Genomic DNA, 455635 nt, shown 5'->3' with positions numbered 1-455635 from the left:
GAAGCACGCAGGACGTTTTCCGGCAGGTTATAGGCGCGACGCACGCCTTCGTTGATCATGTCGTCCAGGCCCATGGTCGCGCCATCCCAGCGCACGTCCATGCCTACACGGACAAACACGGTGACGATGCCGGTGTCCTGGCAAATCGGACGGTGGCCAGTGGCACACATGCGCGAGTTGATCAGGATCTGCGCCATCGAATCGCGGGCTGCCGGCGATTCTTCACGCAGGTAGGCCTCGTGCATCGCCTGGATGAAATCCACGGGGTGGTAGTAGGAAATGAACTGCAGGGCGTCGGCAACGCTCTGAATCAGGTCGTCTTGCTTGATCACGGTCATGAGTCGCGCTCCTCTAAAAGACGGGAACATTCAATAAGGTGCTTGCAGTTGGGGTGCATCGGTCGACTGCAAACACCTTTCAAGGCACGCCGGGGTTGCTGGCGCGACGCTAAAAAGGCGCGGCAGTATAACGCGCCTCGAAGCCGGGCACACCCGCCGACAGTCAAACCAAAGTCGCATAGGGTCAAGCATGCCCATCTGTTGGCAAAGACGCTTTGCGTGGCGAGGGAGCTTGCTCCCGCTCGGCCGGTCCGCGCTCGGGCGAAGCAGCCGCAAATCCAGCCAGCCAGGTGTGCCTGAGACATCGAGGTGGGAAGCTTTAGGCCTGCTTCGCAGTCCAGCGGGAGCAAGCTCCCTCGCCACAAAGGTTTGCCTGGCCTGCATTGCATCGTGCGTGCCTATCACCTCAAAATTGAATGGTCATTCTTGAGGTGCAACACTAAAGTGGCATCTGGCATTTCAGGGTAGGACACTCTTATCAGTCCCCCTTCGTACGGTGAGCCAACGATTGACCCATAACGCTCTCCAGAGTCTGTTGCTCAAGCGCTTTATTCTGGCGACGGGCACCTATGCGCTGGTGTTATTGCTGCTGTGGCTGGCGATTCTCAGTGGTCACTATCAAGGGTCGGTGCGCAGCGCGGTAATCGGTACGGTGCTGGCGATACTCAGCCAGACGGTGTTGTTCGCGCTGTTTTTCACTGGGCGCAATCTGCGCTTTGCCGACCCGGGCCTGACCGAAGTTCAGGTGCTCTTGGGGCTTGGCTGGCAGACCTGGTTGATCGCTCATCTGGACTCGGCCCGTGGCGCCTTCCTGGTGTTTTACCTGTTGATTCTGTTATTCGGACTTTTCCATCTGCCGCGCCAAGCGTTCATCCGATGTGCGGCCTTGGTCTTTTTCAGCTTTGCGGGCCTTAACCTCTGGGAAGGTTATCACCTCGAATCGGTCGACCCGGCGCTGGCGGCGCTGCAAGTCTGCGTGTTGTTTATCGTGCTGGTCTGGCTGACGCTATATGCCGGCTACGTTCAGACCTCACGCCAACGCATGCGCAAGCGGCGCTTTGCCTTGCAAGCGCATCAAGACACCTTGCGCGGGATGATGCGCCAACTCGAAGACCTGGTGGCCACCGACGAACTCACGGGGCTGTTCAACCGCCGGCATTTTCTACGCCTGACCACGCGCGAACTGCGCAGCATGGAAGAGGGCATGGTGCATGGTCTGGCGCTGATAGACCTCGACCATTTCAAACGCATCAACGACAGGTATGGTCATGCGGCCGGCGATCAGGTGTTGCAAGCATTCGCCGGTGTCGCCACGGCCTGCCTGCGTGAAGACGATGTACTGGCGCGTTATGGCGGTGAGGAGTTTGTGTTGTTGCTACCCGATTGTGATCCCGAGCGCCTGACCTCCTGCTGCGAGCGGCTGCGCATTGCCTTTACCGAGGTCGAGCTGATTGGCTTGAACGTGCGGGACCTGAGTTTGTCCGCCGGCATGACCTTGCTTGAGTCGGGTGACAATCTGGATGACGCCTTGCAGCGTGCCGATCAGGCGCTGTACCGCGCCAAGCGTGACGGTCGCAATCGCTGCGCTGCCGCTTGGGAAAACGCCGATGCCTGAACTAAAGGTGGGCGAACTTCAGTGGTCGGTTGCAGCGGGCAGCACCCTGCTCGACGCGCTTAACCAGAACGGCCTGCACGTGCCTTACAGCTGTCGCGCCGGCAGTTGCCATGCGTGCCTGGTGCAGTGCCTCAAAGGCGAGGTGAGCGACCGACGTCCCGATGCGCTGAGCGCCGAGCAACGTGAGCAAGGCTGGCGGCTGGCCTGTCAGTGCGAAGTCGTCGATGACCTGCAAGTAGCGGTGTTCGATCCGCTACGCGACGGCTTGCCGGCCACCGTCGAAGCTGTCGACTGGTTGAGTGCCAGCGTGTTGCGCCTGCGTTTGCAGCCCGAGCGTCCGTTGCGCTATCAGGCCGGACAGCATCTGGTGCTGTGGGCCGGCAACGTGGCGCGGCCGTATTCGTTGGCCAGCCTGCCGCAGGAAGATCGTTTTCTGGAGTTTCACCTCGACTGCCGCTTGCCGGGTGAATTCAGCGATGCGGCACGCTTGCTGAAAATCGGCGACCCGATTCGTCTGGGCGAGTTACGCGGCGGCGCGTTGCATTATGACCCCGACTGGCAAACCCAGCCGTTGTGGCTGCTGGCGGCCGGCACCGGATTGGCGCCGTTGTTTGGCGTATTACGCGAGGCATTGCGCCAGGATCATCAAGGCCCCATCCGGGTGATTCACCTGGCCCATGATGCCAGCGAGCATTACCTGGCCAAACCCTTGGCGGCACTGGCGGCGCAGCGTCCCAACCTTAGCGTCGAGCTGCTGACGGCGGCTGAGCTGTCGGCGGCTTTGGCGCAATTACGCCTTGTTTCCCGGCAAACCCTGGCCTTACTCTGCGGGCACCCCGACAGCGTCGACGCCTTTGCCCGGCGCCTGTACCTGGCAGGACTGCCGCGCAATCAACTATTGGCCGATGTCTTCGTGCCGCGGGGTTGAACGCGAAATCACTTTCACGAGACTTACCATGACGAACGCCATCCTGCTGGAACGTGAGCGCGGGCTGCTGACCTTGCGCCTGAACCGCCCGGACAAGAAAAACGCCCTGACCCGCGCCATGTACCGCCAGTTGGCGGACGCCTTGCAACAGGCCGACGCCGACCCCGAGATCAACGCCATACTGATCACCGGCACCCGCGAATGCTTCACCGCCGGCAACGACATCGCCGATTTCCTCGAAGAACCGCCGAGCGACCTCGCCAGCCCGGTGTTCCAGTTCATGCGCAGCCTGCTGGAATGCCGCAAGCCGGTGATCGCGGCCGTGGCCGGCGCCGCCGTGGGCATCGGCACCACCCTGCTGCTGCATTGCGACCTGGTGTACATCAGCGCAGATGCGAAGTTGCGCATGCCGTTCGTCAACCTCGGGCTGTGCCCGGAATTTGGTTCGAGCCTGATCCTGCCGCGCTTGCTCGGGCAGGCTAAAGCCGCTGAGCTGTTGCTGCTGGGCGAAGGTTTCAGCGGTGAACAGGCTGCCGCCTGGGGCATCGCAACCCAAGCGTTGCCCAGTGGTGAGGCCGCAGTGGCCAAGGCGCGCGAGATGGCATTGCGCTTCGAAACACTGGCGCCCGAAGCCGTGCGCATCAGCAAGCAGTTGATGAAAGCCCCGGACCGCGAACAGCTGCGCAAAGCGATCGAGGAGGAGGGCAACCTGTTTGTCCAACGGCTGCGCTCGCCGGAAGCGATTGCGGCGTTGTCGGGGTTTATCAACAGAGCCTGAAGGTTGCAGGTCCGTCCGTAGCAGCAGGCTCGACAGCTGCTACGGGGGCGGTTCTGCACTGTATTTCAACGTGAGGCTGCGGGGTTCAGGAAGCAGGCGATGAGGGCTGCGGGGCTTAAAAACCCCCAGTCGCCTGCTACCAGTACCTTCCCATCCTCTTGTAACGCCATGGCGTGGGCGACTGTGTAATTGTTCGCGAATTCGGTAGAACTCCAACCTTTCCCGTGGCCAAAGTCGTGATCCAGTGTTCCGTCCAACAGGAAGCGAGCTACTACGAACGCGGGTTTTTTGCCGTTACCCAGCAGCCTTCCTGACACGATGATTTTCCCATCAGCCAGCCCGACACCAAAAAACAAGACAATGCTTCCCTCTCCGAAGGATTGAAACAGTACCTTTGCGTCATTGAATGTTGGTTCAAGTTCACCCTTTTCGGTGAGGCAGGCCAGCACGCCATGACGTGGATTCGGCCCCCAACCTGCGACAAGAACACCTGTTTTGCCATACGGGGAGAGCTTTTCGAACGTAAGTTCAGATTCGGGGAACAGTTTGAACCCCATTTCGTCGAAGTCGGTGTTGAAAGTGCCATCGTCATTAAGGCAAGCCACCATGGCATTGCCATTGAGTTTTCCGCACACAATGATTTTTCCGTTCAGCACAAGGACGTCGCTGAGGGTGCTATTAACCAACGCTTGATTGGTAACGGCGACATAACCGGTCTTGTTGAAGCTGGTGTCAAACGAGCCGTCACTGTTGAGCCGGATCAGTACCGCGACGGTGGCAACCCAGATCGGCATGTAAATTTTCGTGACCACATAGATTTTTCCATCCGCTACCGTGCAAGGCCCCGAGGCGTCGATGCCGGTTGTCGTTACGAATGGAGGCTCCAGTCCAAGGACTTTGGAAAGGTTTTCAGGCAGTTTGACCGTTAGCAGACCTTTCACACCAAAGCGTTCATCCACACGCCCGTCGAGATGAAGGCGAGCAAGCACAGCCTCGCCTTTTATCGTATCGATACCGGACAGCAGGATTCTTGGTTCACCACCAACCGTCAGGAAAAGGATCTGCAGCAATTGGGTGTCCTGCATAGGGCCAAAAGTCACGATCACGAATCCACCTTTACCGGATTCATCTTTTATGCCGAAATCGTCGTCTGAAGAACCATCTTTATGCAGTCGGGCAACGCCTAGCTTTTGAATTGCGTCGATACCCTGGGCGTCAACGCCACCGCCGACGTAGATCTTGCCGTCGGGACCTTCGACAATGCATCTGCCTGTAGTGCTTTTGGTGTTGGGGAAGGCTAGAACCTTCTTGCCGTTTTTATCACCAAACGTTGGGTCGAGATCACCCGCGGCGCGAGCGGTCAGTGCTGTGTATTGGCTCATCGTTCTATTCCTTTAATTGGAGTGAGTTATCCGTCAAGGGCTGCCAATGACGAGCCGCAACCGCCAAGCGCGAGAAAGCCTTGATGACAGCGATAGCAGCAGTGGACCAGATCGATTAAAGGGTTTGAACTGAAGGGCGTCTACTGTCAGATCTGACAGGTGACAATCGGTGAAATTATCTATCTGACTGGTTTGAAACGAAAAAAGCCCCGCAGCGTTTACTGCGGGGCTTTTGCGTTTCAGCGGTCGGTGACTCAGACCATCTTGTCGCCAACGTGCAGGATCTTCATGCCGTTGGTGCCACCGATGGTGTGGTAGCTGTCGCCCTTGGTCAGGATGACCCAGTCGCCTTTCTCGACCACGCCGAGTTTGAGCAACTCGTCGATCGCAGCCTGGCTGACTTGCTCGGGCGGCAACGATGCCGGGTCGAACGGTACGGTGTAGACGCCACGGAACATGGCCGCGCGGGCCTGGGTTTCGCGGTGCGGGGAGAACGCGTAGATCGGCACCGAGGAACGAATGCGCGACATGATCAACGGCGTGTAGCCACTTTCGGTCAAGGCGATGATCGCCTTCACGCCCGGGAAGTGGTTGGCCGTGTACATGGCGGCCAGGGCAATGCTCTGGTCGCAGCTTTCGAACACTTTACCGATGCGGTGGCTGGAGGTTTTGCTGGTCGGGTGCTTTTCAGCACCGATGCAAATCCGTGCCATGGCCTGGACCGCTTCGAGCGGGTACTGGCCGGCGGCGCTTTCCGCCGAGAGCATCACCGCGTCGGTGTAGTCGAGCACGGCGTTGGCTACGTCGGACACTTCAGCGCGGGTCGGCATCGGGTTCAGGATCATCGACTCCATCATCTGGGTCGCGACGATCACCGCTTTATTGTGGCGGCGTGCGTGCAGGATGATCTTCTTCTGAATACCCACCAGCTCGGCGTCGCCGATTTCCACACCCAGGTCACCACGGGCGACCATCACGGCGTCCGAGGCCTTGATCAGGCCGTCGAGGGTTTCGTCATCGGCCACGGCTTCGGCGCGCTCGATCTTCGCCACCAGCCAGGCAGTACCGCCGGCCTCGTCACGCAGTTTGCGGGCGTATTCCATGTCGGCGGCGTCACGCGGGAAGGACACGGCGAGGTAGTCGACTTCCATTTCAGCGGCGAGCTTGATGTCGGCCTTGTCTTTTTCAGTCAGGGCCGGGGCAGTCAGGCCACCACCGCGACGGTTGATGCCTTTGTGGTCCGACAGCGGGCCGCCGATGGTCACGGTGCAATGCAGTTCGGTAGCGGTGGCGGTATCAACGCGCATCACCACGCGGCCGTCGTCGAGCAGCAGCTCGTCGCCCACACCGCAATCCTTGACCAGGTCCGGGTAGTCGATGCCGACCACTTGCTGGTTGCCTTCGGTCAGCGGATGGCTGGTGGAGAAGGTGAATTGATCACCGATCTTCAGCTCGATGCGCTTGTTGGCAAATTTGGCGATACGAATTTTCGGGCCTTGCAGGTCACCCAGCAGGGCGACGAAGCGGCCGTGCTTGGCCGCGAGATCACGCACCAGCTTGGCGCGAGCCTTGTGCTCGTCGGGCGTGCCGTGGGAAAAGTTCAAGCGGGCAACGTCCAGGCCAGCCAGAATCAGCTGTTCGAGAACTTCCGGCGAGTTACTGGCCGGGCCAAGGGTAGCGACGATTTTGGTACGACGGACGGTCATGCAGAGACTCCTGAGTTCAAGCGCTGAGTGAGGCTACTATGGTCCGATGCTGTAGTCATTGTTCGTTTGCACTACTTATTCGTTTGTTTATTGAAACGAACATTCCTGAAAATTTTCGGATCCGTCCATTGAGAAGCACCTTCCGTTTGTCGGCACTGTTAGTTTTAACAGGTAGGCAGGCATTAGGGGGCGGGGTTGAATGCTCTGAAACCTCGTCAACAGGTGACGGGTCAAGGAGATGAAAATTATGACCACGGATACTCAGGTACTGCATGCTCCGGTAATCGTTGACCCGGCAGAGGGCGCAACAGTGAAAAACAAGGTCACGGTAGCGGGAACCGCTGAGCCAGGTGCCGTCGTTACCATTGCCGAGGCAGGCGACCAAAACCAGTTGCATTTGAAACTCATCACGTCAAAGGGCGGTCATTGGTCAGGTACTTTTGATCAAGACCTGCCAAAAGGTGTGCATAAGATTCAGGCACGCCAGACTCATAACGGTGTCGTTTCGCCTTGGTCATCGGTTCGAACATTTACGGTCATCTGACCGGCACATTTTCCTGTGTTCAAAAGCCTACTGAGCCTTGGCGGTTCAGTGGGCTTTTTTCACCTGATCCGGTTATTGAAGATTTTCACCAACGGGTCGATACAGAGCACAAGACAGGAGAACCCCCATGCGATTCGTGCTCATTGCCGCCCTTGCCCTCAGTGCCACGGGCTGCACCCGTTGGTCGATGGACCATCATTTGAACAACGCCTACCGCGCTTATGACCGAGGCAATTGCGAGGACGCGATGCTCGAATTGTCCCAGGTCGATCGCAACAGCCGGGCGCGGCGCTATATACAGCCGGAAGTGTCGATGCTGCGCGGCCAGTGCCTGGAACGTCAGAAGCTCTACGTCGACGCGGCCCAGACCTACCAGTTCATCATCGCCCAGTACCCGGACAACGAGTACGCGTACCGCGCCCGAGCGCGGCTGGAAACCTTGCAGTCGCTGGGTTGGTACCCACCGCGCAGCAGCGCCAAAAGTATGCCCGCGCCTCTGTAATGGTATGTGCCTGATCCCCGTCAGCCAAGAGACAAGCGTGCCGAACGCAAAACCTGTGGCGAGGGAGCTTGCTCCCGCGGGTCGGTCCGCGCTCGGGCGAAGCGACCCTAAAATCAGCCACCGCGAATATTCAGATGGAACGCGATTACCGGATTACGACCGCTTCGCGGTCGAGCGGGAGCAAGCTCCCTCGCCACAATTGATCACCAGTCGATAGATATTCGTTAACTGACGAGCATCAGGGTGTGTGTGCCCGCCTTGAGCTAATCTTCGATTAGCGCGTTTTAGAATGTTCAACCTAAATCACGTTGATACCTGTGACCGGCGGCGGTGACGTTCGCACCGGAATCGGGGAGAGCGCTCCTGTCTGGCAGGCACGTTCCGAAGTATCAGTACGACCCTGCTCAGGGGGCTTTCCATCGTGATAAACAGCCTGTTCACTGACCGCCGGATCGAGCGGCATCAACTGCCGTGTTTTCTGAGAGTGTTCAACAGTGTCACCGACAAGCCTGTCGGCTTTATCGGCAATGTCACGGATGATGGCCTGATGCTCATTTGCCCGCTGCCGATGATGGTCGGCGCAGCGTTTGACCTGCGCTTGAAAATCCCTGCCAGCGAAGGTGTCTTGCAGGTCATCGACCTGCGTGCCCGTTGCCTGTGGTGCCGTGAAGACGCCACCCCCCACCACTACGACGCCGGTTTCGAGGTGCAACGGGCACCGCCTGAATACGGGCAACTGGTGAGTGCCTTGCACCAGTACTTCAGCTTTTACCCGATGCCGGCGTCGGTCTGATCCTTCTGCGCACATTCACTAAACACCGCCCCCGTAGCAGCTGCCGAGCCCGCGAGGCTGCGTTCGAGGACGCAGTCCTCGCCAACCCTGCGTACGCGGTTTTCCAGAACAAACGCGTCGCCTGATTTCACGACTGCTTCGCAGCCGAACGCCGCCTCGCAGGCTCGACAGCTGCTACGGAGGTGTCTCAAGGTTTTGCGGTGGTGTTTTTTGGGTGGCGGCCGGGAAGTCAGTCGCCACCCAAAACGCTTACAACTGCAGCCCGTACTCGATTGGCTGGATCGGGTACTCGTTGTCCAGCGCCTTCTCGACCAACAACAACCCGTGCTCGGTCAACTGATGGATCGCCAGCGCCAGGTTGCGGTGCTTGTCTTCCAGGTCGTCGGACAGGTCGAGGATCAACGTGCTCACCGAGCAGAAGGTCTCGTAGGTGTAGGCCATCAAGGCTTCGTTGTTGATGTCGGGGAGCACGGCGAAGAACTTCAGCGAACGCCGTTCATAGTCGCGCGGGTTGCCGGTGCCGGGTTTGAGGTAGTGATCCAGCGCCTTGTGCGCGGCGGCGTGGAGCTTTTTCGAGTCGGGGGAATCGTAGGGGGAGACGTTGTCGTGTTCGGGGGGATTCGGTGTGGCTTTGAACATATTTATTACTCCGTGGTGGAGCTGCCACCGCCTCGCGACTAAACGAATGGGTGGCGGCTGAACGCAGGTTAGTCGACCGGACGGAGTACGAAAACCGGCGCGCCCGAGGGCGCCCTGCGCACAGCCACCATAGAGTTCAGGGATAGGGAATACCTGACCATCTGGAGCGCAGTGCACCTTCGTACAACGTCCGAGCGACTAAACCCGATCGCTGATGGGCAGCGACACGGGAACAATAGAAGCCAGGGCCAAGGTGCACAAGCCGGCGGATTCTGGCGTAACTGTAGGGCGCTGCGCAAGGAGGTGTAGCCGCTGACTGAGGCGTTGAAAACACGGGAGAGTAATGAGGTAAGCAGGGTTGCCGTTCGTCGGGACTGTCAGTTTTTACAGGTAGAAAATGCCCAGCGCGCGACGTAGAAAGAAAGCTGTGGATCATTCAACGGCAGGCGACGCGAAAGGTGTGGGTTATGTCAAACGATAAGGAAAGTGCATTAGAAGAGGGCGATGTTGGATCAACTATCGCCCTCGATCCTCTGCAAATTCAACGTTATGAAAGTGAAGAACTCTTCGATACAGTCGCTAGCATTGTATTTAATGTTCCGCAATCGGATGGCGAACATCAGGTGTGGATCCAGTATTTTGGTCCTGATTATTTTGAGTGGATATCTGAAGGTGAGTGGTATAAAGGCGTTCGGTGGAATATTAAAGAAAATACAAATTTCCCGCAGGGGCAGGGTTTTTACGTTACATGGTGGAATTATTATGAGCAGCAATCTCCGTCAAGAAGAAAATATATTTTTGTTGCCAGTAAACCCAGGATTACCACCTATGATCAAACTATCAATTCTGTTAGAGGCGTAGAGGGGCGCTTTGGTGCGCTTCGGGTCGTGGAGCATATTACGGCTCGAGAAATGAGCTCTACTTTTTCTTCCAGTGGCTCTTGGAGCAAAACTCTGCATGCGCATATAAGGTCAGGTCGTTATCAAGTTGTTATTGAGGAAAAAATTCCGGAGCATGCTGTTCGGTATTCTAGTCCTCTAACGATTGAATGTATTCGAGCACCCGATATTTTGCTTCCTGCTGAGCAAGCGTCGCTCGCTAACCAAGTGGTCACTATTCGTGGAAATAACGGTTTGCCTGGCGCAGTTATTCAAATTGTTAATCAATCCGGCTCTTTTGAGTGGGGGCGCGGCGTCGTTAAGGGCGATGGATCCTGGGAAGTTAGCGTTGATTTCACCTATACATATATTTCGGTAACCATCTACGCCCGACATACATTGGGTAACCTCACTAAGTCTTCTCGTACCTATACTCTCCCAGCTTCTGAGCCCATTATCACTTCCCCGAGTCCAAATAGTATTGTCGATCTGCGAGAGTCGATTTCAGGCTCTCGTGGCATTGCTGGAGCCACCATCAAGGTGCGCAAAGATTTTGATTCAAGTTTCATACTAGGGCAATGCCCCGTGGAGGCTGGTGGGCTTTGGACGCTGAGGACTCTAATCAGGGATATGATTCCAGGCCCCTTTTCCGTTGTCGCGGAGCAAGTGCTTAATGGCGGGCCTTCTGGGGTAAGTAAAGTTCAGAGTTTCAAAGTCCGTCCTGCCAAGCTGGCCGTCACCGTAACGCCACTCCCCAATGAGCAAGTCAAATTCTCAGGATCCGGTTACACCGGTGCCACGGTTGAGATCACTAAAGTCAGTGGGCCGGGCGAAGCAGTTTTACTCACCAGCGAAGTGAAAAAAGATGCGTGGGAGGTGACTGTCACGGGCTGGGTGCCGGGCAGCTATGTCCTGTCAGCGATACAAAAAGTTCCGGACAAACCCAGTGGCTGGATCCTGTCGCAGGACTATCGGTTCGACCGTACTTGGGAAGTGGCGAGCCCGACCGACGTGACCTACACGGTAGTGGACTACACGCCAACCTTCTCTGGAAAGGGCTATACCGGGGCCACCGTTGTCATCGCGTTTGAGGGCGGTGCAACCGCTGCACCGAATGTCGAGGTAGTGGGTGGCGGATGGTCAAGCACCGCTTCGCAAGTGTGGGGACCTACGACCAAGCGCAAGGTCCATATCAGGCAAGGCCTGAATGATCGGTGGTCCGTCGGCTGGGTAGAAATCTTGGTGACCATCCCACTGTTGGCACCAGAGATCACTATTACCGACGATGGATCGTCGCCGATCATCACCGGCACCTGCTGGCCTGGGGCCGTGGTCAATCTGACATACAGCGACAGCGCCACGGTGCACAATCCTTCCGGAGCCTCCGGCACCTGGACCTTTCAACGTACCGATCACTTTGCCCACGATGTCACTCATACAGTCACCGTGACCCAGACGTTCGACTCGCAAACGTCGGAATCGGCGAGCGAGATGTTCACTATCCCGCTCCCTAAACTGGACATCACATCACCTGAGCCAGGTAAAGACGAAGAGGTGGGCCCTGACCTGATCGTTAAAGGTGACAACGGGGTGAAGTGCGCCACGGTGAAGATCCGGGACGCTCAAAACAGCTCAATATTGGGTTCCAGGCTTCTAAGCGCTGACGGCCCTTGGTCAGTAGCTCTCGATGAGCGACTGGCGTTTCGTCGATACAGCATTGACGCGACGCAGAGCAACAGCGTGCGGGAGTCGGAGCGTAGCGAGGTGTGCACGTTCAGGGTGGTGCTGTTGCCGCCAACGTTCGAGGTGCCGCAGCCAGGAGGCGATCTACCGCGCACCTCGATCATTTCAGGCCAAGGCCTGCCCGGTGCCCGGGTTTCGGTATGGCGCCAAGGCAATCCGGTACCTCTGCTTCACGATATTCTCGTTGACGAAAACGGTCACTGGGAAGGTCCGGTGATGTTGTTTTTGGTCGGCGAAATAGTCATCCAGGCCACGCAAACCGTTGAGCAGCAGACGTCAAAAGACAGCCCCCCGCTGACCTGTAACGTGGTGCCGAATGCGCCGTTCATGGAAACCCCGGCCCCTGACGAATTCGTACAGGACGAGGTGGTGTGTTCCGGGTTTGGTTATACGGACAATACGGGCGATACGGTCACGGTGGCGCTCGCCGATGCTCCGCAAACGGCGCTGGGGCAAGTCCAGGTTCTTGCTGACCGGAGCTGGTCGATACGGATCACGCTCGCCCGTCCGGGCGGCATTCATAAATTGATCGCTGTGCAATCGCGCGATGGCTTCGCTTCTGCCCCGTCACCTGAACGGCTGATTCGCTTGGGCGCTTATCAGCCACTGATCAATGTGCCGGCAGAGGGCTGCTGGGTCACTGATCCGGTGGCGTTCGAAGGCAAAGGCCTGGACGGTATGGGTAAGCTGTTTGCCTGGTTTAACCCTGAACTGAAACTGGCCAGAGACATCGTGATCACTGAGGCAGATTGGCAGGCCACGGCTCAAGTGGAGCTGAGGCGGGGGGGGTATTGGGTCTGCTTTCAGCAACGCCTTGCGGGTGGAACGGAGTCATCTCGCCGGGCCGAAAGCGCACGCTTCGAGGTTGAATCGCCGAAGCCTTCGTCTGAGTAACCGCCTTCAGGGCTTCCGACGAGCGGTCGGCGCTACTGTCAGTTATGACAGTAGACGCAGGCTTCGCTTTGGCGCCAAATTCAACCAGTGAATTGAACCCGGCGACGCGCTCATCAGGGTGTTCAGCGTCCTGTCATCCGTACAAGGAGTGTCATCATGGCTGCCTCACAGAATTCCCCCCTTCGGCAGATCTACCGCGAAGTGTTCAGTGAGAAACAGCGCAAGGATAATGATTCGCTGAGCCGATACATCGAACAGGATGGATCGGTTTTCCCTCTGGTGGCAGAGGGTGTGAAAGGTCTGGTACGTGACTTCGGCTTGAACCGGGACGACGCGCAAATGTTTCTGCGGCGTGCCAATGCCTTGGCAATCTATGTGCGACGGAAGTTTATCGAGCAGGAGTTGACCGGCGATAAAACAGAACCCATGAGACCGATGAGCGGGCTTTTATCATTGGTGACGGGACCCAGTTTTGAAAAAATTTTTTATCCACCCTTCGATAGCTTATGCCCGCCTGATGCCCTGGAGTCGGTGACTTCACCCGTTGCGTATCTGATTGAGTTGCTGATGTGGATCAGAGACAAAATCGAAGCTCGTGGTGATGACGAAAGAATGCCGCTCACGGGACGGCGCACGGATCTGCAGTCGTTGCTCATCAATCACAAGGCGGTGCATCAAGCCGTGTCATCGGTGGACATCATCGTCCCGGTGCTGGAAGCGTTTATCAAGGCCCACGGCCAGGCGGGCGGTGATATCGATGATGCCCTGCGCCAGGCCCGTTATCCCAATGGGCTGCCCCATTGCCAGGACTGGAAGACGATCGATTTTGTCGCCCGGCACCATGACCTGTCGGTAGGGGCTGTGGCCCGTGTGGTCGATCCGTTCATTCCGTACTTTCTGCAACTCAATGCCCAGGGCGGTGATGGGGAGCGGGCCTTGCTTCATGCGTCTCGGCTGGGGCCTTATCAGCGGGAGTTGTTGACTGAGGATCCGGTTCCCGACGATGACTCCGAAGAATCCAAAGAGCAGCAGGAGCACTTCTATCGCCTGAACTTTGGCGCTGAGGGTGTGGAGATGGGGGACATGAACGAGGTGAAGTTTTTCTGTGTAAGGACAAAACTCGACACCATTGGGCTCGAATCGTTGCTTTCGGTTCGAAGTTTCGCTCCTCTGCGGTCTAGCAATGCTCCTTCAGAAAGTGGTGAGTCGTCTCCCAGCGGAGCGGATTCGGGTTCGGTTTACCTCAATGCGGGTTCGTTCCCTGCTGTGGATATCGATTTTAGGGGCGGGACGAATCGTGAGATCTTGCACCGACTGAAATCTATCTCCCACACCCGATTCGACCGAATGAACCGCAAGCTGCGCCTGGACAACTGGCTAGGCCTGTCCAGCGAACAAGTGGATTGCCTGCTCATGGCGGCAATCAATGCCGAAGCCCATACCCAGACGCCGAAGCCCGACTGCTGGATATCAGAAAACACCCTGCAGGCCATCGGCCTGTTTCAAGAGTTACGCGAGCGTTATGGCTGTGCCGCCGAGGACTTCGCGGTGTTTATCGATGAGCTGTCGATTTTCGGCCGTGGCGAAGTGCTTTCGCAGTTTGATCGCATTTTTAATGCCCAGGCGCATTTCCCCAGGCCGCTGCAACTCGATGGCCACACGTTTCCGGTGTTTCCGGCGCCGGGCGAGGACGGGTTAACCGTCAATCAACTCTGCAGTGGCCTGAAGATTGACCTGCATACCTACCGTCAGCTGGCACTGGCAATTGCCCAAGCCCATGATCGCGAGGACACGCTGATCTGCGACCCGGCAACCCTATCAAGCTTTTACCGCATGGTGAAACTGCCCCGAATGTTGGGCATCAGTCCGGTCGAGGGCATTCTGTTGCTCATTATTCTGGGGGGCGACAGTTGGCTCAAGGCGTTGGCCGGCGTGCCCGAGCTCAAGTCGAACAAGCACGAAGGCACACCGGATGCGCTGAACATCATCCACGCCATGGAGTCCTGTGTTCGCTGGTGTCATGAGCGTGAGATGCCGGTGCTCTGGATGCTGCAACAGGTTTCGCCGATCGTGGCACCCGCGGTATCGTCGAATGAGCGGCAGTTGTTCGAACAGCTGCGAAGTCTGCTGTCTGCGGCCTTGTTTTCCGAAACGGCGTTACTGATGGCCGGTGTCCCGCCGCTGGCGGGCGGTGCGAGCTGGCTGGATTTACTGACCGCTCTGGTCGACAGCAACGGGTTGGTTCAAGTGCTGTCGGAGTCGATTGAACTCGACTACCTGACCTTTGCCCGCCAGAGGCTCGATGAGGCGGTGAGCATCGGCATTGGCGAAGGCGATAAAGAGTCGCGTGCGCTGATCGTCGAAAAAATGCTCGGTGTATTGCTGCAAGCCAGGGCAGGGCAGGTGTCGGTGATCAAGGAATGCCTGGCGGTCTACGCGGGTCTGAAGTCCGAGCTGGTATTAACCGTACTCACCTGGGCAGGCGGGACGGTTTATCAGGTGCTCAAGTCTGCACTCGAAGGTGCAAGGCACGATGACGGCGCCGCAAGTGGACGTCGGCGGCAACAAGCGGACGAAGGTAATCCGCTGCTCACGCTATTGGCCGATCTGCGGCGCCGCAGTGCGGTGGTGGTGAAGCTGGACCTTAGCGTCGAACTGCTGGAGGACTACCTGGCCTACGGCTATAAAACGTGGCTGAGCCGCGATAACAAACATGAGTTCACGCTGAGTACGCTTTACTACCTGAGCGTGCTCAACCAGGCCTTTGCGTTGGGTCAGCAGCCACCGGAAAAACTGCTTGATTACCTGCGTCAGGTCAACGCACTGCCTGAGCCTCTCTCTGAGGATGCCCTGGCGCTGGCCCAAGAGACTGCGGCGATCAGGCTGGCAATTTTTTTCGCCTGGAGTGTTCAGGACGTGCGCGAGTGCGCAAGACGGGTCGACCCGGAAATGATGCTGATCAAAAACCTGGCGCAGTTGGATCTGTTGATCCGCGTCCGTGAGCTGTCAGCACGCAGCGGCATGGATGCCCTGACGATTTTCCTGATGGGCATGCTCCCGGCAGCAATCGACAAACGGGCTTACGCACGGGCTGCCGAACATGCACTGCTCAGTCTGAAAGCCTCGCCGGCGCCACTGATCCCCAATGAAGATGAAGCCCTGGAACACATGCTCAAGCTCACCTGCGAGGTGGATCGTACGGTGCTGGTGGCCAATAAGCCGGGGGAAAAAGCCACCTTCGAAGTGACCGTCAATAACCATGCGGGCAAGGGTTTGATCGGGGTCAATGTGTACTGGAAAACCACCCTGGGCAGCATCGAGCAGACCGCTACCGGGACAGATGGAGTGGCGACCGCCGAGTTCATCCCGGGCAAGGTCATGGGCACGGCAGTGCCACGCTTCTGGCTGGACCTGTATAAGGAACAGACAGCGCAGAGTGTGAAGATCGGTGCCGATGAAACCTCAATGTTTTTTCCGGGGCCGCTCAAGTCCCAGGTGCCGGATGGCGTTGTGAAGGCTGGTGCGGAAGTCGAGTTGTATGCCGTGATGCAGGACCGTCATGGCAATCGGGGTATTGGCATGCCAGTGAAGTGGAGCAGTGAGGTCAAGTCTGATCCCGGGACGACGATACCTTCGTTGATTATCCGGCCAGCCGAGGGGGTGACCAATCAGGAGGGGATCACGCGAGTCTTCGTCTCCAGCCCCACAGGCGGGACATTCGAGGTCGGCGTTACCAGCCGGGACAGCTCTGAAACAGCATTTTTTGACGCTATTACCTTCGCCGGTCCTCTTTCCGTGGAAACGGATGCCTGACGGTCAGGTGACCTCTGCACAGCCGCGTACAACTTGGTGAGACCTCAGGAGCAAGGGTTATGGAAAACAACAAGATCGCCGGACTCCTCGAACAACGTCGTACGGCATTGATCGAGTATTGCATCGGGCAGGTCAAAAAGGGCTTGCCTCCTGATGACGAGTTCTACTTCCTGAGAACACCGGAGGACCTGCTTGAGCTCCTGCGCATGGACCCGCTGGACAGTTACCCGGTGCAGAGCTCCAGGGTCGCCGAAGCCATCAGTTGTGCCCAGCAATACATCCATGCGGTGTATCGCAAGCTGGAACCGGGGTATTCAGGTCACGAATTCGATAAGTGGGATCTGCAAACCTGGGAACTCTACAACAACTACCCGGACTGGGCGGCGTTGCAGATGATCGCCCTGTACCCGGAAAACTTTATTAACCCCCATGTACGTCGGCGCAAGACCAGCCTGTTCAAAACCCTTGAGAACAATCTGAACCAGACGCGCCTGAGCACTGATTCCGTGCAGGTGGCATTGCAGGAATACCTGCAAGAGTTCGAGCAGACCTGCAACCTGGATGTCATTAGCTGCTATATGGACGGCACCTCGCTGACAGCGCCCCTTACACCCACGAGAGCGGATTATTACTTTGTTGCCCAGCAGCGGATTCAGCCTTTTCAGTATTTCTGGCGCAAGGCCGAGGTTGAATTGACGCCCAGTTGCCGGGCAATCAACCCGGCCGCGTGGCGTGAATGGCAGCCGGTCGAGATTCCAGTCGGGGGTAAGGTGCTGGATATACGGCCGGTGTTCTGGGGCGGGCGTTTGTGTGTGGTCTGGGCTGAGTGGCGTGAAGGCATTGCAGCGAGTGTGGACTTCGCTCCTCCCGTGCTTTGCAAGCTGGAGATCAAATTGGCGTTCATGGCTCAGAACGGTCATTGGTCAGCACCGTTTCTATTGCACAGCGAGGAGCGCAATACCGACGTCTCGACCGGCAGCCGTTTGATTGCCACGGTATTGGTCGATGAGCTGCATCCCAAAGGCAAGTTGGGGGTGTTGTTGACTAACCGTAGTCGTCAGGGGGGGGCGGCTCCCGAGAATCCTATCGATGTGTACCTGGGACGTGATGTCCTGTTCCGTGAAGTCGCTGAAGATGGGCGCTTACTGGAGCCATTGGCAGACCATCGCTTTGTCGACTCAGGCATCGTGCAGCATCCGATCTTGCGACAAAATCTTTCGACTATTGGCGAGTCCAACGACCCCACCGGTACCTTGACGCCTTACTACTCCTTGCAAGCGGTTGTTTTGCGTGTTGGCGAGGACGATGTTCTTCTGGTCAGGGGGCTTTGCGCGGTGAAGTCTGACTCCGCCGGAGCGAAAAAGGACTTTGATTTGACATTGCTCAATCCGGCAGCAGGGGATCCTTATCCGATCAAAGGACTTTTCTCCGATAGCGGTGGCTGGAGTACACCCTGGATGGACGTTCACCGGCAGGCGGACGGTTTTACCGGACCTGTCACTTTTACATTCGGTGGTTCTACCCTAAAGGATGGCCTCGGGCGCAAAAAATATGTAGTGACAGTGGGCACGGTCGCCTCTTTTGTCCCACCGTCACTGGACAAGACCAACGCCCAGGGCGCGCAGTTTCTCAAGCTCAACCTGCCTGAGCCGTACCTCAAACAGGTTCGTCTGAACTCACTGTTCGGTCCCGATCTGGTGCAGCGCGCCAATATTTCGGTCGATGCCGTGCTGGATTGGGAAACTCAGCATCTGAAAGAACCGGACCCGGCCGCAGGTACCATTGACGAGCCGAACGGCCCGTTCGATGGCGCCAACGGGCTGTTTTTCTGGGAACTGTTTTTCCACCTGCCGCACCTGGTGGCGTCACGGTTGAGCGCTGAGAACCGTTTTCTGGAGGCACAGCAATGGCTGCATTATCTGTTCGACCCTCAGGCCCCGGCAGATTCTACAACCAAACCACACAAACCCCTTTATTGGCGCTGCCGCCCCTTGACGGGGCCCGGCAACCTGGGCTGTGAAGCCGAGGCGCCGACCGACCCGGATGCGATCGGTTATTCAGCCCCTCAGCATTTTCAGATCGTTGCGTTCACTGAATATGTAAAAAACCTGATCGCCTGGGGTGACTGGTATTACCGCCAACTTACCCGTGACAGTCTGGTAGCGGCCAAGTTGTGTTATGTACAGGCCGAGTTTTTGATGGGCAAGGCACCCACGGCGAGGACGGTCAACCGTTGGCAACCGAAAACTGTCGCTCAACTGATGGCCAATACCAATTCCCGGCCCGCGCTGGAGCAGTTCGAAAAAAACCTTGCGTTCACCCTGGCAGATGTACCGGCCAAGGCTGAGGTGGCGCCCACTCTCGGCCTGATTGGCATCGAACCGTTTGAGCCGCCGATCAATGAGCGATTGCTCGAACTGTTCGACTTGCCCGGCAGCCGCCTGCATAACCTGCGCAACAACCTCACCCTCGACGGCAAGCCGTTGCTGATTCCGCTGTTCAGTCCACCGACAGACCCTAACCAGTTGCTGCAGGATCTGGCTGCCGGCGGCGCCGGTTCGCCACGGCCAATGGGCGGGCAGGTGCAGGTTGTGGCGTTCCGCTGGCGGGTCATGTTCGAGGCCGCGCTGCGGGCGGTGCAGACGTTGCAGGATTATGGCAATCAGATACTGCGCCTGCTCGAACAGCGTGATCGGGCTGAAATGGAAGCGTTGCAGCACAGCCATCTGGTGGACCTGGGGGCGTACGCCCAGACCTTGCAGGAGCAAATCATCGAGCAGATGAAAGCGAGTGTGACCGCGTTGGAACAGAGCAAGGCGGTGGCGACTGAGCGTGCTGTTGCGTATGAGGCAAAGGTTGTGAGCAATGTGAGTAATGCGGAGTATCAGGTGATGGATGCCCTGTTGTTGGCGAAAATCTTCAACGGTGTGGGTATTGGGTTCAAAGCGGCGGGAGCGGTCGCTAAAACGGTCGTCCCGAACAAAGCCGGTACGTCATTCGGTGTGGCGAACCCCGGGGGGATACTCGAAGGGATTGGTAGCGTTTTCGATATTGTCGCCCTCGGGCATTCCCTGGACGCCGAACGAACCGCCACCACTGAAACCTACCGCCGTCGTTGCAATGATTGGGAACTACAGGGTAAACAGGCACGAGCTGAAGAGCGCGCACTCACCGAGCAAATCACCGCGCAAAATCATGCCGTCGAAGCCGCCAAGGCCAACCTGCGGCAAACCCTGCGGGCCAATGCCCACGCGCTGACGCTCTACACCTTCATCAAAAAACGCGCGACCAATGCCGAGCTGTTCGGCTGGCTGCTGGGCCAACTCAAGGCCCTGCATTATCAGGCCCATGACGCCGTCGTCAGTTTGTGCATGAGTGCGCAGGCCTCGTTGAGCTTTGAGACCGGTGACTACGATTCGCAGATTCCCCTGCCACAGGTCTGGCTGGACGAGCGTCACGGTCTTACGGCGGGTGAACATCTGCGGGTGCACCTGCTGCGCATGGAGCATGAATACTTGCGTCGCCATGAGCGAAGGCTGGAGCTGGTCAAGACCATCTCCCTGCGGCAATTGTTCAATGACAAGGATGTGGATCCACAAGAAGGTTTTAGTACCTGGGAGGACGCGCTGGCGGAGCTGCAACGCACTGGCACGCTGGATTTCAAACTCACGCAGTTGCTCTTTGACCGTGACCACCCGGGCCACTACTGCCGGCAGATCAGCACGGTGGACGTCGATCTGCCCGCGCTGATAGGGCCTCACGAAAATATCAAAGCTACGTTGTTGCAGGTCAGCAGTTTCACCGCCACCAAGGCCTCGACCCGTTCGGTGGAGTACCTGCATAAGCCTGAAAACGCGGTGGCCCCTGCCGATGTGCGGCGCAGCCTGCGCAGTGGTCAGCAAATCGCTTTGTCGGTGGGCATTGGTGATACCGGTATGGCCACGGTGAAACCCGATGAAGGCTTGCTCAACCCCTTCGAATGCACCGGTGCGGTCTCGCACTGGACGCTGCACTTCCCGTGGCCACTCAAGGAGCCGCAACAATCCATGCTGGCCTCGCTGACCGACATCATCGTGCGCGTTCGTTACACCGCCAAGGTGGGCGACCCGACATTCACCCGAAAAGTCGAAGAGCTGGTCAAGCGCGCCGATCAGGATGATCCGCTCCGGCGTGTTTGACCGTTGATCCGCACCGGATAAACCGAACAGGGAAAGGAGCAGTCAGTCATGAGTGAACCGGTCATCCAGGCCAAAGCGAGCCTGGTACTCAATGGTGATTTTCGCGAAGGGATTAATCACTGGATAAAGGACGAGCCCATTCCCGGCTGGGCCAAGATCGTAGAAGTTATCTATAAGGGCGAAAGAATTCGTTGTCTGACGGTCGGGAATGAAGCGTCGGTCAGTCAGGTTATCGAGGCGCCAAAGGACCTTCGCGCTGATGCTTGTTACGTCATCAGCTTTCTCTGCGAATCGTGGCATGACAAAGCCGGCAGGCTGGAAATCAGCATTGAAGGGAGCTCGGAACCTGCGCAGGTGATCCCGCTTCCTCCAGGCAATAACCAGGTGAACAAGGCGCATCGTGCTGATGGGCAACCGCTGGCCTTCGAGCCTGTCGAGTACGAGGTCAAGCTGACGCTGCCGCTCAAACAAAACGACAAGGTTCGTGTCAGCGTCTTCAGCCCGCGAAGCCAGGATAATGAGTATGAGAGGATCATCTACATCACCCGAATCAACGTCCACCTGCATCTGGGGCCGTTGGAATTGCAACAGCTGACGTTTGACGGCACGCCACAGTCGCCAGATCGTCTGTTGTACCTGTGTCTGGGGGCGACCGGGAATTTTGCTCACAGTCTTGGTTTTGGGCCTGTTGCGGATAATGCGTGGCTGGACACTCACGCCTCCTTGATCAGCGAGGACAACCCACAGGGCGCGGTGGTTACGACGCCGGCTCTGGGGGTTGATCATCCGCTCGATAAACTGTGGTCGCTCGATTGCCCTGTGATCGAGGGTGCTGACGCGCCCTATGAGTTTTCGTTCAACCTGCTGAGCAAATACACCGCTGAGGCTTACCCGATCAAGGCTTCGCTTGGGCATCATCGACTCAAGTTCGGTGAGGTGCTGGAGGCGGCCTACTACCCGGTTTTCGAGTACGGACAGTGCGTTCGGCTGGGCGTTAAAGTGGTGTCGCATTACACCGCACAAGTGCTTGCCGAACAGGAAGTCACCTGGAGTGTCAATGGAGAACGGCAGGGAGTGACCCTCCTCACCGACGATGAAGGCTGGGTTTACTTCAATTACACACCGACTGCTGCTGGTGAGTCTGTCATCACGGCATCGGTGGCGAGTCTGTATTACCCCGGCGATGTGTTCACCAAATCGTTTGACGTTCGGGTGCTGGCGACCGATCCCTGGGAAGAGGTCATGGCGGTCGTCGACGGTAAGGAAACTCTTTGGGACGAGAAGACCGGTTACCCCAATCGCGGCGATCAATACCCGGTGACCTTGAAACTGCCTGCCGACAGCCCGCTACTGGGAACCCAATTGTGGCTTCAATGGGACGGCGACACCCCTGCCGAGTTGGGTGTGACGGTGAGTCCAGAGCTTAAAGAGCCTGTGCCAGTCACTGGCACCGAGCTGATCTGGTGGCTGACCTGCGATGATCGTCTCGACGGCAAATTCGAACTGCTGCTGGGCTGCTCGAAGCTGTTGTTACCTTCGCGTAAAAAACCAATGTCGCTGGCGCGCAATGTGGTCGAGATCGGCGAGGTGCGAGAGGCGAACAAATCCCCGGTAGTGGATGAAGGGGAAAGTGTGCTGCTGATGGTGCAGGTGCTGCATCTTGTTACCAGCGGCTCCGGTGATCCGGTGGTCAATGCGCTGGTTGACTGGGTGGGACCCAACGACACGGTGTCCACCGTCACGGGTGAGGGTGGCTGGGCGAGCGTGCTGGATACACCGAAGACGGATGGCCCTTACAAGATCATCGCCAAGGTCAGGGCGCACGTGGAGATGCAGCCGGTTGAGCGTGAGTTTGCTGTGACGGCGCTGGCGACCAGCCCTTGGAAGAATCAAGTCGAGTTTCATCTGGATGGCGAGTCGGTGGATCGGGCGATTGTCGGGATTGCCTGTCGGCGCGGTAAGTCGCATACCTTTCGCGTGACGCCGGCGGCGGGTAGCCCAGTGGCCGGCAAACCCATGACCTTGACCTGGCGCGCTGACGATCCGGGTTTGGGGTTAACGATCGGAGAACCGATCGCCACGCAGGAAGGTGGTTGGGAATGGCCGTTGCGCTCTGAGGCACGCACCAGCCGCAGTGGCTTGTTCGAGTTCTCGCTCATGAGTGACGGATTGCCGGGAGCCGTTCGGGAGTTCTCCGGGCGTTTACTGTCCGAAAATCTGGCCGATGAAGGGCGCGTCGTGCTTGATCAGGTGTCGGCAAACCTTGGCAATCAGACGCTTTATCCGTGCCTGGGGGCTCTTCATTACTTCAACTTCCTGCCCAATGCACTGAGCCCGTTGATTGGGTTGAATTTAATGCTGCAATGGTCGGGCACGTCGGCCGACGAACTGGACGCCACCGTTACCCCTGCATTGCACCTGCTTCAGGTCATCAGCGCCGGGGGCGCGCCTTGGGCGCTGAACTTCACTGCCAGTCAGAAAAACGGTCAGTTTGCGCTGGAGCTGGAGCTGCCTCAGCTCAAGCTGACGTCCACGGCCAATGTGATGCAGTTGGGGCATAACAAAGTCAGGATCGACGCGCTGCACGACGCGGCCGTGGACCCGGTCGTCGGGCAAGATCGTGCGTGGCAGTGGGTGCAGGTGATCTCCAGCTTCACCCGGCAGCCGGTAGCGCAGGTGCCTGTGAAGTGGACGGCGGGTTCTTCGAGCGAGGTGGATACCGATGAAAATGGGTGGTCCGGCTATGCCTTGGTGCCGGCGACCGCGCAACCGCATAACGTCGAGGCACTCGTTTTCAGCCCTTATGACGAGTATGAGGACAAACGCCCCATGACGGTCAACGTGCTGAAGAGCGATCCGTGGAAGGGGCTTGTCGTTCAGTTTGACCGGCAACCCCCCCAGCCTTGGGGGGCCCAAACGTATTTCCCACGCCGCAAGGGTGATCACCGTATGGAACTGTGGGTGGACGAGGACAGCGTACTGCTTGGTCAGGAGGTGATGCTTGGGTTGACCGGGACCGGCCCTACTGCCCTTGGCCTGAAGTTTTCGTCGGCCCTCGGTGTGCCGCAGCGGTTTAGTGAGGGGAAATTAAGCTACACGCTCAAATGTGATGATCTGACGGACGGGAGCTTCGCGTTGCGCCTGGCGGCGTCAAGGCTGCAGAACCTGTCACCGGCCAATGCCATGTCGTTGGGAACTGGTTCGCAGGTGCTGAAAATCATCGGGAACAACCGCGTTCATCAAACGCTCGACTGGGAACAGGAGCTTCATGAACAAGTCAAGGTGGTGTCTGCCATCAGTGGCAAGCCGATGGTCGGCCGGATCGTGACCTGGCGCAGCCCCGACCTTGGGGTGGTGAAAACGCTGACCGACTTCTACGGCGTGGCAAGGATCAGCTTCAAACCGCTCACCACAGGAGCCGGTGAGCTGACGGCAACGGTGGGGGATGCAGTTCACTCAGACTCCGTATCCTTGGCCTTTACGCTGAACGAGCCACGCAAGATCCTTGAGCTCATTGAGGTCAATACTGTTGAAAAAGGTGTTGCTGAGGAATCAGAGGCTCGTGCACAAGCAAAGGTCGTTTCCAGCCGTACCGGAGAGCCGCTGGAAGGCGTCAAGGTCATGTGGGACTTCTCGGGTCAAGCGTTGCCGTCCTCGATCACCAACAAGGACGGCATTGCAACGTTGACCTTCGCGCTGACTGCGGGAGATAACAGAGTGCTGATGGCTACGGTCAGAGGCGGTGTGGGTGGCTGGGACACGAAACAGTTGCTGTACGGCGGGCTGGTCCCGGTGATCGAGTCGTTGACCAGCTCTGAGCCGAGTATTCAGCTGGGGCAAGAAGCCGATGCTGTGGTGACAGTGGTTTCCCGTGCGAATGGACAGCCTGTTGGGGGGATAAGAGTCCGGTGGGCGTTCCCGGGATTGACCTTGCCGCCAACCGCCACCGAGGAGGATGGAACATCGCGGATAACCTTCATACCGCCGGAGTTAGGGGAGCACTCGCTGACGGCGACGGTAGGTTTTGGTACCAGCGAGTCGTTGGTTTTCACTGTTGTGAAATTTTACGGAATAACCGAGATGAAGGTGTCCCGTTCGGTGGTACTTCTTGGCTCGGACTTGACCGCAGATGCTCATGTAGAAGGTGTGCCGCAGGGGACCGAGGTGCTCTGGAAATTTACAGGGATGCCGGACACCAAATCGTTAACCAATGCCGAGGGGTGGGCAACGAAGATGTTCACCCCGACACAGGTGCCCGACAGTCTTTTTGCTGTGGTGAGTGCTACGGTGAATGCGGGAGCGGGGAATGAGTTGACGCTATCGAAAAAAGTCTGGGTTTATTCATCGCCTGACTATATCTGGGTGAATCACAATCCTGTCTTTCTACCCGAAGTGCTCGTGACAATGAGGCAGAACCGGGACATTGCAATAGGGATACTCCCGATGGACGAGCAGAAGGGCAAAGAGTATGCAATTTTTAGCGCTCGGCCGGAGGTTACATTTACGCCTCCGGCGGGTGAGTTCCAAAAAGTGGATGGCCGGTTTAACTGGACGGTGAACATCCAAGTTCCGGTGGGAGAGGAGTTTGCATTTGTGATCACCTCTAGGGACTCAACCTTTGTGGGTGGCGTGAGGTGTCGAGTGGCCGCGCAAACCCGTGAGTCTGACCCAGACGTTATCATCGAGCCCGACAAGCGCTAAAGCACTCCGGCTTTTTTCCAACTCAAATACCGCGTCACCAATTCCGCGCCCAGTTCACTGGGCCGCACATCCAGCACTGGCACTCCATGAGCGCTCAACCGCTCATGGAGTTCGGCCCGGGCATTCAAATAATCCACCGTGCCGCAGTAAGTCAGGGCTTCATCCAGGGTTTGCACGGGGGACTGCCGTACCTGATCGAGTATTCCTTCGCGCAAACTCGCCACCAACACCCGATGTTGGCGGCCGATGCGTTTGACCGTGCTGAGCAATTCGTCATCGTCTTCATCGCGCAGGTTGGTGATCAGCACCACCAGCGCCCGACGTTTTTGCCGGGCCAGCAATTGGCTGGCAGCCGCCTGGTAGTCGGCGGGGCGTTGGCTGCTCTCGAGGTCGTAGACGGTGTTGAGCAACACATTGAGTTGGCCAGTACCTTTGACCGGGGCGAGGTAGCGTGGTTGATCGCCCGCGAAGGTGCAAAGACCCACGGCATCGCCCTGACGTAACGCCACGTAGCTGAGCAGCAGGCAGGCATTGAGCGCATGGTCGAAATGCGCCAGTTCACCGTCCAGGCTGCGCATGTGGCGGCCGCAGTCGAGCAGGAAGATGATCTGCTGGTCGCGCTCGTCCTGGTACTCACGGGCAATCGGTGTGCGTTGGCGGGCGGTGGCTTTCCAGTCGATCTGGCGCAGGCTGTCGCCTTCGCGAAATTCGCGCAGTTGATGAAACTCCAGACCCAACCCACGACGTTGCCGCTGGCGCACGCCGAGCTGGCTGAGCCAGTTGTCGACGGCCAGCAACTGCGCACCGTACAGACGGGCGAAATCCGGGTAGACGCGGGTGCTGTCGGTGACGTTCAGGTAGCGCCGGGCGGACCATAGACCGAAGGGGCTGGGCAGGTTGATTTCGCAGCGCTCGAAGCTGAAATGGCCACGCCGCAGAGGGCGCAGGCGATAACTGATCAGGCTGTGCTGGCCGGGTTGCAGTTCGACCGATTGTGGCAGGTGTTCGAAGCTCAGGCCGTCGGGGACGTGGTCGAACAGTTGCACATTCAAGGGTTGCGGATAGTCGTGTTGAATACGGACGCTCACCTCACTCCAGCGTCCGAGCGCGAGGCTGCCGGGCATCTGACGTTGCACGCTGGGCGACGGCAGGCGCATCAGCCGGACGGCATCGAGCAGCGCCAGCAATAGAAGCGCCAGCAGCAAGCCCCAGTTGATCGACAGCAGGCTCGGTGCAACGCGCAAACCCAGCGCCCTTAATGTACCGAGCACGATGCTCAGCCCGAGCAAGACAGAGAGCCAGATCAGCAGTAGGCGGGTGGGTTTCATGGCGTAGCGGCTCTCCGGTAGAGGTCTGGCTCATCGACCAGGAGTAAAACCATTGTGGCGAGCGGGCTTGCCCGCGCTCGGCTGCGAAGCAGTCGTAAAACCGAGAGACGCGTATTACCTGACATTACTCGATGGCCTGTTTTGGGGCCGCTTCGCAGCCCAACGGGGGCAAGCCCCCTCGCCACAGGGGAGCCCGTCGGCAGGAGGGCGTTGCTCACGCTCTTGGCGCCGGTACCTGATCGAGCAACTGCCTGAGCACCTGGTCGACTTCCAGCCCTTCGATGTCCAGCTCCGGGGCGATGCGCACGCGATGGCGCAACACGGCCAGTGCGCAGCCTTTGATGTCATCCGGAATCACGAACTCGCCACCGCGCAGCAGCGCCCGTGCCCGTGCGACCCGCACCAGGGCAATCGTCGCCCGTGGGCCGGCACCGAGGGTCAGGCCGGGCCAGTTACGGGTGGTGCGCGCCAGGCGCACGGCATAGTCCAGCACCTGTTCATCCAGCGGCAGGTCGCTGGCGATCCGTTGCAGGGCCAGTACATCCTTGGCTTGCAGGACGGTGCGCAGCGGTTGCACATCGAGCATGTCGGCGCGGGTCGAGCGGCTGACCTGGCGGACCATGTTCAGTTCCTGATCGGCGTCTGGATAGTCCATGCGCACCTTGAGCATGAAACGGTCGAGTTCCGCTTCGGGCAGGGGGTAAGTGCCTTCCTGTTCGATGGGGTTTTGCGTCGCCAGCACCATGAACGGTTGTGCAATCGGCAGGGCGCGTCCTTCAAGGGTGACCTGGCGTTCCTGCATGGCTTCGAGCAGCGCAGCCTGGGTTTTCGCCGGTGCGCGGTTGATTTCGTCGGCCAGCAGCAGGTTGGTGAACAATGGGCCTTTACGCAGTTTGAACTGCTCGGTTTGCAGGTCGTACACCGCGTGCCCGGTGACGTCGCTGGGCATCAGGTCCGGAGTGAACTGAATGCGCGCAAACTCGCCTCCGAAGCAGCGGGCGAGGGCGCGTACCAGCAAGGTCTTGCCCAACCCCGGAACGCCTTCGAGCAGCACATGTCCGCCAGCAATCAGTGCGCTGAGCACATCGTCAATTACCGTGTCCTGGCCGATGACGACCTTTTGCAATTCAAGGCGCACCGCTTGCGCCAGTTGGCTGGCGCGCTGGCGTTGTTGGGCGGCATGGGTCAGGCCGGCAGGTTCGGTGGAGTCATTCATAAGGCATTCCTGAGGGTTTGCAGGTGGGCGACCTGACGGCTGAACTCAGCGCTGGAGTGCCGCTGTTCGGGCCGTGGGCTGAGTGCCTGGCTGATGGCGCGGGTCGGTTGGCCGGTCAGGCGCGCGAGCACCTGCCATTGTTCGGCAACGCCGAGTTGTTCGAAGCCTGGGTGACGGTGTCGGGCGCGGCGCAGCACATCGTGTTGCAGAGCCAGTAGCAGGCTGTGCTGACCGTTGCGCCGCAGCATGAAGTCTGCACTGGCACGCAAGTGCTCCTGAAGTTGCCGACGGGCTTTGGGGGCTGGAGCCTGCATGGGCCCCTGACGTAACCCGGCTTGCCAGATCCACAGGCCGATCAACGCGACGAGCGCCACCAGTGCCTGCGGGAAATAACGCAGCAGCAAGGTCAGCAGGTTCTCGTGATCAATCGTGAAGAGCAGGGTCACGCCCGTGTCCGAATGCAGGTACCAGAGCAGCCAGGCATTGTCGTATCGGCCGATGTTCGGGTTCTTCCACAATTCGGCGTCGGTGACCACCGTGATGGAACCCCGGCCATAACTGAGTTGCATCATGTGAGTGGCCAGCGCGCTGTTGGCCCAGGACTGCGCGAGGTTTTTTGGGTCTTCAAGATGGAACTGCAGATCGAAGCTGGCGTAGGCCGGAGCGTCTTCGTCTTCGAGATAGAGTTTGGTCAGGTTCGGGTAAGGGTCTGCTTCGGCATCGGGTGGTGGGTTGCCGAGATCCTTGCTCATGGATTGATGCAGTTGCACCCGGTCGAGCAGCAGGTCGCCGCTCTTGCCGGTTTTTTCATTCCACAAGGCTTCGGCCACAAACAGCAGACGTCCACCGGCACGGGTCCAGTTCAGCAACTGATCGGCCTGGCGCGGGGTCATGTTGGCGCGATCACCGAGCAGTAACAGGCTCTGTTGATGCGGTTCCAGATACGGCAGGATGTCGAGGCTGTTGGCGTGAGTCACGGTCAGCCCTTGTTGACGCAAAAAGTGTTCGGCCGCCAGATACGGGTTGGCCCGGGCTTCGGGGGAAGGGCCGTGGTCGATGACTTCCTGATAGGGCGCGGCCTGCTGGTACAGATAAACAGCCAATGCAGCGAGCAGCCCGGCAATCAGCAGGCCAGGGATCAGGCGCCGATTCAACGCGAAGCTCCCGGGCCGAACAACGCCCGCCAGCCATCACACAGTTCCTGTTGCAGATGTGCCGGTGGCAAGCGATGCCCATAGGCCATGTTCTGCCAGTGCACTGTCAACGTGCTGCTGAAGGTATGCAGAGCCGGTTCTTGTAGTTGTTGGACCCGTTCCAGCACCTGACCCTCGGTGTCGGCGCTTTTCAGCGGGAGGTTGAAGTCGTGCAGCAAACGGCTGAGCAAGGCCCGATAGAGCAAGCCGAGGGCTTCGCGGGGCTGGGTCGACCAGAGGCTTTCGACGCTGGCGGCGATATCGTCCGGCAGGGTTTCCCGATCGAGATCAAGGCCGAACAGCTGGGCCGGCGCCGGGTGCGCGGGCGTTTGGCGCAGTTTTGGACGGTGGCTGACAAAGGTCCTTAGCCAGTCGCGGTAACGCCAGATCAGCAACGCGATGGCGCCGATGACACTCGCCCACAGCAGCACCTCGATGACCTGAGCCAGACCGGCGAAGCGCTGGCTGTCGAGCAGTGCAAAAAACGCTTTGAGCCAACCCGGTGTTTGCGTGTCGGCAGGTTGATCGGGCGTTTCTTTACCAAAGCGATAGTGGGTGACGGTCTGCGGATTCTTGAACGGTGGCGTGTCGAGTATGGCCTTGATGCTGTTGCTGGCGGCCTGGCTGGTCAGCGGTTGCTGGAGCAGGCGCGGGCTGTCGGGGGCGTTGGCGGGTTCGGCGGCCCAGAGTGGCTGCGTGGCGGGCAACCACAGTAGCCCGAGCATCAGCAGGCAGGCAGCGACGCTGCTCAGGCGCTGGCGCAGACGGCGGAACACCAGTTCGATATCCCAGGCTTCGAGTCGGGTACGACGGTTCAGGTACAAACTGAAACCACAGGCGACGTAGATCGGTTCCCAGATGATCAGGATCAGCGCGTAAAGCGCATTGATCAGGTGGTCCAGCCAGAGCCAGTCCTGTTCAGGGGTAGCGATCAGCGTTTGCCAGTCCCAGTTCAGTTCGATTTGCGCTGGCAGCAAAAAATAGAACAGCACCATCAGGCCGATCCACAGGGCGGCTTCCAGATGCGCGCCAATCAGCGTCAGCCAGCGTGCTGCGCCGCGATCGCGTTGTTGCAGCACGGCCAGGCGCTGCTGGCGTGCCAGACCGCTGAGCTCTTCAAGTTGCACGACCGGCATGATGAAGCTGCGACTCAGGCCAAAGCGCCGCCATGTCAGGCTGGCCAGCAACTGCGGTTTGAGCAGTCGCGGCCATTGGCGCAACGCCTGCCTCAAGGTCGGGGTTTCGTCGAACAGGGTGCTGGAGAGGATGTACAGCGGCAACCGTTCGAACGCCGGTTTCAACCACCAGAACAGCAGCACGGCCATTGAGGGCGAGTCCCACAGCAGTAGGGTCAGCAGGGCAAACACCGGCAGCGTGACGATTGCCCAACTGGTCATCAGCAGGCGGCGATGTTGCTGGTTCAGCAGGACGCCGAGGTCCATGGCTTCCCAGGTGGTACGAGGGCGAATGACCACGCTGGCGTCACTCAGGCGCATGGCGTGTACGTCCGGCAACGATCAGGTAAGTCGCCATCACTAACCAGAGGGCTGCGCCCACCAGGTATTTGATCAACGGGGCAAGCCCGGTGCGGGATGACCAATAGGCTTCGATAAACGCGGCAAGCAGCAGAAACAGCATCACGCCGCAGATCATCAAGACACTTTTATGCGCCGCCAGGCGCAGCGCTTCACTGCGTGGCAAGCGCCCGGGGGCGATCAGCGCCCAGCCCAGTTGCAGGCCAGCCGCACCGGCCAGGGCGATGGCGCTGAGTTCGAAGACACCATGGCCGATGACGAACGACCAGAAGTTTTCCCCGTAGCCGATGTGCGTCAGGTGACCCGCGACCGCACCGATCATCAAACCGTTGAAGAACAGGAAAAACACGCTGCCCAGGCCAAACAGCAATCCGCTGGCATAGGTCTGAAAGGCGATGCCGATGTTGTGCATGATGTAGTAACCGAACATGACCCAGTCGTCGCTGGCGGCGCGTTCACCCAGGCGCCCCAAGTGACCGGCTGCCGGGTCGTACATGCTTTGCATCTCGGACACCTGTCCGGCCGGGACCAGGCTGTAAACCAGCTCGGGAAACAGGTACACCAGCACACCGATGCCCATCAGCGAACCGAAAAACAGCAGGCTTGAGACCAGCACGAAAGGCCATTGCTCACGAACCAGTCGCGGGAAACCGGCGAGGACAAAGGCCAGCAGATGGGCGCCGACCCGACCGCGATGCCGGTAAAGCTGTTGGTGCCCGCGCAGTACCAGCTGTTGCAAGGGGTCGATCAGGTAGCTGCTGTAGCCGCGCTCCTGTGCCAGCGCGAGGTGCTGGCACAGCCGTCGGTAATCCTTGGGGAACGAGGTGCCGTCATTGGCGTCGGCTTTGCCACGCTCAAGCAAATCGAGCCGTTGGGAAAATTGATCCCATTCGGCTCGATGGCAATTTTCGAAAAGGCCCTGTTTCATGCCGGCCCCAGCAAACTGCGGGCGATGCCATTGAGTTTGGCGACTGCGTGGGGCGGTGAGACATGGAGCGGTTCGGCGAGGATGGCGGCCAGCTCATTGACCCGTTCACTGGAGAGCTCCGTCTGACGCTCGGCGAAACCCAGCACCGCGCGTTGCTCATTGAGGGTCAGCGCAAAGGGCGGGTGCAGTGCCAGGGCTTGCGGAATCTGTGGTCGGGTGGCCGCTTGTTCGCGGTAGATCACCAGTGTGCCGGCCGCAATATCGCCCAGTCGTTTGAAGGTCGGATGCTGCAGGCAACTGATGGCGCCAAGGCTGTAGCCGAACGGCAGCATGTCGACGAACCGTAACAGGTTGCGGATCAGCGAGGCTGGCCAGCCAACGGGCGTTCCATCGTCATGCACGACGCGCAGCCCCATCAGCTGTTTACCGGGCGAGCGGCCCTGGTTGAGGACCTCGAACAGCACCATGTACCACCAACTGACCAGAAACAGCAGCACCGAGCCCAGCCCGATGCCGACGCTCCCCAGCAAGGCCAGGACAATAAACAGCAAGCCCAGCACCAGCCCGCGCAGCCCCAGGTCGATGGCAAACGCCAGTACACGGGGCATCAACCCGGCAGGTCGCAGCGGCAGATCGATGCCTTCCGGCGTTTCAACCTGATGCCGCGTGTCCAGTGGCGGGGGCAGCGTTGCTTTCCTTGGCGGTGCTGAAGTCTTGCGCATGATCAACCTGATGGTTGGGATTCAATAACGATTCGATGCTAGCAGCCTTCGTCGTGCTAACGACATAACTATGTATGACAAGGTATCAACCAGAAATGCTTGAATAGCAAGATTGCTGGTCGGCGCCGCGCTTGAGCGCCTAGACTTCGCCCGTCTCAAGTTCAGGAACGCCCCGTGACCTCCATCTTCTGGTACGACTACGAAACCACTGGCATCTCACCGCGCTGCGACCGTCCGCTGCAAATGGCCGGGATTCGCACCGACCTCGACCTCAACGAGATCGACGAGCCGGTCAACCTCTACTGCCAGCCGAGTGACGACATCCTGCCTCACCCGGCGGCATGCGTGATTACCGGCATCACCCCCGGCCGCCTGGCCGAGCAAGGCCTGAGCGAGGCCGACTTCATGACCCGGGTTCATGCGCAGCTCGCAGCCCCCGGAACCTGTGGTGCCGGTTACAACACCTTGCGCTTCGATGATGAAATGACCCGTTACAGCCTGTACCGGAATTTCTTTGATCCGTATGCGCGGGAGTGGCAGGGCGGCAACAGTCGCTGGGATCTGATCGATGTGGTGCGTGCGGCGTATGCGCTGCGCCCGGACGGTATCGTCTGGCCTGAAGAGGAAGGTCGCGTCACGTTGAAACTCGAACGCCTGACTGCTGCCAATGGCCTCGATCATGGTCAGGCTCACGATGCGTTGTCCGATGTGCGCGCGACTATTGCCTTGGCGCGGTTGATCCGCGACAAGCAGCCAAAACTCTACGACTGGCTGTTCAAGCTGCGCAGCAAGCAGAAGGTCATGGATCAGATCCGTCTGTTGCAACCGATGGTGCATATCTCGGGGCGCTTCTCGGCAGCCCGCAGCTATGTCGGGGTGGTCTTGCCGTTGGCCTGGCACCCGCGCAATCGCAATGCACTGATTGTCTGCGACCTGCATCTCGACCCGCAGGGGCTACTCGACCAGGACGCCGAGACCTTGCGTCAGCGTTTGTACACCCGTCGTGACGATTTGCTCGAAGGCGAATTACCGGTGCCGCTCAAACTGATTCACATCAACCGTTGCCCGGTGGTGGCACCGTTGTCGGTGTTGCGCGCCGAAGACCGGCAACGATTGCAACTGGACATGGCGCAGTATGAAGCGCGCGCACTGCGTCTAAGTGACGCACAAGAAGTATGGCGAGATAAAGTTCTGGCCATTTATGCCCGCGAGGATTTCACGCCGAGCGAGGACCCTGAACAACAGTTATACGACGGCTTCATTGGCGATCGGGACCGGCGTTTATGCGAACAAGTCCGAAATGCGGACCCGATGCAATTAGCGCAAGAGCAATGGCCGTTCGATGATGAACGTTTGCCGGAATTATTATTTCGTTATCGTGCCCGTAACTTTCCCGAGACCTTGAGTCACGAGGAGCACGAGCGCTGGAGATTATTCTGTCAGCAACGTTTGTCAGACGCCGGATGGGGAGCGCCCAATACCTTGCAGGGGTTTAATGAGGCAATGACGCAATGCTCGCTTAGTGCTACAGCGATTCAGCAACAGGTACTGGACGAGTGGCGCGAGTATGTCGACTCATTACGCAAGCGTTTGGAGCTTTGAAACAATCTGTACAAATACCTGAAAGCGGGGCATAAAAAAACGCCAGCGGATGCTGGCGTTTTCTGGTGTTCGCAAATGAACCTGCGAAGCGGGTTGCGGCTTAGCCCAGCAGGGTAGCCCAGCCTTCAACCACGTCACCGCCCCACTTGGCTTTCCACTCTTTCAGCGTCTTGTGGTTGCCACCTTTGGTTTCGATGACTTCGCCGTTGTGCGGGTTTTTGTATTGTTTAACCTTGCGAGCGCGCTTGGTGCCGGTAGTTTTTACAGCACCGCGTGGCGCTTTAACTTTGGACTCTGGATCCAGCAGGGCGATGATGTCGCGCAGGGACTTGGAGTATTCGCCCATCAGGGTACGCAGTTTGCCTTCGAATTCCAGCTCGGTTTGCAGTTTGTCGTCTTGGGACAGGTTCTTCAAACGGGCTTGCAGCTCTTTGATAGCTTCTTCGGTGGCACGGTATTCGTTGATCAAGGACATGAGGACTACCTTATGTTGGGCGCTGGATGACAGGGTACAGTGGCGCAATAATAGTCAGGGTGTTTCATCAAGTAAACATTTAAGCCGGCTTTTATTTAATTTAATTAGAGTGTTCAGCGAAAAAAGCCTCACGCCGCTGTTAAAACTTGTCAGGCTTTCATCACAGATACTCACAAAAGCCCGCTTGCGTATTTCGCCAATAGAACATTGTTGAGCGTTCAGAGGCCGCCAGTCGGTGGGGCGAGGCAATGCATTACTGGGCTTGGTGTCAGGAGTACTGCAGTTTTGCTGCGTAATCGCTAGAATAGCGGCCTTTGCGAAGTTCTGGAGTTTTTCCCCCATGCGCACTTTTCGGCTAGTGATTGCTTGCCCGGACCGCGTCGGTATCGTTGCTAAAGTCAGTAACTTTCTGGCGTCACACAATGGCTGGATCACTGAAGCGAGCCATCACTCGGACACGCTCAGTGGCTGGTTCTTCATGCGTCACGAAATTCGTGCCGATTCGCTGCCGTTCGGCCTTGAGGCGTTTCGTGAGGCCTTTGCACCGATCGCCGAAGAGTTTTCGATGGACTGGCGTATCACCGACACCGCGCAGAAAAAACGCGTGGTGCTGATGGCCAGCCGCGAATCCCACTGCCTGGCTGACTTGTTGCACCGCTGGCACAGCGACGAGCTGGACTGCGAAATTTCCTGCGTGATTTCCAACCATGACGACCTGCGCAGCATGGTCGAGTGGCATGGCATTCCTTACTACCATGTGCCGGTGGACCCGCAGAACAAAGAGCCGGCATTTGCCGACGTTTCGCGCCTGGTCAAACAGCACGACGCCGAAGTGGTGGTGCTGGCGCGTTACATGCAAATCCTGCCGCCGGAGCTGTGCACCGAGTACGCTCACAAGGTCATCAACATTCACCACAGCTTCTTGCCATCGTTCGTCGGTGCCAAGCCGTACCACCAGGCGTCGATGCGTGGCGTGAAGCTGATCGGCGCGACCTGCCACTACGTGACCGAAGAACTGGACGCCGGTCCGATCATCGAGCAGGACGTGGTGCGCGTCAGCCACAGCGACAGTATTGAAGACATGGTGCGTTTCGGCCGTGACGTCGAGAAGATGGTGCTGGCCCGCGGTCTGCGCTATCACCTGGAAGACCGCGTGCTGGTGCATGGCAACAAGACCGTGGTGTTCTGATTGATCAGTGCTGATTGAAAAAAAACAGGGCCTGGGCGTTCAATCGCTTCAGGCCCTTTTTTTCAGCGTGAGGTACGGGAGATGGCTGATCCACTGGATAAGGCAACATCCAAAGCCCCCGCGACATTGGGCGAGGGGTGTCTGAGTCGGTATGACCCGGATGAGCTGAGCCCTGAAGACGGCACGGAGTTTCCCGGCGCCGCGCAATTGTGGGAGCAGTTGAAGCCAGACGTTGGTGATGAAACGGTGGATCCTGAAAAGATTGCCCCTAAGCCTGTTTGATCTTCATCAGCTTGTTCAGCAGTGGCTTGCCGGCCATCACCAGGAACACCGGTGCGCCGGCCAGCAAGTAGAAGTAATAGGTCACCGCTCGCCAGATCAGAATCGCTGCCGCCGCCGTCGATTTTCCCACCATGGGCGCCAACAGCGCTGCCGACGTCAATTCCGCCGCGCCGGCACCGCCCGGTAACAGGCTGAACTGCCCGGCGCTGAGTGACAGCATCTGGATCAAAAAGCTCCAGGCCCACTGAAGATCCGTGCCCAGCCCCCGCAAGGCCAGATACAACACGCTATAGCGCAGTAACCAGTGCACGCAGGTCAGCGCAAATACGCTGATCAGTGTGTGTGCAGGCAACTTGAGTGTGTCCGTGAAGGCCGCAAGAAAGTGCAGCAGTTTGCGTGCCCAACGGCGCCGGGTGGCAGCGTTGAGCTTGAAGTGCTTGAGCACGCGACCGCTGAGGCGAATCAGCAGGCGATGGTAGCGTGCCACCAACACGCAACTGAACAGGCCGCCGAGCATCGAAATGGCGCTGACTGTCAGCATCCACTCCAGGTTCTGGCTCAGGTGCTGAAACAGCGCATACACCACGATGGCGATCAGCGCGCAGAGAAAGAACAGCAAATCGTTCAACTGATCCATGGCAAACACCGCACTGCCATGGGCCGGGCGCACGCCATTGCGGGCCAGCAGGGCCATCAGTGTCAGCGGTCCACCGCCGCCGCCCGGGGTCGCGCAAATCGCGAACTCGGTGGACATCACCACCCCAAGGCATTTCAGGCGGCCTATCCGGCTGCGCTGTTCACCCAGCAACAAGTGCAAGCGCAATGAGTTGGTGAACCAGCAGAGCAGGATCATGCCCGGCATCGTCAGCAACAATGTCAGCGGGAAGTGCTGCAGTCGTGGCCATAGTTCATTGGCGCCGAGCAATAGCGGGATCAGCACCGCGCAAAGCAGGGCGGCGACCAGCCACAGGACACGACTCATGCGGCGCTACTGACCTGAGCGCTTTGCGTGCGCAGCCACTGGGCCTTGGTCATTGGCACTCGGCCGTTATTGAGCAAGCGTTCGAGGGTGTGCAGCCAGTATGTGCGGGAGTACTCATGGCGCATGTCCACCGGGTGCACGCCCAGGCGAATCACCGGAGCGTGCTGCCAGCGCAGTTCGCGTTGAGCGCTGACTAGTTTCGACACGCCACGACGCCAGGCACTGCGCGCGCTCCAGACCAGGCCTGGGGCGTTGACCCGGGAGAAGTCCGGCAGGCGATACAGATGCTGCGGATCACTGGTGTAGCTCAGCGGTAACTGGCGCAGGGCTTGACGCGTGCCTTCGCTCATCAGCCAGGCCGGAGCCACAAAGCCCTCCAGTGGCCAGTTGTAACGGCTGAACAATTCGATCCCGGCGAGCAGGCGGGCGAGCGCAGCCGGTTGCGAAAGGCTGTAGAACTCGCCTTCATGGGTGTAGACCCGGCGCATGAACCAGTCACGGGGGCGCGCCGTTAGCGGGCTGTCATCGCAATGGTAGTAACCGTGCAGTGCCAGTTCGTCACCGCGCTCGATGCGGCGGGTCAGCACGCGCCGAAAATCCGGATGGCTATCGAGGTGGTAGTGTTTGTGAAAGTCGGGAACGACCAGCCACGTCATCGGCACCTCGCCGAGCGCGTCCACCGCTTCGACAAACGGTTGATAGTCGGCCCAGCTTTGCGGGGTGACGTCATGCAGCACCAGTAGCAGGCTGGGCGTGTTCATGGCGTCAGCCATTGCTCAGCTGCGGCAAAGGGGCGCCGAGGACCGCGTAATAGTGACCCAGCAGGCTGTTGACCACTGAATCCCAGGCGTAATGCTGTTCGACATGGCGGCGGGCGTATCGACCGAGATCGTTACGCTGTGCAAACAGTTCGCGCACAGCGTTGGCCATCGCCACTGGATTGTTGGGTGCGCAGAGTATGCCGCAGTGCTCATTGATGATTTCGGTGAAGGCGCCCGCTGCCACTGCGACCACTGGAATACCGCAGGCCATGGCTTCGAGAACGACCAGACCAAAGGTTTCCTGATCGCCTGCGTGCAGCAAGGCATCGGCGCTGGCCATCAGCCGTGCCACCTGTGATGCGGGGCAGAACTCATCGATCAGCGTGACGTTATCCGGTACCTGTGCCGACACCGAGGCGCCGACCAGCAGCAAGTGATAGCGGTTTCCCAGACGCTTCATGCAATTGAGCAGGACGGGAATGTTTTTCTCCTTGGAGCCTCGCCCGGCGAAAATCAGCAGTCGAGTGTCTTCGGCGATCTTCAGCTTCGCCCGCAGATTCGGGGCACGGGCGTCTGGATGAAAGGTTTGCAGGTCCACGCCCAAGGGTTGGACGTAAACGTTTTTGACCCCAAGCCCCATGAGCTTGTCGGCCATGATCTGGCTCGGCGTCAGCACCCGGTCAAAGTTGCCGTACAGCTTGCGGATATACGCTTCGACATTGGGCGTGACCCAGTTGCCCACACGGTTGCTCGCCAAAAGCGGCAAGTCGGAGTGATAGAAGCCAATCACTGGAACATCCAGTTCACGCCGCGCATCCAGCGCTGCCCAGGCTGTCAGGTAAGGATCGCCGACTTCTATCAGGTCCGGTTGCAGGTCGTGCAGGGCATTGCGCCAGGGCGTCAGTCGCAGCGGGAAGCGATAGCCTTTGCCGAAGGGCAGGGCCGGGGCGGGCACCGTGTAAACACCGTCCTGCTCGCTCAGGCGGGCTCCCGGGACCAGCAAGCTGTGACGAATCCCCGGCTTGCGGCCCAGGCGGCGGTGCTTGGCATCCAGATAAGTACGCACGCCTCCGCTGGCCGGTGCGTAGAACATGGTGATGTCAGCGATATGCACGATAACCCTCCCTTCTATCCGTTGTTCTCCTTAGGGTTGTCCCTTATGAAGAATAGATGTTTGGTTGGGGATTTGTGGCGGGGTGTCAGTGAGGTGTTGTGGTGGCTGACAGGCCGCTATCGCGAGCAGACGGAACGTCGACCGGCTGCTCGCGATGGGGCCTTCAAGGGTGCGTCAGATTCTGAAACTACCGACCAACTGCTTCAACCGCGCCGCTTGCTGCTCCAGGTCGGAACAGGCGCGCAGTGTCGATTGCAGGTTTTCCACGCCTTCCTGGTTCAGCGTGTTGATTTCGCTGATGTCGACGTTGATCGACTCGACCACGGCGGTTTGCTCTTCGGTGGCGGTGGCCACCGACTGGTTCATGCCGTCGATCTCGCCGATGCGCAAGGTCACGCTGTTCAGGCGTTCACCGGCGAGGTTGGCGATCTCTACGCTGTCCTGGCTGTGACGCTGGCTGTCGCTCATGGTGCTGACCGACTCGCGGGCGCCGATTTGCAGCTCCTCGATCATGGTCTGCACTTGCTGTGCCGATTCCTGGGTGCGGTGCGCCAGGTTGCGCACTTCATCGGCGACCACCGCAAAACCACGTCCAGCCTCACCGGCCCGCGCGGCTTCAATCGCCGCGTTGAGTGCCAGCAGGTTGGTTTGCTGGGAGATGCTGGTGATGACTTCGAGAATCTGCCCGATGTTCACGGTTTTGCTGTTCAGCGACTCGATGTTGGTGCTGGAGGCGCTGAGCATGCTCGACAGCTGATTCATCGCCGCAATGCTGCGGTCGACCACTTGCTGGCCGTCTTCGGCCAGGCTGCGGGCATCGCTGGCCTGATGAGAGGCCTGCGCCGCGTTACGGGCGATTTCCTGAGCTGCAGCGCCCAGCTGATTGATCGCGGCCGCCACACTGTTGGTCCGGCTCGATTGTTCGTCGGAGTTGAGCATCGACGAGTTCGATGCGCTGACCACTCGCAGAGCGACTTCGTTGACGTGCTCGGTCGCCGACGACACTTCGCGGATCGAGCCGTGGATACGCTCGACGAAGCGGTTGAACGCGCTGCCCAGGATGCCGAACTCGTCCTGGCTCTGAATGGTCAGGCGGCGGGTCAGGTCGCCTTCGCCGTCGGCAATGTCCTGCATCGCACGGGTCATGACGTGCAATGGCTGGATCAGGATACGGATCAGCATGCCGAGCAAGGCGATGATGATTGCCACGGCAATCATCGTGGCAATGATGGCCGAGGTGCGGAAGCTGCTGAGCATCGAGAAGGCTTTGTCTTTGTCCACCGACAGACCGACGTACCAGTTGACCGATGGCAGGCCTTTGATCGGGGTGAAGGTGACGATGCGGGTTTTGCCATTGACCTCGACTTCAGTGATGCCGCCACCGATACGCGGGGTGTTCGTCGGGTAAGCCTCGCTGAGGGACTTCATCACCATGGTTTTATCCGGGTGAACCAGGATATTGCCATCGGCGCTGACCAGGAAGGCGTAGCCCATGCCACCAAAGTCACGCGCGGTCAGGGTGTCGATCAGGGTTTGCAGGCTCAGGTCACCACCTACCACACCAATGCTTTGCCCGGCTTTTTTCGAGGCGGTGGCGATGGAGATGATGGTCTGGCCGGTTGCCGCATCGATATACGGTTCGGTGAGTGTCGAGCCGTTACTGTTTTCTGCGCCTTTGTACCAAGGGCGAACCCTTGGGTCGTAGCCGTCCGGCATCTTGGAGTCCGGGCGGTTGATGAACGTGCCGCTGGCATCGCCCAGGTACCGGGCCATGAAGGTCGACGCCAGGGCATTCTGCTCAAGCAGGTTGGCAACGTTGCCGTGTTCGGGGTTGAGAGCGATGTTCTGGGCCAGGTTTTCCACCATGAGAATCCGCCCGGCGAGCCAGGACTGGATATTGGAGGACGTGACATCGCCCATCTCATGCAGGTAATTGTCCAGGTCCTGGCGAATCGCATTGCGCTGTAAATAGTCGTTGTACAGCGTGAACGAAGCGAAGGCGGCAATGACGATGAGCGCGGCTGCAAGCAGGATTTTGTGGCTGAAGCGCAGGTTTTTGTTCATGGCTTGGGGTGTCCGCTAATGTCTTATTGTTGGGGCGTGTTGCTTTGAAAAGCGCGCAAACCAGGCGCTGTCGCACATAAGCTGATATTTCCGTCTGTCCTTCGGAATTATCGGACCTGATTTTCAGTCTGGTCCCTTGCTTGTATCTATCGGCTGCGCAGGACTAAAACTTAGGGGCTTGAAATCGGCGATGCGACAGGCGGCCGATCGCGCCGCTAAAATGCGAAAGATCGCAGCCTGCTGCCGCTTGCATGCAATGGTGTAGGAGCGGCCGCAGGTTCGGGCCGCATTCGGACGATGTTTTGATCTTGCTTCTAGGTCTTCGGTTTGGCGTGCGCCGCCAGGCGTTCCAGCGCTGCGCGCAATTTCGGATCGCTGATGCCGTCGGCGGTGGCCTGAATGGTCGCCGCCGCATCGCTCGACAGGTCCATGGTGTGGCCGACGGCGCCTTGTTGCACGGTCGGTGGTTGTACCTTGAACAGGATTCGCGTCAGGCTGGCGAACTCGTCGAACATCTGTAATTGCCGTTGCAGACGCTTCTGCTGATACCGCAGACGGGTTGCCCAATGACCGTCGGTGACGATCAGCAACAGGCTGCCCTCGCGCCACGACGCCACATGACAATGTTCACGGGCGGCCGGCTGCAGCTGGCTTTCCAGCAAACGCTGTAAATGACCCAGGCGTTGTGCGTGGCCGAAAATGGCTTTTAACGGTTTGGCTTCGCGAAGCAGAACGGCGGGTGCTCTGGCCGTAAGAGGGCGAAATGCCATGAGGGGGCACCTGAAGTAACAGAGCCGCCATGGTAGCAGAAAGCACTTGATGCGCCTGAGCCATTGCTTTGTGAGCGCTTTACTCATTAAATCAACGAGTAACTTCTGGCGTGAATGGCTTGAAGTTCAGCAAAATGCCCTTATTTTAAGTGAGCCCCGTAACAGCGCTGTGCATGCATCGTGGAACAACGCCACTTTCCTCACCATCGTTTCCGGGTAGAATGCTCGTTCGCATGCGGCCATGAGGGCTGCACGGGCGACTCACGGGGCCGCCCTCCATCCCTTTGTGTGGAAGATCCTGCCGATATGTTTGCGCCTTTGTTAAAGAAACTTTTTGGAAGCAAGAACGAGCGTGAAGTCAAACGCATGCTCAAGACGGTACAGATCGTCAATGCCTTCGAAGAGCAAATGGTGGCCCTTTCGGACGATCAGCTGCGCGCCAAGACTGATGAGTTCAAGGCCCGCATCGCCAAAGGTGAAAGCCTCGACAAACTGCTGCCTGAAGCCTTCGCGGTTGCCCGTGAAGCCGGCAAGCGGGTTATGGGTATGCGCCACTTCGACGTTCAGTTGATTGGCGGCATGACCTTGCACGAAGGCATGATTGCCGAAATGCGTACCGGTGAAGGCAAGACCCTGGTGGCGACACTGGCGGTTTACCTGAACGCGCTGTCCGGCAAGGGCGTGCACGTTGTTACCGTGAACGACTACCTGGCTCGTCGTGACGCCAACTGGATGCGTCCGCTCTACGAATTCCTCGGCCTGAGCGTCGGCGTGGTGACGCCGTTCCAGCCGCCGGAAGAGAAGCGTGCGGCCTATGCCGCCGACATTACCTACGGCACCAACAACGAATTCGGTTTCGACTACCTGCGCGACAACATGGCGTTCAGCATGGAAGAAAAATTCCAGCGTGAACTCAATTTTGCCGTGATCGACGAAGTCGACTCGATCCTCATCGACGAAGCCCGTACCCCGCTGATCATTTCCGGTCAGGCCGAAGACAGCTCCAAGCTCTATATCGAGATCAACAAACTGATCCCGCAACTGGAGCTGCATATCGAAGAAGTGGAAGGCGAAGTCACCAAGGCCGGTCACTACACCGTCGACGAGAAGACCCGCCAGGTTGAACTCAACGAAGCCGGTCACCAGTACATCGAAGAAGTGCTGACCGGTATCGGCCTGCTGGCTGAAGGCGAGAGCCTGTACTCGGCGCACAACCTGGGCCTGCTGACCCACGTTTATGCCGGTCTGCGCGCGCACAAACTGTTCCAGCGCAACGTTGAATACATTGTCCAGGACGGTCAGGTCGTACTGGTCGACGAACACACCGGTCGTACCATGCCGGGTCGCCGTTTGTCCGAAGGCCTGCACCAGGCCATCGAAGCCAAGGAAAACCTGAACATCCAGGCCGAAAGCCAGACCCTGGCGTCGACCACGTTCCAGAACTACTTCCGTCTTTACAGCAAGCTGTCCGGCATGACCGGTACGGCGGACACCGAAGCGTTCGAGTTCCACCAGATCTACGGTCTGGCGGTGATGGTCATTCCACCGAACAAGCCGCTGGCGCGTAAAGACTACAACGACCTGGTGTTCCTCACCTCGGACGAGAAGTACGCGGCCATCGTTGCCGACATCAAGGAAAGCATGGCTCAGGGCCGTCCGGTTCTGGTGGGCACCGCGACCATCGAAACGTCCGAACACATGTCCAGCCTGCTCGTGAAGGAAGGCATCGAACACAAGGTTCTGAACGCCAAGTTCCACGAAAAAGAAGCTGAAATCATCGCTCAGGCCGGTCGTCCGGGTGCACTGACCATCGCCACCAACATGGCCGGTCGTGGTACCGACATCCTGTTGGGCGGTAACTGGGAAGTGGAAGTCGCCTCCCTTGAGGATCCGACGCCCGAGCAGATTGCCCAGATCAAGGCCGACTGGCAGAAGCGTCACCAGCAAGTGCTCGAGTCGGGCGGTTTGCAGGTGATCGCCTCCGAGCGTCACGAATCGCGCCGTATCGACAACCAGCTGCGTGGTCGTGCCGGTCGTCAGGGTGACGCCGGTTCCAGCCGTTTCTACCTGTCGCTGGAAGACAGCCTGATGCGCATCTTTGCCTCTGACCGGGTGAAGAACTTCATGAAGGCCCTGGGCATGCAGCCTGGCGAAGCGATCGAGCACCGCATGGTGACCAACGCCATCGAAAAGGCTCAGCGCAAGGTTGAAGGTCGTAACTTCGACATTCGCAAGCAACTGCTCGAGTTCGACGACGTCAACAACGAACAGCGTAAAGTGATCTATCACATGCGTAACACGTTGCTGGCCGCGGACAACATCGGCGAAACCATTGCCGACTTCCGTCAGGACGTGCTCAACGCAACGGTCAGCGCGCACATTCCGCCGCAATCGTTGCCAGAGCAGTGGGACGTCGCTGGTCTGGAAGCTGCCCTGCAAAGCGACTTCGGCGTGACACTGCCGATCCAGCAATGGCTCGACGAAGACGATCACCTGTACGAAGAAACCCTGCGCGAGAAGCTGATGCACGAGCTGCTGGCGGCATACAACGAGAAAGAAGAGCAGGCGAGCGCCGAAGCGCTGCGCACCTTCGAGAAGCAAATCGTGCTGCGCGTTCTGGACGACCTGTGGAAAGACCACCTGTCGACCATGGACCACTTGCGTCACGGCATCCACTTGCGTGGCTATGCGCAGAAGAACCCGAAGCAGGAATACAAGCGCGAGTCGTTCACACTGTTCTCCGAACTGCTGGACTCGATCAAGCGCGACTCGATTCGTGTGCTGTCGCATGTTCAGGTTCGCCGCGAAGATCCGATCGAAGAAGAAGCACGCCTGCGTCAGGAAGCCGAGGCATTGGCCGCACGCATGCAATTCCAGCACGATGAAGCCCCAGGCCTCGAGCAACCGGAATTGTTGGGTGAAGAGGTCGATGTGGCGCTCGCTGCCGCTCCGGTGCGCAACGAGCAGAAGCTGGGCCGCAATGAGCTGTGCTACTGCGGTTCGGGCAAGAAGTTCAAACACTGTCACGGCCAGATCAACTAAGATTTCTGCCAGACATTGAAATACCCGCGCCGCGACCGGCATCAGCCGTCGCGGCGTTTTACCATTTAAAACACCGATGCCAGGTTAAAAAGAACAGGGCGACGACGGTGCAGACATTACATTAAGAGGAGCGCTTTCATGGCTGTTGGTCTTGGTCCTTTGCCAACGTTGCACCCGGTTGCCGGTTTTGAACTCGGTATCGCTTCGGCTGGCATCAAGCGCCCCGGGCGCAAAGATGTCGTGGTCATGCGCTGCGCTGAAGGTTCCACGGTGGCCGGTGTGTTCACGTTGAACGCCTTTTGCGCTGCGCCAGTGATTCTGGCCAAGCAACGTGTGCAGGGCCCGGTACGTTATTTGTTGACCAACACCGGCAATGCCAACGCCGGTACCGGTGAGCCTGGTTTGGCTGCCGCCGAGCGCACCTGCGCCAAGCTGGCTGAATTGACCGGCGTCGACGCCAGCCTGGTGCTGCCGTACTCCACTGGCGTGATCGGTGAGCCGCTGCCGGTCGAGAAGATCGAAGGCGCGCTGCAAGCTGCCCTCGACGACTTGTCGGAGAATAACTGGGAAGCTGCAGCCACCGGGATCATGACCACCGACACCCTGCCAAAGGGTGCGAGCCGGCAGTTCCAGCATGAAGGCGTGACCATCACCGTCACCGGTATCAGCAAAGGCGCCGGCATGATTCGCCCGAACATGGCGACCATGCTCGGTTACATCGCCACCGATGCCAAAGTTTCCCGCGAGGTGTTGCAGAACCTGCTGCTGGACGGCGCCAACAAGTCGTTCAACCGCATCACCATCGACGGCGACACCTCGACCAACGATTGCTGCATGCTGATCGCCACCGGTAAAGCCGCGCTGCCGGAGATCACCTCCGCCAGTGGTCCACTGTTCGCGGCGCTGAAGCAGGCAGTGTTTGAAGTGTGCATGGACGTCGCCCAGGCGATCGTTCGCGACGGCGAAGGCGCGACCAAGTTCGTCACCGTTGAAGTCAACGGCGGCGGCACTCACCAGGAGTGCCTGGACGTCGGTTACACCGTGGCGCATTCGCCATTGATCAAGACCGCGTTGTTCGCTTCCGATCCCAACTGGGGGCGCATCCTGGCGGCCGTTGGCCGTGCCGGTGTGCCGAACCTGGACGTGAGCAAGATCGACGTGTTCCTGGGTGAAGTCTGCATCGCCAGCCGCGGTGCCCGTGCCGCGACTTACACCGAAGCCCAGGGCTCGGCGGTGATGCAGCGTGAAGAAATCACCATTCGTATCGAGCTGGGCCGCGGCGATTGCAGCGAAACCATCTGGACCACCGACCTGTCCCACGAATACGTGAAGATCAACGCCGAATACCGCACATAATTCATGGTGGGCAAGTCATGCTTCTGTAGGAGCAAGGCTTGCCCGCGATGGAGGCCGCAGGCCTCCCGCTTGTCCCTCATCAAAAGGCGCCTGAACATGAGCTACCACCTGATCATCGGCGACAAACTGTATTCCTCCTGGTCCCTGCGCGGCGCTTTGGCGCTGGAACTGGCCGGCGCGACCTACACCGAAGAACTGATCAAGCTGAACCAGCCGGACACCCGTGAACGCCTGCTCAAGCATTCACCGACCGCCAAAGTCCCGTTGCTGAAAACCGAACACGGGACCATTGCCGACTCGTTGGCCATCGCCGAGTACCTGGTTGAGCGTTTCCCGAACGCCCACCTCTGGCCGAAGGACATTGCTGCCCGCGCCCAGGCCCGTTCGGCGTGCGCGCAGATGCACAGCGGCTTTTTCGCCATGCGTGGCAACATGCCGTTTGACCTGAGCCACGATGCGCCGCTGTCGCCGATGCCGCCTGAAGTGCAGGTGGAGATCGAGCGGATGCTGGCGTTGTGGGCTGAATGCCGCGCGGTTGCCACCGAACCGGGTCCTTTCCTGTTCGGTGCTGTGAGTCTGGCGGATGCCTTCTTCGCGCCGATTGCCGTACGCCTGCGTACTTATCAAGTCGCGTTGCCGGCGGCGGATGCCGCCTATGTCGAAGCGATTTACCAATGGCCAGCCTTCAAGGCCTGGCAGAAAGCCGGTCTGGAGGAAATAGCGCGGTGAAACGAGTTCATGTAGCAGCGGCTGTCATCCGTGATGCCAGCGGCAAGATCCTCATCGCTCGCCGCGCCGATACCCAGCACCAGGGCGGCCTGTGGGAGTTTCCCGGCGGCAAGGTCGAGGACGGCGAAGCGGTGCAAGCCGCGTTGTCCCGCGAGTTGCAGGAAGAGTTGGGCATTGTGGTCAGTGCCGCTCGACCATTGATCAAGGTTCAGCACGACTATCTGGACAAGCAGGTATTGCTGGATGTCTGGGAGGTCTCGGCATTTACCGGCGAACCTCATGGCGCCGAAGGCCAGCCTCTGGCGTGGGTGACGGCGCGTGAACTGCGCGACTACGAGTTTCCGGCCGCCAACCAGCCGATCGTAGCGGCTGCGCGTCTGCCAGGCGACTACCTGATTACCCCGGAAGGCCTGGAAACGCCGGCCCTGCTGCGCGGTATTCAGAAAGCCATCGCTGGCGGGATCAAGCTGATCCAGTTGCGTGCGCCTAATGGCTATGACCCGCAATACCGCGATCTGGCGGTGGATGCCGTGGGTTTGTGTGCCGGCAAGGCGCAACTGATGCTCAAGGGGCCGTTCGAGTGGTTGGGAGATTTCCCGGCCGCCGGTTGGCACCTCACCGCCGCGCAATTGCGCAAATACGCCAGCGCCGGGCGTCCGGTACCCGCCTCGCGCTGGTTGGCGGCGTCCTGTCACAACGCTGAAGAACTGAGCCTGGCCGAGCAGATGGGCGTGGACTTCGTCACCCTGTCACCGGTCCAGCCGACCCAGACTCACCCGGATGCGTCACCACTCGGCTGGGAGCAGGCCTCGCAGTTGATTGCAGGGTTCAGCAAACCGGTGTTCCTGCTCGGTGGTGTGGGGCCTGCCGAACGGCAAAAAGCCTGGGAGGCGGGCGCGCAGGGCGTGGCGGGGATTCGGGCGTTTTGGCCTGAAGCGTAACGCCCGACCTGATGATCGTTCCCATGCTCCGCGTGGGAATGCATCCCGTGACGCTCTGCGTCACAGCGTCAACGGCGGACGCGGAGCGTCCATGGCGGCATTCCCACGCAGAGCATGGGAACGATCATCCTCCTGACTAAGCTTGGGGTTTGGCCGCAGGCTGCCACAAAATCTCGGCAATCCCCTGGCGCTTGGCAATCAGCCGAGCCGCCACAAACAACAGGTCCGACAAGCGATTGATGTACGCCAGGCCAACCCCGGCCAATGGCTCCAGCGCGTTCAGATGCTGACAACGTCGCTCGGCGCTGCGTGCCAGACTGCGGCAGACGTGGGCTTGGGCAATCAAGGCTGAACCGCCGGGCAGAATGAAGTTCTCCAGCGGTCCCAGCTCTTCGTTCCAGACATCGATCGCCGCTTCCAGGCGTTCGACTTCTGCGGCATTCAAGGCCTGATACACCGGCATAGCCAGCTCACCCCCCAAATCGAACAACCGGTGCTGACACGGTTCAAGCACCTCAATCACCTCGGCCAGGCCAGGATGAGCGTGGCGTTGCTCGGCCAAGCCAGCCAACAGCACCCCGAGCTGACTGTTCAGCGTATCGACTTCGCCGATGGCCTCGACCCGTGGATGGTCCTTCGGCACGCGGCGACCGTCGCCAAGCCCGGTTTCACCTTTGTCGCCGGTGCGGGTGTAAATCTTCGACAAGCGAAAACCCATGCTTAGCGCTCCAGTTGTTTGAGTTCGTGAGAGGCGAGCGGAGTAGTGCCCGCCAATGGCAGGCGCAAGGTAAAGCACGTGCCTTGGCCGAGGGTCGATTGCACTTCCATCTGACCCTTGTGGTTGTTGGTGATGATGAAGTACGACACCGACAGTCCGAGGCCGGTACCCTGGCCGATTTCCTTGGTGGTGAAGAACGGCTCGAAGGTGCGTTTGCGCACATTCTCGCTCATGCCCACGCCGTTATCTTCGACCTGGATTTCCGCCCACGGCGGGTTCAGTCGGGTGCGCAGAATGATCCGTCCCGGCTCTCTGTCGTCTTCGCGCTGGTGAATCGCCTGGGCAGCGTTTTTCAGCAGGTTGAGCAGCACTTGTTCGAGCTCGTTGGCGGTGCCGGGCACAGGCCCCAGTTGCGGGTCGAACTGACGAATGATGGCCTGGCCCTTGAAGTCGAAGCCGATGGCCAGGTCGAAGTCGTTGCTGGCGATTTCCACGGCTTGATCGATCAGTGCCGGCAGGTCGCACGGGGCCATCTGGCGGTTGCTGCGACGACTGAAACTGAGCATGTGGGTGACGATCTTCGCGGCTCGGGCGCCGGCCTGTTGAATGCCGTCGAGCAGTTGCGGGACTTCGCGGCTTTGCAGGTAGCGATTGACGCTGTCCAGTTCGATGCCGATCTGTTCGGCGGTTTCGATGTTCTTCGGCAGGTCGGCCGACAAGCGCCGGCGAATGTTCTGCACGTTATGCAGGATCGCTCCCAGGGGGTTGTTGATTTCGTGGGCCATGCCGGCGGCGAGGCCACCGACCGAGAGCATTTTTTCCGACTGCACCATCATTTCTTCGAGGGACAGGCGCTGGGTAATGTCGTCGATGCGGATCACCACGCCGCGTCCGGCACCGCCCATCAATGGATAAAAGGTCAGCGCGTAATGCTTGGGTTCGTCGTCCTTGACCCAGGTGACGCGCTCGATCTTGACCACGCTGTGTTGCTCGACGGTTTCCTTGAGCTGCGGCAGGAACGGTTTCAGCGGTTCAAAGGCGAGGAAAATCGGCTGGTTCAGCGCTTCGTCCAGACGCGTGCCGGAAAGTGCGCTGGCTTCCTGGTTCCATTGCGTCACGTAGAGCTGTTCATCGAGGGCGATCAGCGCCGAAGGCATCGAGTCGATGATGCTGTTGAGGTAGTTCTGAAAACCGGTGAGTTTCTTCTCGATCTTGCTCCGCACCTGAACTTCCAGCTCCAGCTTGCGGTTGGTATGACGGGTTTCTTCGGCCAGGCCCTGGGCCTGGTCGTAGGCAGCCTGGGAGTCGTCCCGCGCGCGTTTGAGTTGCTGCTCACGGGCTTCGATGCGCGAGAGCATGGTATTGAAGGCTTCGGCGAGGCTGCCGATTTCGTCGTGGTTACCGCGAGAGGCACGCAAGGCGTAGTTTTCTTCGCGGGTAACCTGGCGGGACAATTCTTCGAGCTCATGGATCGGCCGGGTAATCAGGCGTTTGATCTGCCGGGCAATCACCAGCCACAGCAGCACGCTGAAAATCAGAATCCCGAGGCTGGCGGTCAGGGTGCCGGTGTAGAAAGCCATCGGCAATTCACTGCTGGCCACCAGCAGCAGATGGCCCGGCTCCTCGCCCGGGCGCAACAGGGTGATCAGCTGATTGCTGCGAAATTCGGTGGCCTGCCAGGCTTCGATATTCCGATAGTGCTCGGGCAACTTGAGTTTTTCGCCGTGCTGCACCTGGGCCAGGCGCAGGCCTTTGCCGTCATACAGTGCCGCCGTTTTGAGCGGTGAATAGCTGTTGAGTTCGTTGAGCAGCCTTTGGGCTTCTTCTGGCGAGTTGAGCGCCTGGGCGGCGATGGACGGGTTGGCCACCAGTCGGCCGATGGTCTGCAAGGCCTGCGGGGCCATGCTTTCCTGGGAGATCCAATAGGCGGCGCTGATAAAGGTCAGGTTGGCCACCAGCAACACGGTGGTCAACAGCACCAACAGGGCGGCCAGCAGTTTCTGGCCGACCGGCAGGTTTTCAAGGCGCTGGCGCAATGGCATCGAGGTCGTCGCTAAAAAGGAACAGGAAGGCAGCGTAGCCGTTGCTCAGTCGCTGGGCAATCCGCGTGCGTGCAGGTGCGTAATCAGCCGCTGCTGCAATTGATTGAGGTGCGGCAGCACCAGTTGGTGTCTCGACGCAGCAGTGCAGGCATGCCCCAGCAGATAGCTGATCTCGGTTCGGCGTTGATTGGCAACGTCCTGGTACATCGACGAGTAGTTGGCGGCTGTCGCTTGAATCACTCGCTCGACTTCCTGCTGCAGGTTGTCTGCGGCGGCGGGCTGACCGCAATGCTCCAGCAACTCGCTCAGTTCGGCACAGAGGGTAGCGACTTCGCAATGGTGGTGCTGCAAGCCACCGTTGCGGCAATCATGCAGGACTGTCAGGGGATTGATCGCGCAATTGAGCGCCAGTTTGCGCCACAAACGGGTCAGGATGTCTGTGCTCCATTCGTGGGGGATGCCGGCGGCGCTCAGGTCATCCAGCCAGATCGGCGGGGTAGGGTGGCTGGCATCGCCGAGCCAGGTGTACCCATGACCGGCAAACACCACGCGCCAGTCGTCATCGCGAAACGCGCCTTCGGTGCTTGAGGCAAAGATGCAGCGTGCCTGCGGGACACGTGCGGCGACGGCGTCCTGACTGCCGAGGCCGTTCTGCAACAGAATCAGCTCGGCGTTGGGTGCAAGACGCGCTGCCAGTTGCGCGACCGCACTTTCGGCGTCGTAGGCTTTGCAGGCCACCAGCAAGCGGTCTATCGGCCCCGCGCTGCTGACAGTTTCGCCGGGGATCGCATACTGCCGCGCTTCGCCCTGTTCGACCAAGGTCAGCCCGCCGGCGGCCTGATAGGCCTGCAAGCGCGCCGTGTCGCGCAGAATCAGTTTCACCGGCAGGCCAGCCCGTGCCAGGCGCGTGGCCCACAGGGTGCCCAGACTGCCGGCGCCAAGGACGTGCCAGGTGGTCGACATCAGTTTTTTGCTCGGATTGGCAGACGCATGTGAGGCTCGCAGCGTAGGAAGGTAAAGACCCGTTATAATCAGCGCGGATTTTAACCGCAAGCCAGGCGTGCTCCATCGCTATTGAGCGCGCCCTTTTTTATTGGAGAGATTACATGCCGTCGTTCGACGTGGTATCCGAACTGGACAAACACGAACTCACCAACGCGGTCGAGAACGCCGTCAAGGAACTCGACCGTCGTTATGATTTGAAAGGCAAGGGCAGCTTTGAGTTCAAGGAAAAGGACCTGACTGTCAACCTGACTGCCGAGGCCGACTTCCAGCTGGAAGCGATGATCGAGATCCTCAAGCTGGCACTGGTCAAGCGCAAGATCGATGTGCAGTGCCTTGAGGTAAAAGACGCCTATGCTTCCGGCAAGCTGATGAAGCAGGATGCCGTGCTCAAGGAAGGCATCGACAAGGAGCTGGCGAAGAAGATCGTTGCTCACGTCAAAGACGCCAAGCTCAAGGTCCAGGCCGCCATCCAGGGCGAGCAGGTACGGATCACCGGCAAGAAGCGTGACGACCTGCAGGAAGCCATTGCGGCACTGCGCGCCAAGGAATTTGGCATGCCGCTGCAGTTCAACAACTTCCGCGACTGATCAGTCTTCAGGGAACCTCCGGGCGTTAATGACGTCCGAGGCCCATGTAACGGCGGAAACGATTGAGCCATCTTCACTGGCTCGGTCTTTCTGCCGTGCAGTTTTTACGTGCCGGGTAGCCGGGAATCAGGAGAGATAGATGGACATAAATGCTGAAGTGGACAACCTGGTCAAGGCTTCCCAGGCCTGGATCCCGATGATCATGGAATACGGCAGCCGTGTGCTGCTGGCCGCCGTTACCCTGGCCATTGGCTGGTGGCTGATCAACAAGCTGACCCACAAGGTTGGCAAGCTGCTGGCCCTGCGCAACGCCGATCTGGCGTTGCAGGGGTTTATGAGCAGCCTGGCGAACATCATCCTCAAAGTGTTGCTGATGGTCAGCGTCGCATCGATGATCGGTGTTGAGACCACCTCGTTTGTCGCGGCTATCGGTGCTGCGGGCCTGGCGATCGGTCTGGCGTTGCAAGGCAGCCTGGCGAACTTCGCTGGCGGGGTGTTGATTCTTTTGTTCCGTCCGTTCCGTATCGGTGACGTGATCGAAGCACAGGGGATTACCGGCACGGTCGACAGCATTCAGATCTTCCATACCCTGCTGCGCACCGGTGACAACAAAACCGTCATCGTGCCTAACGGTAATCTGTCGAACGGCATAATCACCAACCACAACCGTCAACAGACCCGTAAAGTGGTGTTTGACATCGCCGTGAATTACGACGCCGATTTGCAGAAGGCGCGTGAGGTGCTGCTGGAGTTGGCCAAGGATGAGCGCGTGTTGGCCGATCCTGCGCCGGTAGCGGTAGTGTCGACCCTGGGCGATAGCTCGATTACGGTTTCCCTGCGTGTTTGGGTGAAAACGGCGGACTACTGGGATGTGTTGTTCAAGTTCAATGAACACGCCCGCGATCGTTTGAAGGCGGCAGAGATAGATATTCCGTACCCGCAACGAGTTATCCGTATGGTTCAGGAAACGGCGTAACCAATGCCGGTTTGTTGTTTGGCCTTTTGGTCAAGTATCGGTAACGAACTCAAGGGGCGATAAGCCCCTTGAGTGTTTTTACAGTCTGCAGTTTTGTTGTTCTGAAAGCGGAATAGAGTGCGGGCTTATTATTAGCTGGCTACTTATTAAGGTTGATTTCGTATTGCCATAAAGCAGGCACAAAAAAAGGCCCATCAGTGATGGGCCTTTTTTATATCAATCGAACAACTGTAGCCGTAGCGATTACAGGATGTTGATTGGGTACTCGGTGATCAGACGGAACTCGTTGACGTTGATATCGCCACCGTCGTTATTGGTGCGGTGCCAAGCCTGGCGTGCACGGAAGGACAGGTCTTTCAGAGGACCGGCCTGAACTACGTACTTGGCTTCCAGGTTGGTTTCGAAGTGCTTGCCATCTGCGCCGAACGCATTGTTATTAGCGCTGTTAGCATAGATGCTGTTCTGGTTGGTACCGTCGATGCCCGAACCATGTACATAACGGGCCATGAAGCTCAGGCCTGGTACGCCGTACTCAGCCATCTTCAGGTCATAACGTACCTGGTAGGATTTCTCGCCAGGACCGTTGAAGTCAGAGTACTGAACGGAGTTGGCCAGGAAGATCGAGTCGCCGCCGCGGTTGTTGTCACCTACACCGACGTAGTCGAACGGTTCATCACCGCGGACTTTCTGGAAGGCCAGAGTAACGGTGTGCGCCTTCAGGAAGGAGTAGGCAGCTGCGAGCGAGAAGGCGGTGTTATCGATTTTGCCTGCTTTCGCTGCACCGGTATCGTTTGTCTGATACAGGTTGAAGTCGAAGTTCAAGGACTGGTCAGTTGCCAACGGAAGGGTGTAGTTCGCGTTGGTGTAGTACTGGTTCCAGGTATCTTTGAACTTGGCGCCGTAGAGGGAAACGCTCAGGTTCTCAGTGATGCCGTATTTACCGCCTACGTAATCGGCGCTCTCAACCTGCGTGTTCCCGTACTGGGTCCACAGGTTGCCCTGCATTGAGGTCTTATCCTGGCTGCTGCCAGCGTAGAAGTGACCGGCTTCCAGGTCGAGGTCTTTGATCTCGCTGCTCTGCAGTTGGAAACCGCGAGCGGTCTGTTGGAACAGACGGCTGCCGCCAACGGCGAATACTGGAGCGGTGCTAGGCGACTGGTCACCAAATTTCAGCTCGGTTTTGGAGATGCGAACAGCGACTGCCGCGCCCGCTTTACCCATGCTGTCGTTGACTTGTTTATTACCGTTGTTGTCCTGGCCGACGCTCATGTTACCCGTGCCCGAATGCCCGTCGGAACCGTCCAGACGGAAGCCGGCATCGCCGAAGCCTTCAACACGAACACCAACAGTACCCTGGGTATAACCAGAGCTGAATTTGCCCAGTACGCCTTGGGTCCAGTCGATCTGGTCGTCGTGTTTTCCGTCAATCTTGTCGCGGTTGAAGTAGTAGTTCTTCAGAACTACGCCAGCCGAGGCACCTTCAACGAAACCTTTTGCGTCAGCCTGGTCGGTTACAAACGGTTCGGCCATAGCGACTTGGGTGCCGGTAGCTGCAGTAACAGCCAGGGCGATCATGCTCCACTTCATCACGCGCATCGTGATTTGCTCCTTTGGTTTTAGAAGAGTACTGCCGTCCCACCTGATTTATTATCTGGGCGGCTCTTTCTTTTTGTGTCGGCGCAAACTTATATCACGCCGACAATGTTGGCGATACTTGCGTATCTAACCTTTCAGCTTCTTTACGGCCCTGTCGCAAAATGCGCTGTAGAGGTCGTAATTTCACAATTTTTTTGCCTTCGGACTGACAACTTCAGCGTTGTTTTCCAAGGCTTCAGTATCAGAAAAAGAAATCCCTGTCCTGCACTTGAAGCTCCCTGGGCAGCCATGCCGCTATTGTTATGAGCCTTAAGGTTCCGACTTCCAGCGGATGCCTTACAGGCGATGTGTGTATGAATGCAACAAGCGTGCACAAATCGGCTTTTTGTTGCCGGGTTTTTCAAAAAAACCTGTCTTAATGACTAAAGCCTCATGAAACCGGGGCTTTCAAGGCCGATCTGTTTGAGCTTGACGCCGCGGTTCTTCTAGTGTTGCACCATCAAAGAGCATGGGTATTAGCACACAAATGTTACTGCTCCACCCTCGCGGGTGAGTAGACGGCGGATGCTCGACGTTTTCAGCGTAGACGCAGTGTGCAGATTTGGTGCAAAAAATTTTCAATGCTGTACGAAATTCGTACAACGAAGACCTCGAATGCAGATCTACATCCGCTGATAGGTCGTTGATTTTTTGACGAAGCGCCGAGGTCTGGTGCTGAGGTGGTGCGTCGAGAATGAAAATGTTCAGTACCGGGGCGCTCATGCGTTGAGCGTTTGTACCGGGTCGTCCGGCTCGGGGCTGTGTGCCCTTTTTTCGCAGTGATCCGTGCGGCGTTCGCGGGTATGCTGCTGTTATATACGGGCGATTAGCCTTCGGGCTGGGCGCTAAACTGAGTCTCATGCAAAGTGCGGGAGTGCGCGCGGTGTTCGCCTTAGATCCACGACTTGAACAAGACACCCTGCCGATTGGGGATTTCCCACTAAGTCGGTTGTTGCTGTCCAATGATTCGAATTACCCCTGGTTTATCCTGGTGCCGCGTCGTGAGGATATCAGCGAGTTGTTTCAACTGGATGTCGCCGACCAGCAGCAGTTGTGGCGGGAAACAACCGAGTTGGCCGAAACGCTCAAGGATTCGTTCGATGCCGACAAGTTGAATGTCGCGACCCTGGGTAATGTTGTCAGTCAGCTACACATGCATGTCATTGTGCGTAAGCGCAATGATGCTGCCTGGCCAGCCCCGGTTTGGGGCAAACACCCGGCCAAGCCTTACAGTGCCGAAGAAGTGGCAGTAATTCGCGAACGGCTGCGTTTGGTCTTGACCGATGACTTCACGTTTCTGGAGGGCTGAACCATGAGCCTGGAAGAACGCGTTACCGATCTTGAAAGTCGTCTGGCATTTCAGGATGACACTATTGAAGCGATGAATGATGTGCTGGTGACGCAGCAGCGAGTGGTCGAACGCTTGCAGTTGCAAATGGCCGCGTTACTCAAGCGCCAGGAAGAGATGGTCGGGCAGTTCGAGTCTTTCGAAGAAGAAGCTCCGCCGCCACATTACTGAGTACTGGTTGCGGCAACGATTCGACAGGCAATAAAAAACCGCGATGCGCTTTGGCTGCATCGCGGTTTTTTTTGCGGTACTGAAATCAGCGGCGCGGCAAAGCGGCGATCACATCTTCAGCTTGCAGGCCCTTGTCACGGTTCATGACAGAAAACTCCACGCGCTGGCCTTCGACCAGGACGCGGTGACCTTCACCACGGATTGCACGGAAGTGCACAAAAATATCGTCTCCGGAATCGCGAGAAATGAAACCGAAGCCTTTGGAGGTGTTGAACCATTTGACGGTGCCGGTATCACGATTGGTCATGTCGTAATTTTGCGTAGCGGCAGCAGGAGAGGATTTATAAAAGCTGATGGCCAGGTGCAGAAGTACGGCGATCAGGGCGACGATGAGGCTAAGCAGGACTGCGGGCTGACCACCAATGACCGGCATCGGTGCGAGGAGGGTCAGGGTTTGCACAACAACGGCAAGCACCAGCAAGGCACTGACCAGATTTTGCAGTTGGTGACGTGGACCTTTGTTCCAGTAAGGAATAACCGGCGCGAGGGTCAGGTTGAGCAAGCCGAAGAACGCCAGGTACAGCGCGTCAGGTTGTTGCAGGTAAGGTGCGGCTTCGGTTCGCAAGCTAGGGATGAAGGACAGCAGCAAAGCCGCTGCGCCCGTTAGCAGGTGGACGATTTTCAACATTTTGATTGACTCACGTTAAGACGGATCACAAGGAAGAGCTGATTGAGCACGGTTCGCTTCTGAACAATGGGAGGCGCTGGACACGTACCCGGTATCAGCCTATGCGCTGCACCCAGGAAAATAGAGGCAGCGACACGCCTCTATTTAACAGCAAAGCCCAGGCCTTCTCAAATCAAGTGCAGAGGGCGCGGCGGCGGGGGAGGGAGGCGGTTTGCGCGGTACTGTCTGCAGGTGTTGCCTGAAGGCTTGTTCTAGAGAGCTCGATCGGCTTTTTTGCTTGCTGCAGGCAGATAAAACGCCCTGGGTTTGCGGATTCAGGGTGTCGTTCTTCTATAGAGGGGGGAGAGTCGAGCGAGTGTCAGGTGGTGCCCCGGCGCCGTCAGTGCTTCCCCTGTCCGTGGTGGGAGATGATTCTCTGACAGGGCGACGTCTGAGCCTTTTTCGGCTGTTTTCGCTCGGCGGTTTTGATTTTTCCTGCGCTGAATTTCTGCTTTATAGACAGATGTAGGACCGTGTTAATGGTCTCCCTAAGGTTGTTGGCTTGTCCTACGTTGATGGTCATAAAGTCATCTGGATATAACTATCCGCCTGCGTTTCTATAAGGAAACAGAGGGTTGCTCTCGTTGAAAGCAAGTATGACAAAGGAGTGTCAACGGTATGAGTCAAGGAATAGGGCAAGGGACAATCGAAGTCGCTCGGTTTCAAGATGTAAGGCAGGAGGGGAAGAGAGATCCTTTTGTTCGGGAGTTTGATATGGGGCTGGCGCGCCCACTGTCCAGATCGGTCCGTTTGAATGGATTTGCCACCTGTTTGCGCCTTGAGCAGGTCTATTGGGATATTTTGGCCAGGATGGCGAAAATCAACTGTTGCTCGGTGAGCGCTTTGCTTTCCTACGTTGATAGAGAGGTGCACCTGCGTCATGGCGGGGTAAAGAATTTCAGCGGGCTGGTCCGGGTGGTGTGCGTTGTACACAGTTTGAATGGGGACTCCTGTAGCGTTGAATGACGTGCGGCTACGTGATGGGGACGGCCCGCGTGGTCAGGTGTCGTGTCGTCGGCGGATCCGGGTGAGCATACGCCTGTGCAGTGTTACGGCTGCACAGGCTCGATTTAATGGATATAATCCCGCCCTTTGCCGCGAAACCCGACGTTTGCGCGGTAATAATCTGATTGCCGAGACAACCCCATGCCGATGTACGACTATCAATGTGCTTCCTGTGGTCATCAGTTGGAAGCCATTCAGAAGATCAGCGCAGCACCGTTGGTCGACTGCCCTGCCTGCCAGGCACCCGAATTGAAAAAGATGCTGTCCATGCCAGGCTTCCGCCTCAGCGGCACCGGCTGGTACGAGACCGATTTCAAAACCGGTTCGAAGAAGAATCTGGCCGGCGGCGACAAAGCTGACTAAGTTGAACGACACGCGTGAGCTCTTGCATCATCAGGCACCTTATTGAAGTGCGGTGGTGCGGCAAGGCCTCCAAACGAATTTCGAATTACGAGAAGTGAAACCACTACCATGATGCGCAGCCATTATTGCGGCCAACTGAACGAAAGCCTGGAAGGTCAGGAAGTTACCCTTTGCGGATGGGTCCACCGTCGTCGTGACCACGGCGGGGTGATCTTCCTCGATATCCGTGATCGTGAAGGTCTGGCCCAGGTGGTGTTCGATCCGGATCGCGCCGAAACCTTCGCCGCCGCCGACCGTGTGCGCAGTGAATACGTGGTCAAGATCACCGGTAAGGTGCGCCTGCGTCCAGCCGGTGCCGGTAATGCCAACATGGCTTCGGGCATGATCGAAGTGCTGGGCTACGAGCTGGAAGTATTGAACGAAGCGGAAACCCCGCCGTTCCCGCTCAACGAATTCTCCGACGTTGGCGAAGAAACCCGCCTGCGTTATCGCTTTATCGACCTGCGTCGTCCGGAAATGCTCGAGAAGCTGCGTCTGCGTTCGCGCATGACCACCAGCATCCGTCGCTACCTGGACGAGAATGGCTTCCTCGACGTCGAGACGCCGATCCTGACTCGTGCAACCCCAGAGGGCGCACGTGACTATCTGGTGCCGAGCCGCACTCACGCAGGTAGCTTCTTCGCCTTGCCGCAATCGCCGCAGCTGTTCAAGCAACTGCTGATGGTCGCCGGCTTCGATCGTTACTACCAGATCGCCAAATGCTTCCGCGACGAAGACCTGCGTGCCGACCGTCAGCCGGAATTCACCCAGATCGACATCGAGACCAGCTTCCTCAACGAAGCCGAGATCATGGGCCTGACCGAAGGCATGATCCGCAACCTGTTCAAGGAAGTGCTGGGTCTGGAATTCGGTGAATTCCCGCACATGACCTGGGACGAGGCCATGCGTCGTTACGGTTCCGACAAGCCGGACCTGCGTAACCCGCTGGAACTGGTTGACGTTGCCGACCAACTCAAGGAAGTTGATTTCAAGGTCTTCAGTGGCCCGGCCAACGACCCGAAAAGCCGTATCGCCGCTCTGCGCGTTCCAGGCGGGGCGAGCATGCCGCGCAGCAAGATCGACGACTACACCAAGTTCGTCGGCATCTACGGTGCCAAGGGCCTGGCGTACATCAAGGTCAACGAGCGCGCGAAGGGCGTCGAGGGGCTGCAATCGCCTATTGTCAAAAATATCCCTGAAGCCAACCTCAATGTGATCCTCGATCGCGTTGGCGCGGTTGATGGCGACATCGTGTTCTTCGGTGCCGACAAGGCCAAGATCGTCAGCGAAGCGCTGGGCGCACTGCGGATCAAGGTCGGTCACGACCTGAACCTGCTGACCTGCGAGTGGGCACCGATGTGGGTTGTCGACTTCCCGATGTTCGAAGAGAACGACGACGGCAGCTTCACTGCCTTGCACCACCCGTTCACCGCACCGAAGTGCACACCGGAAGAGCTCGAAGCCAACCCGGCGACCGCTCTGTCCCGCGCCTACGACATGGTGTTGAACGGCACCGAGCTGGGTGGCGGTTCGATCCGTATCCACCGCAAGGAAATGCAGCAATCGGTCTTCCGCCTGCTGGGTATCAGCGAAGCGGAACAGGAAGAGAAATTCGGCTTCCTGCTCGATGCCCTGAAATACGGCGCGCCGCCGCACGGTGGCCTGGCTTTCGGCCTCGACCGTCTGGTGATGCTGATGACCGGCGCCCAGTCGATCCGTGAAGTGATTGCCTTCCCGAAAACCCAGAGCGCTGCCTGCGTCATGACTCAGGCTCCTGGCCTGGTCGACGCCAAGGCGCTGCGCGAGCTGCACATTCGCCTGCGCGAACAGCCTAAGGCTGAGTAAGACCGAGCACCCTGGCACATCAAGCGATGCGCCAGGGTGTCAGATCCAGATTGTGTTGCCCGCTCGCCTTCATGGGCGTGCGGGCATTGTTTTATAGAGAATTGTTTTAAAGAGAATTCGGAGCGAGTTATGGCGGGTCATTCCAAGTGGGCGAACATCAAGCACCGCAAAGAACGTCAGGATGCCAAGAAGGGCAAGATTTTCACCAAGTGGATTCGTGAACTGACTGTCGCGGCCCGTCAGGGTGGCGGTGATCCGGGCTCCAACCCGCGTTTGCGTCTGGCGCTGGACAAAGCCCTTGGCGCGAACATGAGCCGTGACATCATCGATCGCGCGGTGGCTCGTGGTGCTGGCGCTGCCGACACCGACGACATGGTCGAGCTGAGCTACGAAGGTTACGGTCCGGGCGGCGTAGCGGTGATGGTCGAGTGCATGACTGACAACCGCAACCGCACCGCAGCGGCTGTCCGTCACGCCTTCAGCAAATGTGGCGGCAACCTGGGGACCGACGGTTCGGTGGCCTACCTGTTCGAGCGCAAGGGGCAGATTTCCTTCGGGCCTGCCACTGATAAAGAAGGCATCGACGAAGATGCGCTCATGGAAGCGGCCATGGAAGCTGACGCCGATGACGTGGTCACCCACGAAGACGGCTCGATTGACGTGTTCACTTCGTTCGCCGGCTTCTACTCGGTTCGTAACGCCCTGGAAGCTGCCGGCTTCAAAGGTCACGACGCGGAAATCGTCATGCTGCCGACCACCAGTGCCGAACTGGACCTGGAAGGCGCCGAGAAGATCCTCAAGCTGATCGACATGCTCGAAGACCTGGATGACGTGCAGAACGTTTATTCCAATGCGGATATTCCAGAGTCGGTGGCCGCGCAGCTGGGCTGAAGCGCGACGCAGATCTAGTGTGGGAGCGGGCCGGGCGGCGTTCCGATGCCCGCGATGACGTCGGCAGGCTCGACATTGATGTTGAATGTTCTACCTCTATCGCGGGCAAGCCCGGCTCCCACAGGGTTTTCGGCAGGGCTGCAAAATGTGCACCCGGCACAGCCTGCTCTGTGCTGGCCTCACTCTCTAAACCCGCAGGCGTTATGACTTTAATTCTTGGTATCGACCCCGGTTCGCGTATTACCGGTTACGGCGTGGTACGCGATACCGGCCGTGGCTGCGTGTATGTCGCCTCGGGTTGCATTCGTACCGGCAGCGGCGAGTTGCATGAGCGGCTGCAAATTGTTTACCGCGGTGTGCGTGAAGTTATCCAGACCTACGGCCCGGTCACCATGGGGATCGAAAAGGTCTTTATGGCCCGTAACGCCGATTCGGCCCTGAAGCTGGGCCAGGCTCGTGGCGCGGCCATCGTTGCCGGCGCCGAAGAAAACCTCGAAATTGCCGAATACACCGCAACCCAGGTCAAGCAGGCGGTGACCGGGACGGGCGCGGCGAATAAAGAGCAGGTGCAGATGATGGTCATGCACATGCTGAAACTGACCAGCAAACCGCAAATCGATGCCTCGGATGCCCTGGCAATCGCCATTTGTCATGCTCACACCCGTTCCAGCCTGTTACCTCATGGTCTGGGGACGGCTCGCAGTCGTGGCGGTCGCCTTCGCCTCTGATCTGATAGCATCAGCCCATTCATTTTATCCGTTGAGCGTTTTGCGCCTGTTTTGTCGGCCGCCACGCTCACTTTGGTACTCGTCAGCCAGATCTGGCCAACGCTTAAGGATTTGAAACGTGATTGGACGTTTGCGCGGCACCTTGGCTGAGAAACAGCCGCCGCACCTGATTCTGGATGTAAATGGTCTGGGCTATGAGCTGGAAGTGCCGATGACCACGCTTTATCGACTGCCGTCGGTCGGAGAGCCGATCACCTTGCACACCCATTTGGTCGTGCGTGAAGATGCCCAGTTGCTCTACGGTTTCATTGGCAAGCGTGAGCGCGATTTTTTCCGTGAACTGATCCGCCTCAATGGCGTGGGCCCCAAGTTGGCGCTGGCCTTGATGTCGAGCCTTGAAGTCGATGAGCTGGTGCGCTGCGTGCAGGCGCAGGACACATCGGCGTTGACCAAGGTGCCGGGCGTCGGCAAGAAGACCGCCGAGCGTTTGCTGGTGGAACTCAAGGATCGTTTCAAGGCCTGGGAAACCGTGCCAAGCATGTTCGCCTTGGTGCCGAATCAGCCGGATGCGCCAATACCAGTGGCCACCGCCGAAAATGACGCGGTGAGTGCGCTGATTTCCCTGGGCTACAAGCCGCAGGAGGCCAGCAAGGCGATTTCTGCCATCAAGGAGAAAGGCTTGAGCAGTGAAGACCTGATTCGTCGCGCCCTGAAGGGAATGATTTAAGTGATTGAAGCTGATCGTCTGATCGCCGCCACGGGTGGCCCCCGTGACCGCGAAGAAGTCCAGGACCGCGCGATTCGTCCCGTCAGCCTGGCCGAATACATCGGCCAACCGACCGTTCGCGAGCAGATGGAGTTGTTCATCCAGGCTGCCCGCGGGCGCAACGAGTCCCTCGATCACACGCTGATCTTCGGTCCGCCGGGGCTGGGTAAAACCACCTTGGCCAACATCATTGCCCAGGAAATGGGCGTGTCGATCAAAAGCACCTCGGGGCCGGTCCTTGAGCGTCCGGGGGATCTGGCGGCGTTGCTGACCAACCTCGAGCCGCATGATGTGCTGTTCATCGACGAGATTCATCGGCTGTCGCCGATTGTCGAAGAAGTGCTGTACCCGGCCATGGAAGACTTCCAGCTTGACATCATGATCGGTGAAGGGCCGGCGGCGCGTTCGATCAAGCTCGACCTGCCACCGTTCACCCTGGTCGGCGCCACCACCCGCGCCGGGATGCTGACCAATCCGTTGCGTGACCGTTTCGGTATCGTTCAGCGCCTGGAGTTCTATAACACCGCGGATCTGGCGACCATCGTCAGTCGCTCGGCGAACATCCTCGGCTTGCCGCTGGACCCGGAGGGCGCCTTTGAAATCGCGCGTCGGGCCCGTGGCACGCCGCGTATCGCCAACCGCTTGTTGCGCCGGGTGCGCGATTTTGCCGAAGTCCGGGCGAAGGGGCATATCACTAAACCGATTGCTGATCTGGCGCTGAACCTGCTGGACGTCGATGAGCGTGGCTTCGATCACCAGGACCGGCGTCTGCTGCTGACCATGATCGAGAAGTTCGATGGCGGCCCGGTCGGGGTGGACAGCCTCGCGGCGGCGATCAGCGAAGAGCGGCACACCATCGAGGACGTGCTGGAGCCCTATCTGATTCAGCAGGGCTATATCATGCGGACCCCGCGTGGTCGGGTCGTAACCCGGCATGCGTACTTGCATTTCGGTTTGAATATCCCGTCTCGGTTGGGTGAAATGCCTGTGGTAGACGAGTTTCTTGATGCAGTAGACGAATGACGACCTCTGCGTGCCGATTTATTTCGGCTTTGTGCGGTCCTAGGGGACTGCGATTGCCGATCTTTCGCACGAAAGTCGTTCAAGAATGAAAAAACAGTTGCCTGGCCGGATTGGCAACCTGAGGAGTAACCACTAGAGTATGCGCGCGCAAAACGGGCTTGAGTCGTTCGCACATCGTTGTCGCGTTTATTACGAGGACACCGATGCCGGCGGCATCGTGTATTACGTTAATTACCTTAAGTTTATGGAGCGGGCTCGAACCGAGCGGCTACGGGAGCTGGGCTTTGCCCAATCGCAGCTTGCTGGTGAGGACCTGTTGTTCGTCGTGCATTCCAGCGAAGCGCGCTATCACGCGCCGGCGCGACTGGACGACGAGCTTCTGGTAAGTGCAGAAGTAATCGAATTGAACCGCGTCAGCCTGCGCTTTAAACAGCAGGTCAGGCGAGCCGCGGATAATGCACTGCTCTGCGAAGGGCAGTTTTTGGTGGCCTGTGTGCGCACCCATAGTTTGAAACCCCGGGCCATTCCCGAAGCTCTACGTGCGGCCTTTGCCGACGTGAGCGGCGCGGGTACACACTCAGAGCAGGAGATAAAGCGTGGAAGCTAACGTCGTCGACCATTCCTCCATGTGGAGCCTGGTCAGCAATGCCAGCGTTGTGGTGCAGTTGGTAATGCTGATCCTGGTAGCCGCATCGGTGACCTCGTGGATCATGATCTTTCAGCGCAGTAATTTGCTGCGCGCCGGTCGACGTGCCCTGGAGAGCTTTGAAGAGCGCTTCTGGTCCGGCATCGACCTGTCCAAACTCTACCGTCAGGCCGGCAGCAACCCTGACCCGGATTCCGGCGTAGAGCAGATCTTCCGTGCAGGTTTCAAGGAGTTCTCCCGTCTGCGTCAGCAGCCAGGCGTTGATCCGGAAGCGGTCATGGAAGGTGTGGCACGTGCCATGCGCGTGGCCATTTCCCGTGAAGAAGAAAAGCTCGAGCAGAGCCTGCCGTTCCTCGCCACCGTCGGTTCCGTCAGCCCGTACATCGGTCTGTTCGGTACGGTCTGGGGCATCATGAACTCCTTCCGTGGTCTGGCAACTGCCCAGCAAGCGACCCTGGCCACCGTGGCTCCGGGTATTGCCGAGGCGCTGGTTGCAACGGCAATCGGCCTGTTCGCGGCGATCCCGGCCGTTATCGCTTACAACCGTTTCGCCGCTCGCAGCGAAACCTTGCTTAGCCGTTACTACACCTTCGCCGACGAGTTCCAGGCGATCCTGCACCGCAAAGTGCACACCAGCGAAGAATAAGCAGGTAATTCCCAATGGCTTTAATCGCTCGAGCTCGCAAAAAGCGCAAGCCGGTTGCCGAGATGAACGTGGTGCCTTACATCGACGTGATGCTGGTACTGCTGGTCATCTTCATGGTGACCGCACCGATGCTCAATCAGGGCGTGAAAGTTGATCTGCCCAAGGTTTCCAGCGAAGCCTTGCCGCAAGACAACAACACTCAGGTCCTGACCATTTCGATCAAGGCTGACAAGACCTATTACTGGAACCTTGGCAGCGAAGTCGACACCGATAAGCAGCAGGACAGGGCCATGACCCTGCCGCAGATGACCAGTGCCGTGACCAAGATCATCAGCGCGGGTAATGAAAACGGCAAGCACACCCAGGTCTTCATTCGTGGCGACAAGAGCGTCGATTACGGCTCCGTCATGGGCGCCATGGGTGGGTTGCAGAAAGCCGGGGTCGGTAATGTTGGCTTGATTACCGAGGCGCCCTGATGCAGCAACAGCGAGAGCCGACAGCCTCGGAAAGCTACTTCTGGCCTAGTGTCTGGGCGATCGGCCTGCACGTGCTGGTGTTTGGCATGCTGTTCGTCAGTTTTTCCATGACACCGGAACTGCCGCCGGCCAAGCCGATCGTCCAGGCGACCCTGTACCAACTGAAATCGAAAAGTCGGGCGACTACCCAGACCAATCAGAAGATTGCGGGTGAAGCGCAGAAATCCGCTGCGCGCCAGACCGAAGTCGAACAGATGGAACAGAAGAAGGTCGAGCAGGAAGCGGTGAAGGCTGCGGAACAAAAGAAAGAAGCGGCGGCTCAAAAAGCCGAGGAAGCCAAGAAGGCCGACGAGTCGAAGAAAGCGGAAGAGGCGAAAAAGGCTGATGAAGCCAAGAAAGCCGATGAAGCGAAGAAGACCGCCGAAGCCAAAAAGGCCGAACAGAAACAATTGGCTGATATAGCCAAGAAGAAAGCTGAAGAAGAAGCCAAGAAAGCCGCTGAAGAAGAGGCCAAGAAAGAGGCCGCTGAAGAAGCGAAGAAAAAGATAGTCGAAGACGCGAAGAAGAAAGCCGCGGAAGACGCCAAGAAGGTAGCTGAAGCGAACGAGGCGAAGAAAAAAGTCGCCGAGGATGCGAAGAAGAAAGCTGCTGCCGATGCTGCGAAGAAAAAATCGCAGGAAGCGGCGCGTAAATCTGCCGAAGAGAAAAAGGCTCAGGCCCTGGCTGATTTGCTTTCCGACACGCCGCAGCGTCAGCAAGCCTTGGCCGATGAGCAGGGCGATGAAACCGCGGGCAGTTTCGACGATCTGATTCGTGCTCGGGCAGCGGAAGGTTGGGCTCGTCCTCCTTCGGCACGCAAAGGCATGACGGTTGTGCTGCAAATCGGCATGTTGCCCGATGGTACGGTGACTTCGGTCAGCGTGGCCAAGTCCAGTGGCGATGGTCCGTTTGACTCGTCGGCTGTGGCAGCGGTCAAGAATATTGGACGTTTGACAGAAATGCAGGGAATGAAGCCGAGCGATTTCGCTCCGTATCGTTCATTCAAGATGACATTCACACCTGAGGATCTAGCCTTGTGAGAAACCTTCTTCGAGGAATGCTTGTCGTTATCTGCTGCCTGGCAGGGATGGCGGTAGCAGACGAAAAAAACATTCTGGTCACCAGCGGCAGTGATCGGGCTACCCCGATCGCAGTCGTACCGTTCGGCTTCCAGGGCGGCACCGTCCTGCCGGACGACATGGCCGAAATCATTGGTAATGACCTGCGTAACTCGGGCTACTACTCGCCAATTCCAAAGCAGCAAATGATCAGCCAGCCGAGCCAGGCCAGCGAAATCATTTTCCGTGACTGGAAGGCGATCAGCGCCCAGTACATCATGGTCGGCAGCATTGTTCCGGCAGGTGGTCGCCTGCAGGTGCAATACGCACTGTTCAACGTCGCGACCGAGCAGCAAGTGCTGACCGGTAGCGTGTCGGGTGGCGTCGATCAACTGCGCGACATGGCGCACTACATCTCCGATCAGTCGTTCGAAAAGCTGACCGGCATCAAGGGCGCGTTCTCCACACGCCTGCTGTATGTAACGGCCGAGCGCTTTTCGGTGAACAACACGCGCTACACCCTGCAGCGTTCGGACTACGACGGTGCTCGTGCCGTGACCCTGCTGCAATCGCGTGAGCCGATCCTGTCGCCGCGTTTCGCTCCGGATGGCAAGCGCATCGCCTATGTGTCGTTCGAGCAGAAGCGTCCGCGCATTTTCATGCAGAACATCGACACCGGTCGCCGCGAGCAAATCACCAACTTCGAAGGCCTGAACGGCGCACCAGCCTGGTCGCCGGACGGTACTCGCCTGGCGTTTGTGCTGTCCAAGGACGGTAACCCGGACATCTACGTGATGAACCTGGCTTCGCGTCAGATCAATCGTGTGACGGCTGGTCCTGGCATCAACACCGAACCGTTCTGGGGCAAGGATGGTTCGACCATCTACTTCACCTCCGACCGTGGCGGCAAGCCGCAGATCTACAAGACCAACACCAATGGTGGTGGTGCGGAGCGTGTGACCTTTATCGGTAACTACAACGCCAACCCGAAACTGTCGGCTGACGAAAAGACGCTTGTCATGATTCACCGTCAGGATGGCTTCACCAATTTCCGGGTGGCGGCTCAGGATTTGCAGCGCGGTAGTGTAAAGATCCTGACAGACACCAACCTAGATGAGTCAGCCACTGTTGCGCCCAACGGCACCATGGTAATCTACGCCACCGCCCAGCAGGGCCGGGGAGTCTTGATGCTCGTGTCCATCAATGGACGCGTAAGGCTCCCGCTTCCTACCGCTCAAGGCGAAGTCAGAGAACCTTCCTGGTCCCCTTACCTGAACTGACGCGGCGCTACACGTTTTACTTAACACATTGGGGTTCATTAGGAGTTTCACGATGGAAATGCTGAAGTTTGGTAAGTTTGCTGCGCTGGCCCTGGCCATGGCTGTAGCTGTAGGTTGCTCGTCCAAAGGCGGCGACAACGCCGGTGCAGGCGCTGTAGATCCAAACGCTGGTTACGGCGCTAACACTGGTGCAGTTGACGGCTCCCTGAGCGAAGAAGCTGCTCTGCGCGCAATCACCACCTTCTACTTCGAATACGACAGTTCGGACCTGAAGCCAGAAGCCATGCGCGCTCTGGACGTTCACGCCAAAGACCTGAAAGCAAACGGCGCTCGCGTTGTTCTGGAAGGCAACACCGACGAACGTGGTACTCGTGAGTACAACATGGCACTGGGCGAGCGTCGTGCGAAAGCCGTTCAACGCTACCTGGTACTGCAAGGTGTTTCCCCAGCTCAGGCGGAACTGGTTTCCTACGGTAAAGAGCGTCCAGTTGCTACTGGCCACGACGAGCAGTCCTGGGCTCAAAACCGTCGCGTCGAACTGCGTAAGTAATTCGTCATGCGAACGTGCCGTCGTGCTGTAACTGTTCTGGCTCTCAGTCTTGCACCGCTTGCGGTGTGGGCTGCGGTTCCTGTGGTCGATGACAACTCCGGTTATAACAATAGCGGGAGCAGTTATCCGCCTGCGGGTTACGGTACGAACGGCGCCTATGCCGGGGGAGGGGTTACGGCCCCTGCCTCGGCACAGGGCGTGCTGTTCAACCAACTGCAACAAATGCAGGAACAAATCGCGCGCCAACAAGGTGCAATCGAAGTTCTGCAAAATGATGTAGCGCGCATGAAGCAGGAAAACCTGGAGCGATACCAGGATCTTGATCGGCGTATTGGAACCGGCGGTGCACCCGCTGCGGCTCCTCAAAATTCTCCAGCCGGTGGCGATATGAATGCCGCCGGTGCAGCTGCAGGTGCGAGTGCTGCCACTCAACCCCCTGCGGCCAGCAGCGAACCGGGTGATCCGGCGAAGGAAAAGCTCTATTACGATGCGGCCTTCGACCTGATCAAAGCCAAGGATTTCGACAAGGCCAGCCAGGCGTTTGCGGCATTCCTGCGCAAATACCCGAACAGTCAGTACGCGGGCAATGCCCAATACTGGTTGGGCGAAGTGAATCTGGCCAAGGGCGACCTGCAAGGTGCAGGTCAGGCTTTTGCCAAGGTTTCGCAGCTGTACCCCAAGCACGCCAAAGTGCCTGACTCGCTGTACAAGCTCGCTGATGTAGAGCGCCGCCTGGGTCATACCGACAAGGTCAAAGGCATTCTGCAGCAGGTGGTTTCCCAATACCCGGGTACTTCCGCCGCTCAGCTGGCCCAACGCGATCTGCAGCGCATGTAAGGCTGTTTGACCCGTTTACAAGAAACCCGCGCTTGCCGCGGGTTTTTTCGTTAGAATTCACCCCCCTTTTTTATGAAACACCGCTTTTTGGGATCTGCGCGTTGGCGGGGTTCCTTTAAGTGCCTGACGGAGGCGGACAGCCTGTTTAGCTGTTACGCCCGTGGCGACTATGCAAGACACATTGAGAATTACCGAAGTTTTTTACTCGTTGCAGGGTGAAACGCGGACTGCCGGGCTGCCCACTGTATTTGTGCGCCTGACCGGTTGCCCATTGCGTTGCCAATACTGCGACAGCGCCTATGCCTTCACTGGCGGCACCGTTCGCCCGCTCGACGATATCCTCGAGCAAGTGGCCGGCTTTCGTCCGCGCTACGTCTGTGTCACCGGCGGTGAGCCGTTGGCACAACCTAACGCTATCCCTTTGCTCAAGCAGCTGTGTGACGCCGGTTACGAGGTGTCGCTGGAAACCAGCGGCGCCCTGGATATTTCGGCGGTTGATCCACGGGTCAGCCGAGTGCTCGACCTGAAAACACCCGGGTCGAAAGAAGCGCATCGCAATCTCTACGAGAACATCGCACTGCTGACGGCCAACGATCAGGTCAAGTTCGTGATCTGCTCTCGCGAAGACTACGACTGGGCGGTGTCCAAGCTGATTCAGTACGGTCTTGGCCAGCGTGCCGGCGAAGTCTTGTTCTCGCCGAGTCACCATGACTTGAGCGCGCGAGAGCTGGCTGACTGGATTGTCGCGGACAACCTGCCGGTGCGCCTGCAATTGCAGCTGCATAAATATCTTTGGAACGACGAGCCAGGGCGCTGAAATGACTGAACAACTGAACACTACTGAAAAACGTGCGGTCATCCTGCTGTCGGGCGGTCTGGACTCGGCAACGGTCGTGGCGATGGCCCGTGCTGACGGCTACAGCTGCTACACCATGAGTTTCGACTATGGTCAGCGCCACCGCGCCGAGTTGCAGGCTGCCGAACGTGTAGCGCGCGATCTGGGCGTGATCGAGCATAAGGTGATTGGCCTGAACCTGAACGGCATTGGTGGCTCGGCATTGACCGACAGTTCCATCGATGTGCCTGAGGCGCCGAGCGAAGGTATCCCGATCACTTACGTGCCGGCCCGCAATACGGTGTTCCTGTCCCTGGCATTGGGCTGGGCTGAGGTGCTCGGTGCGCGCGACATTTTCATCGGCGTGAATGCGGTGGATTATTCCGGATACCCGGATTGCCGTCCCGAGTTCATCGAAGCCTTCGAGCGCATGGCTAATCTGGCGACCAAGGCCGGGGTAGAGGGGAACGGTTTCCGTATCCAGGCACCGCTGCAAAACCTCAGCAAGGCGCAAATTGTCCAGGCAGGCGTGAAGCTTGGCGTCGACTATGCACTGACGGTTTCCTGCTATCAGGCGGACGATAATGGCCGTGCATGCGGCAAGTGCGACAGCTGCCGTCTGCGTGCAGAAGGCTTCCTGGCGGCCGGAATCAGCGACCCAACCGCTTATTTTTGATTTATTTCAAATTAGGTGTTGAATAGTCCTTAAAAATCAGTATTATACGCGCCACCACACAGCGGGTCGTTAGCTCAGTTGGTAGAGCAGTTGGCTTTTAACCAATTGGTCGTAGGTTCGAATCCCACACGACCCACCATTTTAAAAAATCTGGAAGGCCCACGTAAGTGAGGATTTCCGGGTTTTTTTTTGCCCGTGATTTGAGCCTGGCTCAATCCGGGTGTTGCACCGCGTGACGCAGGTCAGAATGATCTTTTGCATCTCGGGGATATTCTGTAGCCTTGCGCAGCTTCAACGCTGTCCATGCCTGATGAATACTCACTCTCCCGGCGGTACCTTCTGTGGTCCGGAGCCGGGTGTATACTCGACTTTCGCGCGAAAGCGCCCGTAGGTCTTGCGATCATGACGCAAATTTCCGAACGCCTTCTGGTACAAGCCCACCTCGACGCCAAACAGCCCAAACCGCTGAGCGCCGAAGAACAAGCCCATTACCGCGCCGCCATCGCTGCCGAGCTCAAGGCTCAGGACGCGGTGCTGGTTGCCCACTTCTATTGCGATCCGATCATTCAGGCCCTGGCCGAAGAAACCGGTGGCTGCGTTTCCGATTCCCTGGAAATGGCCCGCTTCGGCAACGCTCACCCGGCCAAGACCGTGGTGGTTGCCGGTGTGAAGTTCATGGGCGAGACCGCAAAAATCCTCAACCCTGAAAAACGCGTACTGATGCCGACCCTGGAGGCGACCTGCTCGCTGGACCTGGGTTGCCCGGTCGACGAGTTCTCGGCGTTTTGCGATCAACACCCGGAGCGCACGGTGGTGGTATATGCCAACACCTCGGCAGCGGTGAAGGCGCGGGCGGACTGGGTGGTGACCTCCAGCTGCGCGCTGGAGATTGTCGAGAGCCTGATGGATAACGGCGAGACGATCATCTGGGGCCCGGACAAACACCTGGGCACCTACATCCAGCGCAAGACCGGCGCTGACATGCTGCTCTGGGACGGTGCCTGCATCGTTCACGAAGAGTTCAAGGCCAAGCAGCTGGAAGACATGAAGGCCCTGTATCCGGACGCCGCGATTCTGGTGCACCCGGAATCGCCGACAGCGGTGATCGAGTTGGCCGACGCGGTAGGCTCCACCAGCCAGCTGATCGCCGCTGCGCAAAGCCTGCCGAACAAGACCCTGATCGTTGCGACCGACCGCGGCATCTTCTACAAGATGCAGCAGCTGTGCCCGGACAAGGTCTTCATCGAGGCGCCTACCGCCGGCAACGGCGCGGCATGCCGCAGTTGCGCGCATTGCCCGTGGATGGCGATGAACACCCTTGAACGCACGCTTCAGTGCCTGCGTGAGGGCTCAGGCGAGATCTTCGTCGAGCCGGCGCTGATCCCTCAGGCGATTCGCCCGCTCAAGCGCATGCTCGACTTCACTGCGGCAGCGCGGATGAAGCTGGCGGGTAACGCCTGATCATCTGTGGCGAGGGAGCTTGCTCCCGCTCGGCGGCGTAGCCGTCGTAAAGTCCTGCATGCACTTTTAACCGGCAAATCGAGTTGGCAGTTTTAGGGGCGCTTCGCGCCCCAGCGGGAGCAAGCTCCCTCGCCACAGGGTTTGGCGTTTAGGGGAGTTATTTTTTCTTCTTTGGAATCCGCACCAGCTGGCTGTTGGAGTACATGTCGTGCCAGCTGCGCTGCTGTTTGTCGAAGAGTACCCAGAAGAACCCCAGGCCTGCGCACAGCAAGGATGCGATCGACACCACAAAGCGCAACAGTGCCTGCCACAGGCTGATCGCCGAACCATCGGCGTTCTGCACACGGATGCACCAGACCTGCATGCCGAGGGTCTGGCCGGACCAGGTCCAGAATTTGGCAAAGAAGCCAAACAGCACGAACAGCAAAATGGTCGAGAACAGCGGATCACCGTCTAGCGCACCGGCCTCGGTCAACGCGCGCATCTTCTCTTCGCTGATGATTGCCATCTGCACCATCTTGTAGATACCGCCGGTGACGATCAGCAGTGCGGTGCACAGCAGGAAGTCGTAAAACATCGCTGCCAGGCGACGGCCCAGGCCGGCGATGGGAAATTCACCCTGGGGGCTTAGCAGGTGTTTCGACATGGACTGGTTCTCGGCTGAAAAAAGAAGCCATTTTACGGAATTGCGCGCACAAAAAAGCCCCTGATGTCAGCATCAGGGGCTTTTTCGTTACAGAAGATCAGCCTTCTGCTTGTACTTCGTCAGCTTGCATGCCTTTCTGGCCCTGCACAGCGATGAAAGTGACTTTCTGGCCTTCTTTCAGGCTCTTGAAGCCGCTACCTTGAATGGCGCGGAAATGCACGAACAGATCCGGACCGCTTTCTGGAGTGATAAAACCAAAACCTTTCTCGTCGTTAAACCACTTGACGGTGCCGCTCTGACGTTGGGACATTTCTTATTTCCTTTGACGCAAAAATTGATGACAGCCTCTTTCTGATGAAAGAGTACTGGAGCTGGTTGCAGGAGAGTAAGAGGCGTCGAACGGGATGTAGCTAACTTGTAGGCTACTGCCCAGGTCACGATTCCAAGCGACCCATGCAAACACAGTGAACAAACTCTACGCCAACTACGGGAGAAAAAACAAGCCCCGTGGAAGCCGCGTATTGCTTGGCTTGATGACTGTTTCACAGGATGGATAGTGCAGCTTATTCGATAGTGTCGTTCAATTGTTTTCGATTGATATAAGTCAAGTTCACAATCGAAGTGCCTGATCCAGGTATGCACTGTTTTATGGCGGTTGCGTTACAGATTAGTGCACTGTTACGCAACCGCGTTACTTATAGGAACAGTCAATCAACCACGATAGTAGCGTTGTGGAACAAATGGCATTTTGCTTACAAGCAAAGGCACCTTTTTCCCACGTACAATCGCCCAAACCTGGGTATCGAGTGCGATGTAAGCACTGTCGAGGTAACCCATGGCCAAAGGACCGCCCAAGGTCGGCCCGAAGCCGCCGCTGCAGACGCTGCCGATGATTTCGCCCGCTTCGTTGACGATTTCCGCACCTTCGCGCACCGGAGTGCGTTCCTGAGGCAGCAGGCCGACGCGTTTACGGCTGACGCCGTTTTGTTGCTGGGCGAATACGGTCTCGGCGCCCGGGAAGCCACCGGCACGCGCACCGTCGGCACGCCGTGGCTTGGAGATGGCCCACAGCAGGCTGGCTTCGATCGGTGTGGTTTCGGTGTTCATGTCGTGGCCATAGAGGCACAGGCCGGCTTCCAGGCGCAGCGAGTCACGGGCGCCGAGGCCGATGGCCGCGACTTCCGGTTCGGCCAGCAAGGCCCGAGCGAGGGCTTCGGCATTGACGGCCGGCACGGAGATTTCGAAACCGTCTTCACCGGTGTAGCCCGAACGGCTGACAAAGCAGTCGACGCCGAGCAAGGTCACGCGGGTGAACTGCATGAACGTCATCTTCGCCACTTCAGGGGCCAGGCGCGCGAGCACGGTCACTGCGGCCGGGCCTTGCAGGGCGAGCAGGGCGCGTTCTTCGAACAACGGTTCGATGCTGCATTGATCGCCGATGTGTTGGCGCAGGTGCGCCAGGTCCTGGTCCTTGCAGGCGGCGTTGACCACCAGGAACAACTCGTCGTTCCCGAGGTTGGCGACCATCAGATCGTCGAGGATGCCACCGTTCTCGTTGGTGAACATCGCATAGCGCTGCATACCCACCGGCAAGTCGATGATGTCCACCGGCACCAGAGTTTCCAGGGCCTTGGCGGCGTTGGCGCCGGTCAGGCGGATCTGGCCCATGTGCGAGACATCGAACAACCCGGCCTGATCACGGGTGTGCTGGTGCTCCTTCATCACGCCGAGCGGGTATTGCACCGGCATGTCGTAGCCGGCGAATGGCACCATACGGGCGCCGAGTTCGATGTGCAGGGCGTGCAGCGGGGTTTTCAACAGTTGTTCGGTGGACATTCGGGACTCCTTGAAATATGGGTTGGGCTTGGGATCTCCCCCTCACCCCAGCCCTCTCCCCAGAGGGGAGAGGGAGTTAAATGAAGATCAGCACTCGATAATGTTGACCGCCAAACCGCCACGGGCGGTTTCCTTGTATTTGCTTTTCATGTCGGCGCCGGTCTGGCGCATGGTGCGGATGACCTTGTCGAGGGAGACGAAGTGCTGACCGTCGCCGCGCAAGGCCATGCGCACCGCATTGATGGCTTTGACCGAGCCCATGGCGTTGCGCTCGATGCACGGCACTTGCACGAGTCCGCCAATCGGGTCGCAGGTCAGGCCGAGGTTGTGTTCCATGCCGATCTCTGCGGCGTTTTCCACTTGCTGCACCGTGCCGCCGAGCACTTCGCAGAGCGCGCCGGCAGCCATTGAGCAGGCCACGCCGACTTCGCCCTGGCAGCCGACTTCAGCGCCGGAGATCGAAGCGTTTTCCTTGTACAGGATGCCGATGGCGGCGGCGGTGAGCAGGAATCGCACCACGCCGTCTTCGTTGGCGCCGGGGATGAAGCGCATGTAGTAATGCAATACCGCGGGGACGATCCCGGCTGCACCGTTGGTGGGCGCCGTGACCACGCGCCCGCCGTTGGCGTTTTCTTCGTTGACCGCCAGCGCATACAGGTTGACCCAGTCGAGCACCGACAGCGGATCGCGCAGCGACGATTCCGGGTTCTTGCACAGTTGTCGATGCAGCGCCGCCGCACGACGCTTGACCTTCAAGCCACCGGGCAGAATCCCTTCGTTACGGCAACCGGCGGCCACGCAGTCCTGCATCACTTGCCAGATTTTCAGCAGACCGGCGCGGGTTTCCGCTTCCGGGCGCCAGGCGCTTTCGTTGGTCAGCATCACCTGGCTGATGGACAACCCGTAAGTGGTGCAATGGCCGAGCAGGTCCTTGGCGCTTTTGAACGGGAAGGTCAGCGGCGTCGCATCTTCCACTATACGGTCGGCGCCGGCAGCGTCTTCGTCGACCACAAAACCGCCACCGACCGAGTAATACTCGCGGCTGCGGATCTGGATGCCGGCCGCATCGAAGGCACGAAAGATCATGCCGTTGGGGTGATAGGCCAGTGGCTTGCGAATCATCGCCAAGTGGAGTTTTTCGTTGAATTCAATGACGTGCTCACCGAGCAGGTTCAAGCGACCGCTGCTGCGAATCTCAAGCAGGCGGGCGGCGATGTTCTCGGTGTTCACGGTGTCCGGGTGTTCACCTTCCAGACCCAGCAACACGGCCTTGTCGCTGCCGTGGCCTTTGCCAGTGGCGCCGAGCGAGCCGTAGAGCTCGACTTTGACGCAGGTGGTGGCTGCCAGCAGGTTTTCACGACGCAGGCCTTCGACGAAGCGCGCAGCGGCGCGCATCGGGCCAACGGTGTGAGAGCTGGAGGGGCCGATGCCAATCTTGAACAGGTCGAACACGCTTAACGACATGGTTGTTCTCCGGTTTCTTGTTATAGGCGCAGCGCGAACCCGTAGGAGCAAGGCTTGCCCGCGATGAACGATGATGAGGTCAATCAGGTGGACCCTGTAACGGCTATCGCGGGCAAGCCTTGCTCCTACAGGGGGAGGCGTGTCCTTACGGAGGGGGGCGGGTGAATCCGCCCCCCTGCATAGATCAAGCGTAGCTTTCGATCGACGGGCAAGCGCAAATCAGGTTGCGGTCGCCGAACACGTTGTCGACCCGACCGACCGGTGGCCAGTATTTGCCCTCGATCAACGACGCCACCGGATACACCGCTTGCTCACGGCTGTACGGATGCGTCCACTCGCCAACGATTTCCGCAGCCGTGTGCGGCGCGTTTTTCAGCGGGTTGTCGTCCTTGTCCAGGGTGCCGTTTTCCACTGCGCGGATTTCTTCGCGGATGCGGATCATTGCGTCGCAGAAGCGGTCCAGCTCTTCTTTGGATTCGCTTTCGGTCGGCTCGATCATCAGCGTGCCGGCCACCGGGAACGACATGGTCGGTGCGTGGAAGCCGAAGTCGATCAGGCGCTTGGCAACGTCATCGACGCTGATGCCGCTGCTGTCTTTCAACGGGCGCAGGTCGAGGATGCATTCGTGGGCGACCAGACCGTTGCTGCCGGTGTAGAGCACTGGGTAGTGTTCTTCGAGGCGACGGGAAATGTAGTTGGCGTTGAGGATCGCCAATTGCGAAGCCCGCTTGAGGCCAGCTCCGCCCATCATGCGGATGTACATCCAGGTGATCGGCAGAATGCTCGCGCTGCCGAACGGGGCCGCGCAGACCGCGCCTTCCTTGCGTTCCATGGCCGCGTGACCCGGCAGGAACGGCGTCAGGTGCGATTTCACGCCAATCGGGCCGACACCCGGGCCGCCGCCGCCATGCGGGATGCAGAAGGTTTTGTGCAGGTTCAGGTGCGAGACGTCGCCGCCGAATTTGCCCGGTGCGCAGAGCCCGACCATCGCGTTCATGTTGGCGCCGTCGATGTACACCTGGCCGCCATTGTCATGAATGATCCCGCAGATTTCGCGGATGCCTTCTTCGAACACGCCGTGGGTCGACGGGTAGGTGATCATCAGCGCGGCGAGGTGTTCGCGGTGCTCGATCGCTTTGGCGCGCAGGTCTTCGATGTCGACGTTACCGCGAGCATCGCAGGCGGTGACGACTACGCGCATGCCGGCCATGTTGGCGGTGGCCGGGTTGGTGCCGTGGGCCGACGATGGGATCAGGCAGATGTCGCGGCGTTCTTCGCCACGGCTCTGGTGGTAGGCACGGATTGCCAGCAAGCCGGCGTATTCACCTTGGGAACCGGCGTTCGGTTGCAGCGAAATCGCGTCGTAACCGGTGGCGGCGCAGAGCATCGCTTCCAGTTCATCGGTCAGTTGCTGATAACCGGCGCTTTGCGCAGGCGGAGCGAACGGGTGCAGGGCGCCGAATTCGGCCCAGGTCACCGGGATCATTTCGCTGGCGGCGTTGAGTTTCATGGTGCACGAACCCAACGGGATCATGGTGCGATCCAGCGCCAGGTCCTTGTCGGCGAGCTTGCGCAGATAGCGCATCAGCTCGGTTTCCGAGTGATAACGGTTGAACACCGGGTGGCTGAGGATCGGCGATTGACGCACCAGTTCAGCCGGGATGCGGCTTTGCACCGAGGCGGCCAGCGCGGCGAAGTCCGGCAGGGCTTTGCCGTCAGCCAGCACGCTCCACAGGGTTTCGATGTCGGCCTGGCTAGTGGTTTCGTCGAGGGACAGACCCAGACGCTCACCATCGACGACACGCAGGTTGATGCGCTGGGCGCGGGCCTTGTCGTGCAGGGCCGCGGTGTTGGCGCCAGTGGCCAGGGTCAGGGTGTCGAAGAAGTTTGCTTGCTCAACGTTCAGACCCAGTGCGCTCAAGCCGTTGGCGAGGATCGCGGTCAGGTGATGAATGCGCTTGGCGATCTGCTTCAGGCCTTTAGGGCCGTGATATACGGCGTACATGCTGGCGATGTTGGCCAGCAACACTTGGGCGGTGCAGATGTTGCTGGTGGCTTTCTCGCGGCGGATATGTTGCTCGCGGGTCTGCATGGCCAGGCGCAGGGCCGGCTTGCCGAAACGGTCCACGGAGACGCCGACCAGACGGCCCGGCATGTCGCGCTTGAACGCATCCTTGGTGGAGAAGTAAGCCGCGTGCGGGCCACCGAAGCCCAGCGGCACGCCGAAGCGTTGCGCGCTGCCGATGGCCACGTCGGCGCCGAACTCGCCCGGCGGGGTCAGCACGGTCAGGGCCAGCAGGTCAGCAGCGACTGCGACCAGCGCATTAACAGCGTGGAACCGCTCGGTCAGTTCGCGGTAGTCGAACAGGTCGCCGTTGCTCGCCGGGTATTGCAGCAGCGCGCCGAAGAACGCGCTGACATCCGTCAGCTCACGCTCGTCGCCAACCACCACGTCAATGCCCAACGGCTCGGCACGGGTGCGCAGCACGTCGAGGGTTTGCGGGTGGCTGTGGATCGAGGCGAAGAAGGCGTGGCTGCCCTTGTTCTTGCTCAGGCGTTTGCAGAAGGTCATGGCTTCGGCAGCGGCGGTAGCTTCGTCGAGTAGGGACGCGTTGGCGATCGGCAGGCCGGTCAGGTCGCTGATCAGGGTCTGGAAGTTCAGCAGCGCTTCCAGGCGGCCCTGGGAAATTTCTGGCTGGTACGGGGTGTAGGCGGTGTACCAGGCCGGGTTTTCCAGCAGGTTGCGCAGGATCGGCGACGGTGTGTGGGTGCCGTAGTAGCCCTGGCCGATGTAGGTCTTGAACAGTTGGTTCTTGGCGGCGATGGCTTTGATCGAGGCCAGGGCCTCGGCTTCGCTCAAGCCGTCTTCCAGTCCGAGAACGCTGGTGCCTTTGATGCTGTCGGGGATGACGCTGGCGCTCAGGGCTTCCAGAGAGTCAAAGCCGAGGCTGTTGAGCATGGCTTGCTCATCGCCCGAACGCGGGCCGATGTGGCGCGCGATGAATTCGTTGGCGGTGCTTAGATTTACTTGAGTCATGGCGGCTCCTCAGGCTTCGGCGTTGGCTTTGATCAGACGGTCGTAAGCGTCTTGATCCAGCAGTTTGGCGACAGCCGAGGCGTCGGTTGGCTTGAAGCGGAAGAACCAGCCTTCACCCAGCGGATCTTCGTTGACCAGTTCAGGGCTGCTGTCCAGCGCCGGGTTCACTTCCTGCACTTCACCGTCCAGTGGCATGTACACGCCGCTGGCAGCTTTTACCGATTCCACGGTGGCTGCTTCAGCGCCTTGTTCGTAGGACTGCAGCTCAGGCAGTTGTACGAAAACCACGTCGCCCAAGGCGTTCTGTGCGAAGGCGGTGATGCCGACCGTAACGCTGCCGTCAGCTTCGGTGCGCAGCCATTCGTGATCTTCAGTAAAACGCAACTCGCTCATGGAAACTCCTAGGGGGCCAGATTCATCTGGTGGACGCGATTGAATGCTCGTGCAGGGCAGAGCTGAATGTTCAGTGACTTGACAAGAACGTAGCAAGAACGCGGCCAACGTTTTTTATTCGTTATAAATCAATAGGTTGATGACTATTGCGGGCGAGGTGAAAAACACGACTGTAGCGAAATCGCTACAGATTGAGGCGTGTAAAAAAGCCTATGGGGATCAAAGCCTTGCGTAGCGCAGTTTAATCGAGTGTGTAGCGAAATCGTTCCGCTGTAGCGCATTCAGTACAGATGGAGGTCGTTTTTGGCGTGAAGAGCGGGTGCCTTGCGGTCGATTGTGGCGAGGGAGCTTGCTCCCGCTGGGGCGCGAAGCGGCCCTAAAACTTGCAATTGGTTGCCGCAGATACTTCGCGTTTGCTGGTTTACGACTGCTTCGCCCGAACGCGGACCGGCCGGTGGGAGCAAGCGCCCTCGCCACGGGGCGGTTATCGGGAGTCAAGCCTTGCCGGGAATCCCGTACTTGCGCAATCGATGGGCGATGGCAGTGTGGGAGGTTTGCAGGCGGCTGGCCAGTTGGCGGGTCGAGGGGTAGTTGACGTAGAGCTTTTCCAGCAGGGTTTTCTCGAACGCTTCCACGGCCTGCTCAAGGCTGTCGACATCCACGTCGCTTTCGCGCGCCACGGAGGTGCCGGCGATGTCCAGGTCGCCGATGTCCACCAGGCTGCTTTCGCAAATGGCCGCGGCGCGGAAGATCACGTTCTGCAATTGCCGCACATTGCCCGGCCAGCGGTTGCCGAGCAGGGCCGGGTAAGTGCCAGGCGCCAGACGACAGACCGGGCGCTGGATTTGCGCACAGGCCTGCTGCATGAAGTAGCGCGCCAGCAGCAGGATGTCCTGACCGCGCTCACGCAGCGGCGGGACTTCGACGTTGAGCACGTTGAGGCGGTAGAACAGGTCTTCACGGAACGCGCCTTCGCTGACCATTTTTTCCAGGTTGCGGTGGGTGGCGCTGAGGATTCGCACATTGACCTTGACCTCGCGATCGCCACCGACCCGACGGAAGCTGCCATCGTTGAGGAAACGCAACAGTTTGGCCTGCAAGTACGGCGACATTTCGCCGATCTCGTCGAGGAACACCGTGCCTTGGTTGGCCAGTTCCATCAGGCCTGGCTTGCCGCCACGCTGAGCGCCGGTGAAGGCGCCGGGGGCGTAGCCGAACAACTCGCTTTCGGCGAGGTTCTCCGGCAATGCCGCGCAGTTCAATGCCAGAAACGGCGCGCTGTGTCGGGCGCTGATCGCATGGCAGGCGCGGGCCACCAGTTCTTTGCCGGTGCCGGTTTCCCCCTGGATCAGCAGCGGAGCATCGAGCGCCGCCACCCGTTGCGCACGGGCCTTGAGGGTGCGGATCGCCGGGGACTCGCCGAGCAACGCATCGAAACCTTCGGCGTGATCGTGGTGCAACGCCGAGAGTTGTTCACCGATGCGATTGGGTTGATACAAGGTCAGCAGGGCGCCAGCATCGGTGATGGGTGTAGCGTCCAGCAGCAAGGTCTGGCCGTTGACGGTGATCTCGCGCAACGGCAGGCGGAAGCCGTTTTCCAGCAACGTGTCCAGCAGCGCCGGATCGCTGAACAACTCGGCGACGCTTTCCCCGGCCGGTTCACGGCCGTACAAGGCGATCAGTGCCGGGTTGGCCAGCAACACGTTGCCGGCGCTATCGAGGGCCAGCACCGGGTCGGTCATCGCCGCCAGCAGCGCGTCGAGTTGCAGGTGCCGACGCTGACCGGGAAGGATGTCGACTACCGTCACCGCCTGCACGCCGCGCACGCTGAACAGCGCATCGCGCAGCTCTTCGAGAACTTGCGGGCTGAGTGTCGGCGCATCGATGTAAACGTTCGGTGGAACCATTTCCACCGCATCCAGATTGAGATTGCGCCCACCGAGCAAGGCCAGGACTTCCTGGGTTATGCCGACGCGGTCGATGAAGCTGACGTGGATACGCATGGGACGGTTCAGTGTTCTGGAGTGCGGAGGGTGGCAAGTATGCCTTGGAGGAGGGGGGTAGGTGAAATCCACGAACTTATGATCGTTCCCACGCTCCCGCGTGGGAATGCATCCCCTGACGCTCTGCGTCAGCCTGGACGCAGAGCGTCCATGGCGGCATTCCCACGCAGAGCGTGGGAACGATCAGGAGTAGGCGGTTATTCCAGATGTTCGGGCTTCATCGGATCACCGGATTTCACATCCAGTTGCGCACGCACATCTTCGAACATTTCGTCGTAATACTTGTGCAGCGAGCCGATGCTGGCCGTCTTGGGCATGCCGTACTTCTGTGCGATGCGCGTGGCATGTCGGGCAAAGTCGAAAGCCTGGTCTTTGGCCAGGAAGAAGTCTTCCTTCAGGTCCTTGCCCTCGACCGAGCCATGCACTGTGAAGAGCATGCCTTTGCCTTCCTTGGGGTCGGTGGCAATCACATAGTCAATGCACAGGTTGTAGCTGAAGTCGTCCTTGTTCAGTGCATGGCGCTCGATGTGCAAGTGACCGGGCTCAAATATGGCCATGGGCGTCTCCTTCAAAGGCATTGAAGCGGGGCGGGCATGAGGCCGGCCCCGGCTGTTTTTATTGGTAAGTGATACCAGGTTCAGCCGTGCTGATTCGGGTGCCGGCCCTACCCTGGACGATCGCTTCGATGTCCGAGAGTGAACCGATCACCGCGACTTTGCCAGTGTTGCGGGCGAACTCGCAGGCGGCCTGGACCTTCGGCCCCATGGAGCCGGCGGCAAAATCGAGTTTTTCGATATCGTCCGGGTGGGCCCGTGCGATGGCTTTCTGGGTCGGCTTGCCAAAGTCGATAAACGCGGCGTTAACGTCGGTGGCGATCACCAGCAAGTCACTTTCCAGCTGTTCGGCCAGCAGCGCCGAGCACAGGTCTTTATCGATCACCGCTTCCACGCCCTTGAGCTTGCGGTGCTCGTCGTACATCGTCGGTATGCCGCCACCGCCTGCGCAGATCACGATGCTGCCTTTTTCCAGCAGCCACTTGACCGGGCGGATTTCGAAGATGCGCTTGGGTTTCGGGCTGGCCACCACGCGGCGGAATTTGTCGCCGTCCGGGGCGATTGTCCAGCCTTTTTCGGCGGCGAGTTTTTCTGCTTCGGCCTTGGAATAGACCGGGCCGATGGGCTTGCTTGGGTGTTGGAACGCCGGGTCATTGGGGTCGACTTCGACTTGGGTCAGCAGGGTCGCGAAGGGCACTTCGAAGTCCAGCAGATTGCCCAGTTCCTGTTCGATGATGTAGCCGATCATGCCTTCGGTTTCGGCACCGAGCACATCCAGCGGGTAAGGGGAAACGGAGGTGTAGGCCGCCGCTTGCAGCGACAGCAGACCGACTTGCGGGCCATTGCCGTGGGCGATCACCAGTTGATTGCCGGGGTGGATTTTGGCGATCTGTTCGGTGGCGATCCGGATGTTGGCGCGCTGGTTGTCCGCGGTCATGGGTTCACCACGGCGGAGCAGGGCGTTACCGCCCAGTGCAATGACGATACGCATAATGCGATCCTTCTGAAATTCGGTGATCCCGTAGGAGCAAGGCTTGCCTGCGATGGCGGCGAGCCTGACACACCGCGGTGCTCCAATCGCGGGCAAGCCTTGCTCCTACAGGGTCAGTGGCAGGTCACGGAAAAGTGCTCAGCCGTTAGATATCCGCCAGCGCCGATACCAGGATCGCCTTGATGGTGTGCATGCGGTTCTCCGCTTGCTCGAAGGCGATGTTGGCGGGCGATTCGAATACTTCTTCAGTCACCTCAACGCCGTTGGCCAGGTGCGGGTAGCGCGCTGCAATGTCCTTGCCGACCTTGGTTTCGCTGTTGTGGAACGCCGGCAGGCAATGCATGAATTTCACCCGGGGATTGCCCGAGGCTTTCATCATTTTAGCGTTGACCTGGTACGGCAGCAGTTGTTCGATACGCTCGTCCCACGCTTCGACCGGTTCACCCATCGACACCCAGATGTCGGTGTGGATGAAGTCCACGCCCTTGACCGCCTCGGCAGGGTCTTCGGTGATGGTAATGCGCGCACCGCTTTCGATGGCGAAGGCTTTGCACTGATCGATGAAGTCCTGATGGGGCCACAGCGCTTTCGGTGCGCCGATGCGTACGTCCATGCCGAGTTTGGCGCCGATCATCAGCAGTGAATTGCCCATGTTGTAGCGCGCATCACCAAGGTAGGCGTAGCTGATGTCATGCAGCGGCTTGTCGCTGTGCTCGCGCATGGTCAGGGTGTCGGCGATCATTTGGGTCGGGTGGAATTCAGCGGTCAGGCCATTGAACACCGGCACGCCTGCGAACGTGGCCAGCTCTTCGACAATTTCCTGTTCGAAGCCACGGTACTCGATGGCATCGAACATCCGCCCGAGAACGCGGGCCGTGTCTTTCATGCTTTCCTTGTGGCCGATTTGCGACGACACCGGGTCGATGTAGGTGACGTGAGCTCCTTGGTCATGGGCCGCGACTTCGAAGGCGCAACGGGTGCGGGTCGAGGTTTTTTCAAAGATCAGCGCGATGTTCTTGCCTTTGAGGTGCGGCTGTTCGGTGCCGGTGTACTTGGCGCGTTTCAGGTCGCGGGACAGGTCCAGCAAGTAATGCAGTTCACGATTGGTGTGGTGCATCAAACTCAGCAGGCTGCGATTACGCATGTTGAAAGCCATGATGTGGATCTCCTTGGGTTTCGGTTATCCCCAAGGCCGGTGCTCTGTAGGCCCCGGCCAAGGTTTGAAAGTTAGTAATCGATCGGGTCGCGGATGATCGGGCAGGTCATGCAGTGGCCGCCGCCACGGCCACGGCCGAGTTCACTGGCGCTGATGGTGATGACCTCGACCCCGGCCTTGCGCAGCAGGGTGTTGGTGTAGGTATTGCGGTCGTAGCCGATTACCACGCCAGGTTCCAAGGCCACCACGTTGTTGCCGTCGTCCCACTGTTCGCGTTCGGCGGCGAAGCTGTTGCCGCCGGTTTCGACGACGCGCAGGGCCTTGAGGTTGAGCGCGGCGGCCACGGTGTCGAGGAAGCTGGTTTCTTCGCGGCGGATATCGATACCGCCCGGTTTGCTTTCGTCAGGGCGCAGGGTGAAGGCCACAATCTGGCTGACCACTTCCGGGAAGATCGTCACCAGGTCGCGGTCGCAGAAGCTGAACACCGTGTCCAGGTGCATCGCCGCGCGGGATTTCGGCAGGCCGGCAACGATCACCCGCTCGACCGCTTTGTGCTTGAACAGGTTCAGTGCCAGTTGGCCGATGGCCTGACGGGACGAGCGTTCGCCCATGCCGATCAACACCACGCCGTTACCGATGGGCATCACATCGCCGCCTTCCAGCGTGGCGTTGCCGTGCTCCTGATCCGGGTCGCCGTACCAGACCTGGAAGTCGGCGTTGGTGAACTCCGGATGGAATTTGTAGATGGCGCTGGCCAGCAGGGTTTCCTGACGGCGCGCCGGCCAGTGCATCGGGTTCAGCGTGACGCCGCCATAGATCCAGCAGGTAGTGTCGCGGGTGAACTGGGTGTTCGGCAGCGGCGGCAGAATGAAGCTGGAGTGGCCGAGGAAGTCGCGGAACATTTCGATGGTCTTGCCACCGAAGCTGTTGGGCAGGTCATCGGCCGACACGCCGCCAATCAGGAATTCGGCGATCTTGCGTGGCTCGAGGCTGCGCAACCAGGCGTCGACTTCGTGGACCAGGCCGACACCCACCGAGTTGGCGGTGATCTTGCGTTGCAGAATCCAGTCCAGCGCTTCTGGGTTGGCGACGATGTCGGTCAGCAGGTTGTGCATTTCCAGCACGTCGATATCGCGCTCGCGCATTTTGGTGACGAAGTCGAAATGGTCACGCTTGGCCTGGGCCACCCACAACACATCATCGAAAAGCAGTTCGTCGCAGTTGTTCGGGGTCAGCCGCTGGTGAGCGAGGCCTGGGGAGCACACCATGACTTTGCGCAGTTTGCCGGCTTCGGAATGTACGCCGTACTTCACTTTTTCCGTGGTCATTTCAGATCCTCCAGATAACAAAACAGTCGAGTGGTTCAGGTGCTACAGGGTCAGGAAGCCGTCGTAGAGTCCATAGGCCGCCACCAGGGCGCCAATGACTACCGCGGTGAAAATCAGCTTCTCGACGTTGGTGAAAACCGCTTTGCCCAACTCGCGCTTGGCCTTGGCGAACAGGATTGCGCCGGGGGCATAGAGCAGGGCGGACAGCAGCAGGTATTTGATGCCGCCGGCGTACAGCAGCCAGATCGCATAGATCAGCGCGATGGCGCCGATGACCAGGTCTTTCTGGCGTTCGGCCAGGGCGTTTTCGTAGCTCTCGCCGCGTACTGCCAGCAGCAGGGCATAGGCCGCCGACCACAGGTAAGGCACCAGAATCATCGAGGTGGCGAGGTAGATCAGCGACAGGTAAGTACTGGCCGAGAACAGGGTGATGACCAGGAAAATCTGAACCATCGCGTTGGTCAGCCACAAGGCGTTGACCGGCACGTGGTTGGCGTTCTCGCGGCGCAGGAACTCCGGCATGGTGTGGTCCTTGGCGGCGGCGAACATGATCTCCGCACACAGCAGCACCCACGACAGCAATGCACCCAGCAACGAGATGACCAGGCCGACGCTGATCAGCACTGCGCCCCAGTGACCGACAACGTGTTCAAGTACGGCGGCCATCGATGGGTTTTGCAGTTTGGCCAACGCCGGTTGAGTCATGATGCCCAGTGACAGCACGTTCACCAGCATCAGGAACAACAGCACGGTGATGAAGCCAATGACGGTGGCTTTACCGACGTCCGAACGTTTTTCCGCCCGGGCCGAAAAGATGCTCGCGCCTTCGATGCCGATGAACACCCAGACGGTGACCAGCATCATGTTGCGCACCTGGTTCATTACGCTGCCCAGATCAGGGTTTTTCAGGCCCCAGATGTCGGCGGTAAAGATGTCGAGTTTGAAGGCGAAGATCGCGATCAAGACGAACAGCAGCAGCGGCACGACTTTGGCGACGGTGGTCACCAGGTTGATGAACGCCGCTTCCTTGATCCCGCGCAGTACCAGAAAGTGCACGGCCCACAACAGCAGCGAAGCGCCAATCACCGCCGCGACAGTGTTGCCTTCACCGAAGATCGGGAAGAAGTAGCCGAGGGTGCTGAACAGCAGAACGAAATAGCCGACGTTGCCCAGCCAGGCACTGATCCAGTAACCCCAGGCGGACGAGAAACCCATGTAGTCGCCGAAACCGGCCTTGGCGTAGGCGTAGACACCGCCATCGAGATCAGGCTTGCGGTTGGCGAGGGTCTGGAAGACGAACGCCAGGGTCAACATGCCCACGGCGGTAATGGCCCAACCAATCAAAACAGCCCCAACATCGGCACTGGCGGCCATGTTTTGCGGCAAAGAGAATATCCCGCCACCAATCATAGAACCCACTACCAGAGCGACTAACGCACCGAGTCGTAGTTTTCCGTGAGATTCAGACATTGCATGACTCCATGGCCGGAGAAGAGAGGCCACAGAATAAATCCGCTCGCTGATAGAACAGCTGATCTGGATCAGTTCATGGTCACATTCCATTGTTGATTCATGACGTGTGAATACTTCAGAAATAGCGCGTACGTGCCGCTATAGGCTTGTTCCAGAGGCCTCGGCATAAATAAAGCGGGAATAGCACCTGATTGTTGCGAGACTTGAAGCTAGTTGGTTTTTCAGAATGTGAAAATTTTGTGCGTCTGTTTTCAGTACAGAATTGATTTGTCTGGAGTGACGCATAAAACTGGCAAAATGCCTGCGTGGCATAGATGAGAGAGTTTTGAATAAAAGTTATTTTTTGCCATTATCTGATTAACGTAATACCACGCTGCATATTTAATGGAATGAACACTTGTTATGGTCTCAAAACATGACAATCAGTCGATTCGAGATGAGAGGTAAGGATGTCGCAACCGGCGCAAAATCTTCGACTCGGCGCGCTGACCTGCTCGATGTTTAGCGGCGTGCTGTCGCTGTGAGGTTGTTGCTTGACTATCAACCGCCTTACGACTGGCCGGCGATGCTCGGCTTTTTGTCGGCACGGGCGATTACCGGATTGGAGAGCGTGGTCGATGGCGTGTATTCGCGCAGCATCAGCCTGAACGGTGTGCACGGTACGTTTTCGATTACACCTGCGGCTGGTGATGCGCTTGAAGTGAGACTGGATTTTCCTGATGCGTCAGCCGCGCCCGAGATCATTGCGCGGTTGCGGCGGATGTTCGATCTGGACGCGGACTTGCCGCATATCCACCAGCAATTGGCGGTTGATCCGTTGATGGCAAGGTTGATTGCCGAGCGTCCTGGCGTACGGGTGCCGGGGACGTGGGACGGGCTCGAACTGGCGATACGTGCGGTGCTGGGCCAGCAGATCACGGTCGGTGCCGCGATCAAGCTGGCGGGGAAACTGGTAGCGCAATACGGCGAACCGTTGTCTGCACCGCTGTCAGGATTGACTCATGTGTTTCCTAAAGCGGCGGTGCTGGCGACAGCGGATCTGGCAACGTTGGGAATGCCGAAAAGCCGTGGGCGGACGCTGTCTGGCGTGGCGCAGGCGTTGCTTGATGATCCCTTGTTGTTTGAATCGAATCGGGACGGCGGCGTTGCGCGATTGTTGGCATTGTGGGGGATTGGCGACTGGACGGCGCAGTACATCGCTTTGCGCCAGATGCGAGAGATGGATGCGTTTCCGTCGGGGGATGTGGGGTTGATCAACGCACTGGCAGCGCTGGAAGGCGGGCCGGTGACGCCGCGTGAATTGTTGGCCCGTGCCGAGGCTTGGCGACCGTGTCGGGCGTATGCGGCGCAGGTATTGTGGACGTCGTTGAGTCGGGCTGACTGAAAGCGGTTTGATGATCGTTCCCACGGTCCCCGTGGGAATGCAGCCCGTGACGCTCTGCGTCACAGGGGACGCGGAGCGTCCTTTGAGGCATTCCCACGCAGAGCGTGGGAACGATCATGGGAGCTCACCACTGCGCGCGATGCGACCCCAACTCCCCGGCCGGGATGGCCCACTGCAACGGCGTGCCGGTCATTTTCAGCGGTACATGCAACCGATGCGCCGGGCCCCAGGGTGTCTGTTCAATCACCATTCCCTGATCGCTGCCATCTTCGGCCTGCAAGGCCTCATCCGTCCCCGGTCCCTGTTCGATCAGCAACTTTGCCGTGCGCGCCAGAGACAATCGTGCCGAGCCACTGCGTCCGCTACTCAACCGCTCGGCCAACAACTTGATCGCACTGGCCGCCATCAGGTAACCCGTGGCGTGGTCCAGCGCCTGAACCGGCAAGGGTGTCGGTTTGTCCGCGTGCTTCCAGAGCATCCCTGCCTCGGCGATGCCGCTGCTCATTTGCACCAGGCTGTCGAAGCCCCGGCGGTTTTGCCAGGGGCCGCTCCAGCCGTACGCGTTGAGGCAAACGTCGATCAGGCCGGGGGCGAGTTTCTGCCGTTCGGCGGTGCCGTAGCCGAGGCGTTCGAGGGCATTGGCGCGATAACCGTGGAGCAGAATATCGGCGTCCTTGAGCAGGTTTTCGAATACCCCGCGATCGACGCTGTTGTGCAGGTCGAGGCGGGCGCAGCGTTTACCCAGGGTGACTTCCGGAATCACTCCCGGTTCGTTCCACTGCGGTGGATCAATGCGCAGCACATCGGCACCCAACCCCGCGAGGAAGCGGCTGGCAACGGGCCCGGCGAGGACACGGGTCAGGTCCAGCACCTTGATGCCCGCCAGCGGTTGTGCGACCGAACCTTGCCAGACTTTCGAGCGCTCGCAGTTGTCGGCGGAAAAATCAATCAGCGGCTCGGCGTTGACCGCCAACCCTTGAGGGTGGGACTGCCATTGTGGCCATGAGCGCATTTCAGCGGCGCAACCACCAGCCTCGACTATCGCGTGCTCCAGATCTCTTTTGCTCCATTGAGCGACCTTGGCGGCCATCGCGCTGCGATCAAAGCAGTGTCCCAGCACCTGCTCGGCGGCGCTGCGGTGATGGGGGGCATTGGTGTGCAGGCGAATCCAGCCGTCTTGGGTCGCGTAGTCACCCGCGATGGGGTCCCACAGCGGTGGCACGTTCCAGCCGATCGGGCGGATCGATGTGGCAAACCAGAAGGAGGCGAGGCGACGGTCGACTTCAAGGGCCGGTAACCGATTGGTCTGTTGCCGGAGCAACTCGCTGGCGGCCTGGCCGGCAGCCGCGATGCTGGCGCTGGCGAGGTCCGTCACGGCAAACGCCGAGGGCAGGGCGCCTTTGGAGGTAAAGGTGATCGCAGTAGCGGGCAAGCCGAGCGCGGCTTGAATGGACGTCAGGAAATCAGTCATCGAAGGCCCTCCGGAAGAGAGCACCGATAATAGAACAAAAGATCACAATCTGTAGGCGCGGGGGGCGCCTACAGAAAGCAAGGCCAGTTGAGCCCGGAAGATTGAATCAGGCTAGCTCTGGGGTTGCAGCGTAAGCCTGTTCCAACAGGACGGTGAAGCGGTTGAAGGCGTCGATGGCGCCTTTTTCAATGTCAGCTTCTTCTTGTGCAGAGAAGGCCAGGCCGTCGAGGGTTTTGACAAAGCGTTTCCAGCCTTCGGCGCGGCCACCGGCGGGTTCTCCCAGGTGACGGGCACCGAAGGTTTCGCTCAGGCCCAGGCCCACGGCACGCTTGATCAGGAACGCGGCACCGAGTTTCGACCCTTCGGAGACGAAGATCCAGCCCAGGGCCTCGGCCTTGCCCGGGCTGTTCACGGCGCCGGCCACCGGGGCCGGGACGTCGGTTTCCAGGTCGGCCAGGTCAGCCTTGGCGGCCTCGGCACGGCAACGCTGAGGCAGGTCCGGGACGATGGCGATCAGTTCGGCATCGTTGTACAGCGACACCAGTTCCGACTGGAACAGGTACTGGGCAACCACGAAGCGGGCGAAGTTGGCTTGGGTTTCGAACGGTGCATGAGCTTTCACCAGCGCGTCGAGTTTGCTGTGCGGCTCGTTGGTTATCTGGTTCAGGCGTTGCGAGCGCAGGCTCGGGCGTTCAGAGGTGTGGGCAGCGGTCATGAAGAAGTCCTTGAGAGTGAAAGGCGCGTTGTAACTAGACGAACCAGACGACGCGACAGAGTAAAAAATCCTCACTGCGCTTTGGTCTGAAAAGCGCAGTGAGGCCCGACTGGATCAGATGTCCCAGATCAGGTTGATCGCGAAGTTGCGACCCGGCTCGGTCAGGCGATCAAGGTTGGCCGGGCTGAGCGCGGCGGCTTCACCGACGCTGTCGTAACCGCGCACGTTGTCCCACTGCCAGTATTTCTTGTCGGCCAGGTTGTACACGCCAGCGCTGACGGTGACGTCGTCGGTCACTTTGTAGAAACCGCTCAGGTCGACCACGCCATAGCCCGGCGTCTTGAACTGGCTGCTGACGCCATCCGGCGACTTGAAGCTGCTGCTGTCGACGAGGTTTTTCTTCTGTACCAGGGTCCAGCTGAGCAAGGCACCGTAGTTGTCCTGGTCGTAACCCAGGCCGAACACGCCGGTCAGCGGGTTGACCGCGTTGAGCGGCTCGCCGGTGTCGTTATTGCGACCGTGGGCATAAGCCACTGAACCCCGGGTGTAGAGGCCTTGCGGTGCGCCGAAGGTGTCGAGGTTCAGGCGGCCTTTGAGCTCGACGCCCTTGATGGTCGCGCGTTTGATGTTGTTGCTCTGGAACGTCAGCTCGTTGTAGCCCGGGGTGACGGCGTCTTCGTTGATGAAGTCGCGGTACTTGTTATAGAACACCGCCACATCGAAGTGACCGGACTCGAAGTTGCCACGCAGGCCGGTCTCGTAGCTCTGGCTTTTTTCCGGCCCCAGATTCGGGTTCGGCTCCACACGGTAGCCGGTGGTGGTGTTTTCGAAACGGCCATACAGCGCCTTGGCGGTCGGGGTGCGGAAACCTTCGGCGTACTGACCGTACCAGGTGTAGTTGTCGGTCAGGGCGTAGGTCAGGCCGAACTTGGGCGATACGCGATGCCAGGTTTTGTTCTCGTCGCTGACCGTGCCTTTGCCGTCGGCGGCCACGGTGTTGAGGAATTCCTGGGTGATGTGCGGCTTGAGCTGGGTGTAGTCGTAGCGCAGGCCCGGCAGGAAGGTCCACTTGTTCCAGCGGATCTGATCCTGGGCGAACAGGCTGTAGGTGTTGATGGTCGGGTCCGGGAAGTCGCTGGACTTCTTCAGCACATCGCTAGGGCTGATCGCGCCGATCGCTGTGCAACCACGGCCAACGGCCAGGCAGGTTCCGCTGCCGCTACGCGAACCGCTGACTTTCTCTTGCTTGATCGTGGTGCCGTAGGTCAGCAAATGGTCGGTTTCACCGATGTTGAAGGCCTTATCGAGCTGTGCGTCGAATACCCACTGTTTTTCTTCATAGAGGGTTTCGCGGCTGCGCATCACATTGCGGCTGAACGGGAAGTAGTTTTCCAGGGTGCTCTGATCGGTCTTGGCGATCTGGTAGTTCAGGCTCCACTTGAGGTGATCGACCAGCAAGGAATCGAGGGCGAAACTGTTTTCCAGGCCGAAGCGTTCGCGGGTGATGGTGTCGTTGCCGGTGCGCGAGCGGTACATGCCCATTGGCTGGCCATTGTTGAACGGGCCACCGACGGCGCTTCGCTGGTCGGTGTCGCGGTCGTCCTTGTACTTTTCGTAGGTCAGGCCCAGGCGTGCGTCATCGGCGTAATTCCAGCCGGCTTTGGCCAGCACGTTGGTGGTGCGGACGTCTTCCGGGTTGGCGGCGGTGCGATTGAGACCCGTGCCGTTGTTGCTGCCGAAGGATTCGGTTTCGTGACCATCACGCTGACTGAAGTGCAGCAAGCCGTCGAACTGCCCGGCGCGCCCGGCGACGCTAGCGGATTTCAGCCTGCTGTCGTCGGCAGAGTTGTAGCCGGTTTTCAGGCGGGCGCCGACGTCTTTGCCGGGCTTGATGATGTCGTCCGGGTCGAGGGTGAAGTAGCTGACCGCGCCGCCGATGGCGTTGCTGCCGTAGAGCACCGACGCCGGACCGCGGAGGATTTCCACGCGTTTGATGATTTCCGGGTCGACGTAGTTGCGCTGGGTCTTGGCGTACGGACCGTTGAAGAAACCGTTGGGCACTTCGACGCCATCGACCTGGGTCAGGATTCGGTCACCGTCGATACCGCGAATGTTGTAGCCGCTGATGCCGCCACGGGTGCCGGTGCCGCCAACCGAAACACCCGGTTCGTAGCGCACCAGTTCCTTGATGGTGTTGACGTTGTCGTGGTCCAGCTCTTCGCGAGTGTGCACGGTGACGGTGCTCGGTACGCTGTCGACGCTCTGCTCCTGACGGGTGGCGCTGATGGTCATCTGCTGCAGGGCGAGGGTGCCGCCGACACTGCGTTTTTCCAGCACGATGTTGTGATTGCCCAGCTTGCGATAGCTCAGGTTGGTCCCCACCAACAGGCGATCGAGGGCTTTTTCCGGGGGCAGCGAGCCGTGTACACCCGGCGAGGCGACGCCTTCAGCCAATTCGGCCGGCAAGCCGACCTGCCAACCGGTTACGGCGGTAAAGGCATTGAGTGCCGATACCAGTGGCTGCTGGGTAATGGCGAACGAGTAGTCGCCCATGTTACGGCTCGGTTGCTCGGCGGTGGCGGCCATGACCGGTGCAGTGCCGGCCAACAGAATGGCGGCAGTCAGCAGGGACAGCACGCAGGAAGGTGAAGAGGGCCGGCGGGTATGGCGAGAGGACATCAATAGCGCTCCGTGTCGCACGAATCTTATAGGTGCAGATTTGCATCAAGGATGCGAATCAATTGCATTGGCTATAACGAGACGAACGATGAAGCGCTATCGAGTAAAAATAATTCTCATTTAGTTCAGGATCACCAGCGCCGGAAATTCCTCGAGCCTGGCCGAGGTGATGTGGGCCAGCGAGCGAACCACGTCCAGCGGTTGGTCGAGACGGTAATTGCCGGTCACCGCGACGTTGGCCAACTGTTCGTTGGTGTTGATGATCCAGCCCGGGTAGTAGCGACGCAGTTCTGCCAGCACCTGGCTCAATGGGCAGTTTTCGAACACCAGTCGGCCCTGGACCCAGGCCAGATCGGTCGCCGGGTCGAGTCTGGCCGGTAGATCGAAACCATTGGGGCCGATACGAATGCTTTCGCCCGCGCTCAAGCGCACGCGGGCGTTGCTGTGGGTGGTGCGCAAGTCGACGTCACCGCGTTGCACGCGAACCTGCGCAATGCCGTCCAGGTAACGCACGGCGAACGTTGTGTCGCGCACGCTGGCCGTAACCGGGCCGGCGTCGATTTCCAGTGGCAGGCCGCGATTGGCTGCCACCTCGAAATAGGCTTCGCCCTGATACAGGCGGGCAATGCGCTGCTGATCGTTGATGGTGCTGGAAAACGCCGAATTGGTATTGAGCAGGACTTTTGAACCGTCTTCCAGTTGCAGGCGCTGACGCTCGCCGACCACGGTCAGATGATCCGCCTGAATCCGCATCGGCAGGTTGCTGAAGCTGAACAGCCCGAGGATCAACACCGCCGCCATGGCCAGCGGTTTCCAGTGCGGGCGCAGACGGTCAAGTTTTGAGACCTTGCGTTTGGTCGTGCTCAAGCTCTGGGCGCACTGCGCGACCTGCGGCCCGTCCCAGATCGCCTGGGCCTTGGCGAATGCCTCGGCGTTCTGCGGGGCGGCGGCGAGCCAGTGGTGGAATTCGCAGGTTTGTTGCTCGCTCGGACTGTCCAGCACGATCAGCCAGTCCAGCGCCTGATCCATGGCGCTGCTGCTGACTGAATCCCGCGCCGGGGTTGGCGGGTGGGAGTGTGGGCTGTCCGTCACGGGTGTTCCTCGGCTGCGTCTGCGCGCGGCTGGTTTTTGATAGTGAGAGTGCAAATGTCGGCTAAGGGTAGCAAAGCCTGAGTGCTGACGCGTTGGTGCGAAATAATGGCTGGCAGGCTCAGTGGTCGTTGAGGCGATCAGCGACACCGACGCAGATCGCCATGATCAGCTTCAGGTCTTTTTGCACGGTGCTCAAGGACACGCTGAGCTGCTCGGCGATCTCCAGATAGCTGTGCCCGTGCAGGCGGCTGAGGATGAAGATCTGTTGTTGGCGCGGGGTGAGTTGGCTGAGGCTGATGTTCAAGCGTTCGAGCAACTGTTCGGCATGGGCGGCGTCCTCGGCACTGCTGAGCGGCGCCGCGATGCTTTGCACGACGTCCAGCGGAACGTCTTCGAGCATCGTTCGGGACTGAATGCGCCGTGCACGCAGATGGTCCAGCGCCAGGTTACGGGCGGTTTGAAACACGAAAGGTTCGAGGTGATCAATGGCCCGTTCACTCAACGCGCGGGCCACTCGCAGGTAGGTTTCCTGCAAGAGGTCCTCGGCGGTGCTGTGGTTGTTGACCATCCGCTCCAGGGTCCGCAGCAGCGAGACTCGCTGCGCGAGGAAGACATGGTTGAAGCGCGATTGACTCACAGTAGGACCTGATCCATTTCAAGCGAATGATAATGCTTATCATCCGCTTGAAAGGTCAAGCGCTACCGGTGAGAATTATTTGCGGCCTTGCAGGTACGCCGGGTAATCGGGGATCCGGTACGCGTGCGGCTGATCCATCAACGGGCTGCTGAGCAGGTAATCGGCGCTGCATTCATTGCAGGCCACTGGAATGTTCCAGACCGCCGCGACCCGCAGTAATGCCTTGATGTCCGGATCGTGAGGTTGCGGTTCGAACGGGTCCCAGAAGAACACCAGCATGTCGACTCGCTGCTCGGCGATTCGCGCACCAAGTTGTTGGTCGCCACCCAGCGGGCCGCTGATCATGCTTTCAACCGGCAGGTCCAGGCGCTTGCTCAACAGCATCCCGGTGGTGCCGGTGGCCACAAGCTCGTGTTGGGCGAGCTTGTTCTTCTGCCGCTCGGCCCAGTCCAGCAAGAACACTTTGCAGTGATCATGGGCAACCAAGGCGATGCGTTTGCGCGCCGCCATGGTTTTTTGGGTAAAGCTGATACCGATCATCGACGGCTGCTCCGGCGTTAATGTAGGGGGCAATCGTCCTTATTCGGCGTTGCACAGGGCGAGGCAGTTATCGAGCATGCGGTTGGAGAAGCCCCATTCGTTGTCGTACCAGGCCAGCACCTTGAGCAGCTTGCCGCTGGACTTGGTGTGGTTGGCATCGAAAATCGACGACAGCGGGTTGTGGTTGAAGTCGCTGGAAACCAGCGGCAGGGTGTTGTAGCCGAGGATCTTCGAGTGCTGGCTGGCTTCTTTGAGCAATGCGTTGACCTCGTTAGCGCTGGCTTCGCGCTTGAGCTGCACGGTCAGGTCCACCAGCGACACATTGATCACCGGCACGCGCACCGACATGCCGGTCAGTTTGCCAGCCAGTTCCGGCAGCACCAGGCCCACCGCTTCGGCGGCGCCGGTCTTGCTCGGAATCATGTTCTGGGTGGCCGAACGCGCACGGTACGGGTCGACGTGGTAGACATCGGTAAGATGCTGGTCATTGGTGTAGGCGTGGATAGTGGTCATCAGACCGCTCTCGATGCCCAGCTCGCGGTGCAACACCTGAGCCACCGGGGCCAGGCAGTTGGTGGTGCACGACGCGTTGGAAATGATCTGGTGCGATTGGCGCAGGATGTCGTGGTTGACCCCGTACACCACGGTGGCGTCGGCGCCTTTGGCCGGGGCCGAGATAATCACTTTGCGTGCGCCGGCGCTAATATGGGCGGCGGCTTTGGCACGGTCGGTGAACAGACCGGTGCATTCGAACACGACGTCGACCTTCTCGGCAGCCCACGGCAAATCGGCCGGGTTGCGAATCGCGCTGACCGAAATCCGGTCGCCGTTGACGGTCAGGCTTTCCTGATCATGCTGCACATCGGCATCGAAGGTGCCGTGCACGGTGTCGTACTTGAGCAGGTGGGCATTCATCGAGCTATCGCCCAAATCGTTGATGGCGACGATCTGCAAATCCTGACGGTAGCCTTGGGTATACAGTGCGCGAAGGACATTGCGGCCAATGCGGCCAAAACCATTGATTGCGATTCGTAGAGTCATATGAAAAGCGCCTTCGTCATATTTGTTGTTGGAATTACAAGATTATTCGCAAAAAAATAGAAAACAAGCCTTTTTAGTGGCAATATTTTGTTTTATCTACAACGAGTGACCTGAATCAACTGGTCCGAGTGGTCAAGAAAACCTTCAGCGCGTCACGCGTCGATGCCTCTTGATCAGCATAGACACGAACAGGTCGCCACATCCGTTAGCCTGGAGTTCTACACATGCATCCCCGCGTACTTGAGGTCACTGAACGGCTTGTCACCCGTAGCCGCGCTACCCGTGAGGCCTACCTTGCACTGATTCGCGGCGCCGCCAGCGATGGCCCGATGCGCGGCAAGCTGCAATGCGCCAACTTCGCCCACGGCGTGGCCGGATGTGGCACCGAAGACAAGCAAAGCCTGCGGATGATGAACGCCGCCAACGTGGCGATTGTTTCGTCATATAACGACATGCTCTCGGCGCATCAGCCGTACGAGCACTACCCGGAACAAATCAAACACGCATTGCGCGAGATCGGTTCGGTCGGCCAGTTCGCCGGCGGCGTGCCGGCCATGTGTGACGGCGTGACCCAGGGCGAGCCGGGCATGGAACTGGGCATTGCCAGTCGTGAAGTGATCGCGATGTCGACCGCTGTCGCGCTGTCGCACAACATGTTCGACGCGGCAATGATGCTCGGCATCTGCGACAAGATCGTGCCGGGCCTGATGATGGGCGCACTGCGCTTCGGTCATCTGCCGACGATTTTCGTTCCGGGCGGGCCGATGGTGTCGGGGATTTCCAACAAGGAAAAAGCCGACGTGCGCCAGCGCTACGCTGAAGGCAAGGCCAGCCGCGAAGAGCTGCTGGAGTCGGAAATGAAGTCCTACCACAGCCCCGGCACCTGCACGTTCTACGGCACCGCCAACACCAACCAGTTGCTGATGGAAGTCATGGGCCTGCACTTGCCGGGCGCATCCTTCGTCAACCCGAACACCCCGTTGCGTGATGCTCTGACCCGTGAAGCTGCGCACCAGATCACCCGCCTGACCAAGCAAAGCGGCAACTTCATGCCGATCGGCGAAATCGTCGACGAGCGTTCGCTGGTCAACTCGATTGTTGCGCTGCACGCCACCGGCGGCTCGACCAACCACACCCTGCACATGCCAGCTATCGCCATGGCGGCCGGTATTCAACTGACCTGGCAGGACATGGCCGACCTCTCCGAGGTGGTGCCGACCCTGAGCCACGTCTACCCGAACGGCAAGGCCGACATCAACCACTTCCAGGCCGCGGGCGGCATGTCGTTCCTGATCCGCGAACTGCTGGAAGCCGGCCTGCTTCACGAAGACGTCAACACCGTGGCCGGGCATGGCCTGAGCCGCTACACCCAGGAACCGTTCCTGGAAAACGGCGAGCTGGTATGGCGCGAAGGCCCGATCGAAAGCCTCGATGAAAACATCCTGCGCCCCGTCGCCCGTGCGTTCTCGCCAGAAGGCGGCCTGCGGGTAATGGAAGGCAACCTCGGTCGCGGGGTGATGAAAGTCTCGGCCGTGGCACCGGAGCATCAAGTGGTCGAAGCACCGGCGATGGTCTTCCAGGACCAGCAGGACCTGGCCGATGCGTTCAAGGCTGGCCTGTTGGAGAAGGACTTTGTCGCGGTGATGCGCTTCCAGGGCCCGCGCTCCAACGGCATGCCGGAACTGCACAAGATGACGCCGTTCCTTGGTGTGTTGCAGGACCGCGGCTTCAAGGTTGCGCTGGTGACTGACGGGCGGATGTCCGGCGCGTCGGGGAAAATTCCGGCGGCGATTCACGTCTGCCCGGAAGCTTATGTCGGCGGCCCTTTGGCACGTGTGCACGAGGGCGATATCATCCGCGTCGATGGCGTCAAAGGCACCTTGCAGCTTATGGTGGACGCCGACGAATTTGCCGCTCGCACACCGGCCAAAGGCCTGCTGGACAACGGCATTGGCTGCGGTCGCGAGTTGTTTGGCTTCATGCGCATGGCCTTCAGCTCGGCAGAGCAGGGCGCCAGCGCCTTTACCTCTGCCCTGGAGACCCTTAAGTGAAACTAGCGCTGGTCGGTGACATTGGTGGAACCAATGCGCGTTTTGCGTTGTGGAAAGACCAGCAACTGGAGTCGATCCGGGTGCTGGCGACAGCCGACTATGCCTGCCCGGAAGACGCCATCGGCGTCTACCTGGGCGGCCTCGGCCTGGTGCCCGGTTCGATTGGCGCGGTGTGCCTGTCGGTGGCTGGCCCGGTCAGCGGCGACGAGTTTCGTTTTACCAACAACCATTGGCGGCTGAGCCGCAAGGCTTTTTGTCAGACCTTGCAGGTCGACCGGCTGTTGCTGGTCAACGACTTCTCGGCCATGGCGCTGGGCATGACACGCCTGCAACCGGGCGAATTCCGGGTAGTCTGCGAAGGCACGCCGGAGCCGTTGCGCCCGGCGGTGGTGATCGGTCCTGGCACCGGCCTCGGGGTCGGCACCTTGCTGGATCTTGGCGAAGGCCGTTGGGCCGCATTGCCGGGGGAGGGCGGGCATGTCGACCTGCCGCTGAGCAGTCCGCGAGAAACCCAGCTCTGGCAGCACATCTACAACGAGATCGGTCACGTCAGTGCCGAAACAGCGCTGAGCGGCAGCGGTTTGCCACGCGTCTATCGGGCGATCTGTGCCGTGGACGGGCATGAGCCTGTGCTCGATACCCCGGAAGCCATCACCGCCGCCGGACTTGCGGGCGACCCGATTGCCGTGGAAGTGCTCGAGCAGTTCTGCTGCTGGCTCGGTCGAGTGGCCGGCAACAACGTGCTGACCACCGGTGGCCGCGGCGGTGTCTACATCGTCGGCGGAGTGATTCCACGGTTTGCCGATTTCTTTCTGAAGAGCGGTTTTGCCCGCTGCTTCGCCGACAAGGGCTGCATGAGCGAGTACTTCAAGGGCATTCCGGTCTGGCTGGTGACCGCACCGTATTCCGGTTTGACCGGCGCGGGTGTGGCACTGGAGCAGGCTCTCCCTGATTGAAGTGATTACCTGTGGGAGCGCGCTTATTGTGGCGAGGGGGCTTGCCCCCGTTGGATCGCGAAGCGATCCCAAAATAGTCACTGGGGTTTGCCTGAAGTAATGATGTAGCTGCCTTTACGACTGCTTCGCAGCCGAACGGGGGCAAGCCCCCTCGCCACAATAGACTCCTCACCATTAATGCGCGCACGTCATCAGATTTTCTTAAGGCATAATCCGCCCCATCCATAACAACAAGGACGCCGCCCCGTGAGCTCAGTCAACAAGTCGATTTTGTTGGTCGATGACGATCAAGAGATACGCGAGTTGCTGGACACCTACCTCAGCCGCGCAGGGTTTCAGGTGCGGACCACGCCCGACGGCGCCGGCTTTCGCCAGGCGCTGAACGAGGCGCCGAGTGATCTGGTGATCCTTGATGTGATGTTGCCGGACGAAGACGGCTTCAGCCTGTGCCGCTGGATTCGCCAGCACCCGCGTCAGGCCCAGGTGCCGATCATCATGCTCACGGCCAGCTCCGACGAGGCCGACCGGGTCATTGGCCTGGAACTCGGCGCCGACGATTACCTTGGCAAACCCTTCAGCCCCCGTGAATTGCAGGCGCGAATCAAAGCCTTGCTGCGACGTGCCCAATTCGGTCAGGAGCGCTCTGGCGGCGAGGTGTTGGCCTTCGATGAATGGCGGCTGGACATGGTCAGCCACCGGCTGTTCCACACCGATGGCGAAGAGGTGATTCTCTCCGGCGCCGATTTCGCACTGCTGAAACTCTTCCTCGATCACCCGCAGGAAATCCTCGACCGCGACACCATCGGCAATGCCACCCGTGGCCGCGACCTGATGCCGCTCGATCGCATCGTCGACATGGCTGTCAGTCGTTTGCGCCAGCGTCTGCGCGATATCGAAAAACCTCCTCGCCTGATCCGCACCGTGCGCGGCAGCGGTTATCAACTGGCCGCCAATGTAGTCGCCAGCAATGGCCACTGAGTTTTTCACTCGCCTGATACGGCGGGTGCCGGTGCCGCGTTCGCTGCTTGGGCGGATGTTGCTGCTGACTCTGCTCGCGGTGTTGTTCGCGCAGACGCTGTCGAGCGTGATCTGGGTCTCGCAATTGCGTGCCACGCAGTTGGAAGGGCTGGTCACCGCAGCTCGCAGCCTGGCGCATTCGATGACCGCCAGCGTCAGTTACTTTCGCTCCTTGCCAGTGGCGTACCGGCCGCTGGTTCTCGACCAGTTGCGCAGCATGGGCGGCACCCGTTTCGTGGTAACGCTCAACGACAAACCGCTGGAAATGCAGCTGTTGCCGCCGACCCCGCGCAAAGAAGCGGTGCTCGCGGCAGTGGATGAAGTGCTGCGCCAATCGCTGGGCGCGGACACCAATATCTCGGTGCAATTCGTCAGCCCGGACGATCTGCGGATCTTCAATGGTGGTTTGAAGCTTGATGAGTTACCGCGCTCCTGGGCGCACTACGCGTTGACCCTGGAACCAGTCAATCCACCAGTGCTGGTTACCCAGATCAAACTGGCCCAAGGCGAATGGCTGTACATCGCTTCGCTGTTGCCCGAACCCTATACCAGCCTGGAAGAGCAGGGCCTGCCGTCGCAGCAGGTCTGGTTCATCGTGCTCACCAGCGGTTTTCTGTTGTTGTTTATTGGCCTGTTGGTGCACTGGCAGAGCCGACCGCTCAAGCGTCTGGCGCGGGCGGCGCGGGACATGTCGCTGGGCGCCGAAGTGGAACCGGTGGCCGAGGGCGGTGGCAGTGAAGTGGTCGAAGTCGGCCGGGCATTTAACGCCATGCGCGAGCGCATCAGCCGCTACCTGACGGAGCGTAGCCAGTTGTTCAGTGCGATTTCCCATGACTTGCGCACCCCCATCACGCGTCTGCGCCTGCGGGTCGAGTTGCTGGAAGATGAGCGGCTGCAAGCCAAGTTCGGGCGTGATCTGGATGAGCTGGAGCTGCTGGTCAAAGGCGCACTGCAATGCGTCAAAGACACCGACATCCACGAAAACATCGAGCCGGTGGACCTCAACCATGTGCTCGATTGCCTGGTCGAGCCTTACCTGGCGCCCAACGGCAATGGTCGCGTAACCCAGCAAGGCCGGGCGCTGGCGCCGTATCCCGGTAAGCCGCTGGCGCTCAAGCGCTGTATCGGCAACCTGATCGACAACGCGCTCAAGTACGGGCAGAACGCCCATCTGCACATCGATGACGATGACAGCGCGTTTATCTTGCACGTCGACGACGAAGGCCCGGGCGTGCCTGAGCAGCGACTGGAGCAAGTGTTCGAGCCGCACTTTCGTCTGGCCGGACAGCAGCAGGGTTACGGGTTGGGGTTGGGCATTGCGCGCAATATCGCCCATAGCCATGGTGGAGAAGTCAGCCTGCAGAATTTGCGCGAGGGCGGACTGCGGGTAACGTTGCAGCTGCCTCGTTCCCTTGACTGACCGGAACCGATCCTGTGGCGAGGGAGCTTGCTCCCGCTCGGCTGCGCAGCAGTCGTAAAATCTGCACCTCAGTACGTCAGATAAACTCCGGTGGCAGGTTTTGGGAGCGCTTCGCACTCCAGCGGGAGCAAGCTCCCTCGCCACAAAAGCTCTGAGCATTTGTCACAAGTCAGTGACATAACCCGCCCCCTTCGTTACCCGCTTCACCTTCACCGTTGTTTAGACTCTTCCCGGTCATAACAACAAAAAAAGGCATCCCATGAACACCACCCCTCCTGCCTTCAGCAGTTGGCTGAACGCGCCTGCCCATCAGCAATGGCTGGCCGACGAAGGTCTGCGCCTGCTGGCTTTCGCCAAGGCCTCGAAGCTGCCTGAAGGCTTCGGCAACCTGGACGAACGCGGCCAATTACCGGCTGACGCCCAGGCCCACACCATGAACACCGCCCGCATGACCCACAGCTTCGCCATGGCCCACATCCAAGGCTTGCCGGGGTTTGCCGAACTGGTGGATCACGGCATCAATGCCCTGAATGGCCCGTTGCGTGACGCCGAATTCGGTGGTTGGTTTACGGCGCCCGATCACCGTGATGGCGATACCGGCAAGGCCGCTTACCTGCACGCTTTCGTAGCGCTCGCGGCGAGTTCCGCGGTGGTTGCCCAAAGGCCTGGAGCAGATGCCTTGCTCAGTGATGCCATCGCCAACATCGAGCAGCATTTCTGGAGCGAGGAGGAGGGCGCGATGCGCGAATCCTTTAATCGCGACTGGAGCGAAGAGGAGTCCTATCGCGGTGCCAACAGCAACATGCACGCCACCGAAGCCTTTCTGGCGCTGGCCGATGTCACACAGGACAGCCGGTGGTTGAACCGTGCGCTGCGAATTGTCGAGCGGGTGATTCACGGGCATGCGGCGGCGAATCAGTACCTGGTTGTCGAGCATTTCGATCGAGACTGGCAGCCGCTGCGCGAGTACAACCACGACAACCCCGCCGATGGCTTTCGTCCTTACGGCACCACACCGGGCCATGGTTTCGAATGGTCACGGCTGCTGTTGCACCTCGAAGCGGCACGCGTGCAGGCCGGCATGCTGACTCCCGGCTGGCTGGTGAGCGACGCGCAACAACTCTTCGCCAACAACTGCCTTCACGGATGGGACGTCGATGGCGTGCCAGGCATTGTCTACACCCTCGACTGGGACAATCGCCCCGTCGTGCGCCAGCGTTTGCATTGGGTTCACTGCGAAGCCAGTGCCGCCGCCAGTGCCTTGCTCAAACGCACCGGTGAGGCGCAATACGAAACCTGGTACCGACGTTTCTGGGAGTTCAGCGACTGCTGTCTGATCGACCGGATTCACGGCAGCTGGCACCACGAACTCGACCCGCAAAACCGTCCGAGCGCCGAGATCTGGGGCGGCAAACCAGACCTCTATCACGCCTGGCAAGCGGTGTTGATTCCACGCTTGCCGCTGGCACCGAGCATGGCCAGCGCCTTGGTTCAAGGCTCTACTTCGATACTTATGTAACCATGCGGTGACATTTTGCCGTCGCTTCGTTACCTGCCAAGCGATCTACGCTGTTTAAACTCGTTTGCAGCGCAAGCACCAGACTTGCATGCATAACAACAAGAAAGGTACTGCTAGATGAATGCGATTTCTCGCCTCGCCACTGTCGTTTCTCTTGCCACGCTGTTTCCCCTGACTGCATTTCCTCTCAGCGCCCTTGCCGCCGATTCCAAAGGTTCCGTGGAAGTCGTGCACTGGTGGACTTCGGGCGGTGAAAAAGCAGCGGTCGATGTCCTCAAGGCTCAAGTCGAAAAAGACGGCTTCACCTGGAAGGACGGTGCGGTCGCCGGCGGCGGTGGCGCTACAGCCATGACCGTACTCAAAAGCCGCGCCGTAGCGGGTAACCCGCCGGGTGTCGCGCAAATCAAAGGTCCGGATATCCAGGAGTGGGGCAGCACTGGCCTGCTCAGCACTGATGCGCTGAAAGGCGTTTCCAAAGCTGAAAACTGGGATGGCCTGCTCTCGAAGAAAGTCTCCGACACCGTCAAATACGAAGGCGATTACGTCGCCGTTCCGGTGAACATTCACCGCGTCAACTGGCTGTGGATCAACCCGGCGGTCTTCAAGAAAGCCGGTATCGAAAAAGCCCCGACCACCCTCGAAGAGTTCTATGCCGCTGGCGACAAACTGAAAGCTGCGGGCTTCATTGCCCTGGCCCACGGTGGTCAGCCTTGGCAGGACAGCACCGTGTTTGAAGACGTGGTGCTCTCGGTCATGGGCCCTGAGGGCTACAAGAAAGCCCTGGTCGATCTGGACCAGAAAACCCTGTCCGGCCCGGAAATGGTCAAGTCCTTCACCGAGCTGAAAAAACTCACTGGCTACATGGACCCCAACCGCGCGGGCCGTGACTGGAACATCGCTGCCGCCGACGTGATCAACGGCAAGGCCGGCATGCAGATGATGGGTGACTGGGCCAAGAGCGAATGGACCGCCGCCCACAAGGTAGCGGGCAAGGACTATCAGTGCGTGCCGTTCCCTGGCACTGAAAAAGCCTTCACCTACAACATCGACTCCCTGGCGGTGTTCAAGCTCAAGGCTGATCGCACCGGCGATATCGCCGCTCAGCAGGACCTGGCCAAGGTCGCGCTGGGTAAAGACTTCCAGAAGGTCTTCAGCATCAACAAAGGTTCGATCCCGGTGCGCACCGACATGCTCAATGACATGAGCGCGTTGGGCTTCGACTCCTGCGCCCAGGCGTCGGCCAAGGACTTCCTGGCAGACGAGAAGACCGGCGGCCTGCAACCGAGCATGGCGCACAACATGGCCACTTCCCTGGCTGTGCAAGGCGCGATCTTCGATGTGGTGACCAACTTCATGAACGACAAGAGCGCTGACCCGGCCAAGGCCAGCGCCCAACTGGCATCGGCCATCAAAGCCGCCCAGTAACACCAGGACCGCCGCGGGCCTGACCTGCGGCCAACCCCAGATCTTCGTCTCCCTGCACGGGCCATGGCTCGTGTAGTGGGGGCGCTCGGTCCGGATTTCACTTCCTCAACTGGATTATCCCGATGAGCTCTGTGGCGGTTTTCAGCAAAGCCTCACCGTTCGACGCACTGCAGCGCTGGCTCCCCAAACTGGTTTTGGCGCCGAGCATGCTGATCGTCCTGGTTGGCTTTTACGGTTACATCATCTGGACATTCGTTTTGTCCTTCACCAACTCCAGCTTCATGCCGAGCTACAAGTGGGTCGGCCTGCAGCAATACGTGCGGTTGATGGAGAACGACCGCTGGTGGGTCGCGAGCAAGAACCTTGCGGTCTTCGGTGGCATGTTCATCGGCATCAGCCTGGTGCTCGGGGTGTTCCTGGCGGTGCTGCTCGATCAGCGCATTCGCAAGGAAGGCTTCATTCGCACCATCTACCTGTACCCGATGGCGCTGTCGATGATCGTCACCGGTACTGCCTGGAAATGGCTGCTCAACCCAGGCCTGGGCCTGGACAAGATGCTGCGTGACTGGGGCTGGGAAGGCTTTCGCCTGGACTGGCTGGTGGATCAGGATCGCGTGGTTTACTGCCTGGTGATCGCTGCCGTATGGCAAGCCTCCGGGTTTGTGATGGCGATGTTTTTGGCCGGCCTGCGCGGCGTCGATCAGTCGATCATCCGTGCCGCTCAAGTCGACGGTGCGAGCCTGCCGACCATCTATTTGAAGATCGTCCTGCCAAGCCTGCGTCCGGTGTTTTTCAGCGCCTTCATGATTCTCGCGCACATCGCGATCAAGAGCTTCGACCTGGTGGCGGCGATGACCGCGGGCGGTCCGGGTTATTCCTCCGACTTGCCGGCGATGTTCATGTATTCCTTCACCTTCAGCCGTGGCCAGATGGGCATCGGTTCGGCGAGCGCAATGATGATGCTCGGCGCGATCCTGGCGATTCTGGTGCCGTACCTGTACTCCGAACTGCGAGGCAAACGCCATGAGTAATCAACTTGGCAAACCAGCCTTGAGCTTCAGCCGTATAGCGATCTACGCGACCTTGTTGCTGGCTGCTGCGGTGTACCTGATTCCGCTGGTGGTGATGTTGCTGACCAGCTTCAAATCCCCGGAAGACATCCGCACCGGCAACCTCTTGAGCTGGCCGCAAGTGATTGATGGCATTGGCTGGATCAAGGCCTGGGACGTGGTAGGCGGCTACTTCTGGAACTCGGTGAAAATCACCGTGCCGGCAGTGCTGATCTCGACCTTCATCGGTGCAATGAACGGCTACGTGCTGTCGATGTGGCGCTTTCGTGGTTCGCAGTTGTTCTTCGGCCTGCTGTTGTTCGGCTGCTTCCTGCCGTTCCAGACCGTGCTGCTGCCAGCCTCGTTCACCGTCGGCAAACTCGGCCTGGCCAACACCACTACAGGGCTGGTGCTGGTGCACATCGTCTACGGGCTGGCGTTCACCACGCTGTTCTTCCGTAACTACTACGTGAGCATTCCGGATGCGCTGGTCAAGGCGGCGCGGCTGGATGGTGCGGGCTTCTTCACGATCTTCGGGAAGATCCTGCTGCCGATGTCGATTCCGATCGTGATGGTCTGCCTGATCTGGCAGTTCACCCAGATCTGGAATGACTTCCTGTTCGGTGTGGTCTTCGCCAGTGGCGATGCCCAGCCAATCACCGTGGCCCTGAACAACCTGGTCAACACCAGCACCGGGGTCAAGGAATACAACGTTGATATGGCGGCGGCGATGATCGCCGGGCTGCCGACACTGCTGGTCTACATATTCGCTGGCAAGTATTTCCTGCGTGGGCTGACGTCCGGCGCGGTCAAGGGGTAGAACATGGCAACTCTCGAATTACGCAACGTCAACAAAACCTACGGCAGCGGCTTGCCGGACACCCTGAAAAACATCGAACTGAAGATCGATGACGGTGAGTTCCTGATCCTCGTCGGCCCGTCCGGTTGCGGCAAGTCGACCTTGATGAACTGCATCGCGGGCCTGGAAAACATCAGCGGCGGGGCGATTCTGGTGGACGACGCTGACATCAGCGGCATGAGCCCCAAGGATCGCGACATCGCCATGGTGTTCCAGTCCTACGCGCTGTACCCGACCATGAGCGTGCGCGACAACATCGCCTTCGGCCTGAAGATCCGCAAAATGCCAGCGGCTGAAATCGACGAAGAAGTGGCGCGGGTCGCCAAGCTGCTGCAAATCGAACACCTGCTCAGCCGCAAGCCGGGTCAGCTTTCCGGTGGTCAGCAACAGCGTGTGGCCATGGGGCGTGCGCTGGCGCGGCGGCCGAAGATTTATCTGTTCGACGAACCGCTGTCCAACCTCGACGCCAAGCTGCGGGTCGAGATGCGTACCGAAATGAAACTGATGCACCAGCGCCTGAAAACCACCACGGTCTACGTGACTCACGACCAGATCGAAGCCATGACCCTGGGCGACAAAGTGGCGGTGATGAAGGACGGGATCATTCAGCAGTTCGGCACGCCGAAGCAGATCTACAACGATCCGGCCAACCTCTTCGTTGCAAGCTTCATCGGTTCGCCACCGATGAACTTCATCCCGCTGCGTTTGCAGCGCAAGGACGGCCGTCTGCTGGCGTTGCTCGACAGCGGCCAGGCGCGTTGCGAGCTGCCGCTGGGCATGCAGGATGCCGGTCTTGAGGATCGCGAAGTGATCCTCGGCATGCGCCCGGAGCAGATCGTGTTGGCGAACGGCGAGGCCAATGGTTTGCCGACCATTCGCGCCGAAGTTCAGGTTACCGAGCCGACCGGTCCCGATACGCTGGTGTTCGTCAATTTGAACGAAACCAAAGTCTGCTGCCGTCTGGCGCCGGACGTTGCGCCGGCCGTGGGTGAGACCCTGACCCTGCAATTCGATCCATCGAAAGTGCTGCTGTTCGATGCCAAGACGGGCGAACGCCTGGGGACGGCCGGTCAAGCGAAAACCGGGACTCACAGCGACAACGTCGCTCAGTTCAAAGGGCGCTGAAGATCAAGTTGTGGGGGATTCGCGGCGGATGGGGACATCCGTCGCAACCGCTGTAAACCGCGTTAGATAAAAACAGTTAATAACAATAAAGACGAGGATGTAGGGATGAAAAAGAAGAACAACGCTCAGCTTATCTGCCAATTGTCAGCTGTTGCGGTGCTGACCATGGCCGGTAACGTACATGCAGCTGATGCATTCAGCGCCGACTCCAAGTGGATGACGGGTGACTGGGGGGGCGAGCGGACCAAGCTGATCGACCAAGGTATCGACATCAAGGCGGATTACGTCGGTGAAGTGGGCGCCAACCTCCACGGCGGCTACAACCACGACAAGACCGCACGTTACGCCGACCAGTTTGGTCTGGGCGTGGCGCTGGACCTGCAAAAACTGTGGGGCTGGGACAACACCCAGGCCAAGATCCAGCTCACCAACCGTAACGGTCAGAACATCTCCAATGACCGTGTCGGCGACCCGCGTGCCGGCACCTTGAGTTCCTCCCAGGAAGTCTACGGCCGTGGCCATATGGTCCGTCTGACCCAATTGTGGGTCCAGCACCAGTTCCTCGACGGCAAACTGGACGTCAAAGCCGGTTACTTCGGCGAGGGCGAAGACTTCAACACCTTCCCTTGCGAGTTCCAGAACCTGGCGTTCTGCGGCTCCCAAGCGGGTAACTGGGCGACCGGTATCTGGTTCAACTGGCCAGTCATGCAGGCGGCGGTTCGCGTGAAGTACAACATCACGCCTGAGTTCTATGCGCAGATTGGTGCGTACAACCAGAACCCATCGCAACTGGAACACGGTAACGGCTTCAAGCTCAGCGGCAGTGGTACCAAGGGCACCGTCTTGCCGGTCGAACTGGTCTGGTCGCCGAAGGTCAACAACCTGCCGGGCGAATACCGTGTCGGTTACTACAAGAGCACTGCCGACGCCAATGACGTCCGTAAAGACGACAATGGCGATGATGCAGCGACCACAGGCAAGGCCTTCCGCAGCCACGACAGCAAGCACGGCTACTGGTTTGTGGCGCAACAACAACTCACCACCCACAACGGTGATGCTTCTCGCGGTCTGAATGTCGCGGCCAACGCGACTTTCCACGACAAGGACACCAACGTCGTCGACAACTACCAGTCGCTGATGTTTGTGTACAAGGGCCCATTCGATGCACGTCCAAAAGATGACGTCGGAATCGGTTTTGCCCGTATCCATGTCAACGATGACGTGAAGAAAAACGCCGAGTTGCTCAACGCCGCCAATGGTGTCAGCGACTACGACAATCCGTTGTTCTCGCCACTGCGTTCCACCGAGTACAACTACGAGATCAACTACGGTTTCCACGTTACCAACTGGCTGACGGTGCGCCCTAACCTGCAATACATCACTCACCCTGGCGGTGTTGATGAAGTCGACAACGCGCTGGTCGCCGGTTTGAAAATTCAGTCGGTGTTCTAACGCAGCTGCGATAAGCTCCTCTCCATGTGCGCATTTTTGCGGACGGCCAAGGCTGTCCGCTTTTTTTTGGGGCGCCGCACACGACTGTTTTCTGTGGCGAGGGAGCTTGCTCCCGCCGGCCGGTCCGCGCTCGGGCGCAGCAGTCGTAAATCCGGTAAATGTGGTTTGGCTGAAGCAGCGCGATGACTGGTTTTGGGGCCGCTTCGCAGCCCAGCGGGAGCAAGCTCCCTCGCCACAAAAGCGCTGTTGTGACAATGGTGATGAGTACATCCATGATTTTCAGGACCGCGGCACATGCTTGAGCATCCGCTACAACGCTTCTTCAAATCCCTGCGCGAGCGCCCGGTGTTTGCCTGGGAGCGCTATCAGCAGCGTGAAGTGCTGGTGATCGACCATCCGCTGTGTCAGGCGGTGTTCAGTCGTCAGGGCGCGCAATTGCTGCATTTTCAGCCCGCGGGCCAAAAGCCCTGGCTCTGGTGCGCGGCGAAGTGGCCGCAGGTCGGCGCGATTCGCGGCGGCGTACCGGTGTGCTGGCCGTGGTTTGGCCGTCATCCAAGCGAAAATGCCTGGCCGTCCCATGGTTGGGCGCGGCTGATCGACTGGAAACTGATCGACAGCAGCACCGATGACGATGGCGTGCGCCTGCATTGGCAATTGCAGTTGTGTGACTGGCAGGTGGACTTGCATGCGCACTTGGGCGAGCGCATGGATTTGCGCCTGAGCACCGAGCATCAGGACAGCCTGCCGTGCCAGTTGAGCCATGCATTGCACGCCTATTGGCGTATTGGCGACGTTGCTGAGATAGCGCTGTCTGGACTCGATGGCGCGCAAGGCTATGACCAGCTCAAGCGCGAGTTCTGCGAGCAAAAGGGCGAGTTGCGGGTGGAAGGTGGCTGTCAGCGGGTGTTCCAGCACGAGGGCGAGTTACAGCTCAAGGACCACGCCTGGCAGCGCCAGTTGTGCATCGATACCGGCGACAGCGCTGACACTGTGGTCTGGCATCCCGGGTCACGGCCGCTGCTGGGAGTGAGCTGGAATGAGGTCTCGGAGTTTGTCTGTGTAGAGGCAGCCTGCGGAGGCACCGATAGCCTGAGCCTGGCACCGGGAGAGCGGGCGCATTTGAGTTTGCAGGCGCGGATGGGAGTGTAGAGGTGGTACACAAACCCTGTGGCGAGGGGGCTTGTCGGAACGCCGCACCGCCCCGTTCGGCTGCGCAGCAGTCGTAAACCGGTAGATACGGTTTACCTGAACTACCGAGTTGGCTGGTTTTGGGGCTGCTTTGCAGCCCAACGGGGGCAAGCCCCCTCGCCACAAGTGGGCACTCGGCTTGGACAAACGTCAGCTGAACTCATCCCCGATCGGATACCGGCTGGCGTTGAGGCTTTCCTTGATCTTGCGCAGGTGCGGCTGGAAGTCGACGCCGCGGCGCAGGGTCATGCCGGTGGCGAGCACGTCGAGCACGGTCAACTGGATGATCCGCGACGTCATCGGCATGTAGATGTCGGTGTCTTCCGGCAGCGGGATGTTCAGGCTCAAGGTGCTGGCCTTGGCCAGTGGCGAACCCTCGGCTGTCAGACCCAGCACCGAGGCACCGTTCTCACGGGCAATGCGCGCCACCTCGACCAGTTCGCGGGTGCGTCCGGTGTAGGAGATGATCACGAACAGTTCGCCCGTGTGGGCCACCGAGGCAATCATCCGCTGCATCAGCACGTCGGCATGGGCGGTGACCGCCAGGTTGAAGCGGAAGAACTTGTGCTGCGCATCCAGCGCCACCGGGGCTGACGCACCGAGGCCGAAGAAGTGGATCTGCCGGGCCTGGATCAGTAAATCCACGGCGCGGCTGATCAGGTTCGGGTCCAGTGCCTGACAGGCGCTGTCCAGCGATGCGATGGCGCTGCCAAAGATTTTCTGGGTATAGGCTTCAGGGTTGTCGTCGGCTTCCACTGCGCGGCTGACATAGGCCGCGCCGCTGGCCAGGCTTTGGGCCAGTTGCAGTTTGAGTTCCGGGTAGCCGCTGACACCGAACGAACGGCAGAAACGGTTGACCGTCGGCTCGCTGACCGAGGCGGCCTGGGCGAGGGCGGCAATACTGAAGCGAGTGGCCTGCTGCGGGTTGAGCAGGATCACTTCGGCGACCTTGCGTTCGGCCTTGTTCAGGTCTGCAAGGCGATTCTGGATTTGTTCCAGTAAATTTCGCACGCGGTCCATTTATGTTCCTTAGGTCGGCTATGCAGATTGGGCCTGTGAAGCGGCCCATAATGGTGGCCTATCCTACTGATGGCCCCGACCGACCACCACTCGGAATCTGTATTTTGGAAAAATGTTGTGGTTATTACTACATTTTCCCTTGAGCGATGCCTTAAAAAAAGGTATTTGTAGCTTAACTTGATAAAAGAACAAACATCATGCCTTCGATTACGGTTGAACCGTGCACCTTTGCCTTGTTCGGCGCCCTCGGCGATCTGGCCCTGCGCAAGCTGTTTCCTGCTTTGTACCAACTCGATGGCGCTGGCCTGCTGCACGAGGACACGCGCATTATCGCACTGGCTCGTGAACCAGGCAGCGAGCAAGAGCATCTGGCATTTATTGCCAGTGAACTGCGCCATTACGTCGAGGAAAAGGAACTCGACGAAGCCGTGGTCGAACGCTTCCTGGCCCGCCTGACGTACCTGCATGTTGACTTCCTCCAGTCTGACGACTACGTCGCCCTGGCCGAGCTGGCCGGTTCGGCGCAGCGGATGATTGCCTACTTCGCGACGCCGGCTGCGGTCTACGGCGCGATTTGCGAGAACCTGGCGAAAGTCGGTCTGGCTGAAAACACCCGTGTGGTGCTGGAAAAGCCAATCGGTTCGGACCTCGAGTCGTCGCGCAAGGTCAACGACGCCGTGGCGCGGTACTTCCCGGAAAACCGCACTTACCGTATCGACCACTACCTGGGCAAAGAGACGGTGCAGAACCTGATCGCCCTGCGTTTCGCCAACAGCCTGTTCGAAACCCAGTGGAACCAGAACTATATTTCCCACGTGGAAATCACCGTCGCCGAGAAGGTCGGGATCGAGGGCCGTTGGGGCTACTTCGACAAGGCCGGTCAACTGCGGGACATGATCCAGAACCACCTGTTGCAGTTGCTGTGCCTGATCGCCATGGACCCGCCAGCGGATCTTTCGGCCGACAGCATCCGTGACGAGAAAGTCAAAGTGCTCAAGGCGCTGGCGCCGATCAGTCCGGAAGGCCTGACCACCCAGGTGGTGCGCGGTCAGTACATCGCCGGTCACAGCGAAGGCAAGTCGGTGCCGGGTTATCTGGAGGAGGAGAACTCCAACACCCAGAGCGACACCGAAACCTTCGTCGCCCTGCGTGCCGACATCCGCAACTGGCGTTGGGCGGGCGTGCCGTTTTACCTGCGTACCGGTAAACGCATGCCGCAGAAGCTGTCGCAGATCGTTATCCACTTCAAGGAACCGTCGCACTACATCTTCGCTCCCGAGCAGCGCTTGCAGATCAGCAACAAGCTGATCATCCGCCTGCAACCGGACGAAGGTATTTCCTTGCGCGTGATGACCAAAGAACAGGGCCTGGACAAGGGCATGCAGCTGCGCAGCGGTCCGTTGCAGCTGAATTTTTCCGATACCTATCGCAGCGCGCGGATTCCCGATGCCTACGAACGGTTGTTGCTGGAAGTGATGCGCGGCAATCAGAACCTGTTTGTCCGTAAAGATGAAATCGAAGCCGCGTGGAAGTGGTGTGACCAGCTGATTGCCGGGTGGAAGAAGTCCGGTGATGCGCCCAAGCCGTATGCGGCGGGCTCCTGGGGACCGATGAGTTCCATTGCACTGATCACGCGGGACGGGAGGTCGTGGTATGGCGATATCTGAATTCAAACTGCCTCAGGGCGTCAGCGCTCATGAGTTTCGCAGCCCGGTGTTGCTGGCCGAAGGCCTGGCACTGAAGGTGGCCAAGCAACTCAGCGACGCTATTGATGCCCGAGGCGCCGCGACGCTGGTGGTCTCCGGCGGACGCAGCCCGGTGGCGTTTTTCCAGCATCTGGCCAAGCAGACGCTGGACTGGTCCAAGGTCGTGGTGACCCTGGCCGACGAGCGCTGGGTACCGGTGGAGCACGCCGACAGCAATGCCGGTCTGCTCAAGCGTTACTTGTTACAGGGCCCGGCGGCCAAGGCGAAATTCCTCAGCCTCTACAGCGCCACTGCCAACCTTGAACAGGCAGCCGAGCAGGCCGACCGCTTGCTCGCCGAGTTGCCGGCAATCGACGTGCTGGTGTTGGGGATGGGCGACGACGGCCACACTGCCTCGCTGTTCCCCAACAGCCCGAACCTGGTCGAAGCCTTGCGAGCCGACGGCACGCGCCGATGCTGGCCGATGCTGGCGCCGACCGTGCCGCATCAGCGTCTGACCATGAGTCGTGCGCTGCTGGCCTCGGCGCAGTTCACCGTGCTATCGATTTCCGGTCAGTCCAAGTTGACCACCCTGAGTGCCGCACTGGCCGGTGACGATGTCGCCGCAATGCCGATTCGCGCGTTTCTGCAACCCACGTTAGAGATTTACTGGTGCCCATGAACCAAGGATCAGCCGCTATGACAAACACTCAACCGACCGTTTCCATGGCGGACAAAGTTGCCCTGATCGACAGCCTCTGCGTCAAGGCGCGGATTCTGCCGGTGATCACCATTGCCCGTGAGCAAGACATTCTGCCACTGGCCGATGCCCTTGCCGCAGGTGGATTGACGGCCCTGGAAGTCACCCTGCGTTCGCAGTTCGGCCTCAAGGCCATCCAGATTCTGCGTGAGCAGCGTCCGGAGCTGGTCACCGGTGCCGGCACCGTGCTTGATCGCAACATGCTGGCCGCGGCTGAAGCCGCCGGTTCGCAGTTCATCGTGACCCCAGGCATTACCCGCGACCTGCTGGAAGCCAGCGTTGCCAGCCCGATTCCGCTGTTGCCAGGCATCAGCAACGCCTCCGGGATCATGGAGGGCTACGCCCTGGGCTATCGCCGCTTCAAGCTGTTCCCGGCGGAAGTCAGCGGTGGCGTGGCGGCGATCAAGGCCCTTGGCGGCCCGTTCGGCGAAGTACGTTTCTGCCCGACCGGCGGTGTTGGCCCCGCCAACATCAAGAGTTACATGGCACTGAAAAACGTGATGTGCGTTGGCGGTAGCTGGATGCTTGATCCGGAGTGGATCAAGAATGGCGACTGGGCACGTATCCAGGAGTGCACCGCCGAGGCGCTGGCTCTGCTGGACTGATGGATTTAGCGACAGTTTTTTACGCAGAATCGTTGTAGTTGTGTTCTACGGCTTTACGGCGCACTTGGTCAGTGCGCCGTTTTTTTTTGCCCGCAGTAAAGTGGCTGCCCTTCAGAGGTATACATAGTTACCGCACCCACCCCAGAGATCTGTTTATCCTTCGAGCAACTTATGGAGGAAGCGACTCATGGAAGAACACGCAACAACCAAGGCAACCGGGCCAGTCTGTTTATTGGCTCCCGAACAGATTGCCGGCCCGTACTTCAGGAACCCCAGGTTGATCCGAAGGAACATCAGTGAAGGCGCCAGTGGCATTCCCTTGCTGCTCAAACTGAGCCTTGTCGACGTCAGCACCTGCGAACCGGTGACGGATGCCCTGGTGGATATCTGGCAATGCAATGCGCGAGGGGCCTATTCAGGCTGGAGCAAGATCAATCCGGATAAAGAGGTCGATGTCGGCGATATCGGCTCGGTTCCGCGTACCGATGACGACACCTATTTGCGCGGTGGGCAATTCACCGATCGCAAAGGCGCCGCCAGGTTTACCACGATTTATCCGGGGTTTTATGCAGGGCGCAGCGTGCACATCCACGTTGCCGTTCGAATCGTAACCGGCAGCAATCACCTGGAGGCGCGGCATGTTGCCTGGGTCGGCCAGCTGTACCTTCCCGAGGTGACGTCACGTTCGGTGCTGAATGCCAAAGACTACAGCGGGCGGAGCATTTCGCCGCTGCGCAACGATCAGGATGAGCTTTTTACCCAAATGCATGGGGAAGACTCGATACTGAAAATCCACACCATTGCCCGTGATTCCTGGGAAGACGGTTATTTCGGGCAGTTGACCATCGGGATCGACAAGCGCGCGATGTCAGCGCAGATCAAGCCCGAAGACTTCGACATTTACACCGTGTGAACACCAGAAGCTCCGGTGTTCATCGCCTCAACTCAGTTCGATCAGGGCTTGAGCCAACAGCTGCATTTCCTGTGCGGTGCTGGTCAGGCCCGGTGTAATGCGAATACAGCTGCCGCACGCCGAACCGTTGCGGGCCACGGTGAACAGGTTGTAGTCATTGAGCAGGCGGTCGACCATCGCTTGTTGGTCGGCATGCCGGGTGAAGCGCATCGAGGTGATGCCGCAATACAGGCGCGGATCATCCGGGGTCATGACTTCAATGCCCTGCACATCGCGAACAGCCTTGACCCACACATTGCGCAGGTAGTTAAGCCGTGCACCCTTGGCGGCCGCGCCACCGATGGAACGATGTTCTTCGAACACCAGCGGCAAGGTCAGTAACGCCGGGATGTTTGGCGTGCTGTAAGGCGTGCGCGAGCGGATGTCGGTGAGCGGAAAGTGAAACTCGCCCATGTCCGGATCAATATCGGCCAGACGCTGTGGTGCGATGTAGATGAACCCCAGGGTCAACGGTGCACCGATCCATTTGTGCAGGTTGTAACCGGCAAAAGAGATGCCCAGGTCATCGAGGTTGAATTCGATCTGGCCGAGGGCGTGGGCGCCGTCGAGGATCACGTCGATTCCGTGCTCTTTGGCCGCGCCGGCAATCGCCTTGACCGGCATCACCAGGCCGGTGCGATGGGTGACGTGGGTCAGCGCCATCAGCTTGAGCCGTGGATAGCGCACGAACGCCTCGCGGTAGGTCGCCACCAACGTCTCGAAGCTGGCGGGATGAGCATGCTCGATCTCGATCACTTCGACACCGCGATAGCGAGCTAGCCAGCGCATCGCACTTTTGACCGTGTCGTATTCCAGATCGCACAACAGCACCTGATCGCCCGGTTGCAAGCCGTTGTAGTTGCGAATCAGCGATTGCAGCGCGTCCGAGGCGTTGCGTGTCAGGGCTACCGCTTCGGCGGGCACCTGCAAGAGCTCGGCCAGTTGCCCGCGTATTTTCAGGCTTTCGATTTTTTCGAAGCGCTGGCGCACATGCACCGAGTTGCTGCGGTTGATGAGCTCGATGTTGCGCTGGTACTCCTCGACCACGGTACGCGACATGCGGCCGAAGTAACCATTCTCCAGATTGATCGGACCTGGCTGGACTTCGTAACGGTCGGCGAACGTTTGCCAAAAAGCTTCATCAAGGGCGCGGCGCGTGTTTTCGGGCATGGGGGCGACTCGTTCCGTGGTTCAGTGGCGTGGCTTGGGTTTGCCATGTTTGGCGCGCAGCGGGTCGAGCAAGTCGGACAGGCCGTTGTGATCTATTTCCTGCATCAGGGCCAGCAAGCCACCCAGTTCACCGTGGGGGAAACCCTCGCGGGCGAACCAGTTCAGGTATTGGCCGGGCAGGTCGGCAATGATGCGCCCCTTGTATTTGCCAAAGGGCATTTCGCGGGTGACCAGCAGTTCAAGCTTTTCGGGATTCATCGATCGCTCGTCTTGATTCAAACAGTCTGGAAAATACAGGCATTCTGCATGCAGGCCAATTGACAGATCATGCAAATAACTCGGATGCAGATGTTTGGCTAAAAGTTAACGTATTGAAACTTATCGTAAAAACTTCAAATCGAGGACTGGCACACGAGATGCAGTGTTTTAGGTATCCCTCTTGGTCTGCGAGGAATTGAAAAATGACTGACATCAATAAAGAAGTGATTTCAGTCCTGAACGACCTGATCGAGATCAGCAAGGACGGTCAGGAGGGTTTCAAGACCTGTGCCCAGGACATCAAGCATCCTGAACTCAAGGCGCTGTTTGTCAAACGCGCTGCCGAGTGCGCCAGCGCCGCTGCCGAACTTCAACATACCGTGCGTTCGATGGGGGGCGATCCCGAGACCAGAACCCGTGTCGGTGGTGATAGGCATCGTCGTTGGGTTGGCGTTAAATCATTGGTCACTGGAAAGAGTGAAGAAGTGGTGCTCAACGAAGCCGAGCGTGGCGAGGACCATGCCCTGAAGGCTTACAAAGCAGCGCTCGAGAAGATCAACGAAGACAATCTGCTGGGGATTCGTGATCTGGTCGAGCGCCAGTATCACGGGGCGCAACGCAATCACGATCAGGTCAAAGTCTTGTGTTATCAGGCTCGTGCCCGGTCGTGAGTCGGTCAAAAACGCCGGGATCAGAGGATCGTTCCCACGCGAGCGTGGGAGCGATCATATATGGGCATCAGCCGATGCTGATAGCGGGCAATGTCGGCAAGGTCACGGTCTGTTGCTTGCGCGGTGCGAGGATTTCGGCCTCGCCGTCCACGACCAGCTCATCGCGCTGGTTGAATACCCGAGTGGCGATGCGCACGCGGAATTTCGGCAGTTTTTCGAGGATTTCCAGGCGTACGGTCAGGGTGTCGCCGATTTTTACCGGCTTCTGAAAGCTCATTTGCTGACCGATATAGATAGTCCCCGGTCCAGGCAGCTCGCAGGCGACGGCGGCGCTGATCAGCGCACCGCTGAACATGCCGTGGGCGATGCGTTCCTTGAACATGCTCGCTGCCGCAAACTCGGGGTCCAGGTGCACCGGGTTGTGGTCTCCGGACATCGCCGCGAACAGCTGAATATCGCGTTCCTCGACGGTCTTGCTGTAGCTGGCGGTCTGGCCGACTTCGAGGGCTTCGTACGGGGTATTGGTAACCTGGGTCATGTGTCTTGAATCCTGTGACGAGTTAAGTGTAATAACCAAACATTATTCGGTTCGGGGTGGCCGGCGATGGCTCAGTGCCTCAGCCAGCCATTTGAGCAGGTCCGCGGTCACTTCATCGCGGTTGCTCTCGTTGAACAGTTCGTGCCGGGCTTGCGGGTAGATATTCAGCTGCATGCACTGGTTGCCAGCGCCGCGCAGTGCGTCGGCCAGAGCCTTGAGACGTTTGCCTTCGCTCACCGGATCACATTCACCTCCGATCACCAGCAATGGCAGGCCCGGATCGATCTCCGCGAGATTGGACGCTTTGCTGATTTGCTGCAAGCCGCCGAGCAGGTCGATCCACAGCTGATTGGTGCAACGGTAGCCGCAGAGCGGGTCGTGGACGTACTTGTCGACTTCGTCCGGGTCGCGGCTGAGCCAGTCGAATCGAGTGCGATGAGGCTTGAAGGGCTTGTTGAATGAACCGAACGACAACCACTCGATCAGTGCGCTGCGACCGGTAGGCCCCTGGCGCCAGCGTTCGAAACGCGCAATCAGGCGCGCTACTCGGTAGAGCGCGACGGGCTGGAAGTTCGAGCCACTGAGCACGGCAGCGTGCAGGCTGGCGCTGTGGTGCAGCAGGTACGCCTGGGCGATGTAGCTGCCCATGCTGTGACCGAGCAGCACGATCGGTACGCCCGGATGGTGCTGACCGATGTGCTGATTGAGGCTGGCCAGATCACCGACCACTTTGCGCCAGCCGTCCTGATCGGCGAAATGCCCGAGCAGGCCGTTTTCGGCGGTTTTGCCATGACCGCGCTGGTCCAGCGCATAGACGCCGTAACCCTCGGCACATAAAACCTGCGCCAGCCGCGCATAACGGCCGCTGTGTTCAGCCATACCGTGGGACAGCAGAGTCACCGCCTTCAGCGGGCCTTCAGGCAACCACTGGTTGACGAAAAGTCGACTGTGATCGCTCGCGGTCAACCAGAAAGTGTCGTGGATCATGGCGATTCCTTTGCACGGTTTTGTTTAGGTGCGGCGTCGTTGCATTGTATAGCTCATCAACCGCAGGGCGTGCGATGTGGGTGTCCCTCAGCAGCAAGATTCACACTGTCAATGAAGCTGGTGCGTATATTTGCCTGAATCACCATAGCTGCTAGTGTCCCAGAAGCCCCGCTTTTCAGCGTCACAGAGAGGCGGCCCGGATTTGCTCAGGTAAAGAGGACAAAAACAATGCAACCTGATTTCTGGAATGACAAACGCCCGGCCGGCGTACCCAATGATATCGATTTGGGTGCCTACAAGTCGGTGATCGAGGTGTTCGAGCGTTCCTGCAAGAAATTCGCTGACCGTCCGGCGTTCAGCAACATGGGTGTGACGCTCACCTATGCCGAGCTTGAACGCTACAGCGCGGCGTTCGCTGGCTACCTGCAAACACAGACCGACCTGCTGCCTGGTGATCGCATCGCGGTGCAGATGCCCAATGTCCTGCATTATCCGATTGCCGTGTTCGGCGCACTGCGTGCCGGGCTGATCGTGGTCAACACCAACCCGCTGTACACCGCGCGCGAGATGCGTCACCAGTTCAAGGACTCCGGTGCCCGGGCGCTGGTGTACCTGAACATGTTCGGGCAGAAGGTCCAGGAAGTACTGCCCGACACCGAGATTCAGTACCTGATCGAAGCGAAGATGGGCGACCTGATGCCGACCGCCAAGGGCTGGCTGATCAACACCGTGGTCGACAAGGTCAAGAAGATGGTCCCGACCTACGATCTGCCGCAGGCGATTTCCTTCAAGAGCGCGTTGCGCCTGGGCCGCGGTCAGGGCATCAAGCCATTGAAGGTCAGCCTCGACGATATCGCTGTGCTGCAATACACCGGCGGCACCACGGGATTGGCCAAGGGCGCGATGCTGACCCACGGCAATCTGGTTGCCAACATGCAGCAGGCCCGCGCCTGCCTCGGCCAGTTCGGCAGTGACGGCAAGCCGTTGTTGCGCGAAGGTCAGGAAGTGATGATCGCGCCGCTGCCGCTGTACCACATCTATGCCTTCACGGCGAACTGCATGTGCATGATGGTGACCGGCAACCACAACGTGTTGATCACCAATCCTCGGGACATCGCCGGCTTCATCAAAGAACTGAAAAACTGGCGGTTCTCGGCGCTGCTGGGGCTCAACACGCTATTCGTTGCACTGATGGATCATCCGGACTTCAAGACCCTGGACTTTTCCAGCCTCAAACTCACCAACTCCGGCGGCACCGCACTGGTCAAGGCCACCGCCGAACGCTGGGAGCAGATAACCGGTTGCCGGATCACCGAAGGCTACGGCTTGACCGAAACCTCGCCAGTGGCCTGCACCAATCCGTATGGCGACAAGTCGCGTATTGGCACGGTCGGCCTGCCGGTGCCGGGTACCACCTTGAAAGTCATCAATGATGACGGTGTCGAACAGCCTATGGGCGAGCGCGGCGAGCTGTGCATCAAGGGCCCGCAAATCATGAAAGGCTACTGGCAGAAACCCGAAGCCACCGCCGAAGTGCTGGATGCCGACGGCTGGTTCAAGTCCGGCGACATCGCGGTGATCGACCCGGACGGATTCGTACGGATTGTCGATCGCAAGAAAGACATGATCATCGTTTCGGGTTTCAACGTTTACCCGAATGAAATCGAGGATGTGGTCATGGCGCACCCGAAAGTCGCCAACTGCGCGGTGATCGGTGTGCCGGACGAACGTTCCGGGGAAGCGGTGAAGCTCTTCGTGGTAGCGCGTGAAGCGGGGATCAGCCTTGAAGAGCTGAAGGCCTACTGCAAGGAAAACTTCACCGCCTACAAGGTGCCCAAGCACATCGTGCTGCGTGAGTCGCTACCGATGACGCCGGTGGGCAAGATATTGCGGCGGGAGCTGCGCGATATCGCGTAATCGTTAAAGGCCGCGCTTCACGCAATCGCGGGCAAGCCTTGCTCCTACAGGTTTAGTGTCGATCAGCCAATTGTGGCACGACACAAATCCGTAGTAGCAAGGCTTGCCCGCGATGCTTTTCAGCGGGGTAAAACGCCAATTTCAGGGCGTTTCAAGAGGGTATAGATTTTTTGCTCTAAAACAGACCATTTACAGGTCTTGAGTAATTAAAGTGACTGAGGGGGCTTATTTTGGCTCTAGTAGGGCCTTGGCAAAGCTGCTACTCTCGGCGCGCTTTGTGACTTCTCGGCCTAGGTAAAGGCCAGATTCACCAACAAAAAGACACCAATAATAATCGCAAAATGCGGTGAAGAATTCGCGTTGCTGAGGAGTGGGCTTCCATGATCGAAGACTTTTGGAAGGATAAGTACCCAGCTGGAATTGCTGCCGAGATCAATCCAGACGAGTATCCGAATATTCAGGCAGTGTTAAAGCAATCCTGCCAACGCTTCGCCAACAAACCGGCCTTTAGTAACCTCGGCAAGACACTCACCTACGGTGAGCTGTACGAATTGTCCGGTGCTTTTGCCGCTTACCTGCAACAGCATACCGATTTGCAGCCGGGCGATCGAATTGCCGTACAACTGCCAAACCTGTTGCAATACCCGATCGCCGTGTTCGGTGCCATCCGCGCCGGCTTGATCGTGGTCAACACCAACCCGCTGTACACCGCGCGGGAAATGGAACACCAATTCAACGACTCCGTCGCCAAGGCGCTGGTGTGCCTGGCGAACATGGCGCACCTGGCCGAGGCCGTGGTGCCCAAGACTGGCGTCAAGCACGTCATCGTCACCGAAGTGGCCGACCTGCTGCCACCGCTCAAGCGCTTGTTGATCAACAGCGTCATCAAGTACGTGAAGAAGATGGTCCCGGCCTATCACCTGCCCAAGGCCGTCAAGTTCAATGACGTGTTGAGCAAAGGCCACGGCCAGCCCGTGACCGAAGCCAACCCGGCCAGCAGCGACGTTGCCGTGCTGCAATACACCGGCGGCACCACCGGCGTGGCCAAGGGTGCAATGCTGACCCACCGCAACCTGGTGGCGAACATGATGCAGTGCCGGGCGCTGATGGGTTCCAACCTGAATGAAGGTTGCGAAATCCTCATCACGCCGTTGCCGCTGTACCACATCTATGCCTTCACCTTTCATTGCATGGCGATGATGCTGATTGGCAACCACAACATCCTGATCAGCAACCCGCGCGACCTGTCGGCGATGGTCAAGGAACTGTCGAAGTGGAAGTTCAGCGGTTTCGTCGGCCTGAACACCTTGTTCGTGGCGCTGTGTAACAACGAAGCGTTCCGCAAGCTGGATTTCTCAGGCCTGAAAATCACCTTGTCCGGTGGCATGGCCCTGCAACTGGCCGCTGCCGAACGTTGGAAAGCCGTCACTGGATGCGCTATCTGCGAAGGTTACGGCATGACCGAAACCAGCCCGGTGGCCACCGTCAATCCAAGCCAGAACATTCAGGTGGGGACGATCGGTATTCCGGTTCCGTCGACCCTGTGCAAAGTCATCGATGACGCCGGCGTTGAACAGCCGTTGGGCGAAATCGGCGAACTGTGCGTGAAAGGTCCGCAAGTGATGAAGGGCTACTGGCAGCGCCAGGAAGCCACCGATGAAATCCTCGACAGCGAAGGCTGGTTGAAGACCGGTGACATCGCGCTGATCCAGCCAGATGGCTACATGCGCATTGTCGATCGCAAGAAAGACATGATTCTGGTCTCCGGTTTCAACGTCTACCCGAACGAGCTCGAAGACGTACTGGCCACCTTACCGGGCGTGCTGCAATGCGCAGCCATTGGTGTGCCGGACGAGAAGTCGGGCGAGGCAATCAAGATTTTCATCGTCGCCAAACCGGGGGTAACCCTGACCAAAGAGCAGGTGATGACGCACATGCGTGCCAACGTCACCGGCTACAAAGTGCCGAAAGGCATCGAGTTCCGTGATGCGCTGCCGACCACCAACGTCGGCAAGATCCTGCGTCGCGAATTGCGCGATGAAGAGCTGAAGAAACTCGGCTTGAAGAAGGTCAGCGCATAAAACAAAGCCCCGCAAATGCGGGGCTTTTTTTCAGCGATACCTGGATCGTTTTTTGTGGCGAGGGAGCTTGCTCCCGCTGGGGCGCGAAGCGACCCCAAAACCAGACGGCGTCTATCCAGTATCTGTATGACGACTGCTTCGCCCGAACGCGGACCGGCCGGCGGGAGCAAGCTCCCTCGCCACAGGGAGTCGTTACAGGCGGAACTGCGCGAAGTTGACGTTGGTGCCGGCCGGGCGCATGTCCTGAAGGTACGAGTCCTTATCGGCGCTCAGCTCCAGGCTCAGGGCCGCCTTGCGCTTGCCTTCATTGCGCACCACCAGGCCTTCGAGCTTCTCGCGCAGGAACACCGTCGGCACTTTCAGGTGCAGCAGTTCGTCGGTGGCCGGCGTGTACATCAGCAGGTGAACCCATTCGTACTGACCAATGGCCAGGCGTGCAACCGGGATATCAAACCACCAGATGTTGCGGTTGCGGTTCAATTCGGTGAAATGGCAGTTGTTGACGCCAAGCACTGCACCACCGAGTTCCTGGTTTCTGCGGGCAATGGCCTGCTTTTTATCGAGTTTCATAACGTTCCTACGGGATTGGATCTTCAGCGCCACGGCCTGAATACGTTGCGCATTCTCGTGGCAAAGCCCGCAAACATAAAGCCCAACCTGCATGTGCGGATGAAATGACCGGCTGAAAATAAATGGAACGCTGTGCAACGTCCTTAGGTCAACCTCTACGTAGTCACTGACCTTTGAGTGTTCACAGGAGAAATACCATGAGCAGCACTGGCGATAAAGTTAAAGGCCTGGCCAACGAAGCGGTCGGCAACGTCAAGCAAGGTGTGGGTAAAGCCACCGACAATCCCAAGTTGCGAGCCGAAGGCAAGCTTCAGGAGAAGAAAGGCGAAGCCCAGCAAGCGCTCGGCAAGGCTAAAGATGCGATCAAGAAAACCGTCGATAAAGCCTGATCCGATAGCCCGCGTTAATGCACTGCAACGGCCATCCACGGATGGCCGTTTTTATGTCGACTTTTATTGTTCAATTTCCCCGAAATTGTTCCAAAGTCGCCAAGTAGGTTACTTTGATGTAGAAAACGGCCCCTGAGTCGCTCCCGACTTCAACCCTTTTGCGGCGAAAGGAGACGCTATGATGTTCCCGGAGTTGAAAGGCTTGCCCTTGCACCGCGTGATGATGCGCACGGTCACTGAGTTCATCAATGACGAGATGTCGACATACGCCTCGGCGCTGGCCTATCAGATGCTGTTCTCGCTGTTTCCCTTCATTCTGTTCCTGATTGCCCTGATCGGTTTTCTGCACCTGCCGGACTTCTTTTCCTGGCTGCGTCTTCAGTCGGAGCTGGTGTTGCCGCCGCAAGCGCTGGAACAAGTGAACCCGGTGATCGACCAGCTCCAGCAATCCAAGGGTGGATTGCTCTCGGTGGGTATCGTCATCGCTCTGTGGACCGCCTCGGCGGGTGTGCGGCTGATGATGAGCGCGATGAACGCGGCCTACGATGTGGTCGAAGGCCGGCCGATCTGGAAGCGTTTCCCGCTGTCGATTTTCTACACCATTGGCGTTGCCGGCATGCTACTGGTCGCTGCGGCCTTGATGGTACTCGGTCCGCAGGTGATGGAATGGATTGCGTCGCAGATCGGCATGGAAGAGTTCATCGTCACGCTCTGGACGATACTGCGCTGGCCGGTGATCGTCATTTTACTGATGGTCGCGGTCGCGTTGATTTACTACGTGATGCCTGATGTGAAACAGAAGTTTCGCTTTATCACGCCGGGTTCGGTGCTGGCAGTGGTTGTTTGGATCATCGCTTCGCTGGGCTTTGGTTATTACGTCAAAACCTTCGCCAACTACAATGCCATGTATGGCAGTATCGGTGCGATCATCGTGCTGTTGCTGTACTTCTACATTTCCGCTGCGGTGCTGTTGCTCGGCGCGGAAATGAATGCGGTGATCGATCACATGTCGAGCGAAGGCAAGCATCCTGGTGCCAAGGACTTCGGTGAACACGACGAAAAACAACACGTTTCGGGACTGGGCCGGGACCACTCGCTCAACCCGACCACTGACGAAGCCTGACGATGATCCGTGAAATTCTGAAAATGGGCGATGAGCGCCTGCTGCGTATCGCTCCGCCGGTACCGGCCGAAATGTTCGACAGCCCTGAACTGTGGCAGTTGATCGATGACATGTTCCAGACCATGGAAAGCGTCGGTGGCGTTGGCCTGGCTGCCCCGCAGATCGGCGTCGACCTGCAACTGGTGATCTTCGGCTTCGAGCACAGTGAACGTTACCCGGACGCTGACGCCGTACCGCAGACGATCTTGATCAACCCGTTGATTACGCCGCTTGATCCGACGCTGGAAGAGGGCTTCGAAGGTTGCCTGTCGGTGCCGGGGCTGCGGGGGGCGGTCGAGCGTTATCAGCACATTCGTTATGAAGGCTTCGATCCCAAGGGCGAGCCGGTTGTGCGAATCGCCTCGGGGTTTCACGCCCGAGTGGTGCAGCACGAATGCGATCACCTGATCGGCCGGTTGTACCCGTCGCGGATCACCGACTTTCGCAAGTTCGGGTTTACCGAGGTGATGTTCCCGGATCTCGACCCGACGGCTGATGAATAAAAGCGCTGGAAGATCGCTGTTTACTTGCCCGGCTCCAGGCCCATGGCAATCATCGGCTTGTTGCGTTTATAGCGAGCCAGGCGCTCGGCCAGTGCATAGGGCAACAACGGGTCCGCAGTGAAGCCATTGCACTCATAAAAACTGCGCAAGTCCGGGTGGCAGAACAGCCACACTGGCGCGTTGATCTGCACCAGCGCCTGGGCCATCAACGCCCCCGCAATACCTTGTCCCCGAAAGGCCGGGTCGACAAATAACCCCGTCAGCCAAAACCCCTCCGCCATCGGCCGCAAACAGAGCCCGGCGATGATCTCATCGCGCTTGCCTACCCACAGTTGAGCGTCGCGAACCGCTTTCATCGATGACTGGTGACTGCGGTAAAACTTGTTCAGCAAAGGCCACAGTGGCTCGGCAAGCTGGGTGTACTGGGTGTTGGGCATGTGCGAGAGGGTCACTGCGAAAAATGCGCCTATTATAAAAGAACCAACGCTGCGAGATAGGTGTATACCTGATCTCATATTCCCAGTTGGTGGAGCGTGCATCATGAGCAAAGGCATGGATTCGAAGAAAGCGGCGAAAAAGAAACCGACCAAGACAGCCGTTGAAAAACGCGCTGACAAGAAGGCCAAGAAGGTCGGTGTGTTCGGGCACTGAGCCCGCTTTGACGGAGCCCGGCAATCGGGCTCCGCGTTCACTTTCAAGTGTTCACTTCCAGGTAAATCAGCCATCGATCTGCAAGATTTCCCCGTGTCGTTGCACAGAAGGGGATAAGGCCGACATTTGTCTGTTGGCTTGTCCTGTTCTGAGCCGAGCCATGTCCTATTACCTTGATCAAAACCTGCATGAAGAAATTGAAACCCTGCGCCGAACGTTTGCCGGTCGCAGCGAATGGCCGACCTGGCTGTTGTTGATCGGTGTGTACGCGTCCTGGTTTGGCGTGCTGCTGGCCAGCGCCTGGCTGGGACTGTGGTTGAGCACGCTGCTGCTGATACCGATCGTGGTGCTGTGGATGTCGGTCCAGCATGAGCTGTTGCATGGGCATCCGACGCGCTTTACCTCGCTGAACAAACTCCTCGGTTACGCGCCATTTGCCGTCTGGTACCCGTACACCCTGTACCGCGACAGCCACCTTTTGCATCACCGCGACGAGGACCTGACGTTACCCGGCCGCGATCCGGAAAGTCGCTATGTGAGCGCGCAGCAGTGGCAGGGCAGTTCAGTGTTCGAGCGCAGCCTGCACTGGCTGAACAAAACCGTGCTGGGGCGCTTCGCCGTCGGTGCGCCGCTGGCGTTACTGGCGCTGGCCAAGGAAGAGTTCCAGCGCTTGCGCCAAGGCAATCGCCAGGCTTGGTTGATGTGGCTGACCCATGGCGCATTGACCGTGCTGATGCTGACCTTCATCGCTGATTACAGTGTTGTTCCCGTCTGGCATTACCTGTTCTTGATCAGCGTGCCGGCGTTGTCGGTAGGGGCGATCCGTTCCTACTATGAACATCGCCCGCACCGCGAATCGCAAAAACGCACCGTGCTCAACGAGGCTGCCTGGCCTTGGCGCTGGTTGTTCCTTAACCTGAACCTGCACCTGGTGCATCACGATCTGCCGGGTTTGCCCTGGTTCTATTTGCCGCAGGTCTATCGCGCACGACGCGAACAATGGCAAGCGCGCAGTGGCGGGTTTCTGGTGCGCGGCTATGGTGAGCTGTTGCGTCGGCACGGGCTCAGGCCCGTGGACAGTCCGCAGCATCCTTTCAGTTGAGAACCGGCATGATTTCAGGTTTTGCAGAGTTACTGATGTACGTTGCCCCCGAGCCGATACGTCAGGCCAATGAACACTGGCTGGCGCGTATCGTCGAGCGGCTCGACGCCACCCGCTTGAACGCTGAAGGCCTGTCATTGATGGAGCTTTGGCTGGCCCCGCAATTACTGCTCACGCAGACCTGTGGCTATCCGCTGATGACGACACTGCGCGGGCTGGTGCGGGTGATCGGTCGGCCGCGTTATGAGCTACCGGACAGCAGCGCTGGCAACCATTGCAGCCTGCTGCTGACCCGGGCCGACGACCCGCGCCGAACCTTGCCGGCGCTGCTGGGGTGCCGAGCGGTGATCAATGGCGAGGACTCCAACAGCGGGATGAATCTGTTGCGTCACCGCATCGCTGCGTTGCAACGCAATGGTCAGTTTTTCTTCAGCGTCTCGGTCAGCGGCAGCCACCGTGAAAGCCTGCGCTGGCTGCGTGACGGGCGCGCGGATCTGGCGGCCATCGACAGCGTGACCTTCGCCTATCTGGCGCGCCATGCGCCGCAGGAGGTCGAAGGTCTGCGGGTGGTGGCGCGCAGTGCGTTCAGCCCAACCTTGCCGTATATCGGGGTCGCCAGCCTGACGGACGGGCAAATCGAGCACCTTCGCGAGGTGATGAACCAGGCGTTGAATGAACTGCCTGATGTGGTTGAAATCCTGGGGCTCCACGAGGTGTTGCTGGCCACTGAAAGCGACTACCAAATCATCCTTGATTATCGAAAAGAGGCCGAAGAGCTGGGGTTTGGACGCTTGCGTTGAGGAAAGAAAAGAGCGCCGGGCAAGCGGATGATCTATATCTCCAAACAATATATAAAAATAGTTTTTAAGTATTATTAAAGAATAAGACTCCTTGCTAGGATCGCTGCACCGGACCACCGGACATCCAGCGCAACCCTATCGATTGGAGCCTCCATGTCCGGCACCGACCTTTCTCACAGCGAATACGTAGGCGGATTGTTCCGCTGTCATTATGTTTGGTTGTGCAATCGCTTGCGCGGCTACCTAGATGCTGGCATCAGCGCCGAAGATGTCGCCGCCGAGGCCTTTGCGCAGCTCCTCGACTCGCCGAACCTGACGTCGATCCAACAGCCTCGTGCCTTGCTGACCACTCTTGCTCAGCGGGTGATTTATCGTCTCTGGAACCGACGGGACCGCGAGCGTGAACACCTTGATCAGTTGCAGCACATTCAGCCCTGCCAAGGGCCGTCGCCGGAAGACCTGACGCAGCAGTTGCAGACCTTGAGTGTTCTTGATCAGGCGCTTGACCGCTTGCCGGGCAAGGTCAGGGCGACGTTTCTGTTGTCACGGCTCGAAGGCCTGACTTACCCGCAAATCGCCGCCGAACTGGGCATCTCCCAGCGTTCGGTCAGCGTCTACATGACCCGCTGTCAGGCGCTTTGCCAGCGCAGCGCCAATCAACCATTGTTCTCACTCCCCACCCTGAGGTCCGCATGAGATCAATCAAAACCTGGCTCGGCAGTTCGCTGCTGGTCTTCAGCCTTGTGGCGACACAGGCCCCCGCGGCGGAAAAAGTCGCACCCATTCACTTCGGCGACATCACCTGGGAAAGCGGCAGCCTGATCACCGAGATCCTGCGCTTGATCGTCGAGAAAGGTTATGGCTACCCGACTGACACGCTGCCGGGCAGCACGGTCAGCCTTGAAGCTGCGCTGGCCAAGGATGATATTCAGGTCATCGGCGAGGAGTGGGCGGGGCGTAGTCCGGCCTGGATCAAGGCGCAGGCCGAGGGCAAAGTGTTCGGTCTGGGCGACACCGTCAAAGGCGCCACCGAAGGTTGGTGGGTGCCGGAATACGTGATCAAGGGCGACCCCGAGCGCGGGATCAAACCACTGGCGCCAGAACTGAAATCGGTAGCCGATCTGGAGCGTTACAAGGACGCATTTCGGGATCCGGAAGACCCGACTCGCGGGCGCTTTCTCAACAGCCCGACCGGTTGGACGTCGGAGATCGTCAACAGCCAGAAGCTCAAGGCCTACGCGTTGACCGAGAGTTTCGTCAATTTCCGCACTGGTTCAGGTGCGGCGCTGGATGCCGAGGTCAGTTCGTCGATTCGGCGTGGCAAACCGGTACTTTTCTACTATTGGTCGCCGACACCGCTGTTGGGGCGTTTCAAATTGGTAAAACTCGACGAGCCGGCCTTCAACGCCGAGGCCTGGAAAACCCTGGCCGACGTCAACAACCCACACCCCAAAGGCACGCGCTCGATGCCGGCTAACCTGGCCATCGGCGTATCGGCACCGTTCAAGGCCCGCTACCCGGACCTGGTGGCGTTCTTCGAGAAAGTCGATTTACCGATCGATCTGCTGAACCAGACCCTCGGCCAGATGAGCGAAAAACGCCAAAAGCCGCGTGAAGTCGCGCAAGCCTTCCTGCGCGAACAACCGCAGGTGTGGCAGGGCTGGGTGCCAACGCAGGTCGCGACGAAAGTCAGCAGCAGTTTGTAGGCGTGTCATTCACCGGTGATGGCGCCCATGAAGCCGCCATCGCCGGCTTGTCAGCGATCAATCTTCAGGCGTGCGCCACTTCCGCCGCCAGCGCCTCGCTCACGGCAGGCCGTGAGCCAATCCGCGCCTGAAAACGCTCCAGCGGCGGCCATTGCTTCAGGTCGATATCAAACAAGGAAGTCCACCGTAGTACGGTGAACAGATAGGCATCAGCGATGCTGAAGCGTTCGCCCAGCAGATAATTCTGCTGATCCAGTGTCTGGGTCAGCACGGCAAACCGCTTGAACAATTTCTCCTTGAAGAGTGCTTTCACCTGTTCAGGGAACTGCGCATTGAACAGCAGTCCCAGAGCGCCGTGAACCTCACTCGAAATGAAGTTCAGTACCTCCTGCAAGCGCACCCTTTCCCAGGATCCGCACACCGGTGCAAGGCCGGCAAGCGGGCGAAGATCAGCCAGGTATTGAAGGATGGCTGGTCCCTCGGTCAGCACATCGCCGTTATCCAGTTGCAACGCCGCGACATAGCCTTTCGGGTTGATCGCCAGAAAGTCGGCACCGTCGCCGGTCTTCTTCGTTCGGTTGTCGACGCGGACCAGCTCGAATGGCAACTGCAGTTCACGCAGAACAATGTGCGGTGCAAGGGAACAGGCTTGAGGCGAAAAATACAACTTCATGGTCAGGGCTCTAGGTGAGGATTTTGATCAGTGTCATAGTCGCCCGCGTACGTCGTAAAATTAATCTTTCAGACATCAGCCATAAGGACAGCTACTGCCATGATGAACCTGATGCATTGGCGGATGCTGGTGGCTATCGCCGACACGCGCAACATTACGCGTGCTGCCGAACATGTGGGCATGACTCAGTCGGGGGCCAGTCAGGCGCTGGCCCTGCTTGAGGACGTACTCGGTATTCAACTGTTTGTCCGGGAAAACCGTCAGACCTTGCCGACCGCGGTCGGAGTACACGTGATCGAACAGGCGCGGGTGATGCTCCAGGCTCTTGAGACCATCCGGGCCACTGCCGACGCGGCGCGGGATATTCAGCGTGGCACGATCCGCCTGGCCAGTTTTCCGATGGTGCTCGCAACGTTTCTGCCGCCGCTGTTGCGCCAGTTCAATCAGCTGTATCCCGGTATTCAGGTGGTGGCGCTGGAGGTCAGCGACAGCGAAGTTGAAGCATTGCTTGGCGCTGGACTGGTTGATCTGGGGGTGGTGCTCAATCCTCCACCTGAACGCAACGCCGGAATGTTGGGGCGAGATACCTGGGTTGCGGTGCTGCCGATGGCGCATCCATTGGCTCGAGGCAACCACGAGCACGGATTGAGGTTGGAGGCGTTGGTCGGGCAGCCGTTCGTGCTGGCCACTGGCGGATGCAGCGTCAATGCCCGCAGCCTGGCAGCGGATGCAGGTCTTGCGCTGCTTGATGTCCGGGTTGAAGTTCGAGAGTGGGGCAGTGCGTTCGCGCTGGTTCGGGAAAACGTCGGGGTGACACTGGTTCCGGAAATGACCTTGCCAGCCAATCGCAAGGGGTTGCGCGTGCTGCCGTTGGCGGTGCCTGTTCATCGAGAATTTGCGCTGGTCGCCACACCGCTCAGGGAACCCTCGGCGGCGGTACAGGCGCTGCTGGCGATGCTCCATCCAGCTGCTCTCTGACCATAGGCAAAAAGATGGCATATTGATGGCCTTGCATCCGTGGCGTTGATGTCTATGCTCACTCGTGACTACTTATGCCGGTCAAAATATAAAGCGTGAAAGTCTCAATGCCTCAGGCTGATTGTGCTTGAGTCAGCGCTTTGTGGCCGGTAATAAGTTGAACCGTCGGTAAGAGTGCGCAATTAAAGGCACCGATACGAAAGGGAGTGTTTCTTAAAGGGAGTTACTTGTGAATGTTGGGTTGGCCCCGCGTGCGCGGCGTCAAGAAAAGGATGGCTTGATAAGAGCGTTGCGTTATGGACACTCCGATTAATCATCATTGATCACCTGACTCTTATCCTTCGTCTGAGGATGCGTTTGCCTGTTCTGTGGAAAGTCGTCGTAAGTCCAGTGAAAGACCAGGAACTTCCGTTCATCAAAAGACAGCGCTGAAGGTGATACCACCATGTTCAATCGACACCACAAGTCTGACTTGCTTGAGATAGAGCGATTTAGCTGCGCATTGACCGAGGCCAATGCCAAGTTGGCGGCGATCAGCCGCTCCATGGCAATGATCGAGTTTGATCCCACCGGTGTGATCCTCGAGGCCAACGAAAACTTTTGTAAGGCCGTCGGCTATTCCATCGAGGAGTTGCGCGGCAAGCATCACCGGATTTTTTGTGAAGAGGATTACGCCCAAAGCGAAGATTACCAGCGCTTCTGGCGTGAACTGGGTCGTGGCGAATCAAGCAGTGGCACCTTCTTGCGCATGAACAAGAGTGGCAAGGAAGTCTGGCTTGAGGCCAGTTATATGCCGGTAATCGGGACTGACCGGCAAGTACGAAGCGTGATCAAGGTGGCCTCGGATATCACGACCCGAATCAATAAAGAGCATGAAAACCAGAGCGTAGTGAATGCTCTGGGCCGCGCCATGGCGGTGATCGAATTCTCCCCCGATGGCAGGGTGATTACTGCCAACGATAACTTCTTGCAGACCATGCACTATTCGCTGAGCGAAGTAGTGGGTCAACACCACAGCCTGTTCTGTCATCGCTCGGAGAGCGAGTCTGCGGCCTACAAGGCGTTCTGGGCTTCGCTCAACCGTGGCGAACTCCATTCGCGTCGGTTTGAACGGGTCGACAAACACGGTCGCATGGTCTTTCTCGAAGCTTCGTACAACCCGATCTTCGACACCAAGGGCCGCTTGTACAAAGTGGTCAAGTTCGCCAGCGACATCACCCGGCAGATGACCACGTTGCAGACTGCCGCCGAGTCGGCCCATTCAACCTCGGTGCAAAACGATGCGTGCGCCCAGAAAGGTTCGCAGGTGGTGCAGCAGACCGTGCAAATCATCGAAGAGATCTCCAGGGATCTCAACGAAGCGGCCCTCAGCATCGATGCGGTGAGCAAACAGTCCGACATCATCGGCACCATTGTTCAGACCATTCGCGGTATCGCCGATCAGACCAATTTGCTGGCACTCAACGCCGCTATCGAGGCTGCGCGCGCCGGCGAACATGGGCGAGGATTTGCGGTGGTTGCCGACGAGGTGCGCAGCCTCGCGGCACGTACCAGCCATGCAACCGTAGAAATTGTAGACGTGGTGCGCAAGAACCACGACTTGTCCTTGAGTGCAGTGTCGAGCATGCAATCAAGTTTGAGTCGTACTGGACTTGGCGTGGAGCTGGCCAATGAAGCGGGCGAGGTGATCCTGGAAATTCAGCAGGGTTCACGGCATGTGGTAGACGCTATCAGTCAGTTCAACTCGACATTGCAACTTGGTTAAAACGTCATGTAACTAAAAGGATTTCGATCAAGTGCCATTACTTGATCGAGAATCCTCTTTGCCGTTCTAGCGACTATTTAAGAGTGCACGCGAAGCGGATTGCTCAGGCGACCGACGATATCGAGCGCACTGTCGAGCAAGCGCATACGCATGAACGATTTGGCCGGCCAGTCCTGTTTCAGCAAGGCCAGACGCTCGATTGTCCAGCGCTGAGGCTCGACCCGTTCGCGCAGGTGGTCAAAGCAGTCGCTGACCTGAATGGCCAACTCATTCCAAAGTGCATCTTCCGGCATCTTCCAATGCCGGGCGCAGAGCAGAACAAGTTCACCGAGATGGCACATGAAGGTGGTGTGCAAGAGTTTATCGCGCACGAAGTCCGCATCGTCATACAGCGTCATCTGCGGGTCATGCAACTGAAGGTCCAGGCCTTGCCGGTGCAAAGTCTGGCGGTGAATCCGAATGTCGCCGAAGTCACGTACCATCAGTCGGCTTAACTGTCCCTCGGCACTCATGACCATGAAGCTGTTCTGCTGGTGCGCCTCGAAGGCGACCCCGTAGATCAGGTACAGACCGAGCAATCCGGGAACGGCGATCGATAGATAGTCACGGCAAAAACGCAGCAGTTCCGGTCTGCCGTCGCCTCCTTGGGCCAACCTGACCCACTGGCGCAGTAACGGTTGTCCGTGTTCATCCAGGGCGAACAGGCTGCCAACGGGAACGGCCATCTCGCCCGGCTGCAACAAGCGCGACGGGTTGTCCCGGTAAAGCACCGCCAGGTGCCGGGAGCGTTGATCATCTGCCGGTTGTGGCGAGTAATGCACGCCGATACGTTCCGGCACGATGTTCAACACGGCTCGAATCTGCGGCTCCTGCTTGAGTATTTGCAGCAACAATCCGCTAACCCTTGGCCCCATGCGCGCAGAGCGTGGCGAAAGGGTGCGTTGCACGCTGGTCAGTCGTAGCGCCACAGGAAGTTTGACCATCGGTGAACAGCGGTTTGCAGTGGGCGCCAGGGTGCGAAACGACATGGTCGGCTGACCGTTGAACGCAATGATGGTGGTCACGACCAGTACGCGGTCGGCAATTTCGCGAGCAAACGAGCGCGGTAGTTCCTCTGCAGCTTGCCACGGATGGACGGGGATGGGCAGGTAGTCATCCGGGTCGAGACCTTGGGTTAGAAGGTGCTGGATCAATTGTTCGGCCGCGAGCGGGAAATGCCCTTGCCACCAGCCGCGGTAATGCTCAGGTCCGATCAACGATTCGACGTGAGCCCATTGCCGATGCAAGGCGCACAGGACGACTGGCACGCAGGCTTCGAATTCCGGTGATAAAGCAATGACCTCAGTGGTGCCCAAGCCAAGCTTGGTCTTGTAGTTCGGGTGCCAGGGATGACCCAGCGTGCCCCACTGTTCAAGCACCGATGTCGGGTTCGGGTGGGAGGCGTTGCTCTTGAGCCAGGTCAGCAGATTATCGTTATCGGCGAGCTTGAACTGTTCACGCAGTTGCCGGCTCCAGCCGTGGTGAAAGGCCTGGCACAAGGTGGCGTTGCAGAAGCTGTCATCAAGCTCTTCGGCCAGGCGAACGAGCACTTCGGGTGACGGTAAAGGCTCAAGTTGCGTGCAGAGCAGGTTTAGCAACTGTGAAGGAAACAGCAGTTTTTGTGCTGGGCATTCAGAGCGATGCAGCGTGATGTCGCCCTGTAGGTCCCAACTGTTCATCCGCGCCGGGATAAGCCCTTCGAAACGCAACCGGGCACCATCGAGCAGCGTAAGCCAATACACCGAGCCTTTGGCTTTCAGGCTTTTTGGATTCAGCAGGCCTTCGCGCAGCAGCGCCTGCAATAAGCGCTGAAAGCTTGCGCGGGTGCTGAACTCGAGCGTATCGGCCAGATGGCCGAGGCTTATCCGGCGAGACGTGAACGCCTCGGTCGCCAGGGCTTCGCTCCAGCGTGAGAGTAACCCTTGCTGTTTTTGCGGGTCCGTGTGCATGACATAAGACTCCTTGGGGCGATAAAAAGCAGCTCCAGAAAGACTACGGCAAGCGCAAAAAAAACGATGGCAAGCGTTTCCGTTAAATGTGTGGGACGCATCCTATGGTGATGGCGGGAAGGTCCGAGAGCCGCTTATGCAAGCATTTCGCGTGTTGTCAGGTGGGGTTTTAACCAGAAGTGTGCTCAGGCCGCATCGGGCAACGCCAGCCGTTGGAGTAAAGGAGCGCTGGCGTTCGTCGATTTGATGAGCCACGCCAGTACCTGCGTGAAACAGGGGCTCCCGCCTATGTCGGGAGCCACTGTTCTCAGTGACTTTCTTTCAGGTACTGGGCCTGCAATGCGTTCAGTATCTGATCGAAACTGATTGTGTTTCGCCCCAGCAGGGTCATTTTGTCTTCTGGGAGATAGCTGAGTTTTACGTAGAGCAAGGTGCCTGCCTGTTTCTGTGACTCGCTAAGTTTGTCGATTCCTGCCTTGAGTCCCCACAACGTACCGGGAATGCTGGCGATGTCTCTCCAGGCACCACCACCGGGAATAAAATTTGTCAGTTGAGTAACGACTTCGGTGATCGAATCGCCTATCGGGAACAATCCTGCAAAGCGATCCTGAGGGATGTAAGGGGAAATGCCGATATGGATCTCGGGTAATTCATCTATCCTGTTTTCGATCAGGCGATGTTTATTGTTGAGCAGGTACTCGACCAGTTGAGTGGATGTGCCAATCAGCACCAATGATTGAACACCTGCTCCGACTTCGGAGAATAGGTAATTGCCGTTACTGCTGGCGATCGCTTTTTTCAGTTCGCCGCGGTCAACGATCACGCTATGGAAACTACCCTCTTTTACAACGGCTGATGGCACCCTCCATAAGTTGACAGGTATTTGATCGGCGAAGGATTGAGTGATTGTAAAAAATAATAGCGCGCTACAGGTCAGCGCGGTTTTCAGGTGTTTTGAAAATGTATTCATGGCGTTCTTCCGTGATAGTTAAAGGGCATCATGCCCTCAGTAAGCTGGCGGCAGTATCAGGTTTGAACTGCCGTCAGCTTAGTTTAACTTAACGGACTTTCAGTGCTTTTGCAGGCGCAACGTTTTGCGAGTTGTAAGGTGTCTTTTTAAGTGGATGTAGTTTTACCTGTGTCAGGTACTCTCCCGAACCTTCAACTCGAAACCCATATCCAACACCGGATTGGCCACCGAGTTGCCGGCCATCAAGGTCAGCATGTGCTCGGCTGCGCGCCGGCCGATGGCTTCACGCGGGGTGCTGATGCTGCTCAGGCGCGGCACCATGTGCGCCGACGCTGGCAGGTCGTTGAAGCCGAGGACGGCGACTTGTTCGGGGATCTTGATCCCGTGGCGCATGGCTTCGAGCAGGGCGCCCTGGGCCAGGTCGTCGTTGCCGAAGAAAATCGCGTCGACCTGCGGATGGCTCGCCATCATCTGCAGGAATAATTCGCCGCCAAGGCCCACCGAAGAGGGACGCGGTGTCAGCAACTCAAGGTCCGGGTCGTACAGGCCGGCTTGCTGCAAGGCGCGCCGGAAGCCTTCGCCGCGCAGCAAGGTGCGTTGGTCGAGTTGTGCGCCGATGTAGGCCAGGTGCCGACGACCGCGCGAGATCAAGTGTTGTGCGGCGGTTTCGCCGGCACTCAATTGCGAAAAACCAACGCAGTTCAGACCGGCGCCCGGGTCCAGGTCCATCATGTAGACGCAGGGGATATTGCTGGTTTCGATCATCCGGCGGGCACTTTCGGTGCGATCGAAACCGGTCAGCAGCAACCCTCTTGGCTGATAGGCCATGTAGTTGCGCAGCAGGTTTTCTTCTTCATCACGGGAATAGTGATAGTTGCCGATCAGCACTTCAAAGCCTTTGGGACGCAGCACCTGATGGATGGCTTCCAGGGTTTCGATGAACAGCAGGTTCGACAGCGACGGCACCAGCACCACCACCGAATGGCTCTGGGCCGAAGCCAGTGCGCGGGCAGCGGGGTTGACCACGTAGTTCAGTTCGAGCGCGGCCTGCTGGACCTTTTCCACCAGCTCGGTGGCGACGGTGCTGATCCCGCGCAAGGCCCTGGACGCGGTGATTGGACTCACACCCGCCAGACGGGCGACTTCGTTGAGGGTAGGGCGGCCGGTGGTGCGAGTATTTTTATCGTTTTTAGTGGAGGTCATCGGGCAGCTTGCCAAACAAAATTCAAGGCACTAAGGTAGCGCTGTCTCGATGCGGCTGCAAATGCTTGAGCAGGGTTTGCCTGATCCCTGTTTTTTGGCGTTGGGAAAGAACGTGCTGCAACCCATAAAAATGACAAGAAGGCGTCGGCAATGCCTGCTTTTGCACTAGAGTTTCACGTAGCAAAGGTAGCGCTGTCTGCGCGCTGAGGTGTTACATGAGTCAACCTATCACCGCCCTGGTCATCATGGGCGTGGCCGGCTGCGGCAAGTCCAGCGTCAGCGAAGCCCTGTGCCTGCTCAGCGGCGCAACCGGCATTGAAGGCGATACCTTTCACCCTACCGCCAATATCGAAAAGATGAGCGCGGGTATTCCCCTCAACGACGACGACCGTGCCGGCTGGCTCGACAGCCTGTGCGAGGAGTTGCGTCGCGTCGATGCCTCGGGCGCACGCCCGGTGTTGACCTGCTCGGCGCTCAAGCACAGTTACCGTGAACGCTTGCGCAGCGCCTTGCCGGGCCTGGGTTTTGTGTTCCTCGAGTTGACCCCTGAAGTCGCCGCCGATCGCGTGGCTCATCGTCCGGGGCATTTCATGCCGTCGACCTTGATCGCCAGCCAGTTCGCGACCCTTGAATCGCCCGTTGGCGAGCCACTGACCCTGGCGCTCGATGCCTCGAAGCACAACGTCGATGAACTCGCCCGGCAGGCCCACGCCTGGTGGCTCAGTCATGGTTTGAAACTCGCCGGCTGAGTGTTGCTGCAAGAGATAGCGCTGTCCTGACGGCTTCTGAATAACCCGCTTCAATAACAACAACAAACAGGAGATACCCCCCATGTTTGGCATGTCCCACGAGTCGTTTTTGCTGCTTGATGCAGTGATCACCGTGATTGGATTAATCGTCCTGATCACCAAGTTCAAGCTTCATCCCTTCATTGCATTAATCATCGCCGCGGCTTTTCTCGGGCTGACCTCGGGCATGCCGATTGGCACCATCATCAAGGCGTTCCAGGACGGTTTCGGTGGGGTACTCGGGTTTGTCGGGATCATCCTTGCGTTGGGCACCATGCTTGGCAAAATGATGGCCGAGTCGGGTGGGGCGGATCAGATCGCCCAGACCCTGATTCGCGCGTTCGGCAAAGAGCGCGTGCAATGGGCCATGATGTTTGCGGCCTTCCTGGTCGGTATCCCGTTGTTCTTCGAAATCGGCTTTGTACTGCTGATCCCGCTGGTGTTCATCGTTGCTCGCCGTACCGGGATTTCAATCATCAAGATCGGTATCCCGCTGCTGGCCGGTCTGTCCGCCGTGCACGGTCTGGTTCCGCCACACCCGGGTCCATTGCTGGCCATCGGGGTGTTCGGTGCGGACATCGGTAAAACCATTCTCTACGGTCTGATCGTTGCCCTGCCGACCGCGATCATTGCCGGTCCGATCTACGGCACGTTCATCGCCAAGTACATCCCCGGCCATCCTAACCAGGAACTGGTGGATCAACTGGCTCGCGAGCCGCACTCCAGCACCTTGCCGAGCTTCAGCATTACGCTGATCACCGTGCTGTTGCCAGTGTTCCTGATGCTGCTGAAAACCTTTGCCGACATCGCGCTGCCGGACGGGCATTTCTTCCGCACCTGGATGGACATGATCGGTCACCCGATCTCGGCGTTGCTGCTGGCGTTGCTGCTGTCGCTGTACACCTTTGGGCATCGTCAGGGCATTGGTTCCAAACAGATTCTGAAACTGCTCGACGCCAGCCTGGCGCCAACCGCCGCGATCATTCTGATCATCGGTGCCGGCGGTGGCTTCAAGCAGATGCTGGTGACCAGTGGTGTGGGCGACGTAATCGGCCACATGGCGGTGAGCGCACAGATTTCACCGATTCTGCTGGCCTGGCTGGTCGCTGCGGTGATCCGCGTGGCGACTGGTTCCGCGACTGTGGCGACCATTACCGGTGCCGGCATTGTGGTGCCGGTGGTGGGGATGATTCCGGGCGTGAACCGCGAGTTGCTGGTGCTGGCCACCGGCGCAGGTTCGTTGATCCTGTCGCACGTCAACGACGCCGGCTTCTGGCTGGTCAAGCAGTACTTCAACATGACCGTGGCCGAAACCTTCAAGACCTGGACCGCGATGGAAACCATCCTGTCCGTCGTTGCGCTGGGCTTCATCATGTTGTTGTCGTTGGTGGTTTGATTTATCGCGGTGCCTGCACGTTGTGCGGGTGCCGGACTTACAGCGTCACCAGAGCCGCGAGAGGATGCTGAGTCCTTGTCGCGGCTTTCTTCTTTGTGATCCTCAATCCCTGAATACCACTCGTCGGCACTGTCAACTTTGACAGGTAGGCGCTGTGCCGTGCCCCGCGTAAAAGTTGCTCATGAATTCGTGACTCATTTACGTGTGCAGGGAGAAAACATTATGACCACCAAACAACCAGCTGCATCGCAGGCAAACCGAAAAGTCAGAGTGAGCCAACTTGTTTACGATACGGACCCCGGCACTCTGGTTAACGGTGAAATGTGGGGGGTGGGGGCTGCGGATCTAACCTATCGGCTCAATAACTTTGATCCCACCACGCGAGATGATCAGCTGTCCTATACCCCCGGTCGGATGGCCAAGAATGTCTTCAATCAGTATGAAGACAATGACTACAGGTGTTTTTGCTATTACAGCGACTGGGGTATTGGCGATACGCGTTATGGCAATGGACCTCCTGCGCCGACTCCAGCACTTGCAACGGGAGGTCGTGGAACCGACATCATGCGGCTACTGGGCAAGACCGGAACCTTCGATAAATTTGTGCTTGGATTTGCCGCGATAGTGGGGGACAGAGGGGTCAATCGGCAGGTGATTAATAAGTCACTGACGCGCTGGAAGCTTTCCCCAGCTGTCGATCCTGAATGGCCAACTCAAGAGGAGTTGGATAAGGCAGAGAAAGACTTGGCAGCAACGGCGACGTTAATCGATCCCTGGAATGATGTCGCCGCCTTTATCAATTGCGGTTTCAACGCGTGGAAAAGTAATGAGTATGACGAGCTTTATGACCCCGCCCAAGCACAAGGCGTATTAGGTGCACTTCTTAAACTGAAAGCAGCCAATCCGGGCCTGGAAATTTCCCTGAGCCTTGGCGGTTGGTCAATGAGCCATGCCTTTTATGAGGTCGTGAGAGACCCGGTCAAGAGAAAACGCTGTGTCGATACGATTGCAGCCATTTTTCAAAAATGGCCCATGTTCGGCGGAATCGATATCGACTGGGAGTACCCATCGGTATCTGGGAGTGAGCCGCAACCTGATGAAACGTGGGAGGGCAACCTATACGATGTCGATGACCCCGCTTACTTCGCGGTACTGATCAAGGAAGTTAAAGACAAACTGGTTGCCATCGGGCGAGCGGATGTACAAATCAGCATTGCGGCCATTGCCGATCCGGTCAAATTGGCCAAGTCCAACATCCCACTGCTGATTCAGGCCGGTCTCGATGGCATCAATCTCATGTGTTATGACTTCTTCGGTACGCCCTGGGCGCTAAAAATCCAACACCATTGCAATCTGTACCGCAGTAATCCCGCTGATATTACCGAGAACTCGGCGCATTCAGCGGTGCAGTACCTGCTGGGGTTGGGCGTGCCGTCAAAAAAGATTTTTATCGGCTACGCCGGTTATAGTCGAAATGCTCAGCAAGCCGTGCTGACGAGCGTGTCACCTCTGGTGGGGACGTATAGCCAGAAGCCGGGGGCGAACACGACGCCAGGCTGTTTTGAACCGGGCATTACCGAATGGCCCGGCGCGATGAAGCATTACCTGGATTTGGAAACGAAGCAGCCTCTGAGTGGTTTTACCTTGTACACCGACAAGAACGCGGATGCGGACTTTCTCTACAACCCAACGACCAACGTGTTCATTTCTCTGGATACACCCCGTACCGTCAAAGCCAAAGGCGAGTACGTGGCTGAATGGAAACTGGGAGGGCTGTTTAGCTGGATGGGGGACCATGACAACGGCATGTTGAACAACGCTGCATGTGAAGGGGTGGGCCGTACGCTGAAAGGTCCGGCCGTTATTGACATGGCACCTTTCTACTACGAAGGCGCGACTGAGTTGCCGCCCCCACCACGGCGTTAACCATCAACTACCCGATACGAAAATGCCCCCGTGAGCGCAATACACTCACAGGGGCATTTTTGTTCTATTCAGAAAACCGCGAAATCAACCCGCCGCCGCATCCGCCCTGAACATCCCGCGAATCCCGCGGACTGCCTGACGAATCCGGTCCTGGTTTTCGATCAGCGCGAAGCGCACATGATCATCCCCGTATTCACCAAACCCCACTCCCGGCGAAACGCAGACCTTGGCCTCGGCCAGCAGTTTCTTGGCGAACTCCAGCGAACCCAAGTGCGCGTAGGCTTCAGGGATCTTGGCCCAGACGTACATCGAGGCTTTCGGGTTTTCGACCATCCAGCCCAGTTCATGCAAGCCTTTGACCAGCACGTTGCGACGTTGACGATACTGCTCGGCGATGTCTTTGACGCACTGTTGATCACCTTCCAGCGCGGCGATGGCCGCCACTTGCAGCGGGGTGAAAGTGCCGTAGTCGTGGTAGCTCTTGATCCGCGCCAGGGCGTTGACCAGTTCCGGGTTGCCGACCATGAAACCGATCCGCCAGCCGGCCATGTTGTAGCTCTTGGACAGGGTGAAAAACTCCACCGCGATGTCCTTGGCGCCCGGCACCTGCATGATCGACGGGGCTTTCCAGCCGTCGTAGACGATGTCGGCGTAGGCCAGGTCATGCACCACCAGCACGTCATATTGTTTGGCGAGGGCGATCACCCGCTCGAAGAAATCCAGTTCGACGCACTGCGCGGTCGGGTTGGACGGGAAGCCGAGAATCATCATCTTCGGTTTCGGAATCGAGCCGCGAATGGCCCGCTCCAGCTCGGCGAAAAAGTCCACGCCGGGGATCAGCGGCACCGAGCGCACTTGTGCGCCGGCAATCACTGCACCGTAGATGTGGATCGGGTAGCTCGGGTTCGGCACCAACACCGTGTCGCCCTGATCGAGGGTGGCGAGCATCAAGTGCGCCAGGCCTTCCTTGGAGCCGATGGTGACGATGGCTTCGCTTTCCGGGTCGATGTCGACCTGGTAGCGATCCTTGTACCAATTGGAAATCGCCCGGCGCAGACGCGGAATACCCTTGGAGGTGGAGTAGCCGTGGGTGTCTTCGCGCTGGGCGACGGTCACCAGTTTCTCCACGATGTGTGGCGGAGTGGCGCCGTCAGGATTACCCATGCTCAAGTCGATGATGTCTTCGCCACGACGACGGGCGGCCATCTTCAGCTCGGCAGTGATATTGAACACGTAAGGGGGGAGTCGATCTATGCGCGCAAAGCGGCGCGGCGAACCTTGTTCGGCCATTGTTGCCTCGATAACGTAAGCGCCCGGAACCGTCCGAGCGACGCTGGCCACTGCGGTGGCCTGTGGCGGAAGATAAGGGCGCCGATGGCCAATTGTCTAGTGGCGAGATTCAACTATTTTCCATGACACTGTTGATCGCACACGCAAGTTTTCGCCATCAGCCAACGCGCGCACGCTTCTTGCAGAAGTTGGCACTTACTCAACGACCACTTTTAAACGAGATGAAAAATGGAGTTTTCCAGCGGATTTTTGCTGAGCCTTTCGCTGTGCCTGGACATCGGCGTGGCCAACATTGCGATGATCACACTGGCCATGCAACGCGGGTATTTTCAGGGTTTTGCGTTGGGGCTCGGCACCTGTGTCGGTGACCTGATTTACGCGGTGCTGGCGCTGGCGGGCATGACGGTGCTGTTGCAGTACTCGGCGGTGCGCTGGGTGTTGTGGGTCGGTGGTTCGGCGTTGCTGCTGTACTTCGCGGCGAAGATGATTTACTCGGCGATTTATCACAGCGCCGTATTGGCAGAGGCAGGTGAAGTCAGTGCCGGTTCCCATCGGCGGGAGTTTTTCCGTGGGATTTTTCTGGCAATGTCGTCGCTCAGTGCGATTCTCTGGTTCGCCGCGGTCGGCGGTACGCTGATTGCCCGTTCCGGGGGCGGTAGCCTGAGCAATGCTGCACTGTTTCTGGCAGGATTCTTTTGCGCCGGGCTGCTGTGGTGCGTTGCCCTGTGCCTGGCGGCGACCCAGGGTGGCAAGCTTCTGGGTGACAAGCTGCTGCGCTACTCTTACCTCGTATCTGCAGCGATCTTCTGTTATTTCGCGGTCTACGTTATCGTTTCTGGCTATCAGGAGTTTATCGTTCCAGCCGCTGTTGCAGAACTTCCGGGCCTTTGACTGGGGGAATCCGGTTTGGCTTCTATACTTGTAGCCGAACCCACCTTCAGTTGCAGGAGTTGATTCATGGACGATCCAAAAAACGGCGTGGACGCTGGACCGCGCTTCGAAACGGGGCATTTTATGCTGATCGCCGGACTTGGCGGGCGGTTTAGAGAGGACACCACCGAAGGTATTCCCAAGCTCTGGGATAAATTCGTACCGCACATCGGTAACGTTCCAGGGCAGATCGGGGAAGTAACCTACGGCGTCTGCTGCAACCCGGACGGTAAAGGTGGGTTTGAATACATTGCGGGTGTCGAAATCAGCAAGCTCGATGACCTGCCAGAACTCTACCGCTGGATCGAAATACAGCCGCAGCACTATGCGGTGTTCAAGCACGAAGGTGCGCTAGACACCCTGCCGCAAACCTTTGAGTACATCTGGAAAACCTGGTTGCCAACGTCGGGTTACGAGGCCGCCGATGCCCCGGAGTTCGAGCGCTACAGCGACGACTTCAACCCGAAGCTCAATACCGGCGTGCTGGAAATCTGGGTGCCGCTCAAAACTGCGTGAAGGGGTTGAGAGGCGGCGCACTCAAGCGCCGCCGCCTCCAGGCATCTGCACTATTTGTCTTTGCTGATTCGCCGCGCTCGCAACACATCGATCGTCAGCGTGATAAAGCCAAAAGCACTGATGGTGAACAGCATAAGAAGACCAACCTGAACGCTACTCATGGTGAGTTTCCCTCTTCATGGCGAAAGACAGGAACAAGCAATAGCCCGAACCTTGCGCGAAAGAAAGCCGCTATACGAAGGCTTTACGGGCTTGCAAATGATCGATATGCCGTCCTTATTAATTTATGATTTGCTCCCTCTTTTTCGCTGATCGAGCCACGCCATGAACTCCCCCACGACTGTCATTCGCCAGGTCACGCCGGCTGATCTTGATCGCTGTTTCGCCATCGAAACCCAAGCCTATGAAGGTGATGAAGCGGCCACTCACGAGAAAATCGCCACACGGATTGCCACCTGGCCGCAAGGTTTTATCGTGGCCGAGGTCGACGGTGTCGTCGCCGGGTTTATCAATTCGGGGGCGGCGTATCAGGTAGAAATGGCGGATGAAGCCTTCAAGGAAATGATTGGCCATGACCCGGATGGCCCGCAGGTGGTGATCATGTCGGTGGTGGTGCACCCGGACTTTCAAGGGCTGGGGCTGGCGAAGCGCTTGATGGCCGAGTTCATTGTCCGCATGCGTGATTTGGGCAAAATCCGCATCAACCTGATGTGCAAGGAACGGCACATACCGCTGTATGCCGGGTTTGGTTTCGTCTACCTCAACGTGTCCGCATCCGACCACGGCGGCATGGCCTGGCATGAGATGGCGCTGGATCTGTAACGTCCACTACAGATTTTGCGCCGAGCGCCCGTTCTGCCAACGCCTCATATCCCCTGTAGGAGCCTCGACGTTGGAGATGGCGATTCTCAATAAAGGCTGTCGTGCAACCTGACAGGCGCTTCCCGATCATACGCCTCGGCATCGAACTGGCTGTCATTCAGGCGCTTGTGAAAGGCGCCTGCGGTGGGCAGGGCCGAGCGGTCCAGGTACTTTTCCGGGTTCCACAAATCCGAGCGGACGATAGCCTTGGAACAATGGAAATAGGCGGCTTCGACCTCCACCAGAATCACCGTACGCGGCGGTTTGCCGTTCACCGCAAAGCTTTCCAGCAGAGCGGGCTCGGCGCTGATCCGCGCGCGGCCATTGACCCGCAATGTCTCGCCAATCCCCGGAATGATGAACAGCAACGAGATCCGCGAATCGAGAACGATATTGCGCAAGGTGTCGATGCGGTTATTGCCCGGGCGGTCGGGGATCGCCAGGGTTCGCTCATCGATGATCCGTACGAAACCCGGCGTATCGCCACGCGGTGAACCGTCCATGCCGTCGGGGCCGACCGAGCTCAGGATGACCAGCGGCGAGGCGCGCACCATCGCTTGGTAATCGAGGTTGAGAAAGGGGATTTCCTTGCGCACGGCGCGGTCGTGAGGGCGGCCGTAAATCGCTTCAAGTTGTTCGATAGTGGTCAGCATTGTTCACTTCATCCATGAAAGGTTATCGGGTGTTCAGAATGCCAGGGCCATGCGCCGCTCATAACCGATCCGGCCTTTGTAGGCGTTACCGCTGTCGACCCAGCCTTGCTTGAGATAGAGCCCGAGCGCCGATTCGTTGTGCGCATCCACCGACAGCTCCAACCCCTTGATCTCTGGCCAGGCCTGGCGTGCAGCAAGTGGCAGGGCCTTCATAAGTGCGCTGCCATAACCCTTGCCCTGGTGGCGGTGATCGACCTGTAGCGCGTGCAGGGTCGCGGTGTCTTCATGGGCCCAGTGCGGCAGGAACGGCGGACGCTTGAGCAGCAGGAACGCTACCGGGATCTCGTCGACGAGCAGGGCAAAGCCCTTGATGCCGTCACGCGGTGCTGACAACAAGGTGTGCAGGGCCATGTCGATATCGCCGGAGAATTGCTTCTGCCGGTCAGGGATCTCAATGGCTTCCAGTTGCTGGCATTGAGCGGGTGTCAGCTGTTCGTAGGGAACGAGTTGGGTGATCACTGGCGGTGTCCGTGGTCCGACAAAGGTGAACTGTGGATTTTAGCCAGTTTGTCTCTTCGACATTTATTTTATTTGAGCGGTCGATTTGGCTTGTCGCCAGACGACTAAGCGTGTCTTCACACAAAAAGCCCACTGATGTTCAGACGCTGTTCAAGCGGCCACCCTGATCGTCGGGATTTTCGCCAAATGCTCAATCTGCAGCCATAGTTGATCAGCCTGATGACGGAGAGTCCTATGAAATACCTATGCCTGGTCTACAGCGACGAACAGCTCCTGCATGCCTCGCCCGACAGCCCCCATGATGCCGAGTGCATAGCCTACGCCGAGTCGGTTCAGGGCAGCGGCCGGATGCTCGCCGCCGAGGCGCTGGAATCCGTTCAGACCGCCACCACGGTGCGTATGCGCGGCGGCAAGCTGTCGATCACCGATGGCCCGTTCGCCGAAACCAAGGAGCAACTGGCCGGTTTCTACCTGATCGATGCGAAGGACCTGAACGAGGCCATTCAGGTCGCCGGCAACATCCCGGCAGCCCGGGTCGGCAGCGTTGAAGTACGACCCGTCCGTGAGTTGAACCTAGGGTGATTACAGGCATGACAAACTGATGCCGGGCGAGTCGGTCAAGGCGCTGGTCGAGGCGGTTTATCGCAACGAATCGCGGCGCATCCTCGCCACGTTGATTCGCTTGCTGGGGGATTTCGACCTTGCCGAAGAGGCTTTGCATGAAGCCTTCTTTGTCGCAGTCGAACGCTGGCAGCGCGATGGCGTGCCCGATAACCCACGCGCCTGGCTGGTGTCGACCGGGCGTTTCAAGGCCATTGACGGTTTGCGTCGTCGGGCGCGATTTGCGGCCTCCCAAGCGGCGTTGGTGGCACAGCTGGAAGAGCTCGAAGAGACCGACTGGAGTGCTGAGGATGTGGAAGACGATCGCTTGCGGCTGATCTTCACCTGCTGCCATCCGGCCTTGGCGGCGGATGCGCAGGTGCCGTTGACGCTGCGCGAAGTCTGCGACCTGACCACTGAGGAAATCGCCCGGGCGTTTCTCGTTGCACCGTCCACCATCGCTCAGCGCATCGTGCGTGCCAAAAGCAAAATCCGTGACGCGAAAATCCCCTATCAAGTGCCTTCCGTTGCCGAACTGCCCGAGCGCCTCGACAGCGTATTGCGGGTGATTTACCTGGTGTTCAACGAAGGGTATTCGGCGTCGGTCGGCAGCGAGCTGACCCGCGAAGACCTGACCCGTGAAGCGATCCGTCTCGGTCGCTTGCTGATGGAGCTGTTGCCGGAGGCCGAAGTGATGGGGCTGTTGGCGCTGATGCTGCTCAATGAATCGCGACGCCCGGCCAGAACCTCGGCGTCGGGTGAATTGATCGTGCTCGATGAGCAGGATCGTTCGCTGTGGAATGCCCAGATGATTGCCGAAGGCTCTGCCTTGATCGAACGCGCGCTGGGCACGCGTGGCTTTGGACCTTATTGCCTGCAAGCAGCAATCTCGGCGGTGCATGCCGAGGCCGCAACGGCCGAGCAAACCGACTGGCCGCAGATTGTCGGGCTGTATGACGTGTTGCTGCGGGTGCAGCCTTCGCCGGTGATTGAACTCAATCGCGCGGCGGCGCTGTCCCGGCGCGATGGGCCGCTGGCGGGGTTGACGCTGGTCGAAGTGATTCTGCAGCGAGGCGAGCTGCTTGACTATCACCTGGCCCATTCGGCGCGCGCCGAGTTCTGTCGGCAACTGGGACGTGTTGAAGAGGCGAGGGCGGCTTATTTGCGCGCCCTTGAATTGACTCGGCAAGCGCCGGAGCGACGGTTTATCGAGCGGCGGTTGAGTGAGCTCAAGTGATTTTCGCGACCCCTCCTACGGGGGGGGGCTGTGATTTTTTGATCACTCCAGCATCTTGGCCAGCAACCAGCTTCCCGCCGGCCCCGGCGGATGCAGGCGGGACCAAAGGGCGTCAACCGACACCGGTTTTGGCCAGCCGCGGACCTTGAGTTCCTGCAACGAGCCCGCTCCAAAACGCCCGACCAACCAGCGCGGCAAGGGCGCCCAACCAAAACCGCCTTGGGCCATTTCCAGCAGCATCAGGTAACTGGGCGCCGACCAGACCCGGCCTTGGGCACGGGTTTCGTAGGGATTGATGATGGTTGCCAGGCGCAATTCACGGTGCTGCTGCAACGTTTCCTTATCGACCTTTTGCAGCGCCGCCAGCGGATGTTCGGTCGACACGAACAAGGCAATTTCCGTGCGCTCGTCGACCGTCGCGCTGTTCAGGTCGGCTGGGTAGTCGGACTGCATTTCGGCGAAGGCAATATGCGCGCGCCCGCGTTGCACCAGGGCGATCAAATCGTCGCACTCGGCAATCAGGCATTCGAGTTCCAGGTCTGGATAACGCTGCTCGAAGTCACTCAACGCGGCTTCAAAACGATCGGACTGGTAGGTGTCGGAAATCGCCACCGTCAGCTTCGCCTCAACGCCTTGGGACAGCTGGGCAGCGCTCATTTCCAGGCGGCTGGTGGCGGCCAGAATGTCTTCGGCGCGTTGCAGCATGACATGCCCGGCCGAGGTCAGGCTGGGCTTGCGGCTGCTGCGATCGAACAGTGTCACGTTCAGGTCGATTTCCAGGCTGGCGACCGCCGCACTGATGGTCGACTGGCTCTTGCCGAGTTTGCGCGCCGCCGCAGAAAACGAGCCTTGGGTCGCAGCCTGGACGAACGCCAGCAGCACTTCATGTGAGGCCATGAACTATCGCCTTGATCGATGGTTATTGGTTATGAAGTATCGGTGTGGTGGTAGATGATGGCAACCACATTCACCCAGGGAGCTTGATGATGAGCACCAACAAATCCTTTACCGAACGTGTTTTTCAGGCCATTGGCTTCGAGCTGCTGGCGGTCATGCTGTGTACACCGTTGCTGGCGTGGCTGATGGACAAGCCGATGGTCGAGATGGGCGCCGTGACCATTGCCATCGGTCTGATCGCCTTGGCCTGGAACGTGTTGTTCAACGGTTTGTTCGACCGTCTGCTCAAGCGTCTGGCGCTTACCCACAGTGCCGCTACCCGAGTCGTGCACGCCTTGCTGTTTGAAGGGGGGCTGGTGGCGGTCAGTGTGCCGCTGATTGCCTGGTGGTTGAACGTCAGCCTGTTGCAGGCGTTGATTCTGGACATCGGGGTGTTGCTGTTTTTTCTGCCATACACCTACGTCTACCACTGGGTTTATGACGTGGTGCGTGAGCGACTGGTAATGCGTGAGTCTTGCGAGGGATAAAAGCCAAGATCGTCCGAACTGCGTCCGGACGATCTTTTGATCCTGATTACAAAAACATCCCGCCCGAAGCTTCGACCCGCTGGCCGTTGATCCATTGGCCACCCGGCGCCAGCAGTAGCGCAATGGCGGCGCCAATGTCGTCAGGTTTGCCGGCGCGACCCAGCGCCGTATTGCTGGCCACCAGTTGATTGATGTCCGCGTTATCGCGCACCGCACCGCCGCCGAAGTCGGTTTCGATGGCGCCCGGTGCCAGGATATTCACCGCAATGTTGCGCGCGCCGAGTTCCTTGGCCTGGTAGCGCGTCAGCACTTCCATCGCCCCTTTCATCGCTGCATAGGCGCCGTAACCCGGCAGGCTGAAGCGGGTCAGACCGCTGGAAATATTGATGATCCGGCCACCGTCATTCAGCAGCGGCAGCAGGTTTTGGGTCAGGAAAAACGGCCCCTTCAGGTGAATGTTCATCAGCAAATCGAACTGCGCGACCGTGGTGTCGGCGAAGTTCGCGTGCACGCCGACCCCGGCGTTGTTGATCAGAAAGTCGAAGTGCTGGCGATCGAAGTGGTTTTTCAGGACCTTCCCGACCTCTGCGGCGAACGCGCCGAAACCTTCACTCCGACCGACGTCGAGTTGCAGCATGGCGGCGCGACCACCAAGGCTTTCGATCTGTGCGACCAGCGCCTGGGCTTCATCGGCGCGGCTGTTGTAGGTGCCGATGATGTCGATGCCCTGAGTCACCAGGTGCAGGGCGGTGCTTTTGCCGAGGCCACGACTGGCGCCGGTGATCAATGCGATTTTGCGGTTCATGGGACGTTCTCCAGAGCAGTGAGTGATGATGGGAGAAAGTTTATTTATCCGCCTTGTGGTGATAAACAGGCTTTAATCGGAATCACTGGTCGGAATAACCGAACAATAAAGAGTGGCCCCCCATGAACAAGCTGGAACTGTTGCGCACCTTCGTCCGGGTCAGCGAAATGTCGAGTTTCACCCTCGCGGGCGAAAGCCTCGGCTTACCCCGTTCTACTGTTTCCGAACACGTCCAGGCCCTGGAAGCCCTGCTCGGTACACGCCTGCTGCAACGCACCACGCGCAAGGTTCAGGCGACTCAGGACGGGCTGGTGTTGTACGAGCGGAGCAAGGATTTGCTGTCGCACATGGATGAAATCGAAGGGCTGTTTCGCCAGGACGAAGCCTCGCTGACCGGGCGGATTCGCATCGACATGCCGAACATTCTGGCGCGTCGGGTGGTGATGCCGCGCCTGCCGGAGTTCATGGCTCGGCACCCTCATCTGGAACTGGAAATCAGCAGCACCGACCGCCGGGTCGATTTGCTCAGCGAAGGGTTCGATTGCGTGGTGCGGGTCGGCGCGCAACCGGATCAAACGGTGGTCGCTCGTCACCTGTGCGACTTTGCCATGGTCAATTGTGCCAGCCCTGCCTATCTGCAGCGCTATGGTGTGCCGCAGCGTCTTGAAGACCTGGCTCAGCATCGGCTGGTTCATTACGTCGGCGTACTGGGGGCGCGCTCGGAGGGTTTTGTGTACGAGGAGGAGGGCACGCTGCATCGAATGCCGATGACCGGCAGTGTGACGGTCAATAATACCGACGCTTACGAGTCCGCGTGTCTGGGTGGTTTCGGGTTGATCCAGGCGCCGCTGATGGGGATGCAACCGTACCTGCTCAGTGGTGAATTGGTGGCGGTCTTACCGCAGCTGAGCGCACCGTCCCTGGAGGTTTCGCTGCTTTACGCCCGGCAACGGCATATGCCATTGCGCGTACGGGCATTCATGGACTGGCTGGGGCAGGTGATCCAGGCAACCCACTGACTTGTAGGAGCAGAGCTTGCTCGCGATGGCGATCGTACAGTCAACCGTTGCGTTGAATGTGAAATCGCTATCGCGGGCAAGAGCTAGGCGCCCCCCCGCTCCTACGAGGTTATGCGTCAGATGTGGAAGTAACCCACGCAGGAATCGAACGGCAGGCGCTTGAGTTCGATCTTGTTCAGGTCGAACACTTCGCGCAGGGCTTTGGTTTCGCCCGGGAAGTTGCGATAAGCGACTTCGTCCAATACCACGATGGCGCCTTTTGGCATGTACGGCAGGAAGGTTTCCAGCGCGACTTTGGTTGACTCATACAGGTCGGTGTCGAGGATCAGCATCGCCACGACCAGGTCCGGACGGGTCTTGACCCACTCCGGTGCGGTCTTGCAGATATCGCCCTTGACCAGTTCGCAACGCGGGATGCGGTTGACCGGACGCAGCAGGTCGTTGGCGTCGATCATGTCCTGGATCAGCGACTGGTCGGTGTCGGAGAACATGGTCTCGTTGACGTCGGCCGGGTCTTCGTCCTTGTTGATGCTCTGGAAGCCTTCGAAGGTGTCGAAGCCAACGATCGAACGGTTGATCGCGTAGGGTTCCAGGATCATCGACAGGTGCATGTAAAGCATCAGCGAGTTGCCCTTGTACACGCCGCACTCGATGATCGCGCCCGGGATTTCGGCGACCTTCTTGAACAGCTCCATGCGCGACAGCGCAGCGGTCACGCCGATGCGATTGGCGAACACGTAAGGGGCATCGGCCACGTACTCGGCGTCGACCCGCTTGAGAACGCCAGCGCGGGTTTCGTTGTATTGGGCCTCGGCAGGCGTAATGCGACGCTTGGTCATGATTGGATTCCTTGGAAATTCGAGAAGTCGTGGGCGTGGAAATAGTCTTTGAAACCGGCGCCGACATCCGGGCACGCGCTGTCGACGTTGATCGCGCCGCGCTTGTGCTTCAGGTCGTCAAGATGCATCAGGCGGAAGTCCACGCTGAAGCGGGTTTGTTCGGTGTAATTGGGAACCGTGCCGTGCAGGTGTGAACCCGAGAAAATCAGCATGTCGGCGGTGTTGCCGGCAATGCGGATCTCGGACGCCGCGTCGATGTCCTCGGTTGGCACCGGGTGCTGACGGGCTTCTTCCTTGACGTTGTCCTTGGCGCGCTGGCGTTGCACGTCGATCCAGTCGGAGAGGCTCCACTGCGCCGAAGTGTTTTTCACCGGCTTATCGAAGTACGCCGGGTTGATCATCATGGTCTGGTCCGGCTGGATCGTGTAGACCGGCATCCAGGTGTTGATCTGGCAGTCGACGCCACCGTACCAGGTGTCGCGATGGGGTTTGTAGGCGTAGCTGACGCCGGCATGCAGGTAATCGTAGTTGGGCACGACGCGAATCCGCGGCACGTCGAAGATGAACTCTTCAGGGGCTGCACCGATTTCTTCGGTGAAACCACGGATCAACTCTTTGGCCCGCATGCTATTGGTGAATTGGCCTTTGAGTCGGGTCACCAGCACCACGAACTCTTCCACCGGCATCAGGCGGTGCAGGGCCTGGTGGTCAGTCTCGCCGTCAAACGCGGCGGTGATGCTTTCCTGAGCGAAAGCACAGAGTTCTTTCGCTGCGTTGAGCTGGGTGTTCAGGAAGATATCGCCAGCGTAGATGGCGCTTTTGAAGTCAGCTTTCTTCTGAAGCTGATTGATGTACAGATTCACGGTTCCCCCTCCTGAATGCATCGGGTCTCTTAAGAGTCGGCACCAAGGTAACAAACTGAAGCCCGATCCAGCGGGTGCTGAACCAATTAGTGCTTAATCCACTGATTTTGCGACGAAATGCCTGTCGAGTGAGCGCGCCGCTGATGGCTCTTATAAAAAAACTCCCGAACCGATTGCCCGGTCCGGGAGTTTTTTACGTGTTGTCGGGTTCAGAACAGTTGGGTGAACAACCAGTACAGACTACCGGACAGCAGAATCGCCGCCGGCAAGGTCAGCACCCAGGCCATCAGCAGGTTGCGGATGGTCTTCATCTGCAAGCCGCCGCCGTTGGCCACCATGGTTCCGGCCACGCCGCTGGACAGCACGTGAGTGGTCGATACCGGCAGGCCGAACATGTCCGCCGCGCCAATGGTCAGCATCGCCACGGTTTCTGCCGAGGCGCCCTGGGCGTAAGTCAGGTGGGTCTTGCCGATCTTTTCACCGACCGTGACCACAATGCGCTTCCAGCCGACCATGGTGCCCAGGCCCAGGGCAATCGCCACGGCGATTTTCACCCACAGCGGAATGAAGCGCGTGGCGTTGTCGATCTGCTGTTTGAACAATTGCAGTTTGCCTGTGGTGTCGGCATCGAAGTCGCCGACCTTGTTCTTGTCCATCAGGCGAATGGTTTCGCTGGTCAGGTACATGTCGTTACGCACGTTGCCCATGGCTTGCGCCGGAACGTTGGCGAGCGAGCCATAACCTTTCACTTCGTTGCCGATGTTGCCCGCCAGGGCGGCGAGGGCAGGGATCAATTGCGGTGTCGCTTCCTTGCTGCGCACGTATTCGGACAGCACCGGGCGCGGGTCGGCCGGGGCCGGTAGCGGAGCACTTCTGACCAACGCTTGCTGGGTCACTTCGGCGACGGCGGCGAATTGCAACGCCTGGTCGGCCGGCATGGTGCGGTTCAGTGCATAGGCCATCGGCAGGGTGCCGACCAGAATCAGCATGATCAGGCCCATGCCTTTTTGGCCATCGTTGGAGCCGTGGGCGAAGGACACGCCGGTGCAGGTCAGGATCAACATCCCGCGGATCCACCACGGTGGTGGAGTGTTGCCTTTCGGTGCTTTGTACAGCGCACGATTTTTGACGAAGACGCGCAGGGCCAGCAGCAACAGCGCGGCAAATACGAAGCCGATCAGTGGCGACAGCAGCAACGCGTAACCGACCTTGGTGGCCTGTGCCCAGTCGACGCCGCTGGTGCCGTCGCGGCCGTGCATCAACGCATTGGCGACGCCGACGCCGATGATCGAGCCGATCAGCGTGTGGGACGACGAGGCCGGCAGACCCAGCCACCACGTGCCGAGGTTCCACAGGATCGCCGCGATCAGCAGGGCGAAGATCATCGCGAAACCGGCGGATGAACCGACTTGCAGAATCAGCTCCACCGGCAGTAAGGCGATGATGCCGAAGGCTACGGCGCCGCTGGACAGCAACACCCCGAGGAAGTTGAAGATCCCCGACCAGACGACCGCAAAATGTGCGGGGAGCGAATGGGTGTAAATCACCGTTGCCACGGCGTTGGCGGTGTCGTGGAAGCCGTTGACGAACTCAAAACCCAAGGCAATCAACAGCGCCACACCCAGCAGCAGAAACGGCGTCCAGGTGGTCACCGTGGTGCCGAGGTCATGCATGTCGTGTATCAGGCTGTAGGCGGTGAATAGCAGCCCCATGGCCAGCACTGCGAAAAACACCACGGCGGTCAATACACCGGGTTTTTTATCGAGTTGCGGGCCGGCACTGCTGGCGGGGGCGTTGGAGGCAGTGGTCAAGGAAGGCGTAGCCATGGCCGGACAATCCTGTGTCAGGGAGGAGTGCCGGTCATGATCATTGCTGAATGTTACAGCGAGACTGCTTTGGGTCAGTGTTTGGTTAATTGCCGAACTGTTGATTCGCTTGAGAACCTGTGGCGAGGGAGCTTGCTCCCGTTCGGCTGCGAAGCAGCCGTAAATTGGGTAAATGGGGTGTGTCTGGGGAAAACAGGTGGCCGGTTTCAGGGTTGCTCCGCAACCCAGCGGGAGCAAGCTCCCTCGCCACAATGGATGTGTACCCTGAGGCGTTGGATCAATAATCCGCTCGTTTGCGAAACGCCCAACGCCCGGCCAGCACGGTGAACGTCGCGACCAGTGCCACCAGAATCCAGAACCCTTCCGGGTCGCCGGCAAGGGGAATCCCGCCGACGTTCATGCCGAAGAAACCGGCAATGATGTTGATCGGCAGCGCCAGCACCGTGACCACGGTCAGGGTGAACAGCGTGCGGTTACTCTGCTCGTTGAGGTTGGCGGCGATCTCTTCCTGCAACAGCTTGATCCGTTCGCCGAGCGCCGTGAGGTCGTTGATGATCAGCGCGAACTCCTCGGTGGATTTGCGCAGTTCCTTGACGTCCTCTTTTTGCAACCATTGCGGCGGACGGTTGAGCAGGCGCAGCAACGAACCCGGCTCCAGCGCCAGCAACCGTTGCAAGCGCACCAGCACTCGGCGATTGGCGCCCAGTTCGGCACGGTTGGTGGACAGTCGCGATGACAGCAATTCATCCTCGATCTGGTCGACACTCTGGCTGGTCTTGCGCACGATTTGCGTCAGCACTTCGCCCTGGTCGCGGAGCAAATGCACGAGCAGTTCCAGTGGCGAACGAAAGCATTCGCCGGCCTTGACCGAGGAGCGCAGCTTGTCCACCGAGTGCAGGGGTTGCAGGCGTGCGCTGATGATCAACCGACTGCGGGCGCAGACCCAAAGGGTCGAGACGTCTGACGACACCATGCTGCTGAGGTTGAACACCACGTCGTTGACCACTGCCAGCAGCGCTGAATCGACGTGCTCGATGCGCGTCGAGCGCGAGCCTTCATGCAAGGCTTCGAAAAATTCTTCCGGCAACTCCAGGTGCGCTTTCATCCAGCGCTCGCACGCGGCGTGGGCGAGGTTCAGGTGCAGCCAGAGGAACTCGTCCTCGGCGCCCGGTTGTTGCAGCAGTTGCAGCGCCTTGGCCGAATCGATCTCGCGACCGCGCTCGCCGGGGCGAAAACTGAAACCGTAGAGCAGGCCGAACAGGTCAGAATCGCGGTGGCGTTGATCGATGCTGTGGTTCATGGAGTCTCGCTGAAGGGAGGCGCCTGTCGTACGTTTCACAGGCTCACATGAGCGGCATCATGGCAACGCTGCTTGACGGTTTTGTGACAGTTTGGTGGCCCATGTAATAGAGCCTCTACCGGTGGTCGGATCGGGTTCAAGAAACCGCGGCGCCTGCCGATGACGGCTAAGTTGGCTCAGGCATTTTGGTGTCCAGCCGCATGTTGTCGACAGGGAGGTCCGGACATCTCGCATGCCGTACCAGTGCGAGCCTTATCCCTGTCATGAGTATCACTCGATGTTTTTGCAAAAATCCCTGAGAGCGCAAATCCTCGCACTGCTGAGCGGCAGCCTGATTGCGATGTTGCTGATCGCCCTGGCCTGTTTTCACTTTCTCTCCAGCGGGGTGCAGAACTATCGCAACCTGATCGAAGGTCCGCTACGTACCTCGCAACTGATTGACGAAGCCAACCTGCAATTCAAGGTTCAGGTTCAGGAGTGGAAAAACGTCCTGTTGCGCGGTAAGCAACCGGCTGACCTGGACAAATACTGGAAGCAGTTCGAGGATCGTCAGGGCGACGTACAGAACATTCTCGGTGAGCTGACCCGCCAACCAGGCATCGAGGCGTCGCTCAAGGCTCGCCTTGAAAGCCTGCGTGATGCGCACCGTGCGCTTGGTGGTGCTTATCAAAAAGGTCGGGATGCCTACCTGGCTGCCGGTGCTGATCCTACGGCGGGCGATAACGCCGTCAAAGGCGTGGACCGCGCCACCAGTGAGCAGATGAGCGAGTTGGTCAACGAATTGCGCAAGCAGGGTCGTGAGCAGTCGACGTTGATCAGCGCCAGTGCCGATCACACCGTGTTGCTGGGAATCCTGGTGATGCTGGCTTCGGGTCTGTTGATTGGCCTGTTCAGCCTGTGGTTGGTCAACCGCAATCTGGTGGAGCCGATCCGCAAGTTGATTGAATACGTTGCGCAATTGAGCCAGGGCCGTTTCGCCGAGCGGGTGGCGAGTGATCGTCAGGATGAGCTGGGCAAGCTGGCGGTCGCGGCCAACACGCTGCGTGATTTCCTTGCAGAAACCTTCAGCCGTTTGCAGCGTAGCGCCTCGGATCTGGACAGCGCCAGCGGCGAGTTGAACTCGATTGCGACGTTGATGGCCCATGGCACCAACGAACAGTTCAACCGTACCGATCAAGTCGCCACGGCAATGAATGAAATGTCCGCCACCGCCCAGGAAGTCGCTCGTCATGCGGCCGACGCGGCACGGGCCGCCGATGATGCCGATCAGTCGGCACAACAGGGCGAGAAGGTCATGCAGGGCACGATTCACACCATCACCCAGATGCGCGGCGAAATCGCCAACACTGCGACGGTCATCCGCCAATTGGAAACTGATAGCGGGCGCATTGGCAAAGTGCTGGAAGTGATTCGCGGCATCGCCGAGCAAACCAACTTGCTGGCATTGAACGCCGCTATCGAAGCCGCTCGGGCCGGTGAAGCCGGACGCGGGTTTGCTGTGGTGGCCGATGAAGTACGCAGCCTGGCCCAGCGCACGGCGGCGTCGATCATCGAAATCAACCAGATCATCCAGAGCGTGCAGACCGGTGCGGTAGACGCGGCGCAGGCCATTGAAAGTGGCCAGTCGCGCAGCGAAGAAAGCGTCGAGCAGGTCACTCAGGCCGGGGCCATGCTCGAGCGCATTACTGCGTCGGTGGAGGCGATTCGCGACATGAACCGCCAGATCGCCACCGCTGCTGAAGAACAGACCTCGGTGGCCGAAGACATTTCGCGCAACCTGACCGAGATCACCAGCATCGCCAGTACCAACCTGGACAACGTGCAGCGCACTGAAGCGGCGAGCAACAACCTGCACGGGTTGTCGGGGCAATTGAGCGCGGTGACGGCGCGTCTCGGCGCCTAGCCAATTGAAATGTGTATCGGCACGCTAACCGTGTCGGTACACGATTGATCTCAAGTGTGGGTGTTGCGCGTCGATGATTCGGTTATCCCTAACCTCATCGAAGGAAACGCCCATGGTCAGCCTCACATCGGTCTCGATCAATCAGACTCTGTCCACTACCACCAGCAAGACTGCCATCAGCGGCAGCACCGATACCGACACCACGCAAAGCACAACCACGACGGGCAGTTCGACTGCCGACAGTGGCAAAGTTGCAGCGGGTGGCGGTGCGCCTGCGTCAGGTGACAGCAGTTCGAGCAGTAGCAGTGAGTCGGATACGGTGAAAGAACTGCGCAAGCAGATCGCCGAGTTGCAAAAGCAATTGCAGGAGCAAATGCAACAACTGCAGGCCGCTCAGGCCAGTCAGGAAAGCGCCGATGCCAAAGCGGCGAAAGTCGCGGCCGCCGAGTCGCAGATCGCCACCACCTCGGGTTCATTGCAGACCGCTACGGCAGCGTTGACGCAAGCGCTGCAAGCGTCAGGCAGCAGCACGTCGGGGTCGTTGGTCAGTACGACGGCGTGATGTTTCGGCCTGCTTGGCTGCGCCTTTGATGTCCCTGTCCCATGAAGCTCGTGCCGCCGGTCGGATTCAGGGGCAGAAAAGGCCTTGATTTACCGCCTACCTGTTAGTTCTGACAGTAGACGGGGTGGTGCCCTGAGGATTGTATGGAACGGTCAGCGCAGCCTGCGCTACTTTTTCTGTCAGGAGCGATCCCATGTCTTTGAGCAAGTTGGAAATGTTGGAAAAGTTGGAAAACTGGGAAAAGTCGAAAAAGTCGAAAAAGTCGGAAAAAAAATGGGAGAAGTTGGATGTTCCAAGCATGACCCCGTTGGCCGGTTACGATGGGCAAATCGATGAGGAGTCTGTTGGCCCGCATCTGGCAGCTCGGGTGGCAGGCGGGCAAGGCTATGAAGCAGAGGATCATCTTCAGGTGCGCTGGAATGGCACAACCGTGTTTCGGCAAGATATCGAGAGCGAGGAAGTTAAAGATGGTGTCGAGGTTAAAATAGAAAAAAGATACGTTGTAGCGGGTGATGTCATAGTTGAGTACATCATCATCAATCATGTGGATGGAGAAATCACCGACTCACATGAATTGCATCTTAAGGTTAATCCGGCTATTCCGGATGCGTAGTGCTTGCGTCGCTTTCCTCTAGACCCGGCCAGCCCTCTCATGCTCAAAATGCAAAAAAGCCGCGAAACCCGAAGGTCACGCGGCTTTTTCCTGGGGGCGATTTACTTGTCTTGCGTGTTGCTCAGTACTTTGCCGGTTTTTGCGTCCAGCTTCACATCCCACTCAACGTTCTTCGCGTCGCGGATTTCAACCTTGTACTCATAAACACTGGTTTTGGCATTGTGCTCCAGCTCGGTGTCGGTGATGTTTGCGGCCGTGCTGCCAGGATGCTCAGCGAGCGCCGCCTGATTGAGTTTCTGCATGTCCATCACAATGCCGTCCTTGAGCAGACCCGGGATCAGGTCCGGGCGCACATCGGCCATGGCGAAACCGGCTGTCAAGGTCAGGGCAGCGGTGGTGAACAGGGCAGTCAACGTCTTCATGGGAGCATTCCTTGGGTGAGCTGTTTAAGTGGCGTCAGGTTAACCAGCGCAACTTAATTCATCCTTAAATTCACGGCCGGTCTGCTCGAGAACAAGCCTACAAATAATCCGCCTGTTTCAGGCCTTTAGTCGTCAGGCTCAAGAACCATCCCTCACCCTAACCCTCTCCCGGAGGGAGAGGGGACTGACTGAGGTGTTCTTTCGAGTGACATCGACCTGAAAATCCGAGTCGAACTCAGGTTTTGAAAGGCCTGGAGATCTGCTCCCTTTCCCCTCTCCCCTGTGGGGCGGTCTGTAGTGGTCAACTAATCCCGGGCACTAGTGACGCTCCCTCTCGGGAGCGATCAATAGCGGGCAGCCGCTCAGAAGCCGTTGTTCTCAAGCAACTGCGCAACGCTGCCTGCTGCCGGGCGCTTGTAGTACTTGAGCAGTTCGCTGGCGCGGTTGGTGAAGATGCCATCGACACCAGCGTCCATGACCTTCTTGTAATCCACCGCATCGTCGATGGTGTAGACGTGCACCAACATGCCTTTGTCGTGGGTGTACTGGTTCATCCACGGTTGCACCAGGTCCGAATAGCTTTGATCGCCGCCGTTGGTCAGCGCTGCCGAAGGGCCCGTGCCGATGGCGCCCTGAGCCTTGGCGTAGTCGACCCATTGCTCGAATTCGGCTTTGTCCTTGGGTTCCTGTTTGGCGTAGTAAGTAGCTTTATCCTTGTCGCCGGATTCGGCGAAGGTCACTTTCGACTTGGGCTCGATGCTGCCTTCGCCCACCCACAGCAGAAGAATCTTCGGCACTTGCGGCATTTCTTTTTGCAGCAGTTCGAGGCTGCTCTTCTCAAAAGTTTGCAGAATCACTTTACCTTTACCCTGGCCGACGGTCAGTTCGTTTTTGGCCAGCGTGGAGCCTGCCGGGCTCAGCCAGCCACGGTCCTGAAGCTTGTCCTTGAGGTCGCGCTCAATGCCAGGAAACTGCTTTGGCTCTTTGGTTTCGATGTAAAGCCCCGGCTTGTGCAGCGGGTTGCCTTGGGCGATATCGATGATTTCGTCCAGGGTCAGGATTTTCAGGCCAGCGTACTTGGCGCGTGCGCGATCCGGGTGGGCGGTGTTGAACCAGCTGCCGGCGTCCAGGGTTTTAAGTTCGGCGATGGTGAACGCGTTGGCCGGGCTGTCCTTGCGTTCAGGAAACTTGGTGGCAACGTCGGTGGTGCGTTGCAGGTTGTTGTCATGCAAGGCGAACAGCACGCCGTCCTTGCTGCGTTGCAGGTCCATTTCCAGGTAATCGGCGCCCAGGTCGCGCGCCAGTTTGTAGGAGGCGGCAGTGGATTCCGGTGCATCGAACGAGGCGCCACGGTGGGCGATCACTGCCGGGTGCGGGATTCCGGTGGCGGTGGCCAGAGCGGTCGGGCTCTGCTGGCTGGTAGCCTGTGCCTGGCCAAGGCCGAGCATCAGACTCAGCAACAGGGCGCTTTTGGTGTAGGTAACAGGCATTGTCGAGGTCCTTTCGTAAGAAGCGATTTCAAAGACCTATCTTTTAACAATTGAGCGCCGGATGCGCTATCGCCAAACCGACATTAACGTGCGTGAGGGGCATTTTTTCCGCGCTTTTGTGCAGCCCTTTGCAGTACGATCCACCCCGGCAATTTCCCCTCCAGAGGGAAATCCCGAAACATCCGTTATCCCGCCCTCTGCGTGTAAACCATCGTTCAGCCGTCCTTCGGGACGCATCCGTGAGGTTTACCATGCGCATCACGTCCGAACTTATCTGCCAGGCCGCCGACCAGCTCAACGGCTTCGTCGGTTTCAATCGCAAGACCGCCCGATACATCGTCCGCTTCAGCGAAGACGCCTTTGGCATGGACGTCGCAGACGACGCGATCATCGCCGCCAGCGAGTTCGTCTGGGCGCCTGAGGACGGTCAAGCCATGACCCTCAAGCGCGAGCTGATCCGCTTGTTGCTGGAGCAGAACATCGACGACCGGATCAACATCACTGAACCGCTGCGGGTCTATATGCGGCGTGAGGATTTACCGGAAATTAGTGCGCTGCGCCGCCTGGTTCAGGCCGGCTGACGCTCGAAGGCATAAGCGCGTTCGACCTTGCACACCCGCGTGTGAAACGCTTCATACCAGGTCGAGCGCCCGCGTTCGCGGGTTGCGCTGTGTTCGGCGTGTTGTTTCCAGGCGAGAATTGCCTCTTCGCTGGACCAGTAGGAAACGGTGATGCCGAGCCCGTCCTCACCCCGGGCCGACTCCACCCCGAGAAACCCTGGTTGGTCGCGGGCAAGTTCGACCATGCGCTGTGCTGCTTGCTCGTAACCCTGGTCGGTGGCGATGCGCAGTGAAGTGAAAATTACCGCGTAGTAAGGCGGCGAAGGTGTATTGGCGATCATCTGGCGTTCCTTGCGCAGGCCTGGATAAAGGCATCGACCAAGGGGGGACGGGTGCCGGCTAGTGCAGCGCGTTCGGGTTGAAACAAGGTCGCGACGAAGAACGGATGATCGCTGAGTTCCATGGCCCGTAGATCACCCGCCGAATCGTGGCCGGTGGCTTTAAGGTTGTGTGTCAGCAGTTGCTCTTCGAACGCCGGATTGACGCCGTAGCGGCAGTGATAGCCTTCACCAATCTCTGTGGTCGCGTAGGCGTTGGCGATCAGGGAGCCTTCAACCAACCGGATGCTGTCGACGACTTCGACCAACGAGCAGGTCAGTGGCGTGAGCACGGCGCGCGCGGCGTCTGGCGAAGTTTCGCCATGCTCGGCATCGGTCCATCCCAGAACGTTGCGTGCGTATTCAAGTACCGCGTGTTGAAAACCACCGCAAGTGCCGAGGAACGGCCGCTGCTGTTCGCGGGCAAAACGGATCGCCAGCAGCGCACCGTCCATGTTGCGGTAAGGGCTGGCAGGAACGCACCAGAAGCCGTCGAAGGCAGCCAATGGGGTGTTTGCGTCAATGTGGTCAGTGGCCAGCCACTCAAACTGCACATCGACGTCAGCGTGTTGTGCGGCCAGGTTCAGCGCCAGGGGAATTGCCTGATGGGCAGTGACCTGTGGGTCGTAGTCACCGATCAGTGCAATACGCAGTTGAGGGCTCGTTTGCATGGTGTCTCCCAAGACTTGTTGATTGCTGGAGCCGACTATAGAGTGGCGTTCACGCAATCAATAGAGGCGTTTACCCAAGTGTTCAATGCAGCAACGCACTATCAGTTGGATTACCCGGACCTCGCCTTGATTCTTGCGTTGGTGCGCGGCGGCTCTCTGGCGCGGGCGGCGGCGCTATTGAAGGTCGACGTTTCGACGGTGTTTCGTGCGGTCAGGCGCCTGGAAGCGGCGTTGGGCCAAGCGCTGTTCGAGAAAAGTCGCGCAGGTTATTTGCCGACCGCCCTGGCCCGAACACTGTCCGAGCAGGCCGAACGCGCCGAGCAGGCGCTGGAAGCGGCGCGTATTGGCGTGGAGCAGGGCGGTGACGTCATCAGCGGCACCGTGCGCCTGACCTGCACCGATTCGGTGTTGCATGCGTTGCTGTTGCCGGCACTGGCGCAGTTCATGCCGGCGTACCCGGCGTTGATTCTGGAACTGAGCACCTCCAACGATTTCGCCAACCTCAGCCGCCGCGATGCCGATATCGCCTTGCGCCTGACCCGCTCACCCCCGGAGCATCTGGTTGGTCGGCGATTGGGGGCGGTGTCGTACCGGGTGTGCGCGAGTGCGGCGTATCTGAAATCGGTCGAGCCGAGTGATCTGACACGGTTGAGCTGGATCGCTCCGGATGACTTTCTGCCCGACCATCCAACCGTGATCTGGCGTCGTCAGCAATTTCCCGGTGTGCTGCCGAGCTATCGCTGCAACAGCATGCTCTCGGTCACCGAGTTGGTACGCGCCGGGCTTGGGGTCGCCGCGTTGCCGGATTTTCTGATCGACCCCGCGCAGGGGCTGCGCCCATTGAGCGAACCCCTGATTGGTTACGACACCAGCCTGTGGTTGCTGACCCGCCCGGACTGTCGAGCATTGCGCTCGGTGGTGACGCTGTTCGACGAGTTATCACGCTGGGTGCAATTGCCCGATCAGGAGCGTTGCTGATCCTTCAGAACGTGTTGATGCATCTCCGTGGTCAGGTTTTCGATGCGTTCAGTCAGCTCTTTGGTCATTTCGGTCAGTCGGGTGTTTTGCTCAAGCAACGTCAGTAACTGCGCTGAGGTATTCGCGGCTTGTGCTTGCCGTTCGCTGTTGGCAATCGCCAACGTCTCGCGGTGTAGCGCGTCGGCTTCGGACTGGGCTTTGTCGCGAGCGGCCTGACGGGTTTGCGCGAGCAGAATCAATGGCGCGGCGTAGGCTGCTTGCAGGCTGAACGCGAGGTTGAGGAGGATGAACGGGTAGACGTCGAAGGTCGTTAACCCCGTGACGTTCAGGGCAATCCAGACCACGACGATGAGGGTTTGCGCGCCGAGAAAGGTCGGGGTGCCAAAGAAGCGTGCAAAGGCTTCGGCCTTCAATGCAAAAGTGTCGTTGCCGAACGTCGATGCCAGATGAGCGTGGGGACGATGGAAGCGCAAGTGATCGACGGGGGCTGCGGGGGCTTTTTCTTCGGGCTGGGTTGAATTCATGATGCTCTCTGCAATGCCATGGGACTGAGGCTCACTATAACCCCCACAGCTTCCAGCGCCCGACTCGCTTTGAAACACTTTGTAGTGTTTTATTCAGCGCTTCGGTCCAGCGGATAAACACGTGAATAGTGTCATTTGTTCCATGTGTCCTTTTGCGTGCCCTTCATGCCTGCCGTTGATAGCAGGCCAGAAACATGTCCAGCGTCGACTCTACAACCGTCGTCTGCATCTCGGGTGACAGTGGTGGACAGTTCAGGGAGATCTGCGGCCAGAAGGCAAATGCCTTGAGCATTCCCTGCACCTGCTGGGCAGCAAAGGCCGGATCTACAGGCTTGAGCCGACCGTCAGCCTGAGCCGCGCGAATCCAGGTGGTCAACCCTTCTTCACGTTCGCCAATGCGCTCGACCATGTCCTGAACCCGTTCTGGCGAATGGATGGTGGCGGCGATGGCAACTCGTGCCAGATCAAGGAAATTGGTGTCCCCCAGCAGCTGCAGTTTGCAGTGCAGCAGCTGGCCCAACTGCTCGCGCAGTGGCAGGTCTGTGCGATAGTAGTTGTCCTGCTGAGCGGTGACGTTGGTCCACAATCGTTGCAGGATTTCAGTCCACAGCTCTTCTTTACTGGGGAAGTGGTTGTACACCGTGCGCTTCGACACGCCCGCGGTGGCGGCAATCTTGTCCATGCTGGTGATGTCGAAACCGTTGGCACGGAATTCGGCAATCGCCGCCTGAACGATGGCTTCGCGTTTACGGTCGGTGAGGCGCTGTGGAGCTGTCATAAATACGCTTCGGTAGAAAAAAGGAAGAATTACACTCGGCAGTTTACTTGCTCACGGCTTTGTTGCAATCTTGAAACTACACTGTGCAGTGTAGTTGAACGGTTGAAAAATAGAGTTTGCGGCTGACGCGTGCGTGCATTGGCCATTTATCGTCCGAAAAAGAAAAGCCGCACCTCGTCGGTTTTCTGGAGTCACTCAAACATGGCCACTTTCTCTTACCAGGCGGATAGCGCCACTGAACTGAAAACGTCCCGGCAAGAGCAGGGGCAATACCAAAATCATGCGGCCGTACCGGGGCAAGGCTTTCGCAAGACCCTGCGAATTTTCTGGAACATGATTTTCCACAAACCGAGTAACACGCGACCGACCGGTGTTATTCCGGTTCAAGCGCTGACTCTCGAACAGCTTCTCGACGCACCGAACCACAGCGTATTCCGCCTGGGGCATTCCACCGTGCTGCTGAAACTGCGCGACAAGTTCTGGCTGACCGATCCGGTCTTCGCTGAGCGCGCATCACCGGTGCAGTGGGCCGGCCCCAAGCGCTTCCATCAACCACCGATCAGCCTCGAGGCGTTGCCACCGATCGAAGCGGTGATTCTGTCCCATGACCATTACGATCACCTCGATCGTCAGTCGATTCTCAAGCTGGCGGACAAAACCAGACACTTTCTCGCGCCGTTGGGTGTGGGTGAGACGCTGATCAAATGGGGCGTCGATGCGAGCAAAGTGCGTCAACTGGATTGGTGGGAAGGCACTCAGGTCGAGGGGATTCATTTCATTGCCACGCCGTCGCAGCACTTTTCCGGTCGCGGGCTGTTCGATGGCAACAGCACGCTCTGGGCCTCGTGGGTGATGATTGATGGCGGAAAACGGATTTTTTTCAGTGGCGATACCGGTTACTTCGACGGTTTCAAAGCGATCGGCGAACAGTTCGGCCCCTTCGATCTGACCCTGATGGAAACCGGCGCGTACAACGTCGACTGGCCGCACATTCACATGCAACCAGAAGAAACCCTGCAAGCCCACATCGACCTCAAGGGCCGTTGGCTGCTACCGATTCACAACGGCACTTTCGATTTGTCGATGCACGCCTGGCATGAACCCTTCGACCGCATCTTGGCCTTGGCCTGGGAACGCAGTGTTTCCATCACCACGCCACAAATGGGCGAAGCGTTCAGTCTTGGCCAACCGCAGCGTGGGGAGGCCTGGTGGCTGGAAGTTGAAGAGACGACCGTTCAGTTGATCGTTAATAGCTAGGGACGTGCGCCTATTCCACGGATTGTTCTACGCAGATGCTGGTACAGCAGACTCTGCCAATGATGGGGGGGGAGGAGCCCCATCGGATGATTAGATATCACTCAATCATCGCGTAATCCGCCCGTCCCACCGGATCAGGCGTAGAGCCTCTGACGCTCATGCCTCGGCCAGGCGCAAAGCCTGGGAAGAACACCAGGCCTTCGGCTTCAAGCCGATAGGCGAGGGCCAGGCGGGTGACGTCGAGCACTTCACCGCCCGCTTCAAAACGGCGGATCGCTTCAACGGTAACCCCGGACTCCCTGGAAAACTCCTCCAGCGACCAGCCCAGCATCGCACGGGCTTGTGCGCTGTGTGCGGGGGTGAATTGGAAAAGGGCGATACGTTCCAGGGTGATTTTCATCGCAAGAGAGGCCATGGTTTTCTCCGGGTTCGAAATGGGTTATTCAATAAGTACTGTGTTTTTGTACAGTTGTTTTCAACCCGGATCAAACTCAATTTTTTGATTGGTTCTACTTCGCCTCCAACCCCGGCACCTCCCGAATAATGAAGTGATCCAGATTCTCGATATCACCACTGAACACCCCGAACGTCTGCTCGGGGTTTTTCTTGCTCGGCACCTGCTTCAACTCGGGCGTCACGCCATAGAAGAAGCAATAAAGCTCCCGCTCGCTGCCGATGGCGCCCTTGATTTCCTCCAGGAAGGCTTTGCGCTTGCGGTAGTTCTCGATCAGGTTTTTGCTCAGGTAGACGTTCACCGAGTAGGGCTTCTTGTCGAGCCAGACCTTCTTCTCGAAGTCGATGCGGAAACTGGTTTTGTAGTCCTTGATGGCTTTGATCTTGCCCCAGTAAATCAGCCCCTTGTTGTCCTGCAGGTATTCGATTTTCTTGAAGAATGCGCTGTAAGACGCGGTGTGCTCGCCAATCTTCAGCGGCATGCGTTTGAGCAAGTCCTTGTCATCGAAATTCGACACGAAGCACTCGACCGGGTGAGCGAAGACGCTGGTCTTGTCCGGTGCCGACTCGCGAGTCGGGTGCTCGCTGGCACTGGTCGTGGCAGAAGGCTTCGGCTGATCCCGAGGCGCATCGACATCCGGCAGTGGGGTAGAAGGCTTGCGCACATACTGACGCCGGGTCAGCAGCAACTCTGACGGAAAGTGCTCCTCTGGCCCGTCGTCCGTTTCTGCACCTTCTGACGCCGGCGTTCTGAGGCTGACATAAGGGCAGCCCTCGACATGCCGGGTGCCGGGCAGGTTCTTGAAATGCGGCGTGCGGATGTAATTGACGTTCTTGGCGTTGAACGTCCCCAGCCCATTCGCCGCATCGAACGCTGCTCGACAGCCGTCGTTGGGGCACTGAAAGCGCTCCTTGGCCGAGTCGAAGTCCATGGTCTCGTCGAAGTTCAGATCGCGCACGTCATAGATCGACAGCTTGTCGTCGAGGCTGATGCAGTAGGCGGTGTCGAATTTCATGCGCGCTCGGGTCCTTGAGAGATAGGTGGCGTATTAATAGCGGGTGGCGCGTGATGGCGCACCTGTTGATTCACGTTCGTCGCATCAACGCCCTCTGCCATTGGACAAGACCCCATAGCCTGACTAGCGTTGTGAGGTGGGCCGCATTGCTCCTTTCCTCATCCTGAGGTCTTGATTCGAGCTGACTTTGTGCCACATCTACAAGGAGGTAAGGATGTTTGGGTCGGTCGTTCTGGACGCGATTCTCGGGATGTTGGCGCTGTTCACGCTGCTGGGTATTTTCGTCACCACCCTCACTGAAATCATTCAATCATTCTTCCAGAAGGTCCGGGCGAAGTACCTTTATAACGCCCTGAAGCTGTTGTTCACCGGCAAATTGAAGGGGCTGAACGACAGCGACCTGGCGTTCTTCCAACAGGTGCTTGATCACCCGATGATCCAGTCCATGGCGCCACCGGGCAATCGCCCCAGTTACCTTGACCCGGCAATGCTGGCACAGGTGGTGATCACCCTGCTGCTGCACAAAGACGACACCACGACCCTCGATATTCCCCTCGACGAACTCAATGCGGCCCTGACCAAGGGCATTGCGCAGGTTCCGTCCGAGCACTTGCGCCGCGCACTGTCGACGATGCTTGCGGCGGCCCAGGCCAAAGTCACCACGGCCCAGGAGCTGTTGTGCTCGTTCAAGACCCGGCTGGAGCATTGGATCAACGCGGTTATGGACCGCGCCGAAGGCTGGATGCGGCGTAATGCCAAAGTCGTCTCGCTGAGCTGTTCGCTGGTGATTTGCCTGGTGCTCAACGTCAATGCGTTCGACCTCATGCAGGGTCTGGTGCGCAATGACACCTTGCGCGCGGCAGGCATGCAGATGGCCAACAATCTGGTGACAAACAACCCATCTGCTACGTTCGATCAGCTCTGTGCGAACCGGGACGACAAGGCCCAGTGCCAGTTCGATTCGGCATTGAGCAGTTTGCAGGCGCTGCCTCAGGGCGCTATCGGCTGGAATAACCGGCCGGCGTTTTTACACCACGATCAGACAAACAGAACGGCCTGGTTCGGCTACTGGTTGCTTGGGGTCATGACGGCGGCGTTGGCTGCCTCGTTGGGCGGCGACTTCTGGTTCAAGATGTTGAGCCAGATGATTCGCCTGACGGGCAGCAAAACGGTCCCACAGCCCAAGCCCTGAGCGCGATCGGGCACAACAACTCAGGGAGAGCAGCATGTCGAACAACTGGCCCGACGAGATTAAGCACGTCGTTGTGCTGATGATGGAAAACCGCTCGTTCGATCATCTGCTGGGGGATTACACCAGCATCAATCCTGCGTGCGACGGCATCAACCGTAAAGCGCCCAGCACCAACCCGCTGAAGGACGCCAGTGGCAACTCAGCGGTGATCACTCAAACGGCGGAAACACCTGACTACTTTGCCCTGTGGGCGCCGCCCGCGCCTTCGCCTCCGGCGCTACCGGCCAAGGACAGCGAAGGCTTCGACCTCGGCCACGAGTTCGTCGATGTGGTGAAGCAACTGGACGTGTCACTCAAGACCAGCCTGACCGCACCCAAGCTCGATGGCTTTGCGCAAGACGCCTACGACAAGGCCCGCAACGATCTGAAAGTGTACAAAACTTACTCGCAATCCATGGCTCAGCGGACGATGAACTACATCCCGTTTGGTGCCACGCCCGCCGACGATCCGCTGCCGGCGATCCAGGGGCTGGCGCGCAACTTCACCGTGTGCGACCGCTGGTTTGCCTCGGTGCCGGGCCCGACCTGGCCGAACCGTTTTTTCGCCATGCTCGGCAGTTGCAACGGCCACTTGCTGATGCCTTCCACGGGCACCGTGCTGGCCGGAATCAAAAGCCTGATTGCGCAGTTCGGCGGCGACAGTATTTTTTCGCTGCTGCGTGACAAAGGCCACGATGTGCGCATTTACTCCGACGGTGCCATCCCGTTGGGGGCGCTGGTCAAAGGTGGCTTGCAACACATGAGCATTGACGACTTCAAGTCGGATGTCTCCGGTAACAAGCTCCCCGAACTGTCCTGGATCGAGCCGAGCTATGGCCTGCTCAACGGCAAGCTCGGGCCTAACGTGTCGCACCATCCACCGGAAGACCTGCGCTTTGGCGATCAGTTTGTCGGTGAGGTGTTCAATGCCTTGTCGGCCAACACCGACCTCTGGAGCAAAACCCTGTTCGTGCTGCTGTACGACGAGCACGGCGGCTTCCATGACCATGTGGTGCCACCGACTTGCGTGGCGACGGGGTCAACGGTCGATGTCGAATGGCCCAATCCCTTCACTCGGCTGGGCATCCGCGTACCGGCGATCCTCGCCTCGCCGTGGCTCAATCCCGGCCTGATTCCGTGGACTGACAACCTCCAGGCGCAACATTACGATCACACCAGTTTGCTGGCCTTTCTCTGCGATCACTTCCAACTGCCGCGCAGCGCCCTCGGTGCAAGGGTGGTCGCGGCCCAGCACTTCGGCAACGCGCCGATCTGGCGCACAGCCGCAAGCGTTGCCCCGGCACCGAAACTGGCCGCCACCGCCGTGCCAAGCCGCGCCGGGCTGCCCTTGATCGAGTCCCAACTGGCGACCCAAAGCCGGCAGGTGGTGGACAGCGCCACCGGTTATCTCGATGGTCTTGATCCGGAGCAGATCTGGAAAAACAGCGCCCAAGGTGTCAGCAGTTTCCTCAACAGCCGCACCCGTGCACTGGTTGATCCCGGCCAGGCCGCCCTCACGTCCGCCGCACCCAGTGCCGACAGCCTGGAAGCGAAACTGCGGCGCCTGCAGGATTTGATGGCCACCGCCCACGGTCAAACGGTGGCTGCCGTTGGTGCGCCTGCCGTCAAAACCTTGCAAGCAGGGGCGGTGCCGGCTGTTGTGCCCGCGCAACTGCGAGTCCTGTGCCTGCCGGGTGTGGGATTCACGCCGCCCGCCAATGGGCAGGGCAGTACCGACGCGAACTGGCAGGAACAATGGCGCACGCTGATCCGTAGCCAACTGGCGCAGAACGGTCGCGTTATCGACGACCAGGACATCGACTTTCTGCCCTTCGATGATCAACTCAAGGAAGGACCGGACTTCGCCCAGATCACCCGCGGCCTCGCCATGTTGCGGGACGACGCCAGGGGCAAGGCCGACGAGGATTTCGGCAGTTGGGGCCTGCCGGTCAATCAGATGCTGCGCACCACCGTCGGCGCCATCGTGCAGTGGATCGAAGACGCCGAATTGCGCACCGCACTGACCCAACATCTGCTGGAAAAAATCGACGCGTTCAACCCGCAGATCATCTTCGCTCAAGGGCTGGGCAGCCTGATCGGTTACGACGCCTTGCGCCGTTCGGTGGCCAAGAAAGGTTCGGCGCTGAAACTCGTCGATGGCCGGGTATTCGTCAGCTTCGGCTCGCCCATCGCGCTGCCATTGGTGATGCGCGAAGTGTGGGGCGGGCGGGTCATGCGCCTGAGTGAAAACGGCCGAGGCATTCGCCGTTGGTTCCACCTCTACAACCCTAACGACGGCTTGCTGACCCGGCCGATCACCTCGCCAGACTCGGCGCGGGTCGACCTGCAAACCGAGTTCAGCGTGCCGTTGCGTGATGACCTGCTCGACCTCAATCACGCAGCGCAAGCCTACTTGTCGTCCGCTACCAGCCAGACCGGCCTCTGGCCACAACTGGCTCGCGACGTGGTGGCGGCAAGCGCTCTGGAAGTGCCGGCGTTTCTGTCCCGCAGCGGCCAACGCAAACGCCGCGCCCTGGTGGTCGGCATCAACGATTACCCCGAACCGGGCGCGCGCCTCGACGGCTGCATCAACGACACCTACCTGATCAGCCGCATGCTCCAGGAGAGCGGCTACGACGCTGGCGACATTCGGTTGCTGCACGACGCCCGAGCGACGCGGGCGAACTTCGTCGAGCGCCTCGAATGGCTGGTAGAAGGCGCCCGCGCCGGCGACGAGCGCGTGCTGTTCTATTCCGGTCACGGCACCCAACTGCCGGCCTACAGCAGCAGCGGCGAAGCCGACCGCATGGACGAAACCCTGGTGCTCTACGACTTCGACTGGGACGACGAAAACACCCACTTCACCGACAAACTGTTCCGCCAGTTCTACAGCCACCTGCCGTTCGACCCGAACGGCCACGGCGCCAAACTGACCGTCATGTTCGACTGCTGCTACGCCGGCGGCATGACCCGCGGCAACGGCCGCGTACGCGGCATCACCCCACCCAGCGACATCCGCCACCGCATGCTGCGCTGGGACCCCTACGCCGGCGACTGGGACCGCCGACTCTACGCAACCGACAGCGACGGCCGCGACTTCAGCGAACAAGGCAGCAAATCCCGCATCCTCACCCGTACCCGCAGCACCCAAGGCGCCGCCACCGGCCTACGCCCCGAGAAAAAAGCCCAACTGGTGCGCCAAGGCAAACTCTACGGCCACCACGGCCCCTACATGCCCCTGATGCTCTACGCCGCCCGGGAAAACGAAAAAGCCAACGAATATGAGGTGGGCTCCAGCAGCTACGGCGCCTTCACCTACGCCGTGGTGGAGCAACTGCGCAAGCTGCAGCAGGAAAATGCGACGTTGGGCTTTGATAAGTTGATAGAGCAGGTAGGCAAAGTGCTGAGCGCGAGGTCACTGGGGCAGACACCGGAGATTGTCGGGCCGAGCGGGGTGAGGGAAGCGGTGTGCCCGTGGAAGATTAGTGGGTTGGGTAAGTGAGAGAGAAAGAAGTCGAACGCTGACGCTTTCAAAACCTGAGATCGACTCAACCTCCCAGGTCGCAGTCATTCGCCCCGACAACTCGGTCAGTCCCCTCGCCCCTCTGGGGAGAGGGTTAGGGTGAGGGGGCTATTCCACTGACGCCTACTTGCTATGAGGTTGGTCCGTTAGGGCTCCATAACCAGTCGCTTCACCTTCGTATAAAGTGACAAAGTGAACTCGACTTTGTCGCTCGAAAGGTGACAACGCCGATGACAGTTCGGGCACAGAGCCACAGCGTTAGTAATGCAATCCGACCCTTTCTGCGCCAAATGCTTTACATGATGAACCTCAAGAAACGGTAAACCATCGGCTTCAAACGGCGCTTTCTGGCCACAGCCTTCGCAAATCCCCTTGGCTAAATCAGCAACCCAGGCTCTAACCTTCGGGTCACGGACATAGGACGTGGTGACGGTGCTAGCTTGTTGTGGGTTCGGATTACCCGCTGGCTCAACCTTAAGCCCTTGCTTCTGCAATTTGGACGCTCGGCTGATCAACGTCTCATGGTTTGAGGTCGGAGCATATTCACCGGTACCTGGGACGATTTTACTGGCCAATACCTTGCGAATCCGCTCGCCAACCCCAGCGCCGATATTCTTGGCGGGCATGTAGCCGCCAATTCGCGGTAAGTCCATTTGCTCCAGCACGGCAGAGATATTCTGCATGCGGTACTCAACCGAAGAGGCGCTACGTTTGCTCAACGGACCTTCACGCAAAAGCTGATTCTCAACGGACTTCTTAAACGCCTGGCCGTTTTGCTCAAGGCCCAGCATTTTCAGATAAGCATCGACCGAAGCCTCAAGCTCCTGATCACTCCAGCCACTTTTTTCCTTTGGGGTATCCATACAATCGCCGAGGGTTGAAAACCCTCGGACGATACTGAGTGGCCATTACTTCGTCTACGAAATTTCCTACAGAAATATCCAGTTTTCCGCTCGAATGCTGCCGCGAGGAACTACGTAAAACTACTTGCTAACCTGCCGAGGCCTTGGATCACTGAAGCCACTACCTTCCGCCACCAAGGCCGAACCACCGGCACCCGCCCCCAAGTCCAACCGGAGGGCGGACGGCAGAGGTTGCGGTGAGTGAAGACAATGGGAATAAACAGCTTAGATATGGAGGGGTGATTATAAATAGGATGTGAGAGCCGCCGCATGCTCACATTTAGAGACCTCTACTTGTGAGTCTGAATAGGGCGAGAGCCAACTGCAGGTAGGCTTCAAGCTTTCCGCGTAATTAATTTAATTGGGGTCGCGTAGAGTTGCAAAAGCATATTTATGTATGTGTATCCTGGGCCGCTTCTAGATTAGAAATTTTGTAGATGTCAGCGGAGAGGTTAATGTCCGGTAGTTTTGAGGGGGGAATGCCTGATGGTTACCTTTTTCTTGTCAGAATATTATTTAGTGATATGGTTGTTGGGTTTTGCGATTTTGCGATGAAAACTTTTGCTGGAGGGTGTATGACTAAATACTTAGGTGGTGTAAAGGGGCGGATACCTAATACAAGTAAGGATGTTGATATAGCCCTTGGTGAGAAGGACTTGATCATAACTGGAGCAAATGGTTCAGGTAAGACCTCTTTTCTAAAGGAACTTTACAGAAAGGCAAGCTTGCTTGTTGCAGAGAAAAAAATAGCTGATCTTCCTAATCTTAAGAGTAGTTTAAAGATGCAGCTGGATTTTTTTGGCTACTCAAGAGAAAGGCACTAGTGCCTATAGTAATGCCATGTCTATGGTGGAGCACTATAGAAAACAATTGGATGATTTAAGTGGTGGCCTGAATCTTGAAGTTAAAGATGGGTTGGCGTTCTCAAGTTTGTTGGATGATAGAGTGGCTGTGCTTGCTTATTTTGAAGCTGCTCGTCTCGCTAGTATCTCTCATGCGGATACTGCTAAGGGGGTGATTTCAGAACAAGAGAGATACAAGTCTGTGGATGTTCGTCAGAAGCTAAGTGGAGGGTTGGAGCAACATTTGGTTAACCTACGAAATCGTAGGTCTTTAGCTTTGACTGAGGATAATGATAAAGAGTTTGCAGCTAAAATTCTAACGTGGTTTCATAAGTTTGAGAGCGATTTAAAGGAGCTGATGGAAGACGCTTCGACTAAGTTGGAGTTTGATTCGGATAGATTGAAGTTTACCATAGCTCAAACCGGGAAGGTGCCGTACACGTTTCAAACTTTATCGTCGGGTTACCTGGCTATATTTGATATTTATGCTGATCTCTTGATGCGTACCGAGTATTTTAAGGTTCTTCCAGAGGAGTTGGTTGGACTGGTTTTTATTGATGAGTTGGATGCGCATTTGCATGTTTCTCTACAGCGGCTAATTCTCCCGTTTTTAACTAGGTCTTTTCCTTTGGTGCAGTTTGTGGTTACAACTCATTCTCCGTTTGTAATTATGTCGGTTGATGATGCGGTAATCTTCGACATTGGCCGGAATCAACAGGTTGATGAGGATTTGTCATTGTACTCGTACTCTGCTGTTATGGAGGGGGTTCTAGGAACAAGGACAACATCCAAGCTGTTGGATGAAATTATTAGTAGAATTGCTTCTATTGTGAACTCTGGCGATGTCAACTCCGAGGAGTTGAGTGGTTTGCTTGAAAAAATCAGACCGGTGGAAGGGAAGCTGGATAGTCAGTCTCGAGCATTTTATATGAAGGGTATGAATGCTTTGCTGGATGAAGGAGAGGTGTGATGTTTAATGTTGTTCGACCTTTTCCCGCTCCTGCCTGTTTGAGTGAAGGTAAATATAATCACAGCGAAGTGGTTGACCTTCTTCATCCAATGTTTTATGGGAAATGCTACCTGTGTGAGCAGGACGAATTGTCCAGCCCTGAAATTGAGCATTTCGATCCGCATGAAAAGGATGTGGTCAAAAAATTTGACTGGTCTAATCTTTATTATTCATGTGGGCGATGTAATAGTATAAAAAGCAATATTCATAAAGATCTGTTGGATTGTTGTGATGCGTCACTTAATGTGTTTAGGATGATTAAGTGTGTTTTGCCGAGTATTCCAAGTGGGTCGATTGAAGTAAAGGCAATGATCAATCCTGAAGGCGTTAAGGTGGTGAATACTGTTAATTTGTTGCATAAATGCTATAACGAAGATGCCACCCCGTTGAGGGGGATAACCAGGTCAGTACTCATGGAGCGTTTGTTTGAGTATTACACTGATTTTCTTGGGTATCGCTTCACGTTAAAAAGTAAGAAGTCCACTACTCAAGAGCGAGAGCTCGCAAAAGGTAGGATTGAGTCGATGTTGGAAGTTGGTTTTCCTTTCTCGGTTTTTTGGCGTTGGCATGTAATAGAGGACTCATTCCTATCTGAACAGTTGAAGGGTAGGATGAATTTTTAGTGTTTATTTTTTAGGGGGTGATTTGGAGGGGAGTGCATTGTTGGGCTTAATGCTGATAAGGAGTTAAGTTGGGGTTGGTGTGTTTTAGAACAAAAAAGCCCTGACTGCGTTCAGGGCTTTTTTGTTCTGTCGATTTAACTCAATTGGCTAGGTATCTGCTACTTCAGAAATCAATCCCAGCTCAAAGCCCCACCAGTCTGATACTCAATAACCCGCGTCTCAAAGAAATTCTTCTCTTTCTTCAAGTCCATAATCTCGCTCATCCAAGGGAACGGGTTAGTCGTCCCTGGGTACTCTTCCTTCAAACCAATCTGCGACAAACGACGGTTAGCGATGAACTTCAGGTAGTCCTCCATCATCGCCGCATTCATGCCCAGCACGCCGCGAGGCATGGTGTCACGAGCGTATTCGATCTCCAGCTGAGTGCCCTGCAGAATCATCTGCGAAGCTTCTTCCTTCATTTCAGCATCCCACAGGTGTGGGTTTTCGATTTTGATCTGGTTGATCACGTCGATGCCGAAGTTCAGGTGCATGGATTCGTCGCGCAGGATGTACTGGAACTGCTCGGCGACGCCGGTCATTTTGTTGCGGCGGCCCATGGAGAGGATTTGGGTGAAGCCGCAGTAGAAGAAGATGCCTTCCAGAACGCAGTAGTAGGCGATCAGGTTGCGCAGCAGTTCTTTGTCGGTTTCGACGGTGCCGGTTTCGAACTTCGGATCGGAGATCGAACGGGTGTACTTCAGGCCCCAGGTGGCTTTTTTCGCGACCGATGGGATCTCGTGGTACATGTTGAAGATCTCGCCTTCATCCATGGCCAACGATTCGATGCAGTACTGGTAGGCGTGGGTGTGGATCGCCTCTTCGAACGCCTGGCGCAGGATGTACTGGCGGCATTCCGGGTTGGTGATCAGGCGGTACACGGCCAGCACCAGGTTGTTGGCAACTAGGGAGTCGGCGGTGGAGAAGAAGCCGAGGTTGCGCATCACGATGCGGCGCTCGTCGTCGGTCAGGCCTTCCGGGTTTTTCCAGAGGGCGATGTCGGCGGTCATGTTGACTTCTTGCGGCATCCAGTGGTTTGCGCAGCCGTCCAGGTACTTCTGCCAGGCCCAGTCGTATTTGAACGGGACGAGTTGGTTGAGGTCGGCGCGGCAGTTGATCATGCGCTTTTCGTCGACCGCAACGCGGGCAGAAGCGCCTTCGAGTTCGGCCAGGCCTTCGGCGACGTCGAGTTTGTCGAGGGCGGCCTTGGCGCGGATGATCGCAGCCGAGTCGGTGGCGGTTACGGCGCGCGCTTCAAGCGCTGCGGCACCACCGGCGCTGTCGAGGCGGTCCATGTTGGCTTCAGTAGCGTGGCCAGCATTGGCGCCTTTGGCGACAACTTCGCCGTCTTCTTTGTCGAATTCGTCCCAGCTCAGCATGACGTGTCGTCTCCTGCGTGAGGGCCAGTCGCCCGTGTGAAAACACTGATGGTCGGTTTTTCACACGGCCCGGTGGCCGCGTTGTCTCTAAAAGGAATCGTTTGTTGCAGCAATACGCAGGCAAAAAACAGAAATGTGTACGGGTGTCCTGAAGTCGCTAAGGGCGGAGATAACGTCGTCAGCTCCTGCGGTGGCCTCAGCGTCCTGCATCCTCCTGTAAGGGGATGTTGCAGGCCCGATTTACGGGCGCATTATAGGTGTTTTTTCACGGTTGTGGTGCGACGAAGTGGCTCAGAGAACCCTCGGCAGGGCGCGTAATCAAGGCGGAGCAAGGGTTTACAGGGCTTTGGCCGATGAAGATTTTTTTTGGCGATTTTTGGCGACGTGAGAGTGGTGTAGGCGTTGGTGTTTGCCGTTAAAGCGCCACAAGCCCGACGGGATGGGACTTACAGGGGAGATAGGGTGTTTTGATGGGCTGGATTGTGTCCAGTTTCAGGGGGTAATTGTTTGTGGGGTTTTTTGTTCAAAAAATAACCAAAAATGGCTTTTCACACTACATGTAGTGTTTTGGTTCGGGTTTCTGTGTCTCCAGACACAACGACGCCCGACGAAGGTCGGGCGGTGATGTCGGGTTCGGCAATCAGCCAAACCTCAGCGTTGATGATCAGCCGTTAGAGCAGCCGTTACCCATCACGCTGTAGCGCAGAATATGCCGTTGACCGTTCGAGTCTTCATATTCCATGCGGGCTGGTACAACTTCGCAAACGCTTGGAACTTCGCTCATGGAGATAACTTTGGCGATGTCCAGGTGAGTCGAGTAAGTGTATTCCTCAACCGGTACGGTGTTGCTGGCAACATCAGTCGGGATCTCGTCTGCCATGGCGGTTGCGCACAGACTGCTGAGGGCCAGAACCAATAAAGCTTTCATTTCAATTTTACCTTTCTAAGGTCGAGTGGGGTCACGCAACCTTTTTGGGGTTGCGTGTGGAACTTGATAACTAAGTGTTGGATTAACTGCCTTCGTGGGGGCTGCAACTGGGTTAATCACGTTTGCCGTGTTGGCGAGGCTGATTTTAGGCGCCCGAGTTGCACGCATATAGGTGTGCTTTTGATAAAGACTTTTGGCATATCCTGTAACAATCCCTTAAAAACGACCTCGTATGCTTCAGGACCGCCTTTCTCGAAATGGCTGAAAGCCAATGAAACCGCGGTGTCTGAGCGGTTCGCTCGGTAAGCACGACGTTTTGTAGGGGCTTGTTACTACCATCGTCGAATGGTTCTATAGGCCCGCCTCGGGCTACAACGGGGCCATACAAAAACAACTATTCCACCGAGGTAAGAAAGATGAGTGCGGCTTCTCTGTATCCCGTTCGTCCCGAGGTTGCGGCCAATACGCTGACTGACGAGGCGACCTACAAGGCCATGTACCAGCAGTCGGTCGTCAACCCGGACGGTTTCTGGCGCGAGCAAGCCAAGCGCCTCGACTGGATCAAGCCTTTCACCACGGTGAAGCAGACGTCCTTCGACGATCACCATGTCGATATCAAGTGGTTCGCCGATGGCACCCTGAACGTTTCCTACAACTGCCTGGACCGCCATCTCGCCGAGCGTGGCGATCAGATCGCGATCATCTGGGAGGGCGATGACCCGGCCGAGAGCCGCAACATCACCTACCGCGAGTTGCACGAACAAGTCTGCAAGTTCGCCAACGCCCTGCGCGGCCAGGATGTGCATCGCGGCGACGTGGTGACTATCTATATGCCGATGATTCCCGAAGCCGTGGTCGCCATGTTGGCCTGTACCCGGATCGGTGCGATTCACTCGGTGGTGTTCGGCGGCTTCTCGCCGGAAGCCCTGGCCGGTCGGATCATCGACTGCAAATCGAAAGTGGTGATCACCGCTGACGAAGGCCTGCGTGCCGGCAAAAAGATCTCGCTCAAGGCCAACGTCGATGACGCGCTGACCAACCCGGAAACCAGCAGCATCCAGAAGGTCATCGTGTGCAAGCGCACCGGTGGCAACATCAAGTGGAACCAGCACCGCGACATCTGGTACGAAGACCTGATGAAAGTCGCGGGCACCGTGTGTGCGCCGAAAGAGATGGGCGCCGAAGAAGCGCTGTTCATCCTGTATACCTCGGGCTCCACCGGCAAGCCGAAGGGCGTGCAGCACACCACTGGCGGTTATCTGTTGTACGCCGCGCTGACCCACGAGCGCGTGTTCGACTACCGTCCGGGCGAAATCTACTGGTGCACCGCCGACGTCGGCTGGGTCACCGGCCACACCTATATTGTCTATGGCCCGCTGGCCAACGGCGCGACCACCTTGCTGTTCGAAGGCGTGCCGAATTACCCGGACATTACCCGGGTGGCGAAGATCATCGACAAGCACAAGGTCAACATCCTCTACACCGCGCCGACCGCAATCCGCGCCATGATGGCGCAGGGCACCGCAGCCGTTGAAGGTGCGGATGGCAGCAGCCTGCGTCTGCTGGGTTCGGTCGGTGAGCCGATCAACCCGGAAGCGTGGGACTGGTACTACAAGAACGTCGGCCAATCTCGTTGCCCGATCGTCGATACCTGGTGGCAGACCGAAACCGGCGCGACCCTGATGAGCCCGCTGCCGGGCGCTCACGCGCTCAAGCCGGGCTCGGCGGCGCGTCCGTTCTTCGGGGTGGTGCCGGCGTTGGTCGACAACCTGGGCAACATCATCGAGGGCGTTGCCGAGGGTAACCTGGTGATTCTCGATTCGTGGCCAGGTCAGGCGCGTACGCTGTACGGCGATCACGACCGCTTCGTCGACACCTACTTCAAGACGTTCCGTGGCATGTACTTCACCGGTGACGGCGCGCGCCGCGATGCCGATGGCTACTGGTGGATCACTGGGCGCGTGGATGATGTGCTCAACGTTTCCGGTCATCGTATGGGCACGGCCGAGATTGAAAGCGCGATGGTCGCTCACCCGAAAGTCGCCGAAGCGGCGGTGGTCGGTGTGCCGCATGACATCAAAGGGCAGGGCATTTATGTCTACGTCACCCTCAACGGTGGCGAAGAACCGAGCGAAGCGCTGCGCCTGGAACTGAAAAACTGGGTGCGCAAAGAGATCGGTCCGATTGCCTCGCCGGATGTCATCCAGTGGGCGCCAGGCCTGCCGAAAACCCGCTCGGGGAAAATCATGCGGCGTATCCTGCGCAAGATTGCTACGGCTGAATACGACGGGCTGGGGGATATCTCCACCCTGGCTGATCCGGGTGTGGTGCAGCATTTGATCGATACGCACAAGACCATGAACGTCGCGTAACAGCCGTTCTCGTGTCGTCGAAAGCCCCGCCCGGTGTAGAGCCTGGCGGGGCTTTTTTTTGTGGTGGTCAGGTTGTACTCGTTCCCACGCTCCGCGTGGGAATGCATCCCGTGACGCTCCGCGTCACAGCGTCAACAGCGGACGCGGAGCGTCCATGGCGGCATTCCCACGCGGAGCGTGGGAACGATCAGACACCACATCACCAACCAATATTTATCGGCTTCCCCTGTACGACGCTTCCCACTGTTACCCGCCGCCCTTCAAGTAACTAAATGTGTAACCGCTTGCCCGCTTTCGAGGCATTGGGAAACGCAAAGCCCCGTTTTAGGGCCTCTCCAGACCACCTAAAAAATAAGACACAACGCTGCGCTTGCCGGATTAGAAGGGTTTGCGAATAATAGGCCCGCAATTTGCAACATAGATCGGTTCACTGTCTTTTGCTCTTGCATGAATTTGCAGGGCTGTCAATGCGCTCGGTCGGGTTTCTCAGTGCTTCTGTAATTTGTTGTCGCATTGAAGAAATATCGGCTTCGGGCCTGTCGTTAGAATGCCGATCACTCGCTCGTCGTTGCCTGTGTTGAAATCAGAGCTGAACTCAACGCAACAATCCTACGACGCAGCGCAGCTTTCAATTTCCACCCATTCGCATATTGGGCTGTCGCTCACTCTGCCGTTTTCGCCCTATACCGATGGAGTCCTAAGATGAAGAAACTCGTGCTTCTTGGCGCCCTGGCACTGTCCGTGCTGTCCCTGCCGACGTTCGCCGATGAAAAGCCTCTGAAAATTGGTATCGAGGCGGCTTACCCTCCGTTCGCATCCAAAGCACCGGACGGCAGCATCGTCGGTTTCGACTACGACATCGGCAACGCCCTGTGCGAAGAGATGAAGGTCAAGTGCGTTTGGGTCGAGCAAGAGTTCGACGGTCTGATCCCGGCACTCAAAGTGCGCAAGATCGATGCGATCCTGTCGTCCATGTCGATCACTGACGACCGCAAGAAGTCCGTGGACTTCACCAACAAGTACTACAACACCCCGGCACGTCTGGTCATGAAGGCCGGTACGCAGGTCAGCGACAACCTGGCCGAGCTCAAGGGCAAGAAAATCGGTGTGCAACGCGGTTCGATCCACAACCGTTTCGCCGAAGAAGTCCTGAAGCCGCTGGGTGCTGAAATCAAGCCGTACGGCTCGCAGAACGAAATCTACCTGGACGTGGCTGCCGGTCGCCTCGATGGCACCGTGGCCGACGCCACCCTGCTGGATGACGGCTTCCTGAAAACCGACTCGGGCAAAGGCTTCGCCTTCGTTGGCCCGGCCTTCACCGACGAGAAATACTTCGGCGACGGCATTGGTATTGCCGTGCGTAAAGGCGACAAGGCTGAGCTGGACAAGATCAACGCCGCCATCGTCGCCATTCGTGCGAATGGCAAGTACAAGCAAATCCAGGACAAGTACTTCAACTTCGATATTTACGGTAAGTAAATAGTCGCAGCTGTCAGTCCGAAATGGCGCAAGCAACAGGATCTCTGAGGTTTGCGCCATTTTTTCATCCCAACTTTCGAGGACCTGAATCATGTTGAAAGGCTACGGGGCTGTCATCCTCGATGGCGCATGGCTGACGCTTCAGCTCGCCTTGTCGTCCATGGCCTTGGCCATTGTTCTGGGTCTGATCGGGGTCGCATTGCGCCTGTCGCCGGTACGCTGGCTGGCCTGGCTGGGCGATCTGTATTCCACGGTGATCCGCGGGATTCCCGATCTGGTGCTGATTTTGCTGATTTTCTACGGCGGTCAGGACTTGCTCAACCGTGTTGCACCATTGCTCGGCTATGACGACTACATCGACCTGAACCCGTTGGTCGCCGGTATCGGCACCCTGGGTTTCATCTTCGGTGCGTACCTGTCGGAAACCTTCCGTGGGGCCTTCATGGCGATCCCGAAAGGCCAGGCAGAAGCCGGTGCGGCGTACGGCATGAGCAGTTTTCAGGTGTTTTTCCGGGTATTGGTGCCACAGATGATTCGCTTGGCGATTCCGGGCTTTACCAATAACTGGCTGGTGTTGACCAAGGCGACTGCGCTGATTTCGGTGGTCGGTCTGCAAGACATGATGTTCAAGGCCAAGCAGGCGGCAGATGCCACCCGCGAGCCTTTCACCTTCTTCCTCGCAGTAGCCGCGATGTACCTGGTGATCACCAGTGTCTCGTTGTTGGCATTGCGTCACCTTGAGAAGCGCTACTCGGTAGGCGTAAGGGCGGCTGATCTATGATCTTCGACTACAACGTCATTTGGGAGGCCTTGCCGCTGTACTTCGGCGGCCTGGTCACCACCCTCAAACTGCTCGCGCTGTCGCTGCTGTTCGGTTTGCTGGCCGCCTTGCCGCTGGGCTTGATGCGGGTTTCCAAGCAGCCGATCGTCAACATGTCGGCCTGGCTCTACACCTACGTGATCCGCGGCACGCCGATGCTGGTGCAGCTGTTCTTGATCTACTACGGTCTGGCGCAATTCGAAGCGGTACGTGAAAGCTTCCTCTGGCCGTGGCTGTCCAGCGCGACGTTCTGTGCGTGCCTGGCCTTCGCGATCAACACCAGCGCCTACACCGCTGAAATCATCGCCGGCAGCCTGCGCGCTACGCCGAACGGTGAGATCGAGGCGGCCAAGGCCATGGGCATGTCGCGCTTCAAGATGTACAAGCGCATCCTGCTGCCGTCGGCCCTGCGCCGGGCGCTGCCGCAGTACAGCAACGAAGTGATCATGATGCTGCAGACTACCAGTCTGGCGTCCATCGTGACCTTGATCGACATCACCGGTGCCGCGCGTACCGTGAACGCTCAGTACTACTTGCCGTTCGAGGCCTACATCACCGCAGGCGTGTTCTACCTGTGCATGACGTTCATTCTGGTGCGTCTGTTCAAGATGGCCGAGCACCGCTGGCTGGGCTATCTGGCCCCGCGCAAGCACTGAAACCACTGACTGACTGTTTTTGTGAGAACCGACAGCATGTACAAACTTGAAGTCCAAGACCTGCATAAACGCTACGGCAGTCACGAAGTGCTCAAGGGCGTGTCCCTGAAAGCGGCGGCCGGCGATGTGATCAGCATCATCGGCTCCAGTGGCTCCGGCAAAAGTACTTTCCTGCGTTGCATCAACCTGCTTGAGCAACCGCACGCCGGCAAGATTCTGCTCAACAACGAAGAGCTGAAACTGGTGGCGAACAAGGACGGCGCGCTGAAAGCCGCCGACCCGAAACAACTGCAGCGCATGCGTTCGCGGTTGTCGATGGTGTTCCAGCATTTCAATCTGTGGTCGCACATGACCGCGATGGAAAACATCATGGAAGCGCCGGTCCACGTGCTGGGCATGTCCAAGGCCGAAGCCCGTGAAAAGGCCGAGCTGTATCTGGCCAAGGTTGGCGTGTCCCATCGCAAGGATGCTTACCCTGGCCATATGTCCGGTGGTGAGCAGCAGCGCGTGGCGATTGCCCGTGCGTTGGCGATGGAACCCGAGGTGATGCTGTTCGACGAACCGACCTCGGCGCTCGACCCGGAGCTGGTGGGTGACGTGCTGAAAGTGATGCAGGCGCTGGCCCAGGAAGGCCGGACCATGGTTGTGGTGACGCACGAAATGGGCTTTGCCCGTGAAGTGTCGAACCAGTTGGTGTTCCTGCACAAAGGCGTGGTTGAAGAAAGCGGTAACCCGCGTGAAGTGCTGGTCAATCCACAGTCCGAACGTCTGCAACAATTCCTCTCGGGTAGCCTGAAGTAATCGCTCCCGTTACGCACCAAATTAGGTCATGCTGCGCACCGCGCGCCAGATGGTCTAATTTGGTTGCAGCCGCCTTTGGCTTTAACACTGTTTTCGTTTCGGACTGCCCGCCATGACTGCCCATCGAATTGGTTTCCTGATTTGGCCCAGCACTAAAGCCTTGACGCTGGCGCTGGCCGAGGAGGCCTTGCGTGTTGCTCAGCGCGTGCATCCGGATGTTGTTTACGAACTCTCGTTTCTGCAGGCCGAAACGCCTGCCGAAGGGGCTTGGCAATTGCCGGGTGAGGCGTGGACCGGCAAGCTGGAAAACTTCCAGAAGCTGTTCCTGCTGGCCGATGAGCCACCGACGACGTTGGCGCCAGCGCTCAGCAGCGCGCTCAAGCAATTGGTGCGTGCCGGTTGCGTGATTGGCGGTCTGTCGGCCGGTGTCTATCCGTTGGCCCAGCTCGGTTTGCTCGATGGCTATCGTGCTGCGGTGCATTGGCGCTGGCAGGATGATTTCACCGAGCGCTTCCCCAAGGTCATCGCTACCAGCCATCTATTCGATTGGGATCGCGATCGCCTGACGGCGTGCGGCGGGATGTCGGTGCTCGATCTGTTGCTGGCGGTGCTGGCCCGTGACCACGGTGCTGAACTGGCCGGTGCGGTGTCCGAAGAACTGGTGGTCGAGCGTATTCGTGAAGGCGGTGAGCGTCAGCGCATCCCATTGCAGAATCGCCTCGGCTCCAGCCATCCGAAACTCACGCAAGCCGTGTTGCTGATGGAAGCCAATATCGAAGAACCGCTGACCACCGACGAAATCGCCCAGCATGTGTGCGTGTCCCGTCGGCAGTTGGAGCGGATTTTCAAGCAGTACCTCAACCGCGTACCGAGCCAGTACTACCTGGAACTGCGCCTGAACAAGGCCCGGCAGATGTTGATGCAAACCAGCAAGTCGATCATCCAGATCGGCCTGTCGTGTGGCTTTTCCTCGGGGCCGCATTTCTCCAGTGCCTACCGCAACTTCTTCGGTGCCACGCCGCGGGAAGATCGCAACCAGCGGCGTAGCAGCAGCCCGTTCGAATTGTCTTCGGTGCCATCGGAGCGTGGGTGATCAGGCACGCCACGCCCTGAGCTGAAGGCTGCTTTACTCGTCGACCTCGGTGCCGTCAGTGGACGAAACCTCCATTTCACCTCGATCGATCACCTCTTGCACACCGAAGTCGGTGCCCGTCCTTTCGAAGAAACCGATCAGCCGCAACAGGCTCTCCTCGGAAAATTGATTGCCTCTTAACGTGATGTTTTCAGCGAGTTCCACCGGCAGTTCCAGCACATCGCTCGGAACTTCGCTGATGGCGTTGCCACTGAGATCGGCCCAGTCCAGCTCTGTCATTTGCAGCAGGCCGTGCGGAATTTCGGTGATGCCGGTTTCATTCAGCAGCACGGTCGCCAGCCCTGTCATCTGGCTGAGGTCAGGCGTTCGCCCTAGAGGGTTGCGGGCCAGATCGAGATAGTCGAGCTGTTCCATTCCCGCCAACGCGCTTACTGACTCCGCTGTCAGATTGATGCGGCATTCCGGGAGCGACAACGACCGCAGCTGCCCCATCTTGAACACGGCATCGGGAATGTTGCCCAGGTTGCAGTCGCGAAGCCTGAGACTTTTGAGCTTGGGAAAGGACTCCAGAAAACCTCCGATGCGGGTTATGCCATCGGTGCTCAGTATCTCCAGCGACGTCACATGGCTGAAGTCGGCGCTCAGGGTCGGCAGCTCTCCATTGATGAGGAGGAGGATGACGAGTTCAAACGTGGGCTCAAGCGCCTCATTAAAATCATCCAGATCGGTTTCATGTCGCCAGCACTGTTCCAGCAATTGCTTGAACTCGTCGCGACTCGAGTGCTCGATGAGCTGTTGCTGTGCATTGAAAGGTTCACCGGTCAGCGGGTGTCGGGCCGGCAGATCGGCCGTCCAGGCAGACAAGTCAGTGCTGAGTCGGCTGAGCTCTGCTTCCAGACTTGCCAGTTCAAGTCGACCGTCTTCCAGTGTGCCGGGCAACTCGTACACGAAGTCGCTCGCCTGCTCGACCTCCAGGTTCGGGTACAGCGCCCTGACTCGTTCGATATCCGCCTCGGGGGCATAGACCCCCAGGTCAAAGAGGGAGTCGAAGTAGTGGCGCTTGATCAGTTGTCGCGCATTCTCGGAGAGTGGGTTATGCGTAAGAAACACGCTGTGTTTTTGGTACGCCGGACTGTCGAATAATTCGCGAGGCAGTTCGCTGATCCTGTTGCCGGAAAGTCTGGCGGTGTCGAGCTTGGGGTGGTGCATGATGCTGGCAGGAATGTCGGTCAGGCCGGTATGGCTCAGGTCAAGATGAACGAGTTCGGGCATTGATTCGACGCTGGGCGCCGCACTGAACGGATTGTTGAATAGATCCAGCATGACCAGTTTGTTCAATGAAGACAGTTTCGACCAGGTGACAGCGTCGAGCTGGATGCCGCAATCACTGAGCACCAGCGCGTCGAGGTTGGGCATTCGGGTAATGGCGTCGGGGAGGGTGGCCAGGGAGAAGCGGCGCAAATCGAGACGGTGCAGGCCTTTGAAGTTCTGCAGAAACCCGTGGAGGCCATGTGCCGCACGACTGCCTTCCAAAGACAGCAGTGACACATGACTGAAATCGGCAGTCAGTGTCGGCAGATCACCGAGTAACGGTTCTGCGAACCTGAGCACATACCGGCCGGTGCCATCCGGGGCGTCAAAGTCCCGATCGGATTGTCGGCGCCAGCTACGCTGGATTTCCTGGGCCAGTAACCGGCGATTGTGTTGTGCGACCTGTTGCTCCAGATCGCTGAGCGCAACCCTGGTTTCGGGGTGGACGGTGGGCGTATCGGTTACCCAGATTCCCAGGTCCCGATGCAGTTGTTCGAACTCGTTGGCCAGGCGTGAGAGCTCTACGCGAGCGCCGTCGGGATGACGCTGTAGTGCCAGGACCGTGGGCTCGAGTTCTTCCGCTGAAAGGCTGGGGTAAACCTCGCGAACCCTGTCGTTGAGGGTCGGCGTCGTGCGGTTGTTGCGACTGTAACCCTGTGTGCCACCCGGCAGGCGCATGGTTGTCGGGTCGTAGAACGGTTTTCGATGAGGGTGTTTTGCGAGCAGTGTGCGTAACGCCGGTTGGTCCACAGCGTGTTCGGCGATGCGCTGTTTGAGGGACTCACCGTCTTCGAGGGTGAAGCCCAATGCCGTGCGATCTGCATCCGGCAACGCCAGAAGGATGGCGTGATAAAAGTCGCCGGGTGGTTTTTTGTTCTCGTGCACCTGGTAGGTGAAGTCATCAGCAAGCACCAGCGTTCTGAGGATCGGCGCGTCGGCCTGGCCAATGCTGTCGCGCAAGGTGCCGTCGTGCGAATAATCCCTCACCTCGATGCGCAGGCGCTCGGGCCAGCCGGGTAATGATTCGAGACTATGTAAAGCCAGTCGGTGCGTATCTGCCGACTCCATGTCTTCGAGATAAAACCCCTCATAGGCTCTGGCGACACGCACGGCCTCCATGGCTTTTAGCGCCACGTCCTTGAGTCGCTGCGGCACTCGACCGTTGTGCAGGCTTATCAGCTCGGTGCCTGTTGCATTGCTCACCAGTTCTTGCGCGATGTCTGTCGGTAAGTTCTGTACTGCGCCGAGCAGTAGCTGAACGTGCCGATCATCGGTTTTTTCAAGTTCGCGGTAGCGAGATTCGAACAGCGATTTGCGCTGGTTCAGGGCCTGATAATGCTCGGGTTGGTCGCTGCTGGTCTGCTCGATCAAGGCCTGAATGTCCCGATCGATCTTGAAGCGCTTGATGGTGTCGGTCAGCAGCGACGGCGGGCGATAATTTTCGACGTGTGTTTCGCGCAATACGTTGTCGTGAAAGCCGCTGATCCGCAGGATCTGTTCGCGTTCGACGCTGCTGAACGACTCGACGCTATGGCCGAGGCGACGCATGACGGTGTCCCGGTCCCAGCGCAGCGGTTGTTCGAGTCCGGTTTGCCAGGCGCCGTGGTTGTTATGCCGCAGGGGTGGCTGATAAGCGTCGGCGCGACTCGGATGCTGAAGTGCAAACTGGCCGGTCTCGCTATTCAAGCGCACGGCATAGCGCTTGTCTTCAAGGGGCAGAAGGGTCTGGCCCTGGTGTTGATACAGGCCGAGGTGATCGGGTTTGGCCTCGGTCGGCAAGTTTACGGAGTGCTCGTAAGGTGTCAGGTCCGGCTTCCAGTAGCGTGTTTTGCCGTCGGCAGCCTTGGCGGGGATGAGTCGGTCGAACAGCGCCAGTGTGTCGCGGGGCAGCAGGGGTTTGATCTCCCCAACGGCAATGACGCCTCCCACCGCGAAGGTCCCCAGTTGGACGAGCGATTCGACGACGCCGATCAGGTGTCCGAACGCCTCTTTTTGCAGGCCTTCGGCCCAGTCGACGATGCCTTCAAAAGCCTCGTCGAGCAGTTGGTAGGTCATGTAGGCCAGTGTCAGTTCGCCGAGGAACGGAACAAAGGGCAGGGCGACGAACGCGGCCCCTTCAAGGATCGTTGAGGCGACTTTGCTGAAGGCGTCCCATAGCGCCCATCGTGCGTTTTGGTCGGCGCTGGCGGTGGAGACGGCAATAGTTTGCGCATCATTGAGGATCTTGTTCAGTTGTCGTTGATAGAGGTGGGACCACAGGTCGGTTCTGATCGTGCTCAGTGAGAATCGCAAATCGGGTTTGTCGATGGGCGTCTCTCGCCAGCTGGGCAGCGGGTCGCCGTGCTGATGCTGGTGCCAGGTCACGGCGCTAAGGCGGCGGTTGAGGTTGGCGAAAAAATGTCCCCTCTCCTGATGGTCGACGAACTGGCTGAAAAAGCGCTGGTAGGCGGGTGAGCGCAGCTTGCGGGTCAGCTCCGTCATGAACGCCAGCGTGTCGGGATACTGCTTGACGGGATGTTCGGGATCTTCCGGGAGATAGACCACGATCCGCGTTGCCTGGCGCGAGCGTTCAAGATTGGGGGCGAAAATGACAATGCCGGTCAGCGTCGAAGACATCATCGTCAGGTCATGGCAGTGCAACGGCTCGCCGTCCAGCTTCATGCCCGGGCGTCCTTCCAGGAAGCCGAGAATCGCGTCGCAGGTATCGTTTTCAATATCCTGTCGAAGCAGTCCCTGGTGCAGTGCCGACTTGAGTGCGGCTTGCTGCGCGTTCCTGACGCTTGGCTTTAAAACGACGTCGACCAGCGGATTGGTCACGCCCAGGTTGTCGTTGAGGTAGGCGCTGTACTGGCCGCCGATATCCAGTTCTCGGCACAGCCGGGTAAACCCGGCGATGCTGATGTGCTGCTTGATCGTTGGCAGCGTGTCGAACTGTCCCGTGGCGGAGGGTTCGGTGATGAAGGCCGAGGCCGGCTCATAGGCGTCCACCTCAGTCTCCGATGCCTGGAAATTGTGCAGGGCAGCGTCGAGCAATGACACTGTCCAGGTGCGCGCGGCACCGGATTTGACCGGGAACCAGGGGATGGTCTGGGGGATGTACAGGCGCAGGAAGGTGCTCTTGACGTCCAGTTCCAGTCCGAAGCGGGTTTTCAACGCTTCGCTCAGCAGCGGTTCGGCGAAGACACGGGCGTTTTGCAGTTTACTCAGCATCTGCTCCAGCTGGTTTCGATGGGACCAGTGTTCGGTGTTGAGTGCATTCAGTGTCTGCAGTTGCAGGCGGGTTGCGTTGCGATACCGGTGAGGCGTTTCGAGCCTGGCGTTTTTCAGCGCGTTGCGCGTCTCGGGCGACGCTTGTAAGGCCCAGGTCGGGAGGAGTGTGGAAAGGTGTTGGTAGTGGCTGTCCGGATGAGCGGCAAGCTCGTCGTTGTGTTGATTCATGCGCAAGTCCCTTGGCGTTTGGAGTAGACGCAAGGAAAACAAACGGCGATGCGCTCTGTGCAGTACATAATTACCGTCCGGCTGGACAAGCCTGCCTATAACGTACTCCGGCAGTTTAAACTGCGCCTTTGCGACGCTATTTGTCGCATTGCCGTAAACCCGGAGAAATCCGGGGTTTGCGCTATAAGAAGTTGTCGCTTGGCGGCAAGGCCGGGCTGAAAACTGTCCTTACAATCCCCTCATCGCTCGCCAGTTTCAGGCGGGTGTTTCTCATCAGGAGACTCCGATGTCCGTTGAGCACGCTGCGGTACAACGCGCCGATTTTGACCAGGTAATGGTTCCCAACTACGCGCCTGCCGCTTTCATTCCGGTACGTGGCGCCGGTTCCCGCGTTTGGGACCAGTCTGGCCGCGAGCTGATCGACTTCGCCGGCGGGATTGCGGTTAACGTATTGGGCCATGCGCACCCGGCACTGGTCGGTGCCTTGACCGAGCAAGCGAACAAGCTGTGGCACGTGTCAAACGTGTTCACCAATGAGCCGGCCCTGCGCCTGGCCCATAAGCTGATCGACGCGACTTTCGCCGAGCGCGTGTTCTTCTGCAACTCCGGCGCCGAAGCCAACGAGGCCGCCTTCAAGCTGGCCCGTCGTGTTGCCCACGATCGTTTCGGTTCCGAGAAATACGAAATCATCGCCGCGCTCAACAGCTTCCACGGTCGTACCCTGTTCACCGTGAACGTCGGTGGCCAGTCGAAGTACTCCGACGGTTTTGGTCCGAAGATCACCGGCATCACTCACGTCAAGTTCAACGATCTGGAAGCGCTCAAAGCGGCCATTTCCGACAAGACCTGCGCGGTAGTGCTGGAGCCGATCCAGGGCGAGGGCGGCGTATTGCCGGCTGAACTTTCGTACCTGCAAGGCGCCCGCGAGCTGTGCACCCAACACAACGCACTGCTGATTTTCGACGAAGTACAAACCGGTATGGGCCGCAGCGGCGAGCTGTTCGCCTACCAGCATTACGGCGTGACGCCGGACATCCTGACCAGCGCCAAGAGCCTGGGCGGCGGTTTCCCGATCGCGGCGATGCTGACCACCGAAGACCTGGCCAAACACCTGGTGGTCGGCACTCACGGCACCACTTACGGCGGCAACCCGCTGGCGTGCGCCGTCGCTGAAGCGGTGATCGACGTGGTCAACACCCCTGAAGTGCTGAACGGCGTCAAAGCCAAGCACGATCTGTTCAAGTCTCGTCTTGAGCAGATCGGCGCCAAGTACGGCCTGTTCACTCAAGTGCGTGGCCTGGGCCTGTTGCTCGGTTGCGTCTTGAGCGAGGCCTGGAAAGGCAAGGCCAAGGACATCTTCAACGCCGCCGAAAAAGAAGGCTTGATGATTCTGCAAGCCGGCCCGGACGTGATTCGCTTCGCGCCAAGCCTGGTGGTTGAAGACGCGGACATCGAAGAGGGCCTGGAGCGCTTCGAACGCGCCGTGGCCAAACTGACTCAAGCCTGATTCAGGCTGCGGTACCGCTCGGCACCTATTCTTAGGGGCAGGTGTCGAGACTATTTTCCTGTGCCGGGCCTGCCCGGCATTTTTTTCCCCGAGTCGGCGCATTTCGTCGACCTGATGTTAAGTAAGGAGTGACACCATGCTGGTGATGCGCCCCGCGCAAATGGCTGATCTGGGCGAGGTACAGCGTCTGGCTGCGGACAGCCCGATTGGTGTCACCTCCTTGCCGGATGATGTCGAACGCTTGAGCGACAAGATCGCCGCAAGCGAAGCGTCGTTCGCTGCCGAGGTCAGCTTCAACGGTGAAGAAAGCTATTTCTTCGTCCTCGAAGACACCGCCACCGGCAAACTGGTGGGCTGCTCGGCCATCGTCGCGTCGGCCGGTTATTCGGAGCCGTTCTACAGCTTCCGTAATGAAACCTTCGTGCACGCCTCTCGCGAGCTGAAGATTCATAACAAGATTCATGTGCTCTCCCAGTGCCACGACCTGACCGGCAACAGCCTGCTGACCAGTTTCTACGTGCTGCCGGAGCTGGTCGGTTCGCCTTGGTCGGAACTCAACTCTCGCGGTCGCCTGCTGTTCGTCGCCAGCCATCCGGAGCGTTTCGCGGATTCGGTGGTTACCGAAATCGTCGGTTACAGCGACGAAAATGGCGACTCGCCGTTCTGGGATGCCATCGGTCGCAACTTCTTCGACCTCAACTACGCCGAAGCCGAGCGTCTGTGCGGGCTCAAGAGCCGGACTTTCCTCGCTGAACTGATGCCGCATTACCCGATCTACGTGCCGCTGCTGCCGGACGCCGCCCAAGAGGCGATGGGCCAGGTGCACCCACGGGCGCAGATCACCTTCGACATCCTGATGCGCGAAGGCTTCGAGACTGATCACTACATCGACATTTTCGACGGCGGCCCGACCCTGCACGCACGTGTCTCGGGGATCCGTTCGATCGCCCAGAGCCGTGTGGTGCCGGTGAAAATCGGTGAGCCGGTCAAAGGTGCCGGTCGTCAGTACCTGGTGGCCAACGCGCAGTTGCAGGATTACCGCGCGGTATTGCTCGAGCTGGATTATGCGCCGGGCAAACCGGTAACCCTGGATCTTGAAGCCGCCGAGGCCTTGGGTGTCGGTGAAGGTGCCAGCGTGCGCCTGGTGGCAGTTTAAGGGCCGATTTCAGGCTTAAGAGCAGAGAGTTTTACGGGTGGCCTGAGCGACCCGTTTGAGGAGATAGCATGATCGTTCGTCCCGTACGCAGCAGCGATTTACCCGCGCTGATCGACCTGGCCCGCAGCACCGGCACCGGCCTGACCACCTTGCCGGCCAACGAAGAGCGTCTGGCTCATCGGGTTGGCTGGGCTGAAAAGACCTTTCGCGGCGAAGCGGGGCGCGGCGACGCGGACTACCTGTTCGTGCTCGAGGACGATAACGGTCGCGTGGTGGGGATTTCCGCGATTGCTGGCGCTGTCGGCCTGCGTGAGCCTTGGTACAACTTTCGGGTCGGTCTGACTGTCAGCGCGTCGCAAGAGCTGAACATCTACCGTGAAATCCCGACGCTGTTCCTGGCCAACGACCTGACCGGTAATTCCGAGCTGTGCTCGTTGTTCCTGCACGCCGATTACCGTTCCGGCCTCAATGGCCGCATGTTGGCCAAGGCGCGGATGCTGTTCATCGCCGAATTCCCGCAGCTGTTCGGCAACAAGATCATCGCCGAAATGCGCGGTGTGTCCGATGAAGCCGGCCGCTCGCCGTTCTGGGAGAGCCTGGGTCGGCACTTTTTCAAAATGGAATTCAGCCAGGCCGATTACCTGACGGGCGTGGGCAACAAGGCGTTCATCGCCGAGCTGATGCCGAAATTCCCGTTGTACACCTGCTTCCTCTCTGAAGACGCGCGCAATGTGATCGGTAAGGTTCACCCTGACACCGAGCCGGCGCTGGCGATGCTCAAGAGCGAAGGCTTCAGCTACCAGGGTTACGTCGACATCTTCGACGCAGGTCCTGCCGTGGAATGCGAAACCGGCAAGATCCGCGCGGTCCGCGACAGCCAGGCGCTGGTACTGGCCATCGGCACTCCGGGTGATGACGCCACACCATTTTTGATTCACAACCGCAAACGCGAAGACTGCCGGATCACTGCCGCTCCCGCACGCTTTGCCGCCGGTACCCTGGTGGTCGACCCGTTGACCGCCAAACGTCTTCAACTCAATGCCGGCGATCAAGTACGTGCCGTGCCGTTGTCTGCTGCTCGGGAGTCGAAATAATGAATTCGCTTTATATCGCAGGTGTTTGGCTGGCGGGCCAGGGTGACACGTTCGAATCGCTGAACCCGGTTACCCAGCAAGTGCTGTGGTCGGGGCAGGGCGCCAGCGCCGCTCAGGTCGAGAGCGCCGTGCAAGCCGCACGTCAGGCCTTCCCGGCCTGGGCCAAACGCTCCCTGGAAGATCGCATCGGTGTGCTGGAAGCCTTTGCCGCCAGCCTGAAAAAACACGCTGACGAACTGGCTCACTGCATCGGTGAAGAAACCGGTAAACCACTGTGGGAAGCCGCGACTGAAGTGACCAGCATGGTCAACAAGATCGCCATTTCGGTGCAGAGCTACCGCGAGCGTACCGGCGAGAAGAGCGGCCCGCTGGGCGACGCCACTGCCGTGCTGCGCCACAAGCCTCACGGCGTGGTGGCGGTGTTTGGACCTTACAACTTCCCTGGGCATTTGCCGAACGGTCACATCGTTCCGGCGCTGCTGGCCGGTAACAGCGTGCTGTTCAAGCCAAGCGAGCTGACTCCGAAAGTCGCCGAGCTGACGGTCAAGTGCTGGATCGAAGCCGGCCTGCCTGCTGGCGTGCTGAACCTGCTGCAAGGCGCGCGTGAAACCGGGATCGCCCTGGCGGCCAATTCAGGGTTAGACGGTCTGTTCTTCACCGGTTCCAGCCGTACCGGCAACCACCTGCATGCGCAGTTCTCCGGTCGCCCGGACAAGATCCTTGCGCTGGAGATGGGCGGCAACAACCCGCTGGTGGTCGATCAGGTCGCTGATCTCGACGCTGCGGTGTACACCATTATTCAGTCGGCGTTCATTTCTGCCGGTCAGCGTTGCACCTGTGCCCGTCGCTTGCTGGTACCGCAAGGCGCCTGGGGCGACACGCTACTGGCACGTCTGGTAGCGGTCAGCGCGACGATCGAAGTCGGCGCGTTCGATCAGCAGCCGGCACCGTTCATGGGCTCGGTAGTTTCTCTGGCCGCTGCCAAGGCACTGATGGATGCGCAAGAACACTTGCTCGCCAACGGCGCCGTGTCGCTGCTGGAAATGACTCAGCCTCAGGCTAACGCCGCGCTGCTGACCCCAGGCATTCTTGATGTCAGCGCGGTTGCCGATCGTCCTGACGAAGAGCTGTTCGGCCCGTTGCTGCAAGTGATCCGTTACGCTGATTTCGAGGCGGCGATCGCGGAAGCCAACAACACCCAATACGGTCTGGCGGCAGGTTTGCTGTCGGATTCCGAAGCGCGTTATCAGCAGTTCTGGCTGGAAAGCCGCGCCGGTATCGTCAACTGGAACAAACAGCTGACCGGCGCCGCGAGTAGCGCACCGTTCGGCGGTGTGGGTGCCTCGGGCAACCATCGCGCCAGTGCCTATTACGCCGCGGATTACTGCGCGTATCCGGTGGCCTCGCTGGAAACCCCGAGCCTGACATTGCCGGCCGCCCTGACCCCTGGCGTGCGGATGTCGTAAGACCGCTTTCGCGAGCAAGCCCGCTCCCACAAGGTTGATGCAAGACTGGAGGGAGGGGTAAGCCAGCCTCTAAAGGTCTGTATGGACCCTGTGGGAGCGGGCTTGCTCGCGAAGGCCGCTACTCGGTCGCATTGAACAGTTACTGATGCCTATAAAAACCAGATTCGTGGAGCCTCGCTGATGAAATCCTATGAAGTCAATTTTGACGGTCTAGTGGGGCCGACCCATAACTACGGCGGTCTGTCCTACGGCAACGTCGCGTCCCAGAGCAACAGCCAGCAGTCTTCCAACCCGAAGGAAGCGGCGCTGCAAGGCCTGGCGAAAATGAAAGCGCTGATGGAAATGGGCTTTCAGCAAGGCGTACTCGCACCGCAAGAACGTCCGGATGTGGGTGCACTGCGCCGCCTGGGTTTCAGCGGCACCGACGCTCAAGTGATCGAGCAAGCCGCCAAGCAGGCGATGCCATTGCTGGTTGCCAACTGCTCGGCGTCGAGCATGTGGGTGGCCAACGCCGCCACGGTCAGCCCGAGTGCTGATACCGCTGACGGTCGCGTGCACTTCACCGCCGCCAACCTCAACTGCAAATATCACCGCAGCATCGAACACCCGACCACCAGCCGCGTGCTGGGGGCGATGTTCGCTGACCAGAAACACTTCGCTCACCACGCAGCATTGCCTGCCGTGGCGCAGTTCGGTGACGAAGGCGCAGCCAACCACACACGTTTCTGCCGTGAATACGGCGAAGCCGGTGTCGAATTCTTCGTGTTCGGTCGCAGCGCGTTCGATACTCGCTACCCGGAACCGCAGAAGTACCCGGCGCGTCAGACTCTGGAAGCTTCGCAAGCGGTTGCCCGCCTGCACGGCTTGAGCGATGACGGCGTGGTGTACGCCCAGCAGAATCCTGCGGTGATCGACCAGGGCGTGTTCCACAACGATGTAATCGCGGTCGGTAACGGCGAAGCGCTGTTCTATCACGAGGATGCGTTCCTCGACACCGAGCAGATGCTCGCCGAGCTGTCGGCCAAGCTTGCCAAGCGTGGCGGCCAGTTCAAGGCGATCTGTGTTCCGCGCTCCCAGGTATCGGTCGAAGATGCCGTGCGTTCTTACCTGTTCAACAGCCAGCTGCTGTCGCGTGCTGACGGTTCGATGCTGCTGATCGTGCCGCAAGAGTGCCAGAACAACCCGCGCGTCTGGCAATACCTGCAAGAGCTGACCAGCTCTGGCGGCCTGATTCGTGAAGTGAAAGTCTTCGATCTCAAGCAAAGCATGCAGAACGGCGGTGGCCCGGCTTGCCTGCGGTTGCGTGTCGCACTGAATGAAACCGAGCTGGCGGCGGTCAACCCAGGGGTTATCATGACCGCGCCGTTGTATGGCACGCTGACCCAATGGGTCGACAAGCACTACCGTGACCGCATGACCGAAAGCGATCTGGCGGACCCACAATTGTTGCTTGAGTGCCGGACGGCACTGGATGAACTGACGCAAATCCTTAAACTGGGCGCGGTTTATCCATTCCAGATCAATTGAAAGCCCGCGTCCTGCTCATGAAGAGTCGGACGCGTTGCTTTATCTCCAGATGAGAACGTAATAATGAGCGATACCCTGCAGCTGATTCTTGAAGACACCGACGGCACTCAACTGGAAACCTCCTGCACCCGCGTTGCGGTGATGTGGCAAGGCAAAGAGTTGTGGATTCAGCAAGACGGCCGTGGCCAGTTGCTGATCGGCGTTGACGTCGAAGAAGGCGATGCTGAATACGCGAACCTGCTGCTGCGCCCATTGGCGACTAATCTGGTAAGTCTGCAACTGGAAATGGAACCGGCTGAAATCGGTGACGAAGACCACGTGCACGGCCCGGATTGCAAACACGATCACTAAGGAATTCGCTCTATGCTCGCCCTCGGCAAACTGCTTGAACTGACCCTCGCCGGCCGTGAACCGGCGGAGAAGACTCAACTGACTGTCGAAGGCGTGCGGATGCGCTGGCTGAGCGAAGGTGCGCTGGAAGTCCGGCCACCGGAGGCTCGCGACAATGGCCTGGACTTGCTGTTGTCGGCCGGCATCCACGGTAACGAAACAGCGCCGATCGAATTGCTCGATCGCCTGTTGCATGACATCGCCCGCGGAGAGTTGAAGCCGCGCGCACGTATTCTGTTCCTGTTCGGCAACCCAGACGCCATGCGTCGCGGCGAGCGTTTTATCGAGCAGGACGTCAATCGGCTGTTCAATGGCCGTCACGAACTCAGCAGTGGCTCTGAAGCGCTGCGAGCCTGTGAGCTGGAGCGTCTGGCAGCGAGTTTCTTCAATCTGCCCGACCGCGCCCGTTTGCACTACGACCTGCACACCGCGATCCGTGGCTCGAAGATCGAGCAGTTCGCGCTGTATCCCTGGAAAGAAGGCCGTCAGCATTCCCGTCATGAACTGGCTCGCCTGCGCGCTGCCGGCATGGAAGCGGTGCTGTTGCAGAACAAGCCGTCCATCGTTTTCAGCTCGTACACCTACGACAAGCTCGATGCCGAGTCTTTCACCCTTGAGTTGGGCAAGGCCCGGCCTTTCGGGCAAAACGATGGGGTTAACGTCTCGCGTCTTGAAATCCTTTTGAAGCAGATCATCGAAGGCACCGAGCCGGATTTCGCAGAACAGAGCCTGGATGGTTTGCAACTGTTCAGCGTGGCGCGGGAAATCATCAAGCACAGCGATAGCTTCCACTTGAACCTGCCGGCGGACATCGAGAACTTCTCGGAGCTGAAAAAGGGTTATCTGCTGGCCGAGGACATCGCCCAGACTCGCTGGATCGTCGAGGAGGAGGGTGCGCGAATCATCTTCCCGAACCCGAAGGTCAAGAACGGCCTGCGCGCCGGCATTCTGATTGTGCCGACCACCGGCGACGATCTGGCCTGAGTCGATCGTTCCCACGTAGTGGGAACGATCAGTGCCAGAGCTTAAACGGCTACCGCGCGGTGTTCAGTGCGACGCAAGGCACGCATCTTGTGCAGCGTGTCGGCGCAGGTCTTCGCTGCTTCCTGGCCCTTGTGCACAAAGTGCTCGAAGAAGAACTTCTGGTGCTCTTCGCCGGCATGGAAGTGGTGCGGGGTCAGTACGACCGAGAACACCGGCACTTCGGTTTCCAGCTGAACCTGCATCAGGCCGCTGATCACCGACTGGGCAACGAACTCGTGACGGTAGATGCCGCCGTCAACCACTAAACCTGCAGCGACGATGCCCGCGTAACGGCCGGACTTGGCCAGCAGCTTGGCGTGCAGTGGAATTTCAAAGGCGCCGCCGACTTCAAAAAAGTCGATATCCGATTCCTGATAGCCCTGGGCGAGCATCTCGGTGACAAAGCCCTTACGGCTCTGATCAACGATTTCCTTGTGCCAGCACGCCTGGATAAACGCTACACGCTCGCCCTGATGGTTTTTGCTTTTGCTATCGATTGCGGTGGGTTGCATCTGTTCTGACTCCTGTTTGTGTGAAAAACAGGGCGTTATGAATCGAATGGGATTTAAGGGTACGTGCAGGTCAGACGTGCAGTGTATGCGCGTTGCCCACGGACGGCCCTTTGGTGCCAATCCCGTTCTCTCTTCATCCGGACTATGACCGTCGGCCCCGGGATCACACCGGGTCTGCTGACCTTGTCGTCACCTGCTGCCGAAGCATCAGTGACACCAAGCGCTCGCGGGCTATGCGCATTGCGCGCAATTACCGCCGGTGGGGAGTTGCACCCCGCCCTGAGAACGTTTTGCTGCCAGATTGTCTGGCGGCGGAGAGTTTTTAACACATATTTGTGGGCTGCGCATCGCTGCTTTCTGATGATATACATCGGTTTTTCCGTTGGCTTGAGCAGCCTTTCCTGGCGCAGGCCTTGATTAATCGCGGCGTTGGCCGCAGTAATCCCTTTAGTAAGAGATTTCCCTTATCAGCAGCGACGTTAGCGTCCTATTCCGAGGCCTGATTCATGAGCGTTATCGATCTTCGTAGCGACACCGTCACCCAACCGACCGCAGGGATGCTCGACGCGATGGCCAACGCGGCCACCGGGGATGACGTCTACGGCGAAGATCCGACGGTCAATCAGCTTGAGGCTGAACTGGCCGGGCGTCTGGGGTTTGCTGCGGCGCTGTTCGTGCCGACGGGCACCATGAGCAATCTGCTGGGGTTGATGGCTCACTGCGAGCGCGGTGACGAGTACATCGTCGGCCAGCAGGCGCACACGTATAAGTACGAAGGTGGCGGGGCCGCGGTGCTGGGCTCGATCCAGCCGCAGCCGCTGGAAGTTCAAGCCGATGGTTCGCTGGACCTGGCTCAGGTGGCTGCGGCGATCAAGCCGGACGATTTCCACTTCGCCCGGACCCGGTTGCTGGCGCTGGAAAACACCATGCAAGGCAAGGTATTGCCGCTGGAATATCTGGCGCGGGCTCGCCGCTTTACCCATGAACACGGTCTGTCGCTGCACCTGGACGGCGCGCGGTTGTACAACGCAGCCGTCAAGCTGGGCGTCGATGCGCGGGAAATCACCCGGCACTTCGATTCGGTGTCGGTGTGCCTGTCCAAAGGCCTCGGCGCGCCGATCGGTTCAGTGCTCTGTGGTTCGGCCGAGTTGATCGGCAAGGCCCGGCGCCTGCGCAAGATGGTCGGTGGCGGTATGCGTCAGGCCGGCATTCTTGCGGCGGCAGGCTTATATGCGCTGGATCACAACGTGCAACGCCTGGCGGACGACCACGCCAACGCGCAGTTTCTGGCTGAAGGTCTGCGAGAGGCGGGCTATGAAGTCGAGCCGGTGCAGACCAATATGGTCTATGTGCAAATGGGCGATAAAGCCGATGCGCTCAAGGCGTTTGCCGCCGAGCGCGGGATCAAGCTCAGTGCCGCCTCACGCTTGCGCATGGTCACTCACATGGACGTCAACCGGGCGCAGATCGAGCAGGTAATCGCGACTTTCGTCGAGTTTTCGCAAAACTGAAGGTGTTAGCCGTCCAATTGACTGTCTGTATCGTACAAACACACTGTACCTGCACACTAACGCCGATATAATGCGGCCCTTTGCCGTCGCTTCGTCTGTTGACGATTCGCACAGGCCTTTGGCCGCAGCCTCCGTGGAAGAACCTAATGAAAAGCGCAGAAATCCGTGAAGCCTTCCTTCGCTTCTTCGAAGAGCAAGGCCACACCCGTGTAGCCTCCAGCTCTTTGATTCCGGGCAACGACCCAACCCTGCTGTTCACTAACGCGGGGATGAACCAGTTCAAGGACTGCTTTCTGGGCCAGGAAAAGCGCGCCTATACCCGCGCCGTCAGCAGCCAGAAGTGCGTTCGCGCCGGTGGCAAGCACAACGACCTGGAAAACGTCGGTTATACCGCTCGTCACCACACGTTCTTCGAAATGCTGGGTAACTTCAGCTTCGGTGACTACTTCAAGCGTGATGCGATCACCTACGCCTGGACCTTCCTGACCTCCGACAAGTGGCTGAATCTGCCGAAGGAAAAGCTCTGGGTCACGGTCTACGCCAGCGATGACGAGGCCTACGACATCTGGACCAAGGAAGTCGGGGTTCCGGCCGAGCGCATGGTTCGCATCGGCGACAACAAAGGCGCGCCATACGCCTCCGACAACTTCTGGACGATGGGCGATACCGGCCCGTGCGGTCCTTGCACCGAGATTTTCTACGATCACGGCGCTGACATCTGGGGCGGCCCACCGGGTTCGCCAGAGGAAGACGGCGACCGTTACATCGAAATCTGGAACAACGTGTTCATGCAGTTCAACCGCACCGCCGATGGCGTGTTGCACCCGTTGCCAGCGCCGTCGGTGGATACCGGCATGGGCCTGGAGCGGATCAGTGCCGTGCTGCAGCACGTTCACTCGAACTATGAAATCGACCTGTTCCAGAGCCTGCTGAGCGCTTCGGCCAAGGCCATTGGTTGCACCAACGACAACCAGGCTTCGCTGAAAGTCGTGGCTGACCACATTCGTTCCTGCGGTTTCCTGATCGCCGACGGCGTGCTGCCGTCCAACGAAGGTCGTGGCTACGTGCTGCGCCGGATCATTCGTCGCGCTTGCCGTCACGGCAACAAGCTGGGCGCCAAGGGCAGCTTCTTCTATCAGATCGTTGGCGCACTGGTTGCCGAGATGGGCGAAGCTTTCCCTGAGCTGAAATCCCAGCAGGCGCACATCGAGCGCGTGCTGAAAGCCGAAGAAGAGCAGTTCGCCAAAACCCTGGAGCAAGGCCTGAAGATCCTCGAGCAGGATCTGGCCGAACTCAAAGGCAACGTGGTGCCAGGCGACGTGGTGTTCAAGTTGTACGACACCTACGGTTTCCCGATGGACCTGACCGGCGACATCGCGCGTGAGCGCAACCTGACCATCGACGAAGAGGGCTTCGAGCGCGAAATGGAAGCCCAGCGCGTCCGTGCCCGTTCGGCCAGTTCCTTCGGTATGGACTACAACAGCCTGGTCAAGGTTGATGTGGCCACCGAGTTCACCGGTTACACCGCTCACAGTGGTTCTGCAAAAATCGTTGCTCTGTATAAAGACGGGCAATCGGTCGACGTATTGAGCGAAGGCGAAGAGGGCGTGGTCGTTCTTGATCAGACGCCGTTCTATGCGGAATCCGGCGGTCAGATCGGTGACTGCGGTTACCTGCAGGCAGGCGCTGCGCGTTTCGACGTGCGCGACACCACCAAGACTGGCGGTGCATTCCTGCACCACGGTGTGCTGGATTCGGGCAGCCTGACCGTTGGCTCGCCGGTTCAGGCCCAGGTGGATGCCGAGGTGCGTCACGCCACGTCGCTGAACCACTCCGCCACGCACTTGCTGCACGCGGCATTGCGCCAGGTGCTGGGCGAGCACGTTCAGCAGAAAGGCTCGCTGGTTGACAGTCAGCGTCTACGCTTTGACTTCAGCCACTTTGAAGCGATCAAGCCTGAACAGCTGAAAGCGCTGGAAGAAATCGTCAACGCCGAAATTCGCAAGAACTCCGAAGTTGAAACCGAAGAAACCGACATCGACACCGCCAAGCAGAAAGGCGCCATGGCGCTGTTCGGCGAGAAGTACGGCGACAGCGTGCGCGTACTGAGCATGGGCGACTTCTCCGTCGAACTGTGCGGTGGTATCCATGCCAGTCGTACCGGCGACATCGGCCTGCTGAAAATCATCAGCGAAGGCGGTGTGGCTTCTGGCGTGCGTCGTATCGAAGCGGTGACAGGCGCTGCAGCACTGGCTTACCTGAACGCTGCGGAAGAGCAACTCAAGGAAGCGGCCAACCTGGTCAAGGGCAGCCGCGACAACCTGATCGACAAGCTGTCGGCTGTGCTTGAGCGCAACCGTCTGCTGGAAAAGCAACTCGAGCAGTTGCAAGCCAAGGCCGCCAGTGCGGCGGGCGACGACCTGTCGGCTTCTGCCCTGGATGTCAAAGGCGTGAAAGTACTGGCCGTGCGTCTCGACGGTCAGGACGGCAAGGCGCTGCTGGCGCTGGTCGATCAACTGAAGAACAAACTCGGCCGCGCAGTGATCCTGCTCGGCAGTGTCCATGAGGAAAAGGTCGTGCTGGTTGCGGGTGTGACCAAGGACCTGACTGGCCAACTCAAAGCCGGTGATTTGATGAAGCAAGCCGCTGCGGCAGTGGGCGGGAAGGGCGGTGGTCGTCCAGACATGGCGCAAGGCGGCGGTACCGACGCTGGCGCACTGGATGCGGCATTGGCCCTGACCGTGCCGTTTGTAGAGCAGGGTATTTAAGGCTGCGTGCCGCGCCCGTCGTCTAGTGGCGGGCTTCGCAGCTGTTTGAGTGATTAATGGGCGCCCTTCATGGGCTGAGGCGGCTTTGAAATGGCTTTGATCGTACAGAAATTTGGAGGCACCTCAGTCGGCACTGTCGAGAGAATCGAGCAGGTCGCCGACAAGGTTAAGAAATTCCGCGAGGCCGGCGATGACCTGGTGGTCGTGCTGTCTGCAATGAGCGGCGAGACCAACCGTCTGATCGATCTGGCCAAGCAAATCAGTGGCGGCGATCAACCGGTTCCCCGTGAGCTGGATGTCATCGTTTCCACCGGTGAGCAGGTGACGATTGCACTGCTGGCCATGGCGCTGATCAAGCGCGGCGTACCGGCGGTGTCGTACACCGGCAACCAGGTACGGATTCTGACGGATAGCGCGCACAATAAAGCGCGTATCTTGCAGATTGATGACCAGAAGATTCGCGGTGACCTGAAGGCCGGTCGCGTGGTTGTCGTTGCCGGTTTCCAGGGCGTCGACGAGCATGGCAACATCACCACCCTTGGTCGTGGCGGTTCCGACACCACCGGCGTGGCGCTGGCAGCGGCCCTGAAGGCTGATGAATGCCAGATCTACACCGATGTCGACGGCGTCTACACCACCGACCCGCGCGTGGTGTCCGTGGCTCAGCGCCTGGACAAGATCACCTTTGAAGAGATGCTGGAAATGGCCAGCCTCGGTTCCAAGGTGTTGCAGATCCGCGCGGTCGAGTTTGCCGGTAAGTACAACGTTCCGCTGCGCGTACTGCACAGCTTCAAGGAGGGTCCGGGCACCCTCATTACTATTGATGAAGAGGAATCCATGGAACAGCCGATCATTTCCGGCATCGCTTTCAACCGCGATGAAGCCAAGCTGACCATCCGTGGCGTGCCAGACACCCCGGGCGTGGCCTTCAAGATTCTCGGCCCGATCAGCGCCGCGAACATCGAAGTCGACATGATCGTGCAGAACGTTGCGCACGATAACACCACCGACTTCACCTTCACTGTGCACCGCAACGACTACCAGGCGGCGCAGACCGTGCTGGAAAACACCGCCCGCGAGATCGGTGCCCGTGAAGTCGTTGGCGACACCAAGATCGCCAAGGTGTCGATCGTCGGCGTTGGCATGCGTTCTCACGCAGGCGTTGCCAGCCGCATGTTCGAGGCTCTGGCTAAAGAAACCATCAACATCCAGATGATCTCGACTTCGGAAATCAAGGTTTCCGTAGTGATCGAAGAGAAGTACCTGGAATTGGCTGTGCGCGCTCTGCACACAGCTTTCGAACTGGACGCACCAGCCCGCCAGGGCGAGTGATGCTCCCTCAAGGGCGCGGTCTGTGACCGCGCCCTTTGTTTTTTTGAGTGGCGCGGCTGAAGCCTGTTCTTTTGCTCGTGCTGGTCAATACTTAGGCGTGTAGGGCTGCGATCGTTCTGGTTGTAGGTCGAACGCCTTTTTTTTGCAGACTGTTGTCCCTGAAATGAAATGCGTGAGGAGAAAGGTATGCTGATTCTGACTCGTCGGTGCGCAGAAAGCCTGATTATTGGTGATGGCGAAATCACCGTGACCGTGCTCGGCGTCAAAGGAAATCAAGTGCGTATTGGCGTTAACGCGCCTAAAGAGGTAGCTGTTCACCGTGAGGAAATCTACCTGCGGATCAAGAAAGAGAAGGACGACGAACCAAGCCATTAATTTTTATCGTTTTTTATGTTTGCAAACGGGGAAAAGGTTGGTTAAGATACGCCCCGTGTTGCGGAGAGCTGGCCGAGTGGCCGAAGGCGCTCCCCTGCTAAGGGAGTACACCTCAAAAGGGTGTCGGGGGTTCGAATCCCCCGTTCTCCGCCATTATTTGTTTAGTACGTTGTAATCTGGCTTCTTCGGTAAGTTGTTGAAATTACTAGAAAAAGTGCTTTACAAAAAGATTTAACGGTCTATAATGCGCGGCAACAAATGCACTCGTAGCTCAGCTGGATAGAGTACTCGGCTACGAACCGAGCGGTCACAGGTTCGAATCCTGTCGAGTGCACCATTTAAGGGTTGTTTGCAGTAATGCAGGTAACCTGGCTTAAACCAGTTGTGATCTGGTCTAAAAACACAAATTGCACTCGTAGCTCAGCTGGATAGAGTACTCGGCTACGAACCGAGCGGTCACAGGTTCGAATCCTGTCGAGTGCACCAAACACCAAAAAGCCTGCGTCTAACGCGGGCTTTTTGCTGTCTGGGATTTGCCTTTTACGCATCCCTTCTCGTCGAATACGATTTGTGCGCTACGACCTTTCTTGCTGTCGTAGCGATAATTCGTTGTCGCGTTTCGAATGCTGATCTTGTCTGGTTTGCCCAGCGCGCTTTCAACTTCCTGCTGGCTCATGCCAGGAACGATCCGCTGATTGATGATTGCTTCGCGGCGCTCCTTGGCGCTGAGCACGTTTGCGCATTTGTCATTCATTTGGCCGATAACGACCGGATCTCTCGGTGTGCTTTTAATTCCTGATGTTTCCTGGTGGTTGGCGCCGGGGAGTATTGCCTCGAATTTGAAAACGCTTGGGTTGTAAATGTTCTGCCGTGACAGTGCCTCTCCAGGAGGGCAGCTCAGTGTTGTGTAGGTGATACCGCCCTTGGCGTCTTCACATCGATGCACAGTTGTTGCAGTGGCTTGTAGAGGCGGGCAGAGCAGGGTGATCAACAGGGTTGTGAGTGTTTTCCTGGGCATTGGGCGTCCTCCATGACGGTCATGATCAAGGGTAGTCAGTACATGTCTCAGTGGGTGTGTGTTTTCTTTTCAGGATGAGTCGTCGCAGTTTCACGGATGCGGACAGCGCCCAGGTTTATCTCGCAAGCGCTTGTTTCAGGCTGGTTTTTTTAACGTTTAAAACCCTCATGCGGTGTATGATTGCGCCCGTCAGCCCCGCCGGGGCTTGTGGAATACCTCCATGGACTTACCCAGTAGTTGCTCAGTACCCCGTTTTACCAATCATGAATTGACTGATTGATCCTTCCGGCGTGCCCCGCTGCTGGGAGTGGAGTTCGCCTATGACTGAAGTTGAAGTAAAGAAAACGCAAGAAAGCCTGCAAGACCGCCTTGCTCAAGTCGTTGAGCTGCTGCATCGCCAGCGAGTGGTCGAAGACCTGACTCATCGCCAGCGAGTGGTCGAAGACCTGACTCATCGCCAGGAAGGTCATCATCACGACCTGGTCGAGAACCTCGTCCACCGGCAAAACCTCGTCGAGTTGCAACGCAAGCTCGATGATCTGCACTCCGCCGACGTTGCCTACATTCTTGAAGCCTTGCCGCTTGCCGAGCGTCTGACTGTCTGGCAGTTGGTCAAGGCCGAGCGCGACGGCGACATCTTGCTTGAAGTATCCGACTCGGTTCGCGAAACCCTGATCGCCGATATGGACGATCACGAGCTCCTGGCGGCGGCCAAGGAGATGGATGCCGACGAACTTGCTGACCTGGCCCCCGAGCTGCCGCGAGACGTCGTCCACGAGCTGATGGAAACCCTTGATAGTCAACAGCGTGAGCGCGTTCGCTCCGCGTTGTCCTATGACGAGGAGCAGGTCGGTGCATTGATGGACTTCGAGATGGTGACGATCCGCGAGGATGTCAGTCTTGAAGTGGTTCTGCGTTACTTGCGTCGCCTCAAAGAGCTGCCAGGCCATACCGACAAGTTGTTCGTGGTTGACTACGATGGCGTGCTCAAGGGTGTGCTGCCAATCAAGCGACTGCTGGTCAACGATCCAGACAAGCAGGTTTCGGAAGTCATGGCCAGCGATCCGGTGAGTTTTCACCCGGATGAAGACGCCTACGATGCCGCACAGGCTTTTGAACGTTACGACTTGATTTCGGCCCCGGTGGTCGACAAGAACGACAAGCTCATTGGTCGTCTGACCATCGACGAGATGGTCGACCTGATTCGTGAAGAGAGCGAAAGCGAAGTTCTCAACATGGCGGGTCTGCGTGAAGAAGAGGATATTTTCGCGTCAGTCTGGAAATCCTTGCGCAACCGCTGGGCCTGGCTGGCGATCAACCTGATTACCGCATTTGTTGCATCGCGGGTAATCGGTTTGTTCGAAGGTTCTATCGAGAAGCTGGTAGCCCTGGCGGCGTTGATGCCGATTGTTGCCGGTATTGGCGGTAACTCCGGCAACCAGACGATTACCATGATCGTTCGTGCGATGGCGCTCGATCAGGTCAGTACCGGTAATACCTCGCGTCTCATGCGCAAGGAGCTGGCGGTTGGCTTGATCAATGGCCTGGTCTGGGGTGGGGTGATTGGCGTGGTGTCCTACCTGCTGTATGGCAGTTGGTCACTGGGCGTGGTGATGACTGCCGCGATGACCTTGAACCTGTTGCTGGCGGCGTTGATGGGGGTTTTGATTCCGATGACCCTGGCGCGCTTTGGGCGCGACCCGGCGATGGGCGCGAGTGTCATGATCACAGCCATGACCGACAGCGGTGGCTTCTTCATCTTCCTCGGGCTGGCGACAATCTTCCTGCTCTGAGTTTCTAGTGTGCGGTCGTGCTCAAACCAGCAGGCCGCACACCTTAATTTTTCAATCTATTAGCGTTATGTCGATGGCAACTGAGCTTGCCGTTGAGTAGGTGATTGGCTGAATTGCAGGCAAAAAAAAGCCAGCACATGGCTGGCTAGAGCTTACGGGATGCAATCAGGAGGCGTCTACGGCCATTTCAGCGTCGTGGGCAATCAGCGAAACCAGTGCGTTTTGCTGGCGGTGGGAGAGTTGACGGAAACGTTGAAGCAGTTCGCGTTCGTGCAATGACAGCTCGGGGCTGTCCAGGCGCATGCTCAATTCTTCGCCCAGCGCGCCTTCCTGAATAAGACTCTGCTCAAGACGGGCGATGATCTCGGAATTCATGCTGCGGTGATGATTGCGAGCCACCTCGGCAATGCGTTCACGCATCCCGTCTGGCAGACGTACGACGAACTTGTCAGCCGTACGGCTGGAATAAATTGCCTGTTTCAATGGGCGCATATATTTAACCGGTTAGTTCAGGGGAGCGGTTCTCGGAATTGGCCGCAGGATGTCATGTAGGACAAGCCTCGTCGCCAAATGTTCAACCTGAATTGATATGAGGCCCGCATCATGCCTCAAAATTGCCAGATCATTGGCGTCAATTCTGTGACAAATATTGAACTGGAAGCAGGCGTTATGCCAGCACCAATTATCAGAAATGCGGACTGATTTGAAAACAGTTACCGGGTCCGTACATCTGACCGCGTCCTCTTTGCCGTCAGGTGGGTGCTTGAGCGCTCCTGAACGTGCATGCTATGCGGATACGATCTTCGTTCCTTACCTGATACAGAATAGTGGCAAATGGCCGATTTACTAGGGCAAATAAGTAATGCGAGATGATATCGGGACGCGCGGCAGACTTATTTACGTGATGGGGCCGTCCGGTTCCGGCAAGGACAGCCTGATCGACGCCGCCCGCGATTCTCTGCTTCACCTCGATTGCGTTGTGGCGCGCAGGGTGATTACCCGGTCGGCTGAGTCGGTCGGCGAAGACGCTTTGGGTGTTTCTACGGCGCAATTTGCCCAGATGAGGCGCGAGGGCGGTTTTGCGCTGTGCTGGCATGCCAATGGGCTCGATTACGGCATTCCCGTAGAGATCGATCAGTGGCTGAGTGAAGGCCGCCATGTACTGATCAACGGCTCAAGAGGTCATCTCCCTGAAGCTATGGCGCGTTATCCGACGCTGTTGCCCATATTGCTGACGGTAAAAACCGATGCCCTGCGCAAACGTCTTGAGCGGCGAGGGCGCGAGAGCGCTGCGCAAATCGAAGCCCGACTTGAGCGCAACACCCTGTTTTCAAGGGGTGCTGCTCAGGATCGCGCAGAGGGGATTTTTCAACTGGATAATTCTGGCGAGCTTTCCACTGCGGTCGACAACTTGCTGGCCCTACTGAAGCGGGAGGGTGTCAGCGCAAAAAACGGATCGAATCTAAGTCTGTGATCGAAGCCGGCGCTTGCCTACACTTAATAAGCCTTACAGACGACATGACAAAACCGGGCCTGCCCGTTAACATGCACGCCGTCCATCGCGCCGCATGTCCTTGCGGCCGGCATGTGTCTCAGTAGCTCAATTGGATAGAGCATCCCCCTCCTAAGGGGAAGGTTGGCAGTTCGAACCTGCCCTGGGACACCATATAATTCAATGCCTCCAGCAGAATTGCACTAATCCTAAAAAACCTCATGGGTGCAGGGTGGGTGCAATCAGACTCGTCTATCGTCCATATTTCACTTGCACGTCAATTCACTGCTAACTCTTAGTTCTTATGTTCGGCTGCCTATTGAGGTGCTTGACTGTGATCGGGGGCGGGTGTGACTTGAATGAAGAGGAGGCTGTATGGACTGGAAAATTGTCGATTCACAAATGGGTCATTACTCTGCCCTGTTAACTGTAGTGGTCAACTAATCCCGGACACGACGTTAAGTTTTTTCTCGGCCCGAGCTGGCGCCACACCAGACGTGATTGGGGGCTGGTACAACAAATTCCCGCAATATATCGGAGTGTCGGGTCGCTCGAGCATCGCTTGTTTGTAAGCTTGTGAGCCTGGCTGGCTGACTCCTGCCCCCGCATCAGGCTACGCCTCTCGAACTGTCCGAATTGCTCGCCGTCTTCCTGCAACATCGACACGATGCTGCGGCTGCCAGCGGTGCTTCGACTTTGCGTGAACTGCTGGTCGACTCGACTGCGTAACGAAATGGTCGCCCCCGCGCCCTGTGAGGGCTACGCTTTTGCAGGGTGACCCTGGATTGCATTGGATCACTACACTTACCGATATCCACTAGCGTTGCGCAAGGACGGTTCGCGATGATTCATCAAGGAAAGAAAGGCGTGAGGGTGCATCGCAGCCTCGCCGGTAGTGATGCGGGCGACACTTATACTGGGCAGGCCTATGGAGATGATGTGCCCTGCGGATCGTGTGGCGGAAAGCATCCCATTTACGAGACGCAACAGGTCTACGAAGTTGCGCGAACGATCGTCGACTGTATCATCGGCGGGCCAACTATGATGCTCGGAGTCCTTCGCTCAAACGATGGGCAATGGGTTGCCGCCTGCTCGCCGGCTGACGGTACACCAGGCTACAACGCCTTCCGAGGAGCTCTCACTGGCCATCACAAGCGCTTCCTTCCAGCACTGGCGATAGCGGGAAACATCCCGGATGACGGCAGCAGGTCATTTGGCGGTCTCCCTCTGGCGGCGAGTTTCATTCGCTCATGCACTGTGCAGAATGCACCCATTGCTGGTCGATGCGCCGCACCCAAGCTTGTTCATTATGCTATTCGTCTCTCGCTACCCCGGCCTTGGACAATGTCGGAGGTGCTGTACGACCCCGCAGGGAGTAACCCGAATTACACCGACTACCTGACGGCCCCCTCGTGCGCGACATGCGGTGTTCTCTTGCCACAACTACTTTGCCCATTAAAGGCAAGCGCGACACTAAAGGAGTTCACCGGCCTTATTCGGAATTCCTGGGGAGGCTCTTGGTAGAGGCTGCGGGCGGCATTTCGGCAAGCTCACCATCGCGCATTGAGCCACTGTGGACTATCTGCATTACTAAAACGATATCGAAACAGCCCCGTTCAGAATCACCTGGCGGGGCTTTTTTTGAGGCTTTTTCACGGCTTATTTGCAGCGCTCCCACTAAACCCACAATTGTTTGCCGGCCCCTATAAGGGAACGCCACAACTGGCCGATAACCCGATGGGCCGTTGTCCTGCGCGACGCCTCAATGGGCAGCGAAGTTGAGCTGGTCCCTGCATTTGTCTTTGGGTTCATCTTCTTAATTGCCTGGAATCTTCGATGCTGGCGTACCACCAAAAGAGCTTTTTGATCGTCGATGATTTCTCGGATTTCCGTAGTTCGGTCAGGTCGATGTTGCGTGAGTTGGGTGTCAAGGATGTCGACACTGCCGACACGGGTGAGGTGGCGCTGCGCATGTGTGCGCAGAAGCGCTACGACTTCATCTTGCAGGATTATCACCTTGGCGATGGCAAGAAGAACGGTCAGCAGGTGCTTGAAGACCTGATGGTCGAGAAGCTGATCAGCCATGAAAGCGTGTTTCTGATGGTCACTGCCGAGAGCAGTCAGGCGATGGTGCTCAGTGCTCTCGAGCATGAGCCGGATGCGTATCTGACCAAGCCATTCAACCGCGCTGGCCTGGCCCAGCGGCTGGAGCGACTGGAGCAGCGCAAGACGTTGCTCAAGCCGATTCTGCAGGCGCTGGATCGGGGCAAGCCGGTTGAAGTCCTGAATGCCTGTATCGAGCTGTGCAAGCAGGACCCGCGCTATTCGCCGCTGTGTCTGCGCTACCGTGCCGATGCGCTGCGTGACATGAATCAGAATGAGGCGCTGGAGCGCTTGTACAACAGCATTCTGGCGGATCGTCCGTTGCCTTGGGCCTATGTCGGTCTGGGGCGATTGATGTTCAAGCGTGGCCAGATCGCTCAGGCAAAAGCCGTCTACGAAAAGGCGCTGAAGGCTTTCCCGATGATGCCGGCGCTGTATGACGGCCTGGCCGATGTGCTGGTCGCTGAAGGCGACACCAAGGCTGCGCAGAATGTGCTGGAAGAGGCTGTTCGCCTGTCGCCATTGGCGGTGCGCAGGCAATCGTTGTTGGGCAAGTTGGCGATGACCAACGAAGACTTCGAAGGTGCGGCGAAAGCCTATCGTCAAGCGGTCTCCCAAGGCGCGCAGTCACGTTTCAAAGACCCTGAAAGCAATCTGGGTCTGGCTCATGCGCTCATCAGTAAAGGCAGTGAAAAAGGCCTGGATACCCGCACTCGACTGGAGATCAACCAGACCCTGAGTGCCGTCGCCAAGGAAAACATCAACGATCCGGGATTGCAGATCCGGGCGCGTTTGATGAAAGCCACCAGCCTGCTGCTCAACGATGCCGAAACCGCTGAGAAGCTGACGGAGCAAGCACTGGCCCGTCTGGATGGCATGGAACAGTTCATGAGCGCCGAAGCGGCGTTGCTGGTCGCCAAGCAGTTGAAGATGCTGGGGCAGGCTGACGCCGGTAATTCGATGTTGAAAAACTGCGCAGAGATTTATGGTGACGACCCGGTGGTGATGCAAGGCATCGCCCAGCAGACCGACGACCCGGCGATTCTCAACTCCGGCAACGCGGCGGCAGATCTCAACCGCCAGGGTGTGCGCAGTTACAAGGCGGGCGCGTTACCCGAGGCGCGGGAGCTTTTCCGTGGTGCGCTGTTGTTACAGCCGAAGAACATCAGTATTGCCCTCAACATGGCGCAATCGCTGTTGCACGGGGCCGATGCCAGCCTCGATTCAGCGCTGCTGGAAGAGTGCCGTACGTGCCTGAAAATGGTGGGCATGATGCCCGAGAGCGATGCGCGTTATCCGCGTTATCAGAAGCTGCGAAGCAAGGCGTTTGGCGAATGAGTGATGTTGACGAGGGGCTCGACTTTTCCACGGTGATCGCCTCCACCGTACACGACATGAAGAACTCCCTGGCTTTGCTGATGCAGGCCCACGGACAGTGGCTTGCGCGCTTGCCTGCGGCTCAGCAGCACACCGCCGAGCAGGGCGTGATCGACTATGAGTTCGCTCATCTGAACGGCATGCTGGTGCAGTTGCTGGGGCTCTACAAGCTCGGCGTCAACCAGTTGCCGTTGCGTCCGGACTATCACGAGCTGGACGACTTCATCGAAGCGCAGTTGGCGGCTCATCAGGACGTATTCAAGAGTCGCGGCATTGTCGTGACTTATGAGATCGATCCCTTGAGCCCTCTCGGATTCTTCGACCGGGAGCTGATTGGAACGGTACTGGCCAATGCGATCAACAATGCCATTCGTCATGCCCGGCATTCGCTATTGATCAGCATCGGTGAGGAAACCGGGCAGTTGCTGTTGTCGATCAATGACGACGGCGAGGGTTTCCCGGCCCAGATGATCGAGCGTCAGGCGGATTACGTACAGGGCATCAATCCGGCCAGTGGCAGTACCGGCCTGGGTCTGTATTTCGCCGCGCGTATTGCACAACTGCACCAGCGCAGTGGCGTGCACGGGCGCACTGAAATCCGTAATGGCGGCCCGTTGGGAGGCGGGTTGTTCAATCTCTACCTGCCCTGATATCCGCCGCGGCACGCAGCATTTTTGTAGGACATTTTTATGTCCTGGTGCTTGATATTCCGAACAGCTGGTGCCTATTTTGTACATGTCGCCGTTCGCGGCTTGCACAATTTCAAGGATAGAGTCATGACGACCGATGGCCAGCGTTCACTCGCACAACGATTGACGGGCATTGATGAGATTGAATGCGTCACCCCGGATCTCAATGGCGTGCCGCGTGGCAAGGTCATGACCGCAGAAGGATTCCTTGAGGGACGGCGTTTGCAAATGGCGCGTGGCGTGCTGCTGCAATGCATCATGGGCGGTTATCCGCCGGCACGTTTTTACGGCAGTGACGACGGCGACCTGGCGCTCAATGCCGATCCGAAACAGATTCACCGTTTGCCCTGGAGCAAGCAGCCTCGCGCGTTGGCCATTTGCGATGCCGATGAGTTGAGCGGGGAAAGCTCGCGTCTCTCGACTCGCGGTCAGTTGAAAGCGGTGATCGCCCGTTATGCCGCTCGCGGTTTGGCGCCCGTCGTGGCGACCGAGATGGAATTCTTTGTTTTTGCACCGAACACCGACCCGACCCAACCCTTCCAGCCGCCGGTCGGGCTGGACGGTCGTCGCGAGGAAGGTCATTCGGCATTCAGTGTCAGCTCCAACAACGGTTTGCGCCCGTTCTTCAATGAAGTCTACGAATGCATGGCAGCCCTGGGTTTGCCGCGCGATACCTTCATGCACGAGATGGGCGTCAGCCAGTTTGAAATCAATCTGCTGCACGGTGATCCGCTGCTGCTGGCCGACCAGACATTCCTGTTCAAGCATCTACTCAAGGAAGTCGCCCTCAAGCACCACCTGACGGTCGTGTGCATGGCCAAACCACTGGCGCATACGCCGGGCAGCTCGATGCACATTCACCAGAGCATCGTCGAGGCGGGTACGGACCGAAATGTGTTCAGCGATGACGCTGGACAGCCGACTGCAATCTTTCGTCATTTCATCGGTGGCCAGCAGGCAGGGATGGCAGATTTCACGGCGTTGTTTGCGCCGAACGTGAACTCTTACCAGCGTCTGTGCCATCCTTACGCATCGCCGAATAATGCCTGCTGGTCTTACGACAATCGGGCGGCGGGTTTGCGGATTCCAGCCAGCTCGCCAGAAGCGCGTCGGGTCGAGAACCGTCTACCGGGCGCCGATGCCAACCCGTATCTGGCGATTGCCGCCAGTCTGGCGGCCGGGATGTATGGCATTGAAAACGAACTGGAGCCGACGCCGGCCATTCAAGGCCAGTTTGAGGTGCCGGACAGTTTGTCGTTGCCGTGTACCTTGCATGCTGCTCTTGAGCGTCTGACACGTAGCCAATTGGCGAAGGAACTGTTTGGCAAGGAGTTCATCGAAGGCTACATCGCTTCGAAGACCATGGAGTTGAGCAGTTTTCTTGATGAAATCACTCCCTGGGAGCGGCGTGTTTTGGCCGCCCAGGCCTAACCGATTCGTCGCTGTCGGGCTATCGTTGTCGGTAGTCCGGTACTCACTGCAAGGAGCCGCTCGGAACGCCGATGCGCCAAATCCTGAAATCCTTTCGAGCGCTTTATTTCGCCTCGCTGATGATGTTGATCGGCTCGGGCCTCCTCAGTACGTACCTGGGCTTGCGCCTGGCAGCGGACCATGTCGACAGTCTGTGGGTCGGTGCGCTGATGGCGGCCAACTATTTCGGCCTGGTGCTGGGCGGGAAAATCGGTCACCGGTTGATCGCCCGAGTCGGTCATATCCGGGCCTACTCGGCCTGTGCCGGGATCGTCGGTGCGGCGGTGCTGGGGCACGGTCTGATCGATTGGCTACCGGCCTGGCTGGTGCTGCGGATGGTCGTTGGTCTGGGCATGATGTGCCAATACATGGTCATTGAGAGCTGGCTGAACGAGCAGGCCGAAGCCAAGCAGCGCGGGCTGGTGTTCAGCGGCTACATGATCGCTTCGTACCTGGGGCTGGTGCTGGGCCAGTTGATTCTGGTCATGCACCCGTCCCTGGGGCTGGAATTGCTGATGCTGGTGGCGTTGTGTTTTGCGCTGTGCCTGGTGCCGGTCGCGCTGACGCGGCGGATTCACCCGGCGCCCTTGCACCCGGCGCCGATGGAGCCGCGCTTTTTCATGAAGCGGGTTCCGCAGTCCCTCAGTACGGTGCTCGGCGCTGGCCTGATCGTCGGTTCGTTCTATGGTCTGGCGCCGTTGTACGCGTCCCAGCAAGGGCTTTCCACTGAGCAGGTCGGTCTGTTCATGGGTAGCTGCATTTTTGCCGGGTTGCTGGTGCAGTGGCCGCTGGGCTGGTTGTCGGATCGTTATGATCGGGCGCTGCTGATTCGCAGTTTTGCCTTTTGCCTGGCGCTGGCAGCGTTGCCGTTGGCGATCATGTCGCAGGTGCCGCTTGAGGTGCTGTTTATCGCTGGCTTCGCCTGCTCGCTGGTGCAGTTCTGTCTGTACCCGTTGGCGGTGGCGTTTTCCAACGACCACGTCGAGGGTGATCGGCGGGTATCGCTGACCGCCATGTTGCTGGTGACCTACGGTGTGGGGGCGAGCATCGGTCCGCTGGTGGCGGGTGTGCTGATGAAGTTGTTCGGCAGTCAGATGCTGTACGCGTTCTTCAGTTTCTTCGCATTGGTGCTGGTATGGCGCATCCGGCCGAAAGCGGTGACCAATCTGCATCAGGTGGAAGATGCGCCGCTGCATCACGTGGCGATGCCGGACAGCATGTCGAGTTCGCCACTGGTGGCAGCTCTCGACCCGCGGGTCGATGAACAGGTCGTGCATGACCAGATGCAAAATGGCGCGAGCCCTGATCCGGATCCTGAGCAGGATGCAAAGTCCGAAGCGCAGGACACCGACAGCGCTGATGAACAGACTGATGATCCGGGGGCGGAGCGCCCGAAAAGCTTTACCGAGGCCAGACCTTAGGGCAAAAAAAACGGGCAGTCACCGCAAGGGACTGCCCGTTTTTTCAAGCGTCTGGATCAGATGTCGTCTTTGTCGAAGCGGCGCGCTTCGCGTTGCAACTGATAGACGAAGCGCTCGACCTGACGCTGCACCAGCCCGCTCATGTTGTGAAAGCGTACGCCGGCGAAGGTGGTATCGATTTTCTCTTCGTGATGCAGATAACGCAGCTCGACCGGTGCGGTCATGCTGCCGAAGGGCAGGGCGGCGATGAAGCGTTCATAAACCTGACCCAGTTGAAGCCCGCTGGTAATGTCGCCTTCAAAGCGCAGCTTGCAACCTGTCGCAGAGATATCCAGCAGTTTGCCACTGATGGGCGTCTTGAGCTTTTCGCCACCGAGTTCGATGTTTACCAGTTGTGCCAGTTTCAAGGCTGCGCGAAACGCATTGCGACGCTGGTGGTAAACCACTTCATCGGGCAGCGTGCCACGGTAGCAGCGGCCACCGTTGGACTCGTCGATGGTCAGTGTGCCGTTGCTTTCCCAGGCAATACGTACGCCTTCATGAAAGCCTTCAACCCGAAAAGCTTCGCCGGCAAGCAGGAAGCGTTCACCATCGCGGGGGATCATTTCGTCCAGGGCGATCATGTTGCTGTCGCGATCGATATCGATCAGGTAGCTCTGAAATCGCTGGCTGCGTTCATGGAACGTGATGATCAGGGGATCATGGCTCTCTTGCAGCATCCGCAGGTTGCCGGTGATTTCCAGCGGGGTGCTGAGCACCTTGGGTGGCTGCGGAGCATCTTCCGCGCTTGAGGCGTTGAACACGGTTTATCAATCTCCAGACAGAATACGATCACACGCAAAAGCTAGCATTCTGCCAGCATGTTTCGTGCCTTGATAGAGCACGCTTATTTATGAGTTCAAGCCTGACTGAGCGCGCGGGGCTTCGCGAGCATGGAGGTTGATCCGCGGGCGTCATAAAGCGCTGGAGGCTCGCCGCCGTTAAGTATTTTCAGCTGATTGGCGGTGGTGGCTTGTTGCACCTGGATCGAGCGGCCATTGAGCTCGTTGGCGGCTTGGCAATCTGTAAGCAGTTGGGTCAGCGTATCGCTTTGGGTCAGCAGCTGATCGCCGATACTTGAGTGAGCGGCGAACTGCTCCAGACCTGCGCGGCTGGCAGGAAGGTTCAGGCTCGCGAGAATTTCACTGCGTTTGCGCCCATGCTGTTCCAGCAGAATGATCAGTGCCTGTTTCTGCGCCAGAATATCCTCGAGCAGCGGCATGTCACGGCCGTGCAGGGCGAGGGATTCGGTCTTCAGCAGCTCCAGCAATTGTTGAGCTGGAGCAAAGTCATCGGTGATCAGTTGCAGTAAATTAGTGTCGTGCATGGCTGGCCTTGGGTTTTAAGCGTCCAAAAGCCTGGCGCAGGCCTATGGCTAGCGCTGGGCTTCGAAGTTGAGCAGTTTGCTGGCTACACGGTTGCTGTCGACCTTATAGCTGCCATCGGCAATCGCTGCTTTCAACTCGGCCACGCGGGCGTTGTCGACGGCAGGCTGATCGCGCAGCTTGTCAGTGATCTTCTGCAACTGTTGAGCCTCATTGCTGAGGTGTACCGATTCCCCGCTTTGGATCGCACCGACCTGTTCGGTCGAGGTGCTCAGCGGCGCGGATTTGCCGGCATCGCCGGTGTCCTTGCTGACGCTGGTCCGTGTGCTGCTTGTGAGCGTGGGGGAGCTGTTTAAACGGCTGAAATCGATGACCATGATAAAAAAACCTCTGGGAATTTGGACGCTTGCCATGTTTTCGGCCATACCCGGAAAAACTTTAGGCTTAATAGTCTATGAGCCCAGGCGCGTCGGTATTAGCCCTGTGTGAGGCACAGTTTAGGGAACAGGACGGTTGTGCGCCAGTTATCTACATGGAGACTTCCACCTGCCCCGGGGCCATGACTTGCGCCTTGATGACCCGTTGGGAGTTGAGGTTTTTGACTCTGATCTGTTCGTTAAGGCCGCCATTGGACAGCGCTTCACCCGGCATCCGCACGCTGAGCGTGCCGCTGCGGGCGGTGATGACCACCTGATCACCCTTGCGCACGACTTCTGCCTGCTCCAGATGGACGAGGGTAACCACCTGATCGCTGACCATTGGTCGGACAAGTTTTTGTCCGATGGCCTGATCGACGTTTGTCAGATATCCCTGATTGATCAGGCTGATATCGCGCTCACGCAACATGACATCTGAAGGGTCGATGATTCCGGCCCGCTTGAGGGGGCGGGTGGTCGTGACGACCTCGCGAAACAGGCGGACTTGAGCGGGTACGAAGACTGTCCAGGGGGAGACGCCATCGCAACGGACTTTCACCGTAACCCGGCCCAGAGGTATCGCGGGGCTCTCCAATGTCGCTGTCAATTCCCTGTCGCACGCCGGCATGTGCATGCGCGGGTCGAGCTTGTTGACTTCGATTTCGTAGCGCCCTGCGGTTTGACTGGTGGCCAGATAGTCTTCTACGGTGAATTCAAGAAAGCCCTGAGTGACGCCGATAAGTAGATCAGGCAAGGTAACCGGGTCAGCAAAGGCAGGGCTGCCAACGTTCAACAGGCATACGGCTGACAGGGCGCCGAGGAATTTACGGCACATTGATGTCAGGCGTCGGGAAAATGTCGTTTTTGTGTTCATGGCAGTTAAAAAGCAAGCGCCGTGCCGTTTAGTGATGAATGTGCGTCGCAACACACTTAGCGTTGGTGTAGGAGTCTGGGCATGGCTGGTGTAATGGATTCGGTTAACCAGCGCACGCAACTGGTAGGGCAGAATCGCCTGGAGCTGTTGTTGTTCCGTCTCGACGGCCAGCAGCTTTACGGGATCAACGTGTTCAAGGTTCGGGAGGTGCTGCAATGCCCCAAACTGACCCTGATGCCCAAGTCCAGTCCTGTCGTGTGCGGGGTGGCGAATATTCGTGGGGCAACCATTCCGATTCTGGATCTGGCAATGGCGACCGGCTCAGGCGGGTTGCAGGATCAAAGCAATCCCTTCGTGATCATCACGGAGTACAACACCAAGACTCAGGGTTTTTTGGTGAGATCGGTCGAGCGGATCGTCAACATGAACTGGGAAGAAATCCATCCGCCGCCCAAGGGCACGGGTCGCGATCATTACCTGACCGCTGTGACTCGAGTCGACAATCAGTTAGTCGAAATCATCGACGTGGAAAAGGTCCTGGCGGAAGTTGCGCCGATGTCGGATGCGATTTCGGTTGGCGTGATCGATGCCGATACCCAACACAAGGCAATCTCCTTGCGAGTGCTCACGGTCGATGACTCGTCGGTGGCGCGCAAGCAGATCACGCGTTGCCTGCAGACGGTGGGGGTTGAAGTCGTTTCGTTGAACGACGGCCGGCAAGCGCTGGATTACCTGCGCAAACTGGTCGATGAGGGCAAGAAGCCGGAAGAAGAGTTTCTGATGATGATTTCCGACATCGAAATGCCCGAAATGGATGGCTACACCCTTACGAGCGAGATCCGCAGCGACCCTCGCATGCAAAAGCTCCATATCATCCTGCATACTTCGTTGTCAGGTGTATTCAATCAGGCGATGGTGAAGAAAGTCGGTGCCGATGACTTCCTTGCCAAATTCCGTCCTGATGACCTGGCATCCCGGGTAGTCGACCGGATCAAAGCAGCAGATATCAGCTAGTGGCCTTCGCTCCTGGCGGTCAACACGATTTAAGAGGCGGCATCATTGTCTACGGGTAATTTGGATTTCGAACAGTTCCGGGTCTTCCTGGAAAAAGCCTGTGGCATTTTGCTCGGTGAGAACAAGCAGTATCTGGTGTCGAGCCGTCTCAACAAACTGATGGAACAGCAAGGCATCAAGTCCTTGGGTGAGTTGGTGCAGCGGATGCAGACCCAACCGCGCAGTGGTTTGCGCGAGATGGTGGTGGACGCGATGACGACGAACGAAACCCTCTGGTTTCGTGACACCTATCCGTTTGAAGTCTTGAAGAACAAAGTGCTGCCTGAGTCCATCAAGGCCAGTCCCGGGCAGCGCCTGCGGATCTGGTCGGCGGCGTGCTCGTCCGGGCAGGAACCGTATTCGCTGTCGATGTCGATCGACGAGTTCGAGCGGGTCAATATGGGGCAGTTGAAGATGGGGGTGCAGATCATTGCCACCGACCTGTCCGGGACCATGTTGACCAACTGCAAGACCGGTGAGTACGACAGCCTGGCGATCGGTCGAGGTCTTTCGCCGGAGCGTCTGCAACGCTACTTCGATCCGAAAGGGCCGGGGCGTTGGGCGATCAAGGCACCGATCAAGAGTCGGGTGGAGTTCCGCTCGTTCAACCTGCTGGACAGCTACGCCAGTCTCGGCAAGTTCGACATCGTGTTCTGCCGCAACGTATTGATCTACTTCTCTGCCGAAGTGAAGAAAGACATTCTGCTGCGGATTCACAGCACGCTGAAGCCGGGCGGTTATCTGTTCCTGGGGGCTTCCGAAGCGTTGAACGGTTTGCCGGATCACTATCAGATGGTTCAGTGCAGCCCGGGGATCATCTATCAGGCGAAGTGATTGGCCAGTCGTCGGTACTGCAAAAAAATAACGGGAGCCCTCAGGGGCTCCCGTTTTTTTTGTTTTCTTTGTAGGAGCTTTGGGGGGACAGGCGGCAGAAAAGCGGCAGGCGCCGGAAATCCGTTGCCGCTTTTCTGGCATTGCCGCTTTGCCGCCGCTCGCAAAGCCCCGGTTTATGAGGTTTTAGAAGCTGGCACGGGGCTTGCTATAACCCTGTTACGAAAAATCAGGTCACCCAAAGGTTTCCGACATGAGCATCAGCTTCGATAAAGCGCTCGGTATCCACGAACAAGCTCTGGGCTTCCGCGCTCAGCGTGCCGAAGTCCTGGCCAACAACATTGCCAACGCCGATACCCCGAACTACAAGGCTCGGGATCTGGACTTCTCGTCGGTGCTGGCCGCCCAGAACGACAAGAACAAGAACGGCACCTTTGCTTTGAACATGACCAATAGCCGTCATATCGAAGCCCAGGGTATGAGCAGTGGTGAGGAGTCGTTGCTGTATCGCACGCCGATGCAACCGTCGATTGACCAAAACACCGTGGACGCCCAACTGGAACAGTCGAACTACGCGCAAAACGCGGTCAACTTCCAGGCTAGCTTCACGCTGCTCAACAGCAAATTCAAAGGGCTGGTATCAGCCCTGCGCGGGGAGTAATCCATGTCTCTGTCCAGTGTATTCAACATTGCCGGTAGCGGCATGAGTGCTCAAACCACTCGCTTGAACACCGTCGCCAGTAACATCGCCAACGCCGAGACCGTCTCTTCGAGCATCGATCAGACCTACCGTGCCCGTCACCCGGTGTTTGCCACCATGTTCCAGGGCGGTCAGTCCGGTGGCAGCAATTCGCTGTTCCAGAATCAGGATGCCGCAGGGCAGGGCGTGCAGGTACTCGGCGTAGTCGAAGATCAAAGCAACCTCGAAGCACGCTACGAGCCGAACCATCCGGCGGCTGACGCCAAGGGTTACGTGTATTACCCCAACGTCAACGTGGTGGAGGAAATGGCCGACATGATTTCTGCCAGTCGTTCGTTCCAGACCAACGCGGAAATGATGAACACCGCCAAAACCATGATGCAGAAGGTCCTGACCCTCGGTCAGTGATAAGGGGCGATTTTTATGAGCGTTACCGATTCCACCGGCGGCCTGAGCATGACCGACCTGCTGGCGAACTCCTCGGTCAAGAGCACCGGTACGGCCGCGAATGGCCTTTCCGCAGCAACCAGTAGCGCGACTGGCGGCAAGGCGCTGGGCAAGGACGCGTTCCTGCAGTTGCTGGTGACCCAGCTGAAGAACCAGGACCCGCTTTCGCCACAGGATAACGGCGCATTCGTGGCTCAACTGGCGCAGTTCAGTAGCCTTGAAGGGATCACTTCCCTCAATACGACTGTGAGTTCTCTCGCCAGTAATTTCAGCTCTTCCCAGGCGTTGCAGGCTTCTTCTCTGGTTGGTCGTTCGGTGATTGCGCAAACCAGCACCGCTCAGATCAGCGACCCGAGCAAGGGCCTGACCGGTACGGTGAACCTGACATCGTCCATCACCGATGGAACGGTGACTATCAGCGATGCCAGCGGAAAGGTTGTGAGAACCCTTAACCTGGGCACTAAGCCTGCAGGCAGCGCCAGCTTCACTTGGGACGGCAACGACAATAGCGGCGCCGCAGTCGCTGCGGGCACTTATACCGTCAAGGCCAATGCGCCGATCAACGGCACGGCGACCGATCTGGCCACCTACCTGCCAGCAACGGTCAACAGCGTGACGCTGAGCCAAACCGGCGGCGAGTTGATGCTCAATCTTGCAGGTCTGGGCCCTATCGCCCTGTCCAAAGTTCAAACCATTGGTCTATAGAGCCGGCTAACGCGGCATAAAGGAGTGGAATATGTCTTTCAATATCGGCCTTAGCGGTCTCTATGCAGCCAACAAACAACTGGACGTGACCGGCAACAACATCGCCAACGTTGCGACCGCCGGTTTCAAGTCCTCGCGCGCCGAGTTCGCGGATGTCTACTCGGCAACCAAGCTGGGTAGTGGTAGTAAAGTCGTCGGCAGCGGCGTAAGCCTGGCCAACGTATCCCAGCAGTTCACCCAGGGTGATATCAACAACACCGGCAACGTGCTGGACATGGGTATCAATGGCTCGGGTTTCTTCACCCTGAGCAATAACGGTTCGACGACCTACACCCGTGCCGGTACGTTCAAGGTCGACAAGGATGGCTTCATCACCAATACCAATCAAACTGCCCGTTTGCAGGGTTACGGTGTGGACGCCAATGGCAAGGTCATCAACGGCGTGTTGACTGACCTTAAGATCGACACTTCGAATCTGGCGCCAAAACCGACGTCGACCGTGTCCTCGACGATCAACCTGAATTCGACTGCTCCGGTGATTGACGACACGGTGGCCACCGGTACTCCATTCGACCCAAACACCCTCGCCACCTACACCAAATCGTTCAGTACGCCGATCTATGACAGCCAGGGCAACTCGCACGTCATGGATCAATACATGGTGAAGACCGGCGCTAACACGTGGAAGACCTACACCCTGGTAGACGGTCGCAACCCGGATGCCACCGGCAGCGACCCGAAAGTCACCGCTCCGATTGCTACGACCTTGACGTTCGACACGGCTGGCAAACTGGTCTCGGTGGCAACACCGCCGGCGACGCCTGCGGCCCCTAACGCAACCAATACCGTGACGTTGGCCAACTGGGTGCCGGGTAAGGTCACCAACGGTGTGTGGGCGGCCAACGGCGCGGCACCAAGCGCTAGCGGCATGGTCATTTCGATGACCAACACCACGCAGTTCAATGCCGACTCCGCCCGCTCTATCCCGGCTCAGGATGGTTATGCTACCGGCCAGATCACCAACCTGACCATCGACGGCACCGGCACCCTGTTCGCCAACTTCAGCAACAACCAGAGCAAGGCCATCGGCCAGGTTGCACTGGCCAGCTTCACCAACGAACAAGGCCTGCAAGCTGTGGGTGGCACCAGCTGGAAAGAAACGTTCGCCTCGGGTATCCCTGGCTACGATGCTCCGGAAACCGGGACCCTGGGTTCGATTCAGTCCAACTCCCTGGAAGAGTCCAACGTCAACCTGACCAACGAACTGGTCAACCTGATCAAGGCGCAGAGCAACTACCAGGCGAACGCCAAGACCATCTCCACCCAGAGCACCATCATGCAGACCATCATTCAGATGACCTGATGCTGGTTGGTTGATAGCGCTACACAAGGAGCCCCTCGCAAGAGGGGCTTTTTTGTGCCTGAAGCAAACTTGTAGCTGGGGGGCGCCTACGCAAAAGAAAACCCCCGACCAGTCCAGAAGACTGATCGGGGGTTTCAGGTAAGCACCTTGCGGCGCTTACCGGCTCAGCTTATTGGCAGGCTTCGCAATCCGGCTCGTCGATGGCGCACGCCTTCGGTACTGGAGCAGGACCGGCTGGAGCTGCCAGGACCGAGTCGTCACCGTGGTTGCTGCCGCTGGAAACAGCGTTCAGCTTGCCGGTGTTGATGGTCGACTTCTCGGTGCTGGTCGCGGCCAGGGCACGGAGGTAGTAAGTGGTTTTCAGGCCACGGTACCAGGCCATGCGGTAGGTCACGTCGAGCTTCTTGCCCGAAGCGCCGGCGATGTACAGGTTCAGCGACTGAGCCTGGTCGATCCACTTCTGACGACGGCTGGCCGCGTCAACGATCCACTTGGTGTCGACTTCGAAGGCAGTCGCGTAGAGCTCTTTGAGTTCTTGCGGGATGCGTTCGATCTGCTGCACGGAACCGTCGTAGTACTTCAGGTCGTTGATCATGACCGAGTCCCACAGGCCGCGAGCCTTGAGGTCGCGAACCAGGTACGGGTTGATCACGGTGAATTCGCCCGACAGGTTCGATTTCACATAGAGGTTCTGGTAGGTCGGTTCGATCGACTGCGAGACGCCAGTGATGTTGGCGATGGTTGCGGTCGGTGCGATGGCCATGATGTTGGAGTTACGAATACCTTTCTGTACGCGAGCACGCACCGGCGCCCAGTCCAGGGTTTCGTTCAGGTCAACGTCGATGTACTTCTGGCCACGCTGGTCGATCAGGATCTGTTGCGAATCCAGCGGCAGGATGCCTTTGGACCACAGCGAACCCTGGAACGTCTCGTAAGCGCCACGCTCGTCAGCCAGGTCGCAGGAAGCCTGGATCGCGTAGTAGCTGACCGCTTCCATCGACTTGTCGGCGAACTCGACTGCGGCGTCGGAACCGTAAGGGATGTGCTGCAGGTACAAAGCGTCCTGGAAGCCCATGATGCCCAGACCGACCGGACGGTGCTTGAAGTTGGAGTTCTTCGCTTGTGGCACCGAGTAGTAGTTGATGTCGATAACGTTATCGAGCATGCGAACGGCGGTGTTCACGGTACGTGCAAGCTTGGCGGTGTCCAGCTTGCCGTTGACGATGTGGTTCGGCAGGTTGATCGAGCCCAGGTTGCAAACGGCGATTTCGTCCTTGTTGGTGTTCAAGGTGATCTCGGTACACAGGTTCGAGCTGTGAACCACGCCAACGTGCTGCTGTGGGCTGCGCAGGTTGCATGGGTCTTTGAACGTCAGCCATGGGTGGCCGGTTTCAAACAGCATGGAGAGCATTTTGCGCCACAGGTCTTTGGCCTGGATGGTCTTGAACAGCTTGACCTTGCCCGGGTACTCGGTCAGGGCTTCGTAGTACTCGTAGCGTTCTTCGAAGGCCTTGCCGGTCAGGTCGTGCAGGTCAGGAACTTCGGACGGCGAGAACAGGGTCCACTTGCCGTCATCGAAGACGCGCTTCATGAACAGGTCAGGGATCCAGTTGGCAGTGTTCATGTCGTGGGTACGACGACGGTCATCACCGGTGTTCTTGCGGAGTTCGATGAACTCCTCGATGTCCATGTGCCAGGTTTCCAGGTAGGCGCAGACAGCGCCTTTGCGCTTGCCACCCTGGTTAACGGCGACAGCGGTGTCGTTCACTACTTTCAGGAACGGAACAACGCCCTGGGATTTGCCGTTGGTGCCCTTGATGTACGAGCCCAATGCGCGAACCGGGGTCCAGTCGTTGCCCAGGCCGCCAGCGAATTTCGACAGCATGGCGTTGTCGTGGATCGCGTGGTAGATGCCCGACAGGTCATCCGGCACGGTGGTCAGGTAGCAGCTGGACAGCTGAGGACGCAGGGTGCCGGCGTTGAACAGGGTCGGGGTCGAGGACATGTAGTCGAAGGACGACAACAGGTTGTAGAACTCGATCGCACGGTCTTCCTTGTTCTTCTCTTCGATCGCCAGGCCCATGGCCACGCGCATGAAGAAAATCTGCGGCAGTTCGAAACGCACGCCATCCTTGTGGATGAAGTAACGGTCATACAGGGTTTGCAGGCCCAGGTAAGTGAACTGCTGGTCGCGCTCGTGGTTGATCGCCTTGCCGAGTTTTTCCAGGTCAAAGGTGGCCAGGACCGGGTTCAGCAATTCGAACTCGATACCCTTGGCGATGTAGGCAGGCAGGGCCTTGGCGTACAGGTCGACCATTTCGTGGTGAGTTGCGCTTTCAGCAACTTCCAGGAAGCTCAGGCCTTCGGCACGCAGGGTGTCCATCAGCAGGCGCGCGGTCACGAACGAGTAGTTCGGCTCACGCTCGACCAGCGTACGGGCGGTCATCACCAGCGCGGTGTTGACGTCGGTCAGGGCCACGCCGTCGTAGAGGTTCTTCAGGGTTTCGCGCTGGATCAGGTCGCCGTCGACTTCTTCCAGACCTTCGCAGGCCTCGGTGACGATGGTGTTCAGGCGGCCCATGTCCAGAGGGGCAAACGTGCCGTCGGCACGGGTGATGCGGATCGACGGGTGAGCTTGAACCGCTTCCTCGGCAGGCGCGCGTACTGCGCGCTCTTTGGAGCGGGCGTCACGGTAGATCACGTAGTCACGAGCGACTTTCTGCTCGCCGGCACGCATCAGGGCCAGTTCGACCTGGTCCTGGATTTCTTCGATGTGGATGGTGCCGCCCGATGGCATGCGACGCTTGAAAGTCGCGGTGACTTGTTCGGTCAGGCGGGCAACGGTGTCGTGGATTCGCGACGAGGCAGCAGCAGTGCCGCCCTCAACTGCGAGAAACGCTTTGGTGATGGCGACGGTGATTTTGTCATCGGTGTAAGGAACGACAGTGCCGTTACGCTTGATCACGCGCAGTTGGCCTGGCGCGGTGGCGGACAGATCCGAATTCGAATCAGTGGCCATCGGCGCGGTGCCCTGCGGGTTCTCGCGAGTTGTGTCGGTTTGCATGGGTGTCTCCACGTTCTCTATGTTTGTTTGGGCACCATGAAGGCGCCCACCGTTCCGTCCTGAAGCACTACAACCGGCAAGCGCCGGGCATAACAACTTCGGGACAGTCAGGAAGGGGGCTGTTGAGCGCCGCTTCCTTGCCGAAGTCTTTGGTCTCAAGCCAGGGGCCGAAAACCGAATTCCGTTTGGGTGACAGTAATTGACTGCAACACCCGTACCGTTTTCGCCGTTAACGGCTGAAAAACAGTCGCCATCCGCAGGTGCGGTTTGGGCTTCTGAAAATACGTTTGGTTCAACCAAAAACATGCAAGAAAAGCACTTGAGTTTCTTGTCTGATTTGTGTTTGGTTTTTTGCGCAAACCCCTACATGTAGGGGTTTTTTTAGCGCGAGCTACAAGATAATGCGTTTTGGGGGGTGATTGCAACGTACTACCTGTGGATAAAGCTGTGCGTAAAATGTGTATGAAACTGTCAATCGGCGTGTAGGCCGCAACCCTGCTGGGGTGGACCGTTTGTCATGGAATTTTGCCCTGAAAAATAGCCTTGGGCGTATTTTTGAGGGCGCGAACCCTATCACAAAAAAACGCAGTTACCGAGCGCATTTGCCAGCTTGTGTTCTCAAGGGAAGGCGTTGCTACAATCGGTCACTGCTTACGCAGACTTATCCACTCCAATCATTACAAAAAGACGAGTGGAACCTTCCTTAAACAGTGTTCGGCAAAGAGGTCACCCGTGGAGCAAGAAGCCTGGCAGGTATTGATTGTCGAGGATGACCAGCGCCTGGCTGAGTTGACTCGTGAGTATCTCGAAAGCCACGGTCTGCGGGTCACCCTCGAAGGCAATGGAGCGCTGGCGGCGGCGCGGATTATCGCCGAGCAACCGGACCTGGTGATCCTTGACCTGATGCTCCCCGGCGAAGACGGCCTGACGATTTGCCGCAAGGTTCGTGATCACTACGACGGGCCGATCCTGATGCTCACGGCGCGCACTGACGACATGGACCAGATCCAGGGCCTGGACATGGGCGCCGATGACTACGTGTGCAAACCGGTGCGCCCGCGTTTGTTGCTGGCGCGTGTCCAGGCCTTGCTGCGACGTAGTGAAGCACCCGAGCCTGCGGCACCGGAAAAACTCCGTCGCTTGCAGTTCGGCCCGCTGGTCGTCGACAACGCGCTGCGTGAGGCGTGGCTGCAGGGCAATGGCATCGAGTTGACCAGTGCCGAGTTCGATCTGCTCTGGTTGCTGGTGGCCAACGCCGGGCGGATTCTGTCCCGCGAGGAAATTTTCACGGCGTTGCGAGGCATTGGCTACGACGGTCAGGATCGCTCGATCGATGTGCGCATTTCGCGGATCCGGCCGAAGATCGGCGATGACCCGGACCATCCGCGACTGATCAAGACCATTCGCAGCAAGGGGTATCTGTTCGTTCCTGAAGCCTGTGTAGATCAGCCCTTGTGAACTCAATCTTCCTGCGCATTTATGGCGGCATGTGCGCCGCGCTGATTCTGGTGGCAGTGCTCGGTGTACTGGCCTTGCACCTGCTCAATCAGGTGCGCAGCGAGCAATACCGCGAACGCCTGGCCCACGGTACGTTTTCCTTGATGGCCGACAATTTGCAACCGATGAACGAGACCGAGCGTCATCGAGCGTTGCTGGTGTGGGAGCGTTTGCTGGGCATTCCGTTGAGCTTGCAGACGTTCGCCCAGACCGACCTCGACTTGAGCCAGCGCACGCGGGTGCTGCACGGCCAGGCATTGGTGGAGCAGACCGGCCCGCACGCGGCAAAGGTCTACCGTTTGGTCAGCGATAAAGAACAGCTGGTGCTGACGGGAGAAGTGCAACAGATCAGCGAGCAACTGGCGCGGGCGACCATTTACCTGTTGGCCGATGAATTGGTGCGTTACCCGGTGGCCGAGCAGCCCAAGCGTCTTGAGGCGTTGAAGAAGGACAAGGGCTTTGGCTTCGAGCTGCAACTGATTACGGTCGATCAGGCGGACATGGACGAGGACCAGAGCCGTCGGGTCTCTGAAGGCGACACGGTGATGGCGCTGGGCAAGGGCGGCGATTCGATCCGGGTGTTTGCCGGGATGGTCGGTACGCCCTGGGTGCTGGAAATCGGCCCCTTGTATCAGATGAACCCGTACCCGCCGGAGTGGCTGGTATTGATCGCTGCATTGGGCCTGAGCCTGATCGGGTTGATCGTCTATTTACTGGTGCGCCAGTTGGAGCGCCGCTTGCGAGGTCTGGAGTCGGCCGCCACGCGGATCGCCAAAGGCAGCCTGGAAACCCGCGTGCCGGCACGCGGTGCGGATTCGGTGGGGCGATTGGCGGCGGCGTTCAACGGCATGGCCGAGCACCTTCAGCAACTGTTGGCGATTCAGCGTGAGCTGGTGCGCGCGGTGTCCCATGAGCTGCGCACGCCTGTTGCGCGGTTGCGTTTTGGACTGGAGATGATCAGCACGGCGAGCACGCCACAAGCGCGGGAGAAATACCTGGAGGGCATGGATCACGACATCCAGGACCTCGATGGCCTGGTGGACGAGATGCTCACGTATGCGCGGCTGGAGCAGGGTTCGCCAGCGCTGAACTTCCAGCGCGTCGACCTCGATGCCTTGGTCAATCAGGTGATCGGTGAACTGGCGCCATTGCGCGCCGATGTGACGGTGCATCGCGGCTTGTGCCTGTCGGCTGCCGATTGCGATGGCGCTTGGGTCGAGGCTGAGCCGCGCTACCTGCACCGGGCGTTGCAGAATCTGGTGAGCAACGCGATGCGTCATGCCCAGTCCCAGGTGTCGATCAGTTATCAGGTGGGGCAGCAGCGTTGTCGCGTCGATGTCGAAGACGATGGGCCGGGCGTGCCGGAAAGTGCCTGGGAAAAGATCTTCACGCCATTTTTACGTCTGGATGACAGCCGCACCCGGGCGTCCGGTGGGCACGGTCTGGGATTGTCTATCGTGCGTCGGATCGTTCACTGGCATGGCGGCCGAGCGTTGATCAGCAAGAGTAAAAACCTGGGTGGGGCATGTTTCAGTCTGAGTTGGCCCAGGAATCAGGAGAAGCCTTGAGATCTTTACCGTCTGTAAGGGCCTCTTCGCGAGCAAGCCCGCTCCCACATTGGATCTCCAGTGTTGGCAAATTATGGGTTCACCGCAGATTAAAGGTGGGAACGAGCCTGCTCGCGATGACGGTCGAACAGGCACTGAAGTTCTTCAGGCCTTGATACTGACCAGGCTCAACAACTGCCCATCGTGCACGCCAAATTGCGCATCCAGTTCTGTGCCGTAATGCCATTCGCTGGAGAGGTCGGTCAACAAACGCAGGCGCACATGCCCGCTGTCGGTCCACTCCAGCACCTCGGCATGTTCGAAATAGAAGCGTTTCTGCACGATGGGGTAGAGCGCCTTGAACAGGCTTTCCTTGACCGAAAAAGTCAGGGTCACCCACAACGCCAACTGATCACGAGGGCCGGCGGTCATGCGTTCAAGCTCGGGCGGGGTGAGGATCTCTCCGGCCAGACGCTCGGCGCGTTCGGTGTTCAGCAGGTTTTCCAGGTCCATGCCCAAGCTGCGCCAATGCGTCTTGCGCGCAACAATAGCGGCGGCCCGGCCGGTGCTGTGGGTGATCGAGCCGCAGATATGCGCGGGCCACACGGGCGCGCGGTCCTCGCCAATCGCCGGAATGCAGTCCAGACCCTCCAGTTGCTGCAAGGCGGCTCGGGCGCACACCCGCCCGGCGAGAAACTCGGCCTGACGTTTGGCGACCGAGCGCTGGATACTGGGGGGCGCTTCGATGGTGCTGCGCCGGAAGTCATCGAACACCAGCAATGACGGATCGAAACGAGTGCTGAGCAGCACCGTGTCGGGCAGCGCATCAGGCAACGGCCAGTGGGCGTCGAGCGGTTTGCAGCAGGCGGGGAGAGCGGGGGGCGGGTTCATCCCGGCATTTTGCCGGGTTGACCTGGCGCTGGGTAGTGGTGGTGGCGCAATCATGTGGCGTGCAGCGCTGTTGTGGCGAGGGAGCTTGCTCCCGTTCGATGGCGTAGCCATCGCAAACCCTGCGTACTCGGTACATTCGAGTGAATGCATGAGCAGGTTTTGGGGGCCGCTTCGCGACCCAGCGGGAGCAAGCTCCCTCGCCACAAGGTGGGTGCAGTCAGCGATTAGCCAAAGATTTTTTTGAAGAACGCCTTCATGTCCGCCCACGAGCTTTCATCGGCGGCTTTGTTGTAGCCGATGTCCGGGCCGCCGTGATCGCCGTGGCTCAGGCGATCAGCGTCCGGATTGCTGAAACCATGCTTGGCACCTTTCAGGCTGACGAACTTATAGTCGGCGCCAGCCTTGTCCATTTCGGTTTTGAACGCTGCCACTTGATCTGCGGTGATCATGCTGTCCAGAGCACCGTGCTCTACCAGTAGCTTGGCCTTGACGCTGCCAGGTGTCGCCGGGGTGTTGGTCGCCAATACGCCGTGGAAACTCACCACACCCGCCAGCGGTGCCCCTTGGCGGGCGGCATCGAGGACAATCCCGCCGCCGAAGCAGTAACCGATGGCCGCGAGTTTTTTCGGGTCGGTCTGCGGTTGTTTTTTCAGCAGATCAAGCCCGGCATTGAAGCGGGCACTGGCCGTTGCGCTGTTTTTCAGCGCTTCATTCATGAATGCCATGGCGTCATTCGGGTGCTCGGTGTTTTTGCCTTTGCCATACATATCGATCGCCAGCGCGCTGTAGCCCAGCCCGGCGAGGTCGCGGGCCCGGCGCTTGGCGTAGTCGTTAAGCCCCCAGAACTCATGGACCACCACCACGCCCGGGCGAGCCCCCTGAATGCTGTCGTCGTAGGCGTAATAGCCGATCATTTCAGTCCCGTCGGCACTCTTGTAAGGAATCTCCTGAGTCTTGATGGCCGCTTGGCTGAGGCTGCTCAGGGCGAATAAAACGAGTGCGATCAATACACGCATGGTTGATGCTCCTTTAAAAGACGTCCAGACAGCCTAGTCGATCCTGTTCAGTCCGAGTTCAGCGGGTTGTGGTTAACCTACAGTCACAACTGTGGTATCGGTTACTTCGTCAGGGTTGTCCGGGATGATGCAGCAGGTTTCGCCAAACACCTTGGTTGAACCAGGTTACCGTTACTGGCGTATTAGCAATCGAGGTGCGAGGTACCTGTGGAGATGTTGATTTTGCCTGGGAGAGCGTTATGAAACTGCTGGTCGTCGAAGACGAAGCGCTGCTGCGTCATCACCTGCAAACCCGCCTGACCGACAATGGCCACGTGGTCGAGTCCGTGGCCAATGCCGAAGAGGCCTTGTACCAGACCGGGCAATTCAACCATGACCTGGCGGTGATCGACCTCGGTTTGCCGGGCATGGGTGGGCTGGACCTGATTCGCCAGCTGCGTGCGGAAGGCAAGACCTTTCCGATCCTGATCCTGACCGCGCGCGGCAACTGGCAGGACAAGGTCGAAGGCCTGGCCGCCGGTGCCGACGATTACGTGGTCAAGCCGTTCCAGTTCGAAGAGCTGGACGCGCGCCTGAACGCCTTGCTACGCCGCTCCAGCGGTTTTACCCAGTCAACCATCATTGCCGGGCCGCTGGTGCTGGACCTCAATCGCAAGCAGGCGACCCTCGACGAGCAGCCGTTGGCATTGACCGCTTACGAATACCGGATCCTCGAATACCTGATGCGTCATCACCAGCAGGTGGTCGCCAAGGACCGATTGATGGAACAGCTCTATCCGGACGACGACGAGCGTGATCCAAACGTGATCGAAGTGCTGGTCGGCCGCCTGCGGCGCAAGCTGGAAGGGCCGACCGGCTTCAAGCCGATCGATACCGTGCGTGGCCTGGGCTACCTGTTCAACGAGCGCTGCCGGTGATTCGATCGCTGCGCCTGCGCCTGATGCTCGCCGCCACGACACTGGCGGTGCTGTTCATGCTGGCCTTGTTGCCGGCCATGCAGGGCGCGTTCAGCCTGGCGCTGCAAGATTCGATCAAGCAGCGCCTGGCCTCGGATGTCACCACACTGATATCTGCTGCGCGGGTTGAAAACAACCGGTTGGTGATGCCCACGCAGTTGCCGGATGAGCTCCTCAACCTCACCGACAGTCGCCTGTTGGGCTACATCTATGATCGCGACGGTCATCTGGTCTGGCGCTCGCGGGCGACTCATGATGAGGACATCAGTTACCGACCGCGTTACGACGGACACGGCGATCAATTCGCGCGGATTCGTGAAGCCAACGGTCAGGAATTCTTCGTCTATGACGTCGAGGTCAAGTTGCTCGGCGGTAAAAACGCAGCGTTCAGTATCGTCGCGCTGCAGCCGGTGCGTGAGTACGAGCAGACGCTCGACGGCCTGCGGGAAAATCTCTACCTGGGTTTTGGCGCTGCGTTACTGGTGTTGCTGTCGCTGCTGTGGATCGGCCTGACCTGGGGCTTGCAGGCCTTGAAACGCTTGAGCCAGGAACTCGACCAGATCGAGAACGGTGTCCTTGAAAGCCTCAGCGAAGAACACCCCCGCGAATTGTTGCGCCTGACCGGTTCGCTGAACCGTTTGCTGCGCAGCGAGCGTGAGCAGCGCAGTCGCTACCGCGACTCTCTGGATGATCTGGCCCATAGCCTGAAAACCCCGTTGGCGGTGTTGCAAGGGGTCAGTGAAGACATGGCCCAGCGGCCGGAAGATCGGGAGCAGGCGTGGGTGCTGCAATCGCAGATCGAGCGCATGAGCCAACAGATCAGCTATCAGTTACAGCGCGCGAGCTTGCGCAAAAGCGGTCTGGTGCGTCACCAGGTGCGATTGCGGCCGGTGCTGCAAAGCCTTTGCGACACACTGGACAAGGTCTATCGCGACAAGCAGGTACGGACCTCGTTCGACCTGCCGAACCCGTGCTACGTGCCGATCGAGCAGGGTGCCTTGCTGGAAATGCTCGGTAACCTGCTGGAAAACGCCTACCGCCTGTGCCTGGGCGAAGTGCGCGTCAGCTTGCGGCAAACCGTGAGTGGTGTGGAACTGTGCATCGAAGATGACGGCCCAGGCGTACCGCCGGATCAACGTGCGCGGATTCTTCAGCGCGGCGAACGGCTGGACCGCCAGCACCCGGGGCAGGGCATCGGCCTTGCGGTGGTCAAGGACATCATCGAGAGCTACGGCGCACAATTGACCCTGGGGGATTCAGCCTTGGGCGGCGCGGCATTCCGGATTCATTTTCCGGTGGTGTGAAACAACCTCAATAATCTCGTTCCCACGCAGAGCATGGGAACAATCACTGACGACTCAGTTCTCCTGCGCGCGATAAGCGCCAGGCGTCAACCCGGTCCACTTCTTGAACGCCCGGTGAAACGCCGACGGCTCGGAGAATCCCAGCTGTTCGGCGATCTGTTGCAATGACAGGTCGGCACGGCTGAGGTGATAAATCGCGATGTCGCGGCGCAGTTGGTCTTTCAATTCCTGAAAACTAGAACCCTCTTCACGCAAGTGCCGACGCAAGGTCTGCGGGCTGATGTGCAGGTGGGCGGCAACCGCTTCCAGGTCTGGCCAGCGCGCACTGTCGCGGCTGAGCAGGCGGCGTAACTGGCTGCTGAGGCTATCGCCGTCATCCGGGCGCGATAGCAGATCGGCGGGCGAGCGCTCGAGGAAATGCTTGAGGGTACGTTCGTCCTGCAACAACGGCATGTGCAGGTAACGGCTGTGGAACAACAGGCTGCTTTGCTCGGCCGAAAACACCATCGGGCAGGGGAACAACAGGTCGTACTCGGCAGCGTGCCCGGGTTTCGGGTAGCTGAAACAGGCCTGTTCCAGGCGAATGCGCTGACCGATCAGCCAACTGCCCAGTCGATGCCAGATCACCAGCTGACATTCGCTGAAAAAGTGATCCGGGTCCCACAGCCGAGAATCATCCAGGCTCAAACGCACCATTTCACCTTCGCGGGTCAGGGTCAGGCGCGGAGCGTCGGGGAATAGGCTATAAAATAATAAGCCGCGACTGAGTGCTTTCTCGAGCGTGCGGCAGTGAATCAAGGCATGGCACATCATGGCGAAGGTGCCACGTTTGCTTGGGCCGCGGGCAAAGCCCAGGTATTCGTCATCCAGCGCTTGCCAGAGCCCTTGCAGCAGGCTGGTGAACTGTTCGGGCGCGATCCTGGCGCGAGGTTCGTCGAGCAATTCGACGCTGATCCCCAGCTGTTGCAACAGACCCGAATAGTCATAGCCGCGTCGGCGCGCGCCACCGAGGGCCGCACGAGCAAAATGACTGGCGATGGTACGTTCGCGCATTGGGGTCTGATCCGTCCATTGAGTGGCGGATAGTAGCCACGGCCTAGTGGCGGGACAAGGCGGATATCCGCCAAATTGTAGGACGAGAGCCGGTTGGTGGGCGGAAATCCGCCACCCCGGTCGGCTGGTCAAGGGATGAAGAAAATCCGGCAGCCCTGATAGCAAAAGGCTTTTGGGCGATTTTGGCAAGGTGGCACGGGCTTTGCGATAAGGGCGAGAGGTCTGCCAGCGCGCAGCTCGACAAAACAAATCCCTCCGGTGCAGGAGGGTTCGCACTTTAGGTGTCGCCTGCCTCAGATGATTGATTGCAGCGCGGTGCTCTTGAGGAACTTTGCAATGACGACTCGTCAGCCACTGTACAAATCCCTGTATTTCCAGGTGATCGTTGCCATCGTTATCGGCATCGCGCTCGGTCACTACTACCCGCAGACCGCCGTGGCGCTCAAGCCACTGGGTGACGGGTTCATCAAACTGATCAAAATGGTCATCGCACCGATCATCTTCTGCACCGTCGTCAGCGGTATCGCGGGCATGCAGAACATGAAGTCGGTCGGCAAGACCGGCGGTTACGCGCTGCTGTACTTCGAAATCGTTTCGACCATCGCATTGCTGGTGGGTCTGGTAGTGGTCAACATCGTGCAGCCAGGTAACGGCATGCACATCGATGTCAGCACACTGGACGCCTCCAAGGTTGCGGCCTATGTCGCGGCCGGTGCTGATCAAAGCGTCGTTGGCTTCATCCTGAACATCATCCCGGCCACCATTGTCGGTGCGTTCGCCAATGGCGATATCCTGCAAGTGCTGATGTTCTCGGTGATCTTCGGTTTCGCCCTGCATCGCCTGGGCGCCTACGGCAAGCCGATCCTGGACTTCATCGATCGCTTCGCCCACGTGATGTTCAACATCATCAACATGATCATGAAGCTCGCGCCAATCGGTGCCCTGGGCGCGATGGCCTTCACCATCGGTGCCTACGGTGTGGGTTCGCTGGTGCAACTGGGTCAGTTGATGGCGTGCTTCTACATCACGTGCGTGGTGTTCATTCTGGTCGTGCTGGGCGGCATCGCGCGCGCTCACGGTTTCAGCGTGCTGAAAGTGATTCGCTACATCCGTGAAGAGCTGCTGATCGTGCTGGGTACTTCCTCTTCGGAATCGGTACTGCCACGCATGCTGATCAAGATGGAGCGTCTGGGCGCGAAGAAATCCGTCGTGGGTCTGGTGATCCCGACCGGTTACTCGTTCAACCTGGACGGTACTGCCATCTACCTGACCATGGCCGCGGTGTTCATCGCTCAGGCGACTGACACCCACATGGACATCACTCACCAGATCACCTTGTTGATCGTGCTGCTGCTGTCTTCCAAAGGCGCGGCCGGTGTGACCGGTAGCGGCTTCATCGTGCTGGCCGCCACCCTGTCGGCGGTCGGTCACCTGCCGGTTGCCGGTCTGGCACTGATCCTGGGTATCGACCGCTTCATGTCCGAAGCCCGCGCCCTGACCAACCTGGTGGGTAACGCGGTTGCCACCCTGGTCGTGGCCAAGTGGGTCAAGGAGCTGGACGTCGACCAGATGCATACGGAACTGGCTTCCGGTGGTCGTGCAATCACCACTACGCATGGCGAAGACGATGTGCATGTGGCTGAAAGCCCGGCCCCGACTTCGCTGAAGTAATTCATCGAGTTGATGAAAAACCCGCTTCGGCGGGTTTTTTATCGCCTGCAGTTTGAGCGCAAAGGTCAGCCCGGCTGATGGTTAAGGTGATTGCTGCCAGGTCATCGGCTGCCTAGGCTTGAGGTATCGCTTAGGAGAACGCACATGCACGGGCCATTGGCATCACTCAAGGTTCTGGATTTTTCGACGCTGTTGCCGGGGCCGTTTGCCTCGTTGTTGCTGGCGGACATGGGCGCCGAGGTGTTGCGGATCGAATCACCGACCCGGATGGACCTGTTGCGGGTTTTACCGCCCCACGACCAAGGCACTTCTGCCAGCCACGCTTACCTCAATCGCAACAAGCGCAGCCTGGCGCTGGACCTCAAGCAGCCGGCAGCGCTGGAGGTGGTCAAGCAACTGCTGCAAGACCACGACATCCTCCTCGAGCAGTTTCGCCCCGGGGTGATGGAGCGCCTGGGGCTGGGGTACGAGGCCCTGAAGGCGATCAATCCGCGACTGATTTACGTCTCGATCAGCGGTTACGGCCAGACGGGCCCCTACAAGGACCGCGCCGGTCACGACATCAACTATCTGTCACTGTCCGGTGTGTCCAGCTACACCGGACACCAGGATAGCGGGCCGCTGCCATTGGGCGTTCAGGTCGCGGACATTGCCGGTGGTTCACTGCATGGGGTGATCGGCCTGCTGGCGGCGGTGATTGCCCGTCAACACAGTGGCCTGGGGCAACACCTGGACGTGAGCATGACCGATTGCGCATTCAGCCTGAACGCCATGGCAGGCGCGGGGTATCTGGCCTGCGGTATCACACCGGGGCGCGAAAATCAGATGCTCAATGGCGGCAGCTTCTACGACTATTACCGCACTCGCGATGGTCGCTGGATGTCTGTCGGCAGCCTGGAACCGGGCTTCATGCAGCAGCTGTGCACGGCGCTGGGGCAGCCGGAGCTGGCGGTGCTGGGCTTGTCGCCCGTCCCCGAGCAGCAAAAGGCGCTCAAACTGGCGTTTCAGATCGAATTCGAAAAACATGACTTTGCCGAACTCTGCACGCTGTTTGCCGGGCTCGATGCTTGCGTCGAGCCGGTGCTGAGCCTGGCCGAGGCGGTTGAGCACCCTCAGCTGAAGGCTCGGGATCTGGTCACCCAGGTGCCACGCGGAGACGGCACCGCGCAGGCGCAGATGGCCTGCCCGTTGAAGTTTTCAGGCGGGTTGCCCGAGCCTCGACATGTCGGCGCAGCATTGGGCGAGCATACCGATCAGGTGTTGGGTGAGTTGGGGTATAGCGCTGAACAAATCGAGGAGTTGCGTACAGCGAAGGTAGTGCTGTGATCGTTCCCATGCGGTCATTCGACCCGCGACTCACCGGTAAACACCAGCGTCTGCCGGCAACGCCGGCACAAATACCGCCGCCCTTGCCGCACCAGGCTATGGCGCTGGGCCGAGAACGGGAAATCGCTGTTGGCGCACGGACAGCGGTAGATGTAGCGAGTCACGCTGCGGCGTTTGATGGCGTAGGTGTGGCAGCGGTTGGGCGGCAGTTCGTACACCCCGCGCATGATCAATTGCCATTCTTCGCCATGCGGCTGTATGCGGTCACCGAACAGTTGATGGGCGATCAGGTGCGCGACTTCGTGAGCCACGGTCTGTTTGAGGAAGTCTTCGGCGTTTTCCCGGTACAGCTGCGGATTGAAACGCAGCAGGTTTTCATGCAGGTGTGCCACGCCGGCCTTCTGACCGCGCAACTTGAGGCTGACCACCGGGCGTTTGAAAGGTCGTTTGAAAAAGGATTCGGCTTGTTGGAAACAGTCTTCGACGCGGGAATTGAGTTGCTGAGGCATTCTTGGCGGATCTCCAGAGGCGTCGAGTATGCTGCAAACTGTGCTCATTGCGAATCGCTCAGGCGCCGAATGGTCGTCGAACAATAAAGAAGGCCGCCTTGCGGCGGCCTGTGTTGGCAGATCCCTGTTTGTTTTATAGGCAGCGTCCTTCGCCCGTTTCATTTGCCCGTTTAAGTTGCCGGTTCTAGTTGGTATAGACCGGGCCAACGCCCAGGCCCCAGACAATCACGGTGAATGCCATGATCGCCACCAGCACCACCAACCCTACGGCAAGCACTGAACTTGAGAACAGAAAACCTTCGTCCGACGGAATGTTCATGAAGGTCGGTAGCCCCACGTACAGCAGGTACACGGTGTAGCAGATGGCTGCAGTGCCAACGACCATGCCCAGCCACATGTGCGGATACAGCGCCGCCAGACCGCCGATGAACAGTGGCGTGGCGGTGTAGGTGGCAAACGCGACACAGCGCGCCAGGCTCGGGCTGGCGTCATACGTGCGAGCCATCCAGTGAATGAACGCGCCCATCACCGCAACCCCGCCGAGCATCGCCAGGTACGACATGATGGTCATCCAGAGCGCGCTTTCCTGGGTCAGCATGACCGGCGCGCGGCTACCGATGACCCAGCCGACCTTGGTGGTACCGATAAACGCCGAAATTGCCGGTATTGCCGCCAGAATCAGCGTGTGGGTGAGGTACATGTGGCCGATACTTTCCTCTTGGTCGCCACGGATTTCTTTCCATTCTTGATCAGGGTGGGTGAAAAGCCCCACGACGTGATGGATCATAGTCAGTCACTCCTTCGTGATTGCTATCGCCCCCCAGCGGAGCGCCTACGGGCCAGCGGCCAAGTAAGTAGAGGTCTGAAATGCGCGCGACCTTATGTCGCAGTATAGAAAGTACTGGCTGTCACAGGTGGGGGGCTTTAGAGCAAATCGCGCTGTAAAAGCCGGGGTTAATTGCTGCTCGATCTGGGTATCGCCCCTGTGGCGAGGGAGCTTGCTCCCGCTGGGGCGCGAAGCGGCCCCAATACAGACACTTCGTTTTTTCAGCGCAACCGTAGCAGCAGGTTTTACGACTGCTGCGCAGTCGAACGGGAGCAAGCTCCCTCGCCACAGGGGTATGCTCAAGTCAGACAAAGCGCGGACTCCAGGCTCTTCGCCCCCGAAGGGTTTTTGCGTAAAATGTTCGCCTTTCGTCACACCTCGCGGATTTCAAGCGCCATGGGCACTCTTTCGGTCAACCAGAACAAACTGCAGAAACGTCTACGCCGACAGGCCGGTGAAGCCGTCGCCGATTACAACATGATCGAAGACGGCGACAAGGTCATGGTCTGCCTGTCCGGCGGCAAAGACAGCTACACCATGCTCGACGTGCTGATGCACCTGCAGAAGGTGGCGCCGATCAAGTTCGAGATCGTCGCGGTGAACATGGACCAGAAGCAGCCGGGTTTCCCTGAGCATGTGCTGCCGGCCTACCTGAAAGAGCTGGGCGTGGAATACCACATCGTCGAAAAGGACACCTACTCAGTGGTCAAGGAACTGGTGCCGGAAGGCAAGACCACCTGTTCGTTGTGCTCGCGCCTGCGTCGCGGCACGCTCTACACCTTCGCCGACGAAATCGGCGCGACCAAAATGGCCCTCGGTCATCACCGCGACGACATCGTCGAGACGTTTTTCCTGAACATGTTCTACAACGGCTCGCTCAAGGCCATGCCGCCGAAGTTGCGTGCCGACGACGGCCGTAACGTAGTGATCCGCCCGCTGGCCTACTGCAACGAGAAAGACATTCAGGCTTACTCGGACTTCAAGCAGTTCCCGATCATCCCGTGCAACCTCTGCGGTTCCCAGGAAAACCTGCAGCGTCAGGTGGTCAAGGAAATGCTTCAGGAGTGGGAGCGCAAGACGCCGGGCCGCACCGAAAGCATTTTCCGCGGTTTGCAGAACGTCATTCCGTCGCAGCTGGCGGACCGTAACCTGTTCGACTTCACCAACCTGCGTATCGACGAAACCGCTGCGTCGCGTTTCGTCAATGTGGTGAATCTCTGATTGCTGGACCGTTCTGACTTAACGGCGCTCGCGCAGGCGGTGTGAAAACTACTGCACTTGGCAATACTGCGTTGAAAACAGGCTCGGACTGCTCATTTACAGCTCGTAAACTCCGCGTCCTCGCCTGTTTTCGCCTTGTCTTGCCTTCGCTCGCTACGTTTTCACACCGCCTGCGCGGGCGCCGTTTTTATTTCATTGCTCAGGAGAGGGCATGCGCGATTACAAGTGGCTGCACGAATACTGTCTGAACCGTTTTGGTTCGGCAGCCGAACTGGAAGCCCATCTGCCCGAACCCAAGACTCCGGCACAACTGCGCCAGATCAGCGATGATCGCTACCTGTCGACCTTGGCGTTGCGGGTGTTTCGCGCAGGCCTCAAGCACAGCCTGGTGGACGCCAAGTGGCCGGCATTCGAAGAAGTGTTCTTCGGGTTCGATCCGGAAAAGGTCGTACTGATGGGCGCCGAGCACCTTGAGCGCCTGATGCAGGACGCGCGGATCATTCGCCACCTGGGCAAGCTCAAGAGCGTGCCGCGCAATGCGCAGTTCATACTGGACGTGGCGAAAGAGAAGGGTAGCTTCGGCGAGTTGATCGCCGAATGGCCGGTGACCGACATCGTTGGCCTGTGGAAGTACCTGGCCAAACACGGGCATCAATTGGGCGGGTTATCGGCACCGCGGTTTCTGCGGATGGTCGGCAAGGACACCTTCGTGCCGAGCTATGACGTGGTCGCGGCGTTGAATGCGCAAGAGATCATCGACAAGGTGCCGACCAGCCTGCGCGATCTGGCCACGGTGCAGAGCGCCTTCAACCAATGGCACGCCGAGAGCGGCCGGCCGATGTGTCAGATATCGATGATGCTGGCTTACACCGTCAATCATTGAGAGCGTGTCGCCTTCATCGCGAGCAAGAGCTAGGCGCCCCCCAGCTCCTACAGTTTTGTGTCGTACCCAAATGATACGTTCTACCTAAAACCGTAGGAGCAAGGCTTGCCCGCGATGGCGTCCTGTCAGGCGACGGATATCTCGCCTTCGCCAGCCAGCTTACGATTGAGCTGGAACCGCCAGCGCACATACAGCAGTGCCGAGCAGAACACTGCCAGGCTCGCGGCCATTTCCAGCAGACCAAACACCTGTCGATTCGGGTCGAACGCGGCAGTCGCGCCCTTGATGAAATACAGGTTCACCACAAAACACATCCATGAATGCCCGCGCGCGCTGCCGCTGAGCATGCCCGGTGCCAGCACCAACAAGGGCACCAGTTCAATCAGCAGGATGACCCACGGCCGTGCACCATGCAGGTCGGCGATCATCAGGTAATAGGCGCAGAGCAATCCCGCCAGGCCGAAGTAGCACAGCAGGCTGATGACGCGCATCGCCCGAACTCGCGGTTCGAGCCAATCGATGGAGGGCAGAACCTTCGGCTTTTTGGCCACGTTAGCGCTCCAGTTTCAGGGCGGTTTTCGCCAAACGCAGACCCAAGGCCCGGCACAAGGCGACTTCATGCTCGTTCAAGCCGCTTTTGCCGTCAGCACCGGCGTGATGGCTGGCGCCGTAAGGCGTGCCGCCGCCGCGGGTCTCGAGCAATGCCGATTCGCTGTAGGGCAGGCCGGTGATCAGCATGCCGTGGTGCAGCAATGGCAACATCATCGACAGCAAGGTGGTTTCCTGGCCGCCGTGCAGGCTGGCCGTCGAGGTGAAGACCCCGGCCGGTTTGCCCACCAGTGCGCCGGTCAGCCACAGGTTGCTGGTGCCGTCGAGGAAGTACTTCAGCGGCGCCGCCATGTTGCCGAAGCGGGTCGGGCTGCCAAGGGCCAGGCCCGCGCAGTTTTTCAGGTCGTCGAGGCTGGCGTACAGTGCGCCTTCGTCGGGAATGTCCGGCGACACCGCCTCGCATTCGCTGGAGATCGCCGGCACCGTGCGCAGGCGCGCTTCCATCCCGGCCTGTTCAACGCCACGGGCAATCTGTCGGGCCATTTCATTGGTCGAGCCGCTGCGGCTGTAATACAGAACCAGAATGTACGGCGTACTCACGGCAGAATCTCCAGCAGGTTCTCTATCGGACGGCCGATGACGGCTTTGTCACCGACTTCGAGAATCGGTCGCTCCATGAGTTTCGGATGCTCGGCGATAGCGGCGATCAATTGCGCTTCGCTCAGGCTGCTGTCGGCCAGGTTCAGGGCTTTGAATTCGTCTTCGCCGGTGCGCAGCAATTGGCGGGCGCTGATGCCGAGTTTGCCCAGCAGGCTTTGCAACTGCGCGGCGTTCAGCGGGGTTTCCAGGTAGCGGACCACGGTTGGCGTCAGGCCACGGGCTTCCAGCAGTTCCAGCGCACCGCGGGATTTCGAGCAGCGCGGGTTGTGATAAAGCGTCAGATCGGTCATGTGCGGTTCGCATCTTGCGTAAGGTGGCGGCTATTCTACCTGTGCAGCGAGCAGTCCTGAACCTTGGGAGGCGATGGGTCGCAGCAGAACCTGTTTTTTTTGAGTAAGGATGACCCCATGACAAGGCGACTGACAGCAGCATTGGCCCTCTTCGCAACCGTGCTGCTTGGCGGCTGTGGCTATGACTACGGCACCGATCAACTGGGACAGAAAGTAGCGTCCGAGCGGTTGGATGGCCGATGGTTTGTACTTAATTACTGGGCCGAGTGGTGTAGCCCGTGCCGTACCGAGATCCCGCAATTGAACGTTTTGGCTGAACAGCTCAAAGGTCAGAAGATCAGTGTGTTCGGGGTCAATTTCGACAATGTGCAGGGCGAAGAGCTCAAGAGCGCCAGTGAAAAGCTCGGGATTACGTTCACCGTGCTGGCCCAGGATCCGGCCGACCGCTTCGAATTGCCGCGCAGCGAGGCGCTGCCGGTGACTTACATCATCGATGACAAGGGCAAGGTGCGTGAGCAGTTGATGGGAGAGCAGACGGCGGCGGGGGTGATGGCGAAGCTCAAGGTGTTGCAGGCGATGAATTGACGACGGGCCGAGCACCCACCTGTGGCGAGGGAGCTTGTGTGGCGAGGGGGCTTGCCCCCGTTCGACTGCGCAGCAGTCGCAAATCAGGTAGCGGTGGTGTGCCTGACAGAATGCGTTGGTGGATTTAGGGCTGCTTCGCAGCCCAGCGGGGGCAAGCCCCCTCGCCACAGGGACGGTGTTCACCTCACGAGTGGGGATTAACCCTCTTCAAGCCACCAGCGCAGCGGCTTGCCTTCGGCGGGCCAGAAGCGCATTTGCTCGATGGGTGAGATGTCCCAGCGCTGCACGGTTTCCAGCGCTTGCAGGAAGCGCTTTTCCTGTTCCATCAAGGCCGGGGCGCACATTTTGCGGGTGCTGCCGACTTTGCCGAAGCTCAGCTTGGCGCCGTCCAGCGTGTAGGGCGCGAACCAGTGGTTGCAGCCACCATTGCCATAAGCGCGACCGTCTTCACCCAAGGTAATGGTCAGGTGGCTGTAGTCGATCAGCGGGCGTTCGCCGATCCACTCCAGCACATAGCTGCGATCCTGTTGCAGTTGCACCGGCTCAGCGGCGCAACCCAGCAGGCTGGCACCTGCCATCGCGGCCAGAACGAGGTGTTTCATTACGCGGGCTCCTGGCATTTCGGGCACAGGTGCTTTTCACCGGCCGTGGTCCAGCCCAGCTCGGCAATCCGTGCGGTGGCGGCCGGTTTTTCTGCCTTGTTGCCCAATTTGGCGTCGACCGCGAACTCGAACTTCAGCTCTTTGGCGCAGCTGTCGCAGTTCACTTGCCAGTTGTGGATCGCCAGTTCACCAAACACCGGACCACTGGCCACGGCAACCCACTGGCCCATGGGCTTGAGCAGGTGGCGAACGTTTTCAACGGTCAGGCGCATGGACAAGTCCTTGCTGCCTTTGAGGGTGACCAACAACACGTCATCGGCGCGTATCGAGCCGCCGTTGCCGGTGACTTGATAACGCCCCGGCGTCAGCGCGCGGCATTCGGTCAGGGTGTGTTGCGGGTTCATCAGGCTGTAGCGGAAATCGTGTTCGACCATGGGTCCTCCAAATATGCGCGGTATGCTAGCACGCGAAAGAATCGGGCATGGCCCATGGTTGCGACCTTCGATCAGACCAAATCAGCTTTCGACCTGATTGTGAGGTGTGCCAGCGGCCCAATCGGTGATGTTCTGCAAGGTGGTCGTGGCGATTGCGGCCAATGCTTCGTGGGTCAGGAAGGCCTGGTGTGCGGTGACGATCACGTTAGGGAAGGTCAACAGCCGCGCCAACACATCGTCTTGCAGCGGCCGGTCGGAGCGGTCCTCGAAGAACAGTTGGGCTTCTTCTTCATAGACATCCAGCCCCAAATACCCTAGCTGACCGCTTTTCAGTGCATCGATCAGCGCAGGCGTGTCGACGAGTCCGCCACGCCCGGTGTTGATCAGCATGGCGCCGGGTTGCAGATGTGCCAGCGACTGGCTGTTGATCAGGTGTTTGCTTTCGGCGGTCAGCGGGCAGTGCAGGCTGATGATCTGCGCTTCGGCCAACAGCTCCGGCAATGGCAGGTAACGAACACCGAGGGCCTGGACTTGCGGATTGGGGCAGGGGTCGTAAGCCAGCAGCTTACAGCCAAACCCGGCCATGATTTTCGCGAAGGTGGCGCCGATCTGGCCGGTGCCGACCACGCCGACGGTCTTGCCGAACAGGTCGAAACCGGTCAGCCCGTGCAGGCTGAAATCGCCTTCGCGGGTCCGGTTGTAGGCGCGGTAAAGGCGTCGGTTCAGGGCCAGGATCAACGCCACCGCGTGCTCGGCCACGGCATGGGGCGAGTAGGCCGGCACGCGGACGATGCTCAACCCCAGGCGTTTCGCGCAAGCCAGGTCAACGTGGTTGTAACCGGCCGAGCGCAGGGCGATCAGGCGCGTGCCGCCAGCGGCCAGTTGTTCAAGCACCGGCGCGCTGAGGTCGTCATTGATAAAGGCGCAGACCACTTCATGCCGCTCGGCCAGCGCCGCCGTGTCCAGACTCAGGCGCGCAGGCTGGAAGTGCAATTCGATACCGGCGGGCACTTTGGCTGCGAGAAAACTCTCGCGGTCGTATGTCTGGCTGCTGAAGAGAATGGTGCGCATGGTGTCATCCTTGTGCTTGAGTGCGTTTCATCGTTCCCACGCTCCCGCGTGGGAATGCAGCCCGGGACGCTCCGCGTCCCAAGAGCGGACGCGGAGCGTCCAGCGAGGCATTCCCACGCAGAGCGTGGGAACGATCAATCCGTAGGGGTATGCGCTGAGTTTAACTCTCAACGCCCGCCGCGCCATTGCGCTGGGTCAAGCGCCGATACGCGCTTGCGAGGCCAGGCGGTTGATCGCCCGCTCAAGCTCTTCCAGTGCCACGACCGCTTTGGGGTCTTGTTGCTTGAGCAGGGTTTCACTGCGCTGACAGGCCGCACGCAACTGCGGAACGCCGCAATAGCGTGTCGCCCCGTGCAGGCGGTGGACCCGTTCGATCAGGGCATTCTGGTCATTGCTTTCACGAGCGACGCGAATCGCCTCGCGATCGGCTTCCAGTGAGGCCAGCAACATCGACAGCATGTCGGCCGCCAGATCGGCTTTGCCGGCCGCCAGGCGCAGGCCTTCATCGGGATCGAGTACCAGCAGGTCGCTGTTGTTGCCATAAACGTCGGCCCGCTCAGGACCGTGGTTACGCAGGGCCAGCCCGGTCCACTTCAACACCACCTGCGCCAGTTGGCGTTCGCTGATCGGTTTGGTCAGGTAATCGTCCATGCCGCTTTGCAGCAAGGCGCGTTTTTCGTTGGCCATCGCGTGTGCGGTGAGGGCGACAATCGGTAGCGGCGTGCAATGCCGTTCGCTTTCCCATTGGCGAATCGCCTCGGTGCTTTGGCGTCCATCCATGCCCGGCATCTGCACGTCCATCAGCACCAGATCGAAGGCTTCGGTCTGCACGGCCTTGATCGCTGCGTAACCGCTTTCGACTGCCAGTACCTTGGCCCCCATGTCTTCGAGCAGCGTCTGTACCAGCAGCAGGTTGGCCGGGTTATCGTCGACGCAGAGTACTTTGGGTGCGCGGCTGGAAATTGGTTCGCCCGGTTCATTGCGTAACTGACGCGGGTTGACCAGATCCGACAGCGCACGTCGCAACTTGCGGGTGCAGGCCGGTTTGGCCTGCAATTGGCTGTGAGGGTTGGGCACCGAGAGATGGAACAGCGTCTGTTCGGTGGTCGGGCACAGCACCAGCACTTTGCAACCCAGGTGTTCGAGGTCCCAGATATGCTGATTCAGCCGCTCCGGTGGCATGTCGTTGGAGGTGATGCCGAGCACGGCAAGGTCGATCGCCTGCTCGGTCTGGTGCGCGCCGGTGACGCCATTGGTCAGGCTTTCGAGGGTGTTGAACGGGGTCACTTCAAGGCCACAGTCTTCCAGTTGATGCTGCAAGGCCTGGCGTGCCAGCTCGTGGTTTTCCAGCACCGCAACGCGCCGTCCGAGCAACGGTGGTCCTGGCAGGTCTTCGGCATCGTCGCGGGTTTTTGGCAGGCTCAGGCTGACCCAGAATTCCGAGCCTTCGCCCGGTGTGCTGTCGACACCAATCTCACCGCCCATCTGCTCGATCAGACGCTTGGAAATCACCAGCCCCAGACCCGTACCGCCCGGTTGCCGCGACAATGAATTGTCGGCCTGGCTGAAGGCCTGAAACAATGCGCGTACGTCCTGATTCGACAGGCCGATGCCCGTGTCCTGAATGCTGATGCGCAGTTGCACGCTGTCTTCGTGTTCTTCTTCAAGCATGGCGCGGGCGACGATGGTGCCTTCGCGGGTGAACTTGATCGCGTTACTCACAAGGTTGGTAAGGATCTGCTTGAGCCGAAGCGGGTCGCCAACCAGCGACAGCGGGGTGTCGCGGTACACCAGGCTGACCAGTTCGAGCTGTTTGGCGTGGGCGGCCGGGGCGAGGATGGTCAGGGTGTCCTGGAGCAGATCGCGCAGGTTGAACGGAATGCTGTCGAGTACCAGTTTGCCGGCCTCGATTTTCGAGAAGTCGAGAATCTCGTTGATGATCCCCAGCAGGCTGTCGGCGGACTTTTCGATCGTGCCCAGGTAGTCGAGCTGACGCGGCGTCAGTTCGCTTTTTTGCAGCAAATGGGTGAAACCGAGGATGCCGTTGAGCGGCGTGCGAATCTCGTGGCTCATGTTGGCGAGGAACTCGGACTTGATCCGGCTCGCTTCCAGGGCTTCCTTGCGCGCCAGATCCAGCTCGATGTTCTGGATCTCGATGGTCTCGAGGTTCTGCCGGACGTCTTCGGTGGCCTGATCGATGCTGTGCTGCAGTTCTTCCTGGGCGTTTTGCAGGGTACTGGCCATGCGGTTGATACCCGAGGCCAGTTCATCCAGCTCCTGGCTGCCAAGCGGGGGTAGGCGGGTTTCGAGATGACCCTCCTTGAGTTGTGCCACGGCCTGCTTGATCAGGTTCAGCGGTGTATTGATGGTGCGGCCCATACGCAATGCCAGCAACGCTGTGCCGACCAGACCTGCGGCGATCAACAGCACGCTGGCGAACAGGCTGCGGTAACCGCGCAGCAACATGCCGTTGTGGGAGAGTTCCAGCTCGACCCAGCCCAGCAAGCGATCGGATTCATCGGGGATCAGCTCGCCGGCCAGGTTGCGATGCCTGCCAAACACCGGCAGCAGGTAACGGGTGGCGTCGCTGCCGGTGCGTTGCAGCATATGCGCGCTGTCGCCGGTGGGCGCCTGGTTGAGCATCAGCGGCCCGGCGTGCGCCAGTTGCGTGCGGTCCGGCGCCAGGAACGACACGGCGCGCACGTCCGGTTGCTCCAGTGACTGGGTCGCGATGCGTTCCAGCAAGTCGTCATTCTTGTGGCCCATGGCCGGGGCGACCAGAGGTGCAAGCTGTTCGGCGATCATTTCGCCGCGTTGCAGAAGTTGGGTTTGCAGGTCGGACTGTTGCATCCAGGTGAAGTAGCCGCCCAGAACCAAGGCCATCAGGCTGGTCGGCAACAAGGTCAACAACAATACGCGACCTTTGATCCCCAGTTTCTTCAGCACGTCACTCTCCTGCTATCACGCTGTTTATAGATGACCGTGCGTGCATCCGGCACGCGCTACCCGCGCAGTGTAGCGATTTGCTGGCAGGCAATCCCGGCAAATTATCCAGAGCTTTGTGACGGTTTGAGCGTTACCGGGGGCAGCGACGAGAGTCACGGGTTGCTCACTGCCGGGCAATCTAGAATAATCAATGATTGAGAATGACTTGCAGAAGCTAATGACTCCCGTATCCGTTGTCCCCCCTCGTATCCTGGCGATTGAAGACGACCTTGTAGTGGGGGCACATGTTCATGAACATCTGGGGCGCTGTGGTTTTCAGGTGACCTGGTGCCAGAACGGCGAGGACGGGTTGGCGATTGCTCGCGAGCAGACCTTCGATATCGTGCTGATGGATATTGTGCTGCCAGGCATGGATGGCCTGGCGGTATTGACCGACCTGCGGACCCGCGATTCCACCCCGGTGCTGCTGATGTCGGCACTGGGCGCCGAAGCGGATCGCATCAGTGGTTTTCGTCTGGGTGCCGACGACTACCTGCCCAAGCCTTTCAGCATGGCCGAGTTGCGGGTGCGCATCGAAGCTATCCTGCGGCGGGTGGCCCTGGACCGGCGACATACGTCGCCAGCGTTCAACGGCGACGTTCACAACCTGCGTTTCGACGAGGAACGGTGTGATGTTCATTATGCTGAGCAGTGGGCCGGGCTGACTCGCAGCGAATACCGGCTGCTGGAAACCCTGAACCGCAATGGCGATGAAGTGCTCGGCAAGGCCTTCCTTTATCAGCAGGTGTTGCAGCGCGGCTACGCCCCCCACGACCGCAGCCTGGACATGCACATCAGCCAGATTCGCCGCAAACTCAAGGCCATCGGCTACGGCGAGCGCGAAGTGCGCACCGTGTGGGGCAAGGGTTATGTAATGAGTGCCGTTGATGAAATGGTCTGACCGGGTGACGCCTTTGAACAACCGGGATGAACAGGCCCGCGCTTTCGATCAAATGTCCGAACGCCGGCAAAGCCCCGAGGCTGTGCAGCAGCAACTGCTACGCGACTTGTCTCACGAACTGCGCACACCGTTGAGCCGTCTGCGGGTGGCCAGCGAAAGTGAAGAGGACCTGCTGCAACTACGCGAGCGAATCGGTCGCGAAGTCGATGGCATGCAACGGCTGATAGAGGACACTCTGCAACTGGCCTGGCTCGACACGGAGTGCTTGGCATTACCGGATGAGGCGATCCAGATACAGGCGCTTTGGGAAATGCTCACGGAAGACGCCTGTTATGAAAGCGCTTGGCCCGCCGGGCAACTGCACTGCGCGGTGGTGGCTTCGTGCTGGGTTCGCGGCCACCTGAATACCTTGGCCCAGGCACTGGAAAACATCCTGCGCAACGCCATCCGCCATTCTCCGGTCGGTGGCAGCGTGCGCCTCGACGGTCAGCGCGACGGTGACTATTGGCATCTGTGGCTCGAAGACCAGGGCGGTGGCGTTGCCGAACATGACCTGGAACGTATCTTCGACCCGTTCACCCGACTCGACGGCTCACGCCCCGGCAATGGCGGCTTTGGCTTGGGCCTAAGCATCGCGCGCAACGCGGTGCAGCGTCAGGGCGGGCGCTTGTGGGCGGAGAACACGGGGCAGGGGTTGCGGCTGAATATGCGGTTGTTGGCTCATTAATGAATGCCTCTAGGGACGCTCTGCATCCCGCATCTGGGCGCATGTGACGCAGAGCGCCACGGGCTGCATTCCCACGCAGAGCGTGGGAACGATCTGAGTCAAAACCAGTGCTTATTCCCATTAGCCATAAGCACCACACTTTGCGTGATATGGCCTGCGCACGTTTGCCGGTATGATGGTCGCCCCCGCAGTCTGGATTGCGAATACGCCATGACCTTGCAGTACCCAACCATCGCCGATTGCGTCGGCAACACTCCGCTGGTTCGTTTGCAGCGCCTGCCCGGCGCCACCAGCAACACCCTGCTGCTCAAGCTCGAGGGTAATAACCCGGCGGGTTCGGTCAAGGACCGTCCGGCGCTGTCGATGATTACCCGTGCCGAGCTGCGTGGGCAGATCCATGCTGGCGATACGCTGATCGAGGCGACCTCCGGCAACACCGGGATTGCCCTGGCCATGGCCGCGGCGATCAAGGGTTACAAGATGATCCTGATCATGCCCGACAACTCCAGCGCTGAACGCAAGGCTGCGATGACCGCTTATGGCGCGGAGCTGATTCTGGTCAGCCAGGAAGAGGGCATGGAAGGTGCTCGCGACCTCGCCGAGCGGATGCAGGCTGAGGGTCACGGCAAGGTGCTCGACCAGTTCGCCAACGGCGACAACCCCGAGGCGCATTACACCGGTACCGGCCCGGAAATCTGGCGCCAGACCCAGGGCACCATTACTCATTTCATCAGTTCCATGGGCACCACGGGCACCATCATGGGTGTCTCGCGTTACCTGAAAGAACAGAATCCCGCTGTGCAGATCGTCGGTCTGCAACCAATGGAAGGTTCGGCGATTCCGGGTATCCGTCGCTGGCCGCAGGAATACCTGCCGAAGATCTATCAAGCCGATCGGGTTGACCGCATCGTCGACATGGCCCAAAGCGAAGCCGAAGACGTGACCCGTCGTCTGGCGCGCGAAGAAGGGATCTTCTGTGGCGTGTCCTCGGGTGGTGCTGTAGCCGCGATGCTGCGCCTGTCCAAAGAAGTCGAAAACGCGGTGATGGTCGCGATCATTTGTGACCGTGGCGACCGTTATTTGTCGACCGGCATTTTCGACGCACCCAACTGATGGCCAAGCAAGAGAGAGGCCTGCGCTTCCAGCCCACTGGCGGCAGCAAGGCCCCGCAAGTCCCGACCGGCAAAAAACAGCGCTTGAGCATCGAGCGCCTGGCGAATGACGGGCGCGGTATCGCGTTTTTCGAAGGTCGTACCTGGTTCGTCATCGGTGCTTTGGCCGGTGAAGAAGTCGAGGCGCGCGTCCTGGGTGCCCATGGCAAAGTTGTCGAGGCGCGCACCGAGCGCGTCTTCGTCGCCAATCAATTGCGTCGTCCGGCACCGTGCGCCCATGCCGGGCGCTGCGGTGGTTGCAGCGTGCAGCATCTGCCCCACAGCGAACAACTCGCCCTGAAACAGCGCATGCTCGCCGAGCAGTTGTCGCGAGTGGCCGGTGTCGAACCCGAGCAGTGGGCAGAGCCCTTGAGCGGTCCTGAATTCGCCTACCGACGCCGCGCCCGGGTGGCGGTGCGCTGGGACGTGAAGACTAAAAAACTCGAAGTCGGTTTTCGTGCCGCCGGCAGCCAGGACATCGTCGGCATCAATGATTGCTCGGTGCTGGTACAGCCCTTGCAGCCGATCATGAGCGGTTTGCCGGAAATGCTCCGGCGTTTGAGCAAGCCTCAGGCGTTGGGTCATGTGGAATTGTTCGCCGGTTCATCCCTGGCCTTGTTGTTGCGCCACATGGCGCCACTGTCTGAAAACGACCTGAGCATCCTCAAGGAATTCTGCGTATTCCATGATGCCCAATTGTGGCTGCATGGCGAAGTCGAGCCGCAACCGGTCGATGCCGATCAGGCGCTGGGTTACCGACTTGAGCAATGGAATCTTGAACTGGCGTATCGCCCGGGTGACTTCATTCAGGTGAATGCCGGGGTCAATGAAGCGATGGTTGCCCAGGCGCTGGAATGGCTGAAGCCTGCCGCTGACGAACGCGTGCTCGATCTGTTCTGCGGCCTGGGTAACTTTGCCTTGCCGCTGGCGCAGAAAGTCCGTGAAGTGGTAGCGGTAGAAGGTGTGCAGACCATGGTCGAACGCGCCGCTGCGAATGCCGCTAGCAACAATCTGCATAACGCGAAGTTTTTTCAGGCCGATTTATCCCAGCCTTTGGCTGATGCCAAATGGGCCGGCGAGGGCTTTTCTGCGGTACTCTTGGACCCACCGCGCGATGGTGCTTTCGAGGTGGTACGCACACTCGCATCGCTGGGTGCCAAGCGGTTGGTTTATGTGTCGTGCAACCCGGCAACTTTGGCCCGCGACACGGTCGAATTGATCAAGCAGGGCTACCGGTTAAAACGTGCCGGGATCCTCGATATGTTTCCTCAGACGGCACATGTCGAGGCCATGGCGTTATTTGAAGCGAGCTAGGATGGCTCGTCAGGTCCGACCAGACCGCTCATGCATCAGCCGCTCAGCCCAGCGAGGGCGCGTGGGCAACGAAGGTCAGCGATTTGACGCATTGAATCTGCGTCGTAGGGAAGGTAAGCAAGATGGTACAGGTGAGAGCACACCAGCCGATCAATACCGACGGCAGTATCAATCTCGAGGCTTGGCTCGATCATGCGGTCAGTGTCGATCCGGCACTGGATCGCGAAGCCTTGAAAGAAGCCTGCGAGTTCGCTCGTCAGGCCGAACAGCAAGACAAAGCGGCGAAGAATCTCTGGTCCGAAGGCACGTCGAGTTTTCGTACGGGCCTTGAGATCGCAGAGATCCTCGCCGACCTCAAGCTCGATCAGGATTCGCTGGTCGCGGCAATTCTTTACCGTGGCGTACGCGAAGGACATATCCAGCTGCCGGCCGTCAGCCAGCGCTTTGGCCCGGTGGTCGCCAAACTGATCGATGGCGTGCAGCGCATGGCGGCGATCAGCGCCAGCCTGAGCCCGCGCCAATCGCTGGTGCTGGGCTCTCAGGGCCAGGTGGAAAACCTGCGCAAGATGCTCGTGGCCATGGTCGACGACGTCCGCGTCGCGCTGATCAAACTGGCCGAGCGCACCTGCGCGATCCGTGCGGTGAAAACCGCCGATGACGAAAAGCGCAACAGGGTCGCCCGGGAAGTCTTCGACATCTACGCGCCGCTGGCTCACCGTCTTGGCATCGGTCATATCAAATGGGAACTGGAGGACTTGTCCTTCCGTTACCTGGAGCCTGACCAGTACAAGCAGATCGCCAAGTTGCTGCATGAGCGGCGCCTTGATCGCGAGCGGTTCATCAGTGATGTGATGAACCAGTTGCAGGCCGAATTGCAGGCTACCGGCGTCGATGCCGACATCAGCGGCCGGGCCAAACACATCTATTCGATCTGGCGCAAAATGCAGCGCAAGGGTCTGGAGTTCAGCCAGATCTACGACGTGCGTGCGGTGCGCGTGCTGGTGCCGGAAATGCGCGACTGCTACACCGCGCTGGGCATCGTCCACACCTTGTGGCGGCACATCCCGAAAGAGTTCGACGACTATATCGCCAACCCGAAAGAGAACGGCTACCGCTCGCTGCACACTGCGGTCATCGGCCCTGAAGGCAAGGTGCTGGAAGTACAGATCCGCACCCACGCGATGCACGAAGAGGCCGAACTGGGCGTTTGCGCGCACTGGCGCTACAAGGGCACCGACGTCAAATCCGGCTCCAATCACTACGAAGAGAAAATCTCCTGGCTGCGTCAGGTGCTCGAGTGGCACGAAGAGCTGGGCGATATCGGTGGTCTGGCGGAACAGCTGCGGGTCGATATCGAGCCGGATCGGGTGTACATCTTCACCCCCGACGGTCACGCGATCGACTTGCCAAAAGGCGCCACACCGCTGGACTTCGCCTACCGCGTACATACCGAAATCGGTCACAACTGCCGGGGCGCGAAGATCAACGGGCGGATCGTTCCGCTCAACTACAGCCTGCAGACCGGTGAGCAGGTCGAGATCATCACCAGCAAGCACGGCACGCCGAGCCGCGACTGGCTGAATCCGAACCTGGGTTACATCACCACCTCGCGGGCGCGGGCAAAAATCGTTCACTGGTTCAAATTGCAGGCGCGCGACCAGAACGTCGCGGCCGGTAAAACCCTGTTCGAGCGCGAACTCAATCGCCTCGGTCTGCCGCAGGTGGATTTCGAAAAGCTGGCCGACAAGGCCAACATGAAAACCGCCGAGGATATGTTTGCAGCCTTGGGTGCCGGCGATTTGCGCTTGGCGCAGTTGGTCAACCTGGCACAGCAACTGGTCGAGCCGGAACGCGGCAACGAACAGCTGGAACTGATTCCGCGCAAAGCCACTGGCTACAAGCCGGGCAAGCGCGGCGACATCCAGATCCAGGGCGTCGGCAACCTGATGACCCAAATGGCCGGCTGCTGCCAGCCGTTGCCGGGCGATGCGATCGTCGGTTACATCACTCAGGGTCGTGGCGTCAGCATTCACCGCCAGGACTGCGCCTCGGTGCTGCAGCTGGCTGGACGCGAGCCTGAGCGGATCATCCAGGTCAGCTGGGGCCCGGTGCCGGTGTTGACCTACCCGGTGGACATCATCATTCGTGCCTACGACCGTTCCGGTCTGCTGCGTGACGTGTCGCAAGTGCTGCTCAACGAGCGGATCAACGTGCTGGCGGTCAACACTCGCTCGAACAAAGAGGACAACACCGCGTTGATGTCCCTGACCATCGAGATTCCGGGGCTGGACGCATTGGGGCGGTTGTTGGGGCGTATTTCCCAATTGCCGAACATCATCGAAACCCGGCGCAACCGTACCCCGTGATGGTGATCAATGTGGGAGCGGGCCCGCGAAAGCGATTTGCCTGGCACGGCGCCGACCTTGTGGGAGCTGAGCTTGCTCGCGATAGCGGTGTGTCAGACATGCCGCCATCGCGAGCAAGCTTTGCTCCTACAGTGTGAAGAGATTGATAGATGTATTCACTTCAAGACTTGCTACACCTGATGAACCGCCTGCGGGATCCGCAGTTCGGCTGTCCGTGGGATATCAAGCAAACGTACCGGACCATCGTCCCGCATACCCTGGAAGAAGCCTACGAGGTGGCCGACGCCATCGAGCGCGGCGACTTCGATCATTTACAGGGTGAGCTGGGTGACCTGCTGTTCCAGGTGGTGTATTACAGCCAACTGGCGCGGGAAGAGGGGCGTTTCGAGTTCGACGGCGTGGTCGACAGCATTACCCGCAAACTGATTCGTCGTCATCCCCATGTATTCCCGACCGGCGATCTGTACGCACCACTGGATATCCCGCGCCTCAGTGAGGAGCAGGTCAAGCAACGCTGGGAGGAGATCAAGGCCGAGGAACGGGCCGAGAAGTCCCAGGCCCCTGAGCAATTGTCCTTGCTCGATGATGTGCCGGCAGCGCTGCCGGCGTTGTCCCGTTCGGCCAAGCTGCAAAAGCGCGCGGGGCAGGTGGGTTTCGATTGGCCGGATGCATTGCCGGTGCTCGATAAGGTCCGCGAAGAGCTTGATGAAGTGCTTGAAGCCATGGCGGATAACGACGCGACAGCGATCAGTGACGAAGTCGGCGATCTGCTGTTTTCAGTGGTCAACCTGGCGCGTCACCTCAAGGTCGATCCCGAAAGCGCATTGCGCGGCGCCAACAGCAAGTTTGAAAGACGCTTCCGATTTATCGAACAGGCATTGCGCGACACCCACCGTCCCATAGAAGATTGCACCTTCGAAGAGTTGGACGCCTTGTGGGGCGAAGCCAAACGTCAGGAAAAGAATTTGCCCAGCTGCGGCTGAGCTGTTGCCTAAGTGAGTAAGCACCATGAGCCTTTCCCTTCGCGACCAGTTGCTCAAAGCAGGGCTGGTCAACCAAAAGCAGGCCAAACAGGTCGGCAAAGAAAAACAGAAGCAGCAACGTCTGGCCCATAAAGGCCAGATCGAACTCGATGATTCCCAGCAGCGTGCGGCCCAGGAAGCCATGGCCGAGAAGGTCAAGCGCGACCAGGAACTCAATCGCCAGCAGCAGGAAAAGGTCGAGCAGAAGGCCCGTGCCGCGCAGGTCAAGCAATTGATCGAAGTCTCGCGCCTGCCGAAGTTGACCACCGAGGACTACTACAACTTCGTGGACGACAAGAAGGTCAAGCGCATCTCCGTCAACACCCTGATGCGCAACAAGCTCAGCAGCGGTTCCCTGGCGATCGTGCATCACGCTGGCGGCTACGAAGTGATTCCTCGTGAGGCGGCACTGAAGATCCAGGAGCGCGATCCACAACGCATCGTGCAACTGAATGTGAAGACAGAAGAAGTCAGCGCCGAAGACGATCCGTACGCGGCCTATCAGATCCCTGATGATCTGATGTGGTAAGCCTTTAAAGGTTGCAACAACGACAAACCCCGCACATAGGCGCAATGCTGTTCACTTAAGCCGATGTTTCAGGCACATCCGCAGTTGTGGCGAGGGAGCTTGCTCCCGCTGGGGCGCGAAGCGGCCCTGAATTGGGCCTGCTACGCAGTCCAGCGGGAGCAAGCTCCCTCGCCACAGATACTTCTCAGGCCTCCAAACTTCCTTAAGTGAACAGCATTGCGAACACTGTCCGGGCTTTTTTACATTTCAGCTCACCAACTCTGATTTAACTCCCCAACAATCCCGTAGTGTCCGCATCAAACAGTTTTTTGGTCTGGTTGGCGGCAGGCGTCAGCAGGGCAAGTATTTTGGCCTCGTTATACAGCTGCGTACTGGCCAGGCTCTTGGGTGTCGGTTCTATCGGAATAATGATGTCCTCATTACCGGCGTCGTTTGCATGCAGCCAGATCGCCACAAAGTGCAGTGCCGAGACAAACAACACTCTGAGCTCATAGGATTTTCCCTGCAGGCTCGCCGAGTTTTCTGCCAGGTTCAGCGCGCTGACGGTGGCGGGGGCCATCGCGCCATGGTTCAGCGATGAGAACTCGATATTGCCGTGTACTTCGGCCAGTTCTGCATCGGCAATGGTCGTTCCATCGGAAAACACCAGGTAGTGCCAGTTACCTTGGGTGGCCGCTTTCAAGCCTTTGCCCTGAGTCAGGTCTTCCAGGCTCAGTGAATAACCGCGGTAAGGCTCGGAGAGGCTGATTTTGCTCGGAACGGCATTTGCAAACTGGCGGTTGATGCCAAAGCCTTGTGTCTGCAAGGCCGTTTGAAGAGCGGGGCGCAGTGTTTGTACGCCGTTGGAAGGCGCCGTTGGGTAAGAAAGTTTCATGCTGCCCTCCTAGTTTTTTCGGGTGAAGTAAGTGTTGGTCCAGTTGCCGCCGCCGTTGTATGAGCCGGGGAACGTATTTAATGCGCGCGTTGAATAGCCATAGATGGAATCTGCAACCAATACATAGTTGCCGTTGGTCCCATAAAACGTCAGGAAGTGAGCGCCACCGCCATACCAGGCAACGCGTATGCCGATGGGTCTTCCCATGTTGATCTGGTTTTCGATGGCGCTCATTTGGATCGAACCCTGGCTCATGCCCGCAAAGCTTCTTGTGGTATTGAGAGCCGAATCCAGATAGCCATAAACGTTGCAGGGGCCGGGCTGGTTGCAGCAGGAGTTCCTGTCGAGTTCGTAGTTGGCGACGACGCATTGGGTCCAGGGCCCGGTGCCGTAATAGTTGCCAACAGACGCCGAAACCGCTGCCCAGCACCAGTTGGTCTGGGTTTGTCGCTGCATGCTGAAGCTGAGGCTGGCAGCGGCCAACGCTGCTGGCTCTACCGATGTTTCACTATCGGTCAGTTCAGGGTTGATAAGGTGTTGGGACAGGCATTTGGGAAGTGCTTCGCCGGTGGCCGAACTTTTAAAGTGTGTTTCTTCAGTCAGTAACATGATTCATCCTCCATGAATGAACATAAGCGTCCAGCTTGGGTATATGTACCTAATTGAAATAAAACTGCTTTTTAGCGGGTGAGGTATCGGCTTGCGCTATTTGCCATTTTCGATGGCCTGCTCCGATCGGGTCTCGCTGTAACCTTAGGACGCAATATGCGTTAGCGCAAATCTATAATGCGTCAATGCATATATTTGTGGCGGACGTCTTCGAGTGGAGAGAGCGCTTGCACTCCCTCGCCCCAACCGGGGCGAGGGGCCGGCAGCTTTACTCGCAGCCACAGTCTTTGGCGCTTGGCGCGGTCTCGTAACGATCGTGATGGCGCACCCATTTCATGCCCTGCTCTTCGTTGCGGCCCTTGGGCGTCAGGTCGAGGAAGTTATAGGCACCGACCAGCAAGTCCAGGCCGCGAGCGTAGGTGGAATAGGTGTGGAAGACTTCCCCGGCGTCATTGCGATAAAACACGCTCAGCCCTGGCAGTTCGCCTTCGGTGCTGGTGCTTTTTTCGTAGTTATAGGTCGCGGTGCCGTCCGCGAGTTCCTGATCGCTGATGGTCACCTTGTAGTCGGCGTTGAAGTCGCTGCCGGCCGATGAGACCCATTTGAACTTCCAGCCCATGCGTTTGCGGAACGCCTGGAATTGCGCCAATGGCGCGTGGGAAACCACCACCAGTGAGACGTCGTGGTGGGCCAGGTGCAGGTTGGCGCCGTCGAAGTGGTCGGACAGAAACGAGCAGCCATGACAGCCTTCTTCCCAGCCCTTGCCAAACATGAAGTGATAGATGATCAACTGGCTGTTGCCACCGAAAAGATCGGCGAGGTTTTGCCGCCCGTCGGGGCCTTCGAACACATAGTTCTTGTCGACTTTTACTCAGGGCAGTGCGCGGCGTTCGGCGCTGAGTTTGTCGCGCTCCCGGGTAAAGGCTTTTTCGTGAATCAGATGCTGTTTACGGGCCGCGAGCCAGTCTTCTCGGGACACGACCTTATGCTGTTGCACGCTGTTCATGACTTTCCCTCCTGCGAGGTTGGCGTGTTGTGGCTTACACAGCCTAGCCGTTTGACCGACGCTGTAATCGACAAGCCGCTGATCGGTTGCCGGCAGCGCAGATCGCTTAAGACGTACCTGCTGCCTTCAAGCACTTCAATGCGCTGAAATCGCTGCGCATCTTGTCGATTTTTTTCAGTAAGTGCTGGCGTTGATCGGCGGTACTGTCGGCCATCAGGTCGACAATCAGGCTGCGCGCCTCGGCTTCGGTGTGGGTGTAAGCCTGGCGATACGCCGGGGTCCATAGGGTCTCGCGATCGACCAGCAGGGTTTCGATGCGTTGCGCAAAGTCGCCGCTGTGGCGTTGTTCCACTGCTGCGCTGAACAGTGCCTGCCAATGTGCGCGGTTGGCGATCCATTGCTGATTTTGCTCGCCCAGCGCGTTGGCCCAGGCAACGACGCGCTGCGCCTGAACAGTGTTGAGCGGACCAAGCCAGTCGTCCACGCGTTTATCCATCCGCTCGATGCGATGTTTGATCTGCTGTGCCAGCGGCGCTTTGAGGTATTTCTCCTGATGCGCGCGCTGGTCTTTGGCGAAGGCCTGTTTCATCTCGTTGACCTGCTGGTCATTCAAGCCTTGCAACAACTCGACCGCCGACGGGGTGATTTCCCGGGCGGTCTGGGCAATGGCTTGCTTGGCTTCCTTGATGCGGGCTTGCAGTGCAGCGTCTGTGACTCGATTGGTTTCGACCATCTGCTGCAAACGGTCGAGCCAGTCGACGTAGCCGGGTATTTGCGTGGAGCAATGCCAAGTGAGGTGTTCCTTGAGACGTTCGCTGAGCCAGCCTTTCTGCTCGCTGTTCATGTCCAGGTAGTCGTTGAGCGTCCAGGGAATGATGATGTCGAGATTGCGATAGGCCAGGCTCACTCGGTTGCAGGCCGATAGTGAGAGGCACAGGGTCAGGAACAGGGCCAGGTGTTTCAACCAGCGCGACATGAGCCAATCCTTGCAAGGGCGTAGTTCTGGTATCTGAATGCAGGATGGACCCGGCTGTTCAACTGATCAAATTGAACGCACGTTTGGTCTTGAAGGGTGTGGCAGGGGAGGAGGGTTCCAGTCCTAGCGCTTCGAAGCTCAAAGCGCTTAGGGACCAGGGTGACGCGAGGGGGGTATTACTTTTTGCCCAGGGTGATCTGTTTGGACGGGCCGAATGTCTGGCCGCTGACGCCTTTGGCAATTTGCTGGATCTCGCCGCCGGACTTGAGGAAAGCAGCAATCTGGTTGTTGATCGATTCGCTGGTTTCAACGGCTGGAGCTGGCTTTGCTTTGCTGTTGGATGCTTTTACACGCATGGCGGCCATTAACCTGTAGAAAATTAACTTGGCCAGGCATCGTACAGGAAATACTTGACAATTGCTTGGTGAATATCTGCCTGAAATAACCGAGGGCAGGTGTCGATTATTCATAAGTTATTGTTCGCAATAATCACCTAAGCTGCTGTTTTGAATAAGAACGCAGGCCTGAAAAGTACCGTGTATGGCTTACCGATATCAGCAGAAAGCCGTCCGGACGGTCTGACGAGCGGGCTCTGCCCTGGTGCAAAACCCAGGAAAAATGAGCCTTGCAGCGGATTTTTCTTCGCAAGCCGGCCAGTCACCCAACAGCACCGGCAAAACCGGGTAGAATGGCGCCCAAGCAATGAGGGTATTGGAAATGGCTTTAGTCGGGCGCTACAACAGCTTGCAAGTGGTTAAACACACTAACTTTGGTTTATATCTGGACGGTGGCGCGGATGGCGAAATCCTTCTGCCGAATCGTTATATCCCCAAAGATATTCCCAGCGAAGATGAAGATTGGCTGAACGTTTTTGTTTATCTGGACAGCGATGACAAACTCATCGCAACTACTGAAAAACCGAAAGTTCAGGTCGGTGATTTCGCCAGTCTTAAAGTCGTTGAAGTCAACAGTATCGGTGTGTTTCTCGACTGGGGTCTGCCCAAGGACCTGCTGCTGCCGTATTCCGAAGAAAAGCGTCAGATGACCGCGGGCGAATACTGCGTGGTGCATGTCTACCTTGACAAGCACACCCGCCGTATTACCGCGACCGCGCGTCTGGATCGCTACCTGGACAAAACCCCGGCCAACTACAAACCCGGCCAGGAAGTTGACTTGCTGGTAGCTGAAGCGACCGACATGGGTTTCAAGGCGATCATCAACAACAAGCATTGGGGTTTGATCCACAAGAACGAAATCTTCAAGTTCATGCGTGCCGGCAAGGAAGAGAAGGGCTTCATCAAGGAGATCCGCGCCGACGGCAAGATCAGCCTGAGCCTGCAGCCCGTGGGCGAAGAAGCCGCCACCAGCCTGAACTCGAAGATTCTCGCCAAACTGCGCGACAACAACGGCACCTTGCCGGTCAGCGACAAGAGCGACCCGGCGCTGATCAGCAGCCTGTTTGGCGTCAGCAAAGGCAACTTCAAGAAAGCCATCGGCGCGCTTTACAAGAACGGCCAGATCGTCATTCATGCGGATCGCATTGAACTGAGTTGATCCGAGCTGACCTGACCTGACTGCCCCGGCCAAGTACCGGGGCATTTTGTTTTTAGTGAGTAACTGCCATGTCGTTAACCGTTCGCGAGGTTTCGCGGTGATTGCCACTCGGCGCAGCGCCGATGGTTTTGCCCTGCAAGTGATGTTCGGGTTGTGCCTGATCTGGGGTATCCAGCAGGTCATGATCAAATGGGCGGCGGCGGACATCGCACCGGTGATGCAGGCCGCCGCACGTTCCGGAATTTCCGCATTGCTGGTGGGTTTGCTGATCTGCTGGAAGGGCGGCTGGAATCAGGTTGGCAGCACCTGGCGCGGCGGTTTGCTGGCGGGTGGTCTGTTTGCCACCGAGTTTTTGTTCATCGCTGAAGGCCTGAAACTGACCACGGCGGCGCACATGTCGGTGTTCCTCTATACCGCGCCGATCTTCACCGCATTGGGCGTGCATTGGCTGCTGCCGAGCGAGCGTTTGCGACGGTTGCAATGGCTGGGGATCCTGCTGGCGTTTATCGGTATTGCCGTGGCATTTGCCGGGGGCGTGTCTTGGGACAATCTGGACCGGCGGATGCTGCTCGGCGATGCGTTCGGCGTTCTGGCGGGGGCCGCCTGGGGCGCGACGACTGTGGTCGTGCGCGCCTCACGGTTGTCGGAAGCACCGGCGACCTTGACCCTGTTTTATCAACTGATCGTCGGTTTTCTCGGCCTGCTGCTGATTGCCGCGCTAAGCGGGCAGATTACCCACGTCCATCTGACTAACGTGGCGGTGGCCAGCGTGCTGTTCCAAGGGCTGGTGGTATCGTTTTTCAGCTACCTGACGTGGTTCTGGCTGCTGCGCCGTTACCTGGCGTCGAACCTTGCGGTGTTCTCCTTCATGACGCCGCTGTTCGGTGTCACCTTCGGGGTGTTGCTGCTCGGTGAACCGTTGAGTGTCAATTTCGTCGTCGGTGCCGTGCTGGTGTTGCTCGGCATCACCTTTGTCAGCGCAGAACAGTGGGTGCGCCGTCGTTTGCACAAAGCGCTGGAGCGTTGAGTGGGCGCAGCATTAAACCACCGGCTACCAGCAGGCCGCTGCCCGCCACCATCAACGCCGGTTGCAAGCCACCACTGAAGTGGCTGCTCAGCGCTGCCAGCAATGGCCCGCTGAGCTGACCCACGGCAAAACACGCGGTCAGCAGGCCGGCGTTGCGCTGGGTGGCCTGCGGCGCCAGTTCTCGCGAGCGCTGCATCACCAGTTGCATGCAGGCCAGAAACGGCGTGCCACAGAGAATCACCCCCAGGGCCAGACCGAGACCGCTGCCTAGCAGGCAAGCGAAGACCCCGGCGGCTTGCAGCCATAACGTCGCGATCAGCCAGTGCCGCGTGGCATTGGGATTATGCCGGCGCAAGCTCACCAGCAGCACACCGGTGGCGGACGCCAGGCCAAAACACGGCCAGAACAAATCGGCCTGCCATTGACCGTGAAAACGGGCGCTGGCCATCTGCGACAGGAAGGTCGCCGGAATGATGTAGCCCAGGCCATACAGCGCGTAGATCAAACCGAGTCGCCGGATACCGGCACTCTTTGAGGAGACGGCCGTGGCTGTGGCTGCCGCGCTCGCAGTCGGTTGCGGCAGGATCGGCAGAATCACCAACAGCATCGCCAGGCCTACGCCGGCATACACCAGCCACAAGGTCGCAGAGCTTTGTCCGAACAGGTTCGAGCCAAGTGCGAGCAAACCCGTCAGAAAAATCCCCAGGCCCGGCCCGGCGAATACCAGTGCGCCGAGCCGTGGACGTCCGGCGGCCATCGCTAATGGCTGACTCAACGCGGTGATCATCACCAGCACCCAGGCGCTGGCTACACCGGTACCGAAGCGCAAAACCAGATGCGGCCAGAAGCCCGTGGCCCAGAACGAGGCAAGGGTCAGAAGCACGCACAGCCACAATCCGCCGAGCAAGCGCCGACGGACTTGCTCGGGGCGACGGGCGAACATCGCGTCTACGGCACCGATGAAGTAGCCCAGGTAATTGGCTGCCGCAATCAGACCCGCGGCAGTCAGGTCGATCTGACCTTCGCTGAGCAAATGCGGCAGCTGCGGAGTGAGCGCAAAGCGCCCAATGCCCATGGCCATCATCAAGGCAATGAAGCTGGCGAGTAAGCGTATAAGCGGCGACATGGTCAGGATTCCTGCAACGGAGCAATGACCGTCAGGCTAGGACTGATTGACTTTCTTTAAAAATGAATAATAGTGAGTAACTTGTTCTTATTTGGAGAAAGGTGTGGAATTCAGCCAATTGCGCATCTTCCAGGCGGTGGCCGAGGAAGGTTCCATCACCCGCGCCGCAGAACGCTTGCATCGGGTGCCGTCCAATTTGTCGACCCGGCTCAAGCAGCTTGAAGATCAGCTGGGCGTAGAACTGTTCTTGCGTGAGCGTCAGCGTTTGCAGTTGTCGCCCGCAGGCAAAGTGCTGTTGGACTACACCGCCAAGCTGTTTGCCCTGCATGACGAAGCCCACGCAGCTGTGCAGGGCGGGCAACCGGCCGGCGATTTCGTGCTGGGCACCATGTACAGCACCGCGGCGATTCACCTGCCGGGTTTGCTGGCGCGCTATCACCGCACTTATCCGGCGGTGAACCTGCAAGTGCAGTCGGCGCCCAGCGGCGAATTACTCGAAGGCCTGCTCACCGGGCGCCTTGATGCCGCGCTGGTCGATGGCCCGCTGCAGCTGGCCGGGCTCGACGGTGTGCCGCTGTGTGACGAAAAACTGGTGCTGATCAGCGAAGCCGATCACCCGCCGGTGCGCAGCGCGCTGGATGTGCAGGGGCGTTCGGTGTTCACCTTTCGCCAGGGCTGTTCCTACCGGATGCGCCTGGAGGCCTGGTTCGCCCATGATCATGCGGCGATGGGGCGGGCGATGGAAATCGAGTCCTATCAGGGGATGCTGGCGTGTGTGATTGCCGGTTCCGGCGTGGCGCTCATGTCCGAGTCGATGCTGGCCAGTCTGCCGGGACGCGAGAGTGTGGCCGTGCATCCATTGGCCGAGCCTTTCGCCAGTGCCACCACCTGGCTGATGTGGCGCAAGGGTATGCTCGGCGCCAATCTGAATGCGTGGATCGAAGTGCAACAAGCGGTGTATGCGGTCTCATCTTCGACAAACGATTGTGGCGAGGGAGCTTGCTCCCGCTCGGCTGCGCAGCAGTCGTAAGGCGTTTGGCGGGTTCAGCCCTAAAGGGCTGGGTGAATGGTTTTGGGGCCGCTTCGCGTCCCAGCGGGAGCAAGCTCCCTCGCCACAGTGATTTTGATGAATTCGGTAACAGATCTTTGCCTTTTGAGGCGAGCATTGCGTAAGACTTCGGACTACTATCTGTATGAAGCGTCTATAGAACCCGGTCGCTCAGCACTACCCTGAAGGGGGGCACCATGAAAGAGAAACTGCAAAACTGGCTCCATGACCTCGGTGTCGCGCTTGGTTTGATCGAACCACCTCTGCAACCCGTGCCAATCCGCACCGACGATGAGCAACGTCGCCGTCAGCAACGCCGCCGGTAAGCACCGTCCAACGCCGAAGATCGCAGCCTTCGACAGCTCCTGCTGGCATCGTGCCAAACTGTAGGAGCTGTCGAAGCCTGCGATCTTTCTGTTTCTCCAGACGAAAAAAACGGGTGTGGCAACCGACGCCACACCCGCCGAAGAAAGCGCTTCTATTGATAGTCTGCGATCAGGCAATGCTGGCTTGTGCAACCGGGCGAGGGGACAGCAGGCTGACCACAACGAAGCTCACCAGGCCAATCGCCAGGCTGTAGTAAATCGGGGTGTTGGCATCCAGGCCGTCCTTGAACATGAACACCAGGGCGGTCACGAAGCCCAGGCCCATGCTGGCGATAGCGCCGGAGGTGGTCGCACGTTTCCAGAAAATGGCCCCGATCAACGGAACCAGCATGCCGCCCACCAACAGGTTGTAGGCCAGGGTCAGGGCGCTGATCACGTCACTCACAACCAATGCGATGCCCAGCACGACAATACCGGTCAGCAGGGTGAACAGGCGGTTGATGCTCAGGCTCGACTGTTTGCCACCGCGCAGTTTTGGCAGCAGGTCTTCGGTCAGGGTGGTGGATGCGGCGAGCAGGCCGGCGCTGGCGGTGGACATCATGGCGGCCAGGGCTGCAGCGATGACCAGGCCACGGATACCGTCAGGCAAGGACAGTTTGACGATTGCGGCGAAGGCGTTGTTGACGTTGTCCAGGTCCGGGATCAGCACGTGCGCAGCCATACCGATCAGCGCGCAGGCCAGACCGTAGAGGATGCAATAGAAGCCGGAAATGGTGCCTGCGTACTGAGCGACTTTTTCGTTCTTGGCGGTGAACACCCGTTGCCAGATGTCCTGGCCGATCAGGATGCCGAAGAAGCAGATCATGAAGTAGGTGATGATGGTGTCCCAACCAATGGTGGTGAAGCTGAAGCTGGACGCTGGCAGTTTCAATACCAGCTCATCCCAGCCGCCCACGCGGTACAGGCAGATCGGCAACAGGATGAACATCAGGCCAACGGTCTTGATCACGAACTGAACGATGTCGGTCAGGGTCAGCGACCACATGCCGCCGATGGTCGAATACACCACCACCACGCCACCGCCGAGTACCACCGAAATCCAGAAGGGCAGGCCGAACAGCACTTGCAGCACGGTGCCGATCGCCAGGATCGAGGTCACGCCGATCATCAGCGCGTAGGCCAGCATGATCACCGCACTGGCCTGGCGGGCCATTGGGTTGTAACGCTTTTCGAGGATCTGGGTAACGGTGAAGATCTTCAGTTTGAGCAGCGGCTTGGCCAGGAACAGGTTCAGCGCAATGATCCCGCAACCCAGCGCGGCGCAGAGCCAGAAGCCGGAAATACCGTGGACGTAGCCCAGGCGAACAGTGCCGACGGTCGATGCGCCGCCCAGTACGGTAGCGGCCATGGTGCCCATGTACAGGGTTGGACCGAGGTTACGACCGGCCACGAGGTAGTCTTCGTGGGTCTTGGCCTTGCGCATGCCGTAATAGCCCAGCACGAGCATGCCGGCGGCATAGATGAGTACAACGAATAAATCCAAAGCCATGAAGCGTGTCTCCGATTGTCTTTCTTATAAGAGTCTCGTAGGAGCAAGGCTTGCTGTGGCGAGGGAGCTTGCTCCCGCTGGGCTGCGTAGCGGCCCCAAAAATGCGACTGCTGCACAGTCGAGCGGGAGCGAGCTCCCTCGCCACAAACGTCCTGTCCCTACGAGTAATGCTTGAGTCTGGCGGTTTGCACATGACCGCTTTAGCGAGCGAATCCGTGCCCGTGCTGCCCGAACACTGCCACTGGTGTGGGGATCAGGCTCGACAACGTAGGCTGTCGCATAACGCCTGATTGGCATTGCGCGATAGCTGCGGTTGTTCGAGGGTGCAGAAAGCGAAACCGTTAGCGGTGCTGAAGCAAGCTGGGGGGCCGTTGCCTCAGCGGTGAGCCACACCCGGCAGTACGCAGAGCATTTCGTACAGCAGGTTGGCGCCCAGCAGCGAGGTGTTGCCGGTGGTGTCGTATGGCGGCGAGACTTCTACCAGGTCGCAGCCAACCAGGTCGAGGCCTTGGCAGCCACGAACGATTTCAATCGCCTGAATGGTCGTCAGGCCGCCGATTTCCGGGGTGCCGGTGCCTGGAGCCCAGGCCGGATCGATGCCGTCGATGTCGAAGCTCAGGTACACCGGGCCACCGCCGACTTTTTCGCGGACTTCAGCCATCAGAGGTTCCAGCGACTTGTGCCAGCACTCCTCGGCCTGAACCACGCGGAAGCCCTGTTTGCGGCTCCAGTTGAAGTCTTCAGCGGTGTAGCCCTGCGCGCGCAGGCCAATTTGCACGACACGGTCGCAGTCCAGAAGGCCTTCTTCAACGGCGCGACGGAAGGTGGTGCCGTGGGCGATCTTCTCGCCGAACATGTGATCGTTCACATCGGCGTGGGCGTCGATGTGCACCAGGCCGACCTTGCCGTGCTTTTTGTGGATGGCCCGCAGGATCGGCAGGGTGATGGTGTGGTCGCCACCTAGGGTTAGCGGGATCACGTCATGTTCAAGGATCTCGTTGTAGGACTCTTCGATGATCCGCACTGCGTCCAGCAGGTTGAAGGTGTTGATCGCCACGTCGCCGATGTCGGCAACCGACAGCGAGTCGAACGGCGCAGCACCGGTAGCCATGTTGTATGGACGGATCATTACCGATTCAGCACGAATCTCGCGCGGCCCGAAGCGGGTGCCGGCGCGCAGGGAGGTGCCGATGTCCAGCGGGATGCCGATGAAGGCGGCGTCCAGGCCGGCAGCAGTTTGCAAGTGGGGGAGTCGCATCATGGTGGCGATGCCGCCGAAGCGCGGCATTTCATTGCCGCCCAGTGGTTGGTGAAGAATCTTGTCCACGGGTATGGCCTCATCATCATTGTTTTATTTATGGGGTTGCACCGCGCAAAGGGATCGCACAGGCACCTGTTGAGCGGATTCTGCGAAATGCGGTGCTGGAGAAGAATCGCTGCCGGCAAATACTTAGTTCAGATTTTTCTAAACTAATGGCGAGAGGGGAGATAGACTTCTCGGCATTGAGATTTGTGATCATCGTTGATCCCACCCCTCACCCTAACCCTCTCCCCGAGGGAGAGGGGACTGATCGAGGTGTTCTCAGGAGTTACATCGACCTGATAGATCGAGTCGAACTCAGGATTTGAAAGTCATGGAGATCGGCTCCCTTTCCCCCTCTCCCCCTTGGGGCGGTCCGACGTTTCGGGAGGGCTGGGGTGAGGGGTGGATTTAACAGACGACAAATTTCTAAAGTCCGGAGCCCCCATGGCCAACGCTTTACCCGACCTGAAACTATTGCGCATCTTCGTCAGCGTGGTGCGCCATCAGGGGTTTGCCAACGCGCAGCAAGAGCTCAACCTCTCGACATCGGCCATCAGCACCTACATGAGCCAGCTCGAAGCGGCGTTGGGGCTGGTGCTTTGCCATCGTGGGCGTGGCGGTTTCAGCCTGACCAGCAAGGGCGAGCTGTTCCATCAGGAAACCTTGCGCCTGTTCGGTGAACTGGAAGGTTTCGAGCAATACGCCGCGGCGCTCAAGGGCGAGTTGCGCGGCACGCTCAACCTCGGGGTACTCGACTCGACCGTCAGTGACAAGGCCTTGCCGTTCGCCGAAGCCATTGGCGCCTACAGCCAAGAACACCCGGCGGTGCATTTACACCTGTCGGTGATGAGCCCTTACGAACTGCAGCTCGGCGTGCAGGACAACCGCCTCGATCTGGCCATCGGCTCGTTCTCTACGCGCATGAGCGGGCTGGTCTACATGCCGTTGTACCGTGAACAACATTGGCTGTATTGCAGCAATCGTCATCCCTTGTTCAACGAACGGCGCATTCCCGAACAAGTCATCACCCAGCAGCGCATGGTCGGTCGCGGTTACTGGAGCCAGGCTGAACTGGCCCGCCATGGCTTCAAGCACAGCGCGGCGACCGTGGAGAGTATGGAAGCGCAGCTGATTCTGGTGTTGTCCGGCGCCTACATCGGCTACCTGCCGGAGCACTACGCCCAGGCCTGGGCCGACAAGGGCGATTTGCGGGTGCTGCTACCGGCCACTTTCGGCTACCAGGCACCGTTTTCGATGATCGTACGTCGTGGGCGCAGCCGCGAGCCGTTGATCCAGACCTTTCGCGATTTGCTCAAAGCGCAGCTCAACCAGGTCTGATTGGGGAAGTCGTATGTCCAGAATCCAATGTGCCCGTTGCCTGCGCCCGCAAACTCACTGCCTGTGCCCGTTGATTCCGAGCCTAGACAGTCGCACCAGGGTGCTGCTATTGCAGCATCCAAGCGAGGTGAACCATGCGTTGAACACCGCGCGGCTGGCGGCGTTGGGGCTGAACAATGCCGAGCTGATTGTCGGCGAAGTGTTCGAGGATTTACCGCGTCTGCTGAATCCACCGGGTTACCAGGCCCGCTTGTTGTTCCCGGCCGACGATGCGCAACCGTTACAGGCCTATACACCCGCTGATCAACCATTGCTGCTGGTGGTGCCGGACGGCACCTGGCGCAAGGCGCGCAAGATGTTGCACCTCAATCCATTGCTGGCAGCGTTGCCCCGAGTGACGCTGGCCGAAGGCGCGGTCTCGCGTTATCGGTTGCGCAAGGCACCGGGGCCTGGGGCGTTGTCAACGGTGGAGGCGATCGTACAGGCGTTGCAGGTGCTTGAGGCACCGACGACCTTCGAGCCGTTATTGCGACCGTTTGAAGCGCTGATCGAAGGGCAGATCGCGGCGATGGGGGAGGAGACGTACCAGCGTAATCATGGTGGCAAAGTCTAGAGGCCACGACGCAAGCTGGCGTAGCCTGCCACTGGGCAGCCACACCTGCGTACTACATGGGTTCTGGTGGTCCGATCAGCCGGCCCATGACGCCGAACACTCCCAGCGACTTGATTGCCTCCAGTTCCCCCTGCGTTTCTATCTGCTCGGCAATCAGCGGCAAATCGATGCTGTTGGTCGCGCGGAAAATGGCTTCGATGAACAGGCGCTTGTCGCTTTGCTGGTCGATGGCGCGAATGTAGCTGCCGTCGATTTTCAGGTAGGCCAAACCGAGCTGGGTGAGGTTGCCGATCTGGCTGAAGCTGCCACCGAAGTGCTGCAGGCCGATCCCGTAGCCGGTGCCGTGCAGGTTCAGGCACAGTTGACGCAGCTCTTCGGGAGGCGGCAGTTGGCGTTCGTCGAGCTCAAGGGTCAGCAAGGGTGCGAGGCTGGGCAGGCCGTCGAGCATATCGAGGATCAGACGCCGTTGCGTGGCATCGCGCAGGGTGCTTCCGGACAAGCTCAAGGCCAGCGGCCAGCGGTGTTCGGCAAGGTAGTCGAGGGTGTGTTCGAGCATTGCCAGGTCGAATCGCGCCGACCAGCCCAGCCGTTCTATCCAGGGTAGAAAATGTCCGGCGCAAATGGCTTTGCCCTGCGGATCAAGCAGGCGCGCCAGCACTTTGTGGTGCAGCACCTGGCTGGTGTCGGCGCATTGCACCACGGGTTGAAAGTACAGCTGCATCTTGCCATGGGTCAGAGCGTCATCGATCCAGGTACGCCAGTCGTGCTGCGTCTGGTTCGGTGGGTTATCGGACTGCTGCAGATGCACCCACGGTCGTTCTGGATGCTGCTGGGCCTGAGTCAGTGCCTGATCGAGGCGCAGCAGAATGTCGGTGGAGGCTTCGCCGGGTGTGTAAGCGACGATTCCCAGATGCGCCACTGGCATGCAGTCGCTGGCGCCGGTCAGGCGCAGATTTTCCAGGGTGGCGCTGATCTCTGCGGCCAGGCGCGCTGCGTCCTTGCTGTCCAGGCCTGGGGTCAGCAGGCTGAACTCACCGCCCCGATTGCGTGCGGCCAGCCAGGTATGGCGATCCGGCTGTTGAATCAGGCGTTTGAGTAACTGACCCACGGCGCTGATCAGGGCGTCGGTGCGTTGGCCACCCAGTCGCTGGTTGAGCCCGGTCAGGTCATTGATCCGCAGCATCAGCAGGTGTCCGGCGCTGCTCTGTTCGGTCAGCAGCAACTGATCGGTGAGTTGCTCGTTGAGCAAACGGCGGTTGGCCAGCCCCGTGAGGCTGTCCTGAAACGACTCGGCGCGCAGTTGCTCGCTTCGTGCGGCTTCTTCGGCAAACAGCCCTTTGAGCTTTTCGACCATTTGGTTCATCGCCAGCACCACGCGTTTGAGTTCCGGGGTTCTGGGCAACTTCGGCAGGCTGAGAAACTCGCGTTTGTTGATGGCTTCGGCCTGTTTGACCATGGCATCCAGCGGGCGCAGTTGCCGACGCAGCAACCAGCCGCCGAACATCGCGCTGAGCAACCCGCACAGCAGTAACCAGATCAGACTGCCGAGGGTACTGTCCCACAGTTTGCTCAGGACGAACTGTGGGTTGCTCACCACTTCAACGCGCGCGGCTTGCTCCCAACCGCGCATCACCAACGCATCCCCGCCTTGCGGATGCAGGTTCACCAGATCGACGAACCAACCCGGTACGCGTTCGGTGGTGGCGACTGCATTGCGCTCGACCAGGACGCGCTCGTCCTCGATATTGATGACCCGGATACTGGAAAAGTAACCACTGTCGAAGACCGAGCTGACCATTAACTCAATCATCGCCAGATCGTCGATCTGTGTGGTCAACGACAGCCCCAGTGCGGTGGCAGTGTCTTGGGCATGGGAGCGCAATTGGCTGAGTATCTGCGCACGCGAGCTTTCCAGACTGACAAAGAAACTGCCGCTGAAGGCGACCAGCAAGAACAGGCAGATGGCCAAAAACAACTGTTTGAGTAGCGACATGAGACGCTCCGGAGCGTTGACCTTCCTGGACGACGGGATATGTCTGGCCGCAGACGTGCAGATGTCTGGAGTTTAGGCGCTGTTTTGCGGGAAGCAGGGCAGATTGTCGGGGGGGGCGGGGGGATAGATGAGCTTAGGTGGCGAAGCGTATTCAGGGTTTGATCAGGGTTTTCTGCCGCAGGATATACACCGTCACCAGCACTGCGCTGGTCAGCATGAAGCCGCGTGCCCAGGGCAGTGGGACGAGGATGCAGGACAGGCCGATGCTCAGCCACATCAGGCCAATGGCGTAGACCTTGCCCTTGAGCGGAATGCCGTTGCCGTCCAGATAGTCGCGAATCCATGGGCCGAGTCGTGGATGCTCGACCAGCCATTGATAAAAGCGTGGCGAACTGCGGGCGAAACAGGCGGCCGCCAACAGCAGGAAAGGCGTGGTGGGCAGTACAGGCAGGAAGATTCCGATCACCCCCAACGCTACGCTCAGCCAGCCGATGGCCAGCAGAACGTAGCGCAGGATCAGGGGGCGTTTGCCTATGGGTTCAGCCACAGGCAACGACTTAGTGGTGACGAGGCTTGAGGATCGCCGGTTTTTCGTCTGGCGCGTTGCACAGCAGGTACAGCGCGGTCAGGGCTTCCGGGATCTGCACGATCATGTCGTCCATCAGGTTGGCGTCGGCCGCGATGTCGGAGAACTCTGGCTGTTCGTCGAACAGGCCGGAACCGACCATGATCGGCAGCAGCATTTCGCTGACTTCGTCTTCGGCGGTTTCGAACCAGGCTTCTTCACGCAGGAATACGCCTTCCATGAAACCGATGCACCAGCCGCGCAGGTCGGAATCATCCGGCTCTTCGCCCAGGTCCAGGTCGCATGGCAGCTCGAACTCTTCATCGGACGCCAGTTGGCGAGCGATATGAGCCTTGAGGGCCAACAGGGTCGATTCGATTTCCTGACGCTCGGCGTCATCGCGATAATGTGGCTCTTCGGCGAACAGCGCGTCGATCCACTCACGATCAGGCACCGTCTCGGAACAGATCGACAGGGCTGTCAGATAGCCGTGGGCGGCCACATAGTCCAGCGCCTCGTCATGCAGCTCGTCGGCGTCGAGGAAGGCTTGCAGGCGGGTTAGTTGCTCAGCGAAGGACATTGAAGGGCTACCTTGGGAATATACGATGCCCAATTCTAGGCGTTCTTGAGCGGTCCGGCCAGCCGCACGGCAGATTTGCCAGCATTGTGTGTTGTTGCGGCTATTCGTCAGTGACGCCCTTTGCCCGGGATGCCTCGGGTATACTCGCGCGTTTTGCAAAGCCCTGCAGGTGTTGCGACGGTCCCGGACAAATCCGCTTACGGATCTGTCCGTGACAACGTGGTTTTTTGATCCAGCCTGCACACAGGGATATTCAGCACCATTTGGAGTTTTTCATGCTCGAACAGGCTCAGCGCGTCCTCAAGGACATCTTCGGCTACGACAGTTTTCGTGGCCGTCAGGGTGCCATCATTGAGCGCGTGGCCAGCGGCGGTGACGCTCTGGTGCTGATGCCGACCGGCGGCGGCAAATCGCTGTGCTTCCAGGTCCCGGCACTGTTGCGCGGTGGCTTGGCGGTGGTGGTTTCACCACTGATTGCCTTGATGGACGATCAGGTTGCGACCCTTGAAGAACTCGGTGTGGCCGCGGCGGCGCTCAATTCAACCTTGAGCGCCGAGCAACAGCGCGATCTGGCGGCGCGGATCAAGCGTGGTGAAGTGAAAATGCTCTACCTGGCGCCTGAGCGTCTGGTCCAGCCACGGATGCTGGCCTTTCTGCAAAGTCTTGAAATCGCTCTGTTTGCCATCGACGAAGCTCACTGCGTGTCCCAATGGGGGCACGATTTCCGCCGCGAATACCTGCAGCTGGGCCAGTTGGCGGAACTGTTTCCCAACGTCCCGCGCATTGCCCTGACCGCCACGGCCGACAAGCGCACCCGGGAAGAAATCGTCGAGCGCCTGCATCTGCAGAACGCCGAGCGCTTTCTGTCGAGTTTCGATCGACCGAACATTTTCTACCGCATCGTGCCCAAGGAGCAGCCGCGCAAGCAGTTGCTGGCGTTTTTGGCTGAACGGCGCAGCGATGCCGGCATCGTCTATTGCCTGTCGCGCAAGAAGGTCGACGAAGTAGCGGTGTTCCTTAGCGAGCAAGGTTTTCCGGCGCTGCCGTACCACGCCGGCCTGCCCAACGATACGCGGGCACACCACCAGAAGCGCTTCCTCAACGAGGAAGGCCTGATCATGGTCGCCACCGTGGCGTTCGGCATGGGCATCGACAAGCCCAACGTGCGCTTTGTCGCGCATCTGGACTTGCCGAAGTCCCTTGAGGCCTATTACCAGGAAACCGGTCGGGGTGGCCGTGACGGTCTGCCGGCAGATGCCTGGATGGCTTACGGCCTGCAAGACGTGGTGATGCTCAAGCAGATGCTGCAGAACTCCGAAGGCGATGAGCGCCACAAGCGTCTGGAGCAGCACAAGCTCGACGCCATGCTCTCGCTGTGTGAAGAAACCCGCTGTCGCCGTCAGACGCTTCTGGCCTACTTCGACGAAGACATGCCGCAGCCCTGCGGGCATTGCGACAACTGTGTCGACGGTGTGCAGACCTGGGACGCCACCGAACCCGCCCGTCAGGCACTGTCGGCGATCTACCGCACCGGCCAGCGTTATGGCGTCGGACATCTGGTGGACGTGTTGCTGGGCAAGGACAACGAAAAAGTCCGCAGCTTCGGCCATCAGCATCTGTCGGTATTTGGTGTCGGCAAGGCGCGGGCCGAAGGTGAATGGCGTTCCCTTTTCCGACAATTGGTGGCGCGCGGTCTGGCGGACATCGATCTGGAAGGCTACGGCGGCCTGCGTTTAAGCGACAGCTGCCGGCCGTTGCTCAAGGGCGAAGTGACCCTGGAGCTGCGCCGCGACCTCAAACCGCAAACCACCGCGAAAAGCAGCAGCACCAGCCAGGCCAGCCAGTTGGTGCGAGGCGAAGAACGCGAGCAGTGGGAAGCCTTGCGCGCCCTGCGCCGCAAGCTCGCCGGAGAGCATGGCGTGCCGCCGTACGTCATCTTCCCCGATTCGACCTTGCTCGAAATGCTCCGCAGCCAGCCAAGCTCGTTGCCGGAAATGGCCAAGGTCAGCGGTGTCGGTGCACGCAAGCTGGAGCGCTATGGCGAGGCCTTCCTCGAAGTGCTGGGCGGCCAGGCCGAGGCCCCGAAAGTGGTTGCCGACCTGCGTCACGAGTTGATCACACTGGCGCGCGCCGGCATGACGCCGATGCAGATTGCCGGTCAGTTGCAGTGTTCGGAAAAGAACGTGTACACGATGCTCGCCGAGGCCATCGGCAAGCAGCAACTGTCGCTGGAGCAGGCACTGGACCTTCCGGAAGACCTGATGGGTGAAGTCCAGGACGCATTCCTGGACGGCGAGGGCGAGTTGCCGCCGGTGTCGGAGATTTCCGCGTTGTTTGCCGGTCGTGTTCCCGAGGGCGTTTTGTACTGTGTGAGAGCGGCATTGCAGTCGGAGTTTGAAATTTAAGTGTCGAAGATCAAGATGTAACGATTCAGTACAGACCGAGCCTTGCCTAGAGTCGAGGGTCATGCTTAGCTGACTAATAATTAGTTTCAGCCTATTTCAGTCTAACCATGAGTTTTTTATGCCGTTAACCGATCAACACCGTTTTGGCATGCAGTTGGCGCAGATGTCTCGCGGCTGGCGCGCCGAACTGGATCGCCGTCTTGCCGGCCTTGGCCTGTCCCAGGCCCGCTGGCTGGTGCTGTTGCACCTGGCGCGTTTCGAAGAAGCCCCCACTCAGCGTGAGCTGGCACAAAGCGTCGGTGTTGAAGGACCGACACTGGCGCGCCTGCTCGATAGCCTGGAAACCCAAGGCCTGGTGCAGCGTCAGGCGGTGGCGGAAGACCGTCGGGCGAAAAAGATCGTGCTGTGTGCGCCCGCCCGTCCCTTGATCGAACAAATTGAAACCATTGCCGCCGAGTTGCGTCATGAGCTGTTCGAGGGTGTCAACGAGGAAGATATGCGGGTGTGTATGCGGGTCCATGGGCACATTTTGGCCAATCTGGAAAAATCTTGAGGCATAACCACACAGCAGACTTTTGAGAACTGGCGCAGAGCAGACTATAAGAACTGTAGGGTCTGTTGACGTTTGGTGACGAACCGCGTTGCTGGGCCAACGTGTGCGAGGCAAGGCGCGGGATGCCGCCAATGGTTGTTCCCTTGGCAAATCCCGCAACGCAGCCTCGCGCACGTTGGCATCCGTCGCGGTCGTCACCAAATGTCAACAGACCCTAGGCAATAACGTGTTCACACTGGACGTGCGAATGCGTACAGGTTGATTCTGGTTAGCTAAGGAATGCTCATGCTCGAGAGTTTGCAGTCTGTGTTACGGCGCTCCGTCAGCCTGTTGTCGGTCGCCGGTGCCTTGAGTTACTCCGCATTGGCACCTGCGTTGGGGTTGGGCGACATCACGCTGCACTCAGCCCTGAACCAGCCGTTGAATGCCGAAATCGCCTTGGTCGATCCCGGTGCCCTGAGCGACGGTGAACTCTCGGTCAGCCTGGCGACGGCGGATGAGTTCGCCCGAGCCGGTGTCGAGCGAGTGTTTTTTCTCAACGACCTGCGTTTTACCGCCGTTCTGCGTGGCAATCGCAGCGTGATTCGGGTGGTGTCCAGCAAGCCGGTCAATGAACCGTTCCTGAATTTTCTGGTGCAGGCGAACCAGCCCAATGGGCATCTGCTGCGCGAATACACGTTGCTGATCGATCCACCGGGTTCACCGGGGATCGTACCGGTGAGTGATGTCGAGCCGGCCCCGGCGATCACCCAGCAACCCACTGCCGCCACACCCGCCAAAACGCCAGCTGTTGCTCCGGCGAGCACGGCGCCTGCGGCTACCGACCCGACTTCCGAGCTGCTGGCAGCCAGCGTCCTGGAAAACCAGCAACTGAAACAAACGATCGATCAGTTGAACACCCGGCTACAAGCCCAGGATGAACAGATCGCCAGCCAGCGCAAGCAAGTCAGCGATCTGCAAACCGAGTTGGCCGAAGCCAAAAAACCTTTACCCGCCCCCGTCATTCCAGTCGCGCCAATTCCGGTGCCCGCAGCCGCCGTGGATGAGACGAACAGTGGTTGGGCGTTGTGGCTGATCGGTGGCCTGCTGGTGCTTGGCGTGCTGTTGCTGCTGGGCTTGTTTGCGTTCCGTCAGCGGCGGGTACAGCCTGTATCAGCACCCGTGCCGCGACATGAGCCGGTGGTCAGTCGGGGAGCGCCCGATAGTGCACAGAAACCATCGATTGAGCTTTCTGCGACGCAGTCTCCCCCTGCGAACCGCGAAACCGCTCATGGGGCAGAAGTGCTTGAGGGCGTCGGTATCTACCTGACCTATGACCGCTTCGCCGAGGCGGCCAGTCTATTGCGCGAGGCCTTGCTCAAAGAGCCGCAGCGCAGCGATTTGAACCTGAAGTTGTTGGAGGTACTGGGGCTGCAGGGCGACAGCGCAGCTTATTCGGAGCATGAAAGCAGCTTGCTTGAAGCGGGTTACAGTGCCGAGGTGCTGGAGCAGATTCGCGCACGTTGGCCAAAACTGACCAGTGCACAATCGTTGGCGACTATTGAGTCGACGGCTGAAACGACGGCTGAACCTGCTGCCTCGGTAGGGGATGAGTTCCAGTTGAATCTGGATGACTTGTCGATGGATTCGAGCTGGGATCTGATCAGTCCGTCCGACACAGCAGCGGCAATGGCTAAACCCGTGGATCAGCTGGAACCGCTGGACGATGGCTTTCTCGACGATTTCGCCGATTCATCACCGGCCCTGGAACTTGAGCCGTTGTCGGGCGAATTCGCGGTACCTGCGCATGAAGAGACCCACCCCGGCAAACTGGAAGAAGCGCAGAACTGCATTGACGACGGTGATCTGGACAGCGCCATTGCGCTATTGAACGAGTTACTCAAGGACAGTGACGAATCCTTGAAGCAAACCGCCCGCAGCCTGTTGGCCAGTATTCGCTGATCTCCTGTAGGAGCATGGCTTGCCAGCGATGGCGTCCGTGAGATCGCTATCGCCAGCAAGCTGAGCTCCTACAGGTTTCGCGCAGCCATCAATTTGCGCAATACCTGCGATCAGTACGTCTGCCCAAGGCTCAGGTAAATCGAGCGGCAAAGGCGGCTATTATAGCGGCGCCATCGAGTTCAGGAGTCCAGCACGCCATGACCACACACAAACCGGAAGTTGTCATCACTTACTGCACGCAATGCCAGTGGCTGTTGCGCGCCGCCTGGCTGGCCCAGGAGCTGCTCAGTACCTTCGGTGACGACCTGGGCAAAGTTTCTCTGGTGCCGGGAACCGGCGGGGTGTTTTTCATTACCTGCGACGGGGTGCAGATCTGGGAACGCAAGGCCGATGGCGGCTTCCCGGAAGCCAAGGTGCTCAAGCAGCGGGTCCGGGATCAGATCGATCCCGACCGCGATCTCGGACACAACGATAGAACTCAGTGAGAGGCGGCTTCGGCCGTCACGCTTTTCTTGCTTGAGCTGCCAGACAGACTGCTGGACACCACAATCGCGATGATGATCAGCGCACCGCCAATCAACATCCGCAGTGTCGGATTCTCACCGAACAGCAGCCAGGCGACGGTGATGCCGTAAACCGGCTCCAGGGCAAACACCACCGCGGCGGTGCGAGCCTTGATCACCGCCAGGCTGGCAACGAACAGGCTGTGGGCGACGCCGGTGCAGAACACCCCGAGCAGACCGATCCACAGCCAGTCGATGGCGCGCACCTCACTCAATCCCGGTGCTGCCACCGGCAACAGACAGAGGGCGACCACTACGTTCTGACACAGCGCTGCCTGCACGGCGGGAATACGCCCGGAGCTGGCACGGTTGGTCAGCGACAGCAAGGCGAACAGCAGGCCCGAGCCCACCGCCCAGAGCAGACCGCTGGTGGCTTCACTGGCGAGGTCGAAATCCGGAGTGACCAGCACCAGGCCGACGCTCACCAGCACCACCAGGAGGATTTCATTGGCGCGAATTCGCTCGCGGAAGATCAGGCCTTCGAGGATCACCGTGAACGCCGGGAAACTGGCAAAGCCCAGGGTTGCAATCGCTACGCCGGCGACTTTCACCGCAATGAAAAAGCTCACCCAATGCCCGGCCAGCAACAGGCCGCTGAGCAGCAGGCGACGCCAGTCCACGGCTTCGAGTTTCTGCCAGCCAGTGTTGCTGGCGAAGCGGGCAAAGAATGCCAGGGCGATCACCGCGAATGCCGCACGACCAAAGACAATGATGGCAGGGGAGGCTGCGGCGAGTTTGCCGAACACTCCCGTCAGGCCAAACATCAATGCGCCGATATGCAGGGCGCCAAGGGCGGTACGCGGAGTCATTTCAATCCTTAATCCATAGAGGCAGTTACGACATTGAACCGCGTGACGGCCTGATCTGTCTGTCGTCAAACTCGCGTTTTTTATCGTCAGCCTAGCGCTTGCTCGCTGTACGACGCAGCGCACCCGGGGAGGCGCCGAACTCGCGCATCACCGCTGCGGCGAAGGCACTCTGGGAGCCATAGCCGACACGGTTGGCCACTTCGCCGATGGGCAGCGCGGATTCACGCAGCAATTTCACCGCGATATGCAGGCGGCGACTGCGGATGTAATCCATCGGTGTCTGCCCGCATTCAGCGACAAAGCGTGCGTGCAGACGCGCGCTGGACAGTCCGGCGATACGCGCCAGATCGGCGACTTGCAGCGGATAGGCGGCGTATTGGTCGATGTGCGCGTTGAGCGCGGCGTAAGGCAAGCGGCGCCCGGCGATGCTGCTCGGCGCGGCGTTGTTGAGGCTGGCAAGCAACAACACGGCGCCTTGCTGGGCGATCAGCGGGTCAGTGACCGGGCTGCTCGCCAGCCAGCTCACCAGTTGGCTTTGTCCGGCGTCCAGCGGCAAGCGTCCTGCGTTGTCGAGCAAGCGCCGACTGGCGTCGGCATGCTCGCCCAGCGATTGCGAAACCCATTGATCGCTCGGCACATCGAGCACCAGGCAGCGGCTGCCATTCGGGCTGCCGCAAGCGTGATGAGCGCCTGACGGTACGACTACAAAACTCTGCTGCACCACCTGGCTGCCATGACCGTCGACCTCGAAGTCGAGCGCGCCCGACAGGCCGAACACCAGTTGCGCGTGGTTGTGGCTATGGACGATCAAGTCGTGGGTGTATTGGCGTAGCGTGAGGATCGGTCTCATCGCAGTCTCCTGGGCAGACTCGCAGTCTACACCGGCCACGCCAGGGTTCGGGCTGTCATCAGACTGCCGTATTTGTGTCATGGGCTATTAATCGCTGCGGTGCAAGCTTGCGAAAAATCTCGCAGAGGTTGCCCATGACCAGCGCCGAACGTGCAAAACCCAGCCGTAAACAACGCGTGCGCACCTTGTGGATCTCCGATGTGCACCTCGGCACCCGGGATTGCCAGGCCGAGCATTTGTCGCAGTTTCTCAAGGGCTATCAGGCTGACAAGATCTATCTGGTCGGCGACATCATCGATGGCTGGAAGCTGCGCAGCGGCATGTACTGGCCGCAGGCTCACACCAACGTCATTCGCCGTTTGCTGACCATGAGCAAGCGCGGCACCGAGGTGATTTATGTCACCGGTAATCACGACGAGTTTCTGCGGCGTTATTCGAAGCTGATCCTGGGCAACATCCAACTGGTGGACGAGGCGGTTCACGTCACTGCGGATGGCCGGCACCTGTTGGTGATTCATGGCGATCAGTTCGATGTAATCACGCGTTATCACCGCTGGCTGGCGTTTCTCGGCGACTCAGCCTACGAGTTCACCCTGACCCTCAACCGCTGGCTCAATCACTGGCGTGCACGGTACGGCTACGGTTACTGGTCGTTGTCGGCGTACCTCAAGCACAAAGTCAAAACCGCGGTCAGCTTTATCAGCGATTTCGAAGAGGCCATCGCCCATGAGTGTGTCAAACGCGAGCTGCACGGGGTGGTTTGCGGGCACATCCACCATGCGGAAATCCGCAAGGTCGGCGAGGTGGACTACCTCAATTGCGGGGATTGGGTGGAGTCGTGCACGGCCTTGATCGAGCATTTGGACGGCACGATCGAGTTGTACCGGTTGGCGGATGCGCAGGCGCGAGAGGCTGAGTTGAAAGCTTTGAAAGTTGCAGAGCCAGCTTGATCCGACAGGTTTAACTTTTGTGGCGAGGGAGCTTACTCCCGCGGGTCGGTCCGCGCTCGGGCGAAGCGACCCTAAATCAGCCACCGCGAATATTCAGATGGAACGCGATGGCTGGATTACGACCGCTGCGCGGCCGAGCGGGAGCAAGCTCCCTCGCCACAGGTTTGCGGATATTTCAGACCGGTGCGTATTCTTCCATCGCTGCCATGTAGATCGAGTTTTTCGGCCGGGCAAACAGGCGTTCCATCATCGGTTCGAAGAAACTCAGCGGCAGGGTCTCGTAGTCCGGATCAAAGGCTGCCGCGTCATACCTGGCGCAGAACTCGATGGTTTGCCGGTACTGCGGGTGTTCGCGAAATTGCTCGCGCAGGTGCCGGTCCATGCCCAGGTGATGGAAGAAATAGTAGCCCTGGAAAATCCCGTGCTTTTCCACCATCCACAGGTTTTCAGGGCTGACGAATGGCTTGAGGATCGCCGCCGCGATGTCCGGGTGGTTGTAGGAGCCAAGGGTATCGCCAATGTCGTGGAGCAGCGCACACACCACGTATTCCTCATCCCGACCGTCGCGCCAGGCGCGGGTGGCGGTTTGCAGTGAGTGGGTCAGGCGATCGACCGGGAAACCGCCAAAATCACCCTCCAGCAGTTTCAGGTGCGCCACAATCCGTGTCGGCAATTGTTTGGCGTAGGCACTGAAGTCTGCGGCGATGATCGCCCAGTCTTCCTGCGTACCATCCTTCATGTGGGTGAAACGGGCGTGCGCATTCATCAGCTATCCTCTTATTGTTTTCGAAGGGACGTTGTGCAGTGTAGAACTTGGATCCAATGCTGCACTGGCCATATGGGACGGCTTGATGGCCCAGCGAGCCTAGAAAGGCACTTTGCCGAGGATCATGTCGCGATACATGATGAAGTCGCCGAGCAGGCTGTAAAACGGATGCTGGAATGTCGCCGGCCGGTTTTTTTCAAAGAAAAAGTGTCCGACCCAGGCGAAGCTGTAGCCGGCCAGAGGCAGGGCCAGCAACAGCAGCCAGGCACCTTTGCCGATAGCGAAGGCCAGGATGAAAATCACCAGGCTGGTGCCGACAAAGTGCAGGCGTCGGCAGACACTGTTGCTGTGTTCGCTGAGGTAATACGGGTAAAACTCAGCGAAGCTGCTGAAACGTTTGATGTTTTCCACGACTGCATTCTCTGTGGTTATTGTGCTGCCGAGCGGATGTTCTGCGGGCAGCTTATTTAAGTCTAGAGTCATCAGTGGCAACAGCCAGTGACCTTGGGCGCCACTTTAGTATCCTTCTGAAATTGGCCGTGACACGCGGCTCATCAAGCAAGAAAACGTCATGAGCGAACGAACGACTTCTGCAAGCTGGGCGATGGGGATTGTCAAGGCACTGGAGATGGACGGCCTGGATTGCCGGGTCTTGTTCAAACAGCTGGGACTCGACTACGCGGCGCTGAATGATCCGGATGCGCGCTTTCCTCAAGATTCGATGACGCGACTCTGGCAGCGTGCGGTAGAGCTGTCCGGCAACCCGGCGATCGGTCTGAACATGGGCAAGTTGGTCCGCCCGGCATCGTTTCATGTGGTCGGTTATGCGTTGATGTCGAGCCAGACCCTGGCGGAAGGTTTTCAGCGCCTGGTGCGTTATCAGCGGATCATCGCCGAAAGCGCCGACCTGAGTTTTCGCCTGTTACCCGAAGGGTATGCACTGATTTTGACGGTGCATGGCGACCACCTGCCGCCCACCCGACAAAGTGCCGAAGCGTCACTCGCCTGCGCGCTGGGCTTGTGTGGCTGGCTGACCGGGCGCACCTTGCAGCCACGCAAAGTGCTGATGCAGGGCGATCAACCCCAAGACCTCGAACCCTACAAATTTGCCTTTCATGCGCCGCTGGAGTTCAACGCGCCCTATGACGCACTGATTTTCGAACGGGCAGACATGGAAGCCCCGTTGCCGACTGCCAACGAGGCGATGGCGTTGTTGCATGACCGGTTTGCCGGCGAATACCTGGCTCGGTTTTCTGAAAGCCAGGTTACCCACAAGGCCCGGCAAGTGCTCTGTCGCCTGCTGCCGCAAGGCGAGCCCAAGCGCGATACGGTGGCGCAAACCCTGCACTTGTCCCAGCGCACCTTGCAGCGACGCTTGCAGGAAGAGGGCACGAGTTTTCAGACGCTGCTCGACGACACGCGCCGTGAGTTGGCCGAGCAGTACCTGGCGCAACCGAACATGACCCTACTGGAAACCGCCTACCTGTTGGGGTTCGCCGATCCGAGCAATTTCTTTCGGGCTTTTCGGCGCTGGTTCGATACCACGCCCGGCGAATACCGGACGCGGTTGATGGACGCGCCCAAAGAACTCAGTGACGCCAGAACGCCGGGATACACAGCACAAACACGGTAATGATCTCCAGTCGGCCGAGCAGCATGCCGAGGGACAGAATCCACTTGGCGGCGTCGGGCAGGCTGGCGAAGTTACCAGACGGTCCGATGGTTTCACCCAGTCCCGGACCCACTCCGGAAACCGTACTGGCGGCGCCGGTCAAGGCTGTCATCCAGTCCACGCCCAGCAGCGACAGCGCCAGGGCGATGGCGCAAATGGTGATTGCAAAGAAGAACGAAAACGTCAGGATCGAGCGCACAATCTCTTCGTCGAGACGATGACCGTTGTACTTCTGCTTGATCACCGCACGGGGGTGGATCAGTTGGTTAAGGTTGGCCTTGAGCAGGATAAAGGCCACCTGGAAACGGAAGATCTTGATCCCGCCAGCGGTCGACCCCGAGCAACCACCGACAAAGCCCAGGTAGAAAAACAGCATCAATGAGAAGGTGCCCCACAAGCTGTAGTCCCCCAGCGCAAAACCGGTGGTGGTGACCACCGAGGTGACGTTCAGCGCAACGTGGCGCAGTGCGTCCAGCCAATGCAGGTCGGTGGTCCACCAGTACCAGGTGCCGAGTACCAGCCAGGTCACCAGCAGCATGCCGAGCAATCCCTGCACTTGCTGATCCTTGATCAGCGCCCGTCGATTGCCGCGCAGGGTCGCCACGTACAAGGTAAATGGCAGGCTGCCGAGGATCATGATCACCACCGCGACCCAGTGCACGGCCGGTTGTGTCCACTTGGCCAGGGACTGGTCGGAGGTGGAGAAGCCGCCGGTGGAAATGGCCGACATCGCATGGTTGACTGCATCGAACGGGCTCATGCCCGCCCACCAGAACGCGAGGCTGCCGAGGATGGTGATGCCGACGTAGGCGGCGACGATCAGCCGGGCCACCATGTGCGAACGCGGCATGACCTTTTCGGAACGGTCCGACGATTCGGTCTGAAACAGCCGCATGCCGCCGATGCGTAGCAGTGGCAGAATCGCGACCGCCATGCCGATAAAGCCGATACCGCCCAGCCAGTGCAGCAACGAACGCCACATCAGGATTCCCGGAGACATGCTGTCCAGGCCGCTGAGCACAGTAGAACCGGTGGCGGTGATGCCTGACATGCTTTCGAAAAACGAGTCGGTGTAACTGATGTGCTGGGTTAGCAGAAATGGCAATGCGGCGAATATGCAGACCACCACCCAGCTCGACACCGTGAGCAGGTACATGTCCCGCGGGCGCAGGTGTATATGCTCTGGTCGCCCGGGGATGACCAGCGCCAGGCCGGCGAGAAAGGTAATCATGCTGGCCCAGAGGAACGACGGCAGGTCGCTGGTGCGGTCGTAAATCAGCAGGGTTGCCATCGGCACAACCATGCTGATGGCCAGGGTGATCAGGAAGATGCCGATGATGAAACCAATGATCCGTAAGGTCGGCAACGCCATGAAGTCCGCTCGGGCTGATAGGGAAGGGCGCCATTCTACCTGCGAGGCAGGGCATGTAAACCGGCACCCCGGCGGCAGTTGCCGCTAGAATAGCCAGACATTTTTTTCAGGAGGTGGCCGATGCAGGCTCTCGACGCTTTGCTCAACCGTGTATCCGTTCCGCGTTTGCTCGACCCGGCGCCCACCGCAGCACAACGGGAAGTGTTGTTTTCCGCGGCCATGCGCGCGCCGGATCACGGGCATTTGCAGCCGTGGCGTTTTCTGACGGTCGAAGGCGCGGCGCGCGAGCAATTGGGCGAGATACTGGCGCAGGCTGCACGCCTGCAAGACGCCGATGTGCCTCAGGCCCTGGTGGACAAGGCGCGTAACGGCCCATTGCGTGCGCCATTGGTCGTCGTTGTGGTCGCACGTCTGCAAGACCACGTCAAAGTGCCAAAGTCCGAGCAGTTGCTAGCGGCAGGTTGTGCGGCCCACGGTATCTTGCTGGCGGCTTACGCTCAGGGTATCGGCGCGGTGTGGCGTACCGGCGAGCTGGTCTATTCGGCGCATGTGGCCCAGGGGTTGGGCCTGGCCGAAGGTGAAGAAGTGATTGCATTCCTTTACCTGGGTACACCGCAGAACGAACCGCGGGTGGCCGGGAAAGTCGATCTCGCCGAGTTTGTCAGCGCCTGGCATGCCAAGCCCTGAACATGATCGTCCCCACGCGGGAGCGTGGGGACGATCATTACGGTGCGATACCGGGCTCTAATGGCAACTCCAGGCTGGCAATGAATCCGCCTTCCGGGTGATTGGCCAGAATCAGGCTGCCGCCGTGGCGCTCTGCCGCGCGACGGGCGATGGCCAATCCCAGGCCATGTCCGGGGGCGGTCTGGCCGGGTGCCCGAAAAAACGGCTCGCCCAATTGCTTCAAATGTTCGGCTTCTACACCGGGGCCGTGGTCGCGCACGCTGATCACAATCCGATCTCCCTGACGCAATGCCAGCACTTCAATCGGTTGTCCTGCCGGATTGAAGCGCTGGGCGTTGCGCAACAGGTTGTCCAGCGCCCGTTCGATCATGGTCGGCCAGCCCTTGAGGCTTAATTGCCGTTCGGCTTCGATACGTATGATTTGCTCTGGCGCGCCAAGCTGAGCGTCTTTTTGCACAGTATTGAGTAGCGCATTGAGGTCGACCGCTTCGGCACTCGCGTTGTCGGCGTCGACCCGTGCCAGCACCAGGATTTCACTGATCAGTGCTTCCAGACGATCACATTCGCGGGTCAATCGTGGCCAGAGTTTTCCGCGTTCTTCGGGACCGGCCCGTTCTGCAAGCGCCAGGGCGATACGCAATCGGGCCAAGGGTGAGCGCAGTTCGTGAGACACGTCGCGCAGCAGTTGCCGCTGGCTGCCGATCAGGCTTTGCAGGCGTGCGCCCATGCGGTTGAAGTCGTTGGCCAGCACGCCAAACTCGTCACGCCGGTTGGCCAGCCGCGCCAGGCTGTTTTGCTGATAGGTCGTCTGACCGAGATCGTGCACCGCACCGCGCAAACGGCTCAGCGGGCGGGTGATGGACAGCGTCACCAGCAGGCTGAACAGTGTCAGCACCACCAAGGCAATCGCCAGCGCACTGAAGGGCCAAAGCAGGCTGTTGCGGTGCCAGGCGTTGAGCTCTGGATGCGGAATACGGTAGATCAGCAAGTAGGTTTCGGCGCTTTTCGCGCTGGTGTACTCGACGGTCAGACGCCGCCAGGGCAGGTGGCGGCCGCTGTCGTCGGGGTTGTCGTTCTGCCGTGCTTCCAGGGCTGCCGCGCGACGAGGAAAGGTCCCGCGCACCACCGGGTCACCACCTTCGTTCAGTACCTGAACATCGATGTGGTAACGCCGTTTGCGTTGTTCGAGCAAGGCTTGCGCCGCGTCCTCGCCTTTTTCTTCGTAGAGCTGCGTCCACTCTTGCGCCAGGGTATTGAGGCCCGGGTGGCGACTGAGAATCCAGGCGTCCTGGTTCAACATGTGCCCGAGCAGGATCGACAGCCCTGCAACCAGAGCGATGGCCAGCCAGAAACTGGCAAGGATGCGCCAGAACAATGAACGCACGGTAAGTCCTCAAACAAAGAAAGCCCAATGGCGATTGACCATTGGGCTGGGGAGAAACGCTAGAGCATTATTGCGTTTTTTGCGGTTGTTGGGCTTTCCAGGCCTGGAACTGCTCCCATTCGGCTTTGCGTTCGGCCTGCTTCTTTTGGATCGCATCGAACTTCTGCTGTTGGTCCGGCTTGAGAAGGGCACGAATGTCCTTCTCGGTTTTCTGGCGGCCGGCCGCCATTTGGTCTTTCATGGCCTGCTGATCGGCTGGCGAGAGTTTTTGCAGGTACTGCTCGACCAACTCTTTACGTGCATGCATCTGCTCGCCGATCAATTTGCGAATCTGCTCGCGTTGTTCGTGGCTGAGGTTCAACTCTCTGTACATGCCTTTGCCGCCGTGCATGTGCTCGCTGTATCCGTGGCCTTCCATTGGGCCCATCGGGCCTTGGCCTTCTGGTGCAGCCATGGCAATGGTTGGCAGTGCAGCGGCGAACATCAAAGCGATAAGGGTCTTGCGCATGGTGTGTCTCCTTGTCTCGTTCCCGGTGTGTTCCGGATGAGTACAGAATACGGAGATCAAGGTCAGTGGCGGTCAGCAGAGCGTAAAGCTTGGGTAAAGACGGTTCAGAGGCTGTAGTAATAACCGCGGCTGCGCAGGGCAACGATGCGCGGGCGACCGTCGGGGTGCGGGCCGATCTTTTTGCGCAGGTTGCTGACGTGCATGTCCAGGCTGCGGTCGTACAGGGTCAGCTTGCGCCCGAGGGCGATTTGCGCCAGTTCCTGCTTGTCCAGCGGTTCGCCGGGTTGCTTGAGCAGGGCTTCGAGCAGACGACTTTCAGAGACGGTCAGGGTGAACTCCTGTTCGTCGATGCTGACCACGCCACGGACCGGGCTGAAGCACAGGTCGCCGAGTTCCATCTGGCTGGACACCGCTGCCGGATGACTGCGTCGCAGCACCGCACGCAGACGGGCCGTCAGCTCTCGGGGATCACAAGGCTTGGCCAAGTAATCGTCGGCGCCCAGTTCCAGCCCGAGGATCCGGTCCAGCGGCTCGCCACGGGCCGAGAGCATCACCACCGGCAGGTCCGGGTGGTCATTACGCAACTGCTTGAGCAGCTCCAGACCGCTGCCGTCGGGCAGCATCACATCCAGCACCACTGCTGCCGGCGCAGACTCGGCCAAGGCGCGGCGCGCACTCAGACCGTCGTGGCAAGCGCGCACGACAAAGCCTTCCTGGCTCAGCCAACTGCTCAGGAGCTCACACAGCTCCTGGTCATCATCAATTAGTAACAGTTCGCTCATGACTCACTCAATTTAGCCATTGCCGACGTTTTCCACGTCCACCACTGGCGAAGATACCGCAGAGCAGGGCCAATAGCGCTACTCCGGCGCCAGTGACGAACCACTGCTGTTGATCGGTCAGCAGGCGCGGCAGCGGGTTTGCCTGGGCTTCCTTGAGTTGCAGCTTGAGGCGCTGATTCTCTTGGCGTAACCGGCCCAGCAAGGCGCTTTCGCGTTCGTTATCGGCATTTTGCAGTTGTTTGTTCAGCTCTTCTCGTTGCCGCTCGCTCTCTTTCAAGCGCTGCTGCAATTCGGTGATCTGGCTTCCGGCGCTTAACGACAGAGGCGTTGAATAGCCTGAGTCCGAGTGCTCTTCGGCATGGGCGAAGGCCCCGATCGATAACGTGACCAACAGCAGGCACAGCGGACCTTGGCGCATCGAAACTCCTGATTCCAATCGAGTGTTGGGCAGGTTGTCGGCCGTGGAACGAGAATAATGAGCAATTGAACACGCGATGAACCGAAGGTTCATCGCGCAGAGGCCGGGTTATGGCAGGACTTGCTTGAACGGTTTGACCAGAACGTTGGCGTAGACGCCTGCGGCGATATACGGATCGGCGTCGGCCCAGGCCTTGGCGGCTTCGAGGGAGGCGAACTCGGCGACGATCAGGCTGCCGGTGAAACCTGCTGCGCCCGGATCATTGCTGTCGATGGCAGGGTGCGGGCCTGCCAGAACCACGCGGCCTTCAGCCTTGAGCTGTTGCAGTCGCTCGATGTGGGCAGGGCGCGCAGCCAGGCGGTTTTCCAGAGAGTTGGCGACGTCTGTAGCAATGATTGCGTAAAGCATGTCAGTCCTCGGTTTTTGGCGTAGAAGTGTCGGCGTCATGCAGGTGGCGGGACAGGTAAATGCCCTGGCCGACCAGGAACAGCAGGGTCATGCCCAGGCTGCCGAAGACTTTGAAATCGACCCAATAGTCCTGGAAGGTGAACGCAACGAACAGGTTGGCCGCGCCACAAAACAGGAAAAAGCCGATCCAGGCGATGTTCAAACGGGTCCAGACCAGGTCCGGCAGGGTCAGCGCATGGCCCATGATGCGTTTGATCAGCAACTGCTCGCCGATGAAGTGGCTGCCGATAAAGGCCAGGGCGAACAGCCAGTTGACCACCGGCGCTTTCCATTTAAGGAAGGTTTCGCTGTGGAACGCCAGGGTCAGGCTACCGAAGACCAGGCAGGCGATCAGGGTCAGCCACTGGCTCTTTTCCAGCTTGCGCTGCTTGATGAACAGCGTGCCGTAGACCACCAGGGAGCTGACGATCAGCATCGCAGTGGCGCTGTAAATGCCGCCTACCGTCAGTGGATGACCGGCGATGTCGACGACCCGTGGATCGATTTTGAAGACGATGAAAAACAGCAGAAGCGGGATGAAGTCGATGAATTGTTTCACAGTGGCAGCCAGAAGCAGGATGTGGCGGCATAATAACAAACATATTGAGTCGCGAAAGCGCCAGCTGATTTGAGGTTACACAGTCCTGTGAATGTTGATTTGCACTGCCATAGCACGGCCTCCGATGGCGCCCTGGCGCCTGCGGTACTGGTTGCGCGTGCGTTCGAGAAAGGCGTGCGAGTCCTGGCCTTGACCGATCACGACACCCTTGAAGGCCTCGACGAGGCCCGCAGCGCTGCGGTTGCGTTGGGGATGCAACTGATCAACGGCGTCGAATTGTCCTGCACCTGGGGGGGCGCGACCATTCATGTGCTCGGTTACGGGTTCGACGTCAATGCCCCGGCACTGGTCGAGGCGATTGCCAAATTGCGTGACGGGCGCTGGCTGAGGTCCGAAGAAATCAGCCGCAAGCTCGAACTCAAGGGCATGCCGGGCGCGCTGGAAGGCGCGCGGGCCATCCAGCAGGAGCTCGGTGACAGCGGCAATGCGCCGGCGCGACCGCACTTTGCCGACTATCTGGTTCGTGCAGGCTTCGTCAAGGACCGTGCCGAAGCCTTCCGCAAGTGGCTGGGCGCCGGCAAGCTGGGGGACGTCAAGCAGCACTGGCCGACCCTGGAAGAAACCGTCGAAACCCTGCGCGCTGCCGGGGCATGGGTGAGTCTGGCGCATCCTTGGCACTATGATTTCACTCGCAGTAAACGCCGCCGTCTGATTGCCGACTATATTCAAGCAGGCGGCCACGCAATCGAGGTGGTCAATGGCCATCAGCCGGCCGAGCAGGTCGGCAGCCTGGCTATTCTTGCGCGTGAGTTCGGTCTGCTGGTCAGTGCCGGCAGTGATTTCCATGGACCCGGAGGCTGGTCCGAGATCGGCGAGTACCGCCCACTCCCGGAGGACCTGCCACCACTTTGGTGTCGGTTCAAACATGACCCAGCCATTATTGCCGTCTGAACAGGTAGAAAATGTGAGTCAATTTTTCCAGATTCATCCGGAAAACCCGCAAGCGCGCCTGATCAAACAGGCTGTCGAGATCATCCGCAATGGCGGGGTAGTGATTTATCCTACTGACTCGTCCTACGCCATTGGTTGCCAGATCGGTGACAAGAATGCTGTGGAGCGCGTGCGTCGGCTACGTCAGCTGGATGAAAAGCACAATTTCGCGCTGATTTGCAGCGACCTGTCACAGCTGGGGCTGTTCGCCAAGATCGACACCGGCACCTTCCGCTTGCTCAAGGCCCACTTGCCGGGGCCATACACGTTTATTCTCAACGCCACCCGCGAAGTGCCGCGTCTGCTGCTGCACCCGAAGAAGCGCACCATCGGTCTGCGGGTGCCGAGTCATCCGATTGCCCTGGCGCTGCTCGCAGAGCTGGGCGAGCCGCTGATGAGCGTAACCCTGATCATGCCCGGCGACACCGACCCGTTGAGCGATCCGTATGAAATGCGTCAGTTGCTTGAGCATCAGGTCGACCTGATCATCGACGGCGGTTTTGGCGGTATCAAAGCCTCCACGGTGATCAACCTGGCTGACGGCGAGCCAGAAGTGATTCGCGTCGGTTGCGGTGACCCCGCGCCGTTTACGGTTGAGGCCTAGATGTCCGCAGTAGAGCCCGTCGATAGCCAGGCCGGGGCACAGCAAGAGCTGCCGTTCGCCATGGTCTATGGCCAGGCGGTCATGGAAATGCCGCTGGACCTGTACATTCCGCCGGACGCGCTGGAAGTCTTCCTTGAGGCCTTCGAAGGCCCGCTCGACTTGCTGCTGTACCTGATCCGCAAGCAGAACATCAACATCCTCGACATTCCGGTGGCGGAAATTACCCGGCAGTACATGGGCTATGTCGAGTTGATGCAGTCGGTGCGCCTGGAGCTGGCCGCCGAGTATCTGGTGATGGCGGCGATGCTCGCCGAGATCAAGTCGCGCATGCTGCTGCCGCGCTCGGCCGAGATCGAAGAGGAAGAGGACGATCCGCGTGCCGAGCTGATCCGTCGCTTGCAGGAGTACGAACGCTTCAAGGCCGCGGCTGAAGGCATCGACGGCCTGAGCCGGGTCGGCCGCGATGTGGTGGTGCCCAAGCTCGATGCCCCGCAGGCGATGGCGCGCAAGTTGCTGCCGGACGTGAGTCTGGAAGAGTTGCTGATGTCCATGGCCGAGGTGCTGCGCCGTGGCGATATGTTCGAAAGCCATCAGGTCAGCCGCGAGGCGTTGTCAACGCGCGAGCGCATGAGCGATGTGCTGGAACGGCTCAAGGGCGGCGGTTTTGTGCCTTTTGTCGAGCTGTTCACCGCCGAAGAAGGACGCCTGGGTGTGGTCGTGACATTCATGGCGATCCTCGAACTGGTCAAGGAATCCTTGGTCGAGCTGGTGCAGAATGAGCCGTTTGCGGCTATCCATGTGCGGGCGCGAGCCGAATAACGAGCAAAATCAATGAATCTGAGTGAACCCCGCGAGCTGGCGCCACTGCTTGAAGCCTTTCTGTTGGCCTCGGGAAAGCCGCAGTCGATGGAGCGTCTGTTCGAACTCTTCGAAGAGGGCGAGCGCCCGGAGCCGCCGGTCTTCAAGAAGGCCTTGGCGATTCTGGCCAAATCCTGCGACGGTCGGGCCTTTGAACTGAAGGAAGTTGCCTCGGGCTATCGTCTGCAAATTCGCGAGAAGTTCGCGCCTTGGGTCGGACGACTGTGGGAAGAACGCCCGCAACGCTATTCCCGAGCGATGCTGGAGACCATGGCGTTGATCGCCTATCGCCAGCCGATCACCCGCGGCGAGATCGAGGATGTGCGCGGTGTGGCGGTCAACAGCCACATCGTCAAGACCCTGCTGGAGCGCGAGTGGATCAGGATCGTTGGTTATCGCGACGTACCAGGCAAGCCGGCGATGTTCGCCACCACCAAGGCGTTCCTCGATCATTTCAACCTGAAGAACCTCGACGACCTGCCGCCGCTGGCCGAACTGCGCGAGCTGGAGCCCGAGCCGATGCTCGAGTTCGACGACGCACCGGTGCCGCAGAGCCTGCAAGAACTGGCCGATGCCAGCGCCGAGCCGGAAGAACCGAAGGACGAAACCAGTTTCCATACCTTGTTGCTGGAACTGGACTCGATGGAGGAGGGGATCAAGACCGACTTCGACGATTTGCTGCGTGACGGTGCGGTCAGCGACAGCGAGCCTCAGTCGCCCGTTGATGCGCCTGTCGAGGTGGCGGTAGAGACCGAGCACCAGGCCGAAGCCGAGGCCGAAACTGAAGAAGTTGAGGAAGAGGCTGAAGACGACGTCCTGGGCGTTGCCGAAGCTCGCGAGAAACTCCTCGCCGCCGTCGCCGCACTGGAGCAGCCCAAACCAGAACCCGAGCTGAGCGACGAAGAAGCCGAAGCCCAGGCCCTCGCCGAAGCGATCGAGAACGAACGCCGCCAGTTTGAGGATTGAGGGGTGCCAAAAGATCCTTGCGCACCACCGGTCAGCGGAAAAACAATTAACCGACCGTTTATCCGCTAGTCTCTGATGCGCGAGCGGCGTCATGCGCGTATGATTCGCGACCCTTCGGCGATCCTTTCGCCCAAAGACCAGATTTCAACTCTTCAGGCCAAGCCTGAACAGACCACACCGGGAGGTGCCCAGATGAGTATCAACGACCAGAAAGACGACCAGGAAATCGGCCCAGCAGGCGAAAAACTGCAGAAAGTCCTCGCCCGTATCGGCGTCGGCTCGCGCCGCGACGTAGAAGCCTGGATCAGTCATGGCCGGATCAAGGTCAACGGCAAAGATGCCACCCTTGGCCTGCGAGTCGACCTGCACGACGCCATCACCATCGATGGCAAGGTGATCAAGCGTGAAGAAGCGGCCGAATCGGTCCGCCGCGTGATCATGTACAACAAACCCGACGGCGAAATCTGCACCCGTGACGACCCGGAAGGCCGTCCGACCGTGTTCGACAAAATGCCGAAACCCAAAGAAGGCCGCTGGATCAACATCGGTCGTCTGGACATCAACACCACCGGTTTGCTGATGTTCACCACCGACGGTGAACTGGCCAACCGCCTGATGCACCCATCCTACGAAATGGACCGCGAGTACGCGGTACGTGTTCGTGGTGAAGTCGACGACGAAATGATCGAGCGCCTGAAGGCTGGCGTCGTTCTCGAAGATGGCCCGGCGAAGTTCACCGACATCAAGCAGGCTCCAGGTGGCGAAGGTTTCAACCACTGGTACCACTGCGTGGTGATGGAAGGTCGTAACCGTGAAGTTCGACGTCTGTGGGAATCCCAGGGGCTGGTGGTCAGCCGTCTGAAGCGCGTGCGTTTCGGTCCGGTGTTCCTCAACTCTGACCTGCCGATGGGCCGCTGGCGCGAAATGAACCAGTACGAAGTCGACGTACTGAGTGCTGAAGTCGGTTTGACCCCGGTGGCCATGCCGCAAATGAACGCCAAGAGCAAAGACAAGCTTGAGCGTATGCAGCGCAAGTCGTCGCGCCCGGTCGGCAAGAGCGAGCGCGTGCGGACCCTGCGTCCAGCGACTGGTGCTCCAGCGGCTGCTGGCCCGCGTCCAGCGCGCGAGCCGCAGATCGAAGGCGAGCGTCCAGCCCGCAAGCCTGCGCCACGTCAGGACGGTGAGCGCGGTCCACGCGCTCCGCGTCCGGCCAACGGTCGCACTGAGCGTGGCGAAGGCCGCGGTGCTCCGTCCGGTGGTCGCAGCGATCGCGGTGCGCCGGCAGGTCGTGGTGAGTCGGGTCGCGGTACGCCAGTGGCAGACCGTCCGTCCGACACCAAGCGCCCGGCCAAGCCTGCGCCGAAAAAGCGTCCGGGCATCGTCCTGGTCGACCGTGATGCGCCATCGGGCAAGCGTCGCGGCGCACCGGCCGGTTCTGGTCAGCGTCCTGGCTTTGGTCGTCGCAAGCCGGAATAATCGGTAAGCGCTCCATAAAAAACGCCAACCCTAGGGGTTGGCGTTTTTTTTTTTTGCCTCTGATCGTTCCCATGCTCTGCGTGGGAATGCCTCAATGGACGCTCTGCGTCCGCTCTTGGTATGTGACGCGGAGCGTCACGGGCTGCATTCCTTTGCTGCGCATGGGAACGATCAACTAAAAGACAAACCGCCCATCAAACACCGGCTTGTCATCCAGCGCCAACACACCACTGGCGAAGATCAGGTCCAGGTGATGGCTGCCCTTGGCACCACCGCCCAATCCCAGGTGAAGGCCGCAATGGCGCTCTTCGAAGCCGGCGTTGCGCGCATACAGGTCCTTGACGCCCTCGTTGGTGCCGATCCCCAACTCCTCGATGCGTCGGTTGGACGGGTTGGCATCCAGGTATTTGTTGAAGTCATGTTCCAGCCCCGGCACTTGCGTGGCGATTCGGCTGATGGTCGAGTTCTCGATCCACAACTCCAGCGGCGATTCGAGCACGCCATATTTGCGGGCGAAGGGAATGGTGCCGAGGAACGTACCGACGAACTTGACCTGGCCATTGATGGCTTCGCTGTGGGTGGCGATCTCGCCGGGCGCCAGGTCGAAGTTGCCGACGCCGTTGATATTGGTCCACTTCTTGATGCTGCTCAGCGGTGTTTCAAAGTAAGAGCCATGTCGATCACTGAAGCTCAGGGTGGTGGCCTGGGACATACGCTGGATCAGATGGCTGTTGAGCCCGGCGATACGTTGCGGTGTGACGTTGAAGGTATCGTAGAAGTAATCGCCGTAATCCTTGAACAGCAGCGACTTTTTCCAGTTGTCGGCCATGACGCTTTGCAGGGCTCGAACAAAGTCGGGGCCGTCCGGGCGCGGGTTGGGCAGGGTCGACGAGTCGTAGAAGAAAATGTACAGATCGCAGTCGGCAATCGCCTGCGCCAGGGTTTGGGTCGGTTCGAGGTCCAGGCGCATGGCACTGAAGTGAAATGGCTCGTTGGCCGCTTGCTCGATGATCGCGCCGGTCAACGCCTCGTAAGGTTGCGTATGCCCGAGCAAGACCTTGGCCGGGCGTACGCCAACGAGGGCAGGGTGGTGTTCGAGGTAGTAAAGGAAATGCGAAATGGCTCGGTGTCTATCCATGAATCCTCCCTGACAGTCAGCGAATAGTGGCAGGTACGACCGGCCGGCTCGTACCTGCCTGGATGTCTTACAAAGGCCACATCGCCGTGCCGAACGGAACGACCGCGTCGGCTTGCATCATTTCAACAGCAGCGTCATGAGTCGGCGCTTCAAACCACTCGTCCAGTTGCAGTTCGGTTTCCAGGTCTTTATTCATTGCTTGCATAGTGAATCTCCCAGATGACTTTAAGGTTGAATGACGGTGCTGTTTTCAGTGCATGAATAAATCATTGCGACTGAAAAAGTTGCCGCTTACTTGCGGGACTTCACGGTCTGGCAAGTGGTTGGAAACCTAGTCCAGTGCTTTTTAAAATACAATTTAAAATTTAAATTCAGCCTTGGTGAAATTTTTATTCTGTTTTTTGATGTCTGTTTTTTCAATTAAAAACAAAATGCTAACTCGGCCCCGTCCGTAGGAATGGGGCTACCGTCAATTTGCAGGCAGCCTACAGAAAGATCTGATATGGAAAAAATACGTTACGCCTCGTAAAGAAGACTTTACGAAAAACCGCGTTCTGCGCCATGGATTCGGGTTGAAGTGAGGGCTGTAAGGAAAAGCTTCCGGTTGGTGCTCGTTCATACGGTTTGCAGGGCTCTGGTCCGCTTGTTTCGGGACGGTTTCAGCGGTGAGATGCGCCCATGCCTGTCGTGCAGGTGCATAACAAGAAGGAGGCGCAATGAACGCCGTGAGTCATCTCCATCTCTCTTCGAGGGGTGATTTTTCCATCGCCCCCGTCAACGACCCGCAAAGGTCTGAGCCTTTTTTTGCAGCCGCCCGGGCTCCTCGAGGCGGACACAGGCAATCCCGGCAAACGACACGCTGATTCAGCGGTGTCTGGCAGCAGGGGGTTACAGGTGTACAATGCGCCGCGTTTTAACTGTGACCTCCCTGCGTAACTGCGCAAACTCAAGGCTATCCGCTTTGTTAACTCCGCCGCGCCACAAGCGTGTCGGGTTCGATTTCGTCACAGATAAAAACAAACAGGTGACGCATGACCGGTAAAAAAACGCTGAACTCCTGGTGCCTGCGCTGGGGTTTGATCCGCGCTGCTTGATCCTGATCCAAGCGGCAACGTCTTAACGAACATTATCAAACCTTGCGTGAGACCCTTTTCATGAGTGGACAAAACTCGCATTCCGGTACGCTTCAACGCGGCCTGAAAAATCGCCATATTCAACTGATCGCCCTCGGTGGCGCGATCGGTACCGGATTGTTCCTGGGCTCTGCCGGCGTGCTGAAATCGGCCGGCCCATCGATGATTCTCGGTTACGCAATCTGTGGCTTCATCGCTTTCATGATCATGCGCCAACTGGGCGAAATGATTGTTGAAGAGCCGGTGGCTGGCTCGTTCAGCCACTTTGCGCACAAGTACTGGGGCGGTTTCGCCGGCTTCCTGTCGGGCTGGAACTGCTGGATTCTGTACATCCTGGTGGGCATGTCGGAGCTGACGGCGGTCGGCAAATATGTGCACTACTGGTGGCCGGATGTCCCGACCTGGGCCTCGGCTGCAGTGTTCTTCGTGATGATCAATGCGATCAACCTGGCTAACGTCAAAGTCTTTGGCGAAGCGGAGTTCTGGTTTGCGATCATCAAGGTCGTGGCGATTGTCGGCATGATTGCCCTGGGCAGCTACCTGCTGGTCAGTGGCCATGGCGGCCCGCAAGCCTCGGTGAGCAACCTGTGGGAACACGGCGGGTTCTTCCCGAATGGCGTCAGTGGTCTGGTGATGGCCATGGCGATCATCATGTTTTCCTTCGGCGGCCTGGAAATGCTCGGTTTCACCGCAGCAGAAGCCGACAAGCCGAAAACCGTGATCCCGAAAGCCATTAATCAGGTGATCTACCGGATCCTGATTTTCTACATCGGCGCACTGGTGGTTCTGCTGTCGCTGACTCCGTGGGACAGCTTGCTGGTGAGCCTGAATGCGTCCGGCGATGCCTATAGTGGCAGCCCGTTTGTTCAGGTGTTCTCAATGCTGGGTAGCAAGACCGCGGCGCACATCCTCAACTTCGTGGTGCTGACTGCTGCGCTGTCGGTGTACAACAGCGGCACTTACTGCAACAGCCGCATGTTGCTGGGCATGGCTGAACAGGGCGACGCCCCGAAAGGTCTGGCGAAGATCGACAAGCGCGGCGTGCCGGTGCGTTCGATCCTGGCCTCGGCCGCGGTAACGTTCGTTGCGGTGGTGATGAACTACCTGATCCCGCAGCACGCGCTGGAACTGCTGATGTCGCTGGTGGTTGCAACGCTGGTGATCAACTGGGCGATGATCAGCTACTCGCACTTCAAGTTCCGCCAGCACATGAACTGCACCAAACAAACGCCGTTGTTCAAGGCGCTGTGGTACCCGTACGGCAACTATATCTGCCTGGCGTTCGTGGCCTTCATCCTGTGCATCATGCTGATGATCCCAGGGATCCAGATCTCGGTGTACGCGATTCCGGTGTGGGTCCTGTTCATGTGGGCCTGCTACAACATCAAGAACAAACGCAGCGCTCAGCACGCGTTGAACGCTGCGGCTTCTGCAGTGAAGTAACGTAGAAAGCAGAAACGACAAACCCGGCCATGTGCCGGGTTTGTTGTTTTCAGGGTTCATACAAAACTCTGTGGGAACGAGCCTGTAATCTCCTTCAGGCTATTCGGGTATCCTGATGCACTCCTAACGCGGACACGCTTTTCCATGCTGGTGATTTCCAACAACGTGCATCTGCCGGATGCCGAGATCGAATTGACCGCCATTCGTGCGCAAGGCGCGGGTGGGCAGAACGTCAACAAGGTCTCCAGCGCGGTGCACCTGCGCTTTGATATTCCGGCGTCATCTTTGCCGGAGTTCTACAAGGAACGCTTGCTGGCGCTGCGTGACAGTCGGATCACCAGCGACGGTGTGATCATCATCAAGGCCCAGCAATACCGCACGCAGGAAGCCAACCGCGCCGATGCGCTGGCGCGTCTGACCGAGTTGATCCTCAGCGCCACCAAGGTTGAAAAAAAACGTCGTCCGACCAAGCCGACCCTGGGCTCGAAGAAGCGTCGGCTGGAGTCAAAAACCAAGCGCGGCTCGATCAAGGCCGGGCGCGGTAAAGTCGACTTCTAGTGCGCTTCGCGTTCTTCACGATACTTTGGTGACTGTCGATACAAGTAGAAGCTGAGCATCAAACCGCTCAAGGCGGCGAGGGCAGCGAACAGGAAGATCGAGGCGAAGCCGAATCCGGCCGCGATGGCACCCGCCAGCGGCCCGGTGATCCCCAGTGATAAGTCGATAAACAGCGAGTAAGCGCCGACTGCCGCACCACGGCTGGAGGCGGGCACCAGATTCACCGCTTCCACCCCCAGCGCCGGGAACACCAGCGAGAAGCCGAACCCGCTTAACGCCGCGCCCGCCAGTGCCCAGTGTGCGTCCGGGGCCAGCCACAAGAGCAACAGGCCAAGGGTTTCGACCGACAGGCAGGCAATTGCCACGCGAAAACCGCCGAGGCGATTGATCAGGTTACCGAACAACAGGCGCGCGCCAATGAAGCAGGCGCCGAACAGGCTCAGGCAGAGCACGGCGTTGTCCCAGTGTCGGGTGGCGTAATACAGGGTGATGAAGGTGGCGATGGTGCCGAAGCCGATCGAGCCCAGCGCCAGCCCGCAACCGTGGGGCAGCACCCGTCCCAGGACATGCATGAACGGCAGGCGTTCGCCGGCAACGATCGGCGCCGCGGTTTTCGGCCAGGCCAACAGCAGCCCCAGCGCTGCCAGCAACAGAATGCTCACGCCCATGCTCCACAGCCCCAAGTGATGAACCAGCAGCACGCCGAGCGGTGCGCCGACGGCCAGTGCGCCGTAACTGGCGATGCCGTTCCAGGAGATGACCTTGGCGGTATTCGCTGCGCCGACCCGGCCGATGCCCCAGCCAATCGATCCCGAACCGACCAGGCTTTCGGCGCTGCCCAGTACCAGTCTGCCGATCAGCAAGCTGATCAGGCTCAAGGTCGGCAAACTCTGCGTCCAGGCCGACAGCAGCATAAACACGCCGCTCAAGCCGCACCCGGCCAGGCCGATCATTACCGCGCGTTTGCTTCCCTGGTTGTCGATGATCCTTCCTGCGTACGGGCGGCTGAGCAGGGTGGCGAGGTATTGCACACTGATCACCAGTCCCGCGATCACCGCGCCAAAACCCAGGTCGCTGTGCACATAACCCGGCAACACGGCCAAGGGGATGCCGATATTCAGATAGCCGATGAAGGTAAACAGGACGATGGAAACGACTTGCAGCGTGACCGCCATGGGGCGCTGGGGATCTGGCATGGGAAAAGGTCCACGGGACAGCAGGATAGATAGGCTGCTTATGATACCGGTGGTTGGATGCGCAGAGGGGGAGAAATTGGCGTCAGGTGTCGGCCGTTGTGTTGCCTGGCCGGAATCAGGATTTGGCGGGTGCGACCAGTTGCGTGGTTACCAGTGCGGCGAGGGCGTTTTCCTGGCTGCCGAAGCGGGTCAGGAGCAGGGCTTGCTTCTCGGGTGTCAGGCGGTTCCAGACATCGATCATCTTTTCGGCAGTGCCGATCAGTACGCTGGCCTGGCTTTCGGTGAAGGTGTCGCTCATGTGCGGGTCCTTGGTTCAGGCTGTGTGGAAAGCGCATGAGTTAGCGCTTTCCACACGGTCTGGGTAGTGCTTTTTCAGTCTTCGCTGTCGGCCTTGCGGCTGCCAGTGGCTTCTTTCGGCTCGGGCTGTTGGGCACCGGCTTGTTGCGGGGTTGTCTGCGCAGTTTCGTGCAGGCTTGGGAAGGGGAGATTAGGAATCTCGTGCATGTTGGTTGCTCCTCGCAAGGTCTGTTTTTAAATCGCTGTGTAGATCCGCGCTTTTAAAAAGCCTCGGCAGGATACAGCAGGGGAGATGACAAAAAGACTTTTATCTCCCTTTGTTGCGACGGATGGCCGCAGCCGGTATTCGCGCCGTGAAGCATTTGTGGCGAGGGAGCTTGCTCCCGCTGGGCTGCGGAGCAGCCCCAAAAGCTGAGCATTGAGTTCGTTCAGTCAGAACTCGAGTGCAGGCTTTGCGAGCACTGCGTGCTCGAGCGGGAGCAAGCTCCCTCGCCACAGGAAGAAGCTCATTCCATCTGGTTACTTACAGACGTCGGCGATAGCTTGCGCCAGCAAATCCAGACGTGTGGCATCAATCCCGGCGACGTTGGCGCGACCGGAGCTGACCATGTACACGCTGTGGTGGTCGCGCAGGTTTTTCACCTGAGCCGGCGTCAAACCGGTGTAGGAAAACATCCCGCGTTGCACGCCGATATGCGCGAAGCGTTCGCCCAAACCGTGTGGCTCCAGTGCTTCCACCAGGCCCGAGCGCAACTGCGCGATGCGCAAACGCATGGCTTCCACTTCATCGGCCCACAGCTGTTTCAGCTCCGGGTCGCCAAGGATGGTTGCCACCACGGCGGCGCCGTGATCCGGTGGTGTCGACCACAGGTTGCGGGCGATGTTGGCCAACTGGCTGCGGATATCCACCAGCTTTTCGGCATCCTTCGCGCAGACGATCAGCGCACCGGTGCGGTCGCGGTACAGGCCGAAGTTTTTCGAGCAGGAACTGGTGATCAGCAGTTCGGGCAGCTCAGCGGCAAACAACCGCACGGCCCAGGCGTCCTGCTCCAGACCGTCGCCAAAACCCTGATAAGCGAAGTCGATCAGTGGCAGCAGTTCGCGGCTGCGAACCACCTCCAGCACTCGGCGCCAGTCATCGTGGGACAGGTCGAAACCGGTCGGGTTATGGCAGCAGGCGTGCAGCAGCACCACATCGCCCTTGGGAATCAGGTTCAGGGTCGCCAGCATCGCTTCGACATCGAGGCGATTGTCGCTGCCCACGTACGGGTAGTGGCTGACCTTGAGGCCGGCAGTGGCGTAGATGGTTTCGTGAATCGGCCACGTCGGGTTGCTCAGCCAGATGCCACGCCCCGGCAGGCAATGCGCAATGAAGTCGGCGCTCAAGCGCAAGGCACCAGTGCCGCCCGGAGTCTGGGTGGCGCCGGCGCGCTGCTCGGCGATCAGTGCGGAGTCGGCGCCGAGCACCAGCTCATTGATCACTTTGCCGAATGCCGCATCGCCGTGACCGCCGATGTAGGTCTTGGTGGTCTGCCGATCGACCAGCCGCAATTCGGCGAGTTTCACCGACTGCGGAATCGGGGTCAGGCCCTGGGCATCCTTGTAGACGCCCACGCCAAGGTCGAACTTGCTTGGATTGCTGTCCTGCGCATAGGCCTCCATCAGGCCGAGGATCGGATCGCCGGGTACTCGGCCGATGGCGTCGAAATGCATTATTTGCGGCCCTCGGCGTCTTTGGCCACTTCGTCAGTGCGTGCGGCCATGATGAAGTCGTTGCGGTGCAGGCCCTTGATCGAGTGGCTCCACCAGGTCACGGTGACTTTGCCCCACTCGGTGAGCAGGCCTGGGTGGTGACCTTCGGCCTCGGAGATTTCACCCACGGCGTTGGTAAAGGCCAGGGCGAATTTGAAATTTTTGAACAGGAAGACTTTTTCCAGCTGCATCACGCCATCGCGAACTTCGATGTTCCAGTCAGGGATCTGCTTGATCAGTACCGGCAGTTCTTCGTCGCTGACTTGTGGAGCATCGGCACGGCAGGCTTCGCAATGGGCTTGGTTCAGAGCGTTCATGGTGTATTCCTGAATTCGGTTCTTGTTAGACGTTACTATTTTTCGAGGGGCGCCGCGACTGCGGCGTTCTCAGGCCGCCTTGGGTTTAGGCGGAAACTTCGGTGCGTGCAGACCCAGCTGCATGCCTTGCTGGACCATGCCCATGATGTCCTCGTGGGCCAGATCGAACAGGCGCTTGAGGTTGGGCAGGACAAAGTACAGCGGTTGCAGGATGTCGATGCGATACGGCGTGCGCATCGCTTCCAGCGGATCAAAGGCTTGATGCTCCGGTTCGCCAGACAGGCTGTACACGGTTTCTTTCGGCGAGGAGAGGATGCCGCCGCCGTAGATGCGTTTGCCTTGCGGGGTGTCGACCAGGCCAAACTCGATGGTCATCCAGTACAGGCGCGCCAGATAAACGCGTTCTTCCTTGGAAGCCTGTAGGCCGAGTTTGCCGTAGGTGTGGGTGAATTCGGCGAACCAGGGGTTGGTCAGCAGCGGGCAGTGACCAAAGATCTCGTGGAAAATGTCCGGCTCTTGCAGGTAATCCAGTTCTTCGCGAGTACGAATAAAGGTCGCGACCGGAAACTGCTTGTTGGCCAGCAATTCAAAGAAAGTCTGGAACGGAATCAGCGCCGGCACCCGGGCGACTTGCCAGCCGGTGGTCTCGCCGAGGACTTTGTTGATTTCGTCGAGTTGCGGAATGCGGTCATGGGGCAGGCCGAGCTTTTCGATGCCGTCCGTGTATTCCTGGCACGCACGACCCTCGAGCACTTTCAGCTGGCGAGTGATCAGCGTATTCCACACCGCGTGTTCTTCAGCGGTGTAGTGAATAAAACCTTGCGCATCGGGCTCGCGGGCCACGTATTGCGTCTGCTTCATGCTGCTCTCCTGCAAAGGGATACGTTCTTGTTATGTCTGTTGCCTATGGACCTAGAGATAACCCGAAGTGTGCGACCTTGCAGCAGGGTTTGAGCGTTGCGCGTAGGAGAATTCCCTGATTTTCGTAAAGTATTCGTTACGGATGGGCGGCTGTCGCGTAGGTATTGAGATTTTCGGGTTTTAAAAGGCCCTGAGCTGTCACATAATCTTGACAACAAACTTCGCGCCTCGGCAGAAAAATCCTCGCCATGCGCCTCATTTACCATCGTTCAGGCCTTTATATGCGTATCAAAGTCCACTGCCAGAACCGCATCGGTATCCTGCGCGACATTCTCAACCTGCTGGTGGAGTACGGGATCAACGTCGCCCGGGGTGAGGTCGGCGGCGAGCATGGCAACGCGATCTATCTGCATTGCCCGAACCTGATCAACCTTCAGTTCCAGGCACTGCGTCCGAAGTTCGAGGCCATCACCGGTGTGTTCGGCGTCAAGCGCGTAGGGCTGATGCCCAGCGAGCGTCGGCACATGGAGCTGAATGCCTTGCTCGGCGCGCTGGAGTTTCCGGTGCTGTCGATTGATATGGGCGGCTCGATTGTTGCGGCCAACCGCGCGGCCGCGCAGTTGCTCGGTGTGCGGGTGGACGAGGTGCCGGGCATTCCCTTGTCGCGCTATGCCGAAGACTTCGATCTGCCGGAGCTGGTGCGCGCCAACAAGTCGCGGATCAACGGCTTGCGGGTCAAGGTCAAGGGCGACGTATTCCTCGCTGATATTGCGCCGCTGCAATCGGAGCATGACGACAGCGAGGCCATGGCTGGTGCCGTATTGACGTTGCACCGGGCGGATCGGGTCGGTGAGCGCATCTACAACGTGCGCAAGCAGGAGTTGCGTGGCTTCGACAGCATCTTCCAGAGCTCTAAAGTCATGGCCGCGGTGGTGCGTGAAGCGCGACGCATGGCGCCACTGGATGCGCCGCTGCTGATCGAGGGCGAGACCGGAACCGGTAAAGAACTGTTGGCGCGCGCCTGCCATCTGGCCAGTCCGCGTGGGCAGTCGCCGTTGATGGCGCTCAATTGCGCCGGGCTGCCGGAGTCGATGGCCGAGACCGAGTTGTTCGGTTACGGCCCGGGTGCGTTTGAAGGGGCGCGGGCGGAAGGCAAGCTCGGGCTGTTGGAGCTGACGGCGGGCGGTACGTTGTTTCTCGATGGTGTGGGGGAAATGAGCCCGCGCTTGCAGGTGAAACTGCTGCGGTTTTTGCAGGACGGTTGCTTCCGCCGGGTCGGTAGCGATGAAGAGGTTTACCTGGATGTGCGGGTGATCTGCGCCACTCAGGTCGATTTGTCCGAGCTGTGTGCCAGCGGCGAATTCCGTCAGGATCTTTACCATCGATTGAATGTGCTTTCGCTGCACATCCCGCCGCTGCGTGAATGCCTCGACGGTCTGACGCCACTGGTCGAGCACTTCCTCGATCAGGCCAGTCGGCAGATTGGTTGTCCGCTACCGAAGCTGGCGCGGGCGGCGATGGAGCGGCTCAGCCATTACCACTGGCCGGGCAATGTCCGGCAGTTGGAGAACGTGCTGTTTCAGGCGGTTTCGCTGTGTGACGGCGGCACGGTCAAGGCGGAGCATATTCGCCTGCCGGATTACGGCGTGCGCCAGCCTCTGGGGGATTTCTCGCTGGAAGGCGGGCTGGATGAGATTGTCGGGCGTTTCGAAAAGGCGGTGCTGGAGCGGCTGTATTCCGAGTACCCGAGCAGTCGCCTGTTGGGCAAGCGCCTCGGGGTTTCTCATACCACCATCGCCAACAAACTGCGTGAATACGAAGTCGGTAAAGAGCCGGGCGCATAACCTGTGGTGGACGGGCTCTTTGTGGCGAGGGAGCTTGCTCCCGCTCGGGCGCGAAGCGGTCGCAACTTCCGTCGGCTGGTAATGCCTGCTGGAACTTCATTGTTGTTTTTGGGGCTGCTTTGCAGCCCAGCGGGAGCAAGCTCCCTCGCCACGGTGAATGTGTCGCGTGTAAAAGGCCGACACTTGCCGTAAGCGGCATAACCGCGCCGGTTTTTCGTCTTTGATGCCATTGCCCATTCTCCTCCAATTCCTCTCAAGTCCTTTGTTTAGAGGGCTTCGAACCCCTGCGTGAAAGTTGGTCTGCAAATTGCTTGAGGCTCAGCAGTACAGCGGTGGGCGGCAAACGTCCGACATGCAGAGGAAAGACTGTGGACAAGTACCTTTATGTGGCAATGACCGGCGCCAGCCAGAACGCACTGGCGCAAAAGGCTCATGCCAACAACCTGGCGAACATCTCCACCAACGGTTTTCAGAAAGACCTGGAGCAGGCGCGGTCGATGCCGGTGTTTGGCGACAGCTTTCCGGCGCGAGCGTTTGCCCTGTCCGAACGTCCGGCCACCGACTTCTCTCCAGGCGCGATGATTGAAACCGGTCGCGACCTCGATGTAGCGGTTCAGGGCAACGGCTGGATTGCCGTACAGAATCCGAACGGTGGTGAAAGCTATGTGCGCACCGGCAGCCTGAATGTCGACGCCTTGGGCGTACTGCGCGCCGGCAACGGCATGCCGGTCATGGGCAACGGTGGTCCGATTGCCGTGCCGCCCGAGCAGAAAATCGAAGTCGGCCAGGACGGCACCATCAGCATTCGGTCAATGGGTGAAGGTCCGCGCGTCATCGCAGAAATCGACCGCATCAAGCTGGTCAACCCGGACATCAAGAACATGACCAAGGGGCTGGACGGTTCGATCAACACCGCAGACGGCAAGCCGGCACCGGTCGATGCCAACGTGCAACTGGTGTCGGGCTTCCTTGAGTCGAGCAACGTCAACGCCGTTGAAGAGATGACCTCGGTGTTGGCCTTGTCCAAGCAATTCGAGCTGCACATCAAGATGATGAACACCGCCAAAGACGACGACCAGGCCATGGCTCGGGTCTTGCAGATCAGCTAATTATCAGAACGTCGCGCCGTAAAACAGGCGCACGAGGAGAATTGAATGCTTCCGGCTCTATGGGTTGCCAAAACAGGTCTGTCCGCCCAGGACACCAACCTGACGACTATTTCCAACAACCTGGCAAACGTATCGACCACGGGTTTCAAGCGTGACCGTGCCGAGTTCCAGGACTTGTTGTACCAGATCAAGCGTCAGCCAGGCGCCCAGTCGACCCAGGACAGCGCACTGCCGTCGGGTCTGCAATTGGGTACCGGTGTGCGCATTGTCGGCACTCAGAAAAACTTCACCGCCGGTAGCCTGCAAACCACCGACCAGCCGCTGGACATGGCGGTCGACGGTCGCGGTTTCTTCCAGATCCTGCAGCCGGACGGCACGACCGCCTACACCCGTGACGGTACGTTCCACCTGGACTCCAATGGCCAGATCGTCAATGCCAGCGGCTTTGCCCTGGAACCGGCCATCGTCATTCCGAACAATGCACAGACCTTCACGGTCGGTCGTGACGGCACCGTGTCGATCACCGTTCCAGGCGCTGCTGCCGCGCAAGTGATCGGCAACCTGCAAACCGCCGACTTCATCAACCCGGCCGGTTTGCAGGCCATGGGTAACAACCTGTTCCAGGAAACCGCCGCCAGTGGTGCGCCGCAAATCGGTACGCCGGGCCTGAACGGTTTTGGTACCACGCTGCAGAACACCCTGGAAACCTCCAACGTCAGCACCGTTGAAGAGATGGTCAACATGATCACCACTCAACGTGCTTACGAGATGAACTCCAAGGTGATTTCTACCGCCGACCAGATGCTCTCGTTCGTAACGCAGAATCTGTAATCAAGTCTATGAGGCGGCATGAAGCCGCCTGCAACACCGTGAGGTAGGGTCATGAATCGCTTTGTATCTGTTCTCGCATTGAGTGGGATCGCCGTGCTCGCGGGCTGCGTCGGTCCGACGCCGAAGCCCAATGACCCGTACTACGCGCCCGTGTTACCTCGTACACCGCTGCCTGCAGCGGCGAACAACGGCTCGATCTATCAGGCCGGTTTCGAGCAGAACCTGTACAGCGACCGCAAGGCGTTCCGGGTCGGTGACATCATCACCATCACCCTGAACGAGAAGACCCAGGCCAGTAAAAACGCCAACTCCCAGATGGACAAGACCAGCAAGACCGGACTCGGTCTGACCTCGTTGTTCGGTGGCACCCCGGCCACCAATAGTCCTCTGAGTTTGAGTGCCAGTTACAACGGTGACCGCGCAACCAAGGGCGACAGCAAGGCAGGGCAGGGCAACAGCCTGGTCGGTTCGATCACCGTCACCGTTGCCGACGTGCTGCCCAACGGCATCATTGCCGTGCGTGGCGAGAAGTGGATGACCCTCAACACCGGTGATGAGCTGGTGCGCATTGCCGGTCTGGTCCGGGCAGACGATATCGCTACCGATAACACGGTGCCGTCGACTCGTATCGCTGATGCACGGATCACCTATTCGGGCACCGGTTCGTTTGCCGATGCGAGTCAGCCAGGCTGGTTCGACCGTTTCTTCTTAAGCCCGTTGTTCCCTTTCTAGGTGATGAAACGACTCATGTTTAATTTCAAGCACCTGATGGCGGCCGTGTTGTTGCTGTCCACCTCCCTCGGCGTTCAGGCCGAGCGGTTGAAGGACATCGCCAGTATTTCGGGCGTGCGTTCCAACCAATTGATCGGCTACGGCCTGGTCGTCGGGCTTAACGGCACGGGTGACCAGACCACGCAAACCCCGTTCACCCTGCAGACCTTCAACAACATGCTCTCGCAGTTCGGCATCAAGGTGCCGGCCGGCTCCGGCAATGTGCAGTTGAAGAACGTCGCGGCGGTGTCGGTCAGTGCCGATTTGCCGGCGTTCGCCAAGCCGGGTCAGCAGGTCGACATCACCGTGTCCTCGATCGGTAACTCCAAGAGCCTGCGCGGCGGCACCTTGCTGCTGACGCCGCTCAAGGGTATCGACGGTAACGTCTATGCGATCGCCCAGGGCAACCTGGTGGTCGGTGGTTTTGATGCTGAAGGTCGCGACGGTTCGAAGATCACCGTCAACGTTCCGTCGGCCGGTCGCATCCCGGGTGGTGCTTCGGTCGAGCGTTCGGTGCCGAGCGGTTTCAATCAGGGCAACAGCCTGACCCTGAACCTCAACCGCTCCGACTTCACCACCGCCAAGCGCGTGGTCGACAAGATCAACAACATGCTCGGCCCTGGTGTTGCACAGGCGATTGATGGCGGTTCGATCCGCGTCACCGCGCCGCTTGATCCGAGCCAGCGCGTCGACTACTTGTCGATCCTGGAAAACCTCGAAGTCGATCCGGGTCAGGCGGTGGCCAAGGTCATCATCAACTCGCGGACCGGCACCATCGTGATCGGCCAGAACGTCAAGGTTTCACCAGCCGCCGTGACTCACGGCAGCCTGACCGTGACCATCACCGAAGACCCGATTGTCAGTCAGCCAGGGCCTTTGTCCAACGGTCAGACCGCCGTCGTGCCGCGTTCCCGGGTCAATGCTCAACAAGAAGCCAAGCCGATGTTCAAGTTTGGTCCTGGTACCACGCTGGACGAGATTGTCCGTGCGGTGAATCAGGTCGGCGCGGCGCCGGGCGACTTGATGGCGATCCTTGAAGCGTTGAAGCAGGCTGGTGCCCTGCAAGCCGACCTGATCGTGATTTGATATGGCGAACATGGATCTTCACAAGAGCGGGTTGGTCAGCAGCGGCGATTCGGGTTCGTACTCGGACCTGAACCGGCTTAACCAGCTCAAGGTCGGTGACAAGAACAGCGATGCGAACATGCGCAAGGTCGCGCAGGAGTTCGAGTCGCTGTTCCTCAGCGAGATGCTCAAGTCCATGCGCTCGGCCACCGAGACCCTGGGCAAGGACAATCCGCTCAACACGCCTGCGGCCAAGCAGTACCAGGAAATGTACGACCAGCAGCTGGCGGTTTCCATGTCTCGTCAGGGTCATGGGATCGGTCTGGCCGACGTGCTGATGCGCCAGATGTCGAAGAACAAACCGCTGGCACCGGGCGAGGCGGCGGCAATGTCTGCGGCCAAGCAGGAAGCGGCGAAAGCGGCAGTATCAACGCCGGTGGCGGCCGGTACGGTGGGCGCCGATGGGCCGTTGTCGCGGCTCAATGGCCAGCGGCCGTTGTGGGCGTCGCGCGCGGTCAATCCGCCGCAGCAATCGCTTGATGGACACCGCAATGACGTAGCGATGCTCAATCAGCGTCGTCTGGCGTTGCCACCGAAACTTGCGGATCGCTTGCTCGCCGGCCTGGTGCCGTCGGCATCGACGACCGCGGCGACCAGCGCAGCGGCGCTCAACAACATACAGTCGCCTCAAGGCATGAAGACCGGCTCCGGTCCGCTGTTCAATGGCGATTGGCTGGCCTCGCAAACGGATTCGGGATCGAGCGGGCGGATGCAGATTTATGGTCGTGCCATGGCTCAAATTCCGCTGGCGCCGGCGAAGAAAGCCTTCAGCTCTGCCGACGAATTCGTCAATACGATGATGCCGATGGCCAAGGAAGCCGCCGACCGCATTGGCGTCGATCCACGTTATCTGGTGGCCCAGGCGGCCCTGGAAACCGGTTGGGGTAAATCGGTCATGCGTGCCCAGGATGGCAGCAGCAGTCATAACCTGTTCGGCATCAAGGCCGGCAGCAGTTGGACGGGCGATTCGGCGCGGGCGATCACCAGCGAATTCAGGAATGGCGAGATGGTCAAGGAGACGGCCGAGTTCCGTTCCTATGCCTCTTACAAGGACAGCTTCCATGACCTTGTGACATTGCTGCAAACCAATAATCGCTATCAAGATGTTGTGAAGTCGGCCGATAACCCAGAACAGTTTGTACGCGAGTTGCAAGAGGCCGGGTATGCAACCGACCCGGGCTACGCCCGCAAGATTTCGCAGATAGCCAAGCAGATGAAGAGTTACCAGAACTACGCTGCGGCGGGCTCTTCCACGACGCCTTTATAGGCATAAGGTATAAGGTCTGAATCATGAGTTTGCTCAATATCGGGATGTCAGGGTTGAATGCGGCCTCATCGTCTTTGGCGGTGACCGGCAACAACATTGCCAACGTTGATACGGCCGGCTATTCGCGTCAGCAAACCGTGCAGAGCAGCAAGGCCTCGATTCAGTACGGCAATAACGTATTTATCGGCACGGGCACGACCCTGGCTGACGTGCGTCGCGTGTATAGCGCCTACCTCGACACCCAGTTGCAGACCAGCACTTCGCTTAACGGTCAGGCATCGTCCTATCTGGGGCAGGTTACGCCGGTCGACACGATGCTGTCCGACAGCAACACCGGCCTCAGTGGCTCACTGCAGAAGTTCTTCACTTCCCTGCAAGCGGTCGCGACCAAGCCTACCGATGATGCGTCCCGCCAATCGGTGATGACCAATGCTAAGGCCCTGAGCGATCGCTTCAACTCGATTTCCAAGCAGTTGACCGACCAGAACACCGGCATCAACTCCAACCTCGCGGACATGGCATCCCAGGTCAATAAACTGGCGACCACGATCGCCCAGTACAACCAGCAGATATCTCAAACAGCGGGTAGCAACACCAGCAACAGCAGTGGCCCGAGCGACCTGCTCGACAAGCGTAACGAGGCGGTCCGCCAGCTTTCCGACCTGGTCGGTGCCCAGGTTGTCGAGCGCGGCACCAACTACGACGTCTACATCGGCAGCGGTCAGCCGTTGGTGATGGGCGGCACCACTAACACCCTGGAAACCGTACCGGGCAAGACTGATCCGACTCAGTCGACACTCCAGTTGAATCGCGGCTCGAGCGTCATCGATATTACGTCGGTGGTGACGACCGGTCAGGTGGGTGGCTTGCTGAGTTATCGCAGCGAAGTGCTCAACCCGGCAATTAACGAGCTGGGGCGAGTGGCACTGGTTGTCGCCGATCAGATGAACCAGCAGCAGGCTCAGGGCATCGACCAGAACGGCGACTTTGGTTCGGCGATCTTCAACAACATAAACAGTGCCACGCTGATCTCGCAGCGCAGCATTGCCCAGGCGGGTAACAGCGCCGGTTCCGGCAACCTCAATGTCACTATCAACGACACGGGCAAGCTGACCACCAGCGATTATAAGGTGACCTTCACCAGCGCTACGAACTACAGCGTTACGCGCTCCGACGGCACCAACATGGGCGCCTTCAGCACCGCCACCACACCGGCTCCGGTGATCGACGGCTTCAGCATGACGCTCAATGGCGGCGGTGCCATGAGCGCCGGCGACACCTTCAAGGTGACGCCGACCCGCAGTGGTGCCAGTGATATCCAGACGGTGATCACCGATCCGAAGAAGCTCGCCGCGGCTGCGCCTCTGAGCGGTGTCGCCAGTGCCAACAACAAAGGCACCTATACCCAGCCGACGTTGACCAGCACCCTGGATATCTATAATCCAGCGGCCAATGCCGACCTGCAAACCGGGCTCCAGTATTCGACGCCGGTCAAAGTGGTGTTCGATCCTGCCGGTGCCGGGACCCAGGGTTATAAGCTTTTCGACGCCAAGGGCGGGAGCATGGGCTCGGGCACCATCGTTCCCGGTCAAAGCAATACCCTGAACCTGCAAGTGAACATGGTCGATAGCACGGGTGCTGCGATCATGGACAACTCGGTCGTGCCGCCAGTGCAGAAGACCTTCTCGGTTCAAACAACGGTCAATGGTTCGCCCGCTGACGGTGAGAGCTTCAGTATTTCGTTGATCGGTGCCAACTCTTCGGACAACCGCAACGGCACCGCTCTGGTCGGTTTACAGACCAAGCAAACGGTGGATACCGGCTCGGTGAGCAAGGGGCTCAGCCTCTCGGATGCCTACGGCAAACTGGTGTCCAACGTTGGCGCCCAGGCGGCTCAGGCCAAGTCTGACGGCGATGCCGCCACGGTGATTCTGACCGGTGCCAAGAATGCCCGCGATGCCCTGTCGGGTGTCAACCTCGATGAAGAGTCCGGCAACCTGGTGAAATACCAGCAGTACTACACAGCCTCATCGCAGATCATCAAGGCTGCGCAGGAAACTTTCAGCACGCTGATCAACAGTATTTAAGGAGTCGTAATTCATGCGCATTTCTACCGCCCAGTATTACGAAACGACCGCTGCCAACTATCAGCGTAATTACAACAATGCAATCAAGACCAGTGCCGAAGCGAGCAGCCTGACCAAGGTCAATACCGCCGCCGATGATCCGATTGGTGCTGCGCGCTTGCTTCAGCTCGGCCAGCAGAGCGCAATGCTCGATCAGTACGCCGGCAACATCAGCAGTCTCAAGGGTGCATACAGTCAGTCCGAAACCGCGTTGAGCGCGATTGGCACCGCCTTGCAGCGGGCCAAGGAACTCGCGCTGGGCGCCAGCAACGGCACGCAGACCGATGCGGACCGCAAGGCTGCGGCCCAGGAGCTGGGGCAGATCCAGAGTCAGGTGTTGGGCCTCATGAACAGTCAGGATGCCAACGGTAACTACCTGTTCGCCGGCTCCAAAACCAGTACGCCTCCGTACACGGCAAACTCCGATGGCACCTACAGCTACAACGGTGACCAGTCCGACGTGAGCCTGGCCATCGGCGACTCCATGTCGGTTGCCAGCAACATCACTGGTTGGGATGCCTTCCAGAAGGCGAGCAACACCAGTCGCTCTCTGACCACCATGACCGCACCTGCGGTGGATGACGGTCGGGTGACGCTGTCCAGCGGCCAGATCAGCAACAGCGCAACGTTCGATTCCAAGTTCACCGCCGGTCAACCTTACACCGTGAATTTTGTCAGCAGCACCCAGCTGCAGATCACTGATGCGCTGGGTAACGATGTCACTGCCGAGGCCAGCCAGAGCGGTGTGATCAGCAATAAAGACGCCTCTAACCAGACGGTCAGTTTCCGCGGTGTCGACCTGACGCTGAACATCAATCTGAAGCCTGGCGATACCGTTCCAGACGCTGTGATCGCCGGCCATAGCTTCCAGTTGGCGGTCAAGCCCGACACCATCAGCGCTTCGCGTAGCCCGGGCAACCCGTCCACGGCAGTGATCTCCGGTGCGACCACGAGCAACCCGACTGCCTATAACAGCACCTTCCCGACTGGCGGCGCGATTCTCAAGTTCACCAGTGCCACGGCTTACGATCTTTATGCATCGCCGATCACGGCGACCAGCAAGCCCGTGTCTTCGGGCACCATGGCCGGTTCTACTGCGACAGCCGCAGGGGTTACGTTTACGCTCGGCGGTACTCCGGCAGCCGGCGATCAGTTTGTTGTTCAGTCTAACAACCACCAGACCCAGAACGTTCTGGACACTTTGGGGCAGTTGCAGGCTGCGTTGAATACCCCGGCGGATAACAATCCGGTCGCCTTGCAAAAAATGCAGGCGGCCGTCGCATCGGGTATTGGCAACCTGGACACCGCTTCGGCGCAGGTGGGCTCGGCAATCACAGCTGTGGGCGTGCGTGGTCAGGCCCTGGATGATCAGACGACAACCAACCAGAGCCTCGGCCTGGCCAACACCACCAGCCAGTCGGCTATCCGCGACTCTGACCCGGCCGAAGTCATGACTCGTCTGACGTTGCAGCAAACCATGTTGCAGGCCGCGCAACTGGCGTTCAGCAAAATCAGTCAGCTGGGTCTGTTCAACAAGATCTAAGGGGGCCTGGCGCGAAAGCGCCCGGTCGTAAACCGCCGAATACCAATCGCCTTTTTTCAGCGGTTTCAGGGGCTCACCCGACCGGGTGAGCGTCCGCCGCTTGAGAGCCCCGCCGTGAATCCAGTCCCGTTAGTCAGCCTCGTCATTCCCGCCTTCAATCCACGCTTCTTTGCTCAGGCCCTGCGCAGTGCCCTGATCCAGCATTACGCCAATCTTGAAGTCATTGTGTGCGACGACAGTCGCGGCGATGAGATCCGGCAGGTTGTCGAGTCGCTGACGGGCGATGCAGCAGAGCGCGTGCGGTATGTACGAAACCCGCAGACGCTGGGGTTTGTCGGCAATCTGCTGGCGTGCCTGGGCGAGGCAAAGGGCGAGTACATCAAGTTTCTCTGTGATGACGATCAGCTGTCGCCTGCGTGTATCGAGCGCCAGGCGCAGGTCCTGACTGAGCAGGCGGACATCAATCTGGTGCTGGCCCAGCGCGTGTTCTGGGATGCGGACGATCACCCGCTGCCATCACGTCTGGAGAACAGCACGCTGTCGCCGGTGTGCGGGATATTCAAGGGCGATGACCTGCTGGCGATTTTCGAGAGCTTCCCGGTCAACTTCCTCGGTGGCTTCAGCAGTGCGCTGTTGCGCCGCAAGGATGTGCAGGAACTGATGCCGGCCTTGACTCAACCTGGCCATTGCTTTGTCGCGTCGCTCGATCTGGCCTTGTACATCTGCCTGATGCGCCGGGGCAACATTGCTCAGCTCAACTACGTGCTGAGCGTCGAGCGCTTGCATCCGGAGCGTTTGATTCGTCAGCAGCCGATGAAAGATGCGGCGGAGCTGGAAAAACACTGGCTGGTGCAAATGCTCAAGGTTCGTGGTGGCGAGGGTGCTCCGGCGGGAGGCTGGGTTCGTTTCCTGCCACTGAGTCGTGCCGAAGAGGCGCCGCGAATCTGGGAGGAGTTGCCCCTGAGTCGGACGCTGGGGAATCGCCAGGCCAGCCAGGAATATCGGGTGGGTATCGCCAGCGAGAGTTTTTCCCAGCTGTACACGCAATGGCTGGCGTGTCGCACACTCAGTGAGACTCAGCGACATCTGTTGCCGGAAACCGTCGCCGGTTGGTCGCGGCAACCGAAAATCGTCCCGATCATCATCGATGATCAGTCCAGTCGTGCCAGTCTGGATCTCACCCTTAAAAGCCTTGCCGGACAGTTCTATGCGCCAGAACTGATCCTGGTGTTGTCCAGCGCCTGTACCGAAGCGCAGCTCGAAGAGCGGGTGTTCAACCTGCCGTTGCAGGAGGACTGGTGCGCGCAGCTCAACGCATTGCTGGCGCAGCTCGACGGGGTTGACTGGTTCTATGTGCTGCGTGCTGGCGATCGACTGGTGGAGCCGGCGCTGTTGCTGCTGGCCGAGCGCGTCAGTGCGTCACCGAGCGCATTGTGTGTGTATGGCGACGAAGGCGGATTGCGCGACGGTGAGTCGTCAGACCCGGTCTTCAAGCCGGATTTCAACCTGGACCTGATGCGCAGTTATCCCTACGTCGGGCGATCCCTGGCGTTCCAGCGTGAGCGATTCCTGGCGCTGGGTGGATTCAATTCAAGCTATGGCGAGCTGGCGCCTCACGATGTGCTGTGGCGCATGGTCGAGGACAGTGGCGTGGAGGTCGTCGAACATATTGCCGAGGTGATGCTGGAGTCGACACTCTGCCTGGCACAGTGGCTGGCGCTGCCCGACGTCATTGAACTCAATCCGCAAGTGTTGGCGGCGCATCTTCAGCGATTGGATATTGCCCATGAGATTCGCCAGGGCAGTTTTACCTTGCTCAATCGTGTCGATTACCTGCACGCCGAGCGGCCGCTGGTGTCGATCATCATTGTCTGCAAGGACCAGTTGTCAGTGCTGCAACGGTGTGTCGAAAGCCTGTTGGAGAAAACCGCCTACAGCGAGTACGAGTTGCTGCTGGTCGACAACGGTAGTGAGTCTGCGCAGACGCTTGAGTGGCTGAGTGCCATGGCCCAGTTGGGCAGTGACCGGTTGCGGGTGCTGACGTATCCGCAGCAGGGGAATGTCGCGGCGACGCGCAACTTTGCGGCGCAGCAGGCTCGCGGTGAATACCTGCTGATGCTCGACCCGTATGTGGTGGTCACCCGCGCGGACTGGCTGGGTGAGTTGCTCAATCATGCGCAGCGTCCAGAAGTCGGTGTCGTCGGGGCCAAGCTGTTCAATCCTGACGGTTGCGTGCTGCATGCCGGGCTGATTCTCGGGCTGCAAGGGCCGGCCGCTTCACCGTTTTTCGCCGACTCGCTTAACGCGGCGGGCTACATGCACCGCTTGCAGGTGGTTCAGGACCTAAGCGCTGTCGGTGCCGATTGCCTGATGGTGCGCAAGGCAATATTCGAGAGTGTCGGCGGGCTGCAGGCGCAGGATTTTGCCTTGACCCTCAACGAGGTGGACCTGTGTTTGCGGGTCCGTCAGAACGGCTATCTGGTGGTGTGGACGCCGTACGCCCAGTTGGCCATCGGGACACAGCCTGCTGTCGTCCCGGACAAAGCCGAGTTGGCGCAACGCACGCAAGAGCAGGAAACCTTCTACCGGCGCTGGTTGCCCATTGTTGCTCGCGACCCGGCGTACAACCCGAACCTGATGCTCAATACGCTAGGGGGTTCCAGTTACAGCCTGGAGCCAGGCTTGCGCACCGGCTGGAGCCCGTTTTCCGTTCGCCAGTTACCGAACATCATGGCGCTGCCGGTCAACTCCTCGGCAGTGGGTCACTATCGGGCGATCCAGCCGCTGGTCGAACTGCAGAAGGCGGGTCGGGCGACCGGGCGGATCTACTACGATCTGCCGTCGATCATCGAGATCGAGCGTGAGGCGCCGGACGTCATCATCCTGCAAGGGCGCTACAGTGAAGGGCCGGTCAACGAGATCGCCGCCTTCAAGCCCTACACCAACGCCCGACTGATTTTCGAGCTGGATGACTATGTCATCAAGGCGCCGAAGAAGAACGCACACATTCGCAATATGCCGGACCACGTCGAGATGGAACGTCTGGTCCGTCGCGGTATCGGCCTGTGCGATCGGGTGGTGGTTTCGACCCAGCCACTGGCCGATGCGTTGTCGTCGATGCATCACGACATTCGGGTCGTGCCGAACATGCTCGCCACTCATCTTTGGGATGGCCTGCGCAGCCAGCGCCGCACCTCGAAAAAGCCACGGGTAGGCTGGGGGGGCGGTACCAGTCACTCGGGCGACCTGGCGATCATCGCCGACGTCGTTCGCGAGTTGGCCAACGAGGTGGATTGGGTGTTCTTCGGTATGTGTCCCGAAGAATTGCTGCCTTACATGCATGAATTCCATGGCGTGATCGACCTCAGTGTCTACCCGGCGAAACTGGCCAGCCTGAACCTCGACCTGGCACTGGCACCGCTGGAGTTTCATATTTTCAACGACTGCAAGAGCAATTTGCGTCTGCTGGAGTACGGCGCCTGCGGCTACCCGGTGGTGTGTACCGATACCGAGGCGTATCGGGGTTATCTGCCGTGCACTCGGGTTGTCAGCAACAGCACCGAAGAATGGTTGCAGGCCATTCGCATGCACCTGGCGGACCCGGATGCCAGCTACCGCATGGGCGATGAATTGCGCGAAGCGGTGCTGCGCGACTACATGCTGCGCGGAGACAACGTGCGGTATTGGGAAAATGGCTGGTTGGCCGACTGATACTCCCTGCCTTCGGAGCTGCCGAAGGCTGCGATCTTTTGACCTTGGCGGCCTGACAGCCGGCCAATCTCCCGCAGATGTACACCAATCAAACCTGTAGGAGCCGAGCTTGCTCGCGATGGCGGCCTGACAGCCGACCAACCTCTTGCAGGTGTACATATCCATTTCTGCGGTAACGGCTGCTTACGGTTCCGCCCTTACGGCGTGTCACTTTGGCAAACGCCCCAAAGTAACCAAAGGTCTCGCCCCAAGCGTACGGCCCCTCGCCTAGGCTCGGCGTCCCCTCGCTCCGGCATTCATCAGGGGGCATCGCCTACGGTCTGCTGCGCGACGACCTCCTCTCGATGTGTTCGACTGCGTCGAACGGCGCTGCGCGCCTTCCCCCTGATGAACGCCTCCACTCGGCCTCCCGAAGGGGCGGGTGGATCAAGATCAAGGGCGGCAGGCGAGCTAACGCTCGGCCTGTTGAGTGGTGAAGGCGAGCCACTTCATTGCGGGTGGTTGATATCCGTAGCTGATGCAGGCGGCGATCTTTTCAAAGCACAATCAAAAGATCGCCGCCTGCGGCAGTTCCAGCTCCAGTTCCTGTGTCAGCGCTAGCTGGCGCGTTTCCTGCAAGTCCCCCTCAAAATCGCCATAAATCGAGCATGTGCGGTGCAGCCAGAGAGTGATGGGTGCAGCCTCATACGATTTATCCAGACGGTCGCAAAGCCTTGCAGGGCTTGGGCTGGCCCTGTGACGAACAAGAGGGGACAAGATGAAGGCAGTTATTCTGGCGGGTGGCCTGGGCACGCGGATCAGCGAAGAGTCGCACCTCAAGCCCAAGCCGATGATTGAGATCGGCGGCAAGCCAATTCTCTGGCACATCATGAAGCAGTATTCCGCACACGGAATTCACGACTTCGTGATTTGCCTGGGCTACAAGGGCTACGCGATCAAGGACTTCTTCGCCAACTACTTCCTGCACACCTCTGACGTCACGTTCGACATGTCCAACAACCGCATGGATGTTCACCAGAACTACAGCGAGCCTTGGCGTGTCACCTTGATCGACACCGGCGAAGAGACCATGACCGGTGGCCGTTTGCGTCGTGCCAGCCGCTATCTGGAAGATCAGGAAGCGTTCTGCTTTACCTATGGCGACGGTGTTTCGGACCTGAATATTGGTGCCCTGGTGGATTTTCACTTGAGCAGCGGCAAGCTGGCGACGGTTACGGCGGTACAGCCACCCGGACGTTACGGCGCGCTGGAGCGCGACGGTGATCTGGTGCGCGGCTTCACCGAGAAGCCTCGCGGTGATGGCGGCTGGATCAACGGTGGCTTCTTTGTCTTGTCGCCCAAAGTGCTGTCGCTGATCAAAGCCGACGAGACGGTTTGGGAATCCGAACCGCTGATGACCTTGGCGGCCGAGGGGCAACTGAACGCTTTCCAGCACGATGGTTTCTGGCACCCGATGGACACCCTGCGTGACAAGAATCATCTGGAGCACCTGTGGCAGAGCGGGGAGGCCCCATGGAAGCAGTGGGACTGAGTTCGCAATTCTGGCGCGGCAAGCGGGTACTGGTCACCGGTCACACCGGTTTCAAAGGCAGTTGGTTGACGCTTTGGCTGCAAAGCCTGGGGGCTGAGGTCACAGGCTTTGCCCTGGACCCGTCCACCGAACCGAGTCTGTTCGAACTGGCGCGCGTTGCTGAAGGCATCAACGATCAGCGCGGTGACTTGCGTGACCTGGCGGCCCTGCTGGAACTGATCGCCGAGGCTCAGCCAGAAATCGTCCTGCATCTGGCAGCGCAACCATTGGTGCGCGAAGGCTATCGTGACCCGCTCGGGACTTACTCGAGCAACGTCATGGGCACGCTCAATCTGCTGGAAGCGATTCGTCAGGTCGGCGGCGTGCGCGCGTGCGTGCTGGTGACCACCGACAAGGTCTACGCCAATCAGGAATGGCTGTGGCCCTATCGCGAGAACGAAGCCCTTGGCGGCCATGACCCTTACAGCAGCAGCAAGGCCTGCTGCGAGTTGTTGGCGCAGTCTTACGCAGCCTCGTTTTTCCCTGCCGAGCGGCATGCCGAGCATGGTCTGGCATTGGCCACGGCACGTGCCGGGAATGTGTTGGGTGGCGGCGATTTCGCCCCTGAACGGTTGATTCCCGATGTACTCAAGGCATGGTCGGCGAATGAGCCGGTGACCCTGCGTTATCCACAAGCCGTTCGCCCTTGGCAACACGCGCTGGAGCCTTTGGCCGGTTACCTGCAACTGGCGGCGGGTCTGTATGAGCAGGGTCCGAAATTCGCCGGTGCGTGGAACTTCGGGCCGAGTGAAAGCGATATGTGCAGCGTCGGTGAAGTGGTCGAACTGCTCTCCAGGCGTTGGCCGCACGCGCGAGGTTTGCGCGTCGAACCGAGCGAGTTGCATGAGGCCGGCCTGTTGCGCCTGGACAGCAGTCGCGCCCGTCAGTTGTTGGCATGGCAGCCGCGCTGGTCGCTGCAAGACTGTCTGACGCACACTCTGGATTGGCACCTGGCCTGGGAAAATGGCGACGACATGCGTGCCATCACGCTGCACCAGCTGAACCTGTATCGGGGGCCGCTGTGAGTGAGTTTTGCATCAGTGCGTTGTCTCTCCAGGGCTTGTTCAGTGTTCAGCACAAACGTCATGAAGATCAGCGCGGGCACTTCGCCCGGTTGTTCTGCGAGGGCAGCCTGAGCGCCTTTGGCGAGCCGTTCCATATTCGTCAGATCAACCAGTCCTGCACCCGTGAGCGCGGCAGCGTGCGCGGTTTGCATTATCAGAATGCCCAGGCCCCGGAAGCCAAACTGATCACCTGCCTGCGCGGTGAAGTCTGGGATGTTGCGGTCGACCTGCGACCGGACTCGGCGACCTTTTTGCAATGGCACGCCGAGCACCTGCGCGCCGGTGATGGTCGCAGCCTGTTGATTCCAGCAGGTTTCGCCCATGGCTTTCAGACCTTGAGCGACGATGCCGAGCTGCTCTATTTGCACAGCGCCGATTATGCGCCGGATCACGAGGGCGGCCTGTCGGTGCTCGATCCGCGTCTGGCGATTGCCTGGCCCGAGCCTGTCAAAAATCTGTCGACCCGGGATGCCGCCCATCCCTGGCTGGATGACCAATTCCCTGGAGTGCGTCTATGAATTGCCGAGGTTGCGGCACCCCGTTGGCGTTGCCATTGATCGATCTGGGTACCTCGCCACCGTCCAACGCGTACCTGCGGGCCGAGCAGTTGGAGCAGGCCGAGCAATGGGTCCCGTTGAAAGTTGCGGTTTGCCAGGAATGCTGGCTGGTGCAGACCGAGGACTACACCAGCGCTGACAGTCTGTTCGATGCCGACTATGCGTATTTCAGTTCGTTTTCCAGCACTTGGCTGGCCCATGCCGAGCGGTATGTGGCCGAGATGGTCGAGCGTTTCGGGCTGACCGCCGACAGCCGTGTCGTGGAAATCGCCGCCAACGATGGCTACTTGCTGCAGTACGTTGCACAACGCGGTATCCGTTGCCTCGGCGTCGAGCCGACCCGCAGCACGGCACGGGCCGCGCGGGAAAAAGGCCTGGACATACGCGAGCTGTTCTTCGGTCGCGACAGCGCCTCGCAGTTGCTGAGCGAAGGCTGGGGCGCGGACCTGATGGCCGCCAACAATGTGCTGGCGCATGTGCCGGATATCAATGATTTTCTCAGCGGTTTCGCGACGCTGCTCAAGCCCACGGGCGTGGCGACGTTCGAGTTTCCGCAGTTGCTGACGCTGATGGCCGGGCAACAGTTCGACACCCTTTACCACGAGCACTATTCCTATCTGTCGCTGACCGCCGTGCAGCGTTTGTGCGAGCGCAATGGCCTGGAAGTTTTCGATGTCAGCGAGTTGCCGACCCATGGCGGCTCACTGCGGGTATTCGTGCAGCGTGCCGAGGGTGTGCGCCGTGAAGTAACGCCAGCCGTGCAACAACAGTTGCAGGTCGAGCAGGCGGCCGGAGTGAAAACCGCTGCCTACTACGCGACCCTGGCCCCGGCCGCGGAACAGATCAAACACGCACTGCTGCGTTTCCTCTTGCAGGCCAAGGCCGAGGGCAAACGCGTAGTCGGTTATGGCGCCGCCGCCAAAGGCAATACCTTGCTCAACTATGCCGGCGTCAAGCCAGACCTGCTCGCCTGGGTGGCGGATGCCAGCCCGCACAAGCAAGGTAAGTTCTTGCCGGGTAGTCGCATTCCGGTGGTGTCTCCCGAGCGGATTGAAATCGAGAAGCCGGACTATGTCCTGGTGCTGCCATGGAACCTGCTGGACGAGATCACCCAGCAATACGCAGTTGTCCGCAGTTGGGGCGGACGTTTTGTCGTTGCCATTCCGGAGTTGAGCTTCAGATGAGCCGAATTCACTACACCAAGCCCAGTGTGGGCGAGCTGGAAGCCAAGTACGTGCTGGATGCTGTGCAGCATGGCTGGGGCGAGCGTTGCTACGAATACATCACACGTTTCGAGAAATCCTTCGCGCAGCACATGGGCGTGCCCTATGCCATCGCGACCTCCAGCTGTACCGGCGCCTTGCACATGGGCATGGCCGCACTGGGGATCGGCCCGGGCGATGAAGTGATCCTGGCCAACACTAACTGGATCGCCTCGGCGGCCCCCATTGATTACCTGGGCGCGACGCCGGTTTTTGTCGACGTGTTGCCGGACAGCTGGTGCCTGGACCCGGAGCTAGTCCGGCAAGCCATTACGCCACGGACCAAAGCCATCGTGGCGGTGCATTTGTACGGCAACCTGTGCGATCTGGACGCGCTGCTTGCGATCGGCCGCGAGCACGGGATTGCGGTCATCGAAGACGCCGCCGAAGCCATCGGCTCGCAATGGCGTGGTAAAGCCGCGGGTTCGTTGGGGGCCTTCGGCGCTTTCTCCTTTCATGGCACCAAGACCATGACCACCGGGGAAGGCGGGATTTTCGTGACCTCGGACAAGGCGCTGTATGAACGCGTGCTGACACTCTCCAACCACGGTCGGGTCAGTGGCAGCACGCGGCAGTTCTGGCCGGATTTCATCGGCTTCAAATACAAGATGAGCAATCTGCAGGCTGCCATCGGTTGTGCCCAGATCGAACGTGTCGATGAGCTGATCGCCCGCAAACGCGCGATCTTCGATCGGTATGCCCAGGGGCTGCTGGATATCCCGTTGCTGTCCATGAACCCGCAACCGGAGCATTCCAGGAACGGTTACTGGATGCCCACCGTGGTGTTCCATGAAAGCACCGGTATTACCCGAGAGTTGTTGATCGAAGCCTTTCAAGCAGCGGATATCGATGCCCGGGTATTTTTCTGGCCATTGTCGGCGCTGCCGATGTTTGCCGATAAGCCGGTGCACACGCCGATGGCTGTCTCGCTGTCGGAACGGGCGATCAATCTGCCGAGCTACCACGACATGACCGACGCTGATCAACAGCGGGTGATCGAGGTGATTCGCACGGTCTGCCAGCAAAGGAATGTGCTGTGAAGGTCTACCTGTTGGGCGCGGCAAACCCTGAAGCCGTGCGCATGATTGGCTCCGTCAAACGAGCCAACCCTGCCATGGAGTTTGCCTTTCTCGACAACGATGCAGCCAAGCACGGCACGCTGTTTTACGGTGTGCCGGTGATCGGTGGGGTAGAGCGTGTGGCCGACTTGAAAGGCCCGGACACGCACTTCGTGAACCTGATCACCCGCGACACCAGAACCCGTTACGAGACGACGCGGCAGATCATCGAGGCCGGCGGAACACTGGGCAACTTCCTGCACCCCGGCATCGATCTGAGCATGACGCGCATGGGCACCGGCAACTATCTCCAGGAAGGCGTGATCATTCAGGCCGAAGTGTCCCTGGGCGATAACAGCAGCATCAGTTACGGCAGCCTGATCGGGCACGAAGGCCGCATCGGGCACTCCGTGTTCATGGCGCCCGGCGTAGCCATCGCCGGCTGCGTCGAAGTGGGTGACGGCGCTTTCATCGGCACCAACGCCACCATTCTTCCGCGTTTGCGTATTGGTCGCTGGGCAACGGTCGGCGCTGGCGCCGTGGTCACCCGGGATGTTCCCGACTATGCAGTTGTCGTCGGCAATCCCGCACGAATTATCAAGACTCAGGCTGTCCCTTATCAGGACGGTCGGGTTTTCAACTAACAACACCCCGTATCGGAGCGTTTGCATGAATCCTCATGAGCAGTTTCGCGAAGAAGTAAGCCAGAACATCGAAGGCTTGCAGCAAGACAAAAAACTTCAGTCCGAGTCGCTGGACTGGGTCGGTGTCACGGCCAAACACAAATACACCTACAACTTCAGCTGGATGGGCCGGCCGATCATTCAGTTTCCCCAGGACATGGTTGCCATGCAGGAAATCATCTGGGACCTGCGCCCGGATGTGATCGTCGAAACGGGCATCGCCCACGGCGGCTCCCTGGTGTTTTACGCCTCGATGCTGGAACTGATCGGCCACGGCGAAGTGCTGGGTGTGGACATCGACATTCGTCAGCACAACCGCGAAGCCATTGAAGCCCACCCGATGGCGCGACGCATCAGCATGATCCAGGGTTCGAGCATCGATCCGGCCATCGTTGATGAAGTGCGTGCGCGGGTGGCCGGCAAGAAAGTGCTGGTGGTTCTGGACTCCAACCATACCCACGAACATGTGCTGGAAGAGTTGCGCCTGTACGCACCGCTGGTGTCGGTCGGCAGCTACTGCGTGGTGATGGACACCGTGGTCGAAGACATGCCGGAAGATGCTTTCCCGGATCGCCCGTGGGGCAAGGGCGATAACCCGAAAACTGCGGTCTGGGCCTACCTGGAAGAAAACCGCGATTTTGAAATCGATGCGCGGATTCACAGCAAGCTGCTGATCACTGTGGCGCCGGACGGCTATCTGCGTCGGGTTCGTTAAGCAACGACATCATTGTTGAGTTCATCGGGCGATACGCCGGTTGTGGGGAGAAATTATGCAAGGCAAGTGCGGTTCTGAAAGCGGATTACCATTGAACGAGTTGTTGACGGTGGTACTCATCACCCATAACCGACCGGCCTTTGCGCGCCGGGCGGTGAAGTTTTACAGCACCTTGCCTTGCAGGATTCTGGTGCTGGACTCTTCGACCCAAGCCACCGATGGCATCGACGGCGTGTACCCCTCGGTCGACTATCAGCACCTGCCGCAGTACGGTTACTGGGGCATTCGGGCCAAGCTCGACTACGGCGTGCAGCAAGTCACCACGCCGTACATGGTGTTTGCCGCCGACGATGACTTCATCGTGCATGACGCCCTCGACGCTTCGGTATCGTTCCTGGAAGAAAATCCGGATTACGGCATGTGCCATGGCTATTGCCTGATGTACCTGACCCTGGCCAACAGCGTGAGCTACTACCGCCGGGACAAGAAGGTCTGTGAAGACTACTCGTCCGAGCGCGCGCAGGACCGGGTCATCGACTTCATGCACCAGTACATCCCGCCGTTCTATGCGGTTCACCGCACCGAGCTGTTGCGTGACTGGTACGCGCTCATGCCAGAGAACACCATCTTCGAATGGCAGGAAATCGGCCATGCGTACTACATGCTGGCAATGGCCAAGGCGCGCATTCTGCCGATCCCGTATGTGGTGCGAGAGGTCAATTACCTTGAGTCGGAGCACAACACCGAGATCTACAGCACCCTGACCCTCGCCGATGCCAAGTCGGTAGCGGATCGTGAAGCGTTCGCCCAATTGCTGGCGACGTTGCCGAGTAGTCGCACCGGTCTTGACGTGGAGCAGGCCAGGCAACTGGCACTGGACAGTTTCGAGGCGCTGGCCGACAGCTTGCGCAACCGTCGGGCGTTGACTGCCGAGCCGATTTTCGAATCGCGCTGGAACAATGTGCAGAAGGGGCCAGACCGCCAATTCGGGCTTTTGCAATATGTCGAAATGCCTTTCTACAATCAAAAGTTCTTCGACCTGTTGAGCCAGTTCGAATTTCTGCTGCACGCCATGCCGGCCGGCCGCGTTCAGCTTCAGGGGCTCGAAGGTATCTGGACGATGCAGGCTGACATGATGCGGCCCCGCAACAACGACACCCCTGAAAGCGTCGTCGAGCGCTTGGGGTACGCGTACGGCAGCAACCCGTTCAACCGTCAGGTGGTCAAGCGTCTGGCGCAGCAGTTGGAGCTTCTGGGCGAAGCGGACGACGCGCGGGACATGTTTGCCTGGGCCGAGCGCCTGGACGCGGTGACGACCCAGAGCAACGACGAGGTGTTCGGTGCCATGCGCTCCGGTCGCCTGCTCAAGTGGCTGGCGGCACGCACCCCGGACGCTGACGAGGTCGCTGCGACGTCACGTTATCTGGCCGCCCATAACGGCGGTCCACAGTTTGGCATTCTGGTGCTGGACCTCGACAACGACGCGGCCAAGCTGCAGATCACCCTCGACAGTTTGCTGGAAGGCCACAACCATGCCTTCAAGATCGTGGTGTTCACCACCGGCGAGCCGCTGGCGGCAACGACGGTGCACAACACGCTGCATTTCGTTCGCGTAACCCCGGCCAACCATGTCGACAAGCTCAATCAGATCGCGCGTCAATCGCCGTGCGACTGGTTGCTGCTGACCGAGGCGGGGGACGAGTTCACTGCTGGTGGCTTGTTGCGCGCAGGTCTGGAACTGCACGCCGCGCCTGACTGTCGAGCAGTGGCAGCGGACGAGATTCAGCGTGACACCAATGGCGCGCTGATCGATGTGTTCCGCCCAGGTTTCAACCTCGATTTGCTGCAAAGCCTGCCAGCGCTGATGGCGCGGCATTGGCTGATCCGCAAGGATGTGTTGTTGGAAGCAGGCGGTTACCAAGCCGACTTCAGCAAGGCACTGGAGTTCGACCTGCTGCTGCGCATCATCGAGCAGGGCGGCCTGGCCTGGCTGGCTCATCTGGACGAACCGTTGCTGATCGCCCGGGCGCCGGTGCTGGAAGACAACGCCCACGAGCGCCAGGCGTTGATCCGTCACCTTGCGACCCGTGGCTACAAGGCGCAAATCAGCTCCGCCGAGCCTGGTACTTATCAAATCGATTACCGTCATACCGAGCGTCCGCTGGTGTCGATCATCGTGGCCAGCCAGGACAACCTGGCGCAGCTGCAACGGTGCCTGACCGGCATTGTGCAACGAACCCGCTACACCCGTTACGAAGTGCTGATCGCCGATAACGCGAGCCAGTCACCGGACATCCTTCGATGGCTGGACAGCCTCGGGCAGCCGGGCGACAAGATTCAAGTCCTGCGGGCGCACGAGCGTCTCAGCCTGTCGGCGTTGTACAACGAGGCCAGTCAGCAGGTCCAGGGTGAATACCTGGTGCTACTGGCGGCGGACAGTGAAGTGGTCAACCCGAACTGGCTCGAATCCCTGCTCAACCAGGCCCAGCGCCCGGAAGTCGGGGTGGTTGGCACCAAGCTGCTGGATCACGACGGCAAGGTGACTCAGGCCGGGCTGATTCTGGGCATGAACGACGGCGTCGGTTCGGCTTTCGTTGGCGAGTCCAAGGATGCCAAAGGCTATATGAACCGTCTGGTGCTGGAGCAGAACTATTCGGCCGTTTCGGCTGTATGCCTGATGATCCGCAAAGCGCTGTTCGACGAGGTTGGCGGGCTGGACGAACACGCGTTTGCCAATGCCTACGGCGATGTCGACCTGTGCCTCAAGGTTGGTCAGGCCGGCTATCTGGTGGTATGGACACCGCAAGTGCAGGTTATCCATCCTGGCACCTTGCCCGATGCACCGCAGGCGCTTGCGGCCTTGCGTGAAAAATGGGCCGGGCCGTTCCAGCACGATCTGGCGTACAACAAGAACCTCGCCCTGACCGGCGAGGGTTTCACTCTTGGCAATCCGACCAGCGTGGATTGGGCGCGGTTGCTGGTTTAAGTCTGGCGCACAGGTAAAAGGATCGCGGCATGTTCAACGGTAAATCGATTTTCATCTCCGGCGGCACCGGTTCGTTCGGGCGCATGTTCATCCGGCGTTTGCTCGAGCAGTACCAGCCCAAGCGGGTGGTGGTGTTCTCGCGTGACGAACTCAAGCAGTACGAGATGCAGCAAACCTTCAATGCACCGTGCATGCGTTACTTTTTGGGCGATGTGCGTGATGCCGAGCGTTTGCGTCAGGCGATGCGCGGGATCGATTACGTGGTGCATGCCGCTGCCCTGAAACAGGTGCCTGCGGCGGAGTACAACCCGACTGAATGCATTCGCACCAACGTCAATGGCGCGGAAAATATCATCGCCGCCGCCATTGATAACGGGGTGAAGAAAGTCGTTGCGCTGTCCACCGACAAGGCGGCCAGCCCGATCAACCTGTACGGTGCGACCAAGCTGCTCTCGGACAAACTGTTCGTGGCGGCGAACAACATCGCCGGCGATCAGCAAACCCGGTTTGCGGTGGTGCGCTACGGCAATGTGGCCGGGTCACGCGGCTCGGTGGTGCCGTTCTTCAGCAAACTGATTGCCGAGGACGCGAAAGAGCTGCCAATTACCGACGAGCGCATGACCCGCTTCTGGATCACTCTCGATCACGGTGTGCAGTTCGTGCTCGACAGCTTCGCGCGGATGCATGGCGGGGAGGTTTTCGTGCCGAAGATTCCGTCAATCCGCATCGTCGACCTGGCACGCGGCATGGCTGAGCATTTGCCGCACAAAGTCGTCGGGATCCGTCCGGGTGAAAAGCTCCATGAATTGATGGTGCCGCTGGATGACGCACGGATGACCCTGGAATTCGAGGACCACTACACCATCGAACCGTCGATTCGTTTTACTCACGTCGACATTGATTTTTCGCTGGACGGCGTGGGTGAGCAGGGGCGGCGCGTGAGCGAAGACTTCGAGTACCGCTCCGACACCAATGGGCATTTCCTCACGGTCGGGCAGATCACCGAGTTGCACGCCGGGTTGTCGGCATGATTCCTTACGGTCGGCAAAGCCTGGATCAGGCGGACATCGACGCAGTGGTCGCGGTGTTGCAGTCCGACTGGCTGACTCAAGGGCCGACCATCGAGCGTTTCGAGCAGGCGATGGCCGAGCGCTGCCAGGCGGATTATGCGGTGGCGGTGTGCAACGCCACGGCGGCTTTGCACATTGCTTGTCTGGCGGTGGGGCTGGGGCCAGGTGACCGCTTGTGGACCACGCCAAATACCTTTTTGGCTTCGGCCAATTGCGGTCGTTATTGCGGCGCCGAGGTGGACTTTGTCGACATCGACCCACTGACCTGGAACCTCGATGCCTACGCCCTGAAAGCGAAGCTGGAAACGGCAGAGGACAACGGCACGCTGCCTAAAGTGCTGGTAGCGGTGGCGTTCTCCGGGCAGAGCTGCGACCTGCGCATGATCGCCGGACTGGCCGAGCGCTATGGTTTCACAGTGATTGAGGATGCGTCCCACGCGGTGGGTGCGTCTTATGCCGGGCGCCCGGTGGGGTGTGGTGAGTTCGCGGCTATGACCGTGTTCAGCTTCCATCCGGTGAAAATCATTACCAGTGCCGAAGGTGGCATGGTCCTGACCAATCGCCGGGACCTGGCCGAGCGCCTGCAACGCCTGCGCAGCCACGGCATGACTCGCGATCCCGAGCAAATGACCGAAGCCAGTCACGGTCCCTGGTACTACCAGCAGGTGGAACTGGGCTTCAACTACCGCATCACCGACCTGCAAGCGGCCCTCGGGCTGTCGCAGTTGAACAAGCTGGATGACTTCATCGAGCGCCGGCGTGAGTTGGCGGCGCGTTATGACCGTTTGCTGGCGTACCTGCCATTGACCTTGCCCAGCGCTCAGCCCGAGGCCGAGTCGGCATGGCATCTGTATGTGGTGCGTCTGCAACTCGATCGTATCAACCTCAGTCATCGACAGGTGTTTGAAGGTCTGCGAGCGGCCGGGGTAGGGGTGAATCTGCACTATATTCCGGTGCATTTGCAGCCGTACTATCGGGACCTGGGTTTCGCCGAAGGTGATTTCCCGCAGGCCGAGCGTTACTACGCCGAGGCCATCAGCCTGCCGCTGTTTCCGTTACTCAGCGATGAACAGCAGGACTACGTGGTCGAGCAATTGCGCCGGCTGACCGAATAATTGCTGCCATGGCGGCGAATGGGAATGTGTGATGCGCGAACTCAGTGAGCAGGAAAAATTCTGGCAAGGCGATTTCGGCAACCAGTACGTCGACCGCAACGTCGGCCAGCCGTTGGTGGCGGCCAACCTGGCCTTGTTTGCCAAGGCTCTGACCCGGGCCGGGCGTATCGAAAGCCTGGTGGAGCTGGGCACCAATGCCGGCAATAACCTGCAGGCGCTCCGTCAGTTGTTGCCGCAGAGCGAGCTGTTTGGCGTGGAGATCAATGCCAGCGCGTGCGCCCAGGCGCAGGCGCTGGGGATTGCGCAGATCTGGCACGGTTCGTTGTTCGATTTTCCCCTCGAACGCACCTTCGACCTGACCCTGAGTAAAGGTGTGCTGATTCACCTGGCACCGCAGCTGCTGCCAGCGGCCTATGCGCAGCTCTATGAACTGAGCCGGCGCTACATCCTGATCGCCGAGTACTACAACCCGGCGCCGGTCGAGGTGTCGTATCGCGGTAACAGCGGCAAGCTGTTCAAACGCGATTTTGCCGGTGAAATGCTTGATCGCTATGATGACTTGCAACTGGTGGATTACGGGTTTGGTTACCACCGCGACCCGCAATTCCCGGTGGACGATATCACCTGGTTTCTTCTGGAAAAACGCCGTTGAGCAACGTCGCCATCATCCCGGCCCGCGGTGGCAGCAAACGCATACCGCGCAAGAACCTCAAGCTGTTCGACGGCGTGCCGATGATTGTCCGTTCGATCAAAACCGCTCTCGATTCGGGGTTGTTCGCCCAGGTGGTGGTCAGCACTGACGATGATGAAATCGCAGACCTGGCCCGCGCCAGTGGTGCGCAGGTACCGTTTATGCGCCCGGCGGCGCTGGCTGACGACTTCACCGGCACGGCGGCGGTGATTGTCCATGCACTGGAAGAACTGCATCGACAGGGCAATGACTTTGATTACGCCTGTTGCATTTACGCCACCGCGCCACTGCTGCAAACGCGGTTTCTGCAACAGGGTTTGCAGCGACTGGAACTGCACCCGGACAAGTCGTTCGCGTTCTCGGTGTGCGACTTCGGTTTTCCCGTGCAGCGTGCCCTGACCCTTGACGATCAGGGCGCCTTGAGCGCGTTGTACCCGGAATTTCGTAACACGCGGTCCCAGGATTTGCCGCCGGCCTATCAGGACGCCGGGCAATTCTATTGGGGCCGCAGCAGTGCCTGGTTGCGCGGCGATGTGTTGTATTCGACCCGGAGTTTGCCGGTGATCCTGCCGCGCTATCTGGTGCAGGACATCGACACCCTCGAAGACTGGAAGCGGGCCGAGTACCTGTACGCGGCACTGAAGGCTGGCGGTGAATTGCTGTGAGAGTGCTGATCCGTGCCGACGCCTCGCCGACCATTGGCAGCGGCCACATCGCCCGCTGCCTGACCTTGGCCAGAGCCTTGCGCCGGATGGGCGCGCACGTGGCGTTCGCCTGTCGACGGTTGCCTGGGCATCGGCTCGACAGTCTTGCCGCTGAAGGCTTTGAAACCTTCGCGCTGCCGGAACGCTATCCCGATGAAGACCCGCAGCAAGCCATCGAGAGCCTGCTGCCGTGGCAGGCGGACATCGCCGCGCTGGGACAGGTGCTGGAGCAGCAGGCGGCGTTCGACTGGATCATTGCCGACCATTACGGCCTCGATCACCACTGGCAGACCGCCGCCCGCCGCTGGGCGCCACTGATCGGCGCAGTGGATGATCTGGCGACGCGCACCTATAGCGTCGATCTGTTGCTCAACCAGAATCTTTCCGGCACGCCAGAGGCCTATGCTTCGCTGCTTGCCCCCGGATGCCAGACGTTGCTTGGCCCGCGCTTCGCCATGTTGCGCGATGAATTCTGCTGTCCGGCGATTGAAATCAAACCCCGGGCCAAACGCGTATTGGTGAACTTCGGGGGCTTCGATGCGGCGAGGCAGACTCACCATGCGATGCTCGCGTTGAGCGATTTCCCTGAGCTGCAAGTCGACTTCGTCGCCGGTGCCGACAACCCTGCGTGGGAGCAGATGCAGGCGCTGGCGGCCAGTCGCCCGAACTGGCGTTTGCAGCGTTTTGTCAGCGACTTTTACCGGCTGATGACCGAAGCCGACCTGTTTATCGGTGCCGGTGGCGGCACCAGTTGGGAGCGGGCGGCCATGGGGCTGCCGACGATTTGCATTGCGGTGTCGAATAATCAGCAGGCCAATGGCGAGGTTATGGCGATTTCGGGCGCCCATGTGTTCCTGGGCGCGCGGGAGCAGGTCAGCGTCGAGCAACTGCGCCAGGCCATCGGTTTTGTCGCAGGCAATCGGGACTTGCGCCAGAGTCTGGCCGAACGCTCCCGGCAATTGGTCGATGGCCGTGGCGCGCAGCGGGTCGCGGCAGCGCTGCTCGGTGCGGTGCTGCCGGTGCGCAAGGCAACGCAGAATGATGCACGCCTGTTGTTTGATGGACGTAATGCCGAGGCGGTACGGCGCTGGTCGCTGGACAACCGCAGCATCGACTGGCAAGCGCACCAGGCCTGGCTGGCCGCGAGTTTGAGCAATGAGCAGCGCTTGCTGTTGATTGCCGAGGCCGGTGATGGCCCGGTTGGCGTGTTGCGCTATGACCTTGATGGGGTGAGCGCCGAAGTCTCGATTTATTTGTTCGAAGGCCGCTTCGGTCTGGGCTGGGGCAGGGCGCTGCTGGCCCGCGGCGAAGCCTTTGTGACGGCCCATTGGCCGCAAGTGCATACCATCACCGCGCAGGTGTTGCCTGCCAACCGGCCGTCGCTGAGCCTGTTTCGCGAAGCCGGATTTACCCAGAGCGCTTGCGTGTTCACGCGCGTATTGAAGGAGCACTGACATGACTAGCTTCAAGATTGGCGACCGGATGATCGGTGCCGATGCGCCGCCATTCATCATCGCCGAGATGAGCGGCAACCATAATCAGTCGCTGGAAGTTGCGTTGCAGATCGTCGAGGCCGCGGCCAAGGCCGGCGCGCATGCCTTGAAATTGCAAACCTACACCGCCGACACCATGACCCTGGACCTGGATCAAGGTGAGTTTTTCATCAAGGACCCCAATAGCCTGTGGGCCGGCTCTTCGTTGTATGCGCTGTATGAGAAGGCGCATACGCCGTGGGAATGGCATGCACCGATCTTTGCCCGAGCCAAAGAGTTGGGCATGCTGGCGTTCTCGACGCCCTTCGATGACACCGCCGTGGATTTTCTCGAAAGTCTCGACGTGCCGGCCTACAAGATCGCCAGTTTCGAGAACACTGACCTGCCGTTGATTCGTCGGGTCGCCGCCACTGGCAAGCCGCTGATCATTTCCACCGGCATGGCCAGCATTGCCGAGCTGGATGAAACCGTGCGTGCGGCACGTGCGGCCGGTTGCAAGGACCTGGTGCTGCTCAAATGCACCAGCACCTACCCGGCCACGCCGGCCAACAGCAATGTGCGAACCATCCCGCACCTGCGCGAGCTGTTCGGTTGCGAAGTGGGGCTGTCCGATCATTCGATGGGCGTCGGGGTCTCGGTGGCGGCCGTGGCCCTTGGGGCGACGGTGGTGGAAAAACACTTCACCCTGGACCGGGCTGCCGGAGGCGTCGACGCGAGTTTCTCGCTGGAGCCGGCCGAGCTGGCCAGCCTGGTGGTCGAGACCGAGCGCGCCTGGCAGGCCATGGGCCGGGTGCATTATGGTGTCACGGACGCCGAGCAAAAGTCGCTGGTGTATCGTCGTTCGCTGTACGTTGCCCAGGACATGGCCGCCGGCGAGGTGTTCACGTCACAGAACCTGCGAGCCATTCGCCCGGGGCTGGGACTGGCACCCAAACACGCTGAAAGTATTATCGGACGACGTGCACGCGGGCCTTTAAAGCGCGGCACAGCGCTGGCCTGGTCGCTGATCGAATGAGCGCTTGTGTGGCTGATTGCGCAAAATAGCGTGACCTGCGAGTCATAACGGGCATCTTCACTGTATTGTATTGATCGGGAAGATGGCGCCTGGCCGGTAATCGGCTCAGTGATAGCCCTTTAGGCTTTCCGTGGTTGCCCGTTGCGGGCAACGCAAAATCTATGTGTCGGCGCCCCTCGATTCGTGCGAACGGGGGTATTCAGCTGTTTATTATTGGGAAGCCGTAATGATTGGCATAAAGAGCATTGCGAGCTACGTACCTGTAGCCGGCGTGGACAATTACGCACAAGGTGCAAAATTCGAAAAGGATGAGGAATTCATCCTGGGCAAGATCGGTTCCGCTTTCCTGCCGCGTAAAGACGCCGGGCAGGAAACTTCGGACCTGTGTGTCGAAGCGGTCAATACGTTGTTTGCCAACAACCCGGCGCTCAAGCGCGAATCGATCGATGTGCTGATCGTCGTGACCCAGAACGGCGACGAAGAAGGTCTGCCGCACACCGCAGCGATCGTTCAGGACAAGCTCGGCCTGCCGACCACCGTTGCCGCCTTCGATATCTCCCTGGGCTGCTCTGGCTACGTTTATGGCATCTATGCGATCAAGGGCTTCATGGAAGCCGTGGGCCTGAAGAACGGCCTGTTGGTGACCGCCGACCCTTACTCGAAAATCGTCGACCCCGAAGACCGCAACACCACCATGCTGTTCGGTGATGCTGCCACCGCGACCTGGATGGGCGAAGATGCTCCGTGGCAGTTGGGCAAGGCCAAGTTCGGCACCGACGGTTCTGGTGCACCGCACCTGAAAGTCACTGACGGGGTGTTCTTCATGAACGGTCGTCAAGTGTTCAACTTTGCATTGCTGAAAGTCCCGGCGCATTTGCACGAGTTGCTCGACGAGTCCGGTCTGCACGCCGACGATATCGATGCATTCTGCATTCACCAAGGCAGTGCGGCGATTGTTGACGCCGTGGCGCGGCGTTTTGAGGGTGATCCGCAGAAATTCATCAAGGACATGGTCGAGACCGGTAATACCGTGTCGTCGAGCATTCCGTTGTTGCTGGAAAAACACGTACTTGACGCCAAATGGAAGCGCGTTGCACTGAGCGGTTTTGGTGTGGGGCTCTCGTGGGGTTCGGCGATTATTTATCGTCCTTGAGCTAAATCCTGTGGCATAAAAATAGCGTCCAAGGTGTAACCTTGGACGCTATTTTTTTGCCTGAATGACAGCTGAGGCAGCATGAGCGACAGCGTTGAAGACAATTTCCAGGTGATAGAGCGTCGCTGGCCGGCGCTGCATGTACGGTTGATGACTGAAGACAGTGCGGCGGTTCAGGCTGAGCTGGTGGAAGGTTTGGGGTCGACCCTGAGCATTGCCGGTATCCAGCTCACCAGTCGCCATGACCGTACGCGTGAAGCGCGGTTGCAAGCGGCCAGCCTGCCGCCGGCAAGCGAGGTGGTGCATGTCTACGGTGCAGGGCTGGGTGACTTGCAGTCAGTACTGCTTGAAAACACCGAGCTTCAGCGTTTGTACGTGCATATCCTCAATGGCGCGATTTTCTCGTTGACGCTGCAGTTGCTCGATCAGCGGCACTGGCTCAGTGATTCACGGGTCGAGTTGATCTATGCCGGCGACTTGTCGGACATCCACCTGCCGTTTTTTGCATTACCGTCCGAGATGCTGCTGGCAGATGATTTCAATGCCAAGATTCGGGATCGGCTGATCAGCGAAGTGCACCTTACCTTCAATAATCGTGAGTTCGATCCGCAGTCTCCAGCGATCATTGAGCGGCTGGAGGAGAGTCGTGAGCTCGTCGGCAGCGATCGCGATGTGGCCGAGTTGTTCGCGACGTGTACCGGTCGGGAAGTCTATGTGATCGGCACAGGGCCAAGCCTCGAACTGCATTTCGATCAGCTCCGGGCGATACGCGAGCGTGATCAGCGGCCGTTGTTCATCAGTGTCGATACGGCGTACCGCCCATTGCGCGAGCACGGCATCCGGCCGGATCTGGTGGTCAGTATCGACCGACGCATCAGCTTCAGGCACTTGCCGCCCGAGGACACCGGCAACATCCCTTTGGTGTACCTGCCAATGAGCGACCCACAGGTGTTGAAGGCCTGGCAGGGCACGCGTTACGTCGGGTATTCCGCCAGCCCGGTCTATGCCGCTATTCGCCAGGAGATCAGCAAGGCTGAACTGTATGTCGGTGGCAGCGTGATTCATCCTGCCGTGGATCTGGCGGTGAAGATGGGGGCGGAGCGGATTACCCTGTTCGGTGCCGACTTTGCGTTCCCGATGAACAAAACCCATGCCGGCTGGAACGATGGTGATCTGGGGCCGGGGGTGAACCAGGCCAAGCACTGGGTGCTTGATGGGCATGGGGTGCGGGTCAGGACGCAGTTGAACTTCCGCAGTTATCTGTGCGAACTGGAGCGCTACATCGCCGGGCATCCGCAGGTGCGCTTTTTTAACAGCAGCCGGGCAGGGGCGATGATCGTGGGAACGACGTTCAATCAGGAGTTCGTGCAATGAGCGAGCTTGCACAATGTGTCATCGATTGTCGGCAGTGCGCCGGGTTGTTTCGTCTCGGGCGCGACGTCGAGGCTGCGCTGACCATGGTCGATGTGTTCGATAAGGTGCAGGGCCTGCTTTGTCAGGCCCCTGAAGATATCCAGTTGCAATGGGCGCAATTGCTCATGTCGATGCTGGCCTCTCAGGAAGCGCAGGACTGGCTGGGGTTGGCCGACACCATGGAGTATGAATTGATCGACTTGCTGGAGGCGAGTCACGCTCACTTCTGAACGGTACGCTGCCGGCCAAGGCGACCCTCCCGCCTCTCTGTTTTCGGCAATTTCCTGACGTCATTTTTCTCTCGTGGGTCTTGTGGAGGCCTTTGTTTTCGCGGGGGTGGCAGTGTGATGGCATTTTTTTTCAAAAAAGCCCTCAAGCAACCTGCAATCGCGACGATAACTACTACGAAGGTTCTCTAGGCCACACCCGGCGGTTGCCAGGGCCGGAAGCCGCAGTACCCAACCAACGAGGAACTCACCATGTCTTTAGGCGTAAACACTAACGTCGCTTCTCTGTCTGTTCAGAAGAACCTGAACAATGCCGCTAACGCGCTGCAGACCTCCATGACTCGCCTGTCTTCCGGCCTGAAAATCAACAGCGCCAAAGACGACGCTGCCGGCCTGCAGATCGCTACTCGTATGAGCAGCCAGATCCGCGGTCAGACCGTAGCTATCAAAAACGCCAACGACGGTATCTCGATGGCTCAGACTGCTGAAGGCGCTCTGCAAGAGACCACCAACATTCTGCAACGTATGCGTGAACTGGCTGTCCAGGCACGTAACGGCACCAACGGCACAGCTGACCAGGCCGCGACCAACGCGGAATTCACTCAGATGTCCGACGAGCTGACCCGTATTTCCCAGGCTACTAACCTGAACGGCAAAAACCTGCTGGACGGTTCCGCTGGTAGCATGACCCTGCAAGTGGGCTCCAACACCGGTACTGCCAACCAGATCACCCTGACCCTGAGCACCAAGTTCGACGCCGTCAGCCTGTCGGTAGGTAGCGGTACTACTGTTCTGACCGGTGCTAGCCTCGCTGCTGCTGGTTCCGCGATCGACGGCGCAATCACTGCAATCGACGCTGCAATCGCCTCCGTTGGTGCTGTTCGTGCAAACCTCGGTGCTGCACAGAACCGTCTGACCAGCACCATCTCCAACCTGCAGAACGTCAACGAAAACGCCACCGCTGCACTGGGTCGCGTACAAGACACCGACTTCGCAGCAGAAACTGCTCAGCTGACCAAGCAGCAAACCCTGCAGCAAGCTTCCACCTCGGTTCTGGCTCAAGCCAACCAACTGCCTTCCGCTGTACTGAAGCTGCTTCAGTAATTTCGGAATGAGTTTTGGCGAGGGAGTGTGCTGGTCGCGCTCTCTCGCCTTTTTACGTTAAGAGGTGATGGATATGGACATGAGCGTGAAGCTGAACTTGTCTTACCCGACTGCTCAGCCGGCAAGTACGACGGTCGATAAAGCGGCTGCAGCACCTCGTAGCAGTAATGACAGCGTTCAGGCTGTGGCTGGAAGCAAGGACGCGGACGCGCAGAAGCTGAAACTGGCCGTGCAAGAGATCGAGAAGTTCGTACAGTCGATCAAGCGCAACCTGGAGTTCTCTATCGATGAGGCTTCCGGCAGGGTGGTCGTGAAGGTGATTGCCACCGAATCAGGTGAAGTGGTGCGACAAATCCCTTCCGAAGAAGCGTTGAAGCTGGCGGACAGTTTGAGTTCGGCGAGCAATGTACTGTTCGACGCAAAAGCCTGATAACTGGCATGAATAGTGTTTGCACGTTCGTTTGACGGCGTGAGTGGTCAAAAGACCGGCGACAGACAGAAAGGGAGAAGCACATGGCAAGTCCAATTTTACCGGGTACAGGTCTGGGTTCCGGCCTGGATATCGGTTCGATCGTTACAGCCTTGGTCAACAGCGACAAGTCGGCCAAGCAGACTCAGATCACCACTCAAACCACGCTCAATACCTCGAAAATTTCCGGTGTGGGTTCGCTCAAAAGTGCCTTGGCCGCCTATCAGGCCGCGATGGACAAGCTCAATAGTTCGACAAGCCCTGCGTTTGGCGGGTTTGCGGCTACCTCGTCGACTCCGGCGAACTTGACCGTGACCTCCGATAACACTGCGGTTAACGGTACTTACAGCATTAATGTGAAGAATCTGGCTACCGGTTCCAAAGTTGCCAGTGCTACATTTGCAGGCGGTGCTACCAGTGCCATTCCGACTGGTACTTTGAAAATCAGTCAAAATGGCACTGACTACAACGTCACTATCCCGTCCGGTGCGACGTTGCAGTCCACCCGCGATGCGATCAACGCCACGCTGACAACCAAAGGCATCACGGCCAACATCGTCACTGACAGCAACGGTTCGCGTCTGGTGCTCGGGTCGACCACCACGGGCAAGGGCTCGGACCTTACTGTCAGTGGTATTGCCGGTCTGGAAATCGACGGCACCAAGATGATGGGGACTATCCCTGATCCTTCGTCGACCACCGGGGGGACGATGCCTGACCCCGCCAGTGCCGGCACGATCGGTGCGCTGGCCGTTGATGCGAGCCTGACGATTGATGGTCTGGCAGTCACCAGCAAAACCAATACCGTCAATCAGGCGGTGGGTGGCTTGAGCATGACGTTGGTTGCGCCGGGTCCCTCGACGGTAACCGTGGCGACCAACACCACCGGTCTGCAGACCGCGGTGCAGTCGTTTGTTGACGCCTATAACACGCTGGTCAAGACGGTGACCTCACTGACCCAGGCCTCGGCCGATGCCAATGGCAAACTGACCGTCGCTGCTGCGCTGACCGGTGACTCGGTGCCTCGTTCAATAATTGCCGATATTCGCAGTCAGCTGGTGACTCCCGGACCGGGGGGGCAGTTGGCGGTGCTATCGCAATTGGGTATCACGACCGATCAGAAACTCGGCACGCTGAACTTTGACTCCACCAAGTTCACCGCTGCGATGACTACCCAGGGCTTGAGTAGTCAGGTTCAGACGCTGTTCACCGGCACCAACAGCACCAATGGCCTGCTGGCCCGGATGGGTACGGCGATCAAGCCTTACTTGCAGACCAATGGCATTCTTGATCAGCGCACCACCAGCCTGAACAAGCAGAAAAGCGATCTGGCCAATCAGCAGGTGGCGTTGGACTTGCGCGTTACCACGCTGACCGCGACGTTGACGGCCAAGTACAATGCCATGGACTTGTTGGTCGGGCAGATGAAGGCGACGTCGACCAGTATCACCTCGTTCTTCACCTCCTTGAACGCACAGAAGTCCGGCGGCTAATCTTGAGCCAGCGCCAAAAACCCGGCTGCGTTTTTAACGCGCCGGGTTTTTGCCTTTTGAATTTAAAGTTTTTTGACTCGTAGACGATACATTGGTTATACGAGCCCTTGAGTTGTGATGAGGTAGAGCATGAATCCGATGTTAGCCCTTCGGCAATATCAGAAAATTGGAGCACAGGCCCAAACCTCCGAAGCCAGTCCGCACCGATTGGTGCAGATGTTGATGGAGGGTGGGCTGGATCGTATTGCTCAGGCCAAAGGCGCCATGGAGCGCAAGGATATTCCGGGCAAAGGTGTATTCATCAGCAAGGCCATCGGCATCATCGGCGGCCTGCGTGAAGGTCTGGACCTTGAGAACAAGGCGGATGAAGTAGGGGAGCTGGATAATCTCTACGTCTACATGATGAAGCGTCTGGCGGAGGCTAATATCAACAGCGATCCGAAGATCCTCGACGAAGTCGCCAGTTTGCTGGGGACGGTCAAGGAAGGCTGGGACGCCATCGCAGCGCCAGGTCCGCAGTTTTAAGGAGATCACCATGAGTCTTGTACTGCAGCGTATCGAACAAACCCGTGAAGCCCTGGTCGATGCACTGGCCGAGCGTAACTGGGAAGCTATCGGTCAACTTGACCTGGATTGCCGTTCCTGCATGGAAGACGTCTTGAGTGAGACTTCGCTGGATGAGGTGGCGTTACGCGATAACCTCGAGGAACTGCTGGGGGTTTATCGGCAGTTGCTGGAGGCGGCGACGGGAGAGCGTCAGGCAATATTCGATGAGATGTCGCAGATCCATCAAGCACAGAGCGCGGCAAAGGTTTACCATCTGTTCGGTTAATCCTCAGTTAATCCGATCGTAGTGCGTCATAAATTTGACTGTGCACGGTTTTTTGACTTAACTAGTGGCTGTTTGAAGATTTCAGGCGTCTATCAGGCTTAACGTGCCTGCAAGCGTCTAGCTTGCCCACTTATTTCGGGCATTGAGTTGACTACGGAAGTTGCTATTGCATGTGGCGTGAAACCAAAATTCTGCTGATTGATGACGATAGCGTCCGCCGCCGCGACCTGGCGGTGATTTTAAATTTTCTCGGCGAAGAAAATTTACCCTGCGGTAGCCATGACTGGCAGCAGGCTGTCGGCTCTTTGTCATCAAGTCGTGAAGTTATTTGCGTCCTTATCGGGACGGTAAATGCTCCTGGCTCTCTTCCGGGACTGTTAAAGACACTCGCTACCTGGGATGAGTTCCTTCCGGTTTTGTTAATGGGCGATAATTCTTCCGTTGACCTGCCGGAAGACCAGCGTCGCCGGGTGCTTTCCACGCTGGAAATGCCGCCCAGCTACAGCAAGTTGCTCGACTCCCTGCACCGCGCCCAGGTTTATCGCGAGATGTACGACCAGGCCCGCGAGCGCGGTCGTCACCGTGAACCCAATCTTTTCCGTAGCCTTGTCGGCACCAGCCGGGCGATTCAACACGTCCGCCAGATGATGCAGCAAGTGGCCGACACCGATGCCAGCGTGCTGATCCTCGGTGAGTCCGGTACGGGCAAGGAAGTGGTCGCGCGCAACCTGCACTATCACTCCAAGCGGCGCGACGCGCCGTTCGTTCCGGTCAACTGCGGTGCGATCCCGGCCGAGCTTCTGGAAAGCGAACTGTTCGGTCATGAGAAAGGTGCCTTTACCGGGGCCATCACCAGCCGTGCCGGGCGCTTTGAGCTGGCCAACGGCGGTACGCTGTTCCTTGACGAGATCGGCGACATGCCGTTGCCGATGCAGGTCAAGCTGCTGCGAGTGTTGCAGGAGCGCACCTTCGAGCGCGTGGGGAGCAACAAGACCCAGAGCGTCGATGTGCGAATCATTGCCGCGACCCACAAAAATCTCGAAAGCATGATCGAGGTCGGCAGCTTCCGTGAGGATCTGTACTACCGCCTCAATGTTTTCCCGATCGAGATGGCGCCGCTGCGTGAGCGTGTTGAAGATATTCCGTTGCTGATGAACGAGTTGATCTCGCGCATGGAGCACGAGAAGCGCGGTTCCATTCGCTTCAACTCGGCAGCGATCATGTCGCTGTGCCGTCATGGCTGGCCGGGCAACGTCCGTGAGCTGGCCAACCTGGTCGAGCGCATGGCGATCATGCACCCGTACGGCGTGATCGGTGTGGTCGAGTTACCGAAGAAATTCCGTTATGTCGATGACGAAGACGAGCAACTGGTCGATAGCTTGCGCAGCGATCTTGAAGAGCGGGTAGCCATCAATGGCCATACCCCGGACTTCAGCGCTAACGCCATGCTGCCGCCAGAAGGGCTGGATCTCAAGGACTACCTCGGTGGTCTGGAGCAAGGCCTGATTCAGCAGGCGCTGGATGATGCCAACGGCATCGTGGCGCGTGCTGCCGAACGCCTGCGCATTCGCCGTACCACCCTGGTCGAGAAGATGCGCAAGTACGGCATGAGCCGTCGCGAAGGTGATGAACAGGCGGATGATTGACGCCTGTTTTTCAACTCACTGAATAAAGGGCGGTTTTTTTTAGGCACGGGTATTGCTACGTCCCTCGCAACGTTCCGTTTAACTGACGGTCAGCCAAGCGAGAGAGCACGATGCCCCACGCCGCCCAAATGTCCCCTGTCTCCGAAGTCTCGGGGCAATCGTCCTCTGTAGAGCAGGCAAGTCGGCTTGGCCTTGAGCAGGCGTTCGCGCTGTTCAGTCAGATGTCGAGCCAACTGACCGATTCCTACAGCATGCTTGAAGCCCGGGTCACCGAGCTCAAGGGCGAACTGGCAGTGGTCAGTGCTCAACGCATGCAAGAGCTGGCCGAAAAAGAACGCCTGGCCAACCGCCTGCAAAACCTTCTCGACTTGTTGCCGGGTGGCGTTATCGTCATCGATGCCCAGGGGATGGTGCGCGAAGCCAATCCGGCGGCCTGCGAGCTGCTGGGTCTACCGCTCGAAGGCGAGTTGTGGCGTCATGTGATTGCCCGCTGCTTTGCTCCACGCGAAGACGACGGTCATGAGATTTCCCTGAAGGATGGTCGACGCCTGTCGATTTCCACGCGCTCGCTGGATGCCGAACCGGGCCAGTTGGTGCTGCTTAACGACCTGACCGAAACCCGGCACCTGCAGGACCAATTGGCTCGCCATGAGCGCTTGTCGTCCCTTGGCCGGATGGTCGCTTCCCTGGCGCATCAGATTCGCACGCCGCTGTCCGCAGCATTGCTGTACGCCAGTCATTTGACTGAGCAAGAGCTGCCGGTCGCTACCCAGCAGCGGTTTGCCGGGCGTTTGAAAGAGCGCCTGCACGAGCTCGAACATCAGGTGCGGGACATGCTGGTGTTCGCTCGCGGCGAACTGCCGTTGACTGATCGCCTGACACCTGGGGCGCTCCTGCAATCGCTGCAAGCGGCGGCATTGACGCATGTTCAGGATTATCCGGTGCGTTGGCAGTGCGACAGTCATGCCGGAGAATTGCTGTGTAATCGCGACACGCTGGTCGGCGCGCTGCTGAACCTGATTGAAAATGCGATTCAGGCCAGTGCTGGCGATGTCCGTCTGAAGGTCCATCTATACACCCGTGAAAACACCCTTCGGCTGTGCGTCAGCGATAACGGCGGCGGTATCGACCCCACTGTGCTGGCGCGCCTGGGTGAACCGTTTTTTACGACTAAAACCACCGGCACCGGCCTTGGCCTGACCGTAGTCAAGGCGGTGGCCCGTGCTCATCAGGGAGAATTGCAACTGCGCTCGCGGCCGGGCCGCGGCACGTGTGCGGTGGTGGTCTTGCCGTTGTTCTCCAGCGCTCAAGGAGTGGAAAGAGGCTGATGGCAATCAAGGTTTTACTGGTCGAAGATGACCGCTCGCTGCGCGAAGCATTGACGGATACGCTGCTGCTGGCCGGTCACGACTACACCGCAGTGGGCTCGGCCGAAGATGCGCTGCAAGCTGTGGCGAGCGAATCGTTCAATCTGGTGGTCAGTGACGTCAACATGCCGGGCATGGATGGTCATCAGTTGTTGGGGTTGTTGCGAATTCGTCAGCCGCAGTTGCCGGTGTTACTGATGACCGCCCATGGCGCGGTCGAGCGCGCCGTCGATGCGATGCGTCAGGGGGCGGCAGACTATCTGGTCAAGCCGTTCGAGCCCAAGGCGCTACTGGATCTGGTGTCGCGCCATGCCCTGGGTTGTCTCGGCGCCGCAGAGGGTGAAGGCCCGGTAGCGTTCGAGCCGGCCAGTGCGCAGTTGCTTGAGCTGGCAGCCCGTGTGGCGCGCAGTGATTCGACGGTGTTGATCTCGGGAGAGTCGGGCACCGGCAAAGAGGTGCTGGCGCGTTACATCCACCAGCACTCGCATCGCGCCAGTCAGCCGTTCATTGCGATCAATTGTGCGGCGATCCCGGACAACATGCTCGAGGCGACCTTGTTCGGGCATGAGAAGGGCTCGTTCACCGGCGCTATTGCGGCCCAGGCCGGCAAGTTCGAGCAGGCCGATGGCGGGACCATTCTGCTCGACGAAATTTCCGAAATGCCCCTGGGGCTTCAGGCCAAGCTGCTGCGCGTGTTGCAGGAGCGTGAAGTCGAGCGCGTGGGCGCACGCAAGCCGATTGTGCTGGATATCCGGGTGGTCGCAACCACTAACCGCGATCTAGCGGGCGAAGTGGCGGCGGGGCGTTTTCGTGAAGATCTTTACTATCGCCTGTCGGTGTTTCCGCTGGCCTGGCGTCCGCTGCGTGAGCGTACCGCCGATATCTTGCCGCTGGCCGAGCGTCTGCAGGCCAAGCACGTCAATAAAATGAAGCATGCCGCTGCCAGGCTGTCGCCGGAAGCTCAGGCTTGCCTGATCGGTTATCCGTGGCCGGGCAACGTGCGCGAGTTGGACAATGCCATTCAGCGGGCGTTGATTTTGCAGCAGGGTGGTTTGATTCAGCCGCAGGACTTTTGCCTTGCGGGGCCGGTCGCTTGCGCGCCACTGCCGGCATTGACGCCGCTTCAAATGTCGTCACGCGTGCTCGAAGTCGAGGCACCGCAAGGCGATTCAGCGGGCGCGCTGGGCGATGACCTGCGGCGTCGCGAGTTTCAGATGATCATCGATACCTTGCGTTCCGAGCGCGGGCGGCGCAAGGAGGCGGCCGAGCGCCTGGGTATCAGCCCGCGGACCTTGCGCTACAAGCTGGCGCAAATGCGCGATGCGGGAATGGACGTTGAAGGTTATTTGTTTGCGACCTGAACCGTATCTGTAGCAGCTGTCGAGCTTGCGAGGCGGCTGCTACGGGGGCGGTGATCCGTGTCGGACTTTTATGAAGTGTCGCCATGGAGCTGGCACCCTTGTTGCTAACACCACTCTATCCGCCGAGTGAGTGTCAAAAAATTGCGGGTCGTCAGAGAGAGTAGACCATGAGCCAAGGTATTGAATTTAATCGCTTGATGTTGGACATGCGGTCCATGCAAATGGACGCCATGGCTCAGCCGAAAGCGGCAGTCGCGGTGCCGGAAATGGGCGGTAGCAGCTTTTCCGACATGCTCGGCAAGGCCGTCAACAAGGTCAACGACACCCAACAGGCTTCGAACCAACTGGCCAATGCTTTCGAAATTGGCAAAAGCGGCGTCGACCTGACAGATGTAATGATTTCCTCGCAAAAGGCCAGCGTATCTTTCCAGGCGTTGACCCAAGTGCGTAACAAGCTGGTTCAGGCATACCAAGACATCATGCAGATGCCGGTTTAAGGACGAGATTGAGTCATGGCAGAAGCAGTCGCCGATAACGTTCCGGCCAAGGTCACGCCAGCAGACGGCAAACCGCCGTTGTTTGGTCTGTCCTTCCTGGAAAACCTCTCCGAGATGACCATGCTGCGTCAGGTGGGCCTGTTGGTTGGCCTGGCTGCGAGCGTGGCGATTGGTTTTGCCGTGGTGCTGTGGTCGCAGCAACCCGACTATCGGCCGCTGTACGGCAGCCTTGCCGGTATGGACGCCAAGCAGGTCATGGAAACCCTGGCCGCTGCCGACATTCCCTACACCGTTGAACCCAACTCCGGTGCCTTGCTGGTCAAGGCCGATGATGTGGCGCGCGCGCGGCTCAAGCTCGCCGCTGCTGGTGTCACTCCCAGCGACGGCAATATCGGTTTTGAAATCCTCGACAAGGACCAGGGCCTGGGGACCAGTCAGTTCATGGAGGCGACCCGTTATCGTCGCGGCCTTGAGGGTGAACTGGCGCGGACCATTTCCAGCCTGAACAACGTCAAGGGTGCCCGAGTGCACCTGGCGATTCCGAAAAGCTCGGTATTCGTGCGTGATGAACGCAAGCCCAGCGCATCGGTGCTGGTCGAGCTTTACTCCGGCCGTTCGCTGGAACCAGGTCAGGTCATGGCCATCATCAACCTGGTGTCGACCGCCGTTCCTGAGTTGAGAAAGTCGCAGATCACCGTCGTCGACCAGAAGGGCACCTTGCTCTCCGATCAGGCGGAAAACTCCGAATTGACCATGGCCGGCAAGCAATTCGATTACAGCCGCCGCATGGAAAGCATGCTCACACAGCGTGTGCACAATATTCTGCAGCCGGTGCTGGGTAACGATCGCTACAAGGCCGAAGTCTCCGCCGACGTCGATTTCAGTGCAATCGAGTCGACTTCGGAGCAGTTCAATCCGGATCAGCCGGCTCTGCGCAGCGAGCAATCGACTACCGAGCAGCGCACCGCCAGCAACGGCCCGCAAGGCGTTCCCGGTGCTCTGAGCAACCAGCCGCCATCGCCGGCTTCAGCACCACAAACCACCGGTGGCTCGAGCGCTTCCGCTGGTATGGTGCAGCCAGGTCAGCCGCTGCTGGATGCCAACGGCCAGCAAATCATGGACCCGGCAACCGGTCAGCCGATGCTGGCACCGTACCCGGCGGACAAGCGTCAACAATCCACCAAGAACTTCGAGCTCGACCGTTCCATCAGTCACACCAAGCAACAGCAGGGCCGTTTGAATCGCCTGTCGGTTGCGGTCGTTGTGGATGATCAGGTCAAGGTCAATGCGGCCAACGGTGAAACTACCCGCGCGCCGTGGAGTGCCGATGAATTGGCACGCTTCACGCGTCTGGTGCAGGATGCCGTCGGTTTTGATGCCAGTCGTGGTGACAGCGTCAGCGTGATCAACGTGCCGTTCTCGGCCGAGCGTGGCGAAGTCATCGCTGACATTCCGTTCTACTCGCAGCCCTGGTTCTGGGATGTGGTGAAACAGGTTCTCGGCGTGTTGTTCATCCTGGTGCTGGTGTTCGGCGTGCTGCGTCCAGTGCTCAACAACATTACCGGCGGCGGTAAAGGCAAGCAGTTGGCGGGTCTTGGCAGCGATGTCGAGCTCGGTGGCATGGGTGGCCTGGACGGCGAACTGGCCAACGACCGCGTCAGCCTCGGTGGTCCGCAAAGTATTCTGCTGCCTAGCCCGAGCGAAGGCTATGACGCACAGTTGAACGCAATCAAGAGCCTGGTGGCCGAAGATCCGGGTCGTGTGGCTCAGGTCGTGAAAGAGTGGATTAACGCAGATGAGTGATAACCGAGCCGCTATCGCCAAACTCAGCCGGGTCGACAAAGCCGCGATTCTGCTGCTGTCCCTGGGTTCAACCGATGCTGCGCAAGTGCTGCGCCACATGGGGCCCAAAGAGGTCCAGCGTGTGGGTGTGGCCATGGCGCAAATGGGCAACGTGCACCGCGAGCAGGTCGAGCAGGTGATGAGCGAGTTCGTCGACATCGTCGGCGATCAGACCAGCCTCGGCGTCGGTTCGGATGACTATGTGCGCAAGATGCTCACCCAGGCGCTGGGCGAAGACAAGGCCAACGGCCTGATCGACCGAATTCTGCTGGGTGGCAACACCAGCGGTCTGGACAGCCTGAAGTGGATGGAGCCGCGTGCCGTGGCGGACGTGATCCGTTACGAGCACCCGCAGATCCAGGCCATCGTCGTGGCGTATCTCGACCCGGATCAGGCCGGCGAAGTTCTCGGTAACTTCGACCATAAAGTACGCCTCGATATTATTTTGCGCGTGTCTTCGCTGAACACCGTACAGCCTGCCGCGCTGAAAGAACTCAACCAGATTCTCGAGAAGCAATTCTCCGGCAACTCCAACGCCGCGCGCACCACCCTGGGTGGTATCAAGCGTGCAGCCGACATCATGAACTTCCTCGACAGCTCGATCGAAGGTCAACTGATGGACTCGATTCGCGAAGTCGACGAAGACCTGTCCGGTCAGATCGAAGACCTCATGTTCGTGTTCAACAACCTGTCCGACGTCGACGACCGCGGAATTCAGGCGTTGCTGCGCGAAGTCTCCTCGGACGTGCTGGTGCTGGCCCTCAAGGGCTCGGACGAAGGCGTCAAGGAAAAGATCTTCAAGAACATGTCCAAGCGTGCGGCCGAATTGCTCCGCGACGACCTGGAGGCCAAGGGCCCGGTACGCGTCAGCGATGTGGAAACCGCACAGAAAGAAATCCTCACCATTGCCCGCCGTATGGCCGAAGCCGGAGAAATCGTTCTCGGCGGCAAGGGCGGCGAGGAAATGATTTAACGCCATGGCATCCAAGAGTGATGAGTCGCCCACCGACCTGATCCGTGCGCGTGATGTTCGCGGTTTTGATACCTGGTCGTTGCCCAGCTTCGACCCGCACGTCCCGGAGCCTGAACCCGAGCCTGAGCCCGAGCCGCCGGAGATGGAAGAAGTGCCGCTGGAGGAAGTCCAGCCACTGACCCTCGAAGAGCTCGAAAGCATTCGTCAGGAAGCCTACAACGAAGGCTTCGCTACCGGTGAGCGAGAAGGTTTTCACAGCACCACGCTCAAGGTTCGTCAGGAAGCTGACGTGGCCCTGAGCGCAAAGCTCGCGAGCCTTGAATTGCTGATGGGCAATCTGTTCGAACCGATTGCCGAGCAGGATACGCAGATCGAGAAATCTCTGGTCGGGCTGGTCCAGCACATTGCCAGGCAGGTGATTCAGCGCGAGCTGGCCATCGACTCGACGCAAATCGAACACGTCATGCGCGAAGCCCTGAAACTGCTGCCGCTAGGCGTCGGGAATGTGCGTCTGTACATCAATCCGCAGGACTTCGAGCAGGTCAAGGCATTGCGCGAGCGCCATGAAGAGACCTGGCGCATCGTCGAAGACGAAGCCATGTTGCCGGGCGGATGCCGGGTCGAGACCGAGCACAGCCGTATCGACGCGACCGTAGAAACCCGTATCACGCAGATCATGGCCAAGCTGTTCGATCAATTGCACGATCAGGCGCTGCATCCGGCCGAGGCGGATTTGACGCTGGAGCTACCCGTCAGCGAAAAGCCGTCTGCCGCAGCACTTGAGCCAGAACCGGAAATCGCTGATGCGCCTTGATCGCACCAGCTTCGGCAAGCGCCTGAGCACTTATGCACAGGCCACCGAGTTGCCCGGCCAACCGATCCTCGAAGGGCGCTTGCTGCGCATGGTCGGCCTGACGCTCGAAGCCGAGGGCCTGCGCGCCGCCATGGGCAGCCGTTGCATGGTGATCAACGACGACAGTTATCACCCGGTACAGGTCGAAGCCGAAGTCATGGGCTTCTCTGGCAGCAAGGTGTTTCTGATGCCGGTCGGCAGTGTCGCCGGCATCGCCCCGGGCGCCAGGGTGGTGCCCTTGGCCGATGCCGGGCGCTTGCCGATGGGCATGAGCATGCTCGGGCGGGTACTGGATGGCGCCGGCCGTGCGCTGGACGGCAAGGGCGGAATGAAAGCCGAAGACTGGGTGCCGATGGATGGTCCGACCATCAACCCGCTCAAGCGCGACCCCATCAGCCAGCCGCTGGACGTGGGCATTCGCTCCATCAACGGATTATTGACAGTCGGTCGCGGTCAGCGCCTCGGCCTCTTCGCCGGCACCGGCGTCGGCAAGAGTGTGCTGCTGGGCATGATGACCCGCTTTACCGAGGCCGACATCATCGTGGTCGGGCTGATTGGCGAGCGGGGGCGCGAGGTCAAGGAATTCATCGAGCACATCCTCGGTGAAGAGGGGCTCAAGCGCTCCGTGGTGGTGGCGTCGCCTGCGGACGATGCGCCGCTGATGCGTCTGCGCGCCGCGATGTATTGCACGCGAATCGCCGAGTATTTCCGCGACAAGGGCAAGAACGTCCTGTTGCTGATGGATTCGCTGACCCGTTTTGCCCAGGCGCAACGGGAAATCGCCCTGGCCATCGGCGAGCCACCGGCGACCAAGGGTTATCCGCCATCGGTATTCGCCAAACTGCCGAAACTGGTGGAGCGTGCCGGTAATGCCGAGGCGGGCGGCGGTTCGATCACCGCGTTTTATACGGTGTTGTCCGAAGGCGACGACCAGCAGGATCCTATCGCTGACGCCGCGCGGGGTGTGCTCGACGGGCACATCGTCCTGTCGCGACGCCTGGCGGAAGAGGGGCATTACCCGGCGATCGACATCGAAGCGTCTATCAGTCGGGTCATGCCATCGGTGGTCAGCCCAGACCACATGACCCGTGCGCAGTACTTCAAGCAGCTCTGGTCGCGTTATCAGCAAAGCCGCGACCTGATCAGTGTCGGCGCCTATGTGGCGGGCGGCGACCGGGAAACCGATCTGGCGATCTCGTTGCAGCCGCAATTGGCCAAATACCTGCGTCAGGGCCTGAACGACAGCATCAACCTGGGCGAGAGCGAGGCATACCTTGCCTCGATCTTCGCCCCGGCGGCTGGCGGCTAACACTTCATGGCCCAGAGTCGGTCGGCGCGCCTGGCGCCCGTGGTCGATATGGCTGAAAAGGCCGAAAAGACCGCCGCCCAGCGCCTGGGGCACTTCCAGGGCCAGGTGCGATTGGCCGAAAGCAAGCTCGCGGACCTCGAAAGTTTCCGCCTCGAGTACCAGGAGCAATGGATCGTACGCGGCAGCCATGGCGTCTCGGGGCAATGGTTGCTGGGGTATCAGGGCTTTCTCGCGCAACTGGGCACCGCGATCGATCAGCAGCGCCAAAGCCTGGCCTGGCACCAGAACAACCTGAACAAGGCGCGTGACACCTGGCAGCAGGCGTTTGCCCGGGTTGAAGGGCTGCGCAAGCTGGTGCAGCGTTACATTGATGAGGCTCGCCAACTCGAAGACCGGCGTGAGCAGAAACTGCTCGATGAGCTTTCCCAGCGTTTGCCGCGCCACGACCCGTATTGAGCGATCTTTTGACCTTGCTCATGCCCCCTGCAAGTGCTAAACCTTCTACACGTTGCCAATGACAGGGAAGCCGCAGCATGTCAGTCGTTACAGAAGTATCGCCGGATGGGCAAAAACTCACGATTTCGGTCAAAGGGCGGTTCGATTTCGCCAAGCATCAGGAGTTTCGTGACTCCTACGAGCGCCCCGACGGGCAAATGCCAAACTCGGTGGTGGTCGACTTGAAGGAAGCAACCTACCTCGACAGCTCGGCGTTGGGTATGTTGCTGCTGTTGCGTGATCATGCTGGCGGAGACAACTCCGATATTCGCGTGGTCAACAGCAGTTCCGATGTGAAGAAAATCCTCGCCATCTCCAATTTTGACAAGCTGTTCGACATCAGTTGATCGTCATGTCGACGCTGCCCGAACCGCTGACCGTGCTGATCGCCGAAGACAGCGCGGCCGATCGCTTGCTGCTGTCGAGTATTGTCCGTCGTCAGGGGCATGAGGTGTTGGCTGCGGCCAACGGCGCCGAGGCGGTTGAGCTGTACCGGCAGCAGCGTCCGCAACTGGTGTTGATGGACGCGATGATGCCGGTGATGGACGGTTTCGAAGCGGCGCGACAGATCAAGCTGCTGGCTGGCGAAACGCTGGTGCCGATCATCTTCCTGACCTCGCTGACGGAAAGCGAAGCCTTGGCGCGTTGCCTGGAGGCGGGTGGTGACGACTTTCTGGCAAAACCTTATAACCAGGTGATCCTCAGCGCCAAGATCAAGGCGATGGATCGTTTGCGGCGCCTGCAGGCGACGGTCCTGGAGCAGCGCGATCTGATCGCCAGGCACCATGAGTACCTGCTCAATGAGCAGCGGGTGGCCAAGGCGGTATTCGACAAGGTCGCTCACTCCGGCTGCCTGAGCGCTCCCAATATCCGTTATTCACAATCCCCCTATGCGCTGTTCAATGGCGACCTGTTGCTGGCGGCATTTACGCCTGCCGGTGACATGCATGTGTTGCTGGGGGATTTCACTGGTCATGGCCTGCCGGCAGCAGTCGGCGCCATGCCGCTGGCGGAAGTGTTCTACGGCATGACCGCCAAGGGTTACGGTCTGGCGGAAATGCTGTGCGAGATGAACGCCAAGCTCAAGCGTATCCTGCCGGTGGATATGTTCTGTTGCGCGACCCTGTTGTGCCTGAGTTTTCAACGTCGTTCAGTGGAGGTCTGGAACGGCGGTATGCCGGATGGTTATCTGCATGATATCGCCAACGACAAGCGCACCGTATTGCCGGCGCGGCATCTGCCGCTGGGAGTGTTGAGTTCGCAAGCCTTTGATGATCGCACCGAGGTGTTGCCGATGGCCCTCGGCGACCGGGTATTCCTGTTGTCGGACGGCGTGATCGATACCTGTGATGCCAACGACCAGTTGTTTGGTGTCGAGCGGTTGCAGCAGGTGTTTGCCGACAATCGCCAGCCAGACCGACTGTTCGAGGAGATCGAACAGGCGCTGCGGGATTTCCGTGGCGAGGCGCGTGACGATGTCAGCATGCTCGAGGTTCGCCTGCTCGAAGCCTCGCAACTCACGCCGCCGGCCATGGTGTATTCCGACAGTAGTGTGTCTTGCCCGCTGGATTGGTCGGTGAGTTTTGAGTTTCGTGCAGACTCGCTCAGGCGCTTCAATCCGTTGCCTTATCTGATGCAGTTGTTACTTGAGGTACATGGGTTGCGGGCGCAAAGCGGGGCGCTCTACAGTGTGCTGGCCGAGCTCTATTCCAATGCGCTGGAGCATGGTGTGCTGGGGCTGGATTCGAGTATCAAGCGCGATGCCTCTGGGTTTGCGCGGTATTACGAGCAGCGCAATGCGCGTCTGGAGGCGCTTGAGGATGGCTACCTGCGGGTGCATATGCAGTTGTCGCCGCAAGGTGCGGGAGGCTGTCTGGTGGTGGAAGTCGAAGACAGTGGCGCAGGGTTCGACGTAGAGCGGGTCATGACTCGACCTGTCGACAGCGGCCGCTTGTCGGGTCGTGGTGTGAGTCTGATTCGTCAGTTGAGCCACAACGCCAGTTGGTCGGACAATGGCCGACGTGCCCGCGTGGAGTTTTCCTGGGAGGCTCAGGCATAATCCGCGCATTCTTGATCAAGGAGCGAACAAGTGACTGACATTCATCTGGACCACGAAGTGCTGAGCGCGCTGCAAGAAGTCATGGAGGATGAGTACCCGATACTTCTGGATACTTTCCTTCAGGACTCCGAAACACGTTTGACCCAACTTCGCGAAACTCAGGACCCCGACCAGTTGCTCAGTGCCGCCCACAGCTTCAAGGGCAGCAGCAGCAACATGGGGGCTACGCGCCTGGCTGAACTATGCAATGAGCTGGAGCAGCGAGCCAAACAAAAAAGCCTTGCGGGAATTGAAGAGCTGGTCGGCGAAATCGACGGCGAATTTGCCATCGTCCGACGCTTGTACCGTGAAGAACGCCAGCGTTTTCATTGTTGAAAGCACCCTCGTTGCAGGTTTTTTCAGCACCTGAGCAAACCTGGCTCGACCCTTGCAGCTTTGTTTCTCAACTGTACCTACGATCCCAGTGCAGCGGAGACCGTTATGCCCCTCGCCCCGAATTCGCTTCTTCAGGCCGCCTCGCAGGCCAAGACTCAGTCCGTGTCTGCCAGCGTGCCTGTCAATGCGCCGGCAGTGCCTGCAGAGCCCCGGGATAAGGCTGCAAGCTTTTCTCAGGTCTATGCCAAACAGGCGCAAGCTACCCCGGCGTCCAGTGCTGACGGGGCCGGTAAAAACGTGCGCGACAAAGTGGCGGACAGCACCGGCAAAAAAGTGGCGCCTGACAACAAGTCTGCCGCGCCAGAGGCGAAAGTTGCCGATAGCGGCAAATCCTTGCCCGCCGACAAGCCGGCGGATACCAGCGACAAGGCCGCTAGCGACACAAGCGGCGCCAGCGATTCTGCAGCGGCCAAGGATGCCCCGGTGGCTGATAGCGCTCCGCTTGACCCAACTCTCGATCCGGCGTTGGCGCAGGCGGTGCAATCGGCTCCAGCGCCAGTGCCGGTACCCGATCCACAAACACCGCCAGTGGTCGCTCAGGCTCAGGTTCAGACCTTGCCTCAGGTCGATGCGGCTCTTGCGGCGACGGTGACGCCTGCGCCGGCTCAGCCCGTGGCTGCGACTGATCCTTCGTTCGATCCTGCATCCGATCCTTTGGACGCGATGCCGGCCGTGCGCCTGGCACTGGAGCAAAGTGGCCACGTGTCGGCCTCCAGCCAGTCCCCGACCAAAGCGACACCGGATCAGGCCGATAGCGAACCCACCGCGGCGCAGAACTTTGCCAATGGCATGGCGAGCATGCTTGACGTGCAAGCCAGCAAGGACAGCACCAGCCAGGGGGGCGAAAAGTCCTTCAGCGGTTTGATCGACGACGGGCTCAAGGACCTGAAATCGGCGACCAGTGACACGCGCGTTGACGATTTTGCCAATCGCCTGGCAGCGCTGACCCAGGCCGCCACGCCCAAGACCGCGAATGCGTTGCCGGTGAATCAACCGATCGCCATGCATCAGAGCGGCTGGACCGAGGAAGTGGTCAATCGGGTCATGTACCTGTCGAGTGCCAACCTCAAGGCGGCCGATATCCAGCTTCAGCCGGCAGAATTGGGTCGCCTGGATATTCGGGTGAACATGGTTCCCGATCAGCAGACCCAAGTGACTTTCATGAGCGCTCACGTAGGTGTGCGTGAGGCGCTGGACAGCCAGATGCACCGTCTGCGCGACATGTTTGCCCAGCAAGGCATGGGGCAAGTCGATGTCAACGTGTCCGACCAGTCCCGCGGCTGGCAAGGGCAAGGGCAGCAGCAGGCCCAGCAAGGCCAGGGCGCCGGCACGACTGCCAGCGGTGGTCGTCTGGACTCGGCAGATGAAGAACTGCCGGCAAGCGTGGCTGAAGCGGCTGCCAGCACGACCAGCGTCATCGGCTCCAGCGCAGTCGATTACTACGCCTGATTGCCGCTGATCGTTCCCACGCTCCCGCGTGGGAATGCATCCCGAGACGCTCTGCGTCTCAAGATCGGACGCCGAGCGTCCATGGCGACATTCCTTTGCTGCGCGTGGGAACGATCGTAAATTCAGATCCCCCTCACTACCGACACTTCTGGCATAACACTTGCTCTTGCCTTGCCGTGCACCTGTGAAAACTCGAATAGTGACGGATTATTGGCATGGCGAAGAGCGAAGCAGCAGTGAAAGACCCCGCCGGGAAAGGCAAACTCAAGCTTATTCTCGTGATTGTGCTGGCCGTGCTGTTGGCGATCGGTCTGTCCGTGGGGGCGACCTGGTACTTCATGCACAGCGCTCAGAGCAAGCCTGCGCCTGCAGCCGAAACCGCCAGTAATGCCAAGCCTGCGGCGATTTATGAACCCATGGCTCCGGCCTTCGTGGCCAACTACAACCAGAATGGCCGTCAGCGCTACATGCAGGTGAGCATTACCCTGCAGGCGCGTAACCAGGCCGATCTGGATGCGCTGAAAGTGCATATGCCGGTGATTCGCAACAACCTGGTCATGCTGTTCTCCGGGCAGAGTTTCGACACCCTGGCGACTCCGGTCGGTCAGGAAATGCTGCGCCAGAAAGCCACTGCCAGTGTGCAGGAAGTAGCGCAGAAAGAAGTCGGCAAAGTCGTTATCGACCAGTTGCTGTTTACCAATTTCGTACTGCAGTAGGAACACGACATGGCCGTGCAGGACCTGCTGTCCCAGGATGAGATCGATGCGCTGTTGCATGGCGTCGACGATGGTCTGGTACAGACCGACAATGCTGCTGAACCGGGCGGAGCCAAAAGCTACGACCTGACCAGCCAGGATCGCATCGTTCGCGGACGCATGCCGACCCTGGAAATGATCAACGAGCGTTTTGCCCGCTACACCCGCATCAGCATGTTCAACATGTTGCGTCGCTCGGCAGACGTTGCCGTCGGTGGTGTACAGGTGATGAAGTTCGGCGAGTACGTGCACTCACTGTATGTGCCGACCAGCCTCAACCTGGTCAAGATCAAGCCGTTGCGCGGCACTGGGTTGTTCATTCTGGATGCCAAGCTGGTGTTCAAGCTCGTGGACAATTTTTTTGGCGGCGACGGTCGTCACGCCAAGATCGAAGGTCGTGAATTCACCCCGACCGAGTTGCGCGTCGTGCGCATGGTGCTGGAACAGGCCTTCATCGATCTGAAGGAAGCCTGGCAGGCGATCATGGAAGTCAACTTCGAGTACATCAACTCGGAAGTGAACCCGGCCATGGCCAACATCGTCGGGCCGAGCGAAGCGGTGGTGGTCTCGACCTTCCACATCGAACTCGATGGCGGTGGCGGCGATCTGCACGTGACCATGCCGTACTCGATGATCGAGCCGGTCCGCGAAATGCTCGATGCCGGCTTCCAGTCGGACCTCGACGATCAGGACGAGCGCTGGGTCAATGCCTTGCGCCAGGACTTGCTGGACGTCGACGTACCGATCGGTGCCACGGTTGCTCGTCGCCAATTGCGCCTGCGGGACATCCTGCACATGCAGCCGGGCGATGTGATCCCGGTGGAACTACCGGAAGAAATGGTCATGCGCGCCAACGGCGTGCCGGCCTTCAAGGTCAAGATGGGCTCCCACAGGGGCAACCTGGCGTTGCAAGTGATCGAGCCGATCGAGCGACGCTGATCTGCGTTCGCACACATTCGCTTTTAATTGACGGCGTCCAATTGATTGGTTGCCCGCTGAGGACAAATGATGGCTGACGAAATGAATACCCAGGACGACCAGGCGCTGGCCGATGAATGGGCTGCGGCGCTCGAAGAAACGGGTGATGCCGGGCAGGACGATATTGACGCCTTGCTGGCCGCCGATGCGGCGAGTTCCTCGTCCTCCAGTCGTATGGCAATGGAAGAGTTCGGCAGCGTGCCGAAGAACCACGAGCCAGTGACCCTCGACGGTCCTAACCTGGACGTGATTCTGGACATCCCGGTGTCGATTTCCATGGAAGTCGGCAGCACCGATATCAACATTCGTAACCTGCTGCAGCTCAACCAGGGCTCGGTGATCGAACTTGACCGTCTGGCCGGCGAGCCGCTGGACGTGCTGGTCAATGGCACGCTCATCGCTCACGGCGAAGTGGTGGTGGTCAACGAGAAGTTCGGCATCCGCCTGACCGACGTGATCAGCCCAAGCGAACGCATCAAGAAGCTGCGCTGAGTGAAGGCGTTTCTCGGCGTATTGCTGGCCTTGCCGCTCAGTGCATGGGCGGCGGAACCGGTAGCGGCGGTCGCGACACCTGCGGTCGGCAGCGGCGTGGCCGGGCAGTTGACTCAGCTGGTGCTGGGTTTGCTGCTGGTGCTGGGCCTGATCTTCTTCCTCGCCTGGTTGTTGCGCCGCGTCCAGCAGGCGGGTCCTGCCGGCAAAGGGCAAGTGATCGAGCTGATCGGCTCGCGCGCCCTCGGGCCGCGTGATCGCCTGGTGCTGGTGCAAGTCGGTAACGAGCAGATTCTGCTTGGACTGACCCCGGGCACCATTACCCCGTTGCATGTGCTCAAGGAGCCGGTGCAAGTGCCGAGCACCGAGCAGGCGACCCCCGAGTTTGCCCAGCGCCTGATGGAGTTGCTGGGTAAAGATAAGGATAAGAAGTAATGCCGTTGCGCATCCTGTTGACACTGGTCCTGATGCTGGCCGCGCCGTTGGCGTTCGCTGCCGACCCGCTGTCGATTCCGGCGATCACCCTGGGCACGAACGCCAATGGCGCTCAGGAATACTCGGTCAGCCTGCAAATCCTGCTGATCATGACCGCGCTGAGCTTCATCCCGGCGTTCGTCATGCTGATGACCAGTTTCACCCGGATCATTATCGTGTTCTCGATCCTGCGTCAGGCCCTGGGCTTGCAGCAGACGCCGTCGAACCAGATCCTCACCGGCATGGCGCTGTTTCTGACCATGTTCATCATGGCGCCGGTCTTTGATCGGGTGAATCAGGATGCCTTGCAGCCGTATCTGGCCGAAAAACTTACGGCTCAGGATGCGGTAATCAAGGCGCAAGTACCGATCAAGGACTTCATGCTGGCGCAGACCCGCAGCAGTGACCTTGAGCTGTTCATGCGCCTGTCCAAGCGCACCGACATCGCGACGCCGGATCAGGCGCCGCTGACCATTCTGGTGCCGGCTTTCGTGACCTCGGAATTGAAAACCGCATTCCAGATTGGCTTCATGATCTTCATTCCGTTCCTGATCATCGACCTGGTCGTTGCCAGTGTGCTGATGGCCATGGGCATGATGATGCTCTCGCCGCTGATCATTTCGCTGCCGTTCAAGATCATGCTGTTTGTGCTGGTGGATGGCTGGGCGTTGATCATCGGTACGCTGGCGAGCAGTTTCGGCGGTGTTTAGGCATAAGTGGGCGGGTAGGGCGATATGACTCCTGAAGTTGCGGTAGACCTGTTCCGTGAGGCGCTTTGGCTGACCACCATGATGGTCGCCATATTGGTCGTTCCGAGTTTGCTGGTGGGCCTGCTGGTGGCGATGTTTCAGGCGGCCACGCAGATCAACGAACAGACCTTGAGCTTTCTGCCGCGTTTGCTGGTGATGTTGATCACGCTGATCGTTGCCGGTCCGTGGCTGATACAAACCTTCATGGAATACATCTTGCGCTTGTACACCAGCATTCCGCAGTTGATCGGCTAAACCATGTCATTGCTGGCGCTGACCGACGCGCAAATCAGTACCTGGGTGGCCAGCTTCATGCTGCCGCTATTTCGGGTTGGCGCGGTGCTGACGACCATGCCGGTCTTCGGCACGACCCTGGTGCCCAAGCGTATCCGATTGTATTTCGCAGTGGCGATAACGGTGGTCATCGCGCCGGGCCTGCCGCCGATGCCGCAGGTCAATCCGCTGGACTTGAGCGGTCTGCTGCTGATTGCCGAGCAAATCCTGATTGGCGCGCTGCTGGGGTTCTCCTTGCAGTTGTTCTTTCAGGCGTTCGTGGTGGCCGGGCAGATTGTTTCGATCCAGATGGGCATGGGCTTCGCGTCCATGGTCGACCCCACCAACGGCGTGTCGGCGGCCGTCATCGGGCAGTTTTTGACGATGCTGGTGACGTTGTTGTTTCTGGGGATGAATGGCCATCTGGTGGTGTTTGAAGTCCTCACGGAAAGCTTCACGACCCTGCCGGTGGGCAGTGGCATGCTGGTCAATCATTTCTGGGAAATGGCCGGCAAGATGGGCTGGGTGCTGGGGGCGGCGATGCTGCTGGTATTGCCGGCAATCACCGCGCTGCTGGTAGTCAACATTGCCTTCGGGGTCATGACTCGTGCGGCGCCGCAACTGAATATCTTCTCTATCGGTTTTCCGCTGACCCTGGTGCTGGGCCTGGTGATTTTCTGGGTCAGCCTGGGGGACATTCTCAACCAGTATCAACCGTTGGCCGTCGAGGCCTTGCAGTTGTTGCGTGATATGGCACAGGCGCGCTGAGTCATGGCTGAAAGCGAGAGCGGTCAGGACAAGACAGAAGACCCCACGGACAAGCGCAAAAGGGACTCCCGCGAAAAGGGCGAGATCGCGCGCTCCAAAGAGCTCAATACTCTGGCGGTGATGCTGGCCGGGGCGGGCGGGTTGCTGATCTACGGCGGCGGTCTGGCGCTGGACCTGCTGGAAATCATGCGCCTGAACTTCTCCTTGCCGCGTGAAGTGGTGCTGACCCCGGACGCCATGGGCCTGTATTTGCTGAAGTCGGGCAAGATCGCGATTATCGCGGTGCAACCGGTGCTGCTGACCTTGTTGCTGGCGGCGATCATTGGCCCGATTTCCCTGGGCGGCTGGTTGTTCGCCGGCAGTAGCCTGGCACCCAAGTTCAGTCGAATGAACCCGGCCAACGGCCTCAAGCGGATGTTTTCGTCCACGGCGCTGATCGAGCTGCTCAAGGCCCTGGCAAAATTCCTGCTGGTGCTGTTCGTCGCGCTGAGCGTGCTGCGCTCGGACATCGACGATTTGTTGCGAATCGCCCATGAGCCGCTGGAGCAGGCGATTATTCACAGTGTGCAGCTGGTGGGCTGGAGCACCTTGTGGATGGCGTGCGGGTTGATTCTGATCGCGGCGGTCGATGTGCCGGTTCAGCTTTACCAGAGTCACAAAAAACTGCTGATGACCAAGCAGGAGGTGCGCGACGAGCATAAGGATCAGGAAGGTCGCCCCGAGGTCAAACAGCGGATTCGCCAGTTGCAGCGCGAGATGTCCCAGCGGCGGATGATGGCGGCCATTCCTGAGGCTGATGTGGTCATTACCAACCCGACCCACTATGCGGTGGCGCTCAAGTACGATCCGGAGAAGGGTGGGGCGCCGATGCTGGTGGCCAAGGGCAGCGACTTCCTGGCGCTGAAGATCCGCGAAATCGCGGTGGCTAATGAGGTCTTGCTGCTTGAGTCGCCGGCTCTGGCGCGTTCGATCTACTATTCCACCGAGCTTGATCAGGAAATTCCTGGTGGGCTCTATCTGGCGGTTGCTCAGGTGTTGGCTTACGTTTATCAGATCCGTCAGTACCGTGCTGGCAAGGGTAAGCGTCCGGATCCGCTCAAGGATGAATTGCCGATTCCGCCGGATCTGCGCCGGGATTCTTGACCGGCTTATGCTGATCAAAATTGTGGGGGCTGGCTTGCGTGCGATGGCGGCCTGACAGCCGACCTATCTTTTGCAGGTGTACATATCCATTCCTGCGGTAATGGCGACTTATGGTTCCGCTCTTACAGCGTGTCACTTTGGCAAACGCCCCAAAGTAACCAAAGGTCTCGCCCCAAGCGTACGGCGCCTCGCCTAGGCTCGGCGTTCCCTCGCTCCGGCATTCATCAGGGGGCATCGCCTACGGTCGGCTTCGCTTCGACCTCCTCTCGATGTGTTCGACTGCGTCGAACGGCGCTGCGCGCCTTCCCCCTGATGAACGCCTCCACTCGGCCTCCCGACGGGGCGGGTGGATCAAGATCAAGAGCTGCAGGCGAGCTAACGCTCGGCCTGTTGAGTGGGGGGGATCGTTCCCCGGAGCGTGGGAGCGATCCGCGGTGGGTGGGTTAATGCTCGGCTTTTTGATGGTTGTTCGATGCGGCTATGACTTTCACCACGTCATCGATCACCGCCTTGCTCATCTCCTGCAAATAATGCGATGCCCAAGCATAACGGTCCTTATCGCGTTCCATCGCCGCATCTTCGGCCAGCATCTTGGAGAGGTGGAGCAAGTCGGACACGTGGGACAAGGCTTCGTGGATCGAGACGCCGCTGTTGACGCGGAACAGGGCTTGATCGTTGTGGATGGAAAAGGGGGTGAGGCCGGCGGTTTTTAAATCGTGGAGGTGCGAAGATTTGTTCATGGCGAGGTTCTCACTTACTGGTTAGAGCGGCCTCGTTTACTCAATCGGGTTTCCACGCCCGGTCGCTGATTTGGCAGCGACCACCGAAGACTAGCGATGCCACTTCCGAGGGGCAACCTTGAAAGCTTGTCGGACAAATCCCGGTGTTTTCCAGATTTGTGGCTGAATTCTTAGGATGGGCGTTGAATATTCCGGCCTCTTCGCGAGCAAGTCTTGCTCCTGCGGATGTGAGTGATCTGTAGGAGCAAGGCTTGCCCGCGATGGCGTCTGTCCGGTCGCTGAAAAACTCCCGATAAACCCCGCTGTTTCAAGCCCCCCCGCAAAAGTTGGAAGGCTTCTTGCAATAGCCGGCCTGCGCCTGCTTCAGGCGTCAAAAGTTTGCTTCAAGGAACGGGGAATACCGGTGGATCGCTCTCAGTTAATCAACAGTGCCCGCAGCAACTTGGCAGACCTCAGTCGAGGCAATCTGGGTGTGCCGCTGTTGCTGTTGGTCATGCTGGCGATGATGATGTTGCCGGTCCCGCCGTTCCTGCTCGATGTGTTCTTCACCTTCAACATTGCGCTGTCGATTGTTGTGCTGCTGGTTTGCGTCTACGCCTTGCGGCCGCTGGATTTTGCGGTGTTTCCGACCATTCTGCTGGTCGCCACGTTGTTGCGACTGGCATTGAACGTGGCCTCGACCCGGGTGGTGATGCTCCACGGTCAGGACGGCCATGCCGCCGCCGGCAAGGTGATCCAGGCCTTCGGTGAGGTGGTGATCGGCGGTAACTACGTGGTCGGTATCGTGGTCTTTGCGATTTTGATGATCATCAACTTCGTTGTGGTGACCAAAGGTGCCGGGCGGATTTCCGAGGTCAGTGCGCGTTTTACCCTCGATGCGATGCCGGGCAAGCAGATGGCCATCGACGCCGACCTGAACGCCGGCCTGATCGACCAGCCCGCAGCCAAGCTGCGCCGTATGGAGGTGGCACAAGAGGCCGAGTTCTACGGTTCGATGGACGGTGCCAGCAAGTTCGTCCGCGGTGACGCCATCGCCGGTCTGCTGATTCTGTTTATCAACCTGATTGGCGGTATGGCGGTCGGGATCTTCCAGCATGGCATGAGCTTCGGCGATGCCGGCAAGGTCTACGCATTGTTGACCATCGGTGACGGTTTGGTGGCGCAATTGCCATCACTGCTGCTGTCCACCGCGGCGGCGATCATGGTGACCCGTGCTTCCGGTTCGGAAGACATGGGCAAGCAGATCAATCGGCAGATGTTCGCGTCGCCCAAGGCGTTGGCAGTAGCTGCCGGTTTGATGGCGGTCATGGGCCTGGTGCCAGGCATGCCGCACTTCTCCTTTCTCAGCATGGCAGCCGTCGCAGCAGGCGGCGCGTATCTGTTCTGGAAAAAACACAACATCGTCAAGGTTCAGGCTCTGGAAGAGGTCAAGCGCCAGCAGGACCTGCTGCCGTCGCCGGCGCGGGCCATGGAAACCAAAGAGCTGGGCTGGGATGACGTGACCCCGATCGACATGATTGGTCTGGAAGTCGGCTACCGGCTGATCCCGCTGGTGGATCGCAACCAGGGTGGTCAGTTGCTGGCGCGGATCAAGGGCGTGCGCAAGAAGCTTTCCCAGGATCTGGGCTTCCTGATGCCGACCGTGCACATTCGCGACAACCTCGACCTGGCACCGAGCGCCTACCGCCTGACCCTGATGGGGGTGATCCTCGCCGAGGCGGAGATTTATCCGGATCGCGAACTGGCGATCAACCCCGGGCAGGTCTACGGCACGCTCAATGGCATCACCGCCAAAGATCCGGCCTTTGGTCTGGAGGCGGTCTGGATCGAAATCAGTCAGCGTCCGCAGGCACAATCCCTGGGGTACACCGTGGTCGATGCCAGTACGGTGGTGGCGACTCACCTCAACCAGATTTTGTACAAGCATTCCAGCGAGCTGATCGGCCACGAAGAAGTTCAGCAGCTCATGCAATTGCTGGCCAAAAGTTCGCCAAAACTGGCCGAGGAGCTGGTGCCGGGCGTCGTTTCGCTGTCGCAGCTGCTCAAAGTACTGCAAGCCTTGTTGGCCGAACAGGTTCCGGTTCGCGACATTCGCAGCATTGCCGAAGCCATCGCGAACAATGCCGCCAAGAGTCAAGATACTGCCGCTCTGGTGGCGGCCGTTCGCGTTGGCGTATCGCGCGCTATCGTCCAAAGCATTGTAGGCACTGAGTCCGAGCTGCCTGTGATCACCTTGGAGCCAAGGTTGGAACAAATATTGCTCAATAGTCTTCAGAAGGCAGGACAAGGCTCGGAAGAGGGTGTTTTGCTGGAGCCAAGCATGGCAGAGAAGCTGCAACGTTCGTTGATCGACGCCGCGCAGCGTCAGGAAATGCAAGGTCAACCGGTGATTCTGCTGGTAGCAGGTCCGGTACGCGCGATGCTCTCGCGGTTCGGGCGTTTGGCAGTGCCGGGGTTGCATGTGTTGGCGTATCAGGAAATCCCTGACAACAAGCAAGTGACCATCGTTGCGACAGTAGGGCCCAACGGCTGAGGTAGTGGTTTATGCAAGTTAAGCGTTTTTTCGCCGCCGATATGCGTCAGGCCATGAAGCTGGTTCGCGATGAGCTGGGCGCTGATGCCGCCATTATCGGTAATCGCCGGATCGCCGGTGGTGTCGAGCTGACGGCTGCCCTGGATTACAAGCTGTCGGCGCTGGCCCCGCGTGTACCGAATATTGAACTCGAAGACGAGTTGCGCAAGACCCAGTCGCGGATCGTCACGGCTCAGGCCGAATTGAGCCTGCGTGGCGACGGCGAAGGTGATGCGAGCGCCAGCACCAATCGCCAGCTGTTCGCCGGCCTGCCGCTGACCGCTGCGGAGCCGTTGATCGAACCGACCTTTGCTGAGCGGCCGCGTCCTGCTCCAGCGCCTGTGCATTCTGCCGGGGTCGATCCGCGGGCTTTCGACTCGATGCGTTTCGAACTCAATGGCCTGCGTGAATTACTCGAAGTGCAGTTGGGTTCGCTGGCCTGGAACCAGCTGCAAGGCAGTCGCCCGCAGCAAGCCAACCTGTGGCGTCGCCTGCAACGCATTGGCCTGTCCGGTCCGTTGTCGCGCGATCTGCTGGAACTGATTACTGACATTGAAGAACCCCGCCAGGCCTGGCGCATGCTGTTGGCGCACTTGGCGCGGATGATCGTGACTCCCGAGATCGAACCACTGGAAGAAGGGGGCGTGATCGCCATGGTCGGCCCTGCCGGCATGGGTAAAACCACGACGCTGGCTAAGCTGGCCGCGCGTTACGTGCTCAAGTACGGCGCGCAGAACATCGCGTTGGTGAGCATGGACAGCTTCCGCATTGGTGCCCAGGAACAGCTCAAGACCCTGGGGCGTATCCTCAATGTCTCGGTGACTCACGTCGACCCGGGCCAGTCCCTGGCGCAAGCCCTTGATCCACTGTTGCGCAAGCGTGTGGTGTTGATCGACACCGCCGGCCTGCAGGCCAGTGATCCGGCGTTGCGCATGCAGCTGGAAAGCCTGGCCGGTCGCGGGATCAAGTCGAAGAATTATCTGGTGCTGGCCACTACCAGCCAAAAGCAGGTGCTGACTGCCGCTTATCACAGTTACAAGCGGTGCGGGCTGGCAGGCTGCATTCTGACTAAACTGGATGAAACAGCGAGCCTGGGCGAGGTGTTGAGCCTGGCAATCAGCCACGAATTACCTGTCGCTTATCTGACCGACGGGCCACGGATCCCGGATGATCTACATTTACCGCGCCGGCATCAGTTGGTCAGTCGCGCCGTTAGCGTGCAGATGCAGGAAGAACCCAGCGAAGAAGCCATGGCTGATATGTTCGCTGACCTCTACCACAGCCCGGCCAAGCGTGTCGGCTGAGGTAATAATGAATAGATTTGTATCTACATCGATGGCCTGCCATGCATTGTTCCGAAGTGAGCGCGCAGCCAGTCATGTAGTCCGCGTCTAAGCAAGACAAGGTAAAGAACGAACATGGGCAGCATGCATCCCGTACAGGTGATCGCAGTGACCGGCGGCAAAGGTGGCGTCGGGAAGACTAATGTGTCAGTGAACTTGTCCCTGGCTCTTGCTGAGCTCGGCCGGCGCGTCATGCTGCTGGACGCCGATCTGGGGCTGGCGAACGTCGACGTCCTGCTGGGGCTCACGCCCAAGCGTACGCTGGCCGACGTCATCGAAGGCCGCTGTGAACTGCGCGATGTATTACTCCAGGGGCCGGGCGGAATTCGTATTGTTCCAGCAGCGTCCGGTACCCAGAGCATGGTTCATCTGAGTCCGGCCCAGCATGCTGGCCTGATTCAGGCGTTCAGCGACATCGGCGATAACCTCGACGTATTGGTGATCGACACGGCGGCGGGTATTGGTGAGTCGGTCGTCAGTTTTGTTCGCGCCGCCCAGGAAGTATTGCTGGTGGTTTGCGACGAGCCGACGTCGATCACTGACGCCTACGCGCTGATCAAGCTGCTCAACCGCGATTACGGCATGAACCGCTTCCGCGTCCTGGCCAACATGGCGCAAAGCCCGCAGGAAGGGCGAAATCTGTTCGCCAAGTTGACCAAGGTCACGGATCGCTTCCTCGACGTCGCCTTACAATACGTCGGTGCGGTGCCTTACGACGAATGCGTGCGTAAGGCGGTGCAGAAGCAGCGCGCCGTGTATGAAGCGTTTCCTCGCTCCAAGTGTGCGCTGGCATTCAAGGCCATCGCGCAGAAAGTCGATACCTGGCCGTTGCCTGCCAACCCGCGTGGGCACCTGGAGTTTTTCGTCGAGCGTCTGGTGCAGCAAACTGCGGGTCCGGTTCTATGACAGCCAGCGGTTACAACCTGTACAAGAAGTCGGCGCGTGACGCGCAGTACGAACTGATCGAGCGTTACGCGCCACTGGTAAAGCGTATTGCCTATCACCTGTTGGCGCGCTTGCCGGCCAGTGTTCAGGTCGAGGACCTGATCCAGGCAGGCATGATCGGTTTGCTTGAAGTGTCGACCAAATACGATGCGAGTAAAGGTGCGAGTTTCGAGACGTACGCGGGGATCCGCATCCGTGGTGCGATGCTCGATGAAGTCCGCAAGGGTGACTGGGCGCCACGCTCGGTACACCGCAATACCCGGATGGTGAGTGACGCGATTCGCTCAATTGAAGCTAAAACCGGGCGTGACGCTAAAGATCACGAGGTTGCGGCCGAACTCCAATTGAGTCTCGACGATTATTACGGGATTTTGAATGACACCTTGGGCAGTCGCCTGTTCAGCTTCGACGATCTGTTGCAGGACGGCGAGCATGAAGGGCTGCACGAGGATGGCGCGAGTGCTCATCTCGAACCGTCGCGCGACCTGGAAGATGAACGCTTCCAGGCTGCACTGGCGGATGCGATTGCCAATTTGCCGGAGCGTGAGCGACTGGTGTTGGCGCTGTACTACGACGAAGAGCTGAATCTCAAGGAAATCGGTGAGGTCCTGGGGGTCAGTGAATCGCGGGTCAGCCAGTTACACAGCCAGTGCGCGGCCCGTTTGCGGGGGCGTTTGGGGGAGTGGCGAGCGCGCTGACAGCAGTGTGGGGACACTGCGAACGAAACAGGCAGGGCGTAACGCTGTGCAGGTCTCAATCCGTTGTGCTCCAGACAGTCGTCGAGTGCTCTGCCGAATTGATTGAATGGCGTGTTCAGGTGCTGAACGCGTTTAAGACTGCTTGGAGGTCGAATTGGACAAGAACATGAAAATCCTCATCGTTGATGACTTCTCAACGATGCGGCGGATCATAAAAAACCTGTTGCGTGACCTTGGGTTCACCAACACGGTCGAGGCGGACGACGGTATTACCGCCATTCCCGTCCTCAACAGCGGGAGCATCGACTTTCTGGTAACGGACTGGAACATGCCTGGCATGACCGGTATCGATTTGCTGCGCCACGTGCGCGCCGATGAAAAGCTCAAGCACCTGCCGGTGCTGATGGTCACTGCCGAAGCCAAGCGCGAGCAGATCATCGAAGCCGCTCAAGCCGGTGTAAACGGCTATGTGGTCAAACCCTTCACGGCCCAGGCGTTGAAAGAGAAGATCGAAAAAATATTCGAACGCATCGGTTGATGTGCTGAGCCACTGCGCCACGGGGGAGCTATGGAGCAAAGAGAATCTTCACAGGGCGATTTCGAATCGACCCTGAAAAAACATGCCCACGAACTGGTCGAAAGCCTTGAAAAGGGCAGGTTCGGTGACGCTGTGCAACTGATCCATGAGCTCAATCAGACCCGTGACCACGGCCTGTACCAGGAGGTGGGCAAGCTCACTCGCGAGCTGCATAGCGCGATCGTCAATTTTCAGATTGACCCGAACATGCCGCAAGCCGAGGAAGTCTCACAGATTACGGACGCCACCGAGCGCCTGTCTTATGTGGTCAAGCTGACTGAAGCGGCGGCGAATCGCACCATGGATCTGGTCGAGAACAGTACTCCGCTGGTCAATGGCCTGAGCACTGACGCCCAGGCCTTGAGCGCGGACTGGGGGCGTTTCATGCGTCGCGAAGTCGGTGCCGAAGAGTTCCGCGAACTGGCCCGGCGTGTCGACGGTTTCCTGACGCGTAGCGTCGAGGAGAGCCAGGTCGTCTCGGGCAACCTCAACGATATTCTGCTGGCTCAGGATTACCAGGACCTGACCGGTCAGGTGATCAAGCGCGTGACTCAATTGGTCACCGAAGTCGAAAGCAACCTGCTCAAGCTCGTGCTCATGGCCAGTCAGGTGGACCGCTTTGCGGGCATCGAACATGACCATGAAGCGATGCTGGCTGAAAAAGATCCGCAAAAACATCTCTCTCAGGGTGAAGGTCCGCAGATTCATGCCGATAAAAGAGAAGACGTTGTGTCCGGTCAGGACGATGTGGACGATTTGTTATCCAGCCTAGGATTTTAGAGTTTTAGCATTTTAGGTTTTTTAGGTTTTTAGACCTCAGGAGCACCCCCTTAATGAGCTTCGGCGCCGATGAAGAGATCCTTCAGGATTTCCTGGTTGAGGCCGGCGAGATTCTAGAGCAACTGTCCGAACAGCTGGTCGAGCTGGAAAGCCGACCAGATGATGCGGATTTGCTCAATGCAATTTTTCGCGGTTTTCACACTGTAAAAGGGGGCGCCGGCTTCCTCCAGCTCAACGAGCTGGTGGAGTGCTGTCACATCGCCGAGAACGTGTTCGACATCCTGCGCAAGGGTGAGCGTCGCGTCGATTCGGAACTGATGGACGTGGTTCTCGAAGCGCTGGACGCGGTGAACAGCATGTTCAGCGAAGTCCGCGAGCGTGCACCGATCACTGCGGCTACACCGGAACTGCTGGCGGCTCTGGCCCGTCTGGCCGAGCCTCAAACAGCCGATGTGGCGCAACCGGTTGCAGAGGTGGTTGAAGCACCTGCCGCTGAAAGCGAATCGGGCGACGTCACCGACAATGAATTCGAACTGCTGCTGGACTCGCTGAACGCGGTCAAGGCGCAAGCCGAAGCGGGGACGCCTGTCGCCCCGGCACCTGAAGTGGCTGCCGGCAGCGATGAAATTACCGATGCCGAGTTCGAGTCGTTGCTCGATCAATTGCACGGCAAGGGTCAGTTCGCTGTCGATGCGGTGGCAGCGCCCGCCGCACCGGCTGCCCCGAAAGCGGCAGGCGACAGCTCCGACATTACCGACGACGAATTCGAAGCACTGCTCGATCAGTTGCATGGCAAAGGCAACTTCGCCGTTGATGCACTGGAGTCGGCAATTGCCGCCGTTCCGGCGCCAGCCGCACCTGTGGCCGCGGCCGCCGGCAGCGATCTGATCTCCGATCACGAGTTCGAATCGCTGCTCGACGAACTGCATGGCAAAGGCAAGTTCACGGAGGTCGGCACGGGTTCTGCTGCTTCTGTGGCGGCGCCAGTTGCCAAGGCTGCAGCGCCGGCACCTGTGGCTAAAGCGCCCGAGCCAAAAGCTGAAGCGCCGAAGCCTGCTGCCGCTGCTGCACCGGCTCCAGCTCGCGCAGCGGCTTCACCGCCACCGGAAAAACCGGCCAGTGAAGCCGAGACCACCGTTCGGGTGGATACCGCGCGTCTCGACGAAATCATGAACATGGTCGGCGAACTGGTACTGGTGCGTAACCGTCTGGTTCGTTTGGGGCTCAACAGCGGCGACGAAGCCATGTCCAAGGCCGTGTCGAACCTCGACGTGGTCACGGCCGACTTGCAGACCGCGGTGATGAAGACCCGGATGCAGCCGATCAAGAAAGTCTTCGGGCGCTTCCCGCGCCTGGTTCGCGACCTCGCGCGCCAGTTGAAGAAAGAGATCAACCTGGAGCTGGTCGGCGAAGAAACCGACCTCGACAAGAACCTCGTCGAGGCCCTGGCCGACCCGCTGGTCCACTTGGTGCGTAACTCGGTCGACCACGGTATCGAAGAACCGACTGATCGTGAGGCGATGGGCAAGCCTCGCAGCGGCAAAGTGATTCTGTCCGCAGAGCAGGAAGGCGATCACATCCTGCTGTCCATCTCTGATGATGGCAAGGGCATGGACGCTGATGTCTTGCGCAGTATCGCCGTGAAGAAAGGCTTGATGGACAAGGATGCGGCGGACCGTCTCAGCGAGTCCGACTGCTTCAACCTGATCTTCGCGCCGGGTTTCTCGACCAAAACCGAGATCTCCGACGTATCCGGTCGTGGCGTGGGCATGGACGTGGTGAAAACCAAGATCGCCCAGCTCAACGGCACCATCAATATCTACTCGACCAAGGGCAAAGGCTCGAAGATCGTCATCAAGGTCCCGTTGACCCTGGCGATCATGCCGACGCTGATGGTCATGCTCGGCAACCAGGCCTTTGCTTTCCCGCTGGTCAACGTCAACGAGATTTTCCATCTCGACCTGTCGCGCACCAACGTGGTCGACGGTCAGGAAGTGGTGATCGTGCGGGACAAGGCGCTGCCACTGTTCTACCTCAAACGCTGGCTGGTCAGCTCCGCCGCTCACGAAGAGCAGCGTGAAGGCCATGTGGTGATCCTTTCGGTGGGCACTCAGCGGATCGGCTTCGTCGTCGATCAGTTGGTGGGCCAGGAAGAAGTGGTCATCAAGCCATTGGGCAAAATGCTTCAGGGAACCCCGGGCATGTCCGGCGCCACCATTACCGGTGACGGCCGCATTGCCTTGATTCTCGATGTTCCGAGCATGCTCAAGCGTTACGCCGCACGGCGTATTTGATTCTGGCGGAGCGGGGCGACTGAGCCTCGCTCCGTCTAACGGAGTGTTTATGGCAGTCAAAGTCCTGGTGGTGGATGATTCTGGTTTTTTCCGCCGCCGCGTCTCGGAAATTCTTTCAGCGGATCCGAGTATCCAGGTTGTCGGTACGGCGACCAACGGTAAAGAGGCGATCGATCAGGCCCTGGCCCTCAAGCCAGACGTGATCACCATGGACTACGAGATGCCGATGATGGATGGCATCACGGCGGTGCGGCACATCATGCAGCGCTGTCCTACCCCGGTTTTGATGTTCTCCTCGCTGACGCACGAAGGCGCTCGGGTCACTCTCGATGCACTGGATGCCGGCGCGGTGGACTTCCTGCCGAAGAATTTCGAAGACATCTCGCGCAATCCCGAGAAGGTCAAGCAACTGCTGTGCGAAAAGGTCCACAGCATTTCGCGCAGTAACCGTCGTTTCAGCGCCTACAGCGCCCCGGCTCCAGCCGCCGCGCCAGCCCCGACACCGGCACCTTCGAGTTTTGGCAGCAGTGCGCCTGCGCCCGCGCGTCCGGCCCCGACGCCGATTCCTGCGCGTGCGCCGGTTGCCAGCGCCTCGTCGCCGGCCCCGAAACGCAAAGCCTACAAGCTGGTTGCCATTGGTACGTCAACCGGCGGCCCGGTCGCGTTGCAACGGGTGCTGACACAGCTGCCGGCAAACTTCCCGGCGCCGATCGTGCTGATCCAGCACATGCCGGCGGCCTTCACCAAGGCTTTCGCCGAGCGTTTGGACAAGCTCTGCCGGATCAGCGTCAAGGAAGCCGAGGATGGTGACATCCTGCGTCCGGGCCTGGCCTTGCTGGCGCCGGGTGGCAAGCAAATGATGATCGACGGCCGTGGTGCGGTGAAAATCCTCCCGGGCGACGAGCGTCTGAACTACAAACCGTGCGTGGACATCACCTTCGGTTCAGCGGCCAAGTCCTACGGCGACAAAGTTCTGGCGGTAGTCCTTACCGGCATGGGCGCCGACGGTCGCGAAGGCGCGCGTCTGCTCAAGCAGGGCGGCAGTGCGGTTTGGGCCCAGGATGAAGCCAGTTGCGTGATCTACGGCATGCCGATGGCGATCGTCAAAGCCGATCTGGCAGACGCGATCTACGGCCTCGACGATATCGGCAAGCACCTGGCCGAGGCGTGCATCTGATGGATGTTTTAAGCCTCATCGGGATCATCATGGCGTTCATCGCCATTATTGGTGGCAACTACCTGGAAGGCGGGCATCTCGGTGCCTTGGCCAATGGCCCGGCGGCATTGATCGTGCTCGGTGGGACCATTGGCGCTGCGTTGTTGCAGTCGCCGATGAGTGCCTTCAAGCGCGCCATGCAGATTCTTCGCTGGATCCTCTTTCCGCCTCGCGTCGACCTCGCCGGTGGTATCGACCGTGTGGTCAACTGGAGCCTTACCGCGCGCAAGGAAGGTTTGCTCGGGCTCGAAGGGGTAGCGGACGCTGAACCCGACAGTTACTCACGCAAAGGCTTGCAACTGCTGGTCGATGGCGCTGAGCCCGAGTCGATTCGCAGCATTCTGGAAGTGGATTTCTACACCCAGGAAAGCCGGGACATCGAAGCTGCCAAAGTCTTTGAAAGCATGGGCGGCTACGCACCGACCATCGGGATCATCGGTGCGGTCATGGGCCTGATCCATGTCATGGGTAACCTTGGCGATCCGTCGCAACTGGGTAGTGGCATTGCCGTGGCGTTCGTCGCGACCATCTACGGTGTGGCCAGCGCCAACCTTGTATTGCTGCCGATTGCCAGCAAGCTGAAGTCCATCGCATTGCGGCAGTCGCGTTATCGCGAAATGTTGCTGGAAGGCATTCTGTCGATCGCCGAAGGTGAAAACCCTCGCTCCATCGAGTTGAAGCTTCAGGGCTTCATGGACTGATGGAGGTCATGGACTATGGCTCGTCGCCGTCAGCACGATGAACACGTCAATCACGAGCGCTGGCTGGTGTCCTACGCGGACTTCATCACGCTGCTGTTCGCCTTTTTCGTGGTGATGTACTCCATCTCTTCGATCAACGAAGGCAAGTACAAGGAAATTTCCGAAGCGCTGGTCGGGGTCTTTACCAACTCTGACCGTGCCCTCAAGCCGATCCCCATCGGCGAAGAACGTCCGAAGACGGTTACCCCGGCCAAGCCGCTGGTCAAGGACAGCGAGCAGATCGATGCCGGCATCGCCCAGGCCAGCAAGGATCCGCTCAAGAGTATTGCCGATGACATCAGTGCGGCGTTTGGCGATTTGATCAGCTCCAATCAGATGACCGTGCGTGGCAACGAGTTGTGGGTCGAAATCGAACTCAACTCGAGCCTGCTGTTCGGCAGCGGCGATGCCATGCCCAGCGATATCGCGTTCAACATCATCGACAAAATCGCGGTGATTTTGAAACCGTTCGACAACCCGATTCACGTTGAAGGCTTCACCGACGATCAACCGATCCGCACGGCGCAGTACCCGACCAACTGGGAGCTGTCCTCGGCCCGCTCGGCGAGCATCGTGCGCATGCTCGCCATGCAAGGTGTCAACCCCGGGCGTCTGGCCTCGGTGGGTTACGGCGAGTTCCAGCCCGTGGCCAATAACGCGACCGCCGAAGGGCGTGCGCGTAACCGGCGAGTGGTGTTGGTGGTGTCGCGCAATCTCGATGTACGTCGCAGCCTGACCGGTACCGGAACGGCTAATGCAAAACCGGACGCCGCATTGAAGCGTGCTGGCACACAAACTGCACCGACGACTGTCAAGTCGCCGGGACGCGCGAGTGCCGTCAATTCTCCGTCACCCGGCTTATAACGTTGAGCTATTTCTCGGTTGTATTGATTCGACCGGGAGGAACAATCTGAATGAGAGTCTGGGCAGTCGCCAATCAAAAGGGTGGTGTCGGTAAAACCACTTCCTCTATCGCTTTAGCCGGTTTGCTGGCTGAGGCGGGCAAGCGCGTGGTTGTGGTCGATCTCGACCCGCACGGCTCCATGACCAGCTACTTCGGTTACGACCCCGACAGCCTGGAACACAGCAGCTACGACCTGTTTCTGCACAAGGGCAGCGTGCCGCAAGGCTTGCCTGGGCAGCTGTTGCTGCCGACCAGTGACGAGCGTATTTCCCTGTTGCCGTCGAGCACCGCGCTCGCCACCCTCGAGCGCCAGTCGCCGGGGCAGAGTGGCCTGGGCCTGGTGATCGCCAAGAGCCTGGCGCAATTGTGGCAGGACTTCGATTACGCGTTGATCGACAGCCCACCGTTGCTTGGTGTGCTGATGGTCAATGCCTTGGCGGCCAGCCAGCAGCTGGTGATCCCGGTGCAGACCGAGCACCTTGCAGTGAAAGGTCTGGAGCGCATGGTCAACACCTTGGCGATGATCAACCGTTCGCGTAAACAAGCGCTGCCGTTCAGCATCGTGCCGACCCTGTTCGATCGTCGCACCCAAGCCTCGCTGGGAACCTTGCGGGTGCTGCGCGACATGTACCCGGAAGAGATCTGGCAAGGCTACATCCCGGTCGATACCCGACTGCGTGATGCCAGCCGTGCCGGCCTGACCCCTTCGCAGTTCGACGGCAAGAGCCGTGGAGTGCTGGCGTACCGCGCGCTGCTCAAGCATTTGCTGGCGCAGCAACTTGTTCCGCAGGTGGCTTGAGGTGAATCTTTTCTCTGCCGGGATGGAGTGCCAATGAACCGGCCAGTAAAAATTACCAGCCGACCACAACTGGCGTTGCAGTCCTATCTGGATGCGTTGTTGCAAGACGCGACCGAGGAGTTGCCGTCAGAAGTCGAGGTATTGCCCGAGGTTGTAGAAGTCGTCGAGGTCGTTGAAGCCATTGAGGCGCAAGGCGCACTGGACGAGTTCCAGGCTGCGGTGCTCGAAGAGCAGGCTCGCGATGCACAAAAGCCAGTGGTTGCGCCTCCCGTTGTAGCTCCGGTTGCCGAGGCGCCCGTTGTCGTGCCGGTACTGGAAGCACCTGCACCGATTCTGGCGCCGGTTTCAACGGTCGCTCCATTGCTCAAAGCGCTGGTCGAGCCGGTGGTTGAGGTTCATCTGCCGCCGAGCAACACGCCACCGCCGGTGGTCGGCGATGACCGGCCAAGCTGGGCTGCCGAACCGTTTGAATGCCTGTTGTTCGACGTCGCCGGTCTGACCCTGGCCGTGCCGCTGGTGTGCCTCGGTTCGATTTACTCGTTGGCCGGTCATGAGCTGACGCCGTTGTTCGGCCAGCCGGAATGGTTCCTCGGGATTCTGCCAAGCCAGGCCGGCAACCTGAAGGTGCTGGATACCGCGCGCTGGGTCATGCCCGATCGTTATCGCGATGACTTCCGTCAGGGCCTGCAATACGTAATCTCGGTTCAGGGCTACGAGTGGGGGCTGGCGGTGCATCAGGTCAGCCGCTCGTTGCGCCTGGACCCGAACGAAATCAAATGGCGCAGCCATCGGGGTCAACGGCCATGGTTGGCCGGGACGGTGATCGAGCACATGTGTGCGTTGCTGGATGTCTCGGAGCTGGCGGAGTTGATCGCCAGCGGTGGTGCCAAGCACATGGGTGGCGCTAAGCCGGCCCACAAACCTACATAACAAGCAGCCGGCCGCATACACAGTGCGGCCGGGCAGAACACACACCGCCACAGGCGGTTTTTCGAGGGGTCAGGGTATGAATGATAAGGCGTCGTCTGCAAAGGGTTCCGAAGATCCGATCCTGCAATGGGTAACCTTCAAGCTGGACAATGAAACCTACGGCATCAACGTGATGCGCGTTCAGGAAGTCCTGCGCTACACCGAAATCGCTCCGGTTCCGGGTGCGCCAAGCTACGTGCTGGGCATCATCAACCTGCGCGGCAATGTGGTGACCGTGATCGACACCCGCCAGCGCTTCGGCCTGGGCACCGTCGAAGTCAGCGACAACACCCGTATCGTGATTATCGAAGCCGACAAGCAAGTGGTCGGGATCATGGTCGATAGCGTGGCTGAAGTGGTTTACCTGCGTCAGTCCGAGATCGAAACCGCGCCTAACGTCGGTAACGAAGAATCCGCCAAGTTCATCCAGGGCGTGTGCAACAAGAACAACGAGTTGCTGATCCTGGTCGAGCTGGACAAAATGATGAGCGAAGAAGAGTGGTCGGAACTGGAGAGTATCTGATTGATTCTCGAGGTTGCTGTCATAGTACTGGGGCTCCTGTGGGTAGGGACCCTGGCGATGTTCCTGGCTTACACGCGCAAACAGCGAGAGCTGGCGGCGCTGCAAGCCCAGGGCGATGCGTTGCGAGATCAGCGCATCAAGGACCTGGCCAAGCGTGTCGACGACTACCAGAACGGTAACGTGCGCATGGGTGAAGACCTGCATGAACTGCGTGCGGTGGTCGGCCCCTTGCCGGACAAGCTGGCCCAGCTTGAGCAGCGCGACCCGTCGAGCCTGTCATTCGCCCAGGCAGCCCGCCTGGTGGGGATGGGCGCCAGCGTCGACGAATTGACCCAGTCCTGCGGCCTGACCCAGGCAGAGGCCGAGTTGATGAGCAAGTTGCACAAGAACTAATAGCGACTGCGCGAGTCTGGCGACGGGTGAACAATTGTGGCGAGGGAGCTTGCTCCCGCTGGGCTGCGAAGCAGCCCTGAAACCAACAATTACATTCTTCCAGATAGATTCCGTCAGCTTTTTTGCGACTGCTGCGCCCGAGCGCGGACCGGTCGGCGGGAGCAAGCTCCCTCGCCACAGTGAGCTTGCAACACCTGCTTGATCAGTAATCATCCCCGCGTTCTGTCACATCCCGCTCCACTATCGTCTCCTCAGAACCATGCCCTTGCGGAAACTTGCCCTTGAGTTTCCAGGCAAACGCAATGATCTCGGCAATCGTGCGATAGAGCTCTTCAGGGATGCTTTCACCCAGCTCCATCCTCGCCAGCAACTTCACCAGTTCGGCGTTCTCATATATCGGCACTTCATAGTCGCGGGCGATCTTCAGAATCGCTTCGGCCAGTTCGTCATCGCCTTTGGCGGTGAGTGTCGGGGCGTGGCTGCCGTCGTATTTGAGGGCGATGGCCTGGCGCGGTGGCGTGGGGTTGTTCATGCGGTTTCGTCGACCCAGCGTTGTTCGAGGCGGGTTTGATTGCCTTGGGGCGGTGTGCCGAGGTGGCAATTCAGGTCGCCGACATTCAGGCCCGATGCCAGCAGTTGCGCACGCAAGCCATCCAGGTTGCTTTCGATCAGGCTGGCGGTATAAGGCCGCTCGGCCCAGAGCTGGCTGGAGAGTTTGCCCTGGGCCAGCTGTGCCTGGATTTGCAGCGGCCCGAGTGGTTCCATGTCAAACGCCAGCTCGACTCGCCAGAGCCGTTGTTTCGGCTCGCGCTCGACGGATTTCTCGTGCTGTTGCTTTTCCGGTGTGTCTTCGCGTTGAAACTTCACCTGCAACGGCACGATGTCTTGCAGGTTACGCATGGGGATTTCCAGCTGCCAGGTGGTTTGCAGCTTGCCATCCTCGGTCATGCCGGTCTGTTCCAGGCTCGACAGTTGATGGCTTTGCAGGCGCGAAACGGCTGCAGCAGCCAGGCGCAGTAAATGCTCCAGATCGCCTTCACCTTCCAGGCTTTGCAGCAACCGCGAGGGCAGGGGGAAGCTGCTCGGCTGCGGTTTGGCGCTGACCTGCCCGAGGGTGCCGAGGGCGCTGCGGACAAAGCTTGGCAGCGCCTGCGCCAAGGTGTTGGCGGCGATGATCGCGTTGAAACTGGTATTGGCCGGCAGGTCGGGGGCCAATTGTGCGATCAATCGCAGCAAATTGCCTTTCATGTCCGGCGTCAGCGCAGGGTTCTGTCCGGCGAGCAGTTTGCTTTCCAGAAACAGCCCGCTGTTGACCAGCGCCTGCGCCAAACCTTTGGGGGTGCTCAGTTGCTGAACGTCTGGCAGGTCGGCAAGCAGTTTGTCGACGGCGGCGCGCAGGTCGTCGGAGGTGGTGTCGGAGTCTGGCAGATTTTGCAGGGCGTTGATCAGCCCGCTCAATGAGCCTTGGCGACTTTGCTGGGCCAGCAGTTGTTGACTCACCGCCAGTTGCTCCTGACGACTGGCCAGAGGCACGAAACTCAAGCTTTGCGCGCCCTGGACCAAGGCGCTGAGCAGACTGCCGATGCGTAACGGTTGCGGGCTGTCGATGCTCAAGGTGCTGCCACTGAGCGCGGTATTGAGCACACTCACCAGCGAGCGATAGACCGCCGGTTGCCCCGGTGTTTGCGGCATCAGCTGGCTGGTCAGGACTTTACCTTGCAGCAAGGTGCCGACCGGCAGTTGCGACGTATCGAGGCGGGTGAGGGTGGCGACGTTTGCGGCGATGGCCTGCTGCACGGTAATCGCCAGGCTACTGGCTGAAGGCTGGCTGACCGTCAGATTGGTGCCCAGAGGCAACGGTTGGTTGCTGGTGGCTTGCACCGTGGTTTGACGGCCACTGTCGAGGGTGACCTTGAGCAGCAGTTGGAAAGTCTGGTCGTTCTGTTTGAGCGACAGCACTTGCGCGCTGGCGCTTTGGCCCGCGGCGATCAAGCCTTCCACCGGGGTCTGCAGCTTGAGCAACTCACCACCGACCACCAGCGGGCGCGAGGTGGCCGGCGTCATAGCGGGCAGTGGAAGGATGTTCATCTCGCCGGTCATCAGGTCACACCCTGTCGAAATTGCCCTCTTGAGAGTAGGACATGACATGTATAATGCCGCCCGTCTCCGGGAAGCGTGTCAAAAACATCGCAAATGTTTGACGCAGCTCTCTAGAACAGGCCGTCAATGCATCTATGCTGCATCACTTTAACGGCCGCTCCATTGCCGACTTGAACCGTAAAGGCCCGCGATCTCTTGACCATCCCTCTACTAGAAGCCGTAGCGCTCGCCTGTGAGCGAGACTGGCGGATGCTCTTCGAAAACCTCGAGTTGCGTCTGGGCCGCGGTGACATGTTGCAGATCAGCGGCCCTAACGGTAGCGGCAAGACCAGCCTGCTGCGCCTGCTTGCCGGTTTGATGCAGCCGACCAGTGGCCAGGTATTGCTCAACGGCCAGCCTTTGAACACGCAACGTCCGGAACTGGCCCACAACCTGTTGTGGATCGGCCATGCCGCCGGAGTCAAGGACCTGCTGAGCCCTGAAGAGAACCTCAGCTGGCTGTGCGCGTTGCATCAGCCGGCGACGCATGAGGCGATCTGGCAGGCGCTGGCAGCGGTAGGACTGCGCGGTTTCGAAGATGTTCCTTGTCACACCCTGTCCGCTGGTCAACAACGCCGCGTGGCCCTGGCCCGCTTGTATCTGGACAGCCCGGCGCTATGGATTCTCGACGAACCATTTACCGCGCTGGATAAGCAAGGCGTCGCCCAGTTGGAAGAACACCTGGCCGCACACTGCGAGCGAGGCGGCATGGTGATTCTGACCACTCACCACACGTTGACCCGGATGCCGGCCGGTTACCGCGACATCGATTTGGGGCAGTGGGCCGTATGAGTGTTTTTGCACTGTTGGTCGCCCGTGAGGCGCGTTTGCTGTGTCGTCGTCCTGCCGAGCTTGCCAACCCTCTCGTGTTCTTCGCCATCGTTGTCTCAATGTTTCCATTGGCCGTCGGACCTGAGACACAATTGTTGCAAACCTTGTCACCGGGGCTGGTCTGGGTCGCGGCCCTTTTATCGGTTTTGCTCTCGCTGGACGGGCTTTTCCGCAGTGATTTCGAGGACGGATCCCTTGAACAGTGGGTCCTTTCGTCGCACCCCCTGCCTCTTCTGGTTTTGGCAAAGGTGCTGGCACACTGGGCGTTTTCCGGCTTGGCACTGGTGTTGCTTGCCCCGTTATTGGCGTTAATGCTCGGTTTGCCTGCCGCCTGTCTGCCGGTTTTGCTCTTGTCGCTGTTGCTCGGTACACCGGTATTGAGTTTGCTCGGTGCGGTGGGCGCGGCGCTGACGGTCGGTTTGAAGCGCGGAGGCTTGCTGCTGGCATTGTTGATTCTGCCGCTGTACATCCCGGTGTTGATTCTCGGCAGTGGCGCCTTGCAGGCAGCCTTGCAGGGTATGCCGGCAACCGGTTATTTGCTGTGGCTTGGTAGCCTGACCGCCCTGGCGATAACCCTGACACCCTTTGCAATAGCTGCTGGCCTGAAGATCAGCGTCGGCGAATAATAATGAGGTCTGGTTATTTTTTAACCGCTTTTTTTAAAAAAGGCAGACCCTGGCTTTTCGTGACAACGGAAAGCAACCGTGATGGAAACAGCAATGAACTGGACCTGGTTTCATAAGCTCGGCTCGCCCAAATGGTTTTACGGCATCAGCGGCAAACTGCTGCCCTGGCTGAGTGTCGCGGCGTTGCTGCTGATCGGCGTCGGCGTGGTCTGGGGCCTGGCCTTCGCGCCGCCGGACTACCAGCAAGGCAACAGCTTTCGAATCATCTACATTCACGTGCCGGCCGCCATGCTGGCGCAGTCCTGCTACGTGATGCTGGCGGTCTGCGGCATTGTCGGGCTGGTGTGGAAGATGAAACTGGCGGACGTCGCCCTGCAATGCGCAGCGCCGATCGGTGCCTGGATGACCGCCGTGGCGCTGGTCACCGGGGCGATCTGGGGCAAACCGACCTGGGGCTCGTGGTGGGTCTGGGATGCACGACTTACGTCCATGCTGATTCTGCTGTTTCTGTACTTCGGTCTCATTGCGCTGGGCAACGCCATCAGCAATCGTGACAGCGCCGCCAAAGCGTGTGCTGTGCTGGCGATTGTCGGCGTGATCAACATCCCGATCATCAAGTACTCGGTAGAGTGGTGGAACACCCTGCACCAGGGCGCAACCTTCAGCCTCACCGAAAAACCGGCAATGCCGGCCGAAATGTGGCTGCCGTTGCTGCTGACGGTGCTGGGTTTCTACTGTTTCTTCGGCGCCGTGCTGTTGCTGCGCATGCGCCTTGAAGTGCTCAAGCGCGAAGCCCGTGCCAGCTGGGTCAAGGCCGAAGTGCAAAACAGCCTGGAGGCCGCGTAATGAGTTTTGCTTCATTCGGCGACTTCCTCGCCATGGGCCATCACGGTCTTTATGTCTGGTCGGCTTATGGCATCTGCCTGGCGGTACTGGCTCTCAACGTGGCTGCGCCGATACTGGCCCGCAAGCGTTACCTGCAACAAGAGGCGCGCCGTCTGCGCCGGGAGAACAGCAAGTGAATCCGCTGCGTAAAAAGCGTCTTATCATTATTCTCGCGATCCTGGTCGGTGTTGGTGCAGCTGTCGGCTTGGCTCTGAGTGCCCTTCAGCAGAACATCAACCTCTTTTACACACCGACCCAAATCGCCAATGGCGAAGCCCCGCAAGACACGCGCATTCGTGCTGGCGGCATGGTCGAGAAGGGCTCGCTGCAACGCTCCGGCGATTCGCTGGACGTGAAATTCATTGTCACCGACTTCAACAAATCCGTGACCATCACCTACCGCGGCATCCTCCCGGACCTGTTCCGTGAAGGGCAGGGCATCGTTGCGCTGGGCAAACTGAATGCAGACGGTGTGGTGGTGGCTGACGAAGTGCTGGCCAAGCACGACGAGAAATACATGCCGCCCGAAGTGACCAAGGCGCTCAAAGACAGTGGTCAATCCGCTCCAACACCCGCGAAGGAGGGTTGATCCATGACCTCAGGCATCTTCATTCCCGAGTTGGGCCATCTGGCGATGATTCTCGCCCTGTGCTTTGCCATCGTTCAGGCCACTGTGCCGTTGCTCGGTGCCTGGCGCGGTGACCGCATGTGGATGGGCCTGGCCCAGCCAGCGGCATGGGGCCAGTTCACCTTTCTGGTGTTTGCCTTCGGCTGCCTGACCTACGCCTTCATGACCGATGACTTTTCGGTGGGGTATGTCGCCAACAACTCCAACAGCGCCTTGCCGTGGTACTACAAGTTCAGCGCGGTGTGGGGTGCCCACGAAGGTTCCTTGTTGCTCTGGGCCTTGATTCTCGGCGGCTGGACCTTCGCCGTGTCGATCTTCTCCCGGCAGTTGCCGCAGGTCATGCTGGCTCGCGTGCTGGCGGTGATGGGCATGATCAGCACCGGTTTCCTGCTGTTTCTGATTCTCACCTCGAACCCGTTCGCACGGATTCTGCCGCAGATTCCTACTGATGGTCATGACCTCAATCCGTTGCTGCAAGACATTGGGCTGATCGTTCACCCACCGATGCTCTACATGGGTTATGTCGGTTTCTCGGTGGCGTTCGCCTTCGCTATTGCCGCCTTGCTCGGTGGGCGTCTGGATGCGGCGTGGGCCCGTTGGTCGCGGCCCTGGACCATCGTCGCCTGGGCGTTCCTCGGTATCGGCATCACCCTCGGCTCCTGGTGGGCCTATTACGAACTCGGCTGGGGCGGCTGGTGGTTCTGGGACCCGGTGGAAAACGCCTCGTTCATGCCTTGGCTGGTCGGTACGGCGCTGATTCACTCGTTGGCGGTGACTGAAAAACGCGGTGTGTTCAAAAGCTGGACCGTGTTGCTGGCCATTGCCGCGTTCTCGCTGAGCCTGCTGGGAACCTTCCTGGTACGTTCCGGTGTGCTGACCTCGGTGCACGCGTTTGCCTCGGACCCTGCGCGGGGCGTGTTCATCCTGATCTTCCTGCTGTTTGTGGTCGGCGGTTCGCTGACGCTGTTCGCCCTGCGTGCCCCAGTGGTCAAGAGCCATGTCGGCTTCAACCTGTGGTCGCGTGAAACCCTGCTGCTGGGCAACAACCTGGTGCTGGTGGTCGCGGCTTCGATGATTCTGCTCGGCACCTTGTACCCGCTGGTGCTCGATGCCCTGAGCGGCGCCAAGATGTCGGTCGGCCCGCCGTATTTCAATGCGTTGTTCATTCCGTTGATGGCGTTGCTGATGGTGGTGATGGCCGTCGGTGTGCTGGTGCGCTGGAAAGATACGCCGGTGAAGTGGCTGATGAACATGCTGACCCCGGTGTTGCTCGGCAGCGCTGCTTTGGCGGTCGTCGCCGGGATCGCTTATGGCGACTTCAACTGGGCCGTGCTGGCGACCTTCATGCTTGCGGCCTGGGTGTTGCTGGCCGGTGTGCGTGACATTTTCGACAAGACGCGCAACAAGGGCCTGATCAAAGGCCTGCCGAGCCTGACCCGCAGCTATTGGGGCATGCAGGTTGCGCATCTCGGTATCGCCGTATGCGCCTTGGGTGTGGTGCTTTCGAGCCAGAACAGCGCCGAGCGCGATCTGCGCCTGGCACCGGGTGAATCCATGGACCTGGCCGGTTATCACTTCATCTTCGAAGGCGCCAAGCACTTCGAAGGGCCGAACTTCACCTCCGACAAAGGCACTATCCGGGTCATCCGGTCGGGCAAGGAAGTCGCGGTGTTGCACCCGGAAAAACGTCTGTACACCGTACAGAACTCAATGATGACCGAAGCCGGCATCGACGCCGGTTTCACCCGCGACCTGTACGTGGCCCTCGGTGAGCCGCTGGAAAATGGTGCCTGGGCCGTGCGCGTGCACGTTAAGCCGTTCGTGCGCTGGATCTGGTTCGGCGGTTTGCTGACAGGTTTCGGTGGGTTGCTGGCGGCGCTGGATCGTCGTTATCGGGTCAAGGTGAAAAGTCGCGTGCGTGAAGCGCTGGGCATGACGGGAGCCACTGCATGAGACGTTGGTTAATGGTGTTGCCACTGGCGCTGTTTCTGGTGGTGGCGGTGTTTCTTTACCGGGGTCTCTACCTGGACCCGGCCGAGCTGCCCTCGGCGATGATTGGCAAGCCGTTCCCCGAGTTTTCCCTGCCGACCGTGCAAGGCGACAAGACCTTGACCCGCGCTGATCTGCTGGGCAAACCGGCCCTGGTCAACGTCTGGGGCACCTGGTGCATTTCCTGCCGGGTCGAGCATCCGGTGCTGAACAAACTGGCCCAGCAGGGCGTGGTGATTTATGGCGTCAACTACAAGGACATCAACACCGATGCCTTGAAGTGGCTGGTCGAGTTCCATAACCCGTACCTGCTGGACATCCGTGACGAGGCGGGCTCCCTGGGCTTGAACCTCGGCGTTTACGGCGCTCCCGAAACCTTTTTCATCGACGCCAAAGGCATCATCCGCGACAAATACGTCGGGGTGATCGACGAAGTGGTCTGGCGCGAAAAACTGGCGGCCAAGTATCAGGCGCTGGTCGATGAGGCCAAGCCATGAAGCGCTGGATTGCTGCCGCCGTACTCGGCCTGAGTATCGCCGGAGTCGCTCACGCGGCCATCGACACTTACGTGTTTGCCAATGACGCCGAGCGCGAGCGTTTTCACGAACTGACCAAAGAACTGCGTTGCCCCAAGTGCCAGAATCAGGACATTGCCGATTCCAACGCACCGATCGCCGCTGACCTGCGCAAAGAGATTTTCCGCATGCTCGGCGAGGGCAAGGACAACCAGCAGATCATCGACTTCATGGTCGACCGCTATGGCGACTTCGTACGCTACAAGCCAGCCCTGAACAGCAAGACCGCGTTGCTGTGGTTTGGCCCGGCCGGGTTGTTGCTTGGTGGCGTGCTGGTGATCGCCGTAATCGTCCGTCGCCGTCGTGCCGAGCGCACGGCCGGTACAGACACGCTTTCTGTTGATGAGCGCAAGCGCCTCGACCAACTGTTGGATAACACCAAGAATGATTGATTTCTGGCTCGCTGCAGGTCTGCTTCTACTGGTTGCCCTGAGTTTTTTGTTGATCCCTGTTCTGCGTGGCCGTCGGGCCCAGCGTGAAGAGGATCGTACCGCGCTGAACGTGGCGCTTTACCAGGAACGCGTGGCTGAGTTGCAGGCTCAACAGGCCGAAGGCGTGCTTGATGCGACGCAAATGAGCGCCGGGCGTGACGAAGCGGCTCGTGAACTGCTGGCCGATACCGAAGGCGTCGACACGGGCCGGGTTTCCCGTCTGGGCAAGCCGTTGCCACTGCTGGCAGCGATCCTGGTGCCAGTATTGGGCCTGGGGCTGTACCTGCATTTCGGCGCCAGCGACAAGGTTGAACTGACCCGCGAATTCGCCCAGGCACCGCAATCGATGGAAGAGATGACCCGTCGACTCGAACGCGCTGTTGCGGCTCAACCGGATTCGGCCGAAGGCCTGTATTTCCTGGGGCGTACCTACATGGCTCAGGACCGCCCTGGCGACGCTGCGAAGATCTTCGAGCGCACCGTGGCATTGGCTGGCCGTCAGCCCGAATTGCTCGGCCAGTGGGCCCAGGCGCAGTATTTTGCCGACAACAAAAAGTGGTCGGAGAAGATCCAGGCGCTGACCGACGAAGCACTCAAGGCCGATCCTAAAGAAGTCACCAGCCTTGGACTGTTGGGTATCGCGGCTTTCGAAGGCGAGCGTTATCAGGAGGCCATCGACTACTGGGGGCGTCTGTTGGCGCAACTGCCACCCGAAGATAACTCGCGCAGCGCACTGGAAGGTGGCATTGCTCGGGCAACCGAAAAACTGCAAGCGAACGGCGCTACTGTCGCCAAGGCGCCAGTCGTAGCGGCCAAGCCGGCAGCGTTGCTGAAAGTGACGGTTGATCTGGCGGCGAACGTGAAAGCCAAGGTACAGCCAGGTGACAGCGTGTTCATCTTCGCTCGCGCAACCTCGGGTCCACCGGCACCATTGGCAGCCAAACGCCTGACTGTTGCCGATCTGCCAGCGACCGTCGAGCTGGGCGATGCCGACGCAATGATGCCGCAATTGAAACTGTCGAACTTTCCTGAAGTCCAACTGGTCGCGCGCGTATCCCGTGCCGGCCAGCCGACTGCCGGTGAGTGGGTCGGTCGCAGCGAGCCTTTGGCCAGCAGCACTACCGCGCCGCAACAATTGACCATCGACAGCCCAGACAAATAATCAGGAATCCGCTATGACCGCCATCGCTCGTATCACCCTGCTCGGTCTTGTCTTGGGGTTAAGTGCGTGCGCGGTCCAGCCGCCGTCACATGAAGAGCGGTTGCCGCCGATTCCGTCATCGTACCCAGGCAGCAAACCGACGACCGCCCCTGGCAAATCGGTGACCCCAAACAAGCCCGGCAAACCACAGCCGCGCACCTCCGCAAGCTTCGCACCACCACCCGGCGGCAACAGCCACTGGGATGCGAAACTCGGCGTTTACGTCCTCGACGACCAGACCGACACCTTCTACCGCCAGCGCACCTACTACCGCTGGAACAACGGCTGGAGTCGTTCGATCAGCCCGAACGGGCCGTGGGAAGAGATCGACATCCATGGCGTACCACCAGGATTGGGCAAGCAATACAGTCAGTAACGAAAACGGCGACCCAGGGGTCGCCGTTTTGCATTGTGCGCCAGGCATGGCGTACAGGTTGAAACTGGCACGAATAGTGATTACTCATTGACTGACGATTGTTGAACAATCCTGAGGCGATGAGTATGAGTAGCGGACTGTCCCTGGCTGACCACATCACACTGGAGTTGCGCGCCGATATCATTGGCGGTCGTTTGCTGCCGGGGCGGGCGTTGGTGGAAGGCGATCTGGTGGTTGCCTACAACGCCTCGCGCAATACCATCCGCGAAGCGCTGCACCGCTTGGGGCAGGAAGGCCTGACCCTTTATGTCCGAAATAAAGGCGTGATGGTTCGCCAGCTCAGCGCCGATCAGGTGCGCGACCTGTTTCAGGTCCGACGCACGCTGGAGCTACAGGCCATCAGCGCCAGCCGACCGCTGCGCGAATACCAATCCGACCACATGATCGAAGCCATTGAAGCCGCGCAACTGGCCCGCGAGCGTGAAGACTGGCGGGTTGTCGGTACCCACAGCCTGCGTTTTCATCAACACATTGTCGGTTTGTTACGCAGTCCGCTGTTCGATGAGTTCTTTACTAACGTCGTTGCGCAACTGCGTCTGGTGTTTAGCGCGGCCCCCGATGAATCACGCTTTCAAGCGCCCTGGCTCGAGCGCGACCGGCTCATACACGATCTGCTGGCCGAGGGTGACAAGCCCGGTGCATACGAAGCCTTGAGCGATTATCTCGACGATTCCGAACAGCAACTGCTCGAGTTGTTCAACCATCCTTCCCGTCACTGATCGAGGACTCATGCCATGTACAAAGACTACCCCGCGGCTTATCAGGTCAGTAAGGGCTCGGCGTTGCAGGTCGATAAAGCCTTCTACGAGCGGATCCGCGATACACCGGACGCGCGTACGCTGATCGAGCAATTCGAAGTGCCGATCCGCACCGGACGCGCCTGGCATGTGCCGGCGGGACATGTGTTTCGCGTGACTACGCCGGTGGGCCCGCAAGTGGGGGACTTTAATGTCTGGAATGCCAACGACCCGCGCGAGCGGCTGTGGGCTGCGCGGACCCGGCAATTGCAGGGCGCCCATGTCAGCACCCATGACCGGCTCTGGTCGAACCTGCCCTTTTTGCGACCGCTGGTGACCATCACCGACGACAGCCTGGCCAACTATGGCATCGACGAACACGGCGGACGTTTGCACGATTTGCTGGGCACGCGCTGCGATCCCTATGTGAACAAAATGCTCACCGGCGAGGACTTCCATCACCATTGCCATTCGAATCTGACCCGCGCCGTGTTACCTCACGGTCTGACCGAGTTCGACGTGCATGACGTGCTGAACATCTTTCAGTGCACGGGGCTCAACCACGATGACATGTACTTCATGAAGGCCTGTCCGGCGCAGAAGGGTGACTACCTGGAGTTCTTCGCCGAGATCGATCTGCTGTGTGCATTGTCGACCTGCCCGGGGGGCGATTTGTCGTTGCCGATGTGGGGGCCGAATGCGCAGGACCCGTTAAGTGTCTGTCGGCCGTTGGGCGTGGAAATCTATCGTTTGGAGGAAACGTTGCTCAAAGGCTGGAGCCAGCCAGAACGCGCTGCGTACAAAGGGCTGCACGGCTTGCATATCGCCAAAGCCGAGTGGGAGAAGTAGAGAAGTTTTTGTGGCGGGGGAGCTTGCTCCCGCTCGACCGCGCAGCGGGCGCCATTCCAGCGTAAGCGCTACATCTGAAGAAAATGTGCGAGGGACTGCTGGGGCCGCTTTGCGGCCCAGCGGGAGCAAGCTCCCTCGCCACAGTTCAGTCAACGATCCTGCGCATCCTTGGCGTCCGCTTCGGCGTTGCGCTCAGCGATGCGTTTACGTTGCTCATCGGTCAATTCCACTTTATTCGCGGTGTCGCGCAGCAACATCAAGCCACCGACGATCGATCCGATAGCAACCACCAGAATCAACCAGGCATACCAGGGCATAGGTGTTCTCCTTAAGGGCAGGCCGGTAGGCGAGGGTTTCGCCAACCGATCGTGCATACCACTTTTGAGCGATCAATTTTCGCAGTGGTTCCATTCTATGCCTGATATACCGCAGACGCCGCACATCCTTGTACGCGGCGTCATCAGCGTCGTTTCAGTGCTTGCTCAAAGCCCGGTCAACATCGCATCGGCCGGGGCGTCGGCACGCAGCTGCGCGGTGAGCAGGAAGTAGACAAAACCGACTGCCATGAAGCCGAGGAAGATCGCCCCGATCAGCGCGTTGAACCAGGCCATTGCCACCAGGCAGACCACCGCCAATGCCAGGGCAGTCGCCGGTACCAGTGGGTAGCCGGGCGCACGGAAAGTCCGTTCCAGATTCGGTTCGGTTTTACGCAATTTGAACAGGCTGAGCATGCTCATGATGTACATCACGATGGCACCGAATACCGCCATGGTGATCATCGCCGCGGTCAGGGTCATGCCGCCGAGGTTGATCATTCCGTCGCTATAAATGGCCGCGATGCCGATCAGGCCGCCAGCGATGATTGCCCGGTGCGGTGTCTGGAAGCGTGACAGCTTGGCCAGGTAGGCCGGCAGGTATCCGGCACGGGCGAGGGCGAAGAACTGTCGCGAGTAGCCAAGGATGATCCCGTGGAAACTCGCCACCAGCCCGAACAGACCAATCCACACCAGCATGTGCAGCCAGCCGGAGCTTTCACCGACCACGGCTTTCATCGCTTGCGGCAACGGATCGTTGATGTTCGCCAGGGTCCGCCAGTCACCCACGCCACCGGCAAAGAACATCACACCCATGGCCAGCAACACCAGGGTCAGAATACCGCTGATGTAGGCCTTGGGAATCGTCCGTTTCGGGTCCTTGGCTTCTTCGGCGGCCATGGCCGCGCCTTCGATGGCGAGGAAGAACCAGATCGCAAAGGGAATCGCCGCGAACATCCCGGCGATGGCCGGTGCACCGAACGCATCGGAGCCGGCCCAACCATTGAGGGCGAAATGGCTGAAGCTGAACGCCGGGGCGACCACGCCCATGAATACCAGCAACTCGATGACTGCCAGCACGCACACCACCAGTTCGAAGGTCGCCGCCAGTTTTACGCCAAGGATGTTCAGGCCCATGAATACGATGTACGCGCCGACCGCCGCATGTTTCGGGTCGAGGGCGGGGAACTGCACGTTGAGATAAGCGCCAATGGCCAAGGCAATGGCCGGAGGTGCAAAGACGAACTCGATCAGCGTCGCCAGGCCGGCGATCAGTCCACCTTTTTCACCGAAGGCGCGGCGACTGTAGGCGAAAGGGCCGCCTGCGTGCGGGATCGCTGTAGTCAGTTCGGTGAAGCTGAAAATGAAGCAGGTGTACATGGTCGCGACCATGAACGAGGTCACCAGAAAGCCGAGCGTTCCGGCTACGCCCCAGCCGTAACTCCAGCCAAAGTACTCGCCGGAAATCACCAGCCCGACCGCAATCCCCCATAAATGCAGGGTGCCCAACGTCGGTTTGAGTTGTGTGTTCATGCGTTTCTCCCGCTGCGATTTGGAAAAGCCCGGAGAGGGCGTGTGCAGTGGGCGTGCCATGTCGGTTTTGCACGTCGTAAAGATCAGAAAGCTGTCGTATCGAGGATGTTCGCTGCTGGATGTGCGCTTTTTGTGTGCCAGTTGGGGGCGTCGGTGATTCATATGACGCCATCGCGGGCAAGCCACGCTCCCACAAGGATTGTGTGAAACCTGTGGGAGCAAGGCTTGCCCGCGATGGGGCCGTTCCTGACACCACTGAAATCTGGCCTGTAACCCCCACGTAAAGCCACTCTTTACGCTTTCTTTATGCCGCGCCCAACCCCTCGGTCTCGTTCCTTTACAGCCTTCCTGCGGACAATTGCGCCACACGCGGCAGTTGCCGTACGACGGAGAAATTCCATGAGTGTTCTGGACGGGGTGTCCCTGCTGTTGGCGGTGGGACTGTTCATTTATCTACTGGTTGCGCTGTTGCGCGCGGATCAGCACTAGGAGCGGCTATGCACAGTTATGACTATTGGCTGATCCTCGCCTTCTTCGCCGTGGTGCTGATTCCGGCACCGTTCCTGGGAAGGTTCTACTACAAGGTGATGGAAGGCCAGCGCACCTGGCTGACGCCGATCCTCGGACCTGTGGAGCGCGGCTGTTATCGCGTGGCCGGGGTCGACCCGCAGAGCGAACAGAGTTGGCAGAAATACACCCTGGCGTTGCTCGCGTTCAACCTCGCGGGCTTTTTGCTGTTGTTCACGATCCTGTTGTTTCAGGACTATTTGCCACTCAACCCGCAAAACCTGCCGGGGCAGGAGTGGACACAGGCGTTCAACACCGCCGTCAGCTTCATGACCAACACCAACTGGCAGTCCTACAGCGGTGAGGCGACCCTGAGCTATCTGAGCCAGATGATCGGCCTCACCGTGCAGAACTTCGTCAGTGCCGCCACCGGCCTGGCTGTTCTGGTTGCCTTGTGTCGCGGCATCGGTCGCAAATCGGCGCAAACCCTCGGTAACTTCTGGGTCGACATGACCCGCGCCACCCTCTATGGCCTGCTGCCGCTGTGCCTGCTGCTGGCGCTGTTCCTGGTCTGGCAGGGCGTGCCGCAAACCTTCGCGCACTATGTGAATGCGCTGACGATGCAGGGCGTGGATCAAGTGATCCCACTGGGTCCTGCCGCCAGCCAGATTGCGATCAAGCAATTGGGCACCAATGGCGGTGGTTTCTTCGGCGTCAACTCGGCGCACCCGTTCGAGAACCCGACGGCCTGGAGCAACCTGTTCGAAGTCACGTCGATCATCCTGATCCCGGTGGCGCTGGTATTCACCTTCGGCCATTACGTCAAGGACCTGCGTCAGAGCCGGGCGATCATCGCCTGCATGCTGGCGTTGTTCCTGATCGGTGGCGCGGTGTCGCTGTGGGCTGAATACCAGCCGAACCCGACCCTGAACAACGTTGCGGTCGAGCAGGCTGCACCGCTGGAAGGCAAGGAAGCACGCTTCGGTACCACGGCGACCGTGCTCTGGTCGGTGACCACCACCGCAGCCTCCAACGGCTCGGTCAACGGTATGCATGACAGCCTCAACCCGCTGAGCGGCATGGTCGCGCTGATCAACATGATGGTCGGCGAAGTGATCTTCGGTGGCGTCGGCGCCGGCCTCTACGGCATGTTGCTCAACGTGCTGATCGCGGTGTTCCTCGCCGGTCTGATGATCGGACGTACACCGGAATACCTCGGCAAGAAACTGCAAGCCAAGGAAGTACAACTGTTGGTCGTCACCTTGCTGGTGATGCCGGTCGGCGTACTGGTGCTGGGTGCCATTGCGGCGAGCCTGCCTGGCCCTGCGGGAACGATCAGCAACCCCGGCCCCCACGGTTTCAGTCAACTGCTGTACGCCTACACCTCGGCCAGCGCCAACAACGGTTCGGCATTCGGCGGCCTGAACGCCAACACGCCATTCCATAACCTGATGCTGGGCCTGGGCATGTTGATCGGGCGCTTCGGCTACATCCTCCCGGTACTGGCCCTGGCCGGCAGCCTGGCGATGAAGAAAACCGCACCGATTGGCCAGAACAGCTTCCCGACCCATGGTCCGCTGTTCGTGACGTTGCTGACCGTGACCATATTGCTGGTGGGTGGCTTGACCTTCCTGCCGACCCTGGCGTTGGGGCCTATCGCTGAACACTTGAGCTTGGCCGCTTTTGGGCTGAAGAGCTGAGGGATTTGATAATGAATATGCCCGTTCGTGTATCGAAAAAAGCCGCACCACATGTTGTGCCGGCGCAACCTGTCGAGCAACCGAAAACCGCGATCTCGGCTCTGTGGCGGCCGGCGCTGGTGCAAGCCTTCGTCAAGCTCGACCCACGGCAGTTGAAGCGCTCGCCGGTGATGCTGGTGGTCGAACTGACCGCGATCCTCACCACCGTGTTGTGCGTGATTCCAGATCCGGCTGTGCCGACTTTTGTGGCGGCACAAATCGCCCTGTGGCTGTGGTTCACCGTGTTGTTCGCGAACTTCGCCGAAGCCCTGGCTGAAGGTCGCGGCAAGGCCCGTGCCGACAGCCTCAAGGCCGGCAGCGAAGGCTTGAGCGCTCGGCGTAAGAAAGCCGATGGCAGCTTTCAGGTAGTGCCAGCGGTCAGCCTGCGCAAAGGCGATGTGGTTCGCGTCGAAGCCGGCGAGATGATTCCCGGTGACGGCGAGGTGATTGAGGGTATTGCCGCGGTCAACGAAGCGGCGATTACCGGTGAGTCCGCGCCAGTGATTCGCGAGTCCGGTGGTGATCGTTCGGCGGTCACCGGCAACACTCGACTGGTGTCCGACTGGTTGCTGGTACGTATTACTGCGAACCCTGGTGAGTCAACGCTGGATCGCATGATTGCACTGGTTGAAGGTGCCAAACGCCAGAAAACCCCGAACGAAGTGGCGCTGGATATTCTGCTGATCGGCCTGACCATGATCTTCCTGGTGGTGGTCGTGACCTTGCAGCCGTTCGCCCACTTCGCCAACGGCAACCTGCCGCTGGTGTTCCTGGTGGCGCTGTTGGTAACGCTGATCCCAACCACCATTGGCGGTTTGTTGTCGGCCATCGGTATCGCCGGCATGGACCGTCTGGTGCGGCTGAACGTGATCGCCAAATCCGGTCGTGCGGTAGAAGCGGCGGGCGACGTGCATGTGTTGCTGCTGGACAAGACCGGCACCATCACCTTCGGTAACCGTCGTTGCACCGCGATTTATGCAGCACCCGGCGTCAGCGCCAAGGAGCTGGCCGAAGGTGCGCTGTTCGCTTCGCTGGCTGACGACACGGCCGAAGGCAAGTCGATCGTCGAGTACCTGCGTGGACTTCATCCACAGGCTGAACCGTCCGCCGAGGTGCTGACGGTTGTACCGTTCAGTGCCGAAACCCGCTTGTCCGGCGTTGACTATCAGGGCCGCGTCTACCGTAAAGGTGCGGTGGATTCGGTGTTGGCCTTCGTTGGCCTGACTCGTGCCGAGATACTGCCGGCGATGTCCCGGGAAATCGACAAGATTGCCCAAAGCGGTGGTACTCCGCTGCTGGTGTGTGCCGAGGGCAAGCTGCTCGGTGCGATCCACCTCAAGGATGTGGTCAAGCCGGGTATTCGTGAGCGTTTCGCCGAGCTGCGCAAGCTGGGGATTCGCACCGTCATGGTGACCGGCGATAACCCGCTGACCGCGGCGGCGATTGCCGCTGAAGCCGGTGTCGATGACGTGTTGGCCGAAGCGACGCCGGAGAAAAAACTCGCCCGCATTCGTCACGAGCAGAACGACGGGCGTCTGGTCGCCATGTGCGGTGATGGTGCCAACGATGCGCCGGCGCTGGCTCAGGCTGACGTCGGCATGGCAATGAACGACGGGACACAGGCAGCGCGCGAAGCGGCGAACATGGTCGACCTCGACAGCGATCCGACCAAGCTGCTGGACGTGGTGCAGATCGGTAAAGAGTTGCTGGTGACGCGCGGCGCGTTGACGACGTTTTCCATCGCCAACGACGTGGCCAAGTACTTCGCCATCCTGCCGGCGCTGTTTGCCTCGATCTATCCGCAACTGGGCGTGCTGAACATCATGCACCTGAGCAGTCCGCAGAGCGCGATTCTCTCGGCCATCGTCTTCAACGCCTTGATCATCGTCGGACTGATCCCGTTGGCCCTGCGCGGAGTACGCGTCCAGGCCGCGAGCGCTGCACACCTGCTGCGCCGCAACCTGTTGATCTACGGCGTGGGCGGCATCGTGGTGCCGTTCGTGGGCATCAAGCTGATCGACATGCTGCTGACCGCTTTGCATTTGGTCTGATGATGGGGCTGGGGAGCGGGCTTTTGTGGCGAGGGAGCTTGCTCCCGCTGGGCTGCGAAGCGGCCCCACCCCGGGCCATCGTGTTTATTCAGGCACACCGCATGTACCGCGTTTACGACTGCTGCGCAGCCGAACGGGAGCAAGCTCCCTCGCCACAGGTGATGTGGGTGCCTTTTCTGTCATGAATATTCTCCGATTCGAGGGTTTTGAAATGTCTTCTATGATCCGTCCGGCCTTGAGCCTGTTGGTCCTGATGACCCTGATCACCGGCGTCGCTTATCCACTGGTGGTGACCGGTGTCGCCCAGGTGGCGTTCCCTGATCAGGCCAATGGCAGCCTGGTGCGTGACGCCGATGGCAAGGTGCGCGGCTCGTCCTTGATCGCCCAGGACTTTGCCGGTGATGCGTGGTTCCATCCACGGCCATCGGCGGGCGCATTTGCTACCGTATCGAGCAGTGCGAGTAACCTGGCACCGAGCAATCCGGCACTCGCGACCCGGGTGATTGACGATGCCAACAAACTGCTGGTGCCAGGCCAGGGGCCGGTGCCCTTGGCGTTGTTGACCACCTCTGGCAGCGGCCTCGATCCACACTTGCCTCCGGCGGCAATTGCCTATCAACTGTCGCGGGTTGCGGCGGCGCGCAATCTGCCGATATCGACGGTCGAGCAGTTGATGAATGCACACATCGAGCAGCCGCTGGTAGGACCGCCGGTAGTGAATGTGCTGGAATTGAACATCGCGCTGGAAAAGCTGTAGAAACACAAGATCAATCTGAAAAAAGAGACCCCAATGAGCGACTCCGGCCGCGCCGACGCACTGTTAGCAGATTTACCCCGCGATGGTCGTGGCCGGCTCAAGGTTTTTCTCGGCGCCGCTCCTGGCGTCGGTAAAACCTACGCCATGTTGCAAGCCGCCCACACCCAGCTGCGCCAAGGCGTGAAAGTCATCGCCGGGGTGGTGGAAACCCATGGTCGGGCGGAAACCGAAGCGCTGCTCGGCGGTTTGCCGCAGCAGCCGTTGGTGCGCTCGGAATACCGTGGCGTGATGCTTGAGGAAATGGACCTCGATGGCCTGCTCAAGGCCAAGCCAAAACTGGTGCTGGTCGATGAACTGGCTCACAGCAATGCCCCCGGCAGCCGCCACGCCAAGCGCTGGCAGGATATCCAGGAGTTGTTGTCAGCAGGCATCGACGTGTTCACCACGGTCAACGTCCAGCATCTGGAAAGTCTTAACGATCAAGTGCGCGGGATCACCGGCGTACAAGTGCGCGAGACCCTGCCTGACTGGGTGCTGCAAGAAGCCTACGAATTGCTGTTGATCGACCTGCCGCCGCGCGAGCTGCTCGAGCGGCTGCGTGATGGCAAGGTTTATGTGCCGGAGCAAGCGCGAGCGGCGATCGATGCGTTCTTCACCCAAACCAACCTCACGGCACTGCGCGAACTGGCGATGCAAACCGCGGCGGCGCAAGTCGATGATGACCTGAGTCGCGGCTATCGACAGTTGGGTCAGGCGGCGCCGGCCGTGCGCGGTCGCTTGCTGGTGGGCGTCGATGGCGACGCCCAGGCCGAGCGTTTGGTACGGCATGCCAGTCGGGTTGCGCAGCGTCGGCATTTGCCGTGGAGTCTGGTGCATGTGGACAACGGCTGTGTGCGCGACGAGCAATCGCGTTTGCGCCTGCAAAGCGCTCAGCAATTGGCTGAACGGCTGGGCGGCGAAGTGGTGCTGCTGCGCGCTGGCGAAGTAGCGAAAACCCTGATTCAACACGCCACCGAACGCCGTGCCAGCCTGCTGCTGGTCGGTCAGTCGCGTCAGCGTTGGCGTCGTCGACTGTTCGGCGGCGGCTTGGCCTCACGCTTGTTGCGCAATGCCCGAGGGCTGGAAATCAACGTCCTCGACAGCGATGAACAACAGCATCAACCGCGTCAGCGTTCGGTGCATTCGTTGGTCTGGTTCGACTATGCGCTGGCACTGTTGGCGACGGTGCTGGCCAGCGCTTTAGCGTGGGCGGTGTCGAGTATTTTGCCGCTGCCGAATATCTCGCTGGTGTTCCTCGCGGCGGTGTTGCTGGTGGCGGTACGCAGCAGCCTCGGGCCGGCGCTGGCGTGTGCGGCGTTGTCATTTCTGACCTACGATTTCCTGTTCATTCCGCCGACCTTCTCCTTTGCGATTCAGCGTGAGGAAGACGTGTTGACGCTGCTGTTTTTCCTGCTGATGGCTGCGCTCACCGGCAACCTCGCGGCGCGTCAGCGGCGACAGTTGGAAGCCTTGCGCGACACGCAGCAAGAGACCAGCGAACTGCTCGACCTGTCGCGAAAACTCACCGCCGCCACCGACCGGCAAGCGGTGATCAGCGCGGCGGCGACGCATCTGGTCGGCTGGAACGATCTGCAATTGTGTCTGGTTAACCGTGACGGGCAGGGCGGCTGGAAGGTCGAAACCGGTGGCCCGCTGCAGTTTTCCGAAGCCGAGCGCGCTGCCGCCGACTGGGCCTGGCAGCACGATCAACCGGCCGGCATGGGCACTGGCACGTTACCGTTCGGTCGCTGGTGGTGGTGGCCGTTGTCAGTCGACGATGGGCCGTTGGGCTTGCTCGGCGTTTGCCCGAAAGAGGGTCAGCAGCTCAGTGGTCAGCGGCGACGCTTACTGACGGCGTTAAGTCAGCCGCTGGCTCAAGCGCTGGCCCGTGCGCAGTTGGCCGACGACCTTGAGGCGGCACGTTTGCACGGTGAAACCGAGCAATTGCGCAGTGCTTTGCTGGCGTCGGTGTCCCATGATTTGCGCACACCGCTGACGTCCATGCGCGGCAGCATCGACAGCTTGCTGGCGCTGGGCGAGGCAATCCCGCTGGAGGATCGTCGTGAGTTGCTGGAAGGTACCCGCGATGAAGCCGAACGGCTCGACCGCTACATTCAGAACCTGCTGGACATGACGCGCCTGGGCCACGGCGCGCTGAAGCTGGCACGCGATTGGGTGTCGCCGGCGGATATCGTCGGCAGTTCGCTCAGCCGTTTGCGCGCAGTGCTGGCGCCGTTGCAGGTGAGCACCGATGTGCCGGGCGAGTTGCCGTTGCTCTATGTGCATGCAGCATTGATCGAGCAGGCACTGGTGAATGTGCTGGAAAACGCCGCACGCTTTTCACCGGCTCATGGCCGTTTGCAGCTGAGTGCCGGCGCCAATGACAGCGAGCTGTTTTTTTCTGTGAGTGACGAGGGCCCGGGCATTCCCGAGGAGGAACGCGCGAAGATCTTCGACATGTTCTACACCGCCGCCCGTGGTGATCGGGGCGGGCAGGGCACCGGGCTGGGTCTGGCGATCTGCCAGGGCATGGTCGGCGCCCATGGCGGGCGGATCAGCGTCGCCGATGGTATCGGTGGGCGCGGCACCTGCATCACCATTCATTTGCCATTGCAGGAGCAGCCGGGGTTTGAAAGTGAAGCCTGACGCTGCCTGCGCTACTCTCTCGCCACTTACTTTGCCTGATTTGAAACCATGAGCCAGACCACGACCATTTTGGTCATTGACGATGAACCGCAGATCCGCAAATTCCTGCGCATCAGCCTGGCCTCCCAGGGCTACAAAGTGCTTGAAGCCGGTACCGGCACCGAGGGCCTGGCCCAGGCTGCGCTGAACAAGCCGGATTTGCTGGTGCTCGACCTCGGCCTGCCCGACATGGACGGCCAGCAAGTGCTGCGCGAATTCCGTGAATGGTCGACAGTGCCGGTGCTGGTCCTGTCAGTGCGCGCCAGCGAAGGGCAGAAAGTCGAGGCGCTGGATGGCGGCGCCAACGACTACGTGACCAAGCCGTTTGGCATTCAGGAGTTTCTGGCGCGGATCCGCGCCTTGTTGCGGCAGGCTCCAGCGGGTGAAGCCCAGGAAGCGGCGCTCAAGTTCGGCCCGTTGACGGTCGATCTGGCGTACCGGCGGGTATTGCTGGACGGTGCCGAAGTGGCACTGACCCGCAAGGAGTACTCGGTGCTGGCGCAACTGGCGCGCCACGCCGGGCGGGTCATCACCCAGCAGCAGTTACTCAAGGACATCTGGGGGCCGACCCACACCGAAGACAGCCATTACTTACGGATTGTGGTCGGCCATCTGCGTCAGAAACTGGCGGATGACCCGACCCGGCCGAGGTTTATCCTGACCGAGGCAGGGGTAGGGTATCGGCTATTGAACGAAGCAGGCCTGTAGTTGATTGTTCCCACGCGCAGCAAAGGAATTCATCCCGTGACGCTCTGCGTCACAGCGGACGCAGAGCGTCCGTGGCGGCATTCCCACGCGGAGCATGGGAACGAGAAGGGGGGTCAATCGCGCTCATTCTCATACCGATCCAGCGTATCCCGGGCAATCTCCCGTCCCAGCGCGATCAGCTCCGGCGCCTTGTAGAACTCGAAAAACCGGCAAACCCGCTTAGGCACGTTGATCAGGATGTCCGGTGGATAACCGGCGATCTTGTATTGCGCCAACGACGTTTGCATCACTTCGAAGCTTTGGTTGATCAAGTCCAGCAACGAGGCTGGGCCAACGTTGTCGATGATAAATGAGCCCGTGGCCGATTTCGGCGCCCCGTCGCCTTCCGGGGCGGCAGCGGGTTGTTGCGCTTCGGGCTCGGCGGATTCGATCCAGGGGTTGATTTCGGCGGCTTCACTGCGCAGTGCTTCCTGTTCCAGAAGCAGCAATTGTTCGGCCTGTTTGCGGCGGAACGGCAGGCGTGAACCGAGCGAGTTGAGCAGATTGTCGAAGCGGCTTTTGAACGCGGCGGGACGCTGGATCACCGGCAACTGATAGTGCCGCTGGTTGGTCGCGTTGAGGTTGACCGCAATGATCAGGTCGCAATGGCTCGAGACCACTGGAACAATCGGCAGAGGATTGAGCAGGCCGCCGTCGACCAGCATGCGATTGCCTTGCATGACCGGTGTGAACAGGCTGGGGATCGCCGCCGAGGCGCGCATCGCCTGGTGCAGGCAGCCTTCCTGGAACCAGATTTCCTGCTGGTTGGTCAGGTCGGTGGCGACGGCGGTGTAGGGGATGCGCAGGTCTTCGATGTTGATCTCGCCGACAATCTTGCGGATCTGCCCGAAGACTTTCTCGCCGCGTATCGCCCCAAGACGAAAGCTCACGTCCACCAGGCGCAGTACATCAAGGTAATCCAGGCTCTCGATCCAGTCGCGGTAATCGTTGAGTTTGCCGGCGGCGTAGATACCGCCGACCACCGCGCCCATGGAGCAACCGGCGATACAGGCGATGTCATAACCGCGCCTTTCGATTTCCTGGATAACTCCGATATGGGCATAGCCTCGGGCGCCACCTGAGCCCAGCACCAATGCGACACGCTTTTTCATGACTCGCCCCTTCATCAAACAGGCTTCAACAATGCACCCATTGAGGGGCGTGCTTCAATCATGCTGATTCCGAGACGCCGTTACCGTCGTTTTTTCGATACTCAATAACGGCACATGGGTATTCTCGCGAGCGCTATAGTTTCCATGGGTGGACCAAGGCACTTTTTGCAGCATTGGCCGTCTTACCTGCACGATTGTTTTTTATACCTTGAGGAATCATTGATGAAAGCCTGGATCTGTCTGCCATTGATCGCGTTGGTGCTTGCCGGTTGCGCAGGAAAATCTGCTTACCGCGACAGTTGCGGTAGTCAACTGGATGCCGCCTGGCAGGAGCTGGACATTGCCAAGGCCGAAGGTTTCGCTGGTACCGTGAGTTACTCCAAGGCGCTTTCGCTGCTGACCGGGGCCAAGACCCAGCAGCAGTTCGAGGCCTATGAGGGCTGCACTAAAAAAGCCGAGAAGGCACGCTTCTATATTCGCGAATCCCGCGCAGGGCGTTGAATTCACAATGATCTGACGCAATGTCGGCACCCGGTTTTACCGCCAGCATGAGCGTAAACTTGCGATCTGATGCTGGTTGTCGACTTGGGAGAGAGCGATGTCTGCGTTGGTGAATCGGTTGGTGGCCAAGGTGGTGGAGCTGGAAGTGCGTATGCTGGCGTGCCAGGCACGCTTGAATGCCAGCACCGACTCTGAAGCGCTGCATGACTTGCGCACAACGGTTCGCCGTTTGCGCAGCCTGCTGCGGCCATTGCGCGGTTTGCCCGGTGTCGAACAACTCGAAGCGGCAGCGGCGAGTGTCGGAAGCCTGACCACGCCGCTGCGCGACCGAGAAGTGCTGGCGGCGTACTTGCTGGCTCACGGTCAAGCAGACGCAGCCAAGCGCCGAATGGTGCAAATGGCGCAGGCCTATCCGGCTGTGGCCGACAGCCCGGAATTTGCGCAGCTATTGATGATTCTCGATGCATTTCCACGCTTTTTACGCGCCTCCCAACGTCAAGGCTTGCTCAAGGGGTTGCGTACGCGCATCGAGAAACGCCTGGCCAAACAATGGAAAGCGCTGGATGTGGCCCTGCACGATCCCGCGCATGACCGCCATCGCCTGCGGCTGTTGATCAAACGCGTGCGCTATGCGATCGAAGCCTACCCGGAACTGGATCGCTTGCCCAAAGCTGCCATGCCACGTCTCAAATCGGCACAGGAAGCGCTCGGCGATTGGCACGATTGCTGGCAATGGTTGGCCCGTGCCGAGCATGAGCCCGACTTGCTGCCTTGCGTGGCCGTCTGGCGAACAACCATGACCAAGGCTGAAGGTCGCGCCGATCGGGTGCTCGACAAACTCATATCGGCTTGCTTCAAAGCCTGACGCGGATTGCCTTTCGTCGCCGTTGGCGGCCTATCTGTCAGCCTCTTTGGCCGGAATAGGTGCTGTACAGGCGCTGCTGGCTGGTTAAGATCCTTCGATCCTTTCCCAGCCTTGAGGTTTCCATGCGTTTTTCCGATTTGCTCGACGCCGTGCGCAGTTCGCCGCATGAGCTGACTATTCCGGCGGAATGGGCCCAGGGCCGCGCCAGTTTCGGCGGTCTGGTCGCCGCGTTGCAGTACGAAGCCATGCGCGCGAAAGTCCCGGCGGATCGCCCGGTGCGTTCATTGGCGATCACCTTTGTCGGCCCGGTCGAACCCGGTGTGCCCGTGAGTTTTGAGGTGGACGTGCTGCGCGAAGGCAAAGCGGTCAGCCAGGTGCTGGGGCGAGCCGTGCAGAACGGCCAGGTGGTGACTCTGGTTCAGGGCAGCTTTGGCGCTTCGCGTCCTTCCGAAGTCGAGGTGGTGGCTGCGCCTGCACCCGAGATGAAACACTGGGACGATTGCCAGGAATTGCCCTACATCAAAGGCGTGACGCCCGAGTTCATGCGCCATCTGGCGATGCGTTGGAGTGTCGGCGGTTTGCCGTTCACCGGTAATAAATCCCGGGAGATGGGCGGCTGGGTTCGCTTGCGTGGCGACGTCAAGGAAGAGCCGGTCACCGAGGCGCACATTCTGGCGTTGGTGGATGCCTGGCCTCCGGCATTGTTGCCACACCTGAAGAAACCGGCGGCGGGCAGCACCCTGACCTGGACCATCGAATTCGTTCAGCCGTTGCTGGCGTTGAGCACGTTGGACTGGTGCAAATATCTCGTGGAAATCGAACATGCCCGTGACGGATATGGCCACGCCGCCGCAGCGCTGTGGAGCGCTGAAGGGCAATTGATTGCGTTGAGCCGGCAAACGGTGACTATTTTCGCGTAAGACTTTTAGCGGTGATGGCGTTTACGCCAGGCGCGCCACCAGCCACCGCTGAGGACAAAGCGTGGGAACGTCAGGAATTGCTCGACCAGCAAGCGCGACACCGTATCTTTGCGATCACTGAACGGCTCGGAGGCTTGCGCCTCCAGGCTGTGACCGTGGCGTTGCAAGCCAAGTGCGGCGAGCAGGCCGACGACTCCAATGGCGACGTTCAGAAAACTCAGGCTGAACACCCCGGAAACGATCAGTAGAAACGCCACGATAAACAGCGGTACAGCAATCAGGTGCAACACCAGATTGGTCGGGTGCTGGTGGTTTTGCGGGTATGCACGCCATTGCCAGGCGGGAAGGTTGGGGTGACGTTTGCCCATGTGGGTAATCCTCGATCCGTGTTGAACACATGATTGAAGGATAGGTGGGGCGGCGGTCGTCGGCGAATCAAGGCTGGCTATCGGCGCGATAGGTTGTGATGGGCAAAAAGATCGCAGCCTGCGGCAGCTCCTACAGAAGAACGCGATCAGCGTAGGAGCTGCCGCAGGCTGCGATCTTTTGACATTAGAGCTTCAGCTGCCCGATCGCCTTGCTCAACTCACCGGCCAGCGTCGCCAGTTCATTGCTGGTGGTGGCCGAATCCACGGTCTGCTGCACGGTGTTCACGGTGACATCGCGGATGCTCACCACCGCGCGGTTCATCTCTTCTGCGACCTGACTCTGCTGTTCCGCCGCCACGGCAATCTGGGTGTTGCTTTCGCGCATCTGCGCTACTGCGCCGGTGATCTCTGCCAGTGCGGCGCCAGCTTCTTGAGCCTGCTGCACACAGTCATCGGCCTTGAACGAGCTTTCCTGCATGAAGTCCACCGCATCCCGTGTCCCGGCTTGCAGCGCCGAGATCATGCTGGTGATTTCATCAGTAGAGGTCTGCACACGCTTGGCCAGATTGCGCACTTCATCGGCGACCACCGCAAAGCCCCGGCCCATCTCCCCGGCGCGTGCGGCTTCGATGGCGGCGTTCAGGGCCAGCAGGTTGGTTTGCTCGGCGATGCTGTGAATCACACTGACCACGCCGTTGATTTTCTGGCTGTCTTCGGCGAGACGCTGAATCATCTCGGCGGTTTGCTGCACCCCGCTGGAGAGTCCGGCGATGGACTGTTGTACCCGGATGACCACTTCCTGGCCACTGCCAGCGAGGGTATCGGCGGTTTGCGAGAGGTCGCGAGTGGCGCCGGCATGTTGGGCGATGTGATAGACCGTGGCCGACATCTCATTGATCGCGGTGGCGGCCTGATCGGTTTCGCTTTGTTGGCCGAGCATGCCGTGGCGTACCTCGTTCATGCTGGAGGCCAGACGCGCCGCGCCGACATCCAGTTGGCGGGCAGTATTGGCCACGGTGTTGACCACGCGCTGGTAGCCGGCCTGCATGGCGTTGAAGGCGCTGGCCATCTGGCCCACCTCATCGGTGCAAGACAGCGGTACGCGAGCCGACAGGTCGCCGGTTTTTTCGACGTGGAGCATCACATCCTTGAGGGTGTTGAGCTGGGCGAGCAGAAAACGAATCAACAGTTGCGAGGCACCGAGCATCGCCAGCATCAGGATGAATACGGCTGCCGCGTAGTTGGCGAATCGTTCGCCGAACACCTGGCTCAGGCTCGGGCCATAGGCCAGAACGGCGATGTGCTCGCCGTTGGCACGCGATAGCACCTCGGCACCGATCAATGGGCTCTCACCCAACAGCGGCATGTCATTGATGTCGACCCAGCCGTTGGCGTTGTTCAACTCGGGCAATGGCTGTTGGTTCAGCAGGGGGATCTGGCCTTTGCCGAAGCTCAGGAAATGCTCGGCTTCAGGCAAGGCCTGACCGACCGGCCAGCTGTTGATCAGCCGCGCTTGAGCGACGGCCGACTGCTGTGAAGCCTGGCTGCGCGCTTGTTGCTCCAACTGCACGGCATACAGCACCAGCAGCAGGGTGGTGACGAAGGCGACCGCGTTGACCGCCCAGAATTTGTATTTCAGCGAAATGTTGCTAAGCCAGGCACCCATGGAGGTCTTCTCTGATAGCGGAAACAGTATTGGCAAGGTGCCAGCATTGTGCCGCTACTCAGCGAAGGGCTTTTTGATGTGGATCAATGATGATTCTGGTGTAGCGGGTTCAATCAACCGACGGCAACCCGAAAAACGCTCGCGCACACGCGGTGCTGTGAGCCGCTACGTCTTCCAGGCTTTCGCCACGATGCAAGGCCACTTCTCGCAGCACTTCGGTCAGATACGCCGGTTCATTGCGCCCGTTCTTGGGCTTGGGGCGCAAGCTGCGGGGCAACAGGTACGGCGCGTCGCTTTCGAGCATCAAGCGCCCAGGCGCAATCTCGCGGACCAGCGGGTGCAAGTGAGTGCCGCGGCGTTCGTCACAGATCCAGCCGGTGATGCCGATATGCAGGTCGAGGTCCAGGTAGCTGAACAGCGCCCGCTTCTCGCCGGTAAAGCAATGCACCACGGCGGCCGGTAGCTGGTCGCGGTAGTCGCGCAGGATTTCCAGCAGGCGCTGGCTGGCATCGCGTTCATGGAGGAAGACCGGCAGTTGCAGTTCGACGGCCATTGCCAGGTGCTCTTCGAGCACTTTTTCCTGTTGCGGACGCGGTGAGAAGTCACGATTGAAATCCAGCCCGCATTCGCCGACCGCCCGCACGTTTGGCTCCTTGAGCAAACTGCGCAAGCGCTGAGCGCTGTCGGCATTCCAGTCACTGGCCGAATGCGGGTGGATACCGGCGGTGGAGAACAACCGCTGGCCGGTTTCGTCCAGTTGCTGGCACAACTCCTGGGCCTGTTCACTGCCTTCGACACTGGTGCCGGTGAGCACTAATTGGCAGACGCCAGCGGCATACGCGCGGTCGAGTACCGCCTGGTGCTTGTCGGCGAAACTGGGGTTGGTCAGGTTGACGCCGATATCGATGAGTTGCATGGTGTGACCCTAGCCTTTGGCCGGAAAGCATACCAGAGCTGTAGATTTATAATAAAAACCAAGAACTACAAAGAGTTAAAGCTGTCTTTTGATGCCGGAAGAGAGCTTCGACGAGCCAGATGGCCGTCGCGGCTGCGCTCTTTCGCACTCTGCCAGCGCTCCAGGCGCTCTGTTTCTGTCGACCCACGGCTCGAAATATCGAGACGTTGGACAGTATTCTTTCCGGAGAACGGATGACACGACTCCAGGTTTTGCTAGTGCTGTGCTTGTCGATGCTGCTGCCAATGCCGGCCGTTGCGCGGTTGGCGGGTCCCTTGGAAGCCGTTCAGTCGGGCAAGGTCCGCGATCTGGTGGAAATCCGCGGCAGCCGCGTGCTGCGGGTGCTGGTCAATCAGAGCCGCAACAGCTCCGGCGAGGTCCAGGGCCAGACCATCGGCGTTGAATACCATCGCCTGCGAGCCTTCGAACAGTACCTCAATGGCCATGCCCGTGACGGCCAGGAAATCTCCCTCAAGATCATCCCCAAAGCCAAGGATCAACTGCTCGGCGCGTTACAGCGTGGCGAGGGTGACCTGGTAGCACCGGGGGAGTTGCTCGATGCGCAGTCCGCACACACGGTCAGTACCAGCGAGCCGATAGGTGCAAACGTGCCGTTGCTGCTGGTGGGAATCAAGGGCGAGCGCCGCTATACCCGGCTTGAACAACTTTCCGGTAAAACCCTGGCGCTGCCCGCCGGTAGCACGGCCGGTGAGGCAATCAACCAGATCAATCAGAAGCTGGCGCTGAACAAGCAGCCACCGGTCAAGGTCGAATGGGTCGACCCGAGCCTGGCGGTCGAAGACGTGCTGGAGATGGTGCAGGGCGGGATTTTCCACCTGACCATCGTCGAGCAACCGATTGCCGAGCGCTGGGGCAAGATCCTGCCCAAGCTGCGTTTCGATCGTCAGGTGGTCATCAGCGAGCCGGGCAAGGAGTACTGGTTCGTCCGTCGTGACGCATCGATGTTGCGAGCGAGCATCGATCGCTTCCTGCAAACCTATAAAACCCCGTCCGATGAGGATGTGGCTTTCCTGCGTATTTACCGACGCCTGTATCAGGTTCACTACCCGCTGGACCGCGCCGACCGCCAACGTCTTGAGAAGCTGCGCCCGGTCTTGCAAAAGCACGCCCGAGAACAGGGCATGGACTGGTTGAACCTGGCGGCGCTGGCGTTCAAGGAATCGGCGCTTGAGCCAAGCGCCCGCAGCGGCAGTGGCCCGACCGGGTTGATGCAAATTACCCCGTCGGCGGCGCAGCGGGTCGGGGTCAATAACATTCAGTCCGTGGACAGCAATGTGCAGGCCGGGGCCAAGTACCTGGCACTGATCCGTCGCAAGTTTTTCGCCAGCCCCAAGCTCAATGAGCGTGAGCGCATGGCTTTCGTTCTGGCGGCCTACAACCTTGGGCCGGAACGTGTTCAGGGGATGCGTGCCGAGGCCCGGCGCCGCGGCTTGAACCCCAATCAGTGGTTTTTCCAGGTCGAGCGCATTGCTATGGAGCAGGTGGGAATGGGTCCTGTCAGCTATGTTAATAGTGTGAATAAATACTTTTTGGCATATGACCGGGAGCGGGAGTCATTGGAGCCTCAAGGTCAGAAAGTTGTCTCACGCAAATGATCGACTAAACTGATTGTTATGGCGGGTTTTTTGCGCTTTTAACATTATGTTTACTGATTAATATAGCGGTCAACCAACACACACTTACACTGGATGACATAGCATGAGCACACTGATCAACAAGGTACTGTCCACCCGCGCTGGCTACGGTCTGACCGTTCTGCGGATCTTCGTCGGCATCATCTTCGCTGCCCACGGCTCACAGAAACTCTTCGGCCTGTTCGGCGGTTATGGTATTGCCGGCACCGCGCAGTACATGGAAAGCATCGGCCTGGCACCGGGTCACCTGATGGCAATCCTGGCCGGTGGTACCGAGTTCTTCGCCGGTCTGGCGCTGATCATTGGCCTGCTGGTACGCCCGGCTGCGCTGGGGCTGACCTTCCTCTCGCTGGTCGCCATTCTATCGGTGCACATCCACAACGGTCTGTTCATGGCCAACAACGGTTATGAATTCGCTCTGGCCTTGCTCGGCGGTAGCATCGCCGTACTGATCGAAGGCGCAGGCAAGTTGTCGGTAGATCGTGCCATCACCGGCTGACCGCTCTGACTCAACGAAAAGCCCCGCATTGTGCGCAATGCGGGGCTTTTTTTTGTTGCACGAGATTCTTGACACTGTCCTGTCGGCTTCTCTAGGATGCTTGCCATGCGCCGATTTAAACAGCTACTTGCGGGGCGCCAGGTAACTCATCCAGTTACCGATAGAAGCTTGAAACAGGCTTCGAAATACCGCTAAAGCGCTGGTTCGGTGTTGCCTCTCACCTGCCATGCAGACTTTTGAGGCAGAGACACGACACGATGAATGCACTACGCCCCCCAGTACGTCCTGCGCCGATCACGGCACACCCGACCCAGCGCAATCCAAAAATCCTCCTTGGCGGTAATCATCAGCCGACGCTGCTGCGTTATCTCGATGGCTGGCCACGTCGTACCGGCGGCCCGGCAGCGTTCCTGATCCAGTTTGTCGAAGACGGCGAATCGCTGGCGCGTTTTGCCAGCGACAGCTTCGATCTGGCGGTGATCCAGTCACCCAGCGCCGAAGACGCGGCCGAAGTGATCAGGCAACTGACGCGCGTTGCTCGCCAGGGATTGATTGCCCGCCGCTAGGGATAGTCGATTGCGACGATGTATACGAACTGCTCGCCAGTAGGCGTCTGCACCTGGACTTCGGCATCCAGCGCTTTGCCGATCAAGGCCCGCGCCAGCGGTGAGTCGATGCTGATCAGGCCTAGCTTGAGATCAAGTTCATCCGGGCCGACGATGCGATAGCGCGACTCTTTGCCGTGTTCATCTTCGATGGTCACCCAGGCCCCGAAGTAGACCTTGTTCGGATCACTGGGTTTTTCGCTGACAACCTTGAGCGCTTCCAGCCGCTTGGTGAGAAACCGCACGCGGCTGTCGATCTCGCGCAGCATTTTTTTGCCGTAGGTGTACTCGGCGTTTTCAGAGCGGTCGCCCTGCGCAGCAGCCTCGCTGACGGATTGGGTCACCTGGGGGCGGCGTACATGCCAGAGCTCATGGAACTCGGCACGCATCCGCGCTTCGCCCTCGGGCGTGATGAGGGCGGTGCCGGCGGTGCGAGGAGGGCGGTAGCGGCTCATTGCAGTTTCTTTTGGTCAGGAGGCATCAAGTTTATCAACCCTCGCGCAAGACTGTCAGTGGGCTGGCATTCAGCGCCCGACGAGTACCGAACACGCCCGCACCGCCGATCAGCAATGCGCCAATCACCGGCAGCCACAGCAGCCACGGATGCGGATGCCAGGCAAGGTCGAACGCATAGCGGTAAAGGACCAGGCTTACCAGCTCCGAGCCCAGCGCCGCGAGCAAACCGCTGACTGCGCCGAGCAAACCGAACTCGATCCGCCGCGCCTTGACCAGCAACTGCCGTTCGGCACCCAGCGCACGTAGCAATGCACCTTGGCGAATGCGCTCATCGAGTGTCGCCTGCAAGCCGGAAAACAGCACTGCCATGCCGGCCGCCAGCACGAACAACAACACGTACTCGACCGCCAGCGTGACTTGCTCAAGGATGCTGCGCAGCTGCGCCAGCAAGGCTTCGACCTGCAGAATGGTTACCGCCGGGAACGCTCGCGCCAGGTCGATAATCTGTTGATCGTGACCTGCCGCCAGGTAAAAACTGGTCAGGTAAGTAGCCGGCAGGTCTTTCAAGGTGCCGGGCTGGAAGATCATGAAGAAGTTCGGCTGGAAGTTGTCCCAGTTGATCTTGCGCAAGCTGGTGACCTGCACCTCGCGGTTGACCCCGCCGATGCTGAAAACCAGATGATCGCCGAGCTTGAGCTTCAGGCTCTCGGCCACTTTGCCTTCCACCGAAACACCGGGTACATCGCCTGTCGGCTGCGCAGACCACCAGCTACCAGCCGTGATGCTGTTGCCGGCGGGCAGATCGGCAGCCCAGGTCAGGCTCAGATCGCGCTGGATGGCTCGATCACCTTCGGTGTCCTTGCTGACGATGCCTTGCACCGGTTCTCCGTTGATGCTGATCAGCCGTCCCGGCACCACTGGATACAGTGGCGCCGATTGTGCGGAGAGTTCGATCAGCCGATCAGTGAAGGCCTGTTTGTCGGCGGGCAAAATATTCAGTGCGAAGTAGTTGGGGGCGTTTTTTGGCAACTGGTTTTGCCAGGTGTCCAGCAACTCACCGCGCAGCAGGGCGATCAGCGCCATCGACAACAAAATCAAGCCGAAGGCCAGCGATTGTCCCGCTGCCGCCAATGGGTGACGCAGCAATTGGCCCAGACCCAGCCGCCACGGCAAGGATGCACGGGCCAGCAGGCGCCGCAGGCTGTTGAGTACCAGCAGCAACAGGCCACCGAGGACTAGCGCAGCGATGACACCGCCGCCGAGCAGGGCGAAGGTCAGCAGCAGGTCCAGGCTCAAGCGCCACATGATCAGCCCCAAGGCTGCCAGTGCGGTGCCATAGACCATCCAGGTGCTTGAAGGGATCGGCAGGATGTCGCGGCGCAGTACCCGCAGCGGTGGCACGCGACCCAGTGCGGCCAGTGGCGGCAGGGCGAAGCCGGCGAGGGCGACCAGTCCGGTGCCGATCCCGGCAACGGCCGGCAGCAGTCCTCCCGGCGGTACATCGGAGGGCAGCAACTCACCGAGCAAAGCGAACAACCCCAACTGCGCGAGCCAGCCGAGGAAGGCGCCGCTGAGGCTGGCCAGCAGGCCGAGTACAGTCAGTTGTACGCTGAACAGCAGCAGGGTTTCCCGACGCGATAAACCCAGGCAGCGCAGCAGCGCGCTGGCGTCGAAGCGGCGGGTGGCGAATCGGGTGGCCGAGAGCGCCACGGCAACGCCGGACAACAGCACGGCGACCAGGCTGGCCATGTTCAAGTAACGTTCGGCTTTGCCCAGCGCACCGCCGATTTGCCGGTTGCCGTCGCGGGCGTCCTGCAGGCGCTGGTTGGCGGCCAGCCCCGGTTTGATCAGCTCTCGATAGGTTTCCAGGGCCGGTGCCGTGCCGCGCCAGAGTTCGTGGTAACTGACCCGGCTGCCGGGCTGGACCACACCGGTGGCCACCAGGTCGGCGAGATTGATCATCACCCGGGGCGTGAGGCTGTAGAAATTGCCGGCACGGTCCGGTTCATAGGTCAGCACGCGAGTCAGGTGCAGGGTTTTCATGCCGACATCGATGGTGTCACCGACCTTCAGGTTCAGTGCCGTCAGCAGGCGCGCTTCGGCCCAGGCTTCGCCCGGTTTCGGACTTCCACCGGCCTCTTCGGGAGCGAACGGCGCGGGCGCGCTTTTCAGTTGGCCGCGTAATGGATAGATCCCGTCGACCGCTTTGATGCTCGACAGCTGAATGCCGTTGTCGGTGGCGATGACGCTGGAAAACTCCACCACTTGCGCGTGTTGCAGCCCCAGCTCCTTGCCGGATTGTATTTGTTCCGGGCGCGCGGGCGAGCTGCCTTCCAGCAGCATATCCGCACCCAGAAACTCGGTGGCGCGCAGCAGCATGGCGCCGTTCAGACGTGCGCCGAAGTAGCCGATGGCGGTACTCGCCGCCACGGCGACCAATAGGGCGAAGAACAACACCCGCAGTTCTCCGGCGCGGGCATCGCGCAGCAATTGGCGAATGGCGAGACTGAACAGGCGCAACAGCGGCAAACGTGCCATCAAGGCTCCAGAGGGGCGACGACCAACAGGCCGGCTTCAAGGCGGATCAAACGGTGGCAGCGGTGTGCCAGGCGTTCGTCGTGGGTCACCAGGACCAACGTCGTGCCGCTTTCTTTATTGAGTTCAAAGAGCAGATCGCTGATGTGCTCGCCGGTGTGCGTGTCGAGGTTGCCGGTGGGTTCATCGGCAAACAGCACATCGGGTTCGGCGGCAAATGCCCGGGCGATTGCCACGCGCTGCTGTTCGCCACCGGAGAGCTGACGCGGCGAATGGCTCAGGCGTTGGCCCAGACCAACGCGGCGCAGCAGTTCGGTGGCGCGTTCGCGGGCGTCTTTGCGGCCGTCCAGTTCGAGCGGCAACATGACGTTTTCCAGGGCGTTGAGGCTGTCGAGCAACTGGAACGACTGGAACACGAAGCCGACGTGCTCGGCGCGTATCCGCGCGCGCTGGTCTTCATCCAGATTGCTCAGGGCTTGCCCGGCAAGGGTGACTTCGCCGCTGCTGGGCAGGTCGAGACCCGCCAGCAAACCCAGCAGGGTGGATTTGCCGGAACCGGAACTGCCGACGATGGCCAAACTGTCGCCCTTGTTCAGTTCCAGGCTGAGTTCGTGCAGGATGGTCAGTTCACCTTCCGCGCTGGGAACCACTTTGCTAAGGTTCCGCGCAGTGAGAATGCTTGCGCCCATGGAGAGTCCGATGCGTGTGTGGTTTTTGAGTGCTGGCCTGGCCTTGATGTGCATGGCCCAGAACGCAGCGGCGGGTACAGTCCTGATCGTTGGCGATAGTATCAGCGCAGCTTTCGGCCTGGATACCCGGCAAGGGTGGGTGTCGTTGCTCGAGCAGCGGCTCAAGCACGAAGGTTTCACCGAGACGGTGGTCAATGCGTCCATCAGTGGCGACACCAGTGCCGGCGGCCAGGCACGCCTGCCGGCGTTGCTTGTGGAGCATAAGCCTGAGGTGGTGATTCTCGAGTTGGGGGGCAACGACGGGCTGCGCGGATTGCTGCCAACGCAATTGCAACAAAATCTTGCGTCGATGATCGACAACGCCAGGGCCAGCGGTGCCAGGGTGCTGTTGCTGGGTATGCAATTGCCACCCAATTATGGGGTGCGCTACACCGAGGCGTTCGCGAAGGTCTACAGCGATCTGGCCGAGGAGAAAAAAGTCCCGCTGGTGCCGTTTTTTCTTCAGGGAATCGGCGGGAATCCCGAGCTGATGCAGGCCGATGGCATTCATCCGGCGGTCGCGGCGCAGGGCAAGTTGCTGGAAAATGTCTGGCCTACGCTAAAACCGCTGTTATGACGCTTTTCTAGCGGCAGTCTTTCGGCTAATGTGGCGCCCCCTGATTTGGAGCCCCCGATGCCGCGTCCTGCCTGGTCCCTGTTTGCCTACCAACTGATCGAGCCTGACGAACAGCTGGATCTGTTCGCCTGCCAGGAAGTCCGGGTGCATCTGGTGACGCGTCAACTGGAGTTGGGCGGCTCGGCCGACCGTACCCTGTGCGGCACTTTGCTGCCGGCGCAGCCGCGCTGGTCGAGTGTCGACCGGACGGTGTTTCAGGACCAGCGACTGTGCTCGCTGTGCCGGGCGATCCTGGAATCGCAAAAGCGCGGTACATCGCCGATCTGGCCCGAGTTGCGCTTCGAGCTGTAAAGCCCTCAAAGGGCAGTCCATCGACCCGGCTCCCCGAATTCGGGGGCTTCGGTGTACAATCTTGCCCCCATACCCTCTGTTGATCATACGAAGGATGTTCCGGATGTTGCCGCGCTTTCCTGCCGTCACCCGCTACTTGTCTCTTGCCGCCTTGTGTGTAGCGGGTCCCGTTGCAGCATTGGAGCTGCCTTTACCGCCGCCGGGCGAAGATATCGTCGGTCAGGTGCAAACGGTCAAAGCCAAGTACGAAGACACCTTTGCCGATCTGGGCACCACCTACGATCTGGGCTACCTGGAAATGGTCGCCGCCAACCCGGGCGTCGATCCGTGGTTGCCGGGTGCTGGTACCGAAGTCGTACTGCCAACACGCTTCATCCTGCCACCAGGCCCGCGTGAAGGCATCGTGATCAACCTGGCCGAGTATCGCCTCTACTACTACCCCAAAGGCCGGAACGTGGTGTACACCTTCCCGCTGGGGATTGGTCGTGAAGGCTGGGGCTCACCCATCGCCCACACCAGCATCACTGCCAAAACACCGAACCCGACCTGGACCCCTCCAGCCTCGATCAAGGCCGAACACGCCGCCGATGGCGATCCGCTGCCAAACGTCGTGCCGGCCGGCCCGGACAACCCTCTGGGGCCGTTCAAGTTCACGTTGGGCACGCCGGGCTACCTGATTCACGGTTCGAACAAGAAGTTCGGTATTGGTATGCGTACCAGCCATGGCTGCTTCCGCATGTTCAACAACAATGTGCTGGAAATGGCCGGCATGGTGCCGGTGGGAACGTCGGTGCGGATCCTCAACGACCCGTACAAGTTCGGCATGAGTGGCGGCAAGGTTTACCTGGAAGCGCATACGCCGCTGGACGACACTGGCAACCCGTCGGTGGTCGACAAGCACACCGCGGTGATCAATGCTTTGCTCAAGCGTGAAGACCTGGCCAAGAGCCTGCGCATGAACTGGGATGTGGTGCGCGACGTGGTCGCCGCTGAAGATGGCATGCCGGTGGAAATCGCTGTACCGAATACCTCCGCGCCTGTGGCGTCGGCTGTACCGATCGATCTGCAGTAAGCGCTTCAAACGACCCGCCGGGGCCTCACAGCGTCGGCGGGTTTTTTATTGCCCTCGGCAAAATCGGGGCAATAAAAAAGCCGACCCAAAAAATGGATCGGCTTGATAACAGTCCCGAGGGACTATTACTTGCGGCTAGCTTTGTCCAGCATGCGCAGAGCACGCTCGTTAGCTTCGTCAGCAGTCTGTTGTGCTTTTTGAGCAGCAGCCAGAGCTTCATCAGCTTTACGGTAGGCTTCGTCTGCACGAGCCTGGGAGCGAGCTGCTGCGTCTTCAGTAGCAGTCAGACGTGCTTCGGTTTCTTTCGATACGCTGCTGCAACCGGTAGCCAGAACTGCGGCCAGAGCCAGAGCAGAGAATTTCAGAACGTTGTTCATCGTGTTCCCCTTCAAGGACTTTCTATTAAGTAGCTGTCTCCTCAGAGTGAGGAAATAGCCGGCATACATACTACCCATTACTTGTAGTAAGTAAACTGACGTAGCGCAAGAAGCAAAAAAAATTGTAGGCGCGGAATCTTTTTCGAGCAACTTTTAATCGTGTTGTATAAAAATTAGTCAGCTGGGAAGCCCGCCCCGAGCGACCTGCTTGTATAGCTGACAGACGAACATGACTGTTTCACGCTCTAGAGCCCAAGTCGCTCTATATCGATTCGTCTACACTTTTGTTCAGAATTTGCGGAGCGGCTCACGCCTCTTTGTGCATGTAGAGGTGACTTTAACAAGCCCGGTTCGTCTTAAGTCTCAACATCCGGCAATGTTCAGGCTATCGACCAGGAGAGATGTTCGGTCGAGCCGCCACTACGTGCCCTGCGCTGAACCGACGCAATCGACATGATGACAAGTGCGCCTTGAGCATTTCAGCCTTTGGTGACTACTATTCGAAATGTGTCCGGTTGCGCGAGATGGCTGCAGTTCCTCTCGGTGTCCAAACAGACACGGGGTGGCGTAGAGGTTCCTTCGCCGGGAAAACATCGGTAAGGTAGGGGTCAGTTCAAGACCCGCGAGGAGTAGTGATGAGCGAGGCGTTGTCCATCCACCATGACCAGGCTGGTCATCAGTTCGAGACCAATGTGGACGGTCATCGTGCCTACCTGACCTATATGGATCTGGGGAAACAGACCTTGGATATCTATCGTACTTTCGTGCCCAACGCGCTGCGTGGTCGCGGTATTGCGGCGGCGTTGACCGAACAGGCGCTGCAGTACGCCGAGGAAATGGGCTACACAGTCATTCCGTCGTGTTCCTACGTGGAGCGCTACATGGAACGTCACCAGCGGCATGCGGCCAAGCTCTGAGCAGGATCACCGAATAAAAAAACGCCGGGCTTAGCCCGGCGTTTTTGTGTGCGCTGAATGCAGTCAGGTGCGCTGACGTTTCGGCAGCACATCCTTGAGCTTGGCATGCATGCTGCGCAAGGTGTTTTCGGTAGCTGTCCAATCGATGCAGGCGTCGGTGATCGACACGCCGTATTGCAACTCGGCGAGATCTTTCGGAATCGCCTGGCAACCCCAGTTCAAATGGCTTTCGACCATCAGGCCGATGATCGACTGGTTGCCTTCGAGGATCTGGTTGGCCACGTTCTCCATCACCAGCGGTTGTAGCGCCGGGTCCTTGTTGGAGTTGGCGTGGCTGCAGTCGACCATGATGTTCGGCTTGATCTTCGCCTTGTTCAGCGCTTGCTCGCAGAGTGCCACGCTGACCGAATCGTAGTTCGGCTTGCCGTTGCCGCCGCGCAGTACTACGTGACCGTAGGCATTGCCCTTGGTGGTGACGATCGACACGCCACCTTCCTGGTTGATCCCCAGGAAGCGGTGCGGGCTGGAAACCGATTGCAGGGCGTTGATGGCAACCGTCAGGCCACCGTCGGTGCCGTTCTTGAAGCCGACTGCCGAGGAAAGGCCCGAAGCCATTTCACGGTGCGTCTGGGATTCGGTGGTGCGTGCGCCAATCGCCGACCAGCTGATCAGGTCCTGCAGGTACTGTGGCGAGATCGGGTCAAGGGCTTCGGTCGCCGTCGGCAGGCCCATTTCGGCCAGGTCCAGCAGCAACTGACGACCAATGTGCAAGCCATCCTGAATCTTGAACGAGTCATCCAGGTACGGGTCGTTGATCAGGCCTTTCCAGCCGACAGTGGTACGAGGCTTCTCGAAATAGACCCGCATGACCAGATACAGGGTATCGGACACTTCAGCGGCGAGTACCTTGAGGCGCTCGGCATATTCGTGTGCAGCCTTGATGTCGTGGATCGAGCAAGGCCCGATGACGACGAACAGGCGGTGGTCGGTGCCATCCAGGATATTGCGAATGACTTCGCGGCCCTTGGTCACGGTGCGCAGGGCAGCATCGCTCAGGGGGATATCACGCTTGAGCTGGTCAGGAGTGATCAGCGTCTCGTTGGAGGCGACGTTTAGGTCATTGATCGGTAAATCAGCCATCGTGTTACTCGTCAGGTCACGGGTGCCGGCCGCCAGCGATCCCCGCGCGGCGGAGCACAGCATGATTTAAGCGCAGCGGGGAGCCGAACCTTAGCGCGTTACGCGGTGGCTCGACAATGGGCAGGCGCGGGTTTATCCAGCGTTTACTGCGCAAAGGCCTGTCGAACGGTCTCGTGAGAGTACTCGGTGGCATGCTGGTCGAGCCATTTGAGGGCCAGCGCATCGACGCCTTGCTGTTCAACCTGGGGCTTTTGCTGACGGCAAAAACGTTCGATCTGACAGACCTGCTCGCCCATCCGCGCTTTAAACAGGGTCTGTTCGTCAATGAACGCGATGCCGACCAGATAACCGTGCTTTCGTCGCAGGCACCAGGCCACATAGCCCAGATAACAGACATTTTCGCTCAGGGTCGGCATTCGCACTTCCAGTGCCGTTCCTTTGCGCCAGGCGCGGTGGTAATTGCAAGCCACGCCTCCGAGACTGATAGTGTGCAGTTCTTGCCGAGAAATACACAGTTGCTTGCGCAACGTTAACTCGACAGGCACATCGTCAGGATGAGGAATAAAGCGCCCCATGAACACAGACTCCAAGTGTCGGTCATTCGACAGTGCTTCTCCCAGTATAGTGGTCGAATGCGAGTTGACCGATTTCGATGCCGACCAGCGGCTGTTGGCGATGAGTGGTGTGTCGCTGGTGGTTTTCACCAGCGTCGGCTGTTCCAGTTGCCGCTGGGCCCGTCAGCAGTTACCGGAGCTTGACCTTGAAGTCGATCAGCTGTGCTGGATCGATGCGGGGAACAACGGTGGCGTGGTAGAGCGTTATCAGGTCTTTCATTTGCCCGCGCTGTTTGTCGTGCGCGATGGCGAGTTTTATGGGGCGCTACAGTCGCGCCTGGCCCGCACCGAACTGAATGCTGCGCTGGGGCAGGCGCTGAGTCGAAATCCAGAGGAGTTGCCATGACGGGCACTGCAGTTGAAAAGCCGAGAATCGGCATTATCGGCACCGGAGCAATCGGTGGCTTTTACGGCGTGATGCTGGCGCGGGCCGGGTTCGATGTGCACTTTCTGTTGCGCAGCGAGTTTTCAGCGGTCGCCGAACGCGGCCTGCAACTCAACAGCGCGCCCTATGGCGCGTTGACCTTGAATCCGGTTCAGGCGTATTCGTCGGCCGACGATATGCCGCTGTGCGACTGGTTGCTGGTCGGCGCGAAAACCACCAGCAACGCCGAGCTTGCACCGGCGATCATCAAGGCCGCGGCGCCGGGGGCGAAGGTCCTGTTGCTGCAAAATGGCCTGGATGTCGAAGACAGCCTGCGCGATCTGTTACCCGACTCACTGCACTTGTTGGGTGGATTGTGCTTTATCTGCGTGCATCGCTCGGGTCCCGGAGTGATCGAACATCAGGCACTCGGTGCGGTGAACGTGGGTTATCACAGTGGACCGGCGCTTGATGACGAGGCGGCGCGTCAGGCAATTATCGAGCAGGGGGCAGGGCTGTTTCGTACCGCCGGTCTTGAATCGCAGGCGATGGCTAACCTTCAGCAGGCGCGCTGGCAAAAACTGGTCTGGAATGTTCCTTACAACGGTTTATCGGTCTTGCTCGGCGCGAGCACGACACCGCTGATGGCTGACGACAGCAGCCGCGAACTGGTTCAGGCGTTGATGGCCGAAGTGGTGAAGGGCGCACTTGCCTGTGGCCACAGCATGCCGCCGGGGTATGCCGAGCACCTGTTCAAGGTCACCGAAAAAATGCCCGACTACTGGCCGAGCATGTACCACGACTACCAGCATAAACGGCCACTGGAACTGGCAGCGATTTATGCGCGGCCATTGGCAGCCGCCAAGGCCGCCGGTTGCGAGTTGCCGAAAATCGAGGCCTTGTATCAGGCCCTGGGTTTTGTCGATCGGCATAACGGTTAAGTCGTTTCACCTGGGGGGAGCAGCATGGCAAAAGGGATAGGCGACAAACTGGTGCTGGCGATTTCTTCGCGAGCGCTGTTCGATCTGAGCGAAAGCCACAAGCTCTATCTGGCGAGCGGCGTCGAGGCTTATCGGCAGTATCAGATCGAGCACGAAGACGAAATCCTCGAGCCGGGTGATGCGTTCCCACTGGTGCAAAAACTCTTGAACCTCAATACCAGCCTCGGTCGGGCGCGGGTCGAGGTGGTGCTGGTGTCGCGCAATAGCGCAGACACCGGCTTGCGAGTCTTCAACTCGATTCACCATTACGGCCTGACGATTTCCCGCGCGGCGTTTGTCGGCGGGCGCAGTCCGTATCCGTACCTGAAGGCCTTCGGCTGCGATCTGTTTCTCTCCACCCACGCCGATGACGTGCGCAGCGCACTCGATGCCGGCTTCGCCGCGGCGACGATTCTGTCCGGTGGTGCGAGCCGCGCCGCCAGCGAAGAGTTGCGCATCGCCTTCGATGGCGACGCTGTGCTGTTTTCCGATGAGTCGGAGCGGGTTTATCAGTCGGGTGGCCTCGAGGCCTTTCAGGCCAACGAGCGCGAAGCCGCTCGCGAGCCGTTGCGCGGAGGTCCGTTCAAAGGTTTTCTGGCCGCGCTCAATCTGTTGCAGCGCGAGTTTCCTGATGACAGTTGCCCGATCCGCACTGCACTGGTGACCGCGCGTTCGGCACCCGCTCACGAGCGGGTAATCCGTACCTTGCGCGAGTGGGATATTCGACTCGACGAATCGCTGTTTCTCGGCGGGCTGGCGAAATCGGCGTTTCTTGAAGCCTTCGCCGCCGACGTATTTTTCGACGACCAGGCAGGTCATTGCGAGTTGGCGCGTGAGGTGGTTGCCACCGGCCACGTCCCTCACGGTGTCAGTAATGAACTGAAGATTTAAGCCCAACGTTCAATGCCTTGCGCAGAACGTCGTATCGCTGTGGCGCTGCTAAGCTGAATTAATCGCCGCCATTTTTGCATTCGAGGAGATCAAATGATCCATTCGATGCTGTATGCCACTGACCTCGGCCTGTACGCACCCTTTGTGATGCAGCATGCATTGGTATTGGCACGAACATTCAAAGCCGATCTGTACGTGGTACACGCAGTTGAGCCCATGGGGCTTTTTGCCGAATCGGTGTTGCAGAGCTATCTCGATGAGCAAGCCTTGAATGAATTTCACAGCCAGGGTTTGAACACGGTGATGGCCAATATCGAGCAGCGGGTATTCGACAGCTTCCGCGAAGAGTTGGGGGAGGGGCAGCAGGACCTGGAGCTGATTCAATCGGTCAGAGTATTTCAGGGTGACCCGTCGCAGGTCATTCTTGATCAGGCACAGAAACTCTCGGTGGATTTGTTGATCCTAGGAAGTCACAGCCATGGGGCCGGTGGAGAAACACCGTTGGGACGGACTGCGGCGCGTGTGCTGCAGTTGTCGCATGTGCCGGTTTACCTGGTGCCATTGTCGCAGCGTCGGCGTCACGGCGATATTTAAGGCGAGAATGCTGGCCTTTTGATGAAAAAGTTCTAGATTTATTCTTCAAACCATTAATATAGTTATATACCGTCGCTGATGCCCGTGGCGTCTATCTGCTTTGAGGGATTGATATGAAGCTTCAACAATTGCGCTACATCTGGGAAGTGGCGCACCACGACCTCAACGTTTCCGCTACTGCTCAAAGCCTGTACACCTCGCAGCCGGGCATCAGCAAGCAGATCCGTCTGCTGGAAGACGAGTTGGGTGTCGAGGTTTTCGCGCGCAGCGGCAAACACCTGACCCGAGTGACACCGGCCGGTGAGCGAATCATCACCACGGCTGGCGAAATTCTGCGCAAGGTCGAAAGCATCAAGCAGATCGCGCAGGAGTTCTCCAACGAGAAGAAAGGCACCCTGTCGATTGCCACCACCCACACCCAGGCGCGTTATGCACTGCCGCCGGTGATCAGCAATTTCATCAAGCAATACCCGGACGTTGCCCTGCACATGCACCAGGGTTCACCGATGCAGATCGCTGAAATGGCCGCTGACGGCACCGTGGATTTTGCCATTGCCACCGAAGCGCTGGAGCTGTTCGGCGACCTGGTGATGATGCCGTGCTACCGCTGGAACCGTTGCGTAGTCGTGCCGCAAGGTCACCCGCTGACCAAGCTGCCGAAGCTGACCCTCGAAGCCCTGGCTGAATACCCGATCGTGACCTACGTGTTCGGTTTTACCGGTCGTTCGAAACTCGACGAAGCCTTCAGCCATCGCGGCCTGACCCCGAAAGTGGTGTTCACCGCCGCCGACGCCGACGTGATCAAGACTTACGTTCGCTTGGGTCTGGGTGTCGGGATCGTGGCGAAAATGGCCGTCGATACCAAACTCGACAACGACCTGGTGGTGCTCGACGCCAGCGAACTGTTCGAATCCAGCGTGACCAAAATCGGTTTCCGTCGCGGGACGTTCCTGCGTGGCTTCATGTGCGACTTCATCGAGAAGTTCGCCCCGCACTTGACTCGCGAAGTCATGGCCAAAGCCATCCAGTGCCACAACAAGCAGGAACTGGAAGAGCTGTTCGAAGGCGTTGAACTACCGGTTCACTAATAAGTCCGCTAGACGACCTCGGTGACAGCGAACTGTTGCCGAGTGCCCGCCACCACGATCTCCACCTCATCGCCCTCGAACTTGCCCAGCAAACTGTTGCCCAGCGGTGAGCGCGGGGTGATGACGGTAATCAGTTGCCCTACCAGATCAACCTTCAAACCGGCCGCATCAGGCGCGAGGAACAGCCACTGTTCGCGCCCCTTTTCGTCTTCCAGACCCAACAGCGCACCGACTTCAATCCCGCGCTGATCGTCATAAGCGCGCAATGTCAGGTTCTGGCACAGCGCCAGTGACTGGCGGATTTCCTCCACCCGTTTGGCTTGTCCGGCTGCCAGATAAGACGCTTCCAGTCCCAGGGTGTCGTACTTGTTCTCGGCGATGTTTTCTTCGTGGGTCGCGGTTTCGTACGCGGTTTGCGCTGCACGCTCGGCGATGTCGAGATCGACCGCAAGCTTTTCCAGGATCAGTTGGTGGACCGTGTGTTTGTTCATGATCAATCGCAGAATTGCTGGACGTTGGCGCGGCTTTTTTCGCTGGGTGCGGTTTGGTCTTGCTGTAGCCAGAACTGGCATTTCGGGTTGGACAGGTTGCGGGTATTGCTGCGTGCCTGATCGAGCGTTTGCTGTTGCGCCTGTTTGCGCAGGTTTTCCTTGTACTGCTCGAACATCTGATTCTCGGGTGCCGGTTCAACCGCTGCAGGCTTGGGCTGTGCTATTCGATGCGCCGCATCGGCAAGCGGGGCGAGTTGTTCGCTGAACAGCAGTTTCGACGCCAGCCAGCAGGTCAGCGCGATGGCTAAAAATCCCAGCCACAAACCCACCGTAATACTGGCAATCAGTTGCAGCGGACTAAGTGTGATAGACACCGTGCGACGAACGTGTGGGCGGTAGGGCATGACTGCCTCCTGGCGAGGGTGGTGGGCTGGCGCGATTGTCGCACGAAGATTAATCGGCGTCGGCTCTTCTGCGCGCAACGATTTATGCGGACAATTAAGGTCTTTGCCCCACGGAGCCTGGAATGAAAGTCGACTGGGATATTTTCTGTACGGTCGTCGACAACTACGGCGACATCGGCGTGACCTGGCGTCTGGCCCGACAATTGGTGGCCGAACATCACTGCGCAGTACGGCTGTGGGTCGATGACCTGCGGGCGTTCGAACGCTTGTGCCCGGAACTCGACATCAATGCTGCCCGGCAGTGGCAGCAAGGCGTCGAGGTCTGCCATTGGCCGGCCGACTGGGCGCCGACAGAGGCCGCCGATGTGGTGATTGCTGCATTCGCCTGCCAGTTGCCGCATGTTTATATGGAGGCAATGGCAGCGCGAGAAAAGGCTCCGCTGTGGATGAATCTCGATTATTTGAGTGCCGAAGACTGGATCGTCGGCTGCCATGGCTTGCCGTCGGTGAAGTACAAACAGGTGCAGAAGTACTTCTTCTTCCCGGGGTTTCAGGCGGGTACCGGCGGTTTGCTGCGTGAGCGCGGGTTGCTGGAGCGGCGCGAGCAGTTTCAACACAGCGCTGAGGCGCAGCGCGAATTCCTGCAAGGACTGGGCGTCGATCGCGTCGAAGGTGCGCGGTTGATTTCGTTATTCGCCTACGAGAATGCCGGATTGGCCGATTGGCTGGACGTCATGGCGAGCGACGCTCATGCCACTCATCTGCTGGTGCCCGAGGGTCGGATTCTGGGCGACGTCGAGCGCTGGCTGGGCGTTGAAGGGCTTGGTGTCGGCGCATTACAGGTAAGAGGGACGTTGACCGTGCAGGTGTTGCCGTTCGTCCGACAGGATCAATATGACCTGCTGCTGTGGTGTTGTGATTTCAATGCGGTGCGTGGAGAGGACTCGTTCGTCCGCGCGCAATGGGCGGCCCGGCCAATGCTGTGGCATATTTATCAACAGGAAGAAGATGTCCACCTGGACAAACTCGAAGCCTTTCTGACGTTGTACACCGCAGGCCTTTCCCTGGCGGCAAAAGCCGCGCTCGTCGGGTTATGGCGAGCCTGGAACACGGGCGCTGGAATGGCTCAGGCATGGGTTGCGACACAGGAACACTGGCCAGAACTGCAAAAGCACGCCCAGGCATGGTGTCTGGATCAGGCTTTGCAGGCCGATCTTGCCACGGCGCTGGTACAGTTTTATGTAAATTGGATATGATACGCGGCCTAGATTTTTGTAAATCCCATCCAAATTCGGATATTCGCAATGAAAACTGGTAAAGAACTGAAACCCGGTACGGTGATCCGTCTCGAAAACGACCCTTGGCTGGTTCAGAAAGCTGAATTCACCAAGTCCGGTCGTAACAGCGCGATCATGAAGACCAAGCTGAAAAACCTGCTGACCGGTTACAAGACCGAGATCGTTTACAGCGCTGACGACAAACTGGACGACGTAATCCTCGACCGCAAAGAAGCGACCCTGTCGTTCATCAGCGGCGACACCTACACGTTCATGGACACCACTGACTACACCATGTACGAGCTGAACGCCGAAGACATCGAAGCCGTTCTGCCTTTCGTTGAAGAAGGCATGACCGATGTTTGCGAAGCGATCTTCTTCGAAGAGCGTCTGGTTTCCGTAGAGCTGCCGACCACTATCGTGCGTCAGGTTGACTACACCGAAGGTTCCGCTCGCGGTGACACTTCCGGCAAGGTAATGAAGCCTGCCAAACTGAAGAACGGTACCGAGCTGTCGGTTGCCGACTTCATCGAAATCGGCGACATGATCGAGATCGATACCCGCGAAGGCGGTTCTTACAAAGGCCGTGCTAAATAAGCGCAGTTTTTGCAGGAAAGAAAAAGCCCGACCATCGAGTCGGGCTTTTTTGTGCGCGTCTATCGGGTACGAACACTCAGACAGTGACGTGCAGGCGAACGTCTACATTGCCGCGCGTGGCGTTGGAGTACGGGCAGACCTGGTGCGCGGCGTCGACCAGCGATTGCGCGTCGGCCTGTTCCAGGCCGGGCAGACTGACGTGCAGGTCGATGTCCAGACCGAAACCACCTGGAACCTGGCCAATGCCGACGTGAGCGGTGATCGAGGCATCATCAGGGATTTTGCGCTTGGTCTGGCTGGCGACGAATTTCAGTGCGCCAATGAAGCATGCGGAGTAACCGGCCGCGAACAGTTGCTCAGGGTTGGTCGCTGCACCGCCGGCACCGCCGAGTTCTTTTGGTGTGGCGAGTTTGACGTCGAGGATGTTGTCGCTGGAAACAGCGCGACCATCACGGCCACCGGTAGCGGTTGCAACTGCGGTATAGAGAGTTTGCATGGTGTGGGCCTCGTTCGAATTTGATTTTTGCGCTAAAGGTTTGCGCGCTAAGTAGTTGCGAAATAAATGTAGCTAGCTAATGTTTTGCGCACAAGATAAATTTTAAAAAAGTTTGTCGAAGGCCGGCTAGCAAGTGGATACATGCGCCTGGAAGTATTGAGCTAGAAGTGTTGGCGGGGGATATGTGAGGAGAGAGATTTTTGTCTCAGGGCAGCCGTCTTCGCGGGCAAGGCTTGCCCGCGATGAACGATGACGCGGTAGCTCAGGCAGCCCGCTCAGAGGCTCTCTTGCAAATGACTGCGCAGATTTTGCAGATCGGCCTGCAGTTTGCGCATCTGTTCCAGGGTCTGGCCGCTGGCGCCGAGGATGCACGGCGGGATCTCTCGGGCTTTTTCCCGCAGGACACGACCTTGTTCGGTCAGCTCGACAATTACCACGCGTTCATCTTCGCGGCTGCGGGTGCGGCTCAGCAGGCCTTCGGCTTCCAGGCGTTTGAGCAGCGGCGTCAGGGAGCCGGGGTCGGTCAGCAGGCGCGTGCTGATTTCACCGACGGTCAGCCCGTCGCGCTCCCACAGCACCATCATTGCCAGGTATTGCGGATAGGTCAGGCCCAGTGCTTGCAACAAGGGTTTGTAGACCTTGGTCATCAGCAGTGACGTTGAGTGCAGGGCAAAGCACAGCTGGTTATGCAGCAGCAGGTTGTCGCAGTTGTCCGGGGTGTTGCGTTGGGTGCTCATGTCTAAACCTTGATCATTCATCGTCATGAATTTAGCGGTCGAGTCTTTAATGCGCCAGATAATTTTCGGTTATTGCCGGCCGAGGACGCACGCGTCAGGGTTTCGACGTGACTGCGCGTTTCCCTGCGTGGGCCGACTGCGTAGGATGCGAGGCCTGATGTGAGGGGGAGTCGTCAGTGATTGAGTTAGTGATGTATCTGGTGCTCGGCGCTGCGCTGGGCACTGTAGGCGGTGTGTTCGGGATTGGCGGTGGTTTGATCGCGATTCCCGCGTTGGGCGTATTGTTCGGTCTGGACCAGCAAATTGCCCAGGGCACGGCGCTGGTCATGGTGGTGCCGAACGTGATGTTGGCGCTGTGGCGCTATCACCAGCGCAATCGCATCGAACTGCGCCACGCGTTGCCGCTGGCCTCGATGGGCTTCTGCTTTGCCTGGATCGGCTCGATCTGGGCGGTGGGCATTGATGCACAGCTGATGCGCATCGGTTTTGTGGCGTTCCTGATCGCCTTGTCGGCCTACAACCTGTTGCGCATGTTCATGGCCACTGCGCCGGCGGCCTCGCAGATGCGTTACTCGTGGCCTTGGCTGGGGGTGTTGGGCGCAGCGTCGGGGACCATGGGCGGGTTGTTCGGCGTGGGCGGTGCGGTGGTGGCGACGCCGGTGCTCACCAGCCTGTTCGGCACCACGCAAGTGGTGGCTCAAGGGTTGTCATTGGCGCTGGCCTTGCCCAGCACCGGCGTCACGCTGGTGACTTACGCGGTCCATCATCAAGTGAACTGGAGCATCGCACTGCCGATGGCGGTCGGCGGGTTGCTCAGCATCAGCTGGGGCGTCAAGGTCGCCCACGCCATGCCGGAGCGTTTGTTGCGCGGGTTGTTCTGTGGCTTTCTGGTGCTCTGCGCAGTGATGCTCGCCTTTAAAGTTTGAAGCCTTCGACAATGTGCTCCGCCAGGCATTCGGTGATGGGTGAAGGGTTGTTCAGGTTGCGCACCAGCATGATGCTGGCTTCGGGCAACAAGGGCAGGCCTTCAGCCTCGCCGAGGATGCGCATGTCTTGAGTGATCAGGCTTTCCAGTTGCGCGGTGACCGCCAGCCCGGCGCTGACCACCGCCATGATCGCCGACAGGCTCGAACTGTTGTAGGCAATCCGGTACTCGCGCCCGGAAGCGTCCAGCGCATTGCAGGCCCAAAGCCTGCAAAAACAATCACTGTTGAACATCGCCAGAGGCAGCGGCGTCTGCTCGTTGGGGCTGAAGCACTGCGCCTGCGCCCAGACAAAGCGTTCCTTGCGCAGCAACTGGCCGATCTCGCTGCCGGGTTCGCGGGTGACGATCGACAGGTCCAGGTCCTGACGCAGCAGTAACTGCTTGGATGACTCGCAATGGACCTCGATCTGGATCAGCGGATAAGCCTGGGCAAAGCGCGAGAGGATGCCCGGCAAGAAACGCATGACATAGTCATCCGGGGTGCCGATGCGCACCGTGCCGACCATGTGCGGCTCGCGCAGGGTGTTGAACACTTCGCTGTGGAGTTTCAGGATCCGCCGGGCATAGCCGAGCAACACCTGACCCTCGGCGGTCAGCTTCACCTGACGGCCGTCGCGCTGAAACAACTGGCGTTGCAGCACGTCCTCTTCCAGCCGTTTCATCTGCATGCTCACCGCTGATTGCGTGCGATTGACCAGCTCGCCAGCGCGGGTGAAACCACCCTGGTCGGCAATGGCAACGAAGGTGCGCAGGACTTCCGTATCGATACTCGGGTAGTGGCTCAATTCATCAATCTCCGAGATGTATTGCATAAGAAACATTCGTTGGATTGATCTTAGCTCCGGCGCGAGACTTCAGTCATCTACAACGGAGGGCAAGATGATGAAAGGTCAAAAAGGTTATGTGCTGGTTGGAAAGTTTCACGGGTTTTCTATGAGCCATTGGCTGGAAAAAATCCTCCGCTGGCATCAACTCCGCCGTGAGCGCGCATTGCTGGCGAGCATGAGTGACGAAGCGCTCAAGGATATCGGTATCAGTCGCGCCGATGTCGAGCACGAAGTCGTCCGGCCATTCTGGGACGACCCGATGCACAAATGAGTACCGAACCGCTACACAAGCAGCTTCAGACTGAGGTAGTTTGCGAGCAGACAAGGAGATGCACATGCCCGCAGAACTGTCCTTATCCCTCAAACAGGCTCGGCGTCTGGCGCTGGCCGCCCAGGGTTTCACCGGGCGCCAGCCGCCAGCGGCGATCAAGCCCGCTCAGCTCAACCGCCTGATCGAGTGCGTAGGCATTTTGCAAATCGATTCGGTCAACGCACTGGTGCGCTCGCACTATCTTCCGCTGTTCTCGCGTCTTGGCAACTACTCCACCGACTTGCTCGACCAGGCCGCCTGGAGCCAGGGCCGACGGCGTACGTTGTTCGAGTATTGGGGGCATGAAGCGTCGTTGTTGCCGCTGTCGATGTATCCCTTGATGCGTTGGCGCATGCAGCGCGCGTCGCAAGGCGAGGGGATCTATCAGCAGCTGGCGCGTTTCGGTCGCGAACAGCAAGAGACCATTCGCCGTGTCCTGGCTTCGGTCCAGGAGCTGGGTGCACTCGGCGCCGGCAGTTTGTCTACGCGTCAGGAACGGGCCGGTCCATGGTGGGATTGGAGCGCTGAAAAGCATGCGCTGGAATGGTTGTTCGCAGCCGGCGAAGTGACGGTGGCGGGGCGTCGCGGCTTCGAGCGTCTTTACGATTTGCCGGAACGGGTGATTCCCGAGTCAACTCTCAAGCAACCGCTGCTCGGCGAAACCGAGGCGCAACGCGGATTGCTGTTGCATGCAGCCAAAGCGTTGGGTGTCGGCACCGAAAAGGATCTGCGCGACTATTTTCGGTTGAGCCTGACGGAGTGCCGCAACGGGCTGGCCGAGCTGGTTGAAAATGGCCAGTTGCTGGTGTGCGGGGTGCAGGGCTGGAAGCAGCCTGCGTACTGCCTGCCGGAGCCAAAAGTACCGCGCAAGGTCGAGGCCAGTGCGTTGCTTTCACCGTTTGATTCGTTGATCTGGGAGCGCAGTCGAACCGAGCGGTTGTTCGATTTTCGTTATCGACTGGAAATCTACACGCCGCCAGACAAGCGGGTATACGGCTATTACGTGCTGCCGTTTTTGCACAACGAGCGGATTGCCGCGCGGGTTGACCTTCGAGCGGAACGGGCGTTGGGGCGGTTGGCGGTGCATGCCGTACACGAAGAAGATCCGGGCCTGGATGAGCAGGGGATGCAGGCGTTGGCGGCGAATCTTCGGCAGATGGCCGGTTGGTTGGGGTTGGAAAAGATTCAGCTCAATTGCCCGCGGGCCAGTGCGGCACGGTTGCGGGTGGCGTTGGCGCAGTCGACCTGAATGATCGTGATGATCGTTCCCACGCTCCTGCGTGGGAATGCAGCCCGTGACGCTCTGCGTCACTGGACGCGGAGCGTCCCTAGAGGCATTCCCACGCAGAGCGTGGGAACGATCAAGGCCTACTGATTTAGCGGCGAACCTGCTTCAGGGTCTCGGCAATCAAGAACGCCAGCTCCAGCGACTGATCGGCATTCATCCGCGGGTCGCAATGGGTGTGGTAACGGTCCGACAAACCATCTTCGGTGATCGGCCGCGCGCCGCCGATGCATTCAGTGACGTTCTGTCCGGTCATCTCGATGTGGATGCCACCGGCATAGGTGCCTTCCGCTTCGTGAACCTGGAAGAACTGCTTGACCTCGCCAAGGATCTGCGCGAAATCCCGGGTCTTGTAGCCGCTGCTGGCCTTGATGGTGTTGCCGTGCATCGGGTCGCTGCTCCAGAGCACTTTCTTGCCTTCGCGTTCGACCGCACGAATCAGCTGCGGCAGATGGTCGCCGACCTTATTTGCGCCCATCCGCGCGATCAGGTTCAGGCGGCCTGGATCGTTGTCGGGGTTGAGCACATCGATCAGGCGAATCAGTTCTTCGGTGTTCATGGACGGGCCGACCTTGACCCCGATCGGGTTGTTCACCCCGCGCAGGAACTCGACATGAGCGCCGTCGAGCTGACGTGTGCGATCTCCGATCCACAGCATGTGCGCCGAGCAATCGTAGTAATCATTGGTCAGGCTGTCACGACGCACGAAGGCTTCTTCGTAGTTCAACAGCAGCGCTTCGTGGGCGGTGAAGAAACTGGTTTCGCGCAGTTGCGGCGAGCTGTCCATACCGCAGGCGCGCATGAACGCCAGGGTTTCATCGATACGGTCGGCCAGGTGGCTGTACTTTTCGGCCAGCGCCGAGTTGGCGATGAAGTCCAGGTTCCATTTATGCACTTGATGCAAGTCGGCAAAACCGCCCTGGGCAAACGCCCGCAGCAGGTTCAGGGTCGCGGTGGACTGGTGATAGGACTGCAACAGGCGATCCGGGTCGGGGACGCGGCTTTTTTCATCGAAACCGATACCGTTGACGATGTCGCCTCGGTAGGCCGGCAGGGTCACGCCGTTGATGGTTTCGTCATTGGACGAGCGCGGTTTGGCGAACTGCCCGGCCATACGCCCGACTTTTACCACCGGACAACCGGCGGCGAAGGTCATGACGATCGCCATTTGCAGCAGGACTTTGAAGGTGTCGCGGATTTTCGCCGCCGAAAACTCGGCGAAGCTTTCCGCGCAATCGCCACCTTGCAGCAGAAACGCCCGGCCCTGGGTCACCTCGGCAAACTGACGGCGCAACTCCCGGGCCTCACCGGCAAACACCAATGGCGGATAACTGGCCAGGCTTTGCTCGACCTGTTGCAAATGCGCAGCGTCAGGGTAGTGGGGTTGTTGCTGGATCGGCAGGGCGCGCCAGCTGTCAGGACTCCAGGGTTGGCTCATCGTGGACTCTAATGTTTTACGATCGGACGTTTATGTTATCAGCAATTAGTGCGTGACCTGTTCCCGAAGCTTGGCGGACAATCGCGCCTTTGCCGCACCAAGCGGAACGAATGATTGCGTTGCCGGGGATCAACCCGACAACGACCAGGAGACGAAATGACTGAGGAGCGCGTCGAGCATCTGCTCGCCGAGGTGCACGATGAATTCGGCATGATCCGGGTGCTGGAAGTGGCGGATTACCGTTTTCTCGAATTTGGCGATGCCATCGAGCAGAGCTGCGTGTTCACTGCCGATCCGAGCTGGCTCGAGTACGACTACACCCGCGCGATGCTGATTGGTGCGCTGTGCCATGAGCAGCCGGAGAGCGCGCTGTTTCTCGGTCTGGGGGCGGGCACCCTGACTCAGGCGTGCCTGAAGTTCCTGCCGCTGGAAGACGTCGAAGCGATCGAGTTGCGCCCAGACGTACCGCGCCTGGCCATCGAGTACCTGGGGCTGGACGACGATCCTCGTCTGTACATCCGTATCGGCGATGCCCTCGAGTTGCTCGAGACCGCTGAGTCGGCGGATCTGATCTTCGTCGACCTTTATACCGATGTCGGTCCGGGTGTCGGTCATTTGGCCTGGGGGTTTCTGGAAAACTGTCAGAAACGCCTGAATCCGGGCGGCTGGCTGGTGATCAATCAATGGGCGACCGATGACGGCAAGCCACTGGGTGCGGCATTACTGCGTGGGCTCTATCACCGGCATTATTGGGAGCTGCCGGTGAAGGAGGGCAACGTGATCCTGATTGTGCCAGCCGACCTTGACCAGGAACTGGACATGCAAGGATTGACCGCTCGCGCCGAAGCGCTGGCGCCGCGGTTGGGGTATTCGTTGCAGTCGCTGATCAAGGCGATTCGTCCGGCGACGTGAATTCTGGCGAGCCACTGTGGCGAGGGAGCTTGCTCCCGTTGGGGCGCGAAGCGACCCCAGAACCGGCAAACGCCGTCTTTCTGATACACCGCGATTGCTGCTTCACGACTGCTGCGCAGCCGAACGGGAGCAAGCTCCCTCGCCACAAAGGCAATGTCAGCAGCCTTTGAATACACCCGGGCGTTTCTCGATCAACGACCGCACGCCTTCCTTGGCGTCTTCACTGTTAAGCAGTTTCTTGACCAGCGGTGGCAAACCCAATGCCGCCACTGCTTCACCCTCCAGATGGGCCTGACGTGCGGACTGCAAGGTCGCCTGAACCCCCAGCGGCGCCTGCCTGGCAATGCGTTCTGCCAGCTCGATCGCACGAGGTAACAGGTCTTCGCTGGCCATCACCTCCTGCACCAGTCCCAGGCGCAGCGCTTCGTGGGCATCAAACTCATCGCCGGTCAGCAGCCAGCGCATGGCATTGCCCCAGCCGGCTATCTGATGCAGGCGCAGGGTTGCCCCGCCAAAAGGGAAGATGCCGCGCTGCACTTCCATTTGCGCAAAACGGGTGTTGCTGGCGCAGAGGTTGATATCGGCGGCCAACATCAGTTCGATGCCAATGGTCAGGCAATAACCCTGGGCCGCAACAATCACCGGTTTGCTGACCCTGGGGCCAACGAACACCCCCCACGGATCGCAACCGCCGGCCGGGACTTGCCAGCCTTCGGCCAGTGCCGCGCTGACACTCGTCAGGTCCAGCCCGGCGGTAAAGTGCTCGCCATGACCGAACACCACCGCAACGCGGGCCTCGCTGTCGGCTTCGAACTCGCCATAGGCCAGGCTCAGTGCGTTGAGCAGATCAAGGTCAAATGCATTGCGCTTGGCCACCCGGTCCAGCCCGATCAACAGGACATGACCGCGTCGTTCACGGCTGACACGACTGCAATCTGCTTGATTCATGGGGTCTATCCTCGGGCGGGGAAGGGGGGGGGCGCGGACCAAAGGTCATAGCCTGAAAGATGAACCGTTTAAGTGTCACGACCAACAGGGCCGGGCCTTTGAAAAATAGACCGTTGCACGATTATCCGCAAAGCCTGTGACACAACGGTGTATGCCGGGTTTTTCCGACAAATAAAGCTCCCTTTTTTGGCGAATTCCGGTATAGTGCGCGCCGGTCTTTAGCCAGGCCGCGTTTAGGTAGCGCAATTCCCCGAAGTCAGCTTCGGCTGCACGTCCGCACAGCGGACTCTTCCTTGACGAATCTTTTTCATTCATTCGTTTTCGCAAATCCCCGCCGACAAAGCAGCCAGGGCGACTCTTGAGTCTTACACGGCATGCGCAGCTTTGGAGCATGGGTCTTTGCGGATGCACTTAGAGGCAGACCCATGACCCAGGAAACCGGCGGCTTCGCCGCTTTTAACCTTAATCCGAATATTCTTGCAGCCGTCATCGCGACTGGCTACGAAGAGCCTTCGGCTATTCAGCAGCAATCGATCCCGATCATCATGGCCGGTCACGACATGATTGGTCAGGCGCAAACCGGTACGGGTAAAACCGCTGCGTTCGCCCTGCCGATCCTGCACCGCATCGATCCTGCTAAGCGCGAACCGCAAGCCCTGATCCTGGCGCCAACCCGTGAGTTGGCGCTGCAAGTAGCAACCGCTTTCGAAACCTACGCCAAGCAAATGCCGGGCGTTACCGTTGTGGCCGTTTACGGCGGCGCGCCTATGGGCCCGCAACTGAAAGCAATCCGTAATGGCGCACAGATCGTTGTCGCCACTCCGGGCCGTCTGTGCGACCACCTGCGTCGTGACGAAAAAGTATTGGCGACCGTGAACCACCTGGTTCTCGACGAAGCTGACGAAATGCTCAAGCTGGGCTTCATGGACGACCTGGAAGTTATCTTCAAGGCCTTGCCGGCAACCCGTCAGACCGTATTGTTCTCGGCTACCCTGCCGCAGTCGATCCGTGCCATCGCCGAGCGTCATCTGCGTGATCCGCAGCATGTGAAGATCCAGACCAAGACTCAGACCGTTACCGCGATCGAACAGGCTCACCTGTTGGTTCACGCTGACCAGAAGACCTCGGCTGTATTGAGCCTGCTGGAAGTGGAAGACTTCGACGCGCTGATCATGTTCGTGCGTACCAAGCAAGCGACCCTGGACCTGGCCAGTGCCCTGGAAGCCAAAGGCTACAAAGCCGCTGCGCTGAACGGTGACATTGCTCAGAACCAGCGTGAGCGCGTGATCGAGTCCCTCAAGGATGGCCGTCTGGACATCGTTGTGGCGACCGACGTTGCTGCTCGTGGTCTGGACGTTCCGCGTATCACTCACGTTTTCAACGTTGACATGCCGTACGACCCAGAGTCCTACGTTCACCGTATCGGCCGTACTGGCCGTGCCGGTCGCGAAGGTCGTGCATTGCTGCTGGTGACTCCACGTGAGCGCCGCATGCTGCAAGTGATCGAGCGTGTAACCGGTCAAAAGGTAGCTGAAGTTCGCCTGCCAGACGCTCAAGCCGTTCTCGATGCACGCATCAAGAAACTGACCAACAGCCTGTCGCCGCTGGTGGCCGATGCCGAATCGACTCACGGTGATCTGCTGGATCGCCTGACTGCCGACATCGGTTGCACCCCGCGTGCACTGGCTGCTGCTCTGCTGCGCAAGGCTACCAACGCTCAGGCACTGACCCTGGCTGCCATCGAGAAAGAACGTCCACTGGTGCCGAACAATGCACCGCGTGGCGATCGTCCAGAGCGTACCGGTGATCGTCCGGACCGTGGTGACCGCGAGCGTCGTGCTCCGATCCCATTGGCCGAAGGCCGTGCTCGTTGCCGTACCGCGCTGGGTGCGCGTGATGGTATCGCTGCCAAGAACCTGCTGGGCGCCATCCTCAACGAGGGCGGTCTGGCTCGTGAAGCAATCGGTCGTATCCAGGTGCGTGACAGCTTCAGCCTGGTCGAGTTGCCAGAAGATGGTCTGGAGCGTCTGCTGACCAAACTGAAGGACACTCGCGTTGCCGGTAAGCAGCTGAAACTGCGTCGCTATCGCGAAGATTGATCCGCTTTCGGGCTGATTGATCGCACATAAAAAATCCCCGACTGGTTCGGGGATTTTTTTTGCCTATGAAAAAGATCGCAGCCTGCGATCTTTTGATCTTGACGTTAGCCGAAACGATAGATGTCCATACCCAAGGCGCCCATGGTGAAACCCTGGTGGGCGATGCTGAAATCGCCACCGGCGCCGCGGGCGAAGTACAGCGGCAGCAAGTGTTCGTCGCTGGGGTGACTGCGCACGGCATTCGGGGCTTGCTGGCGATAATCGTGCAGGGCGGCTTCATCGTTTGCGGCGAGCTTTTCAATCATCCAGTCACGAAAGGCCTTGGCCCAGGGCTCGACGCTTTCCGGGCCGGCATGCCAGTCCAGTTCGCGCAGGTTGTGCGTGATGCTGCCGGAACCAATCAGCAACACACCTTGCTCGCGCAGACTGGACAAGGCACGACCGACGCGGGTTTGCAGGGCAGGGCCAAGACGACTCGGTAGCGATACCTGCACCACCGGAATGTCGGCTCGCGGATACATCAGAGACAGTGGCACCCAAACACCATGATCGAACGGGCGCTGGTTATCGAGCTGTACTTGTAAGCCATCAGCGTTGAGTAATCCTGCGACCTGCGCCGCGAGTTCCGGCTGGCCGGGTGCGGGGTATTGCACCGCGAACAGCGCGGCAGGAAATCCGCCGAAGTCGTGCCAGGTTTCCGGTTGCACAGCGCTGCCGACGCGCAGGTCCTGGCTTTCCCAGTGCGCGGAAACGATCACGATCGCCTTGGGTTTCGGCAACTCGCTGGCCAGACGCGCGAGCGCCGGGCCACTGGCGCCGGGCTCCAGTGCAAGCATGGGTGAACCGTGAGAGATAAACAGGCTGGGGAACATGAATAAGGTCCTGAGCGTTAAGATGAGAGCATCTTCAGTCAGATCATTGATCTAAATCTAATATAAGTTTTAGGGCATATAGATCGAAATATCAGGGGGATTTATGCAGCCGGAGTTTTGGCAAAAGCGTTGGGAGCTCAATCAGATCGGTTTCCATCAGTCAGAGGTTAATCCTTATTTGCAGCAATACTGGCCGCAATTGAATCTGGCAAAGGGCTCGCAGGTGTTGGTGCCGCTCTGTGGGAAAAGTCTTGATCTCGTGTGGTTGGCAGGGCAGGGACATCGAGTGCTGGGTGTCGAGTTATCGGAAAAAGCCGTTGAGGAGTTTTTTCGTGAGCAGCAACTGACGCCGCAGATCACCGAGCAAGGTGCGTTCAAGGTCTACCAGGCGGGTCCCCTGGCATTGTGGTGCGGGGATTTTTTCGGCCTGACCGCAGACGATGTGGCCGATTGTGCGGCTGTCTATGATCGGGCGGCGCTGATTGCCTTGCCACCGCTCATGCGCGAGCAATACGCCGCGCACCTGAGCCGGATTTTGCCGTCAGCCTGTGAAGGCTTGTTGATTACGATGGACTACGATCAGGCGCAGATGGACGGGCCGCCCTTTGCCGTGACAGATGAAAATGCGCAGACATTGCTGGGTGATCGCTGGCGGCTTGATTTCTGTGAGGTGCGGGACATTCTGGGGGAGAGCTGGAAGTTCCTCCAGGCGGGCGTTACGCGCCTTGAAGAGCGGGTATATAGATTGATGGCTCGCTAAACAGCAAAAGATCGGCATAAAAAAAGGGGCGATCAGATCGCCCCTTTCGTATCACCGCAGAACCTCTCAGCCGCGACGACGCAAGGCGTCGATCCGCTCTTCCAGTGGCGGGTGGCTCATGAACATGCGAGCGAACCCTTGCTTGATGCCACCGTTGATGCCGAAGGCATTCAGGGTGTCCGGCATGTGTACCGGCAGGCCTTGTTCCGAGCGCAGGCGCTGCAGAGCGCCGATCATTGCGCTGGTGCCGGCCAGGCGGGCACCGGCTTCGTCTGCGCGGAATTCGCGTTTGCGCGAGAACCACATGACGATCGAGCTGGCCAGGAAGCCCAGTACCAGTTCGGCGAAGATGGTCGCGACATAGTAGGCGATGCCTTGGCCTTCTTCGTTTTTGAAGATCACCTTGTCGACGAAATTACCGATGATCCGTGCGAAGAACATCACGAAGGTGTTCACTACGCCCTGAATCAGCGCCAGCGTTACCATGTCGCCATTGGCCACGTGACCGATTTCATGGGCCAGAACGGCTTTCACTTCATCGGGCGAGAAACGCTCGAGCAAGCCCTGGCTGACCGCGACCAGCGCGTCGTTCTTGTTCCAGCCGGTGGCGAAGGCGTTGGCCTCGTAGGCCGGGAAAATCCCGACTTCGGGCATTTTGATTCCGGCTTCACGAGACAGCTGCTCGACGGTTTGCAGCAGCCATTGTTCATGGCGAGTGCGCGGCTGGCTGATGATTTGGGTGCTGGTGCTCATCTTCGCCATCCACTTGGAGATGAACAGCGAGAACAGCGAGCCGGCGAAACCAAAGACCGCACAGAAAATCAGCAGCTGATTGAGGTTGAGATCAACCCCGTTGGCCGCCATGAACCCGTTGAAGCCGAAAAGGCTCAGGGTGATGCTGGCAATCAGCACGACCGCCAGGTTAGTGGCCAAAAACAGCAGGATGCGCATCATGGTTGTAGAAATCTCCTCGTGCTAAATATGTAGCGTACTGCGGGGTATATAAGGTGCCGCACCAGGCTATTCAACCGGGTGACTATTTCAAACTGTGTCCTACAGCTGGATTCTAGATGCTTGCAGGGCATTTCTGACGTCACCTGAATAGATATTTGGCTGGATTTTGCTTTCACAAGTCCCGCCTCTATTGGGCGTAACCGGCAGCCGCGTAAATCCGCCTGCACTCAAGGCGCTGTCGCAGTCGAAGAATGGAGATATGTTGCTGAATTAATCGCCGAGGGCCTTTTTGAGGCCCTCGGCGTTATCGCGCTTACTGGCGATAGGACTTGAGGAAGTTGCCGATCCGACCGATAGCCATGTCCAGGTCGTCCACCCGTGGCAGGGTCACGACGCGGAAGTGGTCCGGCCATGGCCAGTTGAAGGCTGTGCCCTGAACCACCAGCAGTTTTTCTGAAAGCAGCAAGTCGAGAACGAACTTTTCATCGTTGTGGATCGGGCAGACTTTTGGGTCGATCCGCGGGAACGCGTAGAGCGCGCCCATCGGTTTGACACAGCTGACGCCCGGGATGTCGTTGAGCAGCTCCCAGGTGCGGTTGCGCTGTTCAAGCAGGCGCCCTTGCGGCAGCACCAGATCATTGATGCTCTGATAACCACCCAATGCGGTCTGGATTGCATGCTGGCTTGGCACGTTGGCGCACAGGCGCATGTTGGCCAGCATGTCGATGCCTTCGATGTAGCTTTGGGCGTGATGCTTGGGGCCGGAAATGGCGATCCAGCCGGAGCGGAAACCGGCAACCCGATAGGACTTGGACAAACCGTTGAAGGTCAGGCACAGCAGGTCCGGCGCCAGGGACGCGGTGCAGATGTGCACGGCATCGTCGTAGAGAATCTTGTCGTAGATCTCGTCGGAGAACACCACCAGGTTGTGCTGGCGAGCCAGTTCCAGCATGCCCAGCAGGACTTCCTTGGAGTACACCGCACCGGTCGGGTTGTTCGGGTTGATGATGACCAATGCCTTGGTGTTCGGGGTGATCTTGGCCTTGATGTCGGCCAGGTCCGGCCACCAGTTGGCTTGCTCGTCACACAGGTAGTGCACCGGATTGCCACCCGCCAGGCTGACCGCCGCAGTCCACAGCGGATAGTCGGGAGCCGGGACCAGTACTTCGTCACCGTTGTTGAGCAGGGCCTGCATCGACATCACGATCAGCTCGGAAACGCCGTTGCCCAGGTAGATGTCTTCAATGCCGACACCTTCTACCTGTTTCTGCTGGTAATACTGCATGACGGCCTTGCGCGCACTGAACAGGCCTTTGGAGTCGCTGTAGCCCTGGGCGGTCGGCAGGTTGCGGATCACGTCCTGGAGGATTTCATCGGGCGCTTCGAAACCAAAAGGCGCCGGGTTGCCAATGTTCAGCTTGAGGATGCGATGGCCTTCCTCTTCCAGGCGTTTGGCGTGCTTGAGCACTGGGCCGCGAATGTCGTAGCAGACGTTTGCGAGCTTGTTCGATTTGCTGACCTGCATGGCGATGTGTTCCCGAAAATGAACGATCCAGACGCTATATGAACTACCGTACTGGGAATCCTGCGTTTTCACACACGCCTGGCGCCTGGGGTCACCGCACCAAAATCTGTTTGAATGCGGGTAACGCGGCTGCCAGACTGGCGATTAACGAGGCGCAATCATACGTGCCGCCTGATCCGTGGAAAAGGTACAGATCAGGCTTTTTCAGATGCAGAGGTATGACAATGGAAAAGTTGGAAAAAACCCTGGAAGAATGGCGCGCGATGCTCGACCCGGAGCAGTACAACGTTTGTCGTCTGAAGGGCACCGAACGACCGTTCTCGGGCAAGTACAACGGCACCAAAACCGACGGTGTCTATCACTGCATCTGCTGCAACGAGCCGTTGTTCGATTCAAAAGCCAAGTTTGATTCAGGCTGTGGCTGGCCGAGCTTCTATGAGCCGATCGGCGAGAGCGCCATGGTCGAGATTCGCGATATCAGCCACGGCATGATTCGTACCGAAGTGGTCTGCGCCAAGTGCGACGCACACCTGGGGCATGTATTCCCGGATGGCCCGCCACCGACCGGCTTGCGTTACTGCATCAACTCGGTGTGCCTGGACCTGGTGCCGCGCGAATAATGTGAATCCTGACCTGCGGCAGCTTCTTGTCGGCAGGTTATTGATTTATTAAATTGCACACAATCTAATTGCTCGCTATGTTTAAGCCTTCCCCATCTTCCGCCGGAGCATGCGCGATGACTGACACTCTGCTGAGTATTCCCTGCACCACCATCAATGGTGAGCAAAAGACCCTGGCCGATTACGCCGGCAAAGCGGTATTGGTGGTCAACACCGCCAGTAAATGCGGCTTTACCCCTCAGTACAAAGGACTGGAAGAACTGTGGCGGACCTACAAGGATCGAGGCCTGGTGGTGCTCGGTTTTCCGTGCAACCAGTTCGGTAAACAGGAACCGGGCAATGAAGGAGCGATTTCCGAGTTCTGCGAATTGAACTTCGGTGTGAGTTTTCCACTGTTCAAGAAAATCGACGTCAATGGTAGCGACGCCCACCCGCTGTTTGTTCAGCTGAAAAAACGTGCGCCCGGTGTACTGGGCTCACAGGGCATCAAGTGGAACTTCACCAAATTTCTGATTGGCCAGGATGGCAAGTTGGTCAAGCGTTTTGCACCGGCGACCAAGCCGCAGGACCTGACCCGCGAGATTGAAGCCCTGCTCAAATGAACGATGTGTCAGCCGATTCGCTGCTGCTCGACAGTCAGCTCTGCTTCAAACTGTACGCCGCGTCCCGAGCGGTGATCCGCGGTTATAAGCCGATGCTCGATCAATTGGGCCTGACGTATCCGCAATATCTGGTGATGCTGGTGCTATGGGAGTGGCGGCGCAGTGCACCTGAGCAGCCAACAGTCAAAGCCCTTGGCGAGCGATTGTCGCTGGATTCCGGGACGCTCACGCCGTTGCTCAAGCGTCTTGAGCAGTTACACCTGGTCCAGCGTCAACGCTCGGCGCGCGATGAGCGAGAAGTGCACTTGAGCCTGTCGCCGGTCGGGGTTGCTCTGCGCGAACAGGTCGGGCCGCTCAAGGCACGCCTGTTGTGCGACAGCGGCGCCGACCTTGAGCGCTTGGGCGAATTGCGTGACGGCCTTGATCAACTGCTGGGGCAGATCAGGGCGCTACCGTAGCCGGCACCCACTGCTCAAGCAGGGCGGCCAGTTCCTCGCGACGGAACGGTTTTGCCAGATAATCGCTCATGCCTGCCGCGCGGCAGCGTTCGCGCTCCTCGGGCATGGCGTTGGCGGTCAGGGCAACGATCGGCAGATCCGGCCAGCGCCCACTCTGACGGATCTGGCGGCTGGCCTCGTAGCCGTCCATCACCGGCATGTTGCAGTCCATCAGCACCATATCAAACTGCTTGAGCTCCAGCTGGTCGAGCGCTTCGGCGCCGTGGGAGGCGACAACCACCTTGCAGCCCAACTTGCTGAGCATGCCTTTGGCCACGAGCTGATTGACCGGGTTGTCTTCCACCAGCAGGATTCTCGCCCGCCGCTGGGGCATGAGGCTTGGCTCTTGAGTATCGGACACGAGAGCGACTTCGTCGGCCTGCAAAGTGCGTCGTAGTGTCTGGTAGAGTGCGTTGCGGGCCAGTGGGCGGGCTTGTTGTTGCAGAGGGGCGAGGGCAGCCGCTTCTTCGCTGGGCATGAAACTGCCATAGGCGGTCACCAGCAAAATCGGTGCGGTCATGCCCGGACGTAATCCGAACAGACACTCCGGGCAGTCGGTGATCAGCACATCGGGCGATAAGCCGATCATTGAGTCGTCGATGGTGCGCTGCTGGTACTCCAGCCCCCAACCGGGCAACAGATTGCCTAACAGTTCGGCCAGACCGCTGCTGGCGGCGGTGATCGCCAATACCTTGCCTTGCAGGGACGCGGGAACGATTGCCGGCGTATGGGCGGGCAACGGCAGATCAGCGCAGAACTGGCTGCCGAAACCAGGCTCCGAGCTGATGCCGAGTCGGCCCTGCATGGCTTCGCACAGGTTGAAGGTCAGGGCCAGCCCCAGCCCGGTACCCCCGAACTGACGAGAGATGCCGGCACCTGCTTGGGTAAACGGCTGGAAAATTTTCAGCTGATCATCCTGCGCGATGCCGATACCGGTGTCGCAGACTTCGATTCTGACACCGTCTTCGTGGGTGCTCAGGCGCACGTCCACCCGCCCAAAGCGGGTAAATTTAAGGGCGTTGGAGAGCAGGTTGCTGACGATCTGCCGAACCCGCATCGGGTCGCCGAGTACCAGCGACGGGAACTGCGGATCAATCAGGCACGTCAGTTCGACGCTGGGCGCGGCGTTCTGTGACAGCAGGTTGGCGGTGTCTTCGATCAGTGAGCCGAGGTCGAACGGAATACGCTCCAGCTCAAGCTGACCAGCGTCGAACTTCGACAGGTCGAGAATATCGTTGAGCAGCTCCACCAGTACTTTGCCGGAGTCGTGGGCAATCGACAGTTGCTGGCGTTGTTCGGCATTCAGCGGGCTGTCCAGCGAGAGGGCGATCATCCCCAGCAAACCATTGAGTGGCGTACGGATTTCATGGCTCATGTTGGCCAGAAACACAGAGCGCGCCTGGGCCATGTCCAGGGCTGTCTGGCGCGCGATTTCCAGTTCTTCGTTCGATACCGTCAATCGGCTATTGATCGCTTTCAGTTCCCCGGTACGCGCCGAGACAATATTTTCCAGTTGCCCCAGGTAGTCGGTCAGGCGGTTTTCGGCATTGCGGCGTTGCTGGATTTCAGTGGTCATGCTTTCGAATTGCTGGTTGGCCACCGTGACCAGAACGCCGATCTCATCGTTTTCGTGCGCTACCGGACACTCCAGCGGTGGCTGTTCCGAACTGCTCGGGTCACGCGCGCTCAGTTCGCGAATCACCCGCACCAGCGGTTTGGTGAGCATTACGTAGAACAGCGCCAGCAAAATCCCAGTCAGTATCAGGCTGCGGGCAAAACCGTTGATCAGAGTGACTTCTGCCCGGCGCAGAAAGCGGCTACCAAACGTGTAGGTGTCAATATCCAGTTGCAAGGTGCCGAGGGACTCATCAGGCAGGTGGTTGAGGAACAGGCGGTCCTTGAACTGTCGATTGGCGCCAAACAGAAAGTCGCTGATCACCCGATAGCCAACGATTTTCGGGTCCGGTCGCTTGACGCTGGCGAGGATCGTATTGTTGTTATCGCTCAGTTGCGCACTGATCACTGCGGGCGAGCGCAGCAGGCCGAGGGTCAGTTCCTGGGCCAGTTCGGCATCGATGTTGTAGGCGATCCGGGAAGCCGGGTTATGGCTGATTTCCAGCAGCGACAGTATTTCCCGGTTGATGGAGGCGTCTTCGCTGGCATAATCGATGCCTATTTGCACCAGACTGAGCAAGGTTCCCAGAATGAATCCGACCAGCACCGTAAGCCTGGCTTGCTTGTAAGACAGGCGGTTGGTGAACTTGATATCCATGGTGTGCTGAACCACTTTCGTTTCCCTTCTGGGCGAAGCATAGCCGATCATCAGTGTATTTCGGCATGACTGGCGGGTAAGCCATTATCGCGATAATCCCGGCATTACACGCTGCGCTTGGTTTTCTGTCGCCCATCATTACTGTGAACGTGCCTGAGGAGAAGTCGTGGATTCCCGATTGAATGCATTTCTTGAACGCGCCGATGCGGTTCTGGCTCGTATCGAGCCGCTACTGCCCGCGCAACGCACGGCCATCGACTGGACGCAGTGCCTGGCAGCACGCTGGCAGCGCGAGGGTCGCAGCGGATTTCTGTTGCCGCTTGAGGTCAGCCTGGACATGCGTCTGTCCGACCTGATCGGGGTCGACAAGCAGTTGGAACAGTTGGGGCGAAACACCCGGCAGTTTCTCGACGGCATGCCTGCCAACCACGCGCTGCTCTGGGGGTCGCGCGGTACCGGTAAATCGTCGCTGGTGCGGGCCTTGCTGGCCGAGCACGCCAAGGGCGGTTTGCGTCTGATCGAGATCGAGCGCGATCACCTGGCGGACTTGCCACGCGTTGTCGAGCAAATCGCCAAGCTGCCTCAGCGCTTTGTGCTGTTTTGCGATGATCTGTCGTTCGAGGCCGGTGAGGGCGATTACCGGGTACTCAAAAGCGTGCTCGATGGTTCGCTGGAACAGGCACCGGATAACGTACTGCTGTACGCCACCTCCAACCGTCGCCACCTGGTTCCGGAAAAAGAAAGCGATAACGAAAACTGGAAAATGGTCGACGGCGAGCTTCATCCCAACGAGGCGGTCGAAGACAAGATCGCGCTGTCGGATCGATTTGGCCTGTGGCTGTCGTTTTATCCATTTACCCAGGAGCACTTCCTCAATGTGGTCGAGCATTGGGTCGGAGCGTTGGCGGGCAAGGCCGGCCTTGAGTGGAAGCGTGATGAAGAACTCGAGATTCTTGCGGTTCGCTGGGCTACCGGACGCGGTAATCGCAACGGCCGTTGCGCGTATCAATTTGCCCGGTATTGGGTCGGACTGAAGTTGTTGGAGCACAAGGCATGATCGATTTGCAAAAGAGCGGCGCAGGACTTGAGGGCTACGGCCTGCTCTGCGCGCAGTTGGAGTCGCTGCTGGCGGATGAACGCGACTTTATCGCCAACGCCGCGCAGTTTTCGGCGTTCTTGTTCAATCAGCTCGATGACCTGAATTGGGCCGGGTTTTACCTCAATCGCAACGAGGAACTGGTGCTTGGACCGTTCCAGGGGCAGATCGCCTGTGTGCGCATTCCGTTCGGTCGTGGCGTTTGCGGCGCAGCGGCCGCAACCCTTCGCACTCAACGGGTTGAAGATGTGCATGCGTTCGCCGGGCATATTGCCTGCGACAGTGCCTCGAACAGTGAACTGGTGGTGCCGCTGGTCAAGGACGGTCGGTTGATTGGCGTGCTGGATCTGGACAGTCCTTTGCTGGCGCGTTTCACCGTTGATGATCAGGCCGGCATTGAGCGGTTGGCGGCGATTTTCCTGCGTTTGACCGAGTGCTGATCAAACCCGTAGCCGCTACCGAAGGCGGCTGCTACGGGTTGCTTCAGGGTAGGTTTTACACGTTGGCGTGATGATGGATCTGTCGTTGTAGCGCCTGCTCCAACTCAAGCATGGCGTGCTCTATGCCTTTGCAGCGGGCCTCGAGCTGGTCCGGACAGAAGTTCTCATGACATACGCGCTCAAGCGCTTCGCAACCGTCGATAAGCCTTGAGGCCTGAACAATACGGGCCGCACCTTTGATTTTGTGCGCCATATCGATGAAGGCTTGCGGCCCGCTTGCAGGAGGCAGTGCGAGGAGTTCCTGGCGGTCGAGGCGATTGCTATTGAACAGTTCGGCGAGCAAGCGCTGAACCAGTTGTGGATCGCCGCCGGTGAGTAACTGCAAGCCGTCCAGGTGAAAGGCTTGATCTTCAATGATCGGCTCGAGTGCCTCCAGTCGTTGGCCCAGCGTAGTCAGGCTGATGGGTTTGAACAGGCAATCGTTCATGCCAGCCTGTCGGCATCGGTGTTTTTCCTCCGGTTGAGCATTGGCGGTGAAGCCAAGCACCGTGCAGGGCGGGCGCTGCTTATCGTGTTCGGTCTGGCGGATGGCACGAGTTAGTTCGTAGCCATTCATCAGCGGCATATTGCAGTCTGCAATCACCAGGTCGAAATGGCCCTCTTTCCATGCCTGGAAACCTGCCTCACCGTTGTTGGCAGTGACGGATCGATGCCCCAGAAAACCGAGTTGCTGGCACATGAGCAATCGATTTGCGGGGTGGTCGTCGACCACCAGCACGTTCAGGGTGGCCGAGGCGTTCGCGATGACCGGTTGCGGGGTGTCCAGCACCACGGCGTCTGGCAGCGCGGCCATCGGCAATGAAATCCTTACCTGAGTGCCGACCCCGGGCGAACTGGTCAGTTGCACGCAACCGCCCATCATTTCGCACAGGTTGCGACTGATCACCAATCCCAATCCAGCGCCGCTTCTGGCCAAATGCCCGGTGTTATCGGCCTGAGTGAAAGGCTCGAACAAGCGTCGCTGATCGTCCTCGCTGATGCCAATTCCGGTGTCATTGACCCACAACTCCATCTGGAGACGGTCGGACTCCGAGGCTGATTGCAGATTGACCTTGATCCTCACCTGGCCGTGCTCGGTAAACTTGATGGCATTGCTGATCAGGTTCGACAGTATCTGTTTGAAGCGCAGGGGGTCTATCAATACATCGGGCTGTTCAGCGCTGGTGGGGAACTCCAGCACCAGGCAGAGGTTTTTTTGCCGGGCCAATCCATCGAAGACCCGCACGACCGATTCAATCGTGTCGCCAAGGTTCACCCGTTCTGGCGCCAGGCTCAAATGGCCAGACTCGATTCGGGCAATATCGAGTATGTCGCCAATCAACTCCAGCATGTCCTTGGCCGAGCTATAGGCCACTTCGATGGCCGGCCGATCCAGGTGGCCCTGGTCGGCCCGTTTCAATGTCAGTTCGAGCATGCCGATCACCGCATTCATCGGTGTGCGAATTTCATGACTCATGGTGGCCAGGAAGGTGCTCTTGGCACGATTGGCCTTGTCCGCCTGTTCCTTGGCTGACCTGAGCTCATCAAAAAGCTGCCGTCGTTCGCTGATGTCGATCCAGCCTCCTATGATCCCCTGGACCTCACCCGTCGAGTCTCGATAGGGAAGTATCCAGTGATAGATCGTCAGCCTTTTCCGGCCAATGTGCAGGGGGCGGTCGAGAATCAACGGGACACCTTCAGCCACCACTCGCTGGTAGTCGGCCAGGTATTCCCTTGCCTCGAACTCGTTGCTCATAGCGCCCTCCATGAGGCTTTTGCCAATCACGTCCTCGCGTTTGGCACAAAAGGCCTCCAGATAGCTGTCGTTACAACTTTGCAGCAGTCCTTCACGGTCCCGTACGTAGATAGGGTGAGGCGTACCATTGACCAGCGTGCGCATGAATTCGAACTGGTCGTTGAGTGCGCGCTCTGCTTTCTGGCGTTGCTTGATCTGCCTGCGCATGTGGGCATTCCAGGCCAGCGAAATCAGCAACAAAAGACCGCTGCCAATGACCAGTTGATAAAACAGGCGATGATAGTTGCGCCAGGTGCTATTGGCGGTTCCCGTGTAGCCGCGCCAGCGGCTGTTGATTATTCCCAGTTCGTCCGGCGCGATGCTGAGCAGGGCTTTGTCGAGGATGGAGTGCAGTTCCGTAGCGTCACGCGCGGTGGCCAGTGAAAACGCGGCTTGCTGCGTCCCGACAGTCGCGCTGATTTGCAATGCGTCCTCGAACACTTGCGATGAAATGAAGTAGTTGGCAATCACCAATGAGTTGACTGCACCCTCGACCTGACCTTTGGCGAGTAACTCCACCGCGCTGAAACTGTCAGGTGTTTCAACCAGCTGGATCGTCGGGTATGCGCGGTGCAGAAAGTCGAGGAGCGGATTGCCTTGAGTGATGGCAAGGCTCTTTCCATTCAATTGCTCAAGACTGATTGGGCTGGAGTTGCTCTTTCGGGTCAGTAATACAAATGAATTTTCCAGGTAGGGACGAGTGAAGCTCAATTGCGCCTCGCGTTCGGCGCTGGGAATCATCGCGGCAATCAGGTCGGCCTGGTTCCCTTTGACCTGGCTGATCATCTCGCTGTCACTTTGGCTGCGGTGAATCTCGAAGCGTAAACCGGTTCGAAGCCTGATCAGTTCGAGCAAGTCGGCGGTGATTCCCCGAAAACTCTCGTCGGCGTCAAAGTATGTCAGTGGGGCGAAGGCATCGTTGACGACCACGCGAACAACGGGGTGCTGCGCAAGCCAGCGTTCCTCGCGGTTGGTCAGTTGCAGTTTGTGGTCGGTCAGAAGGATGTCACTGCCCGCGCTCCAGCGCTTGGCAATGTTTTCCCGCTCGCTCGCAGGCACTTCCTTGAGTACCGCGTTGATGATTGCCAGCAGGTCTGGATTGTCCTTGCTGACTGCGAAGCTGAAGCCATAGGCCTCATGTTTGCCGAAGTTGGCCATCCGTACATTTTTCAGATAGCCCTTGTTGATCATGAAATGGGTGGAAATGGTATCGCCAAGGAATACGTCTGCCTGGTCGAAGGCGACGGCATTGATCGCGTTCTGGTAGGACGGGTAAGAGGTGATGATGGCCTTGGGATATTGCGCCTTTACCTCCTCCAGCGGCAGATAGTGATAGACCATGCTTAATCGCATGTCGGCGAGACCTTCGGTCAATGATCTGTTTTCGGCGTTCCGGGTAACCAGAACCGGTTGATCTATGGCGTAGGGGGCAGACAGGACGATGCTGGAGCGTCGTCCTTCAAAGCTATTGGCCGTTCCGAGCAGGTCGACGTCGCCGTTTTCGAGTGCTTCGATGGCGGCCTCTCGGGAGAGGTAACGACGGACCTTGATCGGCAGGCCCAGGGATTGTGCAAGAACCCCGGCGTAATCAGCCGTGAAACCCTCATAGTCGTGGCCGCTGATCGTTAAATCGAAAGGAGGGTAGTCAGGCGCGGAGGTCCCCAGGATCAGTTCGCGCTTGTTTTGCAGCCACAACCGTTGGGATTTATCCAGTTGGACGTCCATGTAACCTGCCGTTGAGCGGCTGAGCAGCGCGTAATTTCCGACTCCGCTGTCTGCTCCTGACACAGAGGTGCTCAGACATAAACCTGCACTCAAATACAATAAATAGTCCTTTAAACACCTGGGCATCCTGTCTCTCACACTAGCGCGTTACGTTTTGCCATCTCGATAAGTTCTACCAGGGATTTGGCCTTGAGTTTTTGCATGAGTCTTTTTTTGTAGGTGCTGACGGTCTTGTTACTGAGGAACATGCCCTTGGCGATTTCCTTGTTGGTACGACCCTGGGCGAACAGTTGCAGGACCATCAGTTCGCGATCGTTGACGGACTTGAACAAGTCCAGTTCAGCGCAGAGCGCTTCATCCCCGCGAACCGGGTTCAAGGCCTGGCTGGGGAAGTAGTTGTAACCGGACAGCACGGCTTTGATGGCACTGAGCAGCTCGCTGAGATCTTCCTGCTTGCAGACATAACCGGAGGCTCCGGACTGCATGCAGCGGATGGCGAACAATGTTGGACTCTGGGCCGTCAACACCAGTGTTTTCAGCGGGGTGCTCATTGCATTGAAGCGGGAGAGAACTTCCAGTCCGTCGAGTTTAGGAATGCTGATGTCAAGAATGATCAGGTCGGGCATGCATTCGCGAACCATCTGCATCGCATCGACGCCGTTGTCGGCTTCACCGACTACTTTGTAACCTTCATGTTCCAGCAACATACGAACCGCAAGGCGAATGACGGGGTGATCGTCAACAATAAAAACCGAGTTCATAATCATGTCCCATACGTGCGCAAATAAAGCGAGCACCTTAGCTCAGATAAGTGCGTTGACGCATGAACTGACGAGGCTATAGGTGCAATATAGGACATGTCCTACATTAAAAGAGGCAGCAGACTACGCATGAACTAGGTTTGTGAGGAAGAACGAGAATATTAGCCGGGCATGTAGGCGCGTTTATTCAGGGTCGATATGTGCTTTTACAATATATGCCGAATCACTGTTTTCTGATGCGTAATGGTGCTGAGGTTTTTTGTTTGTCGTGAGGTATCTGAGGGGGGGTTAATTGTGTTTATTTATAAAGGTCCGAAAGGGTCAACAAGTTTATAAATTCAGATTGTTTCAGTGGCTTTGCCAAATAACCAAGTAATGGCAGTCGTTGTTCATGTGCATTTTTTTTCAAGGTGTCCAGTTCGGTTGAGTCAAGGCTGCTCAGGATGATTGCCTGTCGTATCAGGCCCTGATGGCTGGCAATACCGATCAAGTCAAGGCCGCAGAGGTCTGGCAGGCATTGATCGCACAGCAGTATTTCGTAGGGGGGGGGCACATGTCTCAACGTTTGTAATGCATTTTCGGCATTATCTACGGCGGTGACTTGAGTAAAACCGTAACTTTCAAGCAGGTATTGGGTTGCTTTCAGCTGAAAAGGATGGTCCTCCACCAGCATGATGCGCAGATCGTAGTTGAACATATAGCTTTCCATGTGGATGGTCGAACTGCGGTGGGTGTCGGAAACAACGTTGTCGGTTTAATCAGTACTGTCTTGTTTGCCGTTGCTGGAACTCTATCGGCTGTAAGGCCGCCAATTCTATTGTTCAGGATAGAGTGATTATTTCGTGTGTATACAGAGCAAACGATCAGTTTGCTCTGTATACGATGTAGGGAGATTCTCCCGGTACTACAAAGTGTGGGGGAGATCAGCCGTCACGGAATATTTCGGGGCGACTGATCGATTGATTTTTAGTGGTGACTGGAGCGTCCGGTCATTTCCAGTGCCATTTCGCTGGCATAGCTGTCGGTCATGCCGGCGATGAAGTCGATCATGCGTAAAAACGAGTTATGCAAAGGACCGTGCGGGTCGGGTGCATTATTACCCAGCAGATCGAGTATGCGACGATTCTTGAATGAAGCCGTACGACCGCCGTGCTGTTCCAGTGCCGCTCCACAAAAGCCATTCAGCAGAATTTCCAGCGTGGTGTAAGCGCCGATTTCGTGCAGGGTTTTACGCTTGTCCTGGAAGATTTTTTTACGCGCCATGTCTTTGGCATTCAGTACGCAACGCTTGGCGGGCCCGTGCATGTGTTCCACCAGATCGCCGTGAAGGGTGCCGGCCAATAGCGCGTCCTGTTGCTCGACGAATGCCCGTGCCGCAGCGTTGGTCAGGTGCTCGATGGCTTTGCCGCGAAGAATCGCCAGTTTGCGGCGACGCGAGTCATCGGGGCCGAGTAGGCGGTAGGTTTCCGGCAGATCATCACCGACCAGGCCGAGCAACAGGGACTCCACCTCGGCGTACTCTAGAAGCTCCATCTCCAGGCCATCTTCAAGGTCGATCAAGGCGTAGCAGATGTCGTCGGCGGCTTCCATCAGGTAGACCAGAGGATGTCGAGCCCAGCGCTGCTCCTCGAGTTGAGGCAGGCCGAGTTTCTGGGCAATCTGCTCCAGCAGGGGCAGTTCGCTCTGATAGCAGCCGAACTTGTGTTTTTTGTAACCCAGCGAATCGGCATGGCGCGCGGTCCACGGGTATTTCAGATAAGTGCCCAGCGTTGCGTAAGTCAGCCGTGTACCGCCGTCAAACTGGTGGTATTCCAGTTGGGTCAGAACGCGGAAGCCTTGGGCATTGCCTTCGAAGTTGAGGAAATCGTTGCGTTCGACTTCGCTCATGGCATCCAGCCAGCCTTTGCCCGCGGCTTGCTGGAACCAGTAGCGGATGGCGTCTTCACCCGAGTGGCCAAAAGGTGGGTTGCCAATGTCGTGGGCCAGGCACGCTGACTGCACCACCATGCCCAGATCGCTAGGTTCGCACCAGTCGGGCAGGGCGCTGCGGATGGTTTCACCGACGCGCATGCCCAATGAGCGCCCCACGCAACTGACTTCCAGTGAATGGGTCAGGCGCGTGTGGATATGATCATTGCTGGACACCGGGTGGACCTGGGTCTTGCGCCCAAGACGGCGGAAGGCGCCGGAGAAAATGACCCGGTCGTGGTCTTTATGGAAAGGGCTGCGACCGAGCTCTTCCGGGCTGTGTAGCGGTTTTCCGAGGCGTTCACGATTAAGCAGGGTATGCCAATCCAAGGCAGGTTCTCCGTCAGGTGACTGATTGGGGTCTGTTGGTCTACGGGTCTTTGCGCGAGGAGCCTTGCAGCACCAGCTTGATCAGCGGCAACAGGCTGGTGCCGAGCTGGACTAACCGAGTGACGCTGCTGATGCCACCGCCCTTGGCGCCCTTGGCGGTGAGAAAGCCCAGCAAGGTTACGGCGGCGATGCCCCAGAGTGGCGCGTGCTTGATGCCCAGACCCTCCTGAAAACTTTGCGTCATTCCCCGTACGCGTTGCAAGGGCTCCAACAACTGCCGGGACTCGTGGCGCATTTCCTGGCGATGCATTTCCATGCGCAAGCGTATCAATGCCTTGCGCATCTCTTGTCGGGTACTGTTTTTGGGGATTTCAGGCAGGTTCATGGCAGCAGGCGCTCCCTGTCGTTCGCCAGCTCTTGAAGGGTGGCATTGAAAGGTGATGTTTCATCGAAGATCGCCGCTTTCAGGCGCATGCCACAAAAGAGTGCCGCGAGCGCATAGAAAACGCACAGGCCGATGATCCCCGCCAGGCGATAAGTGTCCCACAGCAGAATCAACACCAGCGCCGAAAGCCCGATCAACAGCAATAAAGCGAAAACCAGTGCCAGCCCTGCGAACAGCAACAGGCTTACGGTGCGGGCTTTTTGCTCCTGCAATTCGATGCCGAACAACTCGACATGGCTGTGCAGCAACCCGAGAAAAGCGGCACCCAAGCGTCGCGATGAAGACCCCGTACCTGTTTCGGACGAGCCGGATTCACCCATAGCCATATCAGCGCCGCGTCGTCAGCAGGCCAATCAAAAAGCCTACGCCGGCCGCGATGCCAACCGCTTGCCAAGGGTTGGCCTGAACATAGTCTTCGGTGGCGGTGACAGCTTCCTGGCCGCGTTGGCGCAAGGAATCTTCGGTCAGTTTCAGGGTTTCGCGAGCCCGCTGCAGGCTTTCGTGAATCTGGCTACGCAACTCATCGGCTTGATCACCGGCCAGTGTCGCAGTGTGTTCCAGCAACCGTTCGGTGTCGCTGACCAATGTTTGAAAATCTTCCCTGAGGATTTCTTGAGCAGTCTTTTCCGTTTTTCTGGCCATGATGATCTCCATTTTTGGTGTGTGAAATGTTCGAGTATGAGCCTTGTTCGAAGGTTCAGTGCAAATGCCTGGTACAGCTTTTGCTATGTCGTGGTGCGTCGCCAGTGCTGTTGTACTGAAACTGGGCGTGCTTCGCGAAAACCTTAACCTAAATAATAGAAACTCGCGCAAACACCCGAGCAACGATCGACCTCAATGAGTTTTTTGCGCCAAAACGGTTCGCCGGAATAAGGGTGGATGCCAAGTCTGGTGTCAACTTGGTGCGTAAATTGTCTCGGTGAACCGCTTTGGTGCTTTTGCGACTTTAAGGTCTGCCAACTACATGGAAAATTTGCAAAGTGCTGTGGACAGCCTGGTCCATAGCTCCAATACGCTGTTCATTCTGATCGGCGCTGTCATGGTTCTGGCCATGCACGCCGGTTTCGCTTTTCTGGAGGTCGGCACGGTTCGGCAAAAAAACCAGGTCAACGCGTTATCGAAGATCCTCAGTGACTTTGCCATTTCAACACTGGCTTATTTCTTTATAGGCTACTGGATTTCCTACGGTGTCACTTTCATGCAACCGGCCGCGGTAATCAGTGCTGATCACGGCTATGGGCTGGTGAAGTTTTTCTTCCTGCTGACCTTTGCTGCCGCCATTCCCGCAATCATTTCCGGGGGGATTGCCGAGCGCGCCCGATTCGTTCCGCAGTTGTGTGCGACGGCGCTGATCGTGGCGTTCATTTATCCGTTTTTTGAAGGTGTGGTCTGGAACGGAAACTTCGGCCTGCAAGCCTGGCTGTTGGCGCGCTTTGGTGCCAGCTTCCATGATTTTGCCGGCTCCGTGGTAGTGCATGCCATGGGCGGTTGGCTGGCGTTGGCGGCGGTATTGCTGCTCGGTCCGCGTAATGGTCGGTATCGCGACGGGCGCCTGGTGGCGTTTGCGCCGTCGAGCATTCCGTTTCTGGCATTGGGTTCGTGGATTCTCATCGTCGGCTGGTTTGGCTTTAACGTGATGAGCGCGCAAACCCTGCAAGGTGTCAGTGGTCTGGTGGCCGTCAACTCGTTGATGGCGATGGTCGGTGGCACGGTAGCCGCGTTGATTGTCGGTCGTAACGACCCGGGGTTCCTGCACAACGGACCACTGGCCGGGCTGGTGGCAATCTGCGCTGGTTCCGACCTGATGCATCCGGTTGGTGCGCTGGTGACCGGGGCCATTGCCGGTGCCTTGTTTGTCTGGTGTTTCATCGCGGCGCAAAGCCAATGGAAGATCGACGATGTGCTCGGCGTCTGGCCGCTGCATGGTCTTTGTGGCGTTTGGGGTGGAGTTGCCTGCGGGATTTTCGGTCAGAGCGCCTTGGGCGGGCTCGGTGGCGTCAGCCTGATCAGCCAGTTGATCGGCACTGCACTCGGGGTGGCCGTGGCACTGATCGGAGGCTTTGCGGTGTATGGCACGATCAAGCTGTTGCACGGGCTGCGGTTAAGCCAGGAAGAGGAGTATTACGGGGCGGATCTGTCGATCCACAAGATTGGTGCAGTCAGCCAGGATTGATTGCCTTCGGCCAATGGGTCGGGCTCGCGCAGGATATTTTCCAGTTCTGCGCGAGCAACGCGGCCACGCCTCATTACCCCGCCAACAGCCGTGCTTCACAGGCCTCGATGGCAGACAAGGTGCCTGACATCAACACCCGATCGCCCGCCAGCAAGCAGGTGGCGCCCTCAACTGCCAAATCAGCGCCATTGCGCTGAATGGCTTGAACGTCCACCCCCAATGCTTCAAGTGCCAGCTCATTCAAGGGCCGGCCGCATGCATGGGCATCCATTGTCAGGTTGACGGCATACATCAATACTTTCGGCTGCCCACGACTGTCCAACAGGTTGCTTTGCGCTCCGTGATAGAAACCGTGCAGCAGGCGATAGCGCCCATGTCGCACTTCGTCGACACGCTCCTGGACCTGCGGATGGGGCAAACCCAGCATGAGCAACGCGTGGGAAGCAAGCATCAGACTCGATTCCAGCAGTTCCGGGACAACCTCATTGGCTCCTGCCGCCTTCAGTTCGGCCAATTGACTGTCGTCACGGGTTCGAACCAGTATCGGGACCTGAGCGTTTAGCTGCCGTGCTGCCTTGAGTACGGTCATGGCTATATCGGTTTTGTCCACAGCGATCACCAGCAGTCGTGCGCGTTCAAGACCTACGGCACCCAGCAGTTCCATGCGACGGGAATCGCCATAGTGCACGCAGCTTTCACCCGCCGCGGCTTGATGAACACGAACCGGGTCATCGTCCAGCGCAACGAAAGGCTGACCTTCGCGACGCAGAAAACGCCCTATCGACTGACCCACCCGACCGTAGCCGCAAATCACTACATGCCCGTGCAGCTCGGCGTTCAATGCCGCGACCTGATCGAGTTGCGCTTCCTTATCGGGTTTGCGATGCAAGCGTGCGGCAATGCCCGGTGCTGCGCGCAGCAACAGTGGTGTCAGCAGCATCGAGCAAAACGTCGCGGCCAGTAACAGACCGCTGAGTTCGGCCGGTATCAGTTTGTTCTGTTGCATCTGTGCCATCAGCGCAAAGCAGAATTCACCGCCTTGCGCCAATGCCAGGCCGCTGCGCCAGGCAGTTTCGCCGTTGCTGCCGCGCCATTTGACCAGCGCCGCGACAATGCTGCCCTTGATCAGGAGTAACCCCAATGTCAGGCCGAGAATCAACAGGCCATGGCTGGCGAACAGCTGCAGATCGATCAGCATGCCGATACTGACGAAAAACAGCCCGAGCAGAATGTCGCGGAACGGGCGAATATCGGCTTCGATCTGATGCCGGTAATGGCTTTCGCCCAGCAACATGCCGGCAAGGAAGGCACCCAGGGCAGGAGAGAGTCCGAGCAGATGGGTCAGCCACGCTGTCAGCAGTACGATGACCAGGGCCAGCAGGACGAACAGTTCGGCGGAGTGCGAGGCAGCGACTTCGTGGAACAGTCGTGGCAGTAACCAGCGACTGGTCAGCAACAGACCGAAAAACAACAGCAGGGTTTTGCCCAGTGTGATCGGCAGCGCCCAGTACCAGCTTTGATCGCTGCTGCCGGCGAACACCGGGACCAGCGTCAGCAACAACACTGCAACTACATCCTGAAACAGCAGCACACCAATCGCATTCTGGCCGTGACGGCTGAAGAGCTCGCCGAGGCTGCTCAACTCCTTGCTGACTATCGCCGTGGACGATAGCGCCAGACCGGCGCCGAGCAACATGGCCGGAGTAGCGGGCATGCCGAGCAACATCAGCAAGCCGCCCAGCAGCACCCCCGAGCACAGCACTTGCAGGCTGCCGAGACCAAATACCACGCGCCGCAGCGCAAGCATTTTCGACAGGGAAAACTCCAACCCCAGGGAGAACAGCAGAAAGACCACGCCCAACTCGGCAAGGTCTGGTAGATCCTGGTTGTCATTCACCCAGCCGAATGCGCCGGGCCCAACCAGCAGTCCCACGCACAGGTAGCCCAGCACGGGAGGCAGCTGAAGACGCCGAAACAGCGCAATCACCACCAATGACGAGGCGAGGATGATCAACAAATTGGCAAACACAACACTCTCCGTTTCGGTGCCGGGACGTACCCAGCGTAGAGGCAAAAAAGCCGCGAGCATCGCGCAGTTGGAGCCGACGCCGAATGATTTGCGTCAGGGTTATACCAGACAGCTAAAATTGGCTGTCGTCACGGAGGGCGTTGCTCGACGACTTTTCATCCCGGGCCTAGAATAGTCACCCAATCCTCGTTGGTCTGTTTGTCATGACTCCTGAATGCCAGTTGTTCAGCACCCTTGGTTGCCATCTCTGTGAACTCGCAGAAGCAGAGCTGATGCCGCTGGTCGAGCATGGGTTGCTGGTGGAACTGGTCGACATTGCCGACAGTGAAGCGTTGTTTGAAGCCTACGGTTTACGCATTCCGGTACTGCGCCGTGTTGATACAGGGGCTGAGCTGGGCTGGCCCTTCGACGCCGAACAGGTCGTGGCATTCCTACGCTAACCCCTTCTCGTTTTCAGCGACGGCCGTTCCGCCTGTCGCGCTCCTCAGGTAATGCGTTGGCGTAACCCCGAGTATTCGTTTACTGTATGTGCATACAGCTATTCGCGTCAGAGGGAAGTGCATGGTCAATGTCGAAAAATTGAAAGCCAGCGTGAATCGCATGTCGGCTGATGTGGTCCAAGAGGCAGTGCTGGAGTTGCGCCTGGATGGCCTGGTTACGGAAGGGAAAACGCCATTCAACAAATTGCACTTCAATACGTGCTTCGCTGAAATCGAAGCCTTGTTTCAGCGTGCGGGTTACCACCGTCAACTGGATGTCGTGGGTTATCAAGGGTTGTTGTATGCGCTTTATGATCCCGGCCGTTGGGAGGCTGTCGATGTATTGCGCTGGCTGAAGGAGTTTACCGAAGCGGCGGCGCAGCGAGTGTCGCTGACCGCATGATAATCATGAGGGAGACCCGCACGGAATCTGTCCTAGGATCGCTCGGGTCCTTGTTGGATAATGCCCACCTGCATTAGGGCCAGAGCTTTCGTATGTCCACCTCATCTTTTTCTGCCGCACAGAACCAGGCCAGCACGCTGTACCTGCCGCCTGGCGCCTGGTTGACCGTTCTCGATTGTCTGTGCGAGCACTTCAGCGCCATAGGTCGTGAACAATGGCTGGACAGGATTGCCCGTGGCCGTGTCCTGGATGGCCACGGTCATGCGATTGCCGTCGATCTGCCTTACAAGGAAGGGCTGCGGATTCACTATTTTCGGGAAGTCCCCGACGAAAAGACAATCCCGGTGCTCGAGACGATTCTGTATGCCGACGAGCATCTGGTGGTCGCGGACAAACCACACTTTCTGCCGGTTACCCCGGCAGGCGAGTACGTCGAGCAGACGTTGCTGCGGCGTTTGATCCGTCGGCTGGATAACCCGCACCTGGTCCCGTTGCACCGCATAGACCGACACACGGCTGGGCTGGTGCTGTTTTCGGCCAACCCCCAGAGTCGCTCGGCTTATCAGTCATTGTTTCCGACTCGACAGATCGAAAAGCGCTACGAGGCAATTGCCCGCGCCTTGCCTGAGTTGTCGTTTCCACGGGTGCACAAAAGCCGTTTGGTTGATGGCGAACCCTTCTTTCGTATGCAAGAAGGTCCGGGGGCGAGCAATACCGAGACAGCGATTGAAGTCGTAGAAAAAAATGCCGATCTCTGGCGTTATGCGTTGTATCCGGTGACTGGCAAAAAGCACCAGTTAAGGGTCCACATGACGGCGTTGGGGGCGAGTATCTGCAATGACCCGTTTTATCCCGACGCATTGAAAGACGTTGAGGATGATTACGCCAATCCGTTGAAGTTGCTGGCCAAAGGGTTGCGTTTTATCGATCCGGTGACCGGGCGGGAACGAAGTTTTGAAAGCGAGATCACCCTGCAGTGGTGAGAGCCCTACGGTGGTGATTGCACAGCTCAAACGCGGTGCTTAGTGAGTGACTAGGCCTGTGCAAGGCCTGCTTTTGCCAGAAACGATAAAGCCCGCACACTGGCGCAATGCTGTTCACTTAAGGAAGTCTGGAGGCCTGAGAAGTATCTGTGGCGAGGGAGCTTGCTCCCGCT

At 59.1% G+C, this 455635-nt stretch carries 422 protein-coding genes, 5 tRNA genes, 3 pseudogenes and 1 riboswitch (1 of these 431 cut by a window edge); of the genes and pseudogenes, 273 read left to right on the top strand and 157 right to left on the bottom strand.

Features of this window, described 5'->3' with window-relative positions:
* Positions 1–338, bottom strand: the beginning of a protein-coding gene (locus tag KRR23_RS08240; protein ID WP_216742079.1) for a fumarate hydratase. Its footprint begins 1186 nt before the window's first position; 338 of the gene's 1524 nt are visible here — the first part of the coding sequence; its start codon is at positions 336–338; its stop codon lies off the left edge, out of view.
* 508 nt (positions 339–846) lie between these two features.
* Here KRR23_RS08240 and KRR23_RS08235 point away from each other — a divergent pair.
* The 3 genes from KRR23_RS08235 to KRR23_RS08225 are packed head-to-tail and all read left to right on the top strand — an operon-like array spanning position 847 to position 3659.
* Positions 847–1953, top strand: a complete 1107-nt coding sequence (locus tag KRR23_RS08235) for a diguanylate cyclase (protein WP_216742078.1) — start codon at positions 847–849, stop codon at positions 1951–1953.
* Positions 1946–2881 carry an iron-sulfur-binding ferredoxin reductase gene (locus tag KRR23_RS08230; RefSeq protein ID WP_216742077.1) on the top strand — a complete coding sequence of 312 codons (936 nt, stop codon included), beginning with the start codon at positions 1946–1948 and terminating at the stop codon, positions 2879–2881. The genes KRR23_RS08235 and KRR23_RS08230 overlap by 8 nt, the downstream gene beginning before the upstream one ends.
* 28 nt (positions 2882–2909) lie before the next feature.
* Positions 2910–3659, top strand: coding sequence for an enoyl-CoA hydratase-related protein (locus tag KRR23_RS08225; protein WP_216742076.1), 750 nt, complete (start codon positions 2910–2912; stop codon positions 3657–3659).
* A 65-nt stretch (positions 3660–3724) separates the two neighbouring features.
* Here KRR23_RS08225 and KRR23_RS08220 read toward each other — a convergent pair whose 3' ends face one another.
* Positions 3725–5041 (bottom strand): delta-60 repeat domain-containing protein, encoded by a 1317-nt coding sequence (locus KRR23_RS08220; protein WP_216742075.1) that lies wholly within the window; start codon positions 5039–5041, stop codon positions 3725–3727.
* A gap of 254 nt (positions 5042–5295) precedes the next feature.
* Positions 5296–6747: a pyruvate kinase gene (gene pyk / locus KRR23_RS08215; protein ID WP_216742074.1), complete on the bottom strand. Its 1452-nt coding sequence runs from the start codon at positions 6745–6747 to the stop codon at positions 5296–5298.
* Between the two features lie 247 nt (positions 6748–6994).
* Here pyk and KRR23_RS08210 point away from each other — a divergent pair, with 247 nt between their 5' ends.
* From KRR23_RS08210 to KRR23_RS08200, 3 genes are all read left to right on the top strand, one after another.
* A complete protein-coding gene (locus tag KRR23_RS08210) occupies positions 6995–7291 on the top strand; it encodes an Ig-like domain-containing protein (RefSeq protein WP_216742073.1) in 297 nt (98 codons plus the stop codon).
* A 127-nt stretch (positions 7292–7418) separates the two neighbouring features.
* A complete protein-coding gene (locus KRR23_RS08205; RefSeq protein ID WP_103315042.1) occupies positions 7419–7793 on the top strand; it encodes a tol-pal system YbgF family protein in 375 nt (124 codons plus the stop codon).
* A gap of 433 nt (positions 7794–8226) precedes the next feature.
* Complete coding sequence (locus KRR23_RS08200) at positions 8227–8586, top strand: PilZ domain-containing protein (protein WP_216742126.1); 360 nt, start codon at positions 8227–8229, stop codon at positions 8584–8586.
* A gap of 249 nt (positions 8587–8835) precedes the next feature.
* On the opposite strand, the gene KRR23_RS08195 is transcribed toward KRR23_RS08200, so the two are convergent.
* Positions 8836–9225 carry a DUF6124 family protein gene (locus tag KRR23_RS08195; RefSeq protein ID WP_216742072.1) on the bottom strand — a complete coding sequence of 130 codons (390 nt, stop codon included), beginning with the start codon at positions 9223–9225 and terminating at the stop codon, positions 8836–8838.
* 467 nt (positions 9226–9692) lie between these two features.
* Between KRR23_RS08195 and KRR23_RS08190 the strand changes: the two genes are divergently transcribed.
* The 4 genes from KRR23_RS08190 (at position 9693) to KRR23_RS08175 (ending at position 25432) form a co-directional block, all read left to right on the top strand.
* On the top strand, positions 9693–12740 hold the full coding sequence (locus KRR23_RS08190; RefSeq protein ID WP_216742071.1) for a hypothetical protein: 3048 nt from the start codon (positions 9693–9695) through the stop codon (positions 12738–12740).
* A gap of 156 nt (positions 12741–12896) precedes the next feature.
* Positions 12897–16553 carry a Tc toxin subunit A gene (locus KRR23_RS08185; RefSeq protein ID WP_216742070.1) on the top strand — a complete coding sequence of 1219 codons (3657 nt, stop codon included), beginning with the start codon at positions 12897–12899 and terminating at the stop codon, positions 16551–16553.
* Positions 16554–16612: 59 nt separating this feature from the next.
* Entirely contained in the window at positions 16613–20731 is a 4119-nt protein-coding gene (locus KRR23_RS08180; protein ID WP_216742069.1) for a neuraminidase-like domain-containing protein, read from the top strand.
* A 48-nt stretch (positions 20732–20779) separates the two neighbouring features.
* Positions 20780–25432, top strand: a complete 4653-nt coding sequence (locus KRR23_RS08175; protein WP_216742068.1) for a hypothetical protein — start codon at positions 20780–20782, stop codon at positions 25430–25432.
* Here the strand turns inward: KRR23_RS08175 and KRR23_RS08170 are convergent.
* The 6 genes from KRR23_RS08170 to KRR23_RS08145 all read right to left on the bottom strand — a co-directional run bounded on the left by KRR23_RS08170 (position 25429) and on the right by KRR23_RS08145 (position 32354).
* Positions 25429–26760: a DUF58 domain-containing protein gene (locus tag KRR23_RS08170; RefSeq protein ID WP_216742067.1), complete on the bottom strand. Its 1332-nt coding sequence runs from the start codon at positions 26758–26760 to the stop codon at positions 25429–25431. The two genes, KRR23_RS08175 and KRR23_RS08170, sit on opposite strands and share 4 nt — an antisense overlap.
* 214 nt (positions 26761–26974) lie before the next feature.
* Entirely contained in the window at positions 26975–27976 is a 1002-nt protein-coding gene (locus KRR23_RS08165; protein WP_216742066.1) for a MoxR family ATPase, read from the bottom strand.
* Positions 27973–29130: a DUF4350 domain-containing protein gene (locus KRR23_RS08160; RefSeq protein WP_216742065.1), complete on the bottom strand. Its 1158-nt coding sequence runs from the start codon at positions 29128–29130 to the stop codon at positions 27973–27975. Before KRR23_RS08160 ends, KRR23_RS08165 begins: the two co-directional genes overlap by 4 nt.
* Complete coding sequence (locus tag KRR23_RS08155; RefSeq protein WP_216742064.1) at positions 29127–30665, bottom strand: DUF4129 domain-containing protein; 1539 nt, start codon at positions 30663–30665, stop codon at positions 29127–29129. Before KRR23_RS08155 ends, KRR23_RS08160 begins: the two co-directional genes overlap by 4 nt.
* Positions 30652–31632, bottom strand: a complete 981-nt coding sequence (locus KRR23_RS08150; protein WP_216742063.1) for a stage II sporulation protein M — start codon at positions 31630–31632, stop codon at positions 30652–30654. Before KRR23_RS08150 ends, KRR23_RS08155 begins: the two co-directional genes overlap by 14 nt.
* Positions 31629–32354: an RDD family protein gene (locus KRR23_RS08145; protein WP_216742062.1), complete on the bottom strand. Its 726-nt coding sequence runs from the start codon at positions 32352–32354 to the stop codon at positions 31629–31631. The genes KRR23_RS08150 and KRR23_RS08145 overlap by 4 nt, the downstream gene beginning before the upstream one ends.
* A gap of 174 nt (positions 32355–32528) precedes the next feature.
* Here KRR23_RS08145 and sbcB point away from each other — a divergent pair, with 174 nt between their 5' ends.
* Positions 32529–33956, top strand: a complete 1428-nt coding sequence (sbcB, locus tag KRR23_RS08140; RefSeq protein ID WP_216742061.1) for an exodeoxyribonuclease I — start codon at positions 32529–32531, stop codon at positions 33954–33956.
* A 100-nt stretch (positions 33957–34056) separates the two neighbouring features.
* Here sbcB and mvaT read toward each other — a convergent pair whose 3' ends face one another.
* A complete protein-coding gene (mvaT, locus tag KRR23_RS08135) occupies positions 34057–34431 on the bottom strand; it encodes a histone-like nucleoid-structuring protein MvaT (protein WP_005790963.1) in 375 nt (124 codons plus the stop codon).
* A 340-nt stretch (positions 34432–34771) separates the two neighbouring features.
* On the opposite strand from mvaT, the gene purU reads away from it, so the two are divergent.
* Together purU and KRR23_RS08125 are read left to right on the top strand one after the other, a co-directional pair.
* Complete coding sequence (gene purU, locus KRR23_RS08130; protein ID WP_103315028.1) at positions 34772–35620, top strand: formyltetrahydrofolate deformylase; 849 nt, start codon at positions 34772–34774, stop codon at positions 35618–35620.
* 81 nt (positions 35621–35701) lie between these two features.
* Complete coding sequence (locus KRR23_RS08125; protein ID WP_216742060.1) at positions 35702–35902, top strand: hypothetical protein; 201 nt, start codon at positions 35702–35704, stop codon at positions 35900–35902.
* Here KRR23_RS08125 and KRR23_RS08120 read toward each other — a convergent pair.
* From KRR23_RS08120 to KRR23_RS08100, 5 genes are all read right to left on the bottom strand, one after another.
* Complete coding sequence (locus KRR23_RS08120) at positions 35889–36884, bottom strand: lysylphosphatidylglycerol synthase transmembrane domain-containing protein (RefSeq protein ID WP_216742059.1); 996 nt, start codon at positions 36882–36884, stop codon at positions 35889–35891. The genes KRR23_RS08125 and KRR23_RS08120 overlap by 14 nt on opposite strands.
* Positions 36881–37645: a DUF2334 domain-containing protein gene (locus tag KRR23_RS08115; RefSeq protein WP_253911965.1), complete on the bottom strand. Its 765-nt coding sequence runs from the start codon at positions 37643–37645 to the stop codon at positions 36881–36883. Before KRR23_RS08115 ends, KRR23_RS08120 begins: the two co-directional genes overlap by 4 nt.
* 4 nt (positions 37646–37649) lie before the next feature.
* Positions 37650–38738, bottom strand: coding sequence for a glycosyltransferase family 1 protein (locus KRR23_RS08110; RefSeq protein ID WP_216742125.1), 1089 nt, complete (start codon positions 38736–38738; stop codon positions 37650–37652).
* Between the two features lie 195 nt (positions 38739–38933).
* A complete protein-coding gene (locus tag KRR23_RS08105; RefSeq protein ID WP_216742057.1) occupies positions 38934–40823 on the bottom strand; it encodes a methyl-accepting chemotaxis protein in 1890 nt (629 codons plus the stop codon).
* Positions 40824–41137: 314 nt separating this feature from the next.
* Positions 41138–41593, bottom strand: a complete 456-nt coding sequence (locus tag KRR23_RS08100) for a DUF721 domain-containing protein (RefSeq protein WP_103315022.1) — start codon at positions 41591–41593, stop codon at positions 41138–41140.
* A 306-nt stretch (positions 41594–41899) separates the two neighbouring features.
* On the opposite strand from KRR23_RS08100, the gene secA reads away from it, so the two are divergent.
* The 4 genes from secA (at position 41900) to KRR23_RS08080 (ending at position 47661) form a co-directional block, all read left to right on the top strand.
* Entirely contained in the window at positions 41900–44635 is a 2736-nt protein-coding gene (gene secA / locus KRR23_RS08095; RefSeq protein WP_216742056.1) for a preprotein translocase subunit SecA, read from the top strand.
* A 138-nt stretch (positions 44636–44773) separates the two neighbouring features.
* Positions 44774–45991, top strand: coding sequence for a bifunctional glutamate N-acetyltransferase/amino-acid acetyltransferase ArgJ (gene argJ, locus KRR23_RS08090; protein ID WP_216742055.1), 1218 nt, complete (start codon positions 44774–44776; stop codon positions 45989–45991).
* Between the two features lie 96 nt (positions 45992–46087).
* Positions 46088–46720 carry a glutathione S-transferase family protein gene (locus tag KRR23_RS08085; protein WP_216742054.1) on the top strand — a complete coding sequence of 211 codons (633 nt, stop codon included), beginning with the start codon at positions 46088–46090 and terminating at the stop codon, positions 46718–46720.
* Entirely contained in the window at positions 46717–47661 is a 945-nt protein-coding gene (locus tag KRR23_RS08080) for a Nudix family hydrolase (RefSeq protein WP_216742053.1), read from the top strand. The genes KRR23_RS08085 and KRR23_RS08080 overlap by 4 nt, the downstream gene beginning before the upstream one ends.
* 136 nt (positions 47662–47797) lie before the next feature.
* On the opposite strand, the gene KRR23_RS08075 is transcribed toward KRR23_RS08080, so the two are convergent.
* The 3 genes from KRR23_RS08075 to KRR23_RS08065 are packed head-to-tail and all read right to left on the bottom strand — an operon-like array spanning position 47798 to position 51384.
* Positions 47798–48379, bottom strand: a complete 582-nt coding sequence (locus KRR23_RS08075; protein WP_216742052.1) for a cob(I)yrinic acid a,c-diamide adenosyltransferase — start codon at positions 48377–48379, stop codon at positions 47798–47800.
* A gap of 2 nt (positions 48380–48381) precedes the next feature.
* A complete protein-coding gene (locus KRR23_RS08070; RefSeq protein WP_216742051.1) occupies positions 48382–50421 on the bottom strand; it encodes a HAMP domain-containing sensor histidine kinase in 2040 nt (679 codons plus the stop codon).
* 45 nt (positions 50422–50466) lie between these two features.
* The gene (locus KRR23_RS08065) at positions 50467–51384 is read right to left on the bottom strand and encodes a putative 2-dehydropantoate 2-reductase (protein ID WP_216742050.1); all 918 of its coding nucleotides are present in this window, start codon (positions 51382–51384) and stop codon (positions 50467–50469) included.
* 143 nt (positions 51385–51527) lie between these two features.
* Between KRR23_RS08065 and KRR23_RS08060 the strand changes: the two genes are divergently transcribed.
* Both KRR23_RS08060 and KRR23_RS08055 read left to right on the top strand, forming a co-directional pair.
* Entirely contained in the window at positions 51528–52013 is a 486-nt protein-coding gene (locus KRR23_RS08060; RefSeq protein ID WP_019693270.1) for a YajQ family cyclic di-GMP-binding protein, read from the top strand.
* A gap of 139 nt (positions 52014–52152) precedes the next feature.
* Positions 52153–52989, top strand: a complete 837-nt coding sequence (locus tag KRR23_RS08055; protein ID WP_216742049.1) for a mechanosensitive ion channel family protein — start codon at positions 52153–52155, stop codon at positions 52987–52989.
* A 243-nt stretch (positions 52990–53232) separates the two neighbouring features.
* Here KRR23_RS08055 and KRR23_RS08050 read toward each other — a convergent pair whose 3' ends face one another.
* On the bottom strand, positions 53233–54585 hold the full coding sequence (locus tag KRR23_RS08050; RefSeq protein WP_216742048.1) for an OprD family porin: 1353 nt from the start codon (positions 54583–54585) through the stop codon (positions 53233–53235).
* Positions 54586–55507: 922 nt separating this feature from the next.
* On the opposite strand from KRR23_RS08050, the gene KRR23_RS08045 reads away from it, so the two are divergent.
* Positions 55508–55933 carry an HIT domain-containing protein gene (locus KRR23_RS08045; RefSeq protein WP_024264886.1) on the top strand — a complete coding sequence of 142 codons (426 nt, stop codon included), beginning with the start codon at positions 55508–55510 and terminating at the stop codon, positions 55931–55933.
* 3 nt (positions 55934–55936) lie between these two features.
* Positions 55937–56143 (top strand): SlyX family protein, encoded by a 207-nt coding sequence (locus tag KRR23_RS08040; RefSeq protein WP_216742047.1) that lies wholly within the window; start codon positions 55937–55939, stop codon positions 56141–56143.
* Positions 56144–56228: 85 nt separating this feature from the next.
* Here the strand turns inward: KRR23_RS08040 and KRR23_RS29295 are convergent, their stop codons facing one another.
* On the bottom strand, positions 56229–56831 hold the full coding sequence (locus KRR23_RS29295) for a cold-shock protein (protein ID WP_054593717.1): 603 nt from the start codon (positions 56829–56831) through the stop codon (positions 56229–56231).
* A 657-nt stretch (positions 56832–57488) separates the two neighbouring features.
* Here KRR23_RS29295 and KRR23_RS08030 point away from each other — a divergent pair.
* The 18 genes from KRR23_RS08030 to nadA all read left to right on the top strand — a co-directional run bounded on the left by KRR23_RS08030 (position 57489) and on the right by nadA (position 72034).
* Positions 57489–57836, top strand: a complete 348-nt coding sequence (locus KRR23_RS08030) for a ribbon-helix-helix domain-containing protein (protein WP_253911963.1) — start codon at positions 57489–57491, stop codon at positions 57834–57836.
* A 180-nt stretch (positions 57837–58016) separates the two neighbouring features.
* Positions 58017–58238: an FmdB family zinc ribbon protein gene (locus KRR23_RS08025; RefSeq protein WP_010457489.1), complete on the top strand. Its 222-nt coding sequence runs from the start codon at positions 58017–58019 to the stop codon at positions 58236–58238.
* 108 nt (positions 58239–58346) lie between these two features.
* The gene (gene aspS / locus KRR23_RS08020; protein ID WP_054593716.1) at positions 58347–60122 is read left to right on the top strand and encodes an aspartate--tRNA ligase; all 1776 of its coding nucleotides are present in this window, start codon (positions 58347–58349) and stop codon (positions 60120–60122) included.
* Positions 60123–60251: 129 nt separating this feature from the next.
* Complete coding sequence (locus KRR23_RS08015) at positions 60252–61013, top strand: YebC/PmpR family DNA-binding transcriptional regulator (protein WP_123584221.1); 762 nt, start codon at positions 60252–60254, stop codon at positions 61011–61013.
* Between the two features lie 203 nt (positions 61014–61216).
* Complete coding sequence (gene ruvC, locus KRR23_RS08010; RefSeq protein WP_019693260.1) at positions 61217–61741, top strand: crossover junction endodeoxyribonuclease RuvC; 525 nt, start codon at positions 61217–61219, stop codon at positions 61739–61741.
* A gap of 118 nt (positions 61742–61859) precedes the next feature.
* On the top strand, positions 61860–62468 hold the full coding sequence (ruvA, locus tag KRR23_RS08005) for a Holliday junction branch migration protein RuvA (RefSeq protein ID WP_054593714.1): 609 nt from the start codon (positions 61860–61862) through the stop codon (positions 62466–62468).
* Complete coding sequence (gene ruvB / locus KRR23_RS08000; RefSeq protein WP_123584222.1) at positions 62469–63530, top strand: Holliday junction branch migration DNA helicase RuvB; 1062 nt, start codon at positions 62469–62471, stop codon at positions 63528–63530. It abuts the gene before it with no gap.
* 139 nt (positions 63531–63669) lie between these two features.
* The gene (gene ybgC / locus KRR23_RS07995) at positions 63670–64137 is read left to right on the top strand and encodes a tol-pal system-associated acyl-CoA thioesterase (RefSeq protein WP_019693257.1); all 468 of its coding nucleotides are present in this window, start codon (positions 63670–63672) and stop codon (positions 64135–64137) included.
* On the top strand, positions 64127–64822 hold the full coding sequence (gene tolQ / locus KRR23_RS07990; RefSeq protein ID WP_054044990.1) for a protein TolQ: 696 nt from the start codon (positions 64127–64129) through the stop codon (positions 64820–64822). The genes ybgC and tolQ overlap by 11 nt, the downstream gene beginning before the upstream one ends.
* 23 nt (positions 64823–64845) lie before the next feature.
* Complete coding sequence (tolR, locus tag KRR23_RS07985) at positions 64846–65298, top strand: protein TolR (RefSeq protein WP_162174768.1); 453 nt, start codon at positions 64846–64848, stop codon at positions 65296–65298.
* Positions 65298–66377, top strand: coding sequence for a cell envelope integrity protein TolA (tolA, locus tag KRR23_RS07980; RefSeq protein WP_216742046.1), 1080 nt, complete (start codon positions 65298–65300; stop codon positions 66375–66377). The genes tolR and tolA overlap by 1 nt, the downstream gene beginning before the upstream one ends.
* A 17-nt stretch (positions 66378–66394) precedes the next feature.
* Positions 66395–67675, top strand: a complete 1281-nt coding sequence (gene tolB, locus KRR23_RS07975) for a Tol-Pal system beta propeller repeat protein TolB (protein ID WP_216742124.1) — start codon at positions 66395–66397, stop codon at positions 67673–67675.
* A gap of 52 nt (positions 67676–67727) precedes the next feature.
* Entirely contained in the window at positions 67728–68225 is a 498-nt protein-coding gene (pal, locus tag KRR23_RS07970; protein WP_019693252.1) for a peptidoglycan-associated lipoprotein Pal, read from the top strand.
* Positions 68226–68231: 6 nt separating this feature from the next.
* A complete protein-coding gene (ybgF, locus tag KRR23_RS07965) occupies positions 68232–69062 on the top strand; it encodes a tol-pal system protein YbgF (RefSeq protein ID WP_216742045.1) in 831 nt (276 codons plus the stop codon).
* A gap of 169 nt (positions 69063–69231) precedes the next feature.
* Complete coding sequence (gene queE, locus KRR23_RS07960) at positions 69232–69879, top strand: 7-carboxy-7-deazaguanine synthase QueE (RefSeq protein WP_216742044.1); 648 nt, start codon at positions 69232–69234, stop codon at positions 69877–69879.
* 1 nt (position 69880) lies between these two features.
* The gene (gene queC, locus KRR23_RS07955) at positions 69881–70573 is read left to right on the top strand and encodes a 7-cyano-7-deazaguanine synthase QueC (RefSeq protein ID WP_216742043.1); all 693 of its coding nucleotides are present in this window, start codon (positions 69881–69883) and stop codon (positions 70571–70573) included.
* Positions 70574–70636: 63 nt separating this feature from the next.
* Positions 70637–70712 (top strand) — tRNA-Lys (locus tag KRR23_RS07950).
* A gap of 263 nt (positions 70713–70975) precedes the next feature.
* Positions 70976–72034 carry a quinolinate synthase NadA gene (gene nadA, locus KRR23_RS07945; protein WP_054593706.1) on the top strand — a complete coding sequence of 353 codons (1059 nt, stop codon included), beginning with the start codon at positions 70976–70978 and terminating at the stop codon, positions 72032–72034.
* A 157-nt stretch (positions 72035–72191) separates the two neighbouring features.
* On the opposite strand, the gene KRR23_RS07940 is transcribed toward nadA, so the two are convergent.
* The 12 genes from KRR23_RS07940 to arcD all read right to left on the bottom strand — a co-directional run bounded on the left by KRR23_RS07940 (position 72192) and on the right by arcD (position 86912).
* On the bottom strand, positions 72192–72680 hold the full coding sequence (locus KRR23_RS07940) for an RDD family protein (RefSeq protein WP_216742042.1): 489 nt from the start codon (positions 72678–72680) through the stop codon (positions 72192–72194).
* Positions 72681–72777: 97 nt separating this feature from the next.
* The gene (locus KRR23_RS07935; RefSeq protein ID WP_019693243.1) at positions 72778–72990 is read right to left on the bottom strand and encodes a cold-shock protein; all 213 of its coding nucleotides are present in this window, start codon (positions 72988–72990) and stop codon (positions 72778–72780) included.
* A gap of 401 nt (positions 72991–73391) precedes the next feature.
* Complete coding sequence (gcvT, locus tag KRR23_RS07930; protein WP_216742041.1) at positions 73392–74516, bottom strand: glycine cleavage system aminomethyltransferase GcvT; 1125 nt, start codon at positions 74514–74516, stop codon at positions 73392–73394.
* An 87-nt stretch (positions 74517–74603) separates the two neighbouring features.
* Positions 74604–75980: an L-serine ammonia-lyase gene (locus KRR23_RS07925; RefSeq protein ID WP_216742040.1), complete on the bottom strand. Its 1377-nt coding sequence runs from the start codon at positions 75978–75980 to the stop codon at positions 74604–74606.
* Positions 75981–76164: 184 nt separating this feature from the next.
* The gene (gene gcvP, locus KRR23_RS07920) at positions 76165–79017 is read right to left on the bottom strand and encodes an aminomethyl-transferring glycine dehydrogenase (RefSeq protein WP_216742039.1); all 2853 of its coding nucleotides are present in this window, start codon (positions 79015–79017) and stop codon (positions 76165–76167) included.
* A gap of 9 nt (positions 79018–79026) precedes the next feature.
* Positions 79027–79410: a glycine cleavage system protein GcvH gene (gcvH, locus tag KRR23_RS07915; protein WP_216742038.1), complete on the bottom strand. Its 384-nt coding sequence runs from the start codon at positions 79408–79410 to the stop codon at positions 79027–79029.
* 494 nt (positions 79411–79904) lie between these two features.
* Positions 79905–81413, bottom strand: a complete 1509-nt coding sequence (locus KRR23_RS07910; RefSeq protein WP_216742037.1) for a sigma-54-dependent transcriptional regulator — start codon at positions 81411–81413, stop codon at positions 79905–79907.
* A gap of 197 nt (positions 81414–81610) precedes the next feature.
* The gene (locus KRR23_RS07905; RefSeq protein WP_216742036.1) at positions 81611–81970 is read right to left on the bottom strand and encodes a DUF5064 family protein; all 360 of its coding nucleotides are present in this window, start codon (positions 81968–81970) and stop codon (positions 81611–81613) included.
* A gap of 58 nt (positions 81971–82028) precedes the next feature.
* A complete protein-coding gene (gene arcC / locus KRR23_RS07900; RefSeq protein WP_216742035.1) occupies positions 82029–82958 on the bottom strand; it encodes a carbamate kinase in 930 nt (309 codons plus the stop codon).
* A gap of 145 nt (positions 82959–83103) precedes the next feature.
* A complete protein-coding gene (locus KRR23_RS07895; RefSeq protein WP_019693235.1) occupies positions 83104–84114 on the bottom strand; it encodes an ornithine carbamoyltransferase in 1011 nt (336 codons plus the stop codon).
* 71 nt (positions 84115–84185) lie between these two features.
* The gene (gene arcA, locus KRR23_RS07890; protein WP_216742034.1) at positions 84186–85442 is read right to left on the bottom strand and encodes an arginine deiminase; all 1257 of its coding nucleotides are present in this window, start codon (positions 85440–85442) and stop codon (positions 84186–84188) included.
* Between the two features lie 42 nt (positions 85443–85484).
* Positions 85485–86912, bottom strand: a complete 1428-nt coding sequence (arcD, locus tag KRR23_RS07885; protein ID WP_216742033.1) for an arginine-ornithine antiporter — start codon at positions 86910–86912, stop codon at positions 85485–85487.
* A 523-nt stretch (positions 86913–87435) separates the two neighbouring features.
* Between arcD and KRR23_RS07880 the strand changes: the two genes are divergently transcribed.
* The gene (locus KRR23_RS07880; protein WP_216742032.1) at positions 87436–88299 is read left to right on the top strand and encodes a DNA-3-methyladenine glycosylase; all 864 of its coding nucleotides are present in this window, start codon (positions 87436–87438) and stop codon (positions 88297–88299) included.
* A gap of 124 nt (positions 88300–88423) precedes the next feature.
* Here the strand turns inward: KRR23_RS07880 and KRR23_RS07875 are convergent, their stop codons facing one another.
* The 7 genes from KRR23_RS07875 to gap all read right to left on the bottom strand — a co-directional run bounded on the left by KRR23_RS07875 (position 88424) and on the right by gap (position 96474).
* Complete coding sequence (locus tag KRR23_RS07875; RefSeq protein WP_216742031.1) at positions 88424–89770, bottom strand: CoA transferase; 1347 nt, start codon at positions 89768–89770, stop codon at positions 88424–88426.
* Positions 89771–89876: 106 nt separating this feature from the next.
* Positions 89877–90485: a biliverdin-producing heme oxygenase gene (locus tag KRR23_RS07870; RefSeq protein ID WP_216742030.1), complete on the bottom strand. Its 609-nt coding sequence runs from the start codon at positions 90483–90485 to the stop codon at positions 89877–89879.
* A 114-nt stretch (positions 90486–90599) separates the two neighbouring features.
* The gene (locus KRR23_RS07865; RefSeq protein ID WP_216742029.1) at positions 90600–93164 is read right to left on the bottom strand and encodes a TonB-dependent receptor; all 2565 of its coding nucleotides are present in this window, start codon (positions 93162–93164) and stop codon (positions 90600–90602) included.
* A gap of 120 nt (positions 93165–93284) precedes the next feature.
* Entirely contained in the window at positions 93285–94256 is a 972-nt protein-coding gene (locus KRR23_RS07860; RefSeq protein WP_216742028.1) for a FecR domain-containing protein, read from the bottom strand.
* 118 nt (positions 94257–94374) lie between these two features.
* On the bottom strand, positions 94375–94893 hold the full coding sequence (locus tag KRR23_RS07855) for a sigma-70 family RNA polymerase sigma factor (protein WP_216742027.1): 519 nt from the start codon (positions 94891–94893) through the stop codon (positions 94375–94377).
* 75 nt (positions 94894–94968) lie between these two features.
* Positions 94969–95433 (bottom strand): methylglyoxal synthase, encoded by a 465-nt coding sequence (locus KRR23_RS07850; protein WP_216742026.1) that lies wholly within the window; start codon positions 95431–95433, stop codon positions 94969–94971.
* Positions 95434–95472: 39 nt separating this feature from the next.
* Entirely contained in the window at positions 95473–96474 is a 1002-nt protein-coding gene (gene gap, locus KRR23_RS07845) for a type I glyceraldehyde-3-phosphate dehydrogenase (protein WP_216742025.1), read from the bottom strand.
* 224 nt (positions 96475–96698) lie between these two features.
* On the opposite strand from gap, the gene edd reads away from it, so the two are divergent.
* The 11 genes from edd to KRR23_RS07790 all read left to right on the top strand — a co-directional run bounded on the left by edd (position 96699) and on the right by KRR23_RS07790 (position 110496).
* Positions 96699–98525 (top strand): phosphogluconate dehydratase, encoded by a 1827-nt coding sequence (edd, locus tag KRR23_RS07840; RefSeq protein ID WP_216742024.1) that lies wholly within the window; start codon positions 96699–96701, stop codon positions 98523–98525.
* Positions 98522–99481, top strand: a complete 960-nt coding sequence (locus KRR23_RS07835) for a glucokinase (RefSeq protein ID WP_216742023.1) — start codon at positions 98522–98524, stop codon at positions 99479–99481. Before edd ends, KRR23_RS07835 begins: the two co-directional genes overlap by 4 nt.
* Before the next feature lie 246 nt (positions 99482–99727).
* Complete coding sequence (locus tag KRR23_RS07830; protein WP_216742022.1) at positions 99728–100459, top strand: response regulator transcription factor; 732 nt, start codon at positions 99728–99730, stop codon at positions 100457–100459.
* A 31-nt stretch (positions 100460–100490) separates the two neighbouring features.
* A complete protein-coding gene (locus KRR23_RS07825) occupies positions 100491–101918 on the top strand; it encodes an ATP-binding protein (RefSeq protein WP_216742123.1) in 1428 nt (475 codons plus the stop codon).
* A gap of 259 nt (positions 101919–102177) precedes the next feature.
* Entirely contained in the window at positions 102178–103437 is a 1260-nt protein-coding gene (locus tag KRR23_RS07820; RefSeq protein ID WP_216742021.1) for an AGE family epimerase/isomerase, read from the top strand.
* A 117-nt stretch (positions 103438–103554) separates the two neighbouring features.
* Complete coding sequence (locus KRR23_RS07815; RefSeq protein ID WP_216742020.1) at positions 103555–104862, top strand: ABC transporter substrate-binding protein; 1308 nt, start codon at positions 103555–103557, stop codon at positions 104860–104862.
* Between the two features lie 122 nt (positions 104863–104984).
* The gene (locus KRR23_RS07810; RefSeq protein WP_019693218.1) at positions 104985–105893 is read left to right on the top strand and encodes a carbohydrate ABC transporter permease; all 909 of its coding nucleotides are present in this window, start codon (positions 104985–104987) and stop codon (positions 105891–105893) included.
* Positions 105886–106731, top strand: a complete 846-nt coding sequence (locus KRR23_RS07805) for a carbohydrate ABC transporter permease (protein ID WP_054593683.1) — start codon at positions 105886–105888, stop codon at positions 106729–106731. The genes KRR23_RS07810 and KRR23_RS07805 overlap by 8 nt, the downstream gene beginning before the upstream one ends.
* A gap of 3 nt (positions 106732–106734) precedes the next feature.
* The gene (locus tag KRR23_RS07800; protein WP_019693216.1) at positions 106735–107895 is read left to right on the top strand and encodes an ABC transporter ATP-binding protein; all 1161 of its coding nucleotides are present in this window, start codon (positions 106735–106737) and stop codon (positions 107893–107895) included.
* A 105-nt stretch (positions 107896–108000) separates the two neighbouring features.
* Entirely contained in the window at positions 108001–109347 is a 1347-nt protein-coding gene (locus tag KRR23_RS07795; RefSeq protein WP_216742019.1) for a carbohydrate porin, read from the top strand.
* A 294-nt stretch (positions 109348–109641) separates the two neighbouring features.
* Complete coding sequence (locus KRR23_RS07790) at positions 109642–110496, top strand: D-hexose-6-phosphate mutarotase (RefSeq protein WP_216742018.1); 855 nt, start codon at positions 109642–109644, stop codon at positions 110494–110496.
* 189 nt (positions 110497–110685) lie between these two features.
* On the opposite strand, the gene KRR23_RS07785 is transcribed toward KRR23_RS07790, so the two are convergent.
* Positions 110686–111546 carry a MurR/RpiR family transcriptional regulator gene (locus tag KRR23_RS07785; RefSeq protein ID WP_173859948.1) on the bottom strand — a complete coding sequence of 287 codons (861 nt, stop codon included), beginning with the start codon at positions 111544–111546 and terminating at the stop codon, positions 110686–110688.
* Positions 111547–111752: 206 nt separating this feature from the next.
* Here KRR23_RS07785 and zwf point away from each other — a divergent pair, with 206 nt between their 5' ends.
* From zwf to KRR23_RS07765, 4 genes are all read left to right on the top strand, one after another.
* The gene (gene zwf, locus KRR23_RS07780; protein WP_216742017.1) at positions 111753–113222 is read left to right on the top strand and encodes a glucose-6-phosphate dehydrogenase; all 1470 of its coding nucleotides are present in this window, start codon (positions 111753–111755) and stop codon (positions 113220–113222) included.
* Positions 113209–113922 carry a 6-phosphogluconolactonase gene (pgl, locus tag KRR23_RS07775; RefSeq protein ID WP_216742016.1) on the top strand — a complete coding sequence of 238 codons (714 nt, stop codon included), beginning with the start codon at positions 113209–113211 and terminating at the stop codon, positions 113920–113922. The genes zwf and pgl overlap by 14 nt, the downstream gene beginning before the upstream one ends.
* A 17-nt stretch (positions 113923–113939) precedes the next feature.
* Positions 113940–114605, top strand: a complete 666-nt coding sequence (locus tag KRR23_RS07770; protein WP_123584259.1) for a bifunctional 4-hydroxy-2-oxoglutarate aldolase/2-dehydro-3-deoxy-phosphogluconate aldolase — start codon at positions 113940–113942, stop codon at positions 114603–114605.
* A 187-nt stretch (positions 114606–114792) separates the two neighbouring features.
* Positions 114793–115518 carry an intradiol ring-cleavage dioxygenase gene (locus KRR23_RS07765; protein ID WP_216742015.1) on the top strand — a complete coding sequence of 242 codons (726 nt, stop codon included), beginning with the start codon at positions 114793–114795 and terminating at the stop codon, positions 115516–115518.
* Positions 115519–115545: 27 nt separating this feature from the next.
* On the opposite strand, the gene KRR23_RS07760 is transcribed toward KRR23_RS07765, so the two are convergent.
* The gene (locus KRR23_RS07760; RefSeq protein WP_216742014.1) at positions 115546–116727 is read right to left on the bottom strand and encodes an aminotransferase class V-fold PLP-dependent enzyme; all 1182 of its coding nucleotides are present in this window, start codon (positions 116725–116727) and stop codon (positions 115546–115548) included.
* A 21-nt stretch (positions 116728–116748) separates the two neighbouring features.
* On the bottom strand, positions 116749–116985 hold the full coding sequence (locus tag KRR23_RS07755) for a DUF3820 family protein (protein WP_019693207.1): 237 nt from the start codon (positions 116983–116985) through the stop codon (positions 116749–116751).
* 203 nt (positions 116986–117188) lie between these two features.
* Here KRR23_RS07755 and KRR23_RS07750 point away from each other — a divergent pair, with 203 nt between their 5' ends.
* Positions 117189–117656 (top strand): PA2169 family four-helix-bundle protein, encoded by a 468-nt coding sequence (locus tag KRR23_RS07750; RefSeq protein WP_216742013.1) that lies wholly within the window; start codon positions 117189–117191, stop codon positions 117654–117656.
* A 67-nt stretch (positions 117657–117723) separates the two neighbouring features.
* On the opposite strand, the gene KRR23_RS07745 is transcribed toward KRR23_RS07750, so the two are convergent.
* Both KRR23_RS07745 and KRR23_RS07740 read right to left on the bottom strand, forming a co-directional pair.
* Positions 117724–118194, bottom strand: a complete 471-nt coding sequence (locus KRR23_RS07745) for a MaoC family dehydratase (RefSeq protein ID WP_054593675.1) — start codon at positions 118192–118194, stop codon at positions 117724–117726.
* A 42-nt stretch (positions 118195–118236) separates the two neighbouring features.
* A complete protein-coding gene (locus tag KRR23_RS07740) occupies positions 118237–119181 on the bottom strand; it encodes an alpha/beta hydrolase (RefSeq protein ID WP_216742012.1) in 945 nt (314 codons plus the stop codon).
* A 228-nt stretch (positions 119182–119409) separates the two neighbouring features.
* On the opposite strand from KRR23_RS07740, the gene fadD2 reads away from it, so the two are divergent.
* Both fadD2 and fadD1 read left to right on the top strand, forming a co-directional pair.
* Positions 119410–121098, top strand: coding sequence for a long-chain-fatty-acid--CoA ligase FadD2 (gene fadD2 / locus KRR23_RS07735; protein ID WP_216742011.1), 1689 nt, complete (start codon positions 119410–119412; stop codon positions 121096–121098).
* A gap of 380 nt (positions 121099–121478) precedes the next feature.
* Positions 121479–123179: a long-chain-fatty-acid--CoA ligase FadD1 gene (gene fadD1 / locus KRR23_RS07730; RefSeq protein ID WP_216742010.1), complete on the top strand. Its 1701-nt coding sequence runs from the start codon at positions 121479–121481 to the stop codon at positions 123177–123179.
* 192 nt (positions 123180–123371) lie between these two features.
* On the opposite strand, the gene KRR23_RS07725 is transcribed toward fadD1, so the two are convergent.
* Positions 123372–123749 carry a hypothetical protein gene (locus KRR23_RS07725; protein ID WP_054593671.1) on the bottom strand — a complete coding sequence of 126 codons (378 nt, stop codon included), beginning with the start codon at positions 123747–123749 and terminating at the stop codon, positions 123372–123374.
* Between the two features lie 197 nt (positions 123750–123946).
* Between KRR23_RS07725 and KRR23_RS07720 the strand changes: the two genes are divergently transcribed.
* From KRR23_RS07720 to def, 3 genes are all read left to right on the top strand, one after another.
* Complete coding sequence (locus KRR23_RS07720) at positions 123947–124138, top strand: CsbD family protein (RefSeq protein ID WP_216742009.1); 192 nt, start codon at positions 123947–123949, stop codon at positions 124136–124138.
* A gap of 178 nt (positions 124139–124316) precedes the next feature.
* The gene (locus KRR23_RS07715; protein ID WP_216742008.1) at positions 124317–125261 is read left to right on the top strand and encodes a YihY/virulence factor BrkB family protein; all 945 of its coding nucleotides are present in this window, start codon (positions 124317–124319) and stop codon (positions 125259–125261) included.
* Positions 125262–125263: 2 nt separating this feature from the next.
* Positions 125264–125803 carry a peptide deformylase gene (gene def / locus KRR23_RS07710; protein ID WP_216742007.1) on the top strand — a complete coding sequence of 180 codons (540 nt, stop codon included), beginning with the start codon at positions 125264–125266 and terminating at the stop codon, positions 125801–125803.
* Positions 125804–125823: 20 nt separating this feature from the next.
* Here def and KRR23_RS07705 read toward each other — a convergent pair whose 3' ends face one another.
* Positions 125824–126240: a GNAT family N-acetyltransferase gene (locus KRR23_RS07705; RefSeq protein ID WP_216742006.1), complete on the bottom strand. Its 417-nt coding sequence runs from the start codon at positions 126238–126240 to the stop codon at positions 125824–125826.
* 374 nt (positions 126241–126614) lie between these two features.
* On the opposite strand from KRR23_RS07705, the gene KRR23_RS07700 reads away from it, so the two are divergent.
* The 4 genes from KRR23_RS07700 to KRR23_RS07685 all read left to right on the top strand — a co-directional run bounded on the left by KRR23_RS07700 (position 126615) and on the right by KRR23_RS07685 (position 130062).
* Positions 126615–127556, top strand: a complete 942-nt coding sequence (locus KRR23_RS07700; protein WP_216742005.1) for a fatty acid desaturase — start codon at positions 126615–126617, stop codon at positions 127554–127556.
* 8 nt (positions 127557–127564) lie between these two features.
* The gene (locus KRR23_RS07695; RefSeq protein ID WP_216742004.1) at positions 127565–128356 is read left to right on the top strand and encodes a phosphate/phosphite/phosphonate ABC transporter substrate-binding protein; all 792 of its coding nucleotides are present in this window, start codon (positions 127565–127567) and stop codon (positions 128354–128356) included.
* A 153-nt stretch (positions 128357–128509) separates the two neighbouring features.
* Entirely contained in the window at positions 128510–129052 is a 543-nt protein-coding gene (locus tag KRR23_RS07690; RefSeq protein WP_216742003.1) for a sigma-70 family RNA polymerase sigma factor, read from the top strand.
* Positions 129049–130062, top strand: a complete 1014-nt coding sequence (locus tag KRR23_RS07685) for an ABC transporter substrate-binding protein (protein ID WP_216742002.1) — start codon at positions 129049–129051, stop codon at positions 130060–130062. Before KRR23_RS07690 ends, KRR23_RS07685 begins: the two co-directional genes overlap by 4 nt.
* A gap of 64 nt (positions 130063–130126) precedes the next feature.
* Here the strand turns inward: KRR23_RS07685 and gstA are convergent, their stop codons facing one another.
* The gene (gene gstA, locus KRR23_RS07680) at positions 130127–130735 is read right to left on the bottom strand and encodes a glutathione transferase GstA (protein ID WP_216742001.1); all 609 of its coding nucleotides are present in this window, start codon (positions 130733–130735) and stop codon (positions 130127–130129) included.
* A gap of 99 nt (positions 130736–130834) precedes the next feature.
* Here gstA and KRR23_RS07675 point away from each other — a divergent pair, with 99 nt between their 5' ends.
* The gene (locus KRR23_RS07675; RefSeq protein WP_216742000.1) at positions 130835–131713 is read left to right on the top strand and encodes a LysR family transcriptional regulator; all 879 of its coding nucleotides are present in this window, start codon (positions 130835–130837) and stop codon (positions 131711–131713) included.
* A 445-nt stretch (positions 131714–132158) separates the two neighbouring features.
* Positions 132159–133478 (top strand): PAS domain-containing methyl-accepting chemotaxis protein, encoded by a 1320-nt coding sequence (locus KRR23_RS07670; RefSeq protein WP_216741999.1) that lies wholly within the window; start codon positions 132159–132161, stop codon positions 133476–133478.
* 77 nt (positions 133479–133555) lie between these two features.
* On the opposite strand, the gene KRR23_RS07665 is transcribed toward KRR23_RS07670, so the two are convergent.
* The 3 genes from KRR23_RS07665 to KRR23_RS07655 all read right to left on the bottom strand — a co-directional run bounded on the left by KRR23_RS07665 (position 133556) and on the right by KRR23_RS07655 (position 137639).
* Positions 133556–135466: an IucA/IucC family siderophore biosynthesis protein gene (locus tag KRR23_RS07665; protein ID WP_216741998.1), complete on the bottom strand. Its 1911-nt coding sequence runs from the start codon at positions 135464–135466 to the stop codon at positions 133556–133558.
* A 307-nt stretch (positions 135467–135773) separates the two neighbouring features.
* Complete coding sequence (locus tag KRR23_RS07660) at positions 135774–136436, bottom strand: hypothetical protein (protein ID WP_216741997.1); 663 nt, start codon at positions 136434–136436, stop codon at positions 135774–135776.
* Positions 136437–136607: 171 nt separating this feature from the next.
* The gene (locus KRR23_RS07655; RefSeq protein ID WP_216741996.1) at positions 136608–137639 is read right to left on the bottom strand and encodes a LacI family DNA-binding transcriptional regulator; all 1032 of its coding nucleotides are present in this window, start codon (positions 137637–137639) and stop codon (positions 136608–136610) included.
* A 215-nt stretch (positions 137640–137854) separates the two neighbouring features.
* Between KRR23_RS07655 and KRR23_RS07650 the strand changes: the two genes are divergently transcribed.
* From KRR23_RS07650 to KRR23_RS07640, 3 genes are all read left to right on the top strand, one after another.
* Positions 137855–138388: a gluconokinase gene (locus tag KRR23_RS07650; RefSeq protein WP_216741995.1), complete on the top strand. Its 534-nt coding sequence runs from the start codon at positions 137855–137857 to the stop codon at positions 138386–138388.
* A gap of 82 nt (positions 138389–138470) precedes the next feature.
* Positions 138471–139823, top strand: a complete 1353-nt coding sequence (locus KRR23_RS07645) for a GntP family permease (RefSeq protein WP_216741994.1) — start codon at positions 138471–138473, stop codon at positions 139821–139823.
* Between the two features lie 222 nt (positions 139824–140045).
* Positions 140046–141749, top strand: coding sequence for a glycosyl hydrolase family 18 protein (locus KRR23_RS07640; protein ID WP_216741993.1), 1704 nt, complete (start codon positions 140046–140048; stop codon positions 141747–141749).
* An 84-nt stretch (positions 141750–141833) separates the two neighbouring features.
* Here KRR23_RS07640 and alaC read toward each other — a convergent pair whose 3' ends face one another.
* A complete protein-coding gene (alaC, locus tag KRR23_RS07635) occupies positions 141834–143039 on the bottom strand; it encodes an alanine transaminase (protein WP_216741992.1) in 1206 nt (401 codons plus the stop codon).
* Positions 143040–143267: 228 nt separating this feature from the next.
* Between alaC and KRR23_RS07630 the strand changes: the two genes are divergently transcribed.
* From KRR23_RS07630 to KRR23_RS07620, 3 genes are all read left to right on the top strand, one after another.
* Entirely contained in the window at positions 143268–143930 is a 663-nt protein-coding gene (locus KRR23_RS07630) for a LysE family translocator (RefSeq protein WP_216741991.1), read from the top strand.
* A gap of 66 nt (positions 143931–143996) precedes the next feature.
* Positions 143997–144485 carry a GyrI-like domain-containing protein gene (locus KRR23_RS07625; protein ID WP_216741990.1) on the top strand — a complete coding sequence of 163 codons (489 nt, stop codon included), beginning with the start codon at positions 143997–143999 and terminating at the stop codon, positions 144483–144485.
* A gap of 324 nt (positions 144486–144809) precedes the next feature.
* Positions 144810–145307 carry a GNAT family N-acetyltransferase gene (locus tag KRR23_RS07620; protein WP_216741989.1) on the top strand — a complete coding sequence of 166 codons (498 nt, stop codon included), beginning with the start codon at positions 144810–144812 and terminating at the stop codon, positions 145305–145307.
* 86 nt (positions 145308–145393) lie between these two features.
* Here the strand turns inward: KRR23_RS07620 and KRR23_RS07615 are convergent, their stop codons facing one another.
* Positions 145394–145999: a pyridoxamine 5'-phosphate oxidase family protein gene (locus KRR23_RS07615; RefSeq protein ID WP_216741988.1), complete on the bottom strand. Its 606-nt coding sequence runs from the start codon at positions 145997–145999 to the stop codon at positions 145394–145396.
* Between the two features lie 33 nt (positions 146000–146032).
* Entirely contained in the window at positions 146033–146518 is a 486-nt protein-coding gene (locus KRR23_RS07610; RefSeq protein ID WP_216741987.1) for a GNAT family N-acetyltransferase, read from the bottom strand.
* A 234-nt stretch (positions 146519–146752) separates the two neighbouring features.
* Here KRR23_RS07610 and KRR23_RS07605 point away from each other — a divergent pair, with 234 nt between their 5' ends.
* Both KRR23_RS07605 and KRR23_RS07600 read left to right on the top strand, forming a co-directional pair.
* Positions 146753–147100: a YciI family protein gene (locus tag KRR23_RS07605; RefSeq protein WP_216741986.1), complete on the top strand. Its 348-nt coding sequence runs from the start codon at positions 146753–146755 to the stop codon at positions 147098–147100.
* 19 nt (positions 147101–147119) lie between these two features.
* Positions 147120–148355 carry an RNA polymerase sigma factor gene (locus KRR23_RS07600; protein WP_216741985.1) on the top strand — a complete coding sequence of 412 codons (1236 nt, stop codon included), beginning with the start codon at positions 147120–147122 and terminating at the stop codon, positions 148353–148355.
* A gap of 42 nt (positions 148356–148397) precedes the next feature.
* On the opposite strand, the gene KRR23_RS07595 is transcribed toward KRR23_RS07600, so the two are convergent.
* A complete protein-coding gene (locus KRR23_RS07595; RefSeq protein WP_216741984.1) occupies positions 148398–149252 on the bottom strand; it encodes a LysR family transcriptional regulator in 855 nt (284 codons plus the stop codon).
* 89 nt (positions 149253–149341) lie between these two features.
* On the opposite strand from KRR23_RS07595, the gene KRR23_RS07590 reads away from it, so the two are divergent.
* Entirely contained in the window at positions 149342–149779 is a 438-nt protein-coding gene (locus KRR23_RS07590) for a multidrug/biocide efflux PACE transporter (protein WP_216741983.1), read from the top strand.
* 46 nt (positions 149780–149825) lie between these two features.
* Here the strand turns inward: KRR23_RS07590 and KRR23_RS07585 are convergent, their stop codons facing one another.
* Positions 149826–150584, bottom strand: coding sequence for an SDR family NAD(P)-dependent oxidoreductase (locus tag KRR23_RS07585; protein WP_216741982.1), 759 nt, complete (start codon positions 150582–150584; stop codon positions 149826–149828).
* A gap of 122 nt (positions 150585–150706) precedes the next feature.
* Between KRR23_RS07585 and KRR23_RS07580 the strand changes: the two genes are divergently transcribed.
* The gene (locus KRR23_RS07580; RefSeq protein WP_216741981.1) at positions 150707–151603 is read left to right on the top strand and encodes a LysR family transcriptional regulator; all 897 of its coding nucleotides are present in this window, start codon (positions 150707–150709) and stop codon (positions 151601–151603) included.
* A gap of 116 nt (positions 151604–151719) precedes the next feature.
* On the opposite strand, the gene KRR23_RS07575 is transcribed toward KRR23_RS07580, so the two are convergent.
* The 4 genes from KRR23_RS07575 to KRR23_RS07560 form a co-directional block, all read right to left on the bottom strand.
* Positions 151720–152442: a TylF/MycF/NovP-related O-methyltransferase gene (locus KRR23_RS07575; protein ID WP_103314960.1), complete on the bottom strand. Its 723-nt coding sequence runs from the start codon at positions 152440–152442 to the stop codon at positions 151720–151722.
* Complete coding sequence (locus KRR23_RS07570) at positions 152439–153305, bottom strand: hypothetical protein (protein WP_216741980.1); 867 nt, start codon at positions 153303–153305, stop codon at positions 152439–152441. The genes KRR23_RS07575 and KRR23_RS07570 overlap by 4 nt, the downstream gene beginning before the upstream one ends.
* A 209-nt stretch (positions 153306–153514) precedes the next feature.
* Positions 153515–155131 (bottom strand): inorganic phosphate transporter, encoded by a 1617-nt coding sequence (locus tag KRR23_RS07565; RefSeq protein WP_216741979.1) that lies wholly within the window; start codon positions 155129–155131, stop codon positions 153515–153517.
* A gap of 277 nt (positions 155132–155408) precedes the next feature.
* Positions 155409–156431, bottom strand: coding sequence for a transporter (locus KRR23_RS07560; protein WP_216741978.1), 1023 nt, complete (start codon positions 156429–156431; stop codon positions 155409–155411).
* Between the two features lie 277 nt (positions 156432–156708).
* Between KRR23_RS07560 and KRR23_RS07555 the strand changes: the two genes are divergently transcribed.
* The 3 genes from KRR23_RS07555 (at position 156709) to KRR23_RS07545 (ending at position 159509) form a co-directional block, all read left to right on the top strand.
* Positions 156709–158334, top strand: a complete 1626-nt coding sequence (locus KRR23_RS07555) for a methyl-accepting chemotaxis protein (RefSeq protein WP_216741977.1) — start codon at positions 156709–156711, stop codon at positions 158332–158334.
* Between the two features lie 112 nt (positions 158335–158446).
* A complete protein-coding gene (locus tag KRR23_RS07550; RefSeq protein ID WP_216741976.1) occupies positions 158447–158896 on the top strand; it encodes a hypothetical protein in 450 nt (149 codons plus the stop codon).
* Positions 158897–159089: 193 nt separating this feature from the next.
* Positions 159090–159509, top strand: coding sequence for a hypothetical protein (locus tag KRR23_RS07545; protein ID WP_216741975.1), 420 nt, complete (start codon positions 159090–159092; stop codon positions 159507–159509).
* 101 nt (positions 159510–159610) lie between these two features.
* Here the strand turns inward: KRR23_RS07545 and KRR23_RS07540 are convergent, their stop codons facing one another.
* Together KRR23_RS07540 and KRR23_RS07535 are read right to left on the bottom strand one after the other, a co-directional pair.
* Positions 159611–159931, bottom strand: a complete 321-nt coding sequence (locus KRR23_RS07540; RefSeq protein WP_216741974.1) for a PepSY domain-containing protein — start codon at positions 159929–159931, stop codon at positions 159611–159613.
* Between the two features lie 362 nt (positions 159932–160293).
* Positions 160294–161421, bottom strand: coding sequence for a glycerophosphodiester phosphodiesterase (locus tag KRR23_RS07535; protein ID WP_216741973.1), 1128 nt, complete (start codon positions 161419–161421; stop codon positions 160294–160296).
* A gap of 251 nt (positions 161422–161672) precedes the next feature.
* Between KRR23_RS07535 and KRR23_RS07530 the strand changes: the two genes are divergently transcribed.
* Positions 161673–162002, top strand: a complete 330-nt coding sequence (locus tag KRR23_RS07530; protein WP_216741972.1) for a DUF2025 family protein — start codon at positions 161673–161675, stop codon at positions 162000–162002.
* Here KRR23_RS07530 and KRR23_RS07525 read toward each other — a convergent pair.
* Together KRR23_RS07525 and KRR23_RS07520 are read right to left on the bottom strand one after the other, a co-directional pair.
* On the bottom strand, positions 161990–162322 hold the full coding sequence (locus tag KRR23_RS07525; protein ID WP_216741971.1) for an antibiotic biosynthesis monooxygenase: 333 nt from the start codon (positions 162320–162322) through the stop codon (positions 161990–161992). The two genes, KRR23_RS07530 and KRR23_RS07525, sit on opposite strands and share 13 nt — an antisense overlap.
* Positions 162319–163029 carry a CTP synthase gene (locus KRR23_RS07520; RefSeq protein WP_216741970.1) on the bottom strand — a complete coding sequence of 237 codons (711 nt, stop codon included), beginning with the start codon at positions 163027–163029 and terminating at the stop codon, positions 162319–162321. Before KRR23_RS07520 ends, KRR23_RS07525 begins: the two co-directional genes overlap by 4 nt.
* A gap of 15 nt (positions 163030–163044) precedes the next feature.
* Here KRR23_RS07520 and KRR23_RS07515 point away from each other — a divergent pair, with 15 nt between their 5' ends.
* The gene (locus tag KRR23_RS07515; protein WP_216741969.1) at positions 163045–164007 is read left to right on the top strand and encodes a LysR family transcriptional regulator; all 963 of its coding nucleotides are present in this window, start codon (positions 163045–163047) and stop codon (positions 164005–164007) included.
* Here the strand turns inward: KRR23_RS07515 and KRR23_RS07510 are convergent.
* Positions 163992–164531, bottom strand: a complete 540-nt coding sequence (locus tag KRR23_RS07510; RefSeq protein ID WP_216741968.1) for a DUF1003 domain-containing protein — start codon at positions 164529–164531, stop codon at positions 163992–163994. The two genes, KRR23_RS07515 and KRR23_RS07510, sit on opposite strands and share 16 nt — an antisense overlap.
* Before the next feature lie 163 nt (positions 164532–164694).
* The gene (locus KRR23_RS07505; RefSeq protein WP_216741967.1) at positions 164695–165309 is read right to left on the bottom strand and encodes a TetR/AcrR family transcriptional regulator; all 615 of its coding nucleotides are present in this window, start codon (positions 165307–165309) and stop codon (positions 164695–164697) included.
* A 201-nt stretch (positions 165310–165510) separates the two neighbouring features.
* Here KRR23_RS07505 and KRR23_RS07500 point away from each other — a divergent pair, with 201 nt between their 5' ends.
* Entirely contained in the window at positions 165511–166566 is a 1056-nt protein-coding gene (locus KRR23_RS07500; RefSeq protein ID WP_216741966.1) for an MBL fold metallo-hydrolase, read from the top strand.
* A 97-nt stretch (positions 166567–166663) separates the two neighbouring features.
* On the opposite strand, the gene KRR23_RS07495 is transcribed toward KRR23_RS07500, so the two are convergent.
* Both KRR23_RS07495 and KRR23_RS07490 read right to left on the bottom strand, forming a co-directional pair.
* The gene (locus tag KRR23_RS07495; RefSeq protein WP_123584304.1) at positions 166664–166981 is read right to left on the bottom strand and encodes a helix-turn-helix transcriptional regulator; all 318 of its coding nucleotides are present in this window, start codon (positions 166979–166981) and stop codon (positions 166664–166666) included.
* 94 nt (positions 166982–167075) lie between these two features.
* On the bottom strand, positions 167076–168035 hold the full coding sequence (locus KRR23_RS07490; protein WP_216741965.1) for a hypothetical protein: 960 nt from the start codon (positions 168033–168035) through the stop codon (positions 167076–167078).
* A gap of 214 nt (positions 168036–168249) precedes the next feature.
* Here KRR23_RS07490 and KRR23_RS07485 point away from each other — a divergent pair, with 214 nt between their 5' ends.
* Both KRR23_RS07485 and KRR23_RS07480 read left to right on the top strand, forming a co-directional pair.
* Entirely contained in the window at positions 168250–169227 is a 978-nt protein-coding gene (locus KRR23_RS07485; protein ID WP_216741964.1) for a hypothetical protein, read from the top strand.
* Between the two features lie 34 nt (positions 169228–169261).
* Entirely contained in the window at positions 169262–172768 is a 3507-nt protein-coding gene (locus KRR23_RS07480; RefSeq protein WP_216741963.1) for an alkaline phosphatase family protein, read from the top strand.
* Positions 172769–172935: 167 nt separating this feature from the next.
* Here KRR23_RS07480 and KRR23_RS07475 read toward each other — a convergent pair whose 3' ends face one another.
* Positions 172936–173652 carry an HNH endonuclease signature motif containing protein gene (locus tag KRR23_RS07475; RefSeq protein WP_216741962.1) on the bottom strand — a complete coding sequence of 239 codons (717 nt, stop codon included), beginning with the start codon at positions 173650–173652 and terminating at the stop codon, positions 172936–172938.
* A 494-nt stretch (positions 173653–174146) separates the two neighbouring features.
* Between KRR23_RS07475 and KRR23_RS07470 the strand changes: the two genes are divergently transcribed.
* The 3 genes from KRR23_RS07470 to KRR23_RS07460 are packed head-to-tail and all read left to right on the top strand — an operon-like array spanning position 174147 to position 176165.
* A complete protein-coding gene (locus KRR23_RS07470; protein WP_216741961.1) occupies positions 174147–174515 on the top strand; it encodes a hypothetical protein in 369 nt (122 codons plus the stop codon).
* Positions 174490–175503, top strand: a complete 1014-nt coding sequence (locus KRR23_RS07465) for an AAA family ATPase (protein ID WP_216741960.1) — start codon at positions 174490–174492, stop codon at positions 175501–175503. Before KRR23_RS07470 ends, KRR23_RS07465 begins: the two co-directional genes overlap by 26 nt.
* On the top strand, positions 175503–176165 hold the full coding sequence (locus KRR23_RS07460) for a hypothetical protein (protein ID WP_216741959.1): 663 nt from the start codon (positions 175503–175505) through the stop codon (positions 176163–176165). Before KRR23_RS07465 ends, KRR23_RS07460 begins: the two co-directional genes overlap by 1 nt.
* Positions 176166–176335: 170 nt before the next feature.
* On the opposite strand, the gene KRR23_RS07455 is transcribed toward KRR23_RS07460, so the two are convergent.
* On the bottom strand, positions 176336–177583 hold the full coding sequence (locus tag KRR23_RS07455; RefSeq protein ID WP_123585391.1) for a ribonucleotide-diphosphate reductase subunit beta: 1248 nt from the start codon (positions 177581–177583) through the stop codon (positions 176336–176338).
* Between the two features lie 664 nt (positions 177584–178247).
* Positions 178248–178511 carry a DUF2790 domain-containing protein gene (locus KRR23_RS07450; RefSeq protein WP_216741958.1) on the bottom strand — a complete coding sequence of 88 codons (264 nt, stop codon included), beginning with the start codon at positions 178509–178511 and terminating at the stop codon, positions 178248–178250.
* Between the two features lie 416 nt (positions 178512–178927).
* Between KRR23_RS07450 and acs the strand changes: the two genes are divergently transcribed.
* From acs to argR, 6 genes are all read left to right on the top strand, one after another.
* Positions 178928–180883: an acetate--CoA ligase gene (gene acs / locus KRR23_RS07445; RefSeq protein ID WP_216741957.1), complete on the top strand. Its 1956-nt coding sequence runs from the start codon at positions 178928–178930 to the stop codon at positions 180881–180883.
* A gap of 702 nt (positions 180884–181585) precedes the next feature.
* Positions 181586–182362 carry an ABC transporter substrate-binding protein gene (locus KRR23_RS07440; RefSeq protein WP_054593623.1) on the top strand — a complete coding sequence of 259 codons (777 nt, stop codon included), beginning with the start codon at positions 181586–181588 and terminating at the stop codon, positions 182360–182362.
* A gap of 91 nt (positions 182363–182453) precedes the next feature.
* Positions 182454–183143, top strand: a complete 690-nt coding sequence (locus tag KRR23_RS07435) for an ABC transporter permease (protein ID WP_145016252.1) — start codon at positions 182454–182456, stop codon at positions 183141–183143.
* Entirely contained in the window at positions 183140–183838 is a 699-nt protein-coding gene (locus tag KRR23_RS07430; RefSeq protein WP_019693167.1) for an ABC transporter permease, read from the top strand. Before KRR23_RS07435 ends, KRR23_RS07430 begins: the two co-directional genes overlap by 4 nt.
* Positions 183839–183874: 36 nt before the next feature.
* On the top strand, positions 183875–184639 hold the full coding sequence (locus tag KRR23_RS07425) for an ABC transporter ATP-binding protein (protein WP_019693166.1): 765 nt from the start codon (positions 183875–183877) through the stop codon (positions 184637–184639).
* A gap of 112 nt (positions 184640–184751) precedes the next feature.
* A complete protein-coding gene (argR, locus tag KRR23_RS07420) occupies positions 184752–185732 on the top strand; it encodes a transcriptional regulator ArgR (protein ID WP_123585396.1) in 981 nt (326 codons plus the stop codon).
* A gap of 33 nt (positions 185733–185765) precedes the next feature.
* Here argR and KRR23_RS07415 read toward each other — a convergent pair whose 3' ends face one another.
* Positions 185766–190481, bottom strand: a complete 4716-nt coding sequence (locus tag KRR23_RS07415; RefSeq protein ID WP_216741956.1) for a DUF6543 domain-containing protein — start codon at positions 190479–190481, stop codon at positions 185766–185768.
* Between the two features lie 286 nt (positions 190482–190767).
* Between KRR23_RS07415 and KRR23_RS07410 the strand changes: the two genes are divergently transcribed.
* From KRR23_RS07410 to astE, 7 genes are all read left to right on the top strand, one after another.
* Positions 190768–191988, top strand: a complete 1221-nt coding sequence (locus KRR23_RS07410; protein ID WP_216741955.1) for an aspartate aminotransferase family protein — start codon at positions 190768–190770, stop codon at positions 191986–191988.
* Positions 191989–192124: 136 nt separating this feature from the next.
* A complete protein-coding gene (gene aruF, locus KRR23_RS07405; protein ID WP_019693162.1) occupies positions 192125–193144 on the top strand; it encodes an arginine/ornithine succinyltransferase subunit alpha in 1020 nt (339 codons plus the stop codon).
* Positions 193145–193212: 68 nt separating this feature from the next.
* Complete coding sequence (gene astA, locus KRR23_RS07400; RefSeq protein WP_054593619.1) at positions 193213–194238, top strand: arginine N-succinyltransferase; 1026 nt, start codon at positions 193213–193215, stop codon at positions 194236–194238.
* Complete coding sequence (gene astD / locus KRR23_RS07395) at positions 194235–195704, top strand: succinylglutamate-semialdehyde dehydrogenase (protein WP_216742122.1); 1470 nt, start codon at positions 194235–194237, stop codon at positions 195702–195704. The genes astA and astD overlap by 4 nt, the downstream gene beginning before the upstream one ends.
* A gap of 180 nt (positions 195705–195884) precedes the next feature.
* A complete protein-coding gene (gene astB, locus KRR23_RS07390; protein WP_216741954.1) occupies positions 195885–197231 on the top strand; it encodes an N-succinylarginine dihydrolase in 1347 nt (448 codons plus the stop codon).
* A gap of 63 nt (positions 197232–197294) precedes the next feature.
* The gene (locus tag KRR23_RS07385; protein ID WP_123426782.1) at positions 197295–197582 is read left to right on the top strand and encodes a topoisomerase II; all 288 of its coding nucleotides are present in this window, start codon (positions 197295–197297) and stop codon (positions 197580–197582) included.
* Positions 197583–197594: 12 nt separating this feature from the next.
* Complete coding sequence (gene astE, locus KRR23_RS07380) at positions 197595–198605, top strand: succinylglutamate desuccinylase (RefSeq protein ID WP_216741953.1); 1011 nt, start codon at positions 197595–197597, stop codon at positions 198603–198605.
* 41 nt (positions 198606–198646) lie between these two features.
* Here astE and KRR23_RS07375 read toward each other — a convergent pair whose 3' ends face one another.
* Positions 198647–199156: a 6,7-dimethyl-8-ribityllumazine synthase gene (locus KRR23_RS07375; RefSeq protein WP_216741952.1), complete on the bottom strand. Its 510-nt coding sequence runs from the start codon at positions 199154–199156 to the stop codon at positions 198647–198649.
* Positions 199157–199276: 120 nt separating this feature from the next.
* Positions 199277–199447: riboswitch (FMN riboswitch) on the bottom strand.
* A 215-nt stretch (positions 199448–199662) separates the two neighbouring features.
* On the opposite strand from KRR23_RS07375, the gene ltaE reads away from it, so the two are divergent.
* The 7 genes from ltaE (at position 199663) to KRR23_RS07340 (ending at position 205628) form a co-directional block, all read left to right on the top strand.
* The gene (gene ltaE, locus KRR23_RS07370; RefSeq protein WP_216741951.1) at positions 199663–200667 is read left to right on the top strand and encodes a low-specificity L-threonine aldolase; all 1005 of its coding nucleotides are present in this window, start codon (positions 199663–199665) and stop codon (positions 200665–200667) included.
* Positions 200668–200813: 146 nt separating this feature from the next.
* Entirely contained in the window at positions 200814–203435 is a 2622-nt protein-coding gene (gene alaS, locus KRR23_RS07365) for an alanine--tRNA ligase (protein WP_216741950.1), read from the top strand.
* A 90-nt stretch (positions 203436–203525) separates the two neighbouring features.
* A complete protein-coding gene (locus tag KRR23_RS07360; RefSeq protein WP_054593612.1) occupies positions 203526–204767 on the top strand; it encodes an aspartate kinase in 1242 nt (413 codons plus the stop codon).
* A 186-nt stretch (positions 204768–204953) separates the two neighbouring features.
* Positions 204954–205142, top strand: a complete 189-nt coding sequence (csrA, locus tag KRR23_RS07355; protein ID WP_003178872.1) for a carbon storage regulator CsrA — start codon at positions 204954–204956, stop codon at positions 205140–205142.
* A gap of 62 nt (positions 205143–205204) precedes the next feature.
* Positions 205205–205295: transfer RNA gene (locus KRR23_RS07350), tRNA-Ser, on the top strand.
* 107 nt (positions 205296–205402) lie between these two features.
* Positions 205403–205479, top strand: a tRNA-Arg gene (locus KRR23_RS07345).
* A gap of 72 nt (positions 205480–205551) precedes the next feature.
* Positions 205552–205628, top strand: a tRNA-Arg gene (locus tag KRR23_RS07340).
* Between the two features lie 19 nt (positions 205629–205647).
* Here KRR23_RS07340 and KRR23_RS07335 read toward each other — a convergent pair.
* The gene (locus tag KRR23_RS07335; RefSeq protein WP_216741949.1) at positions 205648–206160 is read right to left on the bottom strand and encodes an outer membrane protein assembly factor BamE; all 513 of its coding nucleotides are present in this window, start codon (positions 206158–206160) and stop codon (positions 205648–205650) included.
* A 320-nt stretch (positions 206161–206480) separates the two neighbouring features.
* Between KRR23_RS07335 and mgtE the strand changes: the two genes are divergently transcribed.
* Complete coding sequence (mgtE, locus tag KRR23_RS07330) at positions 206481–207953, top strand: magnesium transporter (protein ID WP_216741948.1); 1473 nt, start codon at positions 206481–206483, stop codon at positions 207951–207953.
* Between the two features lie 165 nt (positions 207954–208118).
* Here the strand turns inward: mgtE and KRR23_RS07325 are convergent, their stop codons facing one another.
* The gene (locus tag KRR23_RS07325; RefSeq protein ID WP_216741947.1) at positions 208119–208445 is read right to left on the bottom strand and encodes an Arc family DNA-binding protein; all 327 of its coding nucleotides are present in this window, start codon (positions 208443–208445) and stop codon (positions 208119–208121) included.
* Between the two features lie 370 nt (positions 208446–208815).
* Between KRR23_RS07325 and phnN the strand changes: the two genes are divergently transcribed.
* Together phnN and KRR23_RS07315 are read left to right on the top strand one after the other, a co-directional pair.
* A complete protein-coding gene (gene phnN / locus KRR23_RS07320) occupies positions 208816–209427 on the top strand; it encodes a phosphonate metabolism protein/1,5-bisphosphokinase (PRPP-forming) PhnN (protein ID WP_216741946.1) in 612 nt (203 codons plus the stop codon).
* 115 nt (positions 209428–209542) lie between these two features.
* Positions 209543–209619 (top strand) — tRNA-Arg (locus KRR23_RS07315).
* 311 nt (positions 209620–209930) lie between these two features.
* Here the strand turns inward: KRR23_RS07315 and KRR23_RS29045 are convergent.
* Positions 209931–210180: pseudogene (locus KRR23_RS29045) on the bottom strand (IS3 family transposase); the annotation flags it as partial.
* A 1101-nt stretch (positions 210181–211281) separates the two neighbouring features.
* Between KRR23_RS29045 and KRR23_RS07310 the strand changes: the two are divergent.
* The 4 genes from KRR23_RS07310 to KRR23_RS07295 all read left to right on the top strand — a co-directional run bounded on the left by KRR23_RS07310 (position 211282) and on the right by KRR23_RS07295 (position 216505).
* Positions 211282–212886 carry a tetratricopeptide repeat-containing response regulator gene (locus KRR23_RS07310; RefSeq protein ID WP_216741945.1) on the top strand — a complete coding sequence of 535 codons (1605 nt, stop codon included), beginning with the start codon at positions 211282–211284 and terminating at the stop codon, positions 212884–212886.
* On the top strand, positions 212883–213575 hold the full coding sequence (locus KRR23_RS07305; protein ID WP_216741944.1) for a sensor histidine kinase KdpD: 693 nt from the start codon (positions 212883–212885) through the stop codon (positions 213573–213575). The genes KRR23_RS07310 and KRR23_RS07305 overlap by 4 nt, the downstream gene beginning before the upstream one ends.
* A 228-nt stretch (positions 213576–213803) precedes the next feature.
* The gene (locus tag KRR23_RS07300; protein WP_216742121.1) at positions 213804–215045 is read left to right on the top strand and encodes a glutamine synthetase family protein; all 1242 of its coding nucleotides are present in this window, start codon (positions 213804–213806) and stop codon (positions 215043–215045) included.
* A gap of 71 nt (positions 215046–215116) precedes the next feature.
* Positions 215117–216505, top strand: a complete 1389-nt coding sequence (locus KRR23_RS07295; protein ID WP_216741943.1) for an MFS transporter — start codon at positions 215117–215119, stop codon at positions 216503–216505.
* Positions 216506–216561: 56 nt separating this feature from the next.
* On the opposite strand, the gene KRR23_RS07290 is transcribed toward KRR23_RS07295, so the two are convergent.
* From KRR23_RS07290 to flgA, 4 genes are all read right to left on the bottom strand, one after another.
* Positions 216562–217308, bottom strand: coding sequence for a flagellar brake protein (locus KRR23_RS07290; RefSeq protein ID WP_216741942.1), 747 nt, complete (start codon positions 217306–217308; stop codon positions 216562–216564).
* A gap of 95 nt (positions 217309–217403) precedes the next feature.
* On the bottom strand, positions 217404–217871 hold the full coding sequence (locus KRR23_RS07285) for a flagella synthesis protein FlgN (RefSeq protein ID WP_103318699.1): 468 nt from the start codon (positions 217869–217871) through the stop codon (positions 217404–217406).
* 48 nt (positions 217872–217919) lie between these two features.
* Entirely contained in the window at positions 217920–218246 is a 327-nt protein-coding gene (gene flgM / locus KRR23_RS07280) for a flagellar biosynthesis anti-sigma factor FlgM (RefSeq protein ID WP_216741941.1), read from the bottom strand.
* A gap of 151 nt (positions 218247–218397) precedes the next feature.
* The gene (gene flgA, locus KRR23_RS07275) at positions 218398–219159 is read right to left on the bottom strand and encodes a flagellar basal body P-ring formation chaperone FlgA (protein WP_216742120.1); all 762 of its coding nucleotides are present in this window, start codon (positions 219157–219159) and stop codon (positions 218398–218400) included.
* A gap of 81 nt (positions 219160–219240) precedes the next feature.
* On the opposite strand from flgA, the gene KRR23_RS07270 reads away from it, so the two are divergent.
* The 6 genes from KRR23_RS07270 to flgE all read left to right on the top strand — a co-directional run bounded on the left by KRR23_RS07270 (position 219241) and on the right by flgE (position 224258).
* Complete coding sequence (locus KRR23_RS07270) at positions 219241–220173, top strand: chemotaxis protein CheV (protein WP_216741940.1); 933 nt, start codon at positions 219241–219243, stop codon at positions 220171–220173.
* A 45-nt stretch (positions 220174–220218) separates the two neighbouring features.
* Positions 220219–221046, top strand: coding sequence for a protein-glutamate O-methyltransferase CheR (gene cheR, locus KRR23_RS07265; protein WP_216741939.1), 828 nt, complete (start codon positions 220219–220221; stop codon positions 221044–221046).
* 250 nt (positions 221047–221296) lie between these two features.
* The gene (gene flgB, locus KRR23_RS07260; protein WP_054593597.1) at positions 221297–221704 is read left to right on the top strand and encodes a flagellar basal body rod protein FlgB; all 408 of its coding nucleotides are present in this window, start codon (positions 221297–221299) and stop codon (positions 221702–221704) included.
* 3 nt (positions 221705–221707) lie between these two features.
* A complete protein-coding gene (gene flgC, locus KRR23_RS07255) occupies positions 221708–222151 on the top strand; it encodes a flagellar basal body rod protein FlgC (protein WP_054593596.1) in 444 nt (147 codons plus the stop codon).
* A gap of 15 nt (positions 222152–222166) precedes the next feature.
* Positions 222167–222895 (top strand): flagellar hook assembly protein FlgD, encoded by a 729-nt coding sequence (flgD, locus tag KRR23_RS07250; RefSeq protein ID WP_103318706.1) that lies wholly within the window; start codon positions 222167–222169, stop codon positions 222893–222895.
* A gap of 31 nt (positions 222896–222926) precedes the next feature.
* The gene (gene flgE / locus KRR23_RS07245; RefSeq protein WP_216741938.1) at positions 222927–224258 is read left to right on the top strand and encodes a flagellar hook protein FlgE; all 1332 of its coding nucleotides are present in this window, start codon (positions 222927–222929) and stop codon (positions 224256–224258) included.
* A gap of 169 nt (positions 224259–224427) precedes the next feature.
* Here flgE and KRR23_RS07240 read toward each other — a convergent pair whose 3' ends face one another.
* Positions 224428–227322: a ribonucleoside-diphosphate reductase subunit alpha gene (locus KRR23_RS07240; RefSeq protein ID WP_216741937.1), complete on the bottom strand. Its 2895-nt coding sequence runs from the start codon at positions 227320–227322 to the stop codon at positions 224428–224430.
* 732 nt (positions 227323–228054) lie between these two features.
* Between KRR23_RS07240 and KRR23_RS07235 the strand changes: the two genes are divergently transcribed.
* Both KRR23_RS07235 and KRR23_RS07230 read left to right on the top strand, forming a co-directional pair.
* Positions 228055–228780, top strand: coding sequence for a response regulator (locus KRR23_RS07235; protein ID WP_216741936.1), 726 nt, complete (start codon positions 228055–228057; stop codon positions 228778–228780).
* The gene (locus KRR23_RS07230) at positions 228777–230387 is read left to right on the top strand and encodes an ATP-binding protein (RefSeq protein ID WP_216741935.1); all 1611 of its coding nucleotides are present in this window, start codon (positions 228777–228779) and stop codon (positions 230385–230387) included. Before KRR23_RS07235 ends, KRR23_RS07230 begins: the two co-directional genes overlap by 4 nt.
* A 144-nt stretch (positions 230388–230531) precedes the next feature.
* Here the strand turns inward: KRR23_RS07230 and KRR23_RS07225 are convergent, their stop codons facing one another.
* A complete protein-coding gene (locus tag KRR23_RS07225; RefSeq protein WP_216741934.1) occupies positions 230532–231257 on the bottom strand; it encodes a 4'-phosphopantetheinyl transferase in 726 nt (241 codons plus the stop codon).
* Between the two features lie 224 nt (positions 231258–231481).
* Complete coding sequence (locus KRR23_RS07220) at positions 231482–232273, bottom strand: dienelactone hydrolase family protein (protein ID WP_103318717.1); 792 nt, start codon at positions 232271–232273, stop codon at positions 231482–231484.
* Positions 232274–232512: 239 nt separating this feature from the next.
* Here KRR23_RS07220 and KRR23_RS07215 point away from each other — a divergent pair, with 239 nt between their 5' ends.
* Positions 232513–233190, top strand: a complete 678-nt coding sequence (locus KRR23_RS07215; protein WP_103318720.1) for a response regulator transcription factor — start codon at positions 232513–232515, stop codon at positions 233188–233190.
* The gene (locus KRR23_RS07210) at positions 233187–234533 is read left to right on the top strand and encodes an ATP-binding protein (protein ID WP_216741933.1); all 1347 of its coding nucleotides are present in this window, start codon (positions 233187–233189) and stop codon (positions 234531–234533) included. The genes KRR23_RS07215 and KRR23_RS07210 overlap by 4 nt, the downstream gene beginning before the upstream one ends.
* Positions 234534–234587: 54 nt before the next feature.
* Here KRR23_RS07210 and KRR23_RS07205 read toward each other — a convergent pair whose 3' ends face one another.
* Positions 234588–235586 (bottom strand): AraC family transcriptional regulator, encoded by a 999-nt coding sequence (locus tag KRR23_RS07205; protein WP_216741932.1) that lies wholly within the window; start codon positions 235584–235586, stop codon positions 234588–234590.
* Positions 235587–235922: 336 nt separating this feature from the next.
* Between KRR23_RS07205 and KRR23_RS07200 the strand changes: the two genes are divergently transcribed.
* Together KRR23_RS07200 and KRR23_RS07195 are read left to right on the top strand one after the other, a co-directional pair.
* Entirely contained in the window at positions 235923–237257 is a 1335-nt protein-coding gene (locus KRR23_RS07200; protein WP_216741931.1) for a dicarboxylate/amino acid:cation symporter, read from the top strand.
* Between the two features lie 144 nt (positions 237258–237401).
* On the top strand, positions 237402–238583 hold the full coding sequence (locus tag KRR23_RS07195; protein WP_216741930.1) for a CaiB/BaiF CoA-transferase family protein: 1182 nt from the start codon (positions 237402–237404) through the stop codon (positions 238581–238583).
* A gap of 14 nt (positions 238584–238597) precedes the next feature.
* Here KRR23_RS07195 and KRR23_RS07190 read toward each other — a convergent pair whose 3' ends face one another.
* Both KRR23_RS07190 and KRR23_RS07185 read right to left on the bottom strand, forming a co-directional pair.
* Positions 238598–239092: a SprT family zinc-dependent metalloprotease gene (locus KRR23_RS07190; protein ID WP_216741929.1), complete on the bottom strand. Its 495-nt coding sequence runs from the start codon at positions 239090–239092 to the stop codon at positions 238598–238600.
* A 184-nt stretch (positions 239093–239276) separates the two neighbouring features.
* Entirely contained in the window at positions 239277–239879 is a 603-nt protein-coding gene (locus tag KRR23_RS07185) for a Yip1 family protein (protein WP_216741928.1), read from the bottom strand.
* Positions 239880–240314: 435 nt separating this feature from the next.
* Between KRR23_RS07185 and ttcA the strand changes: the two genes are divergently transcribed.
* Positions 240315–241139: a tRNA 2-thiocytidine(32) synthetase TtcA gene (ttcA, locus tag KRR23_RS07180; protein ID WP_054593581.1), complete on the top strand. Its 825-nt coding sequence runs from the start codon at positions 240315–240317 to the stop codon at positions 241137–241139.
* Between the two features lie 211 nt (positions 241140–241350).
* Positions 241351–242022 carry a DNA-3-methyladenine glycosylase I gene (locus tag KRR23_RS07175; protein WP_216741927.1) on the top strand — a complete coding sequence of 224 codons (672 nt, stop codon included), beginning with the start codon at positions 241351–241353 and terminating at the stop codon, positions 242020–242022.
* A 125-nt stretch (positions 242023–242147) separates the two neighbouring features.
* Here the strand turns inward: KRR23_RS07175 and KRR23_RS07170 are convergent, their stop codons facing one another.
* Genes KRR23_RS07170 through arsC form a run of 3 tightly spaced genes read right to left on the bottom strand, consistent with a single transcriptional unit; the run spans position 242148 to position 243521 of the window.
* Entirely contained in the window at positions 242148–242573 is a 426-nt protein-coding gene (locus tag KRR23_RS07170) for a DUF2069 domain-containing protein (RefSeq protein WP_216741926.1), read from the bottom strand.
* A gap of 1 nt (position 242574) precedes the next feature.
* Positions 242575–243171 carry an NAD(P)H:quinone oxidoreductase gene (gene wrbA / locus KRR23_RS07165; protein WP_103318739.1) on the bottom strand — a complete coding sequence of 199 codons (597 nt, stop codon included), beginning with the start codon at positions 243169–243171 and terminating at the stop codon, positions 242575–242577.
* Complete coding sequence (arsC, locus tag KRR23_RS07160) at positions 243168–243521, bottom strand: arsenate reductase (glutaredoxin) (protein WP_054593577.1); 354 nt, start codon at positions 243519–243521, stop codon at positions 243168–243170. The genes wrbA and arsC overlap by 4 nt, the downstream gene beginning before the upstream one ends.
* Before the next feature lie 117 nt (positions 243522–243638).
* Here arsC and KRR23_RS07155 point away from each other — a divergent pair, with 117 nt between their 5' ends.
* A complete protein-coding gene (locus tag KRR23_RS07155; RefSeq protein WP_216741925.1) occupies positions 243639–244106 on the top strand; it encodes a TlpA disulfide reductase family protein in 468 nt (155 codons plus the stop codon).
* A gap of 197 nt (positions 244107–244303) precedes the next feature.
* On the opposite strand, the gene KRR23_RS07150 is transcribed toward KRR23_RS07155, so the two are convergent.
* The 4 genes from KRR23_RS07150 to KRR23_RS07135 form a co-directional block, all read right to left on the bottom strand.
* The gene (locus KRR23_RS07150; protein WP_216741924.1) at positions 244304–244708 is read right to left on the bottom strand and encodes an META domain-containing protein; all 405 of its coding nucleotides are present in this window, start codon (positions 244706–244708) and stop codon (positions 244304–244306) included.
* Complete coding sequence (locus tag KRR23_RS07145; RefSeq protein ID WP_216741923.1) at positions 244708–245142, bottom strand: hypothetical protein; 435 nt, start codon at positions 245140–245142, stop codon at positions 244708–244710. The genes KRR23_RS07150 and KRR23_RS07145 overlap by 1 nt, the downstream gene beginning before the upstream one ends.
* Positions 245143–245223: 81 nt before the next feature.
* A complete protein-coding gene (locus tag KRR23_RS07140) occupies positions 245224–246213 on the bottom strand; it encodes a 2-hydroxyacid dehydrogenase (protein WP_216741922.1) in 990 nt (329 codons plus the stop codon).
* 195 nt (positions 246214–246408) lie between these two features.
* Positions 246409–249159, bottom strand: a complete 2751-nt coding sequence (locus KRR23_RS07135) for a response regulator (protein ID WP_216741921.1) — start codon at positions 249157–249159, stop codon at positions 246409–246411.
* A 217-nt stretch (positions 249160–249376) separates the two neighbouring features.
* On the opposite strand from KRR23_RS07135, the gene KRR23_RS07130 reads away from it, so the two are divergent.
* From KRR23_RS07130 to KRR23_RS07100, 7 genes and pseudogenes are all read left to right on the top strand, one after another.
* Positions 249377–250099 (top strand): response regulator transcription factor, encoded by a 723-nt coding sequence (locus KRR23_RS07130; RefSeq protein ID WP_216741920.1) that lies wholly within the window; start codon positions 249377–249379, stop codon positions 250097–250099.
* 37 nt (positions 250100–250136) lie between these two features.
* Positions 250137–250826, top strand: a pseudogene (locus KRR23_RS07125) (sensor histidine kinase); the annotation flags it as partial.
* Between the two features lie 210 nt (positions 250827–251036).
* Positions 251037–251939 carry a cysteine synthase CysM gene (gene cysM, locus KRR23_RS07120; RefSeq protein WP_216741918.1) on the top strand — a complete coding sequence of 301 codons (903 nt, stop codon included), beginning with the start codon at positions 251037–251039 and terminating at the stop codon, positions 251937–251939.
* Complete coding sequence (gene rlmD, locus KRR23_RS07115; RefSeq protein WP_216741917.1) at positions 251939–253291, top strand: 23S rRNA (uracil(1939)-C(5))-methyltransferase RlmD; 1353 nt, start codon at positions 251939–251941, stop codon at positions 253289–253291. Before cysM ends, rlmD begins: the two co-directional genes overlap by 1 nt.
* A 122-nt stretch (positions 253292–253413) precedes the next feature.
* A complete protein-coding gene (relA, locus tag KRR23_RS07110) occupies positions 253414–255657 on the top strand; it encodes a GTP diphosphokinase (RefSeq protein WP_216741916.1) in 2244 nt (747 codons plus the stop codon).
* A 149-nt stretch (positions 255658–255806) separates the two neighbouring features.
* The gene (gene mazG, locus KRR23_RS07105; protein WP_216741915.1) at positions 255807–256640 is read left to right on the top strand and encodes a nucleoside triphosphate pyrophosphohydrolase; all 834 of its coding nucleotides are present in this window, start codon (positions 255807–255809) and stop codon (positions 256638–256640) included.
* 25 nt (positions 256641–256665) lie between these two features.
* Entirely contained in the window at positions 256666–257208 is a 543-nt protein-coding gene (locus tag KRR23_RS07100) for a DUF2058 domain-containing protein (protein WP_216741914.1), read from the top strand.
* A gap of 265 nt (positions 257209–257473) precedes the next feature.
* Here KRR23_RS07100 and KRR23_RS07095 read toward each other — a convergent pair whose 3' ends face one another.
* The 5 genes and pseudogenes from KRR23_RS07095 to KRR23_RS07075 form a co-directional block, all read right to left on the bottom strand.
* On the bottom strand, positions 257474–258082 hold the full coding sequence (locus KRR23_RS07095; RefSeq protein ID WP_216741913.1) for a hypothetical protein: 609 nt from the start codon (positions 258080–258082) through the stop codon (positions 257474–257476).
* A 9-nt stretch (positions 258083–258091) separates the two neighbouring features.
* Positions 258092–258691, bottom strand: a complete 600-nt coding sequence (locus tag KRR23_RS07090) for a papain-like cysteine protease family protein (RefSeq protein ID WP_216741912.1) — start codon at positions 258689–258691, stop codon at positions 258092–258094.
* A gap of 268 nt (positions 258692–258959) precedes the next feature.
* Positions 258960–259697 (bottom strand): annotated as a pseudogene (locus KRR23_RS07085) (DUF899 domain-containing protein).
* A 106-nt stretch (positions 259698–259803) separates the two neighbouring features.
* The gene (locus KRR23_RS07080; RefSeq protein ID WP_216741911.1) at positions 259804–260673 is read right to left on the bottom strand and encodes a DUF6279 family lipoprotein; all 870 of its coding nucleotides are present in this window, start codon (positions 260671–260673) and stop codon (positions 259804–259806) included.
* Positions 260674–260849: 176 nt separating this feature from the next.
* Entirely contained in the window at positions 260850–261038 is a 189-nt protein-coding gene (locus tag KRR23_RS07075; protein WP_017337097.1) for a hypothetical protein, read from the bottom strand.
* A gap of 352 nt (positions 261039–261390) precedes the next feature.
* On the opposite strand from KRR23_RS07075, the gene KRR23_RS07070 reads away from it, so the two are divergent.
* The gene (locus KRR23_RS07070) at positions 261391–262227 is read left to right on the top strand and encodes a S1 RNA-binding domain-containing protein (RefSeq protein ID WP_019692453.1); all 837 of its coding nucleotides are present in this window, start codon (positions 261391–261393) and stop codon (positions 262225–262227) included.
* Between the two features lie 97 nt (positions 262228–262324).
* Complete coding sequence (locus tag KRR23_RS07065) at positions 262325–263254, top strand: DMT family transporter (protein WP_216741910.1); 930 nt, start codon at positions 262325–262327, stop codon at positions 263252–263254.
* On the opposite strand, the gene KRR23_RS07060 is transcribed toward KRR23_RS07065, so the two are convergent.
* Positions 263202–264380: an MFS transporter gene (locus KRR23_RS07060; RefSeq protein WP_216741909.1), complete on the bottom strand. Its 1179-nt coding sequence runs from the start codon at positions 264378–264380 to the stop codon at positions 263202–263204. The two genes, KRR23_RS07065 and KRR23_RS07060, sit on opposite strands and share 53 nt — an antisense overlap.
* 103 nt (positions 264381–264483) lie before the next feature.
* Here KRR23_RS07060 and KRR23_RS07055 point away from each other — a divergent pair, with 103 nt between their 5' ends.
* Both KRR23_RS07055 and KRR23_RS29290 read left to right on the top strand, forming a co-directional pair.
* On the top strand, positions 264484–265410 hold the full coding sequence (locus tag KRR23_RS07055) for a LysR family transcriptional regulator (protein ID WP_216741908.1): 927 nt from the start codon (positions 264484–264486) through the stop codon (positions 265408–265410).
* A 215-nt stretch (positions 265411–265625) separates the two neighbouring features.
* Positions 265626–265754 carry a PA1414 family protein gene (locus KRR23_RS29290; RefSeq protein WP_009042667.1) on the top strand — a complete coding sequence of 43 codons (129 nt, stop codon included), beginning with the start codon at positions 265626–265628 and terminating at the stop codon, positions 265752–265754.
* Positions 265755–265923: 169 nt separating this feature from the next.
* Here the strand turns inward: KRR23_RS29290 and KRR23_RS07050 are convergent, their stop codons facing one another.
* Both KRR23_RS07050 and speB read right to left on the bottom strand, forming a co-directional pair.
* A complete protein-coding gene (locus KRR23_RS07050) occupies positions 265924–267303 on the bottom strand; it encodes a sodium:solute symporter (protein WP_216741907.1) in 1380 nt (459 codons plus the stop codon).
* A gap of 376 nt (positions 267304–267679) precedes the next feature.
* Entirely contained in the window at positions 267680–268630 is a 951-nt protein-coding gene (gene speB, locus KRR23_RS07045; protein WP_054596236.1) for an agmatinase, read from the bottom strand.
* Positions 268631–269050: 420 nt separating this feature from the next.
* On the opposite strand from speB, the gene KRR23_RS07040 reads away from it, so the two are divergent.
* Together KRR23_RS07040 and KRR23_RS07035 are read left to right on the top strand one after the other, a co-directional pair.
* Positions 269051–269944, top strand: coding sequence for a LysR family transcriptional regulator (locus KRR23_RS07040; RefSeq protein ID WP_216741906.1), 894 nt, complete (start codon positions 269051–269053; stop codon positions 269942–269944).
* A gap of 13 nt (positions 269945–269957) precedes the next feature.
* Entirely contained in the window at positions 269958–270557 is a 600-nt protein-coding gene (locus KRR23_RS07035; protein ID WP_216741905.1) for a tRNA-uridine aminocarboxypropyltransferase, read from the top strand.
* Positions 270558–270609: 52 nt separating this feature from the next.
* Here the strand turns inward: KRR23_RS07035 and lapD are convergent, their stop codons facing one another.
* The 3 genes from lapD to KRR23_RS07020 all read right to left on the bottom strand — a co-directional run bounded on the left by lapD (position 270610) and on the right by KRR23_RS07020 (position 273695).
* On the bottom strand, positions 270610–272550 hold the full coding sequence (gene lapD, locus KRR23_RS07030; RefSeq protein ID WP_216741904.1) for a cyclic di-GMP receptor LapD: 1941 nt from the start codon (positions 272548–272550) through the stop codon (positions 270610–270612).
* 151 nt (positions 272551–272701) lie between these two features.
* Positions 272702–273097 carry a YbaN family protein gene (locus KRR23_RS07025; protein WP_054596240.1) on the bottom strand — a complete coding sequence of 132 codons (396 nt, stop codon included), beginning with the start codon at positions 273095–273097 and terminating at the stop codon, positions 272702–272704.
* 10 nt (positions 273098–273107) lie between these two features.
* The gene (locus KRR23_RS07020) at positions 273108–273695 is read right to left on the bottom strand and encodes a YecA family protein (protein ID WP_019692442.1); all 588 of its coding nucleotides are present in this window, start codon (positions 273693–273695) and stop codon (positions 273108–273110) included.
* A gap of 275 nt (positions 273696–273970) precedes the next feature.
* Between KRR23_RS07020 and recQ the strand changes: the two genes are divergently transcribed.
* The 4 genes from recQ (at position 273971) to KRR23_RS07000 (ending at position 279079) form a co-directional block, all read left to right on the top strand.
* The gene (gene recQ, locus KRR23_RS07015; RefSeq protein WP_216741903.1) at positions 273971–276100 is read left to right on the top strand and encodes a DNA helicase RecQ; all 2130 of its coding nucleotides are present in this window, start codon (positions 273971–273973) and stop codon (positions 276098–276100) included.
* A 118-nt stretch (positions 276101–276218) separates the two neighbouring features.
* The gene (locus tag KRR23_RS07010; RefSeq protein ID WP_054596242.1) at positions 276219–276653 is read left to right on the top strand and encodes a MarR family transcriptional regulator; all 435 of its coding nucleotides are present in this window, start codon (positions 276219–276221) and stop codon (positions 276651–276653) included.
* Between the two features lie 285 nt (positions 276654–276938).
* Positions 276939–278594 (top strand): FimV/HubP family polar landmark protein, encoded by a 1656-nt coding sequence (locus KRR23_RS07005; RefSeq protein WP_216741902.1) that lies wholly within the window; start codon positions 276939–276941, stop codon positions 278592–278594.
* 197 nt (positions 278595–278791) lie between these two features.
* Positions 278792–279079 carry a SelT/SelW/SelH family protein gene (locus KRR23_RS07000; RefSeq protein WP_103315567.1) on the top strand — a complete coding sequence of 96 codons (288 nt, stop codon included), beginning with the start codon at positions 278792–278794 and terminating at the stop codon, positions 279077–279079.
* Here KRR23_RS07000 and KRR23_RS06995 read toward each other — a convergent pair.
* Positions 279073–279966: a DMT family transporter gene (locus KRR23_RS06995; RefSeq protein ID WP_216741901.1), complete on the bottom strand. Its 894-nt coding sequence runs from the start codon at positions 279964–279966 to the stop codon at positions 279073–279075. The two genes, KRR23_RS07000 and KRR23_RS06995, sit on opposite strands and share 7 nt — an antisense overlap.
* 91 nt (positions 279967–280057) lie before the next feature.
* On the bottom strand, positions 280058–280816 hold the full coding sequence (locus tag KRR23_RS06990) for an AraC family transcriptional regulator (protein ID WP_216741900.1): 759 nt from the start codon (positions 280814–280816) through the stop codon (positions 280058–280060).
* 134 nt (positions 280817–280950) lie between these two features.
* On the opposite strand from KRR23_RS06990, the gene KRR23_RS06985 reads away from it, so the two are divergent.
* Positions 280951–281766 carry a UDP-2,3-diacylglucosamine diphosphatase gene (locus tag KRR23_RS06985; RefSeq protein ID WP_216741899.1) on the top strand — a complete coding sequence of 272 codons (816 nt, stop codon included), beginning with the start codon at positions 280951–280953 and terminating at the stop codon, positions 281764–281766.
* 175 nt (positions 281767–281941) lie between these two features.
* Here the strand turns inward: KRR23_RS06985 and KRR23_RS06980 are convergent, their stop codons facing one another.
* Positions 281942–282532 carry an HD domain-containing protein gene (locus KRR23_RS06980; protein WP_216741898.1) on the bottom strand — a complete coding sequence of 197 codons (591 nt, stop codon included), beginning with the start codon at positions 282530–282532 and terminating at the stop codon, positions 281942–281944.
* A gap of 99 nt (positions 282533–282631) precedes the next feature.
* Complete coding sequence (locus KRR23_RS06975; RefSeq protein WP_216741897.1) at positions 282632–282943, bottom strand: DUF962 domain-containing protein; 312 nt, start codon at positions 282941–282943, stop codon at positions 282632–282634.
* Positions 282944–283103: 160 nt separating this feature from the next.
* On the opposite strand from KRR23_RS06975, the gene KRR23_RS06970 reads away from it, so the two are divergent.
* A complete protein-coding gene (locus tag KRR23_RS06970; protein WP_216741896.1) occupies positions 283104–284165 on the top strand; it encodes an AraC family transcriptional regulator in 1062 nt (353 codons plus the stop codon).
* On the opposite strand, the gene KRR23_RS06965 is transcribed toward KRR23_RS06970, so the two are convergent.
* Positions 284122–285576, bottom strand: a complete 1455-nt coding sequence (locus KRR23_RS06965) for a TrkH family potassium uptake protein (protein WP_054596251.1) — start codon at positions 285574–285576, stop codon at positions 284122–284124. The genes KRR23_RS06970 and KRR23_RS06965 overlap by 44 nt on opposite strands.
* Positions 285577–285696: 120 nt before the next feature.
* Here KRR23_RS06965 and KRR23_RS06960 point away from each other — a divergent pair, with 120 nt between their 5' ends.
* A complete protein-coding gene (locus KRR23_RS06960; protein WP_216741895.1) occupies positions 285697–286263 on the top strand; it encodes a nitroreductase family protein in 567 nt (188 codons plus the stop codon).
* Between the two features lie 37 nt (positions 286264–286300).
* Here KRR23_RS06960 and KRR23_RS06955 read toward each other — a convergent pair whose 3' ends face one another.
* The 6 genes from KRR23_RS06955 to KRR23_RS06930 form a co-directional block, all read right to left on the bottom strand.
* The gene (locus KRR23_RS06955) at positions 286301–287647 is read right to left on the bottom strand and encodes a HAMP domain-containing sensor histidine kinase (RefSeq protein ID WP_216741894.1); all 1347 of its coding nucleotides are present in this window, start codon (positions 287645–287647) and stop codon (positions 286301–286303) included.
* 67 nt (positions 287648–287714) lie between these two features.
* Positions 287715–288155 carry a Spy/CpxP family protein refolding chaperone gene (locus KRR23_RS06950; RefSeq protein ID WP_145014911.1) on the bottom strand — a complete coding sequence of 147 codons (441 nt, stop codon included), beginning with the start codon at positions 288153–288155 and terminating at the stop codon, positions 287715–287717.
* 104 nt (positions 288156–288259) lie between these two features.
* A complete protein-coding gene (locus KRR23_RS06945; RefSeq protein WP_019692426.1) occupies positions 288260–288937 on the bottom strand; it encodes a response regulator transcription factor in 678 nt (225 codons plus the stop codon).
* A 7-nt stretch (positions 288938–288944) separates the two neighbouring features.
* Complete coding sequence (locus tag KRR23_RS06940) at positions 288945–289355, bottom strand: translation initiation factor 2 (protein WP_216741893.1); 411 nt, start codon at positions 289353–289355, stop codon at positions 288945–288947.
* Between the two features lie 108 nt (positions 289356–289463).
* The gene (locus KRR23_RS06935; RefSeq protein WP_054596257.1) at positions 289464–289763 is read right to left on the bottom strand and encodes a YciI family protein; all 300 of its coding nucleotides are present in this window, start codon (positions 289761–289763) and stop codon (positions 289464–289466) included.
* A 1-nt stretch (position 289764) separates the two neighbouring features.
* On the bottom strand, positions 289765–290361 hold the full coding sequence (locus KRR23_RS06930; protein WP_216741892.1) for a septation protein A: 597 nt from the start codon (positions 290359–290361) through the stop codon (positions 289765–289767).
* Between the two features lie 87 nt (positions 290362–290448).
* On the opposite strand from KRR23_RS06930, the gene KRR23_RS06925 reads away from it, so the two are divergent.
* From KRR23_RS06925 to rluB, 5 genes are all read left to right on the top strand, one after another.
* Positions 290449–291312 carry a PHP domain-containing protein gene (locus KRR23_RS06925; RefSeq protein ID WP_123583958.1) on the top strand — a complete coding sequence of 288 codons (864 nt, stop codon included), beginning with the start codon at positions 290449–290451 and terminating at the stop codon, positions 291310–291312.
* 13 nt (positions 291313–291325) lie between these two features.
* A complete protein-coding gene (locus KRR23_RS06920; protein WP_103315681.1) occupies positions 291326–291955 on the top strand; it encodes an L-threonylcarbamoyladenylate synthase in 630 nt (209 codons plus the stop codon).
* Between the two features lie 120 nt (positions 291956–292075).
* Positions 292076–292774 (top strand): ScpA family protein, encoded by a 699-nt coding sequence (locus KRR23_RS06915; RefSeq protein WP_173859978.1) that lies wholly within the window; start codon positions 292076–292078, stop codon positions 292772–292774.
* A gap of 12 nt (positions 292775–292786) precedes the next feature.
* Positions 292787–293779, top strand: coding sequence for an SMC-Scp complex subunit ScpB (gene scpB / locus KRR23_RS06910; protein ID WP_216741891.1), 993 nt, complete (start codon positions 292787–292789; stop codon positions 293777–293779).
* Positions 293780–293971: 192 nt separating this feature from the next.
* A complete protein-coding gene (gene rluB, locus KRR23_RS06905) occupies positions 293972–295255 on the top strand; it encodes a 23S rRNA pseudouridine(2605) synthase RluB (RefSeq protein WP_216742119.1) in 1284 nt (427 codons plus the stop codon).
* A gap of 175 nt (positions 295256–295430) precedes the next feature.
* Here the strand turns inward: rluB and KRR23_RS06900 are convergent, their stop codons facing one another.
* Both KRR23_RS06900 and KRR23_RS06895 read right to left on the bottom strand, forming a co-directional pair.
* Complete coding sequence (locus KRR23_RS06900) at positions 295431–296393, bottom strand: leucyl aminopeptidase (RefSeq protein ID WP_216741890.1); 963 nt, start codon at positions 296391–296393, stop codon at positions 295431–295433.
* A 67-nt stretch (positions 296394–296460) separates the two neighbouring features.
* On the bottom strand, positions 296461–296598 hold the full coding sequence (locus KRR23_RS06895) for a hypothetical protein (protein WP_054596264.1): 138 nt from the start codon (positions 296596–296598) through the stop codon (positions 296461–296463).
* Between the two features lie 949 nt (positions 296599–297547).
* Between KRR23_RS06895 and KRR23_RS06890 the strand changes: the two genes are divergently transcribed.
* Together KRR23_RS06890 and arfB are read left to right on the top strand one after the other, a co-directional pair.
* A complete protein-coding gene (locus KRR23_RS06890) occupies positions 297548–298969 on the top strand; it encodes an amino acid permease (protein ID WP_216741889.1) in 1422 nt (473 codons plus the stop codon).
* Positions 298970–299113: 144 nt separating this feature from the next.
* Positions 299114–299527, top strand: a complete 414-nt coding sequence (arfB, locus tag KRR23_RS06885; RefSeq protein ID WP_019692415.1) for an alternative ribosome rescue aminoacyl-tRNA hydrolase ArfB — start codon at positions 299114–299116, stop codon at positions 299525–299527.
* On the opposite strand, the gene KRR23_RS06880 is transcribed toward arfB, so the two are convergent.
* From KRR23_RS06880 to phhA, 6 genes are all read right to left on the bottom strand, one after another.
* On the bottom strand, positions 299524–300723 hold the full coding sequence (locus KRR23_RS06880) for an MFS transporter (RefSeq protein WP_216741888.1): 1200 nt from the start codon (positions 300721–300723) through the stop codon (positions 299524–299526). The two genes, arfB and KRR23_RS06880, sit on opposite strands and share 4 nt — an antisense overlap.
* 115 nt (positions 300724–300838) lie before the next feature.
* The gene (locus tag KRR23_RS06875) at positions 300839–301021 is read right to left on the bottom strand and encodes a hypothetical protein (protein ID WP_019692413.1); all 183 of its coding nucleotides are present in this window, start codon (positions 301019–301021) and stop codon (positions 300839–300841) included.
* A gap of 74 nt (positions 301022–301095) precedes the next feature.
* Positions 301096–301227, bottom strand: a complete 132-nt coding sequence (locus KRR23_RS29285) for a hypothetical protein (protein WP_256676601.1) — start codon at positions 301225–301227, stop codon at positions 301096–301098.
* 312 nt (positions 301228–301539) lie between these two features.
* Entirely contained in the window at positions 301540–302736 is a 1197-nt protein-coding gene (locus KRR23_RS06870) for an amino acid aminotransferase (RefSeq protein ID WP_216742118.1), read from the bottom strand.
* Complete coding sequence (locus KRR23_RS06865) at positions 302733–303089, bottom strand: 4a-hydroxytetrahydrobiopterin dehydratase (protein ID WP_019692410.1); 357 nt, start codon at positions 303087–303089, stop codon at positions 302733–302735. Before KRR23_RS06865 ends, KRR23_RS06870 begins: the two co-directional genes overlap by 4 nt.
* 69 nt (positions 303090–303158) lie before the next feature.
* Entirely contained in the window at positions 303159–303950 is a 792-nt protein-coding gene (phhA, locus tag KRR23_RS06860; protein ID WP_216741887.1) for a phenylalanine 4-monooxygenase, read from the bottom strand.
* 281 nt (positions 303951–304231) lie between these two features.
* Here phhA and KRR23_RS06855 point away from each other — a divergent pair, with 281 nt between their 5' ends.
* The 52 genes from KRR23_RS06855 to flhB all read left to right on the top strand — a co-directional run bounded on the left by KRR23_RS06855 (position 304232) and on the right by flhB (position 360866).
* Positions 304232–305794 carry a sigma-54-dependent transcriptional regulator gene (locus KRR23_RS06855; RefSeq protein ID WP_216741886.1) on the top strand — a complete coding sequence of 521 codons (1563 nt, stop codon included), beginning with the start codon at positions 304232–304234 and terminating at the stop codon, positions 305792–305794.
* Between the two features lie 368 nt (positions 305795–306162).
* A complete protein-coding gene (locus tag KRR23_RS06850; RefSeq protein WP_123583969.1) occupies positions 306163–306903 on the top strand; it encodes a flagellar basal body rod protein FlgF in 741 nt (246 codons plus the stop codon).
* Between the two features lie 45 nt (positions 306904–306948).
* Positions 306949–307734 (top strand): flagellar basal-body rod protein FlgG, encoded by a 786-nt coding sequence (flgG, locus tag KRR23_RS06845; RefSeq protein WP_054596270.1) that lies wholly within the window; start codon positions 306949–306951, stop codon positions 307732–307734.
* 51 nt (positions 307735–307785) lie between these two features.
* Positions 307786–308466, top strand: a complete 681-nt coding sequence (flgH, locus tag KRR23_RS06840; protein ID WP_216741885.1) for a flagellar basal body L-ring protein FlgH — start codon at positions 307786–307788, stop codon at positions 308464–308466.
* Positions 308467–308481: 15 nt separating this feature from the next.
* On the top strand, positions 308482–309591 hold the full coding sequence (locus KRR23_RS06835) for a flagellar basal body P-ring protein FlgI (RefSeq protein WP_054596272.1): 1110 nt from the start codon (positions 308482–308484) through the stop codon (positions 309589–309591).
* A 10-nt stretch (positions 309592–309601) separates the two neighbouring features.
* Positions 309602–310897, top strand: a complete 1296-nt coding sequence (flgJ, locus tag KRR23_RS06830; RefSeq protein ID WP_216741884.1) for a flagellar assembly peptidoglycan hydrolase FlgJ — start codon at positions 309602–309604, stop codon at positions 310895–310897.
* A 23-nt stretch (positions 310898–310920) separates the two neighbouring features.
* The gene (gene flgK, locus KRR23_RS06825) at positions 310921–312984 is read left to right on the top strand and encodes a flagellar hook-associated protein FlgK (protein WP_216741883.1); all 2064 of its coding nucleotides are present in this window, start codon (positions 310921–310923) and stop codon (positions 312982–312984) included.
* 13 nt (positions 312985–312997) lie between these two features.
* Positions 312998–314566 carry a flagellar hook-associated protein 3 gene (locus KRR23_RS06820; RefSeq protein WP_216741882.1) on the top strand — a complete coding sequence of 523 codons (1569 nt, stop codon included), beginning with the start codon at positions 312998–313000 and terminating at the stop codon, positions 314564–314566.
* A 114-nt stretch (positions 314567–314680) separates the two neighbouring features.
* Positions 314681–318277, top strand: coding sequence for a glycosyltransferase (locus tag KRR23_RS06815; protein WP_216741881.1), 3597 nt, complete (start codon positions 314681–314683; stop codon positions 318275–318277).
* A gap of 757 nt (positions 318278–319034) precedes the next feature.
* Positions 319035–319808 (top strand): glucose-1-phosphate cytidylyltransferase, encoded by a 774-nt coding sequence (rfbF, locus tag KRR23_RS06810; RefSeq protein WP_103315589.1) that lies wholly within the window; start codon positions 319035–319037, stop codon positions 319806–319808.
* Entirely contained in the window at positions 319790–320872 is a 1083-nt protein-coding gene (rfbG, locus tag KRR23_RS06805; protein ID WP_216741880.1) for a CDP-glucose 4,6-dehydratase, read from the top strand. Before rfbF ends, rfbG begins: the two co-directional genes overlap by 19 nt.
* Positions 320869–321429 (top strand): dTDP-4-dehydrorhamnose 3,5-epimerase, encoded by a 561-nt coding sequence (locus tag KRR23_RS06800; protein WP_216741879.1) that lies wholly within the window; start codon positions 320869–320871, stop codon positions 321427–321429. Before rfbG ends, KRR23_RS06800 begins: the two co-directional genes overlap by 4 nt.
* The gene (locus KRR23_RS06795) at positions 321426–322652 is read left to right on the top strand and encodes a class I SAM-dependent methyltransferase (protein ID WP_216741878.1); all 1227 of its coding nucleotides are present in this window, start codon (positions 321426–321428) and stop codon (positions 322650–322652) included. Before KRR23_RS06800 ends, KRR23_RS06795 begins: the two co-directional genes overlap by 4 nt.
* Positions 322649–323770, top strand: coding sequence for a DegT/DnrJ/EryC1/StrS aminotransferase family protein (locus tag KRR23_RS06790; RefSeq protein ID WP_216741877.1), 1122 nt, complete (start codon positions 322649–322651; stop codon positions 323768–323770). Before KRR23_RS06795 ends, KRR23_RS06790 begins: the two co-directional genes overlap by 4 nt.
* Complete coding sequence (locus tag KRR23_RS06785; RefSeq protein WP_216741876.1) at positions 323767–324432, top strand: acetyltransferase; 666 nt, start codon at positions 323767–323769, stop codon at positions 324430–324432. The genes KRR23_RS06790 and KRR23_RS06785 overlap by 4 nt, the downstream gene beginning before the upstream one ends.
* A gap of 25 nt (positions 324433–324457) precedes the next feature.
* Positions 324458–325186 (top strand): cephalosporin hydroxylase family protein, encoded by a 729-nt coding sequence (locus KRR23_RS06780; RefSeq protein ID WP_216741875.1) that lies wholly within the window; start codon positions 324458–324460, stop codon positions 325184–325186.
* A gap of 55 nt (positions 325187–325241) precedes the next feature.
* Positions 325242–328172 (top strand): TIGR00180 family glycosyltransferase, encoded by a 2931-nt coding sequence (locus KRR23_RS06775; RefSeq protein ID WP_216741874.1) that lies wholly within the window; start codon positions 325242–325244, stop codon positions 328170–328172.
* Positions 328173–328201: 29 nt separating this feature from the next.
* Positions 328202–329203, top strand: coding sequence for a UDP-N-acetylglucosamine 4,6-dehydratase (inverting) (gene pseB / locus KRR23_RS06770; RefSeq protein WP_216741873.1), 1002 nt, complete (start codon positions 328202–328204; stop codon positions 329201–329203).
* Positions 329200–330357: a UDP-4-amino-4,6-dideoxy-N-acetyl-beta-L-altrosamine transaminase gene (pseC, locus tag KRR23_RS06765; RefSeq protein WP_216741872.1), complete on the top strand. Its 1158-nt coding sequence runs from the start codon at positions 329200–329202 to the stop codon at positions 330355–330357. Before pseB ends, pseC begins: the two co-directional genes overlap by 4 nt.
* 31 nt (positions 330358–330388) lie before the next feature.
* A complete protein-coding gene (locus KRR23_RS06760) occupies positions 330389–331009 on the top strand; it encodes a pseudaminic acid biosynthesis-associated methylase (RefSeq protein ID WP_216741871.1) in 621 nt (206 codons plus the stop codon).
* Positions 331006–331713: a pseudaminic acid cytidylyltransferase gene (gene pseF, locus KRR23_RS06755; protein WP_216741870.1), complete on the top strand. Its 708-nt coding sequence runs from the start codon at positions 331006–331008 to the stop codon at positions 331711–331713. Before KRR23_RS06760 ends, pseF begins: the two co-directional genes overlap by 4 nt.
* Positions 331710–333206: a UDP-2,4-diacetamido-2,4,6-trideoxy-beta-L-altropyranose hydrolase gene (gene pseG / locus KRR23_RS06750; protein ID WP_216741869.1), complete on the top strand. Its 1497-nt coding sequence runs from the start codon at positions 331710–331712 to the stop codon at positions 333204–333206. The genes pseF and pseG overlap by 4 nt, the downstream gene beginning before the upstream one ends.
* 1 nt (position 333207) lies before the next feature.
* The gene (pseI, locus tag KRR23_RS06745) at positions 333208–334260 is read left to right on the top strand and encodes a pseudaminic acid synthase (protein ID WP_216741868.1); all 1053 of its coding nucleotides are present in this window, start codon (positions 333208–333210) and stop codon (positions 334258–334260) included.
* A 226-nt stretch (positions 334261–334486) separates the two neighbouring features.
* Positions 334487–335413 carry a ketoacyl-ACP synthase III gene (locus KRR23_RS06740; RefSeq protein WP_216741867.1) on the top strand — a complete coding sequence of 309 codons (927 nt, stop codon included), beginning with the start codon at positions 334487–334489 and terminating at the stop codon, positions 335411–335413.
* Between the two features lie 81 nt (positions 335414–335494).
* Positions 335495–336787, top strand: coding sequence for a motility associated factor glycosyltransferase family protein (locus tag KRR23_RS06735; RefSeq protein WP_216741866.1), 1293 nt, complete (start codon positions 335495–335497; stop codon positions 336785–336787).
* Entirely contained in the window at positions 336784–337056 is a 273-nt protein-coding gene (locus KRR23_RS06730) for a hypothetical protein (protein WP_216741865.1), read from the top strand. The genes KRR23_RS06735 and KRR23_RS06730 overlap by 4 nt, the downstream gene beginning before the upstream one ends.
* A gap of 249 nt (positions 337057–337305) precedes the next feature.
* Positions 337306–338157, top strand: a complete 852-nt coding sequence (locus KRR23_RS06725) for a flagellin domain-containing protein (protein WP_216741864.1) — start codon at positions 337306–337308, stop codon at positions 338155–338157.
* Between the two features lie 73 nt (positions 338158–338230).
* Complete coding sequence (locus KRR23_RS06720) at positions 338231–338587, top strand: flagellar protein FlaG (RefSeq protein WP_216741863.1); 357 nt, start codon at positions 338231–338233, stop codon at positions 338585–338587.
* An 83-nt stretch (positions 338588–338670) separates the two neighbouring features.
* Positions 338671–340119: a flagellar filament capping protein FliD gene (gene fliD / locus KRR23_RS06715; protein WP_216741862.1), complete on the top strand. Its 1449-nt coding sequence runs from the start codon at positions 338671–338673 to the stop codon at positions 340117–340119.
* Between the two features lie 129 nt (positions 340120–340248).
* On the top strand, positions 340249–340644 hold the full coding sequence (gene fliS, locus KRR23_RS06710) for a flagellar export chaperone FliS (protein ID WP_123583992.1): 396 nt from the start codon (positions 340249–340251) through the stop codon (positions 340642–340644).
* 10 nt (positions 340645–340654) lie between these two features.
* Positions 340655–340951, top strand: coding sequence for a flagellar protein FliT (locus KRR23_RS06705; RefSeq protein ID WP_216741861.1), 297 nt, complete (start codon positions 340655–340657; stop codon positions 340949–340951).
* Between the two features lie 170 nt (positions 340952–341121).
* The gene (locus KRR23_RS06700) at positions 341122–342597 is read left to right on the top strand and encodes a sigma-54 dependent transcriptional regulator (protein ID WP_216741860.1); all 1476 of its coding nucleotides are present in this window, start codon (positions 341122–341124) and stop codon (positions 342595–342597) included.
* Positions 342598–342725: 128 nt separating this feature from the next.
* Positions 342726–343925: a PAS domain-containing sensor histidine kinase gene (locus KRR23_RS06695; RefSeq protein WP_216742117.1), complete on the top strand. Its 1200-nt coding sequence runs from the start codon at positions 342726–342728 to the stop codon at positions 343923–343925.
* Positions 343925–345325 carry a sigma-54 dependent transcriptional regulator gene (locus KRR23_RS06690; protein WP_216741859.1) on the top strand — a complete coding sequence of 467 codons (1401 nt, stop codon included), beginning with the start codon at positions 343925–343927 and terminating at the stop codon, positions 345323–345325. Before KRR23_RS06695 ends, KRR23_RS06690 begins: the two co-directional genes overlap by 1 nt.
* Before the next feature lie 167 nt (positions 345326–345492).
* Positions 345493–345822, top strand: coding sequence for a flagellar hook-basal body complex protein FliE (gene fliE / locus KRR23_RS06685; protein WP_123423330.1), 330 nt, complete (start codon positions 345493–345495; stop codon positions 345820–345822).
* Positions 345823–345837: 15 nt separating this feature from the next.
* A complete protein-coding gene (gene fliF / locus KRR23_RS06680; RefSeq protein WP_216741858.1) occupies positions 345838–347625 on the top strand; it encodes a flagellar basal-body MS-ring/collar protein FliF in 1788 nt (595 codons plus the stop codon).
* On the top strand, positions 347618–348637 hold the full coding sequence (gene fliG, locus KRR23_RS06675; RefSeq protein ID WP_019692390.1) for a flagellar motor switch protein FliG: 1020 nt from the start codon (positions 347618–347620) through the stop codon (positions 348635–348637). The genes fliF and fliG overlap by 8 nt, the downstream gene beginning before the upstream one ends.
* Before the next feature lie 4 nt (positions 348638–348641).
* Positions 348642–349451, top strand: coding sequence for a flagellar assembly protein FliH (gene fliH / locus KRR23_RS06670; protein ID WP_216741857.1), 810 nt, complete (start codon positions 348642–348644; stop codon positions 349449–349451).
* Complete coding sequence (gene fliI, locus KRR23_RS06665) at positions 349441–350799, top strand: flagellar protein export ATPase FliI (protein WP_216741856.1); 1359 nt, start codon at positions 349441–349443, stop codon at positions 350797–350799. Before fliH ends, fliI begins: the two co-directional genes overlap by 11 nt.
* A gap of 6 nt (positions 350800–350805) precedes the next feature.
* A complete protein-coding gene (gene fliJ / locus KRR23_RS06660) occupies positions 350806–351255 on the top strand; it encodes a flagellar export protein FliJ (protein ID WP_216741855.1) in 450 nt (149 codons plus the stop codon).
* A 77-nt stretch (positions 351256–351332) separates the two neighbouring features.
* Positions 351333–351641 carry an STAS domain-containing protein gene (locus KRR23_RS06655; RefSeq protein ID WP_123423325.1) on the top strand — a complete coding sequence of 103 codons (309 nt, stop codon included), beginning with the start codon at positions 351333–351335 and terminating at the stop codon, positions 351639–351641.
* Between the two features lie 5 nt (positions 351642–351646).
* Positions 351647–353353, top strand: coding sequence for a fused response regulator/phosphatase (locus KRR23_RS06650; RefSeq protein ID WP_216741854.1), 1707 nt, complete (start codon positions 351647–351649; stop codon positions 353351–353353).
* A gap of 30 nt (positions 353354–353383) precedes the next feature.
* Positions 353384–353728: an Hpt domain-containing protein gene (locus KRR23_RS06645; protein WP_216741853.1), complete on the top strand. Its 345-nt coding sequence runs from the start codon at positions 353384–353386 to the stop codon at positions 353726–353728.
* 105 nt (positions 353729–353833) lie between these two features.
* Positions 353834–355237, top strand: a complete 1404-nt coding sequence (locus tag KRR23_RS06640) for a flagellar hook-length control protein FliK (RefSeq protein WP_216741852.1) — start codon at positions 353834–353836, stop codon at positions 355235–355237.
* A 215-nt stretch (positions 355238–355452) separates the two neighbouring features.
* Positions 355453–355953, top strand: a complete 501-nt coding sequence (fliL, locus tag KRR23_RS06635) for a flagellar basal body-associated protein FliL (RefSeq protein ID WP_216741851.1) — start codon at positions 355453–355455, stop codon at positions 355951–355953.
* A gap of 9 nt (positions 355954–355962) precedes the next feature.
* Positions 355963–356931, top strand: a complete 969-nt coding sequence (fliM, locus tag KRR23_RS06630; protein WP_123584004.1) for a flagellar motor switch protein FliM — start codon at positions 355963–355965, stop codon at positions 356929–356931.
* A 69-nt stretch (positions 356932–357000) separates the two neighbouring features.
* Complete coding sequence (gene fliN, locus KRR23_RS06625; RefSeq protein ID WP_216741850.1) at positions 357001–357462, top strand: flagellar motor switch protein FliN; 462 nt, start codon at positions 357001–357003, stop codon at positions 357460–357462.
* Positions 357463–357894 carry a flagellar biosynthetic protein FliO gene (gene fliO, locus KRR23_RS06620; RefSeq protein WP_103315621.1) on the top strand — a complete coding sequence of 144 codons (432 nt, stop codon included), beginning with the start codon at positions 357463–357465 and terminating at the stop codon, positions 357892–357894.
* The gene (fliP, locus tag KRR23_RS06615) at positions 357894–358643 is read left to right on the top strand and encodes a flagellar type III secretion system pore protein FliP (protein ID WP_216741849.1); all 750 of its coding nucleotides are present in this window, start codon (positions 357894–357896) and stop codon (positions 358641–358643) included. Before fliO ends, fliP begins: the two co-directional genes overlap by 1 nt.
* A 24-nt stretch (positions 358644–358667) precedes the next feature.
* A complete protein-coding gene (gene fliQ, locus KRR23_RS06610; RefSeq protein WP_054596295.1) occupies positions 358668–358937 on the top strand; it encodes a flagellar biosynthesis protein FliQ in 270 nt (89 codons plus the stop codon).
* Between the two features lie 3 nt (positions 358938–358940).
* A complete protein-coding gene (gene fliR, locus KRR23_RS06605) occupies positions 358941–359723 on the top strand; it encodes a flagellar biosynthetic protein FliR (protein ID WP_216741848.1) in 783 nt (260 codons plus the stop codon).
* Between the two features lie 3 nt (positions 359724–359726).
* Positions 359727–360866, top strand: a complete 1140-nt coding sequence (gene flhB / locus KRR23_RS06600) for a flagellar biosynthesis protein FlhB (RefSeq protein WP_216741847.1) — start codon at positions 359727–359729, stop codon at positions 360864–360866.
* Positions 360867–361309: 443 nt separating this feature from the next.
* On the opposite strand, the gene KRR23_RS06595 is transcribed toward flhB, so the two are convergent.
* Positions 361310–361606 (bottom strand): DUF3077 domain-containing protein, encoded by a 297-nt coding sequence (locus KRR23_RS06595; protein ID WP_216741846.1) that lies wholly within the window; start codon positions 361604–361606, stop codon positions 361310–361312.
* Positions 361607–362009: 403 nt separating this feature from the next.
* On the opposite strand from KRR23_RS06595, the gene flhA reads away from it, so the two are divergent.
* The 14 genes from flhA to KRR23_RS06525 all read left to right on the top strand — a co-directional run bounded on the left by flhA (position 362010) and on the right by KRR23_RS06525 (position 376359).
* Positions 362010–364139 carry a flagellar biosynthesis protein FlhA gene (flhA, locus tag KRR23_RS06590; protein WP_054596299.1) on the top strand — a complete coding sequence of 710 codons (2130 nt, stop codon included), beginning with the start codon at positions 362010–362012 and terminating at the stop codon, positions 364137–364139.
* An 11-nt stretch (positions 364140–364150) separates the two neighbouring features.
* Positions 364151–365482: a flagellar biosynthesis protein FlhF gene (gene flhF / locus KRR23_RS06585; RefSeq protein WP_216741845.1), complete on the top strand. Its 1332-nt coding sequence runs from the start codon at positions 364151–364153 to the stop codon at positions 365480–365482.
* Between the two features lie 114 nt (positions 365483–365596).
* Positions 365597–366427, top strand: a complete 831-nt coding sequence (fleN, locus tag KRR23_RS06580) for a flagellar synthesis regulator FleN (protein WP_019692370.1) — start codon at positions 365597–365599, stop codon at positions 366425–366427.
* Complete coding sequence (fliA, locus tag KRR23_RS06575; protein ID WP_007894214.1) at positions 366424–367164, top strand: RNA polymerase sigma factor FliA; 741 nt, start codon at positions 366424–366426, stop codon at positions 367162–367164. The genes fleN and fliA overlap by 4 nt, the downstream gene beginning before the upstream one ends.
* Before the next feature lie 166 nt (positions 367165–367330).
* On the top strand, positions 367331–367702 hold the full coding sequence (locus KRR23_RS06570; protein WP_008006721.1) for a chemotaxis response regulator CheY: 372 nt from the start codon (positions 367331–367333) through the stop codon (positions 367700–367702).
* A gap of 30 nt (positions 367703–367732) precedes the next feature.
* On the top strand, positions 367733–368521 hold the full coding sequence (locus KRR23_RS06565) for a protein phosphatase CheZ (protein ID WP_216741844.1): 789 nt from the start codon (positions 367733–367735) through the stop codon (positions 368519–368521).
* A 53-nt stretch (positions 368522–368574) separates the two neighbouring features.
* Entirely contained in the window at positions 368575–370815 is a 2241-nt protein-coding gene (locus tag KRR23_RS06560; RefSeq protein WP_216741843.1) for a chemotaxis protein CheA, read from the top strand.
* 49 nt (positions 370816–370864) lie between these two features.
* Positions 370865–371992, top strand: coding sequence for a chemotaxis response regulator protein-glutamate methylesterase (locus KRR23_RS06555; protein ID WP_216741842.1), 1128 nt, complete (start codon positions 370865–370867; stop codon positions 371990–371992).
* Entirely contained in the window at positions 371992–372732 is a 741-nt protein-coding gene (locus KRR23_RS06550; protein ID WP_216741841.1) for a flagellar motor protein, read from the top strand. Before KRR23_RS06555 ends, KRR23_RS06550 begins: the two co-directional genes overlap by 1 nt.
* Before the next feature lie 15 nt (positions 372733–372747).
* Entirely contained in the window at positions 372748–373635 is an 888-nt protein-coding gene (gene motD, locus KRR23_RS06545) for a flagellar motor protein MotD (RefSeq protein WP_216741840.1), read from the top strand.
* Between the two features lie 50 nt (positions 373636–373685).
* Positions 373686–374474: a ParA family protein gene (locus KRR23_RS06540; RefSeq protein WP_054596306.1), complete on the top strand. Its 789-nt coding sequence runs from the start codon at positions 373686–373688 to the stop codon at positions 374472–374474.
* 33 nt (positions 374475–374507) lie between these two features.
* Entirely contained in the window at positions 374508–375404 is an 897-nt protein-coding gene (locus KRR23_RS06535; protein ID WP_216741839.1) for a CheW domain-containing protein, read from the top strand.
* 76 nt (positions 375405–375480) lie between these two features.
* Positions 375481–375966: a chemotaxis protein CheW gene (locus KRR23_RS06530; RefSeq protein ID WP_019692361.1), complete on the top strand. Its 486-nt coding sequence runs from the start codon at positions 375481–375483 to the stop codon at positions 375964–375966.
* Positions 375967–376359, top strand: coding sequence for a DUF2802 domain-containing protein (locus KRR23_RS06525; protein WP_123584017.1), 393 nt, complete (start codon positions 375967–375969; stop codon positions 376357–376359).
* Between the two features lie 202 nt (positions 376360–376561).
* Here the strand turns inward: KRR23_RS06525 and KRR23_RS06520 are convergent, their stop codons facing one another.
* Together KRR23_RS06520 and KRR23_RS06515 are read right to left on the bottom strand one after the other, a co-directional pair.
* A complete protein-coding gene (locus KRR23_RS06520; protein ID WP_216741838.1) occupies positions 376562–376891 on the bottom strand; it encodes an EscU/YscU/HrcU family type III secretion system export apparatus switch protein in 330 nt (109 codons plus the stop codon).
* The gene (locus KRR23_RS06515; protein ID WP_216741837.1) at positions 376888–378459 is read right to left on the bottom strand and encodes a flagellar hook-length control protein FliK; all 1572 of its coding nucleotides are present in this window, start codon (positions 378457–378459) and stop codon (positions 376888–376890) included. Before KRR23_RS06515 ends, KRR23_RS06520 begins: the two co-directional genes overlap by 4 nt.
* Before the next feature lie 249 nt (positions 378460–378708).
* On the opposite strand from KRR23_RS06515, the gene ccmA reads away from it, so the two are divergent.
* The 12 genes from ccmA to KRR23_RS06455 all read left to right on the top strand — a co-directional run bounded on the left by ccmA (position 378709) and on the right by KRR23_RS06455 (position 387686).
* On the top strand, positions 378709–379290 hold the full coding sequence (gene ccmA, locus KRR23_RS06510) for a cytochrome c biogenesis heme-transporting ATPase CcmA (RefSeq protein WP_253911958.1): 582 nt from the start codon (positions 378709–378711) through the stop codon (positions 379288–379290).
* Positions 379287–379955 carry a heme exporter protein CcmB gene (gene ccmB / locus KRR23_RS06505; protein WP_054596311.1) on the top strand — a complete coding sequence of 223 codons (669 nt, stop codon included), beginning with the start codon at positions 379287–379289 and terminating at the stop codon, positions 379953–379955. The genes ccmA and ccmB overlap by 4 nt, the downstream gene beginning before the upstream one ends.
* Before the next feature lie 93 nt (positions 379956–380048).
* Positions 380049–380801: a heme ABC transporter permease gene (locus KRR23_RS06500; RefSeq protein WP_054596312.1), complete on the top strand. Its 753-nt coding sequence runs from the start codon at positions 380049–380051 to the stop codon at positions 380799–380801.
* On the top strand, positions 380801–380977 hold the full coding sequence (gene ccmD, locus KRR23_RS06495) for a heme exporter protein CcmD (protein ID WP_019692354.1): 177 nt from the start codon (positions 380801–380803) through the stop codon (positions 380975–380977). Before KRR23_RS06500 ends, ccmD begins: the two co-directional genes overlap by 1 nt.
* Positions 380974–381429, top strand: a complete 456-nt coding sequence (gene ccmE, locus KRR23_RS06490) for a cytochrome c maturation protein CcmE (protein WP_054596313.1) — start codon at positions 380974–380976, stop codon at positions 381427–381429. The genes ccmD and ccmE overlap by 4 nt, the downstream gene beginning before the upstream one ends.
* A gap of 3 nt (positions 381430–381432) precedes the next feature.
* Complete coding sequence (locus tag KRR23_RS06485) at positions 381433–383421, top strand: heme lyase CcmF/NrfE family subunit (protein ID WP_216741835.1); 1989 nt, start codon at positions 381433–381435, stop codon at positions 383419–383421.
* A complete protein-coding gene (locus tag KRR23_RS06480; RefSeq protein WP_216741834.1) occupies positions 383418–383954 on the top strand; it encodes a DsbE family thiol:disulfide interchange protein in 537 nt (178 codons plus the stop codon). The genes KRR23_RS06485 and KRR23_RS06480 overlap by 4 nt, the downstream gene beginning before the upstream one ends.
* Positions 383951–384424, top strand: a complete 474-nt coding sequence (locus KRR23_RS06475) for a cytochrome c-type biogenesis protein (protein WP_019692350.1) — start codon at positions 383951–383953, stop codon at positions 384422–384424. Before KRR23_RS06480 ends, KRR23_RS06475 begins: the two co-directional genes overlap by 4 nt.
* Positions 384417–385625, top strand: coding sequence for a c-type cytochrome biogenesis protein CcmI (gene ccmI / locus KRR23_RS06470; RefSeq protein WP_216741833.1), 1209 nt, complete (start codon positions 384417–384419; stop codon positions 385623–385625). Before KRR23_RS06475 ends, ccmI begins: the two co-directional genes overlap by 8 nt.
* Before the next feature lie 13 nt (positions 385626–385638).
* Positions 385639–386040: a hypothetical protein gene (locus tag KRR23_RS06465; protein WP_216741832.1), complete on the top strand. Its 402-nt coding sequence runs from the start codon at positions 385639–385641 to the stop codon at positions 386038–386040.
* A gap of 125 nt (positions 386041–386165) precedes the next feature.
* On the top strand, positions 386166–386819 hold the full coding sequence (locus KRR23_RS06460; protein ID WP_216741831.1) for a GntR family transcriptional regulator: 654 nt from the start codon (positions 386166–386168) through the stop codon (positions 386817–386819).
* A 15-nt stretch (positions 386820–386834) separates the two neighbouring features.
* Positions 386835–387686 (top strand): DUF1989 domain-containing protein, encoded by an 852-nt coding sequence (locus tag KRR23_RS06455; RefSeq protein ID WP_216741830.1) that lies wholly within the window; start codon positions 386835–386837, stop codon positions 387684–387686.
* A gap of 149 nt (positions 387687–387835) precedes the next feature.
* On the opposite strand, the gene KRR23_RS06450 is transcribed toward KRR23_RS06455, so the two are convergent.
* Both KRR23_RS06450 and eat read right to left on the bottom strand, forming a co-directional pair.
* Complete coding sequence (locus KRR23_RS06450; protein WP_216741829.1) at positions 387836–388003, bottom strand: DUF2897 family protein; 168 nt, start codon at positions 388001–388003, stop codon at positions 387836–387838.
* A gap of 165 nt (positions 388004–388168) precedes the next feature.
* Positions 388169–389533 (bottom strand): ethanolamine permease, encoded by a 1365-nt coding sequence (eat, locus tag KRR23_RS06445; RefSeq protein WP_216741828.1) that lies wholly within the window; start codon positions 389531–389533, stop codon positions 388169–388171.
* 399 nt (positions 389534–389932) lie between these two features.
* On the opposite strand from eat, the gene kdpF reads away from it, so the two are divergent.
* The 6 genes from kdpF (at position 389933) to KRR23_RS06415 (ending at position 398019) form a co-directional block, all read left to right on the top strand.
* Positions 389933–390022 carry a K(+)-transporting ATPase subunit F gene (gene kdpF / locus KRR23_RS06440; RefSeq protein WP_019692955.1) on the top strand — a complete coding sequence of 30 codons (90 nt, stop codon included), beginning with the start codon at positions 389933–389935 and terminating at the stop codon, positions 390020–390022.
* Between the two features lie 8 nt (positions 390023–390030).
* Positions 390031–391740: a potassium-transporting ATPase subunit KdpA gene (gene kdpA / locus KRR23_RS06435; RefSeq protein WP_216741827.1), complete on the top strand. Its 1710-nt coding sequence runs from the start codon at positions 390031–390033 to the stop codon at positions 391738–391740.
* An 11-nt stretch (positions 391741–391751) separates the two neighbouring features.
* Positions 391752–393830 (top strand): potassium-transporting ATPase subunit KdpB, encoded by a 2079-nt coding sequence (gene kdpB, locus KRR23_RS06430; RefSeq protein WP_216741826.1) that lies wholly within the window; start codon positions 391752–391754, stop codon positions 393828–393830.
* Between the two features lie 211 nt (positions 393831–394041).
* Positions 394042–394587, top strand: a complete 546-nt coding sequence (gene kdpC, locus KRR23_RS06425) for a potassium-transporting ATPase subunit KdpC (RefSeq protein ID WP_054598272.1) — start codon at positions 394042–394044, stop codon at positions 394585–394587.
* A 33-nt stretch (positions 394588–394620) separates the two neighbouring features.
* A complete protein-coding gene (locus KRR23_RS06420) occupies positions 394621–397272 on the top strand; it encodes a sensor histidine kinase KdpD (protein WP_216741825.1) in 2652 nt (883 codons plus the stop codon).
* Between the two features lie 48 nt (positions 397273–397320).
* Complete coding sequence (locus KRR23_RS06415) at positions 397321–398019, top strand: response regulator (RefSeq protein ID WP_019692950.1); 699 nt, start codon at positions 397321–397323, stop codon at positions 398017–398019.
* 113 nt (positions 398020–398132) lie between these two features.
* On the opposite strand, the gene KRR23_RS06410 is transcribed toward KRR23_RS06415, so the two are convergent.
* Positions 398133–399170, bottom strand: coding sequence for a patatin-like phospholipase family protein (locus KRR23_RS06410; protein ID WP_145016981.1), 1038 nt, complete (start codon positions 399168–399170; stop codon positions 398133–398135).
* A gap of 222 nt (positions 399171–399392) precedes the next feature.
* Between KRR23_RS06410 and KRR23_RS06405 the strand changes: the two genes are divergently transcribed.
* The 3 genes from KRR23_RS06405 to KRR23_RS06395 all read left to right on the top strand — a co-directional run bounded on the left by KRR23_RS06405 (position 399393) and on the right by KRR23_RS06395 (position 401456).
* The gene (locus KRR23_RS06405) at positions 399393–399671 is read left to right on the top strand and encodes a hypothetical protein (RefSeq protein WP_054596327.1); all 279 of its coding nucleotides are present in this window, start codon (positions 399393–399395) and stop codon (positions 399669–399671) included.
* 97 nt (positions 399672–399768) lie between these two features.
* Positions 399769–400536 (top strand): CHAD domain-containing protein, encoded by a 768-nt coding sequence (locus KRR23_RS06400; RefSeq protein ID WP_216741824.1) that lies wholly within the window; start codon positions 399769–399771, stop codon positions 400534–400536.
* Positions 400537–400658: 122 nt separating this feature from the next.
* The gene (locus KRR23_RS06395) at positions 400659–401456 is read left to right on the top strand and encodes an acyl-CoA thioesterase II (protein ID WP_216741823.1); all 798 of its coding nucleotides are present in this window, start codon (positions 400659–400661) and stop codon (positions 401454–401456) included.
* Between the two features lie 5 nt (positions 401457–401461).
* On the opposite strand, the gene KRR23_RS06390 is transcribed toward KRR23_RS06395, so the two are convergent.
* The 3 genes from KRR23_RS06390 to KRR23_RS06380 all read right to left on the bottom strand — a co-directional run bounded on the left by KRR23_RS06390 (position 401462) and on the right by KRR23_RS06380 (position 404406).
* Positions 401462–401824 (bottom strand): Mpo1-like protein, encoded by a 363-nt coding sequence (locus KRR23_RS06390; RefSeq protein WP_216741822.1) that lies wholly within the window; start codon positions 401822–401824, stop codon positions 401462–401464.
* 184 nt (positions 401825–402008) lie between these two features.
* Positions 402009–403490 carry a methyl-accepting chemotaxis protein gene (locus tag KRR23_RS06385; RefSeq protein WP_216741821.1) on the bottom strand — a complete coding sequence of 494 codons (1482 nt, stop codon included), beginning with the start codon at positions 403488–403490 and terminating at the stop codon, positions 402009–402011.
* A gap of 109 nt (positions 403491–403599) precedes the next feature.
* Complete coding sequence (locus tag KRR23_RS06380; RefSeq protein ID WP_216741820.1) at positions 403600–404406, bottom strand: TatD family hydrolase; 807 nt, start codon at positions 404404–404406, stop codon at positions 403600–403602.
* Positions 404407–404639: 233 nt separating this feature from the next.
* Between KRR23_RS06380 and KRR23_RS06375 the strand changes: the two genes are divergently transcribed.
* The 3 genes from KRR23_RS06375 (at position 404640) to KRR23_RS06365 (ending at position 407165) form a co-directional block, all read left to right on the top strand.
* Positions 404640–406061: a transglycosylase SLT domain-containing protein gene (locus KRR23_RS06375; protein ID WP_216741819.1), complete on the top strand. Its 1422-nt coding sequence runs from the start codon at positions 404640–404642 to the stop codon at positions 406059–406061.
* Between the two features lie 103 nt (positions 406062–406164).
* Positions 406165–406599 (top strand): DoxX family protein, encoded by a 435-nt coding sequence (locus KRR23_RS06370; RefSeq protein WP_216741818.1) that lies wholly within the window; start codon positions 406165–406167, stop codon positions 406597–406599.
* Between the two features lie 257 nt (positions 406600–406856).
* On the top strand, positions 406857–407165 hold the full coding sequence (locus KRR23_RS06365) for a class I SAM-dependent methyltransferase (protein ID WP_216741817.1): 309 nt from the start codon (positions 406857–406859) through the stop codon (positions 407163–407165).
* On the opposite strand, the gene greB is transcribed toward KRR23_RS06365, so the two are convergent.
* From greB to KRR23_RS06350, 3 genes are read right to left on the bottom strand one after another with little or no spacing between them, the layout of a single operon-like run.
* Positions 407162–407659 (bottom strand): transcription elongation factor GreB, encoded by a 498-nt coding sequence (gene greB, locus KRR23_RS06360; RefSeq protein ID WP_054596336.1) that lies wholly within the window; start codon positions 407657–407659, stop codon positions 407162–407164. The genes KRR23_RS06365 and greB overlap by 4 nt on opposite strands.
* Before the next feature lie 34 nt (positions 407660–407693).
* A complete protein-coding gene (locus tag KRR23_RS06355) occupies positions 407694–410198 on the bottom strand; it encodes an ABC transporter permease (protein ID WP_216741816.1) in 2505 nt (834 codons plus the stop codon).
* A complete protein-coding gene (locus tag KRR23_RS06350; RefSeq protein WP_054596338.1) occupies positions 410198–410884 on the bottom strand; it encodes an ABC transporter ATP-binding protein in 687 nt (228 codons plus the stop codon). Before KRR23_RS06350 ends, KRR23_RS06355 begins: the two co-directional genes overlap by 1 nt.
* A gap of 10 nt (positions 410885–410894) precedes the next feature.
* Between KRR23_RS06350 and KRR23_RS06345 the strand changes: the two genes are divergently transcribed.
* From KRR23_RS06345 to KRR23_RS06335, 3 genes are all read left to right on the top strand, one after another.
* A complete protein-coding gene (locus KRR23_RS06345) occupies positions 410895–411500 on the top strand; it encodes an arylesterase (protein WP_054596339.1) in 606 nt (201 codons plus the stop codon).
* Positions 411501–411557: 57 nt separating this feature from the next.
* The gene (locus KRR23_RS06340; protein ID WP_019692935.1) at positions 411558–411851 is read left to right on the top strand and encodes a hypothetical protein; all 294 of its coding nucleotides are present in this window, start codon (positions 411558–411560) and stop codon (positions 411849–411851) included.
* A 103-nt stretch (positions 411852–411954) separates the two neighbouring features.
* Positions 411955–412923: a L,D-transpeptidase family protein gene (locus KRR23_RS06335; protein ID WP_216741815.1), complete on the top strand. Its 969-nt coding sequence runs from the start codon at positions 411955–411957 to the stop codon at positions 412921–412923.
* Between the two features lie 125 nt (positions 412924–413048).
* Here KRR23_RS06335 and oprI read toward each other — a convergent pair whose 3' ends face one another.
* A complete protein-coding gene (gene oprI / locus KRR23_RS06330; protein ID WP_002553018.1) occupies positions 413049–413300 on the bottom strand; it encodes an outer membrane lipoprotei OprI in 252 nt (83 codons plus the stop codon).
* Between the two features lie 635 nt (positions 413301–413935).
* Here oprI and KRR23_RS06325 point away from each other — a divergent pair.
* A complete protein-coding gene (locus KRR23_RS06325) occupies positions 413936–414217 on the top strand; it encodes a GNAT family N-acetyltransferase (protein WP_019692933.1) in 282 nt (93 codons plus the stop codon).
* Between the two features lie 63 nt (positions 414218–414280).
* Here KRR23_RS06325 and KRR23_RS06320 read toward each other — a convergent pair whose 3' ends face one another.
* Together KRR23_RS06320 and KRR23_RS06315 are read right to left on the bottom strand one after the other, a co-directional pair.
* The gene (locus KRR23_RS06320) at positions 414281–415357 is read right to left on the bottom strand and encodes a 3-deoxy-7-phosphoheptulonate synthase (protein WP_054596341.1); all 1077 of its coding nucleotides are present in this window, start codon (positions 415355–415357) and stop codon (positions 414281–414283) included.
* A 143-nt stretch (positions 415358–415500) separates the two neighbouring features.
* Positions 415501–415932, bottom strand: a complete 432-nt coding sequence (locus KRR23_RS06315; protein WP_216741814.1) for a PilZ domain-containing protein — start codon at positions 415930–415932, stop codon at positions 415501–415503.
* Between KRR23_RS06315 and KRR23_RS06310 the strand changes: the two genes are divergently transcribed.
* The 5 genes from KRR23_RS06310 (at position 415931) to cysB (ending at position 419888) form a co-directional block, all read left to right on the top strand.
* The gene (locus KRR23_RS06310; RefSeq protein WP_216741813.1) at positions 415931–416317 is read left to right on the top strand and encodes a co-chaperone YbbN; all 387 of its coding nucleotides are present in this window, start codon (positions 415931–415933) and stop codon (positions 416315–416317) included. The genes KRR23_RS06315 and KRR23_RS06310 overlap by 2 nt on opposite strands.
* On the top strand, positions 416314–417276 hold the full coding sequence (locus KRR23_RS06305) for a putative 2-dehydropantoate 2-reductase (RefSeq protein WP_216741812.1): 963 nt from the start codon (positions 416314–416316) through the stop codon (positions 417274–417276). The genes KRR23_RS06310 and KRR23_RS06305 overlap by 4 nt, the downstream gene beginning before the upstream one ends.
* Before the next feature lie 24 nt (positions 417277–417300).
* Entirely contained in the window at positions 417301–418206 is a 906-nt protein-coding gene (locus KRR23_RS06300; protein WP_054596345.1) for a 5'-nucleotidase, read from the top strand.
* A gap of 93 nt (positions 418207–418299) precedes the next feature.
* Positions 418300–418800, top strand: a complete 501-nt coding sequence (locus tag KRR23_RS06295; protein ID WP_216741811.1) for a universal stress protein — start codon at positions 418300–418302, stop codon at positions 418798–418800.
* Between the two features lie 113 nt (positions 418801–418913).
* The gene (gene cysB / locus KRR23_RS06290; RefSeq protein ID WP_007955684.1) at positions 418914–419888 is read left to right on the top strand and encodes an HTH-type transcriptional regulator CysB; all 975 of its coding nucleotides are present in this window, start codon (positions 418914–418916) and stop codon (positions 419886–419888) included.
* 8 nt (positions 419889–419896) lie between these two features.
* Here cysB and KRR23_RS06285 read toward each other — a convergent pair whose 3' ends face one another.
* Both KRR23_RS06285 and KRR23_RS06280 read right to left on the bottom strand, forming a co-directional pair.
* The gene (locus KRR23_RS06285) at positions 419897–420379 is read right to left on the bottom strand and encodes a GreA/GreB family elongation factor (RefSeq protein WP_216741810.1); all 483 of its coding nucleotides are present in this window, start codon (positions 420377–420379) and stop codon (positions 419897–419899) included.
* A 2-nt stretch (positions 420380–420381) separates the two neighbouring features.
* The gene (locus KRR23_RS06280) at positions 420382–420783 is read right to left on the bottom strand and encodes a hypothetical protein (protein ID WP_216741809.1); all 402 of its coding nucleotides are present in this window, start codon (positions 420781–420783) and stop codon (positions 420382–420384) included.
* Between the two features lie 122 nt (positions 420784–420905).
* Here KRR23_RS06280 and earP point away from each other — a divergent pair, with 122 nt between their 5' ends.
* Together earP and KRR23_RS06270 are read left to right on the top strand one after the other, a co-directional pair.
* The gene (gene earP, locus KRR23_RS06275) at positions 420906–422039 is read left to right on the top strand and encodes an elongation factor P maturation arginine rhamnosyltransferase EarP (RefSeq protein ID WP_216741808.1); all 1134 of its coding nucleotides are present in this window, start codon (positions 420906–420908) and stop codon (positions 422037–422039) included.
* Positions 422040–422087: 48 nt separating this feature from the next.
* The gene (locus KRR23_RS06270; protein WP_007943632.1) at positions 422088–422657 is read left to right on the top strand and encodes an elongation factor P; all 570 of its coding nucleotides are present in this window, start codon (positions 422088–422090) and stop codon (positions 422655–422657) included.
* A gap of 76 nt (positions 422658–422733) precedes the next feature.
* Here the strand turns inward: KRR23_RS06270 and KRR23_RS06265 are convergent, their stop codons facing one another.
* Together KRR23_RS06265 and KRR23_RS06260 are read right to left on the bottom strand one after the other, a co-directional pair.
* A complete protein-coding gene (locus KRR23_RS06265; RefSeq protein WP_216741807.1) occupies positions 422734–423153 on the bottom strand; it encodes an organic hydroperoxide resistance protein in 420 nt (139 codons plus the stop codon).
* Between the two features lie 275 nt (positions 423154–423428).
* Positions 423429–423890: a MarR family winged helix-turn-helix transcriptional regulator gene (locus tag KRR23_RS06260; RefSeq protein ID WP_216741806.1), complete on the bottom strand. Its 462-nt coding sequence runs from the start codon at positions 423888–423890 to the stop codon at positions 423429–423431.
* A gap of 191 nt (positions 423891–424081) precedes the next feature.
* On the opposite strand from KRR23_RS06260, the gene KRR23_RS06255 reads away from it, so the two are divergent.
* The gene (locus tag KRR23_RS06255; protein ID WP_216742116.1) at positions 424082–424816 is read left to right on the top strand and encodes a sulfite exporter TauE/SafE family protein; all 735 of its coding nucleotides are present in this window, start codon (positions 424082–424084) and stop codon (positions 424814–424816) included.
* Here KRR23_RS06255 and KRR23_RS06250 read toward each other — a convergent pair.
* Positions 424806–425660, bottom strand: a complete 855-nt coding sequence (locus KRR23_RS06250; RefSeq protein ID WP_216742114.1) for a LysR substrate-binding domain-containing protein — start codon at positions 425658–425660, stop codon at positions 424806–424808. The genes KRR23_RS06255 and KRR23_RS06250 overlap by 11 nt on opposite strands.
* A 97-nt stretch (positions 425661–425757) precedes the next feature.
* Here KRR23_RS06250 and KRR23_RS06245 point away from each other — a divergent pair, with 97 nt between their 5' ends.
* Positions 425758–425973 (top strand): DUF1127 domain-containing protein, encoded by a 216-nt coding sequence (locus tag KRR23_RS06245; protein WP_216742115.1) that lies wholly within the window; start codon positions 425758–425760, stop codon positions 425971–425973.
* A 64-nt stretch (positions 425974–426037) separates the two neighbouring features.
* Positions 426038–427261 carry a winged helix-turn-helix domain-containing protein gene (locus KRR23_RS06240; RefSeq protein WP_216741805.1) on the top strand — a complete coding sequence of 408 codons (1224 nt, stop codon included), beginning with the start codon at positions 426038–426040 and terminating at the stop codon, positions 427259–427261.
* 127 nt (positions 427262–427388) lie between these two features.
* Here the strand turns inward: KRR23_RS06240 and KRR23_RS06235 are convergent, their stop codons facing one another.
* Complete coding sequence (locus tag KRR23_RS06235; protein WP_103315665.1) at positions 427389–428735, bottom strand: class II 3-deoxy-7-phosphoheptulonate synthase; 1347 nt, start codon at positions 428733–428735, stop codon at positions 427389–427391.
* A 156-nt stretch (positions 428736–428891) separates the two neighbouring features.
* Between KRR23_RS06235 and KRR23_RS06230 the strand changes: the two genes are divergently transcribed.
* Positions 428892–429647 carry a spermidine synthase gene (locus tag KRR23_RS06230; protein ID WP_054596356.1) on the top strand — a complete coding sequence of 252 codons (756 nt, stop codon included), beginning with the start codon at positions 428892–428894 and terminating at the stop codon, positions 429645–429647.
* 156 nt (positions 429648–429803) lie between these two features.
* Here KRR23_RS06230 and KRR23_RS06225 read toward each other — a convergent pair whose 3' ends face one another.
* On the bottom strand, positions 429804–430595 hold the full coding sequence (locus KRR23_RS06225) for a crotonase/enoyl-CoA hydratase family protein (protein ID WP_216741804.1): 792 nt from the start codon (positions 430593–430595) through the stop codon (positions 429804–429806).
* Between the two features lie 425 nt (positions 430596–431020).
* Between KRR23_RS06225 and KRR23_RS06220 the strand changes: the two genes are divergently transcribed.
* Positions 431021–432694: a DEAD/DEAH box helicase gene (locus tag KRR23_RS06220; RefSeq protein WP_054596358.1), complete on the top strand. Its 1674-nt coding sequence runs from the start codon at positions 431021–431023 to the stop codon at positions 432692–432694.
* A gap of 104 nt (positions 432695–432798) precedes the next feature.
* Here KRR23_RS06220 and KRR23_RS06215 read toward each other — a convergent pair whose 3' ends face one another.
* Positions 432799–433566 carry a class III extradiol ring-cleavage dioxygenase gene (locus tag KRR23_RS06215; protein WP_216741803.1) on the bottom strand — a complete coding sequence of 256 codons (768 nt, stop codon included), beginning with the start codon at positions 433564–433566 and terminating at the stop codon, positions 432799–432801.
* A 103-nt stretch (positions 433567–433669) separates the two neighbouring features.
* Between KRR23_RS06215 and KRR23_RS06210 the strand changes: the two genes are divergently transcribed.
* A complete protein-coding gene (locus KRR23_RS06210) occupies positions 433670–434326 on the top strand; it encodes a thiopurine S-methyltransferase (protein WP_216741802.1) in 657 nt (218 codons plus the stop codon).
* Positions 434327–434392: 66 nt separating this feature from the next.
* Here KRR23_RS06210 and htpX read toward each other — a convergent pair whose 3' ends face one another.
* Both htpX and KRR23_RS06200 read right to left on the bottom strand, forming a co-directional pair.
* Positions 434393–435280 carry a protease HtpX gene (gene htpX / locus KRR23_RS06205; RefSeq protein ID WP_071554338.1) on the bottom strand — a complete coding sequence of 296 codons (888 nt, stop codon included), beginning with the start codon at positions 435278–435280 and terminating at the stop codon, positions 434393–434395.
* A 313-nt stretch (positions 435281–435593) separates the two neighbouring features.
* The gene (locus tag KRR23_RS06200) at positions 435594–436805 is read right to left on the bottom strand and encodes a pyridoxal phosphate-dependent aminotransferase (RefSeq protein WP_054596362.1); all 1212 of its coding nucleotides are present in this window, start codon (positions 436803–436805) and stop codon (positions 435594–435596) included.
* Between the two features lie 224 nt (positions 436806–437029).
* Between KRR23_RS06200 and msrB the strand changes: the two genes are divergently transcribed.
* The 3 genes from msrB (at position 437030) to KRR23_RS06185 (ending at position 438485) form a co-directional block, all read left to right on the top strand.
* A complete protein-coding gene (gene msrB / locus KRR23_RS06195) occupies positions 437030–437425 on the top strand; it encodes a peptide-methionine (R)-S-oxide reductase MsrB (RefSeq protein WP_054596363.1) in 396 nt (131 codons plus the stop codon).
* A 116-nt stretch (positions 437426–437541) separates the two neighbouring features.
* The gene (locus KRR23_RS06190; RefSeq protein WP_103315668.1) at positions 437542–438027 is read left to right on the top strand and encodes a glutathione peroxidase; all 486 of its coding nucleotides are present in this window, start codon (positions 437542–437544) and stop codon (positions 438025–438027) included.
* On the top strand, positions 438024–438485 hold the full coding sequence (locus KRR23_RS06185; protein ID WP_216741801.1) for a MarR family winged helix-turn-helix transcriptional regulator: 462 nt from the start codon (positions 438024–438026) through the stop codon (positions 438483–438485). Before KRR23_RS06190 ends, KRR23_RS06185 begins: the two co-directional genes overlap by 4 nt.
* Here the strand turns inward: KRR23_RS06185 and KRR23_RS06180 are convergent.
* The gene (locus KRR23_RS06180) at positions 438469–440796 is read right to left on the bottom strand and encodes a response regulator (RefSeq protein WP_216742113.1); all 2328 of its coding nucleotides are present in this window, start codon (positions 440794–440796) and stop codon (positions 438469–438471) included. The two genes, KRR23_RS06185 and KRR23_RS06180, sit on opposite strands and share 17 nt — an antisense overlap.
* Before the next feature lie 166 nt (positions 440797–440962).
* On the opposite strand from KRR23_RS06180, the gene KRR23_RS06175 reads away from it, so the two are divergent.
* The gene (locus KRR23_RS06175; protein ID WP_123584065.1) at positions 440963–441853 is read left to right on the top strand and encodes an ATP-binding protein; all 891 of its coding nucleotides are present in this window, start codon (positions 440963–440965) and stop codon (positions 441851–441853) included.
* A complete protein-coding gene (locus KRR23_RS06170; protein WP_123584066.1) occupies positions 441850–442332 on the top strand; it encodes a GAF domain-containing protein in 483 nt (160 codons plus the stop codon). Before KRR23_RS06175 ends, KRR23_RS06170 begins: the two co-directional genes overlap by 4 nt.
* Positions 442333–442387: 55 nt before the next feature.
* Here KRR23_RS06170 and KRR23_RS06165 read toward each other — a convergent pair whose 3' ends face one another.
* The 7 genes from KRR23_RS06165 to KRR23_RS06135 all read right to left on the bottom strand — a co-directional run bounded on the left by KRR23_RS06165 (position 442388) and on the right by KRR23_RS06135 (position 450037).
* Entirely contained in the window at positions 442388–446017 is a 3630-nt protein-coding gene (locus KRR23_RS06165; protein WP_216741800.1) for a transporter substrate-binding domain-containing protein, read from the bottom strand.
* A gap of 8 nt (positions 446018–446025) precedes the next feature.
* Positions 446026–446652, bottom strand: coding sequence for a response regulator transcription factor (locus tag KRR23_RS06160; protein WP_019692902.1), 627 nt, complete (start codon positions 446650–446652; stop codon positions 446026–446028).
* 298 nt (positions 446653–446950) lie between these two features.
* On the bottom strand, positions 446951–447349 hold the full coding sequence (locus tag KRR23_RS06155) for a response regulator (protein ID WP_216741799.1): 399 nt from the start codon (positions 447347–447349) through the stop codon (positions 446951–446953).
* 269 nt (positions 447350–447618) lie between these two features.
* Positions 447619–448950 (bottom strand): deoxyguanosinetriphosphate triphosphohydrolase, encoded by a 1332-nt coding sequence (locus KRR23_RS06150; RefSeq protein ID WP_054596370.1) that lies wholly within the window; start codon positions 448948–448950, stop codon positions 447619–447621.
* Between the two features lie 40 nt (positions 448951–448990).
* Positions 448991–449335 carry a hypothetical protein gene (locus KRR23_RS06145; RefSeq protein WP_216741798.1) on the bottom strand — a complete coding sequence of 115 codons (345 nt, stop codon included), beginning with the start codon at positions 449333–449335 and terminating at the stop codon, positions 448991–448993.
* Positions 449332–449721 (bottom strand): phage holin family protein, encoded by a 390-nt coding sequence (locus KRR23_RS06140; RefSeq protein WP_216741797.1) that lies wholly within the window; start codon positions 449719–449721, stop codon positions 449332–449334. Before KRR23_RS06140 ends, KRR23_RS06145 begins: the two co-directional genes overlap by 4 nt.
* Position 449722: 1 nt before the next feature.
* Positions 449723–450037 carry a YqjD family protein gene (locus KRR23_RS06135; RefSeq protein ID WP_054596373.1) on the bottom strand — a complete coding sequence of 105 codons (315 nt, stop codon included), beginning with the start codon at positions 450035–450037 and terminating at the stop codon, positions 449723–449725.
* A 322-nt stretch (positions 450038–450359) separates the two neighbouring features.
* On the opposite strand from KRR23_RS06135, the gene KRR23_RS06130 reads away from it, so the two are divergent.
* Positions 450360–451568 carry an ammonium transporter gene (locus KRR23_RS06130; protein WP_123584073.1) on the top strand — a complete coding sequence of 403 codons (1209 nt, stop codon included), beginning with the start codon at positions 450360–450362 and terminating at the stop codon, positions 451566–451568.
* Positions 451569–451641: 73 nt separating this feature from the next.
* On the opposite strand, the gene KRR23_RS06125 is transcribed toward KRR23_RS06130, so the two are convergent.
* A complete protein-coding gene (locus tag KRR23_RS06125) occupies positions 451642–453597 on the bottom strand; it encodes a monovalent cation:proton antiporter family protein (protein WP_216741796.1) in 1956 nt (651 codons plus the stop codon).
* A 203-nt stretch (positions 453598–453800) separates the two neighbouring features.
* Here KRR23_RS06125 and KRR23_RS06120 point away from each other — a divergent pair, with 203 nt between their 5' ends.
* The 3 genes from KRR23_RS06120 (at position 453801) to KRR23_RS06110 (ending at position 455462) form a co-directional block, all read left to right on the top strand.
* Positions 453801–454037: a glutaredoxin family protein gene (locus KRR23_RS06120; protein ID WP_054596376.1), complete on the top strand. Its 237-nt coding sequence runs from the start codon at positions 453801–453803 to the stop codon at positions 454035–454037.
* Positions 454038–454158: 121 nt separating this feature from the next.
* Positions 454159–454479, top strand: a complete 321-nt coding sequence (locus KRR23_RS06115) for a transcriptional regulator (RefSeq protein WP_216741795.1) — start codon at positions 454159–454161, stop codon at positions 454477–454479.
* A gap of 92 nt (positions 454480–454571) precedes the next feature.
* Complete coding sequence (locus KRR23_RS06110; protein WP_216741794.1) at positions 454572–455462, top strand: pseudouridine synthase; 891 nt, start codon at positions 454572–454574, stop codon at positions 455460–455462.
* Positions 455463–455635 lie beyond the last annotated feature (173 nt).

It is taken from the genome of Pseudomonas sp. CVAP#3 (genome assembly GCF_018986375.1).
Lineage (GTDB): Bacteria > Pseudomonadota > Gammaproteobacteria > Pseudomonadales > Pseudomonadaceae > Aquipseudomonas > Aquipseudomonas helvetica.
Note: the sequence above shows the minus strand (reverse complement) of the source record. Positions and strands in the feature narration are given on the sequence as shown.

Excerpts from the sequence above, each read along its gene's own strand:
- KRR23_RS08230 (WP_216742077.1), top strand. The coding sequence starts at position 1,946 with ATGCCTGAACTAAAGGTGGGCGAACTTCAGTGGTCGGTTGCAGCGGGC.
- KRR23_RS08225 (WP_216742076.1), top strand. The coding sequence starts at position 2,910 with ATGACGAACGCCATCCTGCTGGAACGTGAGCGCGGGCTGCTGACCTTG.
- KRR23_RS08220 (WP_216742075.1), bottom strand. The coding sequence starts at position 5,041 with ATGAGCCAATACACAGCACTGACCGCTCGCGCCGCGGGTGATCTCGAC.
- pyk (WP_216742074.1), bottom strand. The coding sequence starts at position 6,747 with ATGACCGTCCGTCGTACCAAAATCGTCGCTACCCTTGGCCCGGCCAGT.
- KRR23_RS08210 (WP_216742073.1), top strand. The coding sequence starts at position 6,995 with ATGACCACGGATACTCAGGTACTGCATGCTCCGGTAATCGTTGACCCG.
- KRR23_RS08205 (WP_103315042.1), top strand. The coding sequence starts at position 7,419 with ATGCGATTCGTGCTCATTGCCGCCCTTGCCCTCAGTGCCACGGGCTGC.
- KRR23_RS08195 (WP_216742072.1), bottom strand. The coding sequence starts at position 9,225 with ATGTTCAAAGCCACACCGAATCCCCCCGAACACGACAACGTCTCCCCC.
- KRR23_RS08190 (WP_216742071.1), top strand. The coding sequence starts at position 9,693 with ATGTCAAACGATAAGGAAAGTGCATTAGAAGAGGGCGATGTTGGATCA.
- KRR23_RS08185 (WP_216742070.1), top strand. The coding sequence starts at position 12,897 with ATGGCTGCCTCACAGAATTCCCCCCTTCGGCAGATCTACCGCGAAGTG.
- KRR23_RS08180 (WP_216742069.1), top strand. The coding sequence starts at position 16,613 with ATGGAAAACAACAAGATCGCCGGACTCCTCGAACAACGTCGTACGGCA.
- KRR23_RS08175 (WP_216742068.1), top strand. The coding sequence starts at position 20,780 with ATGAGTGAACCGGTCATCCAGGCCAAAGCGAGCCTGGTACTCAATGGT.
- KRR23_RS08170 (WP_216742067.1), bottom strand. The coding sequence starts at position 26,760 with ATGAAACCCACCCGCCTACTGCTGATCTGGCTCTCTGTCTTGCTCGGG.
- KRR23_RS08165 (WP_216742066.1), bottom strand. The coding sequence starts at position 27,976 with ATGAATGACTCCACCGAACCTGCCGGCCTGACCCATGCCGCCCAACAA.
- KRR23_RS08155 (WP_216742064.1), bottom strand. The coding sequence starts at position 30,665 with ATGCGCCTGAGTGACGCCAGCGTGGTCATTCGCCCTCGTACCACCTGG.
- KRR23_RS08150 (WP_216742063.1), bottom strand. The coding sequence starts at position 31,632 with ATGAAACAGGGCCTTTTCGAAAATTGCCATCGAGCCGAATGGGATCAA.
- KRR23_RS08145 (WP_216742062.1), bottom strand. The coding sequence starts at position 32,354 with ATGCGCAAGACTTCAGCACCGCCAAGGAAAGCAACGCTGCCCCCGCCA.
- mvaT (WP_005790963.1), bottom strand. The coding sequence starts at position 34,431 with ATGTCCTTGATCAACGAATACCGTGCCACCGAAGAAGCTATCAAAGAG.
- purU (WP_103315028.1), top strand. The coding sequence starts at position 34,772 with ATGCGCACTTTTCGGCTAGTGATTGCTTGCCCGGACCGCGTCGGTATC.
- KRR23_RS08125 (WP_216742060.1), top strand. The coding sequence starts at position 35,702 with ATGGCTGATCCACTGGATAAGGCAACATCCAAAGCCCCCGCGACATTG.
- KRR23_RS08120 (WP_216742059.1), bottom strand. The coding sequence starts at position 36,884 with ATGAGTCGTGTCCTGTGGCTGGTCGCCGCCCTGCTTTGCGCGGTGCTG.
- KRR23_RS08115 (WP_253911965.1), bottom strand. The coding sequence starts at position 37,645 with ATGAACACGCCCAGCCTGCTACTGGTGCTGCATGACGTCACCCCGCAA.
- KRR23_RS08110 (WP_216742125.1), bottom strand. The coding sequence starts at position 38,738 with ATGTTCTACGCACCGGCCAGCGGAGGCGTGCGTACTTATCTGGATGCC.
- KRR23_RS08105 (WP_216742057.1), bottom strand. The coding sequence starts at position 40,823 with ATGAACAAAAACCTGCGCTTCAGCCACAAAATCCTGCTTGCAGCCGCG.
- KRR23_RS08100 (WP_103315022.1), bottom strand. The coding sequence starts at position 41,593 with ATGGCATTTCGCCCTCTTACGGCCAGAGCACCCGCCGTTCTGCTTCGC.
- secA (WP_216742056.1), top strand. The coding sequence starts at position 41,900 with ATGTTTGCGCCTTTGTTAAAGAAACTTTTTGGAAGCAAGAACGAGCGT.
- argJ (WP_216742055.1), top strand. The coding sequence starts at position 44,774 with ATGGCTGTTGGTCTTGGTCCTTTGCCAACGTTGCACCCGGTTGCCGGT.
- KRR23_RS08085 (WP_216742054.1), top strand. The coding sequence starts at position 46,088 with ATGAGCTACCACCTGATCATCGGCGACAAACTGTATTCCTCCTGGTCC.
- KRR23_RS08075 (WP_216742052.1), bottom strand. The coding sequence starts at position 48,379 with ATGGGTTTTCGCTTGTCGAAGATTTACACCCGCACCGGCGACAAAGGT.
- KRR23_RS08070 (WP_216742051.1), bottom strand. The coding sequence starts at position 50,421 with ATGCCATTGCGCCAGCGCCTTGAAAACCTGCCGGTCGGCCAGAAACTG.
- KRR23_RS08065 (WP_216742050.1), bottom strand. The coding sequence starts at position 51,384 with ATGTCGACCACCTGGCACGTCCTTGGCGCCGGCAGTCTGGGCACCCTG.
- KRR23_RS08060 (WP_019693270.1), top strand. The coding sequence starts at position 51,528 with ATGCCGTCGTTCGACGTGGTATCCGAACTGGACAAACACGAACTCACC.
- KRR23_RS08055 (WP_216742049.1), top strand. The coding sequence starts at position 52,153 with ATGGACATAAATGCTGAAGTGGACAACCTGGTCAAGGCTTCCCAGGCC.
- KRR23_RS08050 (WP_216742048.1), bottom strand. The coding sequence starts at position 54,585 with ATGCGCGTGATGAAGTGGAGCATGATCGCCCTGGCTGTTACTGCAGCT.
- KRR23_RS08040 (WP_216742047.1), top strand. The coding sequence starts at position 55,937 with ATGAGCCTGGAAGAACGCGTTACCGATCTTGAAAGTCGTCTGGCATTT.
- KRR23_RS29295 (WP_054593717.1), bottom strand. The coding sequence starts at position 56,831 with ATGTTGAAAATCGTCCACCTGCTAACGGGCGCAGCGGCTTTGCTGCTG.
- KRR23_RS08030 (WP_253911963.1), top strand. The coding sequence starts at position 57,489 with ATGAGTCAAGGAATAGGGCAAGGGACAATCGAAGTCGCTCGGTTTCAA.
- KRR23_RS08025 (WP_010457489.1), top strand. The coding sequence starts at position 58,017 with ATGCCGATGTACGACTATCAATGTGCTTCCTGTGGTCATCAGTTGGAA.
- aspS (WP_054593716.1), top strand. The coding sequence starts at position 58,347 with ATGATGCGCAGCCATTATTGCGGCCAACTGAACGAAAGCCTGGAAGGT.
- KRR23_RS08015 (WP_123584221.1), top strand. The coding sequence starts at position 60,252 with ATGGCGGGTCATTCCAAGTGGGCGAACATCAAGCACCGCAAAGAACGT.
- ruvC (WP_019693260.1), top strand. The coding sequence starts at position 61,217 with ATGACTTTAATTCTTGGTATCGACCCCGGTTCGCGTATTACCGGTTAC.
- ybgC (WP_019693257.1), top strand. The coding sequence starts at position 63,670 with ATGCGCGCGCAAAACGGGCTTGAGTCGTTCGCACATCGTTGTCGCGTT.
- tolA (WP_216742046.1), top strand. The coding sequence starts at position 65,298 with ATGCAGCAACAGCGAGAGCCGACAGCCTCGGAAAGCTACTTCTGGCCT.
- tolB (WP_216742124.1), top strand. The coding sequence starts at position 66,395 with ATGCTTGTCGTTATCTGCTGCCTGGCAGGGATGGCGGTAGCAGACGAA.
- pal (WP_019693252.1), top strand. The coding sequence starts at position 67,728 with ATGGAAATGCTGAAGTTTGGTAAGTTTGCTGCGCTGGCCCTGGCCATG.
- ybgF (WP_216742045.1), top strand. The coding sequence starts at position 68,232 with ATGCGAACGTGCCGTCGTGCTGTAACTGTTCTGGCTCTCAGTCTTGCA.
- queE (WP_216742044.1), top strand. The coding sequence starts at position 69,232 with ATGCAAGACACATTGAGAATTACCGAAGTTTTTTACTCGTTGCAGGGT.
- queC (WP_216742043.1), top strand. The coding sequence starts at position 69,881 with ATGACTGAACAACTGAACACTACTGAAAAACGTGCGGTCATCCTGCTG.
- nadA (WP_054593706.1), top strand. The coding sequence starts at position 70,976 with ATGACGCAAATTTCCGAACGCCTTCTGGTACAAGCCCACCTCGACGCC.
- KRR23_RS07940 (WP_216742042.1), bottom strand. The coding sequence starts at position 72,680 with ATGTCGAAACACCTGCTAAGCCCCCAGGGTGAATTTCCCATCGCCGGC.
- KRR23_RS07935 (WP_019693243.1), bottom strand. The coding sequence starts at position 72,990 with ATGTCCCAACGTCAGAGCGGCACCGTCAAGTGGTTTAACGACGAGAAA.
- gcvT (WP_216742041.1), bottom strand. The coding sequence starts at position 74,516 with ATGTCCACCGAACAACTGTTGAAAACCCCGCTGCACGCCCTGCACATC.
- KRR23_RS07925 (WP_216742040.1), bottom strand. The coding sequence starts at position 75,980 with ATGTCGTTAAGCGTGTTCGACCTGTTCAAGATTGGCATCGGCCCCTCC.
- gcvP (WP_216742039.1), bottom strand. The coding sequence starts at position 79,017 with ATGACTCAAGTAAATCTAAGCACCGCCAACGAATTCATCGCGCGCCAC.
- gcvH (WP_216742038.1), bottom strand. The coding sequence starts at position 79,410 with ATGAGCGAGTTGCGTTTTACTGAAGATCACGAATGGCTGCGCACCGAA.
- KRR23_RS07910 (WP_216742037.1), bottom strand. The coding sequence starts at position 81,413 with ATGCGTATCCACGTCAGCTTCATCGACCGCGTCGGCATAACCCAGGAA.
- KRR23_RS07905 (WP_216742036.1), bottom strand. The coding sequence starts at position 81,970 with ATGGCCATATTTGAGCCCGGTCACTTGCACATCGAGCGCCATGCACTG.
- arcC (WP_216742035.1), bottom strand. The coding sequence starts at position 82,958 with ATGCGTATCGTCATTGCACTGGGCGGTAACGCCCTGCTCCGCCGTGGT.
- KRR23_RS07895 (WP_019693235.1), bottom strand. The coding sequence starts at position 84,114 with ATGGCTTTCAACATGCGTAATCGCAGCCTGCTGAGTTTGATGCACCAC.
- arcA (WP_216742034.1), bottom strand. The coding sequence starts at position 85,442 with ATGACCACGGAAAAAGTGAAGTACGGCGTACATTCCGAAGCCGGCAAA.
- arcD (WP_216742033.1), bottom strand. The coding sequence starts at position 86,912 with ATGTCTGAATCTCACGGAAAACTACGACTCGGTGCGTTAGTCGCTCTG.
- KRR23_RS07875 (WP_216742031.1), bottom strand. The coding sequence starts at position 89,770 with ATGACTGATTTCCTGACGTCCATTCAAGCCGCGCTCGGCTTGCCCGCT.
- KRR23_RS07870 (WP_216742030.1), bottom strand. The coding sequence starts at position 90,485 with ATGACCGCTGCCCACACCTCTGAACGCCCGAGCCTGCGCTCGCAACGC.
- KRR23_RS07865 (WP_216742029.1), bottom strand. The coding sequence starts at position 93,164 with ATGTCCTCTCGCCATACCCGCCGGCCCTCTTCACCTTCCTGCGTGCTG.
- KRR23_RS07850 (WP_216742026.1), bottom strand. The coding sequence starts at position 95,433 with ATGATCGGTATCAGCTTTACCCAAAAAACCATGGCGGCGCGCAAACGC.
- gap (WP_216742025.1), bottom strand. The coding sequence starts at position 96,474 with ATGACTCTACGAATCGCAATCAATGGTTTTGGCCGCATTGGCCGCAAT.
- edd (WP_216742024.1), top strand. The coding sequence starts at position 96,699 with ATGCATCCCCGCGTACTTGAGGTCACTGAACGGCTTGTCACCCGTAGC.
- KRR23_RS07820 (WP_216742021.1), top strand. The coding sequence starts at position 102,178 with ATGAACACCACCCCTCCTGCCTTCAGCAGTTGGCTGAACGCGCCTGCC.
- KRR23_RS07815 (WP_216742020.1), top strand. The coding sequence starts at position 103,555 with ATGAATGCGATTTCTCGCCTCGCCACTGTCGTTTCTCTTGCCACGCTG.
- KRR23_RS07810 (WP_019693218.1), top strand. The coding sequence starts at position 104,985 with ATGAGCTCTGTGGCGGTTTTCAGCAAAGCCTCACCGTTCGACGCACTG.
- KRR23_RS07805 (WP_054593683.1), top strand. The coding sequence starts at position 105,886 with ATGAGTAATCAACTTGGCAAACCAGCCTTGAGCTTCAGCCGTATAGCG.
- KRR23_RS07800 (WP_019693216.1), top strand. The coding sequence starts at position 106,735 with ATGGCAACTCTCGAATTACGCAACGTCAACAAAACCTACGGCAGCGGC.
- KRR23_RS07795 (WP_216742019.1), top strand. The coding sequence starts at position 108,001 with ATGAAAAAGAAGAACAACGCTCAGCTTATCTGCCAATTGTCAGCTGTT.
- KRR23_RS07790 (WP_216742018.1), top strand. The coding sequence starts at position 109,642 with ATGCTTGAGCATCCGCTACAACGCTTCTTCAAATCCCTGCGCGAGCGC.
- zwf (WP_216742017.1), top strand. The coding sequence starts at position 111,753 with ATGCCTTCGATTACGGTTGAACCGTGCACCTTTGCCTTGTTCGGCGCC.
- pgl (WP_216742016.1), top strand. The coding sequence starts at position 113,209 with ATGGCGATATCTGAATTCAAACTGCCTCAGGGCGTCAGCGCTCATGAG.
- KRR23_RS07770 (WP_123584259.1), top strand. The coding sequence starts at position 113,940 with ATGACAAACACTCAACCGACCGTTTCCATGGCGGACAAAGTTGCCCTG.
- KRR23_RS07765 (WP_216742015.1), top strand. The coding sequence starts at position 114,793 with ATGGAAGAACACGCAACAACCAAGGCAACCGGGCCAGTCTGTTTATTG.
- KRR23_RS07760 (WP_216742014.1), bottom strand. The coding sequence starts at position 116,727 with ATGCCCGAAAACACGCGCCGCGCCCTTGATGAAGCTTTTTGGCAAACG.
- KRR23_RS07755 (WP_019693207.1), bottom strand. The coding sequence starts at position 116,985 with ATGAATCCCGAAAAGCTTGAACTGCTGGTCACCCGCGAAATGCCCTTT.
- KRR23_RS07750 (WP_216742013.1), top strand. The coding sequence starts at position 117,189 with ATGACTGACATCAATAAAGAAGTGATTTCAGTCCTGAACGACCTGATC.
- KRR23_RS07745 (WP_054593675.1), bottom strand. The coding sequence starts at position 118,194 with ATGACCCAGGTTACCAATACCCCGTACGAAGCCCTCGAAGTCGGCCAG.
- KRR23_RS07740 (WP_216742012.1), bottom strand. The coding sequence starts at position 119,181 with ATGATCCACGACACTTTCTGGTTGACCGCGAGCGATCACAGTCGACTT.
- fadD2 (WP_216742011.1), top strand. The coding sequence starts at position 119,410 with ATGCAACCTGATTTCTGGAATGACAAACGCCCGGCCGGCGTACCCAAT.
- fadD1 (WP_216742010.1), top strand. The coding sequence starts at position 121,479 with ATGATCGAAGACTTTTGGAAGGATAAGTACCCAGCTGGAATTGCTGCC.
- KRR23_RS07725 (WP_054593671.1), bottom strand. The coding sequence starts at position 123,749 with ATGAAACTCGATAAAAAGCAGGCCATTGCCCGCAGAAACCAGGAACTC.
- KRR23_RS07720 (WP_216742009.1), top strand. The coding sequence starts at position 123,947 with ATGAGCAGCACTGGCGATAAAGTTAAAGGCCTGGCCAACGAAGCGGTC.
- KRR23_RS07715 (WP_216742008.1), top strand. The coding sequence starts at position 124,317 with ATGATGTTCCCGGAGTTGAAAGGCTTGCCCTTGCACCGCGTGATGATG.
- def (WP_216742007.1), top strand. The coding sequence starts at position 125,264 with ATGATCCGTGAAATTCTGAAAATGGGCGATGAGCGCCTGCTGCGTATC.
- KRR23_RS07705 (WP_216742006.1), bottom strand. The coding sequence starts at position 126,240 with ATGCCCAACACCCAGTACACCCAGCTTGCCGAGCCACTGTGGCCTTTG.
- KRR23_RS07700 (WP_216742005.1), top strand. The coding sequence starts at position 126,615 with ATGTCCTATTACCTTGATCAAAACCTGCATGAAGAAATTGAAACCCTG.
- KRR23_RS07695 (WP_216742004.1), top strand. The coding sequence starts at position 127,565 with ATGATTTCAGGTTTTGCAGAGTTACTGATGTACGTTGCCCCCGAGCCG.
- KRR23_RS07690 (WP_216742003.1), top strand. The coding sequence starts at position 128,510 with ATGTCCGGCACCGACCTTTCTCACAGCGAATACGTAGGCGGATTGTTC.
- KRR23_RS07685 (WP_216742002.1), top strand. The coding sequence starts at position 129,049 with ATGAGATCAATCAAAACCTGGCTCGGCAGTTCGCTGCTGGTCTTCAGC.
- gstA (WP_216742001.1), bottom strand. The coding sequence starts at position 130,735 with ATGAAGTTGTATTTTTCGCCTCAAGCCTGTTCCCTTGCACCGCACATT.
- KRR23_RS07675 (WP_216742000.1), top strand. The coding sequence starts at position 130,835 with ATGATGAACCTGATGCATTGGCGGATGCTGGTGGCTATCGCCGACACG.
- KRR23_RS07670 (WP_216741999.1), top strand. The coding sequence starts at position 132,159 with ATGTTCAATCGACACCACAAGTCTGACTTGCTTGAGATAGAGCGATTT.
- KRR23_RS07665 (WP_216741998.1), bottom strand. The coding sequence starts at position 135,466 with ATGCACACGGACCCGCAAAAACAGCAAGGGTTACTCTCACGCTGGAGC.
- KRR23_RS07660 (WP_216741997.1), bottom strand. The coding sequence starts at position 136,436 with ATGAATACATTTTCAAAACACCTGAAAACCGCGCTGACCTGTAGCGCG.
- KRR23_RS07655 (WP_216741996.1), bottom strand. The coding sequence starts at position 137,639 with ATGACCTCCACTAAAAACGATAAAAATACTCGCACCACCGGCCGCCCT.
- KRR23_RS07650 (WP_216741995.1), top strand. The coding sequence starts at position 137,855 with ATGAGTCAACCTATCACCGCCCTGGTCATCATGGGCGTGGCCGGCTGC.
- KRR23_RS07645 (WP_216741994.1), top strand. The coding sequence starts at position 138,471 with ATGTTTGGCATGTCCCACGAGTCGTTTTTGCTGCTTGATGCAGTGATC.
- KRR23_RS07640 (WP_216741993.1), top strand. The coding sequence starts at position 140,046 with ATGACCACCAAACAACCAGCTGCATCGCAGGCAAACCGAAAAGTCAGA.
- alaC (WP_216741992.1), bottom strand. The coding sequence starts at position 143,039 with ATGGCCGAACAAGGTTCGCCGCGCCGCTTTGCGCGCATAGATCGACTC.
- KRR23_RS07630 (WP_216741991.1), top strand. The coding sequence starts at position 143,268 with ATGGAGTTTTCCAGCGGATTTTTGCTGAGCCTTTCGCTGTGCCTGGAC.
- KRR23_RS07625 (WP_216741990.1), top strand. The coding sequence starts at position 143,997 with ATGGACGATCCAAAAAACGGCGTGGACGCTGGACCGCGCTTCGAAACG.
- KRR23_RS07620 (WP_216741989.1), top strand. The coding sequence starts at position 144,810 with ATGAACTCCCCCACGACTGTCATTCGCCAGGTCACGCCGGCTGATCTT.
- KRR23_RS07615 (WP_216741988.1), bottom strand. The coding sequence starts at position 145,999 with ATGCTGACCACTATCGAACAACTTGAAGCGATTTACGGCCGCCCTCAC.
- KRR23_RS07605 (WP_216741986.1), top strand. The coding sequence starts at position 146,753 with ATGAAATACCTATGCCTGGTCTACAGCGACGAACAGCTCCTGCATGCC.
- KRR23_RS07600 (WP_216741985.1), top strand. The coding sequence starts at position 147,120 with ATGCCGGGCGAGTCGGTCAAGGCGCTGGTCGAGGCGGTTTATCGCAAC.
- KRR23_RS07595 (WP_216741984.1), bottom strand. The coding sequence starts at position 149,252 with ATGGCCTCACATGAAGTGCTGCTGGCGTTCGTCCAGGCTGCGACCCAA.
- KRR23_RS07590 (WP_216741983.1), top strand. The coding sequence starts at position 149,342 with ATGAGCACCAACAAATCCTTTACCGAACGTGTTTTTCAGGCCATTGGC.
- KRR23_RS07585 (WP_216741982.1), bottom strand. The coding sequence starts at position 150,584 with ATGAACCGCAAAATCGCATTGATCACCGGCGCCAGTCGTGGCCTCGGC.
- KRR23_RS07580 (WP_216741981.1), top strand. The coding sequence starts at position 150,707 with ATGAACAAGCTGGAACTGTTGCGCACCTTCGTCCGGGTCAGCGAAATG.
- KRR23_RS07575 (WP_103314960.1), bottom strand. The coding sequence starts at position 152,442 with ATGACCAAGCGTCGCATTACGCCTGCCGAGGCCCAATACAACGAAACC.
- KRR23_RS07565 (WP_216741979.1), bottom strand. The coding sequence starts at position 155,131 with ATGGCTACGCCTTCCTTGACCACTGCCTCCAACGCCCCCGCCAGCAGT.
- KRR23_RS07560 (WP_216741978.1), bottom strand. The coding sequence starts at position 156,431 with ATGAACCACAGCATCGATCAACGCCACCGCGATTCTGACCTGTTCGGC.
- KRR23_RS07555 (WP_216741977.1), top strand. The coding sequence starts at position 156,709 with ATGTTTTTGCAAAAATCCCTGAGAGCGCAAATCCTCGCACTGCTGAGC.
- KRR23_RS07550 (WP_216741976.1), top strand. The coding sequence starts at position 158,447 with ATGGTCAGCCTCACATCGGTCTCGATCAATCAGACTCTGTCCACTACC.
- KRR23_RS07545 (WP_216741975.1), top strand. The coding sequence starts at position 159,090 with ATGTCTTTGAGCAAGTTGGAAATGTTGGAAAAGTTGGAAAACTGGGAA.
- KRR23_RS07540 (WP_216741974.1), bottom strand. The coding sequence starts at position 159,931 with ATGAAGACGTTGACTGCCCTGTTCACCACCGCTGCCCTGACCTTGACA.
- KRR23_RS07535 (WP_216741973.1), bottom strand. The coding sequence starts at position 161,421 with ATGCCTGTTACCTACACCAAAAGCGCCCTGTTGCTGAGTCTGATGCTC.
- KRR23_RS07530 (WP_216741972.1), top strand. The coding sequence starts at position 161,673 with ATGCGCATCACGTCCGAACTTATCTGCCAGGCCGCCGACCAGCTCAAC.
- KRR23_RS07525 (WP_216741971.1), bottom strand. The coding sequence starts at position 162,322 with ATGATCGCCAATACACCTTCGCCGCCTTACTACGCGGTAATTTTCACT.
- KRR23_RS07520 (WP_216741970.1), bottom strand. The coding sequence starts at position 163,029 with ATGCAAACGAGCCCTCAACTGCGTATTGCACTGATCGGTGACTACGAC.
- KRR23_RS07510 (WP_216741968.1), bottom strand. The coding sequence starts at position 164,531 with ATGAATTCAACCCAGCCCGAAGAAAAAGCCCCCGCAGCCCCCGTCGAT.
- KRR23_RS07505 (WP_216741967.1), bottom strand. The coding sequence starts at position 165,309 with ATGACAGCTCCACAGCGCCTCACCGACCGTAAACGCGAAGCCATCGTT.
- KRR23_RS07500 (WP_216741966.1), top strand. The coding sequence starts at position 165,511 with ATGGCCACTTTCTCTTACCAGGCGGATAGCGCCACTGAACTGAAAACG.
- KRR23_RS07495 (WP_123584304.1), bottom strand. The coding sequence starts at position 166,981 with ATGGCCTCTCTTGCGATGAAAATCACCCTGGAACGTATCGCCCTTTTC.
- KRR23_RS07490 (WP_216741965.1), bottom strand. The coding sequence starts at position 168,035 with ATGAAATTCGACACCGCCTACTGCATCAGCCTCGACGACAAGCTGTCG.
- KRR23_RS07485 (WP_216741964.1), top strand. The coding sequence starts at position 168,250 with ATGTTTGGGTCGGTCGTTCTGGACGCGATTCTCGGGATGTTGGCGCTG.
- KRR23_RS07480 (WP_216741963.1), top strand. The coding sequence starts at position 169,262 with ATGTCGAACAACTGGCCCGACGAGATTAAGCACGTCGTTGTGCTGATG.
- KRR23_RS07475 (WP_216741962.1), bottom strand. The coding sequence starts at position 173,652 with ATGGATACCCCAAAGGAAAAAAGTGGCTGGAGTGATCAGGAGCTTGAG.
- KRR23_RS07470 (WP_216741961.1), top strand. The coding sequence starts at position 174,147 with ATGTCCGGTAGTTTTGAGGGGGGAATGCCTGATGGTTACCTTTTTCTT.
- KRR23_RS07460 (WP_216741959.1), top strand. The coding sequence starts at position 175,503 with ATGTTTAATGTTGTTCGACCTTTTCCCGCTCCTGCCTGTTTGAGTGAA.
- KRR23_RS07455 (WP_123585391.1), bottom strand. The coding sequence starts at position 177,583 with ATGCTGAGCTGGGACGAATTCGACAAAGAAGACGGCGAAGTTGTCGCC.
- KRR23_RS07450 (WP_216741958.1), bottom strand. The coding sequence starts at position 178,511 with ATGAAAGCTTTATTGGTTCTGGCCCTCAGCAGTCTGTGCGCAACCGCC.
- acs (WP_216741957.1), top strand. The coding sequence starts at position 178,928 with ATGAGTGCGGCTTCTCTGTATCCCGTTCGTCCCGAGGTTGCGGCCAAT.
- KRR23_RS07440 (WP_054593623.1), top strand. The coding sequence starts at position 181,586 with ATGAAGAAACTCGTGCTTCTTGGCGCCCTGGCACTGTCCGTGCTGTCC.
- KRR23_RS07435 (WP_145016252.1), top strand. The coding sequence starts at position 182,454 with ATGTTGAAAGGCTACGGGGCTGTCATCCTCGATGGCGCATGGCTGACG.
- KRR23_RS07430 (WP_019693167.1), top strand. The coding sequence starts at position 183,140 with ATGATCTTCGACTACAACGTCATTTGGGAGGCCTTGCCGCTGTACTTC.
- KRR23_RS07425 (WP_019693166.1), top strand. The coding sequence starts at position 183,875 with ATGTACAAACTTGAAGTCCAAGACCTGCATAAACGCTACGGCAGTCAC.
- argR (WP_123585396.1), top strand. The coding sequence starts at position 184,752 with ATGACTGCCCATCGAATTGGTTTCCTGATTTGGCCCAGCACTAAAGCC.
- KRR23_RS07415 (WP_216741956.1), bottom strand. The coding sequence starts at position 190,481 with ATGAATCAACACAACGACGAGCTTGCCGCTCATCCGGACAGCCACTAC.
- KRR23_RS07410 (WP_216741955.1), top strand. The coding sequence starts at position 190,768 with ATGTCCGTTGAGCACGCTGCGGTACAACGCGCCGATTTTGACCAGGTA.
- aruF (WP_019693162.1), top strand. The coding sequence starts at position 192,125 with ATGCTGGTGATGCGCCCCGCGCAAATGGCTGATCTGGGCGAGGTACAG.
- astA (WP_054593619.1), top strand. The coding sequence starts at position 193,213 with ATGATCGTTCGTCCCGTACGCAGCAGCGATTTACCCGCGCTGATCGAC.
- astB (WP_216741954.1), top strand. The coding sequence starts at position 195,885 with ATGAAATCCTATGAAGTCAATTTTGACGGTCTAGTGGGGCCGACCCAT.
- KRR23_RS07385 (WP_123426782.1), top strand. The coding sequence starts at position 197,295 with ATGAGCGATACCCTGCAGCTGATTCTTGAAGACACCGACGGCACTCAA.
- astE (WP_216741953.1), top strand. The coding sequence starts at position 197,595 with ATGCTCGCCCTCGGCAAACTGCTTGAACTGACCCTCGCCGGCCGTGAA.
- KRR23_RS07375 (WP_216741952.1), bottom strand. The coding sequence starts at position 199,156 with ATGCAACCCACCGCAATCGATAGCAAAAGCAAAAACCATCAGGGCGAG.
- ltaE (WP_216741951.1), top strand. The coding sequence starts at position 199,663 with ATGAGCGTTATCGATCTTCGTAGCGACACCGTCACCCAACCGACCGCA.
- alaS (WP_216741950.1), top strand. The coding sequence starts at position 200,814 with ATGAAAAGCGCAGAAATCCGTGAAGCCTTCCTTCGCTTCTTCGAAGAG.
- KRR23_RS07360 (WP_054593612.1), top strand. The coding sequence starts at position 203,526 with ATGGCTTTGATCGTACAGAAATTTGGAGGCACCTCAGTCGGCACTGTC.
- csrA (WP_003178872.1), top strand. The coding sequence starts at position 204,954 with ATGCTGATTCTGACTCGTCGGTGCGCAGAAAGCCTGATTATTGGTGAT.
- KRR23_RS07335 (WP_216741949.1), bottom strand. The coding sequence starts at position 206,160 with ATGCCCAGGAAAACACTCACAACCCTGTTGATCACCCTGCTCTGCCCG.
- mgtE (WP_216741948.1), top strand. The coding sequence starts at position 206,481 with ATGACTGAAGTTGAAGTAAAGAAAACGCAAGAAAGCCTGCAAGACCGC.
- KRR23_RS07325 (WP_216741947.1), bottom strand. The coding sequence starts at position 208,445 with ATGCGCCCATTGAAACAGGCAATTTATTCCAGCCGTACGGCTGACAAG.
- phnN (WP_216741946.1), top strand. The coding sequence starts at position 208,816 with ATGCGAGATGATATCGGGACGCGCGGCAGACTTATTTACGTGATGGGG.
- KRR23_RS07310 (WP_216741945.1), top strand. The coding sequence starts at position 211,282 with ATGCTGGCGTACCACCAAAAGAGCTTTTTGATCGTCGATGATTTCTCG.
- KRR23_RS07305 (WP_216741944.1), top strand. The coding sequence starts at position 212,883 with ATGAGTGATGTTGACGAGGGGCTCGACTTTTCCACGGTGATCGCCTCC.
- KRR23_RS07300 (WP_216742121.1), top strand. The coding sequence starts at position 213,804 with ATGACCGCAGAAGGATTCCTTGAGGGACGGCGTTTGCAAATGGCGCGT.
- KRR23_RS07295 (WP_216741943.1), top strand. The coding sequence starts at position 215,117 with ATGCGCCAAATCCTGAAATCCTTTCGAGCGCTTTATTTCGCCTCGCTG.
- KRR23_RS07285 (WP_103318699.1), bottom strand. The coding sequence starts at position 217,871 with ATGCACGACACTAATTTACTGCAACTGATCACCGATGACTTTGCTCCA.
- flgM (WP_216741941.1), bottom strand. The coding sequence starts at position 218,246 with ATGGTCATCGATTTCAGCCGTTTAAACAGCTCCCCCACGCTCACAAGC.
- flgA (WP_216742120.1), bottom strand. The coding sequence starts at position 219,159 with ATGAACACAAAAACGACATTTTCCCGACGCCTGACATCAATGTGCCGT.
- KRR23_RS07270 (WP_216741940.1), top strand. The coding sequence starts at position 219,241 with ATGGCTGGTGTAATGGATTCGGTTAACCAGCGCACGCAACTGGTAGGG.
- flgB (WP_054593597.1), top strand. The coding sequence starts at position 221,297 with ATGAGCATCAGCTTCGATAAAGCGCTCGGTATCCACGAACAAGCTCTG.
- flgC (WP_054593596.1), top strand. The coding sequence starts at position 221,708 with ATGTCTCTGTCCAGTGTATTCAACATTGCCGGTAGCGGCATGAGTGCT.
- flgD (WP_103318706.1), top strand. The coding sequence starts at position 222,167 with ATGAGCGTTACCGATTCCACCGGCGGCCTGAGCATGACCGACCTGCTG.
- flgE (WP_216741938.1), top strand. The coding sequence starts at position 222,927 with ATGTCTTTCAATATCGGCCTTAGCGGTCTCTATGCAGCCAACAAACAA.
- KRR23_RS07240 (WP_216741937.1), bottom strand. The coding sequence starts at position 227,322 with ATGCAAACCGACACAACTCGCGAGAACCCGCAGGGCACCGCGCCGATG.
- KRR23_RS07225 (WP_216741934.1), bottom strand. The coding sequence starts at position 231,257 with ATGAACCCGCCCCCCGCTCTCCCCGCCTGCTGCAAACCGCTCGACGCC.
- KRR23_RS07220 (WP_103318717.1), bottom strand. The coding sequence starts at position 232,273 with ATGCGTGTATTGATCGCACTCGTTTTATTCGCCCTGAGCAGCCTCAGC.
- KRR23_RS07215 (WP_103318720.1), top strand. The coding sequence starts at position 232,513 with ATGAAACTGCTGGTCGTCGAAGACGAAGCGCTGCTGCGTCATCACCTG.
- KRR23_RS07205 (WP_216741932.1), bottom strand. The coding sequence starts at position 235,586 with ATGCGCGAACGTACCATCGCCAGTCATTTTGCTCGTGCGGCCCTCGGT.
- KRR23_RS07200 (WP_216741931.1), top strand. The coding sequence starts at position 235,923 with ATGACGACTCGTCAGCCACTGTACAAATCCCTGTATTTCCAGGTGATC.
- KRR23_RS07195 (WP_216741930.1), top strand. The coding sequence starts at position 237,402 with ATGCACGGGCCATTGGCATCACTCAAGGTTCTGGATTTTTCGACGCTG.
- KRR23_RS07190 (WP_216741929.1), bottom strand. The coding sequence starts at position 239,092 with ATGCCTCAGCAACTCAATTCCCGCGTCGAAGACTGTTTCCAACAAGCC.
- KRR23_RS07185 (WP_216741928.1), bottom strand. The coding sequence starts at position 239,879 with ATGATCCATCACGTCGTGGGGCTTTTCACCCACCCTGATCAAGAATGG.
- ttcA (WP_054593581.1), top strand. The coding sequence starts at position 240,315 with ATGGGCACTCTTTCGGTCAACCAGAACAAACTGCAGAAACGTCTACGC.
- KRR23_RS07175 (WP_216741927.1), top strand. The coding sequence starts at position 241,351 with ATGCGCGATTACAAGTGGCTGCACGAATACTGTCTGAACCGTTTTGGT.
- arsC (WP_054593577.1), bottom strand. The coding sequence starts at position 243,521 with ATGACCGATCTGACGCTTTATCACAACCCGCGCTGCTCGAAATCCCGC.
- KRR23_RS07155 (WP_216741925.1), top strand. The coding sequence starts at position 243,639 with ATGACAAGGCGACTGACAGCAGCATTGGCCCTCTTCGCAACCGTGCTG.
- KRR23_RS07150 (WP_216741924.1), bottom strand. The coding sequence starts at position 244,708 with ATGAAACACCTCGTTCTGGCCGCGATGGCAGGTGCCAGCCTGCTGGGT.
- KRR23_RS07145 (WP_216741923.1), bottom strand. The coding sequence starts at position 245,142 with ATGGTCGAACACGATTTCCGCTACAGCCTGATGAACCCGCAACACACC.
- KRR23_RS07140 (WP_216741922.1), bottom strand. The coding sequence starts at position 246,213 with ATGCGCACCATTCTCTTCAGCAGCCAGACATACGACCGCGAGAGTTTT.
- KRR23_RS07130 (WP_216741920.1), top strand. The coding sequence starts at position 249,377 with ATGACTCCCGTATCCGTTGTCCCCCCTCGTATCCTGGCGATTGAAGAC.
- cysM (WP_216741918.1), top strand. The coding sequence starts at position 251,037 with ATGACCTTGCAGTACCCAACCATCGCCGATTGCGTCGGCAACACTCCG.
- rlmD (WP_216741917.1), top strand. The coding sequence starts at position 251,939 with ATGGCCAAGCAAGAGAGAGGCCTGCGCTTCCAGCCCACTGGCGGCAGC.
- relA (WP_216741916.1), top strand. The coding sequence starts at position 253,414 with ATGGTACAGGTGAGAGCACACCAGCCGATCAATACCGACGGCAGTATC.
- mazG (WP_216741915.1), top strand. The coding sequence starts at position 255,807 with ATGTATTCACTTCAAGACTTGCTACACCTGATGAACCGCCTGCGGGAT.
- KRR23_RS07100 (WP_216741914.1), top strand. The coding sequence starts at position 256,666 with ATGAGCCTTTCCCTTCGCGACCAGTTGCTCAAAGCAGGGCTGGTCAAC.
- KRR23_RS07095 (WP_216741913.1), bottom strand. The coding sequence starts at position 258,082 with ATGAAACTTTCTTACCCAACGGCGCCTTCCAACGGCGTACAAACACTG.
- KRR23_RS07090 (WP_216741912.1), bottom strand. The coding sequence starts at position 258,691 with ATGTTACTGACTGAAGAAACACACTTTAAAAGTTCGGCCACCGGCGAA.
- KRR23_RS07080 (WP_216741911.1), bottom strand. The coding sequence starts at position 260,673 with ATGTCGCGCTGGTTGAAACACCTGGCCCTGTTCCTGACCCTGTGCCTC.
- KRR23_RS07075 (WP_017337097.1), bottom strand. The coding sequence starts at position 261,038 with ATGGCCGCCATGCGTGTAAAAGCATCCAACAGCAAAGCAAAGCCAGCT.
- KRR23_RS07070 (WP_019692453.1), top strand. The coding sequence starts at position 261,391 with ATGGCTTTAGTCGGGCGCTACAACAGCTTGCAAGTGGTTAAACACACT.
- KRR23_RS07060 (WP_216741909.1), bottom strand. The coding sequence starts at position 264,380 with ATGTCGCCGCTTATACGCTTACTCGCCAGCTTCATTGCCTTGATGATG.
- KRR23_RS29290 (WP_009042667.1), top strand. The coding sequence starts at position 265,626 with ATGAAAGAGAAACTGCAAAACTGGCTCCATGACCTCGGTGTCGCGCTT.
- KRR23_RS07050 (WP_216741907.1), bottom strand. The coding sequence starts at position 267,303 with ATGGCTTTGGATTTATTCGTTGTACTCATCTATGCCGCCGGCATGCTC.
- KRR23_RS07040 (WP_216741906.1), top strand. The coding sequence starts at position 269,051 with ATGGCCAACGCTTTACCCGACCTGAAACTATTGCGCATCTTCGTCAGC.
- KRR23_RS07035 (WP_216741905.1), top strand. The coding sequence starts at position 269,958 with ATGTCCAGAATCCAATGTGCCCGTTGCCTGCGCCCGCAAACTCACTGC.
- lapD (WP_216741904.1), bottom strand. The coding sequence starts at position 272,550 with ATGTCGCTACTCAAACAGTTGTTTTTGGCCATCTGCCTGTTCTTGCTG.
- KRR23_RS07020 (WP_019692442.1), bottom strand. The coding sequence starts at position 273,695 with ATGTCCTTCGCTGAGCAACTAACCCGCCTGCAAGCCTTCCTCGACGCC.
- recQ (WP_216741903.1), top strand. The coding sequence starts at position 273,971 with ATGCTCGAACAGGCTCAGCGCGTCCTCAAGGACATCTTCGGCTACGAC.
- KRR23_RS07010 (WP_054596242.1), top strand. The coding sequence starts at position 276,219 with ATGCCGTTAACCGATCAACACCGTTTTGGCATGCAGTTGGCGCAGATG.
- KRR23_RS07005 (WP_216741902.1), top strand. The coding sequence starts at position 276,939 with ATGCTCGAGAGTTTGCAGTCTGTGTTACGGCGCTCCGTCAGCCTGTTG.
- KRR23_RS07000 (WP_103315567.1), top strand. The coding sequence starts at position 278,792 with ATGACCACACACAAACCGGAAGTTGTCATCACTTACTGCACGCAATGC.
- KRR23_RS06995 (WP_216741901.1), bottom strand. The coding sequence starts at position 279,966 with ATGACTCCGCGTACCGCCCTTGGCGCCCTGCATATCGGCGCATTGATG.
- KRR23_RS06990 (WP_216741900.1), bottom strand. The coding sequence starts at position 280,816 with ATGAGACCGATCCTCACGCTACGCCAATACACCCACGACTTGATCGTC.
- KRR23_RS06985 (WP_216741899.1), top strand. The coding sequence starts at position 280,951 with ATGACCAGCGCCGAACGTGCAAAACCCAGCCGTAAACAACGCGTGCGC.
- KRR23_RS06980 (WP_216741898.1), bottom strand. The coding sequence starts at position 282,532 with ATGAATGCGCACGCCCGTTTCACCCACATGAAGGATGGTACGCAGGAA.
- KRR23_RS06970 (WP_216741896.1), top strand. The coding sequence starts at position 283,104 with ATGAGCGAACGAACGACTTCTGCAAGCTGGGCGATGGGGATTGTCAAG.
- KRR23_RS06965 (WP_054596251.1), bottom strand. The coding sequence starts at position 285,576 with ATGGCGTTGCCGACCTTACGGATCATTGGTTTCATCATCGGCATCTTC.
- KRR23_RS06960 (WP_216741895.1), top strand. The coding sequence starts at position 285,697 with ATGCAGGCTCTCGACGCTTTGCTCAACCGTGTATCCGTTCCGCGTTTG.
- KRR23_RS06950 (WP_145014911.1), bottom strand. The coding sequence starts at position 288,155 with ATGCGCAAGACCCTTATCGCTTTGATGTTCGCCGCTGCACTGCCAACC.
- KRR23_RS06945 (WP_019692426.1), bottom strand. The coding sequence starts at position 288,937 with ATGAGCGAACTGTTACTAATTGATGATGACCAGGAGCTGTGTGAGCTC.
- KRR23_RS06940 (WP_216741893.1), bottom strand. The coding sequence starts at position 289,355 with ATGCGCCAAGGTCCGCTGTGCCTGCTGTTGGTCACGTTATCGATCGGG.
- KRR23_RS06935 (WP_054596257.1), bottom strand. The coding sequence starts at position 289,763 with ATGCTTTACGCAATCATTGCTACAGACGTCGCCAACTCTCTGGAAAAC.
- scpB (WP_216741891.1), top strand. The coding sequence starts at position 292,787 with ATGAATCTGAGTGAACCCCGCGAGCTGGCGCCACTGCTTGAAGCCTTT.
- rluB (WP_216742119.1), top strand. The coding sequence starts at position 293,972 with ATGAGTATCAACGACCAGAAAGACGACCAGGAAATCGGCCCAGCAGGC.
- KRR23_RS06900 (WP_216741890.1), bottom strand. The coding sequence starts at position 296,393 with ATGGATAGACACCGAGCCATTTCGCATTTCCTTTACTACCTCGAACAC.
- KRR23_RS06895 (WP_054596264.1), bottom strand. The coding sequence starts at position 296,598 with ATGCAAGCAATGAATAAAGACCTGGAAACCGAACTGCAACTGGACGAG.
- KRR23_RS06890 (WP_216741889.1), top strand. The coding sequence starts at position 297,548 with ATGAGTGGACAAAACTCGCATTCCGGTACGCTTCAACGCGGCCTGAAA.
- arfB (WP_019692415.1), top strand. The coding sequence starts at position 299,114 with ATGCTGGTGATTTCCAACAACGTGCATCTGCCGGATGCCGAGATCGAA.
- KRR23_RS06880 (WP_216741888.1), bottom strand. The coding sequence starts at position 300,723 with ATGCCAGATCCCCAGCGCCCCATGGCGGTCACGCTGCAAGTCGTTTCC.
- KRR23_RS06875 (WP_019692413.1), bottom strand. The coding sequence starts at position 301,021 with ATGAGCGACACCTTCACCGAAAGCCAGGCCAGCGTACTGATCGGCACT.
- KRR23_RS29285 (WP_256676601.1), bottom strand. The coding sequence starts at position 301,227 with ATGCACGAGATTCCTAATCTCCCCTTCCCAAGCCTGCACGAAACTGCG.
- KRR23_RS06865 (WP_019692410.1), bottom strand. The coding sequence starts at position 303,089 with ATGAACGCTCTGAACCAAGCCCATTGCGAAGCCTGCCGTGCCGATGCT.
- phhA (WP_216741887.1), bottom strand. The coding sequence starts at position 303,950 with ATGAAGCAGACGCAATACGTGGCCCGCGAGCCCGATGCGCAAGGTTTT.
- KRR23_RS06855 (WP_216741886.1), top strand. The coding sequence starts at position 304,232 with ATGCGTATCAAAGTCCACTGCCAGAACCGCATCGGTATCCTGCGCGAC.
- flgG (WP_054596270.1), top strand. The coding sequence starts at position 306,949 with ATGCTTCCGGCTCTATGGGTTGCCAAAACAGGTCTGTCCGCCCAGGAC.
- flgH (WP_216741885.1), top strand. The coding sequence starts at position 307,786 with ATGAATCGCTTTGTATCTGTTCTCGCATTGAGTGGGATCGCCGTGCTC.
- KRR23_RS06835 (WP_054596272.1), top strand. The coding sequence starts at position 308,482 with ATGTTTAATTTCAAGCACCTGATGGCGGCCGTGTTGTTGCTGTCCACC.
- flgJ (WP_216741884.1), top strand. The coding sequence starts at position 309,602 with ATGGATCTTCACAAGAGCGGGTTGGTCAGCAGCGGCGATTCGGGTTCG.
- flgK (WP_216741883.1), top strand. The coding sequence starts at position 310,921 with ATGAGTTTGCTCAATATCGGGATGTCAGGGTTGAATGCGGCCTCATCG.
- KRR23_RS06820 (WP_216741882.1), top strand. The coding sequence starts at position 312,998 with ATGCGCATTTCTACCGCCCAGTATTACGAAACGACCGCTGCCAACTAT.
- rfbF (WP_103315589.1), top strand. The coding sequence starts at position 319,035 with ATGAAGGCAGTTATTCTGGCGGGTGGCCTGGGCACGCGGATCAGCGAA.
- rfbG (WP_216741880.1), top strand. The coding sequence starts at position 319,790 with ATGGAAGCAGTGGGACTGAGTTCGCAATTCTGGCGCGGCAAGCGGGTA.
- KRR23_RS06795 (WP_216741878.1), top strand. The coding sequence starts at position 321,426 with ATGAATTGCCGAGGTTGCGGCACCCCGTTGGCGTTGCCATTGATCGAT.
- KRR23_RS06790 (WP_216741877.1), top strand. The coding sequence starts at position 322,649 with ATGAGCCGAATTCACTACACCAAGCCCAGTGTGGGCGAGCTGGAAGCC.
- KRR23_RS06780 (WP_216741875.1), top strand. The coding sequence starts at position 324,458 with ATGAATCCTCATGAGCAGTTTCGCGAAGAAGTAAGCCAGAACATCGAA.
- KRR23_RS06775 (WP_216741874.1), top strand. The coding sequence starts at position 325,242 with ATGCAAGGCAAGTGCGGTTCTGAAAGCGGATTACCATTGAACGAGTTG.
- pseB (WP_216741873.1), top strand. The coding sequence starts at position 328,202 with ATGTTCAACGGTAAATCGATTTTCATCTCCGGCGGCACCGGTTCGTTC.
- pseC (WP_216741872.1), top strand. The coding sequence starts at position 329,200 with ATGATTCCTTACGGTCGGCAAAGCCTGGATCAGGCGGACATCGACGCA.
- KRR23_RS06760 (WP_216741871.1), top strand. The coding sequence starts at position 330,389 with ATGCGCGAACTCAGTGAGCAGGAAAAATTCTGGCAAGGCGATTTCGGC.
- pseI (WP_216741868.1), top strand. The coding sequence starts at position 333,208 with ATGACTAGCTTCAAGATTGGCGACCGGATGATCGGTGCCGATGCGCCG.
- KRR23_RS06740 (WP_216741867.1), top strand. The coding sequence starts at position 334,487 with ATGATTGGCATAAAGAGCATTGCGAGCTACGTACCTGTAGCCGGCGTG.
- KRR23_RS06735 (WP_216741866.1), top strand. The coding sequence starts at position 335,495 with ATGAGCGACAGCGTTGAAGACAATTTCCAGGTGATAGAGCGTCGCTGG.
- KRR23_RS06730 (WP_216741865.1), top strand. The coding sequence starts at position 336,784 with ATGAGCGAGCTTGCACAATGTGTCATCGATTGTCGGCAGTGCGCCGGG.
- KRR23_RS06725 (WP_216741864.1), top strand. The coding sequence starts at position 337,306 with ATGTCTTTAGGCGTAAACACTAACGTCGCTTCTCTGTCTGTTCAGAAG.
- KRR23_RS06720 (WP_216741863.1), top strand. The coding sequence starts at position 338,231 with ATGGACATGAGCGTGAAGCTGAACTTGTCTTACCCGACTGCTCAGCCG.
- fliD (WP_216741862.1), top strand. The coding sequence starts at position 338,671 with ATGGCAAGTCCAATTTTACCGGGTACAGGTCTGGGTTCCGGCCTGGAT.
- fliS (WP_123583992.1), top strand. The coding sequence starts at position 340,249 with ATGAATCCGATGTTAGCCCTTCGGCAATATCAGAAAATTGGAGCACAG.
- KRR23_RS06705 (WP_216741861.1), top strand. The coding sequence starts at position 340,655 with ATGAGTCTTGTACTGCAGCGTATCGAACAAACCCGTGAAGCCCTGGTC.
- KRR23_RS06700 (WP_216741860.1), top strand. The coding sequence starts at position 341,122 with ATGTGGCGTGAAACCAAAATTCTGCTGATTGATGACGATAGCGTCCGC.
- KRR23_RS06695 (WP_216742117.1), top strand. The coding sequence starts at position 342,726 with ATGTCCCCTGTCTCCGAAGTCTCGGGGCAATCGTCCTCTGTAGAGCAG.
- KRR23_RS06690 (WP_216741859.1), top strand. The coding sequence starts at position 343,925 with ATGGCAATCAAGGTTTTACTGGTCGAAGATGACCGCTCGCTGCGCGAA.
- fliE (WP_123423330.1), top strand. The coding sequence starts at position 345,493 with ATGAGCCAAGGTATTGAATTTAATCGCTTGATGTTGGACATGCGGTCC.
- fliF (WP_216741858.1), top strand. The coding sequence starts at position 345,838 with ATGGCAGAAGCAGTCGCCGATAACGTTCCGGCCAAGGTCACGCCAGCA.
- fliG (WP_019692390.1), top strand. The coding sequence starts at position 347,618 with ATGAGTGATAACCGAGCCGCTATCGCCAAACTCAGCCGGGTCGACAAA.
- fliH (WP_216741857.1), top strand. The coding sequence starts at position 348,642 with ATGGCATCCAAGAGTGATGAGTCGCCCACCGACCTGATCCGTGCGCGT.
- fliI (WP_216741856.1), top strand. The coding sequence starts at position 349,441 with ATGCGCCTTGATCGCACCAGCTTCGGCAAGCGCCTGAGCACTTATGCA.
- fliJ (WP_216741855.1), top strand. The coding sequence starts at position 350,806 with ATGGCCCAGAGTCGGTCGGCGCGCCTGGCGCCCGTGGTCGATATGGCT.
- KRR23_RS06655 (WP_123423325.1), top strand. The coding sequence starts at position 351,333 with ATGTCAGTCGTTACAGAAGTATCGCCGGATGGGCAAAAACTCACGATT.
- KRR23_RS06650 (WP_216741854.1), top strand. The coding sequence starts at position 351,647 with ATGTCGACGCTGCCCGAACCGCTGACCGTGCTGATCGCCGAAGACAGC.
- KRR23_RS06640 (WP_216741852.1), top strand. The coding sequence starts at position 353,834 with ATGCCCCTCGCCCCGAATTCGCTTCTTCAGGCCGCCTCGCAGGCCAAG.
- fliL (WP_216741851.1), top strand. The coding sequence starts at position 355,453 with ATGGCGAAGAGCGAAGCAGCAGTGAAAGACCCCGCCGGGAAAGGCAAA.
- fliM (WP_123584004.1), top strand. The coding sequence starts at position 355,963 with ATGGCCGTGCAGGACCTGCTGTCCCAGGATGAGATCGATGCGCTGTTG.
- fliN (WP_216741850.1), top strand. The coding sequence starts at position 357,001 with ATGGCTGACGAAATGAATACCCAGGACGACCAGGCGCTGGCCGATGAA.
- fliP (WP_216741849.1), top strand. The coding sequence starts at position 357,894 with ATGCCGTTGCGCATCCTGTTGACACTGGTCCTGATGCTGGCCGCGCCG.
- fliQ (WP_054596295.1), top strand. The coding sequence starts at position 358,668 with ATGACTCCTGAAGTTGCGGTAGACCTGTTCCGTGAGGCGCTTTGGCTG.
- fliR (WP_216741848.1), top strand. The coding sequence starts at position 358,941 with ATGTCATTGCTGGCGCTGACCGACGCGCAAATCAGTACCTGGGTGGCC.
- flhB (WP_216741847.1), top strand. The coding sequence starts at position 359,727 with ATGGCTGAAAGCGAGAGCGGTCAGGACAAGACAGAAGACCCCACGGAC.
- KRR23_RS06595 (WP_216741846.1), bottom strand. The coding sequence starts at position 361,606 with ATGAACAAATCTTCGCACCTCCACGATTTAAAAACCGCCGGCCTCACC.
- flhF (WP_216741845.1), top strand. The coding sequence starts at position 364,151 with ATGCAAGTTAAGCGTTTTTTCGCCGCCGATATGCGTCAGGCCATGAAG.
- fleN (WP_019692370.1), top strand. The coding sequence starts at position 365,597 with ATGGGCAGCATGCATCCCGTACAGGTGATCGCAGTGACCGGCGGCAAA.
- fliA (WP_007894214.1), top strand. The coding sequence starts at position 366,424 with ATGACAGCCAGCGGTTACAACCTGTACAAGAAGTCGGCGCGTGACGCG.
- KRR23_RS06570 (WP_008006721.1), top strand. The coding sequence starts at position 367,331 with ATGAAAATCCTCATCGTTGATGACTTCTCAACGATGCGGCGGATCATA.
- KRR23_RS06565 (WP_216741844.1), top strand. The coding sequence starts at position 367,733 with ATGGAGCAAAGAGAATCTTCACAGGGCGATTTCGAATCGACCCTGAAA.
- KRR23_RS06560 (WP_216741843.1), top strand. The coding sequence starts at position 368,575 with ATGAGCTTCGGCGCCGATGAAGAGATCCTTCAGGATTTCCTGGTTGAG.
- KRR23_RS06555 (WP_216741842.1), top strand. The coding sequence starts at position 370,865 with ATGGCAGTCAAAGTCCTGGTGGTGGATGATTCTGGTTTTTTCCGCCGC.
- KRR23_RS06550 (WP_216741841.1), top strand. The coding sequence starts at position 371,992 with ATGGATGTTTTAAGCCTCATCGGGATCATCATGGCGTTCATCGCCATT.
- motD (WP_216741840.1), top strand. The coding sequence starts at position 372,748 with ATGGCTCGTCGCCGTCAGCACGATGAACACGTCAATCACGAGCGCTGG.
- KRR23_RS06540 (WP_054596306.1), top strand. The coding sequence starts at position 373,686 with ATGAGAGTCTGGGCAGTCGCCAATCAAAAGGGTGGTGTCGGTAAAACC.
- KRR23_RS06535 (WP_216741839.1), top strand. The coding sequence starts at position 374,508 with ATGAACCGGCCAGTAAAAATTACCAGCCGACCACAACTGGCGTTGCAG.
- KRR23_RS06530 (WP_019692361.1), top strand. The coding sequence starts at position 375,481 with ATGAATGATAAGGCGTCGTCTGCAAAGGGTTCCGAAGATCCGATCCTG.
- KRR23_RS06520 (WP_216741838.1), bottom strand. The coding sequence starts at position 376,891 with ATGAACAACCCCACGCCACCGCGCCAGGCCATCGCCCTCAAATACGAC.
- KRR23_RS06515 (WP_216741837.1), bottom strand. The coding sequence starts at position 378,459 with ATGACCGGCGAGATGAACATCCTTCCACTGCCCGCTATGACGCCGGCC.
- ccmA (WP_253911958.1), top strand. The coding sequence starts at position 378,709 with ATGCTCTTCGAAAACCTCGAGTTGCGTCTGGGCCGCGGTGACATGTTG.
- ccmB (WP_054596311.1), top strand. The coding sequence starts at position 379,287 with ATGAGTGTTTTTGCACTGTTGGTCGCCCGTGAGGCGCGTTTGCTGTGT.
- KRR23_RS06500 (WP_054596312.1), top strand. The coding sequence starts at position 380,049 with ATGAACTGGACCTGGTTTCATAAGCTCGGCTCGCCCAAATGGTTTTAC.
- ccmD (WP_019692354.1), top strand. The coding sequence starts at position 380,801 with ATGAGTTTTGCTTCATTCGGCGACTTCCTCGCCATGGGCCATCACGGT.
- KRR23_RS06485 (WP_216741835.1), top strand. The coding sequence starts at position 381,433 with ATGACCTCAGGCATCTTCATTCCCGAGTTGGGCCATCTGGCGATGATT.
- KRR23_RS06480 (WP_216741834.1), top strand. The coding sequence starts at position 383,418 with ATGAGACGTTGGTTAATGGTGTTGCCACTGGCGCTGTTTCTGGTGGTG.
- KRR23_RS06475 (WP_019692350.1), top strand. The coding sequence starts at position 383,951 with ATGAAGCGCTGGATTGCTGCCGCCGTACTCGGCCTGAGTATCGCCGGA.
- ccmI (WP_216741833.1), top strand. The coding sequence starts at position 384,417 with ATGATTGATTTCTGGCTCGCTGCAGGTCTGCTTCTACTGGTTGCCCTG.
- KRR23_RS06465 (WP_216741832.1), top strand. The coding sequence starts at position 385,639 with ATGACCGCCATCGCTCGTATCACCCTGCTCGGTCTTGTCTTGGGGTTA.
- KRR23_RS06460 (WP_216741831.1), top strand. The coding sequence starts at position 386,166 with ATGAGTAGCGGACTGTCCCTGGCTGACCACATCACACTGGAGTTGCGC.
- KRR23_RS06455 (WP_216741830.1), top strand. The coding sequence starts at position 386,835 with ATGTACAAAGACTACCCCGCGGCTTATCAGGTCAGTAAGGGCTCGGCG.
- KRR23_RS06450 (WP_216741829.1), bottom strand. The coding sequence starts at position 388,003 with ATGCCCTGGTATGCCTGGTTGATTCTGGTGGTTGCTATCGGATCGATC.
- eat (WP_216741828.1), bottom strand. The coding sequence starts at position 389,533 with ATGAACACACAACTCAAACCGACGTTGGGCACCCTGCATTTATGGGGG.
- kdpF (WP_019692955.1), top strand. The coding sequence starts at position 389,933 with ATGAGTGTTCTGGACGGGGTGTCCCTGCTGTTGGCGGTGGGACTGTTC.
- kdpA (WP_216741827.1), top strand. The coding sequence starts at position 390,031 with ATGCACAGTTATGACTATTGGCTGATCCTCGCCTTCTTCGCCGTGGTG.
- kdpB (WP_216741826.1), top strand. The coding sequence starts at position 391,752 with ATGAATATGCCCGTTCGTGTATCGAAAAAAGCCGCACCACATGTTGTG.
- kdpC (WP_054598272.1), top strand. The coding sequence starts at position 394,042 with ATGTCTTCTATGATCCGTCCGGCCTTGAGCCTGTTGGTCCTGATGACC.
- KRR23_RS06420 (WP_216741825.1), top strand. The coding sequence starts at position 394,621 with ATGAGCGACTCCGGCCGCGCCGACGCACTGTTAGCAGATTTACCCCGC.
- KRR23_RS06415 (WP_019692950.1), top strand. The coding sequence starts at position 397,321 with ATGAGCCAGACCACGACCATTTTGGTCATTGACGATGAACCGCAGATC.
- KRR23_RS06410 (WP_145016981.1), bottom strand. The coding sequence starts at position 399,170 with ATGAAAAAGCGTGTCGCATTGGTGCTGGGCTCAGGTGGCGCCCGAGGC.
- KRR23_RS06405 (WP_054596327.1), top strand. The coding sequence starts at position 399,393 with ATGAAAGCCTGGATCTGTCTGCCATTGATCGCGTTGGTGCTTGCCGGT.
- KRR23_RS06400 (WP_216741824.1), top strand. The coding sequence starts at position 399,769 with ATGTCTGCGTTGGTGAATCGGTTGGTGGCCAAGGTGGTGGAGCTGGAA.
- KRR23_RS06395 (WP_216741823.1), top strand. The coding sequence starts at position 400,659 with ATGCGTTTTTCCGATTTGCTCGACGCCGTGCGCAGTTCGCCGCATGAG.
- KRR23_RS06390 (WP_216741822.1), bottom strand. The coding sequence starts at position 401,824 with ATGGGCAAACGTCACCCCAACCTTCCCGCCTGGCAATGGCGTGCATAC.
- KRR23_RS06385 (WP_216741821.1), bottom strand. The coding sequence starts at position 403,490 with ATGGGTGCCTGGCTTAGCAACATTTCGCTGAAATACAAATTCTGGGCG.
- KRR23_RS06380 (WP_216741820.1), bottom strand. The coding sequence starts at position 404,406 with ATGCAACTCATCGATATCGGCGTCAACCTGACCAACCCCAGTTTCGCC.
- KRR23_RS06375 (WP_216741819.1), top strand. The coding sequence starts at position 404,640 with ATGACACGACTCCAGGTTTTGCTAGTGCTGTGCTTGTCGATGCTGCTG.
- KRR23_RS06370 (WP_216741818.1), top strand. The coding sequence starts at position 406,165 with ATGAGCACACTGATCAACAAGGTACTGTCCACCCGCGCTGGCTACGGT.
- KRR23_RS06365 (WP_216741817.1), top strand. The coding sequence starts at position 406,857 with ATGAATGCACTACGCCCCCCAGTACGTCCTGCGCCGATCACGGCACAC.
- greB (WP_054596336.1), bottom strand. The coding sequence starts at position 407,659 with ATGAGCCGCTACCGCCCTCCTCGCACCGCCGGCACCGCCCTCATCACG.
- KRR23_RS06355 (WP_216741816.1), bottom strand. The coding sequence starts at position 410,198 with ATGGCACGTTTGCCGCTGTTGCGCCTGTTCAGTCTCGCCATTCGCCAA.
- KRR23_RS06350 (WP_054596338.1), bottom strand. The coding sequence starts at position 410,884 with ATGGGCGCAAGCATTCTCACTGCGCGGAACCTTAGCAAAGTGGTTCCC.
- KRR23_RS06345 (WP_054596339.1), top strand. The coding sequence starts at position 410,895 with ATGCGTGTGTGGTTTTTGAGTGCTGGCCTGGCCTTGATGTGCATGGCC.
- KRR23_RS06340 (WP_019692935.1), top strand. The coding sequence starts at position 411,558 with ATGCCGCGTCCTGCCTGGTCCCTGTTTGCCTACCAACTGATCGAGCCT.
- KRR23_RS06335 (WP_216741815.1), top strand. The coding sequence starts at position 411,955 with ATGTTGCCGCGCTTTCCTGCCGTCACCCGCTACTTGTCTCTTGCCGCC.
- oprI (WP_002553018.1), bottom strand. The coding sequence starts at position 413,300 with ATGAACAACGTTCTGAAATTCTCTGCTCTGGCTCTGGCCGCAGTTCTG.
- KRR23_RS06325 (WP_019692933.1), top strand. The coding sequence starts at position 413,936 with ATGAGCGAGGCGTTGTCCATCCACCATGACCAGGCTGGTCATCAGTTC.
- KRR23_RS06320 (WP_054596341.1), bottom strand. The coding sequence starts at position 415,357 with ATGGCTGATTTACCGATCAATGACCTAAACGTCGCCTCCAACGAGACG.
- KRR23_RS06310 (WP_216741813.1), top strand. The coding sequence starts at position 415,931 with ATGAACACAGACTCCAAGTGTCGGTCATTCGACAGTGCTTCTCCCAGT.
- KRR23_RS06315 (WP_216741814.1), bottom strand. The coding sequence starts at position 415,932 with ATGGGGCGCTTTATTCCTCATCCTGACGATGTGCCTGTCGAGTTAACG.
- KRR23_RS06305 (WP_216741812.1), top strand. The coding sequence starts at position 416,314 with ATGACGGGCACTGCAGTTGAAAAGCCGAGAATCGGCATTATCGGCACC.
- KRR23_RS06300 (WP_054596345.1), top strand. The coding sequence starts at position 417,301 with ATGGCAAAAGGGATAGGCGACAAACTGGTGCTGGCGATTTCTTCGCGA.
- KRR23_RS06295 (WP_216741811.1), top strand. The coding sequence starts at position 418,300 with ATGATCCATTCGATGCTGTATGCCACTGACCTCGGCCTGTACGCACCC.
- cysB (WP_007955684.1), top strand. The coding sequence starts at position 418,914 with ATGAAGCTTCAACAATTGCGCTACATCTGGGAAGTGGCGCACCACGAC.
- KRR23_RS06285 (WP_216741810.1), bottom strand. The coding sequence starts at position 420,379 with ATGAACAAACACACGGTCCACCAACTGATCCTGGAAAAGCTTGCGGTC.
- KRR23_RS06280 (WP_216741809.1), bottom strand. The coding sequence starts at position 420,783 with ATGCCCTACCGCCCACACGTTCGTCGCACGGTGTCTATCACACTTAGT.
- earP (WP_216741808.1), top strand. The coding sequence starts at position 420,906 with ATGAAAGTCGACTGGGATATTTTCTGTACGGTCGTCGACAACTACGGC.
- KRR23_RS06270 (WP_007943632.1), top strand. The coding sequence starts at position 422,088 with ATGAAAACTGGTAAAGAACTGAAACCCGGTACGGTGATCCGTCTCGAA.
- KRR23_RS06265 (WP_216741807.1), bottom strand. The coding sequence starts at position 423,153 with ATGCAAACTCTCTATACCGCAGTTGCAACCGCTACCGGTGGCCGTGAT.
- KRR23_RS06260 (WP_216741806.1), bottom strand. The coding sequence starts at position 423,890 with ATGAGCACCCAACGCAACACCCCGGACAACTGCGACAACCTGCTGCTG.
- KRR23_RS06255 (WP_216742116.1), top strand. The coding sequence starts at position 424,082 with ATGTATCTGGTGCTCGGCGCTGCGCTGGGCACTGTAGGCGGTGTGTTC.
- KRR23_RS06245 (WP_216742115.1), top strand. The coding sequence starts at position 425,758 with ATGAAAGGTCAAAAAGGTTATGTGCTGGTTGGAAAGTTTCACGGGTTT.
- KRR23_RS06240 (WP_216741805.1), top strand. The coding sequence starts at position 426,038 with ATGCCCGCAGAACTGTCCTTATCCCTCAAACAGGCTCGGCGTCTGGCG.
- KRR23_RS06235 (WP_103315665.1), bottom strand. The coding sequence starts at position 428,735 with ATGAGCCAACCCTGGAGTCCTGACAGCTGGCGCGCCCTGCCGATCCAG.
- KRR23_RS06230 (WP_054596356.1), top strand. The coding sequence starts at position 428,892 with ATGACTGAGGAGCGCGTCGAGCATCTGCTCGCCGAGGTGCACGATGAA.
- KRR23_RS06225 (WP_216741804.1), bottom strand. The coding sequence starts at position 430,595 with ATGAATCAAGCAGATTGCAGTCGTGTCAGCCGTGAACGACGCGGTCAT.
- KRR23_RS06220 (WP_054596358.1), top strand. The coding sequence starts at position 431,021 with ATGACCCAGGAAACCGGCGGCTTCGCCGCTTTTAACCTTAATCCGAAT.
- KRR23_RS06215 (WP_216741803.1), bottom strand. The coding sequence starts at position 433,566 with ATGTTCCCCAGCCTGTTTATCTCTCACGGTTCACCCATGCTTGCACTG.
- KRR23_RS06210 (WP_216741802.1), top strand. The coding sequence starts at position 433,670 with ATGCAGCCGGAGTTTTGGCAAAAGCGTTGGGAGCTCAATCAGATCGGT.
- htpX (WP_071554338.1), bottom strand. The coding sequence starts at position 435,280 with ATGATGCGCATCCTGCTGTTTTTGGCCACTAACCTGGCGGTCGTGCTG.
- KRR23_RS06200 (WP_054596362.1), bottom strand. The coding sequence starts at position 436,805 with ATGCAGGTCAGCAAATCGAACAAGCTCGCAAACGTCTGCTACGACATT.
- msrB (WP_054596363.1), top strand. The coding sequence starts at position 437,030 with ATGGAAAAGTTGGAAAAAACCCTGGAAGAATGGCGCGCGATGCTCGAC.
- KRR23_RS06190 (WP_103315668.1), top strand. The coding sequence starts at position 437,542 with ATGACTGACACTCTGCTGAGTATTCCCTGCACCACCATCAATGGTGAG.
- KRR23_RS06185 (WP_216741801.1), top strand. The coding sequence starts at position 438,024 with ATGAACGATGTGTCAGCCGATTCGCTGCTGCTCGACAGTCAGCTCTGC.
- KRR23_RS06180 (WP_216742113.1), bottom strand. The coding sequence starts at position 440,796 with ATGGATATCAAGTTCACCAACCGCCTGTCTTACAAGCAAGCCAGGCTT.
- KRR23_RS06170 (WP_123584066.1), top strand. The coding sequence starts at position 441,850 with ATGATCGATTTGCAAAAGAGCGGCGCAGGACTTGAGGGCTACGGCCTG.
- KRR23_RS06165 (WP_216741800.1), bottom strand. The coding sequence starts at position 446,017 with ATGCCCAGGTGTTTAAAGGACTATTTATTGTATTTGAGTGCAGGTTTA.
- KRR23_RS06160 (WP_019692902.1), bottom strand. The coding sequence starts at position 446,652 with ATGAACTCGGTTTTTATTGTTGACGATCACCCCGTCATTCGCCTTGCG.
- KRR23_RS06155 (WP_216741799.1), bottom strand. The coding sequence starts at position 447,349 with ATGTTCAACTACGATCTGCGCATCATGCTGGTGGAGGACCATCCTTTT.
- KRR23_RS06145 (WP_216741798.1), bottom strand. The coding sequence starts at position 449,335 with ATGAACCTGCCTGAAATCCCCAAAAACAGTACCCGACAAGAGATGCGC.
- KRR23_RS06140 (WP_216741797.1), bottom strand. The coding sequence starts at position 449,721 with ATGGCTATGGGTGAATCCGGCTCGTCCGAAACAGGTACGGGGTCTTCA.
- KRR23_RS06135 (WP_054596373.1), bottom strand. The coding sequence starts at position 450,037 with ATGGCCAGAAAAACGGAAAAGACTGCTCAAGAAATCCTCAGGGAAGAT.
- KRR23_RS06130 (WP_123584073.1), top strand. The coding sequence starts at position 450,360 with ATGGAAAATTTGCAAAGTGCTGTGGACAGCCTGGTCCATAGCTCCAAT.
- KRR23_RS06120 (WP_054596376.1), top strand. The coding sequence starts at position 453,801 with ATGACTCCTGAATGCCAGTTGTTCAGCACCCTTGGTTGCCATCTCTGT.
- KRR23_RS06115 (WP_216741795.1), top strand. The coding sequence starts at position 454,159 with ATGGTCAATGTCGAAAAATTGAAAGCCAGCGTGAATCGCATGTCGGCT.
- KRR23_RS06110 (WP_216741794.1), top strand. The coding sequence starts at position 454,572 with ATGTCCACCTCATCTTTTTCTGCCGCACAGAACCAGGCCAGCACGCTG.